This window comes from Zobellia sp. 1_MG-2023, assembly GCF_030549125.1.
In the GTDB taxonomy this organism is placed as follows: domain Bacteria; phylum Bacteroidota; class Bacteroidia; order Flavobacteriales; family Flavobacteriaceae; genus Zobellia; species Zobellia russellii.
In genome coordinates this window covers 461,374-788,562 of sequence record NZ_JAUOSY010000002.1, presented here as the reverse complement: position 1 = coordinate 788,562, position 327,189 = coordinate 461,374, and the positions used below count along the sequence as shown (strand labels likewise).

At 38.8% G+C, this 327,189-nt stretch carries 285 protein-coding genes, 1 other RNA gene and 1 pseudogene (1 of these 287 only partly in view); 140 read left to right on the top strand and 147 right to left on the bottom strand.

The window, feature by feature from the left end; genetic code table 11:
* The coding region (locus Q4597_RS07330; RefSeq protein ID WP_408065831.1) for a hypothetical protein at window positions 1-990 on the top strand (990 nt) is incomplete at its 5' end.
* Between the two features lie 129 nt (window positions 991-1,119).
* Here Q4597_RS07330 and Q4597_RS07325 read toward each other — a convergent pair.
* A pseudogene (locus Q4597_RS07325) lies at window positions 1,120-1,562 on the bottom strand (ATP-dependent DNA helicase RecG); the annotation flags it as partial.
* A gap of 212 nt (window positions 1,563-1,774) precedes the next feature.
* On the opposite strand from Q4597_RS07325, the gene Q4597_RS07320 reads away from it, so the two are divergent.
* Window positions 1,775-3,016, top strand: coding sequence for an ATP-binding cassette domain-containing protein (locus Q4597_RS07320; RefSeq protein WP_303405529.1), 1,242 nt, complete (start codon window positions 1,775-1,777; stop codon window positions 3,014-3,016).
* A gap of 121 nt (window positions 3,017-3,137) precedes the next feature.
* Here the strand turns inward: Q4597_RS07320 and secDF are convergent, their stop codons facing one another.
* On the bottom strand, window positions 3,138-6,134 hold the full coding sequence (secDF, locus tag Q4597_RS07315; RefSeq protein WP_303405528.1) for a protein translocase subunit SecDF: 2,997 nt from the start codon (window positions 6,132-6,134) through the stop codon (window positions 3,138-3,140).
* A gap of 157 nt (window positions 6,135-6,291) precedes the next feature.
* Window positions 6,292-7,218: a malate dehydrogenase gene (locus Q4597_RS07310; protein ID WP_289039254.1), complete on the bottom strand. Its 927-nt coding sequence runs from the start codon at window positions 7,216-7,218 to the stop codon at window positions 6,292-6,294.
* Window positions 7,219-7,571: 353 nt separating this feature from the next.
* Between Q4597_RS07310 and Q4597_RS07305 the strand changes: the two genes are divergently transcribed.
* A complete protein-coding gene (locus tag Q4597_RS07305; RefSeq protein WP_215912772.1) occupies window positions 7,572-7,949 on the top strand; it encodes a hypothetical protein in 378 nt (125 codons plus the stop codon).
* A 123-nt stretch (window positions 7,950-8,072) separates the two neighbouring features.
* Here the strand turns inward: Q4597_RS07305 and Q4597_RS07300 are convergent, their stop codons facing one another.
* The 6 genes from Q4597_RS07300 to asnB form a co-directional block, all read right to left on the bottom strand.
* A complete protein-coding gene (locus tag Q4597_RS07300; protein ID WP_215438235.1) occupies window positions 8,073-8,915 on the bottom strand; it encodes a universal stress protein in 843 nt (280 codons plus the stop codon).
* Between the two features lie 11 nt (window positions 8,916-8,926).
* Window positions 8,927-10,027, bottom strand: coding sequence for a hypothetical protein (locus Q4597_RS07295; protein ID WP_303405527.1), 1,101 nt, complete (start codon window positions 10,025-10,027; stop codon window positions 8,927-8,929).
* Window positions 10,028-10,059: 32 nt separating this feature from the next.
* On the bottom strand, window positions 10,060-11,022 hold the full coding sequence (locus tag Q4597_RS07290) for a hypothetical protein (RefSeq protein ID WP_303405526.1): 963 nt from the start codon (window positions 11,020-11,022) through the stop codon (window positions 10,060-10,062).
* Window positions 11,023-11,186: 164 nt separating this feature from the next.
* On the bottom strand, window positions 11,187-11,939 hold the full coding sequence (locus Q4597_RS07285; RefSeq protein WP_303405525.1) for a hypothetical protein: 753 nt from the start codon (window positions 11,937-11,939) through the stop codon (window positions 11,187-11,189).
* A gap of 85 nt (window positions 11,940-12,024) precedes the next feature.
* On the bottom strand, window positions 12,025-13,977 hold the full coding sequence (gyrB, locus tag Q4597_RS07280; protein ID WP_215438238.1) for a DNA topoisomerase (ATP-hydrolyzing) subunit B: 1,953 nt from the start codon (window positions 13,975-13,977) through the stop codon (window positions 12,025-12,027).
* Window positions 13,978-14,335: 358 nt separating this feature from the next.
* Window positions 14,336-16,000: an asparagine synthase B gene (gene asnB, locus Q4597_RS07275; protein WP_215912775.1), complete on the bottom strand. Its 1,665-nt coding sequence runs from the start codon at window positions 15,998-16,000 to the stop codon at window positions 14,336-14,338.
* Window positions 16,001-16,239: 239 nt separating this feature from the next.
* Here asnB and Q4597_RS07270 point away from each other — a divergent pair, with 239 nt between their 5' ends.
* Window positions 16,240-16,788, top strand: coding sequence for a DUF2911 domain-containing protein (locus Q4597_RS07270; RefSeq protein WP_215438240.1), 549 nt, complete (start codon window positions 16,240-16,242; stop codon window positions 16,786-16,788).
* 75 nt (window positions 16,789-16,863) lie between these two features.
* Here the strand turns inward: Q4597_RS07270 and Q4597_RS07265 are convergent, their stop codons facing one another.
* The 3 genes from Q4597_RS07265 to Q4597_RS07255 all read right to left on the bottom strand — a co-directional run bounded on the left by Q4597_RS07265 (window position 16,864) and on the right by Q4597_RS07255 (window position 19,859).
* On the bottom strand, window positions 16,864-18,480 hold the full coding sequence (locus Q4597_RS07265) for an amidohydrolase (protein ID WP_303405523.1): 1,617 nt from the start codon (window positions 18,478-18,480) through the stop codon (window positions 16,864-16,866).
* 97 nt (window positions 18,481-18,577) lie between these two features.
* Window positions 18,578-19,006 (bottom strand): hypothetical protein, encoded by a 429-nt coding sequence (locus Q4597_RS07260; RefSeq protein WP_215438242.1) that lies wholly within the window; start codon window positions 19,004-19,006, stop codon window positions 18,578-18,580.
* An 88-nt stretch (window positions 19,007-19,094) separates the two neighbouring features.
* On the bottom strand, window positions 19,095-19,859 hold the full coding sequence (locus Q4597_RS07255; protein ID WP_215438243.1) for an NYN domain-containing protein: 765 nt from the start codon (window positions 19,857-19,859) through the stop codon (window positions 19,095-19,097).
* 158 nt (window positions 19,860-20,017) lie between these two features.
* Between Q4597_RS07255 and Q4597_RS07250 the strand changes: the two genes are divergently transcribed.
* The gene (locus Q4597_RS07250) at window positions 20,018-20,806 is read left to right on the top strand and encodes an NIPSNAP family protein (protein WP_303405522.1); all 789 of its coding nucleotides are present in this window, start codon (window positions 20,018-20,020) and stop codon (window positions 20,804-20,806) included.
* Between the two features lie 8 nt (window positions 20,807-20,814).
* Here the strand turns inward: Q4597_RS07250 and Q4597_RS07245 are convergent, their stop codons facing one another.
* The 4 genes from Q4597_RS07245 to Q4597_RS07230 all read right to left on the bottom strand — a co-directional run bounded on the left by Q4597_RS07245 (window position 20,815) and on the right by Q4597_RS07230 (window position 28,494).
* Window positions 20,815-21,924, bottom strand: a complete 1,110-nt coding sequence (locus Q4597_RS07245) for an OmpA family protein (RefSeq protein WP_303405521.1) — start codon at window positions 21,922-21,924, stop codon at window positions 20,815-20,817.
* 106 nt (window positions 21,925-22,030) lie between these two features.
* Window positions 22,031-23,503: a hypothetical protein gene (locus Q4597_RS07240; protein ID WP_303405520.1), complete on the bottom strand. Its 1,473-nt coding sequence runs from the start codon at window positions 23,501-23,503 to the stop codon at window positions 22,031-22,033.
* A 120-nt stretch (window positions 23,504-23,623) separates the two neighbouring features.
* Window positions 23,624-25,378, bottom strand: a complete 1,755-nt coding sequence (locus tag Q4597_RS07235) for a TonB-dependent receptor (RefSeq protein WP_303405519.1) — start codon at window positions 25,376-25,378, stop codon at window positions 23,624-23,626.
* A gap of 98 nt (window positions 25,379-25,476) precedes the next feature.
* On the bottom strand, window positions 25,477-28,494 hold the full coding sequence (locus tag Q4597_RS07230) for a tetratricopeptide repeat protein (RefSeq protein WP_289039230.1): 3,018 nt from the start codon (window positions 28,492-28,494) through the stop codon (window positions 25,477-25,479).
* 289 nt (window positions 28,495-28,783) lie between these two features.
* Here Q4597_RS07230 and Q4597_RS07225 point away from each other — a divergent pair, with 289 nt between their 5' ends.
* From Q4597_RS07225 to ppgK, 5 genes are all read left to right on the top strand, one after another.
* Window positions 28,784-29,467, top strand: a complete 684-nt coding sequence (locus tag Q4597_RS07225) for a cell division ATP-binding protein FtsE (protein WP_215438249.1) — start codon at window positions 28,784-28,786, stop codon at window positions 29,465-29,467.
* Window positions 29,468-29,628: 161 nt separating this feature from the next.
* On the top strand, window positions 29,629-30,702 hold the full coding sequence (locus Q4597_RS07220) for a hypothetical protein (RefSeq protein WP_303405518.1): 1,074 nt from the start codon (window positions 29,629-29,631) through the stop codon (window positions 30,700-30,702).
* A gap of 93 nt (window positions 30,703-30,795) precedes the next feature.
* Window positions 30,796-31,611: an NUDIX domain-containing protein gene (locus Q4597_RS07215; RefSeq protein ID WP_303405517.1), complete on the top strand. Its 816-nt coding sequence runs from the start codon at window positions 30,796-30,798 to the stop codon at window positions 31,609-31,611.
* A gap of 40 nt (window positions 31,612-31,651) precedes the next feature.
* Entirely contained in the window at window positions 31,652-33,136 is a 1,485-nt protein-coding gene (locus Q4597_RS07210) for a sulfatase (RefSeq protein WP_303405516.1), read from the top strand.
* Window positions 33,137-33,214: 78 nt separating this feature from the next.
* Window positions 33,215-33,964 carry a polyphosphate--glucose phosphotransferase gene (ppgK, locus tag Q4597_RS07205; RefSeq protein ID WP_215438253.1) on the top strand — a complete coding sequence of 250 codons (750 nt, stop codon included), beginning with the start codon at window positions 33,215-33,217 and terminating at the stop codon, window positions 33,962-33,964.
* A gap of 48 nt (window positions 33,965-34,012) precedes the next feature.
* Here ppgK and Q4597_RS07200 read toward each other — a convergent pair whose 3' ends face one another.
* The 4 genes from Q4597_RS07200 to Q4597_RS07185 form a co-directional block, all read right to left on the bottom strand.
* The gene (locus Q4597_RS07200; protein WP_215912786.1) at window positions 34,013-34,915 is read right to left on the bottom strand and encodes a hypothetical protein; all 903 of its coding nucleotides are present in this window, start codon (window positions 34,913-34,915) and stop codon (window positions 34,013-34,015) included.
* Between the two features lie 99 nt (window positions 34,916-35,014).
* On the bottom strand, window positions 35,015-36,817 hold the full coding sequence (typA, locus tag Q4597_RS07195; RefSeq protein WP_215438255.1) for a translational GTPase TypA: 1,803 nt from the start codon (window positions 36,815-36,817) through the stop codon (window positions 35,015-35,017).
* Window positions 36,818-37,008: 191 nt separating this feature from the next.
* The gene (locus Q4597_RS07190; RefSeq protein WP_215438256.1) at window positions 37,009-37,548 is read right to left on the bottom strand and encodes a hypothetical protein; all 540 of its coding nucleotides are present in this window, start codon (window positions 37,546-37,548) and stop codon (window positions 37,009-37,011) included.
* A 118-nt stretch (window positions 37,549-37,666) separates the two neighbouring features.
* Entirely contained in the window at window positions 37,667-38,140 is a 474-nt protein-coding gene (locus Q4597_RS07185; RefSeq protein ID WP_303405513.1) for a hypothetical protein, read from the bottom strand.
* A gap of 176 nt (window positions 38,141-38,316) precedes the next feature.
* Between Q4597_RS07185 and kdsA the strand changes: the two genes are divergently transcribed.
* Window positions 38,317-39,135: a 3-deoxy-8-phosphooctulonate synthase gene (gene kdsA, locus Q4597_RS07180; RefSeq protein ID WP_303405512.1), complete on the top strand. Its 819-nt coding sequence runs from the start codon at window positions 38,317-38,319 to the stop codon at window positions 39,133-39,135.
* A 12-nt stretch (window positions 39,136-39,147) separates the two neighbouring features.
* Here kdsA and Q4597_RS07175 read toward each other — a convergent pair whose 3' ends face one another.
* Window positions 39,148-39,507, bottom strand: a complete 360-nt coding sequence (locus tag Q4597_RS07175) for a DUF1801 domain-containing protein (protein ID WP_303405511.1) — start codon at window positions 39,505-39,507, stop codon at window positions 39,148-39,150.
* Window positions 39,508-39,584: 77 nt separating this feature from the next.
* On the opposite strand from Q4597_RS07175, the gene Q4597_RS07170 reads away from it, so the two are divergent.
* Window positions 39,585-40,256, top strand: a complete 672-nt coding sequence (locus Q4597_RS07170; RefSeq protein ID WP_303405510.1) for a DUF1361 domain-containing protein — start codon at window positions 39,585-39,587, stop codon at window positions 40,254-40,256.
* A gap of 68 nt (window positions 40,257-40,324) precedes the next feature.
* A complete protein-coding gene (locus Q4597_RS07165) occupies window positions 40,325-41,437 on the top strand; it encodes an Sb-PDE family phosphodiesterase (RefSeq protein ID WP_303405509.1) in 1,113 nt (370 codons plus the stop codon).
* On the opposite strand, the gene Q4597_RS07160 is transcribed toward Q4597_RS07165, so the two are convergent.
* Window positions 41,434-41,703, bottom strand: a complete 270-nt coding sequence (locus tag Q4597_RS07160) for a hypothetical protein (RefSeq protein WP_215912793.1) — start codon at window positions 41,701-41,703, stop codon at window positions 41,434-41,436. The genes Q4597_RS07165 and Q4597_RS07160 overlap by 4 nt on opposite strands.
* Before the next feature lie 81 nt (window positions 41,704-41,784).
* On the bottom strand, window positions 41,785-42,984 hold the full coding sequence (locus tag Q4597_RS07155) for an NAD(P)-dependent oxidoreductase (protein ID WP_303405508.1): 1,200 nt from the start codon (window positions 42,982-42,984) through the stop codon (window positions 41,785-41,787).
* A 320-nt stretch (window positions 42,985-43,304) separates the two neighbouring features.
* On the opposite strand from Q4597_RS07155, the gene ssrA reads away from it, so the two are divergent.
* The 10 genes from ssrA (at window position 43,305) to Q4597_RS07105 (ending at window position 50,054) form a co-directional block, all read left to right on the top strand.
* Window positions 43,305-43,702, top strand: a transfer-messenger RNA (tmRNA) gene (ssrA, locus tag Q4597_RS07150).
* 143 nt (window positions 43,703-43,845) lie between these two features.
* A complete protein-coding gene (locus Q4597_RS07145) occupies window positions 43,846-44,718 on the top strand; it encodes a hypothetical protein (RefSeq protein WP_013994058.1) in 873 nt (290 codons plus the stop codon).
* A 73-nt stretch (window positions 44,719-44,791) separates the two neighbouring features.
* A complete protein-coding gene (locus Q4597_RS07140) occupies window positions 44,792-45,082 on the top strand; it encodes a hypothetical protein (protein WP_013994057.1) in 291 nt (96 codons plus the stop codon).
* Between the two features lie 83 nt (window positions 45,083-45,165).
* Window positions 45,166-46,257, top strand: a complete 1,092-nt coding sequence (locus tag Q4597_RS07135) for a replication initiation protein (RefSeq protein WP_088696858.1) — start codon at window positions 45,166-45,168, stop codon at window positions 46,255-46,257.
* Window positions 46,258-46,653: 396 nt separating this feature from the next.
* The gene (locus Q4597_RS07130) at window positions 46,654-47,487 is read left to right on the top strand and encodes a toprim domain-containing protein (RefSeq protein WP_013994054.1); all 834 of its coding nucleotides are present in this window, start codon (window positions 46,654-46,656) and stop codon (window positions 47,485-47,487) included.
* A gap of 91 nt (window positions 47,488-47,578) precedes the next feature.
* Complete coding sequence (gene mbpA / locus Q4597_RS07125) at window positions 47,579-47,884, top strand: mobilization protein MbpA (protein ID WP_303405506.1); 306 nt, start codon at window positions 47,579-47,581, stop codon at window positions 47,882-47,884.
* Window positions 47,881-48,732 carry a relaxase/mobilization nuclease domain-containing protein gene (locus tag Q4597_RS07120; protein ID WP_303405505.1) on the top strand — a complete coding sequence of 284 codons (852 nt, stop codon included), beginning with the start codon at window positions 47,881-47,883 and terminating at the stop codon, window positions 48,730-48,732. Before mbpA ends, Q4597_RS07120 begins: the two co-directional genes overlap by 4 nt.
* 2 nt (window positions 48,733-48,734) lie before the next feature.
* On the top strand, window positions 48,735-49,184 hold the full coding sequence (locus Q4597_RS07115) for a DUF6730 family protein (RefSeq protein ID WP_303405504.1): 450 nt from the start codon (window positions 48,735-48,737) through the stop codon (window positions 49,182-49,184).
* A gap of 2 nt (window positions 49,185-49,186) precedes the next feature.
* Window positions 49,187-49,771: a ParA family protein gene (locus Q4597_RS07110; protein WP_303405503.1), complete on the top strand. Its 585-nt coding sequence runs from the start codon at window positions 49,187-49,189 to the stop codon at window positions 49,769-49,771.
* A gap of 49 nt (window positions 49,772-49,820) precedes the next feature.
* Window positions 49,821-50,054 carry a hypothetical protein gene (locus tag Q4597_RS07105; RefSeq protein WP_303405502.1) on the top strand — a complete coding sequence of 78 codons (234 nt, stop codon included), beginning with the start codon at window positions 49,821-49,823 and terminating at the stop codon, window positions 50,052-50,054.
* Window positions 50,055-50,101: 47 nt separating this feature from the next.
* Here Q4597_RS07105 and Q4597_RS07100 read toward each other — a convergent pair whose 3' ends face one another.
* Window positions 50,102-50,284 (bottom strand): hypothetical protein, encoded by a 183-nt coding sequence (locus Q4597_RS07100; RefSeq protein WP_303405501.1) that lies wholly within the window; start codon window positions 50,282-50,284, stop codon window positions 50,102-50,104.
* A gap of 8 nt (window positions 50,285-50,292) precedes the next feature.
* On the opposite strand from Q4597_RS07100, the gene Q4597_RS07095 reads away from it, so the two are divergent.
* Complete coding sequence (locus Q4597_RS07095) at window positions 50,293-51,210, top strand: hypothetical protein (RefSeq protein WP_303405499.1); 918 nt, start codon at window positions 50,293-50,295, stop codon at window positions 51,208-51,210.
* 97 nt (window positions 51,211-51,307) lie between these two features.
* Here Q4597_RS07095 and Q4597_RS07090 read toward each other — a convergent pair whose 3' ends face one another.
* On the bottom strand, window positions 51,308-51,895 hold the full coding sequence (locus Q4597_RS07090; protein WP_303405498.1) for a hypothetical protein: 588 nt from the start codon (window positions 51,893-51,895) through the stop codon (window positions 51,308-51,310).
* A 60-nt stretch (window positions 51,896-51,955) separates the two neighbouring features.
* Here Q4597_RS07090 and Q4597_RS07085 point away from each other — a divergent pair, with 60 nt between their 5' ends.
* Complete coding sequence (locus Q4597_RS07085) at window positions 51,956-52,678, top strand: SOS response-associated peptidase (protein ID WP_303405497.1); 723 nt, start codon at window positions 51,956-51,958, stop codon at window positions 52,676-52,678.
* Window positions 52,679-52,718: 40 nt separating this feature from the next.
* Here Q4597_RS07085 and dnaE read toward each other — a convergent pair whose 3' ends face one another.
* From dnaE to Q4597_RS07070, 3 genes are read right to left on the bottom strand one after another with little or no spacing between them, the layout of a single operon-like run.
* Window positions 52,719-55,775: a DNA polymerase III subunit alpha gene (gene dnaE, locus Q4597_RS07080; RefSeq protein WP_303405496.1), complete on the bottom strand. Its 3,057-nt coding sequence runs from the start codon at window positions 55,773-55,775 to the stop codon at window positions 52,719-52,721.
* Window positions 55,772-56,929, bottom strand: a complete 1,158-nt coding sequence (locus Q4597_RS07075; RefSeq protein WP_303405494.1) for a DNA polymerase IV — start codon at window positions 56,927-56,929, stop codon at window positions 55,772-55,774. Before Q4597_RS07075 ends, dnaE begins: the two co-directional genes overlap by 4 nt.
* Before the next feature lie 4 nt (window positions 56,930-56,933).
* A complete protein-coding gene (locus Q4597_RS07070; protein WP_303405493.1) occupies window positions 56,934-57,269 on the bottom strand; it encodes a hypothetical protein in 336 nt (111 codons plus the stop codon).
* Window positions 57,270-57,311: 42 nt separating this feature from the next.
* Here Q4597_RS07070 and Q4597_RS07065 point away from each other — a divergent pair, with 42 nt between their 5' ends.
* The 3 genes from Q4597_RS07065 (at window position 57,312) to Q4597_RS07055 (ending at window position 61,886) form a co-directional block, all read left to right on the top strand.
* On the top strand, window positions 57,312-58,694 hold the full coding sequence (locus Q4597_RS07065; RefSeq protein ID WP_303405491.1) for an exonuclease domain-containing protein: 1,383 nt from the start codon (window positions 57,312-57,314) through the stop codon (window positions 58,692-58,694).
* A 139-nt stretch (window positions 58,695-58,833) separates the two neighbouring features.
* The gene (locus Q4597_RS07060; protein ID WP_303405489.1) at window positions 58,834-60,891 is read left to right on the top strand and encodes an ATP-dependent helicase; all 2,058 of its coding nucleotides are present in this window, start codon (window positions 58,834-58,836) and stop codon (window positions 60,889-60,891) included.
* A 560-nt stretch (window positions 60,892-61,451) separates the two neighbouring features.
* Complete coding sequence (locus Q4597_RS07055; RefSeq protein ID WP_303405488.1) at window positions 61,452-61,886, top strand: response regulator; 435 nt, start codon at window positions 61,452-61,454, stop codon at window positions 61,884-61,886.
* A 5-nt stretch (window positions 61,887-61,891) separates the two neighbouring features.
* On the opposite strand, the gene Q4597_RS07050 is transcribed toward Q4597_RS07055, so the two are convergent.
* The gene (locus tag Q4597_RS07050; RefSeq protein WP_303405487.1) at window positions 61,892-63,304 is read right to left on the bottom strand and encodes a BLUF domain-containing protein; all 1,413 of its coding nucleotides are present in this window, start codon (window positions 63,302-63,304) and stop codon (window positions 61,892-61,894) included.
* Window positions 63,305-63,399: 95 nt separating this feature from the next.
* On the opposite strand from Q4597_RS07050, the gene Q4597_RS07045 reads away from it, so the two are divergent.
* On the top strand, window positions 63,400-64,299 hold the full coding sequence (locus Q4597_RS07045) for a neutral zinc metallopeptidase (protein ID WP_303405486.1): 900 nt from the start codon (window positions 63,400-63,402) through the stop codon (window positions 64,297-64,299).
* Between the two features lie 567 nt (window positions 64,300-64,866).
* Here Q4597_RS07045 and Q4597_RS07040 read toward each other — a convergent pair.
* The gene (locus Q4597_RS07040) at window positions 64,867-65,100 is read right to left on the bottom strand and encodes a type II toxin-antitoxin system ParD family antitoxin (protein WP_303405485.1); all 234 of its coding nucleotides are present in this window, start codon (window positions 65,098-65,100) and stop codon (window positions 64,867-64,869) included.
* Window positions 65,101-65,411: 311 nt separating this feature from the next.
* Here Q4597_RS07040 and hsdR point away from each other — a divergent pair, with 311 nt between their 5' ends.
* The 8 genes from hsdR (at window position 65,412) to Q4597_RS07000 (ending at window position 77,341) form a co-directional block, all read left to right on the top strand.
* The gene (gene hsdR / locus Q4597_RS07035; protein ID WP_303405484.1) at window positions 65,412-68,624 is read left to right on the top strand and encodes a type I restriction-modification system endonuclease; all 3,213 of its coding nucleotides are present in this window, start codon (window positions 65,412-65,414) and stop codon (window positions 68,622-68,624) included.
* A 21-nt stretch (window positions 68,625-68,645) separates the two neighbouring features.
* The gene (locus Q4597_RS07030) at window positions 68,646-70,106 is read left to right on the top strand and encodes an N-6 DNA methylase (protein WP_303405483.1); all 1,461 of its coding nucleotides are present in this window, start codon (window positions 68,646-68,648) and stop codon (window positions 70,104-70,106) included.
* Window positions 70,106-71,395 carry a restriction endonuclease subunit S gene (locus Q4597_RS07025; RefSeq protein WP_303405482.1) on the top strand — a complete coding sequence of 430 codons (1,290 nt, stop codon included), beginning with the start codon at window positions 70,106-70,108 and terminating at the stop codon, window positions 71,393-71,395. Before Q4597_RS07030 ends, Q4597_RS07025 begins: the two co-directional genes overlap by 1 nt.
* Window positions 71,396-71,397: 2 nt before the next feature.
* Window positions 71,398-73,071 carry an AAA family ATPase gene (locus tag Q4597_RS07020; protein ID WP_303405481.1) on the top strand — a complete coding sequence of 558 codons (1,674 nt, stop codon included), beginning with the start codon at window positions 71,398-71,400 and terminating at the stop codon, window positions 73,069-73,071.
* A complete protein-coding gene (locus tag Q4597_RS07015; protein WP_303405479.1) occupies window positions 73,064-74,119 on the top strand; it encodes an HNH endonuclease domain-containing protein in 1,056 nt (351 codons plus the stop codon). Before Q4597_RS07020 ends, Q4597_RS07015 begins: the two co-directional genes overlap by 8 nt.
* 196 nt (window positions 74,120-74,315) lie before the next feature.
* The gene (locus Q4597_RS07010) at window positions 74,316-74,540 is read left to right on the top strand and encodes a hypothetical protein (RefSeq protein ID WP_303405477.1); all 225 of its coding nucleotides are present in this window, start codon (window positions 74,316-74,318) and stop codon (window positions 74,538-74,540) included.
* A 105-nt stretch (window positions 74,541-74,645) separates the two neighbouring features.
* Complete coding sequence (locus Q4597_RS07005) at window positions 74,646-75,005, top strand: hypothetical protein (protein WP_303405475.1); 360 nt, start codon at window positions 74,646-74,648, stop codon at window positions 75,003-75,005.
* Window positions 75,005-77,341, top strand: a complete 2,337-nt coding sequence (locus tag Q4597_RS07000; protein WP_303405474.1) for an EVE domain-containing protein — start codon at window positions 75,005-75,007, stop codon at window positions 77,339-77,341. Before Q4597_RS07005 ends, Q4597_RS07000 begins: the two co-directional genes overlap by 1 nt.
* 10 nt (window positions 77,342-77,351) lie before the next feature.
* Here Q4597_RS07000 and Q4597_RS06995 read toward each other — a convergent pair whose 3' ends face one another.
* Window positions 77,352-77,501, bottom strand: coding sequence for a hypothetical protein (locus Q4597_RS06995; protein ID WP_303405473.1), 150 nt, complete (start codon window positions 77,499-77,501; stop codon window positions 77,352-77,354).
* 12 nt (window positions 77,502-77,513) lie between these two features.
* Here Q4597_RS06995 and Q4597_RS06990 point away from each other — a divergent pair, with 12 nt between their 5' ends.
* On the top strand, window positions 77,514-78,560 hold the full coding sequence (locus Q4597_RS06990; RefSeq protein WP_303405471.1) for an McrC family protein: 1,047 nt from the start codon (window positions 77,514-77,516) through the stop codon (window positions 78,558-78,560).
* A 766-nt stretch (window positions 78,561-79,326) separates the two neighbouring features.
* Here the strand turns inward: Q4597_RS06990 and Q4597_RS06985 are convergent.
* From Q4597_RS06985 to Q4597_RS06970, 4 genes are all read right to left on the bottom strand, one after another.
* Entirely contained in the window at window positions 79,327-80,259 is a 933-nt protein-coding gene (locus tag Q4597_RS06985) for a HipA domain-containing protein (RefSeq protein WP_303405469.1), read from the bottom strand.
* Window positions 80,252-80,584 (bottom strand): HipA N-terminal domain-containing protein, encoded by a 333-nt coding sequence (locus Q4597_RS06980; RefSeq protein WP_303405467.1) that lies wholly within the window; start codon window positions 80,582-80,584, stop codon window positions 80,252-80,254. Before Q4597_RS06980 ends, Q4597_RS06985 begins: the two co-directional genes overlap by 8 nt.
* Window positions 80,571-80,792, bottom strand: coding sequence for a helix-turn-helix domain-containing protein (locus Q4597_RS06975; protein ID WP_210706529.1), 222 nt, complete (start codon window positions 80,790-80,792; stop codon window positions 80,571-80,573). The genes Q4597_RS06980 and Q4597_RS06975 overlap by 14 nt, the downstream gene beginning before the upstream one ends.
* A gap of 102 nt (window positions 80,793-80,894) precedes the next feature.
* Window positions 80,895-82,130, bottom strand: a complete 1,236-nt coding sequence (locus Q4597_RS06970) for a tyrosine-type recombinase/integrase (protein WP_303405462.1) — start codon at window positions 82,128-82,130, stop codon at window positions 80,895-80,897.
* 543 nt (window positions 82,131-82,673) lie between these two features.
* On the opposite strand from Q4597_RS06970, the gene Q4597_RS06965 reads away from it, so the two are divergent.
* A complete protein-coding gene (locus Q4597_RS06965) occupies window positions 82,674-83,225 on the top strand; it encodes a collagen-like protein (protein WP_303405461.1) in 552 nt (183 codons plus the stop codon).
* Between the two features lie 1,032 nt (window positions 83,226-84,257).
* Here Q4597_RS06965 and Q4597_RS06960 read toward each other — a convergent pair.
* On the bottom strand, window positions 84,258-84,395 hold the full coding sequence (locus Q4597_RS06960) for a hypothetical protein (RefSeq protein WP_303405458.1): 138 nt from the start codon (window positions 84,393-84,395) through the stop codon (window positions 84,258-84,260).
* A 241-nt stretch (window positions 84,396-84,636) separates the two neighbouring features.
* Here Q4597_RS06960 and Q4597_RS06955 point away from each other — a divergent pair, with 241 nt between their 5' ends.
* The 26 genes from Q4597_RS06955 to Q4597_RS06830 all read left to right on the top strand — a co-directional run bounded on the left by Q4597_RS06955 (window position 84,637) and on the right by Q4597_RS06830 (window position 123,555).
* Entirely contained in the window at window positions 84,637-84,975 is a 339-nt protein-coding gene (locus Q4597_RS06955) for a response regulator transcription factor (protein ID WP_303405456.1), read from the top strand.
* 189 nt (window positions 84,976-85,164) lie between these two features.
* Window positions 85,165-85,809: a DUF4255 domain-containing protein gene (locus Q4597_RS06950; RefSeq protein WP_303405454.1), complete on the top strand. Its 645-nt coding sequence runs from the start codon at window positions 85,165-85,167 to the stop codon at window positions 85,807-85,809.
* Complete coding sequence (locus Q4597_RS06945; protein WP_303405453.1) at window positions 85,802-87,133, top strand: hypothetical protein; 1,332 nt, start codon at window positions 85,802-85,804, stop codon at window positions 87,131-87,133. Before Q4597_RS06950 ends, Q4597_RS06945 begins: the two co-directional genes overlap by 8 nt.
* Before the next feature lie 158 nt (window positions 87,134-87,291).
* Window positions 87,292-88,563, top strand: coding sequence for a phage tail sheath family protein (locus Q4597_RS06940; RefSeq protein ID WP_368506674.1), 1,272 nt, complete (start codon window positions 87,292-87,294; stop codon window positions 88,561-88,563).
* Window positions 88,564-88,600: 37 nt separating this feature from the next.
* Complete coding sequence (locus Q4597_RS06935) at window positions 88,601-89,509, top strand: hypothetical protein (protein ID WP_303405449.1); 909 nt, start codon at window positions 88,601-88,603, stop codon at window positions 89,507-89,509.
* 30 nt (window positions 89,510-89,539) lie between these two features.
* Entirely contained in the window at window positions 89,540-90,493 is a 954-nt protein-coding gene (locus tag Q4597_RS06930) for a hypothetical protein (RefSeq protein ID WP_303405447.1), read from the top strand.
* Between the two features lie 49 nt (window positions 90,494-90,542).
* Window positions 90,543-91,010 carry a phage tail protein gene (locus tag Q4597_RS06925; protein WP_303405445.1) on the top strand — a complete coding sequence of 156 codons (468 nt, stop codon included), beginning with the start codon at window positions 90,543-90,545 and terminating at the stop codon, window positions 91,008-91,010.
* Between the two features lie 8 nt (window positions 91,011-91,018).
* A complete protein-coding gene (locus Q4597_RS06920; protein WP_303405443.1) occupies window positions 91,019-91,492 on the top strand; it encodes a phage tail protein in 474 nt (157 codons plus the stop codon).
* Window positions 91,493-91,502: 10 nt separating this feature from the next.
* Window positions 91,503-91,661, top strand: coding sequence for a DUF5908 family protein (locus Q4597_RS06915; protein WP_303405442.1), 159 nt, complete (start codon window positions 91,503-91,505; stop codon window positions 91,659-91,661).
* On the top strand, window positions 91,661-92,404 hold the full coding sequence (locus Q4597_RS06910; protein ID WP_303405441.1) for a hypothetical protein: 744 nt from the start codon (window positions 91,661-91,663) through the stop codon (window positions 92,402-92,404). The genes Q4597_RS06915 and Q4597_RS06910 overlap by 1 nt, the downstream gene beginning before the upstream one ends.
* Window positions 92,405-92,439: 35 nt before the next feature.
* Entirely contained in the window at window positions 92,440-94,188 is a 1,749-nt protein-coding gene (gene vgrG / locus Q4597_RS06905; RefSeq protein WP_303405440.1) for a type VI secretion system tip protein VgrG, read from the top strand.
* Between the two features lie 13 nt (window positions 94,189-94,201).
* Window positions 94,202-94,492, top strand: coding sequence for a PAAR domain-containing protein (locus Q4597_RS06900; protein WP_303405438.1), 291 nt, complete (start codon window positions 94,202-94,204; stop codon window positions 94,490-94,492).
* A gap of 10 nt (window positions 94,493-94,502) precedes the next feature.
* The gene (locus Q4597_RS06895; protein WP_303405436.1) at window positions 94,503-94,925 is read left to right on the top strand and encodes a GPW/gp25 family protein; all 423 of its coding nucleotides are present in this window, start codon (window positions 94,503-94,505) and stop codon (window positions 94,923-94,925) included.
* A 15-nt stretch (window positions 94,926-94,940) separates the two neighbouring features.
* A complete protein-coding gene (locus Q4597_RS06890; protein ID WP_303405434.1) occupies window positions 94,941-99,521 on the top strand; it encodes a hypothetical protein in 4,581 nt (1,526 codons plus the stop codon).
* 199 nt (window positions 99,522-99,720) lie between these two features.
* Window positions 99,721-106,683 carry a hypothetical protein gene (locus tag Q4597_RS06885; protein ID WP_303405432.1) on the top strand — a complete coding sequence of 2,321 codons (6,963 nt, stop codon included), beginning with the start codon at window positions 99,721-99,723 and terminating at the stop codon, window positions 106,681-106,683.
* 3 nt (window positions 106,684-106,686) lie between these two features.
* The gene (locus tag Q4597_RS06880) at window positions 106,687-108,192 is read left to right on the top strand and encodes a contractile injection system tape measure protein (RefSeq protein WP_303405430.1); all 1,506 of its coding nucleotides are present in this window, start codon (window positions 106,687-106,689) and stop codon (window positions 108,190-108,192) included.
* A gap of 78 nt (window positions 108,193-108,270) precedes the next feature.
* Window positions 108,271-111,864, top strand: a complete 3,594-nt coding sequence (locus Q4597_RS06875; RefSeq protein ID WP_303405428.1) for a DUF4157 domain-containing protein — start codon at window positions 108,271-108,273, stop codon at window positions 111,862-111,864.
* A gap of 3 nt (window positions 111,865-111,867) precedes the next feature.
* A complete protein-coding gene (locus Q4597_RS06870) occupies window positions 111,868-112,350 on the top strand; it encodes an ankyrin repeat domain-containing protein (RefSeq protein WP_303405426.1) in 483 nt (160 codons plus the stop codon).
* A gap of 1 nt (window position 112,351) precedes the next feature.
* Window positions 112,352-116,563 (top strand): DUF4157 domain-containing protein, encoded by a 4,212-nt coding sequence (locus Q4597_RS06865; protein WP_303405424.1) that lies wholly within the window; start codon window positions 112,352-112,354, stop codon window positions 116,561-116,563.
* A gap of 11 nt (window positions 116,564-116,574) precedes the next feature.
* Window positions 116,575-117,075: a lipopolysaccharide assembly protein LapB gene (locus tag Q4597_RS06860; protein ID WP_303405422.1), complete on the top strand. Its 501-nt coding sequence runs from the start codon at window positions 116,575-116,577 to the stop codon at window positions 117,073-117,075.
* A gap of 21 nt (window positions 117,076-117,096) precedes the next feature.
* Window positions 117,097-118,509: a vanadium-dependent haloperoxidase gene (locus Q4597_RS06855; protein WP_303405420.1), complete on the top strand. Its 1,413-nt coding sequence runs from the start codon at window positions 117,097-117,099 to the stop codon at window positions 118,507-118,509.
* Between the two features lie 136 nt (window positions 118,510-118,645).
* Window positions 118,646-119,413, top strand: a complete 768-nt coding sequence (locus tag Q4597_RS06850; protein ID WP_303405418.1) for a ParA family protein — start codon at window positions 118,646-118,648, stop codon at window positions 119,411-119,413.
* A gap of 10 nt (window positions 119,414-119,423) precedes the next feature.
* A complete protein-coding gene (locus tag Q4597_RS06845) occupies window positions 119,424-121,052 on the top strand; it encodes a DUF4157 domain-containing protein (protein ID WP_303405416.1) in 1,629 nt (542 codons plus the stop codon).
* 11 nt (window positions 121,053-121,063) lie between these two features.
* Window positions 121,064-122,377, top strand: coding sequence for an ATP-binding protein (locus Q4597_RS06840; protein ID WP_303405414.1), 1,314 nt, complete (start codon window positions 121,064-121,066; stop codon window positions 122,375-122,377).
* A gap of 46 nt (window positions 122,378-122,423) precedes the next feature.
* Window positions 122,424-122,753 (top strand): YegP family protein, encoded by a 330-nt coding sequence (locus tag Q4597_RS06835; RefSeq protein ID WP_303405413.1) that lies wholly within the window; start codon window positions 122,424-122,426, stop codon window positions 122,751-122,753.
* 217 nt (window positions 122,754-122,970) lie between these two features.
* Window positions 122,971-123,555, top strand: coding sequence for a hypothetical protein (locus tag Q4597_RS06830; protein WP_303405412.1), 585 nt, complete (start codon window positions 122,971-122,973; stop codon window positions 123,553-123,555).
* A gap of 292 nt (window positions 123,556-123,847) precedes the next feature.
* Here the strand turns inward: Q4597_RS06830 and Q4597_RS06825 are convergent, their stop codons facing one another.
* A complete protein-coding gene (locus Q4597_RS06825; RefSeq protein WP_303405411.1) occupies window positions 123,848-124,594 on the bottom strand; it encodes an arylesterase in 747 nt (248 codons plus the stop codon).
* Between the two features lie 22 nt (window positions 124,595-124,616).
* Here Q4597_RS06825 and Q4597_RS06820 point away from each other — a divergent pair, with 22 nt between their 5' ends.
* Together Q4597_RS06820 and Q4597_RS06815 are read left to right on the top strand one after the other, a co-directional pair.
* Window positions 124,617-125,306, top strand: a complete 690-nt coding sequence (locus Q4597_RS06820; RefSeq protein ID WP_303405409.1) for an ABC transporter ATP-binding protein — start codon at window positions 124,617-124,619, stop codon at window positions 125,304-125,306.
* Between the two features lie 47 nt (window positions 125,307-125,353).
* Entirely contained in the window at window positions 125,354-127,849 is a 2,496-nt protein-coding gene (locus tag Q4597_RS06815) for an ABC transporter permease (RefSeq protein WP_303405543.1), read from the top strand.
* A 103-nt stretch (window positions 127,850-127,952) separates the two neighbouring features.
* Here Q4597_RS06815 and Q4597_RS06810 read toward each other — a convergent pair whose 3' ends face one another.
* The 3 genes from Q4597_RS06810 to Q4597_RS06800 are packed head-to-tail and all read right to left on the bottom strand — an operon-like array spanning window position 127,953 to window position 131,594.
* Complete coding sequence (locus Q4597_RS06810) at window positions 127,953-128,795, bottom strand: MORN repeat-containing protein (protein ID WP_303405408.1); 843 nt, start codon at window positions 128,793-128,795, stop codon at window positions 127,953-127,955.
* 31 nt (window positions 128,796-128,826) lie between these two features.
* A complete protein-coding gene (locus Q4597_RS06805; RefSeq protein WP_303405406.1) occupies window positions 128,827-129,657 on the bottom strand; it encodes a DUF2490 domain-containing protein in 831 nt (276 codons plus the stop codon).
* 2 nt (window positions 129,658-129,659) lie between these two features.
* On the bottom strand, window positions 129,660-131,594 hold the full coding sequence (locus tag Q4597_RS06800; RefSeq protein WP_303405405.1) for a hypothetical protein: 1,935 nt from the start codon (window positions 131,592-131,594) through the stop codon (window positions 129,660-129,662).
* A gap of 391 nt (window positions 131,595-131,985) precedes the next feature.
* Between Q4597_RS06800 and Q4597_RS06795 the strand changes: the two genes are divergently transcribed.
* Together Q4597_RS06795 and Q4597_RS06790 are read left to right on the top strand one after the other, a co-directional pair.
* Window positions 131,986-133,047 (top strand): ATP-grasp domain-containing protein, encoded by a 1,062-nt coding sequence (locus tag Q4597_RS06795; RefSeq protein WP_303405404.1) that lies wholly within the window; start codon window positions 131,986-131,988, stop codon window positions 133,045-133,047.
* Between the two features lie 6 nt (window positions 133,048-133,053).
* On the top strand, window positions 133,054-133,725 hold the full coding sequence (locus Q4597_RS06790; RefSeq protein WP_303405403.1) for a VOC family protein: 672 nt from the start codon (window positions 133,054-133,056) through the stop codon (window positions 133,723-133,725).
* Window positions 133,726-134,108: 383 nt separating this feature from the next.
* Here Q4597_RS06790 and Q4597_RS06785 read toward each other — a convergent pair whose 3' ends face one another.
* The 8 genes from Q4597_RS06785 to Q4597_RS06750 form a co-directional block, all read right to left on the bottom strand.
* Entirely contained in the window at window positions 134,109-135,932 is a 1,824-nt protein-coding gene (locus Q4597_RS06785; protein ID WP_303405402.1) for a metallophosphoesterase, read from the bottom strand.
* A gap of 7 nt (window positions 135,933-135,939) precedes the next feature.
* Window positions 135,940-137,010 carry a phosphatidylinositol-specific phospholipase C1-like protein gene (locus Q4597_RS06780; protein WP_303405401.1) on the bottom strand — a complete coding sequence of 357 codons (1,071 nt, stop codon included), beginning with the start codon at window positions 137,008-137,010 and terminating at the stop codon, window positions 135,940-135,942.
* Between the two features lie 117 nt (window positions 137,011-137,127).
* A complete protein-coding gene (locus tag Q4597_RS06775) occupies window positions 137,128-138,873 on the bottom strand; it encodes a RagB/SusD family nutrient uptake outer membrane protein (protein ID WP_303405400.1) in 1,746 nt (581 codons plus the stop codon).
* Window positions 138,874-138,921: 48 nt separating this feature from the next.
* Window positions 138,922-141,999, bottom strand: a complete 3,078-nt coding sequence (locus tag Q4597_RS06770; protein ID WP_303405399.1) for a TonB-dependent receptor — start codon at window positions 141,997-141,999, stop codon at window positions 138,922-138,924.
* Window positions 142,000-143,025: 1,026 nt separating this feature from the next.
* Window positions 143,026-143,949, bottom strand: a complete 924-nt coding sequence (locus Q4597_RS06765) for a type IX secretion system membrane protein PorP/SprF (protein WP_303405398.1) — start codon at window positions 143,947-143,949, stop codon at window positions 143,026-143,028.
* A 9-nt stretch (window positions 143,950-143,958) separates the two neighbouring features.
* Complete coding sequence (locus Q4597_RS06760) at window positions 143,959-153,108, bottom strand: gliding motility-associated C-terminal domain-containing protein (protein WP_303405397.1); 9,150 nt, start codon at window positions 153,106-153,108, stop codon at window positions 143,959-143,961.
* A 412-nt stretch (window positions 153,109-153,520) separates the two neighbouring features.
* The gene (locus Q4597_RS06755; protein ID WP_303405395.1) at window positions 153,521-154,243 is read right to left on the bottom strand and encodes a ribonuclease activity regulator RraA; all 723 of its coding nucleotides are present in this window, start codon (window positions 154,241-154,243) and stop codon (window positions 153,521-153,523) included.
* A gap of 21 nt (window positions 154,244-154,264) precedes the next feature.
* The gene (locus Q4597_RS06750) at window positions 154,265-155,233 is read right to left on the bottom strand and encodes a sugar phosphate isomerase/epimerase (protein WP_303405393.1); all 969 of its coding nucleotides are present in this window, start codon (window positions 155,231-155,233) and stop codon (window positions 154,265-154,267) included.
* Window positions 155,234-155,332: 99 nt separating this feature from the next.
* On the opposite strand from Q4597_RS06750, the gene Q4597_RS06745 reads away from it, so the two are divergent.
* The 12 genes from Q4597_RS06745 to Q4597_RS06690 all read left to right on the top strand — a co-directional run bounded on the left by Q4597_RS06745 (window position 155,333) and on the right by Q4597_RS06690 (window position 171,020).
* Window positions 155,333-155,830, top strand: coding sequence for a shikimate kinase (locus Q4597_RS06745; RefSeq protein WP_289039119.1), 498 nt, complete (start codon window positions 155,333-155,335; stop codon window positions 155,828-155,830).
* A 139-nt stretch (window positions 155,831-155,969) separates the two neighbouring features.
* Entirely contained in the window at window positions 155,970-158,225 is a 2,256-nt protein-coding gene (locus Q4597_RS06740; protein WP_303405391.1) for an alginate lyase family protein, read from the top strand.
* 10 nt (window positions 158,226-158,235) lie between these two features.
* Window positions 158,236-158,589 carry a cupin domain-containing protein gene (locus tag Q4597_RS06735; RefSeq protein ID WP_303405389.1) on the top strand — a complete coding sequence of 118 codons (354 nt, stop codon included), beginning with the start codon at window positions 158,236-158,238 and terminating at the stop codon, window positions 158,587-158,589.
* A gap of 540 nt (window positions 158,590-159,129) precedes the next feature.
* The gene (locus Q4597_RS06730; protein WP_303405387.1) at window positions 159,130-162,342 is read left to right on the top strand and encodes a TonB-dependent receptor; all 3,213 of its coding nucleotides are present in this window, start codon (window positions 159,130-159,132) and stop codon (window positions 162,340-162,342) included.
* Window positions 162,343-162,351: 9 nt separating this feature from the next.
* Window positions 162,352-163,689, top strand: coding sequence for a RagB/SusD family nutrient uptake outer membrane protein (locus Q4597_RS06725; RefSeq protein ID WP_303405386.1), 1,338 nt, complete (start codon window positions 162,352-162,354; stop codon window positions 163,687-163,689).
* 267 nt (window positions 163,690-163,956) lie between these two features.
* Window positions 163,957-164,685: a FadR/GntR family transcriptional regulator gene (locus tag Q4597_RS06720; protein WP_215438318.1), complete on the top strand. Its 729-nt coding sequence runs from the start codon at window positions 163,957-163,959 to the stop codon at window positions 164,683-164,685.
* Window positions 164,686-164,912: 227 nt separating this feature from the next.
* Window positions 164,913-166,193 carry an MFS transporter gene (locus tag Q4597_RS06715; RefSeq protein WP_215438319.1) on the top strand — a complete coding sequence of 427 codons (1,281 nt, stop codon included), beginning with the start codon at window positions 164,913-164,915 and terminating at the stop codon, window positions 166,191-166,193.
* A 37-nt stretch (window positions 166,194-166,230) separates the two neighbouring features.
* The gene (locus Q4597_RS06710) at window positions 166,231-166,986 is read left to right on the top strand and encodes an SDR family NAD(P)-dependent oxidoreductase (RefSeq protein ID WP_215438320.1); all 756 of its coding nucleotides are present in this window, start codon (window positions 166,231-166,233) and stop codon (window positions 166,984-166,986) included.
* A 55-nt stretch (window positions 166,987-167,041) separates the two neighbouring features.
* Entirely contained in the window at window positions 167,042-168,082 is a 1,041-nt protein-coding gene (locus Q4597_RS06705; protein ID WP_303405383.1) for a sugar kinase, read from the top strand.
* 17 nt (window positions 168,083-168,099) lie between these two features.
* A complete protein-coding gene (locus Q4597_RS06700; protein WP_303405381.1) occupies window positions 168,100-169,317 on the top strand; it encodes a 6-phosphofructokinase in 1,218 nt (405 codons plus the stop codon).
* Between the two features lie 81 nt (window positions 169,318-169,398).
* Window positions 169,399-170,667: an NRAMP family divalent metal transporter gene (locus Q4597_RS06695; RefSeq protein WP_303405379.1), complete on the top strand. Its 1,269-nt coding sequence runs from the start codon at window positions 169,399-169,401 to the stop codon at window positions 170,665-170,667.
* Between the two features lie 191 nt (window positions 170,668-170,858).
* Window positions 170,859-171,020, top strand: coding sequence for a DUF1328 family protein (locus Q4597_RS06690; RefSeq protein ID WP_194524557.1), 162 nt, complete (start codon window positions 170,859-170,861; stop codon window positions 171,018-171,020).
* Between the two features lie 171 nt (window positions 171,021-171,191).
* Here the strand turns inward: Q4597_RS06690 and Q4597_RS06685 are convergent, their stop codons facing one another.
* The 3 genes from Q4597_RS06685 to Q4597_RS06675 form a co-directional block, all read right to left on the bottom strand.
* Window positions 171,192-171,377 (bottom strand): CsbD family protein, encoded by a 186-nt coding sequence (locus tag Q4597_RS06685; protein WP_303405376.1) that lies wholly within the window; start codon window positions 171,375-171,377, stop codon window positions 171,192-171,194.
* Between the two features lie 103 nt (window positions 171,378-171,480).
* A complete protein-coding gene (locus Q4597_RS06680) occupies window positions 171,481-171,891 on the bottom strand; it encodes an arsenate reductase family protein (RefSeq protein WP_303405375.1) in 411 nt (136 codons plus the stop codon).
* Window positions 171,892-171,965: 74 nt separating this feature from the next.
* A complete protein-coding gene (locus tag Q4597_RS06675; RefSeq protein WP_303405374.1) occupies window positions 171,966-173,549 on the bottom strand; it encodes a hypothetical protein in 1,584 nt (527 codons plus the stop codon).
* 213 nt (window positions 173,550-173,762) lie between these two features.
* Between Q4597_RS06675 and Q4597_RS06670 the strand changes: the two genes are divergently transcribed.
* On the top strand, window positions 173,763-174,341 hold the full coding sequence (locus Q4597_RS06670) for a hypothetical protein (protein WP_303405373.1): 579 nt from the start codon (window positions 173,763-173,765) through the stop codon (window positions 174,339-174,341).
* A gap of 25 nt (window positions 174,342-174,366) precedes the next feature.
* On the opposite strand, the gene Q4597_RS06665 is transcribed toward Q4597_RS06670, so the two are convergent.
* Window positions 174,367-175,884 carry a GH3 auxin-responsive promoter family protein gene (locus tag Q4597_RS06665; RefSeq protein ID WP_303405372.1) on the bottom strand — a complete coding sequence of 506 codons (1,518 nt, stop codon included), beginning with the start codon at window positions 175,882-175,884 and terminating at the stop codon, window positions 174,367-174,369.
* Window positions 175,885-176,081: 197 nt separating this feature from the next.
* Between Q4597_RS06665 and Q4597_RS06660 the strand changes: the two genes are divergently transcribed.
* Complete coding sequence (locus Q4597_RS06660; protein WP_303405370.1) at window positions 176,082-177,467, top strand: exonuclease domain-containing protein; 1,386 nt, start codon at window positions 176,082-176,084, stop codon at window positions 177,465-177,467.
* Between the two features lie 342 nt (window positions 177,468-177,809).
* Here Q4597_RS06660 and Q4597_RS06655 read toward each other — a convergent pair whose 3' ends face one another.
* A complete protein-coding gene (locus Q4597_RS06655) occupies window positions 177,810-177,938 on the bottom strand; it encodes a hypothetical protein (RefSeq protein ID WP_256439071.1) in 129 nt (42 codons plus the stop codon).
* A gap of 210 nt (window positions 177,939-178,148) precedes the next feature.
* Here Q4597_RS06655 and Q4597_RS06650 point away from each other — a divergent pair, with 210 nt between their 5' ends.
* A complete protein-coding gene (locus Q4597_RS06650; RefSeq protein WP_303405369.1) occupies window positions 178,149-178,868 on the top strand; it encodes a suppressor of fused domain protein in 720 nt (239 codons plus the stop codon).
* 24 nt (window positions 178,869-178,892) lie between these two features.
* On the opposite strand, the gene Q4597_RS06645 is transcribed toward Q4597_RS06650, so the two are convergent.
* Window positions 178,893-179,492, bottom strand: a complete 600-nt coding sequence (locus tag Q4597_RS06645) for a hypothetical protein (protein WP_303405368.1) — start codon at window positions 179,490-179,492, stop codon at window positions 178,893-178,895.
* A 288-nt stretch (window positions 179,493-179,780) separates the two neighbouring features.
* Between Q4597_RS06645 and Q4597_RS06640 the strand changes: the two genes are divergently transcribed.
* The 3 genes from Q4597_RS06640 (at window position 179,781) to Q4597_RS06630 (ending at window position 181,996) form a co-directional block, all read left to right on the top strand.
* On the top strand, window positions 179,781-180,323 hold the full coding sequence (locus tag Q4597_RS06640) for a hypothetical protein (protein ID WP_303405366.1): 543 nt from the start codon (window positions 179,781-179,783) through the stop codon (window positions 180,321-180,323).
* Window positions 180,324-180,333: 10 nt separating this feature from the next.
* Window positions 180,334-180,876, top strand: a complete 543-nt coding sequence (locus Q4597_RS06635) for an ASCH domain-containing protein (protein WP_303405364.1) — start codon at window positions 180,334-180,336, stop codon at window positions 180,874-180,876.
* Between the two features lie 154 nt (window positions 180,877-181,030).
* Window positions 181,031-181,996 (top strand): Fic family protein, encoded by a 966-nt coding sequence (locus tag Q4597_RS06630; protein WP_303405362.1) that lies wholly within the window; start codon window positions 181,031-181,033, stop codon window positions 181,994-181,996.
* 76 nt (window positions 181,997-182,072) lie between these two features.
* Here Q4597_RS06630 and Q4597_RS06625 read toward each other — a convergent pair whose 3' ends face one another.
* The 9 genes from Q4597_RS06625 to Q4597_RS06585 form a co-directional block, all read right to left on the bottom strand.
* Entirely contained in the window at window positions 182,073-183,482 is a 1,410-nt protein-coding gene (locus tag Q4597_RS06625) for a rhodanese-like domain-containing protein (protein ID WP_303405359.1), read from the bottom strand.
* A 139-nt stretch (window positions 183,483-183,621) separates the two neighbouring features.
* Window positions 183,622-185,352: a SulP family inorganic anion transporter gene (locus Q4597_RS06620; RefSeq protein ID WP_303405357.1), complete on the bottom strand. Its 1,731-nt coding sequence runs from the start codon at window positions 185,350-185,352 to the stop codon at window positions 183,622-183,624.
* Window positions 185,353-185,428: 76 nt separating this feature from the next.
* Window positions 185,429-186,610, bottom strand: a complete 1,182-nt coding sequence (locus Q4597_RS06615) for a cytochrome-c peroxidase (RefSeq protein ID WP_303405355.1) — start codon at window positions 186,608-186,610, stop codon at window positions 185,429-185,431.
* 111 nt (window positions 186,611-186,721) lie between these two features.
* Window positions 186,722-187,582: an SDR family oxidoreductase gene (locus tag Q4597_RS06610; protein WP_303405353.1), complete on the bottom strand. Its 861-nt coding sequence runs from the start codon at window positions 187,580-187,582 to the stop codon at window positions 186,722-186,724.
* A 65-nt stretch (window positions 187,583-187,647) separates the two neighbouring features.
* Window positions 187,648-188,199: a TetR/AcrR family transcriptional regulator gene (locus Q4597_RS06605; RefSeq protein WP_215912840.1), complete on the bottom strand. Its 552-nt coding sequence runs from the start codon at window positions 188,197-188,199 to the stop codon at window positions 187,648-187,650.
* Window positions 188,200-188,293: 94 nt separating this feature from the next.
* On the bottom strand, window positions 188,294-188,926 hold the full coding sequence (locus Q4597_RS06600; protein ID WP_215438338.1) for a Crp/Fnr family transcriptional regulator: 633 nt from the start codon (window positions 188,924-188,926) through the stop codon (window positions 188,294-188,296).
* Between the two features lie 11 nt (window positions 188,927-188,937).
* A complete protein-coding gene (locus Q4597_RS06595) occupies window positions 188,938-189,714 on the bottom strand; it encodes an aldose 1-epimerase (RefSeq protein WP_303405351.1) in 777 nt (258 codons plus the stop codon).
* Between the two features lie 59 nt (window positions 189,715-189,773).
* Window positions 189,774-190,754 carry a PLP-dependent cysteine synthase family protein gene (locus Q4597_RS06590; RefSeq protein WP_303405349.1) on the bottom strand — a complete coding sequence of 327 codons (981 nt, stop codon included), beginning with the start codon at window positions 190,752-190,754 and terminating at the stop codon, window positions 189,774-189,776.
* Window positions 190,755-190,832: 78 nt separating this feature from the next.
* Window positions 190,833-192,074 carry an ABC transporter permease gene (locus tag Q4597_RS06585; protein WP_303405347.1) on the bottom strand — a complete coding sequence of 414 codons (1,242 nt, stop codon included), beginning with the start codon at window positions 192,072-192,074 and terminating at the stop codon, window positions 190,833-190,835.
* A 3-nt stretch (window positions 192,075-192,077) separates the two neighbouring features.
* Between Q4597_RS06585 and Q4597_RS06580 the strand changes: the two genes are divergently transcribed.
* Entirely contained in the window at window positions 192,078-193,340 is a 1,263-nt protein-coding gene (locus Q4597_RS06580) for a DUF1343 domain-containing protein (RefSeq protein WP_303405346.1), read from the top strand.
* Between the two features lie 14 nt (window positions 193,341-193,354).
* On the opposite strand, the gene Q4597_RS06575 is transcribed toward Q4597_RS06580, so the two are convergent.
* From Q4597_RS06575 to Q4597_RS06565, 3 genes are read right to left on the bottom strand one after another with little or no spacing between them, the layout of a single operon-like run.
* Complete coding sequence (locus tag Q4597_RS06575) at window positions 193,355-194,203, bottom strand: sterol desaturase family protein (RefSeq protein ID WP_303405343.1); 849 nt, start codon at window positions 194,201-194,203, stop codon at window positions 193,355-193,357.
* Window positions 194,204-194,255: 52 nt separating this feature from the next.
* Window positions 194,256-194,738, bottom strand: a complete 483-nt coding sequence (locus tag Q4597_RS06570; protein WP_303405342.1) for a GyrI-like domain-containing protein — start codon at window positions 194,736-194,738, stop codon at window positions 194,256-194,258.
* 29 nt (window positions 194,739-194,767) lie between these two features.
* Complete coding sequence (locus Q4597_RS06565; RefSeq protein ID WP_303405341.1) at window positions 194,768-195,262, bottom strand: YkgJ family cysteine cluster protein; 495 nt, start codon at window positions 195,260-195,262, stop codon at window positions 194,768-194,770.
* Between the two features lie 75 nt (window positions 195,263-195,337).
* On the opposite strand from Q4597_RS06565, the gene Q4597_RS06560 reads away from it, so the two are divergent.
* Window positions 195,338-196,045: a bifunctional 2-polyprenyl-6-hydroxyphenol methylase/3-demethylubiquinol 3-O-methyltransferase UbiG gene (locus Q4597_RS06560; protein WP_303405339.1), complete on the top strand. Its 708-nt coding sequence runs from the start codon at window positions 195,338-195,340 to the stop codon at window positions 196,043-196,045.
* A 50-nt stretch (window positions 196,046-196,095) separates the two neighbouring features.
* Window positions 196,096-197,022, top strand: a complete 927-nt coding sequence (locus Q4597_RS06555) for a hypothetical protein (protein ID WP_289039066.1) — start codon at window positions 196,096-196,098, stop codon at window positions 197,020-197,022.
* Window positions 197,023-197,029: 7 nt separating this feature from the next.
* On the opposite strand, the gene Q4597_RS06550 is transcribed toward Q4597_RS06555, so the two are convergent.
* On the bottom strand, window positions 197,030-197,662 hold the full coding sequence (locus tag Q4597_RS06550) for a 7-carboxy-7-deazaguanine synthase QueE (protein ID WP_215438348.1): 633 nt from the start codon (window positions 197,660-197,662) through the stop codon (window positions 197,030-197,032).
* 192 nt (window positions 197,663-197,854) lie between these two features.
* On the opposite strand from Q4597_RS06550, the gene Q4597_RS06545 reads away from it, so the two are divergent.
* The 5 genes from Q4597_RS06545 to Q4597_RS06525 are packed head-to-tail and all read left to right on the top strand — an operon-like array spanning window position 197,855 to window position 202,255.
* Window positions 197,855-199,363 carry a helicase HerA-like domain-containing protein gene (locus Q4597_RS06545; protein WP_303405335.1) on the top strand — a complete coding sequence of 503 codons (1,509 nt, stop codon included), beginning with the start codon at window positions 197,855-197,857 and terminating at the stop codon, window positions 199,361-199,363.
* Between the two features lie 47 nt (window positions 199,364-199,410).
* The gene (locus Q4597_RS06540; protein WP_303405334.1) at window positions 199,411-199,959 is read left to right on the top strand and encodes a hypothetical protein; all 549 of its coding nucleotides are present in this window, start codon (window positions 199,411-199,413) and stop codon (window positions 199,957-199,959) included.
* A gap of 40 nt (window positions 199,960-199,999) precedes the next feature.
* A complete protein-coding gene (locus Q4597_RS06535) occupies window positions 200,000-200,965 on the top strand; it encodes a YitT family protein (RefSeq protein WP_303405332.1) in 966 nt (321 codons plus the stop codon).
* 12 nt (window positions 200,966-200,977) lie between these two features.
* A complete protein-coding gene (locus Q4597_RS06530; protein WP_303405330.1) occupies window positions 200,978-201,817 on the top strand; it encodes an alpha/beta fold hydrolase in 840 nt (279 codons plus the stop codon).
* Between the two features lie 12 nt (window positions 201,818-201,829).
* Window positions 201,830-202,255: a VOC family protein gene (locus Q4597_RS06525; RefSeq protein ID WP_303405329.1), complete on the top strand. Its 426-nt coding sequence runs from the start codon at window positions 201,830-201,832 to the stop codon at window positions 202,253-202,255.
* 45 nt (window positions 202,256-202,300) lie between these two features.
* Here the strand turns inward: Q4597_RS06525 and Q4597_RS06520 are convergent, their stop codons facing one another.
* The 5 genes from Q4597_RS06520 to Q4597_RS06500 all read right to left on the bottom strand — a co-directional run bounded on the left by Q4597_RS06520 (window position 202,301) and on the right by Q4597_RS06500 (window position 207,955).
* On the bottom strand, window positions 202,301-203,272 hold the full coding sequence (locus Q4597_RS06520; protein WP_303405327.1) for an aldo/keto reductase: 972 nt from the start codon (window positions 203,270-203,272) through the stop codon (window positions 202,301-202,303).
* 47 nt (window positions 203,273-203,319) lie between these two features.
* A complete protein-coding gene (locus tag Q4597_RS06515; protein WP_303405325.1) occupies window positions 203,320-204,180 on the bottom strand; it encodes an esterase family protein in 861 nt (286 codons plus the stop codon).
* 11 nt (window positions 204,181-204,191) lie between these two features.
* A complete protein-coding gene (locus tag Q4597_RS06510; protein WP_215438356.1) occupies window positions 204,192-205,613 on the bottom strand; it encodes a Gfo/Idh/MocA family protein in 1,422 nt (473 codons plus the stop codon).
* A 41-nt stretch (window positions 205,614-205,654) separates the two neighbouring features.
* Complete coding sequence (locus Q4597_RS06505) at window positions 205,655-206,413, bottom strand: DUF1080 domain-containing protein (protein WP_289061672.1); 759 nt, start codon at window positions 206,411-206,413, stop codon at window positions 205,655-205,657.
* Between the two features lie 237 nt (window positions 206,414-206,650).
* Window positions 206,651-207,955 (bottom strand): MFS transporter, encoded by a 1,305-nt coding sequence (locus Q4597_RS06500; RefSeq protein ID WP_303405321.1) that lies wholly within the window; start codon window positions 207,953-207,955, stop codon window positions 206,651-206,653.
* 134 nt (window positions 207,956-208,089) lie between these two features.
* Between Q4597_RS06500 and Q4597_RS06495 the strand changes: the two genes are divergently transcribed.
* Window positions 208,090-208,242, top strand: coding sequence for a hypothetical protein (locus tag Q4597_RS06495; RefSeq protein ID WP_215438359.1), 153 nt, complete (start codon window positions 208,090-208,092; stop codon window positions 208,240-208,242).
* A 24-nt stretch (window positions 208,243-208,266) separates the two neighbouring features.
* Here the strand turns inward: Q4597_RS06495 and Q4597_RS06490 are convergent, their stop codons facing one another.
* From Q4597_RS06490 to Q4597_RS06470, 5 genes are all read right to left on the bottom strand, one after another.
* Complete coding sequence (locus tag Q4597_RS06490; protein ID WP_303405319.1) at window positions 208,267-209,352, bottom strand: PAS domain-containing sensor histidine kinase; 1,086 nt, start codon at window positions 209,350-209,352, stop codon at window positions 208,267-208,269.
* 243 nt (window positions 209,353-209,595) lie between these two features.
* Window positions 209,596-210,675, bottom strand: coding sequence for a PAS domain-containing sensor histidine kinase (locus Q4597_RS06485; RefSeq protein WP_303405317.1), 1,080 nt, complete (start codon window positions 210,673-210,675; stop codon window positions 209,596-209,598).
* Between the two features lie 152 nt (window positions 210,676-210,827).
* On the bottom strand, window positions 210,828-211,709 hold the full coding sequence (gene folD, locus Q4597_RS06480; protein ID WP_215912861.1) for a bifunctional methylenetetrahydrofolate dehydrogenase/methenyltetrahydrofolate cyclohydrolase FolD: 882 nt from the start codon (window positions 211,707-211,709) through the stop codon (window positions 210,828-210,830).
* A gap of 49 nt (window positions 211,710-211,758) precedes the next feature.
* On the bottom strand, window positions 211,759-213,096 hold the full coding sequence (gene ffh / locus Q4597_RS06475; RefSeq protein ID WP_303405315.1) for a signal recognition particle protein: 1,338 nt from the start codon (window positions 213,094-213,096) through the stop codon (window positions 211,759-211,761).
* Window positions 213,097-213,270: 174 nt separating this feature from the next.
* Window positions 213,271-214,641, bottom strand: a complete 1,371-nt coding sequence (locus Q4597_RS06470; RefSeq protein ID WP_303405313.1) for a hypothetical protein — start codon at window positions 214,639-214,641, stop codon at window positions 213,271-213,273.
* Window positions 214,642-214,749: 108 nt separating this feature from the next.
* Here Q4597_RS06470 and Q4597_RS06465 point away from each other — a divergent pair, with 108 nt between their 5' ends.
* The 4 genes from Q4597_RS06465 to Q4597_RS06450 all read left to right on the top strand — a co-directional run bounded on the left by Q4597_RS06465 (window position 214,750) and on the right by Q4597_RS06450 (window position 219,896).
* The gene (locus Q4597_RS06465) at window positions 214,750-215,262 is read left to right on the top strand and encodes an RNA polymerase sigma factor (protein WP_303405312.1); all 513 of its coding nucleotides are present in this window, start codon (window positions 214,750-214,752) and stop codon (window positions 215,260-215,262) included.
* A gap of 147 nt (window positions 215,263-215,409) precedes the next feature.
* Entirely contained in the window at window positions 215,410-216,321 is a 912-nt protein-coding gene (locus Q4597_RS06460) for a FecR family protein (protein ID WP_303405311.1), read from the top strand.
* Window positions 216,302-218,821: a TonB-dependent receptor plug domain-containing protein gene (locus Q4597_RS06455; RefSeq protein ID WP_303405310.1), complete on the top strand. Its 2,520-nt coding sequence runs from the start codon at window positions 216,302-216,304 to the stop codon at window positions 218,819-218,821. Before Q4597_RS06460 ends, Q4597_RS06455 begins: the two co-directional genes overlap by 20 nt.
* Window positions 218,822-218,906: 85 nt before the next feature.
* Window positions 218,907-219,896: a serine/threonine dehydratase gene (locus Q4597_RS06450; RefSeq protein WP_303405308.1), complete on the top strand. Its 990-nt coding sequence runs from the start codon at window positions 218,907-218,909 to the stop codon at window positions 219,894-219,896.
* Between the two features lie 7 nt (window positions 219,897-219,903).
* Here the strand turns inward: Q4597_RS06450 and Q4597_RS06445 are convergent, their stop codons facing one another.
* Together Q4597_RS06445 and argS are read right to left on the bottom strand one after the other, a co-directional pair.
* Window positions 219,904-220,707, bottom strand: a complete 804-nt coding sequence (locus Q4597_RS06445) for a zinc-dependent peptidase (RefSeq protein ID WP_303405306.1) — start codon at window positions 220,705-220,707, stop codon at window positions 219,904-219,906.
* 77 nt (window positions 220,708-220,784) lie between these two features.
* Window positions 220,785-222,569, bottom strand: coding sequence for an arginine--tRNA ligase (argS, locus tag Q4597_RS06440; RefSeq protein ID WP_303405304.1), 1,785 nt, complete (start codon window positions 222,567-222,569; stop codon window positions 220,785-220,787).
* 141 nt (window positions 222,570-222,710) lie between these two features.
* On the opposite strand from argS, the gene Q4597_RS06435 reads away from it, so the two are divergent.
* The 5 genes from Q4597_RS06435 to Q4597_RS06415 all read left to right on the top strand — a co-directional run bounded on the left by Q4597_RS06435 (window position 222,711) and on the right by Q4597_RS06415 (window position 227,382).
* On the top strand, window positions 222,711-223,136 hold the full coding sequence (locus tag Q4597_RS06435; RefSeq protein ID WP_303405303.1) for a hypothetical protein: 426 nt from the start codon (window positions 222,711-222,713) through the stop codon (window positions 223,134-223,136).
* A gap of 15 nt (window positions 223,137-223,151) precedes the next feature.
* Window positions 223,152-224,579: an SDR family oxidoreductase gene (locus tag Q4597_RS06430; RefSeq protein WP_303405301.1), complete on the top strand. Its 1,428-nt coding sequence runs from the start codon at window positions 223,152-223,154 to the stop codon at window positions 224,577-224,579.
* Window positions 224,576-225,484: a hypothetical protein gene (locus Q4597_RS06425; protein ID WP_303405299.1), complete on the top strand. Its 909-nt coding sequence runs from the start codon at window positions 224,576-224,578 to the stop codon at window positions 225,482-225,484. Before Q4597_RS06430 ends, Q4597_RS06425 begins: the two co-directional genes overlap by 4 nt.
* Before the next feature lie 9 nt (window positions 225,485-225,493).
* The gene (locus tag Q4597_RS06420; RefSeq protein ID WP_303405297.1) at window positions 225,494-226,984 is read left to right on the top strand and encodes a BCCT family transporter; all 1,491 of its coding nucleotides are present in this window, start codon (window positions 225,494-225,496) and stop codon (window positions 226,982-226,984) included.
* 248 nt (window positions 226,985-227,232) lie between these two features.
* Window positions 227,233-227,382 carry a hypothetical protein gene (locus tag Q4597_RS06415; protein WP_289061648.1) on the top strand — a complete coding sequence of 50 codons (150 nt, stop codon included), beginning with the start codon at window positions 227,233-227,235 and terminating at the stop codon, window positions 227,380-227,382.
* 137 nt (window positions 227,383-227,519) lie between these two features.
* Here the strand turns inward: Q4597_RS06415 and Q4597_RS06410 are convergent, their stop codons facing one another.
* Together Q4597_RS06410 and Q4597_RS06405 are read right to left on the bottom strand one after the other, a co-directional pair.
* Entirely contained in the window at window positions 227,520-228,209 is a 690-nt protein-coding gene (locus Q4597_RS06410; protein WP_303405293.1) for a LytTR family DNA-binding domain-containing protein, read from the bottom strand.
* Complete coding sequence (locus Q4597_RS06405) at window positions 228,196-229,224, bottom strand: sensor histidine kinase (protein ID WP_303405291.1); 1,029 nt, start codon at window positions 229,222-229,224, stop codon at window positions 228,196-228,198. The genes Q4597_RS06410 and Q4597_RS06405 overlap by 14 nt, the downstream gene beginning before the upstream one ends.
* 193 nt (window positions 229,225-229,417) lie before the next feature.
* Here Q4597_RS06405 and Q4597_RS06400 point away from each other — a divergent pair, with 193 nt between their 5' ends.
* From Q4597_RS06400 to Q4597_RS06380, 5 genes are read left to right on the top strand one after another with little or no spacing between them, the layout of a single operon-like run.
* Complete coding sequence (locus Q4597_RS06400; RefSeq protein ID WP_303405289.1) at window positions 229,418-229,696, top strand: EF-hand domain-containing protein; 279 nt, start codon at window positions 229,418-229,420, stop codon at window positions 229,694-229,696.
* 34 nt (window positions 229,697-229,730) lie between these two features.
* Window positions 229,731-230,501, top strand: a complete 771-nt coding sequence (locus tag Q4597_RS06395) for a YHYH protein (protein WP_303405287.1) — start codon at window positions 229,731-229,733, stop codon at window positions 230,499-230,501.
* 5 nt (window positions 230,502-230,506) lie between these two features.
* Window positions 230,507-231,112 (top strand): toxin-antitoxin system YwqK family antitoxin, encoded by a 606-nt coding sequence (locus Q4597_RS06390; RefSeq protein ID WP_303405285.1) that lies wholly within the window; start codon window positions 230,507-230,509, stop codon window positions 231,110-231,112.
* Window positions 231,090-231,767, top strand: coding sequence for an SCO family protein (locus Q4597_RS06385; protein ID WP_303405283.1), 678 nt, complete (start codon window positions 231,090-231,092; stop codon window positions 231,765-231,767). Before Q4597_RS06390 ends, Q4597_RS06385 begins: the two co-directional genes overlap by 23 nt.
* 6 nt (window positions 231,768-231,773) lie before the next feature.
* The gene (locus Q4597_RS06380; protein ID WP_303405281.1) at window positions 231,774-232,529 is read left to right on the top strand and encodes a hypothetical protein; all 756 of its coding nucleotides are present in this window, start codon (window positions 231,774-231,776) and stop codon (window positions 232,527-232,529) included.
* Window positions 232,530-232,613: 84 nt separating this feature from the next.
* Here Q4597_RS06380 and Q4597_RS06375 read toward each other — a convergent pair whose 3' ends face one another.
* From Q4597_RS06375 to Q4597_RS06360, 4 genes are all read right to left on the bottom strand, one after another.
* Window positions 232,614-233,348 carry a LytTR family DNA-binding domain-containing protein gene (locus Q4597_RS06375; RefSeq protein WP_215438382.1) on the bottom strand — a complete coding sequence of 245 codons (735 nt, stop codon included), beginning with the start codon at window positions 233,346-233,348 and terminating at the stop codon, window positions 232,614-232,616.
* Window positions 233,349-233,351: 3 nt separating this feature from the next.
* Window positions 233,352-234,389, bottom strand: coding sequence for a sensor histidine kinase (locus Q4597_RS06370; RefSeq protein ID WP_303405278.1), 1,038 nt, complete (start codon window positions 234,387-234,389; stop codon window positions 233,352-233,354).
* A gap of 4 nt (window positions 234,390-234,393) precedes the next feature.
* Window positions 234,394-234,726, bottom strand: coding sequence for a DUF4907 domain-containing protein (locus tag Q4597_RS06365; protein ID WP_289039010.1), 333 nt, complete (start codon window positions 234,724-234,726; stop codon window positions 234,394-234,396).
* 70 nt (window positions 234,727-234,796) lie between these two features.
* A complete protein-coding gene (locus Q4597_RS06360; RefSeq protein ID WP_303405277.1) occupies window positions 234,797-235,792 on the bottom strand; it encodes a kelch repeat-containing protein in 996 nt (331 codons plus the stop codon).
* Between the two features lie 238 nt (window positions 235,793-236,030).
* Here Q4597_RS06360 and Q4597_RS06355 point away from each other — a divergent pair, with 238 nt between their 5' ends.
* Both Q4597_RS06355 and Q4597_RS06350 read left to right on the top strand, forming a co-directional pair.
* A complete protein-coding gene (locus Q4597_RS06355) occupies window positions 236,031-237,344 on the top strand; it encodes a DUF4270 family protein (RefSeq protein WP_303405275.1) in 1,314 nt (437 codons plus the stop codon).
* Window positions 237,328-238,584, top strand: a complete 1,257-nt coding sequence (locus Q4597_RS06350) for an OmpP1/FadL family transporter (protein WP_303405274.1) — start codon at window positions 237,328-237,330, stop codon at window positions 238,582-238,584. The genes Q4597_RS06355 and Q4597_RS06350 overlap by 17 nt, the downstream gene beginning before the upstream one ends.
* Before the next feature lie 8 nt (window positions 238,585-238,592).
* Here the strand turns inward: Q4597_RS06350 and ctlX are convergent, their stop codons facing one another.
* From ctlX to rpsL, 38 genes are all read right to left on the bottom strand, one after another.
* Window positions 238,593-239,525, bottom strand: coding sequence for a citrulline utilization hydrolase CtlX (gene ctlX, locus Q4597_RS06345; RefSeq protein WP_303405273.1), 933 nt, complete (start codon window positions 239,523-239,525; stop codon window positions 238,593-238,595).
* Window positions 239,526-239,659: 134 nt separating this feature from the next.
* Window positions 239,660-240,574 (bottom strand): dimethylarginine dimethylaminohydrolase family protein, encoded by a 915-nt coding sequence (locus tag Q4597_RS06340; RefSeq protein WP_303405272.1) that lies wholly within the window; start codon window positions 240,572-240,574, stop codon window positions 239,660-239,662.
* Between the two features lie 123 nt (window positions 240,575-240,697).
* Entirely contained in the window at window positions 240,698-241,984 is a 1,287-nt protein-coding gene (locus tag Q4597_RS06335) for a citrate synthase (protein WP_215912884.1), read from the bottom strand.
* 130 nt (window positions 241,985-242,114) lie between these two features.
* The gene (locus Q4597_RS06330; RefSeq protein ID WP_303405271.1) at window positions 242,115-243,650 is read right to left on the bottom strand and encodes a glycogen synthase; all 1,536 of its coding nucleotides are present in this window, start codon (window positions 243,648-243,650) and stop codon (window positions 242,115-242,117) included.
* A gap of 132 nt (window positions 243,651-243,782) precedes the next feature.
* Window positions 243,783-245,075 carry a phosphopyruvate hydratase gene (eno, locus tag Q4597_RS06325; RefSeq protein WP_215912886.1) on the bottom strand — a complete coding sequence of 431 codons (1,293 nt, stop codon included), beginning with the start codon at window positions 245,073-245,075 and terminating at the stop codon, window positions 243,783-243,785.
* Window positions 245,076-245,194: 119 nt separating this feature from the next.
* Window positions 245,195-246,316, bottom strand: a complete 1,122-nt coding sequence (carA, locus tag Q4597_RS06320; RefSeq protein WP_303405270.1) for a glutamine-hydrolyzing carbamoyl-phosphate synthase small subunit — start codon at window positions 246,314-246,316, stop codon at window positions 245,195-245,197.
* Between the two features lie 93 nt (window positions 246,317-246,409).
* Window positions 246,410-246,976 (bottom strand): 50S ribosomal protein L17, encoded by a 567-nt coding sequence (gene rplQ / locus Q4597_RS06315; RefSeq protein ID WP_215912888.1) that lies wholly within the window; start codon window positions 246,974-246,976, stop codon window positions 246,410-246,412.
* Window positions 246,977-247,037: 61 nt separating this feature from the next.
* Window positions 247,038-248,030, bottom strand: coding sequence for a DNA-directed RNA polymerase subunit alpha (locus Q4597_RS06310; protein WP_215438394.1), 993 nt, complete (start codon window positions 248,028-248,030; stop codon window positions 247,038-247,040).
* A gap of 18 nt (window positions 248,031-248,048) precedes the next feature.
* A complete protein-coding gene (gene rpsD / locus Q4597_RS06305) occupies window positions 248,049-248,654 on the bottom strand; it encodes a 30S ribosomal protein S4 (protein ID WP_215438395.1) in 606 nt (201 codons plus the stop codon).
* 86 nt (window positions 248,655-248,740) lie between these two features.
* Window positions 248,741-249,145 carry a 30S ribosomal protein S11 gene (rpsK, locus tag Q4597_RS06300; protein ID WP_038238201.1) on the bottom strand — a complete coding sequence of 135 codons (405 nt, stop codon included), beginning with the start codon at window positions 249,143-249,145 and terminating at the stop codon, window positions 248,741-248,743.
* Window positions 249,146-249,158: 13 nt separating this feature from the next.
* Complete coding sequence (rpsM, locus tag Q4597_RS06295; protein WP_194524636.1) at window positions 249,159-249,533, bottom strand: 30S ribosomal protein S13; 375 nt, start codon at window positions 249,531-249,533, stop codon at window positions 249,159-249,161.
* Window positions 249,534-249,535: 2 nt separating this feature from the next.
* Window positions 249,536-249,652, bottom strand: a complete 117-nt coding sequence (gene ykgO / locus Q4597_RS06290) for a type B 50S ribosomal protein L36 (RefSeq protein WP_013305171.1) — start codon at window positions 249,650-249,652, stop codon at window positions 249,536-249,538.
* A gap of 24 nt (window positions 249,653-249,676) precedes the next feature.
* Window positions 249,677-249,892, bottom strand: coding sequence for a translation initiation factor IF-1 (gene infA, locus Q4597_RS06285; protein WP_013751343.1), 216 nt, complete (start codon window positions 249,890-249,892; stop codon window positions 249,677-249,679).
* Between the two features lie 2 nt (window positions 249,893-249,894).
* On the bottom strand, window positions 249,895-251,238 hold the full coding sequence (gene secY, locus Q4597_RS06280; protein ID WP_303405269.1) for a preprotein translocase subunit SecY: 1,344 nt from the start codon (window positions 251,236-251,238) through the stop codon (window positions 249,895-249,897).
* 12 nt (window positions 251,239-251,250) lie between these two features.
* Window positions 251,251-251,703: a 50S ribosomal protein L15 gene (rplO, locus tag Q4597_RS06275; protein WP_215438397.1), complete on the bottom strand. Its 453-nt coding sequence runs from the start codon at window positions 251,701-251,703 to the stop codon at window positions 251,251-251,253.
* Window positions 251,704-251,716: 13 nt separating this feature from the next.
* Window positions 251,717-251,899: a 50S ribosomal protein L30 gene (gene rpmD, locus Q4597_RS06270; protein WP_215438398.1), complete on the bottom strand. Its 183-nt coding sequence runs from the start codon at window positions 251,897-251,899 to the stop codon at window positions 251,717-251,719.
* Window positions 251,900-251,910: 11 nt separating this feature from the next.
* Window positions 251,911-252,435 (bottom strand): 30S ribosomal protein S5, encoded by a 525-nt coding sequence (rpsE, locus tag Q4597_RS06265; RefSeq protein WP_215438399.1) that lies wholly within the window; start codon window positions 252,433-252,435, stop codon window positions 251,911-251,913.
* An 8-nt stretch (window positions 252,436-252,443) separates the two neighbouring features.
* Window positions 252,444-252,800: a 50S ribosomal protein L18 gene (gene rplR, locus Q4597_RS06260; RefSeq protein ID WP_215438400.1), complete on the bottom strand. Its 357-nt coding sequence runs from the start codon at window positions 252,798-252,800 to the stop codon at window positions 252,444-252,446.
* Between the two features lie 9 nt (window positions 252,801-252,809).
* The gene (rplF, locus tag Q4597_RS06255; protein ID WP_215438401.1) at window positions 252,810-253,352 is read right to left on the bottom strand and encodes a 50S ribosomal protein L6; all 543 of its coding nucleotides are present in this window, start codon (window positions 253,350-253,352) and stop codon (window positions 252,810-252,812) included.
* An 18-nt stretch (window positions 253,353-253,370) separates the two neighbouring features.
* Window positions 253,371-253,769 (bottom strand): 30S ribosomal protein S8, encoded by a 399-nt coding sequence (rpsH, locus tag Q4597_RS06250; protein ID WP_215438402.1) that lies wholly within the window; start codon window positions 253,767-253,769, stop codon window positions 253,371-253,373.
* A 65-nt stretch (window positions 253,770-253,834) separates the two neighbouring features.
* On the bottom strand, window positions 253,835-254,104 hold the full coding sequence (rpsN, locus tag Q4597_RS06245; protein ID WP_013305180.1) for a 30S ribosomal protein S14: 270 nt from the start codon (window positions 254,102-254,104) through the stop codon (window positions 253,835-253,837).
* Window position 254,105: 1 nt separating this feature from the next.
* Complete coding sequence (rplE, locus tag Q4597_RS06240) at window positions 254,106-254,657, bottom strand: 50S ribosomal protein L5 (RefSeq protein ID WP_215438403.1); 552 nt, start codon at window positions 254,655-254,657, stop codon at window positions 254,106-254,108.
* A gap of 3 nt (window positions 254,658-254,660) precedes the next feature.
* The gene (rplX, locus tag Q4597_RS06235; RefSeq protein ID WP_215438404.1) at window positions 254,661-254,975 is read right to left on the bottom strand and encodes a 50S ribosomal protein L24; all 315 of its coding nucleotides are present in this window, start codon (window positions 254,973-254,975) and stop codon (window positions 254,661-254,663) included.
* A gap of 13 nt (window positions 254,976-254,988) precedes the next feature.
* Complete coding sequence (gene rplN / locus Q4597_RS06230) at window positions 254,989-255,357, bottom strand: 50S ribosomal protein L14 (protein WP_013993867.1); 369 nt, start codon at window positions 255,355-255,357, stop codon at window positions 254,989-254,991.
* A 1-nt stretch (window position 255,358) separates the two neighbouring features.
* Entirely contained in the window at window positions 255,359-255,619 is a 261-nt protein-coding gene (rpsQ, locus tag Q4597_RS06225) for a 30S ribosomal protein S17 (RefSeq protein WP_013993866.1), read from the bottom strand.
* A gap of 13 nt (window positions 255,620-255,632) precedes the next feature.
* Window positions 255,633-255,824 (bottom strand): 50S ribosomal protein L29, encoded by a 192-nt coding sequence (gene rpmC / locus Q4597_RS06220; protein ID WP_215438405.1) that lies wholly within the window; start codon window positions 255,822-255,824, stop codon window positions 255,633-255,635.
* 8 nt (window positions 255,825-255,832) lie between these two features.
* The gene (gene rplP, locus Q4597_RS06215; RefSeq protein WP_215438406.1) at window positions 255,833-256,264 is read right to left on the bottom strand and encodes a 50S ribosomal protein L16; all 432 of its coding nucleotides are present in this window, start codon (window positions 256,262-256,264) and stop codon (window positions 255,833-255,835) included.
* A gap of 19 nt (window positions 256,265-256,283) precedes the next feature.
* Window positions 256,284-257,006, bottom strand: coding sequence for a 30S ribosomal protein S3 (gene rpsC / locus Q4597_RS06210; protein WP_038238165.1), 723 nt, complete (start codon window positions 257,004-257,006; stop codon window positions 256,284-256,286).
* A gap of 1 nt (window position 257,007) precedes the next feature.
* The gene (rplV, locus tag Q4597_RS06205) at window positions 257,008-257,415 is read right to left on the bottom strand and encodes a 50S ribosomal protein L22 (RefSeq protein WP_215438407.1); all 408 of its coding nucleotides are present in this window, start codon (window positions 257,413-257,415) and stop codon (window positions 257,008-257,010) included.
* A 3-nt stretch (window positions 257,416-257,418) separates the two neighbouring features.
* Window positions 257,419-257,697, bottom strand: coding sequence for a 30S ribosomal protein S19 (rpsS, locus tag Q4597_RS06200; RefSeq protein ID WP_215438408.1), 279 nt, complete (start codon window positions 257,695-257,697; stop codon window positions 257,419-257,421).
* A gap of 13 nt (window positions 257,698-257,710) precedes the next feature.
* A complete protein-coding gene (gene rplB / locus Q4597_RS06195; RefSeq protein WP_215438409.1) occupies window positions 257,711-258,535 on the bottom strand; it encodes a 50S ribosomal protein L2 in 825 nt (274 codons plus the stop codon).
* Window positions 258,536-258,544: 9 nt separating this feature from the next.
* Entirely contained in the window at window positions 258,545-258,835 is a 291-nt protein-coding gene (rplW, locus tag Q4597_RS06190) for a 50S ribosomal protein L23 (RefSeq protein WP_215438410.1), read from the bottom strand.
* Window positions 258,836-258,841: 6 nt separating this feature from the next.
* Window positions 258,842-259,471 (bottom strand): 50S ribosomal protein L4, encoded by a 630-nt coding sequence (gene rplD, locus Q4597_RS06185; RefSeq protein WP_215438411.1) that lies wholly within the window; start codon window positions 259,469-259,471, stop codon window positions 258,842-258,844.
* On the bottom strand, window positions 259,471-260,088 hold the full coding sequence (gene rplC, locus Q4597_RS06180) for a 50S ribosomal protein L3 (RefSeq protein ID WP_215912891.1): 618 nt from the start codon (window positions 260,086-260,088) through the stop codon (window positions 259,471-259,473). Before rplC ends, rplD begins: the two co-directional genes overlap by 1 nt.
* Window positions 260,089-260,275: 187 nt before the next feature.
* Window positions 260,276-260,581 carry a 30S ribosomal protein S10 gene (gene rpsJ, locus Q4597_RS06175; protein WP_007094989.1) on the bottom strand — a complete coding sequence of 102 codons (306 nt, stop codon included), beginning with the start codon at window positions 260,579-260,581 and terminating at the stop codon, window positions 260,276-260,278.
* 12 nt (window positions 260,582-260,593) lie between these two features.
* Window positions 260,594-262,729: an elongation factor G gene (fusA, locus tag Q4597_RS06170; protein WP_289038956.1), complete on the bottom strand. Its 2,136-nt coding sequence runs from the start codon at window positions 262,727-262,729 to the stop codon at window positions 260,594-260,596.
* Between the two features lie 6 nt (window positions 262,730-262,735).
* Entirely contained in the window at window positions 262,736-263,212 is a 477-nt protein-coding gene (gene rpsG / locus Q4597_RS06165; protein WP_013993855.1) for a 30S ribosomal protein S7, read from the bottom strand.
* A gap of 74 nt (window positions 263,213-263,286) precedes the next feature.
* The gene (gene rpsL / locus Q4597_RS06160; RefSeq protein ID WP_010519393.1) at window positions 263,287-263,661 is read right to left on the bottom strand and encodes a 30S ribosomal protein S12; all 375 of its coding nucleotides are present in this window, start codon (window positions 263,659-263,661) and stop codon (window positions 263,287-263,289) included.
* 648 nt (window positions 263,662-264,309) lie between these two features.
* On the opposite strand from rpsL, the gene Q4597_RS06155 reads away from it, so the two are divergent.
* From Q4597_RS06155 to rlmB, 3 genes are all read left to right on the top strand, one after another.
* Window positions 264,310-267,525 (top strand): SusC/RagA family TonB-linked outer membrane protein, encoded by a 3,216-nt coding sequence (locus tag Q4597_RS06155; RefSeq protein ID WP_303405268.1) that lies wholly within the window; start codon window positions 264,310-264,312, stop codon window positions 267,523-267,525.
* Between the two features lie 11 nt (window positions 267,526-267,536).
* Window positions 267,537-269,042, top strand: a complete 1,506-nt coding sequence (locus tag Q4597_RS06150; protein ID WP_303405267.1) for a SusD/RagB family nutrient-binding outer membrane lipoprotein — start codon at window positions 267,537-267,539, stop codon at window positions 269,040-269,042.
* Window positions 269,043-269,113: 71 nt separating this feature from the next.
* Window positions 269,114-269,860, top strand: coding sequence for a 23S rRNA (guanosine(2251)-2'-O)-methyltransferase RlmB (gene rlmB / locus Q4597_RS06145; protein WP_215912896.1), 747 nt, complete (start codon window positions 269,114-269,116; stop codon window positions 269,858-269,860).
* A gap of 35 nt (window positions 269,861-269,895) precedes the next feature.
* Here the strand turns inward: rlmB and Q4597_RS06140 are convergent, their stop codons facing one another.
* On the bottom strand, window positions 269,896-270,639 hold the full coding sequence (locus tag Q4597_RS06140) for a rhomboid family intramembrane serine protease (RefSeq protein ID WP_303405266.1): 744 nt from the start codon (window positions 270,637-270,639) through the stop codon (window positions 269,896-269,898).
* A 145-nt stretch (window positions 270,640-270,784) separates the two neighbouring features.
* Between Q4597_RS06140 and Q4597_RS06135 the strand changes: the two genes are divergently transcribed.
* Window positions 270,785-272,062 carry a replication-associated recombination protein A gene (locus Q4597_RS06135; RefSeq protein ID WP_215438419.1) on the top strand — a complete coding sequence of 426 codons (1,278 nt, stop codon included), beginning with the start codon at window positions 270,785-270,787 and terminating at the stop codon, window positions 272,060-272,062.
* On the opposite strand, the gene Q4597_RS06130 is transcribed toward Q4597_RS06135, so the two are convergent.
* From Q4597_RS06130 to murC, 7 genes are all read right to left on the bottom strand, one after another.
* Window positions 272,059-272,889, bottom strand: a complete 831-nt coding sequence (locus Q4597_RS06130) for a hypothetical protein (RefSeq protein ID WP_303405265.1) — start codon at window positions 272,887-272,889, stop codon at window positions 272,059-272,061. The two genes, Q4597_RS06135 and Q4597_RS06130, sit on opposite strands and share 4 nt — an antisense overlap.
* 113 nt (window positions 272,890-273,002) lie before the next feature.
* A complete protein-coding gene (locus Q4597_RS06125) occupies window positions 273,003-274,433 on the bottom strand; it encodes a DUF5723 family protein (RefSeq protein ID WP_303405264.1) in 1,431 nt (476 codons plus the stop codon).
* Window positions 274,430-274,975, bottom strand: coding sequence for a hypothetical protein (locus Q4597_RS06120; protein WP_215438422.1), 546 nt, complete (start codon window positions 274,973-274,975; stop codon window positions 274,430-274,432). The genes Q4597_RS06125 and Q4597_RS06120 overlap by 4 nt, the downstream gene beginning before the upstream one ends.
* 55 nt (window positions 274,976-275,030) lie before the next feature.
* Window positions 275,031-275,720: a YjjG family noncanonical pyrimidine nucleotidase gene (locus tag Q4597_RS06115; protein WP_303405263.1), complete on the bottom strand. Its 690-nt coding sequence runs from the start codon at window positions 275,718-275,720 to the stop codon at window positions 275,031-275,033.
* Complete coding sequence (locus tag Q4597_RS06110; protein WP_303405262.1) at window positions 275,713-276,960, bottom strand: polysaccharide deacetylase family protein; 1,248 nt, start codon at window positions 276,958-276,960, stop codon at window positions 275,713-275,715. Before Q4597_RS06110 ends, Q4597_RS06115 begins: the two co-directional genes overlap by 8 nt.
* 124 nt (window positions 276,961-277,084) lie before the next feature.
* A complete protein-coding gene (gene radC / locus Q4597_RS06105) occupies window positions 277,085-277,783 on the bottom strand; it encodes a DNA repair protein RadC (RefSeq protein ID WP_215438425.1) in 699 nt (232 codons plus the stop codon).
* Between the two features lie 109 nt (window positions 277,784-277,892).
* Window positions 277,893-279,251 carry a UDP-N-acetylmuramate--L-alanine ligase gene (gene murC, locus Q4597_RS06100; RefSeq protein WP_215438426.1) on the bottom strand — a complete coding sequence of 453 codons (1,359 nt, stop codon included), beginning with the start codon at window positions 279,249-279,251 and terminating at the stop codon, window positions 277,893-277,895.
* Window positions 279,252-279,526: 275 nt separating this feature from the next.
* Between murC and Q4597_RS06095 the strand changes: the two genes are divergently transcribed.
* From Q4597_RS06095 to Q4597_RS06070, 6 genes are all read left to right on the top strand, one after another.
* The gene (locus Q4597_RS06095) at window positions 279,527-282,394 is read left to right on the top strand and encodes a gliding motility-associated C-terminal domain-containing protein (protein ID WP_303405261.1); all 2,868 of its coding nucleotides are present in this window, start codon (window positions 279,527-279,529) and stop codon (window positions 282,392-282,394) included.
* 3 nt (window positions 282,395-282,397) lie between these two features.
* Window positions 282,398-283,336, top strand: a complete 939-nt coding sequence (locus Q4597_RS06090; protein ID WP_215438428.1) for a type IX secretion system membrane protein PorP/SprF — start codon at window positions 282,398-282,400, stop codon at window positions 283,334-283,336.
* Window positions 283,337-283,338: 2 nt separating this feature from the next.
* Window positions 283,339-285,483: an OmpA family protein gene (locus Q4597_RS06085; protein ID WP_215438429.1), complete on the top strand. Its 2,145-nt coding sequence runs from the start codon at window positions 283,339-283,341 to the stop codon at window positions 285,481-285,483.
* Between the two features lie 147 nt (window positions 285,484-285,630).
* Complete coding sequence (locus Q4597_RS06080) at window positions 285,631-285,942, top strand: cupin domain-containing protein (protein ID WP_215438430.1); 312 nt, start codon at window positions 285,631-285,633, stop codon at window positions 285,940-285,942.
* A 35-nt stretch (window positions 285,943-285,977) separates the two neighbouring features.
* Complete coding sequence (locus Q4597_RS06075; protein WP_215438431.1) at window positions 285,978-286,763, top strand: SDR family oxidoreductase; 786 nt, start codon at window positions 285,978-285,980, stop codon at window positions 286,761-286,763.
* Between the two features lie 320 nt (window positions 286,764-287,083).
* Window positions 287,084-293,137, top strand: a complete 6,054-nt coding sequence (locus Q4597_RS06070; RefSeq protein ID WP_303405260.1) for an alpha-2-macroglobulin — start codon at window positions 287,084-287,086, stop codon at window positions 293,135-293,137.
* 19 nt (window positions 293,138-293,156) lie between these two features.
* On the opposite strand, the gene Q4597_RS06065 is transcribed toward Q4597_RS06070, so the two are convergent.
* The 4 genes from Q4597_RS06065 to Q4597_RS06050 form a co-directional block, all read right to left on the bottom strand.
* The gene (locus Q4597_RS06065) at window positions 293,157-293,522 is read right to left on the bottom strand and encodes a hypothetical protein (protein WP_215912911.1); all 366 of its coding nucleotides are present in this window, start codon (window positions 293,520-293,522) and stop codon (window positions 293,157-293,159) included.
* 209 nt (window positions 293,523-293,731) lie between these two features.
* Complete coding sequence (locus tag Q4597_RS06060) at window positions 293,732-294,250, bottom strand: DUF4136 domain-containing protein (protein ID WP_303405259.1); 519 nt, start codon at window positions 294,248-294,250, stop codon at window positions 293,732-293,734.
* Window positions 294,251-294,353: 103 nt separating this feature from the next.
* A complete protein-coding gene (gene obgE / locus Q4597_RS06055; protein ID WP_215913987.1) occupies window positions 294,354-295,355 on the bottom strand; it encodes a GTPase ObgE in 1,002 nt (333 codons plus the stop codon).
* A gap of 187 nt (window positions 295,356-295,542) precedes the next feature.
* The gene (locus Q4597_RS06050) at window positions 295,543-296,649 is read right to left on the bottom strand and encodes an adenylate kinase (RefSeq protein ID WP_215438435.1); all 1,107 of its coding nucleotides are present in this window, start codon (window positions 296,647-296,649) and stop codon (window positions 295,543-295,545) included.
* Between the two features lie 110 nt (window positions 296,650-296,759).
* Between Q4597_RS06050 and Q4597_RS06045 the strand changes: the two genes are divergently transcribed.
* The 5 genes from Q4597_RS06045 to Q4597_RS06025 all read left to right on the top strand — a co-directional run bounded on the left by Q4597_RS06045 (window position 296,760) and on the right by Q4597_RS06025 (window position 301,669).
* Entirely contained in the window at window positions 296,760-297,932 is a 1,173-nt protein-coding gene (locus tag Q4597_RS06045; RefSeq protein WP_303405258.1) for a 5-(carboxyamino)imidazole ribonucleotide synthase, read from the top strand.
* A 4-nt stretch (window positions 297,933-297,936) separates the two neighbouring features.
* Complete coding sequence (gene purE / locus Q4597_RS06040) at window positions 297,937-298,425, top strand: 5-(carboxyamino)imidazole ribonucleotide mutase (protein WP_215438437.1); 489 nt, start codon at window positions 297,937-297,939, stop codon at window positions 298,423-298,425.
* Between the two features lie 32 nt (window positions 298,426-298,457).
* Window positions 298,458-298,859 carry a hypothetical protein gene (locus Q4597_RS06035; RefSeq protein ID WP_215912915.1) on the top strand — a complete coding sequence of 134 codons (402 nt, stop codon included), beginning with the start codon at window positions 298,458-298,460 and terminating at the stop codon, window positions 298,857-298,859.
* 22 nt (window positions 298,860-298,881) lie between these two features.
* Window positions 298,882-300,900, top strand: a complete 2,019-nt coding sequence (locus Q4597_RS06030) for a M3 family metallopeptidase (RefSeq protein ID WP_303405257.1) — start codon at window positions 298,882-298,884, stop codon at window positions 300,898-300,900.
* 247 nt (window positions 300,901-301,147) lie between these two features.
* Window positions 301,148-301,669: a 5' nucleotidase, NT5C type gene (locus Q4597_RS06025; RefSeq protein ID WP_215438440.1), complete on the top strand. Its 522-nt coding sequence runs from the start codon at window positions 301,148-301,150 to the stop codon at window positions 301,667-301,669.
* Here Q4597_RS06025 and Q4597_RS06020 read toward each other — a convergent pair.
* The gene (locus tag Q4597_RS06020; protein WP_215438441.1) at window positions 301,666-302,025 is read right to left on the bottom strand and encodes a rhodanese-like domain-containing protein; all 360 of its coding nucleotides are present in this window, start codon (window positions 302,023-302,025) and stop codon (window positions 301,666-301,668) included. The genes Q4597_RS06025 and Q4597_RS06020 overlap by 4 nt on opposite strands.
* A 120-nt stretch (window positions 302,026-302,145) precedes the next feature.
* Between Q4597_RS06020 and Q4597_RS06015 the strand changes: the two genes are divergently transcribed.
* Entirely contained in the window at window positions 302,146-302,700 is a 555-nt protein-coding gene (locus Q4597_RS06015; protein WP_303405539.1) for a sigma-70 family RNA polymerase sigma factor, read from the top strand.
* A gap of 227 nt (window positions 302,701-302,927) precedes the next feature.
* On the opposite strand, the gene Q4597_RS06005 is transcribed toward Q4597_RS06015, so the two are convergent.
* The gene (locus tag Q4597_RS06005) at window positions 302,928-303,752 is read right to left on the bottom strand and encodes a hypothetical protein (protein ID WP_303405256.1); all 825 of its coding nucleotides are present in this window, start codon (window positions 303,750-303,752) and stop codon (window positions 302,928-302,930) included.
* 125 nt (window positions 303,753-303,877) lie between these two features.
* Between Q4597_RS06005 and gcvP the strand changes: the two genes are divergently transcribed.
* The 4 genes from gcvP to Q4597_RS05985 all read left to right on the top strand — a co-directional run bounded on the left by gcvP (window position 303,878) and on the right by Q4597_RS05985 (window position 309,433).
* Complete coding sequence (gene gcvP / locus Q4597_RS06000) at window positions 303,878-306,730, top strand: aminomethyl-transferring glycine dehydrogenase (protein ID WP_303405255.1); 2,853 nt, start codon at window positions 303,878-303,880, stop codon at window positions 306,728-306,730.
* Window positions 306,731-306,895: 165 nt separating this feature from the next.
* A complete protein-coding gene (locus Q4597_RS05995) occupies window positions 306,896-307,951 on the top strand; it encodes a 3-oxoacyl-ACP synthase III family protein (protein WP_289061598.1) in 1,056 nt (351 codons plus the stop codon).
* 45 nt (window positions 307,952-307,996) lie between these two features.
* The gene (locus tag Q4597_RS05990; protein WP_303405254.1) at window positions 307,997-308,527 is read left to right on the top strand and encodes a methyltransferase; all 531 of its coding nucleotides are present in this window, start codon (window positions 307,997-307,999) and stop codon (window positions 308,525-308,527) included.
* Window positions 308,528-308,581: 54 nt separating this feature from the next.
* Complete coding sequence (locus tag Q4597_RS05985; RefSeq protein WP_289039309.1) at window positions 308,582-309,433, top strand: glycosyltransferase family 2 protein; 852 nt, start codon at window positions 308,582-308,584, stop codon at window positions 309,431-309,433.
* A gap of 75 nt (window positions 309,434-309,508) precedes the next feature.
* Here the strand turns inward: Q4597_RS05985 and Q4597_RS05980 are convergent, their stop codons facing one another.
* The 7 genes from Q4597_RS05980 to Q4597_RS05950 form a co-directional block, all read right to left on the bottom strand.
* The gene (locus Q4597_RS05980; RefSeq protein WP_215438446.1) at window positions 309,509-310,018 is read right to left on the bottom strand and encodes an OmpH family outer membrane protein; all 510 of its coding nucleotides are present in this window, start codon (window positions 310,016-310,018) and stop codon (window positions 309,509-309,511) included.
* Window positions 310,019-310,160: 142 nt separating this feature from the next.
* Complete coding sequence (locus Q4597_RS05975) at window positions 310,161-310,979, bottom strand: OmpH family outer membrane protein (protein WP_289038905.1); 819 nt, start codon at window positions 310,977-310,979, stop codon at window positions 310,161-310,163.
* A gap of 91 nt (window positions 310,980-311,070) precedes the next feature.
* The gene (locus Q4597_RS05970) at window positions 311,071-313,695 is read right to left on the bottom strand and encodes an outer membrane protein assembly factor (protein ID WP_303405249.1); all 2,625 of its coding nucleotides are present in this window, start codon (window positions 313,693-313,695) and stop codon (window positions 311,071-311,073) included.
* A 4-nt stretch (window positions 313,696-313,699) separates the two neighbouring features.
* Window positions 313,700-314,407: an isoprenyl transferase gene (locus tag Q4597_RS05965; RefSeq protein ID WP_408065830.1), complete on the bottom strand. Its 708-nt coding sequence runs from the start codon at window positions 314,405-314,407 to the stop codon at window positions 313,700-313,702.
* A gap of 208 nt (window positions 314,408-314,615) precedes the next feature.
* Window positions 314,616-315,314 (bottom strand): DUF6089 family protein, encoded by a 699-nt coding sequence (locus Q4597_RS05960; protein WP_303405246.1) that lies wholly within the window; start codon window positions 315,312-315,314, stop codon window positions 314,616-314,618.
* Window positions 315,315-315,415: 101 nt separating this feature from the next.
* A complete protein-coding gene (locus Q4597_RS05955; protein WP_303405244.1) occupies window positions 315,416-316,297 on the bottom strand; it encodes an NAD kinase in 882 nt (293 codons plus the stop codon).
* A gap of 106 nt (window positions 316,298-316,403) precedes the next feature.
* Entirely contained in the window at window positions 316,404-317,081 is a 678-nt protein-coding gene (locus tag Q4597_RS05950; RefSeq protein ID WP_317195431.1) for a CBS domain-containing protein, read from the bottom strand.
* Between the two features lie 72 nt (window positions 317,082-317,153).
* Between Q4597_RS05950 and Q4597_RS05945 the strand changes: the two genes are divergently transcribed.
* The 6 genes from Q4597_RS05945 to clpX all read left to right on the top strand — a co-directional run bounded on the left by Q4597_RS05945 (window position 317,154) and on the right by clpX (window position 322,663).
* Window positions 317,154-317,870, top strand: coding sequence for a pyridoxine 5'-phosphate synthase (locus Q4597_RS05945; protein ID WP_303405243.1), 717 nt, complete (start codon window positions 317,154-317,156; stop codon window positions 317,868-317,870).
* Window positions 317,867-318,640 (top strand): alpha/beta fold hydrolase, encoded by a 774-nt coding sequence (locus tag Q4597_RS05940; RefSeq protein WP_303405242.1) that lies wholly within the window; start codon window positions 317,867-317,869, stop codon window positions 318,638-318,640. The genes Q4597_RS05945 and Q4597_RS05940 overlap by 4 nt, the downstream gene beginning before the upstream one ends.
* A gap of 135 nt (window positions 318,641-318,775) precedes the next feature.
* Window positions 318,776-319,126: a phage holin family protein gene (locus tag Q4597_RS05935; protein WP_303405241.1), complete on the top strand. Its 351-nt coding sequence runs from the start codon at window positions 318,776-318,778 to the stop codon at window positions 319,124-319,126.
* Between the two features lie 96 nt (window positions 319,127-319,222).
* Window positions 319,223-320,545: a trigger factor gene (tig, locus tag Q4597_RS05930; RefSeq protein ID WP_303405240.1), complete on the top strand. Its 1,323-nt coding sequence runs from the start codon at window positions 319,223-319,225 to the stop codon at window positions 320,543-320,545.
* A gap of 103 nt (window positions 320,546-320,648) precedes the next feature.
* The gene (clpP, locus tag Q4597_RS05925) at window positions 320,649-321,329 is read left to right on the top strand and encodes an ATP-dependent Clp endopeptidase proteolytic subunit ClpP (protein ID WP_215438456.1); all 681 of its coding nucleotides are present in this window, start codon (window positions 320,649-320,651) and stop codon (window positions 321,327-321,329) included.
* 98 nt (window positions 321,330-321,427) lie between these two features.
* Window positions 321,428-322,663, top strand: coding sequence for an ATP-dependent Clp protease ATP-binding subunit ClpX (clpX, locus tag Q4597_RS05920; RefSeq protein WP_215438457.1), 1,236 nt, complete (start codon window positions 321,428-321,430; stop codon window positions 322,661-322,663).
* A 94-nt stretch (window positions 322,664-322,757) separates the two neighbouring features.
* On the opposite strand, the gene Q4597_RS05915 is transcribed toward clpX, so the two are convergent.
* Window positions 322,758-323,321 (bottom strand): hypothetical protein, encoded by a 564-nt coding sequence (locus Q4597_RS05915; protein ID WP_303405238.1) that lies wholly within the window; start codon window positions 323,319-323,321, stop codon window positions 322,758-322,760.
* Window positions 323,322-323,393: 72 nt separating this feature from the next.
* Window positions 323,394-324,908, bottom strand: coding sequence for a GH3 auxin-responsive promoter family protein (locus Q4597_RS05910; protein WP_303405236.1), 1,515 nt, complete (start codon window positions 324,906-324,908; stop codon window positions 323,394-323,396).
* 77 nt (window positions 324,909-324,985) lie between these two features.
* On the opposite strand from Q4597_RS05910, the gene Q4597_RS05905 reads away from it, so the two are divergent.
* The gene (locus Q4597_RS05905) at window positions 324,986-325,780 is read left to right on the top strand and encodes a DUF2797 domain-containing protein (protein ID WP_303405234.1); all 795 of its coding nucleotides are present in this window, start codon (window positions 324,986-324,988) and stop codon (window positions 325,778-325,780) included.
* Between the two features lie 114 nt (window positions 325,781-325,894).
* Window positions 325,895-326,593, top strand: coding sequence for a TVP38/TMEM64 family protein (locus Q4597_RS05900; protein WP_303405233.1), 699 nt, complete (start codon window positions 325,895-325,897; stop codon window positions 326,591-326,593).
* A gap of 7 nt (window positions 326,594-326,600) precedes the next feature.
* Here the strand turns inward: Q4597_RS05900 and Q4597_RS05895 are convergent, their stop codons facing one another.
* Window positions 326,601-327,189, bottom strand: partial view of an AsmA-like C-terminal region-containing protein gene (locus Q4597_RS05895; RefSeq protein WP_303405232.1) — the 3' portion only. Its footprint extends 2,132 nt past the window's final position; the window shows 589 of its 2,721 coding nt (coding positions 2,133-2,721); its start codon lies beyond the right edge, outside the window; it ends in the stop codon at window positions 326,601-326,603.

Here is a 327,189-nt window from a genome sequence, read left to right as displayed (position 1 = left end):
TTGCTCGTAGCCCCTACGAACCTTGTTGTCTCCACAGGAGCTAGTGTATCCCCATTAGGTAATGTCGAAAGGGATTTCTCTAATCCTGTAAATTATACCGTAATGGCAGAAAACGGTGATTCGCAGGTCTGGCAAGTTATCGTAAATGTGGAAGCAGATACTAGAAGTAATGAAAACGACATCACACAGTTCACTCTGTCCCCAATCTCTGGAGATGCTATATTGGACAATGTAAACCATACAGCCACCATTACAGTGCCCTTCGGAACCGATTTGCTCGTAGCCCCTACGAACCTTGTTGTCTCCACAGGAGCTAGTGTATCCCCATTAGGTAATGTCGAAAGGGATTTTTCTACTCCTGTAAATTATGCCGTAACGGCAGAAAATGGTGATGTGCAAAATTGGACCATTATAGTGAATGAGGAGGTCGATACGAGAAGTAATGAAAACGACATCACACAGTTCACTCTGTCCCCAACCTCTGGAGATGCTGTATTGGACAATGTAAATCACACAGCCACCATTACCGTGCCCTTCGGAACCGATTTGTTCGTTGCCCCTACTAACCTTGTTGTCTCCACAGGAGCTAGTGTATCCCCATTAGGTAATGTTGAAAGGGATTTTTCTAATCCTGTAAATTATACCGTAATGGCAGAAAATGGTGATTCGCAGGTTTGGCAAGTCATTGTAAACGTTAATTCTCCACCCGCATTTGTATTTAGCAATGGACATGCTGTTGGAAGCGGATTAAGTTCTATAACCGGTACGTTGACTATAAACTCACCAACAGCTTTTGAAATTTTTGCTGTATCTGATGCACAAATTGTAGTAGTTACTTTAAGTTTAAATCCAGGAAACTCTTATTCGGCAACTGCAAATCATGGCTCAGTAGAATCAGTATCTACCCCGGAGATTCCTATAGGAACATATACCTATACAATAAGTATTCTAGGAGACAATGGTCAGGGATATGTGGAGAGAAAAGAATAATATGAGATGTTATTTCCCTGACAGTAAACTCTTGTAACACATCAAAGGGTAGTAGTTTTAATAGATGTTTAGAAGATAAAATTATACTTATTAAGACAGACTTTATTTTTTAATGAAAGGGTTTATTCTTCAACTTATATAATTCCAAATATTCTTATACTTCACAAGTTGAGAATAAGTATGTCTTATGACTAGGTTTTCTGGTTTGTCTAGGGCAGGGTCTTCTTTTAAAAGTTGCATGGCATGGTAGCGCGCAGTCTTGAGAATATCGTTGTCTTTTACAATATCTGCTATTTTTAGGTTAAGCACGCCACTTTGTTGGGTTCCCATAATATCTCCTAGACCCCTTAGTTTTAAATCGACTTTCAGCAATCTCAAAACTATCATTGGTTTGTTCCATGGTCTGCAGTCGGTTTTTTGCTTCGGAGAAAGTTTGTAATCTGTCATGAGGGTACAAAAAATCTGATTAGCACCCAACATACACGACCGCGAAGCTGATGTAGTTGCGAAAATCCAAATCGTTCTGCACTCTCAATGATCATTACCGAAGCGTTAAGAACATTTACACTTACTTAATATTGACTTCAAAGCCATACTAGCGAGAGGTAATTGCTTATAAAACTTATGTCCAGAAACACTAGCTTATCTGGTTAATAATTTCTATAATTCATACAAACATCATATCTTTTAAAAAAAAGAAAAAAATAGATTTGAACAATGATATGCATTTAGAGAAAACAACAACATACCATAACTACCCCGAACATATTTTTAGAGTTCTTTTATGACACCAAAACATTGGGCCGTTTTTACGGCGAATACTTCACAAAAAGGGGAACTGATAACAGCACTTTTACAAGGACCACTTCCCGGAGGTTTTTATGAGCTGAAAAACTTAAAGGGTGCCCTAATGTCCAAATTAGCTGTTGAGCGCTTTATTGACAGAGAAGACCGCCATGATAGCAAGGTTATTACATCAGATACCAAACAAAGTTTAAAATCAATGTCTAGTGGGGAGCAAAAAAAAGCGTTATTAAAATATATCCTTAGTAGCCAGCCAGATTTTATTGTTTTGGACAACCCATTTGATAATTTGGATACCGACACCCAAGAAGACCTAAAGAATACACTTCAGAAAGTTTCGGTTCATACCCCCATGATACAAATATTAAGTCGCAAAGCAGATGTAATGCCCTTTGCGAACACGTTTTACAAGCTAGAGGGTAAAGATTTAGTTGCCACAGGTACGCCTGATGGTTTTTCCAATCAGACCAAAAAAGAACTGCTTAAAAATGACATCCCCCAACCTATACACATTTATAAAATTGAAGGAGAGACATTAATAGAATTAAAAGGCGTAGGCGTATCCTACAATGAAAAGCCTATTCTACGTGATATCTCCTGGCATATTAAAAAAGGTGAGTTTTGGGAATTAAGGGGTAGAAATGGCAGTGGAAAGACAACCATACTTTCTATGATAACTGGTGAAAACCCTAAGGGTTATGGCCAAGAACTGTATATTTTTGGCCGTAAAAAAGGTTCCGGAGAAAGCGTATGGGAAATTAAAAAACGAATAGGCTATTTTACGCCTTCAATGACGGATAAATTTACAGGCTATCATTCCGTTAGTCATATGATTATTTCCGGATTCTATGACTCCGTTGGACTGTACATACATCCTACCGAAGCACAATTGAGGTTGGCAAAAGAATGGCTTGAACTTATTGGCCTATGGGGTATGAAAGATAAACTTTTTCATGACCTTTCCATGGGACAAAAACGACTGATTATGTGTGCAAGAGCCATGATAAAACATCCTCCATTGCTTATCCTTGACGAACCCACGGCAGGACTGGATGATGACAGCGCAGCTCTTTTTGTAGCCTTGGTTAATAAATTTGCATTCCAGAGCAATACTACCGTTATTTTTGTGTCCCACAGAAAAGAACCCGGCCTTGAAGCTGAGTTCATCTATCAACTAGAAAAATCCGATATGGGCTCAACCGGAAAAGTATTGTCCTCCTAAACGACAGTCGTTTTTTTTAAGCTCAAAAACACCGGACAAAAAAAAAGCCGTTTGCAAATGCAAACGGCTTTTTGTAATTAATTGAGTTAGTTAGTTCTTAACTCTTCAAATATAGAGAAATTTATTTTACTTCCTCAGTTTCTTGTTTAGCTGTATCTTTTACTAGGTCACCAGCTCTAGAAGACTTGTTCAACGTATCGAACATTACCGGGGTTGCAATGAATAGTGATGAGTAGGTTCCTACTACAACACCTACTATCATAGCAAACATAAATCCTCTTAAAGATTCCCCTCCAAAAATGAAGATAGCCAGTAATACCACAAATGTAGTTAAAGACGTATTTAATGTACGGCTTAATGTACTGTTAAGTGCCAAGTTGATGTTTTCACCACCACGCCAACCACGCTCGCCTATTATTTCACGAATACGGTCAAAAACAACCACGGTATCGTTCAATGAGTATCCGATTACCGTAAGTATTGCCGCAATGAAAGCCTGATCAATTTCCATGTTGAACGGCATAATAGTACCGAACAAAGAGAATATTCCCAATACAATCATAACATCATGGAAAACCGCCACTACAGCACCTAATGAGAATTGCCATTTGCGGAAACGGAACAATATATACAAGAATACCACTGCAAGCGATCCTAAAATTGCCAAGAACGCGTTGTTCTTAATATCATCCGCAATGGTAGGTCCAACCTTAACAGATTGCAATATACCTATTGATTTATCGCCTGAACCTCCTGCTTTAAAGTTTTCTTCACTAATACCGTCTGGAAGGTATTTCTGTAACGAGGTATATAATTTGTTCTGAATCTCATTATCAACCTCTATACCTTCTACATCTACCTTATACGGCGTAGTAATCTTAATCTGGTTGGCATCTCCAAACGTTTTTACGTTAGTTCCGCTACCAAATACATCATTTAACTCGGAAGCTATCTCAGATGGATTAACAGACTGCTCAAAACGAACTTGGTACGAGCGTCCTCCTATAAAATCAACCCCTTGTTGCAATCCGTTGGTTGCTAAAGAGAAAACACCTATACCTACTAAAATTGCAGATAGTATATAGGCAAACTTTCTTTTTGAAAGAAAATTGATATTTACATTTTTGAAAAGGTTCTTTGTAAGTGCTGTTGAGAAATCCAACGAACGACCTTTTCCTTCAATATACCAATCTACCAATAGACGTGTAATAAAGATTGCAGTAAATAAAGAAGTTACAATACCTATAAGTAAGGTTGTTGCGAAACCTTTAATAGGACCCGACCCAAAAATAAAGAGAATAATCGCTGTAAGACCTGTTGTTATATTTGCATCAAGTATAGAAGAAAGTGCATTACTAAAACCATCCGCTACCGCTAATGATTTTCCTTTTCCTTTTGCTAATTCTTCCTTTATACGTTCAAAAATAAGTACGTTCGCATCTACGGACATACCAATGGTTAGAACGATACCTGCAATACCTGGCAAAGTTAAAACAGCACTTAAGCTGGTCAACACCCCAAATATCAACAGAATATTTAACAGCAAAGCAACATCTGCGAAAGCACCCGCTTTACCATAATAGAAAATCATCCAGACCAATACAATGGCCATAGCGATCATAAACGACATAAAACCACTATCAATAGCTTCTTGTCCCAAAGATGGACCTACAACTTCTGATTGAATGATTTCTGCGGACGCCGGTAATTTACCAGCACGCAATACGTTTGAAATATCTTTTGTTTCATTGACCGTGAAAGTACCGGTAATCTCTGAACGTCCACCGGAAATAGGTCCTGACGAAACTCCTGGAGCAGTGTATACTTTATTATCAAGTACAATAGCAATACCAGTTCTATTATTATAAGCATCACCTGTAAGCTTTTCCCATTCCTTAGCCCCTTTGGTATTCATGCTCATGGTTACGGCAGGTTTACCGTTTACAAACTCGTCACGAGCATCACTAACAACATCACCACTAATTCTTGGTGTATTGTCACGATTAGATTTTAATGCATAAAGCTCAGCTATCTCCGAACCTTCAGATGGTCTCTCCCATAAGAATTTCACGAACTGCATACTTGCAGGAAGCAATCTCCTAACTTCTTTCATTCTTAGGTAAGAACCTATCTCTGCAGTATCCTGAACAGCGGCAACACCAACTGCATAACTAGGAGCCCCTAACTGAAACTTATCAAACAATGGGTTCTTCTGTCCGGCAATATCCAATGAATCTGTAGCTACATCAGAAAGCAAAGAATCCAATTCCGACTCTTTCTTTACCGGCTCTTCATCATCACCCATATCCACAAGCGACTTCAACTTTTCATTGGCCTGAAAAAAGAAACCTTGTAATTCAGGATTATTAGGCTCATAAGTTTCCCAGAACTCCAATTGAGCGGTACTTGACAATAGGCTCTGCGCACGGGCAATATCTCTAGCTCCTGGCAATTCAACCAAGATACGGCCCGAGTTACCTTCACGTTGGATATTTGGCTGTGTTACACCAAAACCATCTATACGCTCACGAAGTACTTCAAAAGCAGAAACAATGGATTCGTCAATTTTTGTACGGATGATAGGCTTAACCTCATCATCTGACATCTGAAAATTAATTTCTCCACTAAGACCTTTATTAGCAAAAATATCCGGAGAAGCTAGTTTAGTATCTCCTTTTATTTCATCAAAAGCATTAAAGAAAAGCTCTATATACGTGTCATCGCTATTTTTTGAAGCGGCATCGGCATCTGCCAAGGCTTTATTAAAAACAGGGTTTTTGGTATTATTGGCCAATCCTTTTAAGATATCCTTTACGGAAATCTGAAGGGTAACGTTAATACCACCCTTAAGGTCAAGACCTTTGTTCAATTCTTTCTTTTTGGCTTCATTATAATTTGTAAAACCTAAAATAGAATTGTCTCCTATGGAGTCTAAATACCTAGTCTCTAATTCTTCACGTTTAGAAACGTAGTTCTCTTCTGCCTCTGAAATACGGCTTTCCGCATACGATTTAGCTTCGTTTTCTACTTTACCACCTATAAAAGTATAGGATAGTTGGTAGATACTTACTAGCCCAAAGAGTAGGGCAAAAAGCTTAATAAGTCCTTTATTCTGCATTGGTTATGTGAATTAATTGCGTGCTTTTTATAACAGCGTGCAAATATATGATTTTCCCATAGGAATTGGCAATATATTTGGAGTTATTGTAAAACGGAAACATCTGCCCCAGAAATATTTCCGGAACAGATGTTCTTATTTATTATTGAACCAACTACTATAATTCTAGTAGACCGTTGGTCTTTTTCACTCCTGCAGCGCTTTCTTGCATTTTAGCTTTTTCGGCATCGCTAAGTGGAATATCAACTATTTTTTCGATTCCGTTTTTACCTAAAACAACCGGAACACCTATACAGATATCGTTTAAATCATACTCACCTTCTAGTAAAGTAGAACATGGGAAAATCTTTTTCTGATCGCAAGCGATAGCTTGCACCAAACCTGAAACCGCAGCACCTGGCGCGTACCATGCACTTGTTCCCAATAATTTAGTTAGTGTAGCACCACCTACTTTAGTATCTGCAGCCACTTGCTCTAAGCGGTCCTCCGATAAAAATTCCGATACTCGAATACTGTTTCTTGTAGCATGAGATGTTAAAGGTACCATACCGGTATCACTATGGCCACCTATTACCATACCATCTACATCTGATATTGGAGCCTCAAGAGCTTCGGCCAAACGGTACTTAAAACGTGCACTATCCAAAGCACCGCCCATACCTATAATTTTATGCTTAGGCAAACTTGTAGTTTTGTGCACCAAATACGTCATAGTATCCATTGGGTTACTTACTATGATAAGGGTTACATTTGGCGAGTGCTCTACAAGATTGGCCGATACCGTTTTTACGATACCCGCATTAATACCTATTAACTCCTCACGGGTCATACCCGGTTTTCTTGGAATACCAGAAGTAATTACGGCAATATCACTATTAGCAGTTTTAGAGTAATCATTGGTTACACCTGTTATCTTGGTATCAAAACCGTTCAATGATGCAGTTTGCATCAAGTCCATGGCTTTCCCTTCGGCATAACCTTCTTTGATATCCAACAAGACTACCTCAGATGCAAAATTCTTTATGGCAATATACTCGGCACAGCTTGCTCCTACTGCTCCTGCCCCTACTACGGTAACTTTCATTTGTTATTATTTATTTGTTATTAAAGACTTTTCTCAAAAAACGCCCTTTTTTGACCTTAATAAATCCTACTCGGCCCTACTGAACCTAGCAAGCTTTGTTCTTATTAAAAATCATTTTTTAGAAAAGGGTTCCCAAAAATAAACAATCTGAAAGGAAAACTACGGTGAAAATTGGGTTAAATGGGATAAATTTAACCGATAAACTACTCGTTGAAATACACTCCTGTTAAAAAAAATTGCGCTTTAACGAAGATAAAAGGGATTTGTTGCCGTACATCGAATTGTAGCAATAGGAATTTAAAAACAGGCGTTCTAATTTAAAGAAAACCCCCAATCAACTAAAACCTACGACAATGAAAAAAGTCTTTTCATTTTTAGCGATAATTGCCATAGTCCTGGTAAGCAACTGTACCGAAATTCCCGAAAACAATGACCCAGTTATCGGCATTTGGTCAGACGTAGAAGTAACAGCAGCAAGTCAGACATCCAAAGGAGGGAGTACCATCCGTAAAGAATGGATATTTAACGATGCCTATTTAGGAAGATACCATCAAAAGAGTAATGGCAAAATTACTTTTAAAACCGATTTTACATGGAGTCATGAAAATGACACCTACATAATATCATACCCCGGAACCGATATGGCAGACGAAATTGTCTCCATGAAAGCGTCTACGGAAGGAAGTATTCTATCCGACTCACAAGGCAACACCATGGCCTTACGGGAGTAAAAATTTTACTAGGTTTCAAATACGCTAAACCCCATATTCTTTATTGAATATGGGGTTTTAAAATAGAATAAATTCTCATTAACCCGTTTTCTTTAACCAGCTGGTGTATTTTTCTTTCACAAATCAATCCCTATAAATAGCCATTACGGGTGTATTAATATTCCTTATTAAATCCTCGGTTAAACTATAGGTAAACAATCTTTGATAAAAATTACGCTTATGGTTGATCAGACAAACAATATCTATCTCATGCTGGATACAGTAGTCTAATAGCGACTTTTTAATGTCTATGGAATCTATAGTTTCAAAAGTAACGTTACTTATATCAAAATTCTTTAGAGAAGCCTTGAACCGATCCATTAGCGGCACAATGGAATCTCCATGAGCCAAATCAAAATGAACTACATGAAGTTTTGCGTTAAACCCTTTAGACTCGTTTATCAAATCTTCCAAAGGTTCTTTCTCATCTTCATGATAATCTACCAAGAAAAGAATATTATCTAAGTTGCCATCAAACTTTGCGTTGCCCGGAACTACAATAACGGGTTTATTAATTTCATCCAGAATCTTTAATGTACTGGTCTCCGTAAACAACTGAAAAAGGCCACTCTTGCTAATTTGTGTCCCCATCACTACAAGATCAATCTTATCTTCCCTTTTATCAATATAATGGGTAAACGTTTCTATAAAATTCCCTTCACGAACCACGTATTTAACCTTTAGGCTATCTATTTGTCTTTCTCTGAGTATTTTTTCAAAAGGCGGAAAGGTTTCTTTTTTATTCCTGAAATTCTGAATATCCAGTTTTTCGTACAACGCCTGCTCTACCTCCGAAGTCTCGGTTTCTAAATTATACGCATGAAAAACAATGATTTTCTTTTCTGTTTTTTTTGCATAATCAACAGCATACAAAAAGGCATTCATTGAAACTTCGGAAAAATCTGTGGGAAAAAGTATACTCTCCATAGCTATTGTTTTTAAAATGATATTTCTAGGTTAAGTTCGTAGATATCTTCTGTATTACCATCTACCGTGGTATGTTCGGTATTTAAAATGAGCCGAATCATTTTATTCACCTTATATGTAAACCCTCCAATGACGCGCTGGGTCTCTTCATTTATCTCCTCTACTGTAAATTCATCAAAACGCCCCCAAATGGAAAAAGGGGATTTGCCAAATTTATACTCACCAAAGAAGCTATACCCATGATTGGCCAAAGCATGCGATGGGTCTTCCGCATCTACATATCTGGCTCTAAAATCCCCCACACCATCATGAAATTGAGCCGTTATTCTAAACTGCTTCTCCGTAAAGGCCAAAAAACCTAAAACCTGATTAAAATCCGGAGAAAACTCACTGTTTCCTTTCCCTCTATTAAAATAACCACTTAATTGCAATTGCGGCAACCTATTGGCCAAAGGGCGCACGGTTAAACGGCCGGCCACCACTTTATTGTTATTATTTTCTATTCCGGAATAGCCCCCTCCATTATATATTCCCAATGAATAACTGGCATATTTACCTTTCATAACACCGTTTACGTTTTTCAGGAATCCCTCATCCATTTTAGGCCCTATATTACCCGTAACGGTTACACCAAAATCTGCAGAGTTGAATATCCTGTTTCGCTCTATAAACATGTTATCCTGGACTCTGTAGGTGTTTATTTTTTGCTCATAGTCTAACCAAGGCCTATGTACCATTCCTACCTCTATTCCGGTACCGGTAAACACCTTACTATTAATTCTAGGCTTGGTCATTAGATAAAGATACTTTAAGCGTGTTTCAACATTACCCGCATCATCGCCTTCCGTATCTATAGTAAGATCCATAGTATACCTAACCGAAAAAACATCATTCAGTTCTTTCTTTAGCGTAAAATAACTTCGCTTTAAAACAAAACTACTTGTATGCTCATTTTCAACAGGTACGGTCTCGTCTGCCTGAACCTGTTTTATTCCGTCTCGGTAAGCAATAAACCAATCTCCGGACATCTCTACCAAGTCAGCTATATTTATGCCCTTTCTTTCATCCTCATCTTGCGCAATAGCATTGCTACACATTAAAAAGACAGACATAAATACAAACCCAAGCTTCATTTTAAATAAAATTAAATAGACGTTGCCAAATATTTTACAGCGAATACCAAGATGATACTAACGACAAGACCTATAACCACCTTGACTAAATCCATACCCAACGATTTAAACATTTTTGCCCTGGGCTCGTTTTTCCTTAACATATAGTTCAACCCTATTTCACGACCTGCCAGAATACCAATAAAGACCCATGTGGTGCTCATAGGTACGTTATTCATTTCTTTGAAATAAAAGAGCACAATACCATAGACGAAATCTATGATCGTTGCAGATCTAATGTCTACCGTATTTGTCTTTGATTTGATTATACTTTGAATTGCCCCACCTTTGGACGCAATGATAAAGGCCAACAAGCCCATAATAACCACCAAGGAGAAAATCATTGAATAAACATCCAATTCGCGTGGCAAATAAACGTAAATATTAGCAAAATCCTGAATAAGCCACTGTGACCATAAAAAACCGGTAGAACACCATTGCAAGATTGTCCAGAGCCTTTCCTCCTTTGCTGTTATAGACCGTTCTATGAACCGTTTTTCCACCAATCTGGATATAGCCAAATAGAGCACAATAGCCGCTGCAAACGCCACTCCGTAGCCAGAGAGCGATTTAATGACCATACTGCTCAAATTTTTCTCGTTGAAGAAAGTAAGAATCAAAAATGATGTACTCACAGGAATACCTGTTCGTGTTAACAACATAAGGATAATGGGAGGCAATAAATAATACCAAGCAAACGGTTGGGGCATGGGATATTTTGCCAATCTCCCATAAGAAACATCCCCACCGTGGGTTACGTATCCAAAAATTAAGGTCGCCGCCAAGATACCGCCCGCAAACAACCACAGAACCCACCATTTTTTCCGCTCGTTAGAACTTAAAAAAGTACCCAATGTCTGTATGGTATCGTTTCCTACTACGGAGTAAGCGGCCAAGATGAAGCCCAAATACATAACTACAACTGAAAAATCCAATGTGCTCTGGTTTTATATTATGTGGTAAATAAAGAACATTTTAAACCAGAGGAAGTTGGCTTACAGATTATTAAATATTTAAATAATTGACAACTTAAAACAAAAAGGCCGCAATCATACTGATTGCGGCCTTTTTAAAATTATGAGTTGATCTATGCAGTATACTACATGTTATCTTCCAGAACAAACTCTGTGTAATCCAAAATATATACGCCTAACAGACTCCATTTAAATTTCTCCCCTCCGTACTTAGCTTTGAATTTTTCGTTATCCATAAACAAAGATTCAAAATGCTCATCAAAGTCTTTCTTGGTCAACCATAGCACTTTTTCATCACCTTTTTTAATATAATACGACTTAGCGATTCCTCCCGCCAACTTCATACCTCCAACTCCAAAACTAGCGGTCTGCTTAGCCCATGGATCAGAATACACTTGAATAACCTGACTGAATTTTGGATTGATAACCTGCATCAAATATTCAGCTTCCTTCTTCTTATTTTTTAAGGAAACCATTTGATTGGTGTACATGGTATAGCCTTTGTTCATATATTTTGAAGCATCGGTTTTACCCCATTTGGTAGCATCATTCAAGAAATTACCCTGATTGTTTAATTTTTCAAGCCCAGAAGGAGCCATATACAGATCTACAATTTCTTCTGCCTTTACACGTAGCTTTTTACCATCTGGCTTAATGAATTTAATTTCATTGATCTGACCTTTTTTACGGTCAACATCTTTGATGTCCGCCTCTATCTTGGCTCCATCTTTAAGCGTAACGTAGGCTGGTTTTTTTCTAGAATAAGATGTATAGGCCGGATCAAAGGCCGCCTGTTTTTCTCTTTCTTTTAGATTCTCCTGTCCAAAGCAAACTACGCTGGACATAAATAAAACCATTGATACTAATTGTACTTTCATAATAGGGGTTTTGAATTATTGTATCCCCCTAAAATAGTTCGTCCGCCAAGTGGCGGACGAATATTTGTTGTGAAAACGCTAATTGTTATGCATCAATGTTCGCATAAACAGCATTCTTCTCTATAAATTCTCTTCGTGGCGGTACTTCATCACCCATTAACATAGAGAATACCCGATCCGTTTCGGTAGCATTATCTATCTGTATCTGACGTAATGTTCTGAATTCCGGGTTCATGGTGGTATCCCACAATTGCTCGGCATTCATCTCACCCAGACCTTTGTAACGCTGTATACTAACGCCTCCGCTATAGCTATCCGCGATTTCATCACGTTCCTTATCTGACCAAGCGTAACGTTTTTTAGATCCTTTTTTCACCAAATATAACGGTGGTGTGGCTATATAAACGTGTCCGCTTTCAATAAGCTCGCGCATATATCTAAAGAAGAAGGTTAAAATAAGTGTCTCAATATGGCTACCGTCAACATCGGCATCACACATGATCACTACTTTATGATAACGCAACTTTTCCAAGTTCAAAGCTTTACTATCCTCTTCGGTACCAATAGTAACCCCTAAGGCCGTATAGATGTTTTTAATTTCCTCGTTTTCAAAAACCTTGTGTTGCATAGCTTTCTCCACGTTCAAAATCTTACCTCGTAGCGGAAGAATTGCCTGAAACTTACGGTCACGGCCCATCTTGGCCGTACCACCCGCAGAATCACCCTCAACAAGGAAAACTTCACATTGTGCAGGATCCTGCTCCGAACAATCCGATAATTTCCCGGGAAGACCACCAATGCTCATTACGGTTTTACGCTGAACCATTTCACGGGCCTTAGTAGCGGCATGACGTGCTTGAGCGGCAAGAATTACTTTCTGAACTATGATTTTGGCATCATCCGGATGTTCCTCCAAATAATCCGACAACATTTCTGAAACTGCCTGTGAAACTGCAGAAGAAACCTCACGGTTACCCAATTTGGTTTTGGTCTGCCCTTCAAATTGTGGTTCTGCAACTTTAACGGAAACAATAGCCGTTAGACCTTCTCTAAAGTCATCTCCCTGAACCTCAAATTTCAATTTTTCAAGCATACCAGAAGCATCGGCATACTTTTTCAAGGTAGTTGTAAGCCCTCTCCTAAAACCGGAAAGGTGTGTTCCCCCTTCATGGGTATTAATATTATTTACGTACGAGTGCAGGTTTTCCGTATAGCTCGTATTATAAATCATTGCAACCTCAACAGGAATATCGTTTTTCTCGCCTTCCATAGAAATTACATTCTGGATTAGTGGCTCACGGTTTCCATCAAGGAACTTAACAAACTCTTTTAAACCTTGATCGGAATAAAAACGTTCACTAACAAACTCCCCATTTTCGTCTTTTTGACGTTTATCCGTAATAGTAATGCTTACCCCTTTGTTCAAAAAGGAAAGCTCACGCATACGATTGGATAAAGTCTCATAACTATACTCCGTAGTTTGCTTAAAAATTGTATCATCCGGTATAAAGGTCACCACGGTTCCCCGCTTATCGGTCTCCCCTACACTCTTTACTGGATAAAGAGATTTACCTCTTTCGTACTCCTGCTCCCAAATTTTACCATCGCGGTAAACAGTAGCTTTAAGGTGATTTGAAAGTGCGTTCACACAAGAAACACCAACCCCGTGAAGTCCACCGGAGACCTTATAGGAATCCTTATCAAACTTACCACCGGCACCAATTTTGGTCATAACCACTTCTAGAGCGGATATACCTTCTTTTTTATGTAAGTCTACAGGAATACCCCTACCGTTATCTTGTGTAGTTATGGAGTTATCCTCGTTTATCGTAACACTGATCGTATCACAATAACCACCCATAGCCTCATCTATGGAGTTATCCACCACCTCGTATACCAAGTGGTGAAGACCTCTTACACCAACATCTCCAATATACATGGAGGGGCGCATACGTACGTGTTCCATACCCTCTAGGGCCTGGATACTGTCCGCTGAATATTGTTTTTTGTTTTCTTCTTTATTTGCTTCTTCGCTCATAAAATTAACTAGTTGTTAGACTTAATTTTTGGCAATCTCACAAATATACGCAAAACCCCATGGAATATAGGGTTTTGAGAATAGTGATACCTCTAAGTTATCAACAAAAATTGTGGAAAATTACAACTATAGGGCAACATAGGAAATCTACACATAACCAACTCCTAAATCACTCAACTTCAACTTATAAAACCTCTGCTTTCAAAAAACAGAATGACAATACCACAACAACTTTTATGATTTACAGAAACCTAAAAGCATCTCCTTCCATCTAAGGCACAAACGAAAAAACCTGTTGGCTTCTATTGCACAACAGGTCATTTCTTAGCTAATTCTATAAAAGAATGATTAAATACTTCTAATAGGCGTCATCGTGAACGTTTGCCACGGCTCTACCAGATGGATCGTTCATGTTCTTGAACGCCTCATCCCACTCCAAAGCTATTTGCGTACTACAAGCAACCGATGCTTCTTGAGGCACACATAATGCTGCAGCATCCGATGGGAAATGAGATTCAAATATAGAACGATAGTAAAATTCTTCTTTTGATGTTGGTGTTTGAATTGGGAAACGGAATTTTGCGTTTGCCAATTGCTCATCAGATACTTCCTCATTTACAATCTCCTTTAAAGTATCAATCCAGCTGTATCCTACACCATCGGAAAATTGTTCTTTCTGTCTCCATGCTACGCTTTCGGGCAACATATCTTCAAATGCTTTACGCACTACCCATTTCTCCATACGCTCCCCATTGATCATTTTATCTTTTGGGTTGATGCGCATAGCCACATCCATAAATTCTTTATCCAAGAACGGCACACGACCTTCAATACCCCAAGCCGCCAAGGACTTATTGGCACGTAAACAATCGTACATATGCAACTTGCTCAACTTACGAACAGTCTCTTCATGAAACTCCTTATCGTTAGGTGCTTTATGAAAGTATAGATATCCTCCAAAAAGTTCATCTGCACCTTCTCCGGAAAGTACCATTTTAATACCCATAGACTTAATTACCCTTGCCATAAGATACATAGGGGTGGAAGCTCTAATGGTAGTTATATCATACGTTTCTAAGTTGTAAACCACATCCTTAATAGCATCTAAACCTTCTTGAATGGTAAACTTAATTTCATGATGTACCGTACCAATATGGTCTGCCACCTTTTGAGCGGCCGCTAAATCAGGAGAACCTTCAAGACCTACCGAAAAAGAGTGTAACTGAGGCCACCAAGCATCTGTAGTATCACCTGACTCTATACGTTTTTGTGCATATTTTTTTGCTATCGCCGATGTAACGGAAGAATCCAAACCTCCTGAAAGCAATACACCATAAGGTACATCCGACATTAACTGACGGTGTACGGCTGCTTCCAACGCTTCTTTGATTTCTTTTATGCTCGTTTCGTTTTCCTTCACGGCATCGTACTCCATCCAATCTCTAGAATACCATTTTTTGAACTCACCATCTTCACTGCTCAAATAGTGTCCTGGAGGAAAAAGTTGAATTTTTGTACAAGTTCCTTCCAAAGCTTTCAATTCAGAAGCTACATAGAACGTCCCGTTTTGATCCCATCCTACATATAAAGGTATAATACCCATATGGTCACGTGCCACAAAATAAGAATCGTTCTCCGTATCATATATGGCAAAACCAAAAATACCGTTCATCTCATCCAAGAAACTAGCTCCTTTTTCTTGGTAAAGGGCCAAAATAACTTCACAATCAGATTCGGTCTGGAAATTATACTTTCCTTCAAATTGCTTGCGCAACTCTCTATGGTTATAGATTTCGCCGTTTGCGGCCAAAACCAATTTTTTATCCTCACTGTACAACGGCTGGGTTCCGGAAGCTGGATCAACAATAGCCAAACGCTCATGCGCTAAGATGGCTTTTTCATCGGCATAGATACCACTCCAATCCGGACCACGGTGACGTATTTTCTTAGACATCTCCAATAATTGGGGTCTTAAAACATCTGAACTTTCTTTTAAATCAAATGCACATACAATTCCACACATAACTCTTTGTTTATTTCTAATTTGAAATCAAAATTGCAACTAAACTTTCAATTATAAAACACAAATGCCTTTATTGATTTCATATCGAAATATAAAACAACCTAAAAACATCAATATATTATTATTTTTGTTTTTTTTCATTAAAAATAATACGTTCTGTAAGTAGTATAAAAATTAACGACTTTTTAGTAGATTTTACATTGAATACTAATTAGTTTTATAGCAAAACAAACACAATTATGAAAAAAGTACTTTTTATTGCTTTAATGGCCTTTGCCATGACCTTTTCTACAGATGCATTGGCCCAGAAATTTAGCGGGTTGGATAAAAGCCCTATGGATATGGCCGCATTCCCTACCGATTACAAGGTATCTACAAAAACCGCTCGTATTATTTATAGTCGCCCACAATTAAAAGGTCGTTCGCTATCCGAACTGGCTCCGGCAGGAAAAGTATGGCGTACCGGTGCCAATGAAGCCGCTGAGATTACATTCTATTCAGACGTAAATTTTGGTGGTAAAGAAATTAAAGCCGGAACCTATTCTATCTTTACTATTCCAGGTAAAAGCGAATGGACCGTAGTATTGAACAAAAATCTTAACCAGTGGGGTGCTTATTCTTATGATAAAAGCGCAGATGTTGCACGTGTAAGCGTACCTAGTTCTGAAGATTCCAATTCATTGGAGGAATTTTCTATTGCTTTCAAAGAAGATGGCGCTGGATTTAAAATGGTTATGGGATGGGACAAAACAAGAATTGCCGTTCCTATTACCGCTGCAAAAATGTAATTTATCCTGAAATCTATAATTAGAAAAACCGAAGCTTTAGGGCTTCGGTTTTTTTATTTTGTGAACTCTTGCCCACTATCTTGTCTTACCGTTTATAAAGGTTTGTTCTGCCATAATGGTTGGAATCTCAGCAACAGGAACGGTCATCATATCTTTGTCATAGATAACAAAATCCGCGAACTTCCCAGCCTCTATACTACCCTTCTCATCTTCTTCAAAATTAGAATACGCCGCCCAAATAGTCATACCCTTTAACGCTTCTTCGCGTGTGAGTGCATCCTGCATTTGAAAACCGCCTTCAGGGTAGCCCTCAACATCCTTTCTGGTTACTGCAGCATAAAAAGTTAAAAACGGACTTACCTGTTCTACCGGAAAATCTGTACCTAAAGCAAGTGTTCCTGCCTTATCCAAAAGCTTTTTAAATGCGTACGCTCCTTTCACACGGTCCTCTCCTAAACGGTCTTCGGCCCAATACATATCACTCGTAGCATGAGTAGGCTGCACAGAAGGTATTACCCCATTCGCAAAATAATCAAAGTCCAACGAATCTATAATCTGGGCATGTTCTACCCTCCAACGGCGATCGGGCCTGTCCTTTAATACTTTTTGGTAAGTTCTTAGCACCACTGCATTGGCAGAATCGCCAATGGCATGAGTATTCATTTGATATTCCGAAATTGCCAAACGTCGGGCTAAATCCTCTATTTCATCTATAGGTGTAACCATGGCGCCATAATGCCCCCATTTATCAGAATAAGGTTTTTTTAAAGCCGCTCCGCGAGAACCAAGTGCCCCGTCTCCATACACCTTAACAGAACGTACGTTTAGCCTTTCGGTTTTTATAGGCCCTTTATAGATAAAATAGTCTACGTCTTCTGGATTATTACTCACCATGGCGTACACCTTAATCGAAAGTTCTCCGGTTTGTTGCAAACTATCTATTAGCTCTATAGTAGCACGATTTAATCCTGCATCATCAACGGTAGTTAATCCATTATTCAAACAAATTCTTTCTGCATCTTTTAATGCCTTCACTTGAGCATCCAAGTCTGGCATTGGAATTTTAGAATACACCAAATCCATTGGGTTGTCTACCAGTACTCCGGTAATACCCATTGCACCTTTTACAATTTCTCCTCCCTCTACTTTTGTACTCCAATCGATACCTGCCAAATCCAACGCAGCTTTATTGACTAACAACGCATGACCATCAATGCGACTTAAGGCCACCGGGGTATCCGGAAAAAGTTGATCTAATTCTTTACGGGTGGGATATTCTTTTACCTCCCAATCATTTTGGTCCCAACCATCTCCCAATATGAATTCTTTAGGATTCTCGCCTTGAAAAGCCTGAACACGTTCCAAAACTTCCTCAAAGCTTTTGGTACCTACCAAGTCTACCGTTTGTTGTTTAAGTCCCAAGCCGAAAAAATGGCAATGGGCATCAATAAGTCCTGGGGTTATGGTACGGCCATCTGCATCTACCAACTGGTTCGAGGTATATTTATCCCTAATTTCTTCGGTAGTACCTACTGCAATAAATTTACCTTTATGAATGGCAAAGGCTTCCGCTTTAGAAAACTCGGCGTCTACCGTGTAGACATTTGCGTTCACAATAACCAAATCTACTTTTTCCTTCAGGTATTCACAACCCGTAAGGAAGAGTACTAATAAAGGAAGTATTTTTTTCATAGTAAGAGAATTTGAAGCTTTCCAAAAGTACATAAATATTGTACTACTCCCTTACTACTAACTTTTGAGAAAAAAAGTGTTTTTCCCAATTCTGGTTTTACATGATTTTTACACGTGCACCTTTTATTTGAAACGTACCGTCCGCAGAGGTGTACGTACCCGTTAAAGCCTCGCCCTTGGCCGTAAGCTTAACAGCAAAAACAGTTCCTTCCAAGGTTACTTCAAAACTGATGGTATTGCCTACCAAATTAACTTTTGTTCCTAAGATTTCCCTTTCATCTAATTGAACGAAGACATTGTTTTCTCCATTTTCATGAAAGATAGAAAGCGCTCCTACTTTGTACTTATCCGGTGCGTTTTCGGCAGCGTATTCCCAACTTCCCAGCAACTCACTTTCGGCAGGTTTTGAGGCCTTATAATCTTCTACATCAACATTTATGACTGGGGCATCTATGGCGCTACTAAATGTTACACTCATTAAAAAAGCTGCAAATAAGGCGGATGAATTCTTTTTGAAAGTTTTCATGTATTCAACAAATTAATTCGTACTAATTTTCGGTACATTTTTCATTGAAAAATGAGACCATCTATTTAAAACGAACATAAGACCCTTATTATTTTGTAGAACGGGATTTTGGCTTTTCCGCCATTTTCACGTACACCAATTTTTTGCGCCCTTTGGAATCCTCGCGCCGGTCTACCTCAATTGATTTTATTGAATTTATAAGTGGGGTAAGTTTTTGAAAACCGTAGTTCCTAGAATCAAAATTAGGTTGTTTTTTCTGCAAAAGACTCCCTACATCGCCCAAAAAAGCCCAACCATCATCATCGGCCACATCATCTATTGTTGAAGCTATTAGCCTAATATCCTTGGCCGTAATCCTATCTACATTGTTCTTAGCAACTTTTGCGGTTTTATTGCTCACGGCATTCTCTTCCTCCTCATCTTCCTTCTTAAGGATTTCTATATAAATAAACTTATCACAAGCTACAATAAACGGGTTTGGAGTTTTCTTCTCTCCTATACCAAAAACTTGCATTCCGGCTTCCCGCAAACGAGTTGCCAAACGGGTAAAATCACTATCACTACTCACAAGACAGAAACCGTTTACTTTGCCTGAATACAAAATATCCATAGCATCAATAATCATAGCAGAATCCGTGGCATTCTTACCCTGGGTGTACCCGTATTGCTGTATTGGGGTAATGGCATTTTCCAATAGGACATTTTTCCATTTACCCAAACGTGGATTGGTCCAATCGCCATAAATTCGTTTTATGGTAGGGTTGCCATATTTAGCAATTTCCTCCATCATTTCTTTTACATATGCTGAGGGAATATTATCACCATCTATAAGTACCGCAAGATTTAAATCCATGTTATTCTTCTTTCTTGCAAGTTACGTTGATTCTTCCAGAAATAATAAGCTATATAAATTCATAGTTCAACGCTATCGCACAATCATCTTCTCCTTGGTTATTTTAGGTTTTACCAGAGTTCTTTGTTAAGTTTGATTTTACCAAACCCTATACTTTAATGAAAAATTATATCCAAAGTTATTTTACAACACTAGTTTTAATTTTCGCTATTGGCTTTTCTGCAAATGCACAAACCCAAGAACGTGAATTTTACCAGCTAAAAACCTATGTTCTCAAAGATAAAAATCAAGAAACCGCTGTGGACAGCTATTTGGAAAATGCCTACCTACCCGCATTAAAACGGGCCGGAATAGAGCATGTAGGCGTGTTAAAACCTATTCCGGAGGAAGATAGTGAAGAACTTAAAATTTATGTACTCCTACCCTTTAAGTCATTTGAACAATTCTTGACCTTGGACCATATGCTGTCTCAGGATAAAAGTTATGTTTCCGCAGGCTCCAGTTATATAAATGCAAAATATGACGATGCACCGTACGAAAGAATCAGTTCTACTTTAATGAAAGCCTTTTCAGAAATGCCAACAATGGAGGCTTCAAAAGTAAAAGGCCCGAGAAAAGATCGCGTATATGAATTACGTAGTTATGAATCTGCCACCGAAGCAATTTACCACAACAAAGTAGATATGTTTAATGCGGGAGGCGAAGTAGAACTTTTTGAATCCTTAGGTTTTAATGCGGTTTTTTATGCCGAAGTCCTATCCGGTGACCGTATGCCCAATCTCATGTATCTGACCACTTTTAAGAATATGGAATCTAGAGATGCTCATTGGGACGCTTTTAGAACCGCCCCAAAGTGGTTGAAACTAAAGGCCGACCCTAATTATCAAAACAATGTAAGCAAAGCGGACATCATGCTGCTTTATCCTACTGATTATTCAGATTACTAAAACATAAGTTAGGGTGCGGGTTTACTAATCATAAACTCCACCCTTCTATTTTTTCTCCTACCTTCAGAAGTACCGTTGTCCGCAATAGGTTTTTGCCCTCCATGACCTTTCCAAACTACCCGGTTTTTGTTCAACCCTAAATGAACCAAATAATCCGATACCGCTTTTGCCCTTTTTTTGGACAGTCCTTCATTATATTTCTTGCTTCCAACAGAATCCGTATATCCATTTATTGAAATTTTGAGGTTCGGATTTTCAGATAAGTAAGAATAGATTTCATGAAGCTCCTGTTTTGCCGTTTGGAGTATGGCCGCCTTATCAAAAGCAAAGAGTACATCTTCAAAAACATGAATTTTATTGAGTTCAAACGTGCGCGGTTTTCCCTTGGGTAAGATAGTTTTATTCCCCATAGTTTCAGACACCTCAACCATATCAACATAGTAATATGCGCCTTGCTTGGCATTTCGCTTTGTCTTAAAAAGACGTGTACGCGCATTACTCTTAAAATTACCGATAATTAAATATTCCTCAGAACCTTTTGCTACAAATTGAGTGTGCACTAATATCCAATCTTGGGTATCCGAGTAGAAGTTTGAATACCCTATTTCCAAATAATTGTAAACATTGTTTTTCTGTTGATACAACTGCTTTTTTGATAGGGCTTTCTTTATGGTTACGCTTAATTTATTCTTAGCGAACAACACCCCAAATTCCTTTATGGCAAAATCTGAACGTTCGGCCAAACTCACAAAAAAAGATACTTTATAGGTAACCCCTTTCGTTAAAGGTCGTAACAATTTGGTCTGAAAATATTCTCTGTAGTCATCTGGCGCATATAGATACAACCCTGCATAACCCTGACCAAAATCTGCCGGTTGCGAACCATTGAAGTTTTTTGGTGTACCCATTTCCGTACTACACCCATTAAAGTAATCGGTAGAACCCTCGGTAGGTGTTGACCAACCTTTTACATCCGTACTAAAGTTGCCCAAATGTTCAGGACAATGTACAAAATCTTCAAAACTGGGGTTTTCAACTAGGTTTTGCGACTCCATGCGAAGTAAAAAACAAAGCCCCAACAAAAGAAATACAAAATCCCTCAGTGAAAATTTGGTCATCATAGAGCGTTTAAACGGACTCTAAAATAAGTAAATTAAGGCGATGTTCCTGTATTTCAGTCTATACAGCTACTTCTAGATAAAAATTAAAAAGTATTTTCGAACGTTAATCCAAAGAATCAATATACGCTTGAATTAGATCTACACCTTCCGTATGTAATTGCGTAATACCAACAAGTGGCATAGATGGGCCGTAAGCTGGATCCGTCTCTACTCTTAACCTAATATCGGCCTTAAAATCTTCAACATTACTATCCGCATACGAGGTTTCATACCTAAAATCCGGACGGACACCTTGGTTGGAATTATGATAACCGCTAGGTTGGTGGCAGTGGGCACAGTTCACATCCATATAGGCTTTGGCACGCTCGGTTAACGTAAAAGAATCATCCAACCAATCCGGTAGGCGTTCAATCTCCGAAATGGCAGGCGCACCAGAAAGCAACCCTTTATCAATAAAATATTGAAGTTGATTTTTGCCATTATAGACAAAATTTAAATTTCTTGCCTTGGGTCCAATAGGAATGGTGGTATTGTTAACGTCATGGCACTGTGTACAGTTAACGCTAAACGGAACCTTATATCCTACAGATTGACCACTTCCCGAGCTATCTACCCAGTTTACTTGGATTACCGGTGCTTCGTTACTAAGTTCCGCTTCGGTCTGATCTTCGTTCCAAAGGTAGTTCCCCATATCCCATGTACCGTTGGTCTTTATCAAAATTCGGGTTTCAAGTAGTTTTTTTCCCTTTGACGGGTCTCTTTCATCATTGTAATAAAAGAATGTTTTACTAATAACCGTGTTATCCGGGAACTGTAAAAGGCCTTCGCCATTATAAGTCATTTGGGCACCTTCAGGAAGGGATATCGTTCTAAATTTTTGAGCATAATCACTATAAAGAGGTGTACTTAGACTATATTCATGCGAAGTTGTATTAGGAATTAAATCCGATGGATTTCCTCTAAATATTTTAAGATCGGCCAATTTAGGAAGGAACTGGGAAACGGCATAAACCGTATCATCCAAATATGGATTGCTTCCTGCGGTTACCTCATCGCCATTATTTACACCATCCGCATCACAATCTGCACTTTTCCAAATGTTGTTCGCAGGGTTGTATCCTGTATAATTTTCATCTTGCACGGGATCACACGGATTCTCTTTATCAGTACCATCCGCATCCTCTTGGAAATCAGGAATACCATCCCCGTCAGTATCTTTAATTTCGTTTACATAAGGGTCCGTACCATTGGCAAGCTCTTCGGAATTGGTAACTCCATCCGTATCACAATCGGCTCCTAGCCAAATGGCATTATCAACATCATAACCTGTATAACCACTATTTTGTTTAGGATCGCACGGATTGGTCTTACTTGTACCATCCAACACTTCCTTAGAGTCAAGAATACCGTCCCCGTCCGTATCCATATCAGATGTAGATGGCGTACCGGAATCATCGGAACCACAGGCAACAAACAAAACCATTGATACTAAAAAAATGGCGCCAAGCACTTTTTGCCCTAAAAGGAACCCGTAATTACTTAGGCTCACACAAGCCTTTTTATTCTTATGAAACATGATACATTTTCTTTATAGCAATAGCTACAAAAATACGTATTCTACCATGAATCTTACATCCGTATAGATAAGACCCTATAAAAATCGGTTGAATACACCCTATTTATTTTTACTTTAAACCTAAAGATCAAACTTATAGGTTAACCCGCCCATAACCTGCAAGCCCTGAACCGGATAGTTCGCAAAGCGCTGGTAATTGTTATTAGCGATATTCGCTACTTTTAAGAAGAAGGAAAGTTGATCGTTCCACCGGTAGCCCACATGAAAATTAGCATCAAAATAACCATCTAAAGTTATTGGCGTAGCAAAGAAATCTGCCGGGTTTCCGCTTGCGCTGGCAATAGTGGCCACATCATCTCTTTCACCCACATAAAAAAGGTTGGCTCCAGCATACCACTTTTCCCCTATTTGATAATCCATGAACAATGAGCTTGTTAAGTTTGGTAAGTTCCAAGCCGGGTTATCCGTTTCGGTATTGTAATTAAAGTACTCTACATTTACTCCCAAACTAAAATTCCGGTTTACATCTACATTCAACTCTCCAAAAGCTCCAATAGTTTTTACATCATCATAAAACACCTCAAAAGAGTTACCATAGTAATAGCCTTTTTCATCGGTCCTTGAGTCATTTCTAGCATTAAGTTTATACAATGCCTTTCTATCTTCCGTGGTATAACTTACTTTGGCGTTATAGCTTAAATTAGGTAGGATTTGCCCTTTAAGGCCCACATAGGCATCGTACTTCTTATCCGTAGGAACAATGGTCAATGTTGGAGATACGTACGGGTTGTCCTCTACAAAACCGTAGTAGGAATTTTGCATTAAATCACCCTCTACCCCACCGTAAACGATGGCCATGTCATCTAACAACCTGTAAGATGCGGTAACCGCTGGATAAATATAAAAATTACTATCGCTGTTTTGGGTATCCAGACCATACACAAGGTTTACCCCTAAATTCAACGATAAATCTTCATTTACCAATACCAGGGTAGGGTTAATACCTACTTGTAAATTGCTATAATCTATTCCCGGTGTATTAGTTGGGTTATTAAGACTGGAGTTTTCAAAACTACCGCTTACGTAATCCACTTTTGCTTTGACCTTAAAATCTTCATCTGCCACCGGAAACGAAAAGCCAGTTTTAAAAACAGCCCTATTTTCACCGGATTTAACAGCATCCCAAAATCTTCTGTATTCTAGTTTTGCGTTCTCAAAATAAGAATCCTCAACATTTATGTGACCCGATGCTTCTGCCATATAATAATTCTGACGCTCATCAATACCATCTACGGTTTCCTCAGTAAAGGTAGCATCTGGAATACCGTACCAATTGTAAAGTTGATGTTGGGCACCTACATCTACTCCCCAGTCAAAATCACTATCCCTTTTGGTGTAGCTGGCATTTAATTCCGTGTTCGAGTAAATATTATCCAACGCTACGCCATCAATATCCCCACGAGAGGAATTATGTCCCAAACCAAGGGTATATCCGGATTCACGATCAATAGTTCTGCTCGTATAAAACTTACCCATTAAATTGGCAGGATTACCAATACCAGCAGAAGCATATGAGTTATACAGTACCGGTGGCGGGGTTTTCTTTACGGCCGAAGCCTTGCCCTTGGCAGGTGTAAATGTTGACGCTACCGGAACGGAAAAAATACTATAATTGATTTTCTTCTTTTGCAATACGATAGAATCATTAAGATTAGGCAAGGTCTTAATCTTAAAAGCATCATTGATCGTTGGCGTATAGGCCTTGGTTACGGTAACGGTTTCCGTACCTATATCATCCTTTTCTTCTTCTTGCGCTATGGCTAACTGAAAAACACCCGTAAGAAAAATAAGAGTAAGCTTTATATGTTTGTGCATTCTGTGTTCTTTTTTGAATTTACACCTTAAAAGCGAAGCCGGTTCTAAGACCCCACTCGGATTCAATTTTTTCAATCTTGTTAATCTATTTCTTAATGTTAGTCCGTTCGCACAGATGAGTTGCTCTGTGCTTCCTTAGCCTTAATAATGGAAAGTTCCGCTTTGGCCTCTGAAACGATCTCATCAAACTGACCGAAATTACTTATCACACTATCCAAAATATAAGTAGCTTGATATGCATCTCCCAAGGCATAGAAATTTTTGGCCATCAAAATTAGCCCTTTTCCTCCCCATTCTTTATAACCGGAATAATCCTTTGCCAGTTTCTGTACCGCAATATTGGAGTTTTCATAGTCCTGCGCCTTACTCTTAAAATACGCATCATAGTATAGTGCTTCCGCCGCAGTAGAACCTGATGCTATTTTCAAAACATCTGCATAGGCTTTCTCCGCTTTGGCTTCATCTCCCGTAGCAATTGCAGAACGGGCAATCATAATCTGAGCATCACTTTTAATACGATTATCTATAATGGGCGTAGCCAAAACTTTTTCGGCATAAGCCAACGTCTTACCATAATCTTTTTGCTTGTAGTAACCTTTCATTAAGTTAGACTGGGCAAAAGTTCTGTTTTGCTGAATATCAGCTTGATTTTCCAATCGCTGTAAATAAGGCAATGCCGAAGCATAATCTTCTTTACCCAAATAAATTTCACAAACCCGTGTCAGCGCCTGCTCTGCATACTCGCTCCCCATTTTATCCGCAACGAACTTATAATTTGGCAATGCCTGTTCCTTTTCTCCTTTTGCAAAATATAATTGCGCCAAGTTGAAATTGGCCTTGACCGCATTTAATCCGTTCGGGAACTGCTTTATGTAATTTTCGTACCCTTTAATGGCAGCATCTTTTTTGCCCTCCATATTTTGCTTATCCGCAGATTCAAAAGTGGCATTATCCAGCTCGCTATCCGTAACCTCTACAAAGTCTAGTTTCTGAACCCATTCTGCATACTCATCAACCCGGCCTAAATCAACATAAATTAATTTTGCCGTAGAAACTGCCTGAATAGCTTCTTGTGTATTAGGAAAATTATGGACCACCGCTTTAAACTCCTTTAAGGCTTGTTCGTTTCGGCTGGCATTATAATGCACCAAACCTTGGCGCATCATAGCCTGTGGCACCAATGAACTGGCTTTATATTCCGTAATCATCCTTTGATAGGTCTGAAGCCCCTGTTGCTCCTGTCCTGTAGAAATTAAGGTATTGGCTAACTCAAAAAGGGCATCGTCCTTTAAACTGGATTTTGGATAGGCCGACACAAAGGTTCTTAACTCTTCTATTTTGGTATCGCGTCTATCTACAAAACCATAACTGATTGCCTTTTGGTAAGCCGCATAATCTTTCTCCGGTCCGGACAGGGCAAGTGCCTTGTTATAGGTTTCAATGGCCGGCCAATATTTACTGGTTACAAAGTAACTATCTCCCAAACGCAAGTAACCGTCGTATAATTTCTGTGTATCGTTAGACCCTGCATTGGTGAAATTACCAAAATACGATATGGCATTACTATAATCCTTCAACTTAAAATAAGTATATGCCAAGTTGTAATCCAACTCTTTATATTCCTCTGTAGATTTAGCCGATGGATTTTGCTGAAACTGAATATAATCTACCAATGCATCTCCGTAATCATTGAGCGCATATTCCGCCTCTGCTTTCCAATAATTGGCTTTCGCCTTAAAAAGATTACCCTCTGCACTACCTAATGACTTTCCTAAATTTTCAACGGCACCTTGATAGTCACCATTCATGAATAGTTCTATACCACGATAGTAGGCCACTTTCTGATAGGTAGATTTACTAGCATAATTTTTGTTCTTTTCCAGAAGTTCCATAGCCCCTGCAAAATTTTTGGAAGTGATATAGGAATCTACCAACAGCTCTTGCATTTCTTCTGTATTGGCGCTATCCGGATATTTGGCCAAATAATCCGAAATAACCTGTGGCACCGGCTCATAGGCATTACCCACCTCATAACTCAAACGGGCATAGTTTAAATAGGCATCCTTTTGAATCTCCTGTGAGAAGTCCATTTGCGAAGCATTTCTAAAAGCGTTCAATGCCTCTTGCTTTTTGTCCAACTTTAAATAACATTCCGCTAAATGGTAATATGCATTTTGCGAAACACTGTTGGTTCCTCCTATAATTTTATTGAATTGCTGTACCGCATTGGCATAATCTCCTTGCTTGTAGTATGAATATCCCAAAAGGTAGTAATCCGTATTGCTCCACTTGCCTTTTTTACCTTGGTAATCCTCTAGGTAAGGAATAGCATTGGCATATTCGTTCAAGTTAAAATAGCTTTCTCCAATTATTTTACTTAGTTCGGATTTCTCCTTTCGGTCTCCTTTTGCCATTTGCTTCTTTGCCAAAGCTATGGCCTGATCAAACTTACCCAGCTTAAAATTCATATCAGCTTGGTAATAATCCATCTTTTCTTCAAGAATTTCAGGATCCTTTATCTGGTCAAATCGTTGGTTTGCCGTATCGTAATCATCTTGCTGATAAGCTATGTACCCCATGTAATATTTGGCCTGAGAGCCATAAACTGGAGAATTTTCTACCTTTTGAAGGTAGCTTTCGGCCTGCTTTTGTTTTCCCGAAGAAAAGAGCGAATATCCATAGTTAAAATTAAACTTGTCCATCTCCTTACGAGACAAGGCGCTTTGCTCAACCTTATTGTACCATTTTAAAGCATACGGATACTTTCCCGTCTCAAAATAGTATTCGGCTACATCTACATAAGCGGAATTCCTTTTGGTAGAAGTTGGATAATTGGTCACAAAATCCTCCATGAGCCTATCCGCGCCCAACTGGTTGAGCCTTACGGCAGCATTTGCCTCATAGTATGCACTATTGGCTTTGGTCTCCAAATTATTGGTATTATCCTTGACCTTTGCAAAAATAGACTGTGCCGCTTGGTATTGCTCATTGTTATAGAGCGCCAGGGCATCTTGATATTGTTTTTGATCGTGGGTATAAATTTCAGTTTCTTGAGCAATTCCCATAGAAACCATCCCCAAGAAAATAGGGATAAGCGCGGTGATTTTTTTTAGCATAGTGTTCTAACTAGAAATATGTATTACCGTTAATTAATTTTAATAACGTTGAATATTGCATCTAAGTATATGGCAAGCGGTGTTTTCATTCTAATAATTACACACTCTGAACAATCTTGCAAAAAAGCGAAAAGATTTTGTCCGTGCCTGCCGTACGTTAGTTTTTAACTTATTACTTTTATATTAATATTACGAATCAAAGTTCGAGATTTGGCGATCACAAAGTAAAACTACGCCCTACCTTTAACGATTGATTAACAAATTAACCTTAAACCCACTACCGCTAAACATGTCTGAAACGATTTTAGAGCTAAAGGATGCAGCAATTTTCCAAAAGGATAGTCTTGTTTTAAACGAGGTAACACTTGATGTACTTAAAGGCGAATTCGTTTATTTGATAGGTAAAACGGGAAGTGGCAAAAGTAGCTTTATGAAAACGCTCTATGGAGACCTTCCCCTAAAGCAAGGTAGCGGGCGTATTGTAGATTTTGACCTCACCAAATTACGGGAAAAGGACATTCCGTTTTTACGACGTAAAATTGGTATTGTTTTTCAAGATTTTAAATTGTTGCCCGATCGTAATATTAATAAAAACCTCTATTTTGTACTCAAGGCAACGGGCTGGAAGGATACCCACAAAATGAACCAGAAAATAGAAGAGGTCCTGAACAAAGTGGGCATGAAGACCAAAGGGTTCAAATTCCCGCATCAGCTTTCCGGAGGAGAACAACAACGTGTAGCCATTGCGCGGGCCCTTTTAAACGACCCTGAGCTTATTCTAGCCGATGAACCCACTGGAAACCTAGATCCGCAAACCAGTGTGGAGGTAATGAAGGTCTTGCAGGAAATCCATAAATCCGGCCGGTCTATTTTAATGGCAACACATGATTACGCCTTAATTTTAAAATACCCTTCAAAAACATTGAAGTGCGACGGAAACAAAATTTTTGAGGTCGTACAGCGAGCCGTGTAGTGTATTGCCCCACTTACACATAAAATAACCGTATCCCTACAAAAGCATAACATAGAAGGCCGGTAATTTTCATAACTTTAGACAGATATAGGCTTTAAGCATTTTTTAAAATGCTGGGCAGAACCTTGTTAGGTAATGTAATTTTCTAAATACAAAACGTTATGTCCCACATTAACTTTGCTTGGTGGAATCTCCAAAACTTTTTTGATACGGATGATGACCCAATTTCCAACGACTTCAGTTTTACACCTGCGGAAGGTTGGACAGAAAGTGTTTTCAACAAGAAAAAAGAAAATCTGGCGGAAGGCCTAAATCTTATTTGGCCCAACGAGCAAATTGATCTGTTGACCGTTTGTGAAATAGAAAAAGACACCCTCTTACAAGATTTATTGGACGAGGCGGGCATGAACCACCTTAGCGTGGTTTTTGATGCTTCCGGCACAAGCGATTTAAGGGGAATTGACGTAGCCATGGCCTACAATCCCAGTAAGCTTACCGTGGTTTCAAGGGCATCTCACTTGGTTCACCTAAGATACCGTACCAGAGATATTTTTGAAGTGACTTTTAGAATCAATGATACTGGAGAAGAATTTGTAGTAATTGCATCGCATTGGCCTTCGCGTAGTAGAGGTCAATACCATTCGGAACCTTTACGCATTGCCGTTGCCGAACATATTTCATTTCTAGTGGATGCGCATACCAAAGTAGAATCTACCACCTATGAAGAGCTACAGGCCAATAATGACCTTGCAGCCATCCAAGCTAAATGGGAAAGTAAAGTTTTGGTAGTTGGTGATTTTAATGATGAGCCTTTTGACCGCAGTATCGTTCAACATTTAAAAGCGTCCAGAGACTTGGACAAGGTAACGGGAGGCACCAATGATTTTGACAAATTCGTTCACACTTCAAAATACCGTGCGCGAGAAATTTTTCTCTATAATTTAAGTACGTCTGTCATGAACAAATCCGCCACCGGTAATACGGGTACTTACTTCTTAAGCGGATTGTATGACGGCACCGTTTTTGCCAACCGCTACCAAATGCTAGACCAACTTGTGGTTACCCGCGGATTCCTTTCCGGTAACGGCATAGAAGCCCAAATAGAAACTTTTGACATTGTTGACGACCCTGTGTTGGCCACCTCCAGCGGAAGGCCCAGGTCTTTTAAATACAAATCTTCAAGTCCCAAAGGATACTCGGACCACTTGCCACTAAAATTGAAACTTACTTACTGATTACCCACCAAAAACAATGGTTCTACAAATTGAAACGGCTATCTTTAAAATCCTATAAAAGATTTGCTGCAACGGCAGCCTCAAGCCTACATCATGATTTTAAAAAAACGAACCTACAGACCGGACAAACCCGTAAATCCTTTTATTGGTGCACTCCTATTTCTGATTTCAATTGTTCTTTTACTCATTACAGGGCCACTTGGCTTTGTATACGGTGTTTTCCATAGTCTGTTTACCAGAGGTGTAAAAGGCATTGGGGAGTATCTATTAAAAATTGCTATTTCTGTAGACCAGTTAGGCAATGTAATGATGCAGCATTTAATGAACATCTTGTGGACGACTAGAAACGGTTATAAATTCGGAAATAGGGATGAGACTATTTCAAGTGCTTTAGGCCGAAACAAAAAGTTGGGAACCCTCACGGCCGCAGGAAGATTAATGGACAAAATTTTAGATATCATAGACCCTGACCACTCCCTAAATTCCATTGATTATTATGTAGAGCCTTCCGAGGATATTATAGATCATTTGGCATGGATACTTATTAAGGACGAACAAATACTATGCTTAAAAAAGACGAATAAAGACTTCTATTTTATCCCCAAAGGAATTCGCATCAAGGGCGAAACCGATGCACAAACCCTCGCCCAAAGCACCAAGAAAAACTTTAATATAGCTATTGATATCCCAACTATGGAGTTCGTGGGTATTTTTGAAGCGCAGGCACATGGCAAAAAACCGGGAATTCTATCCCGCATGACCTGCTATACCGCCAAACACAGCGGCACACTACAACCCGACTCCCAAATTCATGAAATAGCCTGGTTATCTTATGAAGACAAAGAGAATTTAAGTGAGGTAGACCAACTTATTTTTGATGTTTTGCACCAAAACGGTGAGCTTGCATAAAATCTGTATCTTTAGTTTTTACTTACCAAACCCAACTAAGATGCTTAAACATTTTGCCGCGCTATTACTCATAGTAGGCCTTAGCAATAATAACCAGCTATTGGCCCAAAACCAAGAAAAACCCAATGTTCTGTTCATTTGTGTAGACGACCTCCGTACGGAGCTAGGTGCTTATGGAAAACACTATGTAAAATCACCCCATATGGATGCCTTGGCAAAAAGCGGAGCGCTGTTCACCAATCATTATGTTCAAGTGCCCACGTGTGGTGCATCAAGGCATGCTATCCTTACAGGTATGCGCCCTTCAAAACCTATTCATATATCCAATAATGCCATAGTTGAAGAAATTTCCAATCAGCCTGAAAAATCCGTGCCGGAAACATTCATCCATCGTTTTAAACAAGACGGATATCATACAGTTGGTATTGGAAAAATAAGCCATTCGGCGGATGGATTTGTATATGGTTACGAAGAACAACCCTCTACAAAAAAGGAGCTTCCTTATAGTTGGAGCGAAATGCTTTTTGACCCGGGCAAATGGAAAACCGGTTGGAACGCCTTTTTTGCATATGCTAATGGAGAAAACAGACAAAGCCTTAAAAAACAAGTAAAGCCGTACGAAGCAGGAGAAACAGATGACCAAGGTTATCCTGATGGCCTAACGACCAATCTTGCTATTTCAAAATTAAAGAAGCTAAAGAAAAATGGAGAACCGTTTTTTATGGGTGTTGGTTTCTTTAAACCCCACCTTCCCTTTAATGCCCCTAAGAAATACTGGAACCTGTATGACGAGGAGAAAATACCGGTTTCACCAAATCCCAATATCCCCGAAAACATAAGTTTAAAGAGCCTACATACCAGCGGCGAGTTCAACCAATACGCTTTAGGGGAAGAAAAGGCTGGTCTTAACACCCAAGTATCGGATGCTTATGCCAGAAAATTAAGGCATGGCTATTTGGCTTCAATCAGCTACATAGACGCGCAAATTGGCAAACTATATCAAGAATTAAAAGATTTGGAATTGGATAAAAACACCATCGTTGTCATTTGGGGAGACCATGGCTGGCATTTGGGAGACCAACGCGTTTGGGGAAAACACACCCTTTTTGAAAATGCCTTAAAAAGCGCGCTAATTATCAATTCACCCTATCCGCAACACAAAGCAAAAAAAGTACGGGCTATTGTGGAAAGTGTGGATATCTACCCCACCCTACTGGATATGTGCGGTATAGACCAAATAAAACCTACCGATGGAGAAAGCTTTGAAAAACATATAAAATACAACATTCCGGATACTGAGGAAGTAGCATATAGCTACTTTAGAAGCGGAATTTCAATGCGAACCAAAAATTATAGGTTAACCAAATACTTTAGAAAAGACCAACCCGTAATTGAACTTTATGACCATCATAAAGGCAATGCAATGGAGAATAAAAACATAGCAAAAGAAAACCCTGAGACAATAAAAGAGTTAATGCCACTTTTAGAAAAGGGTAATACCGGCATTTTCACAGTAACCGAATAAAATGTTCGCAAGTCCATAACATTGGATTACTCTGAAAAGTTTTTGTTACTTTGCCCCAACAAATTTTAAAAAGGAATAATGGAAGTTTTAGGTATAGATGTAGGAGGTTCTGGCATGAAAGGTGCCCTTGTAAATATTGAAACCGGAAAATTGGTTTCGGAACGTCATCGTATACCTACGCCCGCATCTCGCAAACCCAAGGATATGGCCAATGTAATTGCCCAAATCGTTGAGCATTTTGATTATAAGGGAAAAGTTGGTGTTGGATTTCCAACAGTTATCAAAAGAGGCGTCTGTAAATCTCCCGGAAACCTTCATAAAAGCTGGCAGAACACCAATGTAGAAGAGCTTTTTGGCAAAAAAACGGGACTTGATGTTACCGTGGTAAACGATGCCGATATTGCCGGCTATGCTTCTATGAACTATGGCACGGGCAAAGACATGGAGGGCCTTGTGGTAATGATTACAATTGGTACCGGACTTGGAAGTGGTGCTTTTCTAGATGGTAAATTAATCCCTAATTTTGAGCTAGGTCAAATTCCTTATAAAGAATACAAAAAAATTGAGCTCTGGGCGGCGGGTTCCGCTAAAGACAGAGAAGGGTTATCCTATAAAAAATGGGGAAAACGTTTCAATAAATTTTTAAAATTAGTTGAACTTATCGTTTCACCGGATACTATACTCATAGGTGGTGGTGCCTCAAAAGACTTTGACCAATTTAAAGACTACATTACCATAGAAACTCCTGTTATACCGGCAGGTCTTCAGAACCATGCAGGTATTGTAGGTGCTGCCGCAGCAGCTTTCCACAACATATCATACCATTAAAAAACTATAGAACAAAAAAAAGGCCTTAACTAGATTAAGGCCTTTTTTCTATTTAATTTCCGCATTATCCGGAACTGCAAAGAAATCTTTGTCAATATCCTTTACAAAGTGGATATCCGAAATATCTATTTGAGTAATATACTCTCCCTGTTTACCGTCTTTGGTAGTCCAGTGGGTTTTCAGTTCTTTAGGCAATAATACACCGCTTACATCCAGTAACTCACCAACTTCCATGAATTTTTCAGGATTATGACCTCCATCCTTAAAATATTCCGGATAAGAAACTATGTAACGCGTAGCCGTCAACAAATGGCTTTCCTTATCAAACTGTAGAATATAGTAATCATCTGGAGCATCTCCGGTACCTGCGGCAAAAGTTACTTTTACCACATCATTGGCCTTACCCTTATAAGTTGCTTCAGGTAATAATTCCAAGTTTACACCTTCTCCATCCAAAATAAAAGGGTGCCCCATTAAATATAATGGCGTCAAGGCCCAAAACTTGGTATCATACGCGAATGCTGTAGAATCCTTGGCCTGTACCCAAGCCGTTTTTCCATCCCAACCAAACCTTGCCGTACTATCCGTAGCACTGGTATGCACCGCTTTATTACGCCAAACATCTACCACTTGATAGCTATCACGTTGCGTACTACCGTCCAACGGCTGATAATTAAAACGAAAAGACAACGCTCCGTTCCCATACCAATTTTTAAGACCGCCATGGGCCTCCATAGCCGCCCACACAATCTTACCCGCTTCTGATTGTTCTAGTTTATCTTTAGCTTTTTCTACGCGGTTATTTACCCAAGACTCAGGTATCACGTAATCCTGAGCTTGTTCTTGAACAACAGCTGTAGTTTCTGATTTTTTGCTTTTAGGCTGCTCGTTGCACGAGGATAGCAAGGTGCCTATCAATAATAAACCAGCTATTTGTACGTTAATTTTCATAGTCTTGTTTTTAGGTTAAACTGTGTAGTCGAATCCGTTTAGTATACCTTTCAATAGAAGGCAAAAAAAAGCCCTGAAGAGAAATTCAGGGCTTTTAAATTATGCTATTTTATACCTTTTTCGGTCAACTTCTTTTAGATATATCTTTCTAAGTCTAAGATGGTTTGGAGTAACCTCCACATACTCATCTTTCTGAATATATTCCAATGCTTCCTCTAACGAGAATTTAATTGCAGGAACAATTTTAGCCTTATCATCCGCTCCTGAAGAACGTACGTTAGAAAGTTTTTTGGTTTTAGTGATGTTCACGGTCATGTCATCACCACGAGAGTTTTCACCAATTACCTGACCTTCATAAATATCTTCACCTGGATCTACAAAGAACTTACCTCTATCCTGTAATTTATCTATAGAATAAGGAATGGCTTTTCCGGTTTCCATAGAAACCAAAGAACCGTTCTGACGCTGTGGAATATCTCCTTTCATAGGTTGGTATTCCAAGAAACGGTGCGCCATAATAGCCTCACCTGCAGTAGCCGTCAACAATTGGTTACGAAGACCGATGATACCTCTTGATGGAATCAAGAACTCACAGACCATACGTTCGCCTTTAGCTTCCATACTGGTCATTTCACCTTTACGCATGGAAACCATTTCTACAGCTTTTCCAGAAACTGCTTCCGGTAAATCTATAGTTAGAGATTCAACCGGCTCACATTTAACCCCGTCTATCTCCTTAATAATAACCTGAGGCTGACCAATTTGAAGTTCATACCCCTCACGACGCATAGTCTCGATCAATACGGAAAGGTGCAAAACACCACGTCCAAAGACCAAAAACTTATCCGCACTATCCGTTTCGCTTACACGTAACGCCAAGTTCTTTTCAAGTTCTTTCTGTAATCTCTCATTAATATGTCTAGAGGTAACGAACTTACCGTCTTTTCCAAAAAATGGACTATCATTAATAGTGAACAACATACTCATAGTTGGTTCATCTATTGCAATAGTCTTAAGACCTTCCGGATTTTCTATATCGGCAATAGTATCTCCAATTTCAAAACCTTCAATTCCGGTAATAGCACAAATATCTCCAGTAGCTACTTCTTGTACTTTTAGCCTTCCCAGACCTTCAAAAGTAAAAAGTTCCTTGATTTTGGATTTTACTATAGAGCCGTCTCTTTTTACCAAAGAAATTTGTTGTCCTTCTTTTAATGTTCCTCTTTGTAACCTACCAATTGCGATACGACCTGTAAAAGAAGAGAAATCCAAAGAAGTAATCAACATTTGTGTATTACCCTCTTTTGGCTCAAAAGTTGGAATATGCTCAATAACCATATCCAAAAGAGGCTCAATGTTCTCTGTTTCATTCTGCCAATCATCGCTCATCCAGTTGTTCTTTGCCGAACCGTAAACGGTAGGGAAGTCTAACTGCCACTCTTCAGCACCCAACTCGAACATCAAATCAAAAACCTTCTCATGAACTTCTTCAGGAGTACAGTTTTCTTTATCTACTTTATTGATAACCACACAAGGTTTCAAACCTAAATCAATTGCTTTTTGAAGTACAAAACGCGTCTGAGGCATAGGGCCTTCAAAAGCATCTACTAACAACAGAACCCCATCGGCCATGTTCAATACACGCTCTACTTCACCACCAAAATCGGCGTGACCAGGAGTATCAATGATATTTATCTTGGTACCTTTATAAACAACGGATACGTTCTTTGAAGTAATGGTAATACCTCTCTCCCGTTCCAAATCGTTATTATCCAAAATTAAATCTCCTGTGTTCTGGTTCTCACGAAACAATTGACAGTGATACATAATTTTATCTACCAAGGTTGTTTTACCGTGGTCTACGTGCGCAATGATCGCGATGTTCTTAGTTGTTGTTGACATATGTAATTATTTAATAGCAATCCGCCGCTATTTTAAGCGTGCAAAGATACTGCTATTTTTCTAGCAGTAACACAAACTTATGTTATTTTTATGTTGTTGATTTTTAGAGAGTTCGCTACAATTGTAGTAGACAACTTTGAACTAAGCTTATTTTCTCCCGTAAACTGCGCGGAAAAATATGTGTCAGAGGCTTAACGACGTTTTCCGAATGCCCAGCCTATACGTGCAGCCAATAACAAGGCCAAACCATTTTCATTCTGAGTTTCAGAATACCCCAAACCACCTTCCAAACGATAGAAAAACCCTCGTCTATAGGTACGTTGAATTCCATAAACCGGGCCAACGGCAAGAATACTTTCGGACAAGGTTAAATCGCCAATAAAAGGTTTTTGGTCTTGATACGCCATTAATATGGCAATATAGTTTCCTGAATTACCGGAAATATTTTTCCCTTTATCCAGCCGCCTGTCCATATTGTAATAGTAACGCAACTGCCCTCTTAGAATGGGATAAATACCAAATTCGGTCTCGCAACCGGTACAACCTCTTAAACCAAAGCCAGAAACAAACTCCACAGTAGCTGTTGTATTCCTGCCCAATCCTTTCTCATAAAGAATAGCGGGCATGGGCAATCCTAACTGAACTTGATGTTCCTCTACATTTTTTTGGTTCTGTGCATTTGCAAAAATTGTAAAAACAAAAAAAACGAGTAAGATATTGGTATTTTTCATATAATGGTTCAGCTATTAATTGAGTCTAAACAATCATCAAATATCAAGCCTAAAATTCATTTCCCCCAAACAATTTGTAAGAAAAAATAATTCGATATATTTTCGATTAAAAAACACATTAACGCCCTACACACCATCGTTTTTCACTAATAATCCAGCCAATACTTAAATTGGCTACAGGATAAACCCCACCTTTAAACTGCCCTGAATAGTAGGCTGCACCAACATCTACGGAAAAATTAAAACCGGAATCATAACTGCGCTGCAATCCTGTTACCAAACCCGCATAACCAAAAGCTCCTTTTACTTCTTCTCCATTAATTGTTCTAGAATTAGGAAAAAAAACCGCTACAGCAGGTGCTACATAATTGGCGGAATTACCATAAATCTGTCTTCTATTTTGTTGCCTTTTTTCAAAGTTGTAGTAATACCGATACTGACCAGCAACAGCAGGAAAAATACCTAGTTCTTCGTAAATATTAGACCGTAACGGATCTAAACACACTTGCATTCCTGCCTTAACATCAAAAGTAGTGTTCGTACCAAGTGCCATTTCATACTCAAAACCAGGGTTTAAGAGATTGACTTTCATTTGTCTCAACTCACAATTTTTACCAAATTGCGCATTTACTTGGCAAACTAGTAACAATAGTAAAAACAAGGGCAGGCATTGTTTAGAGTACATGTAAATCTGGTTTTTATACAATCTTATGTAAAGACAACAGTTAGCCTCATAAAATAGTATCTTTGCTCAAAAATTTTCGACGAATGGACTTATCCTTAATTCCTCAAATAAAACATACCGATAGCAATAACTTTTTTCTACTTGCTGGCCCTTGTGCCATAGAAGGTGAAGATATGGCGCTGCGCATTGCAGAACATGTTGTTACAATTACCAGTGATTTAAAAATACCATATGTATTTAAAGGTAGTTTCAAAAAAGCAAATAGAAGCAGGCTTGACTCTTTTACAGGTATTGGTGATGAAAAAGCGCTAAGGATATTAAGGAAAGTTTCTGAAACTTTTAAAGTACCTACGGTAACCGATATTCACACGGAACAAGATGCCGTTATGGCTGCGGAATATGTAGATGTATTACAAATTCCGGCTTTTTTAGCACGACAAACGGATTTAGTAGTTGCTGCTGCAAATACAGGGAAAACCGTGAACATCAAAAAAGGACAATTCATGAGTCCGGAAAGCATGAAACATGCGGTTAATAAAGTTACCGAAACGGGTAACCAACAAGCAATTATTACCGATCGTGGCACCATGTTTGGCTATCAAGATATGATAGTTGATTTTAGAGGCGTACCTACCATGAAACAATTTGCTCCTGTTGTGTTGGATGTAACCCATTCGTTACAACAACCAAATCAATCTTCAGGAGTAACAGGTGGCAGACCTTCATTAATAGGCACTATGGCAAGAGCAGGAATTGCCGCTGGCGTAGACGGGCTTTTTATTGAAACACATTTTGATTGTGCCAATGCAAAAAGTGATGGTGCCAACATGCTAGATTTAGGGTTAATGAAAAAATTGTTGACTGATTTGACAGCTATTAGAAAAACTATTAACGAACTTTAGGGAGCAACAGTTTTACTTATAAAACTTCGCATCCCGCACAGCATATGCCTCTTTCAGCACGTCTTTAAGGACTCTATCGTTTATATCTTCTAAGGAAGTATAGCGCAAAGATTTCATAACCTTGCGCCCTTGGGTAACCATATGCTCTTGGTATACGGTCAGGTGGGCCGCTTTCCAAAAACCTAGATCAACATAATTTTTGCTCTGGTTTAAATAACAAAAAGGTTTCCTATTGATATAATAAAATGGAATTCTATATTTGAACTTTAAATCAACATCGGGAACCGCTCGTTCTATAACCGATTGCAAATGCAATAAGATACTTCTAAAAGGCTCAGGCTTATCAAGAATATAATGTTCTGCTGGGTTCATTGGCAAAAGTTAAGTTCAACAACAACAAATATAACCACCTCCCGTTCTACTTTATAGACTAAATCTTCAGTTTTTTCATGATTATCAGCGCTTTAAAAAACAATTTATTTCATAAGAGATTACTGTTGCTCACTGCATTGGGCACCATACTTCTGGCGTTACGGGTATATTTAACACAATCCATAGATTTTACTTTTTTACTGTGGAATCTGTTTTTGGCGCTTATCCCGCTCTTTCTTTCCAAGCAATTTTTATTCAATGTTCAGGTTGGAAAATCGCGGACATTACGTATTGTAATCCTAATGTTGTGGATACTCTTTTTACCCAACAGTCCTTATATTATTACAGATTTTGTTCATTTAGATGGCTCAAGATCCACTTTTTGGCTGGATCTTCTGTTATTCTTCGTTTTTTCTTTGAACGGATTAATTTTAGGTGTTCTCTCTATGATGGATGTCTTTAGCTACCTTAGAAAACGAAACCATCCTGTCTTGGCCAATGCCATTATGCTATTTGTAAGTTTATTGAGCGGTTATGGTGTTTTTCTTGGTCGTTTCTTACGTTTTAATTCGTGGGATATTGTAACGAAACCTTTGACTTTAGCTCAAAGTCTTTTTGACTCCTTGTTATTAGTTGACGCATGGTTGTGGATTTTTGGTTTCGGAAGTTTTATTTGGGTGTCTTTTTGGGCACTTAAACCGTTCTTACGAGGACACGGTACAACATCCTTAAATAGTTCAAAAATTTAACTTTACTTAATACGGTTTTATAAAGGTTGAAATTGTTGTTGTATATTTTAGCAACATAAACCAACCTCATGAAAAATTTAGCCTTTTTAGTCGTATTCCTTACTCTACAGCACACCTTTTCACAAACACACTCCCATAGTGGAGCGCAACCTATAACCTACCCTGATATTGACGGGTACAAAACCTTAAAAACGGATTTACACCAGCACACCGTTTTTTCGGACGGGAATGTTTGGCCCACCATTCGTGTGCAAGAAGCATTACGGGAAAATCTTGATGCCATTTCACTTACCGAGCATCTAGAGTATCAACCTCATGAAGCGGATATTCCACATCCTAACCGCAACCGTTCCTATGACCTTGCCCTGGCCGAAGCCAAGGAACACAATCTTCTAATTGTTCACGGTTCGGAAATTACACGTTCGGCGCCTGTGGGCCATAATAACGCGATTTTTATTCAAGATGCTAATTTATTGAATGTTGATAAAGCCGAAAAAGCGTTCTCGGAAGCCAAAAAACAGAACGCCTTTGTCTTCTGGAATCACCCGGCCTGGTACGCTCAAAGCCCAAAAGGCACTCCCATTCTAACAGATTTTCAGAAAAAACGCATTAAAAAACGAGAGTTGCACGGCATTGAGGTCATAAATTCTGTTGACTATTCTGAAGAGGCACTAACCTTGGCGCTAGAAAATAATTTGACGATAATGGGTACAAGTGATATTCACGGACTTATTGACTGGGATTATACCGAAAAAGGAAATCACCGTCCCATTACCTTGGTGTTCGCCAAGGAGAAAAATATGCAAAGCTTGCAAGAAGCTCTTTTTGCAGGCAGGACCGTGGCCATTTACAATGATTTAATGGTAGGCAAGGCCGAATTCTTAAAACCTCTATTGCAAAATAGTTTAGAGGTGGTAAAGGCCGAATACAGACCAAAATCCCAAATACTGGAAATACAGTTAAAAAACATAACCAGCAGCGATCTATTTTTTGAAAATGAAATGGAATATACTTTCTATGACAGTTCTCCCGTATTTGAAATACTGGCTGGAGACACAAAACAATTACTGGTCAAGACGTTGGAAACCAAAACTGAAATACTACTAAAATTAAAAGCGCTTGGCTGTTTTACCGCACCTAGGCAACAGCCCATTATTGATTGGAAAATATCCGTAAACTAGTGGCTGGCCAATGCCATCTCCATTTTCTTATTAAAATCCGGTTTAATCTGCTGTAGATACAGAAGCGGAGTATCATCTGACAAGGTCACTTTCTTAGAAACAAGATCTACATTAAAATGAAAACATGAAAAATCCGAACAGCATTCCATATCAAAATGTGCAATCAAAAACTTAATGATTTTTGGTCGAAACTCGTATTCAAGTTCTATACATAGACGATGTAATTTCTCATCTATTTCACGACCAGCAATCCAATTGAATGTCATAGGTTCTTGTTTTAAGAGCATCACAATATAACAATTATTAACAATACCTTAACAATAAAAAAACTATTTATTTACCCTACATTATGACTCCACATAGTCCGATAAATACTGGTAACGTGGTGTAAGCTTACCATTTTTGGTCATTCTTGCCCGTTCTAACACTCCATCCTTATCTCCATTAAAAAAAGCAGGGATAACATTCTTAACAAATGCCTGTCCAAACCCTTCGCTAGCATCTTGAGGAATTTCGCAAGGTAAATTATCTACCGCCATAACGGCTATGGCCGTATCATTTTTAAAATCGGTTTCAGATTCTGTTTTAGGGTCATACCCGTAAATAGGATCCGCAATTGTAGAAGGGCGTATGGTGGTTGCCACAGGACCATCTATATCGCAACTTACATCTGCCACCACCTTTATTTTAAAATCTTCTTTTTTAGCATCTTCCCGAGTAAAAAGGTACGGGGCTCCCTGTCCGTAAAAATGTCCAGCAATAAAAAAGTCCGACACTTGGGTGAAACGGAAAAAATTGCTCCTGTACTCTTCTGGGTTGGCAAAAAAGTCGGCTTTATTGCCTCTTACGCCGTCTTTCCTTTTATTATAATCCGATGCATCTATTTGGCAGTAAACGGGCTCATTGAACGTTTCTTCTAGATATTCCGTGACATTAACTTTTTTAATATTCATGGCATCTAACATTTCGCGCGCGCCATTACCTACCCTGCCCCTACCGGTTAGAATAATTTTTATGTTAGGAAGGCTAATTTTATGAAGCTCCGCAATCAACTCTTGCTGATTTGCCAAATCCTCTGCTTTTGGCAATTGGTATAAATTGTATTTGAGTCCGTATGTACGTAGTCCGTTATACGCCCCAACAATACCGGCATAACGACCAAAGGCCACCAAACGTTGTTCTTTTTGATTGGTAATTACCTCATGATCGTACAACTCAATATTATTTTTGAGAACCGCACGTAAAAGGTCTCGGTTATAAGGTTGTTTTTTTATGGTGTGCGAGAAGAAAAAATATTTTTTGTTGGGAACCAGGTTTTTAATAGGTACTTCCTTTACCCCTAAAAGTACATCGCACTCTTCCATTTTTGCAGCTACCGTAATGCCTTTTGCTTTATATTCCGCATCCGAAAAAACCCTGATTGGCGACGGTTCTACAATAATTTCCGCTTTTGGCTGATTGGCCAAGACTTTTTGGCAGGCCTCCGGCGATAATACTACACGGCGATCTGGTGGATTTTTACGCTCCCGAATGATTCCAAACTTCATGATAATGGACTTTTATAACTTATGGATAGACTATGGTTTCAAATGTAACTTATGATTGCAGCCTATCAAAACTTTTTTTGGAATACTTTTTGGGGTATCTTTACCGACCGTGGTAGTTTTTGCTACAACGGATTTTGCGTTAGGGATAGTAGCGGTTACCCCGCAGGACAAATTTGTTTTTTTGCAAATTGGGCCGAGGAGTAAAAGCGGATAGCCCGCTCGAACGCACAAATAACGATTACGCCTTTCTATAATAAATTGAGGCAGTTCTTTGAAAATAAAATGAGTTTTGGACAAATGAAAATTTGCCATCTTATTACGGGGCCGACTGGTTTTGACAGCGAGACCAATGGTATTGTAAGCATGTTGAGCGCTGGGGTACAGCTCATTAATATCATACTTCACACTTTTAATTGGCGAAAACAATTACGCTCTTGCCGCATAATCTGAATTATAGTAAGATTTGCCTCGTTCCAACAAGGTTGGAAAGCGAGATGTCTCTGAACAGCCCTTGTTGGCGGCGGTTCATTTAGAGGCACCAGAAAAGTCAACATAAGGTCGTTATTGCTTTGGTAACGGCACCAAAACTTTAAGAAGCTAAGTGTATATTAGGCCGTTTCCGGTCAGGTATGCATCGAAAATTAATCGGGAACTAAACATGTAGAAAGCTCTATTATTGCTTGTTTGGACGAGGGTTCGACTCCCTCCGGCTCCACACTTAAACCCTGTAAACCCTTTGTTTACGGGGTTTTTTATTTTGCGTTGACAGAATCGTTGACAATGCCATTCAATTTCAATAAGTTGTTTCTATTTTCGAAATTAGTATTTTTAGGGTAATTACTACTAAATAATGCTAAGATTATGAATTACCTCATTGTACAAATTGCGTTACTTTTCACTTTATCTCTTTGTCATGCTTATATATTTTCTAAACGAATAAGCTTTAGATTAGTTCCACTTTTTGCTTTTTACAATAACAATACTCAGTATACTCAAAATGCTCCTGTCCTCCATAAGCCGACTGATAACTTGCGCATTTTATTAACAGTAGTTTTTTTTCTATGCCCGTTATTTCTTTACAAATGCTTAATTAATAGTTCGATTGAAAATGTAGTCTTTACTTATTGCTCAACCACAGTAATAGTTATAATATCTACAATTGGCTTAATTATCAGTATTCGTAAACTCAGCACTAAGAGCTTTTTCCACAAATCAGAATGTATTCCAAATAAAATTAACGAGATAAAAATACAGAACGGGAAACCACATAAAAATCACTTAACATTACCTGAAGAAAATTTAAAACAAGATTTAATCAAAACAGATATTTCGAATAAGCGATTATCTAATAAGGTAAGAAAACCCAACCTTGAACTTTTTGAGAGCTTACTAATGAAATTGCCAAATTTTGAAAACTACATTCCAGAACACAGACAGTTCAAGTATTCTTCTCTTAAAACTCCAAAAGACACTATTCCATCCGAAAAACAAACGTGGTTTATTTTTATCGTATGTTTCTTTGAGGAAATAATTAAAACATCAAAATATTCTGCCAGGTTGAATGGATATTATTATGAATCAATCAATCGTCAATTCTTTCTAGATTCAAAACCAATTAAGCGCCAAAACTGGAATGATTTTAAAAAGGAATATATTCTGGACAACGGTATTGATGATTTAAAATCAACTGACTTTTACATTGAATTAAAGCAGTTTATGAAAAAAAACATTTAATTGTAAGCCATGTCAGGCATGTAAATATTACTTATTTGCAGTTTTGGGATATCGAATTCTAAAACATGTAAATATGAGCACCTACACAGATCCCTTTCTAAGTATTCACAATAAACTAGCTAAACTTACAGAACTAGTTTTGGAGATTAAAAATGCTCCTAAAGAAGATTATTCTACAAAGTACTACACCAGACAAGAAGCAGCGGACATATGTCGAAGCTCTGTTCAATCTATTGATAACTATATAAAGTATGGATGGATTGAAGCTGAAGATTTCGGACCTGCAAAAAAGTTGATTCATCACTTCCAGATTTTCAACGAGGACAACTCCATCAAACAATTTAAGTACAAAAGAAGAGCATAAATCAGTTGTTTTATGCTCAATTGAATATCAACTAAAGCATAGAAAACTGATTCTTAGCCAATAAAATATTTCATTTTAAGAGCATGGAATTACGAAATAAGCAGCTTAATCAAGCAAACTTTTTTACTAGAAGTCTTTTCAAGTTAGATAAAGAAATACATAAGGACATTGTTTATCTAATTCAAAGTAAAATAGATTTTTTTGGCAAACCCAAAAGTGTTATTAAAATTTCACTCAACGATTATATTGATGCAAAAAACACTTCAAAAAACGACACATATTCATTTTCTGAATTTTACAAATTTACTAATGAAGTTAAAAATGTGGGAGGAGCTTTTTACAATAAGATTGAGAGGTCTTTTATCGCATTTAATATCGTGGACAATGTTCAAGTAGATCCTGACAGTCCTGATACGTTAAAGATAGAATTAGCTCGTTTTGGAAAAATCTTCTTCTATAAAGAAAAACTTATTCAGTACATCAATGAAATAACACCCGTAGGAAAAGTTCAAAAACAAAATGGATTTACGCAAATTGAAAACTCTGTATTCAAAATTCGGGGAGCAAGACGAAAAAAATTTTACGAAATACTATCACAATTTAAGAATACCGGATTTTGCATAATAGCCGTAATAGAGCTTAAAATGATTTTAGGATATATAGAAATCATAGACAAAGAATTGAAAACAACTCTAACCCCTGAAGACCAGCTCAAACTTATTTTTATCCCTGAAAAAAACTATGAGTTTAAAGACAAACAACCCAAGTTTAGCTATTTCGAAAGAGACTTCCTAAAGCCAGCAATTCAATGGATAAACTCAGAAAAATGTAAGGATATTAAAGAATTAAGAATAAATAGAAAATTTAAAAAAGGTAGAAGAATATCTCATATTGAATTTCGATTTAAACCTTTAAAGCATGAGCTCAACAAAGAAGAGCTAAGCTGCTTAGAGTTTTTCAAAGGACTTGGACTAGATGAAACTCAAGTCATTTATTTAATTAATAGAATTGGTTCAGGGGAGATGAAAAAAAGATGGATGGAAAACATCCAGAGAAGTACATTCGGCCAAAATCAAACCGCGAAATATTACGATAAAGTTAAACAGAGCGAAATAAAAAACATATCAGGTTTTTTATATAAGAATCTATTTAAGGAGCTAAATAAAATATCATGATTACAACTTTGGTAAAAACTGAAATACTTATTCATCACTCACTTATTAAGGATACAACCTCACCTATTAAGGATGTACCCTCACCTATTAAGGATATGCACTCACTTATTAAGGATGTACCCTCACCAATTAAGGATGCACCCTCACTTTTGATAAAAATCAGCAAAATTTTACCTCACTCATTAAGGATGTACCCTCACCTATTAAGGATACACCCTCCCCCTTCATTAAGGATGCACCCTCACTTTTCGTTAAGGACACACCCTCATACATTTATCTGTGAGCCCATTGACATAAAGGCTTCAGAGCATACTAAAATACTACTGTAAAAAAATGAAAATGGAAAAAACAGAAGTTAAAACAGCAATAAATATTTGCTAGTCAAAAATAAAAGAAATGAATTGCCAAAAAGCTAAAAAAATAGACATGGTTTCATATTTAAAAAAACTTGGCTTTGAACCTCAAAAGACAAGGGGATATGACAAATGGTACATATCGCCATTTCGAGGAGAAAAAATTGCTTCGTTTAAAATTAATACTAATAAAAACTGCTGGTACGATTATGGTACAGGCTCCCGTGGCACAATAATTGATTTTTTGCAAAAATTTTACAGGTGTTCTATTTCCGAAGTTTTGCAAAAACTTTCAAGCGACACCTTCTCTTTTCACCAGCAACCAAGTTTTAAACACATATACGATACCAAAATAAATATTACTTCTGTAATTGATATTCAGCATTTAGGACTTATAGCTTATTTAAATCAAAGGAGAATACCTTTAAAAATTGCGAGAAAAATATGTAAAGAAGTACACTATTCAAATCATTCAAAAGAATATTTTTCAATAGGTGTTGAGAACATTTCCGGAGGATATGATCTGAGAAATAAATACTTCAAATCAGGTTCTTCACCTAAGGATATCTCATTGATTCAAAATGGACATAATTCTCTGGTGGTTACTGAGGGTATGTTTGATATGCTCTCTTTAATATCGCTAGATAGTTCAATATTACAAAAGGCGGACTTATTAATCCTAAATTCTTGTTCTTTCGCTAGCAAATTAAATGCTTATGCAGACAAGTACAACACCATAAATCTCTATTTAGACCAAGATGAAACAGGCCGTACAATCACTGAAAAATTCGTAACCAAAGAACTCAATTATCATGACTGTTCAAGTTTTTACCAAGGCTATAATGACTTGAACGAATGGTGGGTTGAGCAAAAATAAAAAAATGATTTTGAGTAAGAGTTCAAGATGTGTGTGCTGGGCCCACAATCTTGATTTTTCTCCCGATGGTCGCAAAATAAAAAAAGAACTAATGAAGAAAAAAGAAAGAGTTGTCACCAAGTTCAGAAGTACGATTTACGAGAAAAAGCTATTGAAAATAAGAGCTAAAAAATCGGGGCTCTCCCTCAGTGAATTTTGTTTTAGGGCAGCATTCAACAAAGACATTACTGCACGCCTTACAGATGAAGAAATCGAAGTTTATAAAATGCTTTCTACCTATAGCCGGAATTTCACTTTGATAGGTAATATGTACAGAAAACAAAATCCAAAATTGACTACCGAAGTCTATGCATTGGCTAAAGAAATTAAGGAACACTTAAACAATTTCAAAAAATGATTGGTAAGGGAAAATCTATCTCACATACTAGTGCTTCCATGGCCTATGGATGGAACCAAGAAAAAAGTGCTATCGTAGTTTTAAAAGAATATTTAGCCGGCAATACCCCTGAAGAACTAACTAAGGAATTTCAAATCATTCAGGACATGAATGAAAATTGCAAAAAGAATACTCTCAGCTTTGTCTTAAGTCCAACCATAGAAGATGGCAAAAAATTAAAAAAGAAAAATCTCGGTGACATAGCAAAAAAGTTTCTAGCTCGAATGAATTTGAACAATCGTCAAGCAGTAGCTTTTGTTCACAAAGACAAAGCACACACCCATATTCATTTGTACGTAAATAGAATTGATTTTAAAGGTAAAGCCTATCCTGATGGATTTATAGGAAAACGAAGCATCGAAGCAGCTAGACAGGTTGCATTAGAAATGAATTTAAAAACCGCTCAAGAAATTCAAGTGGAAAAGCTTAATTCTCTCAAACAAATAAGGAGAGAAATACACAATTTAAACGAGCATGTACTAAGAAAAAACTCACCTAAAACCCTTGATGATTATATAAAAAAGATGAAACTGAGAGGTATTGATGTAATCCCTAGTATCAACAAGAGTAATAAACTTCAAGGATTCAGATTCAAATACAAAAACATCAGCTTAAAAGGCAGTGAAATACATCGGTCCATGAGTGGTGGCAAAATTACCAATGCTATAGCGGGAAATGGCCATATACTGCAGAATGGAAGCAAGACGACTCTAATTTCAAACAAAGTGGTTGAATTAGGTGCAAATTTCATTGCAAATACTAAACAGCAATCCAATCAACAATTAACTAACAAAGGACTAAGTATATAACCATGGCAAAAATTGACGACATAGCGGAATTACTAGTAGAGGAATTAAGCGATTTCAAGCTGCAACTGGAAAAAATGAAGCATCTCTCCAATGAACTTAAAATGATTCAGCTATCACCAGATATGACCGAAATGAGTTCAGTTTTGAATTCGTTTGTAAAGAGCCAAGACATAGTTCTTAGAGAACAACATACTAAAATTTCGCAATTAACTAAAAATCTGTCCAAGTCAAACCATTATCCAAGATGGTTACTAGTACTACTAAGTTCCGTATTACTATTCACCTTTTGTTTAGTGAGCTATTCAATTTACGAGATAAAGGTAAGCTCTGACGCTAACTTTAACTATTATGAAAAAGGTCAAAAAGAAGCAATGCATCACTTTAATAAATTCTTTGAAGAGCATCCGGAGGTCAAGGATAGATATTTAAAATGGAACACGAACAGAAACTAGGTATGGCAAAAATTATATTAATTACCCATCAAAAAGGTGGTGTAGGCAAAAGCACCTTGACTTTTAATTTGGCACAAAATTTAAGTGAACATTCCAAGGTTGCTATTTTAGACATGGATGTTCAAGGGAGTTTAGCTCAAATTTCCAATATGGTAGAGTCTTTTGAAATTACTACGAACCAAAATATCTTAACCGAAAACGAGGAATTGGATTTTGTCTTTGTAGACACCCCTCCGTATCTATCAAAACAACTAAAATCACTGTTACAAGCAGCAGATTTAATCTTAATCCCAACCAAAGCCGGTATTCTGGACCTTTTAGCAATTGATAGCTCCATCAGCCTAATAGCAGAGCAAGGAAAAGAAACTAATAGTATGATTGTCTTAAACATGATTAAGCCAAATACCACTCTTACCGACGATACTCTTAAAAGTCTACGGACGTATAATATAAAAATAGCTAAGACTAAAATTAGCGACTTAGTGGCATTCACCAGATCTACCTTATTAAAAGGGGTTTTGGAAAACAATAAGGCCCAAAAACAAATGGATAACTTAACAAAAGAAGTTTTGACTTCACTTTTATAATTCTACAATTATATAAATATAGAACGGTATAATACTATAAAACTATATTATGGCAAAATCAGAATTTGATAGTTTGATAGCCCAAGCAAGGGCTTCTCAAACTAAGAAAACCATTCAAAAAATTGTTCCTGAGAAGGTAAAATCAAGTAATGAAAAACAATTTTCCTTTTATATTGACAAGACCATTTTAAGGCAATTAAAATCTAGAGCAATCGAAGAAGACAGAAGCCTTAAAGCCATCATCAACGAGAGCATTCTTAATTACCTAAAGAAACCGAGGTAGAATTTGGATTCCTTTATTTAAATTTGAACTATTAATAATAAACATTTTTATAAGGAACATATAGAATCATAAAATACAATAGCGTTTCGCTTTTGATTTGGGACTAGAAAATCGCCAGTTTTAAAGACTACCAATATCAAAGCCAAGACGCCCACGTTATGCGTGGGCTGTTCTTGTTTGGTAGTCTGGGTGTCTGGCGATACCTCTGGTTCCTTCAGGTTCAGTTCCACGCTTTTTTATGGAAGAAAAATACCAGATAGAATTAGTGCTTAATGATAATTTAAGCCTACAAGAACTTGAAATAACGAATCGATATTGGTTTATAGAAAATGGAAAATTTAAAGAAACACCGTCTAATATAGGGAGCGAATTCGGTTTGAGGTCTTTTGAAATTTCAACTATAGCAAGAAACGGTTCTTATTTGATTATTACTAAAGATTGTTCTAATTGTAAGTTAGAACAGGAATTAAAAGCTGATTCCATAACCCTAGCAAGGACTTATTTAAAACCTTCATGGAAATGTACTACGTGCTTAAAAAAAATTGAACAAGCTGAATTCGACAGACTAAAAGAAGAAAAGTTTCTTACCCAAGAAAGAAGGTCTAATAAGTTCGTTCAGGCAATAGAAGCGAAAGCTTGGTATAAATTCAATAGAAGCGAATTAAAGTTGCTAATTCAAATGCTACAAGCTCCTTCTACCAAGCATTTAATTAAGCAATTGATAGAACTGAAAGAAAAAAAATTTTGGAGTATTTTGCATAGAGCCAATGAATATGGCCTTGTTGACCTAGTAAAAAACAGTAAAAATTACATAATTCAACTTTACCCACTGTATAACCTTGAAGAACATGTAAAACCCTATATGGAAGTAGCAAAAGAACTTCCTAATCCAACTAAGAAAGAACATTCAAGGATAAGTTTTAGAATGCTCAAAAACAAGAATCATAGCTCAGCAGATGACCCTTTAAATATAGGCGTTATTGTATTAGAAGATGATGTAGTATTGAAAGCAGGAGAACCTCTTTCATATGCTCTTTTTCCTAGAGAGAATGGAGATGTTCACCTATCAATTACTCCTTCAGATAAGATTGTAAAATATAAGAATTTGCCGCGCACAGGAGGCCCAAAGCATATAGGAGATATCATTAATAGGTGAATGCCTTAAATATTGTAGATATCAAACTAAATCAATTAGTCAAATCACGTAGAACATTTTTTAAACAGCCAGGAGTATTGCAAGCCAGCGGGTTCGATTAAAACTTATTCCAACCTTTATTATTTCTATCTGTTTGAAACATAATAATTTCCATAACTCGGCTCGGTTGTATTTCATAATCAAAGTGCTTAGCAATTTTCTGATGTAATCTACTATAGTCGTCCATTGAAGATATGTCCTTTACGCTCTCTAGATATTTAATATATGTACTTATATTATTAATACCGTAGCTCGTAGGCTTACCTGTAATATACCTATGAATTCTACTGTCCCATATAGCATACGTTTTAGGATTCAAAAAATGTAGTAGTTTAGAAGCACCGACTAAAGAGTTATTTATATATTCTTTAATTATTTTAATTTCTTCCAAATTAACCTCTCCCCCATCTCGTGCTTTGGATAAGATAGTCAGTAATTTATCTTTATTTTTTAAATTGATGTTCACCATCGTGGGCATAGAGCCATATATTATTTGAGCATATATAATGAGGTGAGATTCTTGTAGTATACGCGCTTCTTGAAAAAAAGATAATATTTCAAAATAAGATTTTTTGTATACATAAGAGTCGAACACATCAAAATCGATTGCATCTTTCTCCAGTCTATTCAGGGTCAATCCATTCATAGGATTAAACTTAACAATAAAGGTTAGAAATAATATATTTAAATTCAATAAATTAGCTCTATGTGTTATTCTAAAAGCCTTACTAAACCTGAAGAAGTTGTTGAAGATCATTTTGAAAGGGAATTTGAAGTGCCCCTACTATATGAGCCCTACTATTATATATCTGGTTTTCAACATCCGAATGTTTACATAATTGCACAGGACGACTCCAAGGTAATTTGGCCAGCCATGTGGGGATTAATTCCCGAATTTGCAATGGACTATGCAGATGAGTTTAGAGCCAAAGCAAACACATTAAATGCCAAGGGAGAGACCATATTTAACACTCGCTCCTTTAAAGACTCTGTAGAAAATCAACGGTGTCTTGTCATAGCAGATGGATTCTACGAATCTCATCATTATAATGGCACATCTTACCCGCATTACTGCAAATTAAAAGACCATGCGCTATTTACGTTTGCAGGCATCTACACCAAACTAGATGAAGAACTGTATACTTGTTCAATTCTTACTATTGAAGCAAACAATTTTTTTTCTGAAATAAATAATAAGAAAAAACGTATGCCTTTGGTATTGGACAATGAATTTCAAGAAGAATGGTTACGTAGTGATTTAAATGAAAAACACATTAAAGAGCTCATCAATTCAGGTTTTACTACTGATGACTTTGAAGCCTATCCGGTTACAAGAAATCTTTATTCGAAAAATTTTAATCAAAACTCTGTAGAAGCAATAAGAAAAGTCGTTTATCCCGAACTGGGCCAGCAACAAAGTTTGTTCTAGATATTATAATTTAAAGGTGCATCGTACTGGGGAATAAAATCTACTTTATTCTAGTTCTCGGCAATCCAATTTCATGCTCTTGAGGATATGGCGCGCGATGCGTGGTACTCCTATCTTCTCTTAATCTCTCATGTACTTTATAATCCCTATCCGTACCGGTTTGATATCTAGGATCGGGGACAAAGGGCATCTTTTCCATTTTTGAAATTACGACCGTTGGAAAGTGAAAATCTACCTCTACCCTTCCTAACAGAAGATAGCAGCCACCACCTTTAAATGGATATTTCTTTAATGTGTTAGCGAAATGCGCGGTATCAAAGTAATCTCCGTTGTTATCTATCCAGGTTCCAAAATACATATTACCCTGTTTTGTAGGCACTTGCTTGGTAGAAACCAAATAGGCCAACATACGTACCGTTTTTTTATAATTATCAAGTAACTGCACGTTCATGATATCACCTCGGTATTTGGTTTTTAAAAGATCAAAAGGAGAAAGTGAAACCGAGAATCCTAAGATTTCAATTTCATCGAATGCATCCTCTACTATATTTCGGTGCATTACTGGAAATTGGTATTCCTGCAATGGCTCCTCTATAAGTAATGTGGGTGATTTTTCCACTTTTCTGGATTCCAGTAGTTTGGCAATAATTACCAAATCGCTCTTAGTTTTGCCGGTGAACCGGAAAGCTCCAATGAATATTAAGGTAACCAGGGTCTCCCCCCCTATACCAGTTCTTGATAAAAAATCTTCCAAGGAGTTAAAATCTCCATTGGTCATTCTTTCTTCGACCAGATGAACATACAGTTTTTCGTCCATAGATTTTATGAGATTAAAACCAAGATAAATATCTGTACCCTTCAATATTGTTTCCACATCGCTATTGTTCACGCAGGGGACATGAACTGTTCCTCCAGAGCGCTTGGCTTCATGTATATAAATTTCCGCCCGATAAAACCCGCCTCCATTGTTTATTGCACATACCATGAATTCTATGCCATAATAGGTTTTTAGATAGAGACTCTGATAACTTTCAACAGCATAGGATGCAGAATGGGCCTTACAGAAAGAGTACCCAGCAAAGCTTTCAATCTGACGAAAAACTTCAAGACTTAATTGCTCTTTATGACCAAGTTGTTTGCAAGATTCTAAAAATTTGTATTTAAGACTTTCTATTTCTTTTTTAGATCGTGATTTACCACTTATCGCCCTTCGTAGAATGTCTCCGTAAGATGGCTCCAGTCCCCCATAATGAAGTGCAATTTTTATTACATCTTCTTGATATACCATAATCCCGTAAGTATCTCCCAGGAACTCTTCGAATACGTCATGAAAATACTCGAAGCTATTTGGATTGTTATGCCGATATATATATTCCTTCATCATACCACTTTTAGCAACACCGGGACGAATAATACTTGATGCAGCTACCAAGGTCTGATAATCATTACATTTTAACCTTCTTAGAAGTCCGCGCATGGCGGGACTTTCAATGTAGAAGCAGCCCAGAGTATTTCCGATCTGAAGATTGGCATTACACTGGGGATCTCTTTTAAAATTATCTATTTCACTTATATCAACACTTATTCCTCTGTTCCGTTTGAGCAGTTCAACGGTGCTCGATATTGTTCCTAAACCCCGTTGACTTAGGATATCAAATTTCTCGAAACCTATATCTTCAGCAATATGCATATCAAACTGGACTATGGGAAAGCCTTTTGGTTTTATCTCAAGAGCTGAAAAATTTGTTATAGGTTCTTCGGATATGATTACACCACATGCATGCATACTTCTTTGATTGGGAAACCCGATAAGCATGGAACCCAATTCTGCAACACGGGCAACGATTGAATCAGTTCCGGCAGATTGTGGGCCATTTCTTGATAAAGCATCCAACTCCGATTTTTGAAGACCATAGACCTTCCCGAGTTCCCTCATAATAGACCTATGCTTGAATTCTACAATCGTACCGCAAAAAGCTACATGTCCCGGAGAAAATCTTTTAAAAATATAATCCAAGATTTCATCTCGTTCCTGCCAAGACCAGTCAATATCAAAATCTGGAGGACTTTTCCGGTTTTCGTTCAAGAACCGTTCAAAGTAGAGATCAAGTTCCAATGGACAGATATCCGTAATGCCAAGAGCGTAACTTACGATACTATTGGCACCACTCCCCCGGCCAACATGCATAAATCCGCGGCTTTGACTATATCTTACAATATCCCATGTGATTAAAAAATATCCCGTGAAATTAAGTTCCCCGATGACCTTCAGCTCCTTTTCCATACGAATCTTGGCTTCCCTATTTTTAGCACCATAACGCCTTATAATTCCATCTTTGGCCAATTGGCCCAATAACAACATATCACCGGATTTACTGCCAGTGTAGAGCTTCTTGTTACGTGGTACGGTAAAATCAAAATCGAAACTACATTGTGCGGCCAGTTTTTCCGCATTGCGGATTATGCCAGAATATCTTGAAAACTGTTTTTCCAAGAATATCGTAGTATCCATTATCTCAGAACTGTCACAGTGAGAATGCCTTTGTAACTGGGACAATAGAATATTATGGTCGATACATCTTAAAGCTTTGTGTAGCTCATATTCATCTTCGTTACGAATCGTAACGGACTGAAAAGCAATAGTCTTTTTTAATAGTTTTTGATATATAGGCTTGATCAACTGAGTCGTTTCATGCCCGTTAACCCCAAGATATTCGTTCTTTTCCAAACTTACGGGTGTATTGGAAATGGGATATATGATAAATGCATTCTTAAATCTTGGTGCAATAGTTGGCAACTCTCTATTACCAAGATTATGTTCGGTGAAGAATTTACATAACTCGCCAATTCCCTTGGTATTCTTGGCAAGTCCGGTATATAATTTTTCGTCCCCCCTACGGAATTCAATACCTACAATAGGTTTAATTTTCCTTTCTCCGCACATTCTAACAAAATCGTATATACCCGTTACCGTATTGATATCGGTAAGGCCCAGGGTGGTTACTCCCTTACTTGCGGCCATATCCACAAGCTCGTTTAAGGGAATTGTTCCATATCGTAAACTATGATAAGAATGGCAGTTTAGAAATGTTTTCATTTGTTTCGGTAGTTTTGAAACGCCGAAGAGGAACCTATAGAATCCACTCCGTACTTTTTACGTATCGAATCCAGCGCATGGTATAGGGACAACATTTCACCCGTATCCTCAAATAGATTGATTTGATGTGCACCGGACACTATATCAGTAAAGCGGATGCCCACTTTTATTAGACGCATTCTTCTGTGGTATAATTTGGAAAAGAGTAACCGTACCTCTTTTTTTAGAATGTGATCTAATGATGTATACGAGATTCTGGAATGCTTTGTTTCGGTATCAAGATTATTGTATTTAACCTTCACAATAACCTTCGCCGTTACCAAGTTGTCCTGTCTAAGCTTGAATGCCAGTTGTTCTACCATAGCCATCAGCTGGGCACTTATACTATGAACATCTATACAATCCATCTCGAAAACATGCTCCATATAGACCGCCTGTTTTTCTTTATACGGCTTAACAGGTTCTCTATCAATTCCATTTGCATGCTGCCAAATGACATTGCCACGTTTACCCAACATTTTTTGCAGAACCGATGAGGGCATTTGTGCAACTTTTGCTACTTGACGAATACCTATTCTCGATAATAATTGAAAAGTAGCGTCACCTATATTCGGTAATCTTTGAATGGGCAAGGGGTTTAAAAAACTTTGAACGTTTTGCTGCTCCAAAAGTCTGGGCATATTTGGCGAGGAATCGACAGCTCCTATTTTTGAAACCGTTTTGTTAACGGAAAGGGCCCAAGATGGGTCTAGGCCGGAATTTTTAGAAATTAGAGTCGACAGCTCTTTCGTCCAGTCATAACAACCAAAGAAACGGTCCATTCCGGTTATATCTAAATAAAACGAATGAATGGATGACTTTTCAACTACGGGCGCATGCTCTTTTATTATCTCAGTAAGCTCTTTTGATTTGTTTGAATACGAACCATAATCCCCCTTAAGAACTGTAGCGTTCGGACATAGTTTTAAAGCATAGGCCGTGGGCATTGAAACCCTTACTCCGAACTTCGCAGCTTCTTGTGAACAGGCCGCGACCGTACCCCTATTTGAACCACCACCAATAATAAGCGGCACTTTTTTCAAAGATGAATTGGCCAACCGCTCGCATTCAATATAATAATCATGCATATCCATGTGTACTATCGCCCTTTTCATATAATCAAGAAGCTTTTTCGAAATTTCGTGATATTCGGATTTCCATCTGCCTGACTAATATTTTTTCAGCCTCGTAATAAAATCCCTCTATAAGTTCCGCTTCGTATTTGGCAAATCGCTCTGCTATATCGGTTTTTAATCCAAATAATTCTACGCGGCACATTATAGAACCATTCATTGCATAATAAGTTTCAACAATTATCTTCTCGAATGGATATTTTACTAGTCGATACTCGATCAGTATCTTAATTTCATGTTCTAGTTTTATCAGATTTGGGTAGTCTAAAATCATATATACTCTTGGTTGTGGATTTATTCCAAAATTATGGATTATTTCCATTTGTTATAGTATTTTTACCGTACGAAATATAACTTTAACGAAATGGACTATGTAGTCGTTGATATCGAAACAGCTGGAAAAGGCATCAGAAACAACCGTATCACGGAGATTTGTATCGTTCGGATGAATGAGGATAAAATATTGGATAAATTTGTTTCTTTGGTAAATCCACAAGTACGCATTCCAAACTTTATAACAGGACTTACCGGCATCGATGACGATATGGTCAGGACAGCTCCCGTATTTGAAGAGATTGCAGAGAAAATCGTCAATATTACTGAGGACGCTGTATTTGTAGCTCATAACGTTACATTTGATTACTCGGTATTACGTTCGGAATTTCGACACCTTGGCTATAATTTTAATCGTAAAAAATTGTGCACGGTTCGTCTTGCCCGTAAATTGGTGCCAGGAAAACTATCCTACAGTCTGGGTCGCCTTTGTTCAACCTTGAGCATACCTCTTATTGACCGACATAGAGCCGAAGGTGATACGGATGCCACTGTTATACTCTTTCAGCGGTTGATGAGTTTGGATGAGAACGGTATCGTTTTCGACTCCTTCCTTAATTCAAGGAAAACTGGCTTAGCACCGAATATAGATAGGGAAATCATAGGAAACCTTCCGCAGCGCCCTGGTGTTTATTATTTTAAAGACCCTCAAGGTAAAATCATATACGTTGGTAAGGCCATTCGAATAAGGGAACGGGTCTTAAGTCATTTTTACGACAAAAAAAATAAGGAGTACGACCTCTGTCAAGCAACCGCCACAGTAGACTTTCTAGAGACAGGGAACGAGCTTATTGCACTATTATTGGAGGCTGATGAGATACAGAACCATTATCCGAAATATAATGTTGCACAAAAGAAATTAAGGGCGCCCTATTGTATAGTGCACTACACCAACCGTAAAGGCATCATTCAATTTGCCTTGGACAGAAAGTCGGCATCTGATTTGGGAGCGGTCACATATTACAAACGTGAAGAAGCGATTGTGAAACTAAAGCAAATTTGTGAAGAGTTTTTATTGTGCCCTAGGTTTACCGGTCTACAAAGTAGTAAAGAGAGTTGCTCCCATTATAGCATACAAGACTGCAATAAAGTATGTGAAGGAAAGGAATCCGTAGCCCTTTACAATGTACGCGCCAAAAGAGCAATTTTAGAGCTTCATAAGAACAGGGAACATTATGCTATTGTTTGTAAGGGCCGAGTAGAACAGGAACATGGGTTTGTGCTTGTAAAAGATAGCCTCTATCAAGGTTATGGATTCTTTGATAAAGATCAAAGCATTCAGGATCTCGAAGATTTGGAGCCATTTTTAATTAGAAAGAAAAACACTTACCATACCATGCGAATCATCACCAGCTATTTAAACGCTAACCCAAAATCCATTAAAATTATGGCACCCGAGGCAATTTCTATCTGATAAGAAGAACGAAATGCCCATTGAGCCCTAAAAATGTTAAAACATTTTTTTATCTAAGCATAACGTTTAATAAAAGAAAAATAGCTTTGAAGACCCACACAAAAGCGGTGATGAGTACAAAATATACTATTATTAAAATATGAATATTCAAGATACACTTAACGACGGTCAAAGAAAAGCAGTACGGTATGATGGCGATCACCTGTTGGTACTTGCCGGTGCGGGAACCGGAAAAACAAAGACTATAATAGCTAGAACGGCTTATCTTATAGAATCAGGAACGGACCCGGCCAAAATACAGATACTTACATTTACCAAAAAAGCTGCGAATGAAATTGTTGAAAGGGTCAAAGCCACCCTCCCCAAAACCGATGGCAACTTGTTGAGCGGTGCAACTTTTCACTCTTGGTGCAACCAGTTAATTGTGCGGTATCCAAACTTGTTCGGAGCTGCGGCATATACCGTAGTAGACCCGGACGATCAGCTCAGTATTATGAAAATGGTTTGTGGAAATCAGAATCTGGATTTTGGAAAGCTCCGTATTAAACCACAACAATTAATTGACATCTATTCATTGGCTAGAAATACCAAAAAAAATTTAACGGAAAGCTTGCGCTCCAAATTATTCAAGAATAGAAAAGATGCTGATACTGACTACGAAATTTCTACCATTAAGCCCAATGTAGAAAACATCTTAAGGGCATACCAAACCAAAAAAACCGAACAGCGGTATTTAGATTATGATGACCTACTACTAGTTGTCTCCACCCAGTTAAGAGCTAATCCGGAAGCCGGAAATATTCTTTCGCAACATTTGGATTATCTCTTGGTAGATGAAATGCAGGATACCAACCCCTTACAATGGGATTTGTTAGATCCGTTTGTCAACATTTGCAAGCTCTTTTGCGTGGGAGACGATGCGCAATCCATATATTCTTTTAGGGGTGCAGATTTTAAGAATGTACACCTATTTAAAGAACGGGTACCCAATTCAGAGGTTTATAAGTTGGAAAAGAATTACCGTTCAACTCAAGAGATACTGGACTTATCCAATTGGCTTTTGGAAAAATCTCCGATAGATTACAAGAAAATTTTAAAATCCAATAGGGGTTCGGGAGAATTACCCCTATTGGTAAACGTGAGCGACGAGTGGCAAGAGGCCAACTGGGTAGCGGATGAAGTATTAAAAAATTTCACCCATAAGAACCGTACTTTTTCAGATCACTTAATCTTGGCGCGCTCGCAGTATTACTCAAAAACTTTACAGGCAGTATTTATAAGAAGAAAAATTCCGTACGTTACCTATGGCGGCCGCAAATTTATGCAAGCGGCCCACATTAAGGATTTGGTTTCCTTACTTCGTATAGTTAACAACCCATATGACGAAATTGCATGGATGCGATTCTTGACTTTTCAAGAGGGTGTTGGCGAAGTAAGGGCTTCACGAATACTTCATAAGGTGATTGAAAATGTAGATACAGAGGATATTCCCAGCATTTTAGAAAATGCCATGCCGGGAGAAGATGGTAGTAAGATAGCTAAGCTCTACGAATCCATAAAATCCGAAAGTGATGTTGGCCAAATGGTGGATACCGCTTATGAGGCCATGTCCTTAGGATTGGCATTTAGATATAGGAGAGATTGGAACGAGAAGCGAAAAGGTGACTTTCCGGTTCTTAAACTTTTGGCAAAGAGCTATCCGACCCTTGGCGAATTTATTGGAGAAGGCTTATTAGATAATTCCGAAAACATGAATGGGACGAACGTTCTTAGCGAATCTAAATTAAATACAGCAGAAACTAAAGATCATGTTATAATTTCCACAATTCATTCGGCAAAAGGACTGGAAGCCGATGTCTGCATCGTCCTGAATGTTTCTCCAAAGGCTTTTCCATCCTCATGGTCTCTTGACAATCTTGATGAGATAGAGGAAGATCGACGTGTACTTTATGTAGCACTCACCAGAGCAAAGAACAGATTGATCATGACCCGCAATACATCTTCCATAACAGCAGCCCACCAACGAACTGTTCCTAGCAATTTGAACCAAAGGACCGATGATATGGATACCTATTTCCTTAGCGAACTTCCTGAAAATCTCACTAAGCAAATAGTAGTCGAACATAAATTCGGAAAGGTAAAAGATGCGGTTACACCTAATAAAATAGACCTGTCCTCAGGGATGGATTTTAGTTGATGAATTTAATGAATATCGATTTTATGTAGTGTTAAACGCTAATTCCGTAATGAACTTCGTTATTGTATAATAAACTTCAACCTGCTAATGATTAATTAATGCCCTTTATAAATTAACTGACTTTTCAATAGAATTTAGCCCGGGAATTATTGGCACTTTATAACCTTCATTACACGATTATATTCAGACGAATTAATCCAGGTACTAGTATAATAACTTAATTCTATGTAACTGATAGCATAATCCAGCCAATCATTTAGAACTAGACTCCGTATGACCTGCAAAACTGTCTCTAATTTACCTTGCCTACACTTGATGTTTAATTCCAAAATAATTCTTGCCGTAGATAAGAACCCTTACAACTTCTTGATATAAAAAATTTAAATTAGTGATAGAGAATATTAAGAACATTAGCCTTCGTATTTTCAGACTTCATCTAAATAGCCTCAGTATTAGATTTCCCAAAACCGTTACAGGTTTATTGTATTTCGTTAAATACACAATAACTAATGATCTACTTTTAAATGAGAAAAAAATGCTCTTTCACTAATAAAAGTTTTATGATCGATTATAACATAATTAGCCCGTTAGCATACGCCGATGACGATGATGATGATAGAATGTTCTTTCAGGAGGCCATACAAGAAATCTTTCCGGACATTAGGATGAAATTATTCTCTAATGGTAAGCTATTACTAGCTTATATAGTGTCTAGTTTATCCGAAGAAAACCTTCCCAGACTGATTTTTTTGGATTTAAATATGCCAGTTATGAATGGTATAGAATGCCTGCTAGAATTGAAAAAAAACATATCTACAACGAATATTCCAATTGTTATTTTTACAACTTCGTCCTACGAAGGTGATAGACTAAAATTAAAGGATATGGGTGTAAATTATTTTTTCACAAAAGAAACTTCCTTTGAAAAAATACAATTACAATTAAAGAATATTATTGATACCTTTTGTCAAAATAAGTCCTACAGCAATAATTAAATTATTCATGCCGCTGATTCATTGGCGTCAAGTTTAATAATATTTCTTACTTTTCTCCACAAACTTTCAGATTCCATGGCACTCCTATCTAATTTTCCGAGTACGTTGCTCAACTCGAGGTTTTTAGTATTGCCTTGAATTACCACCTCCAATTCTCCTTCATCGCTTATAGTCGCCATTGCCCACTCATCAAATTCCCTCTTTATTTTAAATCCTCGCCACATCACCTGAATATCTTTATGCCGTCTATCATTACAGATATTCTTAAACAATGTTAAGACTTCTTTTTTCGGACCTTCAATAATTTGAAAAAATATGTTTCTATGAAAAATAATGCTGCCTGTTATTTTGAACTTAGGATTAAATTCCCTTGCTATATTGATGATTTCATCCACATTTTTAACTGTTAGCGAATCTTCGGCCAACGAGCGGTAACTAATATCATACAACAAATTAGCATCTTCATAACTTTTCCTATACGCACTAGGGGTATTACCGAATGTATCCAAAAATATCTTTGAAAAATAGCTTTTACTTTGATATCCTACGGCAAAGCAGATTTCGGAAATATTCATTTCCGTAGAATGCATTAACTCCTTACTATGCTCCAAACGTAGCCTTGTAAGATATTCGTTTGCCGAGTAACCGTAGAGAAAACGAATACCCGATTGTAGTTTCTTAGGGGAAATTCTTAAGTGTAGACTGATTTCATCTATGGAGATTTTCTCCGAAATATTTGAAAGTATATATTCTCCGATATTGGTAATTCTAGAAAGCTTGGATTTAGTCAATGCAGGCTTAAAATTATGCGTACTGCTATCGTGGGCGTGCGCTTCTATTTGAGAGCCAAGCATTCTTAAGATAGCCCCTTCAGTAATCAACCTACCAGTAATATCGGTTCTTTTATTTTTAAGAACTATATCCGCATATGTACCAATTCTAGCATCTATATTGCCAAAATATCTATACGGGTCACTGTCGCCCTTAAGTTTGAAGCTCTCTGCTAAATCGCTTACCAGCTTAAGTTTACTAGCGACTTTACTCTCATTTAACAATTTTGGATTGATTATGATGTAACAACATTTATAGGAGATATTCTTGGGAATAACAAATTCCGAACTACTATTCGGTTTGCTAATAATGACAAAATTTTGTCCTTGCTGTATTTTTTTATAATCAACCTCCTCAGGAAATTTTTGTAGCTGATAACCGGAGACATTATACCCGAAGTAATAAGGCCTATCTTCCATAAACCTCATATCTATGACCAAATCCTTGTTGAAATTGATATTGTATATCCACGCAGTTAAACCTGGCATAAGCTCATATAAGCTAATATACCCAACACCATGATTATTGTCGATGGTCATTTTGGCAGCTCCTAAGTTTTCTATTAAATCACCATCATATCCGTCCAAAAATTATCGTTTAGCACTTAGGAAAAACATAACACCTATTTAAATTCGCATTGATTAGTAAGTTCAGGGCCATATAAAGTTTAAACAATAAGATTATGAAATGGGAAGGTAGACGTAGAAGCTCAAACGTTGAAGATCAAAGAGGGAAGTCCAGTGGGCGAAGTGGGTCTGGCGGGTTCAATCCTATGTTACTGGCCCCATTGATTAAATTTCTATTTTCCAAAACAGGATTAATTATTGCTGGTTTAGTAATCCTTTTCTCAGTCGTTACAGGGTATAACCCTCTAAACTTAATTGCTAATTTCTTTTCAGACACAAATAACCAAGTTGTTAGTAGCCAACCGTATGAAGGTTCTGAGCATGAGAACGAACAAGCCCAATTTAGCGCAACCATATTAGCAAGTACGGAAGACGTCTGGAAAAATATAATAAGTGGCTATAGAGAGCCTACCTTGGTGCTATATTCAGGATATGTCAATTCAGCATGTGGCTCGGCATCAAGTGCAACTGGTCCATTTTACTGTCCAAGAGACGAAAAATTATACCTTGATCTTACATTTTTTCAAGATATGGAAAACCGAATGAATGCGCCCGGCGACTTTGCACAAGCGTATGTTATAGCTCATGAAGTTGGCCACCACATTCAGAAACTAAACGGAACCATGGATAAGGTAAACAGTCTAAGGGGAAAAATTAGTGAAGTTGAATTCAATAAATTATCTGTTAGGCTTGAACTACAGGCCGATTTTTTAGCCGGAGTTTGGGCACACCATATGCAGCGCACAGCACAGATATTAGAACAGGGCGATTTTGAAGAAGCCATGAACGCTGCAAATGCCATAGGCGATGATCGCTTACAAAGGCAGTCTACCGGTAAGGTGGTTCCGGATGCCTTTACGCACGGCACGTCCGAACAACGTATGAGATGGTTTAAAAAAGGATTTACTACCGGAGATATATCTCAGGGCGATACTTTTAATGCTGAATCGTTATAACTAAAATTACAGAACTATACTTTAATCGACAAAAATCTGTAGTAACTGGAATTCGTTCAATTATGTACTAAAACTTAGCTCCAGAACCCTTTAATTCTTTTAAATCGTTAATTGAAGACAAAATAGAATAGCCCAGACAACTACCAAAACTGTTAACAAAGTTGTCCTACGTAAAAGTCTGTCAAACTTCCCATTCATTGATTTTTCAAAGCAATCTAACTTGTCAAGTACTTTTTGCATGCTATTCTGGCTTTTTAGAATTTTTCAATCTAAGTTAGAATGATTCTTTATTAATTCAAATAAAACTTCTGCAAGCATTTATTTATAAAACAAGTAGTCCGCTGAGCATCCCCCGAAAATAGGGCAGTAAGTTAAGTTCTCAAAAAGAAACCTTATCTTTCTCAGCCGCACAAAATTCTCGTTAAGTCATTTTATTCCTTATCTCAAATCTTTGTTTACTTCCATGCGATAAGCTTCCCTCGCACTTCATAGTATTAGTTTTGGTAAGATTTGGGTTTTGATTCTAACCCATATTGAATGTTTATAATAGCTATTGCCCTTTGTTCATCAAATACCCTCTGTATTTCTCTTTGCGGAGATAATATCGTTAATTGAGTTCTTACTATCTGGGCCATTCCATCCACTATTAATTTTCCTCAATAGACCGGTTTTTGTCCTTTCCCTGTGATGCGCGTGAAGTTGAAGCGCATCTTGTATTATTTCATCTATATTTATAAAAGCTCCCGATAATATTAATTTTTCTATATACTCCTTGCCCTCCCCTTTAAGTTTAATATTCATTTTTTAAATTTAAATGATGTATATCAATTTACCTTCAGATGATTACCTAAATATACAAACTCTATTACGACTACAGATATCTGTAATTATAGAATTATATAAATGTATAACTTGTGAGCAATCTGATAATTTCGCTTATGATGTATCATAATATCTAAAGGTCAAAACTTAAACTTAATTAAGAGGCTAACTCTAGACTTAAGATTATGTAATTGTATAATTATAGAATTGTATATTTATTCTCACAAAAACGAAGTTCCCCTAATAAGTACCATAATGGAGTTTTAGTAATATTAAGGTAGACCATCTCAATGAATACGAATTTCAGTTTTTTAGAACAGCAATATCCTAGCCTTTTCGCCATAAGCGAACTTTCAGAAAAATTAATTTATATAGACCCTAGTTCATCTCTTTCTAAATCTAGGTTGTTTTCTGAGAAACTTAGTCAACTAGTTTGGGAATTTGAAGAATTAGGCGACTTTATGGGGACTCAGAATGACCGTATTTATAGGTTGTCTTCGCTAAATATTGCACCAGATATTATTACAAGCATTCTACATACGGTACGTAAATCTGGAAATCAAGCCAGCCATGATGGTACCGGCACTTTTCCGCAAGCTCATTTCATTCTAAAAAAGTGCTTTCAATTAGCAAAATGGTTTTATGAAACCTATGAGCAAGATTATATAGAAATAAATACTTATACCCTACCTGAGAAGGAAGATACCGCATCTGATGAACTCAGTGAGAAATTAGAAAAGCTTTCTAAAGAGTTTACCGATTATAAAAATAAAATAGCAGAGCTTAATAAAAACAAAGAAGAAGTAACGGCACGTAAGCAAAGAAGTGATGCTCGTGCAAAGAATCTTGACCTTAGTGAAGAAGATACCAGACTAACCCTTATTGATCCCAAACTAGTCGAAGCAGGTTGGGAATGTGATACTTTACATCTCAATTACAAGAAAAACAAAACCCTTCCTCAAAAAGGTAGAAATATCGCAATTGCTGAATGGCCCTGTGATGGCAAATGGGCGGACTATGCTTTGTTTGTGGGAACAAAACTATACGGTATTGTAGAGGCTAAAAAATACGCTAGTGATATTTCAACAGACTTAAGACAGTCGGATATTTACGCAAAACGCATTTCCGCGGATGACAATTTTGAAACCTTAGGGGAATGGCATGATTACAAAGTACCATTTTTGTTTTCAACTAACGGGCGTGAGTTTCTAGAACAGATTAAAACCAAAAGCGGTATTTGGTTTTTAGATGTACGTAAAGAAAGAAATAGAGCTTTCCCAATTAGAGGTTGGTTTTCACCAAATGGCTTGGTAGAACTATATGAACGTGACATAGATGCCGAAAACGAAAAGCTAGAACAGAGCGATTACGATTATTTACAAGATAAAAATGGTTTAAGTCTACGTGACTATCAAATAGATGCGATACAAAGTGTTGAAAGGAATATCAGAACAAACTTTGATGAAAATCGTTCTCTTTTGGTCATGGCAACGGGAACCGGTAAAACCAGAACCGTTATTGGACTTTCGTACCGATTGATAAAAGCCAATCGTTTTAAGCGGATATTATTTTTAACCGATAGGAAATTATTAGCACAACAGGCTTTTGGAAGCTATCAAGATGTTAAGATAGAACGCATTAACACCTTTGCGGATGTCTATAAAATGGAATACGTGAAAACGCTGATTCCTGATTCAGAAACTCGTTTGCATTTTGCTACCGTACAAAGTATGGTAAAGCGGCTGTTTTATGGTGATAACGAACTGCCTATTGACACTTATGATTGTATTATCATTGATGAAGCCCACCGTGGTTACAATCTGGATAAAGAGCTCGATGAAGAAGATTTGGAGTTCAAAAATCAAGATGATTATGTTAGCCAGTACAAGAAAGTTATAGAATATTTCAATGCCTATATAATAGGTTTAACTGCAACACCTGCATTACATACCACTGAAATTTTTGGCAAACCGGTTTATTCGTATTCGTATCGCCAGGCTGTTATTGACGGGTATTTGGCGGACCATCAACCTCCATACCGTATAAAGACAAGATTGAGCGAAGAAGGAATACTTTGGAAAAAGGGTGAACGCCCTAAAGTATTTAATCCGGAAACCAATAGCATTGAAGAACTTGCCGAATTGGAAGATGACCTATTGGTAGAAATTGAGCAGTTCAATAAGCTGGTCATCACTCCTGATTTTAATAGAGTCGTATTAAAAGAATTGGTGCAACATCTAGATCCGGATAGCGATGAAAAAACCTTGATTTTTGCCGTTCGTGATTCACATGCAGATATGATTGTGGCAATGCTTTATGAAGAGTTCGAAAAAATAGGACTTGAAGTGCCCCAAAATGCTATCAGGAAAATAACAGGGGCAGCGTATGACCCTGAGCAACTGACCAAGGAATTTAAGAACGAGAAATTTCCGAACATTGCGGTTACGGTAGATTTATTGACTACGGGCATAGATGTTCCTAAAATTTGCAACTTGGTATTTATGCGCCGGGTAGGTTCTAGAATTTTATATGAACAAATGATTGGTCGTGCTACCCGTCTATGTGAAGAGATTGGCAAAGAGGACTTTAAGATATTCGATGCTGTAAGGGTTCATGAAGCTTTACAGGATTACACGCAAATGAAACCGGTTTCTGACCCGTCTACTACATTTACGCAATTGGTGAATGAACTAGATGCTATCGAGTCCGATGAGCGTGCCAAATCTCAAGGAGAGCAACTTATTGCCAAGTTACAGCTCAAACGCCGTAAAATTGAAGAAAACAATTTAGAGGAGTTTATTTATATGGCTGGGGGTAAAGAACCTAAAGAAGTCATACAAGCAATTAAAGAAGCTAGTGCACAAGAAGTCAAAACGATTATTAAAGAGTTTAAAGGGCTGTGGAATTATCTTGACACTAAAGTCTACAAACCCAAGCATCAATTATTATCAGACCATAAAGATGAATACTTAGGTACGGAACGCGATTATGGCAAAGCCAAAAAGCCTGAAGATTATATAGAAAATTTTAAAAAATTCTTATTAGAGAATCAAAATAAAATAGCCGCTTTAAAAGTGATTGTTTCTAAACCTAGTACCCTTGATAGAAAGTCACTTAAAGAACTTAGACTGTTATTAGACCAAGAGGGGTTCAATGCAAAAACCTTGAATGCTGCTTGGCACGATGCTAAAAACCAAGATATTGCTGCAGACATTATTGCCTATATTCGTACACTTACCTTAGATGTAGATTTGGTAGGGCATGAAGAACGTGTTCATAGAGCCTTTGAAAAAGTAAGGAGTATGAAAGCATGGAACAAGATTCAGCAAAAATGGCTAGACCGTTTTCAAAAGCAGTTACTAGCAGAAACGGTTCTTACCAAAGAAGATCTGGACAAAGAGCCTTTTAAAGGCGAAGGCGGCTATAACCGCATAAACAAACAATTTGAGCAACAATTAGATGATGTGTTAGAGACCATTAATGCTAATCTTTACGTTGCCTAATCATAAAATACAATAAATTACATGAGTGCAGATGAAATAGCCAATAAGCTTTGGAACCTTTGTAACGTATTACGGGATGATGGGGTTACCTATCACCAATATTTAAATGAACTTACGTACATTCTGTTCTTGAAATTGAGTGAAGTAAAAGGTTTTGAAGAACATATTCCCGAGCAATACCGTTGGCGTTCTTTTGTGGAGGAGACCGATAATGCAGAATCTTTTCAACGTTACCGTAGTTTTTTGGCGGAAGTGAGTAATGAGACTACCAGTGCAGGGATAAAGGAAATTTATGCAAATGCTTCTACAAGTCTTAGAAAACCGGTAAACTTTAATACGTTGGTGCAAGCCATAGATGATTTGGATTGGTATGAGGAAACCGACCGTGATGTCATGGGCGATATTTATGAAAGTCTATTGGAAAAAAATGCCGGGGAAAAGAAAAGTGGTGCTGGGCAATATTTTACACCAAGACCATTAATCAATGTGATGGTGGAACTGATGGCTCCAAAATTGGGCGAGCGTTGGAACGACCCTGCAGCAGGAACTTTTGGCTTTATGATATCTGCGGATGAATACTTGCGCACCAAACATGACAACTATTTTGAACTGGACGAAAAAGACCGAAAGTTTCAGGTAGAAAAAGCATTTAGTGGCGTAGAGTTGGTGGGTGATGCCCACCGTTTGGCTTTGATGAATGCCAGATTGCACGGAATGGAAAGTCAAATTATTTTAGGCGATACCCTAACGGAAATGGGAAAAGACCTTAAAGGGTATGATGGCGTATTGGCTAACCCACCTTTTGGGACTAAAAAGGGAGGTGAGCGCCCGACCCGTGATGATTTTACCTACCCAACCAGTAACAAGCAGCTTAACTTTTTACAGCACATTTATAGAAGTTTAAAGAAAGATGGTAAAGCACGTGCAGCCGTAGTATTGCCCGATAATGTCTTGTTTGAAGATGGCGATGGGCAGAAAATAAGGCGAGATTTAATGGATAAATGCAACCTACATACCATTCTACGTTTACCAACGGGTATATTTTACGCAGCAGGTGTAAAGACCAATGTACTCTTCTTTACCAGGGGCACTACCGAAACTGAAAATACAAAAGGTGTCTGGTATTTTGATATGCGCACCAACGTACCCAATTATGGTAAACGAACCCCATTTACCAGATCGGCATTTAATGAATTTATAGAAGCCTATACCGGTGGTGTAGAATCTGAGAAATTAACGACCGATTTTGATGGCGTTATTGATGAAACCGCCAGAAAAAAGGTGAAAAATGAACGTTGGCAATATATAGACCGAGCAACCATAACCAAAAAAAACGACTCTTTAGATTTAGGTTTAATAGCGGATAACAGTGCCAGTAATGGCGAAGATTTAGGTGAACCTATTGATATTGCCAAAGAGGCTTTAGTAGAGTTGGACACCATTACCCGGCAGTTGAATGCCATGATTAAAGAGTTAGGATAATGGAAGAATACTTACCAAAAGGTTGGGTCAAATCTGAAATAGGAAAAATTTTTTCTATTATTACGGGAAACACCCCATCTAAAAAATATCCAGAATACTACGGTAACGAAATACCATGGGTTAAACCCGCAGATATAAATAGAAATATTGTCCTTGTTGAATCGGAAGAATATTTATCAAATCTAGGTTCAACTAAAGCTAGAATGCTGCCTGTCGGTGCGGTTATGGTAACCTGTATAGGAAATTTAGGTTATGTAGCAATTGCAGGTAAAACCTGCGCAACTAATCAACAGATTAATAGTATAGTCGACAAAACAGGCAAGTTCAATAATAAATTTATATATTATTTCTCATTGAGGTTGAAGCCTTGGCTAACTGAAAATTCAACTTCTACCACCATTTCCATGGTAAATAAATCAGTATTTTCCAAAGCACCTATATTCTTCCCTCCCCGCCCCGAACAAGACCGTATTGTGGCTAAAGTTGATGTTTTAATGGCTCAGGTGGCAACCATGCAAAAAAGCTTGGAGCGTATACCCCAACTCTTAAAAGATTTTCGGCAGCAGGTATTGACACAAGCGGTTACCGGGAAGTTGACTGATGTAAAAGTAATTGAGAATAAATTAGGAGATTTACTTGAGGATGTCAAATATGGAACTTCAAAAAAATCATTATATGAAGTTGAAGGAACACCCATTTTACGGATTCCAAATATTAAACAAGGAGAGATTGATGATACAGATTTGAAATTCTCAAACCTTGACGATAAAGAATTTGAAAAACTTAAACTGCAAGTTGGAGATGTGCTAATTATAAGATCAAACGGTAGTGTGTCAATAGTAGGGCAAAGTGCAATTATTAGAGATAAACATATCGATTATTCTTATGCAGGTTATCTTATACGACTGCGGTGTAAAGAATCATTAGATCCGGAGTTTTTGAATTATTCATTACTAAGTAATTTTTTGAGAACCCAAATAGTAGAATCTGCAAGGTCTACAAGCGGTGTAAACAACATAAACAGTACTGAAATAAAAGGACTAATGATTTTAATTCCTGAAACAATCGAGGAACAAAAAGAAATTGTTAGACGAATTGAAAGCCTTTTCAAACAAGCTGATAATATTGAAGGAAAATACCAAACACTAAAAACCAAAATAGACAGCCTGCCCCAATCCATTTTACATAAAGCCTTCAAAGGAGAGCTTGTAGAGCAATTACCTACAGATGGTGATGCAGCAGATTTGTTGATGGAGATTGAGGGGTTGAAGATGATTAAAGCTAAATAAATATGAGTCTAAAACTTTGTTATATATGGGTTAAAGATTATCGAAATTTTCGAAACGCTGGCTTTAATTTCAAACATGATGTTAAATTCAATTATAATCATATCGACTTTCACTTCGATATACAGAAAGAGACACCACTTGACGAAACATTTTTTGGCAGAAACGATATAGAAGTTACTGGATTAATTGGTCGTAATGGGTCTGGTAAAAGTAATGTTCTTGAATTAGTGTGCTTACTTTTAAAAGGTGCAAAAATGAGTGTAAGTACAGACTTTATTGTTCTCTTGGAAGAAAATAATTCTTATTCAGCGTATACAAACTTAAATATCAACCAACTAAATCATATAAATCCGGAAATATCGTTTTTTGAATATAATAGAAAAATAGACCCCTTAAAAATAATTTATTTCTCAAATGTATTTGATGGGAGAGCTCATAACTTTGACAAAGATGTTTCTGATATTTCAAACAACTATAGATATCCAAGAGAAAGATATCCATATTCTCTAAGAAAAAAGAAATCTGACATAGAAAAACAATTAGAGTTTATCGAAAGTGAGTTCTTTAATATTTTAGCAATAAACACCCCTGAAGAGTTAAGAATTACAAACAAACTAACAAACAAACGTTTTTCATACGTAGGAGATTATAGATTCAGCGAACTTAATTTAGAAGAATTTATTCAGACATTATCAAAGAGATTTCAAAATATCAACCCTAACAAAACCTTATATTATCTAGCAGTAACTTCAAGTTTTATTGATGTCTATAACACCCTAAAGAAAATAGAATCTTTAAACACTACAATAACTGAATTAAAAAGGATTGTAGATGATTTTAATATCAAAGGAAGTAAAACTGAAATAGTTATAGAAAGATTATTTGCTTGGGTAGAAGAAGTTATAAATTCCTCATTTAATGAAATTTTAAAAACGATTGATAAACGAAGATATGACAGACTTCTAAAATCCTTACTTAAACTTAAAAATAATTATGATTTTTTAGACGTAAAGGTAGTTTCGGAAGGTTCAAAAAGTAGGAAAAAAGAAAATTATCTACTTCAATACCATGATTCAAACCAATCTATTATTTCAATTTTAATTTCCATTTTATCTAACAAATATTTTGATATTGGTTGGACCGGTATAAGTTCGGGACATAAGGCTTATTTAAACCTATTCTCATTACTTTATTCTGAACTCAAAAGCGTTAAGAGACAAAACACATTAATCTGCATAGATGAAGGAGATTTATACCTTCATCCGCAATGGCAAATTGAATTTTTCGACAAGTTAATGCAAGTTGTTCCCGAAATTTATCATGGGAATTTACAATTCATTTTAACATCTCACTCCCCTTTTTTACTATCGGATTTACCAAAACAAAATGTAACGATAATTGATGAAAATAGTGAAAATGGTGGTATCAATGGTGTCTCCTTAGATAAGGAAACCTTTGCAGGCAACTTATATGCCTTGTATTCAGAGCCTTTTTTTTTAGGCAATAATAGAACCAGCGTCTTTGCCAAAAAGAAGATAGAGAGTTTAATTGAACGTTTAAGCATAAATACTATAGGATTAACAAACACTCAAAGAGCTCGATTTGAAAAAGAAATAAATTTAATAGGAGATGAAGTAATTAGAATGCATCTATTAAAGAAATTAAATAATGATTAAAATACAAGAACATCTAAATAGAGGTGATGCAGAAAAATATTTAGATAGTATAGCTCTTAAACTTTGGAACTATTTTAATCCTATGTTAGCAGATGGTTCTGATTATCAAAATAGATCACTTATAAAGAGATTGGAAACAATAATAAGTAAAACTGGTGATAATTCTTACTTAGTTCAATTTGCTTCTAGTGATAAAAATATGCTAGAAAGGCAAAAGAAATTTTTGACCTATTTACAAAACAAGGATTATGCAAAGCTAAAAGCTCTTGTAATTAGTAGACCAGAAGATTTGCTGATTCTTAAAGATGAAATATTAGAATTATTATTGCCAACAGACATTTTCTATGAAAACGGGAATATTTCACAAACACCTTTTGGTAATTTACTAGTTGATAAGCTTTTCATTTATAAAAAATTTAGATCATCATCAATTTGTCCAGAACTAATTTCTGATTTGCAAATGAAAAACATTTATTGTCCTTATTGTAACCAAAATCGAGTTCAGGTAATTGATGTAAGTGAAGAGGATAATGAACAAGAATTAAATAAAGCATATTTGGATATAGATCATTTTTATCCAAAATCTATTAATCCATACTTTGCAATATCTTTTTATAATTTAATACCGAGTTGCCATACATGTAATTCTAATGAAAAAGGGAATAAAGAATTTTGCATAAGTACGCACACAAATCCATATCACAAGTCTTACAACGATAATCACAAATTTACAATCGATGATGATTATTTATTAAACGGAGCAACTTCGGAAGTTCGCTTAACTAAAAAAAATGAGACAAATGATTTTAACGATAAAGATTTAAAACTATCACAGCGATTCCGTCATACTTATCTAGAACCTGTTAATGAATTAATCGAAAATTATTTGAACTATCAGCATTATAGAGAAAGTCCTGATTTTAATCATGATTATGTTGATGTATTAACACAACGAGTTCCCAAGAGCAAGAATGACATCTTAAAGTCTGAAGCAGGAAAAATGTATCGTGACATTTTTAAAGAAATAGATGTGTATGATTTGCTATAATCCTTTAAATACTAAACACTAATTTCTCTTAAAAAATATCTCTGAATAGAAAAAGTGAAAGATTTCCAACCAATTTTTTAAAGACAACAACAGAAGGTCTTTCAGGGAGATTTGGTCAGTTATTACTGATAATAATTTGAAGCAACTAGATGAGATACTTAAACAAGCTGAAAAATCACCTGAAAAGCCTTTATAAATGATTGACAATATAATTCAAAAAGAACAGCAACTCTTTAATGAATGGCGTGAAATTACCCCCAATCTAAGTGAAGATGGGCTAATAGACCCGGTAGCCTATGTGAAGGCAGAAATTAAAATTCTGTTTCTTTTAAAAGAAGTAAATTCAGAGAAAGGGTTCAATTTAAAACAGTTTGTAAAAGATGGTGGTAGAACACAAACTTGGGATAATGTTTCAAGATAGATTCATGGTATTTTTAATTGGCGATTAGATTGCTCCTGGAGTAAAGATATAGAACCCATAAAAAATAAGGCAATAAGAAAAGAGCTGCTAAAGCATGTAGCTGTTATGAATATTAAAAAGACACCAGGCGGCCATACAACCAATGTTAAAGCACTGGTAAAAGACTCGTCATTAGGTAAAACTTTTCTAGAAAGGCAATTTAGGCTCTATTTTGACAATGCCCATTTAAAACCAGATTGTATCATTGCTTGTGGCACCCAAACTTCCAGAATTTTTCAAAATTTAGTTCCTTTTTTAAAAAATGAAAATTGGGGGCAAACTACAAGAGGTGTTTACTATAATGAATATGAAAAAGGTAAATTCTTTATTGAATATGCTCATCCTGAAGCTAGAGTCGCTGATAATATTCTTTATTACGGCTTAATAGATGCGGTGAGAGAATTGAAACTTAAAAAGTCAGATTGATGTTTGAAGAAGTTACGCATGAGCACATATTAAAAGGTATACAGGACTTCAAGGACAAGGGTATTCCAAAAGGCTTTGCTCCCTCTTCCACCTATGACTTAATTTTTCAAGGCAGGTCTTATCCACCTAAGGCAATTATGGCATACGCTAATTTTCATGCCACAGGCCGTAAAATTGAACGCTATTTTAAAGGTGGCTTGAACACCGATTGTTTTAAAGCTTTTAAACGTTGTGGTTTTGAGGTTGTACCAAAAAACAACAAGAGTGAATTGCTTAATGTCAAACAGGAATTTGCCAAATGGCTGCTAAAAAATGCTCCAAAATCTTACAATTATTATTTGAGTAATTCAATAACTTCTGTTATAAAAAGATTAGATGAGATTAATGATTTTTTTCCTGATAGAGACTTGTTTTCAGTTGAAAGAAGCAATTATCAAGAATTGATAAGGTATATCACTTTTAGAAATTCTAAGGAAGAAAGATTGAAAAATAAACCGTTTTATGATTACAATAAAAAAAATAGTAATGGTATTCCTAGTGCAATTTTAAGTAAGGCGAATTATGCTAGATTTCTTGAAGAAAAGTTTAGTTCAATAATTACAAACTACTGGATTTTTCAAGGTAGCCCCGAAATTTATGATATTTCAGCCGCACTAAATGCCGGGCATGTCAAAAGTTGGAAGGTTGGTGCCCATAAACATAAGATTGCAGTTGGGGACAAAATTATTTTATGGCAAACTGGTAGCAATGCGGGTTGTTATGCTTTAGGTGAGGTAATCTCTGGTGTTTCGCAATTTGCAGAAGAGGATGTAGAGTTGCAATATTACGTTTCTAATCAAGTACCTGTAGACGATTTTAGGGTAAATATTAAGATAGAGCATAGTATTGCGAAGAACCCGGTTTTGTATAAAGACATCAAAGAAAATAGTGTATTCGAAGATTTTAAGGCGGGCAATCGGGGTACCACCTTTTCTGCTACAGAAAAAGAGTATTTGGAAATAAAGTCTATGATTATGGCAAATGAAAAACAAAGCGCTCCGGAAATAGCCTTAAATACCATATTTTATGGACCCCCTGGAACTGGAAAAACTTATAAATTCAAAGAAAGTTTATTTAACAAATACACAATACAAGAAACGTCTATTACAGTTGAGAAACATTTTGAAGATACAGTTGCAAATTTAACATGGTGGCAGGTTATTGCCCTAGCTCTGTTGGAATTAGGTACTGCTAAAGTAAATGATATTTTAACGAATAGATGGGTTGAGAAAAAAGCAGAACTATCAGAATCTAAAAATGTTAGAGCAACATTATGGGGTACGCTACAAATGCATACTATTATAGAGTCCAAAACTGTAGCTTATACGCAGAGACAGGTGCCTTACATTTTTGATAAAAAGGAAGATAAAACATGGACTTTGTTAGATGGCGAATTGAAAGAGCAGGTTCCTGAATTATACGATATATTAAATACTGTCAATAATTTTAAGGCCAACCCAAATACGGTAATTAAAAACTATGACTTTATTACTTTTCATCAATCTTTTGCTTACGAGGATTTTGTTGAAGGTATAAAACCAATAATCCCTGATGAAGTTGGTGAAAATAAAGAATTAGGTTATAAAATTGTAAATGGCATTTTTAAAAACTTATGTTTAAAAGCACATAATGACCCTGACAATAAATATGCAATTTTTATTGATGAGATAAATAGGGGTAATGTTTCTGCTATTTTTGGTGAGTTAATTACATTAATTGAGACAGATAAGCGGAAAGGTGCGGTAAATGAATTGAGTGTTAGACTTCCTTATTCTAAAAAAGAGTTTAGTGTACCGGGAAATCTAGATATATATGGTTCAATGAACACAGCAGACAGAAGTGTAGAAGCTTTAGACACTGCTCTTAGAAGGCGTTTTGTTTTTGAAGAGGTGATGCCTGACCCCACCTTGCTTACGGAAATAGTATTTGAACATTTTAATCTTGAAGAGGTACTAACTATCATTAATAAACGCATAGAAGTGTTGTTGGATAGAGACCATACTATTGGACACTCGTATTTTATAAAAGTAAATAGCGGGGATGTTGGTAAACTAGAGGAGGTTTTTAGAAACAAAGTTATACCGCTACTCCAAGAATACTTTTACAATGATTACGAAAAAATCGCTTTGGTATTAGGACCCGGTTTTGTTGAAGAAATATCAACTACTACAGTTAGTTTTCCTTCATTTTCTTCGATTGAAGCACCTGAACAAGAAGCTGAATTTCGGTTAAAAAAGTCAATAAATATACTGAAGGCCGTTCAGCAATTATTGGGTAAAGTAGATGCGGAGGTCTAAGAATATAATATCAGTCTTTGAACATGGTAATCTTTACTATGGCCGAAAATACAATGGATGTCTTTTTAAGGAATCTCATTTTAATGCGCTGGTTAAACTTAATGAGCTTCATGATAATCTCTATTTTACGGCCGTTCATAAAGGCATTAAATTTTCCCATTATGTTGGGGTAGTGCAAGTTGAAGGTCTCACGATTCAAATACTACCAAAAATAGACGGCACAGTTAAAGAAGAGAAGCAAGACATTCTGTGGCAATCCGTGTTGGTAGAAATGTTGAGGGTCACCAAAAAACTAAAGGTCAAAAATGTAGGCAAGGCCAATGTGACAAAACAACAGATACATTTGTTGGACTTGTATTTTGAATGGTTCTTAATCGAAATACAAACTTTGCAACGTCTTGGATTGATCAAGAAGTATTATCCTCAAACGAAGAACGTCAAAGCGTTAAAAGGTAAATTGGAATTTTCTGGCCACCTACAACGTAATTTGCTACATAAAGAACGTTTTTATACTTCTCATCAAATATATGGCCATAATCATCTAGAGCATCAAATATTAGGGGTAGCCTTATCCATTATTGAACGCTTTGCAAAAGGCTCTTTTTTATATTCGAAATGCAAAAATGTTTTAGTTGATTTTCCGGAAGTTACTGGGCTAAAACCTGATGCCGCTATATTTTCAAGATTGACTTACTCTCGAAAAAATGCAGGTTATAAACCTGCCTTGGAAATTGCTCGATTTATTATCTTAAATTTTGCACCTAACGTAGCAGCTGGCAAGGAGAATATGCTGGCCCTGCTATTTGATATGAATAGTCTTTGGGAAGAATATGTACTAGCTAAATTAAAATCTGCCAAAAAAGACGGATATCAAATTAAAGGGCAATCCTCCAAGCGTTTCTGGAATTCCATTCATATTAGACCAGATATTGTAATTAAAGATGACTATAAAACCTTTGTTATCGACACCAAATGGAAACAGATTAATGGTGGTAAACCTTCTACCCATGATCTGCGTCAAATGTTTGTTTACAATAACTATTGGAATTCCCAGAAGGCAATACTTCTTTATCCAGCCTCAAAAACCGAAACTCCAAAATTCATCTGTTTTAACAATCATGAACAGGCTTGTGCCATTGGAAGAATAAATATTTTAGATGGAGAACATTTGAAAAAAAACCTGGGTGAAGAAATTTTAGGTTGGTTCATAGCAGATTGATTATTTTAAGTTCACCTATAATAAGTACGGATTTTTAGCCTTGAAATGTTGCTTTGAATATGTAAATAAAAAGGTTCTAAGTCGGTTCTTAAAAAAGCAACCTTTACTGTTATTATAGTCAAGAATGTTGTTCGGAAAATTTTCACTTTTAAGAAAAAATTTGGAGAAGGGTAAGGCTACAAATATCCCAAGAAGCATTTAAGAAACATTGTTCAAATGCAACGTGCTTTGTTCCAAGTCCAGGACTATTATATAACCAGAAAATAAACTTAACTAAATTAAAATCAGTAAATTCTCTTGATTACAAGATTGAATCCTGGATTGATAATCTATACTGAAACACTCAATTAATAACTGGTATAATGGATAAAGAAAACGAAATACTCAAGTTAATGAGTTATGGAAAAAAAGTTTTCGGAGATAAACCGAACTTCCAAACATGGCTTAATTCCAAAAGTAAAGCCTTAGGAAATATTACCCCCTAAATCTCTATTAGAAACTGAAGAGGGAATTCAACAAATTAATGATGAATTGGGTAGAATTGAGCATTGCATTTTTTCTTAATACTGGTGGCAATTAAACTATACCTTAACCTTTGTAAGCAAGTATAATTAGGAAAACTAAAACCAATGCCAAAGCCGCACTTACCACCCATTGAAGGATTTTAAATTTAGTAATTAGGTTTGTTTCAAAACTATCTAACTTTTGTATTATTCTTTCCAGAACAATCTGCTTGTTTAAATGTAACTTACTAAATATAAGGCTTTTATTCGGTAATTATTTTTATTCTATCAAAAAATATCTCTATATATAATCTTTGCATTTCCTCTGACAAAAATGATGATTTAATTAAATTCTGAACATCATCTATAGAACCATTAAAACGATTAAGGACACCAGCAATTTGCTTTTTGTTCAACCCAAGATTCAATGCAAATTCTATAAAATGGTCTTTTTTTAGTTTTCTTTTCTTACCACCTATACTCAATGCCATCTCTTCTGCATCTTCCGGGTTCAAAATAGCAACATTCAATAAATCATAGGCAGGTGATAAAGCCCAACCATATGAAGTTTTTATCATTGAAAAATTCTTCAAATGCATATCGTTGTTACCAGTCAAATAGCTAAACACCGTTAGTTCAAAAAATCGTAGCTTGTCCAATAACGTATTTTCCGCATAGGAATTAATTGCATTCCCAATACGTTCCATTGAGCCTTTGTATTTATCAAAAGCTTCAGTGATCTGAAACATATCCAGCATATGAATTTTGGTACCATCCCCTTCCCTATCTATACGCTTAGTAATATATGACAGCTCACCAGAAGACAAACGTATTAACGAATGTGGTACCACTTCTATATTTAACAACTTAGCCATCTTCATTGTCAAATGTTCATTAGCCGGCATTTCCTTAAAATCTTTAGATGGTGGCTTAAATATATAATTACCGCCTAAGGCACCAACTACGGTTAATCTACTCTCTTTACCTGTTTCATCTAAAACCGACATAGAAAGCTTTGGCTGCACCCCTGGTACCGCAATACTACGTTCTACCACTTGTTCAGCCAACTCACTCATTTGATTTAACGAGTATTCTATTTTAGGTGGCGTTTCGGTACCAAAAAATTCAAGACTACATGATTTATGAAAATCACCTTCTCCATCGATTTCTTTATAGCAGTATAAGCACCTATTCATTTTGTTGTATTATTGGTTCAACACTTACCGCTCCTATACAATTTTGGCAACATGCCATTAATAGTCCCATGCGATCATTTCTATTAATTTTCCAACTATTGGAAGCAATGTTCAATAACCAACCTTCGGGTATCAATCCTTCAAAAAATGGAAATAACCTATTATCCGTATATAATTCATTACTAACCGGCATTTTAAAGGTGATAAATTGATTCGGGTAATCGTTTACATAAACTTTGTCATAAGCGAATGTATATTCACCGTCATCAGTTTCTGTTAACAGACCACAATAAATAGCATCATAAAATATTTTAGCTTGTCTCATCTCTTTCCAAATCTTTTAAACTTACAGGAATTAATTTGTGTCCAAACATTTTTAGTACTTGATCTACCTTTTCAAGATTAAGATTAGTCTTGCCTTGCTCTATTTTACGTACTACTGTTAATGCCACCCCTGCCCTTTCTGCAAACTCTTCTTGGGTTAGATTAACTTCTTTTCTTCGTTCTTTTACAAATTCAGATAACTCCTTCATTATATGCAATTAAATATAATTTTACCCTAAAATACAATATTATATGCTTAAACGTATAAAAAACTGATTTATTATTGTTCTATATGTAAAAGCATATAAAAATTATAAATTGTCAAAAACGGAGTTAACAGCATTTATTCGAGCTGTATTATCAACTTGATGATATTGATTAAACGATTTTATATCGGTGTGTCCTGATATACTCATAATCGTCTTATCCGCAATACCCTTATTACGCATTATGGTGATGAAGCTTCTTCTAGCGGTATGAGTTCCTATCCTTTTATTAAAAGGCTTAATGAATCTTTGCTGAACGACACCTTTTAACCTAGAGTATTCCACATCATGCGTCAATCCGACTTTCGCAATAACCTCCTTTATTGCATCATTCTGTTTTTGATTAGATATTACCGGTAATTGATAATCGTATTTTTTAAGAATTGACAATGCCAATTTAGACAATGGTATTAACCTAGGTATTTTATTACTATTTTTTTCCTCTTTTAGTAGTATGCAATTACTTGGTGTAATCAATCTCTTGTTTATCAACTTTAGCTCGCCATATCTCATTCCGGTCAAACATTGAAAGACAAAGGTATCGGCAACCTTTTGTAAATGTTCTGTTTCAAAATTCGTATTGCAAATCTCAACCAACTGCTCTAAACTAAGCACTTCTTCCCGGGTTAAAACCCGTTGTGGTTTTTTAAAAGTTATAAATGAATCATTATAAGCATAACCGTTTTTCAATGACCAAAACATAAAGGTCTTAAATAGGCCCACATTTCTACTAAAAGTATTGGTATAATGGTTCTTATATTCATAGCAGAAATCCGTAAACTCGGTAAAGAACTTTTTATTGATTTTTCCGAAAGTGAGTTTGTAATTATAAACGCGTTCAAATTCAATCAATAAATTTTTAATGTTTTTGTAACGTTTAATAGTAGATTTTTTCCACTCTTTTAATTTGATCTTTTCTTGTGTAAACTTGTCGAAAACTTCAAAGAATGAGCTAGCCATACTAACTCTCTCAAAAACCTTATCAAAGTGTTCTTTTAACGTGCTACTATCAAACTCCAATTCCCCAAGTTCTGACCTAGACTTAATTAGCTGAAAAGCATCTTCAAAATCTCTTATTTTTTTGGAAATAGCTAGTTGGTTTTTAGAAACCAATTTTCCTGTTTTATTTGGTCTTTTATTTATAAAATCCCAATGTGATGGAAGAATTGATTTTTGGGTAGAATAAACAAACTTCTTTTTTTCTTGATTGAAATAGCAAGAAAAAAGAATTAGCGTTTCAGTTTCTGATTTGGAATTTCTGAGATAAAAAGAATATTTCATAATTTTAAAAAAATGTAGTTTATTAATGCGTTGACAAAATCGTTGACAAAAATGTTATGTCTCTTTATTAAAAAAAGTTATAAACAGATATAAAAAACAGGCGTAAACATCTGTTTTTTAGAAACATACACATTAAAACTGATTATCTAAAACTATAAAGGGGAATAGCCTCCGGCTCCACAAAATTAAAAAACCACCTAAAAGAGTGGTTTTTTTCATTATGCCTGTGGGATTTGAGGGCCAGCGCACCAACTCGCCCCTTCGCTAAAAATGTCTACATAACCTTTTTTAAACGCTCGGGCTTCTCCGGCTCAAACTACGCTTTTCGAAGCCCTGCGCGAAGGGGAGCTTTTTTTTAATCAAACAACCTAATCCAATTACAAAATTGTGGTTTTAAGATATTTCGCAACTCATTTCTGTTCACTCTATTGTTTCTTCCAATAATCCACCCCTATTTTTTCGCTCTTTTTTATCTACGCGTTAACCTTCACCCCTTTCTTGTCATTAATTAGTGAAAACAATTACGAATTAATCCATTTTATTATGAAAACTATGAAATTATGTAAACTGTTATTTCTTGTTCTTGGAACTATCCTAATTTCTTGTGACAAGGAAGGTGCCGAGGGGCCCATGGGATCTGAAGGCCCTCAAGGTGAACAGGGAGTGGCCGGACCTCAAGGGGAACAAGGCCCCCAAGGTGAATCCGGTGAAAATGGGAACGCTAATGTTTTATCTTCAGATTGGTTTGATGTTTCCTGGTCGTCTAGCCCCACAACTTTTGGCTATCATGACCAAACCGCCATTGATATAACAGCCCAAGACTTAGAAGATTCGGTCATCCTTGTATATTTTGAAAATGCATCTTACGTTTACCCGCTTCCCATGGCTTGGTCAGCGACCTTAACAGTAAATTACGCTTTTCAAGCGGGGCGGATTAGAATTTATTTCAGGACGGAGACTAGTAGTACGCCGCCAGAAGGGCGGGCAAGGTATATTATTATACCCTCATCTACGGTGAGCAGCAAAGCGGAAAGTCTGAACCTCTACAAAATGTCATATCAAGAGGTTATCAACCACTTTGGGCTTAACTATTAGAGGCGGAATATCAACACACACGATAACCGGGGCTTTTGCCCCGGTTATTTCCGGTATAGAATATGCGCTAGATGATTAAGAATATAGGGGTTTTTGAAGGGGAAGTTGGAAAGGAGGGAAATGAGCCATAAAAAGCTTAAAAAGCCTTAACATCCCTTTCTCCTTTTTAAATCTCAATCATTAGTTACACTTCTCTATATAATTTGTTCATGCTTCATCTGAAAAGTAGTAATGATTCTTGCCCAAATCTTACCATAAAATATCTGAGCCGGACCTGTTTCGGTTTTATAGTGTTCCGGTAGATAAACGTTGATTAAAATCGAAATAGAGCGCACTTGCTTTGTTCCAATAATCTCTTCTTTCTAAAATTTTCTTTCCCCCATTACTCAAATGATAGCAAACAGTATAAAATTATATTCGTAATAAACGGTGCCTGAAATACCAACAATTTGAAGTAAATAATATTTTTTACAGCAAATTTTTCAATGTTTGCTGGGGTTTCCAGCGTTTTTACAGCAAAACTTTTTCAATCGAAAAAAAATAAAATATTCTAAAAAACTGAATATCAATTGATTAAAAGACACAACACTGCTTTAGCGTGTTACCCTCTTGCTTTACATTTCTCGCTCGTAAAACCTCGCTCAAAATGTAAACGCTTCGCACCCTTACTTTATAACAAATTAAACAATATAAATTCAAGTCTATTTTACTTTTAAATCCTTATTGTTTTCTGGTTTGAATTATTCAACAAGAAACAATTGATTACAAATTTTATGAATTTATAGCTCAAAATAAAGTAGAAATAAAAGGTCAAGCGAACTTCATTCTTTTTCCCTTTTTAAAATCGATGATTTTGAAGAGTTGCATACTATGTACGTTTTGACCAGAATAAAATAGAGGCTACAGGCGGAGTTTATTTTACGGTCTTTGTATTAATAGTTGTGTGGCTAGTTCTTTAATATATATACCATTTGTACAAAAAAACTGTCAAATCATACAATTTTTTCTAACAGATGTATTTTGTTTATTAACTTAAACTTTCAACCCCATTTCAATGAACCTCACCACGAAGACCAATACGTCTACTAATCGTGCTTTTGATGATAGGACAACTATTTCAAAATTGTCGCATCTTCTTAAGGCCTGTGAATCCTCGAAGAGTCTTATCATATGTATCTATTTAGTTGAAAAAAATCAATTTTTGTATTGTAATAATAAACTCAAAGAGCTCTTGAGGGAAAACCATGATACACTAATCCAGAACGGATGGGATTTTTGGTTTTCCTTGGTGGACCAAAAAGAACTTGCATCCACAAAAAATCAGTTGTATAACTTTTTTGCCCCTCCATATGTTCATACTTCACTTACGTTAAGATATCATATTACAAATTGCTGTGGCAAAAACCTATGCTTGAAACACGAAATACAATTACACCAACTTGAACAGCACTTTCTTGCCATCAACTATTTTTTTGATGTTTCTGACAAAGAAAAAATTGAACATTGCTTTGAGACTAGAACCAAATCTAATAGCCTACGTTTCAAAAAGAAAAAAATATTGACCATCTCGCCTAGAGAAAAGCAAGTTTTAAAGCTTATAGCTGACGGTTTTTCATCTAAAGAAATTGCAGATATGCTCTTTATCAGTAACCACACTGCTATTTCACATCGTAAAAACCTTATTGAAAAATTTCAGGTTAAAAATACGGCACATTTGATAGGCAAGGCCTCTCAAGTAATTACATTTTAATTTATGAAGTGCTGTTTATAATGGAACAATAGAAAATCCCCAAAAATGGGGATTGACTTCAAAGACCTTTATTTCGATCTTGTAACAGGTTCCAAGCCGACTTACAAACACATCAAATACTCCCCCATTTTTCCCTCAAGAATAAATAATTTACTGTTCCCTCAGTCCTTAGTTAAATGAACATTTACTATGATTGGATTGGCTTTAAAATTATTGCGAGATGAACTAAGTGAGTACATCTTTCATAACAAGAGACCTGATGATTCCATTACCCAAGATGATGTTATTCTTCATAACATCGCCTTGATGGAAGGTGATGCTGCAGCAGATCTTAGCAATAAAATTGTAATAACATTGGTGAATTCCGAAGAGGAAAGCACCCTTAAAAACAATACCAATGCGGTACGGACATTAAATGGAATACGCTACGTAGAACCTGCCGTGTTTCTAAATCTATATATATTAATATCTGCAACCTTAGGGCAAGACCTCCAAGATGCCTATGAGTTCGCCTTGCACAGATTATCACTAATCGTGCAGTTTTTTCAAGCGAAAAAAAGTTTTACCGTCAAGAATTCACCCTTCAGTTCTATATCCACCGATGTCAATATTCCTCAAGAAATTAAGGATGAGCTGCGATTGAATGTGGAACTATACACCCTCACCTTTGAACAGATTAATCATTTGTGGGGATCACTAGGAGGCAAACAGGTACCATTTGCCATGTATAAAATCAGATTGGTTAAAGTACAGGAAAATTCCGGGCAAGACGCACCGCTAATTGAAACTATTAAGACGGTTGAAACCATTATAAATGCTGAATGCGATGAGTGAAATCATTTTTAAAAAATTGTTCGAAGTTCAGATTTTACACGACTATTTTCTGACTACCACTGACGGAACATCATTTTTTGAACGAAACAAAGCCGAGAAAGAAGAACTGTTGACCAAAAAGTTGGCCCATAGTATTTACGATGTTCGCGAGTTTGTCAGAATTACCCCAATACAAGATACGATGCAAGCGATGAATGAGTACAACATATTGTTTACCAAAACTCCATTGGGTTTTATCGTCGGTATTGAGGTAATTGCTGAAGATTTGGCCGGAGCCACCATATATAAACCCCGATTAAAAGTACCCGCTTCAATTAACCTAAGTTTTTCGATGCTACCGCTTATTTCTTCTTTCAAGACAATAACCAATACGGGTTTTCGGTCACCGTTTCCGGCGATACACTATTTTACAAATAAATGCCGGTTGGAGTTAGACGAGCTCACCATACCAATCTATAAATCACTACAGCTTACTAATAAATTTATGCCTCATCAACCAGGCATGGACCATGAAATGGGCGCATTGATTGATTTTGGTGGCACCCTAAAGGAAGCACTTCAACGAACTGACGGTACCGATTCCTCGCATTGGGAAGATGTTGAAGACAGAGGTATTGTCAGCGATTCTGACCGCAATTTACTTCCGCACAACTTCAACTACTCTTTAAAAAAAGAAGATGCAGTCACCGATATCAACTTCGTACTCGAAGATGCAACTGCCACAGTTGTAAAGACCATTACAAAAAGCAGTGCTGAAGCACTGGAAAATGTGGCTCTTAACTTTACGAAGATTGATGAAACCGACACGACTTCGGCGGCAATTCCTTCTGGTAATTATATATTAAAGGTAACGGCAAATGCCGGGCCCGAAATCGTATTTCCAATTCATTTAAATGATATGCTGTATGATGATGGTGAGTTCGATATTATAGATCTGCGATTCGATGAGCCAGATTCACCATATAGTCTTCTGGATGCCGGTGGGTTTCTAAAAACCAGAATCTCAGCAGCTGATGTACTTATACCACATCCAATTTTTGAACTGCGTTTCCAAAATCGCAGAACCTATTGGCGCTATAATAGTGAAAGCCTTTTTACTGCAGCCGAAATTACCGATACCAGTGCGCACCTAGTGCCAGAAACGGTAGCTAACAAAAAATTAGTTTCTATTAAACCGAAGGCGCTTACAGAAGCATTTGTTCCTTTTATTAATGGTACTTCACAGGTATTGCCGCATCCTAAAATTTCCTCGCTGCGCGTAGAAAAAGAAAAAATATTCTCAGAAATCTTTATCAATCAATCCAATCGATTGTTGAACAGTTAACATTATAAACTTTAAAAAATGTCATTATGGATTACAAAACACCAGGAGTTAAAATCGAAGAGATCCCTAAACTCCCACCTTCGATTGCACAGGTAGAGACGGCAATACCCGCCTTTATCGGATACACCGAAAAAGCGGTAGATCAGAGAGGCGATACTTTGAATAACGAACCTAAACGAATCACTTCACTGTTCGACTATGAGCGATTTTTCGGAGATCCGGATAAAGAAACCGGATTAACGGTGGATATACCTGGCACATTAGAGAACCCTGGTGATATAAAGGTGTCTCTTGCCACCCGATCAAAGTACTTAATGCACTATGCCTTGCAAATGTTTTTTACCAATGGCGGAGGACCTTGTTGGATTGTATCGGTAGGGGATTATTCTACACAAATAGTGGATAGTGATACCTTGAAAACAGGTTTAGAGGCCACAGAAAAAGTGGATGAGATTACACTATATGTATACCCGGATGCCCAAAATATTGCAGAACCAGCCAACTTTTACGGGTTGTTCAAGGAAACATTGGATATGTGCGTAGAACTCCAGGATCGTTTCGCAGTTATGGATATTTGGCAGAACGAGCCGATTTCCAACCTAAACTATCTTGATTTTATAAATGAGATGCGGTCGGCCAACATAGGTGCAAGTGAGGACATTTTAAAATATGGTGCCACTTATTTCCCGAATGTTGAGACTCAGCTTAATTATTATTACGGTGGGGAAGGTGATGGAGACCCCAATGTCAATGTTACAGGGGCGTTTACAGGAACTCTAGACAACCTCAAATCCGAAAATAACGCCCTTTACTTTCAGGTACAAAGTAAAATACGGGATTTCCCTATGGAGATGCCGCCCTCTCCTGGAGTTGTCGGTCTCTATGCAAGTGTCGATTCTTCGCGAGGTGTATGGAAAGCTCCCGCAAACGTGAGTATGGATTTAGTGGTTCAACCTATGTTAAAAATTACGGATAAGCAACAAAGGGATTTGAATGTTGATGCAGGGTCTGGCCGGTCAGTGAACGCTATCCGAAGTTTTGTAGGTAGGGGGTCTGCCATCGTTTGGGGTGCCCGCACCTTGGCTGGTAATAGCAACGAGTGGCGCTATGTTCCAGTACGTCGTTTTTTCAATATGGTCGAGGAATCGGTTAAAAAGGCCTCGATTCAATTCGTATTCGAACCCAATGACATCAATACGTGGTCACGCATAAAATCAATGATTGATAATTTCCTAGTGCAGCAATGGCGTGCCGGAGCCCTTATGGGTACTACACCAGAGCAAGCTTTTTTTGTAAAGGTCGGCCTTAACGAAACCATGAATGAAGTCGATATCTGGGAAGGAAGAATGATAGTAGAAATAGGTATGGCCGTTGTTAGGCCAGTTGAATTCATCATTCTAAGATTTAGCCATAAAATGCTATCTGAATAAATACCATAAGTCTAATAACTATTAAAGAATATGAAATATGGCAAGTAATAACGGTAATGATAAAGGTTCTTCACAAACCCCGGATACTATTGTATGTGATAGCCTTGCCGATATCAAAAATGAAAAGAAAGAGGCGCAAAGTGGAAAAAAGGCTGGTGAAACCTCCCGAAATTCCAAAGAGTCTGCTAAAGGATATAAAATTTGCTGCTTAGACGGAGCAAAGGAAACCCATGAAGTTTACCAAGATATTTTGAGTTGTGTTACGCTAGAGCAGTATAAGAAGACTGAAATTATTCAGGCAAATATTGAAAACTATATAAAAAAGGATGCGGATATAGAAAAACTCATAGCGGAGTCTTCGAAACTATTGAACGATTTATGCACAAAAATAGTTGCGGCAAACAGTGAATTATGCACTATGACTACCTGTATAAATGAAATCGTTTTTTCCAAGTCCAATAAAAAGAAGAGAAGCAAAGAAGAGAAGCAAAATGCAGATGAAGTTACTGCATGTCTTGACGATATTAACGCAAAATCAGGAACGTTAAAAGACAAAGGAGAGAATGCAGTAGAGTCAGTGATAATCATTGCAGGCATGCAGACTTTTACAAATACTGCAGGTCTTAAAGACTTTGCTACAAACCTAATGACAAGTGTAACGACACTTAAGGAATGTGCAGAGGCGAATGTTGCATCAACTGCTACAGAAATAGAAACCTTTAGAGAAGAATTGAACAACGTAGTACTAGAGCTGGCCGAGATGCAATGCGAGGAAGCTTCTCAAAGTACAACCATTGAAGGGCTCTGTGAAGTAATTGATTTTATCTGTAACTGCGATTGTGACGGAGAGTGCTTGGATTTATGTGCTGAATTTGATGAATGTTGTAAAGATTCAGATGATACGCCCGAGAAAAATATACAAAAGATTATGAAAGATCAGAATTAAGATAGCTACTTATTAAATAAAAATAACATTATGAAAAGTCTACTAAAAAATAAAAACAGTACCTGCTGCAAGGACGATCCAGATAATGATACTGAACCTAAAGATTGCCTTGAAAAATGGGAAAAAGAACACAAAGAGGAATGCAATATCTATACTATAGAAAAGGCAACGACCGATAAGAACAAGGAAGCTTACGACAACTCATTGGGCTGGGAGACCAAGCTAAAGGGCTGGTGCGAACTTATTGAAACTACAGACGAAAAGGTAAAACTCGTGGTTACCGAGCTCGATTTTTTATTGGAGCAGGTTGAAACGGTTTGTACAAAATCTAAATGTACCTACGAGGTATTGGAAAAGCTCACCTGTTTGGTGAAAACCATATTTGATTGTTTATACACCTATGATGATAGTGCGATTGGTCTAAAAGATAAAATTGAGGCGCTTAAAAAGCTCATTAATTGTCTTAAAGATATCACAGATAAGGAAAAGACCGATATCATCGCATGTATCGAAGCCTATGAAGCGAAAATCAAAGCAATTTGTAAATGCCAGGAGGCCGTTCTCAGCAAGCTTCTGGAAACACTTAAATGTGCTACCCTCTTATGGGCCTTTATCTGCGGTGAATTAGGCTTGGGTTATAAATTACAAGGTATAAAAGATGTCTTTAGCGGTATAGTACACGAGTCAGACGATGAGGATTGCGATTCAGAAGATGAAGAAGCTGCTCCAAGTTATCCGTGCAATCACAAAGTTGTAAAACCCATGCCCGAATTTCCAATCAAAGCAGATGATTCTACAGAAATGAGCCCTAAAGGAAATGCCTATTACGTAAAGGTAAAAACAGCCTTAAAAACTGCCGTAGATATTACAAAAATACTTAAAGATAAGTGGATCGAAAGCCAGAAAATTAGCAATAAGACCCTTACAAAAAAGAACAGTCTTAATGATGCTATTGAAACAGCAAAAGCACTAGATACAAAATAGTCAGGCTTAAAAAGTAACAAATAATAAGAAATATATAAAAACATAAAATATGGCAGCTATAGGAGATTACCCGTTACCAAAGTTTCATTTTCTAGTAGAATGGGGAAGTGATTTTCGAATTGGGTTCACCGAAGTGAGCGGGTTAGACTTCGAAACAGAAGTTATAGAATACCGAGAGGGAAGTAGTAAAAAATACAACAAAACGAAGCAGCCTGGACTTACTAAGTACAGCAATATCACCATGAAACGAGGGACATTTGAAGGTGACTTTGACTTCTTTACAGAATGGCAAAAGACCTATTTCTTTCAGGAGGGGAATGATACTGGATCCTTATACAGAAGGGCCGTTACTATTAAATTGCTGAATGAAAAACACGAACCCATCATTACTTGGATCTTGGAAAATGCTTGGCCAAGTAAAGTACAGTCTACCGATCTCAAAGCCGACGCTAATGAAGTAGGCATTGAAACCATGGAATTAGTGCATGAAGGTTTGACAATTTTAGAGGCCAAATAATTTAGCATATGAAATTAGTATCCAACACGGTTCATCAGATAGTAGGGTTCCATTTTAAGGTATCTTTTATCACTTTGTCTAAAGCCAAAGCGGTCGATGTCAAGTTTCAGTCGGTAACTGGTCTCGATGTACAAATTGAGAAAGAGTCACTCAAAGAAGGAGGCATAAACAATTTTGAGCATAGTATTCCTGGCAGAAGTAAATATACTGCGCTTACCCTTAAAAGGGGCATTCTCACTCCAAAGGATTCCGCATTGACCAAATGGTGCCAGCAAGCTTTTCAAGACAGACAGATTATACCCATTAGTGGTGTTGATGTTGAACTGCTGAATGAAAAGAACGAACCGATGTTGAAATGGCAACTTGCACATGTATGGCCGGTAAGTTGGAAGGTAGGTGAACTCAACGCCGAACGCGGCGAAGTACTAATTGAAACCTTGGAGCTGAACTATAATCATTTTAAACTAGTAGCAATCAACTAAAAATATAGCTATGCCCTTAGAAATAAGAGAATTGATTATCAAAGCAACCGTTAGCGAAGGTAAAGGTTCTTCTAATGGAAGTGACCAACAACAATCCAATGGAGATGTCAATGTAGATGAGATTGTTGCTAAGGTAATGCAAATAATAAAGGATAAAACAGAACGCTGATGAAAAATAGTGGACAATTGGTTAAGGTTTCAATTGAAGCTTTCGATAACGAAGACTTTACTATTAAGACCAAATTAGAAACCAATCCAATCTTTTTACCTGTAAATCCTGAAAGTTTTACCCAGAATTTCAAGGTAGAATTGAATGAGCAAAAAGGGCAGGGTAATCAGAGTACAAATGCCAATTATAAGGGTACAAAGCCGGAGGAGCTAAAGCTTGAGTTTATTTTTGATGGCACCAATACCATTCAAGGCTATAACTCAAAATTAGATAAGAACTTTATCCAAGACCAATCGTTTGAAGCGAAACCCAAACCTGTAAAAGAACAATTGAAACTTTTCATGGATACCGTTTATAATATGAGCGGCGAAATCCATAGGCCTCATTTTCTGAAACTACATTGGGGAGATGGTTTTAAGTTTACTTGTATTCTTTCAAATTTAGATTTAAACTATACCCTTTTTGAACCCAGCGGAGATCCACTTCGCATAAAGGCAAGTGCCACCTTTTTAAACTATGTGGCACAAAAAGAACGTGTAGCAAGGGAAAAAAAGCGATCTCCGGATCTTACTCATGTTAGACTTGTCAAGTCAGGCGACCGGTTAGATCTAATGACCTTTGACATTTATAAAGACCCGAAATATGTAACCCAAATAGCCAGGGCAAATAATCTTAGCACGTTTCGAAAAATTAATCCAGGCTTAGAAATAGTATTTCCTCCCTTAGATAAAAGTGCGCCATGAAAGAAAGAGAAATTCCTACAAAGACATCTTACAATGTGTCAACCTTCGATATATTAATCAATGAGGAGTTGGTGGATCCTGGGTATCAGGTACTTTCTATTTCCATACAAAAGGAAATCAATCGAATACCAACAGCCAAAATTATTCTTAAAGATGGTGATGCTTCGCAAGAAACATTTAAGATTAGTGAAGATGAAGAGTTCTTGCCTGGCAAATCGGTACGTATAAAAGTAGGTCGCGACAGCGAAAACAAACAACTTTTTAAGGGTCTTATCACCAAGCATGGTATTCGCGTTAAGGAAAATGGCGAAACCCATTTGGTTTTAGATTGCATGGATGAAGCAGTAAAAATGACCTTGGGCCGGCACAATTTTTACTATGAAAACAGTAAGGATAGCCAAATCATGGAAGAGGTAATCGGCAGGTACGAGGGTCTGAGCCATGAGGTCGACCCCACCAATACTTCTCATCTTGAAATGGTACAGCATCATTGTACAGACTGGGATTTTTTACTTATGCGGGCCGAAGCAAACGGAAAATTAGTAATGGTTGACGACGGTAAAATCAACATCAAGGCCCCTGAAACCAATGCTGATGCCTCCATTTCGGTACTCTACGGTTCCACACTCTTAGATTTTGAGGCACAGATGGATGGCAGGAGTCAATGGTCATCTGTGGAGGCGAAATCGTGGGATTACAGTGGTCAAAACCTCTTTGAGCATGTCAGCGATAGAGTCAATATCATCGAACTTGGCAATGTAAACGGAGCACAACTGGCCGAGAATTTGACACCCGAAAAATATGAATTGCGGCATTCGGGTCAGGCAATTGCAGAAGAGTTGCAGGAATGGACGAAATCGATGTTGCAAATTAGTCGATTGGCCAAAATAAGAGGTACGGCAAAGTTTATAGGGTTTGAAGCATTGAAACCAGGGCAAATGATTAATCTACAAGGGGTCGGGGCACGGTTTACCGGAAAGGCCTATGTATCTGCGGTTCGACAAGATGTGCGTGACGGGTCTTGGTATACCAATGCGCAATTCGGCTTGAGTCCAACGTGTTTCTCACAACAATTCAAAGATGTTTTAGATACTCCCGCTTCTGGATTGGTACCAGCCATAAACGGGCTTCAAATAGGTAAGGTGGTACAGTTACAAGACGATCCAGAAGGGGAAAATAGAATTCTCGTACGCCTGCCGATAATTGACAATTCAGCCAGGGGCGTTTGGGCAAGAATATGCACCTTGGATGCCGGACAGGGCGATACCAATGGGGGCCGCGGTTCATTTTTCTTGCCAGAGATTGAAGACGAAGTAATCGTAGGCTTCTTGAACGATGATCCAAGAGACGCAGTGGTTTTGGGCATGGTAAATAGCAGTACACGCCCAGCACCAATAGATGCTGATGATGCCAACCATGAGAAAGGCTTTGTTACAAGGTCAAAAATGCGCGTGTTTTTCAATGACGATACCAAGACAATAACAATAAATACACCAGCTGGCAACAGTATTACCCTTGATGAAAGCAGTACATCGATAACCATAGAAGATCAAAATGGTAACCTGACCAAGATGAATACATCAGGAATCGAGCTAAAAAGTGCTACTGACATTAAGATCGAAGCTGCTGGAAAAATAGATCTCAAAGCAGGTTTGGCCCTGACATTGGCAGCGGCTCAAATGGCCATAACCGCCCAATCAAGTATGGAAGTAAAAGGAGCGACCGCCAAACTATCATCAGACGGAATCACAGAGATTAAGGGATCCCTGGTAAATATAAATTGATAAATAAAAAACGATGCCACTAGCAGCAAGAATTTCTGACATGCACACCTGTCCATTGTTTAACGGACCCGTACCCCATGTCGGCGGACCAATAGTTGGACCGTCGGTACCCAACGTACTTATAGGCGGACAACCCGCAGCTGTAATAGGCGATATGTGTGTTTGCGTAGGGCCACCAGATACCCTTGTAAAAGGCTCCGGAACAGTTTTTATAGGAGGTAGACCTGCAGCAAGAATGGGAGATACGACCGCCCACGGGGGCGTAATAGTTCAAGGATTTCCAACCGTAATGATTGGAGGATAAATAAAAAAAGATGGAAACAAACAAGGCATATTTAGGAACAGGCTGGTCTTTTCCACCAAACTTTGACAAGGCAGGTAGTACTATAACCATGGTAAGTGCTAAAAAAGATATTGAACAAAGCCTAGAAATATTGCTTTCAACAAGTTTGGGAGAGCGGGTAATGCAGCCCGAATACGGTTGCAATCTCAAAGATTATCAATTTGAAAGTATGGACAGCTCACTTATCGGATTTCTAAAAGACCTTGTAGAAAGAGCAATTTTATACTATGAATCTAGAATTAAGCTAGAGCGGGTAGACGTTACTGAGCCTGATTCATCTGAATTATTACATGGCATACTGCGTATAACGGTGCATTATGGTATTGAAGGTACCAACACCCGGTTTAATTATGTCTACGATTTTTACTTAAGGGAAGCCGATCAGCGAATTTAAATTCGATAATGAACCATGATAGAACCATCAAAAATAACACATCCGTTAAAGTACCGTACTGGCACAAGCCAGCGTACCAGAATCATAGCGGCACTCGAGCCTGAATTTGCCCCTATTGATGGTAGCACTTTGGCTGACAGATTGGTACTCATATGTGGGTATGCGCGCTATATAAATTTCTACGAATACCGTAAAGACACTACTGAAACTGAGTACCAAGAAGTAAGTGACTGGGCTTCCTTTTTCACAAACAGTCTGCCATTTCAATTGGCCCATTTGAGCAGGCTTTCTACTGATGATTTAGAGCAGCAGTTTATGCTGTTGCACGCGGAACTTATAGCAAACCCGTCAAAGCAGACCCTTGAATCGCTGCTAGATTTCGTTTACAACGCCTTGATTGTTCCTACAGATAATTTGTATACAACTGTGATTGAGGCGTCCAATAGTTTTAGTGTACCCTTATTGGCAATTATAAGATCCTCATTTTTTGAAGGCCTTAAGTGCTATATAGCATTGTACAATGCTAGTGCCAATTTTTTGTGTGTCCCCAAGAAAAACTTTATGCACTACCTGGAGCAACCTTGGCAGCTCTCCGTAGCCGAGGCATATGCCCTTGATAGCTGTGTTCAAAAAGTCGAAGGAGGTAAAAAGGAAGCCTTTGCCCTGGTAGCAAAACAAATTTTCGGCCTGTTTTACCCTATGTTGAATGGCTTACAGGAGATAGTCGACCAGGCACCCAATTTTATTGAAGAAAGCCTTAGACCATTCGAAGAGTCTTTACAAAAAAAGCACCACCCCCATCTTGCCTTGCTATTTACTTTTCTTGAATTGTTCAAACATTTTCAAGGAGATATCAATGCTTTAGGGAAAAAACATTTAGATTTTTTCTATGAGCAGGTATTAAAAATGGTTCCAAAGTCCGCAGTGCCCGACAAGGCCCATATTGTTTTTGAGGTTGCCAAGCACCTTGAGGCCTATCCTTTGCCAAAGGATCTGTTGTTAAAAGATGGTAAGGATGACAATAAGCAGGACATTCAATTTGGCTTAGACCACGAGATAGTTATAGATAAGGCCCAAGTAGCTGATCTGCGCACCCTTGCCTTGCATACGGTCACAGATGGAGATAAAAAGTATACCGAAGGGGTCTACATCGCCCCAGCTGCGAATTCAATGGATGGAATGGGCAAAAAATTCAAGGAAGGCCAAGCAAACAACTGGCCGACCTTGGGGTCAAAATACAGTGAATATATTCAGGAAGGTTATTTAGCAGCAGATGAACACCCTAAGGCAAGACTGGGTTTTGTTTTAGCCTCTCCCGTGCTCTTGTTACAGGAAGGCCAAAGAACAATTACTATTCTATTGGATTGCAGCATCAAGAATAATGAAGGCCTTCTTCAGGCGGCTGAAATAAATGCGCTATTGCTTGAAATTAAGGCGAAACTGAACATTGATGCGGAGAAAACAAGTTTTTGCATTAATAATCAAATTTTAGAGGAATGTGACTTATCCCAAAAGGCAAAAACATACATTTCGAACTTGTTACTTTTTCGAAATCCGTACGAATTGGGTGAAAATGAACTGGATACTTTTTTTGCTACAAAAGACCCTATTAGCTGCAAACAAATTTTCGATGATTCGGATAGGGAAAGTTTAGAAGGCTGTTTCACAAACTATGAGGCGACAACGAAAACCAGCAAAAACGCATTGTTTAAGTTATGGTTCAGTGGTGAAAAAGAATGGATTTCTGCCGTACCCACTGTACACATACATTTGCCTCCAACCGAAGGCGAAACACCTTCGGGTGAAATACAGTTTGAACTCAATGTTGTGTTGGGACCGGAAGTTCCATCAATTGTTTTTTATGACAAAGAGAATCTCAAGGAAGAATTTGACTTAAAGGATACTTTTCCTTTGGTAAAAATAGAATTGAACGAGGAGATTAAAATCGATTGTGGAGAAACATCTAACATCATTGATCCCTGCTATTTAAAAAAACGCTTTGAAATTGATAAGCTGCTTATTTCCCCTTACCATTTTTTAAAACATCTTCAATTAGTTAATGCCCAGATAGATGTCAAAGTATGTGGAGTTAAGAATCTTATTGTTCAAAACGATGAGGGAGCGTTAGACATTAACAGTCAGCTATACCCCTTTGGAATAAGACCCGAGGTTCCAGGTTTTGATCCAATGAATCAGGCAAACCTTAGCATTCCTGTCGATTCAATTACCAACCCAGAATTGTTCCTAGGTCCAAGTTTCTATATCGGTAGCAAAGAAATACTCTATAAAAAATGGGGCTCTATTAGAGTCAATATGGAATGGAAAGAAAAACCTGCAAGTTTTCATGATCATTATAAAGCATACCTAAAAGAAGGTACACCTGAGGGCACCCCACAAGCTATTGAACATTTTGGTCTAGATGAAGAACTATTCAAATTAAAGATTGAAGAGCTAGAAGATGGTCTATGGAAATCTAACGATGAAATTCTGCTTTTCAGTAAAACAAATACTGGTTTTGGCAACTTGCCTTGTTTAGAGGAAGATATTAGCAATTATGGCTGGGAAATCGAAAATAAGCATTTGATTCAGTATGTAGATTACAATGAGCCTCTAGAAAGTTTTAAAAAATCACTTAATGGGTTTCTGAAATTCACACTTAAAGATCAAGATTTTTTACATAAAGAGTATCCTTTTGTGCTGGCAAGACAGATGTTAGCATATGCTTATATGAGTGAAGGTAAGGTCTTAACAGATGCCATTTATTATAAAGATTCTAATAAGACCATAATATCACCCGTTAAGGACATTCTAGAAAGTTTAGGACTATTACCAGACCTAACTGCTCTAATTTCCGATATTAATGGTACCCTAGATGACATTATTGGTGCAATAGATGCCATAGAGAGTTACGTTGAAAATGAACTTACTGGTGCCGCCGCGACCACTGCGGTATCTAGACTAAACGATGTAAGATCCTTAATAAATATAGCAAAAACTGCCGCTGCAGACCCGGCTTCTGTCTTTGCTGATCTTTTTAATGTTATTGGTAACCTTCCTGCCCCAGATGCAATTACTCAAATCATAACAATAATAAATGATTTAACACCAGAGTTTGATATTGCAGGTACTCCTCTATTAGCACTTGCAGAAGGCCTTAAGATTTCCTTTAATGGTTTTGTTGATGTATTGGATAGTTCAAATATCCTTAAAATACTTGATGAAGATGCGCTTCAAGCCTTAATTCCAAAGGAACCATGGACACCTATCATAAAAAATTTATACCTTGATTATACAGCAAAGGCTATTAAAGAGGATATAGCAATTGTACACCTGTACCCCTTTGAAAATACATCCAAAGGGGAAGACATTGAACAAAACCCTACCCTTTTGCCATATTTTGATGATGAGGGAACCTTGTTTATTGGCATAGACCAACTTACGCCCGGCGGCAGCCTATCGCTCCTGTTTCAATTAGCCGAAGCTACAGCAGACTCTGAACAAGACCGAGCGAAAATTAAGTGGCACTATTTAACGAACAATAACTGGGTAGCACTTCGCCCAGAATTTGATGTGCTTTCTGATGAAACCGATGGTTTTACCGTCTCTGGCATTGTGAGCATTGCAGTACCCGATGCCATAAGTAAATTGGGCAACACAATAATGCCAGACAATCTGTATTGGATTAAAGTATCCGCAGCAGAAAATGTACGGGCCGTTGCTGAAACCATCGGAGTACATACCCAAGCTGCCAAGGCCTCGGCACGATTGAATAGTTTACACGATACGAATCGACTTGAAACCGCATTGGAGGCGGGCAGCATTGCCAAATTGGTAGAAGGAGATTTTAGCGTTAAAAAGGTAGAACAACTTTACGATGCCTTCGAGGGTAGAAAACCAGAGGCAGAAGGTCACTTTTATACAAGAGTCAGTGAACATTTAAAGCACAAGGGAAGAGCGTGCATGATTACAGATTATGAAAAAATCGTACTCGAAGGTTTTATTGAAATCTATAAGGCAAAGTGTATTTCGCATACCATGGGGCTTTCGGCCAACAAATACCGAAGAGACCTCGAAATAGCCCCTGGCTTTTTGGTTGTAGCCGTGATACCCGACCTGACCAAATTAAAGGCAGGGGGCCTGTTGGAACCCAAGGCACCTGTGAGTCTGCTAGAAAAAATAGGAGATCATCTGCGTACTAAAATATCCCCCTTTGCGCGCTTGAAAGTAATGAATCCAAGATATGAATTCGTGAACGTTTGTATTGCCGTACGCTTATATCGTGGTAAATCACAAAACTTTTATGCCCAAAAATTAAAAGAGGATATCACCTTGTTTCTCGCCCCTTGGTTTTTGGGTGATTCGGAGAAACTAGCCTTCGGCGAAGAGGTGTTATTCTCAGATATCGTAGGCTACATTGAGGGCTTAGACTATGTGGATTTCATTGTTGATTTGAAGTTGGAAGGAGATTGCAATCAAACTGGGGCTATAATAAGACCCCTAACCGCCCGATCTATATTGACCGCAGGGGAAATTTGTGTGGATATCGACGAGGAAAAATGCCCATCCCCTAGCATATTGATAAATAAAGTGAATTGATCTAAAGATGGCAAATACATTAGAAAATAAGATCAACGTATTATCGGAAAAAGACCCGAACATACCTGAATTCCTGAATTTTGAAAACCTCAGGAAAGAAGGATTGGAACATATCGGTACGCTTTCAGGTAAGATATGGACAGATCATAACGTGCATGACCCAGGGATTACCATCCTCGAAGTGTTGATTTATGCCCTAATGGATCTCGGCTACAAAACCAACCTTCCGTTTGTAGATCTCGTTACCCCCGAAATACCGGCCGACAACGATGACAATTTTTTAACGCCTTTAGAAATCCTAACAGTAAACCCGACGACCATCCTTGACTATAGAAAACTACTCTTGGAAATCAATGGGGTGCGCAATGCTTGGTTGGAACCCATGGATCAGGAAGTCTCTCTCTTTATAGATCACAGCGCCAACAAATTGGTTTGTTCGCCACCCTCGGCTCCAGATCCAATTGAACCCATTTTTTCTGGTTCGGAGACAGTTCTTGTTACCAACCCACAAGATCCCTGCGCTATCGAGAATCCAAAGTTCTTACAACTACACTTGAATGGGATTTATAAGGTATTTATAGAGAAAGACACCACAATAGTTCAGACTATAGCGCAAGAACAAGAACTCATTAATGAGGTCAAGAAATTACTGGCCGCACATCGAAACCTATGTGAAGATTTTAAGGATGAAATATGTTTGTTGTCACCTTTGGAATTAGGCGTTTGCGCAGAAGTTGAAATCGATTCTGGTTTTGCACCCGAAAAGGTATATGGTCAAATTATAAAGAACATCAGAAACTTTATTCAACCTCAAATCAAGTATTATACCCTTAACGAATTGTTGGAGAAGGGAAAATCAATCGATGATATCTTCGCGGGCAGGCCTTTCATGCACGAAAGTTATGGCTTTGTGGATACCGAAGAATTGGAAGCCTTGGACAAACGCAAAGAAATTCATCTCTCGGATCTATATACCGTTATTTTGAATGTCGAGGGAGTTTTAAGGGTCAAGAAAATTCATATCAACGGAGGCACCAAGATATCTATGCCTGAATTTTGTGCAAAAGAAGATGATGCGCCAAGCAGTTGGGCCACAGGTATTTCAATTTCTACGGAAGAGGTGCCCTTCTTTTCCTTGGAGGAGACTTGTGTTGATCTTTATAGTACGGAGGGGTATATCCCCTTGGATAAAATAAAAATACATCGAGGTTTTTCTTTTTTAAGAAAGTTTCTACTACCCAGTACCGAGCTCGATACAGAGGTGCCAGTGGGAAGGCATCTTGATGATCTTGATTCCTTCGAATCAATCCAAAATGATTTTCCTGTTGTATATGGTATAGGTGATGATGGCCTACCTGAACGTGCCACGCTTTTGCGTAAATCACAGGCCCTACAGTTAAAGGGCTACCTGCTTTTTTACGACCAACTATTGGCAAACTATACAGCCCAGTTATCACGGTTGCGCTCCCTCTTTTCGTTGAAGCCCGAGGAAGAGCGAGAACCTATAGAAAAGCACACTTATTTTTCGCAGCTACCTGAGAACGTACCAGGTCTGAATGAACTTTTGAAATTTTATGAAGCAGAGGAGCAAATGTCAAAAGGCACGAAACTGGCTATTCCAGTCGCACGTGATTCCGCTTGGGAAGAGGCTATAAGCCTGCTAGAATCTAATCCTACAACGCGCCTAACTATAGCCGACTACTGTGATACCAACCCAGCACATCTTAAGGTACTTACTTTTTCTTCAGCCGCCATAAGATATATATATATCAATCAGTTGATTGACTCATTTTTCAATGAAGCCTATCAGATTGAATTTCTTATCGATAAGGGAGGATACTTTTTCGTACTCTACCCTAACATTCCTTCTGATATTGCCTTCGTAGGCACCAAAAGATTTTCCTCGAGTATTGAGGCCATTAATGAAGCAAGAAGCATTGCTTTTCTTTCTTCTTTATCAGCGAACTATCAGCTAGTTTCAGATTTGGCACACCCGAGTGGTTCTGATTATCATTATTTTAATCTAAGCTATAGCCCTATTCCCTATTTTGATTTTATTCAAGGCCTTGCGGAAGGTGATTCTGCATATTTGCAAAGACGCAAACTGTTTTTGGATCATTTATTGGCTAGATTTGGTGAGGTTTTTACCGATTATACGCTACAGCAATATCAAAACACCGCAGCCGATTCTGGTCTAAGTGAACGCACAATAACTGATCAATCTAACTATGTTAACCAATTCGCAGAAATAAGCAGAAATAGGGCTAGGGTTTTTAATTATATCGAAGCTTCCTGGAACACCCATAATGTTTCCGGTTTTGAAAAGCGCATTTCTCTATTATCGGGAATAGACAATTACAGCCGCCGAAACCTGTGCAACTTTGAGGTTACCCCCTGTCATCGTCTACAATTAAATGACTCTAAGGGAAACGTACTTTTTAGGGGCAATCGAAGCTTCAAAAGCAAGGCCGAACTCTTTCAGGCCGCTGAAAAAGTACTAGTTGACTTGCGCACACCCAACTCATACGAAAGATTGGAAAAAAACTTAAACGGTTTTAACAGGGAAGAGATACAGCGCATATTTTCGATAAAACCATCCGACGAAAATATAATCATCAGTGAATACCAATACCATCATCAATTGCTTGACGCCAATGAGGAAGTGGTAATTTATAATCCCAACATAAAATTCAAGTCGGAAAAAATTGCCAACAACAAAAAGCTTGATTTTATTAATGGAATAAATGCTGAAGAAAAAATCGAAAAGCAGTCTACAAAGTACCGCTTAGTGCAGCTCGACGAAAAAAGATACCTCGATACCAATGCCCTTGAGTATCGAATTCAAACCATTATTCGCTGGAAATGGATTAAGTACAATTTTGCGACAAAGAAAAAAGTAAAAAGTGAATTTGCTTTTAATAGCGCCGAAGAAGCGTGGGATATGCTGATTAAAGAGCCCGAAACGCAAAAGTATCTGAATCAACATAAGACGGCCCTGCAATGGCAACTACGCATCAAAGGGAAGCTAACAATTTATGGTATTAACTATCATTCTGACAAAAATAAGGCAATCGCAGTATGGAGACAGGCCAAGGTGATAGGTAGCAATTTTGATAACTATACCCTTTTAGAAAATGACAAGGAGTTGACCATTGAATTGCGTAACGAAAAAGGAAAACGAATTGCAGTATCAAACCCCATAGAAAAAAACATAGAATCAACGCAATCCTTGATCGAAGATTGTGTCAGCGTGTTCGCTAATAGGAATACCAAGTCGAAATATGAAAGGCAAGAAGGGAAATTCGGATTCAACTTACAACCTAAAAATAGTGCGCCACCCATTAAAAGTTATGACTGCTTCGATTCTGAAAAGGAAGCGCTGGAGGCGATGGGTAGTGCCTTTAAAAGAGGTGGTATAAAAAAGAATTACCTCCTTTCAGGTGATCAAGGCAATCCGGAGTACAGTTTTATTCTATTGGACGAATTTGGCGCTTTTTTAGCCTTACCGGCAGAACCCTTTGAAACCGCCCCTGATCGAGATAGGGCGCTAAAGGCTACAATGCTCTTTCTTAAGAATTATGAATCTCCGTTATCGGTAAATGAACAAGCCCGTTCCTATACATGGTCTTTTTCAGAAAACGCAAAAGTAGTCCTGAAATCGAGTAAAGAGTATCCTTCCAAGGCTAAGGCTCAGGGCGATTTTGATAAGAAGATTATTGCAGAAACCAAAAATGGAAACTATGAGTCGCTCGTTTCACAGCAGTATGAATTTAATGTCCTTACACGGCCTTTGAAGTATAGCTTTGTATATGGCGCAAGTAATTCACAAGGTCGATTAGAACCCATTTTCAAAAGTTTCAAAAATTTCGATTCGACCAAAAAAGTAACAGCAGCCTATATTGACTTTGCTGAAAACTTGCCAGCATTACAACTTAAGAACATACGAAAAAAAGAGCGCAATTTCGATTTTGGCTTGTATGGACCCAATCAAAAAACACCGCTCGCTATTCAATATAAGTTGGGCACGACAAAGGCTTCGCCTGCTGCTGCAAAAGCGCTTATATCCTACGTGAACGATGTGTACACAAAAGAGGGTACTCCAAGAGAAAATTTTATCGCAAATGCCATTTCAGAACAGGAAGCAGAATTATATGAATGGCGTTTTTACAAAAAAAATACCCCTTTGGCCAGTAGCCCATACAAATGTTCTGAAAAAGAGATGGCAGAGGCTATCAAATTTCCAATTTGTACTGCTGTTCCGCCAATTTCATTGAATGAGTGCCCACCTAAAAAAAAGGTAGTTTGCCCAGAAAAGAGCCCTGGTAAGTTCCATTATCAAGTTTGTTTTAAGGATACTAAAAATCGCGAATTTCTATTGAATAGTTATTTAGCGTATGATAGTTTCGAAGAGGCCGAGGCAGCTTGGAAACACCATTGGCTTGAAGTTATTGATATTGCTAGAGATACGCTCAGCTATTTAGGTGACACCCTAGGCGATAAGAGAAATGGACGAATAAGTTTAGAAGAGGTTTATCAGGAACCCGATTCGGCTGTATGCACCGAGACTTCGCTGATTGCTGTAATTCCTGAACAGACAAGAAATGAACTAGGCTTGGGGGAAACAGACCTGATTGCATACCATGTACTATTGGCCGAAATGTTTCCAATTTATCGCATTAATAATGAAGCCGATGAAAAATGCCATACACGCTATGCTTATCGCGTGGTTCTGGACGAAAAAATAATTGATAGTAACTGTGATTTTTCAGCAGACCCGAGCCTTATAGAGCGGTTAATTTGGCTAAGTGTGGACTGCTTTGACACCGCTGAAGAGGCAATCGAGGCCTATTGCCATTTTTATACTCTGGCAGGAACCCCGAATAACTGTCGAATACTATGCGAACAAGGGATGTTTTATGTGGGACTGGTCGAGGTAATGATCGAGAGCGCCTGTAAATTTGAATCGGAAACGGAAGCTTGGAATGATGCCTTTCCAGAGATTCGCGATTTGTGTGATTCCTGTGTACCTGGCGGGGTACGAGAATTTATTTATGCCGCGGAAGATTGCGATAATTATATCCCAGTCTGTATAAACGGCTTTTGGACCTTCAAAGTAGTATCTCCGCATTACTTTGTTGCCGAACATAGTTGTCACTATGAAACCGAAGAAATTCGTGATGTGCAAATGACCCATTGGTTGTCGGCATTGGAAGGGTTGGATTGGACTAAATATATCACTACAGACCTTTTTGAAGCAGATACCCTACCTCCAGAACATCACTTTTTATTACACTTCGCTGAGGCTTTGCCCGACATAGAAAACCGAATGGATTATTTGTGCGATTTTGTACAGGCCATACGCAAGTGTCTGCCGCTTTGCATAAAAAAGGTGGAAACAGAGGCAGAGCAATTGGCAAAGATTTGCCAGTATTTAAGCGAAAAATACAAGAATAAACCGAAAGTATTAGCATTCTTAAAAAATGGTAAATTTAATCTGAATGACCTTCAACAGTTATCGAACTATTTTCCTGTACATAAAACAGAAAAGGGATACTGCTATAGACTTTATTGGTCAGCAAATGACAAAGAAATTAGTCCAGACGGATTACAACCATGCGGTTGCGGCGATGACGAGGAAAAGGATATAGCAGCATGTGACGCAATCCATATTTTTGAAAGTAGCAATTGCTATGCTTGCTGCGAAGCGGCAGAAAAGGCCTTCAAAGAGTTTTGTGAATTAGTGGGCAAGAAGCTATTGACCCTAGAGTGTACTGAAAAAACACGCTATGGCCCCTTCTCCTTCAGACTGGTAGACAAACGAAAGGAACTGGGATACCATCCACAACAATATAGTTGTTTGCAAGAGGTTTTAGATGCTATCGATAGTACAAAAGATTGCGTGAACAATATGGGGATGCATCTTTTGGAGCATATTTTGCTTCGACCTAAAACTGTGGACGCCTGTAATGACGAGTTTATGGTTGAAGAAAACGGTAAACAACGACAGCTTTGCTGCCTACTTCCCATTTGTCCTGATTATTGCTGCGATATTGACTGGATGCCTGATATGGACAAAGATGACCCTTGTGCAGAGGAAAATCCGGATATGATCTATTATCTACCTGGCAGTGATCCCTATTCTTTTTGGGCTACTATAGCACTACCTGCATGGGATAAACGATTCAGGACCAATGCAGCCCGAAAAGCCTTTGAAAAATTACTTTACAAAGAAGTGCCAGCCTTGGTCGGACTTCATATTCTATGGTTAAGTCCAAGAGATATGTGCAAGTTTGAAGATGCCTATAGGGTTTGGTTAGAATGGCTTCAGTGGAGGCAAGATCCAGACACAGAACAAAATACTCCCTTTTGTAACCCCTTTGGAGTTTCTCCAAATTGCTTGATTACTGATTGCATTAAGCACCTAACTTCCGAACCAGCTTGCCCATCTATTCCGGGTGCGGAAGGTGATTGTACCTGCGAACCCCAAGAAAAAAGAGACATCGATTCATGCTGTTTACCCCCAGAACATGAAGGCAGTCTCTATTGGGGCTATTGCCCACCCGAAAATAATCAAGATGATGTACCTGGCAATCCTGAACCGTTTTCAGGTAGTGCCATTTTGGCCTCATCAGCGGTGGAATCCGGAGTTGAGACAGCACCCCAGACAAAAGCCAAAACAGTTTCAAAAAAGAAAACGACTACGAAAAAAGTAGTTGATAATGCAGCTAAAAAGGCGCTTTTAGCACTGGTGCGTAAGAGAAAACCAAGCTATTTAAAGAACATTAACACCAATCTAGACGAAAACATAGCTCAGTCAAAAAGCTATGAACGCACTCAATTTTTCCTAAGCAATACCCCCAGCATACAGGGGTATAAGCAACTGGTCGACTTTTTTGCTAGATATAGTCTGCAAAAGGATAATAATCTTCCTGCTTATGCTAAGCTAATCAAAAATGCGACCTGGCATCTAATGGATGGCCTGGTGCTCGATAAAAACAAAAAACTTGGAAAAGAGGATCAGGAAACGCTCAAAAAAAGCCTACACATTCTTAAATCGAAGGGAGTTTCTTCTAAAATTATAGACAAGGGTTGGAATTCGGAGGAACTGAAATCATTAGCAAATACAACGGTATTAAAACATATTAAAAGTGTATTAAAATAAGGTATGGCAAACAATCATCTCATAGGAAAGCAGGTTTTGGAGTTAAACATATCAACTTCAAAAAACGCCTATGCCATACAGCAAAGAGTGAGTGATTTGGTTTGGAAGGCGTTCCTTCCAGAGATTTGTGCCCTATTTGATACCTTAGTTGGGGAAGAAGAGGTCCTTCAGTTAGACAGTATAGTGATTGATCTTGGAGAGGTTGACATCAAGGAAGCCAATATCCCAACCGTTCTTGATGCAATGACCCAGCTATTGGAAAAGGAATGTAGCAATAGCATTGCGGAAATTCGAGGAAGAGAATTCGAGGATGCAAAACCTCAAGCCAAAGGGCAACTGCCTTTGCGACAGCATTACTTTCAGCTTTGGTTGCATTGGCTAGAGTTTGGCACCCTACCCTCCTATGCGAACGTTCCCAAGGAAAACTGGCTTGAAAAAGTTTTCGAAACCTTGGGCTTGGAGGATGCCGCCATCCAGCGATTGCAAGCCGTTTTGATTCAAAATTCAATTGCATTGCGTCGCCTTATCCTACAGCATAAGGCAAAAGAATTAAAATCACTAGTTGAACTATACACAGGATATTCTCAAAGCAAATTACTTAACTTTTTTAAGGAGTTATCCAAGGCATATAAACACGGCATCATAATGAATCTAAAAGTTGGCTACAGAGAATTGGAAGTGGCCTTATGGCAAATTATTTTTCAAAAGGTCATTCTCAGGAGGGAAAAATTGACAAGCGAAACCATTGCCGCGCTGCTGATGGGATGCAAAGAACTGTCAACTTTTAGAACAAATTTCAAATCACAACGTAAGCATAACAACACGAAATATCCAATCTTATCAACTGCCCTCAAAGATGCCAAAATAAACCTCAAAAGCGATCTAAAAAAAGAAGTTTTGCCTACGGAAGGCTTAGCCAAAGAAACGCTTGATAATGAAGAAAGTGCTTATCAAAAGAACGTTGAGCCACAAAAAATTGTGTCGGAAAATCTACTTGACACCACAGCAAGCCCCCAGTTCATTAAAAAGGCAGGCATGGTGCTTTTACACCCATTTCTCAGTAAGCTATTTAGAAAACTCAAGCTTGCGGAAGATGGGGCATTCAATGATTTTAAAAGTCAGTGCAAGGCAGTTTTATTACTGCGTTTTCTTGCGGGAGGCGAAAATATGGGGAAGGACTTTGAACTGCTGTTGCCGAAAATATTATGTGGCATGCCGGCCAATTTACCACTCGATCATACCTTAAAACTAAGCAAGAAAGAAAAGAAAGAAGCCAACAATTTGTTAAAAGCGGTCATTGATCATTGGGGAGCTTTGGGAAGTACTTCCCCAGATGGACTGCGAGAGGGGTTTTTGATCCGTGAAGGGAAATTGACTAAAGAAGAAAGTGGAAGGAAACTCTATGTTGAACAGAAGGCAATCGATGTATTATTAGATCGACTACCCTGGAACTTAAGTATGATTAAACTCCCATGGATGAAAGAATTGCTATATGTAGAATGGCGATAAAATAAAGTGGACAGTATTCAATAAACAGAGAGTAATAAATTATAGGAAATAGTTGGTAAACAATAATCAATACCCCAAGTGCAAGTATCAGAAGTAAAAACAAGTTCTTCCGCTAGTAACCTGGTTCAGGCGAAGCGGCAACCTTTCTTTAATAAAGAAGGGCAGGATAGTTTTTTCTTCAAATCAAACGAGACAACAACTTCTTTTTTTAGTCCTACTACGATTCAACCCAAGCTTACTATTGGACAACCTAATGACAAATATGAGGTTGAGGCAGATGCGATGGCGGATAAGGTGGTGCAAAAATTAAGCGAATCGGATAGTAGTTCAACTAGTGAAAGTCAGATCCCAGAAATTCAGGCAAAATGCAATACCTGTGACAAGGAAGAAGAGGTACAAAAGAAAGAAGAGGAAGAAGTACATGCTAAGGAAGACGAATCACCAGCAATAGAAGAACAAGTACCAGAACTACAACAAAAACCCATTTTTGAAAGTAATACTGATGAGGCTATTCAAGCCAAGATAGAACCAACTGTTGCTGAACCTATTATGACTCCTGTGAAAATTAGCCCAGCAGTACCAACGCCTATTACACAACCAGCGGTACAGGCCAAATGCGATGATTGTGAAAAGGAAGCAGTAGAAGAGGGGGAAGAGGTTCAAGAATTGCAGCGCAAGGAAGCCCATGGAAGTGCTTCGGTTTCAGAGGATGATGAAGACCCTAACCTACAACTCCGGTCCTTAGAAATGGAAAAAACAGGATATCCTATCCTGTTTAAAAAGATGCCTAATCTTCAGTTAAAAGGCAGCACATCAGGCACTGGATCAAGAGAGCGCATTGTAGAAGAAGCTCAAAAAATGGTGGGGAAGATTGAGGCTAAAAAAGATGATGGTAGCGGAAAACGTGTTGGTGCAGAGCACTTTTTAGAGATATTTCATTTGGCCGCTAACGATGCCTGGTCCGATGAGGTCATCGAAAATGTAAAATATGGTGAAGAATTTCCATACTGGTGTGGTATTTTTTCAGTCTATGCAATTAAAAAGGCAGGTATTGATTTAGGGTATTGGCAAATAGGAAGAGGCGTTGGTGATAAGTTACAGCCCACAGATAATCCGCAACCTGGAGATATTGGTTACTTCCATCATCATCAGCACCATTGCATTATTAAGGAAGTCAATGGGGATACTATTGTATCTATTGATGGAAATAGCGCAGTTTATAGCGAAGTGGTAGAGAAGACACGACAACGAAGTGCTTTTACTGGTGGTTTTATGACCGCTTTTACCGGTTCGGAAACTTTGGTTCAAAAGAAAGAAGAAGCTGTTGTTTCTTCAGATAGTGGTACCAGTAGTTTACAAGATCAATTGAGTACAAAGGCAGGTTCTGGAGCGGCAATGGATCTCAAAACCCAAAGTGAAATGGAATCTGGCTTTGGGGTAGATTTCAGTGGGGTCAATATTCATACAGACAGTACTGCTGTACAGATGAATAAGGACTTAAATGCACAAGCCTTTACCCATGGTAATGATATTTATTTTAACGAAGGCAAATACGATACCAATAGTACTAGTGGTAAACATTTATTGGCCCATGAGTTAACCCATACCGTGCAACAGGGGGCTAATACAGTTTTTAAAAAACCCGAATATCCTACAATACAACGCTTAGGTAAGGAAATAAGTAATATACAAAAAAAGTCTGCTGCTGCGGAAGAGGGCATTGCTGAATTTTATAAAACTGGAGATGAAGGTACCATTCAGCGATTTAACGTAATGGATGTTTTGAATTCCATGGTTGATTTGTCCGAATATTTAGATTTAGACTTACCTGATAGCCCAATCGAAGCCTTAGAATTGATGATTTCAACAATGGAAAATTCATATGTGAAATCGGTTTTATCTGGATTTCCAGGATACAATGTTTCCTTGTTGGCTTTAAAATCTGCATTAGCTACTTATAAGGCAATTGAGTACATCATAGATAACAAGGACAAGATTATTGCTGAAATAATGCAGTTTATTGACAAGAAACTAGATTCTGTTAAAGAACTGGTAAGGGAACAGTTGGAAAGCGCAATGGGATCTTTAGATGATCGGCATTTTTCTATAATTTGGAATGTTCACATGCTACCAATGCTTGAACATTTGAAGGATAATTGGCAAGAAACGGTTAAAACTGCACTTTGGGAACAAATTTGGCCATTTGAAGGTATTACATCTATAACAGATCCTGAGCCTGTAGGTTTAGGAAAAAACCTAGTAGCTATTTGGGATCATATTAAAGGTGCTTTCAATAATCTGAAAGAAGCTGAATTTAGTAAGTCAATTGATGACATTCTAATGATGCAAAAAGAGATGGTAGCACTTACAAACAGGTTTTATGGGTGGGTTGCTATTGCAATAATTGCTTCTGAAACTATAGCGGGTGCAGGCGGAATAGGAGCAATAACAGCAGGTACGGGAACCGCTGCGGGAGCCGCTGTTGGGTTTGGAGCTGGTTTGGCAACTGCAGGGACCATTGGTGAAGTTCTGTTGGCAGTTACAATAGCTGCAGATGCGGCAGTTTTATTGAAAAGTTTTATAAGTCTCAATGCAGTGGATAGTATGTTGGTAGATGAAGAAAAAATGAAAGAGAATAATATTTACTATGGAAGAATTGCACAAAGCTCTATTTCAATAGGATTAATGGTAGCCATGTTAGCGCTGGCATACATTGGTGGTAAAATAGCCGAGTTGATACTTAGTAAAGTTGTTAAATTCCTTCCAGAAAGTATTCTTGAAATTTTAGAGCATGTTAAAACTGGAATGGTGGAAGGCAGACCAGTGAAAAATGGGGAGTTAGACCCACCAAATGTAAGAGAAAATCCACCTGAACTTAATGCAGAGTTCAATACACTTAAGGAAAAAGTAAACAATCCAGAAAATATACGTACCGTAAATGATGCAGAATTATCTACAAAGTATGACGTAGAAGTTACTGTAGGTGATCATGTTTATAGGAGAAGGATGATTGATGGCAAATGGTGTCGTTTCTCTACACCAGTTTGTGGTTTAGATATTGATGGAATAAACGCCACCGTAGACGCAAATACTCCGGATGCAGCACCAGTTATAAGTGTTCCAACAAAAATACAAGCGGGAGAACAATTAACGGTTCCTATTCAGGGAAACAGAAGGGTTAGAGTAGAATCAGTAACTAAGGAAACTGTTCATGGAACTGAATTTACAATATATGAACTTAGATTATATAAAGATTCTAGAAAAGGTTTTGATACAGGCTCTACACAAAAAGTTACTGATGTAACTTTAGATGGATGGATGAGCGAGGGTAAGGTTATTCGTTGGACCGAAGAACGGGTGAGATTAATGAAAAGTAGACCAGAGTATCGAGATGGCCTGGTAGATGAAGTTTGGAATGCTTCAAAGAGCCCCGACGGAACAGTAAGAGATCCTAATAATCCAGAATTAGAACTTAGTTGGGATAAATCTAAAAGTAGATTTGATCAATGGCATATGGGCCATAAAAAAGGTCACGAATATAGAAAATTAGTAGATGATTACATTGAAGGACGAATTACATGGGATGAATTTATAGCAGAGTATAATAATCCAAAAAGTTATCACGCAGAGCATCCTATTGAAAACATATCCCATAAAAATGAGGCGCCATAGATTATGAATAGAAAACAAGAAATATACTATAGCGTTAAAGATGGAAATTTAAAGGAGCTGGAGACTCTTATGAAAGAGGAGCGTAATGTATTTGACGTTCGTCCATATTCCCAAAGTTTACTCTTACATGCGTGCTTATATGAGCAAACAGAAATTGCTTCTTATTTGATTAAAAGGGGATTCGATGTCAATGAAAAGGACAATGACGGATTTACCCCATTGCATGCCTGTGCCGAAAATCACTTAGTTAAGCTTGCGGAGTTGCTATTACAGAATGGCGCGGATGTAGATATCAAAGACTCATTTGGAAATACCCCATTATTAAAAGCAATTCTTCATGCTGACATCAACATAGATGTAATTAAGGTTTTATTGGACTACAGCGCCGACCCTGAAGTAAAAAATAAGTTTGGATCTACCGCCCTTAGTCTGGCACTTAAAATAAAGAATAACACCTTACTAAAATTATTTAACACCAAAAAATGACTTGGGAAAAATAGAAAAAAATACGCAGTCCTGTTCCATGCCTCAACTTCAAATGAGACGTGAACCTTTCTTTACAAAAGAAGGACAGGCTCACTTTTTTTCAAAATCTAATAATACAACATCATCGTTTTTTAGTCCAGCCACGGTACAACCCAAGCTAAGCGTAGGGCAACCCAATGACAAATACGAAGTGGAAGCTGATACTATGGCAGATAAAGTAGTGCAAAAAATAGCAGATGGTAATGCGAAGTCTTTGCATACTACTGTAAACAATAGTATCATACAACCCAAATGCGACGAATGCGAGCAAGAAGAAAACATGCAGGAAAAAGAACTCGAGGAGATACAACGAAAGCCTATTTTTGAAAGTAATGAAGTGCCTCCAGAAGCACATTTGCAAACTAAATGTGGTGCGTGTGAAGAAAAAGAAAAAATTCAATCAAAATCAGAAACCGTTAACAATAATAATGAAGATCTAACGCACCATTTACAAACTAGTAAAGGAGAAGGAACTGCAATGACTCCCACGGTTCAAGAGGAGATGGAAGGCGCTTTCGGGAGAGATTTTAGTCATGTTAGAGTCCATACAGGGAACAAAGCAATTCAAATGAATAGCGCTCTTAATTCCCAAGCTTTTGCTTATGGAAGTGATATTTATTTTAATCAAGGGAAATATGACACTACTAGTGTCAATGGGAAACATCTATTAGCACATGAATTAACGCATACGGTACAGCAGCAGCCTATGCTTCATAAAAGAATTCAACGAACATGTAATCCTCGAAGTTTAAGAACCGAAGTTTTAAGAGATTATTTTGCCGGTGTTGCACCAGCAAATAGGGAGGCAGCGGGCACGGCGGCAAGAGGATTAACCAATGCACAAAAAAGAGCTTTGAGACAACGAATTAACAGTTGTGCTGTAGAAGGGAAAGATGAAATTATTAGCTCTAATAACGTTTCAATAGGATCTGTTGAAAGAAGGTTTAGAACCAGGGTTAACAGAATTTGCGATAGCGGAATACGTAATATTAGAAGATATAGAACTGCTAACAGACAAGAAGCAATAGAACGTACAGATGAGTTGGCTGCTCGAGAAGAAGATTTAATAGAATATAAAAATGTGATTCGTGATGACCTTCTTCTCTGGTATAATTATCAATCATCAGGAGGGAGGGTACAACCTATTTATGATCGTTTAAGGGATATTGGTAATCCTAGCATACGGTATAGTGCAGAGTCCATTGGCAGTGTTAGATATAGTGTTTTCGTACTTAGAATAGCCCGAAATCAAGGAGCGGAAGCATTGATAATAAGAATTTTTGAAGACATTCTATATCGCGGTTTGTGGTTTAAAAAATCGGACCTTAGAACTACAGACCCATCTAGTCCAGGTGCTGGGGGAAATTCTACTGGTGGTGGTGATCAAGGTGAAATGGATCCGGAAGAAATGGCTGAATTGGCTGAATTCTATCAAGAAGTTGAAGATTCAGGTGGCCCTGTGGAAGATCAACAACCTTCTGCGGAATTATTGGAAAGGATTAGGCAAATGTCTGATGAAGAAAAACGTGCTTTTATGGAATTCTATCGGAATGTAGCCACTGATACGGACGAGCCTACTACTTTAAATGAAGCATTAGAACGATACCAAAATCTAAGCGAGGCTGATCGCGAAATAATGCGAACTAATAGAGAATTGGAAAATGAGCCCGAGGAAAGTTCGCCAGTATCAGAGGAGGGTCGTTTACGGTTAAACCTATCCAATCAAAGAGCCGTTCAAGGAGTAAACAATGCGGAAACAGCCAATAGCACTTTAGCTCAAATACAAGCAAATTTACGAACCAATCACTCACAAGAAACGGGGATGTTGGATACAATAAGAGGTGCAAATCCTTTTGGGGAAGAAATGTATCTTTTTTATAATGAAATGGCGATTCTTGATGGCTTATTAATTGGTGCCGGTCAAAAATCTCCACAGATTAGAGAAGTAGCAATTTCCCTGCGTAGAGAGTTAGATAATTTCGATCAGATGATTAACCGAGAAATGATGGAAATTTTGGCAGAACTTGGCATATTACAAGCATTTACATTGGCTACAGAAGGTTTAGGATTGCTTTTTACAGGTGCTAGGATAGCAACCTTGGTAAGACGAATTGATAAATTGAGAAGACTGTACATAAAGGTGAGACAAGTACTTGGTATTTTTCAAACCGTTACAGATGTTATTCAGTTGGTTAGAAATATGGGAGAGGTATACAATACCTTTAAGAGTCAATTTGAACAAAAATTAACACGTTATCGAGCAATTCAGAGAAGAATGGATGAAGTGGACAGCTCTGATGGTCTTGATGAGGAATTTGAAGAATTGCAGGAAGAAATCACCGAACTTGTACAAACTCAATTGGATGGACAGCTGGGAGATCTTTTGGAGAATTTTTATATCACTGAGGAAGATGCCCAAGATGAAGAAAGGTTAATGCAAATATTGATGAATATACCAGCAGGCATTTCAGAACTACAACGATTGTCCGGTAGGTATCGTCAAGCAGAATCTTCTGAAAATCCTTCAGAATCAGCTGAGGTATTGACTGTTATGGCTGTAAATGTGGGATCAAAACTGTATCCTTTAGTCGGGTTTTTAGCAAACCTTGCTAATGAAGAGTTATCCGAAATGAATAGAGAAGTAAGTACTGCTGAAACTTTGCAGAATGCATTTGATAATGTATTAAATGGTAGAGGAAGACGTGGTAGAGGGAGAGATAGAAGAAGTAGCACCGCTAGAAGTAGAAGAAGAGGGGAAAATAGGGGCTTTTTTAACCGTTTTAGACCAAGAAGATATCGTTATGCAACAGGTAGTAGTGCCGATGCATATGGTCCAGGATCAAAAACACTTTGGGGAGCTTTAAACCGAGGAATGGAATGGATGAATAGAGAATTTGAAGGTTTAGATAGTAACCATACTGAAGGAAGTTTCAAAGGTGCGTGGACTAAATGGTGGTTCAGAAGAAAAGCGCGACAAAAGTTAAGAGAATTAAACCGAATACGAATAAGATGGAGAGTATCTGCAACCGAAAGGGGAGGTTCAAGAAGACCAGTGGCTAATCAGATTCCGCCAAGATTTAGAATTCGCTGGCAACTAGGAGGAAGAAGAAACTTATCATTTAAACTAAAACTGAATCCCGTTTCGCGTAATAGAATTATGCAAAATAAATTAGTATATACTGATTTTTCAGGAACTGGAATACGTTTCAATACAGGTGATAGAGATAGAAAACGCGCTTTAGAGAAATGGTTAGAGGATCAGGATTATTTGATTCAGACTATAGGGACAAGAAATTTCATACGACATAATAGTAGAGGTGCAGGTCCTGGTATGGGAGCACGAAGGAGATTCCTACAGATAGAATCTGGAATGATAAAGCAAGATCAAAGATTAAGAATTACCAAACTACATATAGATCGGTTTATAGGAAGAGAAATATCGGATAACCAAGATTTACCTGAAGGATTTTTAATGCAAGCTCAAGGTATTCGCAGAAGAAGAGGCCAACGTACAAATTTACGAGCACATAAACTAGGATTAGATGAAGATGGTAAATTAACTAGGGTAGAAAGAGAAGGATCATATCCTGTTGTACAAACCAGAACACAAATACAAGAACAGGAGAGTGAGCCTATAACAGATCCAGTGGGAATGGTAGATCAAATGTTTGAGGAGGATAATGGAGCCTATATAGCAAGACCAGATTTTAATGTCCAAAGAAGAAGTAGAACGCAATGGTCCAGATTAATTAGAACCAACACCGCATTGCGAAATAGGCCAACAAAAATTAGAGCAATATTAGGAAATGTCCGGTATGCTAGAGCTTTTGGCGATAGTTTAAGAAATAGACATTTGCCTATGCATATGTACGGAGATGATAAAGGACACCTAATTGCAAAACGCTTTGGTGGAAATGATTCATACAACAATCTTGTTCCCATGAATTCAAGAATTAACAGAGTTAATAGACGTGGCACTTGGTATTTTGAAGAAAGTAGCTCTGCAAGAGAATTCAGAAGAGGCCATAAACAAGTAGAGATAGAAATTCAAATCACCTACCCAAATAGAAGAACAAGGCGACCTAGTAGGTTCTCAATTAAAAAGAGATTGTATCACCCTAGAGAAAATCGCTCGGATTCTACTTGGTCAACTTGGCGAAGAATGAGACAATAAAAATTAATTATATGGAAACTTTAAAATCAGCAGACTTTTTAACAGAATTAGGTAACAGATATCTAAAAGATGATCTTTTAATTGAAGCTGTAGCAATATTGGAACTTACCATCTCAAGACACCCGAAACATGCACCAGCATATAGTAGTTTGGGCTATGTACTTATGGAAACAAATAAAGATTTAAAATTAGCGGAGCAACATTTGAATAAGGCAATTGAATTGGATCCTAATTATCATTTTTCTTATACGTACCTATCCAAATTATTAGGATTACAACAACGATTTCCAGAATTGAAAAAACTTTTAAAGAATATGAAAACAGTGCCTAGGTCATATCAAATTCCTTTGATTTTAGAATTAGGTTTTCAAGAGGAATTAAATGGAAATTTTGATAAAGCAATTGAAGTCTATAAGTCTGCTTTAAATCTTGCTAAAGAAATTGATGAAATGGATAACGTTACAAATGCAATGGATAGATGCTTAAATAAAATTGATTTAAACGGTATTTAACAGAATAAAAAAAATAAAATCATGACAACAATCAAAGCGTACACCCCCAGTAAGGCGCATCAATGGAACCGTTTGGTGTGCGATGCGATACATTATGTAAATTTTTCGCCTACCGTAGCAGCTAGAGCTTTAGCAATGGTACATACCGCAATGTATGATGCTTGGACAAACTACAACGATGGTGGATGCGAGGTGAGTACCACTACGGGTAATCGATTAAAACAAGCCGATAGTGAATGCACTACAGAAAATCGCGAAGAAGCCTATAGTCATTCTGCCTACACTGTAGCACAAGCCCTTTTTTGGTGTGCCTTGCCACCAGAAAAGAAAAGCATGTTCAAGGATTTTATGTGCGATTGCGATTATGATCCGGACAATAAAAATTTGAAACCAGACAATGCCGCTGGCATCGGTAACCTAACTGGGCTTTTAGTCCTCGAATGCCGCTTAGGCGATGCCGCCAACCAAAATGCAACCTTACATACCGGGAACTATTCCGATTTTAGTGGAAATTGGCCAGTCAATCCACCCGTGCCACAGGCCATGAAATATGAAGATCGTTGGCAAGCGCAATTGCGGAACCATAAACCGCAGGAATTTTTGACCGCCCATTGGGGCCTCGTCAAACCTTTTGCGCTACGTTGGGGCGGACAGTATAGGCCGCCAGCACCCATAAGCTGCGATAAAAACGATTTCAAAAAACAGGCCGATGAAGTCTTGCAGTATAGTGCCGACCTGAGCGACGAACAGAAACTGGTCGCAGAGTTTTGGGCGGGCATGCATGAAGATAAGTTTGTGGATTCGGTAAAAGATGATGTCCTGCGCTGGGCTACGCCACCAGAGCAATCCTGTAGACAAGCCCGCTATTTATCAAAAATGTACGAGCATAAGAACGCCTATGATGTAAAGATGTTCTTTCTTCTTTCAAATGCCCTTCTAGATGCTGGAATAGCTGCTTGGGATTGTAAAGTTTATTACGATTATGTGCGTCCTGTTTCAGCCATCCAAAACTTATATCGAGGAAAAAGCATTACTGCATGGGGAGGCCCTTGTGAAGGTAGCAAAGAGCTAGAAGGAGAAAACTGGCTACCCTACATCCCTACTCCACCCTTTGCCGAATACGTTTCCGGTCATAGCACCTTTAGTGCAGCTACCGAAGAGGTCTTAAGAAGTTTTTGCGGGAACGGAAAATATGGGGAATCAGTTGTTATTCCTAAGGGGGGCTCTCGTATTGAACCCGATTGCACTCCTGCGGAAGATCTTACAATCCACTGGAAAATGCTCAAGGACGCTGCTGACGATGCCGGAATTTCTAGACTCTATGGGGGTATCCATTTTAGAGATGGGGATTTGGAAGGTCGCGAATTGGGAAATAAAGTAGGCTGTGAAGTATGGAACAAGGCGGTGCAGTATTTTAATGGAGAACTGGGGTAGTGAAAGGTAAGAGGTACGAAGTGTTAAGTGTTAAGTAAAATACAGAATAGGGAACTCCGAAATGTCAATTCATGACTTGGACTGGTAAAGTTCTTTCAAGACGATGTAGCGTCAACTTTTAGTTAAAAAGAATCAAATGAAGATAATATCGATAGCAAATTTTAAGGGTGGTGTTGGTAAAACCACTACAGCAATCAACTTGGCCGCTGATCTAAAAAACAGGGGCAAAAAAGTGTTGCTAATCGATGTGGATCCACAGGCTAATCTTACACAATCGGTAGGTTTAACCGATGAAATCGAAAATTCAATCTACACGGTTTTGAGGAAGGAAGCCTTTGGAGAAAAAACAGCCCTGACCGATGCCTTGATAGAGGCCTCTAGCTTAGATATCATTCCTTCTGCCCTAGATCTCGCCAATGCTGAATTGGAGTTGGCCAGCGTATATGGAAGAGAGCAAATTCTTTCCCAGTTGATTGAACCGCTGGAAGCTTATGATTTTGTTTTTATTGACTGCCCCCCTTCCATGGGCATGTTGACCATTAATACCTTGGTAGCCAGCGATTTTGTGCTGATTCCGCTACAGGCAGAATTTTTACCTCTTAAAGGCGCCCGAAATTTTTTAAAACACTTTCAAACGGTCAAAAAAATGAATGAAAATTTGGAGGTGTTAGGATTTGTTTTGACCAAATACGATCAACGGAAACGGATTAACCAACAAATTAAAACGGAACTAGAAAAAGAATTTTCTAAACACAAAGTTTTTAGCACGCACATTCGTATCAATATTGCATTAGCAAATGCACAGGAGCATGGAATGGATATTTTTAGCTATGACAGCAATGCCAACGGAGCTTTAGATTATACCGCTTTGACTACAGAGTTTTTAACCCGCATAAACGGATAACACTAAACAGATGAAAAGTATATTCTCAAACAGACGCAATAAGAGTCCACATAACAACGAAGAAGCGGAAAAGCAAGATGCTTCGTTTTTTGGAAAGGAAAGCAAGACTCCTTTCTTTAATTCTTCCACCAGGACAGCAGTGCAAACCAAGCTGACAGTCGGCCAGCCTGGAGACAAATATGAAAAGGAAGCCGATAGTATGGCAGATGCGGTGGTGAATAAAACGTCGAAACCGGCGATTCAGAACAAGGACATAAGTAGCATTCAAAGGGAGTCGCTCGCTACGCCTCAGGAAGATGAAAAACTAGGCACAGCTGAGCAACGGATGGAAGAGGACAAGTTGGTGCAGGAAAAGCCCGAAATTCAGAGAATGGGCGAAGTTGAGGAAGAAGAAGGTATGGTCAATAAAATGGAAGGCGAAGAGGAAGAAGGCATAGTAAATAAGATGGAGGCACCCGAAGAGGAGGAAATGGTAAACAAAATGGATGCGGAAAAAGAAGAGGAAGAGCCTGTTCAAACGAAGAGTAATGGAGCTTCACAAACGGCTAGTTCAGGGGTGTCACAGCAAATAAAAAGTAAGGCAGGCAAAGGAAAAAGTCTGCCTAAAAATACGAGAGCCGAAATGGAAGCCTCTTTTGGAGTTGATTTTAGTGGCGTAAATGTGCATACCGATCAGGATGCCATTAAGATGAATAAAGAGCTCGGTGCTCAGGCATTTACTCATGGGAAGGACGTGTATTTTAATTCAGGGAAATACAATCCAGATTCATCCGAAGGAAAAAGGTTGTTGGCGCATGAGTTGACCCATGTGGTGCAACAGAAGGGGGCAAAAAAAATCCAAATGCAAAGACGAGGTAGAAGACGAAGACAAAGCAGACAACCCCAACTTAGGTCTTATGTAGTTAGGGACAGACAAATAGGCCTTGGAGGAGCAATTTATGTTTCAAATCTGGCCGTTTTGAAATCTAGATTAATGAGAACTCGAAATGAAGAAGAATGGACGCTAGTTGTCTCAATCCATGGATCACAAGATAGGTTAGCCGCCCAAAGTCCCCCGAATTGGCAACGAAACGCCATATTTTATAACGCCGAGAATATAAATGTATTATTTTCTGCTGATTCAGCTTGGGTTAATTGGCGAGATAGGTATGGACCCACCTCCTTATCTCTGGTTTCTTGCCAAGTTTCGGCAGGTTTTGAAGGTGTATTAATCAATAATTTGACAAGGAATGGGGCTAGGAGAAGGCTACAGTCAGCTCAGGGTTTAGGTGCAGGTTGTAAACCATTGGCAAGGGAAGCATCTTTGGATATTCACTTACGAAACAGGCGGGAATACAATGCTATGAATGATCAAGATCAGCGCACGTTTCGTAATCAACTAATTAGACTCAATCAGAGGTTTGGCTACTTTGGTCGATCCCCAGTACCTGATAATCAAGTATTAGACTTTTTCTTTAATGAAGCGCCTCGGGCGAGATGGATTATTGTTGAGGTGACTCATCATGGATCGCCAACAGGAATCCCTTTTTGGAATAGGAGCACTGGTTCGCAAGCTAGCCGTTTCAAGAGACTCTGTGACCAAGGTGTTGGTAGATTGCGCGGAAGACAATCAGGCGTACCACCAATGAGATCAAATTAAGCAAACTAACAATGAAACTAGTGGAACTAAAATACCTAGAATCCTATATCCAATACCGTTTGGATAGCTATTTTAAGCCAAAAAGCAAAAAAGTGGAGCCCAAAATGCCCCCTTATGCCAAATGGGCAATTTATGTACCCGAGGAGATTAAAAAAGCCAATTTGAGCAATGAAGAAAAGATTTTGTTGCTTTTGGCGATATGCCCGCATATAGATAGTAGTCTATTAGATTGTGTTATTCAAGCCATGCTGGAATCTACCGGTGACTTTCCACAACTGGGCGGCATCCGCGGTAAAAACTTTAGGGGATTTTTACCTACCGGACAGACCGCACTTTTTCTGCTCGCGGGTGATGATTTCAAGAAAAAGCAGCAGATTTATAAATTTTTTGAGCCTGAACATTTTTTTGAAAAATGCCATATTCTTTGGATAGAGGAAGCTCCTGAAGGGGAACCCAAAATGAGTGGTAAACTGGTATTGTCAGATGATTATGAAGATTTAATGTTGCTAGGGCGGATGGGGAAACCAAAATTCAGCATGAAATTTCCCGCAGAACTGATAGCGACCGAAATGGAGTGGAATGATCTTGTGCTAAATGATGAGACCATGAGTCAGGTTCTTGAACTGCAAACATGGGTAACGCATGGGGATACGCTATTGAATGATTGGGGAATGGGCAAAAAAATAAAACCTGGCTATAGGGCTTTATTCCATGGACCACCTGGCACCGGAAAAACTTTAACTGCTAATTTGTTAGGAAAATATACGGGGAAACAAGTGTATAGAATCGACCTATCTATGGTGGTTTCAAAGTTTATTGGAGAAACCGAAAAGAACTTATCTAACCTTTTGGCAAAGGCAGAAAAAACTGGTAACATTCTGTTTGGTGATGAGTGCGATGCCCTCTTTGGCAAAAGAACCAGCGTACGGGATGCTCATGATAAATATGCGAATCAAGAGGTTTCTTATCTCTTGCAACGTATAGAAAATTACCAAGGCCTTGTCATCCTGGCCTCCAATCTTAAAAGCAATATCGATGAGGCCTTCGTAAGAAGATTTCAGTCCATTATTCATTTTCCGCTTCCGAAGGCCGCTGAACGCCTACAGCTCTGGAAAAATGCGTTCCCTTCTAAAGTAAGATTACACGCCGATATTGACTTGGGTAAAATCGCACAGAAATATGAGCTTTCAGGTGCTGAAATCATGAATGTTGTGCAATACGCCTGTCTGTGTGCCTTAAACGATAATAAAAAAACAATACATCCTTCATATATTACAAGAGGGGTTTTGAGAGAATTTCAAAAAAGTGGTCGAATCATGAGATAATAGTATAACGTTAAAATATAGCAATAGTAATTTAAAACAATGAGTCATGGGAAAATTTGAAATTAAAACAGACAATGCCAATCAGTTTAGGTTTAACCTAAAAGCAGGTAATGGCGAGATTATTTTAAGAAGTGAAGGCTATACGACGAAATCGTCTTGTAAGAACGGTATCGAATCGGTTCGTACCAACTCACAAGAAGATTCGAAGTTTGAAAGGAAAACGTCTTCTAGTGACAGTTCCTATTTTAATCTTAAGGCTGGCAATGGGGAAATTATCGGAACCAGTGAAACCTACTCCAGTTCAGCAGCTATGGAAACAGGTATTGTCTCTGTAAAAAGTAATGCACCAAACGCAGCTGTCGAGGATCTTTCATAATGATGCGACCCTGTTTTGTGAAGCGGGTAGATTCATTACCATAAGCTAAAAATTATTGTTAACCACCTAGCCTGCTACTGGCAAAGGTGAACATTGTTATCTGGAGCTTTTCCATCAGAGACTTGAAATTTTGAAATGTGAACACGTCTTTAATGAATCGTCTCGATGACAATATGATTAAAAATGCAAATTGTATCAAACCTAGAATAAAAAAATCATGGAAAGAGATTATGCAATTTTGTCCATTCATCTAAACGAGATTGTACCAGCTTATGAATTTTCGAGATTGACAACTCTGGTTAATGATGTTTATGATACTTTTATATGGATTGAAGATGTAAAAAAGTCAAAAGAAAGACAACATAAGTTTAATCCCCCTAGCGAAGAAGAAAGACTTTATATTGAAAAGGCAGATATAGGCACCCCAAATTTAATTGAATTTATGGGTGTTGCCGAACATTTGATAGAAGCTGTCAAATTTTTGTCCGAGAACTATAATACCTTGTTGACTATTGGAAGCGCGGCATTGATCACCGTAGAAAAATCCAACACTATATTGGGCTTTATGGGCAAAGTAAAGTCATTTTTTAGAAAGCCTCCTAAGAAAGAACAGATGAATACTGTTGAGATTATTGGGCGTAAATATCTAGCCGAAGAACTGATGCACCTGAAACAAGCAAATAAATTGGATGAGGAAACTCTGGAAGAAAAAAACGATTTTATGAATTATGTGAAAAACATTAGTCAGGTTTCCAAAAACATTATCGTTAATGCAAACATTACCATTGTAAAATCAGAATAAGAATAGGGCTAAGTACGCCAGTCTTCTTTGTGGTTTCATTTTCATAACACTTATGGAACATGAGCATAGAGAGTTATGGAATATAAACCTTATTATGTTAATATATATTAAAATTGGGATTAAATAGGCAAGTTTTAAGTTAAAGTCACCTATTGGGTGAGCATAAAAAATGAACCTACGTAAACCCCTATATTCATAATACTCAAGAGATAGGTTCTGGTTTCCCCGGCTCCACAAAATTAAAAAACCACCTAAAAGGGTGGTTTTTTTAACTTTATCTCAGGCGTAACATCTAACTTTGAAGCAAAGGCTGCAAAGTCTCCCATACCGTGTTGGCCACAATTTTATGACCTTCAATGGTAGGATGGATTCCATCGGGCTGATTTAACGCAGCAACACCACCTACATCTTTCAAAATAAAGGGAATAAAACCTATATCATTTTTATCTGCTATATCTATAAAAAGCTGCCTGAATTCCGTGGTGTATTTATCTCCCATATTTGGGGGCAACTGCATACCGGCCAAAATGATTTTGGTATCCGGACTTTTCTCTCGCACTACATCTATTATGCCTTGTAGGTTGGCTCGTGATTCGGATAAGTCTACGCCGCGTAGGCCGTCATTGGCGCCCAGTTCCAAAACAAAAATATCTATATCCTGCTTTATGACCCAATCAATTCGGCTTCTGCCTCCAGCGGTAGTTTCTCCACTCACCCCTGAATTGATTACGGTATAATCCAAGTTTAAGGAATCAATCTTTTGCTGCACCACTCCAGGATAGGCATCATTGCTATCATCAAGCCCATAACCCGCTGTTATACTATCACCGAAAAACAGAATGCGCTTTGTTTCGGTATCTGTTGTTATGGTTTCTTCTACTGCTTCCGAAGTATTCCCTACCTCAGCCGTCTTTTCCTTTTTTGCATCACCACAAGAAAGTAGAAACAGGGCTATAAAAAAATAACTAAACTTTATGAGTTTCCGCTCCAATGACATTGGTAATTTAGAACGGAAATCTTTATTATGCGGCTTGAACATAAATGGTATTTAAATTAAGATCATGTCAAAGATATTAAAGATTACCGGTTTGGAGCGAACCTATACCAGCGGTAACAAGCAATTAACAGTTTTGCACGACATTACTTTTGATGTTGAGAAAGGACAGACTTTTTCAATCGTAGGACCCTCGGGAAGTGGCAAAACAACCTTACTGGGTTTATGTGCCGGTTTGGATGCACCAAATGCAGGTTCTGTAGCGTTATGCGGACAGGATTTAAATACCTTAAATGAAGACGAACGCGCCCAGTTACGTAATAAGGAAGTCGGTTTTATATTTCAGAATTTTCAGTTGTTACCCACATTGACCGCTCTGGAAAATGTGAGCGTTCCACTAGAACTTCAAGGTGCCAAGGACGCAACAGAAAAAAGCAAGAACTTATTGAAAAAGGTGGGCTTAAAAGACCGCTTACACCATTACCCTTCCCAATTATCCGGGGGTGAGCAGCAACGGGTAGCATTGGCAAGAGCTTTTGCCAATTCGCCTTCCATCTTATTTGCTGATGAGCCTACGGGAAATCTAGATACGGAAACCGGTGAGAAGGTCATTCAATTGTTGTTGGACCTGAACAAGGAAAACGGAACCACTTTGGTCATCATTACCCACGATTTAGAATTAGCCAACCGTACGCAACAAATATTGCGCCTTAAAGGCGGAAAAATAGTAACCAATCAACCTACTGCTTCAATTTGATGAATTCTAAATCTAACGAAAGTTTACGAACACCTTGGCTTTTTAAAATGGCTTGGCGAGATGCCAAAGCCAGCAAAGTGCGACTGCTATTATTTATGGCTTCGATTATTCTGGGCATTGCAGCGGTCGTTTCCATACAATTGTTCAGCACCAATTTAAAGGATAATATACAGCGCCAATCAAAAGCGCTGATGGGTGCCGATTTTAAAATAGACTCGAAACAAATTCCTACGGAACGGGCTCAGGCCATTATAGATTCGTTACAACCCGGTGCTTATGAGGTCAACTTTGTATCCATGGTGGTTTTTCCAAAAAATGGTGGTACCAAATTGGTAAAGGTACAGGGCTTGGACGGCAATTTTCCCTTTTACGGAGACATTGACACCGAACCACTAACGGCTGCAGAAACTTACCAAAAGTCGGGCGGCGCATTAGTAGATGCTACATTAATGCTTCAGTTTGATGTACACCCCGGGGATTCCATAAAAATTGGCGAACTGACCATTCCTATTGCAGGGGCATTAAAAGCTATTCCCGGAAGCACGGCCATTTCAAGTTCTGTGGCACCACCGGTAATCATTCCCTATCGCTATATTAAAGCTACAAATCTGTTGCAATTTGGAAGCCGAAAGGAATATCAATATTACTACAAGGTACAAGATACGGTCAACTTAAAGCGACTTCAAGACCAACTGGAACCTGAACTGGAGCTAGAAAATGCGGACCTGGACACGCATACCAGTACTACCAACCGTTTAGGCCGGCGTTATGACAACGTGGGCAAATTCTTGAACCTAGCAGCCTTTATTGCCTTGCTTTTAGGGTGTATTGGTATTGCCAGTTCCGTTCACATCTATATCAAAGAGAAATTAAAGGCCATCGCCGTTTTAAAATGCATGGGGGCTTCAAGACTTCAAAGTTTTCTGATTTTCTTAATTCAGATAGGCGGAATAGGTATTGTTGGAGGTCTTATCGGCTCCTTGATAGGTATTGGTGTTCAAGAGCTATTTCCATACCTGCTTAAGGAATTTTTACCTTTTGACCTTGAAATTACCATTACCGCACAACCGCTGATTATTGGTGTGTTGCTCGGGCTATTTATGTCCGTTTTATTTGCGCTTTTGCCTTTATTGAGAACTTGGTACGTATCACCATTAGATGTACTGCGTGTAGATGAAAATTCATCGCAGGAACCGCAATCCATACGGATGCTGGTGTTCGGGACAATCTTGGTATTCTTGTTCTTATTTTCTTTTTGGTTGATAAAGGATGTGAAATTTGCCTTGGGCTTTGTGGGCGGTACCGTGGTTACATTTGCCGTCTTGGCAGTTGTAGCCCTAATTTTTACCAAAATGGTAAAACGCTTTTTCCCCAAGCATTGGAGCTTTACGGCTCGCCAAAGTTTACTTAACCTTTTTAGGCCGAACAACCAAACGGTTGTATTGGTAGTTGCCATTGGCCTAGGAACCTTTTTGATCAGCACTTTGTATTTTACAAAGGATATTTTGCTGGCAAAGGCAGAAATTGGCCAAACCTCCAAAAATGCGAACATTATTATCTTGGATATACAGCCAAAGCAGCGCGATTCCGTAGCAAGAAGTATTAAGAACAAAGGTTTTCCCGTTCTCAAAGACATTCCTTTGGTTACTATGCGCATGCATAACATTAACGGCACATCTGTAAACGAGCTCAGAAAAGATACTACACACCAAATTCGCCGTTGGATATTGAACCATGAATTTAGGACTACTTACCGTGACTCACTTGCGCCTTCCGAGGAATTACTAGAAGGCACGTGGACGCCTGGGGTAAAACAGGGTGAGCCCGTATTTATTTCCATTTCCGATAATCTTGCCAGAGACGCAAAACTAAGTATTGGAGATCCCGTTGTTTTTAATGTACAGGGTGTTTTAATGGAAACCACCGTAGGTAGCATACGTGAAGTAGATTGGGCGCAGATGCAGCTTAATTTTTCCGTGGTTTTTCCTAAAGGGGTTCTGGAGCAGGCGCCACAGTTTAATGTTTTTACCAGTAATATCCCGGACGAAAAAGGTTCAGCATTCCTGCAGCGGGATTTGGTCGCTCAATTTCCGAATCTGACCCTTATCGATTTACGCCAAGTTTCTACGCTAATTGAGGACATACTGGACCAAGTATCCTGGGTTATAAACTTAATGGCCTTCTTTAGTATTTTTACAGGTATTATCGTCCTTATCGGCTCGGTTAGAACTAGTAAATATCAACGTATAAAGGAAAGTGTATTGCTTCGTACATTAGGCGCCAAGAACAACCAGATTTTAAAGATAAGCGCCTTGGAATATGTATTCCTAGGTTTATTAGGTAGTTTGGTGGGAATTGTACTTGCCTTGGTAAGTAGCCTTTGCCTAGCCCTATTTGTCTTTAAGGAGCCTTTTGTACCCTCATTGATACCATTTGTGGTGTTTTTACCGGGAATTACGGTACTGGTATTGGCAATTGGCCTAAGCAATATTAGAACTGTATTAAGTAGTTCTCCTCTGGAAGTACTGCGAAGAGAATCCTAGTAATATATTTCAGCCGAAAATAGAAGCCAACAAAAATCCCCGTGAAGACTATGTTCACGGGGATTTTTATTTTGTTTTAAAGAATCTTTTATCGCTACTCTTCTTACTTATCGTTTATTTCAACCAACTTATCATCACTCCATTCTCCCCCCGCAACTAAATCGCCATGGGAGTCAAAGAATTTGCCTGTTCCGCTGCGCTTGTCCTCTTTCCATTGACCGGCATATTTTTCACCATTGGGCCAATAGTACGTTCCAAAACCACTACGTTTGTCATTCTTGTATGTACCAATATAGTATTCGCCGTCAGGCCAGTAAAAAGTACCTTCGCCCTCACGGTTATTATTTACCCACTGCCCTTCATACCTGCTTCCACTGTCTAAAAGAGCAATGCCGTAGCCATTGGCCTTTCCGTTTTTTACTTTTCCTACGTAGTGCATAAAATTGCCCTTGGCACTTTTAAATTTTAGATATTCCCCAAAAGACCTATCCTTCATTTGGCGCTTTAGACGGGCCAATTGTACCTTTGTTTTTTCCAACGTAAAATTTAGGGAATCGTATTTACGAACCTCATTTACCGAAGCTATCGCTGGTTTCGGCAGACTGTCAAATTCCGCTTTTAAAGAATCTTCTTTTGGTCGGGCTTCGGACTTCGCTTGCGCCAATTTCTGTGCCAATGCAATGCGTAACGGGATTCCCATTTTATTTTCTTCCTTCACTTTTAAAGAAGCGGTATAGGATTCTATTGCCGTATCGTAGTTACCCGCCAGAAGCATGGAATCTATCAACGCCAATTTTTCATACTCGCCAAGTTCCTCGGAAATCTGGCCTTGTTGCTCCTGCATTTCTTCCAGTTGCTTACTTAGAGAACTAGACTTGGTAAAATAGAACACGGAACTACCAATAGTTACCGCCAGAATCAAATAGAGAATGATATTCTTTTTCATGGTTTTCTTCATTTTACGTTTTAGATACGCATCAATCGTCCAAATGGATTTCTGGTAATTTTTTTTTAACCCTTCTAAAATCAGGCGAATAGTACATGTGAAAACGTAAGGTCCAAGCCTGCTTATAATATCCGGCATTGGTAAAATCCTGCCCTTGCGAGTACATTAATCCCGCTGCAAATGTTAACCTTGGTGTGGCAATGTACCCAAAGGTGGTGGTCAATCGCAGGTCTTCCATGGGGCTGCCCACAACTTCTTTTCCACTTTGCATAATCAATTCCGCTTCCGGGGAAACATAAAACGTTTTGGGTTTAAGTTTGTGACTGTTCAACGGAACTTTGGCCCGGAACATATAACGCCATCGGTTTCTAAAGATGTATTCGCTATTTTCTTCGAAACCCTGTGTCCAGCGATGCTCAATTCTGATACGGTGATAGATCATTGCCGAATATAACGGCATGGCAAATTGGTATTGGTGCCAAATACGCCACTCGGGAACTACGTTTCTATCTTCTGAATCCTCATCCGTATTAAAATTAATGCGCACTACCCCACCCAAACTAAAATTCACTTTTTTAGAATAGATATACCCAATGGCATGACGGTTATAAATCTGACCAATTTGGCCAATAAACGGTGTATCCTCGGTTTCTTGAAAACGAAAATGGGTCTGTGCATCCCAAAACAAACGTTTTCCTATTCGGATTTTACCATACGTATTCACCCAAACTTTGGTGGTTGGGTCCTTATATTTTGAATACGCAGGTAATTCTACTTTTTCCTCTTCCTGAGCGACTACACTATTGGTTACGACCAATAGAATAAGTACGAGCCAAATAAAATTGAATTTTCTACTTTCCATTTCTATTTTTCTTTGGCGATTGATTGCTCATGGAGCAGTTTCATAACTTCTTGCGGATTCTTCTCCTTACGCAACTTGCGTTCTAATTTTTTGGTATCTCCCTCCCTAAGCTTTACCATACGCTTATTGGTATGGGTTATTTGCTCCGTAAGTGGTTTTACCTTTTCACAATTTACTGCTGTAGCTTCTTCTAAAAAATGGGGTATCAATATTTCGTTATAGGCAGAGGTAATACGTTTTTTTACACCTTCTTGCATAACCGTGGCCATAAACGGATTCCAAATGGCATCCTGGTAGAGTTCTTCTATTTCTAAAGATGTATGGGGAAGGTCTCCCAAAACGCCTGTTAACTCGTGTAATTCGGCCAGGCATACCTTTAACTTGTTTCCAAAAGCCAATTTCTTTTCAGGGTTTTTCAACAAAGCATAATCCCCAAGTAACCCATCTGCTAGATTCTTCAAGTTTTTCAAAGGAGCTTTGTAATCCAGAGTAAGTTCCGGTTGCAATGAATCTATTTTTTGAACCAAACTGTCATTAGCCGCAATCAAATCCTTTTCTAGTCCGTTCAGTGCTTGTAGGCGCGCTTCGTTCGTTAATCTATCGGATAAGGACTCCATAAGCTCTTGCAGGCTGAGTTTCGCATATTTGGCTATTGCCGAGACCGTTTTAGTGGAGTTCCCGTTAAAATTGAATTCACCTGTATTGGCAAGCACAAAAGTTCTTAGATTTTGGGCCGTATCCATTACAACTTCAATTTTCGTATTGGGTTTTCCGGAGGGCCACAATTGCTGCATCAATTTAGGAAGCTCCATATATTCCAGAATATCTTCCTCCTTGTACTTTACAAAAGTGCTGAGCGGTTGCAGAAAATCGACATTTATTTTTTTGACCACTTCATATCTGTACTGTGCATCGGCATCGGAGCGACGTACAATATTCAAGTGACTGTTATTTAAAAGGGTATCACTTATTGCTTGAGCAGCTTTGTAGTCTCTTGCTATCTGATTTATGGTCTTCATCTGCAAAGAGTCCAACTCATAAAACGGAACCTTTACCTTAAAATTGGGAGTAACGCTGGCTGGCCCCATTTCATTGAGGATATCATTCAGCTTTTTGTAATAACCATTGTTCTTGGACAAAAGTTCGGAAACCCCACCCGAAAAGTCTACTGATCCATTTGAAGAAATTGTAGCTTTCAACAGCTCTAAATAACCAGGATTTAAGGCTACAACCTTATACGTTTTGTCCGTTCCAAAAACTGGAATCCGATTTGTTAAACCATCCGTTACGGTTACAATTTCTTTTAACACGCCTTCTTCAAAAATCCAGTTTTCCGTATCATCTATAGCATTGGCCCTGTAAGATGTCCACTCGTCATGTGCCAGTCCGTTACGCAAAAACCGACCTATAAGTACGGTACTATCATTTTCAATCTGAAAGCTTTGCTGGGGTATTCCGTTTTGAAAATTGATTACACTTTTAAAAAGAGTCTTTTCAACCTCCGAAGATTTTATTTGGTTTACCTCATACGTCCATTTATCGTTAGGTATCCCATTTACAAGCTTCCCTTTAGATTCTTCTTGACGGCCACTTATAAATACCCGGTACTCGTACCCTACCAGTTTGCTTTCACTCTCTGTTTGAAACTCCCCAAACTGAAAATGCCAAGGACCATTGGGCGTGCCCTTGTCAAAATTTCCATCAATAAGAAAAGAAGTATCTTCTTTTTCAACTAAAGCTCCAAGATTGCTACTTTGGAGTTGAAACGTACCATTGTAAAGGGTGTCTTGTTCCTGTACTACATAAGAGTAATTTGCTTTCCCCTCATAGCCTCCCACTTGCAGTGGGCCACTGTACTGCTGCTTCTCTTGTCCATAAGACTGGTACAGGAAACCTAGGGAAATAAAAAGAACAAGCCGTTTTTTTAAATAAGTCATCCGGCGTAATTAGGTATTTTATTGGTTAGTCTTCAGGGTAAAATACGGAGCTTACCGCCTTATGGATGTCTGGTCACGGCCTTTTTGACAAATACGGAAGGGAGCACGTCTATTTTTATGGATTCATCAGATATTCAACCACTTCCGTTAGAAAACAGAGTGAACTTGCTTAGTTTCAAACGGATGCAAAAAAACATCAATCACACTTAAACACTTAATAAGGACCTCTTTCTTAAGATTATTATCAAGCCCGAATAATTCTGTTAATTCCTTTTTTTACCTTTATCTTTCTAAACTGCCCTAGCCGGTATTTTTACTTTTTCAACAAAAGAACTATACCAATTGAAACATACAGGGCAGTGAGTTTACCAACAGTTTAAAAGAAAACATCATGCAGAAAATAGCTATTTTATATCAAGCCAAACTCCCCCCAGTTAAAGATGGCGTACAGAAACCCATGAAGCCTGGCGGCTATTCAGATAGTGGGGCAGATATTGCTTGTGAGCTATATAAAAATGGTGTGGAAATTGTAACGCCTGTACACCGACCCAACATAGAAACAGATTTGGATTGGGTTTTTCCGGACACTAAGGAGGGTATTCAAAAAGCTCTGGATAAGGGCGCCAACACATTTTGGCTGAATACCGTTTTATACAAAGACCATGATGTAACACACTTTTTTAGTCGCGATATCAAGTTTGTAGGACAGCTACCTGAGGAGGTAGATATGTATGATGATAAATTTTTTACGAACGAAATTTTAAGGAAAAACAACATCGCCATTCCAAAGACCCAATTGATTTCAAGTGAAAATTTAACGGATTATTCCCTTGAAATGGATTTTCCTCTGGTCGTTAAGCCCCTACGTGGCAGGGGCAGTCAAGGTGTCTCCCTAGTAAAAGACCCTAAAGAACTGGACCTTAAACTTAACGAGATTTTCTCAGACGAAGAGTATGGCAAGCTTGTGTATGTAGAAGAATTTTTAAATGGTCAGGAAATTACGGTAACGGTAATGCCTCAGGGCACTTATACCATCAATGACCAGGAAGTAAATTACAAGAACCCATGGTGTCTTCCGGCCGTTAAAAGATTTAACCATAAAGACGGTATTGCCCCCTATAACGGGACGGTTGCGGTAATGACAAACAGTAGCGTTCTGGAAGAGGATGAGTTGAATTCAAAAGAAATTCAAAGGGCATACGAGCAATGTGTAAAAGCAGGCGAACTATTAAATATTAAAGCACCCATACGAATAGATTGCCGTGCGGATATAAAGGGTAATTATTTTTTATTCGATTTGAATATGAAGCCCAATATGACCGGACCTTCAAGACCCAACAGACAAAATCAGGATAGTTTGACTTTACTGGCCGCACGAAAAATAGGTTGGAGTTATATAGATTTATTGAGAAATATGCTTAGACAAGCTTGGAAACCCCATAGCCGACTATAATTAACTATGCAGATCAAAGAATTAAAAATATACAGTTCGCATCTTAAAGAACAAATCCACTTTTACACCAATGTTTTAGGGTTGACTGTAGTACAGCATACTGAAAAGAATGTTGTCTTTCAAATGGGCAAATCAATGCTCAACATAGAATACAAACCAAAAACAACACCCTACCATTTTGCTATAAATATTCCTTCAAACAAGGAAATTGAAGCGTTACATTGGGTAAAATCAAAAGTGGATATATTGATGAATGGCAGCCAAGAAATACAGGATTTTGAATTTTGGAATGCCAAGGCCATTTACTTTTATGACAGCGATCAAAATATAGTTGAGCTTATTGCCCGAAAAAATTTGAACAATTCTTCAGAACAAAAATTTGACACTAATCAATTAATTGAAATTTCAGAGGTAGGTTTGCCAACCAAAGACATTGAAAAAGAATTCATTCAGCTAAACAATAGTACTGGCATTGAAATCTTCGATGGTGATTTTGACCGTTTCTGCGCTATTGGTGACGAAAACGGACTTTTTATATGCATCAACAAAACAATAAAAGATTGGTTCCCCACTAATGACAGGGCCTTTTCTTCCGATTTTGAAATTAAACTAACCGAGAAAGGTAAAACCTACCGAATTGCCTATAAGAATGAAAAAATACAGATGATTGAAGGGTAATTTATTAAATCCAGGGTATCTCAATGAAATTAAAAACAACCTTAATATTAGAGTTAAAATCCTTTGTTAAAACAAGTTAACCGATTTTGATTCTTCTAGTTTTTAATCAGTTCTTTAACAGGAAGAATATGATTTCATTTCCCGTTAGTACAGGTCAATAGCCACACATGATTATAAATGAAATAAAGTGCAAATAGTAACCCCGCTTCAAACAAGCCACGTTACTTACATAAATTTAATAATCAAATGTTTACACGGAATTTCAAAATGTATGAATGGTATGAATTTACGTACAAATGGCGAATTTCTCTTAACGAGCTCGTGCTAATTTTAGTGATATTAGAAGGCCTTATTCAAAAAAAAATAGAATATATAATTATGAGTTAATACGGACTCAACTCTCCGGTTCTTATGTTTACACTAAAATTTTCTGAGGGCTCTCCTACCATTTGCTTTTTAAATATTGATGCGAATTGCTTTAGTAAAAGTTGCTCATCATTTTTGTTTTCTTGGGACCATTGGTCCAATAAAAACTCATACGCTTTTAAATGTGTAGCATCAATGTCTCTTTTAGCAAGTTCGTCTCCGTTCCTAAACTTGTAAAAGTCAACAATAAGGTCCATTCCTTGCCAAGATGAGAAATCTTCTATGGTCAATTCTTCTTTTTGAAGCTCGGTTTTAATTTTCTCTTCGGAATTTGAAGCGGTCAAAAGCTCCCAACCATTTCGGTTGAGCAACTGCTGAACGAGTTCTTCCGGCCAATCGCTAGGTAAGAATCGTAAGCGTACCAATTCTTGCAAGTGCGTTTTGGTATAGTCTAAATACGAAGCCGTGGAAAGGATATCCTTTTCCCATACCTCATCGGCAAAATGAGAGGCTAGAAAATCATGTTCCCTTTCATACGCATCAAAGAAGATATCGTACCCTTTTACCTCATCCAGAACCACGGTTTCCACCTTCATATGTTTCGGGTTCTTGATCGTAATAATTTTATACGCGGGTACGTAGGCCGCCAAAGACGGACTCTGAATGTTCACCAACGTATTTCCCCTTTTTGTGGTGAACACCCCTGTATCGTTCAAATGCATATGACCGCCCACATGCACTTTTAGGCCAATATCGGCAAAGGTCTCCCCTACCAAATCCGACGGAATGCGGTGTGCTTGAAAGGCCTTTTCACCAAATAAGGCAGCGATGTCTTTGGAAGCACCATCGTTAAATTCCACCATGGGGTAATGACTATATGCGATAAGGGTTTTTCCCAGTCGGTTTGCTTCTTTGACAACTTTTTCCGTCCAGCGGATAAGATGTTTTTTGTGTGTTAAAACTTCGTTGTAACCAATTCCGGCATTACTAAAACCACCATTTTCTTTTGGAAGGTATACATTGGCATCTAAAGCCAATAACCAAAGCCCTTCTACGGGCTCCACCACATAACTAACATCTGGCAGAAGCACCTCAGACGTCTCTAAACGGTAATTTCTACGCGCCAAATCAGAAGCCGTTTTAGCTTTTTCAAAAGTATACTCTTCAACCGAATATTCAGAAAACGGAGTGGACCAAAAAAGATAGTTCTCTTTTGGAAAAAAGCCATGGTTACGCAGCTCTTGCACCATATCTGCATAGCCCCACTCTTGTAAATCGGCCACCACTTGGGTTGGGTTTTGATATTCCTCATTCGCCCTGTATTTTCCAATCTCACTCATGATTGGTTGGGCTTTCCCATTCGCACCTAAAAAATCGGACTTCCCTCCTTCATCACCAAAAGGAGTGGTTGGGTCGTGATTTCCGTTAATAAGAAAGAATTCTATATCATATTCGGCAGCGTAGTGGTCCAATATTTTTCTTAGACCTTTTATGTGTAATGGCTGACCATCATCACTAAAATCACCTGGCAAAGCAATGGTTTTGATTCCTTTGACCACCGCATCATCCAAAGCGGCAAAAAAGGCAAAATAGTTCTCGTTGAAAAGTCGGGTAGAATGTAATTGCGCATTCATAGTTCTTAGTAACGAACTTCGGTTTTGCACACTATCATAAATGCCTTTAAAGTCGCTCTCGTCTAAATTCGGATAGACATCGGCAAAATGTATATCCGCCATAAAAGCGACCTTAATTTCTTTCTGTGAATTCTCCTTTTGAGATGGCTCTGTTTTACATCCGTAAAAAGCGAAAACCAACAGGTAGGGCATTACTTTTCTAAACATTCTTTTTTTACTCTCGGATTCTTTCGTAACTGTCGTTTTCAAAACTAACTTTAAAATCGGACTTAAAAAGCGTGCTGGGCAAGTAATAATCAGTAGTGATTATTTGTGCACCCGATGCTTTTGCTTTTTCAAACCGATTGTAATCATTATCCCTAGCTTCTTGAGTATTGGCATCTGCACGCGTGCGCACCATGTACCCCAAACTCACCAATTTTTTAATTTGCTCAAAACTCTCAATTGGGTCGTTTAGAATCCGAAAAGCAGCAGTTGGGTTTCCTTCTTCTTGATTGACAAACAAAGCAGCTCCCTTTAAATTGGGGTAACTGGACAAATAGGTTTCCATTTTTTTTCCACCTTCATCCAAAACAAATAAAAATCGATTACGTACTTTGCTCAATAACGGCCAACCTTGTTCTAAAACTGCTTCTTCCAAGGTATCAAAATCACCCCGTACCAAATCTGGGGTCACCAACCGTTCTGAGGAAAAAACCGCTAAGATTTCCGCATTCAAATTTTTTAAAGCTTCCACATCAAACGGTAGTGGTTTTCTGGTGTTTGGTATTTCACCATCTTTTGTATTGATAGTTATGATAATAGGGTTGTGCCCTTCATTGGCATCGGACCACGATTTTAGCTCCTCTAAAGCTTCCTTAAACACCAATTGATGGCTTCTAAAGTCAATTTCCTGCACATGAAAAACTTTGAGACCAGGTGTTTGTAGCTTTATCTCCTCATCAAAAGGCTTTGGTTCGGCACCGGCAGCTTTCACGATTTCCAATCCCTTTGGGTTAGAATAATACCCACCTTCCGGATCATGAAAAACATCTAGTTCCAAACTGCGCAAACCTAATTCTAATTGTTCCGAAAGAGTAATATGCTCATACTCCAATCCGGACATAGCAGGATTCTTTTGCAACAAATACTCAAACAACGGTTTTTCAATGGCCACCTTATAGCTGTTGTGGCTACCAATGACCTGAATATCTGTCATCTTAAGGTTCCCTTTTTGTTCCGGCAATGTTTTTTTCACGAAAAATGTCGTCAATACCAATGAGATTAGAAGGTAAATAGTTTTCATATAGACTGGATTAAGATGTGTTCTCTTTAAATTAATTTTTAAATCTTGATTTAGTGTGAAAAAAAGCGGCAAGAAAGTTTATTTCTCGCCGCATCTCCTTTATTCTTATAAATGAAATTAATAGCCAGGATTCTGCACCAAAAAGCCCTGCTCACTTGAAGCTCCATCCATAGCTTTTTGAGGAATAGGAAACAATCTCTTGTTTACATCGGTATCGGTCTTACCTGTCCAACTATCTTCATATTTACCGAAACGTATTTGGTAATTTCTTCTGAAACCTTCCCAATACAATTCAAATCCGGTTTCACGGAACAAGATATCCAAATCAATGGCATCCAAAGGCTGTGGAATCTGCTCTGGGCGCGCAGTTCTTGATGTTCTTAAAGTATTGATATCCGCCAATGCACCAGCATTATCGCCATTTCTCAATTTCGCTTCGGCACGCATCAAATAAATCTCACCCAAACGAATCAAAACCAAGTCTACGCTACTGTTCGTACAACAGTTTGGTGCGGTATGACTGAACTGGTATTTTGAGAAACGGTAACCTGTGTTGTGCAAACTACCTTCATCAGAAAAATCAACTTCTAGATTATGATCTACATAACGAATGTCCGCACCACTACTTCTTTTGTTGATAACAGGATAAATTCTTACCGTACCGTCATCACAAGTTAAAACATTGCCGCCTTCATCTTTTCTAGGTCCCCAAATAATACCACGAATGATACCACGGTCTACTTCAAAATCTTGGGCTTCCACACAGTAATAGTGTTCTGAATCATTAGTAGGGTTCACTCCCGTTAAATCTTGAAGTTCCTCAGGAATGATAGTATTCGTTTGCGAGAAACGGGCATCGGCATCCGCTGGATCAACATCGCCGTAGGCATCTACCCATGTTTGATAAAAATCAGAAGTAGCCGCTACCGCATCTGTACCACGTGTACTTGGGAATTCAGGTCTTGGAATCTGATCCCCGGACATTGACCAATAAGCCCAACGGCTGTGCTCCGTTTGTAAAACCCCTCTTTGATCCAGCGCAAAAATAAGCTCAGGATTGGTGTTGTTATCGTCATTGAACAATTCAAAATACTCTGGAGACAATGCATACGGTCCGGAAATGATATCGCTGGTATACTGGATAACCTTATCCATATCCTCAGTGGTGAAATTTGGTGTTCCGTAAGGGTCGCGATAAACGGCAGCATTCAAATACAAACGGGCCAATAAAGCACTAACGGCATCTTTATTCAAACGGCCCGGGCCTTTTTCCGTACTGATAACATCAACAACGGATAAAAGTTCACCTTCTATATAATCTATAGCATCTTGCCCCCTTAAAATTGCAGAGATTTCCTCTGAACTGGTTTTCTTAAAAACAAGACCCCAATTATCTAAAGTAAGCATATTTAAATACGCTTTCATGGCAATCATTTCGTACAATGCCGCTTGCGCTTCGGCATCACCAGCTTCCGCTTCTGGACGCAACCTTTCTTCTGCCAAAACCGCTCTGGAAATGGTCAAAGTAATATTCGTCCAAGCATCGGATACCAAGCCATTACCGGGCGTCATAAGGTGTTGGTGAACCGCAATAAATTTACCACCGTCAAACCAATCCGTTCCACCACGATACGGAAGTATACCTTCATCCGAAGCTACTTCCTGCAGTCCAAAATTAACGGTGTGCAACCATACATTTCTAAGCATACCATATACTGGAGCAATAGACCCACTAACGACTTCGGCCTCACCGGTTCCGGTCAACGACTCGTCAAGAATCTCTTCTTCTAGATCCGTACAGCCAAGAAATGCGAGCACCATTATAGCTACCGGCCATATTCTATAAACTATTCTATTTTTCATTTTATTTTGTTTTTCTAAGTTATATAAAAGCTATCGTTTGTTTTCCTTTTAGAACGTTACGTTAAGACCTACCATGAACGTTCTTGCTCTTGGGTATGTAAAACGGTCGATTCCAAAAGTTTGAATTCCACCTTCTGTTGATCCTGTATTTACTTCTGGATCAAACCCTGAATAATCTGTGATTACAAAAAGGTTTTGACCGGTAACCGAAAAACGGATATTTTGTACGGCATCTCCAAATCCGATTTTATCCGGATTAAGATTGTAGCCCAAAGTGGCATTGTTCAACCTTAAGAAGGAACCATCCTCCAAGTAACGTGTAGATACAGTATTAGAGTTATTAGGAGACTCACTTGGAAACTCTGTAGCAAAATCAGTACTGTTATTGGATCTAGACAATTGTGCCTTGCTAAAAAGGGTCATAGTGGTATGGTTGTAAATCTCGTTACCGGAAACCCCGTTAAAATTCAAACCAAGGTCTAGCTCTTTGTACTTAAAGTTCATGTAAAAAGCATAGATTAAATCAGGAATAGCACTACCTACAACACTACGGTCATCATCTAAAACTTCTCCATCTCCATTAATATCTTTAAACTTGTTTAGACCATCTTCCCCAATACCATCAAATGTTAACATGTAGAAAGCACCAATAGACTCATTATTGATGTAGCCGTTAATGGTAGCATCCGTTTGACCCGAACCTTGGGCGGCGCCTGTTGTCAATACCGAATATGGCGAATCTTTTACCTCATTTTGAATGTAGGTAATGTTACCTCCAATGTTATACGAGAAATCTCGTGTAGCATCACTATTGTAATCCAAGCCAAATTCTATTCCTGAGTTGTGGATTTCCATATCCTTAATATTGCTCCAATAGGTAGATGTAGGTTCTACCGGGTCTGCAGGAACAACTTCCAACAAAATATTGGTAGACTTTTTATTGAAGTAATCCAAGGTACCGGTCAATCGATAATTGAAAAGTGCAAAATCTATACCCAAATCTATTTGAGTAGAAACCTCCCATTGTAAATCTGGATTAGCCAAACGTGTAAATACAATTCCGTATGGATACCCATCTATAGAAGTGGCATCGGTATCAATTGGATAAGTGCTTAAACTCTCGCCACCTGTTACCAATCTATCTTCTGCAAAACTAGCTTTTGTGATTTTTGAAGGAATTTCTTGGTTACCCGTTTTACCCCAGCTGGCACGAATTTTTAAATTATCGAACATTGAGTTAGCCATAAAAGCTTCATTGCTAATATTCCAACCCAGAGCAAATGATGGAAAATATCCGTACTTGTTGTTCTCTCCAAATTTTGAAGAACCATCCGCACGAAAAGTAGCCGTAGCTAAATACCTATCATCATAGGTGTAGTTCAACCTTCCAAAATATGACTGCAATTCATTTTTTTCAGCTGCAGAACTTACTGAGGTAGGGTATTCATCCGTACTTGTCTGATCTTGGTATTTAGGTTCTATATTGTTATTCGCAAAACCTCTATATGAAAATGTTCTAGTCTCATCTTCGAACTTCTGGTATGAATGCCCCGCTAAAACAATTAGGTTGTGCACATCATTTTCCCAAGTGTAAGTAAGTGTATTTTCAACCAGTTGATTGGTATTGGTACTGATTTCACTTTCCAGCGACCCGTCCGAAACATTAGACTCGTTCACAACAGATGGAAATGGCCTATATTGTCTATCTCTGTTAGTAGCGGAGTAATCAACACCAAGGTTTAGTTTGTACACAAAGCCATCTACTAGAGTTACAGATGGAGAAATACTTGCCAAAATACGGTTGTTGACAGAAGTATCGCTATAAAGTTCATAACGCGCAACTGGATTTAAAGCGTTGGTGTTCAACAAGGTTGGTTCACCGTTGGTGTATGGGGCAATTGTTGGGTTTAAGCTCAACATATCGCTAATGGTAGAATTGATGTCCGGCCTCAAATTTTCGGTGTGGGATGCCGTAATATTATAATCAACGTTTAACCGACCATCAAACGCTTTTTGGTTCATGTTCAGTTTTCCCGAGTATCTTTTTAAATCACTGTTTTTCAAAATACCTTCTTGATCTTGATACCCTGCGGATGCGAAATATGAAAACTTCTCACTTGTAGCTCCGCTCATTGAAAAGTTCACGTTTTGCGAAAGTCCGGTTTGGGTCAATTCATCTTGCCAATCGGTGTTCGCTCCAAAATTTTCAAGCGTTCCGCCAGCGGCAACCACCTCTCTCCTAAAATCATCGGCACCAAAAACATCTATCGTATTTGCCATAGAAGACATTGCCGAAGACACAGAAAAGTTCATTTCGGTTTTCCCTGATTTTCCTCTTTTGGTCGTAATAACCACAACCCCGTTTGAAGCTCTAGAACCATAGACCGCAGTGGCACTGGCATCCTTTAAAACATCGATACTTTCAATATCATTGGGATTCAAAAAATTCAATGGGTTGGTGGCAACACCTGTAGAGGAATTATCCAATAAAAACCCATCTACAACATACAATGGCTGCGTACCTGATCGTAAACTCCCAATACCTCTAATAATGACATTTTGAGATGCTCCAGGCTCACCACTTGTGGCAGCAATATTTACCCCAGCCATTTTACCTTGTAAAAGTTCGCCAGGATTGGCAACCACACCTTGGTTAAAATCTTCACTTTTTACAGAAGCGATAGCACCTGTGATATCAGAACGCTTTTGCGTACCGTAACCTACCACCACCACATCTTCTAATTGTGTAGCATCTGGATCAAGTTGTACGTTTAAATTGGATTGGCCGTTTACGGATACTTCTCTAGTTGAGTACCCTAAATAAGAAACAACAAGCACAGCATTTTGAGAAGCGTTGATAGTATAGTTACCATCAAAATCTGTGGTAGTTCCGTTGGTGGTTCCTTTTTCAAGTACGGTCGCACCCGGTAACGGCGTGCCAGTTTCATCTGTAATAACACCGGAAATAGCTTGTTGTAGAGGCTCTAAGCTACTGTTAGTTGACACTACCGTAGTTTCTTTACTATTAATAGCTAACGAATCGGATGGACTGGTACTGAACCCCGCCCACGTTACGAACCATACCGAAGCACAGACGATTTTTGAAAATCGAATTTTTGAATACATAAATTAAAGTGTTGAATTATTTAGATTGCTCTACATTTCAGAGCCTAGTTTAATAGGTTCTTTCTTGGCGCAAAACTATTTTATTTGAAGACTGGCATTGTTAAGACACCTTTAGGAATATATTAACTACCCTCTAACGTTTTGGCCTAATGTTAGCAGATTGTTACCTTTTTTGTAAGGCATCAAAAAGCAAACAAACAGCATAGTCTTTAATCAACTTATTACGATGAAATATCTTACAAAAACTAAATGTCTGTTTTTTTTGAAGCTTAAGGCGGTTGAAATTTTTCTATGGATAAAGTAGTTCAAGACGAGGCCTTCATATTTCTTTTATAAATTGTGGTCCTAGCTAAATACAGAATATTAACATAGGTATCACCTCCCCCCAAAACCAACAGAGCAACGTTAGAAAAATCAGTGCGAATAAAAGTTTGGTAACAAAAGAAGGGACAAACAAGGTCCTGCGCCCAAAAGGTTTACCTAAAATGTGATAAACGAGGGTAATTTTCGTAAATAGAAGAATTATGGCGCATTAAAGTGTCTCAGAGCTAGAAAAAATGAAGAAGCTGAAAAAATGACAATTCACCGTTGAAAAAAATCTTGCCTCTTACTTGAGCTTGAACCGATAGATTTTGCAAGGCATGCAAAAAAAACATCTGATACGGTCGCTAAAACTTCAGATGCTTAATAAGGTTATGAAAAGACATTTAAAATGGTATCTCGTGATTCAATACCCGGGTAATGAAAAAGACGGTCAAAGAAATGACCAAACAAACTATTCCTGCTAAAACATCCTCATTCTCTACCTGACGTATAAGTTTATTATACAGACCTTTCATACCACATAATTTTCTACAAAATTCCGTTTAAATGGAGATGAACAGGCAGAAAATCGATAAACGGAGCGTCTAACGGGTTAAGGTTTATACCCTATTTACATCATCTAAAATTATGTGCTTTGTATCGACTTTATTGTTTTTAAAAGTTAGAACCACAAAACAAGGTAGCTAACATCTATATATAGCCTTAGAAGAAACGAGGTGACTTTAATCGGTTCAATCGAGAAATCCATTGGTAACGCAGGAATATCTCATGTGTACCCGTGTTATAATTGCCCAAACCACTAGTGGAATAATCATAGGCGTAACCAATGTTGAACTGCGGCGAAATCTGTAAACCGAAAACACCGGCCAAAGAGTCGTCCCATCTGTAGTTGACCCCTAAAGTGAATTTTTCGTTGAACATAAAATTCGCAGATAGATCTACCGAAATTGGCGCTCCTATTACCTGTTTTACGAAGAAAGAAGGTTTGAATTTTATTTGATCGTTCAAATCCATCACATAGCCTCCAATGAAGTTAAAATGAACCTCTTCATCACTGGTCTGCTCAATTTCATTATCATAATGCTCCGAAGGAAATAGATTCGGTACCGAAAAACCAAAATAGGCCTTTTCGCTATAATAGAATGCACCGACACCAATAGACGGAAACAATTTACCTTTTATATTTTCATTAAATTGAACATCATCCGCATCTCTTCGTATACCACGGGAAAAGTCCAAATTAAATACCCGAACTCCCGCTTTCAGTCCTAATCCGAGTCGGTCACCCCTTTGGTTGATTACCAATTGGTGGGCATAGTTACCATCTACATACGTTTCTGTAGCCGGCCCCAATTCATCTTGAATCAAAGAAAGGCCCAATCCGTCAAACTTTCCCACAGGGGTATCCATACCAAAGGTTATGGTTTTAGGCGCACCTTCAATACCTGCCCATTGGGTTCTGTACAAAGTCAACAAGGTCAAATGCCCCCTTGAACCTGCATAGCCCGCATTTACACTCAGCGGATTGTATTGGTATTGCGTATACTGAGGATCTTGCTGACCCCAAACGCAACCCGTAACGAACCACAGGCAAATGCATATTTTAAATAAATGATTTACTTTCATTTTGTCTTTTTATCTACTGATATATAACCAACCTGATTTTGGCGATGTTGTGCCGTCACCAAGTTCTAAGGTGTAATAATACGTTCCTACAGGAAGCTGATCCGAATCTCCTAATTTTGCTCTGTCCAATGACCTTCCATCCCAGGTATTGTCATAACCTATTGTGGTGAAGACCATGGTTCCCCATCGGTTATAGACCGTTAGCACATTATCCGGATATTCTTCTATACATTCGATAAAGAAAATATCGTTGGCACCATCACCGTTGGGCGAAAATTCATTGTACACCGTTAAACAGCTGGATTGGGTTACATCCGGTGTAGCCTCTGCCCTATCGTTATCTATGTTTAAATCGATTTGATCTACGTAAATCAATTCGGCCACATTGGTATAATCATCAACATCCGTAACCGTTACCGTCATTTCTAAATTCGCTTCGGTATCCACAGGCAAGGAAGGAATTTCCCAAGTGGACGTGGTTTCATTATACGCACCGTAATCCGCCGTATGGCTCACTAAAACATATCCAGAAGGCAAGACATCTTCAATACCAATGTTCGTAGCCTCGTATGCGTCATTATTGCCTACAATAACTCTAAACACTACCGTATCACCATGGAACGTCTGCGACTTGTCTACCATTTTACTGATTTCCAAATCCACACTTGGTGCATTTATGATGTGTAAAACCTCATCGTCTTCACTTTGATTTCCATCATCATTATTCGGACTAGAATCAGGATCAAACTGGTCCATTGCCGTAATCTGTGCAATATTGTCGTATTCACCAATTGCATTTGTTGGTGCATTCAAGGTTACTTCATAACTCACTGTTTGGCTTCCGACACCTACTGTGGCCATAGACCAAGTGATGGTATTTCCGGAAACAACGCCACCATTATTTACCGTACCCAAGGTATAACCGATTGGCAGCACATCTTCTACCGATACGTTGGTTGCGATACCCGGACCGTCATTGGTAACCGTCACTTCAAAAGTTACCGTATCACCTGCATTTGGTGTTGGATTGGATGCCGCGCTCAAATTCTTAGATAGACTTAAGTCCGCTGGAATCAATACAATTTCAGCATTGTCCTCGTCATCTTCGCTTTGATCGCCATCGTCATTATTCGGACTAGAATCCGGGTCCAATTGGTCAACCGCCGTAACTTGAACCGTGTTGAAATACTCACCATCAGTATTTGTAGGCACGTTGATAGTTACCTCAAAAGTTATTGTTTGGCTCGTACCGCCAGGTACCGTAAGTCCGTTCCAGCTGATAGTATTTCCGGTTTGGATTCCGCCATCGTTAATAGTCGTTACCGTAAATCCTGTAGGCACATAATTTTCAAGTGCAATACCCGTGGCATCATCCGTACTGCTGTTGATAATCTCAATGGAGAATGTTAATATATCACCCGGGTTACCCGAATCCGGGTTCACCGTATTTACGATTTCCAAATCCGAAGACTGCAGTCGCATAGAAACGGCATCCTCATCATCTTCACTCTGATCACCATCCTCATTATTAGGCACAGAATCTGGATCATACTGATTAACGGTAGTTACCTGAACCGTGTTTAAATATTCATCTGCTACGTTCGTAGGATTATTTACAGTCACATCATAAGTCAATGTAGTCGTCGTACCATTTGGAATGGTCAACCCTGACCAAGTGATGGTATTTCCGCTTTGTGTACCCGCATCGTTTACCGTAGTTACTGTAAACCCGTCAGGAATGATATTTTCTAGGGATACGTTCGTAGCATCATCCGGACCGTTATTTTGAACGGTTACCGTCAGCACCACTATATCACCAGGATTTCCGCTAGGCTGAGAAATGGTATTCGTTACTTCTAGATCCGCCAATTGTGGAATTACCTCAGCAGAAGCTTCGTCATCTTCACTTTGGTCGCCATCATCGTTGTTCGGAGCGGAATCGGAATCGTAATTCGTAGCCGAAATCACCTGCGCAATATTCAAAAATTCGTTAGGTGTAGCTGTTGGAGCATTTACCGTTGCAGAAATATCGATTGCAACTGAATTTCCATTGGGCAATGCAGGCAACGTCCAATCTCCCGAAACCGCATCATAGGTTCCATTACCAGCACCACTGGTGTCACCCATGTAAGTATACCCCGAAGGAAGCAAATCAGTTATAACTGTTCCGCCAATATCATCACTAGGCCCGTCATTATAAGCCGTCAACGTAAATGTTACCGTATCGCCCACATTAGGTGCCGCATCATCTACAATTTTTTCAATTCGAATATCAGAAGTTGCATTCACGGTAATCGTAACGCTATCGGTATTTTCACAAGTATTTCCATCGGTACCGATTACGGTATAGGTGGTCGTCACTAGCGGATAGACCGTATCACCATCGGTTACACCATTATCCCACACATAGGAAGTCGCTCCGGAGCCCGTCAAAGTAACTGGTTCCCCTGCGTTTATAGTCGTGGTAGTCGCATTTGCCACTACATTTGGCAATGGATGAATCGTTAAGGAAACCGCTGTTCTATTGAAACTTGTACACGCCGAAGTATCGTCACTGCTTTCCGCATAATAGGTTACATTACCCACTGCATCAAGAATTGGGTTGGCAACTACGTTTCCACCAGTTGCGGCATCATACCAAACTATACTTGCTCCCGCAGGCGCCGTTGCCGTAGCGGTCAACGTTTGTGTTGGGTTGGCATCACATTCTACCTGATCACCACCGCTAATCGGGTCGGCCGGAGTTGCTTCTATCGTAAGTGTAACAGCCGTTCTGGTACTACTGATACAGTTCGTCACATTCTCTACACTTTCCGCATAGAAAATAGCTGTTCCCACAGTAGATAAAGATGGGTCGGCAACCACACTACCGCCTGTTGGCGCATCATACCAAACTACAGTTGCATCCGCAGGTGGCGTAGCCGTAGCAGTCAACGTTTGAATAGGATTTTGCTCACATTCCGTTTGGTCACCTCCATTTGTTGGCGCATCTACAACTGGACAACTACAATCCGGAGCCGTAATAGCCAAAGTCTGCGTACAGGCATTTGGTGCCGTAACCGTTAACGTAATATTGTTTCCGGCAGGAACTCCTGAAATCGTCCAGTTATTTCCACCATTGTCTACTACTGTACCCTCTGTAGAAGTTACCGTTCCTTCGCTTACATCTACAGAAACCGAATAGGTCAATAAGTCCGGTGCACAAGCAGCCGCCGTTGCAATAGAAATATCTGGTGTATCTTGAATCGTTAAGTTTACCGGAGTTCTGGTAAAACTAGTACAAGAAGTTGAATTGTTTTCACTCTCCGCAAAGTACGTAATAGAACCAACCGTATTTAATGTTGGGCTGGCCACAACGTTTCCGCCAGTCGCCGCATCATACCAAACCACGCTTGAACCTGCAGGTGCAGTTGCCGTAGCAGTCAATGTTTGAATTGGGTTTGCCTCACATTCCGTTTGGTCTCCTCCGCTAACGGGTGCACTTGGTGCAGCCTCAATAGTTAGGGAAACCGCAGTTCTCGCTAAACTCGTACATGAAGTCGTACTATTTTCGCTTTGTGCATAGTACGTTGAAGTTCCTACAGTGTTACGGGTTGGGCTAGCAACGATATTTCCACCTGAAGGGGCATCGTACCAAACCACCGTTGAACCTGATGGCACAGTTGCCGTAGCGGTCAAAGTTTGAATCGGGTTTTGCTCACATTCCGTTTGGTCACCTCCGCTTGTTGGTGCAGTTGGTGCCGCATCAATAGTTAAAACAATTGCCGTTCTGGTGCTACTCACACAGTTGGTCACGTTATCACGGCTCTCCGCATAATACGTTACCGACCCTGTTGTATTTATAGAAGGGTCCGCAATTACACTGCCACCAGTTGGCGCATCATACCAAACTACAGTAGCATCTGCAGGTGGTGTTGCGGTAGCAGTCAACGTTTGAATAGGATTTTGCTCACATTCCGTTTGGTCACCTCCACTTGTTGGAGCTGCCACCACTGGACAGCTACAGTCCGGAGCCGTAATATCCAAAGTTCGTGTACATGCATTTGGTGCCGTAACCGTCAACGTAATATCAGTTCCGGAAGTGATACCCGAAATGGTCCAGTTATTCCCTCCATTATCTACTACCGTACCTTCGGTAGAAGTCACTGTGCCCTCGCTCACATCAACAGAAACCGAATAGGTCAATAAATCGGCAGTACAGGTTGCCGCAGTTGAAACCGTAATATCCGGTGTGTCTTGAATGGTCAAACTCACTGGTGTTCTGGTGAAACTTGCACAAGAACTTGAGCTATTGCTACTTTCCGCAAAATAGGTTACCGTACCAACCGCATTCAAAGTTGGACTAGCAACTACGTTTCCACCAGTTGCAGCGTCATACCAAACCACACTTGAACCTGCAGGTGCAGTTGCCGTAGCGGTCAAAGTTTGAATAGGTGTAGCCTCACATTCCGTTTGGTCACCACCACTTGTTGGGGCATTTGGTGTTTCATTTATTGTCAAAACCACAGCGGTACGTGTAGCACTCACACAATTGGTTACGTTTTGTACGCTTTCCGCATAATAGGTTATTGTACCTACTGTATTTCTTGTTGGGCTTCCTACCACGTTTCCACCCGTTGGCGCATCGTACCAAACTACAGTTGCATCAGCAGGTGGTGTTGCGGTAGCCATTAATGTTTGAATCGGATTTTGCTCACATTCCGTTTGGTCGCCTCCACTTGTTGGGGCAGCTACTATCGGGCAGCTACAATTTGGAGCTGTAATGGTTATAGATTCCGAACAAGAATTTGCCGCTGTTGTGGTTACCGTGATATTGTTTCCTGCAGGGATATTGGAGATTGTCCAGTTGTTACCTCCGTTATCCGTTACCGTTCCTTCTGTGGATGTTACGGTTCCGTTACTCACATCTACGGATACCGAATAAGTTGAAAGGTCTGCGGAACAAGTAGCACCTCCAGTGCTTTCTGTAATGGTAGGCGTATCTTGAATAGTAAGTACCACAGCTGTTCTGTTGTCACTCACACAAGATGTTGTATTATTTTCACTCTCCGCATAATACGTTACCGTTCCTACGGAATTTAGAGTTGGACTAGCAACTACAGTTCCACCCGTAGCAGCAGTATACCAAACTACACTAGACCCAGCTGGTGCCGTGGCTGTTGCCGTTAAAGTTTGAATAGGTGATGCTTCACATTCCGTTTGGTTGCCTCCACTTGTTGGTGCAACTGGATTCGGTTCAATTGTTAAGCTGACCGCTGTTCGCGCATGGCTAACACAACTGGTGCTAATATTTTCACTTTCCGCATAATATGTTACCGTACCCACAGCATTTAAAGTTGGGCTTGCAACTATGTTTCCACCAGTTGCAGCATCGTACCAAGTAATGGAAGTTCCTGGTGCACTTGAAGCAGTTGCAGTAAGTGTTTGGGTTGGTGTTACCTCACATTCCGTTTGATCACCTCCACTTGTTGGTGCCGCAGGAGCCGCTTGAATCGTTAGGTTTATAGCCGTTCTTGTTGTACTTGTACATCCATTTACATCATCAACACTTTCAGCATAATAGGTAGTTGAACCAACCGTACTCCATGTGGGGCTTGCTACTACGTTTCCGTTAGAAGCAGCATCATACCACACTACACTTGCACCTGTAGGAGCTGTTGCCGTAGCCGTTAATGTCTGAATTGGATTTTGCTCACATTCCGTTTGGTCTCCCCCACTTGTTGGAGCGTTTACCGTTGGGCAAGCACAATTAGGTGCATTGATGTTGATAACATCCGTACACGAATTTGCATCTGTTACGGTCACCGTTATATTATTTCCGGAAGGTATAACTGAAATCGTCCAGTTATTTCCTCCGTTATCGGTTACCGTTCCTTCACTTGAAGTTACCGTACCTCTATCCACATCTACAGAAACCGAATACGTAGATAGGTCTGCAGAACAGGTTTGCGAACTAGGCGTAACCGAAATGGTTGGATTGGGATGCATTGTTAACGTTACCGCTGTTCTTGTTACGCTCACACAACTACTACTTGTAGTTCTACTTTCCGCGTAATAAGTTATAGTTCCAACAGCATTTAAAGTTGGACTTACCTCACTACCACCTGTAGCGGCTGTATACCACATGACCGTGGCACCTGCGGGTGCAGTTGCTGTAGCTGTCATGGTTTGCGTAGGATTCGCTTCACATTCTACCTGGTCACCACCACTTGTTGGAGCAGCCGGAATAGCATCAATTGTCAACGTTACCGCTGTTCTTGAAAGTGAAATACAATTTGTAGTATTGTTTTGACTTTCGGCATAATAGGTAACCGAACCGACCGAACTCCATTCTGGACTAGCCACAACATTACCCGCCGTAGGAGCATCATACCAAGTCAATGTAAAACCTGAAGGTACCGTTGCCGTTGCGGTTAAAGTTTGAATAGGATTTTGCTCACATTCCGTTTGGTCACCTCCACTTGTTGGTGGAGCTGGCGCAGGTTGAATAGTAAGAGAAACAGCTGTTCGTGTTAAACTAGGACAACCTGTACTATTATCTTGACTTTCAGCATAAAAAATTTCAGTCCCGACAGAACTCCAATCCGGATTGGCGACTACGTTACCACCGGAAGCCGCATCGTACCACACTAAAGTTGAACCAGCCGGTGCAGTTGCAGTAGCCGTTAACGTTTGAATCGGGTTTTCTTCACATTCCGTTTGGTCACCACCACTTGTTGGTGCTACGGGTGCAGGTTGAATAGTTAAGGTTACTGAAGTTCTACCCACACTTGGGCATCCGTTTACAGTATCATTACTTTCCGCATAATAGGTTATCGTTCCTACTGTATTTAAAGTCGGGCTTGCTACAACATTTCCGCCAGTTAAAGCATCGTACCATATGATGCTTGCCCCTGATGGAGGTATTGCCGTAGCGGTCAAAGTTTGTATCGGGTCTTCTTCACATTCCGTTTGGTCGCCTCCACTTGTCGGAACTGGCGGAGCTGTATTTACCGTTAAAACCGCCTCGTCTGAAGTGGCATCCGAACAGCTTGCTGCTGGACTTGTGGCTATTGCACGATATCTATTTCCGCTCATGGCGAGGGTTACATTCGTTACAGTAAGTGTGTTTGTAGTTACTCCACTATGTGGTGCTGTATTGGTTAAATCATTCCAATTAGTGCCATCAAAAAGCTGCCATTGAATAACACCTGACCCAGAAGCCGCTACGTTAAAAGTAACTGTACCGCCTTCACAAACAGCTTCATTTGTAGGCTGCGTGGTTATGGTAGGTGCATCATACACATTGACATTTAATCTTGTTCTTCCTCCTTCACAAGTAGCACTTCCGTTTACACTTGATTGTGTTACCCAAAAAGATTGTTGCCCTGCTGTTGACGTATCAGGAGTAGTCGTTCCCGGAATTTCATTTCCACCCGTTGCCGCATCGTACCATCTTAAATTCGTTCCGGTTGCATGCGAATCTAATTGTGCTGAAGCATCACCGATACAATAATCAACTGGTGAATTCACAGTGGGTGCCGTTGGTATAGCGTAAACTATCACGTCTATTTGCGTTCGTTCACTCTCACATGTGGTAGAATCATCTATTTGACTTACATAATAAGAAGTAGTTCCTGCAACGGCCGTATTTGGTGTTGGCGCTGTTGCACTAGCTGTTCCCCCTGTTGCTACCGTGTACCATTGTAAGGTATGATTTGAAGGCGCCGTTGCCACCAATGGTGTTGCGGTTTCCCCTACACAATATTCTATAGGGCTATCCGCTGCTGGTGGAGCAGGTCTTGGTATTTGGTAAAGATCTATTGATAAGAAATTTTCACTGGTACACCCATTAGAATTTTGGGAATACACCGTATAGTTTCTAAAAAAATCAGCAGAAGCTGGTGCTGTGTAGGTCGTAACACCACTCGCTACCAAATTTCCGTTCCCGTCATACCAATTAGCTGTTTCACCACCCGCAACATCTACAGTTACAGACATCTCAGGAGGGGTATCTCCTTCGCAATATATGTATTCCGTTGAACCTGATGGTGGGTCTACATCATTCTCTACAGTGATATTAAAAGACCTTTCTGAAAAATTACCAGAAGCATCTCTTACAGTATATCTAATAGTAGTAGTACCAATATCAAATTGATCACCGCTATTAAGTCCGGTTCCATCCGTTCTGAAAATTACATAATCTGCTAATTCACAACTCGTATCATTAATATTTGTAACAACGGTTCCAGGAATCAACAAATCATCTAAATAAGCTTCCATACCAGAGTTGAACAAAGAGGAAGATGAATATCTAATCCTTATTTGATAATTCCCGATTAAGTTAAAAGGAATAATTTCTTGTTGAACCCCTGTTGTCGTGTAAGTCTTACTAAAAAAATCAGTAGTAACCGTATTTCCATCCTCATCCAATATATCCAAATGAATAGAAGGAGAGTTCGTGACTGCAGATATACTATGAGAAAAAGTAATTTCTCCAAAGCCATTGAAGTAAAAAACCGGCGTTGTCATTGAACTTGCAAAAAAGGCATTACTAGAAATTCCAGTGGAAACTAGATTACGGGAACCATTTATTTGGCCGCCATTAGTAATGGATGAACGCACAAACGTATAACATTGGTTAATAGCCGCTTCAAAATCCTGAAGCACGGGAGCTTCTCCTTCTCCAGGAGGACAGTTATCCGAAGCCGTTGGTTCTGCCCATGTATGTGGGGCAGTACATGTGTTAGGGTCTGCGGTTAAAGTTACATCAGTAGGGAAAGTATCAAAAACGGGATCTTGGTTATCATCTACCGTTATATTAAAAGAACAAGTAGAAACATTCCCTCCCGCATCTTCGGCCCTATAAATAACAGCAGTAGTTCCCGGCAGAAAAGAATCTCCCGGACTATAATTGCTGGTAACGCTCACTGCATCTGCAGAAGCCGTGGGGGGTGTCCATGTTACTACAGCGCTACACTCATCGGTTGTATAGGTTACTACAACATCAGAAGGCGGACAATTAGAAAACGTTGGAGGTGCATCGACTGAAACTTCATTAGAAAAAAAAGCTTCGGTATCGAAAACGGGAATTTTCTCTACAAATTCAATATTCGTAGAAAAACTTGATAAGCTTGCCAGAAGCAAGATAGCAAAGAACACTTTTGGTAGGTTTCGCATAATTTATGTAAAACTTCATGACATGCCCTAGATTTTATTCAATCTTAAGCATATGTAGTTATACATAACGCAAATTCCGCATCCTAATATTTGTAAATGCCAAAATTGTTGTGAATAATTAACAATTTGTTGTGTGCATGACTTTTAACAAGGTTATATTATTTAATAAAATGATAAAAACTTAAAAAACAGTGATTTAAAAAGTAGGTATTCAGCCACAAATATACCCTAGGGTATATAGAACCGAAGGCAGTACCAGTTATGCAATTATCGATAATCTGCACATCAAATTTTACTTAAAATATTGCCGAGGTCGACTACTGTTTTTTTTACCATTTCTGGTACCCGTTGTTATGTGTTTTATCCGTTAAAGGATACAATCCAACTATAGGCGTACCACCTTATACCTCATTCATAACTTATTCTTCAAAAACATCCATTGTTTAAATTGTGCGCTATATGCTTTATCCGTTAGCGGGTATAGACCTATAATAGACCTCCCTTTTTGAACTTCACTCATTACATAACTTTCAAACTGTGTCATTTGTAAACATTCATCAGCTACTATATCTGCAATTTCCGAGGGAATGACCATAACGCCATCATCATCTCCTACAATAAAATCACCGGGAAAAACAGCAACATCACCACAACCAATGGGCTCATTAACGGCAATAGCTTGGTGCAAAGTCAAATTGGTTGGGGCGGTAGGTCTGTTGTGGTAAGATGCAAAGTTAAGGTCGGCAATTTCGCCCGCGTCTCTGAACCCACCATCCGTAACCATACCCTCAACCCCACGTACCATTAAGCGTGTAGCCAATATAGAACCTGCAGATGCCGCTCGGGCATCCTTTCTACTATCAATGACCAGAACATATCCTTTAGGGCATTCTTCTACGGCAACACGTTGCAAATGTCTAGGATTTTGAAATACCGTAATAGGATTTAAGTCTTCCCTAGCAGGAATATAACGTAGTGTATAGGCTTTACCCACCATAGTAGGTTTTCCGCTCTTCACCGGCTTCACATCCTGTATAAACTGGTTCTTTAATCCTTTTTTGAACAAACAGGTAGCAATAGTAGCTGTGCTTACCTTTCTAAGTTTGTCCGTTGTAGTTTCACTTTTTTCTGCCATGTTCAGGTTGTTTAGGTTTTATTATTCTGCTTTTGCCCATGTCTCTTTTAGAAAGGTAAGGTCGTTTTTCATTTTGGCATATACTTGGTCCTTATCCATGGTAATTTGTTTTGCACCGTGTTCAGCACCTCCAAGATCATATTCTAGGTGTAGCGATACAGGTACGTTTATCTTATATTTTTTTAATAAAGAAAAGTAGCGATCAAAATCTACCATGCCTTCCCCTAAAGGTGTATTTACCGGCTTCCATTGGCCATTGACCTTTCCCCATTTAAAATCTTTTATAACGATTGACCTTATATACGGAGCAATACGCCGCAAATCCAATTCCCAACTCATACCTCCCTCTACAACTGCATGGCGTATATCATATTGGCAACCCAAATACCTACTCTCAGCAGATGGAAATAAAGGAGGCATGTCCCAAATAGGAGCGCCAACATGGTTTCCTGCGTGATTCTGATAACACCCTATCAAATCTAGATTACCGTTTACCATCTCTAGTTCCTTAAAAAGTTTCTGGTAAGTTCGTTGACAATCCTCTATACTTTGGTCATCAGGATAACTGAGCCACCCGGTCCTATAATGTGTTATACCCAACTTACTAGCTGTTTTTAGTACTTTTTTGTCAACATCTGTTTTAAATTCGAGAACATTGGTTGTCATCATTTTTGGGCTAAGACCATACTTTTTCATAGCTTCAATGGCCTTAGGCAAGTCGCGCTCCACATTTTCTGGAAGTATATGTCCCTTAGGCCTCACGGTTAAATCCAAACCATTAAACCCTATTTTGGAAGCTACCTCAGACATTTCTTCATACCCTAGAAATTGCAAGTGTTTTGAAAATAAATAAACCTGAAGGTCATTCTCCGACTCATAGGGTCCTGATGAAAACGAACTTACCAGCGGCAAAACAGGTATTGCCAAGAGTCCAGAACCAGACTTTTTTAAGAAGTTTCTACGGTCCTGCATACGCTCAGAATTACTCATAATTAACTATTTAAGATATATTTTTTTACTTAACATTTTGTTAATAGCCAAATATAGTTATATTTGGTAAACCAAATTGGTTAACCAATTTTTTAACAGATGAAGAAAAAAGAAAATTTTATTGTTATTCTAGTAGGCCTTTGTGGTACCGGAAAGAGCATTGCCGGTCAGAAGGTTGCACAAAAACTAGAAATCCCCTTTTTTGATGCCGATGTTGTTCTTCACCCTGAATTACAGGAAGATAAGAAAAATAATAATACTAACTCCAAATGGTTATCTGCCATTACAAACCTTATTGAAGAAGAGTTCTCAAAAAAGGGCTGTGTAGTTTCTTGCTCCATATTAAAGAAAGAACAACGACTACAACTTTCTGAGAATCTAGGTCATGAAATTGATTGGATTTTTATGAGCGGTACCTACGAAGCTATAAACCAACGTCTAGAAACAAGTGGTACTCAACGACAAACTGAATCTTCACTAGAGTCAGACTTTCAACTTTTAGAGATTCCAAAGCGGGCTTTGACCGTAGATATTTCTTTTTCGGAACAGGAAATTGTAGATACCATCCTAAAATATCTAGCACGTAAATACGGTTGAAAAGTTGTTAAAAACAGTAAACCGTTAAAATTCAAGATATAATACCCCAATAATTTGCTCAACAAAAAAATATTTCTATTTTTGGTAAACCAAACTGGTTAACCAATTTAATTATCTGATTTTGGTCTAATACACGAACATGATAAAGAGCCAATTTAAAATTACTTTACAAATTCTAACCTTATTATGGTTTGTATCCTTTAATGGATACACCCAAGAGCACCCTAGTCTTATATTAACAAAAGACGGAGTTCAGAAAATAAGGAAAGAATTAGGTAATGTGCCTCTTTTTGATGCTTCTTTAGAACACGTAAAAGCTGAAGTAGATGCGGAAATCGCCTTGGGAATTGATACGCCAATTCCAAAAGATTATTCCGGTGGGTACACGCACGAACGTCACAAACGCAATTTTTTAATCCTCCAAAAAGCTGGTGTACTTTATCAAATTTTAGACGATGAAAAGTACGCTGAATACGTAAAAGCAATGTTGTTTCAGTACGAGGCTATGTATAAAGATTTGCCCGTACATCCGCAAACGCGCTCCTATGCCCGTGGCAAACTATTCTGGCAATGCCTGAACGACTCCAACTGGTTAGTGTATGTTAGCCAAGCGTACGATTGTGTTTACAATTACCTTACTCAAAAAGAGCGCAAGCGGCTGGAGAAAAACCTTTTTAGACCTTTCGCCAATTTTATATCCATAGATAATCCCCAATTCTATAACCGTGTTCATAATCACAGTACCTGGGGCAACGCCGCCGTAGGCATGATCGGTTTAGTAATGGGTGATGATGAATTGGTACACCGTGCCCTATATGGTATTGAAGATGACGGACTACCTATAGATGCAAAAGATAATGACGGTGGATATATAAAAACGGAAGGCCAAGAGGTAGGTTTTCTTGCCAATGTAAACGAACCTTTTTCTCCGGACGGTTATTATACTGAAGGTCCCTATTACCAGAGATACGCCATGTACCCATTTTTAATTTTTGCTCAAGCACTGCACAACGTAAGACCCGAAGTAAAGATTTTTGAACATAAGGACAGCGTACTCCTAAAATCAGTAAATGTGCTTCTCAACCTTTCTGATGCGGATGGAGAGTTTTTTCCGTTGAACGATGCGCAAAAAGGAATGTCCTATAAATCACGTGAAGTGGTTACCGCTGTAGATATAGCCTACCAATACGGAGGGCACAACCCACAACTACTGAGTATTGCCAATGAACAAGGCCAAGTTTTATTGGATGATTCCGGGCTAGCCGTGGCACTGGGTATTAGAGATGGTGAATCCACAAAATTCCAAAAAAAGTCCATCAATCTTACAGATGGTGCCAATGGAAACGAAGGAGGTGTAGCTATCCTTAGATATGGTAATGAAGACATGGCGCTAGTCTATAAATATGCCGCACAAGGTTTAAGTCATGGCCACTATGACAAACTATCCTTTTCGCTCTATGAAAAAGGAAAAGAAATAGTTCAGGATTACGGTTTGGCACGTTTTGTAAATATAGAACAAAAAGGAGGTGGCAATTATTTAAAAGAAAATAAAACTTGGGCCAAACAAACCATTGCCCACAATACCTTGGTACAAAACCAGACCTCGCACTTTAATGGAACATATGAAATTGGCAGCAAGCACCACTCAGAACTTTACTTTTTTGATGCTTCGGACACCAATCTAAAAATCGTTAGTGCCAAAGAAAGTAACGCCTATCCCGGAACGGAAATGCAAAGAACCATGGCACTTATTAAAATTGATGATTTTGAAAGGCCTTTTGTTCTGGACATTTTAAAAGTTGCGTCGCAAACAAAAAATAAATATGACCTCCCCTTCTATTTCATGGGACAAGTTATACAGACCAATTTTAACTTTAGTTTCCCTAAGATAGCAGAACCTTTAGGAAGTGAAAACGGCTATCAACATATTTGGTCGGAAGGTTTGGGCAATCCCAATGCAGACAACAGCAAACTAAGTTGGCTTGAAAATGGGAAGTTCTACACATTGACCACTGCCAGCCAAAAAGAAGATGAACTACAATTTGTTCGTATTGGAGCCAACGATCCTGAATTTAATTTAAGGAGGGATGCAGGCCTTATCATTAGAAGAAAAAATACACAGAATACCACATTTGTTTCGGTAATAGAATCGCACGGAAACTATAGTCCGGTTTCTGAGTTTTCGGTTAACTCAAATAGTGCAATATCTAAAATAGAACTTGTGTCAGATACAAAAGAATACACGTCCGTAATAATACAAATCAAGGCTAATGGAGAAAAACTAATGCTCGTAATGGCCAACAATGATAAAGATCCGGACAAAGAACATACTATAAAAATTAAGAACAAGGAGTACCGCTGGACGGGTCCTTATATATTTATCAAAATCAAATAAATTATAGATTATGGAAACTTTTGGAGCAAGTAAAGAATTTTTAATAGGAGAAGATATCCCGTGGGAGACTGTAGGCGAAGGTGTTCAGCGTCAGATTATGGGGTATGATGATAAAATCATGCTTGTAAACGTAAAATTTGACAAAGGCGGAATTGGGCCAATGCATGAACACTATCATTCACAAGTAACCTATGTAGTTAGCGGAAAGTTTGAAATGACCATAGGAGAAGAAACAAAAATCCTTAAAGGAGGCGACTCTTTCTATATTCCACCTCATGTTATGCACGGGACAACATGCCAAGAAGCAGGGGTATTAATAGACGTCTTCAGTCCAATAAGAGAAGATTTTATGGCTAAAAAGTAAGCCAGAGATTAAACAAGGGAGTCAGTTGTGCAAGTAGTAGCACCACAACTACTGCCGTACTCCCTTTCCACAAAGACGGTTTAGATGGTATTTAATTATCATTTTAACAAAATGTAGTTCTTTAAAATAGTAGATAGCCAATTTTAACACCAACTTTTCTTGATATTAATTTTTATTTAACAAACTATTAAGTTATATTTGGTAAACCAAATTGGTTAACCAAAATGGAAAACCAATTAATCTATAAAATTTAGGCTAATATTAATTAAAGAAACAATTCATGAAAGTATAAGGTACCCAATAAAAAAAGGATGGGTGCACGCCCATCCTTTTAAACTGAAATTACTTCATTCTGAAGGGAAGTAATACTAAGAACATGTACATTTTACTATACACGCTCATTACAAAAATACAAAAATTCAGGGATCTTAATGAGTTTCGTGCATTAGTAAGTTGAAGATTGAATGAGATGATGCTGATCATCCTCATTTGGGGCTCTAGCCTTAAACCGATGAACATTACTAACTTAACATTATTCAAATGAATTTAAAAACTCAACTAACACTTATAGCTTTATTGTGTCTCAACATATCGCTATTTGCCCAAGATGGATCTACCATAACCGGTACGATCGTAGACGAGGCCAACGTACCTATTCCCGGTGTAAACGTAATTATAACGGGAACTACAACAGGTACTTCCACAGACTTTGATGGAATTTATTCTATTAACGCTTCCAGCGGAGATATTCTTCAATTTTCCTACATTGGTTATGTAACTCAAAACGTAACCGTAGGCAGTCAGTCAACCATAAACATAACCATGGTTGAAGATGCCGCCCTATTGGAAGAAGTTGTAGTAGTGGGTTATGGTACGCGAAAAAAATCGCACCTAACCGGAGCTGTTTCAAAAGTAGGCGGTGACGAAGTAGCCGCTATTCAAGCGGCACGTGTAGATGATGCATTGGCCGGTAAATTACCAGGTGTATTAATCCAAAATCAAGATGGTGCGCCAGGTGCAGATCCAAAGATTCAGGTAAGGGCTGCTTCATCTATATCAGGAGATTCAAGCCCATTGATCGTTGTAGACGGCTACCCAATCTCAGGAAGTCTGGCCACAGTTAACCCTAACGATATTCAAAGCTTAGAGGTTTTAAAAGATGCTGCTTCTGCTGCAATTTATGGTTCTAGGGGAGCTAACGGTGTAATCCTGATTACCACTAAAAAAGGTAGGTCGGGCAAAGCTACTTTTAGCTATAATGCTTACACCAGTTTTTCCAGCAAATACAGAGACAACATACTTGCTTCAGGACCTGAATGGGCGGAGCATTCACGAGCCGAAATTGCTGCGGGTAACTGGGCCGGTACGGTAGAGACTAATGACCCTGCTTTCTTGGAATATAGATTAAATGCTTATGAAAATTCTCCAGGAGCAATAAGCCCAGAAGATTGGCTTTTTCAAAACGGGAGTACCGTTAGTCATGATTTTAGTATGAGCGGAGGAACAGATGATGTAAATTATTTTGCTTCTATAGGCTATCAAAATGCCGAAGGTGTTGTTAGAACACAAGGCTATGAAAGACTCAACGCACGTTTAAATATTGACGCCAAATTAGGAGAGAAATTTAAAACCGGATTAAATTTCAATGGTTTTACTTCTCATAGAGACATTTTAGGTCACGATATGAGAGATTTATTAAGATCCTATGGTGTACATCCAGTTTATCATACTAATGAATCCATTGCTTTTGTTCAACAATTAGACGCTCAAGCTCAAGCCTTAGGACTGGCACCATTTGACAATGGTTATAGAGGTTCTGGTTACGAAGCGAATAGCATCTACACTCTAGAACCAGGAATGGCCGCACAAGATTGGCATTATGGTAGAGCTAACAATGGTATTGGTGGTTCCGGTGATGCAGGTCCTGCCGCTAAGCTTGACAATACAGATAGTTGGGAAAAAACATTTTTCGGAAATGTTAGTGGTTACTTACAGTACAGTATTATAGACGGATTGAATATTAAAACCGTACTAGGTGGAGACCTTAGAGATACCCAAGCTTATCAACACAGATTACTTGGATTTGACTCCAGGGCAAGAGATTCTCAAACTTTCAGAGATCAAACAGATTTAAAAGTATCTTCTGTATTAAGTGAAACTACGCTTAACTATGCCAAGGTAATAGGTAAACACGATATTTCTGGAGTTGCTGGTCTTGAATTTCAAACCACAACTTTTAAAGGAACTGCTTTAGACGGTGCAAATGTACCAGAAGGCGATATTCTTAATTACAACCTATTTACCCCTGCGGACATAACCGTGACCGAAAGAGACGAAACTAGAGTAAGAGAAAGTGTCTTTGGAAGAGTTAACTATGCCTATGACGATCGTTTCCTAATCTCTGCTTCAGTTAGAAGAGATGGTGATTCTCGTTTTGGAGCCAATAAGAGATATGAAACTTTCCCAGCCCTATCTTTAGGATGGAACATTCATAATGAAGCCTTCTTAGAAAACAGTGAAACTTTAAGTCAGTTCAAACTAAGGTTCAGCACAGGTTCCCTAGGTACAACTTCTTTCTTAGGTTCTTATGATGCCTTAAGCCTTTTAGACCCTCAAGCAACAGTTTATGGAACTGGTTTTCTAATTCCTGACAACGTAGCAAATGCAGATTTAACGTGGCAGACCAACACGGAGACCAACTATGGTGTTGATTTAGGTTTGTTTAACAACAGAATTAGATTGGGTGTGGATTATTACACTTCCGATATTGAGGATATCTTAATTAACCAAAGTGTTTCCGAAGTATTGGGAACCACTTCAATTGTTCTCAATTCCGGAGATGTTAGAAGTTCCGGTTTAGAATTTGAATTGAATGCGAGCGTTATACAATCAGATAATTTCTCTTGGAGTTTTGGAGCTAACCTATCTACAGTTGAAACCGAAATTACAGATTTGGGAGGTTTGGACGAACTACCTCAAGCCATCTACGGACAAAGTGGTAGAGGCCCTGTATTTAGAAACTATATAGGTGGAGAAATTGGTGAAATGTGGGGATTAGAAACCACTAGAGATGTTGAAATGAGATATTTAGCAGATGGAACAAGACACCCAAACAATCAATCCGGGGAATCCTATATTGTAGATCAAAACGGTGATGGCGTTATAGACAACACAAAGAGTGTTGAAGATGGTGGAGATTTAGTGAAAATAGGACAGAATACACCTGATTTTTACTGGGGTATGTCTCATAATCTTAATTACAAATCTTTTGATATGTCCTTTCAACTTCAAGGATCTCATGGAGCGGAAGTTTACAATATAGACCCTTTATACTACGAATCGCAATGGGGCGGAAGATTAGTAAGCACTTTTGATGCCGTTGGAGCTTTTGAAGATGACGGCGTAACACCAAAAGGTGATGGTATTGCCGATCACAACGGTGAGTTCTATACAGCTAACAGAAACCAAACAGATGCCGTAATACAAGATGCTTCTTATGTAGCCTTGAGAAACTTAACTATTGGTTACACATTAGATTCTGATGTAACGAGTCAAATAGGTATAAACTCCGTTAGATTATATGCCGCCGCAACTAACTTATTGTACTTATGGGCAGATAATTATACTTCATATAACCCAGAAGGTGTACAGACTGCAGGTAGTGATTACTTAGGACCAACAACTTACGGTGCTCAAGTAGGTGCAAGTCCAATTGTAAGAAGCTTTACTATCGGTTTAAATGTTAACTTTTAAATAAAAGAAATGAAAAACATATATAAATTATTGGGATTGTTGCTAATCATAACCGCATGTGATAGTGATCTAGATCAAGTTCCGCCAAATATTGCCAGTTCAGACTCTTTAACAGATTTTGATGGTGTTTTAAATGCGGCATATTATTATCAACTTGGCACCAATACGCCAATGGCAGTAATGGGTGAATTTAGAGCGGACAACGCTTTTATGGATGAACCTCCTTATACCGAGTTCGATACCTATAACGGAGGAATAACCGCTATGGAAGACCAATTCTTTGGCCCTTTCTATACCGCTTTGTACAAATCCATATTGAGTGCAAACAATGTAATAGAAAACTCAACGAATGTTACAGATATAGCCGAAGCTAAATTTCTTAGAGCCTTATCTTACTTTAAGTTGGTTCAAGTTTTTGGCGATGTTCCTGTAAACTTGTCCGCAGCACCTAGCCTAACGGATTCATCTATTTTAGAAAGACAACCCGCTACTAATGTTTATAATAACGTAATCATTCCTGATTTGAAGGATGCAATTGCCGCTTTGGACATTGAAATTGTAAACGGAAGAGCCTCTAAATTTGCCGCTCAAGGATTGTTGGGAAAAGTATATGCCACTATGGGTGATTATTCTAGTGCCGAACCTCATTTGGCCGCCGTTGTAAACGGAGCTGCAGCTGCCGGAATAAGCCTCAAAGATAATTTTAACGAAGTTTTTGGTGCCGCCAATGAGGTAGAGAATTCTGAAATAATATTTTCTTCGCGAATAGAAAGCTCCATTACAGACGAATATTCATTTGCTTCTCGCTTCTGGAACTGGTTTGTGGGAGACGATTCAAAAGCTGATTTCCCGGTTGACCCGGACCTAGTTGCCGCATTTGATGAAAGTGGTGCTAACGGTGGTGGTACAGACTTAAGAAAAGCAGTAACGCTTGACTCCTTGGGTACTACTGCCATAAAATTCCCAAAAGAAGGAGGTTTAGGTGGTGATCATGACTGGATTGAACTAAGGTTAGCTGATGTTATTTTATTATATGCTGAAACATTAAACGAAAATGGTGCTCCCGCTACAACCGTACTACCCCTATTGGACGATATAAGATCACGAGCCGGTTTAACCAGCTTAACCGGAACCATAACCACACAAGCAGATGTGAGGCAAGCCATTCTTGATGAAAGAAGATTAGAGTTGGCCTTTGAAGGACAAAGATGGTTTGATTTGGTAAGAACAGGTTCTGTAGATGCCGAAATGGGAGAAACAATTAATAGCAATTACCATTTATTCCCAATTCCAATCTCAGAAGTATTGGCAAGTGGTGGTGTTATTACCCAAAACCCTGGTTACTAATTACAGTACCAAAGGTTAATGAACTGATAACGAACGTCTAAAAACAGTCGTAACAAATACAAATAAAGAATAGTAGAATTGTTGTTTTGAGTTAGATTGAGAGTAATTTTGCCGACTCGCTCACCACGGGTCGGTAAAATTCAAAAAACGCTTAGAACACCCCTAAAATCGTAACTTTTTTAATTCAAGAAATACTTTTTTTGTAGTTTAGAATTTTATAATTTTAACAAACCAATCTGGTTAACCAATTTATAATATACATCAAATATGAAGTTAGAAATACTTACAAAACATGAGAACAAAGAAGTTCAAAATGCAATCATTTCTAATATTCGTGATTTAATCAATTACAAAAATCTAGAACCAGGTGATAAGTTGCCTGCAGAACGTGTACTTTCCGAAAAGTTTGGTGTAAGTAGAAGTAACGTTCGCGAGGCCATTCAAAAGCTTGAGTTCTACGGTATTTTAAACTCAAAACCGCAGAGCGGAACGTTCATTGCCGAGATTGGTCAAATTGCCATGAACGGTATGATAGATGATATTTTGAGTTTGGAAGATCAAGATTTCAAATCATTGGTTGAAACCAGGATTTTACTGGAACTAAAAACGGTTAAATTGGCTGCTTTAAGAAGAACCGACGAAGACCTAGAACGCCTAAAATCTGCTTTTGATGCTTACAAGACCAAGATGATAGCTGGCGAAGATTGTTTGGAAGAGGATTTGCTCTTTCACCTTGCCATAGCTTCGGCAAGTAAAAATAGTACAATGAATACCCTTATGCTATTGATAACCCCAGAGATTATCGTTGCATATGACAAAGACCGTGTCTGTGATGGAGATGTTGCATTGGCAGAAGTAAAAAAGCACGAAGACATCTATTTGTCCATATTGGAACAAAACCCGCAAAGAGCCAAAGAAACAATGAAATTACACTTTGCCAAATTGTACGATTACATTTATGGCGAAGACAGAAAAGTAAAAATACTAGAAGGATAAAAGTGCACGATTTATCTTTTTACAATTCATATACTGAAGGGAAACTAATACTAAAAAAGCTTATCCAATGAAGGTAAACGGCTAAAGTCGAACATACCAATCCTATTACACAACACGTATTTAAACATCTTAAATACAGGCTTTTAGAACTAATAATTCTCCTATCCCATAGAACTAGGACAGCCATTCGTGTATCCAATTATAAAGAATAATTTAAAAGAACGAAGATGAAAGTCAAAGGTTTAAGATGGTGGGTTATAGCCCTAATTTGTTTGGCAACGGTCATTAATTATATAGACCGTACCGCTTTTGGTGTTATGTGGCCAGAGATGGGCAAAGATTTGGGAATGGATGAGTCGGATTATGCCATTATGCTCAATGTTTTCATGATTACCTATGCTGCCGGAAAGTTTCTGTCCGGTAAGCTTTACGATATGATAGGTACCCGTATGGGGTTTGTCGTTTCCATAGTAGTGTGGTCCGTAGCGTCAATATTACACGCTTTTGCCAGAGGCCTAATTTCCCTAACACTTTTTAGGGCTATGCTAGGTTTAGGCGAAGCAGGTAACTGGCCAGGTGCGGTTAAAAGCAATGGCGAATGGTTTCCCGTTAAGCAAAGGGCCATTGCACAAGGTATTTTTAATGCAGGTGCATCATTGGGAAGTGTAATAGCACCCGTACTGATCGCTTATTTATATGGTCATTTCGGATGGCGTTCCACCTTTATCATCATTGGAGCCATTGGGTTGTTGTGGGTCATTCCGTGGTTGTTCATCAACAAGGCCAAACCGGAGAAACACCCATGGATAACAGAAGAAGAACAAAAATTGATTCTTGCCGATAAAATTGCTTTAGGCCCTTCAACGGAGGAAAAGGAAAAAGGCCTTTCCGTGGCAAAAATCCTAAGCTACAAAGAATCATGGGGAGTACTTTTGTCCCGCTTTTTTATAGAGCCTATTTGGTGGTTGTTCGTTGGTTGGATGCCACTTTACCTCAACTCTAAATTTGGTTTTAGCATTGAGGAAATAGGGTCTACTATTTGGATTTCCTATCTAGGCGGTATGGCGGGCAGCATCATAGGAGGCTGGTATTGCGGTAAACTCATGGAGACCAAAACTGTAGATGCGGCAAGAAAGATTACGATAACCATTGGCGGCGCATTGATTTTCATGGGTCTACTCGGAATAATTTTCTTAGTAACGGAAAAGAACCCTATGACGTTTATTTATATCGTGGCAGTGGTACTCTTTGGCTTTCAATTTGCCATCGGTAATATTCAAACTATTTCAAGTGATCTTTTCCGCGGACCATCTGTGGGTACTTTGGCCGGTTTGGCAGGTACCGTTGCGGCAGTATCGGTTATCATAATGAACTCATTGATTCCTATGATTGCATCCGTATCATATACCCCCGCATTTATTGTCATCGCGGTACTAGCTCCTCTTGCAGTACTATCAATATTTGGATTAATAAAGAGAATACGACCCGTAGAATTGGAGTCAGTTTAATACATATAAAAATTCACTAACAGTAACTAACATAGAAATGAAAGGAAAAGTAGCAGTAATAACAGGAGCAACAGGTGGAATAGGTTTCGCCGTGGCAAAAAGATTAGGGCAAGATGGGTATACCGTTATCCTTAACGGCATAGACAATGAAGCGGGTGCGCAGAGAGTAAAAGAACTATCTGCAGAGGGCATTGATGCGGAATATTACGGTTTTGATGTCACCAATGAAGAAGCCGTAACCAAAAACATAAAGGCAATTGGCGAAAAGTACGGAAAAATAGATACCCTTGTAAACAACGCAGGTGGTCTAGGTGGCCGATCTAGATTTGAAGAAATGACCACGGAATTTTATAGATCTGTTATGGCGCTGAATCTAGATTCTACATTTTTCGCATCAAGAGCAGCTATACCTTTCCTTAAAAAAGGAGAAGATGCATCCATCATCAACTATACCTCAAACGCAGCTTGGACCGCTGGCGGACCAGGAGCTGGTATCTACGGAACTTCTAAAGCAGGTGTTCATACCATTACCAAAGCTTTGGCAAAAGATTTGGCCGAATACGGTATTAGGGTAAACGCGGTATCTCCAGGTACTATTGACACCCCTTTTCATGCACAGATCAAAGCTACAAAACCAGAAGTTTTTGCTTCATGGGCCAACAGCATTATGTTGGGTAGATTAGGTCAGCCCGAAGATGTAGCCGGTGTGGTATCTTTCCTAGCGAGCAGCGATGCCAAATTCATTACCGCAGAAACCATCCAAATTGGTGGTGGGCAAGCTTTAGGAATCTAACGGCACCTATCTAAAACTAGCACTTAAAAACAGTAATACAGTAACACAATTTGAAATGAAAAAAGTAGTAACCTTTGGAGAAATAATGTTGCGTTTAGCTCCTCCGGGATTTTTAAGATTTTCACAAGCCAATACTTTTGATGTTGTTTATGGCGGAGGCGAGTCTAACGTAGCCGTATCGCTCGCCAATTATGGCGTTCCCGTAGATTTTGTGACGCGTTTACCAAAGAACGATATTGGGGAATGTGCACTTATGGAAATGCGAAAAAGAGGCGTAGGAACGGATAAGATTGTCTATGGTGGCGACCGTCTAGGAATTTATTTTCTAGAAACGGGTGCCGTTTCCCGTGGGTCTAAAGTGGTTTATGACCGCGCTCATTCCGCTATTTCTGAGATACAATCCGGTATGATAGACTGGGATTCTGTTTTTGAGGGTGTGGAGTGGTTTCACTGGACAGGTATTACACCAGCTATCTCACAAGGTGCTGCAGATGTTTGTTTGGAAGCTGTGAAAGCGGCCAGTGCAAAAGGCATAACTATTTCAACCGATTTAAATTACAGAGCCAAGCTTTGGAACTATGGAGGTGATAGAGAAGCTATCATGACCGAACTTACTTCTTACTGTGATATTATTCTAGGGAACGAAGAAGATGCGGAAAAACACTTTGGCATTCACCCTGAAGGTCTTGATGTTCATAAGGATGGCGCCGATGTTAAGGCAGAAGCGTTCTTATCAGTCTGCAAGCAAATGATGAAGAAATTCCCAAAGGCAAAAAAGGTAATTACAACGTTAAGAGGTTCTATTTCTGCTTCTCACAATACGTGGGCAGGTGTATTATGGGACGGTTCCAAAATGTACGAAACACGTCAGTACCAAATTACGGATATTGTAGATCGTGTTGGTGGTGGTGATTCTTTTATGGGCGGTTTGATCTACGGATTATTGAAATACCCGGAAGATGACCAGAATGCTCTAGACTTTGCCGTAGCGGCATCCTGTTTAAAGCATACTATAAAAGGTGATGCCAACTTGGTTACCGTAAGTGAAGTAGAAAAGCTAATGGGCGGTGACGCTTCGGGAAGAGTTGCCCGCTAATATTTAAAACTTGAAACATGGCTTCTAAAAAATCGATATTGATTATTTGTGGTGGAGGCCCTGCTCCGGGCATTAATGCTGTAATAAGCACAGTAGCCAAAATTTTTCTGAAGGATGGCTATCGCGTACTGGGACTTCACGAAGGTTTTAAGGGAATTTTTTCCGAGGAACCCCAAATAAAGGAATTCGATTTTCCCCATGCAGACCGTATTTTTAGTCGAGGTGGTTCTACTCTTATTATGAGTAGATTCAAACCCAGCGATGAAAAAATAAACACGAAGCTTTTTTCCGATAATAATGTAAAACTATTGGTCAGTATTGGCGGTGATGACACTGCCTCTACGGCCAATAGAATTACAGGGTACCTGTCCAAAGAAAACATCTTCATTTCAAACATTCACGTACCCAAAACAATAGATAATGATTTGCCCCTACCCGACCGGAATCCAACTTTTGGATTTCATTCAGCCAAGGACGAAGGTGTTCGTATAGGCAATACCACTTATGAGGACGCCCGTACCAGTCAAAACTGGTTCGTTATGTCTACCATGGGTCGTTCTGCCGGGCATTTGGCATTTGGTATAGCCACCAGCTGTCATTTTCCCATGATGGTCATTCCCGAAATGTTCAACAAGACTTCCATCACTTTTGACAAGGTGGTTCGCTTGATTATTTCATCCATCATAAAGCGAAAAATACTGAACATTAATTATGGTGTAGCACTGGTTAGCGAAGGTGTTTTTCACATTATGCCGGATAGCGAACTGGACCATTGCGGCATTAACTTTACCTATGATGATCACGGCCATCCGGAATTGGGCAATGTAAGCAAGTCTCACATCTTTAACATGCTTGTCCAATCAAAATTGAAAGAACTGGGCGTAAACATAAAAAGTAGACCTGTAGAACTTGGCTATGAGCTTAGATGTTGCAGACCTATAGGGTTTGACCTAACTCTTTGTACACTCCTGGGGCTTGGCGTAAAAAAACTATTTGACCAAGGCGTTAGTGGTTGTATTGTTACCGCAAATTCCAAAGGTGAAGTAACGCCGTTATTTTTAGAAGATTTGCAAGGCAAAGATGGTAAAATTGCTCCTCGTCTAGTGGACATAGATTCGGAATTTGCTCGACTTTGTTTTCAGAACATGCACTTTATTGAGGAGGCCGATTATGAAGCTGCAAAAGCTTATTTACCAGACCCTGAACGTTATGATTTCAATAAAATCCTAGCTTAATTAGAGTATTTATCAAGTTGAATACAACTTATATTTTACCTCTTCCCCTAAAAGTACTATTTCACCAAAAAGTATCCCAACATGGCAGAACAAAAGACTAGTTTTTGGAAAAAAATAATCGCCTTAGCACTTGCTTTTGGTCCGGGTATTTTTGCTATTGGGTATACTATTGGAACCGGAAGTGTAACCTCTATGATCGTAGCGGGCAGCACCTATGGTATGCAGTTGTTATGGGTTTTGGTATTGAGTTGTATTTTCTCTGGAATGCTGATGTACGCCTATGGAAATTATGCATTGGTAACTGGAGAAACGGCCCTATACGCGTTTAAAAAACATCTAAAATGGGGAAAACCCATTGCCATTTTAATCATTCTGGGCGTTTCGTTCGGGCAGTGGAACTCACTTATGGGAATACTTGGTATTTCGGCAAATATCATCTTTGAGATATTTTTGATTTACTTCCCTTCATTGGCCGATCATCAATATGAGTTGGTTTTGACCATTGCTATCTTGGTTATTGCTATTATGTATCGTTTTCTGTTAATAGGAAAGTATGTTTTCTTCGAGAAAATATTGGTGATTTTCGTTACGATTATGGGACTCTCGTTCTTTGTTTCTCTTTTTATGGTCTACCCCTTACCTGTAGAGGTTGCCAAAGGGCTTATCCCCACTGTTCCAAAAGTAGAAGGAGGAGGAATGATGGTTGCCGCTTTTGTAGGCACCACTATGGCAGCAGCAACTTTCTTGTCCCGTCCTTTATTCGTTAAGGGAAAAAAATGGACCATTGCACACCTTAAGCAACAAAAAAAGGATGCCATAATTGCGGCCTCACTTGTATTCGTAATCAGTGCGGCCGTAATGGCCGTAGCCTGTGGAGCACTATTTCACCAAGGCCAGCCCGTTACCAAAGTTTTGGATATGGTAAACACCTTGGAACCCGTTGCCGGAAAGTTTGCACTTACCCTTTTCTTTTTTGGTACGTTAAGCGCCGGTCTTTCCTCTATTTTCCCCTGTTTACTTATCGCTCCTATTCTCCTTGCGGATTATCAATCCGGCGAATTGGACACAAGCTCTAAACAATTTAAGACCATTACTGCCATTGCCTGTCTATTTGCTCTAATAGTGCCCGTATTTGGCGCTAACCCTATTGAAATGCAGATTGTTTCTCAGGTTTTTAATGTTTTTGTGCTACCGCTGGTAATCTTGGGAATCATACTGCTGTGTAACAACTCCAAATTGATGCACACACATAAAGCCGGACTTCTTCTTAACATTGGGCTTTTTGCCGCGCTATTCTTCTCTGTTGTAATCTCTTATAACGGAGCTATAGCCCTTTTGGACTATTTCTAAAATGGTATTGAATGCTGTTCCAGTGTCCCATTTTATTATCAATGTTGCTGAGTCCCTACGGAAATACAGTTAGTTTTAAATTGCATACAGTCAAGGTCATCCACTTCATTTTAAGACCTTTACCTTAAATGATACAAACTACAAATTGTATCAAAAAAACAATTTATTACTAATCATAAAAACCACAAGATATGTTACGTTGGACAGTTATATTTATAATATTAGCCATTATTGCAGGAGTATTCGGATTTGGAGGAATCGCTGCAGGTGCCGCTAGTATTGCCAAGATTTTATTTTTCATCTTTATCGTACTTTTTATAATCAGCTTGATTATGGGGCGTAAAAAGATTTAGAGACTAATAACTCATACACTAAGGATTAAAGGATGGCTTTTGGCCATCCTCTTTTTTGCAAAAACGCTGAACAACTTCCTGTTCATTCAATTAAAATATCTCCAAAAATAACATACAAAAAGACCCTTGCTTAAATGCCCGGGCCTTCTTACTTGTTAAACTACAACTGTATTACCAGCTTGCAATTTCTGCTTTCAATTCTTCTTTTCCTTTTCCAACTTTTTCCTGTACCCTTCCGAGCATTTCATCAAATTTGCCTTCGGAATAGGTTACGTCGTCATCGGTAAGGTCTCCGTATTTCTGTTTTAGTTTTCCCTTTACTTGGTTCCACTTTCCTTCTAATTGTTCTTGATTCATCTTTATTATTTTATGTGATTAAACTTCAACTTAACTGTACTTAAAATTAGCCATGTAACTTTCTAATGTGTAATGCAAAAGAATAGATTCTTAATCGTATAAATTAATTATAAGGCTTGTCTAGCGCAGCACTGTCATCATCCATAAACTTTACAAAATCCGAAGGATTGTGAATAGGAATAAAACGTTCTCCTTTTATAACTACCGGAAAAGCCAAAGTTGATGGCGATTTCTCCAAAATACGCAACCAATCATGCTCATCTAAATCTACCTTCTCGTTTCCATATTTCTTCTTAAACTCCGGATGATCTTGATTAACCAGACTTCCCACAGGTACGTTCATATTATGAGCTATTTCCGCCCATTGTGTACCTGTTACTTTCGTTTTTGAAATATCTATGGCCAGAATATCCTCATCTGCAGATTCTACGTAAGCATACGTTTGTTTACCGATTGAATTTTCTGAATTATAATATAGCGTTATCTTCTTTTTATCTTTTGAAATGACTCCCATATCCTTGAATTTTAGTTTCTAAATTACCTCCTTCAAAGTACTTCTTCCCTACCGTATGGATTACCTCTAAAAAATTAATTTTTTCTCCTTTTATTTTTTCCGTTACCGATAATCGTAGAAGTCAAGCCGTTATTAACATTTAACCACAGATAATTAAAAAAGGACTTTGTGGGGTCTCTTTCTGCTTCAATACCGCCATATCTGTATCCGTTTTCATCGGTATTGGAGCCGTCGTTTACAAATATTCTTCCTATTGCCGTCAATACTTTATTTATGCGCAGACGGTCTTTTTTTAAGACTGAAAATTCAAAATCTTCATACTTCATTTTCATATCGCCTGCGGACGAAACCGCATCTCCGCTTATGGTAAAATAGAGTTCTTGAATTTCGCCTTTAGCACGTACCCGTAAATTGGATTCTAAAAAAGGATTGATGTTCTTTGAACTAAAACTTTTTACGGTACCGGAAGCCAAAAATGCATCTGTATTATTTTTGGCGTCAAACGACCAGTTTAAGGTTATTGGGGCTTCGCCCATGAGCAAAGCTTTGGCGGCTACACTAGTTTTTTCCTTTCGTTCCGGTACATTTTGAATATGAACGATTTTAGCGTTTACATCACCAAAAATAATCTTGCCGGGAGTCGTTTCCGTATTCACTCGCTCACTATAAGTAATTGCGCCATCCTGTATCTGTATTTCGGGAACGTCTAGCTGTATGGGCAGTTTACGAATGGCTTCGCTGTACATTTTCTTTCTCTCCAAATCATCGGCCACTAGCTTATCTCTGTACATTTCTAAATTGGGTCCCTGCAAAGTCCCTTTTCCCGTACGCACCCAATATTTAGCATCGGCATAACCAAAAGCAATCTCATCAAAATCTACTTGGGGAATTTTTAAATCTATATAGTCATGTTCTTTTCGCAAGTGCGCAGACAGCTTGGCCTTACTATATTTTGATTTTAGTTTTAAGTCCGTTACCCGGAGATGGCCTTGATCCAAATGAATTTCATTTACATTTAGCGCTTCGTAGGGACCTAAATCTGCGAAAAGCGAATTCCCATTAAACTTCACATCGGAATAGGCAACGGGAATCTTGGAATTAATACGATTCCCATCTGTAACAACCTCATCTATTTCAAAAAAAACCGAGTCTAATTTCATAGCCACACTATCTTCTGGGTTCTTAAACAGGGTTAAAGAACCATTCTTGATGTTGATGTGGTCTATATGAATGGACTTTTTAAGCCCTATAGTATCATTTTTTGATTTTGTGGCCTCATCTTCTTTTCCTTTTAAATAGTATTTTAAAACCGGCTGATCTACATTGATATTAATGAGCGTTATTTTCTTGTTGAAAAGAAACTGCCAATAGCCCAACCCCACAACCTCCAATGCTTCTATTTTTGCGGATGCCCTAGGCCTGATGGAATCCGGAATTCCAATATTCAAATCAACAGTATTCAGTTTTGCCGTTCCAGTCAAAACGTTTACATCTATGTCTTCATATGCCAATTGAATATGCGGTGGCAACTTGGTCTTTAAAAAATTGGCGATGGCATCCTTTGCCAGAAGTTGGGCCCCAAGTAAGATTAGGGCCACGAGTACCAGTAATACCAAAATGATACGGGAAATAATTTTTATGGTTCGCTTCTTATGCATTGTTCAAGTTTAATTTGGCAACGAAACCCTTAGGCATCCTCCCCAATTTTAAAATTCCCTCTTTAAACCTTAAAATGAGTGTGCTTTCCAATTTATAATTAACCGGTTAGGTAAAAGGGTTTTAAACTACAGCAGGGTTTTATATATTATGTCTCATTAATGTAAACACGTATAATTTAAGTTTTGTATCACTTTAAACTATTCATATTCTTCATGGCTTTTGTTCAATTAAATGCACAACATACAGTTCCCGATGTCATAAAAAATGAGGCACGGATTGCGCTATCGCACTATCCGGAATTGGAACAAACACCCATAACTTTTAAAATCGTAAAGAAGATTAAGCAATCTACCATGCAGGCGCAGCCCAAATTCAACAGTCTTTTTAAAGGACGAAAGAAGCGTGCCTATGTTATTCTAATAAGTGAAAAAATAAAAATTTCCGATACCGTCTTTTTCACCAAAGATGTACCAAGTGACATTATGATCGGTTGGTTGGGGCATGAACTGGGGCATGTAATGGATTACAGGAACCGCAGTACCCTAAATCTTATTTGGTTTGGCCTTAAATATTCATTTTCCGGCTCATATATTAAAGAAGCCGAACGTGCAGCGGATACTTTTGCCGTTGCCCACGGAATGCACGATTATATTCTAAAAACGAAACATTTTATTCTGGATCATGCCGAAATTGAAGAAAAGTACAAAGAACGTATAAAACGTTACTACTTGTCTCCCGAAGAGATTATGGCCATTGTAAAAGAAAGGGAGACTACTGAAAAGAAACCCTAATCTCCTTACCGCTAAAACTCATCCTCTACGGATTCACAAAAGCTTCCCATTCCTTAAATTTCTCCTCGCCCATAACACGCTCCATTTTTACTTGTCCGCCTTTCTTTTTATTCTTTCCGTTCCAGTCATGAAAAACGGATGGCGGCACGGTTACGACCTTTACCCCCTTTAAAGCTTTAGAACGTGCCACTTTATAGTTCTTATTGGCAGTTTTAAGAGATTCGTCCAACGCATTGGCCAATTCAATAGCATCTGTTTTGTCTTCCGTGCCCAGATACCAGCAGTGGTAAAACTCACCATCTATTCGTTTGGCGCATAAGGTATATTCCGGAATTCGGATACTGAATTTTTCTTCTAGCTCCTGCACTCCGGCATCCATTTTATTTACTGATAATTGGGAACCCACTGTATTCAAGAAGAACTTGGTTCTACCCGTTATTTTTATTTCTGCGCGTTCTACATTCGTAAATTCAATGGTGTCCCCAATAAGATAGCGCCACGCTCCGGATACGGTGCTTATGATTAATACGTAATCCTGACCTTCTTTAACTTCCGAAAGTTTTAAGGAGGGCGCATCATCACTTAGCGAACCATCTGGCTGAATGTATTCCGGCTCAAAAGGAACAAATTCAAAATAGATACCGGAATCCGTAGAGAGTTGCATGGCATCAGTTTCGGGCCGGGCTTGAAATGCTATAAATCCTTCCGAAGCCAAATAGGTATCTATTACGGTTACGGGTTTGCCCAGCAACGCGTTAAAACTCTTTTTATACGGCCCAAAAGCCACCCCGCCCGAGGTATAGACCTGCAGATTGGGCCAAATCTCGTGAATATGTTGCAAACCATGGTAGTCTATAACTTTCTGTAACATCAACTCTATCCAAGAGGGAATACCGCTTAATGCGCCAATATCCCAATTGGGAGCTTCTTCCGCTATTTTTTGCACCCGCTCGTCCCAATCATCGATCTCCGCAATTTCTTCGCCCGGCTTATAATAACCCCTGAACCAAGTTGGTATATTACTCGCACTTATGCCACTGATCTCCCCTTCTTCGTGACCTTCTACCTTGTTCAAATCCGTAGAACTGCCCAACATTAGAATTCCGAGCTCAAAAAAATCAGGAGGTAAGTCAAAATTACTCAAGGCAAACACCTGCTCTACCCCTGTACTCCGGATCGCATCTATCATATCATTGGTAACCGGAATTCTTTTACTCGTTTTTCCTGTAGTACCGGAACTCAACGCAAAATAATCCGGTGTTCCCGGCCAAGTTACATCCTCTTCTCCTTCGTGCAGTTTCTGCCACCATTCCTTATTTATTCGGTTATAATCAAAATAGGGAACAGATGCAGCAAAAGCATCCGCAGGACTACTGGATTCCCGGATAGCCTTAAAATTGTAGTGTTTTCCAAAAGCAGTGTTTTCGGCCTTTTTTAAAAGCGCTTCAAGTACGGCTTCCTGTTCCTCAACCGGGTTTTTAGTTCCTGTGAGCTTATCCCTTACATCAATAAATCCTTTTATAATATGTCCTATGATCGGCATGTGAATCGTTTTGGGTAAAAATAATCCTAAACGGATTGGAGACTGTTCTTTATGCAATGTTTGATTAACCCAAACGACTGCTTTTTACCCCTATTTTTTCCGCTGAATTCCTGTCCCACTTTTGGCCATAACGTTAAACTTTTTAAAGCCGAAAGAAGTTTGCGTAATTTTACGGTCCAATTCCACCACACATACATTTGTACAGCATAGTAGACATAGAGACTACCGGCAACGGTATTAAGGGTAACAAGATTACCGAAATTTCCATATTTATATTTGACGGTCATGAGATTGTAGATGAGTTTACCTCCTTGGTAAATCCGCAATCTGAAATTCCCTATTTCATAACACGATTAACGGGAATTGATAATGATATGGTCCGTGATGCCCCTACGCTTGACGAAATTGCGGAAGACATTCTAAAAATTACCGAGAATACCATTTTTGTGGCCCACAGCGTTAATTTTGATTACAATGTAATTAAAAACGAGCTGAAACTCTTAGGGTTGGATTTTATACGAAAAAAACTCTGTACGGTTCGTCTATCCCGTAAACTCTTGCCCGGCTACCATTCCTATAGCCTGGGCAAATTATGTTCTTCGTTAAACATACCTCTAACGGATAGGCACCGTGCCCGTGGAGATGCCCATGCCACCACCCTACTTTTTAAAAAACTCTTGCGGGCAGATGGTGCCGCACAAGTTTTTAAGACCTTTCTAAACGCCCGCTCCCAAGAAGCTACTTTACCTTCGGCATTGCCCAAGGAAGCTTTTGAAAAGTTGCCCACGGCACCTGGTGTGTACTACTTTAAGAACGGAAAAGGAAAAATCATTTACGTGGGCAAGGCCATTAACATCAAAAAACGTGTACTCAGTCATTTTTACGATAAGTCTTCCAAAGAAATAGCCCTTTGCCAAGCAACAGCGGATATTGATTTTGAACTTTCCGGAAGCGAGCTTTTAGCACTCTTAATGGAATCGGAAGCCATAAAACACCATTATCCGGAATTTAACCGCGCCCAGAAAAGGAAGATTCAGCCGTATGGTATATTCAGTTATGAAGACCGGAACGGCATTATGCACCTAGCGTTCAATAAACTGAAAATGGCACCCAATTCTGTGTTGACGCTCTACGGCCCAACAGACTGCCGTTTGTTTATAGAGGAAATCTGTAAAAGTTTTAGGTTATGCCCTAAGTACTGCCACTTACAGGAGAACGTTAAAAGCTGTAACCATTACCGGTTAGAAAGCTGTGATGGCATTTGTAGAGAGGAAGAAGATATTGCCCTATACAACGAAAAGGTACAATTGGCCTTGCACCATATAAAAGCGCAAAAAGAAGATTTTGTCATTAAGGAAAAAGGGCGAAATCCGGAAGAACAAGCTTTTGTTCTGGTTAAGAACAGTACATACATGGGGTACGGTTTTATAGGTGGCGAAGAAACAATTACTGCGGACCATGAACTGGAAACTTTTCTAGTACAACAGAACAACACCCTAGAAACGGAGAGTATAATCAAATCCTATATCAGTAAAAATCCGGGTAAGATTATGGTGTTAAAAAGTGAACATCAGGGCAGTTAGCGCTTAGGCTATTTATTCAGTTTCCTGTACATAAGAATTACGAACAACAACCATACACTAAATATGACGATTACAACAGTGGTATATATCCATATAGCATCCATAAGTTTGGTTTCAGTTGGTACAACAGTTTGGCGGCTTTAGCTGAACTAAAAAAATAACTCAATAAAAAGTTAATTAATTTGTAATCCAATTCTTACTAAAGGTACATAATAAGATGTAAAAACACCTCATTAGCTTTATGATTGTCTTAACATTTGCAAAAATTGCAAGAAAAAAGCGCCAAGCCTGTCTTATTCGCAACAAAAAGTAACTTAAATGCACAAAATCAAGAAGATACGGTTACTTTTTTCCGCCACTATTTATAAAAAGAATAATCATAACCACCAGAGCAATACATACCAAAGCAAAAATGGCGATCATAACAATACCGTTGCTATAGTTAACGAGAGGTAAATTTTGTGAAATCATAGGTCAATTATTTATAACTCCACAAATCTATAGTAGACCTACTACCCAAACTATGATAATTGTCAGGGTAGCCGGTTTTTAGAAAATAGAACACAATTCCCTAATTGAATTTGTCAGAAATTTCTAGTATTTTTCGTTTAGCAAATCATGTAATGTATCTATTAACCTGATCTGCAGTCGTATAAATTTAGTTGTATTAAGTATTCAAAGATGGAAAAATCAGAATCAGGTTCCCCCATATACCGTTATAAAGAAACCGATAAAAAAAAGTTTGAAGGTGCATCTGGGGAACCATCAATAGAGGAGATATCAAATCATATAGAAAAAAACATTGGTGAAATTCACATGGTGTTCCATGAACTAGTTTCTGATCAGGTACATATTGATGTACACTGGGTGAAGCCAACAAAGGAAAGACCTTTTCATACTTTGGTCACATCGGGGATGAGTGATAAACCCATGAACACTCCTGATGGAGTTGAAGGCTGTGATTATGCCGAACTAAGTATCTGCCTCCCCGAAGAATGGAAAATATCCGATGAAGACTTTAAGGATGAAAAAAATTACTGGCCTATCCGATGGTTAAAATATCTTGCCAGGTTTCCTCATGAGTATAACACCTGGTTAAGTTATGGGCACACTATACCCAACGGAAATCCTGCAGAACCCTTTGCAGAGAACACGGGCTTAAATACAATGATGTTGTTACCGACCATTGTATTGGGAGAAAATTTCCATACGCTAAAGCTTCAGAATAAATCAATTAATTTTTATTCGTTGATTCCCATATATACTGATGAAGTAAATCTAAAAATGAAAAAAGGGGTTGAAGCCCTTTTTGATGGGTTTGACAAGTTTCAAGTAACGGATATTCTTCATATTGATAGACCTAATACTGTCAAAAAGAAAAAACTGTTTGGGTTGTTTTAAAAACACAATCCCTAATCAACGTATTTAATTGAGCTTATTTTTTTGGTATTTATGAATGAGTTTCCTTGCTCCTTTCAGCATAATCATATGTGAACTTGGATTTATTGAAGGTATGTTTTTATCATCTGGGAAAATGGGCTCTTGGTTGGGGAGTGTTTTTCCGTACACTTGAGAAGAAGAAATAAGTTCTCCCGAATTCAAATCATAAATTGATATGGAAACCGAAGCCCTGTTGCTTGAGGTCTCCCCTTCAAAACTGATGGAGCCAGCACCATCACTAATTACATTACCCCCTACATTAATAATATAATCACAATCGGTAGCTGTTTTTAGGTCTTCTAGCGCTACGTCCGATAAGTTGAACTTAATTTCAGGAGCTATTAATTTTGACGCTCTTAACGTATGTATCTCAATTAATGAATCGCCCAGTATTTTTTTGAAATCCTCAACCGAGTTGTAATAAAGTTTGTTATCAAACTTTTTTGAGTTGGATACGGTTCTATTCATAATCCATTTTCCTGTACTGAAATCCAACTCCTTTCCGGTATCAAAAAAATAATCGTATTTGGCACTACCACAAGAATAAAAGGCACAAACAATAACAAAGAGAGCTAGTTTCTTCATGTAAGATTTTACGTTAAAAATTGAGTAAATGTAATTATTTATTCCATTCAAAATCATAAATAAAAACCGTAAAAAATACAGGTTGGCTATAACCCTAAAACATTGAAGTAATCCCAACGCAGTAAAGAAAACAGAGCCTAAAATATAGTTGACTTTTGTCTGTTCGTAGATAAATTTATTGCCGTAGCGAAGTTGTCAGAAATTTCTAGTATTTTTCGGTAGATATCGATATTCAAATTCACAACCATACATAAACCAATCCCGGCAATCAGCGAAAAAATCGCAATTATGAAAAATAATATCAAAGCATTTATTAAAGAAATAGTTCCAATTATAGCAGGTATTTTAATAGCGTTGTTTATAAATAATTGGAATGAGAATAGAAAGGATAAAAAATATATTGATCAAATATTTACTTCAATTGATAAGGAATTATCCGAAACCAAAGAAGATATTATAAGCAAACTAGCCCAACAAAAATCGCTGCTAGATACCTTAGATTTTTATTCTAAGAATGATACAATTTCACTAATGGATGCTATTACAAAGGTTAAAGGAATACACATGCCTAGCATTAAGCTAAGTGCTTGGAAAGCAATTTCCAATTCCAAAATAGAACTAATAGAATACGACAAAATATCAACTCTAGCGAACATTGAAAATCAACATGAGCTTTTTATAATGAAAAATGAAAATTTTTTGAGCTTTATTTACCCAAACTTGAATGAAACAACAAACGATAAAAAGCAAACTATGAAAATTATGATATTGGACATTATTAGCACCGAAAAAACAATTCAAGAAGAAATTGAAAAGATTCTAAACGATTAATTTTATTAAAATGAAAAACCACATCCTAATCGTCTTTTTAATTCTGGCCAGCTGCAAAGGCGAAACTAAAACGGAGCAAGAGGTTGGTGTAGATAGCTCCGTTCCGGAAATGTGGAGGGAGTTTATAACATCCCACCCGGAGTTTAAGGGTGAGGAACCACCAGAATCTTGGTTTTTTCATAACAATAAAGCAGATGCCGATCGGCTCGCAAAATTGGTCTTGACAGGCAAAAAGCAAGCAGGTTCCGGGCTGTATGCTTGGTACGAAGAAGCCAACGCAGATTTACCCTCCGTAGGAACCAAACACATCATCACCAATTTTGACGGAAAAGCGCAAGCTATAATTAAAGTAACAAAAGTAGATACCATACCCTTTAATGAAATATCAGAAGCATATGCTGCTCTGGATATGGGAACAACAGATGACCCTCTCAATAAATGGAAGAGGGCCCATTGGGATTTCTTTTCTAGCGCAATGAAAGAAAGTGGAGAAAAACCAACAGAAGATATGCTCATTGTTTGCGAGTGGTTTGAAACCGTATGGCCCAAATAAGTCTATAAAAAAGAGAAGCTAAATGCATATCAGTTTTAATATTCTTATAGCTATATTTTCTTGCCTTATTCTCTTTTTGTAAAAAACACTCCTTGTTATATGTCTTAAAGCCAATTGATTTGTATTTTTGATACTATCATATGATAGTATCAAAATGAAGCCTCCTTACGACATCACGCCCAATATTATTAAACTGATCGCTTCCATTTCTGAAAGAATTGGAGAAGTAAACGCCAATTTTCTAAATAGGCCCTCGCCAACCTTAAGAAAACAGAATAAAATCAAGACCATTCATTCTTCATTAAAAATAGAGGGCAACACACTATCCGAAGACCAGATTACCGCACTTTTGGAAAACAAAAGAGTCATTGGTCCTAAAAAAGATATTGTTGAGGTATTAAATGCCATTAAGATTTATGAAAATTTAGAACACTATGACCCACATAGCGAAGATTCTTTTTTAAGAGCGCATCAAAATTTAATGGAAGGGCTCATTGAACCTGCCGGAAAATATAGGACCCAAAGTGTAGGCATTGTAAAAGGATCCAAAGTAGAACATTTAGCTCCACCCTTTGAAAATGTAGCGTTTTTAATGAAAGACCTATTCCAATATCTTAAAAATGAAGATGAAATTCAACTCATAAAAAGTTGTGTCTTTCATTATGAAATGGAGTTTATTCACCCTTTTTTAGACGGAAATGGTAGAATGGGCCGATTATGGCAAACCTTGATTCTAATTGAAAAATATCCAGTTTTTGAATTTTTGCCTTTTGAAACCATAATTAGCAACGACCAAGAAAAGTATTACAAAGCCCTAGCAGAAAGTGATAAATCCGGACAATCAACCCGCTTTATTGAATATATGCTTGAAGTAATTCATAGTTCACTTGGCTCACTATTAAATTATACTAATAGGACATTAAGCGCCCAAGATAGACTTGACTATTTTATGTCTTTACATAAAACCAAATTTAGCAGAAAAGATTATATGACCATATTCAAGGACATTTCCTCTGCCACTGCCAGTAGAGATTTAAAGAAAGGACTTGAATTAAATCTGTTTGAGAAAACAGGAGAAAAAAACAAAACTATGTACCAATTAATCACTCACAACAATTGACATGCTGCTAATTATATAAAACAAAAACCCCCATTGCTCCTCTAAAACAATGGGGGTTTTGTCTGTTTGTACGTACTTACAAGGTAGTAGGACAAACATAGTCCGTTGCAGGAACTTCGGCCTTTTTAAGAGCTCCAAAACCACCTGCTATATCAATAAAGTTGTGAATACCGCGGCTCTTTAAAATAGATTCCGCTATCACGGAACGGTAGCCACCGGCACAGTGTACCAAAAAGGTCCTGTCCTTAGGAAATTCGTTCAGGTAATCGTTCAAGCTATCCAAAGGCGTGTTCTCCGCATCTATTACATGCTCGGAAAGAAATTCACTTTCCTTGCGCACATCAAACACCTCAGCCTCTTTGCCTTCGATTTTTGTTTTTGCCTCTTCCGCAGAAATTGAGGTGATGGTATCGTAATCCTTACCCGATGCTTTCCAAGCGTTGAATCCGCCTTTTAAGAATCCTATGGTAGCATCAAACCCTACACGGGACAAACGGGTTACCGCTTCCTCTTCCATATCTTCCGGCGTTACCAACAAAAGGGGTTGTTTGGTATCTGCGATAAGAGCTCCTACCCAAGGGGCAAAATCCCCATTAAGGCCAATAAATATAGACCGTGGAATGTGACCTTCTATATAATCTTTTTGATGCCTTACATCCAGAACCACCGCTCCGGATTCGTTAGCAATCAGTTCAAAAGCATCTGGATCTAGAGCCGTGGTACCACGGTCAAGAACATCTGCAATATCTTCATATCCTTCTTTGTTCATCTGTACGTTCAAAGGAAAATATTTGGGTGGCGGCATCAGACCGTCCGTAACTTCCTTAATAAACTCGTCCTTGGTCATATCTGCTCGCAAGGCATAGTTTACCTTTTTCTGGTTGCCCAAGGTGTCTACCGTTTCCTTCATCATATTCTTGCCACATGCAGAACCTGCACCGTGTGCGGGGTACACAATAATATCATCGGACAAAGGCATGATTTTGTTCCTTAAACTATCGAACAAGACACCCGCTAAATCTTCTTGGGTCATATTTGCCGCTTTTTGAGCAAGGTCAGGTCGGCCTACATCGCCCAAAAACAAAGTGTCGCCGGAGAAAATAGCATGGTCCTTACCGTTTTCGTCTTTTAACAAATAGGTAGTACTTTCCATGGTATGCCCAGGGGTATGCAATGTTTTTATGGTAATATCGCCCAGCTTAAATTCTTGACCGTCCGTTGCGATCAATGCTTCAAAAGAAGGATTGGCATTAGGGCCGTACACAATTGTGGCGCCCGTTTCTTTGGCAAGGGTAACATGACCACTAACGAAATCCGCATGAAAATGGGTCTCAAAAATATACTTGATTTTTGCCCCTGCTTTTTCCGCTCTTTCCATATAAGGATGAACCTCTCGCAATGGGTCTATTATAGCCACCTCTCCTTTACTTTCAATATAGTAGGCACCCTGTGCCAGGCATCCGGTATAAATTTGCTCTATTTTCATGATGACTTATTTTTAAATTTCCTAAACTGGAAAAATTATACATTTTTAAATGGCTCTCCTAAAAATGGCTCTCCTAAAAAAGATAACCTTTACTTCCTCTCTACAAAAATACGGCTATCCCCTAAATTAGTAAGTAACATTAGTTACGGTTACGACGATTCTGGTAGGCAACTTTTTCGCTCAATACCGATAAGGGCGTCATATTATCAAAATAATCTACCGCTTCTTTAGTCTGCACGAATAAATATTGCTTGTGCAAGGCTTCTATAATTCCACTACTAAAAATGGTGTCCCTAGTGGGTCCCGTAGCTCCCGAAATATAAAACTGAAGTCCTCTGTCATGTAGTTCGTCTATTACACGAATAAGCATTTGAGCTGCACTGGAATCTATATAACTAATGGCCTCCGCATTAAGAATGACCCCTTTTAGACTATCGCCTTTGGCATCTACATTCTTGAACAGTTCCTTTTTAAAGAAATTCTTATTGCCAAAATACAATTGGGAATCAAACCGAACGATAAGCAAGTCTTCCCGTACCAGAACATTCTGTCCAAACCGATCTATATTTTTATAATAATCAGAACCGTCTATTCTACCCAACACGGCAAAATGTGGTTTTGAGCTCTTGTATACCATTAACAGCAAGGACAACAATACGCCTATTAAAATCCCCTCGGAAATACCGGCAAAAAGGGTAATCAAAAAAGTGGCCAACAGCACAAAAAGTTCATCTTTACGGTATTCCCAAAGGCTTTTAGGGTACGCAATATCAATAAGTCCGTAGACGGAAACCATAATAATACTTGCCAGTACCGCCTTGGGCAAATAATAGAAAAGTGGTGTTAGGAACAAAAGGGTTACGGCCACTACAATTGCACTGAACAATAAGGCCATAGGTGTTTTTGCACCTGCCTGACTATTTATGGCCGAGCGAGAAAAACTTCCTGTTACCACGTATGATTGGAACAGAGACCCCAACATATTAGAACTGCCCAAAGCTATAAGTTCCTTATTGGCATCTATGGTCTCCTCCCCTGTTTGTTCCTCCATAGATTTACCAATGGAAATAGCTTCTAGATATCCAATAAGGGCCATTGTTACCGCAATGGGCGCCAATTCCAGTATAGTATCTACCTTTAATTGTGGCATGGTAAAAGAAGGGAGCCCCGTGGGAATCTCCCCAACAATATTGACACCCACAGCCGGAAGTTGTAAAAAATAAACGACCAGAATACCAATGATAACCACAAAGAGTACACCCGGTATACGCTTATCCCATTTCTTTAAACCTACGATTATTAGGATTCCTATAAACCCGATTGCAAAATCATACAGATTGGTTTCGGATAATTTTTCAAAGGCGTTCATTAGCAACAGGTCAAACCGGTTGCTACGCGCAATATCCACTCCTAAAAGGTGCTTTAACTGACTGAACATGATTATAAGTGCCGCCGCCGAAGTGAAACCGCTTATAACCGGCTTAGACAAGAAATTCACCAAAAAACCCATCCGCAGAACCCCTAAAATCAATTGCACCGTACCAACGGAAAAAGCCAAGAGCAATGCCATGGCAATATAATTGTCCGTAGAAGTAATGGCCAAGGTTCCTAAACCTGCCGCCACCAAAAGGGAATCCATTGCCACAGGCCCTACGGCCAACTGTCTAGAAGTACCAAAAAACGTATAGGCAATCATGGGCACCAAAGAAGCGTAAAGCCCATAAACCGGTGGTAAACCGGCAATCATGGCATAAGCCATACCTTGGGGAATAAGAATAATGCCAACGGTAAGTCCGGCTATGAGATCTTTGGAAAACCAACTCTTATTATAGTCCGTAATCCACTCCAAAAAAGGAAGAATTCTTCGCATGGGACAAATGTACCATTAAATCTAAAATGGCTGTGTTACCTGTGTTACACCAACGTAAAGAAACCAAAATAAAATCTTATTGAATATTACCGCCTACTGGTAGACCACTGGGCACACTTTCCGGTAAACTCGTATCAAAATTGGTATCGTTAAGCGTATTTAAAAACGAAATGATCTGGGACATTTCTTTAACGGACAATTTCAGTTCCCTAACGAACGGATCGTACTTTTTAACCGGCACATGTTTGTTCCGTTCCTTACCATTGGCAATATCCTCATAAAATTCCAGCACCTTTTTAAGGGTAGTTAAACTGCCGTTGTGCATGTAAGGCGGCGTAAAACGTAAGTTTCGTAGCGTAGGCGTCCGAAAAGCAAAGGTGTCTTTAAAACCTGCATCCGGTTGTACTAACTTTTCGTTCTCCGGCGTGCCCAGAACATGCATTTTATAATCCGAAAACATAGGGCCGTTATGACAGTTGACACAGCCAACCGATTTAAAAAGCTCAAAACCCTCCTTTTCCGAAATCAAGATAGCATCCTGATCGCCCCGCATATATTGATCAAACCGGGAGTTATTAGTTACTAGCGACCTTTCAAAAGCTGCTATAGCCTTAGCTAGATTTTCTACGGATACCGCATTAGGTTCCCCAAAAGCATCCGCAAATAACTTTTGGTACTCAGGAATATTTTTCACACGGTCTACTACGGTCTGGAGAATACTTTCTTCGGCAATACCGTGCCCCCGCATTTCCTCAAAAGCCTTTATAGGTTCCAAAGCCTGTTTTTCAAGACTTTTTACACGGTCGTCCCAAAACATGGTTGCCTCAGAAGGTTCATAATTACCAAAAGCATCCATTCCATTATATGCCGAATTAATAATAGTAGGTGCATTTCTTTTTACAAAGGGAATATCATTGGACGCATTAAACTTACGCTTACTGCCCAAACCACTGGCGTTAGGACCGATACTAATATCCAAAAATTCTGCATACCCATTATCCGGATGATGGCAGGTGGCGCAAGCCACATCTTTATTTCCGGAAAGAATAGGGTCGTAAAAAAGTAATTTGCCCAGCGCTTCCTTTTCCGGTGTAGAGGGATTGTCTGCTGGAGATTTTACCGTTTTGGGCAACGCCGTATACGTAGTTACGACCCGTGTTGTATTCTGGGTCTTTTCTTGCTTTTTACCATTATCACCACAACCAATGAAAAACATTGGCAACGCAATAAACAACAGCTTTTTTCCTATTCCAGACATAAAAATAACTACGCAATAGAACAGTAAAAATAAGCAATAAAAGACAAAAGAAATATGATTTTTGTCAGCTAGCCCATTGAAAACCAGCCTAGCTGACAGCCCCGTTTTTTCTTATAGGAACCTAGTCTTAATCTCATTCACCAATTTAGTTCCGTCCTGGTCAGCTTTTGTCTTCAACTCACATAACTCTTCTGCCCATTTAGAGGTACGAATGCGCATTGGTGGGTGCTCGTTTTCTGCAATGTTCATGATTACGGCAGCCACTTCCTGACCTGTTTGGTAAATTTGCGCGGCACCCTCGCTCGCTCTCTCTTGGTTCTTTTTTAAATATTGCTGAAAAATTGGCAAATATTCTCCCGTAGCCAATTGACCATCAACCGCAGTTTTCTCAACAGCAGAAGTCATGAATTCCGTAGAGATCCCGCCAGGCTCAACACAGCTAAATTTAATATTAAAAGCATCGCCAAGATAACTGGCCAAACCTTCCATATACCCTTCTACCCCAAATTTTGCCCCACAATACAGCTCGTTAAAAGGTTGGCCCACCAAGCCACCAACAGAGGTAATACTAATTATCTGCCCGGACCTTTGCTTACGCATATACGGTAAAACGGCCTGTGTACAGAATACCACCCCGTGGTAATTTACATCCGTAACCCATCTAATTTCCTCTTCGCTGGCCTGTTCTGTAGTTTTGGCAAAACCCGCTCCGGCATTATTGACCAAAACATCTATCTGCCCGTCTTTCTCTATAATAGTTTCCACAGCCTTTTTAATGGAATCAACTTTGGTAACGTCCAGTTCCAAAATTTCAATATCCAAATGGGCTTCCTCAATTTTTTCCTTTAATGCAGTTGCCTTTGCCAAGTTTCGCATTGAAGCGTACACTTTATACCCTTTTTGTGCAAAAAGTAATGAGGCCTCTAGCCCTACTCCTGATGATGTTCCTGTTATTAATACGTTTCTTTTCATTTTATCTTAGTTTTAAAATATGTATTTTGGAATGAACATTCACTCCAATTTATGATTAAATTTTTTTAGCCCTTTATTCCATCCCAAACCATGTTCACTTGATTTTGAATAGAATTTGACGGTACATTTTCCTGTGAATGGTACCATCTTAAATAAGAAACCACTGCCCCACCCATAAACTGGATAAGCTCATCTGTTTCTATATTCTTTATAATCAGCAATTCTTTTCCCTTGTTGAGCAAATCATAGACCGGGAGTACCGTTGCCAACCCTTTTTTCTTACTTTCCTCAGTAATAATGGGTGAAGCCCTAATCTGCTCCATGAACATAAAATACTGCGCATTATCAATAAAAAACAGGATTATGTCTTTAAAATATCCTTCAAACTGGGATTTAATAGGTTGGGTTTCATCAAAATCAGGAAAAGCGGTATTCTCCTGCTCCTTAATGCTTACGTAAAGTTCATTAATCAATTCATCCTTAGTAGGGAAATAATTGTATATCGTTCCCATACCCGTTCCGGCATTTTTTGCAATAGCCGACATGGGCGTATTGTGCACACCCTTTGTTACCAAAAGTTCCAAAGCGGACCGTAAGATGTTTTCTTTCTTATTCACAGGGCAAATGTATTCTTTTTGGAATAAACATTCCAATTTTTTAACTAAACTTTAAATTTGAGGCTTTTACGCTTCTAAAAAAGTTGAAGAAAAACTATAAATCTACCACCTTAATCCGGTTGCGTTGCATCTCTATCCTTCCTTCTTTTTCCAGTTTTTTCAACAACCTTGAAATCACTACACGAGAAGTATTTAAATCGTAAGCTATATCTTGATGTGTGGTCTGCACAAATTCATCATGGTTTACCATAGCCTTGTCTTGAAGGTGCTTTAGTAATCTTTCATCCATCCGTAGAAAAGCCAAGGTGTCTACCGTTTCCAATAGTTCGGTCATTCGGGTATGGTAGCTGTCCAAGATAAATTGGCGCCATGTAGCGTATTTCGCCATCCAAACTTCCATCTTTTCCACGGGAATCATAATGAGTTCCGTGTCACTTTCGGCTACCGCACGTATCTCACTTTTATGGGTACCCACACAACATGAAAAGGTCATGGCACACGTATCCCCCCTTTCCAAAAAATACAATAAAAGCTCGTCTCCGTTCTCATCTTCGCGCAGGATTTTAATGGCGCCACTCAGTAACAAGGGCATATGGGATATGGTTTCGCCAATATCCATAATTACGGTACCCTGCTTAAATTTTTTCAACATTCCTACGGTTTGCATTTCTTCTAGGAGAGCATCCTCAAAGAGATAGCCATAGTTTTGTAAAAGACCTTCTTTCATGAATCTGGAGATTATATGGCGCTAATGGAAACCTTATATTCCCGATCGGTATTCTGAAGGTATTCAAACCCTTCGTGAAGTTTTGTTTGCTCTACTGCATACGTATAAAATGTAATAGGCTCTATGCAAACCATATTTGGAACTTCTGTCCACAACATAAAATTACCAAAGCCTTCCGTACGAATACGAAGTTCTTTCTGGTCTTTTAACATGATTTCAGAACAATTAGGCACTTGTAGCGCCCTACTGCCCACATCCATAATTTCCTTAAGGGTGATTTCTTTTTCACCGGCCAATACTGTTGGACTGTCCGCATAGAGTTTAAAAGCTGGATGATACCCCAACATAAACGGCATATCCCGTTCCCCTGAAACCGTAAAAACAACTTCAAGTCCCGTCTGGGTTAAACGGAAGGTTTTTTTAAAGCTGAAATCATACGTCCAAAACAACCACTCCTTATTGGATTTATTCGGGAATTTTGAGTTTTTTATTCGTGTACCCGCCGTATACTTTTTTTCTAAAACAGCTTCTGTGTCCGTAGTGGAAACTATCTCGTATGCCATCTCGCGAAGAAGACCATGCTGATCTTGAATAGCTATATCCCTTGGGGTCTGCACTTGAAACTTGGCATCGGCCGTAGGCCCGATAATAGGAAACATTTCGGTATCCGAACTACGCCACCCCGGACTCCCTTTTTGGTGAATATATTCATACCCATCTACCGTATACCCCACCAATTCTCCGGCATCTATATTTACTTTTTGATTTTCAAGCTTTAATTCTATCATCTCACTAAATTTTATAGCTGTTTAACAAGAAGTCGTTTTTCTTATCCTGTCTTACAAAGCTAATCTAAAAACCCTTTTTCACGCATCCAATCATCATTGAACATTTTTCCAACATACCGGCTCCCATGGTCATGAAAAAGTACTACAACAAGGTCATCCTTTTTAAAATGTTCCTTTAATTGCAACACCCCTTTTATGGCCGCTCCGGCAGAATTGCCCAAAAACATAGCCTCTTCTTTAGCCAAACATTGGGTGTAAACCGCTGCATCCTTATCCGTAACTTTTGTAAATCCGTCAATGACATCAAAATCTACATTTTCCGGTAGAATGTCCTCCCCAATACCTTCGGTGGTATATGGATAAATTTCTTTAGGGTCGAATACTCCGGTTTCATGATATTTTTTAAACACCGAACCATAGGTATCTACACCCCAAATTTTAATATTAGGGTTCTTTGATTTTAAAAACCTGCCCACACCGGAGATTGTTCCGCCCGTACCCACACCCACTACAAAATGGGTAACCTTGCCATTGGTCTGCTCCCATATTTCAGGCCCGGTAGTCAAAAAATGGGCCTTGGAGTTACTAGGGTTATCATACTGGTTAACGTACCAAGAATTAGGTACTTCTTTTGCCAATCTTTTTGCGGTGGAGTAATAACTACGTGGATCACTAGGTTTTACATCTGTAGGGCAAACGTGCACCTCGCTCCCCATAGCCCTTAGAATATCTATTTTTTCCTTGGACTGTTTATCACTTATAACACAAATAAGCTTGTACCCCTTTACCGTTGCCGCCAATGCCAGACCCATACCTGTATTTCCTGAAGTAGCCTCAATAATTGTTCCTCCAGGTTTCAATACACCTGAGGTCTCGGCGTCCTTAATCATCTGCAAGGCCATGCGGTCCTTGACGGAATTTCCGGGGTTAAAAGTTTCGTACTTGGCCAAAACCATGCAGGGCAACTCAGAAGTTAGTCGGTTTAATTTCACTAAGGGCGTATTACCAATGGTGTCCAGAATATTTTCCGCGTATTTCATGAGCTAACTGTTCGGTTTATATATAGGGAAAATACGAAGAACGTCCCACATATAAAAAGAGGCCATATCTATGTGCCCCTATTCGAACTTAATTGCCTTAACGGGAGTAATTTTAGTGATGATATAGGACGGCACCAAAAGCATAATAACACAAAGTACCAGCACGCCAATATTTAAGGCCACTACGGTAATAAAATCTATATGTACCGGCACATAATCTATGTAATACTCTTTGGGGTTTGGGAATTTCAATACCTGAAATTTATCCTGAATAAAGATGGTCCCCAGACCAATGACATTACCCCAAACAAGGCCTATACCAATGAGGTAGCTGGCGTTGTACAAAAACACTTTACGTATGCTCCAGTTGGCGGACCCTAAAGCCTTTAATATTCCGATCATCTGGGTTCGCTCTAAAATCAACACTAATAAAGCGGTAATCATATTAAATCCGCTTACGATAATTACGATGCCTATGATCAAAATAATATTAAAATCGAACAGGCTTATCCATTCAAAAATCTTGTAATACTTATCTATAATAGTCTGCGTATCTAACGTAGACAGGGTTTTACCATAAATCTCCCTGCTCTTCTCATCTATATCATCAAAACTATTCAAGAAAATTTCAAAGTTCCCCACTTGATCATTGCCCCATTTGTTCATACGCTGAATATGGCGTATGTCCGTAAAGAGATAGAGTCCGTCAAACTCCTCAAAACCGCTATCGTAAAGTCCGGTAATCTTAAATTTCCGTTGGTTGGGCAATTTTGAAACATCGCCATCCTTTAAGAAAAAAGCATAAAATGTATCTCCGGTTTTTAAGTGCAAACGGTTGGCCATGAGCGTAGACATGAGAACTTCCTCATTTAGCTCGCCCGTATATTCGGGCAATTTACCGTCTACCAAATACTCTTGAAAAGCAGACCAATTATAATCACTACCTACCCCCTTGGCAATGATGCCTTCAAAAGTAGTTTCGGTTCTAATGATACCCGCTTTGCTAGCTACTGCCTGTACATGGGCAATACCATCAACGGCCTTAAATTCCGGATAAAAATCCTGTTCTAACGATACCGGCATTACGGAAACGTCCGAAGCATTATTATCGTAACTAGAGATTTGGATATGACCATTAAAAGCGGCCACTTTCTCGCGAATTTTATGCTTAAGCCCCACTCCGGTAGCGATAGCAATGAGCATCATTACAACCCCCAAGGCAATAGCTGCAATTGCTATTTTTATTATTGGAGCGGAAATACTAATTTTATGCGCCTCACCTTTGATGAGCCGCTTGGCCAAAAAATATTCAAAATTCAATCTATGGCGTTTTTAAACTGTTTCAAAAGTACATTTTTCATTTGGTTTTTGCTTATTATAGCCTGCGGAAACACGCCTAAAGCCGAGAAACCTAGTTCAGAACCAATTTTGGTGCCCAACGATACTATTGATGAAAAGCCCGTTATAGTGGCAGCAAATAGGACCGATGCCTATTTACCCTTATTAAAAGGAAAGAAAGTGGCCGTTGTAGGAAACCAGACTACCATTATTTTTAAAACGACCAAAGCGGACACGGAGTCTTCCGCCCCCTACGTTCACCTAGTGGATTCTTTACTGGCCCTGAATGTTGATATCAAAAAAGTTTTTGCTCCCGAACACGGGTTTAGAGGCAGTGTTGATGCCGGCGAAAAGGTGAAAGACGGAGTTGACAGTAAAACCGGACTTCCGCTCATTTCGCTATACGGAAAAAACAGAAAACCTTCTGCCGCACAGTTAAATGATATTGATGTTGTGCTTTTTGACATTCAAGATGTGGGCGTTAGGTTCTATACCTATATTGCCACGTTGCAATTGGTAATGGAAGCTTGCGCGGCAGAAAACATACCTCTGATCGTTCTTGATCGTCCTAACCCCAATGCGCATTATATTGATGGGCCTACTATGGAAAAAGCCCACACCGGCTTCTTGGGAATGACGGAAATACCATTGGTCTATGGAATGACCATTGGCGAATATGCTCAAATGATCAATGAAGAACAATGGATAGAAGGTGAGAAAAAAGCAAACCTTACCGTAATATCCTTGGAAAATTGGACACACGAAACGGAGTATAGTTTGGCCGTTAGACCTTCTCCCAATTTACCCAACGATATTGCCATTAATCTCTACCCCAGTTTAGGTTTTTTTGAAGGCACCAATGTTAATGCCGGAAGAGGAACGGAACTACAGTTCCAATGTTATGGAGCTTCATTTTTAGATAGCACCCAATATAGCTTCAGATATACGCCAATGCCTAATTTTGGTTCCAAAAACCCAAAAGAGAAAGGAAAAATTTGCTTTGGAAAGGATTTATCCGAGTTTCCTAAAATGAGTGGGGTATCCGTTCAATGGCTTATAGATGCCTACACCAACTCTAAGGACAAATCCAAAGTGTTCATCACAAGTGGATTCACAAAACATGCAGGTACACAAAAACTACAAAAACAAATAGAAAACGGAGAAACCGAGGAAACCATAAAAGAGAGCTGGCAACCTGATTTGATTAAATTCAAAAAAGTAAGAAAGAAATATTTACTTTACCCATAACCATAGAATCGTTATTACAAGCTACTTTCCGTTTCGGACCAAGTGGTGGGCTTTCTAGATTTGTGAAAGGGCTGTTTTAGCAATCCTTTTATGCTTGCGTTTTCAACCTCATCAGGAAACGTATCTACCCCGTAAACGATACTTTCTCTATCAAACTTCATAAAAGTTCCAAACAGACGATCCCAGATAGAAAATATGTTTCCATAATTACTATCTGTATATGGTAATTTATAATGATGATGTACTTTATGCATATCCGGTGAAACAATGACCCAGCTTAAAACCTCATCTAGCTTTCTGGGCATTTTAATATTGGCATGATTAAACTGGGTAGCCACTAGAGAAAGTGATTGGTACAACATAACAATACCAATAGGAGTACCCACAATTAATACCCCGAACAATGTAAAGACAAAACGTATCATGCTTTCTAATGGGTGATGGCGGTTGGCCGTGGTGGTATCTACATTGTGATCGGTATGGTGCACCAAATGAACTCGCCACAAAAGCTTTACTTTATGCTCAACAAGATGTGCCAAGTACGCCCCGATCAAATCCAAAAGCAAAAGACCCACAATTACATACAACCATAAGGGCATTTCCGGCAACCAGTTGATGATTCCAAAATTCTTGGTCACGGTTAAATCTGCGGTTTTTAGCAATAGAAAGGCCAGTACAAAATTTACGATTACCGTTGTAAACGTGAAAAAGAGATTGGGCAAAGCATGCTCCCATTTCTTATAAGTAAAACCAAAGAGGGGCACAATGCCTTCTAACACCCAAAAAAAAGTAATCCCTCCCACCAAGATAAGCGAACGGTGTAAAGAAGGGATAGTTTCAAAATAATCGATTATGAATTCCATACTTTAAATATAGAAAATTTAAAGTATTACAAAACAAAGGGCACTATAACTGCTATTTTAATTTTATCGGTATCCAAACCTCTTCTTCGGAATCAGGTTGGTTGTTCTTATATTTCTCACCCAAAATTTCAAAATGGGGCCTGCGGTCCAATTCATACTTGGAACTTGGTATCCATTCCTTAAAAATAAAATTCATGGTTTTAGCAAATTCACTAGAGGGCCCCTTGTGAATGAACACTGCGTATAATCCCCCATGTAAATCCAAGGTTTTGAAATCTTTGGCATACGCGCCGTATGCACTCACTTCTGTGACCGCCCACTTTGTAAACTCCGTAGTTGGATTAAACCCCACCTCGCCCGGGAAGGTATCATACACCTGTAAAGAATATAAATCTAAACCTATACTATTTGTAATATGCCTTTTAAGCGGCATGAAACCGCTCCATAGCTCAAACGTGCGATTATTGGCCAGGCTCATTTTTAAAGCATGTCCTACCAGTTTCTTTTCTTCAAGCTCAACTATTCTGGGCTCCATACAGCGTGTTCAATTAAGGTTCCAAAAAATCAGTTACCAATGGCTTTCTTCATTTTCTCTACGATATTGAATGCCGCAGGACAAATGGCCACATTTTTTAAAGTTAGGTTAGAGATCTGCTGAAACTTTTTACGGTCCGTATGCGGAAACTCCCGGCAGGCCTTTGGCCGTACGTCATAAATTGAGCAATAGTTATCCGCCCCTAAAAAAGTGCAGGGAACTTGCTGTAACACATAATCGTTCTCCTCATCAACACGTAAATATTGCTCTATGAATTTTTGGGGCTTTAGCCTAAAATATTTGGCAATACGCTCTACATCGGCTTTCGTAAATAACGGGCCTGTTGTTTTACAGCAATTGGCACATTCCAAACAATCGGTTCGCTCAAATTCATCATCATGTAATTCTTGCATTACATAATCCAAATTCTTGGGTGGCCGCTTTTTAAGCTTGGCAAAAAACTTGCGGTTTTCATTATGCTTATCCTCCGCTTTCTTGGGAAGTTCCTTTAAAATTTGCTCCATCCTCTTAAAAATCTGACCAAAACTAAACAAGAAATACTTAAAAAGTCCAATTTTGCCAAACAAACCACTTCTCCTATGATAGACGTATTTGGCCGTGCCATATTAGATTTTCAAAAAGACAACTACACGGAAGACATTATTACCTTCTCCTCTTTGGATGAAGAAGATGTTATTCCTGTCCCCTATTTGTTCAGAAACTTCAAAGAAACGCCAAAGTTGGAGCAAGAGGCACTACAGCTTTGTAAGGGATTGGTTTTGGATGTTGGCTGCGGCGCCGGAAGCCACAGTCTGTATTTACAGGAAAAAGGCTTGGACGTGACCGCCCTTGATTATTCCGAAGGAGCCACCAAAACATGTAAATTACGCGGTTTACAAAACGTAGTGTATTCGGATATCTACAGTTTTAAAGACCAAAAGTTCGATACGTTGTTATTATTAATGAACGGTATTGGCATTGTGGGCAAATTAAACCATATGTCCAAATTCTTGGAACACTTAAAAACCCTAATGAACCCAGGTGCACAAATTTTATTGGATTCCAGCGATATCATTTACATGTTTGAAGAGGACGAAGATGGTGGTGTTTGGGTACCGGATACCGGTTCTTACTATGGTGAAATTGAATTCCAAATGAAATACAAAGACCAAAAAAGCGATTCTTTTTTCTGGTTATACCTGGATTACAACACCTTAGAAAAAGCCGCTGAGGCCAACGGTTTTAACTGCAAACTTGTAAGAAACGGCGAACATTACGACTATTTGGCTAAATTATGGCTTAAATAACAGTATTTTTCGCCATTTTTGTTCTTAATGAAGGCCCCTAAAATACAAGGATGAATAAATTACGAATACTTCCAGCAGTTTTAACTCTTATCTTTTTTATAGGATGTTCCAAAGATGATTCCGTACAAACTCAGGAAAGAGAAACTGCCCAGGCCAAAGAAGCTAGCCTTAAAAGTGCCGGGGCTTCGGCAACAGACCTTTTATCTAACGACAACTTTACCAAGCTTTTAATAGAGATTGCCTACGTAGACGGGTTTAAGCCAACCGAAGAGGCCATGGAAGGTTTTGTATCCTATTTAAAACAAAGAACATTCAAAGAAGATATTGAATTAAAATACACCAAACTGGAATCTCCGGACGAAGAAAATCTGACTTTGGAAGAAATAGCCAAACTAGAATCCGAAAACAGAACGGTTTACAATGAAGGTTCTACCCTTGGCCTATACATTTACTTTGCAGATGCTCCTGCCGAAGGCGATGATGACGAAGAAGGATTGGTTACCCTTGGTGCGGTATACCGTAATACTTCTATGATCCTACACGAAGTAACCATTCGTAAACTGGCAGACCGAAGTTTTTTCATTACGGATGCCGATGTTGAAAATTCTACATTGAACCATGAATTTGGCCATCTGTTCGGGCTTGTAAACCTAGGGACACAACCCGTTAACGACCATGAGGATATTGAACGTGATGAAGACGGAAAACCTGTTTTGGACGAAGAAGGCAATACAAAAGGCAACAACCACTGTTCAGTTGAAGGTTGCTTGATGCGAGCCGAACTTCAATTTGGTGGTTTTAGCGGCAAATCTGCCAAAAGTGCAACGGATAACGGTACCATTACGGCTGCGTGCCGCCTTAGCGGAAAAGATGTGCTTAGAATGCTGGAAGCAAAAACTTCCAAAGGTATTCTACCGGAACCTCCTAGTTTAGACGCAGAGTGCCTTCTAGACCTACGCTCTATAGGAGGGCGCTAAAGAAGAATTACGGAATATTCAAATACTTATGCGTCTGCAAGCTTACCTTCCATTTTGGGTTTTGCATAACATAGTCTACGATCATAGGAACCACTTTGTCCCGAACGCTCCATTCTGGTTGTAGGTACAAAATGCAATCTTTATTGGTTTTTGCCGCTTCCTGTTCCGCAAAAATTAAGTCGTGCTTATTATATACTATAACCTTTAACTCATGGGCTTCGTCATATACCTTACCCATGGGCAATTTGTTCTTTTTTGGCGAGAGACAAATCCAGTCCCACGTACCGGTCAAAGGATAAGCACCGGAAGTTTCAATATGGGTCTTTAAGTTCTTGGCCTTTAGGGCATCGGTTAAAGGTTGCATATTCCAAGTTAGGGGTTCCCCACCTGTAATAACAATAGTATCGGAGTACTTAGCGGCGTTCTCGGTAATCTGCTCAATAGCCGTTGGCGGATGGGTTTCCGCATTCCAGCTTTCCTTAACATCGCACCAATGGCATCCTACATCGCAACCACCTACACGAATAAAATATGCTGCTGTACCTTTATGGAAGCCTTCTCCCTGTATGGTATAAAATTCTTCCATTAAGGGCAACATGTTCCCTTTATCAACTTCCTGTAAAACTTCCTTTTTAACCATCGTGCAAAGATACGCGTTGAAAATACCAAAACCCAAATTCTCAAACTTAAATTATGTGCGTGCATAATAATCCGCTAAGTCTGTAATTTTCATTGCCTACGGCCTCTATTCAGCTTTGTTCAAACCCAAACTTCTCTAAAAGTCTCGGCTAAACAGTAAAAATTCCCTTATTTTTACTTCAAAATACGCCGTATGCCAACTAAAGACAAATTTGTAGAACATATAGAAACCGGTTATACCACCAAAGGTGATTATATAGTTATGGGTGCCGCCATGCTCAATGGTGAAGCGGTTACCAATGCCCATGTAAAAGTGCCCCTAAAGACGTTGAACCGTCACGGACTTATTGCAGGAGCAACGGGAACAGGTAAAACAAAAACACTTCAGGTACTGGCCGAAAATTTGTCGGACAAAGGCATTCCGGTTCTGCTAATGGACCTTAAAGGTGATTTAAGTGGACTTGCACAGCCAAGTCCCGGTCATCCAAAAATAGACGAGCGTCATGCCATGATAGGCAATCTTCCGTTTGAAGCAAAGTCGTTTCCGGTAGAGATTCTATCCCTTTCCGAGCAAGACGGGGTAAAACTTAGGGCCACAGTTTCAGAATTTGGACCAGTGCTCCTATCACGTATCCTTGACCTTACCGAAACACAAGAAGGTATTGTGGCCGTGGTCTTCAAATACTGTGATGACAACAAACTACCACTGTTGGACTTGAAAGATTTTAAGAAAGTACTACAATACGCAACCGGTTCGGGCAAAGCGGAATTCACCAAAGATTACGGTAGAATTTCCTCTAGTTCAACTGGCGCCATTCTTAGAAAAATTATAGAACTAGAGCAGCAAGGTGCCGATTTGTTTTTTGGCGAAAAATCATTTGATGTAGATGATTTAACCCGAGTTGATGAAAATGGAAGGGGCTACATTAATATTTTACGCTTGACGGATATTCAAGACCGCCCAAAACTGTTCTCTACTTTTATGCTGAGCCTACTGGCGGAAATCTACAGTACATTTCCTGAGCAAGGCGATAGTGACAGACCAGAATTAATCCTGTTTATAGACGAAGCCCACCTAATTTTCAACGAAGCTTCAAAAGCACTATTGGACCAAATTGAAAGTATTGTAAAGTTGATACGCTCAAAAGGAATAGGGCTTTACTTTGTTACCCAAAACCCTGCCGATGTTCCCAATGAGGTTCTTTCGCAGCTGGGGCTAAAAGTTCAGCATGCGCTGCGTGCCTTTACCGCCAGAGACCGAAAAGCGATTAAACTTACGGCTGAAAACTACCCTATTTCCGAATATTACGACACTAAAGAAGTCTTAACTTCCCTGGGTATTGGAGAAGCCTTGATTTCTGCTTTGGATGAAAAAGGAAGGCCTACTCCACTTGCCGCCACATTGCTTCGCGCCCCCATGAGCCGTATGGATGTATTAACTGAAAGCGAGCTGAAAACTGTGATAAAAAATTCTAAGTTGGTCACAAAATATGGTGAAGTTATAGACCGTGAAAGCGCTTATGAGATCTTGAACGAAAAGATAGAAAAGGCAGAAACAGAAGCAGCAAAGGAAAAGGCTAAACCAAAAACCACATCTAGAAGACGAAGCACAAGCACACGCCAGAATCCGGTTATAAAGGTATTGACCAGTGCCACTTTTATTCGTGGTGTTTTAGGGGTTTTGAAAAAAGTAATTCGATAAAGTAAAACGCAATTTTTCAGATAGCAACGAACAATCTACACAAATACATGAAAAGTATACTAATTAGCATCTGCCTAATCCTATGTCTCACAAGTTGTAATGAAGAAAAGGACACGTCCTTCTCTATTATAAAAGACCGTGTAGGCAAATTGGATCGTATTAGTCTGGTACGCGACTTAAAAATTATATACGAAAACGATTCTATCGTAAAGGATAGCACCAGCATTAATAGCGCTAACAACAGTAAAAAAGTTAAGGTGTTCGAAAAAGGGGGAAAACCCTTATTGACCCTTACTCCAAACTCGGATAGCATACCCACTATTGAGAATATTCGCATAGAGGACTCACGTTTTACTACGGATAAAGGTGTTGGCCTAGGTAGTACTTTTAAGGATATTAAGGACAACTATACTATTCGCAAGGTCATTACATCTATGAACAACGTGGTTATTCTTCTAAAAGATAGCGATGTCTATTTTACTATAAGTAAAGAGGAGCTGCCTTCTAGTTTGCGGTATGCCTCAAGTGTAAATATAGAAGCTGTCCAAATTCCGGATGATGCCAAAATCAAATATATGATGGTTGCTTGGGACTAGGTTTTCCTCGTAGTTACATATTATAATTTAAAACCGTACCATGAATTCAATTTTACAATATCTCTTGGTACAACGCGCCAAAGCCAAATTAAAGGGCGAAAAGGCAATTGCCAAAAGACAACTTGTTAAAGAAGTCAGGTTGAGCCAAGTAGAGTTTGTCCATGCCATAAAAGAAATACTTTTTATTGCAATTGGTGTAGGCGCTGCAGGTTTTGGTCTTAAAGGTTTTTTATTGCCCAATCATTTTATTGATGGTGGGGCCACTGGGGTTTCTCTATTGATCCAGGTAAAATCAAATATCTCATTGGGCATTTTATTGGTATTGGTGAATATGCCGTTTATTCTTCTTGGCGCCAAGACCATCAATAGAAAATTTGCCATACGAAGCATTTTTGCCATTATAGCACTCGCCATTGTGGTTCATTTTATACCCTACCCTATTATCACTAGTGATAAGTTGTTGATCGCCGTTTTTGGGGGATTTTTCTTAGGTCTAGGTATTGGTATGGCCATGCGAGGTGGTAGCGTCATTGATGGTACCGAGGTACTGGCCATCTATCTTAGTAGAAAATGGCACTTGACCATTGGTGATGTTCTTCTCCTTATTAATATTGTCATTTTTTCCGCAGGTGCTTATCTTTTAAGTATTGAAACGGCGCTATATGCTATTCTCACCTACTTAGTAGCCGCAAAGACCGTAAACTACGTGGTTGATGGTGTAGAAGAATATATTGGCGTTACGGTAATTTCTCCTAAAAATGAAGAGATACGAATAATGCTCACCGAAAAAATGGGCCGGGCATGCACGGTTTATAATGGAAAAGGAGGATATACCAAAGATGGCAATTCCCGGGTTTCAACAGAAATTATCTATACGGTAATGACCCGTTTGGAACTGGCCCGGTTAAGTACAGAAATAGATAAAATAGACAAAAACGCCTTTATAGTAATGGGGGTAGTAAAAGATATTAAAGGAGGGATGATTAAAAAGAAGCCCCTAAAATAGTTCTCAAAACCTATGCAAAAAACCCTGAACAAAATGCTCCCCAAAGTCTATGGGCGCTATTTTAATATGCTCGCAAGAGTGTCCAAGAAAAAAGCCGCTAAGAAAGCTTTTTATGTTTTCTGTACCGTACGAAAAGGCAGGGTACTCCCTAATCAAAAGGAATATCTAGACCAAGCAAAAGGTGACACTATTGAAGTTAAAAAGCATACGTTACAGACTTATCACTGGCCAGGAAATAAAGAGACGGTTCTTTTGGTTCATGGGTGGGAGAGCAACACGTTTAGATGGCGTAATCTCATAGCCAAGCTTCGTGAGGCAGATTACAATATTGTGGCGTTTGATGCTCCTGCACACGGGTATTCTTCCGGGAAATATTTAAACGTACCCCTATATTCCGATGGGGTGCAGGCCATGATTCAAAAGCACGATCCAAAATACCTAATAGGACATTCGGTTGGAGGTATGACCTTGATGTACAATGAATTTTATCACCAAAATCCAAATGTTCAAAAAATGGTTACAATTGGCTCACCTTCGGAGTTCTATGAAATCATGGACCACTATCAGCGGCTGTTAAATTTTAACAATACGGTCCGCAAAGCGTTAGAAGCACTTGTCTTAAAACGTTTTGGTTTTACCGTAGCTGAATTTTCGTCTTCACGCTTTGCCGAAAAGAATACCAAAAAAGGACTTTTGTTTCATGATGAAGAAGATAAACTAGCTCCTTTTCATGCTTCCGAAGCTGTTCATGCCCACTGGAAAAATAGTACTTTTGTTCGTACAAAGGGCCTTGGACACTCTATGCACCAAGAACATATAAATGACCAAATCATAGATTTTTTAAATCATTAATTCCCAGAAAATATGCAAACCGTAACCCCTTTTCATATTGCTATACCTGTTCATAATCTAGATGAATGCCGAACATTCTATAGAGAAACGTTAAACTGTGAAGAAGGCCGTAGTAGTGACCATTGGGTAGATTTCAACCTATTTGGACATCAATTGGTAATCCACTACAAGCCAAAAACAGAGACCGAAGGTATTCATAGCAACCCAGTAGATGGCAAGAATGTACCCGTACCGCATTATGGTGTTGTTTTACCTTGGGACGTTTTTGAGTCCTTCTCGCATGAACTTAAAGAAAAAGGAGTCACTTTCGTAATTGAACCTTACGTACGTTTTAAGGGCCAGATAGGTGAACAGGCTACCATGTTCTTTTTAGACCCTGCGGGAAACGCTTTAGAGTTCAAAGCATTTAAGGATATGGGACAGTTATTTGCCAAGTAAAAACCGTACCACTCTTTACTACACTCAGAGTGGTACAGTAGTATTCTATTGTGACCACTCGGTGGGCTTTCTTACCCAACGGTGTTTTTTCAATTCTTCTATAAGTTCCTTTGGTAATCCGTTTCCATCACTGGTTGCGGTATTGGCCAAAACGTTACGTTCTTTTCGCATACCCGGTATGGTCGTACCAATAGTCTTGTTCTCCAATATAAATCGCAGTGCCATTTCGGCCATGGTCATTCCTTCTGGAATTAATGGTCTTAATACTTCTGCATGTTCTACACTAGAATTTAAGTTTTCCGGAACAAAATAGGTACCTCGCCAATCACCCTCTGGAAAGGTGGTTTCCTTGGTAAGGTTACCGGTCAAAGTGCCTTCATCAAAAGGAACACGTGCAATTACGGCAATATCCATCTCCTCACACAAAGGAAAAAGTACGTCTTCGGGATTTTGGTCAAAAATATTATAAATGACCTGTACGGCATCTATCAAACCTGTTTTTAAGGCCTTGATACCGTTTTCGGGCTCCCACCTGTTTACACTTATGCCCATGGCGCCAATCTTGCCGGACTTTTTCAAGTCTTCAATAGCCCGTTGCCATTCCTCACGGTGAGACCACCCATCGTCCCAAGTATGAAACTGCATTAAATCTATACGTTCCATGCCCAGATTGGTCAAGGTTTTCTCTGTATACTCAATAATGTGATTTGTAGGATAGGAATCCTCAAATGTATATTCCGGTCTTGCCGGCCAGTTAAAATTTTTAGGCGGAATCTTACTTGCGGAATACAATTTGGTTTTGGGATGCCTACGGATAAGTTCCCCTAGCAACTCCTCACTATGCCCCTCACCATAACCCCATGCGGTATCAAAAAAATTAACCCCGTTTTCAACCGCTAAATCCAACGATTTGGCAGACTGTTCATCATCTGATTGTGTCCAACCGGCCATTCCCCACATACCGTACCCTACTTCACTAACTTGCCAACCGGTTCTCCCGAATCTTCTGTAAATCATTCTATATTTTTAATTTTATTTTATTCCCTCAAAACGGATATTTACCACTAATGCTGATGAAAAGCATCGGACACAAAACCAAGAACCGTCGGTAGTGATTCCCGCCAATACGTCCAAGTATGGCCGCCATCGCGCACACGGTATTCATGTGGAATTTTCTTTTTTGTCATGGCAATATGCACTAAACTATTGCCCTCGAACAAGAAATCATCATCACCACAATCTATATACCACCTAACGGATTTAACATCTTCTTCCGGTACGGTCTTTAACAACTCCAACGCATTATGCTTTTTGAAATATTCTTTTATTTCAGCTTCACTATACTTTACATCGCTTTTCTTTAACCGCTCTTTAAAATCGGCAATAGTTAACGGTCCAACATAAGCACTTAATGGACAAGCCGAAGAAAAGAGTTCAGGCCGGTGCATTGCATACATAAAGGTTCCTCCTCCCCCCATGGAAAGTCCGGAAATAGCCCTGTAACGTTTTTCGGCCTTAATGCGGTACTTCTTCTCTATATGGGGCATAAATTCCTCAAAAAAGAAATCTTCATAACGCCAATCCTTTCCTTGATTAAAATAACCACGTTTACCCGTATTGGCATCGGGCATAACAATTATCATTGGTGTGGCCGTACCCGCTTTTATCGCGTTGTCAGTAATGCGTAGAACCTCTCCAAACTGTACCCAACCTGTTTGGTCATCACCCGCGCCGTGCAACAAATAAAGAACGGGATAGGAACGTTGTGAGGTTTCGTAATCCGGAGGCAGGTATACCGCATACTTGCGTTCCCCTTTTAAGATTTCGCTTTTTAGGGTCAATTCGTCAAATACCTTTCCTGTTTGACCGAAAAGGGAAACATTTAGAAAAAGACCGATGAAAATTGTAGTAATTAATCTATTCATAATCCGTCTTGTTAAAACTCTCGGTAATCACCACCTAAGAATTGATTGGCTTCATCCTCGGAAAATTTAGCACTCTGCGCATCCCAATGCAAGGTCTGATTAGGAAAACGGCCTGCAATTACACCAAGCAAAATAGTCTCCGTTAAACGTCCCGCGTACGAAAAAGGAGCCGTAGTCTGCCCTTTACCCAAGCATGCATCAACAAACTGATGATAATGCTTTGGACCTTCTGTATCATAATTGCGAATAGGCTCTCCTAAATTATTGGCTTTGGAAACCTCAGCAATTTCTTTAGAGATATCCACATATTTACCCTTTACGATTTTCTTTGGCAATTGCATAAAATGAGGTAGTAACAAACGTCCCTTTTTACCAATGAACATAGCACCTTGGTCAGGTAATTGACCCGCTCCGGCTACACCTGCATCTAACGATATGTCATTTTTTTGACCTGCGCCATTTTTTTGTTGTTTGCCCGCACCTTTACTGTCCGGCAATATTAAATCTTCATGCTCCGGTGGCATTCCAGGGCCGTCATACCAAATCCATTTAAGGTTTTTTGTAGTGTATTCGGTTCCAGGGAATTCATAGGTTACGGTATTGTTCTCAGGAAAACCATACCCGTTAGGCTCACGACATTCATTTTTAATAGTTAAAGGCACATCTAAATTAAGGGCATTATAAGGTGTATCAAAAATATGTACCCCCATATCACCCAATGTACCGCAACCATAATCTAACAGCCTTCTCCATTTGCCGGGATGGTAGTACCCCTCTTTATAAGGGCGTTCTTTGGACGTACCTAACCAAAGGTTCCAATCCAATTGGTCCGGCACCGGGTCTTCCCCTTGAGGCTCATCTCCGTTGTAACCCCATGATTTGGGAGACCAGGCATGTACAGTATGTACCTTGCCTATAATACCACTTTGAATTAAAAGGGTAGCCAGGCGGTAATCATAAAACGAATGCACCTGAATGCCCATCTGGGTCACCAAATTCTTTTCTTTGGCCAACTGCATCATTTTTCTTGATTCATCTACATAATGAGTCAATGGCTTCTGACAGTACACGGGCTTGTTCATTTCCATAGCCATTAAGGAAGCAGGCGCATGGGTATGGTCCGGTGTAGAAACGACTACGGCATCAATCTCATCTCCCATTTCATTTAGCATAGCCCTATAATCAAAAAACACACGTGCCCCTGGGTGCAGTTTATGTGCTTTTGCCAAGTTGACGGAATCTACATCGCATAACGCAACAACATCTACAGAACCATGAGAAGCGATTGCGTTCAAATCTTCAGCTCCCATATTACCCACGCCAATATGGGCCGTTCTAAGTCTTTTACCATTTTGGAAAGCCCACGCCGCATTGGGCAACAAAGCGAACGAAGATACGGCCGCCGCGCTTTTTAAGAATTCTCTTTTATTCATTTTCAAGTAATTTGGATTGTTTGAGTATGTAGTTTAGTATTCTAAAGTTGTTTGATTTTTACATTTTTAAGCCAAAGTGGACTATCATGGTCCTGAAAACCGATATAACCCTTTTTAAAAGATCCGTATTTAGGAGCATCTTTCCATTTTCCTTTGGCCTTACGTTCTTTCCAGTCTTCTGACCAGGGCACGAAAGACAATAGTTTTTTTCCGTTAAGCCAATGCTCTACATTTTCTGGGGTAAAAATGATGCGTGACGTATTCCACTCTCCCGCAGGCTTGACTATTTTTTGACTTACATCCGGTAAGTGCATGGCGTAATCCGCACCTGTTTTTTGCCATTCCTCTAACTTGGCATTATTAATTTCTTCCCATTTAAGGTCATCCAGCATCTGATATTCGGGAGAAACTTCGGGTATGCTCCAATCCCCTTCTTGAATATGATACAACAGTCCGCTATTACCTCCTTCCGGTATTTTCCATTCCCAATACAGTTCAAAATTATCGAACTCTTGGGCCGCATAGATAATATCCTTACCGCCTTTTCTATTTGCTTCAGTTCGTTTTTCGGTATCAAAAGTTAGGGCTCCGTCCTTAACTACCCATTGCGGCGGCAAATCATCTCCGTTATAAGCACGCCAGCCTTCCGTAGTAGTCCCGTCAAAAAGGTAAATCCATTCATCTGCTTCCGGGGCGGTTTCGGCTGTGGAAGCCGCTTTTGTCACTTCGTCTTTTTTTGTCTCGGTTTTACATGAGACAAGGGCTACCACAAGAGATAGCGCCAGGGCCATTTTTTTCATTTTAATAGGTTGTTTAGGTTCTCGTTAATTCCATAATCATAGCAAAATTGAGGCACATTGCTACAACACCTAAATCTAGGAACAATAGCGCAAGAATCAAAATGCAACTTTACCAGCTGCCTATCAAAGAACAAACTATGCCTCTTCTAGGGTTTAGAAAAGGGATTTAGAACCGAGAGAAGTCTGAAAAAAACAAAATAGAAAGCTATCTAATTGTAATAATAAATCAAATTATGATTACTGCGGATTATTTGCCTTAACCGAACCTATGGCCAAAAAAAGTAGAAAAACAAGTCCTAGATACCCAAGTAATCTATACGACCCAAACGTACTGAAACAAAGACTGAAAATGGGTGGTGCAAGAGCGCTTCCCAAAATTAAAAACGACATCACCTTGCCCGTTATGGCCCCTAAATGCGTACGGCCAAAGAAACGAGGCCATACAATAGCGTTAAGTACGGCAAAGAAGCCTCCTAAAACTCCGAAGCCACCAATTAGCATGGGAATACCAAAAGAAGAGGACAGGAACAAAAAACCCACGGAAGCCATAACCCCTCCTAAAATCATCAAATACAAATAAAGTTTAAGATGTAGGTAATCGCTTAAAAAATTAAAAATTAGAGAAATGGTTACTGCTACGACGGATGCCGGCAAAAATATGGATATGGCATCATCTTTCGGAAATCCTTCACTGGCAAAAACGGATACTACGTGAAAAGTTAACCCGGTAATAAAAAAACTATTAAAAGATAAGATCAACGCATACATCCAAAATGCTCGGGTCTGTTGTGCTTCTTTTACCGTATACTGTTTTGCCAAGGGTATGTTCTTGGACTCTTCTCGGTTCACCAAAACTTCGCCATCCGGTAATAGACCGTGCTCTTCCGGTTTATTCTTATAAAACTGTAAGATACAAATTGAGAAAACCACTAGTGCCGCAGCCAATATTTGCCATGTAACCTGCCAACTATAACTTTCAATGAGTGCATTTACCCAGAGCGGTGAAGATGAAAAACCAAACGATATGGCCACACTGCTAATTGCATTGACCTTACCCCTATTCTTATCGAACCAAATCATGATAACATTACGGGAAGCCATAGTAAGTACTCCTTGGCCAGAAAACCTTAGAACAAAAAAGAGGGAAGCCATTATAACAAAGGGAACAAGCCACGTATCAACGTTTAACAAGCTTTTTACGAACGTACTCATTTGTACGGACCAAGAACAGAGCATAAGAGCCACTGCCAATGTAATCGCAGCAAAAAATGCCACGTAGCGAGCCCCATACTTATCAAACCAAACCCCGGCACGACCAATAACCAAAGAACTACATATAGTACCTATCATATACGCATTACTAAACTGGTTCCTGCTCAAACCTAAAGCATCCTTTACGGGATCCGTAAATACAGATACACCAATGGTTTGGCCAGGAATACTACAGTAAATACCAATGGTACCGATTACCAAAATAATATAACCGTAAAAAATTGGACTTTTAGCAGGGTCTACGAAAGAAAAACGGTTTGTATTGGCCATGGAATATGCAAAAGCCGCAAAAGTAAAGGTTTTGCCTTAGCACCTGCATTTCAACGTGTAAAGATTATGCAAAATTTATACATAAAACGCTGTTTTAAACGTTATGTACATTCAAATCTATTTTTACTTGACCTATGAAAAAGTTCGCGTTTGTATTGTTCCTTCTTACGGTAATCATCGTAATAAGTAGTTGCAGTATTGATGACAGCAATGATATTGAAGTTATAAAACCCGGAGATACCGTAATTACAGGAAAGGTTTTAAAGGAAAAGAAATTTCTAAACTAGGCGTTTGGAACCCGTTATTACTTCTTACGACCATTCTTCAAATACAATGGTAAAGGTGGTTCCCTGATTTATTTTGCTATCCACCTGTATACTTCCGCCTAAACTGGTTATATGCTTTTTTACCAAGTATAGGCCAAGTCCCTTGCTACCGTTGGCATCATGAAACTTTTGACTGAGTTTAAAAATAAGGTGTCCATATTTTTCCATATCAAACCCCAAGCCGTTATCACTATAAATTAACTTTTTCCGGCCCCTATCCATTTGAGTCTTGATAGAAATAATAGGTGCGACGCCAGGCCTTGCATATTTGGTTGAATTGGAAATCAGGTTTAGAAAAATACTCTTCATATATTCTCTATTGAACGGAACATATTCCGCCTCGGAAAAATCCGTAATAAAATCTACATTGTAACCGCTCAGCAACGTACCAATGGATTGTGTAACCTCTTGAAATACCTCATTGAAATAAACGTCATCCAGTGCCTCTGCAACGCTTTCGCTTTCCGTTACGGCGTCAACATAAGCGTTTAATGATTCCTTCAATCCATCTGCAGAGCGTTTTACGTGCTCTAAAATCTGTAAGGTGGTGTCATCATTGATTTTGTTGGTATCCAGCATTTCTACGAGATAGACCAAATTATTTACGGGCGACCTTAAATCATGGGAAGTAATATGGTTTAACTGTTTGAGCTTTTCATTTGTTTTCACTAAGTCACTTACAAGAGAAATGCGCTCATTCTCCAATTCTTTTTTATGTGTTATATCCTTGGCTATGGCATAGACCAAGCCTTCATCTACGGACGGGGTAGCCGTCCAGTACAGCCATACCAACTCCCCAGTTTTAGAAACGTATCTATTTTCAAAATTGCACAAAGGAATGTTATTGATCAAGTTCTGACCATGCCGGGCCGTTAACTCGCGGTCTTCCTCATAAATAAACTCCGTTATGGGCTTTGAATACAGTTCCTTATCCGTATACCCCAAAAGTTTTGTAAAGGCAGGATTTACTTTCTTAAAGAAACCTTCAAAATCTGTGATACAAAGATTATCTGTTGATAAGTTAAAGAACGGATCTAGCTTAAAGTTTTCGGTTTCTATTAACTGTCTCATTGGTTTTGGCAAGGTATAACGAATTTAAAACGCTAAGTATAAGACAATTGTTGCTTAATCTCCAATTATTTTCATCGAATGAACAATTTTTTCTTCAGCAAAACGTTTGTTTGGATTTCTATAAAAAACCCTAAACAAATTACAAACTACCAACCGGATGTCTTAAAATACGAGCCATACGAGAAGCGGATAATCAATGTACGGAAGGATTAAAATTAGAATCCCGTTAAAAATTGGCACCAATCAAGATTTAAATTTAATGGTAAAAGTACTACCCTCGTTTACTTTACTTTCTACACTTACACTACCTCCTAGACTGGTTATATGGTTATGCACTAAATATAATCCCACTCCTTTACTGTCTTTAGTATTGTGAAATCTTTGATTTAGGTTAAAGATTAGGTGCCCCACTTTTTCCATGTCAAAACCAAGTCCGTTATCAGAAAAAGTAAATGTCTTTTCACCGTTATTTCCGGTTGTGATAATCTTAATTTCAGGAAAGCTGTCCGGCCTAGCGTATTTGATTGAGTTGGTAATAAGATTAAGAAAAATACTCTCCATGTAAGACGTATTGAACTCTACACTTTCCATTCCGGAAAAGTCCGCATAAAATTTTGCTTTTGAGTCCTTGATCAAGGAACTGATAGAGTTTTGTACTTTTTGAAAAATAGTTTCAAAATACACTTCCTCTACCCTAACATTAGATTCTTCATTTTCCTTTAACGCATCTACATAGGAGTTTAATGAAGTTTTAAGGCCTTGTGCAGATTGCTTTATATATTCAAGTATTTTTTCATTATCCTCATAACTATTATCGTTAGACCCTAGAATATCCGCCAGATAAAGTAAGTTGTTGACCGGAGACCTTAAATCATGTGAAGTAGTGTAATTTAGCTGTTTAAGTTGTTGGTTTATTTTTGATAAATGAGCCACATGAGAGATACGTTCCGACTCCAAGTTCTTTTTGTGGGTTATGTTTTTGGCTATGGCATAGACCAATTGCTTGTCCGGCATGGGGATAGATGTCCAATGCAGCCATACCAATTCTCCGGATTTACAGATATACCGATTCTCAAAATTGACTAAAGGCTTATTATTTATCAGACTTTTTCTGTGGGAGGCGGTCAGTTCACGGTCTTCCTCATAAATAAATTCACAAATAAGGGAAGAAAACAGCTCCTCTTTAGAATACCCCAACAATTCAATAAACGCAGGATTTATTTTTCTAAAATATCCATCGTATCCAGCAACACAAAGATAATCCATGGATAAATCAAAGAAAGAATCCAATTGAATATCGGCAGAGGCAAGTGCTTCTAACATAAGATGGTTGGTTTATAGAGCGCTAACGCTCAAACCTTAATAATTGTTGCACTTAAACGAGAAAACAGAAAAGAATTAAAAGTATAAAAAACCCATAGCCGCAAAACCCAATTTTATCGACTCAAAAAATCAATGAAAATTCTAACCCGCCTCTAGTTATTTCTATGTCTTTCTCTGGCTAAAAGGGTATTTTTGAGAAGCATAGCAATGGTCATTGGCCCAACACCACCAGGAACAGGAGTTATAAATGAAGCTTTAGGGCTAACCTCTTCAAAATCAACATCACCGGTAATATAATATCCTTTTTCCTTGGTTTCATCGGAAACCCTGGTAATACCAACATCTATGATAACCGCACCCTCTTTGACCATATCGCCTTTTAAAAAGTGTGGAACACCCAACGCAGATACAATTATATCTGCCTGCAAGGTCAATTCCTTAATATTCTGAGTTCTACTATGAGCTAAGGTAACCGTACAGTTTGCAGCTTCTCCTTTCTGGCTCATTAAAATACTAATGGGTCTACCTACAATATGACTACGGCCAATAACAACGGCATGTTTACCTTGAGTATCTACCTTATAACGCTTAAGAAGTTCCATAATACCAAAAGGAGTAGCAGAAATGAAGGTTTCCATATCCAATGCCATTTTTCCGAAGTTTGCAGGGTGGAATCCGTCTACATCTTTATCCGGATCAACAGCCATTAAAACCTTTTCCTCGTCTATATGCTTTGGCAAAGGTAGTTGTACAATATACCCGTCAATATCCGCATTGGCGTTAAGCTCATGAACTTTATTTAACAGCTCTTCTTCTGTAGTTTCACTAGGCAAGTGAATTAAAGTAGATTCAAAACCAATTTTTTTGCACGAGCGTACTTTGCTACCTACATACGTTAGACTTGCTCCGTCATTACCTACCAGAACAGCTGCCAAATGAGGTACTTTCTCACCGCGTTCTTTCATCTTCGCTACCTCTAAGGTAATCTCGTCCTTTATCTCGTTGGAAACTTTTTTTCCGTCTAGTAATGTCATAATATTCGGTTAGGTCTTAACTGATCCTGTATCTTTTTTGAACTTGGTTTTATTTCATGCCACGCATGTTCCCCATCATCTGCATCATCTTTTTACCGCCACCGCCTTGCATCATTTTCATCATTTTGCTCATCTGGTCAAACTGCTTCAAAAGTTGGTTTACTTCTTGCACTTCTCTTCCACTTCCTTTGGCGATACGTTTTTTACGGCTCATGTTCAATTTGGAAGGATTTGAACGCTCATCTGGCGTCATACTATGTATAATGGCTTCAATGTGCTTAAAGGCATCATCATCTATATCCAATCCTTTAAGTGCTTTTCCTGCACCAGGAATCATCCCCATTAAATCCTTGATGTTACCCATCTTTTTGATTTGCTGTATCTGGGAAAGGAAATCATCAAGACCAAACTTGTTTTTGGCAATTTTCTTCTGGATCTTACGGGCCTCTTCTTCATCAAACTGCTCTTGGGCACGTTCCACTAAAGAAATAACATCACCCATGCCCAGAATACGCTCGGCCATACGTGAAGGATGGAAAACATCAATAGCTTCCATTTTTTCACCTGTACCGATGAATTTTATAGGCTTATCTACTACCGATTTAATTGAAATGGCAGCTCCACCACGGGTATCACCATCTAACTTGGTAAGTACTACCCCGTCAAAATTTAAAATATCATTAAAAGCCTTTGCTGTGTTTACAGCATCTTGACCTGTCATAGAATCTACTACAAAAAGCGTTTCTTGAGGTTGTATGGCTTTGTGGATTTCAGAGATTTCGTTCATCATCTCCTCATCTACCGCCAAACGACCCGCGGTATCTATAATAACTACGTTGTAGCCTTCTGACTTTGCTTTGGCAATACCGGCCTGTGCAATCTTTACCGGGTTCTTCTCATCACGATCGGAATATACCTCAACCCCAATTTGCTCCCCAACTACATGCAACTGATCTATTGCCGCAGGACGGTACACATCACACGCTACTAATAAAGGCTTCTTTGTTTTTTTGGTTTTTAGAAAGTTGGCCAATTTACCTGAAAAGGTAGTTTTACCCGAACCTTGTAAACCGGACATTAAAATTATGGAAGGAGTTCCGGAAAGGTTAATCCCTTCTGTTTCCCCGCCCATAAGCTCCGTAAGCTCATCCTTAACAATTTTTACCATTAATTGGCCAGGTTGCAAAGTGGTCAATACATCTTGACCCAAAGCTTTTTCTTTGACCTTATTGGTAAATTCTTTGGCTATCCTGAAGTTAACATCCGCATCCAATAAAGCCCTACGGACTTCTTTAGTGGTCTCGGCAACGTTAATTTCCGTAATCTGCCCATGGCCCCGTAGGGTGTGGAGGGCTTTATCTAGCTTATCACTTAAATTGTCAAACATCGTCTTACTTGCTTTTGAAGAAAGGCAAATTTAATAATAACTACGCTAAAGAACGGGGCGTAAAGAAAAAAATATGATATCATAAAAAAAGCACCTCTCTCACGAAGGGTGCTCTTTAAAAATCTGTGGGGCAAAAATAGGTATCCGGTTACTCTAATCCTTAATTATTAAAAGTTAGTTGCAAACTTTGCTCAATGCAACAATTTCTTCTTTTCTCTTTATTTTCATGTACTCCTGGCCGCATTCAAGCACCTGCCATTCGCCAATGTAGCTTTCTAAATTCTCGGTAAGACCTTTTAAAATCAATACATTTTCCGTAACGTCCCAACTTCCTTCATCTACCACTTCACCATTGGGGTCATAAACCAGAAGACCTTGTTCTGCGAATTTTACGTTCTGTTCCTCAAAAAACTCACCTTTTTCATCCGCCAGTCTCCAATTACATACTCCCAATCGTTCAACAATGGTTTCCTTATTACATATTTCCGGTTGATAGTCGCAATTCTTTTCTAACACCATAGAGTCATCCTCTACGAACATTTTTATCTTACCTTCTTTAATTTCGTATACTTTCCAAGTATTGGTAAAATAATCGTTTGCTTCAAAATTAATTTTCACAACAACTCTATACTCCTCAACGAACGTACTCCAATCACCGTCTATTCCGTAGCCATACTTATCATAGGCCGTGACCTTTCCGTCTTCCATAAAGGACAACGCATAACTATTGTATTGTTCGGATTGGTTTTCAGCTTTTGTTTGTACTTGAATTAGATTCCAAGGGCAATCAATTAACACATTGTCTAATTGGGACTTCGTAAAATCATCATCATTGTAATCGTTATCATCATCTTCATCACATGCCTTTTTGGCCTGTTCCAAAATAATGGATATCTCTGTATTTGAGTTAACCACAACCTCGGTACCATCTAAATATATCAAGGTGACCGGATAATCAAAACTCACCAAATCCGTATCTTCAAGACCAGCAAAAAATCTTCTTAACTCTGCATCATGGGCAACGGTTACAGAAGCCGTTTGTTGAAAATCAGGATTATAGGTAAATACGGTGGCAGGATAGACCAAGTCTACGCACTCAATATCCGCATCCGCACCTCCTTCAACACATTGAGTCACAAGTTTTTCCAAATCTGCTCTAGAACCTACGGTAACTTCAGTGTAATCTGCCATAGTAACGGTTACTGGAAAAACAATATCCATAGTACTATTAAAACCTTCTAAAGCATCTAAAAATTCTTCCAGAACCTGTAGGCCCTCCATAGAATCAATTGTTAGCCTTTCATCGTTCACTACAACCGTATAGGGAAATTGAATATCAAAACAACTGGCACCATCTACAATATTGTCATACGAACCATCATTGGAAACCGCTTCTTTTAGAAGTTCTAAAGTGGCGGAATCAACAGTTAAAGTTTTTTCAGCATCTATAGACTCCTCAAAGGGCTCTTCATCTTGACATGCGGTCAAGGCCATTAGCAGAGCCAGTAGGAAAGCTACTAATGAAAATTTAAAACACTTCTTCATACTGATTTGGAATTTAGGGGTACTTTGAAATTGAAACAACCCATTTTTAAAATACCCTACCTGAGCAAATTCATTTTTTTCAAATACCTTTGAAAAAAAATACCCTAATTGGAAACCAAAAATACAGGCAATGTTTGCGAAGAGCAAGTCTTTGATACAATTTTCAAAGCTAATTCTAAAACGGTTTTCAACTATATATATTATAAGTTTGGCAATGAGGAGAAAGCCCATGATGCCGTTCAAGAAGCATTTGTAAAACTTTGGGAGAACTGTGCCAAGGTTTCTCCGGAAAAAGCCAAATCTTTTGTTTACACCGTTGCCAACAATTTGTACCTTAATGTGATAAAAGCCGAAAAGGTACGTTTAAAGTATGCGGACAAGACCTTAAAGGTTACCCATGAGTCGCCCGAATTCTTGATGGAGGAAGACGAATTCAAGCAGAGATTGAACCATGCCCTGGACAGCCTTCCGGAAAACCAACGGACCACTTTTCTATTAAATCGAATTGATGGAAAGAAATATGCAGAGATAGCCGAAATGGAAGGAGTAAGCGTAAAAGCTATTGAAAAAAGAATGCATTTGGCATTGAAATCGCTTCGAGAAAAGATTGATGGGATATAGTGGTTAGTGGTTAGTGGTTAGTGGTTAGTGGTTAGTGGTTAGTGGTTAGTGGTTAAAATAGTTTTTAATACATAGCTACCATATATCAAAAATAAAAAGTAGGGTATTTACGTAATGAATTGTTACTAAGGCATAAAGCTAGAATTGATGCAAGAAAATCACTTAGCAAAATGGTTGAACAATGACCTCACCGAGGCCGAGCTCGCAGAGTTTAAAAAGTCTGCGGAATATGCTTCCTATGAGCGCATTATTGCCGCTTCGGGCCAGCTAGAAGCTCCCGCCTTTGACGCTAACGAAGCCCTCATGGCCTTAAAGAACCAACGTACTTTAATGGACACCAAGGTTGTACAGCTGCATCCTTTCAAGAAATTTTTACGTATTGCGGCAGCGGCGGCCGTTATTATGTTCGGTTCGTATTTTTATCTCAACTCTTTAGATGAAAACATTGTTACCGAATATGCCGAAAACAAAGAAATTACCCTTCCCGATAATTCCAAAGTACAACTAAATGCAGATTCCGAACTCTCTTTTAGTGAACGTAAATGGAGCAAAGAACGAAATGTTGAACTTAAAGGCGAGGCGTTTTTTAAAGTGGCCAAGGGCGAGCGTTTTACCGTTGAAACAAAAGATGGCGTAGTTGCTGTTTTAGGAACTCAATTTAATGTAGAAAACAGACCGGGCTTTTTTGAAGTTACCTGTTTTGAAGGATTGGTAAGTGTTACTTTTAACGATAAAGAAACCAAGTTGCCCGCCGGAAATTCCTTTTTGGTCATAGATGGTAAAATTACCCAGGTACCGGTATCTAAAACGGAACATCCGTCTTGGATCAATAATGAAAGTACTTTCAAAAGTGTTCCGCTTAAATATGTCCTTAGTGAATTTGAAAGACAGCATAATATTACGGTTGAAACAAAGGATATAGACACAGAACAATTGTTCACCGGAACTTTTAACAATACGGATGTGGATGTTGCGTTAAAGAGCATAAGCGCACCCTCGCAAATAAAGTTTAAATTTGAGGGCAGCAAAGTGCTCTTCTATGGCGATAAAAATCCGTAAACTTCTTCTTTTTATTTTAGGTCTTACGTGTTTTATAACCTCACACGATACTATAGCACAAACTGGTGAAAAAATAGCGCTCTCTACTTTTTTGCAACAGCTAGAGCAAGAATTTGATATTAAATTCTCTTATGCGGATAGTGAAGTACTTGGCCTTGAAATTTATGTCCCGCAAGAAACTTCATTGCCCAACATTTTAGATGATATTGAGACCCAGACCCAAGTTGAGCTAGAAAAAATTAACGAGCGGTATTACACCCTTACCAAAAGTAATTTTATTTCTATCTGCGCCACGGTTCTGGATAATTTTAAGATGAACACCCTCTACGGAGCCAGTGTAAAGGTCTTGGGAACCAACATTACCACTTTTATTGATGAGACCGGCACATTTGCATTGCACAACGTTCCCAGAAGTGCCTCTGTCCAAATTAAGCACTTAGGCTATAAAACCCTTTTTGTTAACGCTGATGAGCTCATTAAAAAAGAACCTTGTAAAACCCTTTTGCTCGCCCAGTTTTACCAACAACTAGAAGAAGTGGTTGTTTATGAATTCCTTACCAAAGGCCTTGTAAAACAAACCGATGGAAGCTTTCAAATGAACAGTGAGGAATTTGGCATCCTACCGGGACTTATAGAACCTGATGTTTTACAGACTGTTCAAGCATTGCCCGGCATAGAGAGTACGGACGAAACCGTGTCCAACATTAACATACGCGGGGGAAGCAATGACCAAAACCTTATTCTTTGGGATGGTATAAAAATGTACCAATCCGGACACTTTTTCGGGTTGATATCGGCGTTTAATCCTTATTTGACGGACAAAGTAACCTTAATAAAAAATGGCACAGGAAGTCAATATGGCGATGGCGTAAGTGGCATTATAGATATGCGTACCAAAGATGCCATTGCAGACACTTTTTTTGCAGGTGCAGGTTTCAATCTTATTGGCGGTGACGTTTACGGGCACCTACCCATTACCGATAAGGTTGCTGTTCAATTTTCGGCCAGACGCTCCCTTACAGACCTTATTGACACCCCTACCTATGATAAATTCTTTACTCGCGTTTTTGATGACAGTCAAGTAACTCAAGAGGGGAATTTCTATTTCTATGATTTTACGGGTAAGGTTTTGTATGATATTAATGACCGGCACAAGTTTCGTTTTAGCTTTATAAACATTAATAATTTATTGGATTACACAGAACGTGACATGTCCGATACCAATGAAATACACAGCGCCTTAAACCAAACCAACTTATCTCTTGGAGCAAGCCTAAGTAGTGACTGGACCGAAAAATTCGCTACGTATATCAACCTCTACAGTACACAGTACCAATTAGACGCCCGGAATATTTCCGCTAATGCGGAGCAGATACTTTTTCAGAATAATGAAGTTGAAGAAACGGCCTTAAAGCTCAGTACCAATTTTATGCCCAATGATAATTTCAACTGGCTTAACGGCTATCAATTTACAGATACGGGTATTGCCAATGAAACATCGGTAACACAACCACCTTTTGAGAGTAACGCCCGAAACGTTATTAAGAGTCACGCTCTTTTTTCTGAACTCACCTTTACATCAACCGATAAAAAAATCTATTCAAGAGGCGGACTTAGATTGAACTATTTAGAAAACCCGGACACTTTTAAGGAGTATATTCTAGAACCAAGATTAAGTTTTAACTATGCTTTTACAAGGCACTTAAAAGTTCAGGTGCTGGGCGAATTCAAGAGTCAAGCTATCAACCAGATTATTGATTTGGAGCAAAATTTTCTAGGTATAGAAAAACGTCGGTGGATAGTATCGGACGGAGAAAACCTACCTATTACCAAGAGTAAACAAGGCTCTATAGGTATCAACTATGACCATGAAAATTTTTATGTGGGACTTGAGGCCTTTTATAAAGAAGTGGATGGCATTAGCACCTCAACGCAAGGCTTTCAGAACCAGAATCAGTTTAATGGGGAAATAGGAAAGTACGATGTAAAAGGTGTTGAATTTCTAATCAACAAAAAGACCGATAATTATAGTGTTTGGGCCAGCTACACCTACAATTTCAACAATTTCAATTTTTCCGAAGTTCTACCCCCCAATTTCCCGAACAACCTAGATATAAGACATGCCGCTACCTTTGCCGGGACCTATACGTTGGAGAACTTTAAGTTGGGTATTGGACTAAACTATCGTACGGGAAAACCCTATACGGAGCCAGATCCGGATGAACCATTGGACACTTCTTTTTTTCCTAACAGAATTAATTACCAAGACCCCAATAGTAGCCGGCTACCCGAATATTTACGCGCCGATGCTTCCGCCATTTACAATTTCAACCTTACAGAAAAATTGAAAGCATCCGCAGGTATTTCCGTTTTAAATTTTACTAGCAAAAAGAATATTTTAAACAGTTACTATCGCCTGAATGAAGACTATGAGATAGAAAAAGTAGAAAACGTTTCCTTAGGTCTTACGCCCAATGTTAGTTTTAGAGTCCGATTTTAATAGGAATTCAAGAGCTCTTCCCCATTTATTATAATTAATTTTAAAGGATTAATTATTTCTTTCACTTCTTAGAAACCATCCATTTATGCCTACAATAGAAGATATTAAAAATGCCAGAAAACGCATTGACAATTATGTGCTCCAAACTCCCATTTTCACCTCCTCTTTATTAAATGATTGGCTCGGGCATGAAATTTATTTTAAAGCGGAATGTCTTCAAAAAATAGGTGCATTCAAAGCCAGAGGGGCCTGCAATACAATTGCCTGGCTCGTAGAAAACAATAAAAGACCAAAACACATCATTGCCAATAGTTCCGGTAACCATTCGCAAGCGGTTGCTTGGGCCGCACGCCAATTCAACATTCCCGCTACTATTTATATGCCCGTATACGCATCAAAAATTAAGATACAGGCTACCCAATCCTACGGTGCCAAGGTAGCACTTTGCGAAAATAGAAACATTGCCGATGAAAGTGTACTCTCCGCTTCCAAAGAAGAAGGAACGTATTGGATACCACCATATAACCATAACCAAGTCATAGCCGGGCAAGGAACGGCCGTATGTGAGGCACTTGAGCAGGTTTCAGGTATAGATGCCGTTTTTGCCCCATGTGGGGGAGGCGGACTTTTATCCGGTACCGTAATCGCAACCAATGCCTTATCTCCAAAGACCAAAGTTTTTGGTGTTGAACCTTTAAACGCCAATGATGCAGCAGAATCATTGCGAGCCAACCAAATTCAGAGATTACAGGCCACACCGGACACACTCGCAGATGGTGCAATGACCATGGCAGTAGGAGACATTACATTTGAGTACCTAAAACGTTTGGATGGCATGTACGAGGTTGCAGAAGCCAAGTTAATTTACTGGACCCAATGGCTGACCCATTTATTAAAATTACACGTTGAGCCTACAAGTGCCATGGCAATGGAAGGCGTAGTGCAATGGATAAAAAACAGCCCTAACAAAAAAAGGGTGATGGTAATTTTATCCGGAGGGAACATAGACCATACCAATCAGCTTAAAATATGGCACACCAACCATTTGGACACTAGACCTAGCTTGGCTATGTAAGACATTATTACGTTTCCATGGCTACCCCACCTAACGGTTCATTAGGAAGCACCTGAAAATCAAAACCTAACATTTTTTGAATAATACCGTACAACTCCGGAAAATCAGCTAAAAATAGGTGCGGTGTCTCAGCATAATTTTCAACGGCAACAGAGAAGAATTCCTGTAGGTTGGTCATACCGTAATCCCTAAAATAATTGGAATCCACTAACTTCTGGGCATAGCCCTCCCTAAGAAAAAGTTCTTTTATTTTCTTAAGTCCCACTCTAAACTTCCGAGCTTCCCATGAGCTCTGCTTAATCATTTCAAAACTTAGCGCATGTGCAAATTCATGCAAGGCCAAGTTTACATTATCATCGGCAATACGGAATCCTTCCCAAATGGTATCCGCAGAAAAAATTACCGTTTTAAAACGAGGATTGTACTCCCCTAGATGGTGCCTTCTATTAATACGGGAATAATATTTTGAGGGATAAATAACAATGCGCAACAGTGATCTACGCATTTTATAGCTCTTAAGACCCAAAGTCATTAGAACCACGGACGCACTTAAAAGTAACGTCAACTCCTTCTTTTTATCCACTTTTCCATAGAAAATGAACTTTTTTCTACTCCTGAACCATATAATCCGTTTATCACATTTTGCCTTTAGGGAAGGGCTAAGCTTAGAATACACCGCAAAATTATCAGCAAGAAACCTTTTTTCTTTATCCGTAAGAGGTTTGGTCCTCACAAACGGATTTAACGCATAAATCCCCAACGTATAGTACACTATATAAAGGGCCTGAATGCAAAGAAATGCTACCGCCAAAATCTTGAAATTGTACTCTGTTAGCATATCCTCTACAACTCCAAAAACGGATTTAAATTGCGTAAAGCCGCTTGGGCTTACATACGATCAGGAACATTAATCCCCAAAAGTTTAAAGGCAGATGCAATTACCTCACTCACTTTTTGGGATAGCTGCACACGAAGTACTTTTTTGTTTTCGTCCGTTTCCCCAAGAATTGAAACCTGCTGATAGAAGGAGTTAAATTCCTTCACCAAGTCGTAAGTGTAATTGGCAATAAGTGCCGGGCTATAGTTCTCCGCTGCCAATTGTACGGTCTCAGGATATAACTGTAACTGTTTAATAAGTTCTTTTTCTTTGGGGTGTAAACCACCAAGAGCTGTAATTTCTATATCTGCAGCGGTATCAAAATTGGCCTTTCTTAAAATAGATTGAATACGTGCGTAGGTATATTGGATGAACGGCCCCGTATTTCCTTGAAAATCTACTGACTCTTCCGGATTAAACAGAATTGTCTTTTTAGGATCTACTTTTAGAATGTAATATTTTAAGGCGCCTAAGCCTATCAATTTATAGAGGGAGTTTTTCTCTTCTTCAGAATACCCCTCCAGTTTTCCAAGCTCTTCGGATATTTGAGCGGCCGTACTGGTCATATCGTTCATTAGATCATCTGCATCCACAACGGTACCTTCCCTACTCTTCATTTTTCCACTAGGTAAATCTACCATTCCGTAACTTAAATGGTGTAGGTTTTCAGACCATGAAAAGCCTAGCTTTTTCAGAATCAGAAACAGCACTTTAAAATGGTAATCCTGTTCATTACCAACCGTGTATACCATACCACCCACATCCGGATAATCCTTAACCCTTTGTATAGCAGTACCTATATCTTGGGTCATATAAACCGCAGTACCATCGGAACGAAGCACTATTTTTTCATCAAGACCTTCATCAGTTAAATCTATCCAAACACTACCATCTTCCTTTTTATAGAAAATACCTTTTTCCAATCCGCCGGCCACAACGTCCTTACCTAGTAAATAGGTATTGCTTTCATAGTACAGCGTATCAAAATCTACCCCAATATTTTTGTAAGTAACATCAAAACCTTTGTAGACCCAGCCGTTCATTTCTTTCCAAAGCGCTACAACTTCTTCATCACCAGCCTCCCATTTTTGGAGCATTTCTTGGGCTTCTAATAGAATTGGAGCTTCCTTTTCCGCTACTTTCTTGTCTGTTCCATCAGCAACCATTTCGGCAATTTCGGCCTTATAGGCCTTATCAAAAGCTACGTAATAGTTACCTACAAGCTTATCACCCTTTAACCCAGTACTTTCCGGGGTTTCGCCATTTCCAAAACGCTTCCATGCCAACATACTTTTACAAATATGTATTCCACGGTCATTGATAATTTGGGTTTTATAAACTTTTTTCCCGGAGGCCTTTAAAATCTCGGCTACAGAATATCCTAAGAGATTATTTCTAATATGCCCCAAGTGCAACGGCTTATTGGTATTTGGCGAGGAATACTCTACCATTATGGCGTTATTGTCCTCTTGGGGTACATGACCGTATGTGGCATCATTTTTTACTCCATTAAAGAAATTAAGATAAAAACCATCTCCGATCACCAGGTTCAAAAAACCTTTTATGACGTTAAAACCGGTAACTTCAGCAACCTCTTTTTCCAGGTAAGCCCCAATTTGCTCACCTATCTGAACTGGATTTCCTTTAACTACACGAAGCATGGGGAACACCACCACCGTAACATCACCTTCAAAATCCTTGCGTGTTGGCTGAAATTCTACCGACGGCAGTTCTTTTTCAAAAATAGCTGCGACCGCTTCCTTAACCTTGGTTTCTAAAATTGCTTGAATACCCATATCATGTTTCGTTTCAGGCTGCAAAACTAATCATTTTTTGCGCTTTTACCCTAAGACAGGCGGTATTGGCCTCGCTTTTCTTTAACTTTATAGAAATGCAGCCCCTGAGCGCAACAATCCAATTTGTAAATAGGACCATATATGCTTTTGAACGTATCATATACCGATAAACAGGTTACAAAAAAAATAGATGAAGCGGTAGGCAAGCCCTTTCCATTAAGGGAACGTTGGAACATGGGCGGTATTGGTTCGCCTAGATTGTTCATTACCGAAACGAGCATTGAAATCAGAAACTTACTCATTTTGGATAACAATCGCGATCAATGTAACATTGAGCTAAGGCCCAAAGGTGTTATTGTTCGTTTCAGGTCTTTATTAGAGACCTTTGCTTTGGTCATTCCGTTTTACAAACTCACTTTATACAAAGGTGACATTGGTATTTACTCCATATATCGAGACCATTATTTTATTAAGGTAAAAGCCGATACCAAAGCGATTCAGAAGTTTTTTATCAAAATTCAGAACTTTAAAGCCGATAATGCCCCTACTTCCATCGGAGACCTCTAAACACCCTAAAAGCTTATGAAAATTCTCTTAACGGGTGCCAACGGCTATATAGGAATGCGATTGCTGCCCCAACTATTGGAATTGGGCCATGAGGTGGTATGTACAGTACGAGATGAAACCCGATTTTCTATTGAAAAAGAAATGCGGGCTCAGATACAGGTCCTAGAAATAGATTTTTTAAAGGACATGCAAAAAGGAGTGGTCCCAAAAGACATAGATGTAGCCTATTTTTTGATTCATTCCATGAGTTCGTCTACACAGGATTTTGACACCCTAGAGGCCAAGACCGCAGAAAATTTTAATGCTTATCTAAGTGAAACCCAAGTAAAGCAAGTCATTTATTTGAGTGGTATCGTGAACGAAGAGAATCTATCCAAGCACCTCTGGTCACGGAAAAATGTGGAACGCATTCTCTATGAAGGTTCTTTTGAACTTACCGTTTTAAGAGCTGGAATTATTGTAGGCTCCGGAAGTTCTTCGTTTGAAATTATTCGTGATTTATGCGAAAAATTACCCGTAATGATTACTCCAAAATGGGTATTGACCAAAACACAGCCTATTGCCATCCGGGATATCCTGGCTTTTTTGACCGGTGTTATGGGTAATGAAAAAACCTATAACGATTCTTTTGATATTGCCGGTCCGGACGTACTCACCTATAAACAAATGCTGGAGCAGTATGCGGAAGTACGCGGTTTTAAGAATTATATTTTTACCGTGCCCGTAATGACGCCAAAGCTATCTAGCTACTGGCTCTATTTTGTTACCTCAACATCGTACAAATTGGCATTGAATCTTGTTGATAGTATGAAAATTGAAGTTATTGCCAAAGATCAAAGGTTACAAAAGCTTTTAGGTTTAAAACCTCATTCCTATAAAGAAGCGATTGATTTAGCCTTTAAGAAAATAGAACAAAACCTGGTGGTCAGCAGCTGGAAGGATAGTATGGTAAGCGGCCGCTTTAAAAAGAACTTAGAAAAGTATATTCAAGTTCCTAAGTATGGCGTTCTGAAAGACGAGAAAAAAATAAACGTAGATAATCCGGAACAGGTCTTGCGCAACATTTGGAGAATTGGTGGAGAAACCGGTTGGTACTATGGAAACTGGCTTTGGAAAATAAGGGGAATCATCGATAAATTTTCAGGCGGGGTGGGATTAAGACGTGGACGAACGCACCCCGATAAAATTTATGCCGGCGACTCATTGGATTTTTGGCGGGTTCTTCTAGCCGATAAAAAAGCAAAACGCCTATTACTTTTTGCCGAAATGAAACTACCCGGAGAAGCTTGGCTAGAATTTAAAATTGACGAAAACAATGTACTGCATCAAACGGCAACGTTCAGACCTAGGGGTCTCAAAGGACGATTATACTGGTACAGTATTGTACCTTTTCATTATTTCATCTTTGGTGGTATGATCCGCAATATTGCCAGAGCAAAATGAACCAACTGCACATATTCATTTTACTATTGGGTCTTGCAACGTTAAACTTTGTTCACGGTCAGGCTTCTGCTTCAAGTGAATTGGAGATGCCTCAAAGGGCTCCCTTGGGCTATGAATCTATTGTAACCGTAAAGCTCAAAGATCCTTTGCAGTTAGGTAAAGCATATGAAATTGGGTTTTGGATTTTTGGAAGACAATTGCCAGACCAAAGTTATTCGTATCCTATAGTCGTATTTCCATCGGACCATGGCACAATCAATGCGAATGTTTTGGATAGTGTAGATGCTGTTCAATCCGAACCTGAATTAACTGTTCATTCGCCTCCATCCTATACTTCCCGGGGTTATTTCACTTTTATTATTCGTCCTGACAAAGCTTATGACCATGTAACCATAGCCCTTAAAATTGAGAGCAAACAATCTTCATTAATCGATTTTAACAAAGACATTACCGTTACGGGCATTGCCATAAAAGCCCTCCCTTCCCGACCAAAGGACAAAACCGGACTTCTAAAAAAAGAAGGGGTAACCCATACGAATCCACCTGATAAAATTGCGGACCGCATCTTAATAGACAGTAAAAAGACTTATACAGTTCTTGAAAAAAGAGTGCGCTTGGCACTTTACGACCACCGCAGAATAGATGATGATATCGTTACCATTTACTTGAATGGGACAGTTGCTATTCAACATGTAAAATTGAAGCGTAAAAAGCAATTTTTCAATCTCACATTACAGCCCGGGAAAAATACGATTACCCTACATGCCGAAAATTTAGGTGAAGTAGCTCCGAACACCGCGGCCATTCTTATACAGACAAAAAAAGAAGAGTTTATAGCAGTATTGGAGTCGGATTTGGGTCAAAGTTCTTATTTTACGCTTGTTTACCAAAAACCCGAACCCTAATTACCGAGCATGCGGCACCTTAAAAACCCTTTACTTTCCGTTTCTATCGGTATAATTTTCCTGTTTACCCTTGTCGTTTTCTTTGCCACGGAAACCAGCTATGAAGCTATTGAAACGGCTTCGGTCTGGGTCAGAAATTATTTTGGGTTCTTCTACCTTTATCTAGGGTTGGGATGCGTGCTTTTTTTATTGGCAATCGCCTTGTCGCCTTTCGGAAAAATTAAATTGGGCAAGAAAAATTCAAAACCCGAACACTCCCTTTGGGCTTGGACGGCTATGCTCTACAGTGCAGGAATGGGCTCAGGAATTTTGCTCCGTGCCGTACAGGAACCTGTTTTTATGCAACAGCACCCGCCCTACACTTCTGATTTGCAACCCGAAATTTTAGCATTGGAATTCACTTTCTATCAATGGGGGTTTACAGCTTGGGCCTTTTACGGACTGTTTGCCATGGTTGTAGGCTATGCACTCTTCGTAAAGAAAAAGAAAGTAAGGGTAAGCTCTACCATAGCGGATACTATTTCCAATCCTTTGGCCAAAAGTGGAATTGATATCATGACCATCATTACCACTGTTTTTGGACTCATAGCTGCAATAGGTTTGGGTACAACACAAATAAACGGTGGTCTCAATCATGTTTTCACCACCAATTTTGGTGTAACCACTACGTTACTTTTGGCCGTTCTCATCTCGGCAATCGCATTCTATTCCGCTTGGCAAGGGGTCAATAAAGGCATAAAGATTATTTCAAAAGTGAATATTCTGATTACAACCGTTCTACTTCTGTTCATTTTTTTGATGAGTGATGTCTTAGGAATAGTGAAGTCCTTTGCCATGGCTACCTTTAACTACCTTATTGATTTTGTCCCTATGAGCCTCGCATACGGGAACTATAACCCCGGAATGACCTTTCTAACCGATTGGACTTTCTATTATTGGGCCTTTTGGTTGGCTTGGGCACCGTTTACAGGCATCTTCATTGCACGTATATCAAAAGGGCGCACCCTACGCCAATTACTTTTGGGCGTTCTGATCATTCCGTCTTTGGGGACATTTTTTTGGTTTTCGGTTTTTGGCACTTCGGCTTTTGAACTTATAACGTCTTGGGGTACGTACAACAATGAATTTGGAGATGTCTTTTCCTCCATTTTTGTATTCTTTGAAAACTATCCCATGGCAACGCTCCTAAATTTTACTACCATTTTTTTACTTATTAGTTTTTTGGTGACCTCTGTAGATTCTGCAGTTTTCGTTCTTAGCATGTTTACGGATCATGGGAAAAAGAACCCCAGCAAAAAACACAGACTTATCTGGGCCGTTTTTATTTTACTGGCCACCATGTCCCTACTTCTTTTAGGAAACGCCAAACCGGATATAGATGTACTTACGGCAGTTCAAAAGTTATTGATCGTAACCTCGTTACCTTTTGCCCTTTTCATGGTCTATATGGCCGGAGCTTTTGTTTGGGAAGTTGGGTTTAAGAAGCAAAAACACGACTAACATACTACTCTTTATCATTGTACCTGTCTAATAAGACCTGATTAAACTTCAAAACCAAATTTAACAGGCTTCCTAAAACAGCTGTAAAAACAGTACTTCCGATGAAGTGACAAAAAACATCGTTAAGCAAAAATGGTATTCAACATTATACTTTAGTTTGACATCAGAAAAAGCTCATTTGGCAACAATCGGGTTTTTTGAGTCTATAGTCGCCGTAAATTAGCTTCAGAAATCAAAACCCCCACGTTATGAACAAGAAATTAAAAAGCCTACTTTATTTTGCAAGCTTTGTAACTGCAATTATCATTTATGACAATGACAATAAGAACCATGAGGCGGATAATGCTGTTGCAGAAGTAACAATAGAACAAAATTCAACCCAAGAGGGATTGAACTAAAAATATTTTGAAAACTATTTAGGTTTCCCAAAAGCCTATCTGTTTTCACCTAGAACATACCTACTTAAAATGCAAAAAGGACCTAGAAATATCTAGGTCCTTTTTTTTTACTCGTACAGCAGACCAATTAAAGCTGCTTAGAACAATTCCTCCTTTACTGCATCAAAATATTGGGCACTCACGGGAATCTCTTTATTCCCTATATAAATATCACGCCCTTTTAAAGAGGTTACTTTTTTACGATTTACAATAAAAGAACGGTGTACCCGCATAAATTGGTCTGTAGGCAATAGTTCAATCAATTTCTTTAGCGACTGCAAGCTCATGAACTTTTTATCGCCCAAATAAAAATTAACGTACTCGCTATCACTTTCAATATAGAGAATGTCATCATACTTAAGCTTGTGAAGGTCATAACCCGACTTAATGGTAATACTATCCGCAGAGTCCTTGTCTTTAGCATGTACTTCTTTATTAGGTTTTGCTTTATTTACTGCCGATAAAAAACGTTCAAAACTAATGGGTTTCAACAAGTAATCCAGTGCACTAAGCTCAAACCCCTCCAAAGCGTATTCGGAATAGGCCGTGGTAAATATGACCTGTGTATAATCCGGGACCAGCTTAGCCAAATCCGTACCTTTTATTTCTGGCATCTGAATATCTAGAAAAAGTAAGTCTACCCGCTCACTTTTCATAATGTTCAGGGCTTCCAAAGGGTTGGCAACTTCGGCCACGAGCTTTAAAAAATCCAACCGTTCTATATAGGCTTTTAATAGGCCTCGCGCCAGTTCTTCATCGTCTACTACAATACATTTAATGGGTTCCATCTAAATTGATGCTAAGATTTACGGTATAACTTTTAGGAGTCTGTTCAATATTTAATTTGTGTTTATGCGGATAAAGAATTTCCAATCGTTTTTTAACATTCTCCAATCCTATACCACCAACGGCGTCTTTTTGAGCGGGCGTTTCCGAAATACTATTGGACACATAAAAATCTATCTTTTGGTTATCCGAACGTACTTTTATTTTCAAATATCCATCTGCTGCATGGTCTACATTTCCGTGCTTCAGGGCATTTTCAACAAAGGGTATAAATAGCATTGGCGCTATAATCGCGTTGGAATTGGACAATTGAAAATCGGTTTTTATCGGAAAGGGTTTACTGCTCTTTAAACGGAATAAATCCAGATAATTACTAATATAAGCAATCTCCTTTTTAACGGAAACCATAGGCTGTTCGCACTCATACAATACGTACCTAAGCATATTGGACAAAGTTCCTATACTCTCTTGTGTACGGCCAGAATCAATTACCGAAAGGGCATAAATATTATTAAGCGAATTGAACAAAAAATGGGGGTTAATCTGAGACTTTAAAAACTTCAATTCCATCTGAAGGTTTTCATTTTTGTTTCTAATGGTCTCCTCTTCTTTCTTTTGGGCGAACAAAAAAGTTTCCACAAATGTGGCCAACACGTAGGCAATGGAAAGTATTAAGAACTGAATTAAAATTTGAGGAGGAGCCATTGGCGGGCCACCTCTACGCGCTCCCGGCGGGGGCCTCATACTATTCTCAGGAGACATTAAATTTTCAGAAATCAGAAACGAACAACTAATCAATAAAACAAAGGAAACTACTCCAAAAAGAACATACTTTTTCTTGAAAAGTAAGGCTGGGGCAGTTAGATAAATGAGTGCGGCTATAACCACGATCTGCATGATAAAGGAAGATACGTTTTTGTTTAAAAACCGCGCATTTTCATTAAGTAACAACCAAGCCATAAACCAAATGGCCATCCATAAAAATACATGAAAAAGAAAACGATGTGTTTGTTTCATGCTACAAATTAAAGTAATTATTTCTCGTCAGAACCCTAAAAATACCATTCTAAACGGCTAAAAACATACAGTTTACAGAGTGTAAACCGGCATTCACTGAAAACCTTCTATCACCTACAGATTGCCGTCATTCCGTATCTAACCTTTGCCCACCTTTGTCATCACAAATAGAAATAATTAAAAAATAAATACAATGAACAAAAAATCATTTTACACAGTAATCGCTACTACAGCTTTTACCCTTATCGCAGTTCAAACCTCATCTGCCCAAGAAAAACGAGGTCAAGAGCCACCATCGGCCACCGAATTGATAAAACAGATGGATGCAGATGAGGACGGTAAACTTTCCGAAAAAGAGGTAAAAGGCCCTCTAAAAAACGACTTTGTAAAAATAGATACGGACGAAGACGGATACCTTTCTCTAGATGAACTCAAAAAAGCGCCAAAACCCAAAAGAGGAAAAAAGCAATAGAAAGGCCAAAAATCAATTTAATTAAACAAATATTATGAAAAAAAAAGCCCTAAAAAAAATCATCCCATTTGGTTTTGCCGCTGTATTAATATCTATTGGATTTATTGCCTGTAGCTCCGATAGCGTAACGGATTCTGACCTAAACGAAGATTCCGAAGAAGAAATCGTAACAGAACTGCATGCTGCCTTTGCTGCTTTCAATCCCGATGCTACCACTATCTATTTAGATGGTTCCCAAGTGGTTATTGAAACTACCGGCCTACCTAATCACGAAACCGTATACTGGGGCGAAGGTAGCACCCTCTACAAAGAAGAACCGGATGTGGCATTGACGCCCAGCATCATGTCAAGCAACAACAATGCAACCACTATACGCGTAGAGGCTACGCCAAACCTGACCGGTAATACCGTAGAGACTGATTTTAACACCATTGGCATTGCCGTGAGCGGCTCCTCTATATTTAATGATCAAGAAGGTGGCGGACCATTGGACCAAGCTGCCGCCAGTTTGGATTGGACCGGCGCTCACATCGGGCCGGGAGTGTACCACTATCACCTAGAGCCTAAAGCATTTTCAGATGATGATGATAAGTTAGTGGGCATACTTTTAGACGGTGTCTTTCTATACGGAAGAAAGTGTAATGCCACGGGGACATACCCTACAGACCTTGACGCTTCGGGAGGGCATGTGTCAACTACGCAGTATACCGATGGTGAAGAAGAGTACCACTACCATATTATTAATGAGGTATATTCTACAACAGGTTCTTATTTAGCCTTTGCAGGACCTTACCAAGGATACTAGACATTATGGCGAAATCACTTTTTTGTTGTATGCTATTGTCAATGCTCTTTATTTCTAGTTGTAAGGAGGTCTCGGCAGTAGAACCCGTTGCCGAAAAAACCATTGTCATCAATAATTTTGAACTACAAAAAAAGCATTTAACGCTCAACCCAAATGAAGGCAAGTGGTACTATAAAGACAAACCCTTTAATGGGTATTCCATAGCATATCACCCAAATGGTAACCTAAGTGAGAAACTGGGGTATCTAAATGGCAAAAGAGAAGGCATTGCTAAAAGATGGGAAGCCAATGGTACGTTGCGCATACAATCTTACTATAAACAGAACCGTCTTGTAGGTAATTATAAAGTTTGGTGGCCAAATGGCAAACTGGCCGAAGAATCTACCTATGTAGACGGAGCATTGGAAGGAACCCAAAAAATGTGGTACGCCAATGGCGTTCTCGCCAAAGAAAGAAAACTCTCAAATGGCAAGGAAAAAGGGGTACAAAAAGCTTGGCTGCAAAATGGAAAGCTATACGTTAATTATGAAGCTAAAAATGGACGGATTTTTGGCATGCGAAGAGCTAACTCTTGTTATCAATTAGAAGATGAAGTTGTTGTTAGAAACTAAAAATATCACCCTTACACTCCTTTTGGCTCTTACACTTTTTACAGGTTGCAAAGAGGAAAAGAACCAAGCGGGAACCAGTAGAGTAGAATATCTTCCCTACTATGAAGACAAATCGTTTACGCCCCATTGGCTAGAACCTGGCTCACCAGAAGAAAAGGCATTTCACAAAATTGGCAGCTACGCCCTTGTGGACCAAATGGGGGACACCATTACCCCTCGCACATTTGAAGATAAAATTTATGTAACGGACTTTTTCTTTACGACCTGCCCTGGTATTTGTTTAAAAATGACAGGAAATATGCAAAAAGTACAGGCTGCTTTTAAAAATGACCCAGAGGTACTATTGTTATCACATTCGGTGACCCCCACAATAGATTCTATTCCTCAACTTAAATCATATGCGCAAAAAAATGGCATCCTTAACAACAAGTGGCATTTGGTTACCGGTGATAAAATGGAAATATATGATTTGGGAAGAAATCAATATTTTGTTGAAAACGACTTAGGTATTCCTAAAGACATAAATGACTTTTTACACACAGAGAACTTCTTGCTCATTGATAAAAACAAACACATTAGAGGCATTTATAATGGGTTGAACCGAGCCTCAATCGCACAATTGATTACAGATATCAAAGCCTTAAAAAAAGAATAGTCACCTATGACAGTCTTTAGAAAAATACGAAAAAAGCTCTTGGGTTCGGGCAAACTCAAAAGCTATTTGGTCTATGCCTTTGGGGAAATTTTTCTTATTGTCATAGGTATTTTAATTGCTTGGAAAATTAACGATCTAAATGAGATCCGAAAAAACAGAATTGTAGAGCTCAAAATCTACGAAAGCCTGTACGACGAGCTAAACACCAACCTAAAAAACCTGAACAGTTCTATTGACCGCTATTCCAACACCACAAAAACACTGGAAGACACAATGAACTATATAGGTCTTTCTTCCGATGAAATTAGCCAGGGCGCAAAGGACACCATTGTGCATATAAACTACTCGCAGATAAACCTACTGGACGGTGCCGTAAACTCGGTTATAAGCACTACTAAATTTGAGTTTATTGAAAGTGATTCCTTAAAGAGTTTGATTACCAATTATCCCGGTGAAATCCAGAAATTAAAATCGATAGATTTAAAAATTAGGGACATTATTTTGGGCAGGTTACAACCTACCCTTGAGAAACACTTGGCCCTAAAGGATATGCTTTCTAAGGACAACCCAAAATACACACGTATAAAATCTTTTGGCGAGACTTCTGATTACCAGACATTGTTACGTAGTAAAGAATACCAAAATAGTTTAGTAGACCGCCTTTTACAAACCCAGAACTTACTTACCAGTGCCAAAAAACTTAGGAACAGAACCCAGGTAATGTCCATTAAATTAAAAGAAGAATTGGGGTATACCCTCTAGGTTACATGGCTTCCGTCCCGAAAAGAATTTTCATAGACCCAAAGAGCCCAAAAACCCCATTTTGCCCGAAACTCGTCGTATTTATTACAATCCCAACATTGAGAAAAACTGGGATTTATGGCTCTCCCCTATAGGTATACGAATATCGTCAATAACAATTCTATTGCGTTGTATGGTCTTGATAAAGTTTACATTTACCACAAAGGATTTATGTACTCTTATAAACTGGTTTTGAGGTAATTTCTCTAAAATATCCTTAAAACTGAGCAAGGTTAAAATAGCTCTATTACTTCCTACTACATGAATCTTCAGATAATCTTTTAGGCCTTGCACGTACTGTATATCATCTAAATTAATCTTGACACTTTCATGTTCAGATTTTACAAAAATGAACTTTTGACTTTCATTTCCATCTCCATTGGACGGGAACACATTGGCAGAGACTAAAGCAGCAGGTGCTTCTTTTCTTGACAACAGCTCTTTAGCCCTTAAAACCGCTTTAATAAACCTTTGATACGGAATGGGTTTTACCAGATAATCTACCGCATTAAGCTCAAAACCTTCTACTGCGTACTGAGAATATGCAGTGGTAAATATAAAAAGTGGACGATTTTCCAGTGCACTAATAAAATCAAGACCGTTTATCTGTGGCATTTCAATATCACAGAAAATAACATCTACTTTCTTTTCATTTATGGCGGGAATAGCTTCAAGTGGATTCGTGAATGTACCCACTACCTCAACAAAACCTACTTTCATACAATAGTCTACCAATATCTCTATGGCCAACGGTTCATCGTCAATTAATATACAGTTCATAATCTATAGGTTTAAAATTAAATTAACTTCATAATTAACACCGTCATCTTCTATTTCCAGGAAATGGGAATTTGGATATAGAAAATTCAACCTGTTTTTAACGTTTTGCAGGCCAACTCCACTGTTTTCAGTTTTTACCCTATGCTTGCCAATTTTGTTCAGCACGTACAACTGTATAGACCTCTCTTTTATCAAAAGGTTTATTTTAACCATGGTTTTACCTTGGTAATCGGTGCCGTATTTAAAGGCATTTTCAATAAAGGAGATGAACAATAAAGACGGTATTATCTTTCCTGAATCGTCACCCGAAATTTTTAAGAATACATTTTCGCTATTGGCCAATCTTAACCTTTGTAATGCCACATAACTCTTAATGTATTCAATCTCCTTGTTTAAAGGCACAAGATCTTTATCCGCTTCATATATCATGTAGCGCATTAATTCCGATAAGTTTATAATAGCTTCAGAGGTGTCGGGTGATTTTTTAACCGACAGTGAATAGATGGTATTGAGCGAGTTAAATAGAAAATGCGGATTTAATTGTGTCTTTAAAAATTGAAGTTCAGATTGAACCTTTTCTTTTTCTACCGTTTTACGAAGGTTCTCGTTTTTTTGCAACTCATTATAAACCCTAAGCATTATAGCAAAACAATACGGCACCGCAAACGTAACCAAGGGCATAAAGGATCCCCGAAACGGGATTCTATTCCCTCTGTTTTCTTTCATATATTCCGCTAAGGGGCCAAAATTCTTTGGTATTTCAGGCGGAAACAATAGATGAACCCCGTAAGCGATTACCAACAATAACAGGATGGAAATAATTATATATGCCTTCTTCTGATTCTTTAAAAGAAACCTAGGAACCAAATAATAATAGTTGAAGTAAAACAAGGCTGCGGCCATTACCAATTTTATTAGGATATGGGGTGGCACGGACCTTGTTTCCAATAAAAAAGGATAGACTATTAACCCATAAAGGGCACACCATAAGAAGACATGCACCAACCATTGTGGGAAGTATTTTCTTTTAGTTGCCTTCATTTGGTCAATCTATATTGGATATGTTCAAATCTCTGAGCTGGGAAATAGTTACGAACGGAGCTTCCCCTTTTATGATTCTCCTTAAAACCTCATCTCCTACCCTTTTAGCTTCTTTTTTTGAAACAAAGATCCTATCTCCTTGAACGGCGGGAATAAATTCTTGTTTGACCAAAACTTTCTCTTTGTATAAGATTTGATAGCCATAACCTTTACCAACCGCTATTGTTTCTAAGCGTGGCCCCGCTCCCTTTGTTTCTACTGTTCTATAATTGAGCGTAATATACACAACGACAACAGTCAAGATTGCCAATAAAAAGTGAATTTTTGTTATTTTCATAGGTAGGTAATTAGAAAAAAGGGACAGCGCCAAAAGTGGTACTGCCCCATAGCTCACTCAAATAATTCTACTAATCTTCCTCTTCATACTCATCAAAAGGAAAAAACTCATACAAATCGTCTAGATAAAGGCTTCCCGTCCTACCCAGCCCTACGACCGCTTTGGTTCCGTTGGAGAAAACAACGCCATCTTGCCTAGTGGTTCCTTCAAAACTGGTTTTTACTTCCCAGTCATCCGTACTTGGATCATATTCCCAAACGGAACCTAAAGTGCCGCTAGATAGACCACATGCAATATATCCATATCCATTAAGGGTAAAGCCTACGGCATTGCTTCTTGTAATGGCATAGTCATCTTCTTCATCCAAATCCAGTTTTTTGTCCCAAGTTTCCGTAGTGGCATCAAATACCCAAAAATCATCAAGATAAATACCATTGGAAACCCCAGTACCCAAGTATACTTTATCGCCAATAGTAAAAGTGGTAGCCGCTCTTCTTTTATCGCCTCCAAACCCAACTAATTCGGACCATGAATCTGTACTAGGGTCGTATTTCCAAAAATCCTTACGATCGTTTTCTCCGTCATAGCCCGTTCCGAAATAACCAAACCCGTTCACACCAAAAGCAACGGCACTACGCCTTCCTGATGTAGGCAAAGTTGCAATAGCCTGCCATGAGTTAGAATTTGGATCGTACGCATAAAAGTCAGCCAATTCATCTAGACCGTCATACCCAGAGCCTATGTATCCCGTTCCGTTAACTTCAAAGCCTACGGCGGCATTTCTTGCCGTACCAATAAAATCCGCTTTTTGAGACCAAAAATCTCCCTCCATATCATATGACCAGAAAGAAGTTAGGTAATCATCGCCATCATATCCTACTCCCGTATACCCTATATTACCTATGGTAAAACTAGCAGTTCCACTACGTGGGCTTCCATCAAAAACCGACCTATCTACCCAATTCCCCAGATATTCATCATCGTCATCATTAGAACAACTCGCCAGTGTACAGGTTATGATGCTAAAAATTGTTACGGTACCTATATAGTGCTTGAATCCTTTCATTTGCTTTCTGTTTTGTTAGCCAGTTAATTTTCGTCAAAACTAGAGCACGGTCCCCATCCATGAAACCCAAATAGATGAAGCCCTTTATTTAACACATGAACAGGTGATTTTAATCTACCAAATCGATTTTCTTTTTAATAGTAGAAATACAGGCATTGGTCTTATAACTATTGGGGTTGGTCTATTGCTGTTTTTAAGCGCTAAAGGGCACGATACATTTACCCTAAAATAGATGTGTATGAAAAATGCCTTGGTCGTTTTTGTTTTCCTTATCCTTTTAACCTCCTGTAGTTCGGACACCCTTAACGGTTCCGATTTTGAGGCGGGAGACACTTTTACCGATAGCGATATACGGGTGATTCAACTAGACACCATGACGGTAGACTTTTCAACCATGAAATTTGATAGTATAGATACGTCACAATCAGCACGCATGCTAGTCGGGAAATATAACGACCCTGTTTTTGGAACTGTCAAAACGGCCAGCTTTATGGAATTAGTTCCTAGCAGTTATTCTATTGATACCGATGCGGAATATGACAGTATTACGTTTTTACTAAGACCAGATGGTTATTTCTATAATGACACGCTACAAACTAGCACCCTTCTTATAAAACAAGTAAACGAAAGTCTTGAACCAGCAGACGGTATCAATTTTTACAATACGAGTGTCATAAACTATGACCAAGAAAACTTGGGCAGCCTAACTTATACCCCCAGACCCTTATCTACCGATTCTCTGGAAATAAAAATCAATAACACTTTTGGCCAAGCACTTTTTGACAATCTACAGCAACAAAACATTAGTACTTATGATGAATTTAAAAATTACTTTCATGGTATTACCGTTCAACCGGATGAGAACAACAATGCTTCCATCCAAGGTTTTTCATTGGCCTCTAACATGCGGCTTTACTATAGTATAGCTGGAGAAAATGAACGTATCCAATATTACACTGACTTTAGCCTTAACATCGCCAGCTCTCCTATTCCATTTTTTAACCAAATTTGCGCTGAAGATCCCAACTCATATCTAACCGCACTAACGGATCAAGAAACCAACCTGTACAGTTCTGAAACTGAATACCAAAGTTTTATACAATCTGGTATAGGCATAGCTACCCGTATAGAATTTCCACATATAAAATCAGTTTTTAATATACAAGGGCAGGGTACACTGCTGGATGCTTCCCTTAAAATTGCTCCAATAATTGGTTCCTATAATGACTTATTGATGCTGAGAGATACCCTATCCGTATTTATCGTAGATCAAAACAATGAACTCTCCGGCCAATTATACGCTACGGATGGTTCGGCCGCACTAGCCATTTTAAACCGAAATGATCAAGAGTTTAATGATATCTATTATGAATTGCCCTTAAGTGGATATTTGGAAGGTTTACTCTCTGTAGACCTAGAATCATCGGACGCCCTTATTCTACTCCCCAGCAACTACAATTCTACAGTAGACCGATTTGTACTCAACACAGATATAAACACCACAGGTACCACACTTGAACTTACTTATGCGATTTATGATGAAGATGAATAAACATTCTCACTTTTTTACCACCCTATTTTTGTTCGCCCTTTATGCGGCACAGGCACAATCCGAAGGTTTAACCAGTTCCCCCTACTCCCTATACGGTTTGGGCGCAATAAACCAGAGCAGTATTGGACGAACCAACGGCATGGGATATACTGGAATAGGCCTTAAGACCTCCAATCAAATAAACAACCTGAACCCAGCAAATTTTGCTTTAATTCCCCAAGGCTCATTTTTTTATGATATAGGAATAAAAGGTGAATATAACCAGTACAGTAATAAAGCGGATAGTGAAACAAAGACTACTATTAACTTTTCTAACCTTGCACTTGCCTTTAGAATAGCAGAGGGACTAGGCGCAGGAATTTCTCTTGTACCATATAGCGAAATGGGATATTCATTGATAGGTATAAATACCAATATTGAAGGAACCGATGAAACTTTTATCAGTAATGTAAACGGAATTGGAGGCTTAAGTGAACTTAAATTTAATTTAGGATATACTGTTCTGCCCAATCTTAGGTTTGGAGCCAATGCATCCGTTCTCTTTGGAAACATAGAGGAGAATGAAAGTTTCATCATCAACCAAAGTACATTTAGCGCTACGGAAACCACCAACTATTCCGGTATTCAGTTTGGTTTAGGAATGCAGTTTGACGTTACCGAGAATTTCACATTGGGTAGTACGATACAATTTCCCACCAGCCTAAAAGGCGCTATTAAACGCTCCGTAACCAAGAGTCTGGATGGCACGGAAATTACCGTTGAAGATGGAGAAAGTGATTCTTCTTCTGATTTTAATATGCCTTTAGAACTCGGCATAGGGTTAAGCACAAACATCATGGATTCCTTTACCCTAAGTGCCGACTACAAGAAAAATTACTGGAATGCCACAGGACAGACAGAAAGCTTGGGCAGCTATTCCGATCAGGACATTTACGGCATTGGCCTTGAGTATGTAAAAAACCCCACAGGTTACAAATACACAGACCGTATTCGTTACCGGACCGGATTTAACTATGACAACGGGTACCTTTCCATTAATGGTAAAAAGGTAGAGGGCTATAACATAACTGCCGGAATAGGGATACCAATTGGCCAAGGACAAAGATCTATGATGAATCTTTCTTATAGCTATGGTTCTAAAGGTCAGATCCAGAACATCCTAATAAAAGAAAACTTTCATCTACTTACCTTAAACTTAAGTTTAGAAGACCTCTGGTTCCAAAAACGAAAAATCAACTAAAAAAATCCTTATTTCGAACGGGGCAGAAAAACTTCGGCCATCATACAGCGTGCACTCCCTCCACCACAGGTCTCTATGGTTTCCAAAGAACTATGGATAATCTCGCAATGCTTTTCAATAGCTTCAACTTGTGCTGGAGTTAAACTATGGTATGCCGAGGAACTCATTACCAAATATCTCTTGTCATCACTACCTGAAACTTGAAGCATATTTCCTGCAAAATGGTGCATTTGCTGCTCCGTAATGGCAATAACTTCCTTTCCATCTTCTTTTAGATGACCAATAACATTTTTACGTTCCTTCTTATCATCTATAGTATCCAAACAGATAACCGAAAAATCTTCGGCCAAACACATCATTACATTGGTATGATATATAGGCATTCTCTTACCGTCTACAGATTGGTTTGCTGTAAAGATGACCGGTGAATATTCAAAATCTTCACAGAACTCGATAAACAAATCCTCATCCGCCCTACTGGATAGAGCGCAGTACGCCTTTTTATTTACACGGTCCAAAGCCATACTTCCTGTGGCCTCAAGAAAAACACCTTCGGCTTCAGCAGATGTATAATCTACAATATTTTCTATCTGAAACCCGTTTTCCTCAAGAGTTTCCAGAATATCCTCTCGTCTTTCATTACGTCTATTTTCCGCAAACATAGGGTACAGACCTACGGTACCATTCGCATGAAAGGATATCCAATTATTTGGGAAAATAGAATCCGGAGTATCGGGTTCTTTCGTGTCCTCAACTACAACTACCTTTACACCCTTACTTCGTAAAACAGTTACAAAAGCATCAAATTCCTGTTGGGCTTTTTCGTTAATAGTAGTATTTTGAATATCAATATCTTCTTGAAAGTAATTGTTGACCGCAGTCTGCTCGTTCATCCTAAAATTAACCGGACGAATCATGAGTATAGTGTTCGTAATCTGCATAATAAATTCAATTAAGTTGAAGCAAAATTAGTGCTTTTAAATCTGTGTAGCCTAGTGTAGAATAGAAAAATAAGAGGACAATATTGTTAAAACAAAACACCTAACAATGCCCCTAAAATATCCTGAAAGTGGCATTAGTCCCTAATTAACGGTAGGGTACTGCAACGTAAAAGGCCTTCCTGTTTTGCAATTTGGGCATACGGGATTTCCTCCACCGTAAAACCTTGCTCGCGCAACCAAGTGTTGAGTCGCGTAAAATTCTTTTCCGAAACTATTACTTCCGGTGAAATAGAGAATACGTTGCTAAACATTTGGTACATTTCATCTGCCGAAATTTCAAATATGTTTTCTTTTCCAAAGAAGTCTACCAACCATTGGTACTCCTCTTCTATCAAAAATCCATTTTTATGCAAAATTGCCTTTCCATTTCCCAAGGGCTGAAAACAGCAATCTAAATGAAGTGCATTCTGCTTTGCATCAGTATTGGACTTACGCAACTGAAACGATTTTACCTTTTTATTCGGAAATTGTTCCGTAATATAATCTACGGCCGCTTGATTTGTTCTGGCCGTAATATAACTGGGATAATCATCTGCGGTATAAGTGCCAATAAAAATATAATCTTGCCAAGGCATGACATCACCACCTTCTACATGGACTTCAACAGGTGGATGTAAAATATTCTGGTCTTCAATTTTATCCAAAACGTGAAGAATGGCTTCTACCTCTTTTTCCCTATCCGGCAAAATATTGGCTATGATAAGTTTATCCTCTATAACAAATGCTATATCCCTAGAAAAAATCTGATTACAGTCCTGTAGGACCTCAGGTCTAAAAACCCGTACATCATATTTTTGGAATACCTTGACAAAGGCTTCCATCTCCAAAACCATATCCTCTTCCTTTGGATAGGTTCCCGCCAAAATATGTTCCAATGATTTAGGGTCATACGCCTCTTCTGGCTTTGGAACGGGACCATTACTCTTGGCAGTACCCAAAACTACGGCCCTTAACCTAGAAATCTCGTCGTTAACATGAAGCTTTAGCATATACTATTTTTTTTGCCAAAGATAAGAGAACGAAATGACGGGCAATACACATTCCCGAAATAAAAAAAGTGTCCACTCTTGAGATTCTCAAAAATGGACACTTCCATAAATAGTTATTATAATCTATCTTAAATCTACATCTACAAAAGGACGTAAAGTAGCCCCAATATAAACTTGTCTTGGTCTTCCTATCGGCTCTCCTCTTAAACGCATTTCTCTCCATTGAGCAATCCACCCCGGCAAACGGCCTAAAGCGAACATAACCGTAAACATTTCAGTAGGTATGCCTAAAGCACGATAGATTATACCTGAATAAAAATCTACGTTAGGATATAATTTTCTATCTACGAAATACTGGTCCTCCAAAGCTTCTTTTTCAAGACCTTTGGCGATTTCTAAAATAGGATCTTCAATACCTAAATTACTTAACACATCATCCGCTGCTTTTTTAATAATTTTTGCGCGTGGATCAAAGTTTTTATAAACCCTATGTCCAAAGCCCATTAATCTAAACGGATCTGACTTATCCTTGGCCTTCGCCATATATTTCTTTGTATCTCCCCCATCTTTCTCAATGGCCTCAAGCATTTCTAAAACCGCTTGATTGGCACCACCGTGCAACGGTCCCCAAAGAGCAGAGATTCCTGCCGAAAGCGAAGCGAACAAACCTGCATGCGAAGAACCTACTATTCTCACGGTTGATGTAGAACAGTTCTGCTCATGATCTGCGTGTAAAATCAATAATTTATCCAAAGCATCTATAACCAAATCGTTCTTTTGGTACACTTGATTTGGTTTTTTGAACATCATTTTATGAATGTTCTCCACGTAACCTAAAGTATCATCGCCATAATCCAAAGGCAAACCTTTTTTCTTTCTAAGTGTCCAAGCCACAAGAACCGGGAACTTAGCTAAAATACGTACAATGGCATGGTACATGTCCTTATCAGAAGAAACATCTACGGTAGATGGATTAAATGCTATAAGCGCACTGGTCAAAGACGATAATACGCCCATGGGATGTGCAGATTTTGGAAATCCATCCAAAATCTTTTTCATTTCTTCATCTACATGAGATTCATCTCTTATATCTGCATGAAATTTTTCTAATTCTACTTTATTCGGTAATTCTCCAAAAATCAAAAGGTAGGCAACCTCTAAAAAATCCGCTTTTTCGGCAAGCTCTTCTATAGAATACCCTCTGTATCTTAAAATTCCCTTCTCACCATCTAAGAAAGTTATGGCACTTTCACAAGAACCTGTGTTCTTATAGCCTGGATCTATAGTTATTATACCGTTTGTGGACGCTCGTAAACTCTTGATATCTATGGCGAGCTCATCTTCGGTGCCCTTTATTACTGGAAAATCGTATTTCTTACCGTTATACTCTAAAGTAGCTTTATCTGACATTTTTGAATTTTACTTAAAATTGAAGTGGATGTAAATTTACGGAAAATGTAACATCTTAACAATGATGTTTTTTTCTTTAGTTAATAATTAACAATGATTTAATTGGTTGTTGTAGAATAATAGATTTTTACTAGAGAACATACAGTTTATCATAGTATTCATCCAAAGATTTTTCCCAGGTAAAACGAACCTTTTCTGCATTACCCTTAATTTTTTTCCACTTGGCCTTATCGTTCTCCCAGACATCTATGGCCTCGCTAAAGTTCTTGACCATATTTTTTATTTTTTCATCATAGGTCTTTCCGTCAAAGGCAAAACCCGTAACATGATGTTCAACCGTATCTTTTAACCCTCCTGTATGATGAACAAAACAAGGGTTACCATTACGCATAGCCAACATTTGGCTAATACCACAAGGTTCAAAGAGACTAGGCATACAATACAAATCCGATTCCAAGTAGATGGAATCTATTAAATCTTCTGATTGACCATTGGTAAAAACAAAGTTATGGTGTTTGTAACTCATGCTACGGAAAAACTCCTCGTAATCCGGATCTCCAGTCCCTAAAAGCATAAAGATTCCGTCTACTTTTTGTAGTCTTTCCAGCATTTGCTCAAAGGCTTCCGGCGATCGTTTAAAAAAATAAAACTTTTGCTCCGTTAGCCTAGCTACACTAGAGACAATGAACTTAGGCTTTTCATCTACATGTTGCATGATTTTTTCGCCGGTATGGGCCAAGAAATCCGCTTTGTATTTTTTTGATTCATCCTGTAACCACCCAAAAAGTGCTTTAATCGTATTGCGGTATAGCAACCCTTTCTCGGCCTTTCTAATGTTATTATAGTTTGAAGCGTTTAGAATTCCTATCAAACGCCCTTCATTATTTGCTTGCTGCAAATCTTTCTCCAAACTCTCCCCACCTACAAATTCGGGCCTAGCACTAGGCAACATTACATCTTCCTTATACGATGGCGATACGGTATGCACAGAATCCGCAAGGCGAATACCCACCGCCATAAGGTTAATACAATCTTCATATCTTGGATCCTTTAGGGCCTCATGATCTAACTGCAGTTCCGGAAACCAGTTATGTACAGATGCATAATTATCATAAAATGGTCGTATACCCTGTATAGCCAAGTTGTGAATGCTGTAGACATATCTCATTTTCTTCAACTCCTTATACCTAGGGTGATAAGTTTTTAGAAATAACAATGCGCTTGCATGCCAATCATGCATATGAACAACATCTAGCTCTCCAAAAGCTCCCATTTTTATTGCTTCCGCGACGGCGGTGCAGAAAATAATGTATTTTATAAAGTCAGTAAAGAAAGGTTCTGTGGGATCATCGTGGTAAATATGGGCTATACCACCTTCTTGAATCTCCGGGTGGTGAATGACATAATGAACTATATTGGGGCATTCTTTTTTCCCAACTACCTCATAGAGCTCGGCACTGTATGTAGTTCCCCTTAACTGAAAATTAAGGTTTGTTCTAAATGTTCCGTTTAGGTGAAGCCTGGAGTACGATGGTACAACAACCTGTACCTTATCTCCACGTTTGGAAATGTGCCTTGGTACATCTCGCACAACATCGCCCATGCCCCCTGCTTTACAATTAGGTATAGCATCGTTTTCAGCAGCAACAAAGAGAAAGTTATTCATGCGAAGTTCTGGTTAGAAGTTTGTTAAAAAGGTAGGCAAACTTTGTCATTAGTCCAAAAAAAAAGCCTTTCTAGTTCGAAATATATCGAAAAGAAAGGCTTTTTTTAAATTACATTTAGCTGTCTTAAATCACTACTTAATCTTAAACGCTTTATCCTGAGGATAATAGGCCGTATCTCCTAATTCTTCCTCAATACGAAGCAATTGGTTATACTTGGCCATACGATCCGACCTAGAAGCTGAACCAGTTTTAATCTGACCCGTATTTAACGCTACAGCCAAATCTGCTATGGTATTATCCTCTGTTTCACCAGATCTGTGGCTCATAACAGAAGTATATCCAGCATTTTTAGCCATATTAACCGCTGCAATAGTTTCAGTTAATGTACCTATCTGGTTTACTTTAATCAAAATTGAGTTAGCAATGCCATTTTCGATACCTTTAGATAAACGCTCAACATTGGTTACGAAAAGGTCATCTCCTACCAACTGTACTTTATCACCTATTTTTTCGGTCAAAGATTTCCAACCGTCCCAATCATTTTCATCCATACCATCTTCAATTGAAATGATAGGATATTTAGCACTTAAATCTGCCAAGTACTGAGCTTGCTCTTCAGAAGTTCTTACCACTCCTTTATCGCCCTCAAATTTAGTGTAGTCATATTTACCGTCTACATAGAATTCAGCAGAAGCACAATCCAAAGCGATCATGATTTCATCACCTAATTTATAACCTGCATTCTCAACCGCTTTTGCAATGGTATCCAATGCATCTTCAGTACCTCCCGCCAAGTTAGGAGCAAAACCACCTTCATCACCTACAGCCGTACTTAGACCTCTATCATGAAGTACTTTTTTAAGATTGTGGAAGATTTCAGTACCCATTTGCATGGCATGAGAAAAGCTCTTTGCCTTTACCGGCATAACCATAAATTCCTGAAAAGCGATAGGTGCATCTGAATGCGAACCGCCATTGATGATATTCATCATTGGCACTGGTAATGTGTTTGCACTTACACCACCCACATAACGGAACAAAGACATACCCAACTCATTGGCCGCTGCCTTAGCTGCCGCTAAAGAAACACCTAAAATAGCGTTGGCCCCTAATTTTGATTTATTTGGAGTACCATCTAAGTCGATCATTACTTGATCAAGAAGATTTTGCTCAAAAACGGACATTCCCAAAATTTCTTCGGCAATAACTGTATTTACATTCTCTACCGCTTTAAGAACACCTTTACCCATAAAGGTTTTTCCTCCATCACGAAGCTCTACAGCCTCATGTTCTCCTGTTGATGCTCCAGATGGTACTGCAGCCCTACCCATTACACCGTTCTCGGTAATTACATCTACCTCTACGGTCGGGTTTCCTCTTGAATCTAAAATCTGACGTGCATGTACACTTAATATGATACTCATAAATATAATTTTATGTTTCGAATTCTATTAAATTTAGCTAGCTGCAAATATACAAAACCGCGTAAGTAATGTATTGTACGGCGCAACTATATTACCGATATTATAACAATTACTTAACCTTATGCCAGGGCTACTGAATTTTTCTCGATCATTTCAAAGAATTGATCAAATAAATATTCTGCATCATGTGGACCAGCACTAGCTTCCGGGTGATATTGCACCGAAAACACGTCTTTGTCCTTCATACGAATACCGGCAACAGTTTGGTCATTTAGATGTACATGTGTAATCTCTAAATTGGTATTAGCCTCGGTTTCTTCTCTATTCACGGCAAAACCATGGTTCTGCGAGGTAATTTCCCCTTTTCCACTGAGCAGGTTCAAGATAGGATGATTAATTCCCCTGTGGCCATTATGCATCTTATAAGTAGAAACCCCGTTTGCCAAAGCAATAACTTGGTGTCCTAGACATATTCCAAAAACGGGTTTACCGCTAGAAATCATACCTTTTGCTGTCTCTATAGCATCAGACAAAGGTTCCGGATCGCCAGGACCGTTTGAAATAAAATATCCATCCGCTCCCCATGCTTCCATTTCCTTAAAAGAAGTGTTGTAAGGGAAAACCTTTATGTAACCTCCTCTTTTGGCTAGGTTTCTTAGAATATTCTTTTTAATTCCTATATCCAATGCCGCAATTTTAAGAGGTACATTGTCATCTCCATAAAAATAAGGCTCAGAGATTGACACACTAGATGCTAGTTCCAGCCCTTCCATACTTGGCACTTTGGCCAATTTCTCCTTTAATTCTTCAATATTATCTACATCTGTAGATATTACGGCGTTCATAGCTCCATTATCTCTAATATAGCTCACCAATGCACGGGTGTCTACATCTGATATAGCAAAAAGTTCATTTTCATCTAAGAAACTCTCTAAACTCTTGTCCGCTCTTGGTCTTGAATAGTTGTAACTGAAATTTCTACAAACCAAACCAGATATCTTAACTGAATCTGACTCTACTTCTTCGGCAACGGTACCATAATTACCAATGTGGGCATTCGTGGTTACCATTATTTGACCGAAATATGATGGATCGGTAAATATCTCTTGATACCCCGTCATTCCAGTATTAAAACAAACCTCTCCAAATGCAGTCCCCTCTTTATCGCCTACTGATTTTCCATAAAAAATGGTTCCATCGGCCAACAATAACAATGCTTTCTTTCGGGATTGATACTTCATACGTCTGTATTTTTTTTAATTTCACAAATAAACATAAAAAAAGGATAAACTATTAAGTTTATCCTTTTCCAAATATTATTAAATATCAACATCTTATTCTTCTGAATCGTCTGCTTTAGCTTCAATATCTTTCTGAGACCCCTTTTCAGAATCTTCAGCAACTACTGGTGGAGTTTTAGTTTCCTTAGCCTCTACCTTAGCAGCTTCTTCTTCGCCTTTACCACCACTTCTTCTACTTCTTCTAGTAGTTTTCTTCTTGGCTTTACCAGCATTGTAAAGTTCGTTAAAATCAACCAACTCTATCATAGCCATATCAGCGTTATCTCCTAAACGATTACCAAGTTTAATAATTCTTGTGTAACCACCTGGTCTATCAGCAACCTTCTCTGCAACAGTACTGAACAATTCTGTAACTGCATACTTATCTCTAAGGTTTTTGAAAACGATACGTCTGTTATGAGTTCCCTTTTCTGCAGTTAGATTGTTTTCTGCTTTTGATTTTGTAATCAAAGGCTCAACAAATTGCTTTAACGCCTTAGCCTTAGCTACGGTTGTATTAATTCTTTTGTGCTCGATCAAGGAACATGCCATGTTGGCCAACATCGCTTTTCTGTGCGCTGTCTTACGTCCTAAATGATTGACTTTTTTACCGTGTCTCATTCTTTTGTTCTAATGTATTTCTCCAACCCCAGGGAATTTCCCTTCGTGTAAGAAATATCGATTAATCTTTATCTAATTTATATTTTGAAAGGTCCATCCCGAAGCTAAGCCCCTTATTGATAACCAATTCTTCTAACTCTGTTAATGACTTCTTACCGAAATTTCTAAATTTCATCAAGTCATTTTTATTGAAAGAAACTAAATCTCCTAAAGTATCTACTTCAGCAGCCTTTAAACAATTTAAGGCACGAACGGAAAGATCCATATCTACCAATTTAGTTTTCAACAACTGACGCATGTGAAGTGATTCCTCATCATAAGTCTCTGTTTGGGCAATCTCATCTGCTTCCAAAGTGATACGCTCATCAGAAAACAACATAAAGTGATGAATCAAAACCTTAGCTCCTTCTGTTAAAGCATCTTTAGGATGAATAGAACCATCTGTAACAATTTCGAAAACCAATTTTTCGTAATCTGTCTTTTGCTCTACACGAAAATTCTCAATACTATATTTTACATTTTTTATAGGAGTAAATATAGAGTCAATAGCAATCGTACCTAAAGCAGCATTTGATTTTTTGTTCTCATCTGCAGGAACATAGCCACGACCTTTGTCTATAACTATTTCCATGTTGATGTTCACTTTAGAATCCATATTACAGATAACCAAATCCGGATTCAACACTTGGTAACCCGAAATAAATTTCTGGAAATCACCAGCAGTCAATTGCTCTTTTCCACTTACGGAAATTGAAACTACTTCTGCTTCAGAATCTTCTATCTGCTTCTTAAAACGAACTTGTTTAAGATTCAATATTATTTCCGTAACATCTTCTACTATGCCAGAAACAACCGAAAATTCATGTTCCACACCATCCATTCTCACAGAGGTAATCGCATGGCCTTCTAATGATGAAAGCAACACTCTTCTTAGTGCGTTCCCTACAGTTAACCCATAACCGGGCTCCAAAGGACGAAATTCGAACTTCCCTTCGAAATCCGAAGAATCGATCATTATTACTTTATCGGGTTTCTGAAAATTAAATAATGCCATATGACTTAGTGTTCTTTATTATTTAGAGTAAAGCTCAACTATTAATTGTTCTTTGATATTCTCTGGAATTTGAAGTCTTTCAGGAACGGTTACAAAAGCACCTTCTTTCTTTTCTGAATTCCAAGTTATCCATTCGTACACTTTACTGTTAGCAGCAAGTGAATCTTGTATGGCCTGTAAAGATTTAGATTTTTCACGTACACCAACAACATCACCTGGCTTTAAAGAATAAGATGGTATGTTTACCAACTCACCATTTACGGTAATATGCCTGTGCGAAACCAATTGTCTTGCTCCTCTTCTTGATGGAGAGATTCCCATACGGAAAACTACATTGTCCAAACGTGACTCACATAATTGAAGTAATACCTCACCGGTAACACCTTCTTTTCTTTTAGCAGTAGCAAAAATGTTTCTAAACTGCTTTTCTAAGATACCGTAGGTATACTTAGCTTTTTGCTTCTCCATTAACTGTACCGCGTACTCAGACTTCTTACCTCTACGTCTTGCGTTACCATGTTGTCCTGGAGGATAATTCTTTTTTTCGAAAGATTTGTCATCTCCGAAAATTGCTTCGCCAAACTTACGGGCGATTTTACTCTTAGGTCCTGTATATCTTGCCATTTTCTTAAATTAAGAAGTGTGATTATGAATTAAGGCTTATCCTTCGATAATCGTAAAAAACACTTCTGTGAAATATTAGTAATTAATTAAACTCTTCTTCTTTTTGGAGGACGACAACCGTTATGCGGCATCGGTGTTACATCAATAATTTCGGTAACTTCTATACCAGAATTATGAACGGCACGAATTGCAGATTCTCTTCCGTTACCAGGTCCTTTAACATAGACCTTTACTTTTCTTAAACCAGCCTCATGAGCAGTTTTAGAACACTCTTCTGCAGCTACTTGCGCAGCATAAGGAGTGTTTTTCTTAGACCCTCTAAAACCCATTTTTCCAGCAGATGACCAAGAAATGACATCTCCTTTTTTATTGGTAAGGGAAATTATAATATTATTAAAAGATGCAGTTACGTGAGCTTCTCCAACCGAGTCAACGATTACTTTACGCTTCTTTGCCGCTTTTGCACCTGATTTTGTAGTTGCCTTTGCCATAATAACCTACTTATTATTTAGTTGCCTTCTTCTTGTTGGCTACCGTTTTTCTTTTTCCTTTTCTCGTCCTAGAGTTATTTTTTGTACGTTGTCCTCTAAGGGGAAGACCTGATCTGTGACGAATACCACGGTAACAACCTATATCCATCAAACGCTTAATATTAAGCTGCGTTTCAGAACGTAACTCACCTTCTATAGTAAAAGAAGAAACCGCATCCCTGATACGACCAATCTCATCATCGTTCCAATCAGACACTTTCGTATCCTCACTTACTTGGGCTATTTCCAAAATCTCTTTAGCCCTACTTCTACCGACACCAAAAATATAGGTCAATGCAATTACGCCCCTCTTCTGTTTTGGTATGTCTACACCTGCAATTCTTGCCATAACTATCCTTGTCTTTGTTTAAATCTAGGATTCTTTTTGTTGATTACGTACAACCTGCCCTTTCTGCGTACAATCTTGCAGTCGGCACTTCTTTTTTTAACTGATGCTCTTACTTTCATCGTTCTTATTCTTCTATCGTATTACTAATATCTATATGTAATTCTGGCCTTGGATAAATCATAAGGACTCATCTCCAATTTCACTTTATCTCCAGGAAGTAACTTAATATAATGCATACGCATCTTTCCTGAAATGTGAGCCGTTACTACATGACCGTTCTCTAACTCTACTCTAAACATTGCGTTTGACAATGCTTCAATTATAGACCCGTCTTGTTCTATTGCTGCTTGTTTAGCCATACTTATGCGACTTTTCTATTTTTCCCAGTTTTCATCAACCCGTCATAATGTCTATTCAGCAAATACGCATTTACTTGTTGTACCGTATCAATTGCCACACCCACCATAATTAAAAGTGATGTACCACCATAGAATAAAGCCCAACCCGCTTGAATATCCATTAATTTAACCACTATAGCAGGTAATACTGCTAAAAGCGCCAAAAATACGGAACCTGGCAATGTAATCAAAGACATTATTTTATCTAAGAAGTCTCCTGTCTCTTTTCCTGGTCTAATTCCAGGTATAAAACCACCACTTCTCTTCAAATCATCTGCCATTTTATTGGTCGGAACTGTAATAGCTGTATAGAAATACGTGAAAATAATTATCAATAAACCGAACAACACGTTGTAAGCTAGACCAAATATATCCTGAAACTGAACTTCCATCCACTGACCCACAGCGGTGTTGTTGAACGTTTTTCCTATTAAACTAGGAGCGAACATTATAGCCTGAGCAAAGATAATAGGCATAACCCCAGAAGCATTCAACTTCAAAGGAATATACTGCCTAGAACCCATTATATTCTTCTCATAACCACCAGAAGCAGTCCTTCTTGCATATTGCACCGGTATCTGACGCGTAGCGATTACCAAAAGTATACTGGCCAAAATCACCAAGAACCAAAGTATAATTTCAATAAGGATAAACATAAGACCACCATTGTTATCTACAGTTCTAGAAATGAATTCTTGAACAAAAGATTGAGGCATAGTGGCAATAATACCGATCATAATCAAAAGCGATATACCATTACCAATACCCTTATCAGTAATCTTCTCTCCCAACCACATTGCAAAAACACAACCGGTTACCAAGATAATAACTGCAGGAACCATGAAATCCAATCCTTTACCTAAAACAAAGGCACTATCTTGAACTCCAAAAGCTTCCAGACCGTATAAATAAGCTGGAGCCTGAACTACACAGATACCAATAGTTAACCAACGAGTAATTTGATTCTTCGTTTTTCTACCACTTTCACCTTCTTTATCCAACTTCTGTAAATAAGGTATAGCAATACTCATAAGCTGAACAACAATAGATGCCGATATATAAGGCATAATACCTAAGGCAAAAATTGATGCATTTGCAAAAGCACCACCAGTAAAAGCATTCAAAAGCCCAAATATACCAGAATCGGTACCTGAGGCTAATTCCGCTAATTGTGTAGAATCAATACCCGGAAGAACAATTTGACAACCAAAACGGTATACCAACAACAAACCAAGGGTTAGCATAATCCTATTCCTTAGCTCGTCTATCTTCCAAATATTGGATATGGTCTCGAAAAATTTCTTCATGGTCAGTTATGCTTATAAATTTATTGCTTCTCCACCTGCAGCTTCAATGGCCGCTTTGGCACTTGCCGTAAATTTATGCGCTGAAACCTTAAGTGAAGCTTTTAACTCTCCACCACCTAATATTTTCACAAGGTCCTTACTTTTGGCCAAACCATTTTCTACCAACATTTCAAAAGTTACAGCGTCTTTAACTTTTTTGTTATCGACCAACTCTTGTAATTTCTCAATATTGATTCCTTGGTACTCCACTCGGTTTATGTTAGTAAAACCAAATTTAGGCACACGTCTTTGTAATGGCATCTGACCACCTTCAAAACCTATTTTCTTAGAGTAACCAGATCTAGACTTAGCACCTTTGTGTCCTCTTGCAGCAGTCCCACCTTTACCAGATCCCTGACCTCTACCTATTCTCTTGCCAGCTCTATTGGTAGAACCATCTGCCGGCTTTAGATTACTTAAATTCATTATAATATGCTATTTAAGCTTCCTCAGTGGAAACCAAATGTTCAACTTTTGCTATCATACCGAGTATATTCGGCGTGGCATCATGCTCTACTACTTGACCAATTTTCTTAAGACCTAAAGCGGACAATGTACGCTTTTGGTTCTGGGGCCTTTTGATGCTGCTCTTTAACTGTTTTACCAGAATTTTCTTTGCCATAATATTTCTACTTATCCTTTAAAAACTTTTTCAAGAGAAACTCCTCTTTGACCAGCTACAGTTCTAGCATCCCTTAGTTGTAAAAGTGCATCAAAAGTAGCTTTAACCACATTATGAGGGTTAGAAGAACCTTGAGACTTAGACAATACATCTTGTACGCCAACTGCTTCCAATACCGCTCTTACTGCACCACCTGCAATAACTCCGGTACCATGAGATGCCGGTTGGATATATACACGAGCTCCACCAAATTTCCCTTTTTGTTCATGAGGCAATGTTGCCTTGTTCAAAGGAATACGGATCAAGTTCTTTTTTGCATCTTCAATAGCCTTGGCAATAGCAGTTGCTACTTCTTTAGATTTTCCTAAACCGTGACCAACAACTCCGTTTTCATCACCTACAACAACTATAGCTGAAAAACCAAAAGCTCTACCACCTTTAGTAACTTTGGTAACACGTTGTATGCCTACCAATCTATCTTTAAGTTCCAACCCACCGGGTTTTACGGTCTCTACGTTTTTATATTTCTGGTACATACTACTATTTAAAAATTAAGTCCTGCTTCCCTTGCGCCTTCAGCTAAAGATTTCACTCTTCCGTGGTAAAGGTTACCACCTCTATCAAAAGCAACTTTTTCAATACCTGCTTCTTTACACTTAGCAGCTATAGCCTTGCCAACAAGGTTTGCAATTTCAATTTTAGTACCTTTTTCTTTTGCCAAATCTTTATCTCTTGAAGATACGAAAGCTAATGTAGCTCCTTTTGTATCGTCTATAACTTGAGCATAAATTTCTTTATTACTTCTAAAAACGGATAATCTAGGTCTTTCCGCTGTTCCATTGGAAACCTTTCTGATTCTTCTCCGTATTCTCTGTTTTCTTTCGCTTGTTGATAATCCCATGATATACTATTAAGCTGATTTACCTGCTTTTCTTCTTAATTGCTCGCCAACAAACTTAACACCTTTTCCTTTGTAAGGCTCAGGCTTACGAAAGCCTCGTATTTTAGCGGCAATCTGACCCACCAATTGTTTGTCGAAAGATGTCAATTTTACAATTGGATTCTTTCCTTTCTCAGATACAGTTTCAACCTTAACTTCTGGAGCTATGTCTATTACTATATTGTGTGAAAATCCTAAGGCGATATCTAATTTCTGACCTTGATTACTGGCACGGTAACCCACACCTACAAGTTCTAATTCTTTTGTCCAACCTTTAGAAACACCTTCGATCATATTTCTAACTAGCGAACGGTAAAGACCATGCTTTGCCTTATGCTCTTTAGAATCTGACGGTCTAGTTACCCAAACCTGGTTCTCTTCAATTTTTATCTCGACGGCAGAAAACTCTTGAGTAAGCTCACCCAACTTGCCCTTTACGACAACCTCGTTTTCCTTTACCTCAACAGTAACCCCTTCAGGAATAGCTACCGGATTATTACCAATTCTTGACATTTCTTACTATTTATCCTATTAATATACGTAGCAAAGCACCTCGCCACCTACATTCTCATTTTTTGCCTGCTTGCTAGTCATAACCCCATGAGAGGTTGATACTATCGCTATCCCTAAGCCGTTCAAGACTCTTGGTAAGTTTTCAGCTCCTGCATACTTACGTAAACCTGGCTTACTAACTCTTTGTATTTTCTTAATAACAGGCTCCTTTGTTGCCTTGTCATATTTCAAGGCAATCTTAATAGTACCCTGAACTTTGTCTTCCTCAAACTTGTAACTCAAAATATAACCCTGATCGAACAATATTTTAGTCATCTCTTTCTTCACCTTGGAAGAAGGTATCTCTACCACTCTGTGACCAGCTCTGCTGGCATTTCTAACTCTCGTTAGGTAATCTGCTATAGTATCTGTAACCATCTGTATATAATTCGGTAACGGTTTTCGTCTTTATTAACGAACCTGAAACCAGTTATTCAATAATTCTACCAACTTGCCTTTTTAACACCTGGTATAAGACCTTGGTTGGCCATTTCTCTGAAGGTAACCCTAGAGATACCAAAAGTTCTCATGTAACCTTTTGGCCTACCTGTTAACTTGCAACGATTGTGCATACGAACAGGTGATGCATTCTTTGGCAACTTTTGCAATGCTTCGTAATCTCCAGCTTCTTTCAAAGCTTTTCTTTTCTCGGCATATTTAGCAACAGTCTTTGCCCTTTTGCGCTCACGGGCTTTCATTGATTCTTTAGCCATACTAGTTCTTTTTAAAAGGTAATCCTAATTCTGTTAATAATGATTTTGCTTCTTTGTCCGTTTCAGCAGAAGTAACAAAGGTAATATCCATTCCGTCAATTCTATTGATTTTATCAATATTGATTTCAGGAAAGATTATTTGCTCCGTTACACCTAGGCTATAATTTCCACGACCATCAAAACCTGTAGCTTTAATACCTTGAAAATCACGAACACGTGGCAATGCACTTGTAATTAAACGATCCAAAAATTCGTACATACGCTCACCACGTAAAGTTACTTTGGCGCCAATAGGCATACCCTTACGCAACTTAAACGCAGCAACATCCTTCTTAGATAGAGTAGCTACAGCTCTTTGACCTGTAATATTGGTCAACTCCTCTACTGCATGATCGATAAGTTTCTTATCTGCAACAGCGGCTCCTACACCTCTACTAACAACTATCTTCTCAAGTTTTGGCACCTGCATTACATTCTTGTAACCAAACTCTTCTTTAAGCGCATCTACTATACGCTCACCATATTCTTTTTTTAACCTCGAAACGTAAGCCATAACTTATATTACTTCATTGGATTTCTTAGAAAACCGGACTTTCTTTCCGTCTCTAACCTCGTACCCTACTCTTGTTGTCTCACCTGATTTTGCATCAATAAGGGCAAGATTGGAAATATGGATAGGAGCTTCTTTTTTAACGATACCACCCTGAGGGTTTTGCGCACTAGGCTTCTGATGCTTAGAAACCATATTAGCACCTTCTACGATGGCTTTGTTCTTTTCAAGATCTACGCTCATTACCTTGCCTTCGGTTCCTTTATGGTCCCCAGCAACGATACGAACCGTATCTCCTGTTTTAATTTTTAACTTTTTCATGCTTGCTATAATATTATAGTACCTCTGGGGCCAATGAAACAATTTTCATGAATTGCTTGTCGCGTAACTCGCGGGCAACCGGACCAAAAACACGGGTTCCTCTCATTTCTCCCGTTGGATTCAACAATACACAAGCATTGTCATCGAAACGAATATATGAACCATCAGGTCTTCTAACTTCTTTCTTTGTTCTAACAACTACCGCCGTAGAAACAGCACCTTTTTTGATACCTCCGTTTGGCGTAGCTTCCTTAACCGTAACAACGATTTTATCTCCGATGCTAGCGTATCTTCTCTTGGTACCACCAAGTACACGAATGGTCAAAACTTCTTTTGCCCCTGTGTTATCCGCTACCTTTAATCTTGATTCTTGCTGTAACATATTATTTAGCTCTTTCTAAGATTTCTACTAAACGCCAAGTTTTAGTCTTGCTTAACGGGCGTGTCTCCATTATCTTAACGGTATCACCTTCGTTACAATCATTCTTTTCATCATGAGCAACGTATTTTTTCGTCTTTAAAACGAACTTACCGTACATAGGGTGCTTTACTCGCTTTACCTCGGCCACAACAATGGATTTCTCCATTTTGTTACTGGTTACAACCCCTATCCTCTCTTTTCTTAAGTTTCTTTTTTCTTCCATAAAGCCGAACCAGTTATTGGTTTTCCCTATTAGTTAATTCCGTTGCTAATCTAGCTACCGTTCTTCTTGCCTTTCTGATTTGAAGCGGATTCTCAAGAGGCGTCACATAATGCGCAATTTTAAGATTCGCAGTCTCCTTTTTAAACTCAGCCAGCTTTTGCTTAAGCTCTTCTACAGACAATTCTTTAATTTCTTTGTTTTTCATGGTACAACTTAGATTAAATCTTGATCAACGTAGTCACGTGCCACAATAAATTTTGTCTTAACAGGTAACTTTTGTGCCGCCAACCTCAATGCTTCCTTAGCAACATCCATAGGTACACCAGCAACTTCAAATAAAACTCTTCCAGGCTTAACGACCGCTACAAAATACTCAGGAGCACCTTTACCTTTACCCATACGAACCTCAAGAGGTTTTTTGGTAATAGGCTTGTCTGGAAATATTTTTATCCATAACTGGCCTTGCCTTTTCATATATCTAGTAGCCGCGATACGAGCTGCCTCGATCTGACGTGACGTTATAAATTTTGAATCCAAAGTTTTGATGCCGAACATTCCATTAGACAATTGGAAACCTCTACCCGCATTGCCTTTCATGCGGCCCTTTTGCATCTTACGAAACTTGGTTCTTTTAGGTTGTAACATTGTTTACTTCTTTAAAAAATTACTTTCTACGACGTTGCTTTCTTCCGCCTTCACGTTTATCACCACCTTTTGAAGACTGACCTTTAGTCATACCCACTAACGGAGACAATTCACGCTTGCCGTACACTTCACCTTTCATGATCCAAACCTTGATACCCAACTTACCGTAAGTCGTTTGTGCTTCATGCAAAGCATAATCGATATCTGCACGGAAAGTAGATAATGGAATACGACCATCTTTATAAGACTCCGAACGCGCCATCTCAGCACCGTTCAAACGACCAGAAATCTGAATTTTGATTCCTTCAGCATTCATTCTCATTGCCGCAGCAATAGCCATTTTAATAGCTCTTCTAAAAGAAATTCTGCTTTCAATTTGACGAGCAACACTAGCTGCTACCAAATTTGCATCCAACTCAGGCCTCTTAATCTCATAAATATTGATCTGAACCTCTTTATTGGTGATTTTCTTAAGCTCTTCTTTAAGCTTATCCACCTCTTGACCACCTTTACCGATAATAATACCAGGTCTTGCAGTAGTCACAGTTATTGTAATCAACTTTAAAGTACGCTCTATAATTACTCTAGAAACGCTAGCCTTGGCCAAACGCGCATGAATATATTTACGTATTTTATCGTCTTCAGCTAGTTTATCTCCATAATCGTTTCCACCGTACCAGTTAGATTCCCATCCTCTGATAATTCCTAGACGATTCCCTATCGGATTTGTTTTCTGTCCCATTCTAGCTTTCTATATTATTATTAGACCCCAATACCAATGTAACATGGTTGGAACGTTTTCTAATTCTATGCGCTCTACCCTGTGGGGCCGGACGCAATCTTTTCAACATACTACCACCATCAACACGAATTTCCTTTACAAAAAGATCCGCATCCTCTACACTAGCATCCTCATTCTTAGATTGCCAGTTTGCCAAGGCAGAAAGCAACAATTTCTCTAATTTACGAGAAGCTTCCTTTGGATTAAAACGTAGTATTGCCAATGCTTGCTCTACTTTTACACCTCTAACCAAATCCGCAACCAAGCGCATTTTTCTAGGAGACGTAGGACAGTTGTTCAATTTAGCGAACGCTATCTGCTTTTTCTCAGCCTTAATTCTTTCGGCCATCTGTTTTTTTCGAACTCCCATAGCTTACTTTTTTCCTTTGTTCTTGGCTCCTGCATGACCTCTAAAAGATCTTGTTGGAGAAAATTCGCCTAATTTATGACCTACCATATTCTCTGTAACGAAAACAGGAACAAACTGCCTTCCGTTGTGCACAGCTATTGTCTGACCTACAAAATCAGGTGTTATCATCGATGCTCTTGACCACGTTTTTATAACGCTCTTCTTTCCAGAAGAAACGCTTTGCTGGATTTTTTTATCCAAACTATAATGAACGTAAGGTCCTTTTTTTAACGATCGTGCCATTGTTTCTTACTTTTTATTTCTTTCTACGTTCTAGAATATACTTATTCGTCTTCTTGGTTCTAGTACGCGTTCTATAACCTTTAGCCGGAATTCCGTTTCTTGATCTTGGATGACCACCAGAAGCCCTACCTTCACCACCACCCATTGGGTGATCAACAGGGTTCATAGCTACAGGTCTAGTCCTAGGTCTTCTACCCAACCATCTACTTCTACCTGCTTTACCAGACACCAATAACTGATGATCGGAGTTTGAAATAGCTCCAATCGTAGCCATACACGTAGACAAAATCAACCTAGTTTCACCTGAAGGCATTTTAACCGTAACGAACTTACCGTCTTTTGCCATTAACTGAGCAAAAGTACCTGCACTTCTAGCCATAACAGCTCCTTGACCAGGTCGTAATTCTATACAAGAAATAATAGTACCTAACGGTATCTCGCTTATTGGCAATGCATTTCCAATTTCAGGAGCAACATTACTACCAGAAGCAACCTCTTGACCTACTTGCAATCCGTTTTGAGCAATGATGTATCTTTTCTCACCATCAGCATACTTCAACAATGCAATAAAAGCCGTTCTGTTTGGATCGTACTGAATTGACTCAACAGTAGCAGCAACATCTTGCTTATCCCTCTTGAAATCAATTACACGATACCTTCTCTTATGCCCACCACCTCTATGGCGAATGGTCATTTTTCCTTGACTGTTTCTTCCTCCCGATTTTTTTAACGGAGCGAGCAAGCTCTTCTCCGGCTTATCAGCAGTAATGGCGTCAAAACCATTTACTACTCTAAAACGCTGTCCGGGGGTTATGGGTTTTAATTTTCTAACTGACATTTCTTGTCTTTATAGATTACTGTAAAAATCAATAGCATCACCTTCAACCACATCAACTATTGCTTTTTTAATTGCATTAGTCTTACCATGCTGTACTCCAGTCTTGGTGAAACGCGTTTTTCTAGACGGACCATAATTCATGGTACGTACACTCTTAACCGAAACACCGTAAGTTGCCTCTACCGCGTCTTTAATCTGAATCTTGTTGGCCCTTGGATCAACTATGAAACCATAACGATTGTACAACTCGCTCTCGGCGGTCATTTTTTCCGTTATTATTGGTTTTATCAACACACTCATGGCTTTCTATTTTGTTAAGTTTGACTCCAATCCTTCTAAAGCACCCTCAAGCAATACGATACTGTTTGCATTAAGAATTTTGTAAGTGCTTATTTCTGAGGAAGTTACAACTTCGGAACCTTTCAAATTTCGCGAAGACAAATATACGCTATTATTTGAATCACCCAAGACAAACAACGATTTTTTGTTTTCAAGCCCTAAAGACTTCAAAACACCTTTAAAATCCTTAGTCTTTGGTGTATCAAAATTAAAGTCTTCAACAACTAAAATTGCTTGCTCCTTAGACTTAATACTCAAAGCAGATTTACGAGCTAAACGCTTAACGTTTTTGTTCAACTTTTGTCCGTAATCCTTTGGTCTTGGTCCAAAAATTCTACCACCACCTCTAAAAATAGGAGATTTAATACTACCGGCACGCGCTGTACCAGTTCCTTTTTGCTTTTTGATCTTACGAGTACTACCCGCAATTTCCGCACGCTCCTTAGATTTGTGCGTACCTTGTCTCTGGTGTGCCAAGTATTGCTTAACATCCAGGTACACGGCGTGATCATTTGGCTCTATTGCAAAAACAGCATCAGAAAGGTCTGCCTTTCTACCTGTTTCTTTTCCTTTGATATCTAAAACTGCTACCTTCATTACTTCTCGATAGTTACGTAAGCATTCTTATGACCTGGAACCGCACCTTTTACAACTAAAAGATTCTTCTCCGGCACTACCTTTAACACTCTAAGGTTCTGAACGGTAACTCTATCACCACCCATTCTTCCGGCCATTTTCATTCCTTTAAAAACTCTAGCAGGATAAGATGCGGCACCAATGGAACCAGGAGCTCTCAAACGGTTATGTTGCCCGTGGGTCGCTTGACCTACACCACCAAATCCGTGGCGCTTTACAACACCTTGAAAACCTTTACCCTTAGACGTACCAATAACATCTACAAATTCTCCTTCTACAAATACGTCAACACCTACTGTGTCACCCAATTTGTAACCTTCATCAAAACCTTGAAATTCAACGACTTTCTTCTTAGGAGATGTACCTGCCTTTTTAAAATGACCCGCTTCGGCCTTATTAGCACGCTTATCTGCCTTGTCATCGAAACCAAGTTGAAGAGCACTATACCCATCAACCTCTTCGGTTCTGACTTGGGTAACTACACATGGTCCTGCTTCTATAACAGTACAAGGAATGTTCTTCCCGTTCTCGTCAAAGATGCTGGTCATGCCTACTTTTTTTCCAATTAACCCAGACATACTGATTTTAGATTATGGAATTCAGATTTTCACAAACCCGCCTTCCGTTTATATATACTTATTAAATACTCATTAACTATGGGACAAAAAAACAGGGTCAAAACAATTCAACCCTGATTGTTTTTCTCCGTTTTTCCCTCGCACGCAGCTCGGGACATGTCCCCCATCCTAACCGGACGGGTTAAAACTATACTTTTATCTCAACCTCAACACCACTAGGAAGCTCTAACTTCATAAGGGCATCAATAGTTTTTGATGAAGAACTATAGATATCCAACAATCTCTTATAAGAACTAAGTTGGAATTGCTCTCTAGACTTCTTATTTACGTGCGGCGAACGCAATACTGTAAATATTTTCTTATGCGTTGGCAAAGGAATAGGTCCAGTTACCACAGCTCCGGTAGTTTTTACCGTTTTTACGATTTTTTCAGCAGACTTATCCACCAAATTGTGATCGTAAGATTTTAATTTTATCCTTATTTTCTGGCTCATCTTTCTAAAAAATTAAGCGGTTGTAACACCTTTTGCTGCCTTAATAACCTGTTCTGAAATATTTGATGGAGTCTCAGCATAGTGAGAGAATTCCATTGTAGAGGTTGCTCTACCCGAAGAAAGTGTTCTTAGAGAAGTAACATAACCGAACATTTCCGATAATGGCACCTCACCTTTAATAACTTTAGCTCCAGCTCTATCACTCATACTAGAGATAGTTCCTCTTCTACGGTTCAAATCACCAACTATATCACCCATGTTCTCTTCTGGTGTTAACACCTCGATTTTCATGATTGGCTCCATAATTACGGCACCAGCAGCTTTACCTGCAGCTTTATATCCCATTTTTGCAGCAAGCTCAAAAGAAAGTGCATCAGAATCCACAGGGTGGAAAGAACCATCCTTTAAGACAACCTTCATTGAATCCATTTCAAATCCGGCTAATGGACCATTAAGCATTGCAGCTGCAAATCCTTTTTCAACAGAAGGAATAAATTCCTTAGGAATACGACCACCTTTTATCTCATCAACAAACTGCAACCCTTCTCCTTCGAAATCCTCATCTGCAGGACTCATTTCAAATACAATATCACCAAACTTACCACGACCACCAGATTGCTTCTTATAAGTTTCTCTGTGCGCAGCCATTTTAGTAAGCGCCTCTTTGTACTCAACCTGTGGCTCACCTTGGTTTACCTCTACTTTGAACTCACGTTTCAAACGGTCAACAATAATATCCAAGTGAAGCTCACCCATACCAGAAATAATTGTCTGACCTGAAGCCTCATCTGTTTTTACTTGGAATGTAGGATCTTCTTCAGCTAATTTAGCCAAAGCCATACCCAATTTATCTACATCAACCTTAGTTTTAGGCTCAACAGCAATACCAATTACAGGATCAGGAAAGTCCATGCTTTCCAATACAATAGGATGCTTTTCAGCAGACATTGTATCACCTGTTTTAATATCCTTAAACCCTACCGCAGCTCCAATATCCCCAGCTTCGATAAAATCGATAGCATTTTGTTTATTGGAATGCATTTGATAAATACGTGAAATACGCTCTTTTTTTCCTGAACGATTGTTCAATATATAAGAACCAGCATCCAAACGACCAGAATACGTTCTAAAAAACGCCAATCTACCAACAAATGGATCCGTAGCAATTTTAAAAGCTAAAGCCGCAAAAGGTTCCTTTACACTAGGTTTTCTAGACTCTTCTTGTCCAGTTTCAGGATTTACACCAACAATGGCATCCTTATCTACAGGAGAAGGCAAATATCTACAAACAGCATCCAACAAGAATTGAACACCTTTATTTTTAAACGAAGAACCACAGACCATAGGAATAATAGCCCTATCCATAACAGCAGCCCTTAATGCAGCATGAACTTCCTCTTCCGTGATAGAATCCTCATCTTCAAAGAATTTTTCCATCAACTCCTCATCATACTCCGCAACTGCTTCGATCAAGGCAGCTCTATACTCCTTAACCTCAGCTTTCATGTCCTCTGGAATATCAACAACATCAAAAGTTGACCCAAAACCTTCCTCGTGCCAAACTATTGCTCTGTTTTTAGCCAAATCGACAATACCTCTAAAGTCAGCTTCATCACCAATAGGCAATACAATTGGAACAGCATTTGACCCCAACATCTCCTTAACCTGCTTACACACGTTCAAGAAGTTAGAACCTTGACGATCCATTTTGTTAACAAAACCAATACGAGGCACTTTATAGTTATCGGCCAACCTCCAGTTAGTCTCAGACTGAGGCTCTACACCATCAACTGCACTGAAAAGGAAAACCAAACCATCCAAAACACGCAAAGAACGGTTAACTTCCACCGTAAAATCAACGTGCCCCGGAGTATCTATTATATTAAAGTGATAATCCTTGGTATCAGGCAACGGTTTTGCGTTTTCCATTGGAAATTTCCATGTACATGTTGTTGCAGCAGAAGTAATGGTAATACCACGCTCTTGCTCCTGCTCCATCCAGTCCATAGTAGCCGCACCATCATGCACCTCACCTATCTTATGACTAACACCTGTATAAAAAAGTATACGCTCTGTTGTTGTTGTTTTACCAGCATCAATATGAGCAGCAATACCTATGTTTCTTGTAAATTTTAAATCTCTTGCCATTTCTGATTAGAATCTAAAGTGTGAAAAAGCTTTATTAGCCTCTGCCATTTTATGTGTATCTACTCTCTTTTTAACCGCTGCACCTTCTTCTTTCGAAGCGGCAAGAACTTCAGCTGCTAATTTTTGCGCCATTCCTTTTTCATTACGCTTTCTAGCGAAGCTAATCAACCATTTCATCGCAGTGGAAATCTTACGATCAGGTCTAATTTGCATTGGAATTTGAAATGTAGCACCACCTACTCTTCTACTTCTAACCTCAACATGAGGCATAACATTTGAAAGGGCATCCTTCCAAAGCTCTAAAGCAGTTTTTTCGTCATCGGTCTTTTTTTCTTCTACGATATCCATCGCATCATAGAAAACACTAAAAGCGATTGACTTTTTACCGTCCCACATCATCATATTAACAAAACGTGTCACCAATTGATCGTTAAATCTTGGATCTGGTAAAAGTGGTCTTTTCTTTGCCTGTCTTTTTCTCATTACTTAATAATTTAGAGCTTGGAATCTATAATTGAAACTTACATCTCAACATTCACCCACAACTCTTTGTTCATTTACTTCTTAGGGCGTTTTGCACCATACTTAGATCTACGTTGAGTTCTTCCTGCAACACCTGCAGTATCCAAAGCACCTCTAACGATGTGATATCTAACACCTGGCAAATCCTTTACCCTTCCGCCCCTTACTAATACTATCGAGTGCTCTTGGAGGTTATGTCCTTCTCCAGGTATGTAAGCGTTTACTTCCTTACCATTGGTCAACCTAACCCTTGCTACTTTTCTCATAGCTGAGTTTGGCTTCTTAGGTGTAGTCGTATAAACACGAGTACAAACACCTCTTCTTTGAGGACACGAATCCAAAGCCGCCGATTTACTCTTCTTAGTAATCGTGGACCTTCCTTTTCGTACTAATTGTGAAATTGTTGGCATACTAATTATATATGTATAAATAACCCCTTGTTTAAGGGTCGGCAAATGTAAGACTATTTCGCAGAAATTCAAATAGTTTGGGATTAATTTTCAAGATTTTTATTTCCTCCAATTTTTCATAAAGTTTCAAGACAGCAACCGAAACCATATTCACCCCACAAAAGCACCATAAAATAAATAGTACACAATTACCAAATTTTGACAATTCAACTATAATCACCATCATACAAAACAAGATAACCATCCATCAATATCAAAGACAGCCACACCAATAACAAAATGTTCCCATGGATTTAAAACAAGCTAGAAACAGCAAATAAACCCATAAAATTCATATTTGTTAGGATTATTCCTATTAAATTAATCTTAAATCAAGCGTATTTTGCCAAAAATCGCTAAATATCGACATAATTGAATAATTCTAATTTTTTTAACACAAACCAACCGCCCTTTTCATCAAAGGAACTTAAAAATCGTTTTTTCTATAACTTTAACTTAACAAACTGTGTGATTTTACTAAATATATAGACTAAAACCTCATAATATCACACCCAAAAACCTATGCATGCATAATTTAGAGTTAAAAAAAATTGGATTATTAACGTGAAATTATGATTTTTGGCGCTAGCTAATTCAAATAATTATAAAATGAGAGCAAAACAAAAAGGATTGTTAACGCTGTTTTTGGCGTTAATTGTGCAGATTTCATTTGCACAAAACAAATCGATTACCGGTACGGTATCCGACCAAGACGGTCTACCACTGCCGGGAGTTAACATTGTTGTTCAAGGTACAACAAATGGTACCCAAACAGATTTTGACGGTAACTACGCCATTTCGGCTAGTGAAGGTCAATCATTAGTATTCTCGTATATTGGATACAAAAATGAGACCCGTACTGTTGGAACCTCAAACACTATCAACCTTCAAATGTCCGAGGATGCCCAGGCACTTGACGAGGTAGTGGTAACCGCCCTTGGTGTTGAACGTGACGCCAAATCACTTTCGTATTCCGCTCCAAAAGTTAATGCGGATGATTTAAGTTCAGCACAAAACAACAATGCCATTTCAGCATTATCAGGTAAGGTTGCAGGGCTTAAAGTTAACTCCCCTTCGGGTAATTTAGGAGGCTCACAACGAATTTTAATTCGTGGCGCTAACTCAGTTACAGGTGAGAACCAACCATTATTTGTTATTGATGGTATCCCAATGGACAATTCAAACTTTAACACTAACGATACGCAAAGAGGTGCTGGTGGTGTTGATTTTGGTAGTACCATAAACGATATTGACCCTAATAGTATTGAAAGTGTAACCGTATTGAAAGGAGCAGCAGCAGCTCTATATGGCTCTAGGGCCTCAAATGGTGTTGTTTTAATCAACACAAAGAAAGGAAAATCGTCTAAAAGATTAGGCGTCTCAATTAATACTTCTGTAACATTTTCTGAAGTTGCTATCCTACCAGATTTACAAAGAGAATACGGTGGTGGATCGATTATTTCCGATGCCGATGGCGGACGAAATGGTTTTGAAGTTGCTACTATAAATGGTACTGAATATTTAGTCCCTCAATATGCTACGGATGAAAGCTGGGGACCTAAATACGACCCAAACATCCAATACCTTGGGTGGGATGCCTTTGACCAAGAAAGCTTTCCTAATGACTACCTAAAAACTAGACCCTGGGTAGCCCCGGCGAATGATGTTGAAAGCTTTTTCAACACTGGAATCTCCACAAATAATAACATTTCAGTTTCTTCTGGAGGCGATAAGGGCAGTTACCTCATGTCTGTCGGTAATGAAAAAACCACAGGTATCGTTCCTGGAACAGAAATCAACAAACATTTCTTACGTTTAAACCTAACCCAAAGATTATCGGATAAAGTGACATTCGTAGGAACGATGAATTACGTTAACACTAATGGCATTAGGCCGATTATAGGATACGATGACAATAGTGTAACTCAAAAATTCTTTCAGTGGGGTCAGCGTCAACTAGATTATGACAGGCTTAGCAAATACAAAAATAATGATGGAAGCCAAAGAACATGGAATAGAATTTCATACGATGATCCTTCCCCAAACTATTCGGACAATCCATATTGGACTGCTTATGAAAATCATCCTACGGATAAACGAACTAGGATTTATGGCTCTGCTAGTGTAAATTATCAAGTAACCGAGTCGTTTGGCCTTAAATTAAGTACTTATGGTGACACCTATAACTTCAGAAACACAGAAAGAGCGTCTATCGGTTCCCAGGCTCAATCTAAATTTACGTCTAGAACTTATGATTTTGAAGAATTCAATTACGAATTTGTTGCAAATTATAAAAAGGACATTTCGGAGAATTTTAATCTTACAGCTTTAGCTGGTGTTAACCAAAGAGACTACCAACTCGATTACAGATTTAATGAAACGACTGGTGGACTAACCATCCCTGGAATTTTCAATATAAACAACGGAAAAGGACCTTTAGACCAAGATACTTACACGGATTTTAAGAAAGTTAACAGTGTTTTCGGTAGCTTAAACTTAGGATTCGCTAATCAATTGTTTGTTGATTTAACAGCTCGTAATGATTGGTCTTCTACTTTACCAAATGACAACAACTCTTATTTTTATCCTTCTGCTTCTTTGGCTTGGGTATTTAGCGAGTTAGTTCCTGATTCAAGTTGGTTCAATTATGGTAAACTTCGTGCCAACTGGGCAGAGGTGGGTAATGATGCGGATCCTTACACTGTTATAAGCACTTTAACTTTGGATACTCCTTTCAATGGCGAAGGTCGTGTAACCGTGCCTTCTACGTTGTTAAATGCCAATCTTAAAAATGAAACCACTAGAACTTGGGAATTGGGTGCTGAGTTAAGTTTCCTAAAAAATAGAGTAAACCTAGATGTTACGTATTATAACAACTCAACTACGGATCAAATTATCCCTGTAGATTTATCTTATGGAACGGGTTATGGTGCTCAATGGATCAACGCAGGTGAGATGACTAACAAAGGTATTGAAGTCCAATTAGGTCTTAAGCCAATTAAAACCGAAGATTTTTCTTGGGAAATTGATTTAAACTATGCGAAAAATGAAAACGAGTTGGTTGAACTAGCGGAAGGGCTAGAATCAATTAACCTAACAAATGCACCATTTAGAGCTCAGTTATTAGCAACTGTAGGCCAGCCTTACGGTGTAATAATGGGTACCGATTTTGTATATGACGATGCCGGTAACAAAGTTATTGCTGATGGAGGAATGTATGCTGCCACTCGTGACCTAGTTCCACTTGGATCTGTTCTTCCAGATTACACTGCCGGTATTCGAAACAGCCTTAGATATAAGAACCTAGATTTGACTTTCCTAGTTGAAACTAGTCAAGGAGGCTCGTACTTCTCTACATCCCACCAATGGGGTATGTACTCAGGTATGTTACAAGCTACTGTTGATAATAATATTAGAGAAGATGGTATTGTTCTAAATGGAGTTACAGGAACTATTACTTATGACGACAATGGAAATTATACAGTATCCAATACAGCAACTAACACTCAGAACATAGACGGCCAAACTTACGGTACTATGCACTATGGTGGTAATGGAACTCCTGACGCTCAAAACGTTTTTGACGCAGATTTCGTTAAATTACGTGAGATTGCGCTAGGATATACCTTTCAAAAAGATTTCTTAAAAATATTTGATTCCGCAAGAATCAGTGTTTTTGGAAGAAACCTTTTCACATGGGGCTTAGATTACGACGGTATCGATCCAGAAACTGTTTCTACAGGGTCAGGAAACGTACAAGGATTAGAAGGCGGCTTACAACCATCTCTTAGATCGTATGGTATGAACCTTAAATTATCATTCTAAAAAAATTGACAATGAAAAAATATAGTTTAGCAACATTAGTAGCTTCAGCGCTACTGTTTGTAGTCGGTTGTGATACCGATTATATAAATGACCCCGACAATCCGGCGTCAGCCCCATCTACTCAACTTTTCAGCAATGCTCAATTCGATTTAGCGTTCGAACTGAACGATGAGTGGGTTGCAGCTAGAGGAACTCTTCAAATTAGCCAATACTGGAATTCTACTTTTTACACAGATGAAAGTAGATATGCCCTTCGTACATCTATGGTGGATGATATGTGGGAATGGCCATACCGTATTTTAACAGATTTAAAAGAGGTTATTGAATTGAATACCGATCCAGATAATGCATCTTTAATGTTACAATATGGGTCTAACAGTGATCAAATTCAAATTTCCAGGATTATGATGGCCTACACATTCTCCAAATTGGTAGATACATTTGGCGATGTACCGTATTGGAGTTATGGGCAAATGGACAATCCGGACTTTCAGGCTTTGCGCTTAAAAGAAGGTGTTACTAGTCCAAGTTACACGGATGCAGCTACTATCTATGAGGATATGCTGAATGAATTAGCAGATGCGGCCAGTAAATTAGACCCTTCAGGTACAACAATGGCATCTGGTGATAATATTTATGGTGGTAGCAACGCTCAATGGATAAAATTTGCACATTCATTACGTTTAAGATTGGCATCTCACTTACTAGATGTTAATCCGACTTTGGCTAATTCAGTATTCGCCCAATCTGACGCTTCTGCTTTCACATCGAACGACGATAATGCACTATTCATGTTCGGAACTACTGACATAGTCGGGGGACCATGGCACGATGCATTTACAGTAAGTGCTCGTCGTGACTTTGCTCCTTCCTTATCTTTCACGGATTTACTTTACAACAGAACAGGTCCTTTTACAGGTATGGATACCGACCCTAGAGTTGATTCTTATTTCGATAAAAGATTAGACTCAGAAGAAGTTGTTGGTATTCCTTACGGTTTTGGGAACGCTGTTGCGCGTGCAGTAAATGACGAAGGTATTCCTGATGCCGAAATTATAAAACCAGATTTCTCACAGCCTATTTTGACTTATGCTGAAATCGAATTCATAAGATCAGAATTTAATGGATGGAATCAGGCGAACTATGAAAATGGCGTCGCTGCTTCCATGGAATACTGGGGAATTGATGCGGCAGATGTAACCACCTATACTGGAGCATTGCCTGCAGCTTCTGAAGAAACCGTCCTAACCCAAAAGTACATTGCTTTATATATGGATGGGCTTGAAGCATGGAGTTTGTATAGAAGAACTGGATTCCCAAACACTTTGACCGTTCCTGGTGATACCTTTGGAGATGCTACCTTTACAACTCTTGTTCCTGGTTTAGATGCAATACCAAGTAGAGTTACATACCCTCAGAACGAACAATTGCTAAACAAAACAAATTGGGATGCGGCTCGTAGTAGCTTATCCGATGGAGACGCAATGACTTCCAAAATATTCTGGGACGTAAATTAACTTCAAATTTGTTTTTGAACATTAAGAAAAACCACCTCTATAGAGGTGGTTTTTTATTTACATTTGCACCCATGGATAAAACAACTCAAATTTACGGTATACGCGCGGTCATTGAAGCTATAAATGCTAACGAACCTATAGACAAAGTATTTGTACAAAAAGGCCTCAAAGGTGATCTGTCCCGTGAATTGGAGGGTTTGATTCGAAAAAATGGTATCAACACTTCTTATGTTCCTATTGAAAAGCTCAACCGGTTAACACAAAACAACCACCAAGGTGTTGTCGCCAATATCTCCCCAATTACCTTCTATGAGCTAGAGGAACTTGTTGAGTCTGTCATTGCGGATAAAAAAGCCCCTTTATTTCTGCTACTTGACCAACTTTCTGATGTACGTAATTTTGGAGCAATAATCAGAACTGCGGAATGTACCGGTGTAGATGGCATCATTATTCAGAAAAAAGGAGCCGCTCCTGTAACTGCAGATACGATAAAGACTTCTGCCGGTGCCGCTTTTAACGTGCCTATAGCTAAAGTAGACCATATTAAGGATGCTGTTTATTATCTTCAAGCAAGTGGCATTAGTGTGGTAGGTGCTACCGAAAAAACAGATACCTCCATTTACGATATTAACTTTACCGGACCATCGGCTATAATTATGGGGTCTGAAGACAGAGGTATTTCTCCGTCCACTTTAAAAGCTGCTAATCATTTGGCCAAACTACCTTTGTTAGGAGAAATTGAGTCTCTAAATGTATCCGTTGCTTGTGCCGTATTTTTATACGAAACGGTTAGACAAAGAACTTCCTCCAAATCATAGGAGCCAAGTAAGACCTAGGTTCAATTTTTACAAATTTATTCCAAAAAGTCGGTTTCTTTATTTTCTTTATAGTGATAGGTAATTTGTACGGTTTCTTCCGGTTTGATTTCTTCAGGTGGACTCTCTATAAAATTACCGTTTTCATCAAATTGACGTAAAAATGCATCGGCTTCTTCATCATAATCATCCTCTTCCCAAGCATATTTTTTTATAGGTGGGGTTTCTGTCTTTATGACAAATGCCAGTAGTAATCCCCCAAGAAATCCACCCAAATGTCCTTCCCAAGATATTCCGTCTTCCACAGGAAAAATATACCAAAGCATACTCCCGTATATAAAAACTACGATTAGAGATAAGGCAACTAGACGATAATGTTTGGTAAATATCCCTTTAAAAAAAATAAAACTTGCCAAAAGATATATAACACCACTGGCCCCAATATGATATGATGGTCTTCCTATCCCCCACGTAAATAGTCCGGAAATTAAGATTCCGAAAAATAGTACCCGTAATGCAATACGTCTATAAAAATAAAATAGTGAAGCGCTTAAGACCACTAAGGGAATAGTATTATTATAAAGGTGCTCCAACGAGCCGTGAATAAAAGGGCTAAATAAGATGCCTTTTAAGCTCGAAACTCGTTGCGGGTATATACCATAATCATTTATGTTGATTTTAAAGCGTAATTCCACCCAAAACACCGTCCAAATAGAAATCACCGCCAATAATGGGGCAATTATTACACTGTTAGTGAATTTAAAATAAGTGTTATCAGACATATAGTATAAATTTAGCAATAAGTTGGCCAACGGCTTACAGACTGCTAAATCGTCATTTACGAATGACAGTCTTTCTGTGCTTAAAAAAGTTCGTTTGCCTTTTTATAGAAACCATCTTCTAACATCTTTATTATACTTTTGTATTATGAACGAACCTTTAGCGGAACGCATTCGCCCCAAAAGCTTAGAAGATTATATTAGCCAGAACCATTTGGTAGGTAAAGAAGGCTCTCTAACCAACCAAATCAAGAGAGGCATTATACCTTCCCTTATCCTGTGGGGACCTCCCGGTACAGGAAAAACAACCCTGGCCAATATCATAGCAACGGAAAGCGAGCGTCCTTTCTACGTCCTTAGTGCCATTAACAGTGGGGTTAAGGATATACGCGAGGTCATAGAAAAGGCAAAAAAAAGTGGAGGGCTGTTCACTGCAAAAAATCCTATTTTATTTATAGACGAGATTCATCGTTTCAGTAAATCGCAACAAGATTCGCTCTTGGCAGCGGTTGAAAAAGGTTGGGTCACCCTAATTGGCGCCACTACGGAAAACCCTAGTTTTGAGGTAATTCCCGCATTACTATCTCGTTGTCAGGTTTATATATTGAATGCTTTTGGAAAAGAAGACCTAAACAATCTTCTTAAAAGAGCCATTAAAGAGGACAAATACCTGAAGTCAAAAAAAATAGATTTAAAAGAGACCGAAGCCCTCATGCGATTGTCCGGTGGTGACGGAAGAAAATTACTGAATATTTTTGAGCTAGTTGTAAACTCCGAACCTGGGGATACTATAGAAGTTACAGATACGCTCGTTATGAGCAAAGTTCAAAAAAATACGGTGTTATATGATAAAACTGGAGAACAACACTATGATATTGTTTCTGCATTTATAAAATCCATCCGCGGAAGCGATCCCAACGGTGCGGTCTATTGGCTCGCAAGAATGATCGAGGGTGGTGAGGATATAAAATTCATTGCCAGGAGACTTCTTATTTCCGCTTCAGAAGATATTGGTCTTGCCAATCCTACCGCATTGGTCATAGCAAATAATGCTTTTCAGGCCGTTACTACAATAGGATATCCGGAAGCTAGTATTATCCTTAGCCAATGCGCAGTATACTTGGCTACTTCCCCAAAAAGCAATGCGAGCTACATGGCGATTAAAAAAGCTCAGCAAAAAGTCAGGGAAACCGGAGATCTGTCCGTTCCCCTACCCTTACGCAACGCTCCTACCAAGTTAATGAAAGATTTAGGATATGGTGCCGAATACCAATACGCGCATGATTATGAAAATAACTTTGTAAATGTAGAGTTCCTTCCCGAGGAGTTATCCGGTACCTCTTTCTATCAGCCAGGAAACAATTCCCGAGAAAACGCAATTAAAGATTTTTTAAAAAACAGGTGGAAGGGTAAGTATGACCATTAAAATTTAATGGTCAATTCTTCCGTTTTAAGCGCTCCATCTACATATTGCTCAAAATACCATTTTCCGTTTTGTTGAAAAACAACTCCATTTTTTCCTTCGCCTTCAGCTAAGAAATAATCGGGCAATGAACTTTTAAAGATTTTCAACTGAATTTTAGGAGTACTGTCTACCAACTGAAATCCGTTAGCAATTTCTTGGGCATATAACGTACCCATTGCGGACGCTTCGGCCTTTATAGCAACACTAGGCGCTTGAACCGATTTTTTTACATGGGATGGCTGCGGCCTATTATCTTTATAATTTTGGTTTTCACGAGTTGCCACCTGCTGAACCATTGGTTGCTTATTTTTTGGCTCATAGCTCGTTTTTTCCTCTATTTGCTTTACATCATTTTTCATGCTCACGGTTACAGGTTCGGTCTTATCCGCTTTACCGTTATACTTGTAGCTAATAGTGTTGAACGCCTTAAAAGCATTCCTTAAGGCCTCCCCATAAGCCAATTTATAGTCCTTCTCCTTACTTTTACCTACAGGTGTTGCAAAAACTTCTTGTCCGTTGCAATTTTCCAAGACCACACCGGCCTTGGTTGTAAACATAGATGAATCATCAATAAGGTTTGCGGTTAGCCCCAGACACCTATTGTTGTTCAGTTCATTGGGCAGCTCGTCTTCATAGACAGTTTGGAACCCTTCTTCAGTAAATAAAAATTTCACCAAAGTACTGGTTTGATACTGATTTACTTTTTTAAAACCATCAAACTTCTTTGGAACAATTATGTACTTGTAGTCATTAAGTTGTTCTTGGGCCATACCAATGAGACTTACCATGAAAAAACAGGTCAGGAATATATACTTCACAATCTTTATATTTAATATTTGTAAATAGGAAGATGAAAAAAGCGTGCCAAACCTTGAAGTTGATCATTATTGACACTACAATATCATTTCTTGCCCCAAGATATGATATTTAATCCTAACTGAAAAGAAGCATAATTACTATCTGCCAAATTGCGATACGATAACAAATTATCTGCCATGGCATAAATATTTACCGGCCCCGCTTGTACGGAAAGGCCTAGACCTATGTTGGAATATGAAAATTTATCTACGGTATAAGTGGTCTTGACACTCATAAAGTTACCAAACCTTCTTTGGTAAAATCCGGTTAGCGCCATCTGTGGGCCTCTAGGCCTACTTATAACATACAATTGTCCACCAACACTATTAACATATTTGGCCCGTGCACGGTTACTAGAGGCATTTACACCACAGGCACAATTTGCCCGGTTGTCTACATGCTCTCCAAAGTTATAGCGCAAAGAACCATATAGCTTTGTTGGCCTAAAAGCTATGTAACTGTCTGTATTGTCTTCAAAAGGGACAAAATCCTCTACATCATCAACAAGGTTTTGCCAAAAATCGGCATTTGGGTCTGCCGCTGCTTCCGGCAAAATTATCTCAATGCCCTCTATAGTTGCTCTTCCGTTTAACGTATAACTTCGGATATCTTTGGAATGATATATAAAACCTAGATCCAAAAGACTTCCCGTAAGGACGGTTTGGTCATTAAGTTGGTAAGTGAAGCCCAAATCTACACCAACCCCAAGATTACCTCCCAGAAATGCCCGTTTTGTAATGGTACTTCCAACAGTTCCATCATCTACAGCATCTTTTAACCCGTTAAGCCCTGAAGTACGTAATTGCATATCCGCCTCTACAGTACTACTGTAGATATTGTTTACGCCCTCTTTAGTTATAAAAGTACCTTTGTTTTTAGTAGAATTGAAATCGAAAATACTTGAGTAAAGTTTACCCCTGACCCCAATGGTAAGTTCATTATCTATTTTTTTGTTCAAGCCAATATGAAACACATTCATTAGCTCTCCTCTTGTCTTCAGATGCCCAAGATCAAAAGGTTGGTTGAGTCTGTCCGCATTTCCTTCAAAAGCCAGTATGGCATAATCTTGAAACCAATACCCTATGGCATCACCTTCAATATACATTCCTGCTGTATAGAAATTATCAGGATTTTTACCTCTAAAACCAAAGTTTAAAAATTCAATTTGAAAAGTACCACTTAGCTCATCTCGGGCATTCATTCCAAAAATGGCACGCTCCCTTATTTTGTCATTTATTCTTCGTCCGTCATCGGCAAAAATATCATTTACTGAAAGACCGCTAGAACCCGCCTGAAGTGATAAGCCTGACAATAACGGAACCCCTGCATACCACTGAAAATCCGTATCTACACCTGGGTTAACCATAGCAGATTGCGGAATCTCAACAAAATCGTACAACAGCTGTTTGTTCTGCCCGAACATAGTAAAGCATGCCCAAAAAAGGACTATAAAAAGTAGTTTAGGGGCTCTCATTCTATTTCTACTCTGAATTTTCCACTAGATTTAAGAATAACCTTGGGATCGGGTTCACTTGAAGTACTAGTAGTATCGCCCAAATTATTGGCCGTTACGCGAATGCTTGAGGTGTTCTTTATAATATCTATACTACGTCCTGCGGTTCCGTAAGCCACATCGCGCTGCAAAGAAGATGGTGTTGGGTCTACAGGAATTATTTCAATATCCAGAACGCTCCCATCCGCATCAAGCAATTCTATAGTAACCTCTAGCTCCTTACTCGTCGTATTTTCAACAATATAGGTTATGGTACCATCTAGTACTCGTTTTGAAAAAACGTCCGAGCTAAAGGCATCAAAATTAAAATTCCGAGAAAAAACATTCCCTCCACTTGCTGCATTAACCAAATCTTCAGGGGCTTCTACATAAAGAATGCTCGCCTCTAAGGTAGGTGTAACCCCTACCTCATCGTACTGGTTAAAATCTTGCTCCTCTATACACGAAAATAGTGTGAGGGAACAAACCGTACAAAGTAAAATGGATTTAAGTAATTTTATCATGGTAATACCTAATACAGGCCTTAGTTGGCGCAATTATGGCGTTACCTATATAACTCTATAAATAGATTTTTATTTCGTGTAAATCCTCAATGATTTCACAAAAATCGTGTTTTGGTTCTTGATGTACATTAAAGTGCAGGGCATGGTAGCCTGCAGCCTGTGCTCCCAAAATATCTGCTTCTAGATTATCTCCGATCATTAAGGAAGTCTCGGGCCTTGTTTTTGCCCTTTCCAAAGCCAGATTAAAAATAATAGGGTCCGGTTTCTTAACACCTGCCATTTCAGAATCAATAATCTGGTCAAAATATGCATGAATGTTAGAGTTTCTTAGTTTTCTTCCTTGAACTTCCTGAAACCCATTGGTGATGATATGAAGTTTATATTTGGGTTTTAAATAATCCAGAATGGAAATGGTATTGGGAAACAAGTGATTAAAGGACGATAAATGGGCAATATACTCTTCCGATAATCTATTGATGGTTTCATCGGAAACCCCATACTTTAAATCATCAAAAACCGATTTTAAACGTTGATACCTTAGCGCTTCCTTAGTTATTCTCCCTTCTCTATAAAGTTTCCAAAAAGCAAAATTAGCCGGAATGTATACTTCTAAAAAATCAGGCAGAGCAACTTCTATATGATTTTCCTTAAAAATTTTATCAAAGGTAAGAGCGGAGTTTTTTTCAAAATCCCAGAGGGTGTGGTCTAAATCAAAAAAAACATCTGTAATTATATCCTTAAACATGGCACTGTTGTAATACGGTTTCGTAAAATTTCTTCCAATCCATTTTTTCTTCACCTCCTAAAAGTTCGTTGGAAAAAACCGAGACAAACTCTCCGTTAACGGCCCTTACTTCATCACAAATAATACGTACTTGATCCAGAATACCGTCATCACTTGTATAATTAGAAAAGGCATAATCATGAAAGGCGAACGAATGAATTCTAATAGGCTGTTGCACCTCTAGATTAATATCATAAAAGTAAAAAGGGGTACACGTACTGGCACGAAAACCAATTTCATGTGTGTAGCCCATGGTGTAATCATCTACGAACTCTGCTTCCACCAAATTTCTATAGGTATGTGGAAGGTCTACCCTATTGTACCGCAAACGCGAAGCATTTATAGGCTTGTTGATTACACCCGTTAATTTTTTCTTCTCCTTTTTTAAAAGGTCTATCTCATTGAACGAGCTGTAAGACGCGGCCAGAGCTACCTTACTATAATCCGCGATGGATTTTATAAGAAATCGAAATTTATTATTATCCGGGGAAACGTTTTTATCAAAAGTAGAATAATCTGCAAACTGAAAAAAGAATATATCCTTTACCCCATATTTTTTATGAAGGCCTACCAAAAATGAAAAATTATCATAGGGATCCTCATGGGCATTGAACCACACTCTTACACGCTGTGCTACTCTTTTGAATTTTAAAGAACCTAGATCATAGAAAAACCCGGCAATACTCCGCACAACACCCCTATAAGCGAAACAATGTGACGTTGTAACATCTATGGCCGAAACGTAACGGTATTTCTTGGGCTTGTATTCTAAATCGGGAAACTTAAGCTTCAGTTCTTCCAGCAATCGGTACGCCCAAATATCAACTACGGGAGACCTTAAAAATTTGTGTTTGTAGGCCAAGCTATCCTTAACAGGAAACCTCTCGTGTATATCCTTTACATGAGGTAAATACTCTTCATACCTACTCAACAAATAAAAACTGGCAGAAAATATATCAAAAGGCAGATTACTACGCTCCCCTGCTTTAAAAAAGCACGGAACACCATCCCAATCGCTAACGGATATCTGAAGATCGTTTATACCTTGCTCAAAAAGAAGGTCATTACTCCTAACAAAAAATTCGTTCTGCAAAGGCTGCTTGGTATACGTAATCTTTGCTCCCGAGTGTTTTATAAAATCCTCTACTTTAGTGGTAAATGAAACTTCAATACCCAATATGCGCGTAAAGACCTGTTTCATGGTGTACCTGAAACGCGACGTAATCTTATGGGTATAAATAAGTAACATAACCTGCTAATGATTCAATTTTTGTTCTCTAATGTGGCATGTACTTTTGAGTGTCCGCTATCATTAGACTACAAATTTACAGAATACCTTCATCAGCAAAACTATAATAATCCTTTTGGGTAATTATCAAATGATCCAAAACTTTTATATCCAATGCCGCAGCGGCCCTTTTTAGTTTCTGCGTTACTTTACGGTCCTCCTCACTTGGCCTTAGCGTTCCGGAAGGATGATTGTGTGACAAGATTAAACCAACGGCACCTTGCTCCAGTGCCTGACGCATTACAATCCGCACGTCAACTAAAGTTCCCGTTAACCCACCTTTACTCAATTGGGCACGGTGCAATACCTTATTGGCATTACTTAGGTAAAGAATCCAAAATTCTTCATGTTGTAGCTCTCCAATCTGTGGTTGCAACAAATCAAAAACATCCTTGCTGCTATTAATCTTACTGATTTTCTGCGCTTCCTCACCACGTCTTCTCCTCCCTACTTCCAAAGCAGCCGCTATGCTTACTGCTTTAGCCTCTCCAACGCCCTTAAAGGCCATGAGTTGTTTGATGGAAAGTTTACCTAATTCGTTAAGGTTATTGTTTACGGAAGCAAGAATCCTTTTTGCTAGTTCAACTGCACTTTCGTTTCTGCTTCCCGAGCCAATGAGAATTGCGATTAATTCGGCATCGGATAATACCGACCTTCCTTTATGGACTAATTTCTCTCGTGGTTTATCATCGTCCGACCAATTTTTAATCGAAAACGAGGTTGGTTTTTCATGCATGATATAAATATAGCAAACTCTTAATTTAAAGAGTTCCATCACCGATGAAATAAGCAAACCACTCGCCAAGAGCACTTTGCTTCCAAACCTTACCCATTGACCCCAAATACTATGCGGGGAACTTTTCTTTTAATTTAACAAGATCTAGTCCTCCGTAATTTCCCGAGCTCATTAATAGTAAAACAGAGTTGTCATAATTCTGGTTGAAAACAAAGTCCTTAAAACTTTCCGCATTGGTAAAAATATTAAGATCCTTACGTTCAAATGCTTCTGAAATTTGTTCGGGCGTAACCTCTTTTAATTTTTTGATTGCCACGGACTCCGGCAAGTAGAAAATGACCGCTTCATCTGCGGCATCCAATGCTCCTTTGTACTCTTTCAAAAATTCAGGATTAAAACTGCTGTACGTATGCAATTCCAAACAAGCAATTAATTTGCGGTTAGCGTACTGTTCTTTTACGGCTTTGGTAGTTGCAGCCACTTTACTGGGCGAATGCGCAAAATCTTTATAGGCTACGGAAGTTTTTCCTTCTGCAATTTTTTCCAAACGTTTGGATGCTCCGGAGAACGTTGCAATAGCTTCATAGAAATCGTCTTCATCTACTCCCATGTTTTGGCATATCCACTTAGCACCGGCCAAATTGCTCAGATTATGCTTCCCAAAAACTTCAATAGGCATGGGTCCTTCTGGGGTTTCCAAAAGAGTGGTACCATCTTCAATGCTATACTCCGGGGTGGTGTACGGTAATTTTCTAATGGCATTTTCCGATGCTTCAACCACCTTTTTAACTTCTATATCCTCTTCATTATAAGTAATACTACCTCCTTTAACTATGCTGTCCACAAAAATCTGGAACTGCTCCACATAATTATCAAACGTTGGAAAAACATTAATATGATCCCAAGCTATCCCACTCAATAAAGCAATATTAGGTTTATACAGGTGAAATTTTGGTCTTCTATCTATAGGCGAAGAAAGATATTCGTCTCCTTCCAAAATCATGAAATCGTTATCATCCGTTAAATGCACCATGCGCTCAAAACCTTCCAACTGTGCACCCACCATAAAATCCACCTCCCTATCGTGATAGTTCAGCACGTGAAGAATCATGGAAGTTATCGTAGTTTTTCCGTGGCTTCCACCAATTACTACTCGCGTTTTATCTTTGGCATGTTCATACAGAAACTCTGGGTACGAATATATTTTCAAACCCAACTCTTGAGCCTTTAACAATTCAGGATTATCTTCCTTTGCGTGCATTCCAAGAATTACAGCATCTAAGTTTTCAATTATTTTTTCAGGATACCAGCCAAAACTTTCAGGAAGGAGTCCTTGTGCCTCCAATCGAGATTTGGAAGGTTCAAAAATTACATCGTCACTTCCTGTTACGACATCTCCTTTGTGTGCTAAGGCCAAAGCTAAATTGTGCATGGCACTACCACCAATTGCAATAAAATGAATCTGCATAAACGCTGTATTTATGGCAAATATAGGCATTGATTTGCCGAAAAAAAACATCTAAACCTGCTACAATTAATAGATTAAAAAATCCGATGAAGATTCAAAAACACCGACAAAATGCACACTTTTCACTAATCCTTTCTACGTATTTAGTAAGATTCACCCTTCAAATAAGAGCTTTGACAACATTTATTCCCAAAGGGCTCATCGTCAAACTACATTTGTTTTGGAGCAATATGTATTCTGCCCCCTAACAATACAAAATGACCAACCAGACTTACATGAGAACCATTCTGCAATTGGCTCTGTCCTTTTGCTTGTTTCTCTTTTCCGTAAATGCTACGGCACAATGTGCAGGTACAGACAATACTGTAACCGTATGTACAAAAGATGCCGATGAGGCCAATAAGACGTTTGACCTATTTGCAAAACTAGGTGGAGCCCCAACTCTTGGAGGCGCGTGGTCTACCAATGACCCGGCCAACTATTACGCCCTTGATCGGAACACGGGCGTTGTTAATCTTTGGGAAGTAAAAAACTCAGGGTTTCATGAATTTACCTACACCAATGACTGTAGCGGCACTACCGAGACCGCAATAATAACCATAATTCTGGGAGGATATCCCGGTGAAGACAATATAGATGGTTCCGCAGATGCCTGTGGCGATGATCCAAGAGTTAACCTCCATAGTTTTATAGGAGACGAAACAGAAGGCAAATTTCAAGATTTTAATGGTACTTGGGATGCGGTTACACTGGCTGCCGCACCACATTTATCAACAAACTTTTTTGATGCGGAATCCGCTGGAACGGGAATTTATGAATTTACACACACCGTGCCTGCCGTAGGTTCTTGCCCCAGTAGAGAAGTAACCTTACTACTTGAAGTACAGAGACCTGCCAATTCCGGAATTGGCTCCAATTTAGTTGTATGTACTACAGATGACTTATCTACTTATACCAATTTTGATCTTAACAGTCTATTGGAAGACGAAGACATAAACGGTACTTGGTCCGAAGGTGCCAATACCGATCAACTAGAGGATCTTACCGATCGATTTATAGACATACAGGCCATCCGTGATCGGCATATGTATGGCTCATTTACATTTCGCTATACGGTTTATCCTTCTCATGCCGTTTGTGACATTCATACCACAGATGTAGAAATAATAATCCTGCCCGTTTTACAAGGCACTATGGAATCGCCAAATTACTGCTCGGGCGCTCTAAAATATAGAATAGACATCACAGATTACAACGATATATTAATCGCCGATGGCACTTATAACATTTCCTATTTACTGACTTCTGCCAGCGGAACAGAAACAGGTGGGGACCAACTGGTACTTAACCCCGATAGAACCGGTTTCTTTGAGATTGATGCGAACCTCATCACTTTAAATGAGAATACAACTTTAACCATTACCTCATTAGGAGAAAGTGTTTGCCCTACTATTGAAGCAGACCCTATTTCCTTAGTAATCAGCGACCCCAACGTATCTGTAACGGATACCTGTGAAAATGAAGACTTATCGGTTTCTTTGAGTTCAATTTTTGACCCTTCGTTCTCACCTGCCAACGGAACTTATGATGTTAGCTACACAATTACCGCTCCCGGTGGAACAGAAACCGTACACATCGCAAATGACGTGACTTTTAATTCAGGCAATGCCAACTTAGTGATACCTGCCGCTCAAATTACAGAAGCTGGCGAGCATAGTTTTAATTTTGAAGTAGACAATGGTTTTCCTTTAGATTGTGAAATTACGAGCACCTCCACAATTACAGCCACTCCAGAAGCCATAGATTTAAATCTTGCAGTAGACAATTCTTGCAACGCTACCAGTATTGATGTGCTTGTTAACGCACCTACTTTAGACGATGGGGCCTACATAGTTACTTACGAAGTAGTCTCCCAAGAAACCAATACTGTTTTAATTGATAACACCATCAATTTTACTGGAGGAACGGCAGATTATCAAATTGATGTAGCTACACTTTCTCAAGGAAACTATACGGTTACCGTAAAAAGCACTCAAAATGACACCACACCTTGTAGAACGATATTCGATTTTGAGGTGAATGAAAATTTTGCCATTGAAGGCATCCCCGCTTTACCGGAAGCCGAAGCCGTACAAACCATCTGTCTTGCCGCTTTCCCATCATCCGTACCTACATTGCAGGATATTGAGGTAACTGCGAACGGCCAGATTATGTTTTACGAAACGGCTACGGATATGGATATTCTTCCGTTGGAAACCGAACTTGTAGATGGCGAGGATTATTTTATCTCCAATATAGACCCCAACAATAATTGCGAAGGTTCGGACAGGGTTCAGGTTACGGTCATTCTTTCCGATCCCGAAATGCCCATGTTATTTGTTGGAAATCCCGCTTTTTGCGGATCAGAAAGCCCAACGGTAGATAATTTAAATATGAGCGTTGCCAGCAGCAATTCCATTGTTTGGTATGAAACTGAAACTGGTGGTACGGTCCTGGATAATACCACCGCCCTTGTTGACGCAAAAAGTTATTATGCTGCTACTGAAGTAGACGGTAAATGTCAAAGCTCTATCCGCACAGAAGTTATCCCTACCATTTATGAACTTGAGCCGGCCACATTGGCATTTTCCACCTTGGCCCTTTGCGGGTTGGACAATCCTACAATAGCAGACTTACGGGATGCTGAGAGCAGTTCTTCTTATGTTGTGCTTTGGTACGATACTCCGGAAAATGGAATTCCTCTGGAAGAAGATGTGCTATTGGTCTCCGAAACCACCTATTATGCGGAAAGCTTTAACCCGGACACCGGCTGTATGAACCCAGATCGGATGGCCATTACCGTAGACCTTACCAACTGTGAACCTGAAGCCTATGATTTTTTCATTCCTGACGGATTCTCACCCAACGGAGATGGTAGGAACGACTCCTTCTTTGTTCCTAATATAGAGGTCATCTTTCCAGATTTCACCTTGGAAATCCTAAATAGATACGGAACCAGCTTGTTTAAAGGAGACCGCAAAAACCCCGCTTGGTGCGGAAACAATGGAAGCAGCACCGCTCCCAATGGCGTGTACTTCTATATCATAAACTTTAACAAAGAAGGTCATAACCCAGTACAAGGCAGATTGTACCTCAACCGCTAGACCATGAAAGAAATAAAACGTTATTTTATTTTCCTGATGTTGGTATGTGCTGCGACCCATGGACAACAAGATCCCCAGTACACACAGTACATGTACAATATGAGCGTCGTTAATCCGGCCTACACGACCAATGAGCTGGGCATGCTCAATTTTGGGTCATTATACCGCTCCCAATGGAAAAATGCGGTTGGAAGCCCTACAACGCTCACTTTTTTTGCACATGCACCCATGAGCGATAAAATTGAAATGGGAATCTCTTTTATTACCGATAATATTGGTGATGGCGCTTTAAAGGAAAATAATATCTATGCGGACTTTGCCTATATTCTAAAGTTAGATGACAAGAGCAATATTTCATTAGGCCTTAAAGGAGGCTTTACCACTTTTGAGACCAACTTTAACGGTTTTAGACTTCCTGAATTTCAAGATGACCCTGCTTTCAACGAAAACTTGAACAGTACTTTTCCCAATATTGGTGTGGGTGCCTTTTACCATAGGCAGAATTTTTATGCCGGTGTTTCCGCACCAAACCTTTTAACCACAAAACATCTAGAAAATAAAGATGGCATTAACCGTATTGGTTCGGAGAAAATTCACCTTTTTCTCACATCGGGTTATGTGTATGAATTGAGTCCGGATATAAAATTGAAACCTTCGGCACTTGCCAAAATGGTACAGGGTGCCCCTTTAACCGTAGATCTCTCGCTTAATGCCCTTTTCTTAAATCGGTTTGAAGGCGGACTATCCTATCGTCTGGAAGATTCGGTTAGTGCCATGTTCAATATAGCGGCAACACCGGCGTTGCGCATAGGTTATGCTTATGATTATACATTATCCAACCTAAGTACCTACAGTTCCGGTTCACATGAAATTTTTGTTCTCTTTAATCTCGATTTACTGGGCCTCGGCAAAGGATACGACAAATCCCCTAGATTCTACTAAACATGAAAAAGATACTCTTCATATGGTTTATTGTAGGTCTAACCTTACCGACCTATGGCCAACAGGAACTAAAGCGTGCAGATACTTACTTTGAACGGGCGTATTACAGTGATGCTATTCCGTTATACGAGCAATTATTGCCTCGAAACAAGAGCTCAAAACTTATAAAAAACCTAGCCGACAGTTATTACCATACTTTTGATATGAAAGCTGCCGCCCGTTGGTACGGATATCTCATTTCCAACTACGGAACCAACATAGATGAAAGCTATCATTTTAAATTGAACCAGTCCTTAAAGTCGATTGGTGAGTACGAAAAAGCTAAAAAAGTCCTCATTGATTTTTATATCGAGCAAGGGCAAAACGATAAGACCATTCAAATTGAAAACAACTACACCTATATTGAAAACGTAGCTGCCATAGGGGAACGTTTTAATATTGAAAATCTCAATATCAATACCTCCACATCAGAATTTGGCGCGGCACGCATAGATTCTAATTTAGTGTACAGCGCTTCCAGAAAGCGGTCTTCCGGACTACCTAAATTGTACCGGTGGAACAATGAAAATTATCTGGACCTTTACACCCACCCGATTACAGAGATTAGCGCGGGAGATAGCTTAAGTACTCCACTAAGCACTGTTATCAACTCCAAGATGCACGAGGGTACTTTTGCCATTACCAAAGACCGAAAAACCATTTATTTTACCCGAAACAGTAAAAAGAAAACGGAAGAAGATAAAATCAGTAACCTAAAAATCTATCGTGCGGAATTTGTAAATGGCGAATGGAAAAACATCATCACGCTCCCTTTTAACAGTGATGATTTTTCTACGGAACACCCCGCGTTAAGTCCGGATGAAACCAAGCTTTATTTTTCATCTGACCGTGAAGGTGGTTTCGGGTCTTTTGACCTCTATTCGGTAACCATTCAAAAAGACGGATTCTTTGGTACTCCGGTAAACTTGGGAAAGACCATCAACACGGATAAAAAAGAACAATTCCCTTTTCTGGACAACCAAGGCAATCTTTATTTTGCCTCAAACGGCCATCCCGGTTTTGGACTTTTAGATATATTTATTTCAAAAGAAAACAACGGAGAATTTGAAAAACCGGACAACCTTGGTCTGCCGATAAACAGCGGTTATGATGATTTTTCATTATCACTGGACCACAACGGCAATACGGGATATTTTTCATCCAATCGTCCTGGCGGAAAAGGTAGTGATGACATCTATTCCTTTGCTGAAACCAAGCCCCTACTTATAGAAGATTGCAAGCAGTTTCTTGCCGGAATCCTAACGGACAAAACCACCCGAATTCCATTGCCCAACGCAACAATAGAACTTTTGGACGCTAACGGCAACCGCCTTGAAATGATAACCACCTCAACCGATGCTTCCTTTAAATTTCAAATTGAATGTAGCCAAGAATATCTTATAAAAGCTAGAAAAGAAGGCTACGAGGATAATTCCAAATCCATTATTTCAGATACGGAAAGAAATGCCATAAAAGACGGTTCCCTAACCTTGTTCTCGGTAGCGGAAAGAGAAGCCCAAAAGGCAAAAGAACTTTTAGCTAAAAAAGAAGAAGCCGAAAAATTGGCCTTAGTCCAAGAAGCCAAAAGAAAAGAGCGGGAAAAAGCAGCGGAAGTTGAGCGCATTCAAAAAGAAAAAGAAGTGGCCCTGCAAGAAAAGGCTACACAAGAGAAAGAAGAAAGAGAGCGTTTAAAAAAAATTGAAACTGCGATAGCTAAAGAGGATGCCATCGTTAAAGAAAATGAGCGCATCATTATCAAAACCGAAGAAATTCACTTTGATTATAGTCTTTGGTACGTAAGACGTGAAGCCAGGGAACGCTTGTCAAAAGTAGTTGCTATAATGAAAAACAACCCTGGAATGGTCATTGAAATCGGCACCCATACTGATATTAGAGGTAACTCCGAATATAACCGAAACCTATCGCAAAAACGTGCCGACTCCGCCAAAGAGTTCATGGTGAAAAACGGTATTGAAGAAAAACGCATCATCGCTAAAGGGTACGGAGAGTCTCAACCCATCGTAAAGTGCGAGACCGAAGAAAGCTGCTCCGAAGAGGACCATGAGTGGAACAGGAGATGCGAATTGGTAGTCGTAAAATGGGAATAGCTGTCATACACTGAACAGACAAAAAAAATAGAATTCACTTAAACGATAATTACCCATCCTAAACTTTGCCCCGAATACCTAAATAGGGTTCGGGGCTTTTCATTTCTGTTGCTATTCTTTTTATCTTCGTTAAAGAAATTTCAGTTTATGAACCTATCTACTATCCCATCAAAAGAAATTATGCCGGGTTACCACGGTAAACTGGTACATTCCGAAAATATGTCCATTGCTTTTTGGACTGTTGAAGAAGGTGCCGTAGTACCCGAACACTCGCACATGAACGAGCAAATTATGCACGTACAAGAAGGCCGTTTCGAGTTTACGCTTGATGGCAATACAAAAATCTATGAAGCCAATGACATTGTAATTATACCTCCCCATAGTCCGCATAGTGGCAAGGCACTTACACCGTGCAAACTTATTGATGTATTTAGTCCGGCAAGAGAAGAATACAAATAGAGAATCAAAGTACAAACACCCATAAATCGTATCATATGAACATCACTTTAAAAGGCAAAAAAGCATTGGTTGGCGGTAGCTCAGGCGGAATAGGAAAAGCAATAGCACAACAATTGGCCGAAAGTGGAGCAAGTGTAACGCTAATGTCCCGCAGTGAAGAAAAGTTACAGAAAATTGTGAGCAACCTACCTACAGATCAAGACCAAGCACATAATTATCTGGTCGTGGACTTTTCAGATTTCCATAGCTATCGTGAAACGATTTACAATTACTTTCAAACGAACAGTGTAGATATTCTAGTCAACAATACGCAAGGTCCTTCGGCCGGTAGTGCCCTAGAAAAACAGACTTCGGATTATCAAGAAGCTTTTGATTTGTTGTTTAAGACCGTTTCGTACACCACAGAATTGGCCCTGGAACACATGAAAACCAATAAGTGGGGAAGAATTATCAATGTAGCTTCGGTTTCCGTAAAAGAACCTTTGTCCTATTTGGCACTGTCAAATACAATCAGGGCAGCTGTTGTAACTTGGGCCAAATCTCTGGCTAATGACGTTGGGCAATATCATATTACCGTAAACAGCATTCTTACGGGTTATTTTGACACGGAGCGTATAGAACAATTAAACGCCAAGAAAGCAGAACAATTAGGTATTTCTGAAGGTGAAGTACTTGCTGACATGGAATCAAGAGTTCCCGTAAAACGCATTGGAGACCCAAAAGAATATGGGTATCTGTCAACCTTTTTGGCATCGGACCATGCGGCTTACATTACAGGCACTCAAATTCCAATAGACGGGGGACTTTTAAAAAGTCTGTAAGCGGATGGTTTATGAAGCTATTATCAATAAAACAATCAGAACAAAGAATAGTACAAATGTAGATTTGAGGGATGAAGCCCAACTATCAATAAAATTATTATCCATCATATAGGTTTTAGTTCATTCAAAAATAGCTTGATGACAAAGGCAGGGTGAGCCCTAAAAACATATTATTTATCTCATACGCACCTTAAAATCCCCTCTTGCAGGCTATTTCCCACAAACTTAAAAACCTATTCCCTAACCGGATGGTAGCGTTCACTCATTTATAGTTTTTATTGGCACCGATTTTGCACAGTTTTGTTCCGTAATTTTATACTATGAAAAGATTCTCCCTCATATTCACCGTAATCCTTTTTTCGCAAATGCTAACAGCTCAAAATAACGGAGATTCCTATACATCGCTTTGGGAACAAGTCCAAAAACTAGAGCGCGAAGCATTGACCAAATCTGCTTTAAAGTTGGTTGAAACCATTTCGGTAAAAGCTGAGAAAGAAAAAAATTCAGCGCAGATTGTAAAATCATTGTTATTCGTATCCAAATATGCAATGACCTTGGAAGAAGATGCGCAATTGCATATTATTAATCGATTTAAAGAAGAAATAGACAAAGCGGAGACCCCAACAAAAAACGTTCTGGAAAGCTATTTGGCCAACCTTTACTGGCAGTATTTTCAGCAAAACCGCTATCAATTTTATAACAGGACTGAAACCGAAACCAAGGTAGACAGTCTAGATTTCAGGACATGGGACCTTACCACTTTGTTTCACGAAATAGATATTCATTTTAAAGCATCTTTAGAAAATGAAAAAGAGCTGCAAAAAACCAACGTAAAGACAGTTGACGAATTATTAAACCAACAAAAAGACTCGGAGAAATTTCGCCCTACTCTTTACGACCTGCTCGCACATACGGCGCTTCAATTCTATAAAACCAATGAAAACTCCATTACGCGCCCTGCGGATAAATATGAGATAAACGACCCGGAAACCCTATGTGAGGCGTATCAATTTATTCATCATGACCTAACTACGGACGATGATACTTCGTTGCAGGCCAAAGCGCTAAACGTATATCAAGAACTGATTCAGTTTCATTTTGATGAACCAGAGCTAGAGCCCTTAGTCATGGCAGATATTGAGCGTTTAAACTTTGTTTACCAGAACGCCACTTTTAAAAATAAAGAAACCTATTACGAAGAAACTTTAAAGAATTCAGTAGAAAGCCTAAAGCATAGCGAGCTTTCTGCACTTTATAATTACGAGCTTGCCAAGCTCTATCAAAACTTGGGACAAACATTCAGTCCTGAAGCTTCCGGAGAAACCCGTTGGAAGCTCAAAGAGGCTTTGTCCCTATGTGATGTGGTTATTGCTCGGTTCCCGGACAGTATGGGAGCGGAAAAATGCAAGTCATTACGTTCGCAGATTGTTGCCCCAAGCATATCTATTATTACCGAACGACAAATTCCAGTAAACAAACCTTCAAAATTACTGGTAAATTATAAGAACTTGACCTCTTTGCAACTAACTGCCTACAGGGTCTACGAGGGACAAATAAAGGAACTGAACCGTCTTTATCCGCAGAAAAAACAACTTGCTTTTATAAAGAAATTAAAGGAAGTAAAAAGTTGGAACGCCCCTCTTAAAAATGAAAAAGACTACCAGCAACATGGTATTGAGGTGTTGCTTCCTTCTTTGGAAAACGGGCAGTACATTATTCTAGCTTCCCCAGAAACCAAAAACAATAATGATTTTGCTTTTAGTGAGATTCAGGTAACGAACATGGCCTTGGTAGAAACCAAGGGTAATCTGGAACAGCGTTACCAAATAATAGACAGAAACTCCGGAGAGCCCATAACAGGTGCCAATTTAACTTTTTCCTATACCAAGAATTACAACAAGCCATACCTAAAACGAAACGAAACAACGGATAGAACAGGGTTCGTTACTATTCCCCTAACCGATGAAAATTGGAACGATGTAACTATTGAAGTTGACCATAAAGGTGAGAAAGCCTTTTTTGGAAACTACTATGTAAACGAAAAGCGAAATCAAACAGACCGCAACACTGTTTCTAACCGTGTTTTTCTATTTACGGACCGAAGCATCTACAGGCCGGGGCAACCGGTTTACTTTAAAGGTATTCTTATGGAGACTGTAGAAGGAAAATCTGAGGTACAGCCAGAGAAAAGTGTATCCGTAACCCTGTATGACGTAAACGGCCAAGAAATAACCGAACTTGAGTTTACGACCAATGAATACGGTTCTTTTAACGGAGAATTTATATTGCCTAATTCCGGTTTAACAGGTGAGTTTTCTATTGAGGCAGATGCGCTATCCGTTAACGCAAATACCACTCAATATTTTTCCGTAGAGGAGTATAAACGCCCAAAATTTGAAACCTCCTTTAAACCTGTAACCGAAACGTATAAAGTAAATGATAGCATAAAGGTAACAGGTGTTGCTACGGCTTACGCCGGAAGTAATATTACTGATGCGAAGGTAAGTTACCGTGTAAAAAGGGCAGTTTATTTTCCCCGTTGGTACTATTGGCGCATGCCGTATTACAACAATTCTCCCCAAGAAATAGCACACGGTGAAACCACAACGGATGCTTCGGGCAATTACAACATTACCTTTAAAGCCATTCCGGACAGCAGTGTGTCAAAAGAAAATCTGCCCACCTTCAGTTATGAAATTACGGCAGATGTAACGGACATTAACGGAGAAACCCATAGCACTACTGCTTTTGTATCCGTAGGCTATCATTCCATTATAGCTAACTTATCCGTACCTGAGCAATGGGATAAAGATAAAAATGAGGATAAAATACATATTTCTACCTCTAACCTTAACGGACAGCCCATACCAGCTAAGGGAACATTAAAAATGTACAAATTACAGGCGCCTAAACACGTACTCAGAACCCGTGCATGGCCTGCGCCGGATTATAAATACTGGAGCCAAGAAGAATACAACAATCTGTTTCCGCATGAAGCTTATGACAAAGAGGACAAGACAATAAACTGGAAAAAAGGCAAACTGGTTTGGCAGGTAAATTTCGACACCGAAAAATCGAAAGAATTCAGCATTAAAAACCTTAAAAAATGGGCATCGGGCAAATATATAGTTGAACTGGAAACCAAGGATAAATTTGGTCAACTCGTCAAAGAAAAAGCTATAACCGAACTTACGAGTGAAAACGACAAGCAATTACCGGACAACCGTTTGTTCGATATTAAAACGGACAAAGCAGAATATAGCATTGGAGATAAAGTGGAAGTTACCGTTTACTCCAATTCAGAAGACCTTGTGGTGACCGTATTTGTTGAAAAAGAGCAAAAAATAATTGACATCCGTAAAGTTCACCTGAGTAGAAACTCAAAATCCTTTTCCGTTCCAATAACAGAAGAAGATTTAGGTGGTTTTGCCATCAATTACACGTTTTCAGCCTACAACTCATTTCAATCTGGCACCATGTCCATTTCTGTGCCCTACCCTAATACGAATCTTGAAATTGAAACTTCTACATTTAGGAACAAGCTGCAACCGGGCACGGACGAAACTTGGTCCTTCAAAATAAAAGGACCTGAAGGTAAAAAAACATCGGCAGAACTATTGGCCAGTATGTATGATGCCTCATTAGACACCTTTAGGCCGCATAACTGGAGTTTTAATCCCCTTGCAAAAGGCTATTATTATTCTACAATTTACGCTAACGCACATACCAGTTATGGAACAAATTCCTTTAGAACATATTTGGAGAATAAAGGCTACAACTATACACCACAAGGCTACGACTCTTTTAATTGGTTCGGGTTGCACTTTGGCTATGCAAACCACTACCGCAGTAGTTTAACGCGAAAAATGTCACGTAGCGAGGCCGCACCTTTAGGGATGATGGCCGATGACGGAGCTGCACTGGAAGAAGTTGTTATTACCTCCCCCGAAGCTCCTGAGGAAAGTGAAATGGGTATGAGTAACCCAAGTCCCGAACAAGCAAACCCCAACGAGAAGGATTCAGAAACGGTACAAATCCGGAAAAACCTGCAAGAAACTGCTTTTTTCTTTCCTGAATTGAAAACGGATAAAGACGGCACGGTTTCTTTTAGCTTTACTACACCTGAAGCCCTTACCAAATGGAAACTACAGCTGTTGGCACATACCAAATCTTTACAGAGTGCCGTAAAAACCCTTCAAACCGTTACCCAAAAAGAACTAATGGTCATACCCAATGCACCACGTTTTTTAAGAGAGGGCGATGAAATCAATATTAGCACCAAAATTGCCAATCTAACCGATAAAAAATTATCGGGCGAAGCTAAACTAGTTCTTGTGGATGCCCTATCCGGAAAGGATATTTCCGAACAGTTATTTATTGGCAAGGGGCAAAATACGTTCACCGTAGATGCTCTAGGGAACACCCAAGTTTCTTGGCGATTACAAATACCCGAAAATTTACAGGCCGTTCAATACACGGTATTGGCCAAAGCAGAAGGTTTCAGTGATGGGGAACAAAGTGTACTACCCGTATTGACCAACCGCAAGTTGGTTACCGAAACCCTACCGTTATGGGTACGGAGCAACCAGAACAAGACTTTTGTCTTGGATAAATTGAAGGACAACACCTCGACTACATTAAGAAACCACAAACTTACTTTAGAGATTACTTCTAACCCTGCGTGGTATGCCGTACAGGCACTCCCCTATCTTATGGAGTACCCTTACGATTGTAACGAACAAACCTTTTCCCGTTATTACGCGAACCGTTTGGCGAGCCATATAGCCAATTCCAACGAAAGAATACGAGCGGTGTTTGACCAATGGGCCAATTCTGATGCTTTATTGAGCAACCTTGAAAAGAACCAAGAACTAAAATCACTTTTAATTCAAGAAACGCCTTGGTTGCGTGATGCTAAATCCGAAACGGAACAGAAAAAACGAATTGCGTTGTTGTTCGACCTTAATAAAATGAAGAACGAGGAAATCCGTGCTCTTGATAAATTAAAGAACAATCAGAAATACTCTGGAGCCTGGGCTTGGTTCAATGGTGGACCGGAAAACCGATACATTACGCAACATATTGTAACGGGCATAGGTCATTTAAAACAGTTGAACGCGTTGCCAGCTTCGTCTGAAAATCAATCTTCCTTAAAAGAGCTAACAGAAAAGGCGATTGCCTATTTAGATACCGAGTTTATTGAAGAATACGAACAAATGAAAAAGTTCAGTTCTAACTTGAACAATGACCACCTGAGTCAAATGCAGATTCATTATCTATATATGAGAAGCTTCTTTGAGGATGTAAAAACTTCAAAGAAAATCGATAAAATTACCGAATACTACTTAGGCCAAGCAAAAAAATACTGGACCAAGAAAGGCTTGTATGCAAAAGGCATGTTGGCCTTAACCTTGCATAGAGCTAAAGAAGTAGCCACTTCAAAAAAGATTTTAAATTCCCTACGAGAGAATAGCATTGTTTCAGAAGAGTTGGGTATGTACTGGAAAGAAAATTCACCCTCATGGTATTGGTATCAAGCCCCAATCGAAACACAGGCGCTTTTAATAGAAGCTTTTGGTGAAATAGAAAATGACACAAAGACTATAGACAACCTAAAAGTTTGGCTTCTAAAACACAAACAAACCAACCAATGGTCCACTACCAAGTCTACAGCCGAAGCAGTTTATGCCCTATTATTACAAGGTAGCGATTGGCTTTCGGTTTCCGATGCTGTTAACGTTACCTTAGGAGGCCAAACCATTGCTCCGGAAAAATTAGAAAACACCCAAGTTGAAGCTGGAACTGGTTATTTCAAAACCTCATGGAACACTAATGAAATACAACCCAACATGGCAGAGGTACGTCTAGAGAAAAAAGGAAATGGCATTGCGTGGGGTGCTTTGTATTGGCAGTATTTTGAGGATTTGGATAAAATTACATCTGCAAAAACACCCTTACAACTTAAGAAAAAACTGTTCTTAAAAAAGAATACGGACACCGGTGAAAAAATTTCAGAAATTACTGAAACTACAAACTTAAAAGTGGGCGATTTAGTCCGTGTACGAATAGAACTGCGTTCTGATCGCGATATGGAATTCATTCACATGAAAGATATGCGAGCTGCCGGTTTTGAGCCAGTAAACGTAATTTCCAGCTACAAATGGCAAGATGGTCTAGGCTATTACGAAAGCACAAAAGATGCCAGCACTAATTTCTTTTTTGACCATTTGCCAAAAGGGGTATATGTTTTTGAATATGACGTTCGTGTGAATAATGCCGGTGACTTCAGTAATGGTATAACCACTATCCAAAGCATGTATGCCCCGGAGTTTTCCAGTCATTCAGAAGGTGTTCGTGTGGAGGTTGGGGATTAAAACCGCGTAGAATAACAACCTAGAAGCTTACGGTAGGCCAAAGAAGTTTATAGATAATAACTCCCAAAATAAAACCAGAGCCCAAACCACAGAGAATAACAACAGCGAACATCTGATTGGAAGATTTTTGAGATAATATATTTACCAAAGAAATGGGCGAACCGTTTTTACGAACCTCAAACTTGTTAATTTTTTCACCATGAGAGGAATCACGACGTGCAATCCAATATCTGTTTTCCCCGATATTAAAGGTGTGTTCCGCACGTAGTTTGGTTATTTTTTTGGAAACAGTTCTATCGTTCAAAAGCACTTTTTCTTTTCCAAAGAATGTATTGACCACTTCTATTTTATGATTATCAATATAATACAGTGCACTCTTGGGCATTAGAAAAGACTATTAAGTTTATTGAAGAGATAAATTGCCTTAAGCATTTTTCATCACCTTATTTAGACAATTTGGAATGATTAAATGAAAAAGGTTATTCGAAAATATGGAATAATAAATTACCTACACAGGAAAGTTTTTAACACTACAAACACAACCATTTAGGCGCTTCTTTTCATAAGAGATGAAGATAAATAGTCCTAATTGAACTATTTGGGCGGATACTTAGAGAAAACCTTTGCGGCTAAAGCATGTAATTTTTCTTCACGTACCTCCGGAGACACATTTTCCTTAAAGTTGCTCAAGCCTTGGCCTTGCCAAAAGAGTTCGTCCTTCTTGGCATCAACAAAGTCAAAACGAATTTCTCGTTCCATTTTGGGTTGCCCTACAGGAATACCCACGGAAACACCACCGCCAACGCTGCGGCCTGTACCCCCCAAACCAACACCAACCGTGTTGTTCCTAGGTGCTTGAAAAGAGTTACTTTCTATGTTAATAAAAAAATCAGGGTCTTCTGAAAAGCGGATTCCTTTTAACTGCATTTCTTTATTTACGGCATCCAACAAGCGTTTAGCATCAAGCGCACTTAAACCCGTATCCATATCAGGATAATAGTTGTACGTGCTGTAATTGGTAAAGTCCGTGCTTTTGTCATAATCGTAGTTCACACGAATGGTATTGCACGAGGCTAGAAACAAAATAACTAGTATAGTAAGGATACTTCTCATAGTCTCATTTTAAAGGAAACGACCTTTAGCGTATTCAAATCTGTACTCTAGTAAATATAAAGAATATAAATCGGATAAAAACCTGCTGCTCTTACGCTACTGCTTAACTATTCAACATAGTCCAAAGTTTATCTTTCAATTCCGTAATACCCTGCTGTGCAACGGAAGAAATAAACATATACGGCACCTGTTCCAAATCTTTGTCCAATTCCACACTCATTTCTGCCATAAGCTCTTGATCTAGCATATCGCTTTTAGAAATGGCCACCAAACGCTCCTTATCCAACAATTCCGGGTTATACCTTCGTAGTTCATCAAGAAGAATTCTGTATTCCTTTCCAATATCTTTACTATCGGCAGGAATCAAAAATAATAGTGTAGCGTTACGCTCAATATGTCTTAAAAAATAGTGCCCTAAACCTTTTCCTTCGGCAGCCCCTTCTATAATCCCGGGAATATCCGCCATAACAAAACTCTGAAAATCGCGATATTCAACTATACCTAAATTGGGTTTAAGAGTCGTAAATTCATAATCGGCAATCTTAGGCTTTGCTGATGTAATTACGGACAGCAACGTAGATTTACCGGCGTTAGGAAAGCCTACAAGACCAACATCTGCCAATACCTTTAATTCAAGAATTACTTCTACTTCTTGTCCGGGAACACCAGGTTGGGCATATCTAGGAGTCTGATTGGTACTGGTCTTAAAATGCCAATTACCTCTACCGCCCATTCCGCCTTCCGCTAATATTCTTTCCTCTCCATGCTCGGTTATCTCAAACAATACTTCAGCCGTTTCAGGGTCTTTCACCACTGTTCCAAGAGGTACATCTAAATACACGTCTTCTCCATCAGCACCGGTACTACGGGACTTACTACCGTGCGCCCCATGACCGGATTTAAAATGTTTTTTGAACTTGAAAGTAACAAGCGTCCATAAATTTTGATTGCCACGTAAGATTACATGCCCTCCACGGCCACCATCACCCCCATCAGGCCCCCCTTTGGTAATGTATTTCTCCCTGTGCAAATGCACGGAGCCTTTTCCTCCTTTACCAGATTCCGCATAAATCTTAACGTAGTCTACAAAATTGCCCTCGGTCATAAAAATATTCTGATTTACATATCGGACGATAGCCAATATTTCTGCAAAAATACGCATTTCGCATGAAGCATTGCCATGCTATGCATTTAGAAGTTAGCCTCATAAAGCCAAAAGAGAGTTGAAACGGACAAAAACCGAAGTTTATCTCCTTTTCAACTCTCCTAATTTAATGCTGGTTATTGAGCTGTTAAAGCTCTTCTATAACCTTACCCAAACGATGGGTTATCTCGTCTATAGCACCAATACCGTTTACGCTATGGAATTTATTCTGCTCCTCATAAAAATCTTTAAGAGGTGCGGTTTTCTCATTATACTCATCAAAACGGTTACGTATTTTGGACTCGTCTTGGTCATCACTACGGCCACTTACCTTACCGCGTTCCAACAAACGTTGAATCAATACTTCGTCATTAGCTTCTAGAGCAATGGTTGCATCTATTTTCATGTCTTTTGTTGCCAAAAAGGTATCCAAAGCTTCGGCTTGGGCCGTTGTTCGCGGAAAACCATCAAAAATGAAACCGCTTGCTTCTGGGTTTTTCTCTACTGCATCCTGTAACATTTTTATAGTTACCTCATCCGGTACCAAATCACCACGATCAATGTATGATTTTGCCAGTTTGCCCAACTCGGTATCATTTTTCATGTTATAACGGAAAAGGTCTCCTGTAGAAATATGTTTCAGGTTGTACTTTTCTTTTAAAAATTCCGCTTGGGTTCCTTTTCCGGCACCCGGTTTCCCGAACAGCACGAGATTGATCATATGTTTTTGGTTTAATTGGTAAACTTCCCTAAGGTTACGCCCAAGTTCATTGTAATCCAGACCGTAACCCACAATAAATTTATCGGGTATATCTATACCCACATAATCAATGGTGTACTCACCATTGTATACTTCAGATTTATAAAAAAGACTGGCAATCCTAAATTCCTTTACGTTTGCCTTTGAAAAAAGATGCACTAATTTTTTAAGGGTGCGTCCTGTATCTATAATATCTTCCAGAATAATAACGCTGCGCCCCTCAATATTTTCGGAGACATCCAAAAGTGTTTCTACAATACCTGTAGAGGTCAAGCCCTGATAAGAGCTAAGTTTTACAAAAGAAACTTCGCAAGGATGTTGGTATTCCTTTAAAAAATCCGAAATAAACATGAATGCTCCATTAAGTACCCCCACAAAAATGGGCGTCTCGTCCTTATAATCGGCTGCAACTTCATCGGCCACTTTTTTAACGGCAGCCTTTATTTGCGCTTCGCTCAAGAACGGTTTAAAATGTTTATCGTGTAGCTTTATCACATCGCATTTTTAAAGAACGGCTAATATAACACTTTGATTTTGCTTTTTTAAGTACACACCTTGCGTTTTAAGAATTCGATGTATTTTTGCATCAGTTATAAATCAATTGCATGTCTACAGAAAATTCATCGGAGTACTTTTCATCACCTTTTAAACTGGGAATCCTAGGCGGTGGCCAACTTGGAAAAATGCTACTTTACGAAACCCGAAAATTTGACATCCATACCGTAGTTATGGACGCTTCGGAGGAAGCACCCTCAAAAATAGCGTGCAACGAATTTATTCTGGGAGACCTTATGGATTTTGATGCCGTCTACAATCTTGGGAAACAGGTAGATGTACTCACCATTGAAATTGAAAACGTAAATGTTTCTGCACTTGAAAAATTGGAGAAAGAAGGGTTAAAGGTTTTTCCTCCAACCAAAGCCCTTAGGATTATTCAAAATAAAGCGAAACAGAAGCTTTTTTATGTGGATAACAACATACCCACAGCTGATTTTCAAAGATTCGCCTATAAAAGTGAGATTGAAGATAGTGTCATCAATGGCGGTCTAAACTTTCCTTTTATCTGGAAAGCGGCCCAATTTGGGTATGATGGGCAAGGTGTAAAGGTAGTTCGCAAGATTGAAGATTTAAAGGGGTTACCGACCGGCGAATGTATTGCCGAAAAGATGATCGACTTTAAAAACGAACTTGCAGTTATTGTAAGCCGAAGCGCAAGTGGCGAGGTAAAAACCTACCCAGTGGTAGAAATGGAATTTCATCCGGAAGCCAACCAGGTAGAATATGTTATCTGTCCCGCCCGAATTAGTGAAACGGTAGCTAACAAAGCGCAAGAAATTGCATTAAAGGTTTCTGAAAAAATACAGCATGTAGGTCTTTTGGCCGTTGAACTTTTTCAGACCAAAGATGATGAAGTCATAGTCAATGAAGTTGCTCCCAGACCCCATAATAGTGGTCATTACAGCATTGAAGCCAGCTACACCAACCAGTTTGAGCAGCATATACGGGCCATTTTGGATTTGCCCTTAGGTGATACCAAAAGTAAAGTGGCCGGTATAATGGTGAATTTAGTGGGCGCCGAAGGCTACACTGGTGAGGTGGTGTACAAAAATATGTCCGAAATTCTAGGAATGGAGGGAGTAACTCCTCATATTTACGGCAAGAAACAAACCCGCCCCTTTAGAAAAATGGGACATGTAACCATAGTAAACGAATCAATTTCCGAGGCGCGTAAAATTGCGCAGCAAGTAAAGGAAACCATTAAAGTTATAAGCAAATAGCCATATGAGTAAAGTAGCCGTAGTAATGGGCAGCACTAGTGACCTGCCCGTAATGCAAGACGCCATAGATATTTTAAAGGGATTTGACATTGAGGTAGACGTAGATATCGTTTCTGCCCACAGAACCCCGGAAAAACTTTTTGATTTTAGTAAAAACGCGCACACCAATGGCTACAACGTAATAATTGCGGGTGCCGGTGGTGCAGCTCATTTACCAGGAATGGTGGCATCTATGTCTCCTCTACCCGTAATTGGCGTTCCCGTAAAGAGCAGTAATTCTATAGATGGTTGGGATTCCGTACTTTCCATTCTTCAAATGCCGGGTGGTGTTCCCGTGGCAACCGTTGCTTTGAACGGAGCAAAAAATGCTGGAATTTTAGCAGCTCAGATTATAGGAAGTTCGGACAAATGCGTTCTGGACAAAATCATCGTTTACAAAGAAGGCTTAAAGCAAAAGGTTATAGATGGTGCAAAATCCGTTAGCACCAAGTAACAACCCCTAAAACATCAAAAAAAATACAATTCATGAATTACCCATCACTTGTTGGTTTTATTCTTGGTGTACTGGCTATTATTGTTCTGGCTTTCGTAGAGAAAAAAGTTAAAAACCCCTATATCAAAAGCCTTTGGAGATGCTCTTTGTTCTTCTTTTCTATGTATATTTTAATTTTGACACTTGTTTTCATAAGGTGGAAATATTATGAAATGCAACTGGACTCTTTTGACCTTAATGGAGATGGCAGTATAAGTCTTACGGAATATACAGATCATTATAGATTTGTTAGGGACAAGGTAATGACCGGAGCAGACCGTAATTTTGCATTTGTAACTGGAGCCGCACTATCCTTTTTATTGGCAGGTCTTGCACTGATATTGGATTTTGTAAATACCTGGATGCAACTAAAGAACAACCCCATAAAATCTTAAACTAACAAAAATCTTGCGCTATATGAACCCTTTATTGACCCCATTTGACACTGCGCCCTTTTCAAAAATTGAAAATTCGCACTTTAAACCTGCTTTTCTACAGGCCATGGAAGAGGCTAGAGCCGAAATAGACCAAATTACAGCTAATGAAGAAGTTCCTTCTTTTGAAAACACCATAGAGGCTTTGGAGTTTTCCGGGCAGCAATTAGACCGTATTTCCAGTGTGTTTTTCAATTTAAACTCCGCCGAAACCAATGAGGAAATTCAAAAAATAGCCCAGGAAGTTTCTCCGTTATTGTCGGAATTCAGTAATGATATTACATTAAACGAGGCCTTGTTCAAGCGTATAAAAAATGTTTATGACCAAAAAGATTCCCTAAATCTATCGGTAGAACAGCAAACATTACTTGATAAAAAATATAAAAGTTTCAGTAGAAATGGCGCTAATCTGGACGAAGATAAAAAGAAGCGTCTTCGTGAAATTGATGCCCAACTATCAAAACTAAAATTAAAGTTTGGTGAAAACGTACTGGCCGAAACCAACAAGTACGAAATGCACCTTACCAATGAAAACGATTTGGACGGTCTGCCCGAAGGCGAAAAAGAAGCTGCCGCCCAAATGGCAAAAGCCAAGGACAAGGAAGGTTGGTTAGTGACTTTAGACTACCCAAGCTATATTCCTTTTATGAAATATGCCAAAAACCGCGAACTTAGAAAAAAGTTGGCGCTCGCATTTGGTAGTAAGGCTTTTCATGGTGATGAGCTTGACAATCAGGAAAACGTACTTTCCATAGCCAATTTGCGTTACGAAAGGGCAAATCTTTTAAGCTATAAAACCCATGCTCATTTTGTTTTAGAAGAGCGAATGGCAGAAACTCCGGAAAAAGTATATGAGTTTCTAAATGAATTACTGGTAAAGGCAAAACCAGCTGCCCAAAAAGAATTTGACCAACTGGAAGATTTTGCAAAAGAACTTGATAGCATAGACCAATTGGAAAAATGGGACGGTAGTTACTATTCTGAAAAGCTAAAACAAAAGTTGTTCAATTTAGATGACGAGAAACTAAAACCATATTTTAAACTCGAGAATGTAATCTCCGGAGTTTTTAAGGTGGCCGAAAAGTTATTTGACCTTAAGTTTGAAGAAGTAACGGATATTGATAAATATCACGAAGAAGTAAAGACCTATAAGGTTTACGATACTTCCAATAACTTCATCTCCGTATTCTACGCAGATTTTCACCCTAGAAAAGGAAAGCGTGGTGGTGCTTGGATGACTTCCTACAAACCACAATACAGACGTAACGGAGACAATGTGCGTCCACACGTATCCAATGTTTGTAATTTTACACGTTCCACACCAAGCAAGCCATCTCTTTTAACGTTTAATGAGGTAACTACCCTATTTCATGAGTTTGGCCACGGATTGCATGGTATGTTGGCTAACACTACCTACCCTAGCCTTTCGGGAACATCCGTTTTTTGGGATTTTGTAGAGCTTCCCAGCCAAGTCATGGAGAACTGGTGTTATGAACAAGAGGCTCTTGAACTTTTTGCCACGCACTACGAAACAGGTGAAGTAATCCCCATGGAATTGGTCCAAAAAATTAAAGAATCCGCTACTTTTCAAGAAGGTATGCAGACCTTACGCCAACTTAGTTTTGGACTGTTGGATATGTCATGGCATGGAGTGGACCCAACGGGCATCACCAGTGTAAAACAGCACGAAAGCGAAGCTTTTAAGGGTACGAACCTATATCCAGAAACTGATGAAACTTGTATGAGTACAGCCTTTTCCCATATTTTTCAAGGAGGGTACTCTTCTGGGTACTACAGCTACAAATGGGCGGAAGTTTTAGATGCCGATGCTTTTGCTTATTTTAAAGAAAAGGGTATCTTTAACAAAGAAGTTGCTACTAAATTCAAGGATAATGTACTATCCAAAGGAGGTACGGAAAACCCAATGACGCTGTACAAACGCTTTAGGGGAGCAGAACCCAAAGTAGAGGCCCTATTGGAAAGAGCCGGGCTACTGAACTAAACAAAAAGTAAAAAAATATACCGAGATTATGTTTTGTAAGTTTTTTCTTATATATTTACTAAACATAAGTAGGTTGAAAAGGTTATATCTAAAGTAATTTTTTTAACGGTTTTAAAAGAGGGTGTGGGGACGCCCTCTTTTTTTATGCCCAAAAACCAAAACATCTTTTAGGTTAAATAATTACTATTTTTTTTCAATTCGGTCCATCATTTCCAACGGTTTTTAGAACTTCGCAAAAAAAATACACATGGTTATATTTGTTGATATGGACGAGGTGATAGCAGACACCTACGGAGCGCACATAGAAGTTTACAATAAAGATTTTAATGAAAATCTAACATTAGACTTGTTTCATGGCAGTGAAGCTTGGCATAAAGTTCCTGTAGACAGACAACAAAGCGTACGTGACCATGCCAGAAACCGCGGCTTTTTTCGTAATCTGAAGCCTATAGCCAATGGCCAGAGCGTTCTAAAAAAATTAAACGAGAAGCACGAAGTGTACATTGCATCTGCTGCAATGCAGTTTCCAAATTCGCTTGAAGAAAAATCAGAGTGGTTAGATGAGCATTTCTCGTTCATACCATGGCAGAACCGTATACTTTGCGGGCACAAACACATTTTACGTGGTGACGTTCTCATTGACGACCGCAGTTACAACCTAGAAACTTTTGAAGGTAGATCACTTTTATTTACATCACCGCATAACGTAAATACTACTGGTTTTGAACGTGTAAACAACTGGCTAGAAGTGGCGGAAAAACTGCTTTAATCTTTCTTATTGGCCATATAGGCATCATAGCCCCCTTCTAGGTCAATAACTTTCTTAAAGCCCAGTGAATCCAGAACATGGGCCGCTTTTGCACTACGACCTCCTTTTTTACAGTATACATATATAGGTTTGTTCCTCTGTATAGTATCTACTTTTTTTACAAAGTCGGTATCAAACCAATTAATGTTCACCGCATTATCCAAATGGCCGCTTGAATATTCCTCAGGAGTACGTACATCTACTAAAATACCGGAATCTATATCATTCTGTGAAAATTCTGTGATACGTTTTCCTTTACTTTGAGCACAACCCACACAGATAACGCTCAACATTAGAAGCAAATAGTGGAATTTCATGTTTTTTAAGTTTAATCAAAAATACGAATTATGGCGGCATTAAATTATATTGGAAGGAATGAAAAAAAATTGAAGGTCATTACATCTAATTCTATTACTTTTGATAATGACACGATACGTATGGCAGAACATCAACTAAACCCGGAGACATGGGTAGACTCATATGCTGATTATCTTTTTAACTACGCAATAGGCCGTATTAGCGATGCCGAGGTAGCAAAAGACCTTGTTCAAGAAACCTTTATGGCGGGTTTAAAATCCGCTAAAAATTACAAGGGAGATGCCGCCGAACGCACTTGGCTCATTGCTATTTTAAAACGAAAAGTAATTGATCATTACAGAAAAATCAATTCAAAAAAGGGAAAAGCGGAAGTAAGAATGAACTACAGTTCTCAAACCGATGCCGAGGGCGATTGGCTAGAAGAACAAGTTGCAGACCCGTTTAGTTCCTTTGAAAACAGTGACATAGAGAACGAGGAATTAGGACTTGCTATACAGTCATGCATTTCAAAATTACCAAAAAAACAAGCTTTGGTATTTACCATGAAGACCATTCAAGGAATTAGTACAGAAGATATTTGTAATGAGCTTGACATTAATCCGTCTAACCTGTGGGTAATGATCCATAGAGCTAGAACAGCTCTTATGGGTTGCCTTAATCAAAATTGGTTTTAACTTATGATTTCTTGCGAAAAAGCCGCCATAATTTGCAATAAAACCCAATACAGGGAAGCAACTTTTATGGAAAAATTAAAATTGCGTTACCACCTGTTAATGTGTAAAGCCTGTTCTAAAGCAACCAAGCAGAATACGCAATTAACAACCTTATGCCAAAAGGCCGATCTTCATAGCTTAACCGAGCAGGAAAAGCTAAAAATGAAGCAAATTTTAGAGAAGGGAGACTAAAAAATAGCTGAAATTGCCACTAACAGTCCCCACCACAAAATAGATATTCCTTCTACCCAAAAAGAGGAAAAATATTTATGTTGATTTCGTTTTGTAATGAACATCAAACTTCCTAACATTATAAATAGGACACCACCAGCTATTGCCTCCTCAAGGCTTGCGTTATTTTTTAAAAGAATCAAAAAGAAAAAAGGTAGCGTACCAAATGCCCCAAAAATCTTGGTGTTGGCCACTCCATAACGTTGTGGCAATGTTTTTAATTCAGGACTATCATACGCTAAATCACGGATTTCAAAGGGAATCAACAAAATAAGAACGAATAAAAAGCGCTGTACAACCTCTATCCACACATCCTTTTCAAAAGTCCCCCCTTCCGATAGTACAGGAAGAACAACCGTTGCTCCCGCCCAAACCAATGCCACAATAAAAATTTTAAGTCCGCCCCAACTCCTTAAATTCCTAGTATGCGGTAATAGAGGTAAGGCATATAGTCCCGTAAGTGCCACTAGGCCTCCTACTCCAATCCAAACTTCCAATTTAAGGAACCAACCATGATATAAAGCAATGGCCAACGCTATAAAACTGGCAAATTGGATGTTCTTGTGATACCTACTGGCCACCAAAATATATTTTTTGGCCTCTACCCCATATTTCACAAAATTGTAGCAAGCAACGGAACCAAAAAATAGAAACCACGCCAGATGCTGGTCTACCCCATAACCTAATGTAATATCCGTGACATGTACCAGCGCAAAAACACCAAGCGCCACATGAATACTAGCGTCTAGGTAAAAGTCGAATATACGGTTCAAGACCTTCATATTACAAAACTAACCAAACTGTTCATAACCCTCCTTTTTAGTTAAAAACTTTCACCTTGATAAACAATTATGTGATTTTTTTAAGGGATTAAATGCCTAATTTTACGCCACTTTTATTTTAAGCTATGAAAACAGATGTATTTGCTTTACGCCATATAGGCATTAAGGAAGAAAATCAAGAGCACATGCTCAAAACTGTAGGTACAGAAACCTTAGACCAGCTCATATACGAGACCATTCCTGATGATATCCGATTAAAAAAACCGTTAGAACTTAGTGCCGCCATGAGCGAGCATAAATTTCTGGCCCATATTCAAGAATTATCGGAGCAAAATGAAGTTTTTCGCACATACATTGGCTTAGGATATCACGAAAGTTTAACCCCTTCGGTGATTAAGAGAAATATTCTTGAAAACCCAGGTTGGTACACGGCCTATACTCCTTATCAGGCTGAAATCGCCCAAGGCAGATTGGAAGCCCTGTTAAATTTCCAAACGGTGGTAACGGACCTCACGGGAATGGAACTGGCAAATGCATCCCTATTGGACGAAAGTACTGCAGCTGCAGAGGCAATGACCATGTTATTCGATGTTCGTAGCCGTGACCAAAAGAAAAACGGCGTGTTAAAATTTTTCGTTTCAGAAGAAATACTACCACAAACCTTATCGCTTTTAAAAACCCGCTCTACCCCTTTGGGTATTGAACTAGTTATTGGCAATCATGAGGAATTTACTTTTGGCCAGGATTTTTACGGTGCTCTATTACAATATCCAGGCAAATACGGACAGGTAAATGACTATTCCGATTTTGTAACCAAAGCCAAGGAAAATGATATGAAAGTGGCTGTTGCCGCAGATATCCTTAGTTTAACCCTTCTTACCCCTCCTGGTGAATTTGGGGTAGACGTTGTTGTAGGAACCACGCAAAGATTTGGTATTCCGTTAGGCTACGGGGGGCCACATGCCGCATTCTTTGCCACAAAAGAGGCTTATAAAAGAAATATTCCCGGACGGATTATTGGAGTTACCAAAGATACTGACGGTAAAACGGCCCTTAGAATGGCCCTACAGACCAGAGAACAACATATTAAAAGGGACAAGGCTACTTCAAATATATGTACCGCCCAAGTTTTATTGGCTGTTATGGCAGGAATGTATGCTGTATACCATGGTCCGGAAGGCTTAAAATATATTGCGAACAAGGTACATCGCACGGCAGTAACCTTAGCGGATGCCCTAGAAAAATTAGGATTATACCAAACCAATTCGTCCTATTTTGACACAATTACCATTAAGGCCGATGCCAAGAAGGTGAGAAAAGTAGCTGAAGAAAATGCAGTTAACTTCCTTTATATTGATGATGAAACTATTTCCATAGCGGTAAACGAGGCTACATCATTACAAGATCTTAACCAAATTATTTCAATTTTCGCCCAAGCCCTTGGAAAAAATGGGCAGGAAACGAATACTCTTTTAGACAAATCCGCTATCAGTTCAAGCGTACAGCGCCAGTCTGCTTTTTTACAGATCGAAGTTTTCAATAGGTACCATTCCGAAACTGAACTCATGCGCTATATCAAAAAACTAGAGCGCAAAGACCTTTCATTAAACCATTCCATGATTTCTCTTGGTTCCTGCACCATGAAGTTAAACGCAGCTTCAGAAATGTTGCCGTTAAGCATGGCCCGTTGGGCAAATGTTCATCCGTTCGTACCAATTGAACAAGCTAAAGGTTATCAGTTTATATTAAAGGAACTGGCAAAAGATTTATCCACTATAACCGGTTTTGCCGCTACATCGCTTCAACCCAATTCCGGGGCTCAAGGCGAATACGCAGGCCTTATGGTCATTAGAGCATACCATGAGTCCAGAAACGAAGGACATAGGGATGTTTGTATCATACCTGCTTCGGCACACGGCACTAATCCTGCTTCTGCGGTAATGGCAGGCATGAAAGTAGTGGTTACAAAAACAGATGAAAAAGGAAACATAGACGTATCCGACCTAGAGGACAAAGTTTCTAAACATTCGGAAAACCTTGCAGCCTTAATGGTTACCTACCCTTCTACGCACGGTGTTTTTGAGTCTTCTATTAAGCACATTACCCAACTAATACATGATAATGGCGGGCAAGTATATATGGATGGCGCCAATATGAACGCTCAAGTCGGCCTTACTAATCCCGCAATTATTGGTGCGGATGTTTGCCATCTAAACCTTCACAAAACCTTTGCCATACCTCATGGAGGCGGAGGTCCGGGTGTTGGCCCAATTTGTGTTGCGGAACAATTGGTTCCTTTTCTTCCCGGTAACCCCGTGATAGAAACTGGTGGAGATAATGCCATAACTGCAATATCCGCGGCGCCTTGGGGTAGTTCTTTGGTGTGCTTAATTTCCTATGGTTATATTAAAATGCTTGGTGAACAAGGATTAAGGCATTCTACCGAAATTGCCATCTTGAACGCCAATTACATCAAACACAAATTAAGTGGAGCATACGATGTTCTCTATACCGGGGAAAAAGGACGTGCAGCCCATGAAATGATTATAGATTGTAGACCGTTTAAAAAGAATGGCATTGAGGTCACTGACATTGCAAAAAGACTAATGGACTATGGTTTTCACGCACCAACCGTCTCATTCCCTGTTGCGGGAACCATAATGATCGAGCCCACAGAAAGCGAAAGCTTGGCCGAACTAGACCGTCTTTGTGAAGCCATGCTGTCTATTAGAAATGAAATTAGAGAGGCATCGGCAGATGACCATAACAACGTTCTTAAAAATGCGCCGCATACACTTGAAATGTTGACCGGAGACGAATGGAACTTTCCGTACAGCAGACAAAAAGCGGCATTTCCACTTTCCTATATTCAAGAAAACAAATTTTGGCCTTCGGTTAGGCGTGTAGACGATGCCTATGGAGACCGTAATTTAATATGCACCTGCGCACCGATAGAAGCATACTCAGAAGCGGAATAAAATGGTATAAACCCAACAAATACAAGCCTTTTCAAATGATTGAAAAGGCTTTTCCTTTTCTACGTACATTCTTAAAAACGTCTTGAACATCGTAATAATTATTATGCATGCATAATAATGAAGCCGTTCTTCCGTACCTTGTTAGGTGATAAAATAATTTGCATTATGGCGATTGAGATTACAGGAACAGGAAGTTATATACCCTCATTGGTAGTACCTAACGATAACTTTGAAGGTCATAATTTTTTAAACTCGGACGGCTCCCCTTTTGCGCATGACAATGCCGTTATTATTCAAAAATTTAAAGGCATAACCGGAATAAAAGAAAGACGCTATGCCGAAAACAATCTAAATGCCTCAGACATTGGCTTTCTTGCTGCTGAAAAGGCAATTACCAATTCAGGCATAGACAAAGAAACATTAGACTATATCATCTTTGCCCATAATTTTGGAGACGTCTCACCCAACAACGTACAAAGTGATATGTTGCCCAGTTTAGCAACACGGGTAAAGCAGCATTTACGTATCAAAAACCCTTCTTGTGTTGCCTATGATCTTATTTTTGGTTGTCCAGGATGGATACAGGGTGTTATTCAGGCCAATGCATTCATTAAAAGTGGTATTGCCAAAAAATGTTTGGTTATTGGTGCTGAAACCCTATCTCGTATAATAGACCCACATGACAGGGACTCTATGATCTATTCCGATGGAGCGGGAGCTACTATTATAGAAAAAACAGAGGAATCTGGAGGAATACTGGCACATGCCAGTGCATCATACACCCAAGAAGAAGCTTATTTTTTATTCTTTGGAGAGTCGTACAACAAACTAAAAGACGATACCAAATACATAAAAATGTTTGGCCGTAAAATTTATGAATTTGCCGTTACCCATGTACCCCAAGCCATGAAAGACTGTTTGGACGAAAGTGGTGTTGCCATAGACGACCTTAATAAAATATTCATACATCAGGCCAATGAAAAAATGGACGAAGCTATTATAAAGCGGTTCTACGGACTTTACAACCGCGAGGTGCCCGAAAATATTATGCCCATGAGTATAGGAAAACTAGGTAACAGTTCCGTAGCAACAGTACCTACCCTGTACGATTTGGTACGCAACGGAAAAATAGAAAATCAAGAGGTTCAAAAGGGAGATGTTGTTATCTTTGCCAGTGTTGGCGCAGGCATGAATATCAATGCCGTAGTCTACCGGATATGATTGAACCGGTAGAAACGCAAACCATGAAACTTGCAACCTGTTCAAATGTACGAGAAGACCTATCCGAGTAAACGTTTTCAGCATACCCTAGATTTCCTAAAGAAACATATAACTCCAGAAGAAACTATTTTGGACCTTGGCGTGGCCAATCCGTTTTCAAAAATCATGAAAGAGGAAGGCTACTCTGTTGAAAACACCAAAGGTGAAGACTTGGATATTGATTACTCCTCCTTGGTCAGCTCAAATGCAGACGTGGTTACAGCCTTTGAAATTTTTGAGCATTTATTGGCACCTTTTAATCCCCTTAGGGAAATTAAGGCGAATAAATTGGTTGCCAGTATTCCCCTAAAACTATGGTTTTCTCCTGCTTACCGAAGTAAAACAGACCCTTGGGACAGACATTATCATGAATTTGAAGATTGGCAATTTGACTGGCTTTTAGAAAAAGCCGGCTGGGAAATAAAGGATAGGGCAAAATGGACCAACCCTGTTAAAAAAATAGGTCTACGCCCCTTACTACGCAGTTTTACACCGCGCTATTATATTGTTTACGCGGAAAAAAAACAGATAAATTAGGCTTCTAATCTCAATTCAAATTCATAGCTTCTGACCCATTAATGTTTTATGGCCATGCACTACTATGTAATTGTTCCCGCACATAATGAAGAAGGCTTCTTAGCGGACACCTTGAATTCCATCCTAAGACAGTCGCTGCAGCCCAAAAGAGTCGTTGTAGTGAACGATAATTCTACAGACAACACAGAGGTTATTATTGACCAGTTCTTAAGCCTGAGTCCTATTTTTACAAAATTAAACACCGTATCCTCTACGGAACATATGCCAGGCAGCAAAGTTGTAAATGCGTTCAATAAAGGTTTAGAAATACTTGATAACGATTATGACTTTATCGTAAAACTAGATGCCGATATCATCCTACCCGATAACTATTTTGAAAAAATAGTCTATATCTTTAGAGGACAACCTAAAGTGGGCATTGCCGGAGGTTTCATTTACGAACAGGCTGAAAATGGGCAGTGGAAGCTAAACCACCCCATGGATAAAAACCACGTAAGGGGAGCATTTAAAGCCTATACTAAAAAATGCTTCAAAGCCATTGGGGGTTTAAGGAACGCTATGGGATGGGATACCATTGATGAATTGCTTGCCCAATATCATGGACATGAAATCTACACGGATGACGGCTTAAAGGTAAAACATCTAAGACCTACCGGGAATGCCTATAACCCCAAGGCCAAACTTCTACAAGGAAAAGCCATGTACACCATGAGATATGGTTTGGTCATTACCATAATCGCCTCATTAAAAATGGCTGTAAAACAAAGAAAACCTAAAGCCTTTGCAGACAACATGTATGGATTTTTTGAAGCTCAAAAAGAAAAGAAACAGTTTCTAGTCTCTAAAACTGAGGGCGAATTCATTAGAAGATTACGCTGGCGAAATATCAAAAGAAAACTCTTCTAACACAAAAAGAACAAGTATTAAACAAAAAATGCCCGCTGTTACAGCGGGCATTTTTTGTTTGAGCGTTTGAATATATTATATACCCAACTCTTTCTTTACGTCTGCCAAAAGGTCTTTACCCTTAGCTACGATCAAACCTCCACCGGCTTGTGCATCAATTACGTAATCAAAACCTTGAGCGGCAGCTACTTTTTCAATTGCAGCTTTAGCCTTATCGGAGATAGGAGCAAAAAGTTCTCCTTGCTTCTTTTGAAGTTCTCTCTGTGCAGCTTGTTGCGCTTCACCAATATTCTTTTGAACTCCTTGAAGCTCTATTGCTCTTTTTTCGTTCTCTTCTTTTGATTTAGAAGGCGCCTCATTTTGGTACAAAGTAGCTTTGTTCTGAAACTCGGTCATTGAACTTTCTATATCCGCATTATAAGTCTCAGACAATTTTTTAAGCTCTGCTTCTGCACTTTTCATCTCCGGCATTGCACTTAATAATTGGGTAACATCAATATGTGCTACTTTGCTCTGTGCGTTAACAAAACTTGTAGTGGCTACAAACAATACTAAGGCTACTGCTATTTTCTTTAAGTGTTTCATGATAATTCTAGTTAAAATAATTGAGTGTTAATTTCTGGTTAATGTATATTTCTCGTTTCACATTTGCTAAGCAAATCGCCGCAATGTATTAAAATTATGTCTATTTAGCAGATGATTGCGAGACTTTGTTCAGTAAACCGTCTTACTCTTCAGTTTCTTCGTCATCTTGCCCGCCTCCTTGGCGTTCTTCTAACTTTTCTTTTCTCTTTGCTTCCCGTTCTTCTAACAACTTTTTTCTTCGTGCCTCATACGCTTTTTTACGCTCTTCTCTTAGCTTTAACTGCTCTGCACGTTTCTCTTCTGCTGTTTTCTCTCTTTCTTGTTGCGCCTTTTCGGCATTTTCTTTTCGCTCTTTAAGCGCATCGCTCATCTCCTCTTCGCCCTCTTCGTCATCAAACTTACTTCTACTATCCTTTTTAGGCTTACTTATCTTACGTGTTCTAGAAATGCCTCTTAGCACCAAATCACTAATATCATGCCTATTTTCTGAGTACAACATAACCACATCGGCAGATTTATCAAAAATAAAATCATACTTCTTGTTGGCGCCTATTTTCTGTACTTCATTAAAAACCTGATCTTGTATAGGCTGAATCAAGCGTCTTTTTTGCAAAACCAAGTCGCCCTGAGGGCCAAAACGGTCTTGCTGATACTCTACCATCTCTTTTTCAAGAATCTGGATATCTTCTTCACGTTCTGCAATTAACTCATCTGTTAAGAGCACCCTTTCCGCCATTAGGTCTTTTTTTACCGCCTCTAGCTGACTTTGCTTTTGCTCAATGTCTATCTTCCATTTCTGGACCTTATCCGCTAATTGCTTATTGGCATCTCTGTACTCCTCTACGTTCTCCAAGATATATTCCATATCTACGTAAGCAATACGTACACCACGCTGAGCAAAAGTATAGGCAGAACACAAGGTAAGTACCAATACAAAAAGAACGTTTGATTTTGTTTTCATTTCTTTATCGTTTTATCCAATAGAAAATATCGTGCCAAAATTACTAAAACTTTTAAAATGAATGATTTAGCATAGTGACCGATTCTTTAAATTAAAACTGCTGGCCGATAATGAAGTGTGTTTGAAGTCCACTAGGTCCGTTTCCGATAGATTGTGGTCTAAGGTCTTCGTCAAACCCGTAACCAAAATCAATACCTAACAACCCGAATGCCGGCATGAAAATGCGCAGCCCCACTCCGGCCGATCGTTTTATTTGAAACGGATTAAATTCCTGAAAATTGTTGAAGGCGTTACCTCCTTCCATAAATGCAAGCATATAAATGGAAGCTGAAGGTTTTAAAGTTAACGGATAACGTAGTTCTAGAGAGAATTTATTGTAAACCAAACCACCTTCTTGCTGGCCTGTAAGAGGGTCAATAGGCGTTAAGGATTGGTTCTCATACCCTCTTAACTGTACTACATCTCTTCCATCTAAAGTAAAGTTACCAAGGCCATCACCACCTACAAAGAAACGCTCAAAAGGAACATCTCCTACATCATTGTTATAGTTGCCCAAGAAACCGAACTCTGCATTGGTACGCATAACCAAATCACCTACCAAAGTTGTATACCAGTCTCCTTTAAACTTTACTTTATAGTACTCTAACCATCTAAAACGTTGTTGATCGATATCCTCTAACTCCGCATTTTCCGAAGCTGCTAAGGTTTGGCCCAGAAGTCTACGATCAGCTTCTAATTGGGACAACTCTTCACTACGATCACGTAAGGACTCAAAGTCTTTATTGCTAAAGAGGGAGTAAGGTGGCGTAAATTTGGCCGTAACTTCAAAATTAGAACCTCCTCTCGGGAAAATACGCCCACCAGCGGTGGCGTTTCTTGAAATTCCCAAAGTATAGGCAAAAGAATTAGATTTTCCATTTCCAAAATTGAACAATCCTATATCATAGTTATTGAATTCATACAATTGGTAACTTAACGAGTGCGATATTGTAAAATAATCATCAGGCCATTGCACACGCTTAGCCAAACCTGCCGATATACCCGTTATAGCAAAACCACGATCTTTATCAACCTCTATTCTACTCCTAGAGGAATTATTGTAATCCACCCCAAATTGCTGCGTTCTAGAAAGGTTTAAACTAAATTGAACGGGTTTTCTACCTCCTAACCAAGGCTCCGCAAAGTTTAGACTGTACACCCTAAAGGTTCTACTGGCCTGTACCCGCATGGCAAAAGTCTGTCCGTCTCCCATAGGCACCGGTTTATACTCCTCGCCCTTAAATATATTTTTTATAGAAAAGTTATTAAAGGAAAGCCCCAATGTACCGATAAAGCCGCCGCCGCCATAACCACCTTGTAATTCTATCTGACTGGAACCGGATTCTACCAAGTTGTACTTAATATCTACCGTACCCTCGTTTGGATTAGGGTTAAGAATGTCCGGCTTAATTTGTTCCGCATCAAAATATCCTAGCTGTTGAAGCTCGCGAATGGTACGGATAATATCACTTTTATTGTATTTCTGACCGGGACGCGTTCTTAATTCACGATAGATTACGTGATCGTTTGTACGATCGTTACCAACCACATCTATATGGTTAAGAAAGGTCTCTTTACCTTCTATAACACGTATTTCAAAATTAATGGTATCATTCTCCGCAGAAACCTCTACCGGATTAATACTTGAAAATAAATACCCGTTATTCTGGTACAAACTGGTAACATCATTAGGCTCCGGTTTAGAATCATCTGCAATACGTTCCCTTAACAAAACCCCATTGTAGGTATCTCCTTTTTTGATACCTAAAACCGCGGCCAATTGACGGTCTGTATACACACTGTTACCCACAAAATCAATATCTCCAAAGTAATATTTATTACCTTCTTCTATTTGATACTTTAAGATGATATTGTTTTCATCTACCTTGATTAAAGAATCGGAAATGATACGGGCATCACGATAACCGTTCTCTGCGTACTTATCGGACAACAGTTCCAAATCATTCTCATAATCCTCTTCTATAAACTTGGATTTCTTCCAGAAACGCCAGAAACGTTTTTCTTTTGTTTTCTTAAAAGCACCTTTAAGTTTTTTATCGGACAACTGCTCGTTACCCTCAAAAATCATCTTTTTGATTTTTACCTTATCTCCCTTATTGATATTAATGACCATTTTCTGGGCATTGGTCTCAGAAGTATCCTTTGCAACAATAATGGAAGTCTTGGCATTCAGAAAACCTTGTTTTTTATACTTATTGTCAAGGTAGTTCTTGGTATTGGCAATTAAACTCTCGGTAATTTTCTTACCTTTTTTTAGATCGGTATCCTTAAGAAGATCATCAACCTTTCTAGGTTTAACTCCATTTATAGTAACCCCTGAAAGAGTTGGTCTCTCAATAATGTTCAATTCAAGAAAAACCTTATCCCCTTCTATATTCGTTATATAGAAATCGATATTTTTAAAAAGCTCAAGGCCCCAGAGCTTATTGATGATTCCGCTAATTTCCTCTCCTGGGAGCGTAATAGGTTGCCCCACACGTAAGCCGGTGTACGTTTTTACGGTCTGCTCGTTATAACTTTGCAGCCCAGTAACCTCTAACCCACCTAAAATGTATTTTTTACCGTCCTCAAAAGAAAGCTCTTGTGCGGCGCAAAATGTGGTTGCAAAAATTAATAGGAGTGTAATAAAAGGTTCGAAGGATATGAACCTTTTCATATCGCTAATTGAGTTGTTCGCTGGTTTTTCCAAATCTTCGTTCTCTGTTCTGATAACTTTTTATGGCTTCTGCCAAATGTTGACTACTAAAATCGGGCCAAAATACATCTACGAAATATAATTCCGCATAGGCGATTTGCCACAACAAAAAATTGCTGATACGATGCTCACCACTAGTACGGATAAGCAAATCTACATCTGGCAAATCATGCGTGTAAAGATGGTTATTAATAATGGTTTCGTCAATGTTTTCAATTGAAATTATATTATTTTTAACTTTGGCACTTATTTGTTTTACTGCACTTTTCAGCTCTTCCCGTGCACCATAACTTAAAGCCAAAGTAAGGGTCATTCCTGTATTTCCCCTCGTTTTTTCCATGACCTCTTTTAGCTCCTTATTGGCTTTTTTAGGTAAAGACTCAATATCTCCAATAGCATTTAATCTAATGTTGTTCTCGGAAAAAGTCTTTAATTCTTTCTTTAGGGAAGACACTAAAAGTTTCATTAAAGTATCAATTTCAATCTTGGGTCTTTTCCAATTCTCCGTAGAAAAGGTATACAAGGTTAGGTACTTAAGCTTTAGTTTAACACAGTTTTCAACTGTGGCACGCACCGTCTTAACTCCATTTTCATGCCCAAACACACGAAGTTTACCTTGTTTTTTAGCCCATCTACCATTTCCGTCCATAATTATGGCGAGGTGGCTAGGCATTTTGTTTTCGTCTAATTCTTCTAGATTAACCATAAGGAATTGATCATACCACTCTAATACACATTCATTTATTTGGAGTAAATTTCATTTTCCAGTTCACAAAATGATGTTTTTTTTGAGCGCACGGCAAAAATAGCCTATAAATTTGAATTATACATAGTAAAGACCTAATGAAGAAAGGAAAAATGCCGTGTTACCTGAGTTTAAACTATTCAAAACACTCCATACATGGCTTTCTACCAAAGGTGTAGGTTAAGGTAAAACCAGAGAACACGTACCAGTCATCACTAAAAACGTTCCCGAACCTAAGGTCGTTCAATTGACGGCTAACATTAAGTTTTTCTGGATTACTACCATCTAGGTTGTCCGTAAAAGTATAACGGGCACCTATTTCCGCACCTAAAATAAGGAACTGGTTTAAACGAATCTTTGCCCCAACAGTCATTGGAATAGCAAAGGAACCATCTCTTTGAGAGACATCTAAAAACTGACCGGCATCAAAATAGTTATAGTCATATCTAAAATAGGTAAGACCCGTATATAAATATGGCGTAAACGCAGGCCCTAACCTATGTAAATTATACTCTACAAAATTAAATTCCAGACCGGCGGAAGCTTCTAATAAAGAATTATCCATAACGTATCCTCTCTGTTGCCTAGAAGAATCGCTAGACTTGGTATCATCTGCCGTAAATTTACCGTAGATTACACTGGCACGCCATGCATACCGCTTAGCTATATTCCATTTAAATATACCCCCAAGGGCAATATCCGAAGGTAAAATATAATTAGTCCGGCCTACATCTCCAATGGCATTGGCGCCTCCGGCAAAAATACCGGCTTCATAGGTTTGAGCCCCAACACTTCCAAAAGTGCACAGCAAGACTATGATAATGAATTGCTTCATAAATAGTATTAGTTTGCGAATATAACAATTGCACCCAACTATTATATTAATGTTCTCACATGATAAACAGGATTTGCGGTTTTTTATTGCCCGCTCAAGATTCAATTACGCCGATCTTCTCCCCATAATAGTTTATTCCGAAGTGTTTTTAAAAAGCTCTCCGATGTATATTCTATCATTTTAATTGTGAAGCCGGCTTTTTTTATACGAATTTCCTTTCCATTCTCCACAGATGCTATTCTAGAATCCAGAGAAATAAGATGGTTATCTTCCCTTCCCGAAACCTTTAACCTTATTTGTGTATCATCTGAAATAACCAACGGCCTAGCATTTAGGTTATGCGGTGCAATTGGGGTAAGTACCAAAGATTTTGCCGTGGGTTCAATGACCGGCCCACCACAACTTAAAGAATACCCTGTAGAACCCGTGGGCGTAGAAATAATAAGTCCATCTGCCCAATAAGACGTAAGGTATTCATTGTTCAAATAGGTTTCAACCGTAATCATAGAAGTAGTATCCTTTCTACTTACCGTAATCTCGTTTAAAGCAAAATACAGTTCGTTCAATTCCGAAATCTCATCCCCATTATCAACTTCAACCAAACTACGTTCTACAACAGTATAAGCCCCCCTGTTAAATTCTTGCACTACTTTACGCACTTCCTCCTTACTAAACGTAGAAAGAAAACCGAGACGGCCCGTGTTTACCCCAACAATGGGTATTCCCAAATCCCTTACAAAAGTAGTTGCTCTTAAAATAGTACCGTCACCACCAAAACTAACGAACATATCAAAAGAACCGTCTAACCCTTCAGTATCCGTGAATACCTGACACCCATCTGATGCATGTTTTTCGGAGAGAAAATCGTGAAATTCCTTTTCAATGGCTATTACGGCACGTGCTTTTTCAAGCTCATCAAGCAACTCCATTACATATTGCAAGGTGTCCTCTTGATACATTTGACTGTAAATAGCAACTTTCATCCCTTAATTTTTATCTTTATTACTAAGGCCTTTTTGACCTTATGCGACAAAAATAAGGATTGTACCCTTGACTAATTACCCTTTTCAAAGATAATCGCAAGAAATTCTATACGTTGAGATATTTATCCAGATAGTCGGACCGTTCCTTTAAATCTTCCAAGAACTGGTCATCTGTATTCCCGAACAACACATTGTAGTTATAACGGCGGAATGTCTGCAGAATGTCGTTTAAATTTGAAGAGGCAATTTTTATAGTTATCTGCACAACATCATTCTTAGAATCGGTAATAAAGCCGCCTATCAACTTGGTGTTATTACTTTCAACAATTTGTGCAATTTCACTAAACGAGTAATCCTTAATACCCTTGGCAACAACTATAATACCACCTGGTTCCGTAAAAAATGGGGTATCTATAAAAACGCTTACTATATCCGTAAGGTCATAATAACCATCAATTCTACCTTTTTCATCAATTATAGGCACAAGATTGGCCTCATTTCTAGCAAAAACCTCCAAAACATCTAACCAACTGGTTTCTTTCCGAACAAAAAAGGTCTCCAAATCATAACGATATTGCTCTACCTTTTTATTGGTATCAAAATTTTCTAGGTCATTTTCACTTAACACACCAAGGTAAGCCCCGTTCTCGGTAACTGCAACGTGCGAGTACGTGGTATCCTTAAAAAAGGTGATTATCTCTAATAGTGAATCCCCTATTTTATAGGACGGAATGTTCGTTACTATGTGGTCTTGAATATGCATAACTCTTTCTACTAAACGCAAAATACTAATTAAAAATATCAAAAGGTATGCCTAATTTGTATTTTTGTACCAAATGGTTAATTCTATCGGTAAATGACAAAACTAAGCGTAAACATAAACAAGATTGCAACTCTAAGAAACGCCAGGGGCGGCAATATGCCGGATTTATTAAAAACCTCAGCGGATATAGAGTCTTTTGGCGCCGAGGGTATTACCATACACCCTAGGCCTGACGAAAGACACATTCGTTACCAAGATGCCCGAGACCTAAAAAACTTGGTCACCACAGAATATAACATAGAAGGAAATCCTATTGGACAATTCGTAGACCTAGTTTTGGAAGTACGCCCTACACAAGTTACACTTGTACCGGACGCGGTAGACGCCATTACCTCTAATGCAGGATGGGACACTGTTAAACACCAAGCTTTTTTAATAGACGTTATCCAAACTTTTAAGGATGCAGGAATCAGAACCTCTATTTTTGTTGATGCCGATGCCAAAATGGTTGAAGGAGCTGCCAAAACCGGTACGGACCGTATTGAGCTGTATACAGAAAGTTATGCGGAACAGTACGCCAAAGGAAATCATAGCCAAGGGGTGAGTCCGTTTACCGAAGCTGCCAAAGTTGCACATCAATGTAACTTAGGCGTCAATGCCGGACACGACCTAAGCTTGGATAATATAAAGTACTTTAAGGACAATGTACCGCATTTATTGGAAGTCTCTATTGGGCATGCCCTAATCTGCGAGTCGCTTTACCTTGGCTTGGAGAACGTTGTAAATATGTACCTGAACAAATTAAAATGACCGAAACCCTACACTCCAAAATATTAGGAACCGGCACTCCCCTATTGATTCTGCATGGGTTCCTAGGAATGTCCGATAACTGGAAAACCCTAGGCAACCAGTACGCTAAAGAAGGCTTTGAGGTACACCTCATTGATCAGCGGAACCATGGCAAAAGTTTTTGGTCCAATGATTTTGACTACGACCTTCTTAGCGAAGACCTCAAAACCTATATGGAAACCAATCAATTGGAAAATGCCATGATCATTGGCCATTCCATGGGTGGTAAGACCGCTATGCAATTTGCTTGCAACTACCCTAATCTCGTAAGCAAAATGATTGTTGCAGATATTGGGCCTAAATTCTACCCACCGCACCATCAACCCATTATTGATGGATTGAACGCTATAGACCTAAGCACCATTTCATCAAGAAACGAGGCCGATTCCGAACTCGGGAAATACATTACGGATTTTGGAACAAGACAATTCTTGCTCAAGAACCTTTACTGGGTGGAAAAGGGGCAATTAGGTTTTAGATTCAACTTGAAAGTCCTAAGTGAGAAAATGAACGAAATTGGTGAGAACATAGGCACTACCGACTCTTATGACGGCCCAACCCTTTTTCTTCGCGGAGATCGATCGGAATATATAATGCAAAGCGATCTTGAAGTTATTGAAACGCATTTTCCAAATTCTGAATTACAAACAATAGATAACGCGGGCCATTGGTTACATGCGGAAAACCCAAAACAGTTTTTTGAAAAATCTATTCGGTTCTTAAAATCATAACCACGCCTTAAAACTATTTTTCTTAACAAAGACGTCTAGAGAGGACCGTACGCAATACTAAAAACAACAAAATCTTTTCTTTATCTTTAAGGGTGGCATAATTATTTGCTCCTAACTAAAAAATACCTTTCTATTATGAAACTCATTTTACGTGTTCTCCTAAGTGCTCTTGCTGTAGTTATACTTTCAAAAATATTACCACACGTCTCCGTAGACAGCTATATGACAGCGGTTATAGTGGCCATCGTACTCAGCCTTTTAAATTTTATAGTAAAACCTATTTTAGTGATACTTACACTGCCGGTTACCGTACTAACGCTAGGTCTGTTCCTACTCATAATCAACGCAATAATCATTTTCCTTGCAGACAATCTCATAGATGGCTTTAACGTAGACGGTATTTTCTGGGCCATAATTTTCAGCCTATTACTATCCTTTCTTCAATCTATATTGTTTTCTCTTTTGAAAGAGGATAAAAAATCGTAACGATTGTTTGAATCTCAACGATTTAAAAACTTGCTAGGGTACATTAATTGTAGTACTTTTGCATCCCATTTTATGGAAACAAAAAAGAAGATTTAGATGAATATTACAAAAGAGCAGATCGACGATCTAAATGCCGTCGTTAAAGTGGCCATCACCAAAGAAGATTACCAAGAAAAGGTAGACAGTATTCTAAGTGACTATAGAAAGCAGGCCAATGTACCTGGTTTCAGAAAAGGCCACGTACCAATGGGGCTAATAAAAAAGCAATACGGAAAGGCCGTTTTGGTAGACGAAGTAAACAAACTTCTTCAAGATAACCTTAACAAATACCTTACCGAAGAAAAATTAGATGTTCTTGGCAACCCACTTCCTAAGCAACAAGATAATTTTGACTGGGACAATGAAGAATTGGCTTTTGAATTTGAGTTAGGTCTAGCTCCTGAGTTTGAGGTTCCTTTAAAAACAAAGAAACCTATCACTCACTATAAAATCGTTGCCGATGATAAAATGGTAAACGAGCAAGTAGAACGTATTCAAAAACAATACGGAAAACTTATCAGCAAAGATGCCGTTGAAAAAAACAACGAAGTAACCGGTACTTTCAAAAACGAGGAAGCGGAAATAGATAACAAAGCCACTTTAGAACTTGACAAAATCAAGAGCAAAAAAGCTTTGGACGCTTTAAAAGGCAAAAAAGTAGGCGATGTGGTTACACTAAAATCTAAAGGTCTTTTTAAAGAAGACTACTTGCTTTCCAGTGTTTTTGGTGTTTCTCAAGATAAAGCTGCAGACTTAGATGTTGAAGCTACCTTTACCATTGAAGAAATTAACGAAAGAGAGCCTGCTGCTTTAGATCAAGAGCTTTTTGATAAGCTTTTTGGTGAAGGCGAAGTTAAATCTCAAAAAGACTTGAAACAACGTATCAAGGACGATTCAGAAAAACAATTTGAGCAACAGTCCGATCAGAAGTTATTGAATGACATTACTGAATATTTTATAGAAAACACCAAGTTTGAACTTCCAACAGAGTTCTTGACCAAGTGGATTCAGATGACCGGTGAAAACCCGTTAACGGAAGAAGAAGCCAATGAGGAGTATGAAAAATCCGAAAAAGGACTTCGTTACCAGCTAATTGAAGGCAAGGTCATTAAAGATAACAATATTGAACTTCAATTTGACGAGTTGAAAGAATTTGCCAAAGGTTTCATTAAATCTCAAATGGCACAATTTGGCCAATTAAACCCTCAAGAAGAAGAATTGGATAATATAGCTGCTCGTGTATTGGGCAACCAAGACGAAGTTAAGCGTCTGTCCGAACAACTAATGAGCCAAAAATTACTTACCCTTTACAAAGAGAAAGTAAACCTTAAGACCAAAGAGGTTACTTACGAAAACTTTGTGAAGGAAGTATACGGGTAATATTTCCAAAAAATTATAAGTATCTTTACGGTGCCGAAAATGTGATTTTCGGCACCTTTTTTTATTTCATGCCCCAGGGTACTTAAACATCGAACAGAAAAATATGGATTACGGAAAAGAATTCAAGAACTACGCTATAAATCACCAAGGTATTAGCAGTACCTATTACGATTCGATCTTAACGAGCATGTATCCCGTTGGTCTTACCCCCAACATTATTGAAGAACGTCAAATGAACGCCGTTGCCATGGACGTATTTTCAAGATTAATGATGGACCGTATCATCTTCTTGGGAACCGGTATTAATGATCAGGTAGCAAACATTGTACAGGCACAATTATTGTTTTTGGCCAGTACGGATGCACAAAAAGATATTCAGATTTATATCAACTCACCAGGTGGAAGCGTGTATGCCGGCCTAGGAATCTATGACACTATGCAGTTCATTGCTCCGGACGTTGCCACCATTTGTACCGGAATGGCCGCCTCAATGGGCGCCGTGCTTCTTTGTGCAGGCGAAAAAGGTAAACGAAGTGGTTTAACCCACTCTAGAGTAATGATTCACCAACCTATGGGCGGCGCTCAGGGCCAAGCAAGCGATATTGAAATTACCGCACGTGAAATCTTGAAGCTAAAATCAGAATTATACGAAATCATAGCCAAGCATTCAGGCCAGACTATAGACAAGGTTAACGAAGATAGTGACCGTGATTATTGGATGAAAGCCGAGGAAGCTAAGTCCTATGGTATGATTGATGAAATTTTGGTAAGGGGAAAAGAATAATTTCGACCAAATGCTCATAACTAATTGGTTTTTCGAGTAAAACGATGAACCAAAACGCATTTATTTGCGTTTATTTTTCAAAGAAAGTACACTTTAATATGGCTAAAGAAAATTTAGAATGTTCGTTTTGTGGCAGAAAAAAGCCTGAGACCAATCTTTTGATTGCAGGTCTTGATGCACACATATGCGATCGATGTATAGAGCAAGCCCATGGTATTGTTACCGAAGAATCAAGACAGACCAAAACTAATGACCTTTCTTCAGAACTTACCCTGAAGAAACCTATTGATATTAAATCATTTTTAGACACTTACGTTATTGGTCAAGAGCGTACCAAAAAAGTAATGTCCGTTGCCGTTTACAATCACTACAAAAGGCTTTTGCAGCCCAAGTCAAAGGAAGACGATATAGAGATTCAGAAAAGTAACATTATAATGGTGGGTCAAACAGGTACGGGAAAAACCCTTATCGCAAAGACCATTGCAAAGATGTTAAATGTTCCTTTGGCCATTGTAGATGCTACCGTTTTGACGGAGGCTGGTTATGTTGGAGAAGATGTAGAAAGTATCCTTACCCGATTGTTGCAGGCCGCAGATTACAATTTGGAAAAAGCGGAGCGCGGTATTGTTTTTATTGATGAAATTGATAAAATTGCGCGTAAAAGTGATAACCCGTCCATTACCCGAGATGTATCCGGGGAAGGAGTTCAGCAAGGCTTACTTAAATTACTTGAAGGTACGGTTGTAAATGTTCCGCCAAAAGGAGGAAGAAAACATCCGGACCAAAAGTTTATTGAGGTAAATACCGAGAACATTCTCTTTATAGCAGGTGGTGCTTTTGACGGAATTGAGCGCGCCATTACCAAAAGGTTGAACATGCAGGCCATAGGATATAGCGCAGCTAAAAGTGATGATGCCTTGGATTTGGAGAATATTCTTCAATATATAATTCCAAAAGATTTAAAAGAGTTTGGCCTAATTCCTGAGATTATAGGAAGACTTCCGGTACTTACACATATGAATCCGTTGGATGAGAAGACCTTAAGAGCTATTCTTACAGAACCCAAAAATGCAATTATCAAACAGTATGAAAAGCTGTTCGCTATGGATGATATTACTTTTTCCATTACGGACCAAGCCTTGGATTACATTGTTCAAAAAGCTATTGAGTACAAATTGGGCGCCAGGGGCCTTAGATCGTTGTGCGAGGCTATTTTTACCGATGCTATGTTTGAAATGCCTAGTAACGATGAAACGGAATTTAAAGTTACCAAGCCTTACGCCGAAAATAAATTATCTTACGAGACCATTAAAAAACTGAAAGCAGTTTCTTAAATCTCTGGTTATAAAACAACAAAAAGCGGAATCAAAATATTTTTGATTCCGCTTTTTTATTTTCTTGAGTGTTAGTTTAAAACCTCTTTACTCTTTATATCACTTTTTGCTTATTCACTTTTCCTGAAACCTTTGTAGCCGTATTCAGCAAGTCAAGACAAACCTTTTTAATTATCTTTTCATCAGTGTACATATTATGGCTAAACCCTTTTACAAGCTCTCCTTCTACTCCAACTTCTTTGTACCAAGAAGCTTTGGGCCTATACACATCGGCATCGCCAAATAAAAGTCTCATTGGTACTTCTGGTTTTTCTACTTCCGAGCGTACCCTGGTAGAAGAGACCGCGTATAATGATTTAATAGGCAAACCCGAAAGCGCCGCTTTCCAAGCTATAGCTCCGCCAATACTAAAACAGAGATAGTGTGCCGGTTCCTTTTCCTTTTTAAGAAGGTGTACCACCGCAGTTTCTATACCTCCATTAACGAAAGCTTGATGAATATTCTCCTCTGAGTTTACTTTTACATCTATATTTCCCAATTGCTGGCAATCATAAAAAGTAATATTAAAATGCTGCTGAAGATATCCTAGGTATGAAGTAATCCAGAGCCCCTTTTTAGCTCCCCACATGTCGGATATGATTACAAGTCTTTCTGCCATAATATTAAATTTAATTTGCCTTTAGGTTAGTTTTGGGAATCAATTTCAATATTAAACGGGCAAATACCACTTTTAATTGTTCATTTGAAGCAATTCTTCGATATAGTCCCTTTTATTGGATAATCTAGGTATCTTATGCTGTCCGCCCAACTTCCCTTTTAGCTTTAACCAATCATAAAAAAGATTTTCTCGGGCAATATGAATGGTAGGCATATTCAACGTAATATTGTTATAGCGTTTGGCCTCATAATCTGAATTTAAAGCCTTTAAAGCATTGTCCAGATATTCCGTAAATACGTTTATATCATCTGGCGGATTCCTAAACTCAATAACCCACTCATGTGCCCCTTTTTCTTTCTCTACCATAAAAATTGGGCCAGCGGTATAATCCTTAATTTCAGCACCGGTCTTAAGGCAAATATTCTTAAGTGCTTCTTCGGCATTCTCAATAATCAACTCCTCTCCAAAGACATTGATATGGTGTTTGGTACGGCCCGTAACTTTGATTCTATAGGGACTGGTAGATGTAAATTTAATAGTGTCGCCAATCTTATAGCGCCACAAACCGGAATTGGTGGTAATTATAATCGCATAATTGGTATTCTTTTTCACCTCCCACAACGGAATGGCCATTTGCCCTTCCGTACCATACTCACTCATTGGAATAAACTCATAAAATATTCCATAATCCAACATTAGCAATAAATCATCTGCATTATTACGGTCCTGAATGGCAAAAAAACCTTCGGAGGCATTATAAATTTCATAGTACTTAAAGCTTTTTCGCGGCAGCAGTTTTCTATACTGTTCTTCATAAGGGTTAAAGCTTACTCCACCATGAAAATAGACCTCAAGGTTTTCCCACACCTGGAACAAATTGTCCTTACCCGTTTCTTGCAACACCTTATTAAGAAGCACCAACATCCAAGAAGGCACTCCTGCCAAACTGGTTACATTTTCTTGGGTACTTTCTTTTATAATGGCCTTTAACTTACTCTCCCACTCGCTCATTAAGGACACCTTACTACTTGGCGTACTGCTGAATTCTGCCCACAACGGCATGTTATCAATAAGTATTGCGGACAAATCCCCAAAATAGGAACCGTTGTCCTCGTACAACTCCTTACTCCCCCCTAACCTGAGACTCTTTCCCGTAAATAATTGAGAGTTTTCATTATTGTTCAAATACAGACAAAGTAAATCTTTCCCCGATTTATAATGACAATCTTCAAGCGCTTCTTCGCTTACAGGAATAAACTTACTCTTGGCATTAGTAGTACCACTACTCTTGGCGAACCATTTAATAGATGTTGGCCAAAATATATTCTGTTCACCGCGGCGTGTACGTTCTATAATCGGTTCAATCTCTTCATAAGAAGAAACAGGAACTCGCTCCCTAAAAGTTTCATAGCTATTGATGGACTCAAAGTCATACTTTCTACCAATTTCTGTGTCTTCGGCAATTTCAATAAGTTGATGAAGCACTTCTTCCTGAACCTCTTCCGGGTATTTCAAAAAAAGTTCTATCTGGTGATATCGCTTTTTCAGCAACCAAGAAGCAATAGAATTGAATAAGGTAATCGGCATTTTTGGGTATCTTTGAATTCGCTAAATTTAGCTTTAATACTTATCATTTTCAAATACATTTTAAATCATACTTTTTTATGCAGTACGAAGGCGTTCTAAGAAAAATGCAGACCGAAATAGGAAATCCCATTCAATACTACATGGTTTTTGAAAATGATTTTTTAAATGTAAATCAAATCTTGGACAAAGCGCTTGAAATCAATTTTATAAAATTTCAATGTTTAAATTGTGGTAGGGACCGTCCCATTTTTCGTCAAGGTTTCTGTAAGACCTGCTTTTACGAAACCCCTTCTGCAGGTGATTGGATTATGCGACCCGAATTGAGCACTGCCCACTTGGACAAAGAAGACCGTGATCTTGAATATGAGAAAAAAGCACAATTACAACCTCATATTGTTTATTTGGCCAATTCAAGCAATATTAAAGTAGGGGTTACACGTAAAGCCCAAGTACCTACACGATGGATAGACCAAGGGGCGCACGAAGCTATTGAAATCGTAGAAGTTCCTAATAGATATTTAGCCGGAATAACGGAAGTTGCGCTAAAAGATTATGTAGGCGATAAAACCAATTGGCGCAAAATGTTGACCAACAATGTTGAGGACGAAAATCTGGTTGAATGGCGAAATAAACTAAAACAATACATTCCGGATGAAGCCCAAGAGTACTATATTGCCGATAACGCCGAAACCAACCTTGAGTTTCCCGTCCTTGAATACCCGGAAAAAGTAAAAAGCCTCAATTTGACCAAAACCCCCAATTACAAAGGGATTTTAAAAGGGATTAAAGGCCAATATTTTATTTTTGAGGACAATACCGTTTTTAACGTTCGTAGCAATGAAGGCCACTATGTATCGCTTCAAATTAGCTAATCACATAAACCCCATAAACCTCTAGCTAATACTTTTGAACCAAAAATTGTACGTTTAGGACTATTCCTCCTCCTCCAGCACAGGTATCTTGTAGCCAGAAGAAAATAGACCTTTATGACGCTAGAAGATTCGAAAAGTAAAAGCAAATGGCCCGTATACTTATCCCTCACCTTGGTAGGTATTCTTGTTGCCGGTTATTTTACGGTACCCTCTCTTGAATCTTTTTTTAACGAGGCTTGGCAAGTTTTAACTAGCGGCAATAGAAAAGAGGTCGAAAACTGGGTGTCACAGTTTGGAGCTTGGGGACCCATTGTTTTAATAGCAGCAATGGTAGCACAAATGTTCATGATAGTAGTACCATCTATAGTACTTATGGTAGCCTCGATTCTTGCCTACGGACCAATTTGGGGCAGTATTATCATTTTTGGAGCAGTGTTCTTGGCTTCCTCCGTGGGCTACGCCATTGGCAAACTTTTAGGCAAAGACCAAGTAGAACGTATCATAGGCAAGAAAACAGAGGAAAAGGTAACCGGTTTTTTAGAGGATTATGGGTTTTGGGCAGTAATAGTAACCCGCTTAAATCCATTTTTATCCAATGACGCCATAAGCTTTGTTGGCGGTATTCTAAGAATGGGCTACTGGAAATTTATAGGGGCAACCCTTATCGGAATTGCCCCACTTACTCTTTTTATTGCCATTCTTGGTAAAAGCACCAATAGCATGAAAACCGGTCTGCTGTGGGGTTCTCTAATTAGCCTGGCTATATTTTTAGGCTACGTTTGGTACGATAAAAAACACAAGCAAAATGCCTGAATTGGCTCTACTTCTCCTTTTTCTTGCCCAACAGACCTCCTAAAATATTTTTCGCTTTCTCTTTAACCACATCTTCTTCCTTCTTCTTTGGTGTCGCAGTGTCCGTTTTAACCGTGGTCGTATCTTTTTTACTACCTCCTAAAAGACCACCTAAAACTTCTTTTACATCATCTTTAGTAGATGTTTTGGTAGAATCGGTTTTAGATGAATTTCCACCTAAAACATTACCGATTAAATCTTTTGCCTTATCCTTACCTTTATTGACCAATTTTTGTTTCTGAATCTCTACCAATTGATTGGTTAAGGTCTTTACTCCAGAGGTCAAATCCGTACTTACACTTGGGTTTTCATAATTACCCCCAATATTGGCAACCACGGGAATCTTCAAATCTTTAAGGTCATCCTCACCTATCTGAGCAATCAACTTACCTATATCACTACCTAAATATTTAGCAGGCACCTCCATAGTAGCCTTGTAATCCATTTTTTTATCAAAAGTGTGGCTACCCCCAACATTGATGGCTATATCCTTATATTTTACGGTAAAAGGCTTCACGTTTACCAGACCATTTTCAAAAGTAAGTTTAGTTTTCAGG

Bases quoted from the DNA above. Each gene is read 5' to 3' on its own strand.
- Q4597_RS07320 (WP_303405529.1), top strand. From the start codon at position 1,775: ATGACACCAAAACATTGGGCCGTTTTTACGGCGAATACTTCACAAAAA.
- secDF (WP_303405528.1), bottom strand. From the start codon at position 6,134: ATGCAGAATAAAGGACTTATTAAGCTTTTTGCCCTACTCTTTGGGCTA.
- Q4597_RS07310 (WP_289039254.1), bottom strand. From the start codon at position 7,218: ATGAAAGTTACCGTAGTAGGGGCAGGAGCAGTAGGAGCAAGCTGTGCC.
- Q4597_RS07305 (WP_215912772.1), top strand. From the start codon at position 7,572: ATGAAAAAAGTCTTTTCATTTTTAGCGATAATTGCCATAGTCCTGGTA.
- Q4597_RS07300 (WP_215438235.1), bottom strand. From the start codon at position 8,915: ATGGAGAGTATACTTTTTCCCACAGATTTTTCCGAAGTTTCAATGAAT.
- Q4597_RS07295 (WP_303405527.1), bottom strand. From the start codon at position 10,027: ATGTCTGTCTTTTTAATGTGTAGCAATGCTATTGCGCAAGATGAGGAT.
- Q4597_RS07285 (WP_303405525.1), bottom strand. From the start codon at position 11,939: ATGAAAGTACAATTAGTATCAATGGTTTTATTTATGTCCAGCGTAGTT.
- gyrB (WP_215438238.1), bottom strand. From the start codon at position 13,977: ATGAGCGAAGAAGCAAATAAAGAAGAAAACAAAAAACAATATTCAGCG.
- asnB (WP_215912775.1), bottom strand. From the start codon at position 16,000: ATGTGTGGAATTGTATGTGCATTTGATTTAAAAGAAAGTTCAGATGTT.
- Q4597_RS07270 (WP_215438240.1), top strand. From the start codon at position 16,240: ATGAAAAAAGTACTTTTTATTGCTTTAATGGCCTTTGCCATGACCTTT.
- Q4597_RS07265 (WP_303405523.1), bottom strand. From the start codon at position 18,480: ATGAAAAAAATACTTCCTTTATTAGTACTCTTCCTTACGGGTTGTGAA.
- Q4597_RS07260 (WP_215438242.1), bottom strand. From the start codon at position 19,006: ATGAAAACTTTCAAAAAGAATTCATCCGCCTTATTTGCAGCTTTTTTA.
- Q4597_RS07255 (WP_215438243.1), bottom strand. From the start codon at position 19,859: ATGGATTTAAATCTTGCGGTACTTATAGATGGTGATAATATTCCCTCA.
- Q4597_RS07250 (WP_303405522.1), top strand. From the start codon at position 20,018: ATGAAAAATTATATCCAAAGTTATTTTACAACACTAGTTTTAATTTTC.
- Q4597_RS07245 (WP_303405521.1), bottom strand. From the start codon at position 21,924: ATGACCAAATTTTCACTGAGGGATTTTGTATTTCTTTTGTTGGGGCTT.
- Q4597_RS07240 (WP_303405520.1), bottom strand. From the start codon at position 23,503: ATGTTTCATAAGAATAAAAAGGCTTGTGTGAGCCTAAGTAATTACGGG.
- Q4597_RS07235 (WP_303405519.1), bottom strand. From the start codon at position 25,378: ATGCACAAACATATAAAGCTTACTCTTATTTTTCTTACGGGTGTTTTT.
- Q4597_RS07230 (WP_289039230.1), bottom strand. From the start codon at position 28,494: ATGCTAAAAAAAATCACCGCGCTTATCCCTATTTTCTTGGGGATGGTT.
- Q4597_RS07225 (WP_215438249.1), top strand. From the start codon at position 28,784: ATGTCTGAAACGATTTTAGAGCTAAAGGATGCAGCAATTTTCCAAAAG.
- Q4597_RS07220 (WP_303405518.1), top strand. From the start codon at position 29,629: ATGTCCCACATTAACTTTGCTTGGTGGAATCTCCAAAACTTTTTTGAT.
- Q4597_RS07215 (WP_303405517.1), top strand. From the start codon at position 30,796: ATGATTTTAAAAAAACGAACCTACAGACCGGACAAACCCGTAAATCCT.
- Q4597_RS07210 (WP_303405516.1), top strand. From the start codon at position 31,652: ATGCTTAAACATTTTGCCGCGCTATTACTCATAGTAGGCCTTAGCAAT.
- ppgK (WP_215438253.1), top strand. From the start codon at position 33,215: ATGGAAGTTTTAGGTATAGATGTAGGAGGTTCTGGCATGAAAGGTGCC.
- Q4597_RS07200 (WP_215912786.1), bottom strand. From the start codon at position 34,915: ATGAAAATTAACGTACAAATAGCTGGTTTATTATTGATAGGCACCTTG.
- typA (WP_215438255.1), bottom strand. From the start codon at position 36,817: ATGTCAACAACAACTAAGAACATCGCGATCATTGCGCACGTAGACCAC.
- Q4597_RS07190 (WP_215438256.1), bottom strand. From the start codon at position 37,548: ATGAAAAATACCAATATCTTACTCGTTTTTTTTGTTTTTACAATTTTT.
- Q4597_RS07185 (WP_303405513.1), bottom strand. From the start codon at position 38,140: ATGAAAGTCAATCTCTTAAACCCTGGTTTTGAGTATGAAATGGCACTT.
- kdsA (WP_303405512.1), top strand. From the start codon at position 38,317: ATGGACTTATCCTTAATTCCTCAAATAAAACATACCGATAGCAATAAC.
- Q4597_RS07175 (WP_303405511.1), bottom strand. From the start codon at position 39,507: ATGAACCCAGCAGAACATTATATTCTTGATAAGCCTGAGCCTTTTAGA.
- Q4597_RS07170 (WP_303405510.1), top strand. From the start codon at position 39,585: ATGATTATCAGCGCTTTAAAAAACAATTTATTTCATAAGAGATTACTG.
- Q4597_RS07165 (WP_303405509.1), top strand. From the start codon at position 40,325: ATGAAAAATTTAGCCTTTTTAGTCGTATTCCTTACTCTACAGCACACC.
- Q4597_RS07160 (WP_215912793.1), bottom strand. From the start codon at position 41,703: ATGACATTCAATTGGATTGCTGGTCGTGAAATAGATGAGAAATTACAT.
- Q4597_RS07155 (WP_303405508.1), bottom strand. From the start codon at position 42,984: ATGAAGTTTGGAATCATTCGGGAGCGTAAAAATCCACCAGATCGCCGT.
- Q4597_RS07145 (WP_013994058.1), top strand. From the start codon at position 43,846: ATGAATTACCTCATTGTACAAATTGCGTTACTTTTCACTTTATCTCTT.
- Q4597_RS07140 (WP_013994057.1), top strand. From the start codon at position 44,792: ATGAGCACCTACACAGATCCCTTTCTAAGTATTCACAATAAACTAGCT.
- Q4597_RS07135 (WP_088696858.1), top strand. From the start codon at position 45,166: ATGGAATTACGAAATAAGCAGCTTAATCAAGCAAACTTTTTTACTAGA.
- Q4597_RS07130 (WP_013994054.1), top strand. From the start codon at position 46,654: ATGAATTGCCAAAAAGCTAAAAAAATAGACATGGTTTCATATTTAAAA.
- mbpA (WP_303405506.1), top strand. From the start codon at position 47,579: ATGAAGAAAAAAGAAAGAGTTGTCACCAAGTTCAGAAGTACGATTTAC.
- Q4597_RS07120 (WP_303405505.1), top strand. From the start codon at position 47,881: ATGATTGGTAAGGGAAAATCTATCTCACATACTAGTGCTTCCATGGCC.
- Q4597_RS07115 (WP_303405504.1), top strand. From the start codon at position 48,735: ATGGCAAAAATTGACGACATAGCGGAATTACTAGTAGAGGAATTAAGC.
- Q4597_RS07110 (WP_303405503.1), top strand. From the start codon at position 49,187: ATGGCAAAAATTATATTAATTACCCATCAAAAAGGTGGTGTAGGCAAA.
- Q4597_RS07105 (WP_303405502.1), top strand. From the start codon at position 49,821: ATGGCAAAATCAGAATTTGATAGTTTGATAGCCCAAGCAAGGGCTTCT.
- Q4597_RS07095 (WP_303405499.1), top strand. From the start codon at position 50,293: ATGGAAGAAAAATACCAGATAGAATTAGTGCTTAATGATAATTTAAGC.
- Q4597_RS07090 (WP_303405498.1), bottom strand. From the start codon at position 51,895: ATGAATGGATTGACCCTGAATAGACTGGAGAAAGATGCAATCGATTTT.
- Q4597_RS07085 (WP_303405497.1), top strand. From the start codon at position 51,956: ATGTGTTATTCTAAAAGCCTTACTAAACCTGAAGAAGTTGTTGAAGAT.
- dnaE (WP_303405496.1), bottom strand. From the start codon at position 55,775: ATGAAAACATTTCTAAACTGCCATTCTTATCATAGTTTACGATATGGA.
- Q4597_RS07075 (WP_303405494.1), bottom strand. From the start codon at position 56,929: ATGAAAAGGGCGATAGTACACATGGATATGCATGATTATTATATTGAA.
- Q4597_RS07070 (WP_303405493.1), bottom strand. From the start codon at position 57,269: ATGGAAATAATCCATAATTTTGGAATAAATCCACAACCAAGAGTATAT.
- Q4597_RS07065 (WP_303405491.1), top strand. From the start codon at position 57,312: ATGGACTATGTAGTCGTTGATATCGAAACAGCTGGAAAAGGCATCAGA.
- Q4597_RS07060 (WP_303405489.1), top strand. From the start codon at position 58,834: ATGAATATTCAAGATACACTTAACGACGGTCAAAGAAAAGCAGTACGG.
- Q4597_RS07055 (WP_303405488.1), top strand. From the start codon at position 61,452: ATGATCGATTATAACATAATTAGCCCGTTAGCATACGCCGATGACGAT.
- Q4597_RS07045 (WP_303405486.1), top strand. From the start codon at position 63,400: ATGAAATGGGAAGGTAGACGTAGAAGCTCAAACGTTGAAGATCAAAGA.
- Q4597_RS07040 (WP_303405485.1), bottom strand. From the start codon at position 65,100: ATGAATATTAAACTTAAAGGGGAGGGCAAGGAGTATATAGAAAAATTA.
- hsdR (WP_303405484.1), top strand. From the start codon at position 65,412: ATGAATACGAATTTCAGTTTTTTAGAACAGCAATATCCTAGCCTTTTC.
- Q4597_RS07030 (WP_303405483.1), top strand. From the start codon at position 68,646: ATGAGTGCAGATGAAATAGCCAATAAGCTTTGGAACCTTTGTAACGTA.
- Q4597_RS07025 (WP_303405482.1), top strand. From the start codon at position 70,106: ATGGAAGAATACTTACCAAAAGGTTGGGTCAAATCTGAAATAGGAAAA.
- Q4597_RS07020 (WP_303405481.1), top strand. From the start codon at position 71,398: ATGAGTCTAAAACTTTGTTATATATGGGTTAAAGATTATCGAAATTTT.
- Q4597_RS07015 (WP_303405479.1), top strand. From the start codon at position 73,064: ATGATTAAAATACAAGAACATCTAAATAGAGGTGATGCAGAAAAATAT.
- Q4597_RS07010 (WP_303405477.1), top strand. From the start codon at position 74,316: ATGATTGACAATATAATTCAAAAAGAACAGCAACTCTTTAATGAATGG.
- Q4597_RS07005 (WP_303405475.1), top strand. From the start codon at position 74,646: ATGAATATTAAAAAGACACCAGGCGGCCATACAACCAATGTTAAAGCA.
- Q4597_RS07000 (WP_303405474.1), top strand. From the start codon at position 75,005: ATGTTTGAAGAAGTTACGCATGAGCACATATTAAAAGGTATACAGGAC.
- Q4597_RS06995 (WP_303405473.1), bottom strand. From the start codon at position 77,501: ATGGGAAAATTTAATGCCTTTATGAACGGCCGTAAAATAGAGATTATC.
- Q4597_RS06985 (WP_303405469.1), bottom strand. From the start codon at position 80,259: ATGAATAGGTGCTTATACTGCTATAAAGAAATCGATGGAGAAGGTGAT.
- Q4597_RS06980 (WP_303405467.1), bottom strand. From the start codon at position 80,584: ATGAGACAAGCTAAAATATTTTATGATGCTATTTATTGTGGTCTGTTA.
- Q4597_RS06975 (WP_210706529.1), bottom strand. From the start codon at position 80,792: ATGAAGGAGTTATCTGAATTTGTAAAAGAACGAAGAAAAGAAGTTAAT.
- Q4597_RS06970 (WP_303405462.1), bottom strand. From the start codon at position 82,130: ATGAAATATTCTTTTTATCTCAGAAATTCCAAATCAGAAACTGAAACG.
- Q4597_RS06965 (WP_303405461.1), top strand. From the start codon at position 82,674: ATGAAAACTATGAAATTATGTAAACTGTTATTTCTTGTTCTTGGAACT.
- Q4597_RS06960 (WP_303405458.1), bottom strand. From the start codon at position 84,395: ATGATAAGACTCTTCGAGGATTCACAGGCCTTAAGAAGATGCGACAAT.
- Q4597_RS06950 (WP_303405454.1), top strand. From the start codon at position 85,165: ATGATTGGATTGGCTTTAAAATTATTGCGAGATGAACTAAGTGAGTAC.
- Q4597_RS06945 (WP_303405453.1), top strand. From the start codon at position 85,802: ATGAGTGAAATCATTTTTAAAAAATTGTTCGAAGTTCAGATTTTACAC.
- Q4597_RS06935 (WP_303405449.1), top strand. From the start codon at position 88,601: ATGGCAAGTAATAACGGTAATGATAAAGGTTCTTCACAAACCCCGGAT.
- Q4597_RS06930 (WP_303405447.1), top strand. From the start codon at position 89,540: ATGAAAAGTCTACTAAAAAATAAAAACAGTACCTGCTGCAAGGACGAT.
- Q4597_RS06925 (WP_303405445.1), top strand. From the start codon at position 90,543: ATGGCAGCTATAGGAGATTACCCGTTACCAAAGTTTCATTTTCTAGTA.
- Q4597_RS06920 (WP_303405443.1), top strand. From the start codon at position 91,019: ATGAAATTAGTATCCAACACGGTTCATCAGATAGTAGGGTTCCATTTT.
- Q4597_RS06915 (WP_303405442.1), top strand. From the start codon at position 91,503: ATGCCCTTAGAAATAAGAGAATTGATTATCAAAGCAACCGTTAGCGAA.
- Q4597_RS06910 (WP_303405441.1), top strand. From the start codon at position 91,661: ATGAAAAATAGTGGACAATTGGTTAAGGTTTCAATTGAAGCTTTCGAT.
- Q4597_RS06900 (WP_303405438.1), top strand. From the start codon at position 94,202: ATGCCACTAGCAGCAAGAATTTCTGACATGCACACCTGTCCATTGTTT.
- Q4597_RS06895 (WP_303405436.1), top strand. From the start codon at position 94,503: ATGGAAACAAACAAGGCATATTTAGGAACAGGCTGGTCTTTTCCACCA.
- Q4597_RS06890 (WP_303405434.1), top strand. From the start codon at position 94,941: ATGATAGAACCATCAAAAATAACACATCCGTTAAAGTACCGTACTGGC.
- Q4597_RS06885 (WP_303405432.1), top strand. From the start codon at position 99,721: ATGGATCTCGGCTACAAAACCAACCTTCCGTTTGTAGATCTCGTTACC.
- Q4597_RS06880 (WP_303405430.1), top strand. From the start codon at position 106,687: ATGGCAAACAATCATCTCATAGGAAAGCAGGTTTTGGAGTTAAACATA.
- Q4597_RS06870 (WP_303405426.1), top strand. From the start codon at position 111,868: ATGAATAGAAAACAAGAAATATACTATAGCGTTAAAGATGGAAATTTA.
- Q4597_RS06860 (WP_303405422.1), top strand. From the start codon at position 116,575: ATGGAAACTTTAAAATCAGCAGACTTTTTAACAGAATTAGGTAACAGA.
- Q4597_RS06855 (WP_303405420.1), top strand. From the start codon at position 117,097: ATGACAACAATCAAAGCGTACACCCCCAGTAAGGCGCATCAATGGAAC.
- Q4597_RS06850 (WP_303405418.1), top strand. From the start codon at position 118,646: ATGAAGATAATATCGATAGCAAATTTTAAGGGTGGTGTTGGTAAAACC.
- Q4597_RS06845 (WP_303405416.1), top strand. From the start codon at position 119,424: ATGAAAAGTATATTCTCAAACAGACGCAATAAGAGTCCACATAACAAC.
- Q4597_RS06840 (WP_303405414.1), top strand. From the start codon at position 121,064: ATGAAACTAGTGGAACTAAAATACCTAGAATCCTATATCCAATACCGT.
- Q4597_RS06835 (WP_303405413.1), top strand. From the start codon at position 122,424: ATGGGAAAATTTGAAATTAAAACAGACAATGCCAATCAGTTTAGGTTT.
- Q4597_RS06830 (WP_303405412.1), top strand. From the start codon at position 122,971: ATGGAAAGAGATTATGCAATTTTGTCCATTCATCTAAACGAGATTGTA.
- Q4597_RS06825 (WP_303405411.1), bottom strand. From the start codon at position 124,594: ATGTTCAAGCCGCATAATAAAGATTTCCGTTCTAAATTACCAATGTCA.
- Q4597_RS06820 (WP_303405409.1), top strand. From the start codon at position 124,617: ATGTCAAAGATATTAAAGATTACCGGTTTGGAGCGAACCTATACCAGC.
- Q4597_RS06815 (WP_303405543.1), top strand. From the start codon at position 125,354: ATGGCTTGGCGAGATGCCAAAGCCAGCAAAGTGCGACTGCTATTATTT.
- Q4597_RS06810 (WP_303405408.1), bottom strand. From the start codon at position 128,795: ATGAAAAAGAATATCATTCTCTATTTGATTCTGGCGGTAACTATTGGT.
- Q4597_RS06805 (WP_303405406.1), bottom strand. From the start codon at position 129,657: ATGGAAAGTAGAAAATTCAATTTTATTTGGCTCGTACTTATTCTATTG.
- Q4597_RS06800 (WP_303405405.1), bottom strand. From the start codon at position 131,594: ATGACTTATTTAAAAAAACGGCTTGTTCTTTTTATTTCCCTAGGTTTC.
- Q4597_RS06795 (WP_303405404.1), top strand. From the start codon at position 131,986: ATGCAGAAAATAGCTATTTTATATCAAGCCAAACTCCCCCCAGTTAAA.
- Q4597_RS06790 (WP_303405403.1), top strand. From the start codon at position 133,054: ATGCAGATCAAAGAATTAAAAATATACAGTTCGCATCTTAAAGAACAA.
- Q4597_RS06785 (WP_303405402.1), bottom strand. From the start codon at position 135,932: ATGTTTAGAAAAGTAATGCCCTACCTGTTGGTTTTCGCTTTTTACGGA.
- Q4597_RS06780 (WP_303405401.1), bottom strand. From the start codon at position 137,010: ATGAAAACTATTTACCTTCTAATCTCATTGGTATTGACGACATTTTTC.
- Q4597_RS06775 (WP_303405400.1), bottom strand. From the start codon at position 138,873: ATGAAAAATAGAATAGTTTATAGAATATGGCCGGTAGCTATAATGGTG.
- Q4597_RS06770 (WP_303405399.1), bottom strand. From the start codon at position 141,999: ATGTATTCAAAAATTCGATTTTCAAAAATCGTCTGTGCTTCGGTATGG.
- Q4597_RS06765 (WP_303405398.1), bottom strand. From the start codon at position 143,949: ATGAAAGTAAATCATTTATTTAAAATATGCATTTGCCTGTGGTTCGTT.
- Q4597_RS06760 (WP_303405397.1), bottom strand. From the start codon at position 153,108: ATGCGAAACCTACCAAAAGTGTTCTTTGCTATCTTGCTTCTGGCAAGC.
- Q4597_RS06755 (WP_303405395.1), bottom strand. From the start codon at position 154,243: ATGGCAGAAAAAAGTGAAACTACAACGGACAAACTTAGAAAGGTAAGC.
- Q4597_RS06750 (WP_303405393.1), bottom strand. From the start codon at position 155,233: ATGAGTAATTCTGAGCGTATGCAGGACCGTAGAAACTTCTTAAAAAAG.
- Q4597_RS06745 (WP_289039119.1), top strand. From the start codon at position 155,333: ATGAAGAAAAAAGAAAATTTTATTGTTATTCTAGTAGGCCTTTGTGGT.
- Q4597_RS06740 (WP_303405391.1), top strand. From the start codon at position 155,970: ATGATAAAGAGCCAATTTAAAATTACTTTACAAATTCTAACCTTATTA.
- Q4597_RS06735 (WP_303405389.1), top strand. From the start codon at position 158,236: ATGGAAACTTTTGGAGCAAGTAAAGAATTTTTAATAGGAGAAGATATC.
- Q4597_RS06730 (WP_303405387.1), top strand. From the start codon at position 159,130: ATGAATTTAAAAACTCAACTAACACTTATAGCTTTATTGTGTCTCAAC.
- Q4597_RS06725 (WP_303405386.1), top strand. From the start codon at position 162,352: ATGAAAAACATATATAAATTATTGGGATTGTTGCTAATCATAACCGCA.
- Q4597_RS06720 (WP_215438318.1), top strand. From the start codon at position 163,957: ATGAAGTTAGAAATACTTACAAAACATGAGAACAAAGAAGTTCAAAAT.
- Q4597_RS06715 (WP_215438319.1), top strand. From the start codon at position 164,913: ATGAAAGTCAAAGGTTTAAGATGGTGGGTTATAGCCCTAATTTGTTTG.
- Q4597_RS06710 (WP_215438320.1), top strand. From the start codon at position 166,231: ATGAAAGGAAAAGTAGCAGTAATAACAGGAGCAACAGGTGGAATAGGT.
- Q4597_RS06705 (WP_303405383.1), top strand. From the start codon at position 167,042: ATGAAAAAAGTAGTAACCTTTGGAGAAATAATGTTGCGTTTAGCTCCT.
- Q4597_RS06700 (WP_303405381.1), top strand. From the start codon at position 168,100: ATGGCTTCTAAAAAATCGATATTGATTATTTGTGGTGGAGGCCCTGCT.
- Q4597_RS06695 (WP_303405379.1), top strand. From the start codon at position 169,399: ATGGCAGAACAAAAGACTAGTTTTTGGAAAAAAATAATCGCCTTAGCA.
- Q4597_RS06690 (WP_194524557.1), top strand. From the start codon at position 170,859: ATGTTACGTTGGACAGTTATATTTATAATATTAGCCATTATTGCAGGA.
- Q4597_RS06685 (WP_303405376.1), bottom strand. From the start codon at position 171,377: ATGAATCAAGAACAATTAGAAGGAAAGTGGAACCAAGTAAAGGGAAAA.
- Q4597_RS06680 (WP_303405375.1), bottom strand. From the start codon at position 171,891: ATGGGAGTCATTTCAAAAGATAAAAAGAAGATAACGCTATATTATAAT.
- Q4597_RS06675 (WP_303405374.1), bottom strand. From the start codon at position 173,549: ATGCATAAGAAGCGAACCATAAAAATTATTTCCCGTATCATTTTGGTA.
- Q4597_RS06670 (WP_303405373.1), top strand. From the start codon at position 173,763: ATGGCTTTTGTTCAATTAAATGCACAACATACAGTTCCCGATGTCATA.
- Q4597_RS06665 (WP_303405372.1), bottom strand. From the start codon at position 175,884: ATGCCGATCATAGGACATATTATAAAAGGATTTATTGATGTAAGGGAT.
- Q4597_RS06655 (WP_256439071.1), bottom strand. From the start codon at position 177,938: ATGATTTCACAAAATTTACCTCTCGTTAACTATAGCAACGGTATTGTT.
- Q4597_RS06650 (WP_303405369.1), top strand. From the start codon at position 178,149: ATGGAAAAATCAGAATCAGGTTCCCCCATATACCGTTATAAAGAAACC.
- Q4597_RS06645 (WP_303405368.1), bottom strand. From the start codon at position 179,492: ATGAAGAAACTAGCTCTCTTTGTTATTGTTTGTGCCTTTTATTCTTGT.
- Q4597_RS06640 (WP_303405366.1), top strand. From the start codon at position 179,781: ATGAAAAATAATATCAAAGCATTTATTAAAGAAATAGTTCCAATTATA.
- Q4597_RS06635 (WP_303405364.1), top strand. From the start codon at position 180,334: ATGAAAAACCACATCCTAATCGTCTTTTTAATTCTGGCCAGCTGCAAA.
- Q4597_RS06630 (WP_303405362.1), top strand. From the start codon at position 181,031: ATGAAGCCTCCTTACGACATCACGCCCAATATTATTAAACTGATCGCT.
- Q4597_RS06625 (WP_303405359.1), bottom strand. From the start codon at position 183,482: ATGAAAATAGAGCAAATTTATACCGGATGCCTGGCACAGGGTGCCTAC.
- Q4597_RS06620 (WP_303405357.1), bottom strand. From the start codon at position 185,352: ATGCGAAGAATTCTTCCTTTTTTGGAGTGGATTACGGACTATAATAAG.
- Q4597_RS06615 (WP_303405355.1), bottom strand. From the start codon at position 186,610: ATGTCTGGAATAGGAAAAAAGCTGTTGTTTATTGCGTTGCCAATGTTT.
- Q4597_RS06610 (WP_303405353.1), bottom strand. From the start codon at position 187,582: ATGAAAAGAAACGTATTAATAACAGGAACATCATCAGGAGTAGGGCTA.
- Q4597_RS06600 (WP_215438338.1), bottom strand. From the start codon at position 188,926: ATGAAAGAAGGTCTTTTACAAAACTATGGCTATCTCTTTGAGGATGCT.
- Q4597_RS06595 (WP_303405351.1), bottom strand. From the start codon at position 189,714: ATGATAGAATTAAAGCTTGAAAATCAAAAAGTAAATATAGATGCCGGA.
- Q4597_RS06590 (WP_303405349.1), bottom strand. From the start codon at position 190,754: ATGAAATACGCGGAAAATATTCTGGACACCATTGGTAATACGCCCTTA.
- Q4597_RS06580 (WP_303405346.1), top strand. From the start codon at position 192,078: ATGGCGTTTTTAAACTGTTTCAAAAGTACATTTTTCATTTGGTTTTTG.
- Q4597_RS06575 (WP_303405343.1), bottom strand. From the start codon at position 194,203: ATGGAATTCATAATCGATTATTTTGAAACTATCCCTTCTTTACACCGT.
- Q4597_RS06570 (WP_303405342.1), bottom strand. From the start codon at position 194,738: ATGGAGCCCAGAATAGTTGAGCTTGAAGAAAAGAAACTGGTAGGACAT.
- Q4597_RS06565 (WP_303405341.1), bottom strand. From the start codon at position 195,262: ATGGAGCAAATTTTAAAGGAACTTCCCAAGAAAGCGGAGGATAAGCAT.
- Q4597_RS06560 (WP_303405339.1), top strand. From the start codon at position 195,338: ATGATAGACGTATTTGGCCGTGCCATATTAGATTTTCAAAAAGACAAC.
- Q4597_RS06555 (WP_289039066.1), top strand. From the start codon at position 196,096: ATGAATAAATTACGAATACTTCCAGCAGTTTTAACTCTTATCTTTTTT.
- Q4597_RS06550 (WP_215438348.1), bottom strand. From the start codon at position 197,662: ATGGTTAAAAAGGAAGTTTTACAGGAAGTTGATAAAGGGAACATGTTG.
- Q4597_RS06545 (WP_303405335.1), top strand. From the start codon at position 197,855: ATGCCAACTAAAGACAAATTTGTAGAACATATAGAAACCGGTTATACC.
- Q4597_RS06540 (WP_303405334.1), top strand. From the start codon at position 199,411: ATGAAAAGTATACTAATTAGCATCTGCCTAATCCTATGTCTCACAAGT.
- Q4597_RS06535 (WP_303405332.1), top strand. From the start codon at position 200,000: ATGAATTCAATTTTACAATATCTCTTGGTACAACGCGCCAAAGCCAAA.
- Q4597_RS06530 (WP_303405330.1), top strand. From the start codon at position 200,978: ATGCAAAAAACCCTGAACAAAATGCTCCCCAAAGTCTATGGGCGCTAT.
- Q4597_RS06525 (WP_303405329.1), top strand. From the start codon at position 201,830: ATGCAAACCGTAACCCCTTTTCATATTGCTATACCTGTTCATAATCTA.
- Q4597_RS06520 (WP_303405327.1), bottom strand. From the start codon at position 203,272: ATGATTTACAGAAGATTCGGGAGAACCGGTTGGCAAGTTAGTGAAGTA.
- Q4597_RS06515 (WP_303405325.1), bottom strand. From the start codon at position 204,180: ATGAATAGATTAATTACTACAATTTTCATCGGTCTTTTTCTAAATGTT.
- Q4597_RS06510 (WP_215438356.1), bottom strand. From the start codon at position 205,613: ATGAATAAAAGAGAATTCTTAAAAAGCGCGGCGGCCGTATCTTCGTTC.
- Q4597_RS06505 (WP_289061672.1), bottom strand. From the start codon at position 206,413: ATGAAAAAAATGGCCCTGGCGCTATCTCTTGTGGTAGCCCTTGTCTCA.
- Q4597_RS06500 (WP_303405321.1), bottom strand. From the start codon at position 207,955: ATGGCCAATACAAACCGTTTTTCTTTCGTAGACCCTGCTAAAAGTCCA.
- Q4597_RS06495 (WP_215438359.1), top strand. From the start codon at position 208,090: ATGAAAAAGTTCGCGTTTGTATTGTTCCTTCTTACGGTAATCATCGTA.
- Q4597_RS06490 (WP_303405319.1), bottom strand. From the start codon at position 209,352: ATGAGACAGTTAATAGAAACCGAAAACTTTAAGCTAGATCCGTTCTTT.
- Q4597_RS06485 (WP_303405317.1), bottom strand. From the start codon at position 210,675: ATGTTAGAAGCACTTGCCTCTGCCGATATTCAATTGGATTCTTTCTTT.
- folD (WP_215912861.1), bottom strand. From the start codon at position 211,709: ATGACATTACTAGACGGAAAAAAAGTTTCCAACGAGATAAAGGACGAG.
- ffh (WP_303405315.1), bottom strand. From the start codon at position 213,096: ATGTTTGACAATTTAAGTGATAAGCTAGATAAAGCCCTCCACACCCTA.
- Q4597_RS06470 (WP_303405313.1), bottom strand. From the start codon at position 214,641: ATGAAGAAGTGTTTTAAATTTTCATTAGTAGCTTTCCTACTGGCTCTG.
- Q4597_RS06460 (WP_303405311.1), top strand. From the start codon at position 215,410: ATGCAAGAAAATCACTTAGCAAAATGGTTGAACAATGACCTCACCGAG.
- Q4597_RS06455 (WP_303405310.1), top strand. From the start codon at position 216,302: ATGGCGATAAAAATCCGTAAACTTCTTCTTTTTATTTTAGGTCTTACG.
- Q4597_RS06450 (WP_303405308.1), top strand. From the start codon at position 218,907: ATGCCTACAATAGAAGATATTAAAAATGCCAGAAAACGCATTGACAAT.
- argS (WP_303405304.1), bottom strand. From the start codon at position 222,569: ATGGGTATTCAAGCAATTTTAGAAACCAAGGTTAAGGAAGCGGTCGCA.
- Q4597_RS06435 (WP_303405303.1), top strand. From the start codon at position 222,711: ATGCTTTTGAACGTATCATATACCGATAAACAGGTTACAAAAAAAATA.
- Q4597_RS06430 (WP_303405301.1), top strand. From the start codon at position 223,152: ATGAAAATTCTCTTAACGGGTGCCAACGGCTATATAGGAATGCGATTG.
- Q4597_RS06425 (WP_303405299.1), top strand. From the start codon at position 224,576: ATGAACCAACTGCACATATTCATTTTACTATTGGGTCTTGCAACGTTA.
- Q4597_RS06420 (WP_303405297.1), top strand. From the start codon at position 225,494: ATGCGGCACCTTAAAAACCCTTTACTTTCCGTTTCTATCGGTATAATT.
- Q4597_RS06415 (WP_289061648.1), top strand. From the start codon at position 227,233: ATGAACAAGAAATTAAAAAGCCTACTTTATTTTGCAAGCTTTGTAACT.
- Q4597_RS06410 (WP_303405293.1), bottom strand. From the start codon at position 228,209: ATGGAACCCATTAAATGTATTGTAGTAGACGATGAAGAACTGGCGCGA.
- Q4597_RS06405 (WP_303405291.1), bottom strand. From the start codon at position 229,224: ATGAAACAAACACATCGTTTTCTTTTTCATGTATTTTTATGGATGGCC.
- Q4597_RS06400 (WP_303405289.1), top strand. From the start codon at position 229,418: ATGAACAAAAAATCATTTTACACAGTAATCGCTACTACAGCTTTTACC.
- Q4597_RS06395 (WP_303405287.1), top strand. From the start codon at position 229,731: ATGAAAAAAAAAGCCCTAAAAAAAATCATCCCATTTGGTTTTGCCGCT.
- Q4597_RS06390 (WP_303405285.1), top strand. From the start codon at position 230,507: ATGGCGAAATCACTTTTTTGTTGTATGCTATTGTCAATGCTCTTTATT.
- Q4597_RS06385 (WP_303405283.1), top strand. From the start codon at position 231,090: ATGAAGTTGTTGTTAGAAACTAAAAATATCACCCTTACACTCCTTTTG.
- Q4597_RS06380 (WP_303405281.1), top strand. From the start codon at position 231,774: ATGACAGTCTTTAGAAAAATACGAAAAAAGCTCTTGGGTTCGGGCAAA.
- Q4597_RS06375 (WP_215438382.1), bottom strand. From the start codon at position 233,348: ATGAACTGTATATTAATTGACGATGAACCGTTGGCCATAGAGATATTG.
- Q4597_RS06370 (WP_303405278.1), bottom strand. From the start codon at position 234,389: ATGAAGGCAACTAAAAGAAAATACTTCCCACAATGGTTGGTGCATGTC.
- Q4597_RS06365 (WP_289039010.1), bottom strand. From the start codon at position 234,726: ATGAAAATAACAAAAATTCACTTTTTATTGGCAATCTTGACTGTTGTC.
- Q4597_RS06360 (WP_303405277.1), bottom strand. From the start codon at position 235,792: ATGAAAGGATTCAAGCACTATATAGGTACCGTAACAATTTTTAGCATC.
- Q4597_RS06355 (WP_303405275.1), top strand. From the start codon at position 236,031: ATGAAAAATGCCTTGGTCGTTTTTGTTTTCCTTATCCTTTTAACCTCC.
- Q4597_RS06350 (WP_303405274.1), top strand. From the start codon at position 237,328: ATGATGAAGATGAATAAACATTCTCACTTTTTTACCACCCTATTTTTG.
- ctlX (WP_303405273.1), bottom strand. From the start codon at position 239,525: ATGCAGATTACGAACACTATACTCATGATTCGTCCGGTTAATTTTAGG.
- Q4597_RS06340 (WP_303405272.1), bottom strand. From the start codon at position 240,574: ATGCTAAAGCTTCATGTTAACGACGAGATTTCTAGGTTAAGGGCCGTA.
- Q4597_RS06335 (WP_215912884.1), bottom strand. From the start codon at position 241,984: ATGTCAGATAAAGCTACTTTAGAGTATAACGGTAAGAAATACGATTTT.
- Q4597_RS06330 (WP_303405271.1), bottom strand. From the start codon at position 243,650: ATGAATAACTTTCTCTTTGTTGCTGCTGAAAACGATGCTATACCTAAT.
- eno (WP_215912886.1), bottom strand. From the start codon at position 245,075: ATGAGTATCATATTAAGTGTACATGCACGTCAGATTTTAGATTCAAGA.
- carA (WP_303405270.1), bottom strand. From the start codon at position 246,316: ATGAAGTATCAATCCCGAAAGAAAGCATTGTTATTGTTGGCCGATGGA.
- rplQ (WP_215912888.1), bottom strand. From the start codon at position 246,976: ATGAGACACGGTAAAAAAGTCAATCATTTAGGACGTAAGACAGCGCAC.
- Q4597_RS06310 (WP_215438394.1), bottom strand. From the start codon at position 248,030: ATGGCATTATTTAATTTTCAGAAACCCGATAAAGTAATAATGATCGAT.
- rpsD (WP_215438395.1), bottom strand. From the start codon at position 248,654: ATGGCAAGATATACAGGACCTAAGAGTAAAATCGCCCGTAAGTTTGGC.
- rpsK (WP_038238201.1), bottom strand. From the start codon at position 249,145: ATGGCAAAGGCAACTACAAAATCAGGTGCAAAAGCGGCAAAGAAGCGT.
- rpsM (WP_194524636.1), bottom strand. From the start codon at position 249,533: ATGGCAAGAATTGCAGGTGTAGACATACCAAAACAGAAGAGGGGCGTA.
- ykgO (WP_013305171.1), bottom strand. From the start codon at position 249,652: ATGAAAGTAAGAGCATCAGTTAAAAAAAGAAGTGCCGACTGCAAGATT.
- infA (WP_013751343.1), bottom strand. From the start codon at position 249,892: ATGGCTAAACAAGCAGCAATAGAACAAGACGGGTCTATAATTGAAGCA.
- secY (WP_303405269.1), bottom strand. From the start codon at position 251,238: ATGAAGAAATTTTTCGAGACCATATCCAATATTTGGAAGATAGACGAG.
- rplO (WP_215438397.1), bottom strand. From the start codon at position 251,703: ATGAATTTAAGTAATCTAAAGCCGGCAGATGGTTCTACCAATAGAGCT.
- rpmD (WP_215438398.1), bottom strand. From the start codon at position 251,899: ATGGCAAAGAAAATTCTGGTAAAACAGTTAAAGAGCAGCATCAAAAGG.
- rpsE (WP_215438399.1), bottom strand. From the start codon at position 252,435: ATGTACCAGAAATATAAAAACGTAGAGACCGTAAAACCCGGTGGGTTG.
- rplR (WP_215438400.1), bottom strand. From the start codon at position 252,800: ATGGGATTATCAACAAGCGAAAGAAAACAGAGAATACGGAGAAGAATC.
- rplF (WP_215438401.1), bottom strand. From the start codon at position 253,352: ATGTCAAGAATTGGTAATAATCCGGTAGCTATTCCTGAAGGGGTTACT.
- rpsH (WP_215438402.1), bottom strand. From the start codon at position 253,769: ATGGTTACAGATACTATAGCAGATTACCTAACGAGAGTTAGAAATGCC.
- rpsN (WP_013305180.1), bottom strand. From the start codon at position 254,104: ATGGCTAAAGAATCAATGAAAGCCCGTGAGCGCAAAAGGGCAAAGACT.
- rplE (WP_215438403.1), bottom strand. From the start codon at position 254,657: ATGGCTTACGTTTCGAGGTTAAAAAAAGAATATGGTGAGCGTATAGTA.
- rplX (WP_215438404.1), bottom strand. From the start codon at position 254,975: ATGAAAAAGTTAAAAATTAAAACAGGAGATACGGTTCGTATCGTTGCT.
- rplN (WP_013993867.1), bottom strand. From the start codon at position 255,357: ATGTTACAGCAAGAATCAAGATTAAAGGTAGCGGATAACACAGGGGCA.
- rpsQ (WP_013993866.1), bottom strand. From the start codon at position 255,619: ATGGAAGAAAAAAGAAACTTAAGAAAAGAGAGGATAGGGGTTGTAACC.
- rpmC (WP_215438405.1), bottom strand. From the start codon at position 255,824: ATGAAAAACAAAGAAATTAAAGAATTGTCTGTAGAAGAGCTTAAGCAA.
- rplP (WP_215438406.1), bottom strand. From the start codon at position 256,264: ATGTTACAACCTAAAAGAACCAAGTTTCGTAAGATGCAAAAGGGCCGC.
- rpsC (WP_038238165.1), bottom strand. From the start codon at position 257,006: ATGGGACAGAAAACAAATCCGATAGGGAATCGTCTAGGAATTATCAGA.
- rplV (WP_215438407.1), bottom strand. From the start codon at position 257,415: ATGGGAGTTCGAAAAAAACAGATGGCCGAAAGAATTAAGGCTGAGAAA.
- rpsS (WP_215438408.1), bottom strand. From the start codon at position 257,697: ATGGCACGATCGTTAAAAAAAGGACCTTACGTTCATTATAGTTTGGAT.
- rplB (WP_215438409.1), bottom strand. From the start codon at position 258,535: ATGTCAGTTAGAAAATTAAAACCCATAACCCCCGGACAGCGTTTTAGA.
- rplW (WP_215438410.1), bottom strand. From the start codon at position 258,835: ATGAGTGTGTTGATAAAACCAATAATAACGGAAAAAATGACCGCCGAG.
- rplD (WP_215438411.1), bottom strand. From the start codon at position 259,471: ATGAAGGTAGCAGTTTTAGATATCAAAGGAAAAGAAACAGGTAGAAAG.
- rplC (WP_215912891.1), bottom strand. From the start codon at position 260,088: ATGTCTGGGTTAATTGGAAAAAAAGTAGGCATGACCAGCATCTTTGAC.
- rpsJ (WP_007094989.1), bottom strand. From the start codon at position 260,581: ATGAGCCAGAAAATAAGGATAAAATTAAAATCTTACGATCACAATTTG.
- fusA (WP_289038956.1), bottom strand. From the start codon at position 262,729: ATGGCAAGAGATTTAAAATTTACAAGAAACATAGGTATTGCTGCTCAT.
- rpsG (WP_013993855.1), bottom strand. From the start codon at position 263,212: ATGAGAAAAAGACAGGCAAAGAAAAGACCACTTTTACCAGATCCAAGA.
- rpsL (WP_010519393.1), bottom strand. From the start codon at position 263,661: ATGCCAACAATTTCACAATTAGTACGAAAAGGAAGGTCCACGATTACT.
- Q4597_RS06155 (WP_303405268.1), top strand. From the start codon at position 264,310: ATGAGAGCAAAACAAAAAGGATTGTTAACGCTGTTTTTGGCGTTAATT.
- Q4597_RS06150 (WP_303405267.1), top strand. From the start codon at position 267,537: ATGAAAAAATATAGTTTAGCAACATTAGTAGCTTCAGCGCTACTGTTT.
- rlmB (WP_215912896.1), top strand. From the start codon at position 269,114: ATGGATAAAACAACTCAAATTTACGGTATACGCGCGGTCATTGAAGCT.
- Q4597_RS06140 (WP_303405266.1), bottom strand. From the start codon at position 270,639: ATGTCTGATAACACTTATTTTAAATTCACTAACAGTGTAATAATTGCC.
- Q4597_RS06135 (WP_215438419.1), top strand. From the start codon at position 270,785: ATGAACGAACCTTTAGCGGAACGCATTCGCCCCAAAAGCTTAGAAGAT.
- Q4597_RS06130 (WP_303405265.1), bottom strand. From the start codon at position 272,889: ATGGTAAGTCTCATTGGTATGGCCCAAGAACAACTTAATGACTACAAG.
- Q4597_RS06125 (WP_303405264.1), bottom strand. From the start codon at position 274,433: ATGAGAGCCCCTAAACTACTTTTTATAGTCCTTTTTTGGGCATGCTTT.
- Q4597_RS06120 (WP_215438422.1), bottom strand. From the start codon at position 274,975: ATGATAAAATTACTTAAATCCATTTTACTTTGTACGGTTTGTTCCCTC.
- Q4597_RS06115 (WP_303405263.1), bottom strand. From the start codon at position 275,720: ATGTTTAAGGATATAATTACAGATGTTTTTTTTGATTTAGACCACACC.
- Q4597_RS06110 (WP_303405262.1), bottom strand. From the start codon at position 276,960: ATGAAACAGGTCTTTACGCGCATATTGGGTATTGAAGTTTCATTTACC.
- radC (WP_215438425.1), bottom strand. From the start codon at position 277,783: ATGCATGAAAAACCAACCTCGTTTTCGATTAAAAATTGGTCGGACGAT.
- murC (WP_215438426.1), bottom strand. From the start codon at position 279,251: ATGCAGATTCATTTTATTGCAATTGGTGGTAGTGCCATGCACAATTTA.
- Q4597_RS06095 (WP_303405261.1), top strand. From the start codon at position 279,527: ATGAGAACCATTCTGCAATTGGCTCTGTCCTTTTGCTTGTTTCTCTTT.
- Q4597_RS06090 (WP_215438428.1), top strand. From the start codon at position 282,398: ATGAAAGAAATAAAACGTTATTTTATTTTCCTGATGTTGGTATGTGCT.
- Q4597_RS06085 (WP_215438429.1), top strand. From the start codon at position 283,339: ATGAAAAAGATACTCTTCATATGGTTTATTGTAGGTCTAACCTTACCG.
- Q4597_RS06080 (WP_215438430.1), top strand. From the start codon at position 285,631: ATGAACCTATCTACTATCCCATCAAAAGAAATTATGCCGGGTTACCAC.
- Q4597_RS06075 (WP_215438431.1), top strand. From the start codon at position 285,978: ATGAACATCACTTTAAAAGGCAAAAAAGCATTGGTTGGCGGTAGCTCA.
- Q4597_RS06070 (WP_303405260.1), top strand. From the start codon at position 287,084: ATGAAAAGATTCTCCCTCATATTCACCGTAATCCTTTTTTCGCAAATG.
- Q4597_RS06065 (WP_215912911.1), bottom strand. From the start codon at position 293,522: ATGCCCAAGAGTGCACTGTATTATATTGATAATCATAAAATAGAAGTG.
- Q4597_RS06060 (WP_303405259.1), bottom strand. From the start codon at position 294,250: ATGAGAAGTATCCTTACTATACTAGTTATTTTGTTTCTAGCCTCGTGC.
- obgE (WP_215913987.1), bottom strand. From the start codon at position 295,355: ATGACCGAGGGCAATTTTGTAGACTACGTTAAGATTTATGCGGAATCT.
- Q4597_RS06045 (WP_303405258.1), top strand. From the start codon at position 296,760: ATGTCTACAGAAAATTCATCGGAGTACTTTTCATCACCTTTTAAACTG.
- purE (WP_215438437.1), top strand. From the start codon at position 297,937: ATGAGTAAAGTAGCCGTAGTAATGGGCAGCACTAGTGACCTGCCCGTA.
- Q4597_RS06035 (WP_215912915.1), top strand. From the start codon at position 298,458: ATGAATTACCCATCACTTGTTGGTTTTATTCTTGGTGTACTGGCTATT.
- Q4597_RS06030 (WP_303405257.1), top strand. From the start codon at position 298,882: ATGAACCCTTTATTGACCCCATTTGACACTGCGCCCTTTTCAAAAATT.
- Q4597_RS06025 (WP_215438440.1), top strand. From the start codon at position 301,148: ATGGTTATATTTGTTGATATGGACGAGGTGATAGCAGACACCTACGGA.
- Q4597_RS06020 (WP_215438441.1), bottom strand. From the start codon at position 302,025: ATGAAATTCCACTATTTGCTTCTAATGTTGAGCGTTATCTGTGTGGGT.
- Q4597_RS06015 (WP_303405539.1), top strand. From the start codon at position 302,146: ATGGCAGAACATCAACTAAACCCGGAGACATGGGTAGACTCATATGCT.
- Q4597_RS06005 (WP_303405256.1), bottom strand. From the start codon at position 303,752: ATGAAGGTCTTGAACCGTATATTCGACTTTTACCTAGACGCTAGTATT.
- gcvP (WP_303405255.1), top strand. From the start codon at position 303,878: ATGAAAACAGATGTATTTGCTTTACGCCATATAGGCATTAAGGAAGAA.
- Q4597_RS05995 (WP_289061598.1), top strand. From the start codon at position 306,896: ATGGCGATTGAGATTACAGGAACAGGAAGTTATATACCCTCATTGGTA.
- Q4597_RS05990 (WP_303405254.1), top strand. From the start codon at position 307,997: ATGTACGAGAAGACCTATCCGAGTAAACGTTTTCAGCATACCCTAGAT.
- Q4597_RS05985 (WP_289039309.1), top strand. From the start codon at position 308,582: ATGCACTACTATGTAATTGTTCCCGCACATAATGAAGAAGGCTTCTTA.
- Q4597_RS05980 (WP_215438446.1), bottom strand. From the start codon at position 310,018: ATGAAACACTTAAAGAAAATAGCAGTAGCCTTAGTATTGTTTGTAGCC.
- Q4597_RS05975 (WP_289038905.1), bottom strand. From the start codon at position 310,979: ATGAAAACAAAATCAAACGTTCTTTTTGTATTGGTACTTACCTTGTGT.
- Q4597_RS05970 (WP_303405249.1), bottom strand. From the start codon at position 313,695: ATGAAAAGGTTCATATCCTTCGAACCTTTTATTACACTCCTATTAATT.
- Q4597_RS05965 (WP_408065830.1), bottom strand. From the start codon at position 314,407: ATGCCTAGCCACCTCGCCATAATTATGGACGGAAATGGTAGATGGGCT.
- Q4597_RS05960 (WP_303405246.1), bottom strand. From the start codon at position 315,314: ATGAAGCAATTCATTATCATAGTCTTGCTGTGCACTTTTGGAAGTGTT.
- Q4597_RS05955 (WP_303405244.1), bottom strand. From the start codon at position 316,297: ATGAAAGTTGCTATTTACAGTCAAATGTATCAAGAGGACACCTTGCAA.
- Q4597_RS05945 (WP_303405243.1), top strand. From the start codon at position 317,154: ATGACAAAACTAAGCGTAAACATAAACAAGATTGCAACTCTAAGAAAC.
- Q4597_RS05940 (WP_303405242.1), top strand. From the start codon at position 317,867: ATGACCGAAACCCTACACTCCAAAATATTAGGAACCGGCACTCCCCTA.
- Q4597_RS05935 (WP_303405241.1), top strand. From the start codon at position 318,776: ATGAAACTCATTTTACGTGTTCTCCTAAGTGCTCTTGCTGTAGTTATA.
- tig (WP_303405240.1), top strand. From the start codon at position 319,223: ATGAATATTACAAAAGAGCAGATCGACGATCTAAATGCCGTCGTTAAA.
- clpP (WP_215438456.1), top strand. From the start codon at position 320,649: ATGGATTACGGAAAAGAATTCAAGAACTACGCTATAAATCACCAAGGT.
- clpX (WP_215438457.1), top strand. From the start codon at position 321,428: ATGGCTAAAGAAAATTTAGAATGTTCGTTTTGTGGCAGAAAAAAGCCT.
- Q4597_RS05915 (WP_303405238.1), bottom strand. From the start codon at position 323,321: ATGGCAGAAAGACTTGTAATCATATCCGACATGTGGGGAGCTAAAAAG.
- Q4597_RS05910 (WP_303405236.1), bottom strand. From the start codon at position 324,908: ATGCCGATTACCTTATTCAATTCTATTGCTTCTTGGTTGCTGAAAAAG.
- Q4597_RS05905 (WP_303405234.1), top strand. From the start codon at position 324,986: ATGCAGTACGAAGGCGTTCTAAGAAAAATGCAGACCGAAATAGGAAAT.
- Q4597_RS05900 (WP_303405233.1), top strand. From the start codon at position 325,895: ATGACGCTAGAAGATTCGAAAAGTAAAAGCAAATGGCCCGTATACTTA.